This window comes from Saccharopolyspora kobensis, assembly GCF_900108315.1.
GTDB lineage: Bacteria > Actinomycetota > Actinomycetes > Mycobacteriales > Pseudonocardiaceae > Saccharopolyspora > Saccharopolyspora kobensis.
This window is the reverse complement of sequence record NZ_FNVB01000002.1, coordinates 1,545,879-1,906,593: the sequence shown is the minus strand read 5'-3', so window position 1 is coordinate 1,906,593 and position 360,715 is coordinate 1,545,879. Positions and strand designations below refer to the sequence as shown.

The 360,715-nt window shown below is 71.6% G+C and carries 337 protein-coding genes; 198 read left to right on the top strand and 139 right to left on the bottom strand.

Going from position 1 to position 360,715, the window contains the following annotated elements; genetic code table 11:
* Positions 1 to 7: 7 nt before the first annotated feature.
* From C4T78_RS08695 to C4T78_RS08675, 5 genes are all read right to left on the bottom strand, one after another.
* Positions 8 to 1,690, bottom strand: a complete 1,683-nt coding sequence (locus C4T78_RS08695) for a sodium:solute symporter family protein (protein WP_093358180.1) — start codon at positions 1,688 to 1,690, stop codon at positions 8 to 10.
* Positions 1,691 to 1,929: 239 nt separating this feature from the next.
* Positions 1,930 to 3,108 carry an ROK family protein gene (locus C4T78_RS08690; protein ID WP_093358084.1) on the bottom strand — a complete coding sequence of 393 codons (1,179 nt, stop codon included), beginning with the start codon at positions 3,106 to 3,108 and terminating at the stop codon, positions 1,930 to 1,932.
* A gap of 88 nt (positions 3,109 to 3,196) precedes the next feature.
* Positions 3,197 to 4,609, bottom strand: coding sequence for a sugar ABC transporter permease (locus C4T78_RS08685; RefSeq protein WP_093358085.1), 1,413 nt, complete (start codon positions 4,607 to 4,609; stop codon positions 3,197 to 3,199).
* Between the two features lie 11 nt (positions 4,610 to 4,620).
* Positions 4,621 to 5,385, bottom strand: a complete 765-nt coding sequence (locus C4T78_RS08680; RefSeq protein ID WP_093358086.1) for an ATP-binding cassette domain-containing protein — start codon at positions 5,383 to 5,385, stop codon at positions 4,621 to 4,623.
* Positions 5,386 to 5,399: 14 nt separating this feature from the next.
* Positions 5,400 to 6,515, bottom strand: a complete 1,116-nt coding sequence (locus tag C4T78_RS08675; protein ID WP_093358087.1) for a sugar ABC transporter substrate-binding protein — start codon at positions 6,513 to 6,515, stop codon at positions 5,400 to 5,402.
* Positions 6,516 to 6,722: 207 nt separating this feature from the next.
* On the opposite strand from C4T78_RS08675, the gene C4T78_RS08670 reads away from it, so the two are divergent.
* Positions 6,723 to 8,063 (top strand): WD40 repeat domain-containing protein, encoded by a 1,341-nt coding sequence (locus tag C4T78_RS08670; protein WP_093358088.1) that lies wholly within the window; start codon positions 6,723 to 6,725, stop codon positions 8,061 to 8,063.
* A 126-nt stretch (positions 8,064 to 8,189) separates the two neighbouring features.
* Here the strand turns inward: C4T78_RS08670 and fahA are convergent, their stop codons facing one another.
* Together fahA and C4T78_RS08660 are read right to left on the bottom strand one after the other, a co-directional pair.
* Positions 8,190 to 9,356: a fumarylacetoacetase gene (fahA, locus tag C4T78_RS08665; protein WP_093358089.1), complete on the bottom strand. Its 1,167-nt coding sequence runs from the start codon at positions 9,354 to 9,356 to the stop codon at positions 8,190 to 8,192.
* 34 nt (positions 9,357 to 9,390) lie between these two features.
* On the bottom strand, positions 9,391 to 10,590 hold the full coding sequence (locus tag C4T78_RS08660) for a homogentisate 1,2-dioxygenase (protein ID WP_093358090.1): 1,200 nt from the start codon (positions 10,588 to 10,590) through the stop codon (positions 9,391 to 9,393).
* Between the two features lie 240 nt (positions 10,591 to 10,830).
* Between C4T78_RS08660 and C4T78_RS08655 the strand changes: the two genes are divergently transcribed.
* From C4T78_RS08655 to C4T78_RS08640, 4 genes are all read left to right on the top strand, one after another.
* The gene (locus tag C4T78_RS08655; protein ID WP_093358091.1) at positions 10,831 to 11,847 is read left to right on the top strand and encodes a LolA family protein; all 1,017 of its coding nucleotides are present in this window, start codon (positions 10,831 to 10,833) and stop codon (positions 11,845 to 11,847) included.
* On the top strand, positions 11,844 to 12,806 hold the full coding sequence (locus tag C4T78_RS08650; RefSeq protein ID WP_093358092.1) for an ABC transporter ATP-binding protein: 963 nt from the start codon (positions 11,844 to 11,846) through the stop codon (positions 12,804 to 12,806). The genes C4T78_RS08655 and C4T78_RS08650 overlap by 4 nt, the downstream gene beginning before the upstream one ends.
* Positions 12,803 to 13,645 carry an ABC transporter permease gene (locus C4T78_RS08645; RefSeq protein WP_093146817.1) on the top strand — a complete coding sequence of 281 codons (843 nt, stop codon included), beginning with the start codon at positions 12,803 to 12,805 and terminating at the stop codon, positions 13,643 to 13,645. Before C4T78_RS08650 ends, C4T78_RS08645 begins: the two co-directional genes overlap by 4 nt.
* Positions 13,646 to 14,174: 529 nt before the next feature.
* Positions 14,175 to 14,909, top strand: coding sequence for a class I SAM-dependent methyltransferase (locus C4T78_RS08640; protein ID WP_093358093.1), 735 nt, complete (start codon positions 14,175 to 14,177; stop codon positions 14,907 to 14,909).
* A 6-nt stretch (positions 14,910 to 14,915) separates the two neighbouring features.
* Here C4T78_RS08640 and C4T78_RS08635 read toward each other — a convergent pair whose 3' ends face one another.
* Positions 14,916 to 15,287, bottom strand: a complete 372-nt coding sequence (locus tag C4T78_RS08635; RefSeq protein WP_093358094.1) for a MerR family transcriptional regulator — start codon at positions 15,285 to 15,287, stop codon at positions 14,916 to 14,918.
* Between the two features lie 102 nt (positions 15,288 to 15,389).
* Here C4T78_RS08635 and C4T78_RS08630 point away from each other — a divergent pair, with 102 nt between their 5' ends.
* Complete coding sequence (locus C4T78_RS08630; protein ID WP_093358095.1) at positions 15,390 to 16,553, top strand: MFS transporter; 1,164 nt, start codon at positions 15,390 to 15,392, stop codon at positions 16,551 to 16,553.
* A gap of 2 nt (positions 16,554 to 16,555) precedes the next feature.
* Here C4T78_RS08630 and C4T78_RS08625 read toward each other — a convergent pair whose 3' ends face one another.
* The 3 genes from C4T78_RS08625 to C4T78_RS08615 are packed head-to-tail and all read right to left on the bottom strand — an operon-like array spanning position 16,556 to position 18,140.
* Entirely contained in the window at positions 16,556 to 17,398 is an 843-nt protein-coding gene (locus tag C4T78_RS08625) for a helix-turn-helix domain-containing protein (protein WP_093358096.1), read from the bottom strand.
* Positions 17,395 to 17,931 carry a DUF6879 family protein gene (locus tag C4T78_RS08620; protein WP_093146822.1) on the bottom strand — a complete coding sequence of 179 codons (537 nt, stop codon included), beginning with the start codon at positions 17,929 to 17,931 and terminating at the stop codon, positions 17,395 to 17,397. The genes C4T78_RS08625 and C4T78_RS08620 overlap by 4 nt, the downstream gene beginning before the upstream one ends.
* Complete coding sequence (locus C4T78_RS08615) at positions 17,928 to 18,140, bottom strand: hypothetical protein (protein WP_235863867.1); 213 nt, start codon at positions 18,138 to 18,140, stop codon at positions 17,928 to 17,930. Before C4T78_RS08615 ends, C4T78_RS08620 begins: the two co-directional genes overlap by 4 nt.
* A gap of 308 nt (positions 18,141 to 18,448) precedes the next feature.
* Here C4T78_RS08615 and C4T78_RS08610 point away from each other — a divergent pair, with 308 nt between their 5' ends.
* Positions 18,449 to 18,682 carry a hypothetical protein gene (locus C4T78_RS08610; RefSeq protein WP_235863868.1) on the top strand — a complete coding sequence of 78 codons (234 nt, stop codon included), beginning with the start codon at positions 18,449 to 18,451 and terminating at the stop codon, positions 18,680 to 18,682.
* Positions 18,683 to 18,863: 181 nt separating this feature from the next.
* Positions 18,864 to 19,964, top strand: a complete 1,101-nt coding sequence (locus C4T78_RS08605) for a carboxylate-amine ligase (protein ID WP_093358097.1) — start codon at positions 18,864 to 18,866, stop codon at positions 19,962 to 19,964.
* Here C4T78_RS08605 and C4T78_RS08600 read toward each other — a convergent pair.
* Positions 19,961 to 20,449, bottom strand: coding sequence for a hypothetical protein (locus tag C4T78_RS08600; protein WP_093358098.1), 489 nt, complete (start codon positions 20,447 to 20,449; stop codon positions 19,961 to 19,963). The genes C4T78_RS08605 and C4T78_RS08600 overlap by 4 nt on opposite strands.
* 176 nt (positions 20,450 to 20,625) lie before the next feature.
* Here C4T78_RS08600 and C4T78_RS08595 point away from each other — a divergent pair, with 176 nt between their 5' ends.
* Positions 20,626 to 21,207 (top strand): CGNR zinc finger domain-containing protein, encoded by a 582-nt coding sequence (locus C4T78_RS08595; protein WP_093358099.1) that lies wholly within the window; start codon positions 20,626 to 20,628, stop codon positions 21,205 to 21,207.
* A 131-nt stretch (positions 21,208 to 21,338) separates the two neighbouring features.
* Positions 21,339 to 22,841, top strand: coding sequence for an ArnT family glycosyltransferase (locus C4T78_RS08590; protein WP_177247808.1), 1,503 nt, complete (start codon positions 21,339 to 21,341; stop codon positions 22,839 to 22,841).
* Positions 22,842 to 22,844: 3 nt separating this feature from the next.
* Here C4T78_RS08590 and C4T78_RS08585 read toward each other — a convergent pair whose 3' ends face one another.
* The 6 genes from C4T78_RS08585 to C4T78_RS08565 form a co-directional block, all read right to left on the bottom strand.
* On the bottom strand, positions 22,845 to 24,308 hold the full coding sequence (locus C4T78_RS08585; RefSeq protein WP_093358100.1) for a PrsW family intramembrane metalloprotease: 1,464 nt from the start codon (positions 24,306 to 24,308) through the stop codon (positions 22,845 to 22,847).
* Between the two features lie 105 nt (positions 24,309 to 24,413).
* On the bottom strand, positions 24,414 to 24,623 hold the full coding sequence (locus tag C4T78_RS08580) for a hypothetical protein (RefSeq protein WP_093358101.1): 210 nt from the start codon (positions 24,621 to 24,623) through the stop codon (positions 24,414 to 24,416).
* Positions 24,624 to 24,780: 157 nt separating this feature from the next.
* Positions 24,781 to 24,966 carry a hypothetical protein gene (locus tag C4T78_RS35975; RefSeq protein WP_143186056.1) on the bottom strand — a complete coding sequence of 62 codons (186 nt, stop codon included), beginning with the start codon at positions 24,964 to 24,966 and terminating at the stop codon, positions 24,781 to 24,783.
* A 192-nt stretch (positions 24,967 to 25,158) separates the two neighbouring features.
* The gene (locus tag C4T78_RS08575; protein ID WP_093358102.1) at positions 25,159 to 25,686 is read right to left on the bottom strand and encodes a GNAT family N-acetyltransferase; all 528 of its coding nucleotides are present in this window, start codon (positions 25,684 to 25,686) and stop codon (positions 25,159 to 25,161) included.
* A 94-nt stretch (positions 25,687 to 25,780) separates the two neighbouring features.
* Positions 25,781 to 27,274 carry a CoA-acylating methylmalonate-semialdehyde dehydrogenase gene (locus C4T78_RS08570; protein WP_093358103.1) on the bottom strand — a complete coding sequence of 498 codons (1,494 nt, stop codon included), beginning with the start codon at positions 27,272 to 27,274 and terminating at the stop codon, positions 25,781 to 25,783.
* Positions 27,271 to 28,572, bottom strand: a complete 1,302-nt coding sequence (locus tag C4T78_RS08565) for an aspartate aminotransferase family protein (RefSeq protein ID WP_093358104.1) — start codon at positions 28,570 to 28,572, stop codon at positions 27,271 to 27,273. Before C4T78_RS08565 ends, C4T78_RS08570 begins: the two co-directional genes overlap by 4 nt.
* 120 nt (positions 28,573 to 28,692) lie before the next feature.
* On the opposite strand from C4T78_RS08565, the gene C4T78_RS08560 reads away from it, so the two are divergent.
* The 5 genes from C4T78_RS08560 (at position 28,693) to C4T78_RS08540 (ending at position 32,996) form a co-directional block, all read left to right on the top strand.
* Positions 28,693 to 30,303: a PucR family transcriptional regulator gene (locus C4T78_RS08560; protein ID WP_235863869.1), complete on the top strand. Its 1,611-nt coding sequence runs from the start codon at positions 28,693 to 28,695 to the stop codon at positions 30,301 to 30,303.
* A 163-nt stretch (positions 30,304 to 30,466) separates the two neighbouring features.
* A complete protein-coding gene (locus C4T78_RS08555) occupies positions 30,467 to 31,210 on the top strand; it encodes a transglycosylase SLT domain-containing protein (RefSeq protein WP_093358105.1) in 744 nt (247 codons plus the stop codon).
* Between the two features lie 15 nt (positions 31,211 to 31,225).
* Positions 31,226 to 32,299 carry a CHAP domain-containing protein gene (locus tag C4T78_RS08550; RefSeq protein WP_093358106.1) on the top strand — a complete coding sequence of 358 codons (1,074 nt, stop codon included), beginning with the start codon at positions 31,226 to 31,228 and terminating at the stop codon, positions 32,297 to 32,299.
* Positions 32,296 to 32,571, top strand: a complete 276-nt coding sequence (locus tag C4T78_RS08545) for a hypothetical protein (RefSeq protein WP_093358107.1) — start codon at positions 32,296 to 32,298, stop codon at positions 32,569 to 32,571. Before C4T78_RS08550 ends, C4T78_RS08545 begins: the two co-directional genes overlap by 4 nt.
* The gene (locus tag C4T78_RS08540) at positions 32,571 to 32,996 is read left to right on the top strand and encodes a hypothetical protein (protein WP_093358108.1); all 426 of its coding nucleotides are present in this window, start codon (positions 32,571 to 32,573) and stop codon (positions 32,994 to 32,996) included. Before C4T78_RS08545 ends, C4T78_RS08540 begins: the two co-directional genes overlap by 1 nt.
* 2 nt (positions 32,997 to 32,998) lie before the next feature.
* On the opposite strand, the gene C4T78_RS08535 is transcribed toward C4T78_RS08540, so the two are convergent.
* Positions 32,999 to 34,405: an aminotransferase-like domain-containing protein gene (locus C4T78_RS08535; protein ID WP_093358109.1), complete on the bottom strand. Its 1,407-nt coding sequence runs from the start codon at positions 34,403 to 34,405 to the stop codon at positions 32,999 to 33,001.
* Here C4T78_RS08535 and C4T78_RS08530 point away from each other — a divergent pair.
* Both C4T78_RS08530 and C4T78_RS08525 read left to right on the top strand, forming a co-directional pair.
* Entirely contained in the window at positions 34,380 to 35,333 is a 954-nt protein-coding gene (locus tag C4T78_RS08530; RefSeq protein WP_309599259.1) for a DMT family transporter, read from the top strand. The genes C4T78_RS08535 and C4T78_RS08530 overlap by 26 nt on opposite strands.
* A gap of 43 nt (positions 35,334 to 35,376) precedes the next feature.
* Positions 35,377 to 36,096 carry a hypothetical protein gene (locus C4T78_RS08525; RefSeq protein WP_093358111.1) on the top strand — a complete coding sequence of 240 codons (720 nt, stop codon included), beginning with the start codon at positions 35,377 to 35,379 and terminating at the stop codon, positions 36,094 to 36,096.
* Here C4T78_RS08525 and C4T78_RS08520 read toward each other — a convergent pair whose 3' ends face one another.
* The gene (locus C4T78_RS08520; RefSeq protein ID WP_093358112.1) at positions 36,097 to 37,749 is read right to left on the bottom strand and encodes an AMP-binding protein; all 1,653 of its coding nucleotides are present in this window, start codon (positions 37,747 to 37,749) and stop codon (positions 36,097 to 36,099) included.
* 95 nt (positions 37,750 to 37,844) lie between these two features.
* Here C4T78_RS08520 and C4T78_RS08515 point away from each other — a divergent pair, with 95 nt between their 5' ends.
* The 3 genes from C4T78_RS08515 to C4T78_RS08505 all read left to right on the top strand — a co-directional run bounded on the left by C4T78_RS08515 (position 37,845) and on the right by C4T78_RS08505 (position 40,220).
* Positions 37,845 to 38,702, top strand: coding sequence for a helix-turn-helix transcriptional regulator (locus C4T78_RS08515; RefSeq protein WP_235863870.1), 858 nt, complete (start codon positions 37,845 to 37,847; stop codon positions 38,700 to 38,702).
* 91 nt (positions 38,703 to 38,793) lie between these two features.
* Positions 38,794 to 39,372, top strand: a complete 579-nt coding sequence (locus tag C4T78_RS08510) for a TetR/AcrR family transcriptional regulator (protein WP_093358113.1) — start codon at positions 38,794 to 38,796, stop codon at positions 39,370 to 39,372.
* A complete protein-coding gene (locus tag C4T78_RS08505) occupies positions 39,369 to 40,220 on the top strand; it encodes an alpha/beta fold hydrolase (protein WP_093358114.1) in 852 nt (283 codons plus the stop codon). The genes C4T78_RS08510 and C4T78_RS08505 overlap by 4 nt, the downstream gene beginning before the upstream one ends.
* Before the next feature lie 16 nt (positions 40,221 to 40,236).
* Here C4T78_RS08505 and C4T78_RS37275 read toward each other — a convergent pair whose 3' ends face one another.
* The 4 genes from C4T78_RS37275 to C4T78_RS08490 all read right to left on the bottom strand — a co-directional run bounded on the left by C4T78_RS37275 (position 40,237) and on the right by C4T78_RS08490 (position 44,398).
* Positions 40,237 to 41,070 carry an SDR family oxidoreductase gene (locus tag C4T78_RS37275; protein WP_093358115.1) on the bottom strand — a complete coding sequence of 278 codons (834 nt, stop codon included), beginning with the start codon at positions 41,068 to 41,070 and terminating at the stop codon, positions 40,237 to 40,239.
* A 1,140-nt stretch (positions 41,071 to 42,210) separates the two neighbouring features.
* On the bottom strand, positions 42,211 to 42,399 hold the full coding sequence (locus C4T78_RS08495; protein ID WP_093358116.1) for a hypothetical protein: 189 nt from the start codon (positions 42,397 to 42,399) through the stop codon (positions 42,211 to 42,213).
* A gap of 226 nt (positions 42,400 to 42,625) precedes the next feature.
* Positions 42,626 to 42,847, bottom strand: a complete 222-nt coding sequence (locus C4T78_RS35970) for a hypothetical protein (protein WP_093358117.1) — start codon at positions 42,845 to 42,847, stop codon at positions 42,626 to 42,628.
* Between the two features lie 177 nt (positions 42,848 to 43,024).
* Positions 43,025 to 44,398 carry a Gfo/Idh/MocA family protein gene (locus C4T78_RS08490; protein WP_093358118.1) on the bottom strand — a complete coding sequence of 458 codons (1,374 nt, stop codon included), beginning with the start codon at positions 44,396 to 44,398 and terminating at the stop codon, positions 43,025 to 43,027.
* 193 nt (positions 44,399 to 44,591) lie between these two features.
* Here C4T78_RS08490 and C4T78_RS08485 point away from each other — a divergent pair, with 193 nt between their 5' ends.
* Positions 44,592 to 45,374 (top strand): DeoR/GlpR family DNA-binding transcription regulator, encoded by a 783-nt coding sequence (locus C4T78_RS08485; protein ID WP_093358119.1) that lies wholly within the window; start codon positions 44,592 to 44,594, stop codon positions 45,372 to 45,374.
* Positions 45,375 to 45,651: 277 nt separating this feature from the next.
* Positions 45,652 to 47,034, top strand: a complete 1,383-nt coding sequence (locus C4T78_RS08480) for a sugar porter family MFS transporter (RefSeq protein WP_093358120.1) — start codon at positions 45,652 to 45,654, stop codon at positions 47,032 to 47,034.
* A 40-nt stretch (positions 47,035 to 47,074) separates the two neighbouring features.
* On the opposite strand, the gene C4T78_RS08475 is transcribed toward C4T78_RS08480, so the two are convergent.
* The gene (locus C4T78_RS08475; RefSeq protein WP_093358121.1) at positions 47,075 to 47,836 is read right to left on the bottom strand and encodes an SDR family NAD(P)-dependent oxidoreductase; all 762 of its coding nucleotides are present in this window, start codon (positions 47,834 to 47,836) and stop codon (positions 47,075 to 47,077) included.
* A gap of 105 nt (positions 47,837 to 47,941) precedes the next feature.
* The gene (locus C4T78_RS08470; protein ID WP_093358122.1) at positions 47,942 to 48,520 is read right to left on the bottom strand and encodes a TetR/AcrR family transcriptional regulator; all 579 of its coding nucleotides are present in this window, start codon (positions 48,518 to 48,520) and stop codon (positions 47,942 to 47,944) included.
* A gap of 142 nt (positions 48,521 to 48,662) precedes the next feature.
* Between C4T78_RS08470 and C4T78_RS08465 the strand changes: the two genes are divergently transcribed.
* The 8 genes from C4T78_RS08465 (at position 48,663) to C4T78_RS08425 (ending at position 56,213) form a co-directional block, all read left to right on the top strand.
* Entirely contained in the window at positions 48,663 to 49,208 is a 546-nt protein-coding gene (locus tag C4T78_RS08465; protein ID WP_093358123.1) for a type 1 glutamine amidotransferase domain-containing protein, read from the top strand.
* 132 nt (positions 49,209 to 49,340) lie between these two features.
* The gene (locus C4T78_RS08460; protein WP_093358185.1) at positions 49,341 to 50,246 is read left to right on the top strand and encodes an arsenic resistance protein; all 906 of its coding nucleotides are present in this window, start codon (positions 49,341 to 49,343) and stop codon (positions 50,244 to 50,246) included.
* Positions 50,247 to 50,312: 66 nt separating this feature from the next.
* Positions 50,313 to 50,852 (top strand): hypothetical protein, encoded by a 540-nt coding sequence (locus tag C4T78_RS08455; protein ID WP_093358124.1) that lies wholly within the window; start codon positions 50,313 to 50,315, stop codon positions 50,850 to 50,852.
* A 135-nt stretch (positions 50,853 to 50,987) separates the two neighbouring features.
* Entirely contained in the window at positions 50,988 to 51,674 is a 687-nt protein-coding gene (locus C4T78_RS08450) for a phosphatase PAP2 family protein (protein WP_177247809.1), read from the top strand.
* Positions 51,675 to 51,930: 256 nt separating this feature from the next.
* Positions 51,931 to 52,824 carry an MIP/aquaporin family protein gene (locus C4T78_RS08445; RefSeq protein ID WP_093358126.1) on the top strand — a complete coding sequence of 298 codons (894 nt, stop codon included), beginning with the start codon at positions 51,931 to 51,933 and terminating at the stop codon, positions 52,822 to 52,824.
* A gap of 74 nt (positions 52,825 to 52,898) precedes the next feature.
* The gene (locus tag C4T78_RS08440; RefSeq protein WP_235863872.1) at positions 52,899 to 53,306 is read left to right on the top strand and encodes an Hsp20/alpha crystallin family protein; all 408 of its coding nucleotides are present in this window, start codon (positions 52,899 to 52,901) and stop codon (positions 53,304 to 53,306) included.
* A 746-nt stretch (positions 53,307 to 54,052) separates the two neighbouring features.
* Positions 54,053 to 54,874: a bifunctional allantoicase/(S)-ureidoglycine aminohydrolase gene (locus C4T78_RS08430; RefSeq protein WP_093358129.1), complete on the top strand. Its 822-nt coding sequence runs from the start codon at positions 54,053 to 54,055 to the stop codon at positions 54,872 to 54,874.
* Positions 54,875 to 55,280: 406 nt separating this feature from the next.
* The gene (locus C4T78_RS08425) at positions 55,281 to 56,213 is read left to right on the top strand and encodes a GNAT family N-acetyltransferase (protein WP_218161752.1); all 933 of its coding nucleotides are present in this window, start codon (positions 55,281 to 55,283) and stop codon (positions 56,211 to 56,213) included.
* Here C4T78_RS08425 and mca read toward each other — a convergent pair.
* Positions 56,194 to 57,054: a mycothiol conjugate amidase Mca gene (gene mca / locus C4T78_RS08420; protein ID WP_093358130.1), complete on the bottom strand. Its 861-nt coding sequence runs from the start codon at positions 57,052 to 57,054 to the stop codon at positions 56,194 to 56,196. The genes C4T78_RS08425 and mca overlap by 20 nt on opposite strands.
* Complete coding sequence (locus C4T78_RS08415) at positions 57,051 to 58,448, bottom strand: MDR family MFS transporter (RefSeq protein WP_093358131.1); 1,398 nt, start codon at positions 58,446 to 58,448, stop codon at positions 57,051 to 57,053. Before C4T78_RS08415 ends, mca begins: the two co-directional genes overlap by 4 nt.
* Positions 58,449 to 58,541: 93 nt before the next feature.
* Between C4T78_RS08415 and C4T78_RS08410 the strand changes: the two genes are divergently transcribed.
* Positions 58,542 to 59,141 (top strand): TetR/AcrR family transcriptional regulator, encoded by a 600-nt coding sequence (locus C4T78_RS08410; RefSeq protein ID WP_093358132.1) that lies wholly within the window; start codon positions 58,542 to 58,544, stop codon positions 59,139 to 59,141.
* Here the strand turns inward: C4T78_RS08410 and C4T78_RS08405 are convergent.
* From C4T78_RS08405 to C4T78_RS08395, 3 genes are all read right to left on the bottom strand, one after another.
* Entirely contained in the window at positions 59,138 to 60,088 is a 951-nt protein-coding gene (locus tag C4T78_RS08405) for a DivIVA domain-containing protein (protein ID WP_093358133.1), read from the bottom strand. The genes C4T78_RS08410 and C4T78_RS08405 overlap by 4 nt on opposite strands.
* Before the next feature lie 160 nt (positions 60,089 to 60,248).
* Entirely contained in the window at positions 60,249 to 60,962 is a 714-nt protein-coding gene (locus C4T78_RS08400; RefSeq protein ID WP_093358134.1) for a zf-HC2 domain-containing protein, read from the bottom strand.
* Between the two features lie 34 nt (positions 60,963 to 60,996).
* The gene (locus tag C4T78_RS08395; RefSeq protein ID WP_093358135.1) at positions 60,997 to 61,545 is read right to left on the bottom strand and encodes a sigma-70 family RNA polymerase sigma factor; all 549 of its coding nucleotides are present in this window, start codon (positions 61,543 to 61,545) and stop codon (positions 60,997 to 60,999) included.
* A gap of 326 nt (positions 61,546 to 61,871) precedes the next feature.
* Here C4T78_RS08395 and C4T78_RS08390 point away from each other — a divergent pair, with 326 nt between their 5' ends.
* Together C4T78_RS08390 and C4T78_RS08385 are read left to right on the top strand one after the other, a co-directional pair.
* On the top strand, positions 61,872 to 63,209 hold the full coding sequence (locus tag C4T78_RS08390) for a PepSY-associated TM helix domain-containing protein (protein WP_235863873.1): 1,338 nt from the start codon (positions 61,872 to 61,874) through the stop codon (positions 63,207 to 63,209).
* Between the two features lie 2 nt (positions 63,210 to 63,211).
* Positions 63,212 to 63,889, top strand: a complete 678-nt coding sequence (locus C4T78_RS08385) for a DUF5134 domain-containing protein (protein ID WP_093358137.1) — start codon at positions 63,212 to 63,214, stop codon at positions 63,887 to 63,889.
* Positions 63,890 to 63,941: 52 nt separating this feature from the next.
* Here the strand turns inward: C4T78_RS08385 and C4T78_RS08380 are convergent, their stop codons facing one another.
* From C4T78_RS08380 to C4T78_RS08370, 3 genes are all read right to left on the bottom strand, one after another.
* A complete protein-coding gene (locus tag C4T78_RS08380; protein ID WP_093358138.1) occupies positions 63,942 to 64,160 on the bottom strand; it encodes a CDGSH iron-sulfur domain-containing protein in 219 nt (72 codons plus the stop codon).
* Entirely contained in the window at positions 64,160 to 64,366 is a 207-nt protein-coding gene (locus C4T78_RS08375) for a heavy-metal-associated domain-containing protein (protein ID WP_093146874.1), read from the bottom strand. The genes C4T78_RS08380 and C4T78_RS08375 overlap by 1 nt, the downstream gene beginning before the upstream one ends.
* 106 nt (positions 64,367 to 64,472) lie before the next feature.
* Complete coding sequence (locus C4T78_RS08370) at positions 64,473 to 65,348, bottom strand: universal stress protein (protein ID WP_093358139.1); 876 nt, start codon at positions 65,346 to 65,348, stop codon at positions 64,473 to 64,475.
* A gap of 159 nt (positions 65,349 to 65,507) precedes the next feature.
* Between C4T78_RS08370 and C4T78_RS08365 the strand changes: the two genes are divergently transcribed.
* The 3 genes from C4T78_RS08365 (at position 65,508) to C4T78_RS08355 (ending at position 70,054) form a co-directional block, all read left to right on the top strand.
* Positions 65,508 to 66,518, top strand: a complete 1,011-nt coding sequence (locus C4T78_RS08365; protein WP_093358140.1) for an Acg family FMN-binding oxidoreductase — start codon at positions 65,508 to 65,510, stop codon at positions 66,516 to 66,518.
* A 139-nt stretch (positions 66,519 to 66,657) separates the two neighbouring features.
* On the top strand, positions 66,658 to 68,469 hold the full coding sequence (locus C4T78_RS08360) for a flavin-containing monooxygenase (RefSeq protein WP_093358141.1): 1,812 nt from the start codon (positions 66,658 to 66,660) through the stop codon (positions 68,467 to 68,469).
* Positions 68,459 to 70,054: an SMP-30/gluconolactonase/LRE family protein gene (locus C4T78_RS08355; protein WP_093358142.1), complete on the top strand. Its 1,596-nt coding sequence runs from the start codon at positions 68,459 to 68,461 to the stop codon at positions 70,052 to 70,054. Before C4T78_RS08360 ends, C4T78_RS08355 begins: the two co-directional genes overlap by 11 nt.
* 63 nt (positions 70,055 to 70,117) lie before the next feature.
* Here C4T78_RS08355 and C4T78_RS08350 read toward each other — a convergent pair whose 3' ends face one another.
* The 3 genes from C4T78_RS08350 to C4T78_RS08345 form a co-directional block, all read right to left on the bottom strand.
* The gene (locus tag C4T78_RS08350) at positions 70,118 to 70,603 is read right to left on the bottom strand and encodes a hypothetical protein (RefSeq protein ID WP_103908094.1); all 486 of its coding nucleotides are present in this window, start codon (positions 70,601 to 70,603) and stop codon (positions 70,118 to 70,120) included.
* A gap of 386 nt (positions 70,604 to 70,989) precedes the next feature.
* Positions 70,990 to 71,454, bottom strand: coding sequence for a hypothetical protein (locus C4T78_RS35965; protein WP_143186057.1), 465 nt, complete (start codon positions 71,452 to 71,454; stop codon positions 70,990 to 70,992).
* 178 nt (positions 71,455 to 71,632) lie between these two features.
* Entirely contained in the window at positions 71,633 to 72,526 is an 894-nt protein-coding gene (locus C4T78_RS08345) for a LamG domain-containing protein (protein ID WP_093358187.1), read from the bottom strand.
* A 504-nt stretch (positions 72,527 to 73,030) separates the two neighbouring features.
* Here C4T78_RS08345 and C4T78_RS08340 point away from each other — a divergent pair.
* Complete coding sequence (locus C4T78_RS08340) at positions 73,031 to 74,251, top strand: phosphodiester glycosidase family protein (RefSeq protein WP_258958332.1); 1,221 nt, start codon at positions 73,031 to 73,033, stop codon at positions 74,249 to 74,251.
* 41 nt (positions 74,252 to 74,292) lie between these two features.
* On the top strand, positions 74,293 to 74,487 hold the full coding sequence (locus C4T78_RS08335) for a hypothetical protein (protein WP_093358143.1): 195 nt from the start codon (positions 74,293 to 74,295) through the stop codon (positions 74,485 to 74,487).
* On the opposite strand, the gene C4T78_RS08330 is transcribed toward C4T78_RS08335, so the two are convergent.
* Positions 74,484 to 75,284: a crotonase/enoyl-CoA hydratase family protein gene (locus C4T78_RS08330; protein ID WP_093358144.1), complete on the bottom strand. Its 801-nt coding sequence runs from the start codon at positions 75,282 to 75,284 to the stop codon at positions 74,484 to 74,486. The genes C4T78_RS08335 and C4T78_RS08330 overlap by 4 nt on opposite strands.
* Before the next feature lie 227 nt (positions 75,285 to 75,511).
* Here C4T78_RS08330 and C4T78_RS08325 point away from each other — a divergent pair, with 227 nt between their 5' ends.
* From C4T78_RS08325 to ykgO, 5 genes are all read left to right on the top strand, one after another.
* Positions 75,512 to 76,159 (top strand): FadR/GntR family transcriptional regulator, encoded by a 648-nt coding sequence (locus C4T78_RS08325; RefSeq protein WP_093147696.1) that lies wholly within the window; start codon positions 75,512 to 75,514, stop codon positions 76,157 to 76,159.
* Positions 76,160 to 76,186: 27 nt separating this feature from the next.
* Positions 76,187 to 77,152 (top strand): asparaginase, encoded by a 966-nt coding sequence (locus C4T78_RS08320; protein ID WP_093358145.1) that lies wholly within the window; start codon positions 76,187 to 76,189, stop codon positions 77,150 to 77,152.
* A gap of 142 nt (positions 77,153 to 77,294) precedes the next feature.
* Positions 77,295 to 78,485: an RtcB family protein gene (locus tag C4T78_RS08315; protein ID WP_093358146.1), complete on the top strand. Its 1,191-nt coding sequence runs from the start codon at positions 77,295 to 77,297 to the stop codon at positions 78,483 to 78,485.
* 121 nt (positions 78,486 to 78,606) lie between these two features.
* Positions 78,607 to 79,647 carry a flavin-containing monooxygenase gene (locus tag C4T78_RS08310; protein WP_093358147.1) on the top strand — a complete coding sequence of 347 codons (1,041 nt, stop codon included), beginning with the start codon at positions 78,607 to 78,609 and terminating at the stop codon, positions 79,645 to 79,647.
* 94 nt (positions 79,648 to 79,741) lie between these two features.
* On the top strand, positions 79,742 to 79,864 hold the full coding sequence (ykgO, locus tag C4T78_RS08305; protein WP_093146885.1) for a type B 50S ribosomal protein L36: 123 nt from the start codon (positions 79,742 to 79,744) through the stop codon (positions 79,862 to 79,864).
* A 51-nt stretch (positions 79,865 to 79,915) separates the two neighbouring features.
* Here ykgO and C4T78_RS08300 read toward each other — a convergent pair whose 3' ends face one another.
* From C4T78_RS08300 to C4T78_RS08285, 4 genes are all read right to left on the bottom strand, one after another.
* Positions 79,916 to 80,917, bottom strand: coding sequence for an aldo/keto reductase family protein (locus C4T78_RS08300; protein WP_093358148.1), 1,002 nt, complete (start codon positions 80,915 to 80,917; stop codon positions 79,916 to 79,918).
* 124 nt (positions 80,918 to 81,041) lie between these two features.
* Positions 81,042 to 81,851, bottom strand: coding sequence for a lipase family protein (locus C4T78_RS08295; RefSeq protein ID WP_093358149.1), 810 nt, complete (start codon positions 81,849 to 81,851; stop codon positions 81,042 to 81,044).
* A gap of 137 nt (positions 81,852 to 81,988) precedes the next feature.
* Positions 81,989 to 82,942 (bottom strand): nucleoside hydrolase, encoded by a 954-nt coding sequence (locus tag C4T78_RS08290; protein WP_093358150.1) that lies wholly within the window; start codon positions 82,940 to 82,942, stop codon positions 81,989 to 81,991.
* A gap of 136 nt (positions 82,943 to 83,078) precedes the next feature.
* Positions 83,079 to 83,510 carry a protein-tyrosine phosphatase family protein gene (locus tag C4T78_RS08285; RefSeq protein WP_093358151.1) on the bottom strand — a complete coding sequence of 144 codons (432 nt, stop codon included), beginning with the start codon at positions 83,508 to 83,510 and terminating at the stop codon, positions 83,079 to 83,081.
* A gap of 89 nt (positions 83,511 to 83,599) precedes the next feature.
* Here C4T78_RS08285 and C4T78_RS08280 point away from each other — a divergent pair, with 89 nt between their 5' ends.
* Together C4T78_RS08280 and C4T78_RS08275 are read left to right on the top strand one after the other, a co-directional pair.
* Positions 83,600 to 84,376 (top strand): SDR family NAD(P)-dependent oxidoreductase, encoded by a 777-nt coding sequence (locus tag C4T78_RS08280; protein WP_235863874.1) that lies wholly within the window; start codon positions 83,600 to 83,602, stop codon positions 84,374 to 84,376.
* A gap of 14 nt (positions 84,377 to 84,390) precedes the next feature.
* Positions 84,391 to 84,900 carry a cupin domain-containing protein gene (locus C4T78_RS08275; RefSeq protein ID WP_177247810.1) on the top strand — a complete coding sequence of 170 codons (510 nt, stop codon included), beginning with the start codon at positions 84,391 to 84,393 and terminating at the stop codon, positions 84,898 to 84,900.
* A 66-nt stretch (positions 84,901 to 84,966) separates the two neighbouring features.
* On the opposite strand, the gene C4T78_RS08270 is transcribed toward C4T78_RS08275, so the two are convergent.
* Complete coding sequence (locus tag C4T78_RS08270; protein ID WP_235863875.1) at positions 84,967 to 85,809, bottom strand: PhzF family phenazine biosynthesis protein; 843 nt, start codon at positions 85,807 to 85,809, stop codon at positions 84,967 to 84,969.
* A 112-nt stretch (positions 85,810 to 85,921) separates the two neighbouring features.
* Here C4T78_RS08270 and C4T78_RS08265 point away from each other — a divergent pair, with 112 nt between their 5' ends.
* Both C4T78_RS08265 and C4T78_RS08260 read left to right on the top strand, forming a co-directional pair.
* Complete coding sequence (locus C4T78_RS08265; RefSeq protein WP_093358153.1) at positions 85,922 to 86,806, top strand: class I SAM-dependent methyltransferase; 885 nt, start codon at positions 85,922 to 85,924, stop codon at positions 86,804 to 86,806.
* A gap of 67 nt (positions 86,807 to 86,873) precedes the next feature.
* On the top strand, positions 86,874 to 87,968 hold the full coding sequence (locus tag C4T78_RS08260) for an AI-2E family transporter (RefSeq protein ID WP_235863876.1): 1,095 nt from the start codon (positions 86,874 to 86,876) through the stop codon (positions 87,966 to 87,968).
* A gap of 163 nt (positions 87,969 to 88,131) precedes the next feature.
* On the opposite strand, the gene C4T78_RS08255 is transcribed toward C4T78_RS08260, so the two are convergent.
* The gene (locus C4T78_RS08255) at positions 88,132 to 88,536 is read right to left on the bottom strand and encodes a DUF6292 family protein (RefSeq protein WP_093146892.1); all 405 of its coding nucleotides are present in this window, start codon (positions 88,534 to 88,536) and stop codon (positions 88,132 to 88,134) included.
* A gap of 236 nt (positions 88,537 to 88,772) precedes the next feature.
* Here C4T78_RS08255 and C4T78_RS08250 point away from each other — a divergent pair, with 236 nt between their 5' ends.
* The 8 genes from C4T78_RS08250 to C4T78_RS08215 all read left to right on the top strand — a co-directional run bounded on the left by C4T78_RS08250 (position 88,773) and on the right by C4T78_RS08215 (position 98,789).
* The gene (locus C4T78_RS08250) at positions 88,773 to 89,033 is read left to right on the top strand and encodes a GlsB/YeaQ/YmgE family stress response membrane protein (RefSeq protein WP_093358155.1); all 261 of its coding nucleotides are present in this window, start codon (positions 88,773 to 88,775) and stop codon (positions 89,031 to 89,033) included.
* 187 nt (positions 89,034 to 89,220) lie between these two features.
* On the top strand, positions 89,221 to 90,285 hold the full coding sequence (locus C4T78_RS08245; protein ID WP_093358156.1) for a hypothetical protein: 1,065 nt from the start codon (positions 89,221 to 89,223) through the stop codon (positions 90,283 to 90,285).
* Between the two features lie 139 nt (positions 90,286 to 90,424).
* Complete coding sequence (locus C4T78_RS08240) at positions 90,425 to 91,966, top strand: alkaline phosphatase D family protein (RefSeq protein ID WP_093358157.1); 1,542 nt, start codon at positions 90,425 to 90,427, stop codon at positions 91,964 to 91,966.
* A 7-nt stretch (positions 91,967 to 91,973) separates the two neighbouring features.
* The gene (locus tag C4T78_RS08235) at positions 91,974 to 92,813 is read left to right on the top strand and encodes a polysaccharide lyase family protein (RefSeq protein ID WP_093358158.1); all 840 of its coding nucleotides are present in this window, start codon (positions 91,974 to 91,976) and stop codon (positions 92,811 to 92,813) included.
* Between the two features lie 27 nt (positions 92,814 to 92,840).
* Positions 92,841 to 93,422 (top strand): GNAT family N-acetyltransferase, encoded by a 582-nt coding sequence (locus tag C4T78_RS08230; protein ID WP_093358159.1) that lies wholly within the window; start codon positions 92,841 to 92,843, stop codon positions 93,420 to 93,422.
* An 84-nt stretch (positions 93,423 to 93,506) separates the two neighbouring features.
* Positions 93,507 to 94,838, top strand: coding sequence for a pyroglutamyl-peptidase I (locus C4T78_RS08225; protein ID WP_235863877.1), 1,332 nt, complete (start codon positions 93,507 to 93,509; stop codon positions 94,836 to 94,838).
* Between the two features lie 320 nt (positions 94,839 to 95,158).
* A complete protein-coding gene (locus C4T78_RS08220) occupies positions 95,159 to 96,037 on the top strand; it encodes a S1 family peptidase (protein WP_093358160.1) in 879 nt (292 codons plus the stop codon).
* Between the two features lie 226 nt (positions 96,038 to 96,263).
* Positions 96,264 to 98,789: a LuxR family transcriptional regulator gene (locus tag C4T78_RS08215; RefSeq protein WP_143186058.1), complete on the top strand. Its 2,526-nt coding sequence runs from the start codon at positions 96,264 to 96,266 to the stop codon at positions 98,787 to 98,789.
* 18 nt (positions 98,790 to 98,807) lie between these two features.
* Here C4T78_RS08215 and C4T78_RS08210 read toward each other — a convergent pair whose 3' ends face one another.
* A complete protein-coding gene (locus C4T78_RS08210; RefSeq protein WP_143186060.1) occupies positions 98,808 to 99,557 on the bottom strand; it encodes an aminoglycoside adenylyltransferase domain-containing protein in 750 nt (249 codons plus the stop codon).
* A gap of 359 nt (positions 99,558 to 99,916) precedes the next feature.
* Between C4T78_RS08210 and C4T78_RS08205 the strand changes: the two genes are divergently transcribed.
* The 7 genes from C4T78_RS08205 to C4T78_RS08175 all read left to right on the top strand — a co-directional run bounded on the left by C4T78_RS08205 (position 99,917) and on the right by C4T78_RS08175 (position 106,538).
* On the top strand, positions 99,917 to 101,038 hold the full coding sequence (locus tag C4T78_RS08205; RefSeq protein ID WP_093358163.1) for a hypothetical protein: 1,122 nt from the start codon (positions 99,917 to 99,919) through the stop codon (positions 101,036 to 101,038).
* A 20-nt stretch (positions 101,039 to 101,058) separates the two neighbouring features.
* A complete protein-coding gene (locus tag C4T78_RS08200; protein WP_093358164.1) occupies positions 101,059 to 101,406 on the top strand; it encodes a hypothetical protein in 348 nt (115 codons plus the stop codon).
* The gene (locus C4T78_RS08195; RefSeq protein WP_093358165.1) at positions 101,403 to 102,221 is read left to right on the top strand and encodes an ESX secretion-associated protein EspG; all 819 of its coding nucleotides are present in this window, start codon (positions 101,403 to 101,405) and stop codon (positions 102,219 to 102,221) included. The genes C4T78_RS08200 and C4T78_RS08195 overlap by 4 nt, the downstream gene beginning before the upstream one ends.
* A gap of 85 nt (positions 102,222 to 102,306) precedes the next feature.
* Positions 102,307 to 102,726 (top strand): YbaB/EbfC family nucleoid-associated protein, encoded by a 420-nt coding sequence (locus C4T78_RS08190; RefSeq protein ID WP_093358166.1) that lies wholly within the window; start codon positions 102,307 to 102,309, stop codon positions 102,724 to 102,726.
* Entirely contained in the window at positions 102,726 to 103,028 is a 303-nt protein-coding gene (locus tag C4T78_RS08185; protein WP_093358167.1) for a type VII secretion target, read from the top strand. The genes C4T78_RS08190 and C4T78_RS08185 overlap by 1 nt, the downstream gene beginning before the upstream one ends.
* Positions 103,025 to 104,146 carry a hypothetical protein gene (locus C4T78_RS08180; RefSeq protein ID WP_093358168.1) on the top strand — a complete coding sequence of 374 codons (1,122 nt, stop codon included), beginning with the start codon at positions 103,025 to 103,027 and terminating at the stop codon, positions 104,144 to 104,146. The genes C4T78_RS08185 and C4T78_RS08180 overlap by 4 nt, the downstream gene beginning before the upstream one ends.
* Positions 104,147 to 104,279: 133 nt before the next feature.
* Positions 104,280 to 106,538, top strand: coding sequence for a translocation/assembly module TamB domain-containing protein (locus C4T78_RS08175; protein ID WP_235863878.1), 2,259 nt, complete (start codon positions 104,280 to 104,282; stop codon positions 106,536 to 106,538).
* 67 nt (positions 106,539 to 106,605) lie between these two features.
* On the opposite strand, the gene C4T78_RS08170 is transcribed toward C4T78_RS08175, so the two are convergent.
* The 3 genes from C4T78_RS08170 to C4T78_RS08160 form a co-directional block, all read right to left on the bottom strand.
* The gene (locus C4T78_RS08170) at positions 106,606 to 107,799 is read right to left on the bottom strand and encodes an MFS transporter (protein ID WP_093358170.1); all 1,194 of its coding nucleotides are present in this window, start codon (positions 107,797 to 107,799) and stop codon (positions 106,606 to 106,608) included.
* Positions 107,799 to 108,470 carry an HAD family hydrolase gene (locus C4T78_RS08165; protein ID WP_177247811.1) on the bottom strand — a complete coding sequence of 224 codons (672 nt, stop codon included), beginning with the start codon at positions 108,468 to 108,470 and terminating at the stop codon, positions 107,799 to 107,801. Before C4T78_RS08165 ends, C4T78_RS08170 begins: the two co-directional genes overlap by 1 nt.
* Before the next feature lie 87 nt (positions 108,471 to 108,557).
* Positions 108,558 to 109,340, bottom strand: coding sequence for an NPP1 family protein (locus C4T78_RS08160; protein ID WP_093358172.1), 783 nt, complete (start codon positions 109,338 to 109,340; stop codon positions 108,558 to 108,560).
* A 556-nt stretch (positions 109,341 to 109,896) separates the two neighbouring features.
* Here C4T78_RS08160 and pqqA point away from each other — a divergent pair.
* From pqqA to C4T78_RS08110, 9 genes are all read left to right on the top strand, one after another.
* Entirely contained in the window at positions 109,897 to 110,010 is a 114-nt protein-coding gene (gene pqqA / locus C4T78_RS08150; protein WP_235863879.1) for a pyrroloquinoline quinone precursor peptide PqqA, read from the top strand.
* 66 nt (positions 110,011 to 110,076) lie between these two features.
* Positions 110,077 to 110,976 carry a pyrroloquinoline quinone biosynthesis protein PqqB gene (gene pqqB / locus C4T78_RS08145; RefSeq protein WP_093358173.1) on the top strand — a complete coding sequence of 300 codons (900 nt, stop codon included), beginning with the start codon at positions 110,077 to 110,079 and terminating at the stop codon, positions 110,974 to 110,976.
* On the top strand, positions 110,973 to 111,671 hold the full coding sequence (gene pqqC, locus C4T78_RS08140; RefSeq protein ID WP_093358174.1) for a pyrroloquinoline-quinone synthase PqqC: 699 nt from the start codon (positions 110,973 to 110,975) through the stop codon (positions 111,669 to 111,671). The genes pqqB and pqqC overlap by 4 nt, the downstream gene beginning before the upstream one ends.
* Positions 111,671 to 111,949, top strand: a complete 279-nt coding sequence (gene pqqD, locus C4T78_RS08135; protein ID WP_093358175.1) for a pyrroloquinoline quinone biosynthesis peptide chaperone PqqD — start codon at positions 111,671 to 111,673, stop codon at positions 111,947 to 111,949. Before pqqC ends, pqqD begins: the two co-directional genes overlap by 1 nt.
* Positions 111,942 to 113,072, top strand: coding sequence for a pyrroloquinoline quinone biosynthesis protein PqqE (gene pqqE, locus C4T78_RS08130; RefSeq protein WP_093358176.1), 1,131 nt, complete (start codon positions 111,942 to 111,944; stop codon positions 113,070 to 113,072). The genes pqqD and pqqE overlap by 8 nt, the downstream gene beginning before the upstream one ends.
* Before the next feature lie 543 nt (positions 113,073 to 113,615).
* Positions 113,616 to 114,227 carry a GVDTG sorting domain-containing protein gene (locus tag C4T78_RS08125; RefSeq protein WP_143186062.1) on the top strand — a complete coding sequence of 204 codons (612 nt, stop codon included), beginning with the start codon at positions 113,616 to 113,618 and terminating at the stop codon, positions 114,225 to 114,227.
* Positions 114,228 to 114,302: 75 nt separating this feature from the next.
* The gene (locus C4T78_RS08120) at positions 114,303 to 114,878 is read left to right on the top strand and encodes a class F sortase (protein WP_235863881.1); all 576 of its coding nucleotides are present in this window, start codon (positions 114,303 to 114,305) and stop codon (positions 114,876 to 114,878) included.
* A gap of 150 nt (positions 114,879 to 115,028) precedes the next feature.
* Positions 115,029 to 116,201, top strand: coding sequence for a thiolase family protein (locus C4T78_RS08115; protein WP_093358178.1), 1,173 nt, complete (start codon positions 115,029 to 115,031; stop codon positions 116,199 to 116,201).
* A gap of 17 nt (positions 116,202 to 116,218) precedes the next feature.
* On the top strand, positions 116,219 to 116,614 hold the full coding sequence (locus C4T78_RS08110) for a Zn-ribbon domain-containing OB-fold protein (RefSeq protein ID WP_093358179.1): 396 nt from the start codon (positions 116,219 to 116,221) through the stop codon (positions 116,612 to 116,614).
* A gap of 83 nt (positions 116,615 to 116,697) precedes the next feature.
* Here the strand turns inward: C4T78_RS08110 and C4T78_RS08105 are convergent, their stop codons facing one another.
* The 3 genes from C4T78_RS08105 to C4T78_RS08095 all read right to left on the bottom strand — a co-directional run bounded on the left by C4T78_RS08105 (position 116,698) and on the right by C4T78_RS08095 (position 119,814).
* Positions 116,698 to 117,738: a hemolysin family protein gene (locus tag C4T78_RS08105; protein WP_103908092.1), complete on the bottom strand. Its 1,041-nt coding sequence runs from the start codon at positions 117,736 to 117,738 to the stop codon at positions 116,698 to 116,700.
* On the bottom strand, positions 117,735 to 119,075 hold the full coding sequence (locus C4T78_RS08100; RefSeq protein WP_220389065.1) for a hemolysin family protein: 1,341 nt from the start codon (positions 119,073 to 119,075) through the stop codon (positions 117,735 to 117,737). The genes C4T78_RS08105 and C4T78_RS08100 overlap by 4 nt, the downstream gene beginning before the upstream one ends.
* Positions 119,076 to 119,253: 178 nt before the next feature.
* Positions 119,254 to 119,814 (bottom strand): TIGR03086 family metal-binding protein, encoded by a 561-nt coding sequence (locus C4T78_RS08095; RefSeq protein WP_093356343.1) that lies wholly within the window; start codon positions 119,812 to 119,814, stop codon positions 119,254 to 119,256.
* A gap of 253 nt (positions 119,815 to 120,067) precedes the next feature.
* Here C4T78_RS08095 and C4T78_RS08090 point away from each other — a divergent pair, with 253 nt between their 5' ends.
* Positions 120,068 to 121,543 (top strand): peptide MFS transporter, encoded by a 1,476-nt coding sequence (locus C4T78_RS08090; RefSeq protein WP_235863726.1) that lies wholly within the window; start codon positions 120,068 to 120,070, stop codon positions 121,541 to 121,543.
* Positions 121,544 to 121,598: 55 nt separating this feature from the next.
* Here C4T78_RS08090 and C4T78_RS08085 read toward each other — a convergent pair whose 3' ends face one another.
* The 4 genes from C4T78_RS08085 to C4T78_RS08070 form a co-directional block, all read right to left on the bottom strand.
* Positions 121,599 to 123,113, bottom strand: a complete 1,515-nt coding sequence (locus C4T78_RS08085) for an alpha/beta hydrolase (RefSeq protein WP_093356345.1) — start codon at positions 123,111 to 123,113, stop codon at positions 121,599 to 121,601.
* A gap of 47 nt (positions 123,114 to 123,160) precedes the next feature.
* Positions 123,161 to 124,558, bottom strand: a complete 1,398-nt coding sequence (locus C4T78_RS08080; protein WP_093356346.1) for a pyridoxal phosphate-dependent decarboxylase family protein — start codon at positions 124,556 to 124,558, stop codon at positions 123,161 to 123,163.
* 97 nt (positions 124,559 to 124,655) lie between these two features.
* A complete protein-coding gene (locus C4T78_RS08075; RefSeq protein ID WP_093356347.1) occupies positions 124,656 to 126,731 on the bottom strand; it encodes an FUSC family protein in 2,076 nt (691 codons plus the stop codon).
* A 168-nt stretch (positions 126,732 to 126,899) separates the two neighbouring features.
* Positions 126,900 to 127,490 (bottom strand): TetR/AcrR family transcriptional regulator, encoded by a 591-nt coding sequence (locus C4T78_RS08070; RefSeq protein ID WP_093356349.1) that lies wholly within the window; start codon positions 127,488 to 127,490, stop codon positions 126,900 to 126,902.
* Between the two features lie 209 nt (positions 127,491 to 127,699).
* Between C4T78_RS08070 and egtA the strand changes: the two genes are divergently transcribed.
* From egtA to C4T78_RS08045, 5 genes are all read left to right on the top strand, one after another.
* Positions 127,700 to 128,932, top strand: coding sequence for an ergothioneine biosynthesis glutamate--cysteine ligase EgtA (gene egtA, locus C4T78_RS08065; RefSeq protein ID WP_093356591.1), 1,233 nt, complete (start codon positions 127,700 to 127,702; stop codon positions 128,930 to 128,932).
* A gap of 20 nt (positions 128,933 to 128,952) precedes the next feature.
* Positions 128,953 to 130,278, top strand: a complete 1,326-nt coding sequence (gene egtB / locus C4T78_RS08060; protein WP_374703863.1) for an ergothioneine biosynthesis protein EgtB — start codon at positions 128,953 to 128,955, stop codon at positions 130,276 to 130,278.
* A 3-nt stretch (positions 130,279 to 130,281) separates the two neighbouring features.
* The gene (gene egtC / locus C4T78_RS08055) at positions 130,282 to 131,037 is read left to right on the top strand and encodes an ergothioneine biosynthesis protein EgtC (RefSeq protein ID WP_093356352.1); all 756 of its coding nucleotides are present in this window, start codon (positions 130,282 to 130,284) and stop codon (positions 131,035 to 131,037) included.
* Positions 131,034 to 132,005 carry an L-histidine N(alpha)-methyltransferase gene (gene egtD, locus C4T78_RS08050; RefSeq protein ID WP_093356353.1) on the top strand — a complete coding sequence of 324 codons (972 nt, stop codon included), beginning with the start codon at positions 131,034 to 131,036 and terminating at the stop codon, positions 132,003 to 132,005. The genes egtC and egtD overlap by 4 nt, the downstream gene beginning before the upstream one ends.
* Positions 132,006 to 132,134: 129 nt before the next feature.
* The gene (locus C4T78_RS08045) at positions 132,135 to 132,470 is read left to right on the top strand and encodes a hypothetical protein (RefSeq protein ID WP_143185971.1); all 336 of its coding nucleotides are present in this window, start codon (positions 132,135 to 132,137) and stop codon (positions 132,468 to 132,470) included.
* Positions 132,471 to 132,513: 43 nt separating this feature from the next.
* Here the strand turns inward: C4T78_RS08045 and C4T78_RS08040 are convergent, their stop codons facing one another.
* Both C4T78_RS08040 and C4T78_RS08035 read right to left on the bottom strand, forming a co-directional pair.
* On the bottom strand, positions 132,514 to 132,732 hold the full coding sequence (locus C4T78_RS08040) for a hypothetical protein (protein WP_093356356.1): 219 nt from the start codon (positions 132,730 to 132,732) through the stop codon (positions 132,514 to 132,516).
* Entirely contained in the window at positions 132,729 to 132,944 is a 216-nt protein-coding gene (locus C4T78_RS08035; protein ID WP_093356357.1) for an HC3 family zinc finger protein, read from the bottom strand. Before C4T78_RS08035 ends, C4T78_RS08040 begins: the two co-directional genes overlap by 4 nt.
* A 283-nt stretch (positions 132,945 to 133,227) precedes the next feature.
* On the opposite strand from C4T78_RS08035, the gene C4T78_RS08030 reads away from it, so the two are divergent.
* The 10 genes from C4T78_RS08030 to metX all read left to right on the top strand — a co-directional run bounded on the left by C4T78_RS08030 (position 133,228) and on the right by metX (position 146,674).
* Positions 133,228 to 133,602: an MmcQ/YjbR family DNA-binding protein gene (locus C4T78_RS08030; protein ID WP_093356358.1), complete on the top strand. Its 375-nt coding sequence runs from the start codon at positions 133,228 to 133,230 to the stop codon at positions 133,600 to 133,602.
* A gap of 621 nt (positions 133,603 to 134,223) precedes the next feature.
* Entirely contained in the window at positions 134,224 to 137,028 is a 2,805-nt protein-coding gene (locus C4T78_RS08025; protein ID WP_143185974.1) for an AfsR/SARP family transcriptional regulator, read from the top strand.
* A 231-nt stretch (positions 137,029 to 137,259) separates the two neighbouring features.
* Positions 137,260 to 138,738, top strand: coding sequence for an FAD-dependent oxidoreductase (locus tag C4T78_RS08020; protein WP_093356361.1), 1,479 nt, complete (start codon positions 137,260 to 137,262; stop codon positions 138,736 to 138,738).
* A complete protein-coding gene (locus tag C4T78_RS08015; RefSeq protein ID WP_218161677.1) occupies positions 138,735 to 139,835 on the top strand; it encodes a Gfo/Idh/MocA family oxidoreductase in 1,101 nt (366 codons plus the stop codon). Before C4T78_RS08020 ends, C4T78_RS08015 begins: the two co-directional genes overlap by 4 nt.
* Positions 139,835 to 141,022, top strand: a complete 1,188-nt coding sequence (locus C4T78_RS08010; protein WP_235863727.1) for a hypothetical protein — start codon at positions 139,835 to 139,837, stop codon at positions 141,020 to 141,022. Before C4T78_RS08015 ends, C4T78_RS08010 begins: the two co-directional genes overlap by 1 nt.
* A gap of 133 nt (positions 141,023 to 141,155) precedes the next feature.
* Complete coding sequence (locus C4T78_RS08005) at positions 141,156 to 142,466, top strand: UDP-glucose dehydrogenase family protein (RefSeq protein ID WP_093356364.1); 1,311 nt, start codon at positions 141,156 to 141,158, stop codon at positions 142,464 to 142,466.
* Entirely contained in the window at positions 142,463 to 143,950 is a 1,488-nt protein-coding gene (locus C4T78_RS08000; protein WP_235863728.1) for a DHA2 family efflux MFS transporter permease subunit, read from the top strand. The genes C4T78_RS08005 and C4T78_RS08000 overlap by 4 nt, the downstream gene beginning before the upstream one ends.
* Positions 143,951 to 144,013: 63 nt before the next feature.
* Positions 144,014 to 144,076, top strand: coding sequence for a putative leader peptide (locus tag C4T78_RS37390; protein WP_351116928.1), 63 nt, complete (start codon positions 144,014 to 144,016; stop codon positions 144,074 to 144,076).
* Positions 144,077 to 144,215: 139 nt separating this feature from the next.
* On the top strand, positions 144,216 to 145,535 hold the full coding sequence (locus C4T78_RS07995; RefSeq protein WP_093356366.1) for a bifunctional o-acetylhomoserine/o-acetylserine sulfhydrylase: 1,320 nt from the start codon (positions 144,216 to 144,218) through the stop codon (positions 145,533 to 145,535).
* On the top strand, positions 145,532 to 146,674 hold the full coding sequence (gene metX / locus C4T78_RS07990; RefSeq protein ID WP_093356368.1) for a homoserine O-acetyltransferase MetX: 1,143 nt from the start codon (positions 145,532 to 145,534) through the stop codon (positions 146,672 to 146,674). The genes C4T78_RS07995 and metX overlap by 4 nt, the downstream gene beginning before the upstream one ends.
* 45 nt (positions 146,675 to 146,719) lie before the next feature.
* Here the strand turns inward: metX and C4T78_RS07985 are convergent, their stop codons facing one another.
* The gene (locus tag C4T78_RS07985) at positions 146,720 to 147,529 is read right to left on the bottom strand and encodes an alpha/beta fold hydrolase (RefSeq protein WP_093356369.1); all 810 of its coding nucleotides are present in this window, start codon (positions 147,527 to 147,529) and stop codon (positions 146,720 to 146,722) included.
* Positions 147,530 to 147,652: 123 nt separating this feature from the next.
* On the opposite strand from C4T78_RS07985, the gene C4T78_RS07980 reads away from it, so the two are divergent.
* The gene (locus C4T78_RS07980) at positions 147,653 to 149,062 is read left to right on the top strand and encodes a GAF domain-containing protein (protein ID WP_093356371.1); all 1,410 of its coding nucleotides are present in this window, start codon (positions 147,653 to 147,655) and stop codon (positions 149,060 to 149,062) included.
* Between the two features lie 7 nt (positions 149,063 to 149,069).
* Here the strand turns inward: C4T78_RS07980 and C4T78_RS07975 are convergent, their stop codons facing one another.
* On the bottom strand, positions 149,070 to 150,980 hold the full coding sequence (locus C4T78_RS07975; RefSeq protein WP_177247717.1) for a glycoside hydrolase family 84 protein: 1,911 nt from the start codon (positions 150,978 to 150,980) through the stop codon (positions 149,070 to 149,072).
* 253 nt (positions 150,981 to 151,233) lie between these two features.
* Between C4T78_RS07975 and C4T78_RS07970 the strand changes: the two genes are divergently transcribed.
* The 16 genes from C4T78_RS07970 (at position 151,234) to C4T78_RS07890 (ending at position 169,803) form a co-directional block, all read left to right on the top strand.
* The gene (locus C4T78_RS07970; RefSeq protein ID WP_093356372.1) at positions 151,234 to 152,178 is read left to right on the top strand and encodes a MetQ/NlpA family ABC transporter substrate-binding protein; all 945 of its coding nucleotides are present in this window, start codon (positions 151,234 to 151,236) and stop codon (positions 152,176 to 152,178) included.
* Complete coding sequence (locus tag C4T78_RS07965) at positions 152,175 to 153,200, top strand: methionine ABC transporter ATP-binding protein (protein WP_093356373.1); 1,026 nt, start codon at positions 152,175 to 152,177, stop codon at positions 153,198 to 153,200. Before C4T78_RS07970 ends, C4T78_RS07965 begins: the two co-directional genes overlap by 4 nt.
* Positions 153,197 to 153,859, top strand: a complete 663-nt coding sequence (locus C4T78_RS07960; RefSeq protein ID WP_093356375.1) for a methionine ABC transporter permease — start codon at positions 153,197 to 153,199, stop codon at positions 153,857 to 153,859. The genes C4T78_RS07965 and C4T78_RS07960 overlap by 4 nt, the downstream gene beginning before the upstream one ends.
* A 371-nt stretch (positions 153,860 to 154,230) precedes the next feature.
* Positions 154,231 to 155,247 carry a LacI family DNA-binding transcriptional regulator gene (locus C4T78_RS07950; protein WP_093356376.1) on the top strand — a complete coding sequence of 339 codons (1,017 nt, stop codon included), beginning with the start codon at positions 154,231 to 154,233 and terminating at the stop codon, positions 155,245 to 155,247.
* Between the two features lie 103 nt (positions 155,248 to 155,350).
* The gene (locus C4T78_RS07945) at positions 155,351 to 156,661 is read left to right on the top strand and encodes an ABC transporter substrate-binding protein (RefSeq protein ID WP_235863729.1); all 1,311 of its coding nucleotides are present in this window, start codon (positions 155,351 to 155,353) and stop codon (positions 156,659 to 156,661) included.
* Positions 156,658 to 157,590, top strand: coding sequence for a carbohydrate ABC transporter permease (locus C4T78_RS07940; RefSeq protein ID WP_093356377.1), 933 nt, complete (start codon positions 156,658 to 156,660; stop codon positions 157,588 to 157,590). Before C4T78_RS07945 ends, C4T78_RS07940 begins: the two co-directional genes overlap by 4 nt.
* On the top strand, positions 157,583 to 158,422 hold the full coding sequence (locus C4T78_RS07935) for a carbohydrate ABC transporter permease (RefSeq protein ID WP_093160704.1): 840 nt from the start codon (positions 157,583 to 157,585) through the stop codon (positions 158,420 to 158,422). Before C4T78_RS07940 ends, C4T78_RS07935 begins: the two co-directional genes overlap by 8 nt.
* Positions 158,423 to 158,443: 21 nt before the next feature.
* Positions 158,444 to 160,387, top strand: coding sequence for a glycoside hydrolase 5 family protein (locus C4T78_RS07930; RefSeq protein WP_093356379.1), 1,944 nt, complete (start codon positions 158,444 to 158,446; stop codon positions 160,385 to 160,387).
* Positions 160,388 to 160,442: 55 nt separating this feature from the next.
* Positions 160,443 to 161,177, top strand: a complete 735-nt coding sequence (locus tag C4T78_RS07925) for a dienelactone hydrolase family protein (RefSeq protein WP_093356380.1) — start codon at positions 160,443 to 160,445, stop codon at positions 161,175 to 161,177.
* Between the two features lie 135 nt (positions 161,178 to 161,312).
* On the top strand, positions 161,313 to 162,749 hold the full coding sequence (locus C4T78_RS07920; RefSeq protein WP_093356382.1) for an MFS transporter: 1,437 nt from the start codon (positions 161,313 to 161,315) through the stop codon (positions 162,747 to 162,749).
* Positions 162,750 to 162,969: 220 nt separating this feature from the next.
* Positions 162,970 to 164,493: an FGGY family carbohydrate kinase gene (locus C4T78_RS07915; RefSeq protein WP_218161678.1), complete on the top strand. Its 1,524-nt coding sequence runs from the start codon at positions 162,970 to 162,972 to the stop codon at positions 164,491 to 164,493.
* Positions 164,487 to 166,160, top strand: a complete 1,674-nt coding sequence (locus tag C4T78_RS07910) for a glycerol-3-phosphate dehydrogenase/oxidase (protein ID WP_093356384.1) — start codon at positions 164,487 to 164,489, stop codon at positions 166,158 to 166,160. Before C4T78_RS07915 ends, C4T78_RS07910 begins: the two co-directional genes overlap by 7 nt.
* Positions 166,157 to 167,710 (top strand): FAD-binding oxidoreductase, encoded by a 1,554-nt coding sequence (locus C4T78_RS07905; RefSeq protein ID WP_093356386.1) that lies wholly within the window; start codon positions 166,157 to 166,159, stop codon positions 167,708 to 167,710. The genes C4T78_RS07910 and C4T78_RS07905 overlap by 4 nt, the downstream gene beginning before the upstream one ends.
* Positions 167,711 to 167,738: 28 nt before the next feature.
* A complete protein-coding gene (locus tag C4T78_RS07900; RefSeq protein WP_093356387.1) occupies positions 167,739 to 168,356 on the top strand; it encodes a glycerol-3-phosphate responsive antiterminator in 618 nt (205 codons plus the stop codon).
* A gap of 23 nt (positions 168,357 to 168,379) precedes the next feature.
* The gene (locus C4T78_RS07895; RefSeq protein WP_093356388.1) at positions 168,380 to 168,682 is read left to right on the top strand and encodes a putative quinol monooxygenase; all 303 of its coding nucleotides are present in this window, start codon (positions 168,380 to 168,382) and stop codon (positions 168,680 to 168,682) included.
* A complete protein-coding gene (locus C4T78_RS07890) occupies positions 168,682 to 169,803 on the top strand; it encodes a zinc-dependent alcohol dehydrogenase family protein (protein WP_093356390.1) in 1,122 nt (373 codons plus the stop codon). The genes C4T78_RS07895 and C4T78_RS07890 overlap by 1 nt, the downstream gene beginning before the upstream one ends.
* A 79-nt stretch (positions 169,804 to 169,882) precedes the next feature.
* Here C4T78_RS07890 and C4T78_RS07885 read toward each other — a convergent pair whose 3' ends face one another.
* Entirely contained in the window at positions 169,883 to 170,269 is a 387-nt protein-coding gene (locus C4T78_RS07885) for a Dabb family protein (RefSeq protein WP_093356391.1), read from the bottom strand.
* 150 nt (positions 170,270 to 170,419) lie between these two features.
* Here C4T78_RS07885 and C4T78_RS07880 point away from each other — a divergent pair, with 150 nt between their 5' ends.
* From C4T78_RS07880 to C4T78_RS07870, 3 genes are all read left to right on the top strand, one after another.
* Positions 170,420 to 171,304: an AraC family transcriptional regulator gene (locus tag C4T78_RS07880; protein WP_093356392.1), complete on the top strand. Its 885-nt coding sequence runs from the start codon at positions 170,420 to 170,422 to the stop codon at positions 171,302 to 171,304.
* Positions 171,305 to 171,442: 138 nt separating this feature from the next.
* Positions 171,443 to 172,399 carry a threonine/serine dehydratase family protein gene (locus C4T78_RS07875; RefSeq protein WP_235863731.1) on the top strand — a complete coding sequence of 319 codons (957 nt, stop codon included), beginning with the start codon at positions 171,443 to 171,445 and terminating at the stop codon, positions 172,397 to 172,399.
* A 74-nt stretch (positions 172,400 to 172,473) separates the two neighbouring features.
* The gene (locus C4T78_RS07870; protein ID WP_093356395.1) at positions 172,474 to 173,646 is read left to right on the top strand and encodes a serine hydrolase domain-containing protein; all 1,173 of its coding nucleotides are present in this window, start codon (positions 172,474 to 172,476) and stop codon (positions 173,644 to 173,646) included.
* On the opposite strand, the gene C4T78_RS07865 is transcribed toward C4T78_RS07870, so the two are convergent.
* Positions 173,622 to 174,014 (bottom strand): DUF5313 family protein, encoded by a 393-nt coding sequence (locus C4T78_RS07865; protein ID WP_093356596.1) that lies wholly within the window; start codon positions 174,012 to 174,014, stop codon positions 173,622 to 173,624. The two genes, C4T78_RS07870 and C4T78_RS07865, sit on opposite strands and share 25 nt — an antisense overlap.
* A 110-nt stretch (positions 174,015 to 174,124) precedes the next feature.
* Here C4T78_RS07865 and C4T78_RS07860 point away from each other — a divergent pair, with 110 nt between their 5' ends.
* Positions 174,125 to 174,607, top strand: a complete 483-nt coding sequence (locus C4T78_RS07860) for a MarR family winged helix-turn-helix transcriptional regulator (protein WP_093356396.1) — start codon at positions 174,125 to 174,127, stop codon at positions 174,605 to 174,607.
* On the opposite strand, the gene C4T78_RS07855 is transcribed toward C4T78_RS07860, so the two are convergent.
* Positions 174,594 to 174,800 carry a hypothetical protein gene (locus C4T78_RS07855; protein WP_093356398.1) on the bottom strand — a complete coding sequence of 69 codons (207 nt, stop codon included), beginning with the start codon at positions 174,798 to 174,800 and terminating at the stop codon, positions 174,594 to 174,596. The genes C4T78_RS07860 and C4T78_RS07855 overlap by 14 nt on opposite strands.
* Before the next feature lie 103 nt (positions 174,801 to 174,903).
* On the opposite strand from C4T78_RS07855, the gene C4T78_RS07850 reads away from it, so the two are divergent.
* The gene (locus tag C4T78_RS07850) at positions 174,904 to 176,106 is read left to right on the top strand and encodes a dipeptidase (RefSeq protein ID WP_093356399.1); all 1,203 of its coding nucleotides are present in this window, start codon (positions 174,904 to 174,906) and stop codon (positions 176,104 to 176,106) included.
* A gap of 220 nt (positions 176,107 to 176,326) precedes the next feature.
* On the opposite strand, the gene C4T78_RS35960 is transcribed toward C4T78_RS07850, so the two are convergent.
* On the bottom strand, positions 176,327 to 176,869 hold the full coding sequence (locus C4T78_RS35960; RefSeq protein WP_143185977.1) for a hypothetical protein: 543 nt from the start codon (positions 176,867 to 176,869) through the stop codon (positions 176,327 to 176,329).
* A 534-nt stretch (positions 176,870 to 177,403) separates the two neighbouring features.
* Here C4T78_RS35960 and C4T78_RS07845 point away from each other — a divergent pair.
* Positions 177,404 to 178,687 (top strand): M14 family metallopeptidase, encoded by a 1,284-nt coding sequence (locus C4T78_RS07845; RefSeq protein WP_093356400.1) that lies wholly within the window; start codon positions 177,404 to 177,406, stop codon positions 178,685 to 178,687.
* A gap of 67 nt (positions 178,688 to 178,754) precedes the next feature.
* On the top strand, positions 178,755 to 179,498 hold the full coding sequence (locus C4T78_RS07840; protein WP_093356402.1) for an SDR family oxidoreductase: 744 nt from the start codon (positions 178,755 to 178,757) through the stop codon (positions 179,496 to 179,498).
* On the opposite strand, the gene C4T78_RS07835 is transcribed toward C4T78_RS07840, so the two are convergent.
* The 4 genes from C4T78_RS07835 to selD all read right to left on the bottom strand — a co-directional run bounded on the left by C4T78_RS07835 (position 179,495) and on the right by selD (position 184,407).
* A complete protein-coding gene (locus tag C4T78_RS07835; protein WP_093356403.1) occupies positions 179,495 to 180,619 on the bottom strand; it encodes an MsnO8 family LLM class oxidoreductase in 1,125 nt (374 codons plus the stop codon). The two genes, C4T78_RS07840 and C4T78_RS07835, sit on opposite strands and share 4 nt — an antisense overlap.
* Positions 180,620 to 180,644: 25 nt before the next feature.
* Positions 180,645 to 182,012, bottom strand: coding sequence for an NtaA/DmoA family FMN-dependent monooxygenase (locus C4T78_RS07830; protein WP_093356405.1), 1,368 nt, complete (start codon positions 182,010 to 182,012; stop codon positions 180,645 to 180,647).
* Complete coding sequence (locus tag C4T78_RS07825) at positions 182,009 to 183,169, bottom strand: LLM class flavin-dependent oxidoreductase (protein WP_093356597.1); 1,161 nt, start codon at positions 183,167 to 183,169, stop codon at positions 182,009 to 182,011. Before C4T78_RS07825 ends, C4T78_RS07830 begins: the two co-directional genes overlap by 4 nt.
* A 236-nt stretch (positions 183,170 to 183,405) precedes the next feature.
* Positions 183,406 to 184,407 carry a selenide, water dikinase SelD gene (selD, locus tag C4T78_RS07820; RefSeq protein WP_093356406.1) on the bottom strand — a complete coding sequence of 334 codons (1,002 nt, stop codon included), beginning with the start codon at positions 184,405 to 184,407 and terminating at the stop codon, positions 183,406 to 183,408.
* Positions 184,408 to 184,460: 53 nt separating this feature from the next.
* Here selD and C4T78_RS07815 point away from each other — a divergent pair, with 53 nt between their 5' ends.
* On the top strand, positions 184,461 to 185,249 hold the full coding sequence (locus tag C4T78_RS07815; RefSeq protein ID WP_093356407.1) for an alpha/beta fold hydrolase: 789 nt from the start codon (positions 184,461 to 184,463) through the stop codon (positions 185,247 to 185,249).
* Here C4T78_RS07815 and C4T78_RS07810 read toward each other — a convergent pair.
* A complete protein-coding gene (locus C4T78_RS07810; RefSeq protein WP_093356409.1) occupies positions 185,246 to 186,220 on the bottom strand; it encodes a sigma-70 family RNA polymerase sigma factor in 975 nt (324 codons plus the stop codon). The two genes, C4T78_RS07815 and C4T78_RS07810, sit on opposite strands and share 4 nt — an antisense overlap.
* 115 nt (positions 186,221 to 186,335) lie before the next feature.
* Positions 186,336 to 187,259, bottom strand: coding sequence for a siderophore-interacting protein (locus C4T78_RS07805; protein WP_093356411.1), 924 nt, complete (start codon positions 187,257 to 187,259; stop codon positions 186,336 to 186,338).
* Positions 187,260 to 187,321: 62 nt separating this feature from the next.
* On the opposite strand from C4T78_RS07805, the gene C4T78_RS07800 reads away from it, so the two are divergent.
* Positions 187,322 to 188,326 carry an ABC transporter substrate-binding protein gene (locus C4T78_RS07800; protein WP_093356412.1) on the top strand — a complete coding sequence of 335 codons (1,005 nt, stop codon included), beginning with the start codon at positions 187,322 to 187,324 and terminating at the stop codon, positions 188,324 to 188,326.
* 61 nt (positions 188,327 to 188,387) lie between these two features.
* Here C4T78_RS07800 and tatA read toward each other — a convergent pair whose 3' ends face one another.
* Positions 188,388 to 188,579, bottom strand: coding sequence for a Sec-independent protein translocase subunit TatA (gene tatA, locus C4T78_RS07795; RefSeq protein WP_093356414.1), 192 nt, complete (start codon positions 188,577 to 188,579; stop codon positions 188,388 to 188,390).
* A gap of 324 nt (positions 188,580 to 188,903) precedes the next feature.
* Between tatA and C4T78_RS07790 the strand changes: the two genes are divergently transcribed.
* The 3 genes from C4T78_RS07790 to C4T78_RS07780 are packed head-to-tail and all read left to right on the top strand — an operon-like array spanning position 188,904 to position 191,938.
* Positions 188,904 to 189,893 (top strand): Bug family tripartite tricarboxylate transporter substrate binding protein, encoded by a 990-nt coding sequence (locus tag C4T78_RS07790; RefSeq protein ID WP_093356598.1) that lies wholly within the window; start codon positions 188,904 to 188,906, stop codon positions 189,891 to 189,893.
* Positions 189,890 to 190,429: a tripartite tricarboxylate transporter TctB family protein gene (locus C4T78_RS07785; RefSeq protein ID WP_093356415.1), complete on the top strand. Its 540-nt coding sequence runs from the start codon at positions 189,890 to 189,892 to the stop codon at positions 190,427 to 190,429. Before C4T78_RS07790 ends, C4T78_RS07785 begins: the two co-directional genes overlap by 4 nt.
* A 3-nt stretch (positions 190,430 to 190,432) precedes the next feature.
* Positions 190,433 to 191,938, top strand: coding sequence for a tripartite tricarboxylate transporter permease (locus C4T78_RS07780; RefSeq protein WP_093356416.1), 1,506 nt, complete (start codon positions 190,433 to 190,435; stop codon positions 191,936 to 191,938).
* A gap of 46 nt (positions 191,939 to 191,984) precedes the next feature.
* Here the strand turns inward: C4T78_RS07780 and C4T78_RS07775 are convergent, their stop codons facing one another.
* The 7 genes from C4T78_RS07775 to C4T78_RS07745 form a co-directional block, all read right to left on the bottom strand.
* Positions 191,985 to 192,452 (bottom strand): DoxX family protein, encoded by a 468-nt coding sequence (locus tag C4T78_RS07775; RefSeq protein ID WP_093356418.1) that lies wholly within the window; start codon positions 192,450 to 192,452, stop codon positions 191,985 to 191,987.
* Between the two features lie 157 nt (positions 192,453 to 192,609).
* Positions 192,610 to 193,392 carry an alpha/beta fold hydrolase gene (locus tag C4T78_RS07770; protein ID WP_093356419.1) on the bottom strand — a complete coding sequence of 261 codons (783 nt, stop codon included), beginning with the start codon at positions 193,390 to 193,392 and terminating at the stop codon, positions 192,610 to 192,612.
* 89 nt (positions 193,393 to 193,481) lie between these two features.
* Positions 193,482 to 194,393 carry an alpha/beta fold hydrolase gene (locus C4T78_RS07765; RefSeq protein ID WP_093356420.1) on the bottom strand — a complete coding sequence of 304 codons (912 nt, stop codon included), beginning with the start codon at positions 194,391 to 194,393 and terminating at the stop codon, positions 193,482 to 193,484.
* Positions 194,390 to 194,857 (bottom strand): hypothetical protein, encoded by a 468-nt coding sequence (locus tag C4T78_RS07760; RefSeq protein WP_093356422.1) that lies wholly within the window; start codon positions 194,855 to 194,857, stop codon positions 194,390 to 194,392. The genes C4T78_RS07765 and C4T78_RS07760 overlap by 4 nt, the downstream gene beginning before the upstream one ends.
* A gap of 82 nt (positions 194,858 to 194,939) precedes the next feature.
* Complete coding sequence (locus C4T78_RS07755) at positions 194,940 to 195,341, bottom strand: acyl-CoA thioesterase (RefSeq protein ID WP_093356423.1); 402 nt, start codon at positions 195,339 to 195,341, stop codon at positions 194,940 to 194,942.
* Positions 195,338 to 195,556, bottom strand: coding sequence for a DUF2277 domain-containing protein (locus tag C4T78_RS07750; RefSeq protein ID WP_093145726.1), 219 nt, complete (start codon positions 195,554 to 195,556; stop codon positions 195,338 to 195,340). Before C4T78_RS07750 ends, C4T78_RS07755 begins: the two co-directional genes overlap by 4 nt.
* A 101-nt stretch (positions 195,557 to 195,657) precedes the next feature.
* The gene (locus C4T78_RS07745) at positions 195,658 to 196,203 is read right to left on the bottom strand and encodes a winged helix-turn-helix transcriptional regulator (RefSeq protein WP_093356424.1); all 546 of its coding nucleotides are present in this window, start codon (positions 196,201 to 196,203) and stop codon (positions 195,658 to 195,660) included.
* Between the two features lie 113 nt (positions 196,204 to 196,316).
* Here C4T78_RS07745 and C4T78_RS07740 point away from each other — a divergent pair, with 113 nt between their 5' ends.
* From C4T78_RS07740 to C4T78_RS07725, 4 genes are all read left to right on the top strand, one after another.
* Positions 196,317 to 197,735, top strand: a complete 1,419-nt coding sequence (locus tag C4T78_RS07740; protein ID WP_235863732.1) for an MFS transporter — start codon at positions 196,317 to 196,319, stop codon at positions 197,733 to 197,735.
* Positions 197,736 to 197,956: 221 nt separating this feature from the next.
* Positions 197,957 to 198,745 carry a 3-oxoacyl-ACP reductase FabG gene (gene fabG, locus C4T78_RS07735; protein WP_093356427.1) on the top strand — a complete coding sequence of 263 codons (789 nt, stop codon included), beginning with the start codon at positions 197,957 to 197,959 and terminating at the stop codon, positions 198,743 to 198,745.
* 251 nt (positions 198,746 to 198,996) lie between these two features.
* Positions 198,997 to 200,592, top strand: coding sequence for an ABC-F family ATP-binding cassette domain-containing protein (locus C4T78_RS07730; protein WP_093356428.1), 1,596 nt, complete (start codon positions 198,997 to 198,999; stop codon positions 200,590 to 200,592).
* A gap of 114 nt (positions 200,593 to 200,706) precedes the next feature.
* The gene (locus C4T78_RS07725; protein WP_093356429.1) at positions 200,707 to 201,507 is read left to right on the top strand and encodes an MBL fold metallo-hydrolase; all 801 of its coding nucleotides are present in this window, start codon (positions 200,707 to 200,709) and stop codon (positions 201,505 to 201,507) included.
* Between the two features lie 3 nt (positions 201,508 to 201,510).
* On the opposite strand, the gene C4T78_RS07720 is transcribed toward C4T78_RS07725, so the two are convergent.
* From C4T78_RS07720 to qcrB, 7 genes are all read right to left on the bottom strand, one after another.
* The gene (locus tag C4T78_RS07720) at positions 201,511 to 201,921 is read right to left on the bottom strand and encodes an archease (RefSeq protein WP_177247718.1); all 411 of its coding nucleotides are present in this window, start codon (positions 201,919 to 201,921) and stop codon (positions 201,511 to 201,513) included.
* Positions 201,918 to 203,330 (bottom strand): RtcB family protein, encoded by a 1,413-nt coding sequence (locus tag C4T78_RS07715; RefSeq protein ID WP_093356432.1) that lies wholly within the window; start codon positions 203,328 to 203,330, stop codon positions 201,918 to 201,920. Before C4T78_RS07715 ends, C4T78_RS07720 begins: the two co-directional genes overlap by 4 nt.
* Positions 203,331 to 203,412: 82 nt before the next feature.
* Positions 203,413 to 203,691: a DUF6343 family protein gene (locus C4T78_RS07710; RefSeq protein WP_093356434.1), complete on the bottom strand. Its 279-nt coding sequence runs from the start codon at positions 203,689 to 203,691 to the stop codon at positions 203,413 to 203,415.
* Between the two features lie 38 nt (positions 203,692 to 203,729).
* Positions 203,730 to 204,251 carry a winged helix-turn-helix domain-containing protein gene (locus C4T78_RS07705; RefSeq protein ID WP_093356435.1) on the bottom strand — a complete coding sequence of 174 codons (522 nt, stop codon included), beginning with the start codon at positions 204,249 to 204,251 and terminating at the stop codon, positions 203,730 to 203,732.
* A gap of 202 nt (positions 204,252 to 204,453) precedes the next feature.
* Entirely contained in the window at positions 204,454 to 204,933 is a 480-nt protein-coding gene (locus C4T78_RS07700) for a DnaJ family domain-containing protein (RefSeq protein WP_093356436.1), read from the bottom strand.
* A 46-nt stretch (positions 204,934 to 204,979) separates the two neighbouring features.
* On the bottom strand, positions 204,980 to 206,008 hold the full coding sequence (locus tag C4T78_RS07695; protein WP_093356437.1) for a CobW family GTP-binding protein: 1,029 nt from the start codon (positions 206,006 to 206,008) through the stop codon (positions 204,980 to 204,982).
* A 55-nt stretch (positions 206,009 to 206,063) separates the two neighbouring features.
* Positions 206,064 to 207,731 carry a cytochrome bc1 complex cytochrome b subunit gene (gene qcrB, locus C4T78_RS07690; protein WP_093356439.1) on the bottom strand — a complete coding sequence of 556 codons (1,668 nt, stop codon included), beginning with the start codon at positions 207,729 to 207,731 and terminating at the stop codon, positions 206,064 to 206,066.
* Between the two features lie 364 nt (positions 207,732 to 208,095).
* On the opposite strand from qcrB, the gene C4T78_RS07685 reads away from it, so the two are divergent.
* Positions 208,096 to 209,289 carry an FAD-dependent monooxygenase gene (locus C4T78_RS07685; RefSeq protein ID WP_093356440.1) on the top strand — a complete coding sequence of 398 codons (1,194 nt, stop codon included), beginning with the start codon at positions 208,096 to 208,098 and terminating at the stop codon, positions 209,287 to 209,289.
* A gap of 59 nt (positions 209,290 to 209,348) precedes the next feature.
* Here the strand turns inward: C4T78_RS07685 and C4T78_RS07680 are convergent, their stop codons facing one another.
* The 4 genes from C4T78_RS07680 to C4T78_RS07670 all read right to left on the bottom strand — a co-directional run bounded on the left by C4T78_RS07680 (position 209,349) and on the right by C4T78_RS07670 (position 213,130).
* Complete coding sequence (locus C4T78_RS07680; protein WP_093356441.1) at positions 209,349 to 211,223, bottom strand: ABC transporter ATP-binding protein; 1,875 nt, start codon at positions 211,221 to 211,223, stop codon at positions 209,349 to 209,351.
* A 90-nt stretch (positions 211,224 to 211,313) separates the two neighbouring features.
* A complete protein-coding gene (locus C4T78_RS36320) occupies positions 211,314 to 211,487 on the bottom strand; it encodes a hypothetical protein (RefSeq protein ID WP_177247719.1) in 174 nt (57 codons plus the stop codon).
* A 567-nt stretch (positions 211,488 to 212,054) separates the two neighbouring features.
* Positions 212,055 to 212,240 (bottom strand): hypothetical protein, encoded by a 186-nt coding sequence (locus tag C4T78_RS07675; RefSeq protein WP_093356600.1) that lies wholly within the window; start codon positions 212,238 to 212,240, stop codon positions 212,055 to 212,057.
* Positions 212,241 to 212,287: 47 nt separating this feature from the next.
* Positions 212,288 to 213,130 (bottom strand): IclR family transcriptional regulator, encoded by an 843-nt coding sequence (locus C4T78_RS07670; protein ID WP_093356444.1) that lies wholly within the window; start codon positions 213,128 to 213,130, stop codon positions 212,288 to 212,290.
* A 142-nt stretch (positions 213,131 to 213,272) separates the two neighbouring features.
* On the opposite strand from C4T78_RS07670, the gene C4T78_RS07665 reads away from it, so the two are divergent.
* From C4T78_RS07665 to C4T78_RS07655, 3 genes are all read left to right on the top strand, one after another.
* Positions 213,273 to 214,223 (top strand): DUF1177 domain-containing protein, encoded by a 951-nt coding sequence (locus C4T78_RS07665; protein WP_093145747.1) that lies wholly within the window; start codon positions 213,273 to 213,275, stop codon positions 214,221 to 214,223.
* A 161-nt stretch (positions 214,224 to 214,384) separates the two neighbouring features.
* Positions 214,385 to 215,155: an enoyl-CoA hydratase-related protein gene (locus C4T78_RS07660; RefSeq protein ID WP_093356445.1), complete on the top strand. Its 771-nt coding sequence runs from the start codon at positions 214,385 to 214,387 to the stop codon at positions 215,153 to 215,155.
* Positions 215,156 to 215,208: 53 nt separating this feature from the next.
* Positions 215,209 to 216,291 carry a VIT1/CCC1 transporter family protein gene (locus C4T78_RS07655; protein ID WP_093356601.1) on the top strand — a complete coding sequence of 361 codons (1,083 nt, stop codon included), beginning with the start codon at positions 215,209 to 215,211 and terminating at the stop codon, positions 216,289 to 216,291.
* Here C4T78_RS07655 and C4T78_RS07650 read toward each other — a convergent pair whose 3' ends face one another.
* On the bottom strand, positions 216,292 to 216,621 hold the full coding sequence (locus C4T78_RS07650) for a GNAT family N-acetyltransferase (RefSeq protein WP_235863733.1): 330 nt from the start codon (positions 216,619 to 216,621) through the stop codon (positions 216,292 to 216,294). It lies immediately after the preceding gene.
* Positions 216,622 to 216,694: 73 nt separating this feature from the next.
* Here C4T78_RS07650 and C4T78_RS07645 point away from each other — a divergent pair, with 73 nt between their 5' ends.
* Both C4T78_RS07645 and C4T78_RS07640 read left to right on the top strand, forming a co-directional pair.
* Positions 216,695 to 217,693 (top strand): pirin family protein, encoded by a 999-nt coding sequence (locus C4T78_RS07645; RefSeq protein WP_093356449.1) that lies wholly within the window; start codon positions 216,695 to 216,697, stop codon positions 217,691 to 217,693.
* A 108-nt stretch (positions 217,694 to 217,801) separates the two neighbouring features.
* Positions 217,802 to 219,187 (top strand): amidase, encoded by a 1,386-nt coding sequence (locus C4T78_RS07640; RefSeq protein WP_093356451.1) that lies wholly within the window; start codon positions 217,802 to 217,804, stop codon positions 219,185 to 219,187.
* On the opposite strand, the gene C4T78_RS07635 is transcribed toward C4T78_RS07640, so the two are convergent.
* Together C4T78_RS07635 and C4T78_RS07630 are read right to left on the bottom strand one after the other, a co-directional pair.
* The gene (locus C4T78_RS07635) at positions 219,188 to 220,174 is read right to left on the bottom strand and encodes a threo-3-hydroxy-L-aspartate ammonia-lyase (RefSeq protein ID WP_258958331.1); all 987 of its coding nucleotides are present in this window, start codon (positions 220,172 to 220,174) and stop codon (positions 219,188 to 219,190) included.
* An 83-nt stretch (positions 220,175 to 220,257) separates the two neighbouring features.
* Positions 220,258 to 220,902 carry a TetR family transcriptional regulator gene (locus tag C4T78_RS07630; RefSeq protein ID WP_093356454.1) on the bottom strand — a complete coding sequence of 215 codons (645 nt, stop codon included), beginning with the start codon at positions 220,900 to 220,902 and terminating at the stop codon, positions 220,258 to 220,260.
* 114 nt (positions 220,903 to 221,016) lie between these two features.
* On the opposite strand from C4T78_RS07630, the gene C4T78_RS07625 reads away from it, so the two are divergent.
* Positions 221,017 to 222,021, top strand: a complete 1,005-nt coding sequence (locus C4T78_RS07625; RefSeq protein WP_093356456.1) for an NADP-dependent oxidoreductase — start codon at positions 221,017 to 221,019, stop codon at positions 222,019 to 222,021.
* A gap of 1 nt (position 222,022) precedes the next feature.
* Here the strand turns inward: C4T78_RS07625 and C4T78_RS07620 are convergent, their stop codons facing one another.
* From C4T78_RS07620 to C4T78_RS36315, 4 genes are all read right to left on the bottom strand, one after another.
* Positions 222,023 to 222,787 carry a TetR/AcrR family transcriptional regulator gene (locus tag C4T78_RS07620; protein ID WP_093356457.1) on the bottom strand — a complete coding sequence of 255 codons (765 nt, stop codon included), beginning with the start codon at positions 222,785 to 222,787 and terminating at the stop codon, positions 222,023 to 222,025.
* Positions 222,788 to 222,880: 93 nt separating this feature from the next.
* Entirely contained in the window at positions 222,881 to 223,681 is an 801-nt protein-coding gene (locus tag C4T78_RS07615; protein WP_093356459.1) for an SDR family oxidoreductase, read from the bottom strand.
* A gap of 53 nt (positions 223,682 to 223,734) precedes the next feature.
* A complete protein-coding gene (locus C4T78_RS07610; RefSeq protein WP_143185979.1) occupies positions 223,735 to 224,280 on the bottom strand; it encodes a hypothetical protein in 546 nt (181 codons plus the stop codon).
* A gap of 266 nt (positions 224,281 to 224,546) precedes the next feature.
* Positions 224,547 to 224,711: a hypothetical protein gene (locus C4T78_RS36315; RefSeq protein WP_177247720.1), complete on the bottom strand. Its 165-nt coding sequence runs from the start codon at positions 224,709 to 224,711 to the stop codon at positions 224,547 to 224,549.
* Positions 224,712 to 224,901: 190 nt separating this feature from the next.
* Between C4T78_RS36315 and C4T78_RS07605 the strand changes: the two genes are divergently transcribed.
* From C4T78_RS07605 to C4T78_RS07570, 8 genes are all read left to right on the top strand, one after another.
* Positions 224,902 to 225,285 (top strand): DUF5313 family protein, encoded by a 384-nt coding sequence (locus tag C4T78_RS07605; RefSeq protein WP_093356462.1) that lies wholly within the window; start codon positions 224,902 to 224,904, stop codon positions 225,283 to 225,285.
* 6 nt (positions 225,286 to 225,291) lie between these two features.
* Positions 225,292 to 226,683 (top strand): NAD(P)/FAD-dependent oxidoreductase, encoded by a 1,392-nt coding sequence (locus C4T78_RS07600; protein WP_093356464.1) that lies wholly within the window; start codon positions 225,292 to 225,294, stop codon positions 226,681 to 226,683.
* Positions 226,684 to 226,721: 38 nt separating this feature from the next.
* On the top strand, positions 226,722 to 228,203 hold the full coding sequence (locus C4T78_RS07595; protein WP_093356465.1) for an amidase: 1,482 nt from the start codon (positions 226,722 to 226,724) through the stop codon (positions 228,201 to 228,203).
* Positions 228,204 to 228,538: 335 nt separating this feature from the next.
* Entirely contained in the window at positions 228,539 to 229,381 is an 843-nt protein-coding gene (locus C4T78_RS07590; RefSeq protein WP_093356466.1) for a nitrilase-related carbon-nitrogen hydrolase, read from the top strand.
* Between the two features lie 9 nt (positions 229,382 to 229,390).
* A complete protein-coding gene (locus C4T78_RS07585; protein WP_093356468.1) occupies positions 229,391 to 230,683 on the top strand; it encodes an aspartate aminotransferase family protein in 1,293 nt (430 codons plus the stop codon).
* Complete coding sequence (gene hydA / locus C4T78_RS07580; RefSeq protein ID WP_093356469.1) at positions 230,680 to 232,080, top strand: dihydropyrimidinase; 1,401 nt, start codon at positions 230,680 to 230,682, stop codon at positions 232,078 to 232,080. The genes C4T78_RS07585 and hydA overlap by 4 nt, the downstream gene beginning before the upstream one ends.
* 94 nt (positions 232,081 to 232,174) lie before the next feature.
* Entirely contained in the window at positions 232,175 to 233,176 is a 1,002-nt protein-coding gene (locus C4T78_RS07575) for a TIGR03842 family LLM class F420-dependent oxidoreductase (protein WP_093356470.1), read from the top strand.
* Between the two features lie 287 nt (positions 233,177 to 233,463).
* Complete coding sequence (locus tag C4T78_RS07570) at positions 233,464 to 234,819, top strand: uracil-xanthine permease family protein (RefSeq protein WP_093356472.1); 1,356 nt, start codon at positions 233,464 to 233,466, stop codon at positions 234,817 to 234,819.
* On the opposite strand, the gene C4T78_RS07565 is transcribed toward C4T78_RS07570, so the two are convergent.
* Positions 234,804 to 235,460 carry a TetR/AcrR family transcriptional regulator gene (locus C4T78_RS07565; protein WP_093356473.1) on the bottom strand — a complete coding sequence of 219 codons (657 nt, stop codon included), beginning with the start codon at positions 235,458 to 235,460 and terminating at the stop codon, positions 234,804 to 234,806. The two genes, C4T78_RS07570 and C4T78_RS07565, sit on opposite strands and share 16 nt — an antisense overlap.
* Before the next feature lie 142 nt (positions 235,461 to 235,602).
* Here C4T78_RS07565 and C4T78_RS07560 point away from each other — a divergent pair, with 142 nt between their 5' ends.
* The 3 genes from C4T78_RS07560 (at position 235,603) to C4T78_RS07550 (ending at position 237,912) form a co-directional block, all read left to right on the top strand.
* Positions 235,603 to 236,814 (top strand): cytochrome P450, encoded by a 1,212-nt coding sequence (locus C4T78_RS07560; RefSeq protein ID WP_093356474.1) that lies wholly within the window; start codon positions 235,603 to 235,605, stop codon positions 236,812 to 236,814.
* A gap of 11 nt (positions 236,815 to 236,825) precedes the next feature.
* Entirely contained in the window at positions 236,826 to 237,023 is a 198-nt protein-coding gene (locus tag C4T78_RS07555) for a ferredoxin (protein WP_093356602.1), read from the top strand.
* Between the two features lie 88 nt (positions 237,024 to 237,111).
* The gene (locus tag C4T78_RS07550) at positions 237,112 to 237,912 is read left to right on the top strand and encodes an SAM-dependent methyltransferase (protein WP_235863734.1); all 801 of its coding nucleotides are present in this window, start codon (positions 237,112 to 237,114) and stop codon (positions 237,910 to 237,912) included.
* Positions 237,913 to 238,018: 106 nt separating this feature from the next.
* Here the strand turns inward: C4T78_RS07550 and C4T78_RS07545 are convergent, their stop codons facing one another.
* A complete protein-coding gene (locus C4T78_RS07545; protein ID WP_093356475.1) occupies positions 238,019 to 239,089 on the bottom strand; it encodes an NAD(P)-binding domain-containing protein in 1,071 nt (356 codons plus the stop codon).
* A 311-nt stretch (positions 239,090 to 239,400) separates the two neighbouring features.
* Here C4T78_RS07545 and C4T78_RS36935 point away from each other — a divergent pair, with 311 nt between their 5' ends.
* Positions 239,401 to 239,526 (top strand): hypothetical protein, encoded by a 126-nt coding sequence (locus C4T78_RS36935; protein WP_258958330.1) that lies wholly within the window; start codon positions 239,401 to 239,403, stop codon positions 239,524 to 239,526.
* Positions 239,527 to 240,005: 479 nt separating this feature from the next.
* Positions 240,006 to 240,563 carry a class I SAM-dependent methyltransferase gene (locus C4T78_RS07540; RefSeq protein ID WP_093356605.1) on the top strand — a complete coding sequence of 186 codons (558 nt, stop codon included), beginning with the start codon at positions 240,006 to 240,008 and terminating at the stop codon, positions 240,561 to 240,563.
* A 2-nt stretch (positions 240,564 to 240,565) separates the two neighbouring features.
* Here C4T78_RS07540 and C4T78_RS07535 read toward each other — a convergent pair whose 3' ends face one another.
* Positions 240,566 to 243,673 (bottom strand): AfsR/SARP family transcriptional regulator, encoded by a 3,108-nt coding sequence (locus tag C4T78_RS07535; RefSeq protein WP_093356477.1) that lies wholly within the window; start codon positions 243,671 to 243,673, stop codon positions 240,566 to 240,568.
* Positions 243,674 to 243,812: 139 nt separating this feature from the next.
* Between C4T78_RS07535 and C4T78_RS07530 the strand changes: the two genes are divergently transcribed.
* Entirely contained in the window at positions 243,813 to 245,024 is a 1,212-nt protein-coding gene (locus C4T78_RS07530; RefSeq protein WP_093356478.1) for a cytochrome P450, read from the top strand.
* Positions 245,025 to 245,218: 194 nt separating this feature from the next.
* On the opposite strand, the gene acnA is transcribed toward C4T78_RS07530, so the two are convergent.
* Entirely contained in the window at positions 245,219 to 248,035 is a 2,817-nt protein-coding gene (gene acnA / locus C4T78_RS07525) for an aconitate hydratase AcnA (protein ID WP_177247721.1), read from the bottom strand.
* Between the two features lie 251 nt (positions 248,036 to 248,286).
* Between acnA and C4T78_RS07520 the strand changes: the two genes are divergently transcribed.
* Positions 248,287 to 249,219 (top strand): EamA family transporter, encoded by a 933-nt coding sequence (locus tag C4T78_RS07520; protein WP_235863735.1) that lies wholly within the window; start codon positions 248,287 to 248,289, stop codon positions 249,217 to 249,219.
* Between the two features lie 330 nt (positions 249,220 to 249,549).
* Here C4T78_RS07520 and C4T78_RS07515 read toward each other — a convergent pair whose 3' ends face one another.
* From C4T78_RS07515 to C4T78_RS07480, 8 genes are all read right to left on the bottom strand, one after another.
* On the bottom strand, positions 249,550 to 253,797 hold the full coding sequence (locus C4T78_RS07515; RefSeq protein WP_093356482.1) for a cation-translocating P-type ATPase: 4,248 nt from the start codon (positions 253,795 to 253,797) through the stop codon (positions 249,550 to 249,552).
* Positions 253,798 to 253,804: 7 nt separating this feature from the next.
* A complete protein-coding gene (locus tag C4T78_RS07510; protein ID WP_235863736.1) occupies positions 253,805 to 254,131 on the bottom strand; it encodes a hypothetical protein in 327 nt (108 codons plus the stop codon).
* A gap of 63 nt (positions 254,132 to 254,194) precedes the next feature.
* Positions 254,195 to 254,857, bottom strand: a complete 663-nt coding sequence (locus C4T78_RS07505) for a sirohydrochlorin chelatase (RefSeq protein ID WP_093356483.1) — start codon at positions 254,855 to 254,857, stop codon at positions 254,195 to 254,197.
* Positions 254,854 to 255,177 carry a nitrite reductase small subunit NirD gene (nirD, locus tag C4T78_RS07500; RefSeq protein WP_093356485.1) on the bottom strand — a complete coding sequence of 108 codons (324 nt, stop codon included), beginning with the start codon at positions 255,175 to 255,177 and terminating at the stop codon, positions 254,854 to 254,856. The genes C4T78_RS07505 and nirD overlap by 4 nt, the downstream gene beginning before the upstream one ends.
* Positions 255,174 to 257,654, bottom strand: a complete 2,481-nt coding sequence (gene nirB / locus C4T78_RS07495; RefSeq protein ID WP_235863747.1) for a nitrite reductase large subunit NirB — start codon at positions 257,652 to 257,654, stop codon at positions 255,174 to 255,176. The genes nirD and nirB overlap by 4 nt, the downstream gene beginning before the upstream one ends.
* Before the next feature lie 170 nt (positions 257,655 to 257,824).
* A complete protein-coding gene (locus tag C4T78_RS07490) occupies positions 257,825 to 259,174 on the bottom strand; it encodes an FAD-dependent oxidoreductase (RefSeq protein ID WP_093356487.1) in 1,350 nt (449 codons plus the stop codon).
* A complete protein-coding gene (locus tag C4T78_RS07485) occupies positions 259,171 to 261,240 on the bottom strand; it encodes a molybdopterin oxidoreductase family protein (protein ID WP_093356489.1) in 2,070 nt (689 codons plus the stop codon). The genes C4T78_RS07490 and C4T78_RS07485 overlap by 4 nt, the downstream gene beginning before the upstream one ends.
* The gene (locus C4T78_RS07480; RefSeq protein WP_093356490.1) at positions 261,233 to 262,612 is read right to left on the bottom strand and encodes an MFS transporter; all 1,380 of its coding nucleotides are present in this window, start codon (positions 262,610 to 262,612) and stop codon (positions 261,233 to 261,235) included. Before C4T78_RS07480 ends, C4T78_RS07485 begins: the two co-directional genes overlap by 8 nt.
* A 150-nt stretch (positions 262,613 to 262,762) precedes the next feature.
* Here C4T78_RS07480 and C4T78_RS07475 point away from each other — a divergent pair, with 150 nt between their 5' ends.
* Both C4T78_RS07475 and C4T78_RS07470 read left to right on the top strand, forming a co-directional pair.
* Complete coding sequence (locus C4T78_RS07475; RefSeq protein WP_177247728.1) at positions 262,763 to 263,581, top strand: SIR2 family NAD-dependent protein deacylase; 819 nt, start codon at positions 262,763 to 262,765, stop codon at positions 263,579 to 263,581.
* Between the two features lie 212 nt (positions 263,582 to 263,793).
* The gene (locus C4T78_RS07470) at positions 263,794 to 265,095 is read left to right on the top strand and encodes an NlpC/P60 family protein (RefSeq protein WP_235863737.1); all 1,302 of its coding nucleotides are present in this window, start codon (positions 263,794 to 263,796) and stop codon (positions 265,093 to 265,095) included.
* Positions 265,096 to 265,130: 35 nt separating this feature from the next.
* Here C4T78_RS07470 and C4T78_RS07465 read toward each other — a convergent pair whose 3' ends face one another.
* Positions 265,131 to 265,613, bottom strand: coding sequence for a GNAT family N-acetyltransferase (locus C4T78_RS07465; RefSeq protein ID WP_093356493.1), 483 nt, complete (start codon positions 265,611 to 265,613; stop codon positions 265,131 to 265,133).
* Between the two features lie 186 nt (positions 265,614 to 265,799).
* On the opposite strand from C4T78_RS07465, the gene mobA reads away from it, so the two are divergent.
* The 6 genes from mobA to C4T78_RS07435 all read left to right on the top strand — a co-directional run bounded on the left by mobA (position 265,800) and on the right by C4T78_RS07435 (position 271,123).
* A complete protein-coding gene (mobA, locus tag C4T78_RS07460) occupies positions 265,800 to 266,372 on the top strand; it encodes a molybdenum cofactor guanylyltransferase (protein ID WP_093356494.1) in 573 nt (190 codons plus the stop codon).
* 223 nt (positions 266,373 to 266,595) lie between these two features.
* Complete coding sequence (locus C4T78_RS07455; RefSeq protein WP_093356495.1) at positions 266,596 to 267,720, top strand: AAA family ATPase; 1,125 nt, start codon at positions 266,596 to 266,598, stop codon at positions 267,718 to 267,720.
* An 83-nt stretch (positions 267,721 to 267,803) separates the two neighbouring features.
* Positions 267,804 to 268,685, top strand: coding sequence for a DUF58 domain-containing protein (locus tag C4T78_RS07450; protein WP_235863749.1), 882 nt, complete (start codon positions 267,804 to 267,806; stop codon positions 268,683 to 268,685).
* A gap of 2 nt (positions 268,686 to 268,687) precedes the next feature.
* Entirely contained in the window at positions 268,688 to 269,668 is a 981-nt protein-coding gene (locus tag C4T78_RS07445; protein ID WP_177241902.1) for a VWA domain-containing protein, read from the top strand.
* 112 nt (positions 269,669 to 269,780) lie between these two features.
* The gene (locus tag C4T78_RS07440) at positions 269,781 to 270,368 is read left to right on the top strand and encodes a class I SAM-dependent methyltransferase (RefSeq protein WP_093356609.1); all 588 of its coding nucleotides are present in this window, start codon (positions 269,781 to 269,783) and stop codon (positions 270,366 to 270,368) included.
* A 29-nt stretch (positions 270,369 to 270,397) separates the two neighbouring features.
* Complete coding sequence (locus C4T78_RS07435; RefSeq protein ID WP_093356498.1) at positions 270,398 to 271,123, top strand: MgtC/SapB family protein; 726 nt, start codon at positions 270,398 to 270,400, stop codon at positions 271,121 to 271,123.
* 134 nt (positions 271,124 to 271,257) lie between these two features.
* Here C4T78_RS07435 and trxA read toward each other — a convergent pair whose 3' ends face one another.
* Both trxA and C4T78_RS07425 read right to left on the bottom strand, forming a co-directional pair.
* The gene (trxA, locus tag C4T78_RS07430) at positions 271,258 to 271,611 is read right to left on the bottom strand and encodes a thioredoxin (protein ID WP_093356499.1); all 354 of its coding nucleotides are present in this window, start codon (positions 271,609 to 271,611) and stop codon (positions 271,258 to 271,260) included.
* A 78-nt stretch (positions 271,612 to 271,689) separates the two neighbouring features.
* Positions 271,690 to 274,545 (bottom strand): FAD-binding and (Fe-S)-binding domain-containing protein, encoded by a 2,856-nt coding sequence (locus C4T78_RS07425; RefSeq protein ID WP_093356501.1) that lies wholly within the window; start codon positions 274,543 to 274,545, stop codon positions 271,690 to 271,692.
* A gap of 181 nt (positions 274,546 to 274,726) precedes the next feature.
* Here C4T78_RS07425 and fabG (C4T78_RS07420) point away from each other — a divergent pair, with 181 nt between their 5' ends.
* From fabG (C4T78_RS07420) to C4T78_RS07410, 3 genes are all read left to right on the top strand, one after another.
* Positions 274,727 to 275,431, top strand: coding sequence for a 3-oxoacyl-ACP reductase FabG (fabG, locus tag C4T78_RS07420; RefSeq protein WP_093356502.1), 705 nt, complete (start codon positions 274,727 to 274,729; stop codon positions 275,429 to 275,431).
* A gap of 96 nt (positions 275,432 to 275,527) precedes the next feature.
* A complete protein-coding gene (gene fabI, locus C4T78_RS07415; protein WP_093356503.1) occupies positions 275,528 to 276,295 on the top strand; it encodes an enoyl-ACP reductase FabI in 768 nt (255 codons plus the stop codon).
* 68 nt (positions 276,296 to 276,363) lie between these two features.
* On the top strand, positions 276,364 to 277,383 hold the full coding sequence (locus tag C4T78_RS07410; protein ID WP_093356505.1) for a ferrochelatase: 1,020 nt from the start codon (positions 276,364 to 276,366) through the stop codon (positions 277,381 to 277,383).
* A gap of 458 nt (positions 277,384 to 277,841) precedes the next feature.
* On the opposite strand, the gene C4T78_RS07405 is transcribed toward C4T78_RS07410, so the two are convergent.
* From C4T78_RS07405 to C4T78_RS07395, 3 genes are all read right to left on the bottom strand, one after another.
* The gene (locus C4T78_RS07405; RefSeq protein WP_093356506.1) at positions 277,842 to 278,447 is read right to left on the bottom strand and encodes a dioxygenase family protein; all 606 of its coding nucleotides are present in this window, start codon (positions 278,445 to 278,447) and stop codon (positions 277,842 to 277,844) included.
* Positions 278,448 to 278,590: 143 nt separating this feature from the next.
* The gene (locus C4T78_RS07400) at positions 278,591 to 280,459 is read right to left on the bottom strand and encodes an ATP-binding protein (RefSeq protein ID WP_218161680.1); all 1,869 of its coding nucleotides are present in this window, start codon (positions 280,457 to 280,459) and stop codon (positions 278,591 to 278,593) included.
* Positions 280,443 to 281,147: a response regulator gene (locus C4T78_RS07395; protein WP_093147162.1), complete on the bottom strand. Its 705-nt coding sequence runs from the start codon at positions 281,145 to 281,147 to the stop codon at positions 280,443 to 280,445. The genes C4T78_RS07400 and C4T78_RS07395 overlap by 17 nt, the downstream gene beginning before the upstream one ends.
* A gap of 187 nt (positions 281,148 to 281,334) precedes the next feature.
* On the opposite strand from C4T78_RS07395, the gene C4T78_RS07390 reads away from it, so the two are divergent.
* Entirely contained in the window at positions 281,335 to 281,718 is a 384-nt protein-coding gene (locus tag C4T78_RS07390; protein WP_093356507.1) for a hypothetical protein, read from the top strand.
* A gap of 10 nt (positions 281,719 to 281,728) precedes the next feature.
* The gene (locus C4T78_RS07385; protein ID WP_093356612.1) at positions 281,729 to 282,367 is read left to right on the top strand and encodes a class F sortase; all 639 of its coding nucleotides are present in this window, start codon (positions 281,729 to 281,731) and stop codon (positions 282,365 to 282,367) included.
* 3 nt (positions 282,368 to 282,370) lie between these two features.
* On the opposite strand, the gene C4T78_RS07380 is transcribed toward C4T78_RS07385, so the two are convergent.
* Complete coding sequence (locus tag C4T78_RS07380; protein WP_093356508.1) at positions 282,371 to 283,183, bottom strand: UbiA family prenyltransferase; 813 nt, start codon at positions 283,181 to 283,183, stop codon at positions 282,371 to 282,373.
* A gap of 27 nt (positions 283,184 to 283,210) precedes the next feature.
* On the opposite strand from C4T78_RS07380, the gene C4T78_RS07375 reads away from it, so the two are divergent.
* The 4 genes from C4T78_RS07375 to C4T78_RS07360 are packed head-to-tail and all read left to right on the top strand — an operon-like array spanning position 283,211 to position 286,853.
* Positions 283,211 to 283,930 (top strand): methyltransferase domain-containing protein, encoded by a 720-nt coding sequence (locus tag C4T78_RS07375; protein WP_093356613.1) that lies wholly within the window; start codon positions 283,211 to 283,213, stop codon positions 283,928 to 283,930.
* Positions 283,931 to 283,936: 6 nt separating this feature from the next.
* Positions 283,937 to 285,115, top strand: coding sequence for an acyl-CoA dehydrogenase family protein (locus C4T78_RS07370; RefSeq protein WP_235863739.1), 1,179 nt, complete (start codon positions 283,937 to 283,939; stop codon positions 285,113 to 285,115).
* Positions 285,109 to 286,149 (top strand): type III polyketide synthase, encoded by a 1,041-nt coding sequence (locus tag C4T78_RS07365; RefSeq protein ID WP_177247729.1) that lies wholly within the window; start codon positions 285,109 to 285,111, stop codon positions 286,147 to 286,149. Before C4T78_RS07370 ends, C4T78_RS07365 begins: the two co-directional genes overlap by 7 nt.
* Positions 286,146 to 286,853, top strand: coding sequence for a YqjF family protein (locus C4T78_RS07360; RefSeq protein ID WP_093356511.1), 708 nt, complete (start codon positions 286,146 to 286,148; stop codon positions 286,851 to 286,853). Before C4T78_RS07365 ends, C4T78_RS07360 begins: the two co-directional genes overlap by 4 nt.
* 59 nt (positions 286,854 to 286,912) lie before the next feature.
* Here the strand turns inward: C4T78_RS07360 and C4T78_RS07355 are convergent, their stop codons facing one another.
* From C4T78_RS07355 to C4T78_RS07345, 3 genes are all read right to left on the bottom strand, one after another.
* Positions 286,913 to 287,434: a lytic polysaccharide monooxygenase auxiliary activity family 9 protein gene (locus C4T78_RS07355; protein ID WP_093356512.1), complete on the bottom strand. Its 522-nt coding sequence runs from the start codon at positions 287,432 to 287,434 to the stop codon at positions 286,913 to 286,915.
* 279 nt (positions 287,435 to 287,713) lie between these two features.
* A complete protein-coding gene (locus tag C4T78_RS07350) occupies positions 287,714 to 288,895 on the bottom strand; it encodes an esterase-like activity of phytase family protein (RefSeq protein WP_235863740.1) in 1,182 nt (393 codons plus the stop codon).
* A 42-nt stretch (positions 288,896 to 288,937) separates the two neighbouring features.
* Complete coding sequence (locus C4T78_RS07345) at positions 288,938 to 289,696, bottom strand: AraC family transcriptional regulator (RefSeq protein ID WP_093356515.1); 759 nt, start codon at positions 289,694 to 289,696, stop codon at positions 288,938 to 288,940.
* 57 nt (positions 289,697 to 289,753) lie between these two features.
* Here C4T78_RS07345 and C4T78_RS07340 point away from each other — a divergent pair, with 57 nt between their 5' ends.
* Complete coding sequence (locus tag C4T78_RS07340) at positions 289,754 to 290,914, top strand: MFS transporter (protein WP_093356617.1); 1,161 nt, start codon at positions 289,754 to 289,756, stop codon at positions 290,912 to 290,914.
* A gap of 6 nt (positions 290,915 to 290,920) precedes the next feature.
* Here the strand turns inward: C4T78_RS07340 and ligD are convergent, their stop codons facing one another.
* Complete coding sequence (ligD, locus tag C4T78_RS07335) at positions 290,921 to 292,519, bottom strand: non-homologous end-joining DNA ligase (RefSeq protein WP_258958328.1); 1,599 nt, start codon at positions 292,517 to 292,519, stop codon at positions 290,921 to 290,923.
* Between ligD and C4T78_RS07330 the strand changes: the two genes are divergently transcribed.
* On the top strand, positions 292,520 to 293,701 hold the full coding sequence (locus C4T78_RS07330) for an NAD(P)/FAD-dependent oxidoreductase (RefSeq protein WP_107916138.1): 1,182 nt from the start codon (positions 292,520 to 292,522) through the stop codon (positions 293,699 to 293,701).
* A 48-nt stretch (positions 293,702 to 293,749) separates the two neighbouring features.
* On the opposite strand, the gene C4T78_RS07325 is transcribed toward C4T78_RS07330, so the two are convergent.
* Positions 293,750 to 294,379 carry a class I SAM-dependent methyltransferase gene (locus C4T78_RS07325; protein WP_093356517.1) on the bottom strand — a complete coding sequence of 210 codons (630 nt, stop codon included), beginning with the start codon at positions 294,377 to 294,379 and terminating at the stop codon, positions 293,750 to 293,752.
* A 789-nt stretch (positions 294,380 to 295,168) separates the two neighbouring features.
* On the opposite strand from C4T78_RS07325, the gene C4T78_RS07320 reads away from it, so the two are divergent.
* From C4T78_RS07320 to C4T78_RS07305, 4 genes are all read left to right on the top strand, one after another.
* Positions 295,169 to 296,344, top strand: a complete 1,176-nt coding sequence (locus C4T78_RS07320) for a cytochrome P450 (RefSeq protein WP_093356519.1) — start codon at positions 295,169 to 295,171, stop codon at positions 296,342 to 296,344.
* Positions 296,345 to 296,352: 8 nt separating this feature from the next.
* Positions 296,353 to 296,952, top strand: a complete 600-nt coding sequence (locus tag C4T78_RS07315) for an LOG family protein (protein WP_093356520.1) — start codon at positions 296,353 to 296,355, stop codon at positions 296,950 to 296,952.
* A gap of 52 nt (positions 296,953 to 297,004) precedes the next feature.
* Positions 297,005 to 297,763: a lipoate--protein ligase family protein gene (locus tag C4T78_RS07310; RefSeq protein WP_093356522.1), complete on the top strand. Its 759-nt coding sequence runs from the start codon at positions 297,005 to 297,007 to the stop codon at positions 297,761 to 297,763.
* A 192-nt stretch (positions 297,764 to 297,955) separates the two neighbouring features.
* The gene (locus C4T78_RS07305; RefSeq protein ID WP_093356523.1) at positions 297,956 to 298,987 is read left to right on the top strand and encodes an LLM class flavin-dependent oxidoreductase; all 1,032 of its coding nucleotides are present in this window, start codon (positions 297,956 to 297,958) and stop codon (positions 298,985 to 298,987) included.
* 3 nt (positions 298,988 to 298,990) lie between these two features.
* Here C4T78_RS07305 and C4T78_RS07300 read toward each other — a convergent pair whose 3' ends face one another.
* Both C4T78_RS07300 and C4T78_RS07295 read right to left on the bottom strand, forming a co-directional pair.
* Positions 298,991 to 299,479, bottom strand: a complete 489-nt coding sequence (locus C4T78_RS07300; protein WP_218161681.1) for a DinB family protein — start codon at positions 299,477 to 299,479, stop codon at positions 298,991 to 298,993.
* A gap of 131 nt (positions 299,480 to 299,610) precedes the next feature.
* Positions 299,611 to 300,237 carry a class I SAM-dependent methyltransferase gene (locus C4T78_RS07295; protein ID WP_093356526.1) on the bottom strand — a complete coding sequence of 209 codons (627 nt, stop codon included), beginning with the start codon at positions 300,235 to 300,237 and terminating at the stop codon, positions 299,611 to 299,613.
* Positions 300,238 to 300,304: 67 nt separating this feature from the next.
* Between C4T78_RS07295 and C4T78_RS07290 the strand changes: the two genes are divergently transcribed.
* Positions 300,305 to 300,883 (top strand): helix-turn-helix domain-containing protein, encoded by a 579-nt coding sequence (locus tag C4T78_RS07290; protein ID WP_218161682.1) that lies wholly within the window; start codon positions 300,305 to 300,307, stop codon positions 300,881 to 300,883.
* Positions 300,884 to 301,202: 319 nt separating this feature from the next.
* The gene (locus C4T78_RS07285) at positions 301,203 to 301,976 is read left to right on the top strand and encodes an endonuclease I family protein (RefSeq protein ID WP_093356527.1); all 774 of its coding nucleotides are present in this window, start codon (positions 301,203 to 301,205) and stop codon (positions 301,974 to 301,976) included.
* A gap of 51 nt (positions 301,977 to 302,027) precedes the next feature.
* On the opposite strand, the gene C4T78_RS07280 is transcribed toward C4T78_RS07285, so the two are convergent.
* The 5 genes from C4T78_RS07280 to C4T78_RS07260 all read right to left on the bottom strand — a co-directional run bounded on the left by C4T78_RS07280 (position 302,028) and on the right by C4T78_RS07260 (position 307,399).
* Positions 302,028 to 302,873, bottom strand: coding sequence for an alpha/beta fold hydrolase (locus C4T78_RS07280; RefSeq protein ID WP_093356528.1), 846 nt, complete (start codon positions 302,871 to 302,873; stop codon positions 302,028 to 302,030).
* A 71-nt stretch (positions 302,874 to 302,944) separates the two neighbouring features.
* On the bottom strand, positions 302,945 to 303,484 hold the full coding sequence (locus tag C4T78_RS07275) for a PadR family transcriptional regulator (protein ID WP_093356529.1): 540 nt from the start codon (positions 303,482 to 303,484) through the stop codon (positions 302,945 to 302,947).
* Positions 303,485 to 303,575: 91 nt separating this feature from the next.
* On the bottom strand, positions 303,576 to 304,562 hold the full coding sequence (locus tag C4T78_RS07270; protein ID WP_093356531.1) for an NAD(P)H-dependent flavin oxidoreductase: 987 nt from the start codon (positions 304,560 to 304,562) through the stop codon (positions 303,576 to 303,578).
* 448 nt (positions 304,563 to 305,010) lie between these two features.
* A complete protein-coding gene (locus C4T78_RS07265; RefSeq protein ID WP_093356532.1) occupies positions 305,011 to 305,724 on the bottom strand; it encodes a DUF5995 family protein in 714 nt (237 codons plus the stop codon).
* Positions 305,725 to 305,845: 121 nt separating this feature from the next.
* Positions 305,846 to 307,399, bottom strand: a complete 1,554-nt coding sequence (locus C4T78_RS07260; RefSeq protein ID WP_235863741.1) for a long-chain-fatty-acid--CoA ligase — start codon at positions 307,397 to 307,399, stop codon at positions 305,846 to 305,848.
* A 291-nt stretch (positions 307,400 to 307,690) separates the two neighbouring features.
* Between C4T78_RS07260 and C4T78_RS07255 the strand changes: the two genes are divergently transcribed.
* From C4T78_RS07255 to C4T78_RS07220, 8 genes are all read left to right on the top strand, one after another.
* Positions 307,691 to 309,001: an acyl-CoA dehydrogenase family protein gene (locus C4T78_RS07255; protein WP_093356536.1), complete on the top strand. Its 1,311-nt coding sequence runs from the start codon at positions 307,691 to 307,693 to the stop codon at positions 308,999 to 309,001.
* A 35-nt stretch (positions 309,002 to 309,036) separates the two neighbouring features.
* Entirely contained in the window at positions 309,037 to 310,116 is a 1,080-nt protein-coding gene (locus tag C4T78_RS07250) for an acyl-CoA dehydrogenase family protein (protein ID WP_093356538.1), read from the top strand.
* An 83-nt stretch (positions 310,117 to 310,199) separates the two neighbouring features.
* Positions 310,200 to 310,475, top strand: coding sequence for a CU044_2847 family protein (locus C4T78_RS07245; protein ID WP_218161683.1), 276 nt, complete (start codon positions 310,200 to 310,202; stop codon positions 310,473 to 310,475).
* A 55-nt stretch (positions 310,476 to 310,530) separates the two neighbouring features.
* Positions 310,531 to 313,752 (top strand): nSTAND1 domain-containing NTPase, encoded by a 3,222-nt coding sequence (locus C4T78_RS07240; RefSeq protein WP_093356539.1) that lies wholly within the window; start codon positions 310,531 to 310,533, stop codon positions 313,750 to 313,752.
* Positions 313,753 to 313,761: 9 nt separating this feature from the next.
* Entirely contained in the window at positions 313,762 to 314,718 is a 957-nt protein-coding gene (locus tag C4T78_RS07235) for a WD40 repeat domain-containing protein (protein ID WP_093356540.1), read from the top strand.
* A 77-nt stretch (positions 314,719 to 314,795) separates the two neighbouring features.
* The gene (locus tag C4T78_RS07230) at positions 314,796 to 316,007 is read left to right on the top strand and encodes an MFS transporter (RefSeq protein ID WP_218161684.1); all 1,212 of its coding nucleotides are present in this window, start codon (positions 314,796 to 314,798) and stop codon (positions 316,005 to 316,007) included.
* A 260-nt stretch (positions 316,008 to 316,267) separates the two neighbouring features.
* Positions 316,268 to 316,891 (top strand): HNH endonuclease family protein, encoded by a 624-nt coding sequence (locus tag C4T78_RS07225; protein ID WP_177247724.1) that lies wholly within the window; start codon positions 316,268 to 316,270, stop codon positions 316,889 to 316,891.
* Between the two features lie 198 nt (positions 316,892 to 317,089).
* Positions 317,090 to 317,689: a DUF4360 domain-containing protein gene (locus C4T78_RS07220; protein WP_374703862.1), complete on the top strand. Its 600-nt coding sequence runs from the start codon at positions 317,090 to 317,092 to the stop codon at positions 317,687 to 317,689.
* An 87-nt stretch (positions 317,690 to 317,776) separates the two neighbouring features.
* Here the strand turns inward: C4T78_RS07220 and C4T78_RS07215 are convergent, their stop codons facing one another.
* Positions 317,777 to 318,415 carry a C39 family peptidase gene (locus tag C4T78_RS07215; RefSeq protein WP_093356546.1) on the bottom strand — a complete coding sequence of 213 codons (639 nt, stop codon included), beginning with the start codon at positions 318,413 to 318,415 and terminating at the stop codon, positions 317,777 to 317,779.
* A gap of 247 nt (positions 318,416 to 318,662) precedes the next feature.
* Here C4T78_RS07215 and C4T78_RS07210 point away from each other — a divergent pair, with 247 nt between their 5' ends.
* The 3 genes from C4T78_RS07210 (at position 318,663) to C4T78_RS07200 (ending at position 320,889) form a co-directional block, all read left to right on the top strand.
* A complete protein-coding gene (locus C4T78_RS07210; protein WP_093356548.1) occupies positions 318,663 to 319,619 on the top strand; it encodes a helix-turn-helix transcriptional regulator in 957 nt (318 codons plus the stop codon).
* A 53-nt stretch (positions 319,620 to 319,672) separates the two neighbouring features.
* Positions 319,673 to 320,293 (top strand): L-threonylcarbamoyladenylate synthase, encoded by a 621-nt coding sequence (locus C4T78_RS07205; protein WP_093356549.1) that lies wholly within the window; start codon positions 319,673 to 319,675, stop codon positions 320,291 to 320,293.
* Positions 320,294 to 320,685: 392 nt separating this feature from the next.
* On the top strand, positions 320,686 to 320,889 hold the full coding sequence (locus tag C4T78_RS07200) for a cold-shock protein (RefSeq protein ID WP_093145828.1): 204 nt from the start codon (positions 320,686 to 320,688) through the stop codon (positions 320,887 to 320,889).
* 380 nt (positions 320,890 to 321,269) lie between these two features.
* On the opposite strand, the gene C4T78_RS07195 is transcribed toward C4T78_RS07200, so the two are convergent.
* Positions 321,270 to 321,821 (bottom strand): heme-binding beta-barrel domain-containing protein, encoded by a 552-nt coding sequence (locus C4T78_RS07195; protein WP_093356550.1) that lies wholly within the window; start codon positions 321,819 to 321,821, stop codon positions 321,270 to 321,272.
* A gap of 90 nt (positions 321,822 to 321,911) precedes the next feature.
* Here C4T78_RS07195 and C4T78_RS07190 point away from each other — a divergent pair, with 90 nt between their 5' ends.
* Positions 321,912 to 322,541: a VOC family protein gene (locus C4T78_RS07190; RefSeq protein WP_093356551.1), complete on the top strand. Its 630-nt coding sequence runs from the start codon at positions 321,912 to 321,914 to the stop codon at positions 322,539 to 322,541.
* On the opposite strand, the gene C4T78_RS07185 is transcribed toward C4T78_RS07190, so the two are convergent.
* Positions 322,516 to 323,451 carry a TetR/AcrR family transcriptional regulator C-terminal domain-containing protein gene (locus C4T78_RS07185; protein ID WP_093356553.1) on the bottom strand — a complete coding sequence of 312 codons (936 nt, stop codon included), beginning with the start codon at positions 323,449 to 323,451 and terminating at the stop codon, positions 322,516 to 322,518. The two genes, C4T78_RS07190 and C4T78_RS07185, sit on opposite strands and share 26 nt — an antisense overlap.
* Positions 323,452 to 323,617: 166 nt before the next feature.
* Between C4T78_RS07185 and C4T78_RS07180 the strand changes: the two genes are divergently transcribed.
* A complete protein-coding gene (locus C4T78_RS07180; protein ID WP_093356554.1) occupies positions 323,618 to 324,772 on the top strand; it encodes a C45 family peptidase in 1,155 nt (384 codons plus the stop codon).
* Positions 324,773 to 324,971: 199 nt separating this feature from the next.
* On the top strand, positions 324,972 to 325,094 hold the full coding sequence (locus tag C4T78_RS36930) for a hypothetical protein (RefSeq protein ID WP_258958327.1): 123 nt from the start codon (positions 324,972 to 324,974) through the stop codon (positions 325,092 to 325,094).
* Between the two features lie 12 nt (positions 325,095 to 325,106).
* Here C4T78_RS36930 and C4T78_RS07175 read toward each other — a convergent pair whose 3' ends face one another.
* A complete protein-coding gene (locus C4T78_RS07175; RefSeq protein WP_093356556.1) occupies positions 325,107 to 326,018 on the bottom strand; it encodes a LysR family transcriptional regulator in 912 nt (303 codons plus the stop codon).
* 107 nt (positions 326,019 to 326,125) lie between these two features.
* Here C4T78_RS07175 and mdlC point away from each other — a divergent pair, with 107 nt between their 5' ends.
* From mdlC to C4T78_RS07160, 3 genes are all read left to right on the top strand, one after another.
* Positions 326,126 to 327,712, top strand: coding sequence for a benzoylformate decarboxylase (mdlC, locus tag C4T78_RS07170; protein WP_093356557.1), 1,587 nt, complete (start codon positions 326,126 to 326,128; stop codon positions 327,710 to 327,712).
* Positions 327,713 to 327,897: 185 nt separating this feature from the next.
* Positions 327,898 to 329,220, top strand: coding sequence for an MFS transporter (locus C4T78_RS07165; RefSeq protein WP_093356559.1), 1,323 nt, complete (start codon positions 327,898 to 327,900; stop codon positions 329,218 to 329,220).
* Between the two features lie 284 nt (positions 329,221 to 329,504).
* Positions 329,505 to 330,965, top strand: coding sequence for a benzaldehyde dehydrogenase (locus C4T78_RS07160; RefSeq protein ID WP_093356561.1), 1,461 nt, complete (start codon positions 329,505 to 329,507; stop codon positions 330,963 to 330,965).
* Positions 330,966 to 331,202: 237 nt separating this feature from the next.
* Here the strand turns inward: C4T78_RS07160 and C4T78_RS07155 are convergent, their stop codons facing one another.
* The 3 genes from C4T78_RS07155 to C4T78_RS07145 all read right to left on the bottom strand — a co-directional run bounded on the left by C4T78_RS07155 (position 331,203) and on the right by C4T78_RS07145 (position 334,338).
* Positions 331,203 to 332,372, bottom strand: a complete 1,170-nt coding sequence (locus C4T78_RS07155) for a 4-hydroxybenzoate 3-monooxygenase (protein WP_093356562.1) — start codon at positions 332,370 to 332,372, stop codon at positions 331,203 to 331,205.
* 142 nt (positions 332,373 to 332,514) lie between these two features.
* Positions 332,515 to 333,312 carry an IclR family transcriptional regulator gene (locus tag C4T78_RS07150; protein WP_093356564.1) on the bottom strand — a complete coding sequence of 266 codons (798 nt, stop codon included), beginning with the start codon at positions 333,310 to 333,312 and terminating at the stop codon, positions 332,515 to 332,517.
* Positions 333,313 to 333,462: 150 nt separating this feature from the next.
* Complete coding sequence (locus C4T78_RS07145) at positions 333,463 to 334,338, bottom strand: nuclease (RefSeq protein ID WP_093356565.1); 876 nt, start codon at positions 334,336 to 334,338, stop codon at positions 333,463 to 333,465.
* Between the two features lie 225 nt (positions 334,339 to 334,563).
* Between C4T78_RS07145 and C4T78_RS07140 the strand changes: the two genes are divergently transcribed.
* Both C4T78_RS07140 and C4T78_RS07135 read left to right on the top strand, forming a co-directional pair.
* A complete protein-coding gene (locus C4T78_RS07140; protein ID WP_093356567.1) occupies positions 334,564 to 337,731 on the top strand; it encodes an arabinosyltransferase domain-containing protein in 3,168 nt (1,055 codons plus the stop codon).
* A 212-nt stretch (positions 337,732 to 337,943) separates the two neighbouring features.
* Positions 337,944 to 338,864, top strand: a complete 921-nt coding sequence (locus C4T78_RS07135; protein ID WP_093356568.1) for an AEC family transporter — start codon at positions 337,944 to 337,946, stop codon at positions 338,862 to 338,864.
* A gap of 28 nt (positions 338,865 to 338,892) precedes the next feature.
* Here C4T78_RS07135 and C4T78_RS07130 read toward each other — a convergent pair whose 3' ends face one another.
* The gene (locus C4T78_RS07130) at positions 338,893 to 339,582 is read right to left on the bottom strand and encodes a cation efflux transmembrane domain-containing protein (RefSeq protein WP_374703861.1); all 690 of its coding nucleotides are present in this window, start codon (positions 339,580 to 339,582) and stop codon (positions 338,893 to 338,895) included.
* Entirely contained in the window at positions 339,579 to 339,932 is a 354-nt protein-coding gene (gene cmtR, locus C4T78_RS07125) for a Cd(II)/Pb(II)-sensing metalloregulatory transcriptional regulator CmtR (protein ID WP_093356569.1), read from the bottom strand. Before cmtR ends, C4T78_RS07130 begins: the two co-directional genes overlap by 4 nt.
* Positions 339,933 to 340,081: 149 nt before the next feature.
* Between cmtR and C4T78_RS07120 the strand changes: the two genes are divergently transcribed.
* Positions 340,082 to 341,113 carry a BMP family protein gene (locus C4T78_RS07120; RefSeq protein WP_218161685.1) on the top strand — a complete coding sequence of 344 codons (1,032 nt, stop codon included), beginning with the start codon at positions 340,082 to 340,084 and terminating at the stop codon, positions 341,111 to 341,113.
* An 85-nt stretch (positions 341,114 to 341,198) separates the two neighbouring features.
* Positions 341,199 to 342,533 carry a flavin monoamine oxidase family protein gene (locus tag C4T78_RS07115; protein WP_093356571.1) on the top strand — a complete coding sequence of 445 codons (1,335 nt, stop codon included), beginning with the start codon at positions 341,199 to 341,201 and terminating at the stop codon, positions 342,531 to 342,533.
* Positions 342,534 to 342,607: 74 nt separating this feature from the next.
* Here C4T78_RS07115 and C4T78_RS07110 read toward each other — a convergent pair whose 3' ends face one another.
* Entirely contained in the window at positions 342,608 to 343,123 is a 516-nt protein-coding gene (locus C4T78_RS07110; RefSeq protein WP_093356572.1) for a lytic polysaccharide monooxygenase auxiliary activity family 9 protein, read from the bottom strand.
* 304 nt (positions 343,124 to 343,427) lie between these two features.
* Positions 343,428 to 345,716 carry a molybdopterin-dependent oxidoreductase gene (locus C4T78_RS07105; RefSeq protein ID WP_093356573.1) on the bottom strand — a complete coding sequence of 763 codons (2,289 nt, stop codon included), beginning with the start codon at positions 345,714 to 345,716 and terminating at the stop codon, positions 343,428 to 343,430.
* 335 nt (positions 345,717 to 346,051) lie between these two features.
* On the opposite strand from C4T78_RS07105, the gene C4T78_RS07100 reads away from it, so the two are divergent.
* On the top strand, positions 346,052 to 347,251 hold the full coding sequence (locus C4T78_RS07100; protein ID WP_093356574.1) for an SfnB family sulfur acquisition oxidoreductase: 1,200 nt from the start codon (positions 346,052 to 346,054) through the stop codon (positions 347,249 to 347,251).
* A 16-nt stretch (positions 347,252 to 347,267) separates the two neighbouring features.
* Entirely contained in the window at positions 347,268 to 348,431 is a 1,164-nt protein-coding gene (locus C4T78_RS07095; protein ID WP_093356576.1) for an acyl-CoA dehydrogenase family protein, read from the top strand.
* Positions 348,432 to 348,435: 4 nt separating this feature from the next.
* Here the strand turns inward: C4T78_RS07095 and C4T78_RS07090 are convergent, their stop codons facing one another.
* Entirely contained in the window at positions 348,436 to 349,764 is a 1,329-nt protein-coding gene (locus C4T78_RS07090; RefSeq protein ID WP_093356577.1) for an MFS transporter, read from the bottom strand.
* A 474-nt stretch (positions 349,765 to 350,238) separates the two neighbouring features.
* Here C4T78_RS07090 and C4T78_RS07085 point away from each other — a divergent pair, with 474 nt between their 5' ends.
* From C4T78_RS07085 to C4T78_RS07045, 8 genes are all read left to right on the top strand, one after another.
* Positions 350,239 to 351,411, top strand: a complete 1,173-nt coding sequence (locus C4T78_RS07085) for an LLM class flavin-dependent oxidoreductase (RefSeq protein WP_093356578.1) — start codon at positions 350,239 to 350,241, stop codon at positions 351,409 to 351,411.
* 320 nt (positions 351,412 to 351,731) lie between these two features.
* Positions 351,732 to 352,865 carry a dimethylsulfone monooxygenase SfnG gene (gene sfnG, locus C4T78_RS07080; protein ID WP_093356580.1) on the top strand — a complete coding sequence of 378 codons (1,134 nt, stop codon included), beginning with the start codon at positions 351,732 to 351,734 and terminating at the stop codon, positions 352,863 to 352,865.
* 16 nt (positions 352,866 to 352,881) lie between these two features.
* Complete coding sequence (locus C4T78_RS07075; protein WP_093356581.1) at positions 352,882 to 354,096, top strand: acyl-CoA dehydrogenase family protein; 1,215 nt, start codon at positions 352,882 to 352,884, stop codon at positions 354,094 to 354,096.
* 99 nt (positions 354,097 to 354,195) lie between these two features.
* Entirely contained in the window at positions 354,196 to 355,089 is an 894-nt protein-coding gene (locus C4T78_RS07070) for a MetQ/NlpA family ABC transporter substrate-binding protein (RefSeq protein WP_093356582.1), read from the top strand.
* Positions 355,086 to 355,856 (top strand): methionine ABC transporter ATP-binding protein, encoded by a 771-nt coding sequence (locus C4T78_RS07065; RefSeq protein WP_235863743.1) that lies wholly within the window; start codon positions 355,086 to 355,088, stop codon positions 355,854 to 355,856. Before C4T78_RS07070 ends, C4T78_RS07065 begins: the two co-directional genes overlap by 4 nt.
* Positions 355,846 to 356,514, top strand: coding sequence for a methionine ABC transporter permease (locus tag C4T78_RS07060; protein WP_093356585.1), 669 nt, complete (start codon positions 355,846 to 355,848; stop codon positions 356,512 to 356,514). Before C4T78_RS07065 ends, C4T78_RS07060 begins: the two co-directional genes overlap by 11 nt.
* Positions 356,511 to 357,887 (top strand): LLM class flavin-dependent oxidoreductase, encoded by a 1,377-nt coding sequence (locus tag C4T78_RS07055; protein WP_235863744.1) that lies wholly within the window; start codon positions 356,511 to 356,513, stop codon positions 357,885 to 357,887. The genes C4T78_RS07060 and C4T78_RS07055 overlap by 4 nt, the downstream gene beginning before the upstream one ends.
* A gap of 1,857 nt (positions 357,888 to 359,744) precedes the next feature.
* A complete protein-coding gene (locus C4T78_RS07045; protein ID WP_093356587.1) occupies positions 359,745 to 359,978 on the top strand; it encodes a hypothetical protein in 234 nt (77 codons plus the stop codon).
* 363 nt (positions 359,979 to 360,341) lie between these two features.
* Here C4T78_RS07045 and C4T78_RS36770 read toward each other — a convergent pair.
* On the bottom strand, positions 360,342 to 360,715 hold a 374-nt coding region (locus C4T78_RS36770), incomplete at its 5' end, for a hypothetical protein (RefSeq protein ID WP_220389064.1).

Below are 360,715 nucleotides of genomic sequence, written 5' to 3'. Positions count from 1 at the left end.
TCCTCGGTCAGGCGAAGACGATGTTGAGGGCGATGACCAGGATCAGGGCGATGCCGGCCAGCAGTCCGGGCCGCCGGTACCAGCCGGCGTCCTCACCGCTGGTGGCCGCCTGCCGCGCCGACCGCGGCGTCAGCGAATACACCAGCCCCGCCAGCTCGGCCTCCGGCTTGGGCCGGGTCGCCAGGCTGACCACCACGCTGACGACGATGTCGACCACGAACGCCACCCCGGCACCCACGAAACTCGCGCCCTGCCCCGGCAGGTCCAGCACCCCGGTCTCGGCCAGCGCGAAGACCACCACCGCCGAGACCGTGCCCACCACCAGGCCCGCCCACCCGGCGTGCGGAGTCATCCGCTTCCAGAACATCCCCAGGATGAACGTCGCGAACAACGGCGCGTTGAAGAACGAGAACAACTGCTGCAGATAATCCATCAGGTTCGCATAACCCGAAGCGATGAACGCCGTGCCGACCGCCGCCACCGTCGCCCCGACGGTCACCCACCGGCCCATGTTCAGGTAATACCGGTCATCCCGGTCCCGCACCACGTACGACTGCCAGATGTCGTAGGTGAACACCGTGTTGAACGACGACAGGTTCGCCGCCATCCCCGCCATGAACGACGCCAGCAACCCCGCCAGCGCGATCCCCAGAATCCCGTTCGGCAGCAGATCCCGCATCAGCAGCAGGATCGCATCGTTGTAGCTGACCCCCGCACCCTCCGGCGCCCCCGCCTGCTTGTAGGCACCCAGCTCCGGGATCACCACCGCCGCGATCATCCCCGGAATGATCACGATGAACGGGATGAACATCTTCGGGAACGCCCCGATGATCGGCGTCCGCTGCGCCGCCGACATGCTCTTGGACGCCATCGCCCGCTGCACCTCGACGAAATTCGTCGTCCAGTACCCGAACGAGAGCACGAACCCCAGCCCGAACACCAACCCCACCACGCTCCACACCGGATCGGCGAACCCGGTCAGCTCCGTGCCCGGCCACGCCGAGAGCTGCTCAGCACCACCCGGACCCGCCGAGACCTTCTCCACCAGACCCCGCACCCCACCGACCTTCACCAACCCCACGATCGTCAACGGCAACAACGCCGCCACGATCACGAAGAACTGCAACACCTCGTTGTAGATCGCCGCCGACAACCCGCCCAACGCCGTGTAGGACAACACGATCGCCGCCGCGCACAACACCGACACCCACAACGGCCACCCCAGCAACGCATTCACGATGCTGGCCAGCAAATACAGATTCACCCCCGCGATCAACACCTGCGCCACCGCGAACGACACACCGTTCACCAAATGCGCCGCACGACCAAAACGCCGCAACATGAACTCCGGAACACTACGAACCTTCGACCCGTAGTAGAACGGCATCATCACCACACCCAAAAACAGCATGGCAGGCACCGCACCAACCCAGAAATAATGCATCGTCGGCATCCCGTACTGCGCACCATTGGCCGACATACCAATGATCTCGATCGCACCCAGATTAGCCGAGATGAACGCCAACCCCGTCACCCACGCAGGCAACGCCCGACCCGACAAGAAAAAATCCAGACTCGTCGACACCGCACGCCGCGCCACATAACCAATACCCAGCACAAAAACGAAATACAACGCCAACAACACATAATCAACGGCATTCGCGTCCAACAGCCGACCCTGGGCCAGCACCGACGCGCCCGCCCATCCCTGAGCGTCCACAGTGGTCCCTCTTTCCAGCGCGATGACGGCGCCGCACCCGGGAGCCCGGGCGCGGCGACCGACCAGCATCGTGCGCAATATGTTGTCCGCGGCAACATACCACCGGCCGCCAGCGCGGAGAAGCTCGCTGAATCGATCAATCAACGCCGCCGTGACCGCATCGCAACGCGACGTTTTCACCTGCGGCGCAACGCATTCCGCCGAACGGCTCAGCGGTTGGCGAGCACCTGCTCGAAGGCGAGCTCGGCGGCGCCGAGCAGCTTGCCGTCGCCGCCCAGCGAGGAGGCGACGAGCTTGGTGCCGCCCATCGCCCGGCTGACCAGGCTCCGCTGCGCGAGCAACCCGCCGACGTGGTCGAGCAGCGTGCGCGGCAGCGCGGTGAAGAGGTCACCAAGAACCACGAGCTGCGGGCTCAGCAGGTTCACCACGTTGCACAACCCGATGGTCAACCACTCGGCGAAGTCGCCGAGCCGCTCCAGCACCTCGTCCGGGTTCTGCGCCAGCGCGTGCAGTTCGGCGACGATGACGCCGCGCGCCGCGCCCTCCGGCAGTTCCAGCGCCCGGCTCAGCGCGCGCTCCCCCACCTCGGTCTCCCAGCAGCCCCGGCTCCCGCAGTAGCACTCGAGGCCGTCCGGCCGCACCACCATGTGCCCGAGCTCGCCGACGTACCCGCCGCTGCCGCGCAGCGGCAGGCCACCGGAGATCACCCCGCCGCCGACCCCGACACCGGCGCTGACGAAAACCGCGTCCGCCGCGCCGCGGGCCGCGCCCCGCAGGTGTTCGGCGAGCACGCCGAGCTCGGCGTCGTTGCCGACCTCCACCCGCCTGCCGCCCAACGCCTCGGACAACCACTGCCCGAGCGGCACATCGCTCCAGTGCAGGTTCGGCGCCTCGCGCACCATGCCGTCCGCACGCCGCACCACGCCGGGCGCCGAGACCCCGACCGCGGCGATCGCGACACCGGCCTCCTCGATGAGCACCGCGCTGCTGTCCACGATGCGGGTGAAGACCTCGCCGGGAGCGCGGGTTTCCGGGCGCAGGCTCCAGCTGCACCGGTTGAGGATCTCCCCGCCGAGCCCGATCAGCGCCATCGACACCTGCTCGACGCGCACGTCCACGGCCAGCGCCACCGCGGCGTGCGGCTGCGGCAGCACCAGCAGCGACGGCCGTCCCGCGCCGCTGCGCTGAGCCGGCAGCCGCTCGACCACCAGGCCGTCGCCGACCAGCTCGTCGACCAGCGCCTTGATGGTGCTGCGGTTGAGACCCATCTCGGCGGCCAGCGCGGCTCTGGTGCACGGACCGCTGATGTGCAGCCGACGCAGCAGCACAGCCCGGTTGTGCTGGCGCACTTCATCGGGCCGCGCTCCCGCGGTTGGCGTCGTACTCACCTGGGCTGCGTCCTCCGCCTGTTCTGGGTCCACCGTCCGGGAAAAGCTCTAGCACAACCGCCGCTCGGCGATGCGGTGCGTGCCCCGCTCAGCGCTCGTGCGGCGGTGCCGAACGGCGTCGCGAGAGCGCGTCGGCACCGGCGGCGGCGACCAGCACCAGGCCGGTGATCACGTTGACCGGTGCGGCCGGGAAACCGAGCAGGTTCAGCCCGTTCTGGACGGTGGCCAGCACAGCGCCGCCGAGCACCGCGTCCGCCGGCCGCCCCTTGCCGCCGAACAGCGAGGTACCGCCGATCACCGCTGCGCCCACCGCGAACAGCACCAGGTTCCCGCCGCCCGCGCTGCCGTCGACCGAACCGGTCTTGGAGGTGTAGACGATCGCCCCGACGGCCGCGATCGAGGAGCAGATCACGAACGCGGTCATCCGGACCCGGGCCACCTCCACGCCCGCCCGGTGGGCGGCGACGCGGTTGTCGCCGATCGCGCGCAGGTGCCTGCCGTAGCGGGTGCGGTCCAGCACGTGGGTGCCGACGACCAGCAGCACCAGGATGATCGGCACGACCAGCGGCATGCCCCGGACGGAGGCCAGTTCCGGGTGCGGCGAGCGGTCCAGCACCAGCAGGAAGGTCGCCAGCCCGCCGCATCCCAGCACCGCCACGACCTTCGCGACGACCAGCGCGGTCGGCTGGGCGACCAGGCCGTGGCGCAACCGGACCAGGTGCCGGTGGCCGACGACGGCGGCGTAGCCCGCACCGGCGATGCCGAACAGCGCCCAGCTGGCCGCCGGACCGAGGTTGCCGTTGGCGACGGCGAACAGCTCCGGGCTCTCCCGGACCGAGATCGTCCCGCCCGGCCCGACCAGCTGCAGCACCACGCCGGACCAGGTGATGAACAACCCGAGCGTGACGATGAACGACGGGATGCGCACCTTCGACACCGCGAAGCCGGTCACGCACCCGATCGCCGCGCCGGTGCTGACCGCGAGCAGCATCTCCAGCCAGGGATTCGCCCCGAACCCGCCCACCAGCAGCACCAGCGCCAGCGCGGAAAGCACCGCACCGAGCCAGATCCGCAGCAGCAGCGCGAGCAGCGCCGCACCGGCGAGGGCGAGCGCGAAGGCGGCGAACACCGCCGTGCCCATCGCGCCGAGCAGGTTCCCGTCGTGCTGGAAGTGCAGGGCCAGCAGCGATGCCGACACACCGGACGCGGTGCCCGCGGACAGGTCGATCTCGCCGAGCAGCAGGACGTAGACCAGGCCCATCGCGATGATGGTCTGCCCGGCGCCGTGCTGGAGCAGGTTGGCCAGGTTGTTGAGGGTCAGGAAGTCCTCCGACAGCGCGGTGAACAGCACCAGCAGCGCCGCCAGCACGACCAGCGCGGGCAGTGCGCCGAGGTCGCCGCGGCGGAGCTTGCCGACGTAGTCGCGCACCGCTTCACCGGTGCCGCGCGAGGTGGTGTCGATGCCGAAGTCCGCCACCGGGGTCGACACGCGTTCGGTCATCGTCTCTCTCCTCAGACCGCCGGCCGCGCCAGGCCGAGCTCGCCGGAACGCCCGGCGATCATCAGCTCGACCACCTGGCGGTGGGTCAGCTCGCGGGCGGGCAGCTCGGCGGCCATCCGCCCCAGGTGCAGGACCGCGACGCGGTCGGCGACCTCGAACACGTCGGACATGTTGTGGCTGATCAGCACCACGCCGAGGCCCTGCTCGGCCAGTCGCCGGATCAGGTCGAGCACCTGGCGGGTCTGGGCGACGCCGAGCGCGGCGGTGGGTTCGTCCAGCACGACGACCCGGCTGTTCCACAGCACGGCGCGCGCGATGGCCACCGCCTGCCGCTGGCCGCCGGACAGCGAGCCCGCCTTCGCGCGCACCGATCCGACGGTGCGCACCGACAGCGAGCGCAGCGTGTCCCTGGCGGCCAGTTCCATCCCGGTCTCGTCGAGCAGCGCGCGGACTCCGCGCTCGCGGCCGAGGAACATGTTCTGCACGACGTCGAGGTCGTCGCACAGCGCGAGGTCCTGGTGGACGGTTTCGATGCCCAGCTCGACGGCGTCGCGCGGGTGCCGGATCTGCACCGGGCGGCCCGCGAAGCGCACCTCGCCGCCGTCGATGCGGTGCAGGCCCGCGATGCACTTGACCACTGTGGACTTCCCGGCGCCGTTGTCGCCGATGAGCGCGGTCACCTCACCGGCCCGGACCGTGAGGTCCACACCGCGCAGCGCGCGGACCGCGCCGAAGCTCTTGTCGACCCCGCGCAGGGCCAGGATCGGTTCGTGCATCCCCCGCGCTCCTCTCAGCTCGTGATGCCCAGCTGCCGGCACGCCCCGGCGGGCTCGCCGCGGCAGATCTCCTCGGCCCGGATGCGGCCGGGCCCCAGCACGGACTTGATGTCCTCCCGCGTGATCAGCCGCGGCGCCAGCAGCACGGACTTGACCTCGCGCCCGGTCACCGGGTCGCGGACCAGTTGCCCGGCGAGCGAATCCGCCGTCGCGCGGTCGCGCCGGGCCAGCGCACCGGCAAGCTCCGCGGTGACCGCGGCCTCCTGGTGGATCGGTTTGAACACGGTGGCCGCCTGGTGGCCCTGCAGGATCGCCCGAAGGCCGTCGACGGTCATGTCCTGACCGGTGACCGGGACCGATCCGGCCAGGCCGTACTTCTGCAGCACGGTGATCACCGAGGCGGCCAGGCCGTCGTTGGCCGCCAGGACGCCGTCCACCCGGCCGCCGTTGGCGGTCAGCAGCTGCTCGAAGATCCGGCCACCGGCCTGGTTGTCCCATCCCTCGACGAACCTGCTGCTCACCAGCCGCAGTTCGCCCGAGGCGTAGCGGGGCGCGAGCCGCCCGGACTGGCCGCGGTGCACCAGCGCGGCGTTGTGGTCGGTGCTGGCCCCGCCGAGCTCGATCACCTGCGCGCCGGGCCGCCCGCGAAGCGCGTCCGAGAGCGCACCCGCCTGGAGCTCGCCGACCGCCTCGTGGTCGAAGCTGACGTAGTAGTCGGCGCTGCCACCCGCGTTGAGCCGGTCGTAGTCGATCACCGGCACGCCCTGCCGCTGTGCGCGCTGCTGCACGGTCGCGCCGACGTCGCCGCTGGGCGCGGCGATGATGAGCACCCGGACCCGCCGGCTGAGCATGCTGTCGGCGATCTGGGCGAACTTCTGCGCGTCGCCCTGCGCGTTCTGCACGATCGGCGCCAGCCCGCGCTCGCGCAGCGCCTCCCGCAGCAGCGGCTCGTCGGAGTGCGCCCACCGCGCGGAAGTCGCGGTGTCGGGCAGGATCACGCCGACCCGCGGCGCGTCGGCGGCGACCGGTGCGCTCGGCGCGGACGGCGGCGGCGCGTTGTTGCCGCAGGACGCCAGCAGCAGCCCGAGGCTGCAGACCACCGCGGTCAGCACCGCGGGCGTTCTCCGCATCGAGCAGCCTTCCCACTCCGACTCAATTCATCTGAACGTTGCGGCTGACAACTTATGCCACAACACCCGGCGCCCAGAAGTTGACCTGATCGGTACAGCGCCGAGATCCGCGGCTTCCGCCGTTCCGGACCGCTCCGCAGCGCGGTGCTGCGATCCTGGGGCGCCTGACGATCCTGGGGCGCCTGACTTCCAGCCGAAGGAGCGCCTTTGTCCGTCCACCCCTTCTACGAAGCGCGAGTGCTCGACCTGGCTCCGGACCGTTGGTGGGTGACGCTCCGGGTCTTCGTCGTCGACTACGACGCCGAGCGCAGGTGGCACGCCGAACTGCCCGACGACCCCGGTTTCGTCCTGTCCCTGCTGTGGGAGAGCGCGGACGGCGGCGGTCCGCTCGGCGCTTCGGTCACCTGGCGGGAGCTCGAGGACGACGGCTGGCTCGCGGTGAACGCCCGGTGGTTCGTCGAAGGCGTCGAACGTCTCGCCGTCCGCAACCACCCGCTCTCCGACGAGGACTGGGCGCACATCGGTTCCGCCCAGCACGATCCGGCCGAGAACCGCCTCGTGCAGGCCGACTACGAGGTGCGGGTGACCGACGCGCGCTGGCTGGAGCACCTGGCGCCCGGCCTGAGCTGGGAGGGCGGCTACTACCCGAGCCCGACCCGCCGTCTGCGCGCCGAGGACGCCCCGCACGTACCGGATCTCACCGAACCGGAGGCCATCCTCGCCCCGTTCACCGACTCCGACCAGGCCGTGGTGCTCGCCTTCTCCGACGACGGCCGCTTCCTCGCCGTCACCAGCGAGGACGGCGAGCTGGCCGTGCACGACACGGCCGACTGGTCCGAGCGCCTCCGCGCATCCCCGCCCGCCTCGGCGGGCCGGGACATCGTGTGGGTACCGGGGCAGCACGTGATCACGCTCAAGGAGGACGAGTACGACGAGGTCCGCCCGTGGGCCTACGACCTCCGCTCCGACGCCGAAACCGACCTCCCGGTGCAGCCGGGCCGGGTGCGCTCGCGCACCGGCCGCTTCCGGGTCGAGTACGGCGACGGCCGGGTCGACTTCGTCTCCGGGTCGTCCTCGCCCGATCGCGCGGTGCGGCTCGGCGACGAGTCCTCCGGCCGGGTCAGGGCCGTGGCGTTCAGCGCGGACGAGACCCGGATGTTCGTCGCCCTCGGCTCGGAGGTGCACGTCGTCGAGCCCGCCACCGGCGAGATCCTCGACGTCATCGCCGTGCCCGGCGACTGGCTGAACTCGCTGGCCGCGAGCACCGACGGCGCGTACCTGGCGGTGGCCGCGCAGGACTGGAACGACGAGTGGAGGTGCACGCCCGACATCTACCGGGTCGCCGACCGCGAGCTGATCATGCGACGCCCGGCGAAGGACCGCTCGCAGCCCGGGTACAGCGCCCAGGCCCTCGCCTGGTCTCCCGACGGAGCCCGGCTGGCGGCCATCGTCGAGAACGAGATCCACGTCTTCCGCGTCGGTCTGCCGGACGAGCCACCTGCCGGTCTCCGGCCCTCGCTCGGCGATCAGGAGCGCTCGAAGCCATAACCGCTCGACCCCGGCGACCTCGATGCGGTAGTCGGCGTCCCAGCGCTCCTCGCCGAGCCGCTGTGCTGGGCGGAGGTCACCGGTCGAGCCTACGACCGTCACCGCCGCGCTCCGAACGAACAACGGTCAGCAAGCGGGCAGGACGCGGCCGGTCACCTCGCCGAAGCCGATCCTGGTGCCGTCGGCACCGGGTGCGGTGGCGGTGATGGTGACCTCGTCGCCGTCTTCGAGGAAGGTGCGCTCCTGGCCGCCGATGCGCACCGGCTCCGCGCCGCCCCAGGTGAGTTCGACGAAGGCACCGCGCTGGTGCTTCTCCGGGCCGGAGACGGTGCCCGAGGCGTAGAGGTCACCGGTGCGGCTGGCGGCCCCGTTGACCGTCAGGTGCGCCAGCATCTGGGCCGGGGACCAGTACATCTCGCGGTAGGGCGGGCGGGAGATCTCGTGGCCGTTCCAGGACACCGCGAGGTCGATGTCCAGGCCCCACGGCTCCGGTTCCTCGAGGTAGGGCAGCGGCTCGGGGATCTGCGCCGGTGTCGCCACCCGCGCCTGCTCCAGCGCGAGCAGCGGGACCACCCACGGCGAGACCGAGGTGGCGAAGCTCTTGCCCAGGAACGGGCCCAGCGGGACGTACTCCCAGGCCTGGATGTCGCGGGCCGACCAGTCGTTGACCAGCACCGCGCCGAACACCCTGGTGGCGAACTCCGCGATCGGCACCGCGGTGCCCAGCTCGGAGCCGGTGCCGACGACGAACCCGAGCTCGGCCTCCACGTCCAGGCGGCGGCACGGGCCGAAGGTCGGCGCGTCCTCGCCCGGTGCCCTGCGCTGACCGCTGGGGCGGACGACGTCGGTGCCCGACACCACCACCGTTCCAGCGCGCCCGTGGTAGCCGACCGGCAGGTGCTTCCAGTTCGGCATCAGCGGTTCGGAGTCCGGGCGGAACAGCCGCCCGAGGTTGGTCGCGTGGTGCTCCGAGGCGTAGAAGTCGACGTAGTCGGCGACCTCGACCGGCAGGTGCATGCGCACCTCGGCGACCGGGTGCACCGCTCCGTCCGGCACCTCGCCCGAGACGAGCTCGGTGATCTGCTGCCGCACCCGCACCCAGCGGTCGTGCCCCTGGGCCATGAACGCGTTCAGCGACGGCCGCGCGAACACCTCCTCGCCCAGCGCCACCGCCAGGTCCACGACGGAATCGCCCACCCGGACGCCGACGCGCGGAGCGCTCCCGGGCGTGGAGAAGACGCCGTAGGGCAGGTTGGCGAGTCCGAACAGCGAGCCGTCCGGGATGTCGATCACGAGCCGGTTCCTCCTCCGCAGCGCTTCGACGTGCTCACCCCTGCGGCCCCCGCCCCGCCCAGGTCCAGGCGTAACCGGGGTCCTCGGCAGCGCGGCCGCCCTCGCCGAGCTCCAGCGGGCGGAAGGTGTCGACCATGACCGCCAGCTCGTCGAAGAACTCCACGCCGATGCTGCGCTCGTAGGCACCCGGCTGCGGGCCGTGCGAGTGGCCGCCCGGGTGCAGCGAGATCGAGCCCTGCCCGATGCCGGAGCCCTTGCGCGCCTCGTAGTCCCCGCCGCAGTAGAACATCACCTCGTCGGAGTCCACATTGGAGTGGTAGTAGGGCACCGGGATGGACAGCGGGTGGTAGTCGACCTTGCGCGGCACGAAGTTGCAGATCACGAAGTTCTGGCCCTCGAAGACCTGGTGCACCGGCGGCGGCTGGTGCACCCGGCCGGTGATCGGCTCGAACTCGGCGACGTTGAACGTGTAGGGGTACAGGCAGCCGTCCCAGCCGACCACGTCGAAGGGGTGCTCCGGGTAGACGAAGCGGGTGCCCACGATGCCGCGGCTGCCCCGGTGCTTGACCAGCACCTCCACGTCGGTGCCCGCGCCCAGCAGCGGCTCGGCGGGACCGCGCAGATCGCGCTCGCAGTAGGGCGAGTGCTCCAGCAGCTGGCCGAACTTCGACAGGTAGCGGCGCGGCGGCGTGATGTGCGAGTTGGCCTCGATGCAATACGCGCGCACCGGCTCATCGCCCTGCGGCAACCAGCGGTGCGTCGTGGACCGGGGCAGGATCACGTAGTCGCCCTGCCGGAAGGGCAGCGCGCCGAACACCGTCTCGACCACTCCCGCGCCGGACTCGACGTAGACGCACTCGTCGCCGATCCCGTTGCGGTACAACGGCGAGGCGGCGCCGGCGACGGCGTAGGAGATCCGCACGTCGGCGTTGCCCAGGACCAGCCGCCGACCGGTGACCACGTCGTGGCGCTGCCACTCCTGACCGCTGAACAGCTCGTGCAGCTTCAGGTGGCGCGGGCGCAACGGGTGGTTGGGCTCGGTCTCCAGGTCCGGCAGCTCCCAGATCGTGGAATCGACCAGCGCCGAGGGCAGGTTGCGGTGGTAGAGCAGCGAGGAGTCGCTGGAGAAGCCCTCCTCCCCCATCAGCTCCTCGTAGTAGAGACCGCCGTCGGGCCTGCGGTGCTGGGTGTGCCGTTTCGGCGGAACCTCGCCGACCTGCCGGTAGTACGCCATCGACCCGCCTCCTCGCAGCGGCCCCGGAGTCCGGCTCGTCCGCCACCTCCCCGGGGGCAAAACCAGTCACCGCACTTACTACCACGGGCAGCCGCGTCGAGCTCCGTCTGAGCCGGTCCCGCTCCGGCACAGCGTGCCGGGTTCCGGCGTCATCGCCCTTGCTGAGCTCGCTCTCAGCGTCTCAGCGTTATCTCAGCGCACATCAGTCACGCTGGACCCAGGACTCGACAGGAGGACTCGATGAAGCGAAGAAGCGTGGTGCTCACCGCGACCGCGGGCACGGCGGCCGGGGTGCTGGGCCTGACCGTGCTGGCGTTGCCCGCCGGTGCCGGCGCGGCCCCGGAACTGCCGCCGGTGGCGGCGGAACAGCTGGTGGAGTCGGTGATGCGCGCCGATCCGCCTGCGCTCACCGGCACCGTGTCGGTGGACAACGCACTCGGCCTGCCCGCGCTGCCGGGCGGCGAGGCGTCGCAGCTGCTCGCCGACGGGACCAACCGGTTCCAGGTGTGGGCCGACGGCCAGGGCCGCCACCGCGTGTCGGTTCCCTCGCACGGGGGCGAGCTGACGGTGGTCGACGACGGCACGACCGCGTGGAAGTGGGATTCCGGCGAGCAGACCGCCACCCGCACCCAGCACCCGGAGCGCGCCGGGCACGGCGCTCCCGCCGATCCGGCCGCCACGGCGCGCGGGATCATCGGCGAGCTCCGCAAGACCAGCGAGGTCTCGGTGGACGGCACGGCCAGCGTCGCAGGCCGCGACGCCTACGAGCTCGTGCTCACCCCGAAGCCGACCGAGCGCACGCTGCTGCGGCAGGTGCGGGTCGCGGTGGACGCCGAGAAGCGCGTTCCGCTGGAACTCTCGGTGCTCACCAACGGTTCCGCCGACCCGGCGCTGAAGATCGGCTTCACCAGCCTCGACATGACCGCCCCCGATCCCGGCCTGTTCCGGTTCGAACCGCCGGCGGGCGCGAAGGTCGAGGACGGCTCGCGGCAGGCTCCGGATCCCGGCGACCACGCGGTGCCCGAGCACCAGGTCGTCGGCGAGGGCTGGGACTCGACGCTGGTCACCAAGGTGCCGGAGAGCCCGGAGCTGCGTCAGATCGCGGAGCGGACCGGCAAGCCGGTCAGCGGGCCGTGGGGCAACGGCTGGATCATCGGCACGGCGGCGGGCAACGCGCTGCTGACCTCCGACGGGCGGGTCGCCGTCGGCGCCGTGCCCGAGCAGGTGCTGGTCGCTGCGCTCGGCGAGGTCCGATGACCAGCGCGGTCGATCCGGCGAGGTCGTCGTCCGCCATCGCGGACGGCGGCCTCGCCGCCCGCACCACCGGCCTGCGCAAGACCTACGGGCGGACCGTCGCGGTGGCCGGCGTCGACCTCGCCGTCCCCCGGGGCGGTGTGGTCGGTGTGCTCGGGCCCAACGGTTCGGGCAAGACCACCACGATCCGCATGCTGCTGGGGCTCACCGCACCGAGCTCGGGCACCGTCGAACTGCTCGGACACCAGCTGCCCGAGCACGCCGGCCGGGTGTTGCCCCGGGTGGGCGCGCTGGTCGAAGGGCCCGGTTTCCACCCGTTCCTGTCCGGCCGGGAGAACCTGCTGCGCTGCGCGGCGATGGAACCGGCGCTGCGCGGCCCGGAGATCCGCGAGGTCGTCGAGCAGGCGCTGGAGCGGGTCGGGTTGAGCGCCGCGGCGGGCCGCCGGTACCGGGGCTACTCGCTGGGCATGAAGCAGCGGCTCGGCCTGGCCGCCGCGCTGCTGGTGCCGCGCGATCTGGTGGTGCTCGACGAACCGACCAACGGGCTGGACCCGGCGGGCACCCGCGAGATCCGCCGGATCATCGCCGAGCTGCACGCCTCGGGCACCACGGTGCTGGTCTCCTCCCACCTGCTGTCGGAGATCGAGGCGACCTGCACCCACGTCGCGGTCCTGCACCGCGGATCGCTGGTGGCGCAAGGCGAACTGGCGGGCATGCTGGAAGCCGGTGCGCCACACCTGCTGGTGTCCACTTCGGACACCGAAGGTGCGGTGCGCGCGCTGCGCGACAAGGGTCTCAAAGCCCGCGAGGAGAGCGGGTGGATCCGGGTGGAGCTCACCGGTGCCGAGTCCGACGAGGTGATCGCGATGCTCGTGCACTCCGGCGTGCCGGTGCGCGAGGCGCGCCGCTCCCGGACCGGCCTGGAGGATCTCTTCGCACGACTGACGGAGGAAGAGCTGTGACCGCGATCGACCTGCCGGCGCGGACCTCCGCTCCCCTCGCGCGGCAGCTCCTGGCCGAGACGCGGTGGGTGCTGCGCCGCCCGCGCAACCTGCTCGCGCTGCTGATGCTGGCCGCGCTGCCCGTGCTGCTGGGCACCGCGATCGCGCTCACCGCCGGGCCCGGTGGCCGCGGCGGGCCGTCGGTCCTGTCGGCGGTGGCGGGCAACGGGCTGGTGCTGCCGGTGGCCGCCATCATGCTCGCCCAGTCGCTGCTGCTGCCGCTGGTCGTGGCGATGGTCGCGGCCGATGCCCTGGCGGGCGAATCGGCGCACGGCACGCTGCGCGGCCTGCTGCTGGCACCGGTCGGGCGCGTGCGGCTGGTCGGCGTCAAGGCGTTCGGCGTGCTGGTGCTGGCCGTGCTCGCCGTGTCCGTCGTCGCGATCAGCGGTGTGCTCACCGGCCTGATCGTGGTCGGCGGCGGTGACCTGGTGACGTTGTCGGGCACCACGGTGTCCTTCGGCTCCGCGCTCGGCCGGGTCGCGCTGGCGGTGGCCTGGACGGCGGTGCAGATGGCGGCGGTCGGCGCGATCGCGCTGGCGCTGTCCTCGCTCACCGAGCACCCGCTGGTGGTCGTCGTCGCCACGATGGGCGGGCTGATCACCTTCGGCGTGCTGGGCACCATCCCGGCGCTGGACTGGCTGCAGCCGGTGCTGATCACCACCGACTGGTCGGCGGTGCTGGACGTGCTGCGCGATCCGGTCGGCTGGGAGGCGATGACGACCGGGCTGCTGCGGGCCGGTTGCTACCTGGTCATCGGGTTGTCCGCGACCGTGGTCCGCATGGTCACCAAGGACGCCTGAGAGCTTGCCGGCGGCAGGGGCGCACCGACGAGCTCCGCGCGGGTCAGCGCAGCACTGCGCAGATCTCCAGCCAGGCGGCTTTCAGCAGCAGGCGGGTGGTGCTCGGTCGCTGCCACGAGGTCCGCGTCGACCGCGGCCGGTGTAGGAGCACGTGAAACCTTCCGTTGTCGGGTCGAGCGCTCCGGCGCTCGGCCCGTTTCCCCGACGCCTGGCAAGACTCCGTTGTCCTGCCAGGCCGCACCCGGCCGGGAACGCGCCCCGTCCGCTTCGTGCGACCGATACCTTGCCCGCTACCGGCGGGTCGGGCAAGGACGTTTTCGCCCGATCGGCCGAACCTGGCACGCCGCGCGACGGCTGCCCAGGGTTGCGCGGTAGAAGGTGTGCGACACCCTTGTGCCAATCGGAGTCCTGCTCAACCGCACCTCAGACAGGGGACCGTGATGCAACCCGGCCACGAGAGAACGCGAAACGCGAGAACGACCCGAAACACGACCACCGCTGAAAATCGCGGAGAGGCGGGACTGCGCGCATGACCGACCGATCGACGCCACCGGTGTTCGCCCGCGTGCTGCCCCTGCTGAAGTCCGTCCCGGACGAGCCCGACTTCGAGCACGGTTACCTGGATCTGCTCAGCGGCGAGTCCGGTGCCCCGTCCGGGCCGATCCAGTCCTTCTGGGAGTCCGGGCCCGGTTCCGGCCTCTACGACCACGTGCAGTCGATCGCCCGCCGGGTGGCGCCGGCCTGGTACCGGATCCCGGCCCGCAGCCGCCCGCCCGAAGGCGGCCGGGTGCTCGACATCGGCTGCGGTCCGGGCAACGCCACCGCCGCGCTGGGCCGCCAGGTCGGCCCGGGCGGGCTCGCCATCGGCCTGGACATCTCCCGGCCCATGCTGGCGCGGGCGGCGCGCGCCGAAACCTCCGACAACGTCGGGTTCGTCCGCGCCGACGCGCGCGACCTGCCGTTCTCGGAGGGCACCTTCGACCTGGTCACCAGCTTCGCTGCGCTGCAGCTGATCCCGGCGCCGGAGGAGGTCCTGGTCGCGGCGTGCGGCGCGCTCGTCCCCGGTGGCTGGCTGGCGGTCATGGTGCCGACGCCGCACGACGGGTTCCTGCACGTGGTGTCGCGGCTTGTCGGCGACCGCACCGGGCTGGCCTTCTTCGACCCGGACCAGATCGCCGAGCAGCTCGACGACGCGGGCATGCGCTCCGTGCACACCCACCGGACCGGCCCGGTGCTCTGGATCAACGCCCAGCGCCCCGCCTGACGGCGATCACGACCGGCGGAGGTTGGGCCGGGCCTTGCTCAGGTAGTCGTCGATGGCCGAGAGGTTCTCGCTCAGCGCCTCGACGCGCTGCTGGATCTTCGCCCGCTCGCGCTCCAGGTTGGCCAGCATCTCCGGCGCGACGACGCGCATGTGGATCGCGCCCGGCCGGTCGAGGCACGGCAGGATGTCGCGGATGATGCGGGTCGGGATACCGGAGTCCAGCAGGCCGCGGATCTTGCCGACCCGGTCCACCGAACCATCGCCGTAGACGCGGTGCCCGAGCTCGTCGCGCTCCGGGCGGATCAGGTCCTGCTCCTCGTAGTAGCGCAGCAGCCGGACCGACACCCCGGTCCGCTCGGCCAGTTCACCGATCCGCACCCGTACCTCCTCGCGTCCGCACACCGCCATTATCCGAACCGGCCGACGTGCGCCGGATCACGCTTGTCCTCACACCGGTGTGAGGTGCGCAGGGTTGGGCGCATGGATCTCGCATCGAAGCGCGCACTTCCGCTCGGCGCACTGCTGGCTTTCGCCACGGTGGTGCTGCTGGGCTGCCTGACCGAAACGCTGCCCGCCGGGGTGCTGCTGCCGATGAGCGCCGATCTGCGGGTTTCGGAGTCGCAGGCCGGTCAGCTCGTCGCGGTCTACGCGATCAGCACCGCCGCGACCTCGGTGCCGCTGACCGCGCTGACCCGGCGGCTGCCGCGCCGCGCCCTGCTGCTCGGCCTGGTCCTCGGGTTCGCGGTGGTCAACGCCGTCACCGCGCTCTCACCGTGGTATCCGCTGACGCTGCTGGCCCGCTTGCTCGCCGGTGCGGTGTCCGGCGTGATGTGGGCGATGATCGCCGGCTACGCGATGCGGATCGTGCCCGCCGAGCGGGCCGGGCGGGCACTGGCGATCGCGATGGCGGGCACCCCGATCGGCTTCGCGCTCGGGGTTCCCGCCGGGACGGTGCTGGGCGAACTCCTGGGCTGGCGCTACGCGTTCGGCGCGATGGCGGTGATCGCCGTCGCGCTGGTCGGCTGGGTGCTGTGGCAGGTCCCGCCGCTGAGCGGGCAGTCGGAGCAGCGGCGCACCGGCGTCCGGGATGTCCTGACCGCGCCTGGTTTCCGCAGCGTGCTCATCATGACGTTCGCCCTGGCGCTCGGGCACAACGTCCTCTACACCTACATCGGCCCGGTGCTCGCCGACGCCGGCCGGATCGGGCTGCTCAGCACCGCGCTGCTGGTCTTCGGGCTCGCCTCCGTGCTGGGTCTGTGGATCGTCGGATCGGTCGTCGACCGCCGGTTGCGGCTGCTGATCCGCTGCTCGACTTCGCTGGTCGCCGTCGCCGCGGCGCTGATCGGCGGTGCCGCGCAGTGGCCGGTGGCGCTGCTGCTCGCGGTGGCCGTGTGGGGTGTCGCCTTCGGCGGTGCGCCGACGATGTTCCCCGCCGCGGCGGCGAGGATCGCCGGACGTGACGCCGACCTGGCGCAGTCGCTGACCATCACCGTCTGGAACGTCGCGATCGCGGCGGGCGCCTACCTCGGCGGGGCTGCGCTCGATCTGGCGGGCAGCGCGGCACCGCTGCCGTGGCTGGCGGCGGCCTTGGCCGCCGCGGCGTTCGCGATCGCTGTCCGGCGGAACGCGTTGCCGGACAGCTGAGCTCAGCCCAGCGCGTTGTACCGCTCGATGAGCCGGTGCAGCAGCGCTCGGGCGTCCGGGCCCTCGAGGGAGGCCGACAGCAGGACGTCGAAGAGCCGGTCGAAGCGTTCCAGGTCTTCGGGATCGGTGATGGTCATCTCGGTGTTCACCGTTTCCACCAGGGCCATCTCGTCGATGATGACGAAGCCGTGCTGCGGCACCGCGCTCAGCTGCACGTCCATCGGCAGCACCGCCAGCCGCAACGTCGACATGCCCGCCAGCGCCAGCAACCGGTCCAGCTGACCCACCATCACCTGCGGCGGCGCGATCGGGTGCCGCAGGCCCGCTTCCGAGCACACGATCTGCACCTCGGTCCGCGGCCGGTAGAGGACTTCCTGCCGGGCCATCCGGCGCTCGACCGACTCGGCGATGTCCAGCCGGTTCCCGTGCAGCACCGCCACCGCCTCGAACATGTGCCGGGCGTACTCGGCGGTCTGCACCAGGCCCGGCACCATCGCGATCTCGAACAGCCGGATGCGCTCGGCGTCGTGCTCCAGCTGCTTGCCGTACTCCTGCCGGGCGCTGTTGCCGGTGCGCAGCTGGCGCTTCCAGCTCGCCGCCTCCAGCCGGATCTCGCGCAGCTCCTGCCGCAGCTCGGCCTCGACCGCTTCGTCCGCGCCGGTCAGCCGGCAGTAGACCACCACGTCGGCGTCGGCCACCGACTGGTTGGCGGTCTCCATCCGCGAGACCTTCGAGGCGGTCCACCCGGCCTGTTGCGCGAACTGCTTGCCGGACAACCCCGCTTCCACGCGCAATCGCCGCAATGCGTCGCCGAACGCCAGGCGGCGGGTTTCGGAATCACTCACCGGCGCCTCCCGAGATCGTGCCGGTAGACGAACAACGGCACCGCGTGCTCGCAAGCGGCGCCCCACCAGTTCCGGTACTGGTTCACCTCCCCCGGGCTGGCGATGATCTCGGTGCCAGCGAACCGCTGGTCCTCGAAGTGCATCAGCGCAACCCGCGCCTCGTCGAAGAGCCAGAAGTCGTGGGCGGGCAGGCCCAGCGAGCGAGCGCGGGACTCGGTGAGCACCCGCACGTCCTCGCCCGCGGCGACGTTGGCGCGGCCGACGTCGAGCTGCCACAACTGGTATTCGGTCGGCGGTTCCCGGTAGACGCGCACCCGGGCGATCAACCGCCCCGCCCGGGTCGCCGACGCCACCTGGTCCAGCCAGGGGCGCAGCCAGGCCAGGTCATCGTGCTGACCGGCCCGCCAGCGCCGCCAGGGTTCGGCCTCGGCCGGCTGGCGGTAGGTGCCCTGGCACTCCCACCGCCACGCCCGATGCCGGAACGAGCGCAGGAGTTCGTCGAACTCCGCGCCCGGTAAGACCCATGAGCTCACGGCGCCGCCTTCGGCACGAAGACGTCGAGCAGGGCGGCTGGAACCTCGACCGCCGTCTCGTGATCGGGCAGACCGCGTTCGCGCAACGCGGCCAGCGCTTCCGGATCGGTGACCTTGTAGCCCTGAACGACGTAGGTGCCCTGGTCGGTGCTGTAGAGCGTGGGGCAGGTTCCGGCGTGGGACGTCGTTCCCTGGAAGGTCAACTTCACCTGTTCCTCCTCTTTCGGAAGACTCATGCATCGTCCGTGCAATACGTGCATTCGGTCAAGGCTCGGGGCGCTCCGCAACTCGGACAGCCGAACCGGGTGACGGGCAGTTGCCGTGATCCACTCGGCCGTTCGGCTGGAATTCCAAGATGATTGCGCGGATTGCTTGAAATGCTGATGCGCTCGTTCCCATACTGGCGACTACCGGGGGACAGAGACCGAGAGGCGGGCGAGCACGTGAACATCAGCCGGTTCCCGATGGGCACGATCCCCCTCCCGCCCGCCTCTCGCCCGGCCCCGGGAGCGGCGGCGTGATCGGACTGCAGCAGACCGAGCGGCACTACTGGTTGCCCGCTCCGGATCCGGAAACGGGCGTCTTCGCGCGGCACGCCTTCCACGGCCGCCGCTGGGCGGGCCAGCCGGTGGACGTGGCCGCGTGCGGCGCCGAGGTCGCGATGGCCTCGCCCAGCGAGATGGACTGGCGGACGGCGCCGACCTGCATGGCGTGCAACGAGTTCCTCAAGAGCCGGCAGACCGCGCCCTGACGCGACCCCACGAACCTCCGGCCCGGTGTTGAACCCCGACTCGCACCGGGCCGGACCCACCAGCCTCCACAGTGGACACAGATGGCGGGCGTGGCGCATCCGGGCGAATGACAAACCCGCCCGGGAGCCGGAAACTGGCTGCGGCTGGCGTGATCGGGCCAGCCCCGCCAGAGGAGGTCCGATGCGTCGCGGCCGACCGCCGACATTCGGTGTCGAGGAGGAATTCCTGCTGCTGCACCCGGGAACCGGCCATCCCGTCCCGCACGCGCCGCAGATCCTGCGCCAGGTCGGCCACGCCTTCACCGCCGAGCTGGCCGAGTTCCAGCTGGAGTCCAACACTCCCGTCTGCCGCACCGCCGACGAGGCGCACCGTGCGCTCACCACCTCGCGCCAGGAGCTGGCCACCGCGGCTGACCAGCGCGGCGCGCTGCTGGTGTCCACCGGCTTCGCCCCGCTCGGCCTGCCCGATTCGCTGCCGCTGACGGACAAAACCCGGTACCGAACCATCCGGGACCGGTTCGGCCAGCTGCTCGACTCGCACACCGCGGCGGGCTGCCACGTGCACGTCGGGATGCCCGATCTGGCCGCGGCCCTTGCGGTGTCCGACCACCTGCGCCCGCACCTGCCCGCGCTGCTGGCGCTGGCCGCGAACTCGCCGTTCTGCGGCGGCCGCGACACCGGGCACGCCAGTTGGCGGAGCGTGATGTGGTCTCGCTTGCCCTCCGCCGGACCACCGCCGCTGCACCGGAACACCGGCTCCTACCGGCAATCGGTGCAGCTGCTGCTGAACAGCGGAGCAGCGCTGGACCGGGCGATGGTCTACTGGCTGGTCCGCCCGGCCGAGCACCTGTCCACTTTGGAATTCCGGATCGCCGACGCGACCGGCACCGCCGAGGAATCGCTGCTGCTGGCACTGCTCATCCGCGCCCTGGCGACGACCGCGCTGCAGGACGTCGCCGAGGGCCGCCCACCGGCCGATCTCCCCGATCAGCGGCTGCGGCTCGCGCTCTGGCGGGCAGCGCACGACGGGCTGGAGGGCGACGGGCTCGACGCGGACGGCGAGCTGGTCCCCGCCCGCGTCCTGGTGGAAGAGCTGCGCAAGACGGCACAACCGGCGCTGGAGGCCAGCGGCGACAGCGCGCGGGTCGACGACATCCTCAGTCGCCTCTACCGCCACGGCAGCGGCGCGCAGCGCCAGCGGCGAGCGCACGAACGCCGCCACGACATGGCCGACGTCGTCGCCCTGCTCGCCGAGCAGACCCGCACGGCACTACCGGACTAACCTCCGCAGAAGACGCACGCGCGGTACCACTCCAGCGGGCTGAGAACGCGGTGTTCGGCGCACGAGGCCGGCAGCACCTCCGGGTAATCGGGGAACTCGCCCGGGAACCGGGCCGGGGTCGCCATGTCGAACTCCAGCACCAGCTCGCCGAAGCCGCGCAGAACGCCCGCCGCGAACGGAGAGTCGTAGCCGAGTTCGTCCCAGCGGTGCCGGGACAGTGCGAGGTCGACCGTGCGCAGCACGAACCGCCGGTTTACCTCCTGCTCGTCCGCGGTGCCGCCCCAGTCGACGTCCTCCAGCGCGAAGCCGACCGCACCCCGCCCCATCAGGTTCTGGTCCAGCTTCGCGATCGCCGCGGCGAACCGGAAGTCCCACCGGCGCTCCGCCGTCGCCGCCACCGCCAGCGCCATGACTTCTGCGAACACCTCGGTAGCGCCGTTTGACATGTAGATGTCCCGGCCGCCCGCGCTGATCGTGTTCCCCACCCGGCCCAGCCTAGGGCCGGATCTCGACGCTCCGGAACGCAGGAGGGCCGCGATCGCAGTGCGATCGCGGCCCGCTCCCCCCTTGAACCCCAGTGGCGTTCTAATGCACAGAACGCTTGTCGAGCATTAGAGCAGCTGGGTTCGGCGGGGTCAAGAACTCCACTACCATCGGCGGCATGAAACCGCGCGTGCCGCTGATCGGTGAGCCGATCGCCGTCGACCTGGTCAACACCAGGGCGATCATCGCGGGCGACCAGGTCGACATGATGGGAACGCCGGCCGAGCTGTGGGAGTGGCTGACGCGCCAGGCCGACCGGCTGACGACGCTCACCCGGGCGGAGCAGTCCTCGCTCGACGAAACAGACCTGGCCGCCGTGCACGAAGTGCGCGAGCACACCGCGCGAACCCTCTCCCACGTCCGGCTCGGCAAGCGCCCGCCGGCCGACGCGCTGCGCGGGCTCAACGAGGCGCAGCGGGCCGCACCGGGGATCCGCAAGCTCAGCTGGCGCGGTGGTTCGGTGGTCGGCACCGTCGACCGGCCGGGCAAGCTGGGCGTGCGGGTGGCCGCCGACCTGGCCGAAGCCGCCGCCGAGCTGCTCACCGACCCGCTCATCGAAGCGCTCCGCGAGTGCGAGGAGCGCAACTGCGTGATGCTCTTCGTCGCGACCAACCCGCGGCGCCGCTGGTGCTCCCCGGCGATCTGCGGCAACCGGGTGCGCGTCGCCCGCTACTACCAGCGGCACAAGACCTCCGCCTGACCGTTGCGTCCACTGTGGAAACGGCTGGCCGGGCGCTGAGCCGCACTCCGGCGGCGCGAAACGTCCGCGACCGCCTGTGACACCGCCGATCGGGAAGTAGGCTGCGCGGACAGGCAGGACGGGGGGAGCCGATGTCCAGGAGCAGCACCACCGATTTCGGCGATGCGATCACCGACCGGCTCCCCCGGCCCGTCCCGCCCTTCGCCCGCGCGCCGGTGCTGGTGCTCGCCGCGCTGGTGACCGCGCTGCTGGTGGCCTTGTCCCCGCGCTACGACCTCGTCACCGACGAGCTCTACTTCCTGGCCGCCGGGAAGTTCCACCCGGCCTGGGGCTACATGGACCAGCAACCGCTGGTCCCGCTGCTGGCCGCCTTCCTGGACACCGCGTTCCCCGGGTCGCTGGTGGCCTTCCGGCTGCCCGCAGCGCTGGTCACCGCGCTCGGAATGGTGGTCACCGCGCTGATCGCGCGCGAGTTCGGCGGCAACCGCAGGGCCCAGGCGCTCGCCGCGGTGGCCTACCCGCTCTCGCCGTGGCTGCTGGTCAACGGGCACTGGCTCACCGCATCGACGATGGAACCGCTGCAGTGGACGGCGATGCTCTGGCTGCTGGTGCGCTGGGTGCGGCTGCACGGCCGCGGTGTTCGGCGGGACCGCTTGCTCATCGGGATCGGGCTCATCGCCGCGCTGGCCGTGCAGACCAAGTTCCAGGTGGTGGTGCTGTGCGCGGCGCTGCTGCTGGGCGTCGTCATCTCCGGCCCGCGAGCGGTGCTGGCCCGCCCGGCGTTGTGGGTGGCGGTCGCGATACCCGCGCTGACCGCGGTCCCCACGTTGTGGTGGCAGGCGGCCAACGGCTGGCCGGCGCTGGAGATGGGCGCCGCCGTCAACGCCGAGAACGACCGCGTCCTGCTCCTGCCCGTCGCGCTGTTCTACGCCGGTGTCGTGCTCGGGGCGGTGCTCTGCTGCTACGGCCTGGTGGTGCTGCTGCGCTCGCCCGCCTTGCAGCCGTACCGGTTCCTCGGCTGGACGGTCCTGGTCGTGCTGGTGTTCTTCGTCGCCGGCGGCGGGCGGCCGAACTACCTGGCCGGGCTGTACGGCGTCCTGTTCGCCGCGGCCGCGGCCGGGCTGCAGCACCGCAGCGGCAAGATCCTGTGGCCGGTGTGCGCGGTCTCCGCGGTGCTGCCGCTGGCGATGCTGCCGGTCTACCCGCTGGACCTGCTGGCCCGCCATCCCGAGATCCCCAACTACCCGCGGCTCTACGAGACCGGCTGGCCGGAGCTGACCAGCGCAGTCGACCGCGCCTACGAATCGCTGCCGCCCGAGCAGCAGCGGCGGGCGGTGATCGTCGCGGAGAACTACTACCTGGCGGGCGCGCTCGACGTGCGCGGGCGGGCGTCAGGCCTGCCCGGTGTCTACAGCCCGCACCGGGGCTACTGGTTCTTCGGCGCCCCGCCCGCGGAGGCCGACGTCGTGCTCTACGTCGGCGAGCGCTCGCTGGCCGCCCACTTCGGGCGCTCCCAGCAGCTCGGGACGGTGCGCTCGGAGCTGGTGAACATGGCCCGCGGCAACGAGATAACCCTCTACCAGGATCCCGTCCGGCCCTGGTCCGAGCTCTGGCCGCGGCTGCGCACGTTCTGATGCTCAGCGCGGCGGCCAGGGACCGCCCGGGCGAGGGCCTTGCGGGCCCGGGGGCTGCGGCGGACGTCCCGGCGGACGGTGCCCGAGCGGTGGCTGCTGCGGAGGCTGCCCGGCGGGTGGCTGCTGCGGTGGTCCGGCGGGCGGTGGCTGCGGCGGGCGCTGACCGGCGGCCGGTTGCGGTGGCTGCTGCAGGCGCTGCGTGGCCTGCGCTTGCGGGGGACGCGGCCCGGCGGGCGGGATCTGCGCGCGCAGCTTGTGTGTCGGCATCTCCTTCAACTCCGCCGGGATCTTGAAGAAGCCGGACGGCTGTTCGTGCGCCCACGGCGGCGGCGGCGGTGGCTGCGGCATCCGCCGGAAGAACGCGTCGCGGGCCATCCGCATCAACGTCAGGATGGCCTCCCGCCGCGCGAAGAACTGCTGCGGCGCGATGGTGCTCTTCTCCGCGTGCGAGTGCAGCAGCGCCAGCTCGGTCGCCGCCAGCTGGTAGTCGCCCATCGCGCGCACTCCCGTGTTGCCCGCCTGAGCGCGCGCCCAGTGCCGCGCCTGCCTGCGCCCGGACATGCTGCCCAGCATCTGCACGTCGTTGGGCTGCACCAGTCCGCTCGGGATGTAGGCGGGCAGGTACCTGCCGATCAGCCGCACCAGCCGCTTGCGGTCCTTGATCAGCACGACCACCAGGACGATCAGCACCAGCAGCTCGACCAGGTACGCGATCACCATGCCCTGGAAGCCCAGCAGCGTCAGGCTGCCGTTCCACAGCGCGTGCAGCAGTACCCCGCCGATCCAGCCGCCGATCACGGCGAACACCCGGCCCGCACCGCTGTGCGTCGCGGCGTAGGCCACGCCGAGGCCGATGATCGAGGTGTAGAGCGGGTGGCCGAGCGGCGAGATCACGCCGCGCAGCAGCACCATGAACGCCAGCGAGCCGTCGTCGATGCCGCGCATGTAGTAGAGGACGTTCTCCACCATCGCGAAGCCCAGCCCGCACATGCTGGCGTAGACGATCCCGTCGGTGGGCCCGTCGATCTCGTGCCGCCGCACCAGCAGCAGGTACAGCAGCAGCGAGCCCTTGAAGCTCTCCTCGACCACCGGCGCCACCACCGAGGCGGTGATCCCGTCGGCCGCCGCCTGGCCCACCGACGGGACCAGCAGCGCGCCGGTCACCGAGTTCACGATCAGGGCGCCGATGATGGCGACCCCGGCGCCCCAGCCGAAGGACAGCACCAGGTTGACCCGCGGCTCGGGTTCCAGCCGGTCGACGAGCAGGATCAGCGCGACGAGCACGATCGCCGTGGGAAGCGCCAGCAGCGTGCCGACCCCGACGTTCACCGGCCCGCCCGTGAGCAGGTAGAAGGCCACCGCCAGCAGCAGGCAGACGCCGGAGACCACCAGCCCGACGATCAGCGGCACCGGTGTCCGGTTCGAGCTGTGGCCGTCCAGGACCGACTGAGGTTTGAGCACGGGCATGCGGGAGAGCGTATGAGATCGACTCCGGCCGCATCCTCCGGTCGGCCCGATTCGTCGGCCGGATCACCCCGGGCTTGAGGTCTCCGGGATTCGTCCTGGAACCGCTCAGACGGGCGGCCGGATCCCGGTCAGGATGCCGTCGCCGCCGCACTGCGGGCAGCCGCGCCACTCCGCCAGCGTCATGCCGGTCGTCAGGTCCTCGGTCGCCTGGATCATGTACAGGCGGGGATCGCTGACCTTCTTGAACCCGCCGCAGGTGAAGCAGATCGCGTTCGGCCCGCGGTCGAACACCGGCGGCTGCCCCTCGTCGGTCATGCGCTGTCCCGCCTCTCGGTCCCGCCTCTCCGCGTTCTTCAGTGGTGGTCGGATCCGGGAGAGATCTGGCGTTTGGTGGCTTCTTGTGGCTGGATCGCGTCACGGTCCCTGCGGTGCGGTGGGCAGGACTCCGACACGAGGGGTGTTGCCTCGATCCTCACGTCCGCGGCGGCCACGGGTGCTGCTGGCGGCCCGGCGTCGCCCGGCAGTGCCGGCAGCGCGTCCAGCCCATGACGGTGTAGGCCTCCCCGGTCTCCGCCGAGAAGTACCCGCGCGGCACCCGGACCTGCCCACGGCCCCGGCATCCCCGGCAGATACCGCCCGGTTCGGGCTCAGCGGTCACGTCCGCCTCCCGAACTCGCGAACCGGGCATGTCGCGGACATGCTATCGACAGCGGTCTCCGGCGCGCCCGATGGGGCTGATCACTTCAGCGGACATCACCCCACCAGCGGCGCGACGGCCCGCTTGACCGTCCGGATGACCGGTGTCGTCTCGACCCCGCTGCTGCGGACGGAGCGGCCGAACGGCGGACGATCATGCCAGGTCGGTGAGGTCCACTTCGTCGCGGAGGATGCTGTAGCGCGCGCAGTCGCGCCAGCGGCCGTTGCGGAAGGTGTAGCCGCGCAGGACGCCTTCCCTGGTGAAACCGGCCTTCTCCAGGGCTCGTTGCTCGGCGACGTTGTCCAGCTCGGTGCCCGCTTCCAGGCGGTTGACCTGGGTGTGCGCGAACAGGTACCGGACCAGCAGGCGCTGCGCCTCGGTGCCGTGGCCGTGCCCGCGCGCCTCCGGCTGCAGGTTGACGCCGATCTCGAAGCAGTGCGACGACGGTCCCGTCTCGACGCGGTGCCAGGAGACGAACCCGATCAGCTCCGCCCCGACGTCCACCAGCAGCACCCCCTGCTCCTCGCCGAGCAGGCCGGACTCCTCCCAGCGCCTGGTCATCCGGTCCGGTTTGCGCCAGCCCCACCAGTTGTGCGGCGCGGTGGTCTCCGGCTCGTTGATCAACCACTCCAGGGTCGCCAGGTCGTCCTCGCGGACCGGTCTCAACGCCACGTCTCCCATGCCGGCGAGCCTAGTCAGCGGCCCGACGATTCCCACCGGCTGGCGCAACGGTGCCGGGGAGCCCTCCGCGGAGAGCTCCCCGGCACCGGGCGGATCAGGTGCTCTGCGGGAATCCGAGGTCGACGCCGCCGTGGGAGGGATCCGGCCAGCGCGTGGTGACCACCTTGGTGCGGGTGTAGAACTGGATGCCGTCCGGGCCGTAGGCGTGCGCGTCGCCGAACAGCGAGTCCTTCCAGCCGCCGAAGGAGTAGTACGACACCGGCACCGGGATCGGGACGTTCACCCCGACCATGCCGACCTCGACCTCCTCGCAGTACTGCCGGGCAGCGCCGCCGCTCTCGGTGAAGATCGCGGTGCCGTTGCCGTACGGGTTGTCGTTGAGCACCTGGATCGCCGCGTCGTAGCTGGGCACCCGCAGCACCGAGAGCACCGGACCGAAGATCTCGTCGGTGTAGATGGACATGCCGGTGCCGACGTGGTCGAACAGCGTGGGCCCGAGCCAGAAGCCGCCCTCGCCGCCGTCGACCCGGACGCCCCGGCCGTCCACCACCAGCTCCGCGCCCGCCGCGATGCCCGCGTCCACGTAGGACGACACCCGGTCCCGGTGCGCGGCGGTGACCAGCGGCCCCATGTCGCAGCCCCGGCGGCCGTCGCCGACGTTGAGCTTGGCCATCCGCTCGGCGATCTTGGCGACCAGCTCGTCGCCGACCGGGTCGACCGCGACGACCGCGGAGATCGCCATGCACCGCTCCCCCGCCGAGCCGAACCCGGCCGAGACCGCGGCGTCGGCCGCCAGGTCCAGGTCGGCGTCGGGCAGCACCACCATGTGGTTCTTGGCACCGCCGAGGGCCTGCACCCGCTTGCCGCGGCCGGTGCCGGTCTCGTAGACGTAGCGCGCCACCGGGGTGGAGCCGACGAACGACACCGCCTTGACCACCGGGTGCGCCAGCAGGGCGTCGACGGCGACCTTGTCGCCGTGCACGACGTTGAGCACGCCGTCGGGCAGCCCCGCTTCCTTCCAGAGCCCGGCGATGAAGTTGGCCGCCGACGGGTCCTTCTCGCTCGGCTTGAGCACCACGGTGTTGCCGCAGGCGATCGCGTTCGGCACGAACCACAGCGGCACCATGGCCGGGAAGTTGAACGGCGAGATCACCCCGACGACACCGACCGGCTGGCGCACCGAGTGCACGTCGACGCTGGTCGAGGCGTTCTCCGAGAAGCCGCCCCGGAGCAGGTTGGGGATGCCGCAGGCGTACTCGACGTTCTCCAGGCCGCGCTGGACCTCGCCAGCGGCGTCGGAGAGCACCTTGCCGTGCTCGGCGGTGATGATCTCGGCCAGCTCGTCCTTGTGCCGGTTGAGCAGTTCCCGGAAGGCGAACAGCACGTTCGACCGCTTCGCCAGCGACGTGCGCCGCCAGCTCTTGAGTGCCTCGGCGGCCGCCGCCACCGCGGAGTCCACATCGGACTCGGCGGCGAACGCGACCTGCTTGGCGACCGCGCCGGTGGCCGGGTCGAAGACCTCGCCGGTGCGCTGCGGGACCGCGTCGTCGAACTCGCCCGCGATCCAGTGCCTGATCAGTTCTGTCATCGGTGGAGCTCCTGCTCGGCCAGTGCGATGGTTTCGGTGAGGATCTGCAGTGCCTGCGCGGCTTCATCGTCGGTCAGCGTCATCGGCGGCGCCAGGCGCAGGACGTTGCCGTGCAGACCGCCCTTGCCCACCAGCAGCCCGCGCTGCTTGGTCAGCTCCATCACCCGGGCGGCGGCCGCGGCGGCGGGCGTGCGGGTGCCGGGCTCGACCAGCTCGATGCCGATCATCAGGCCCTTGCCGCGCACGTCGCCGATCAGCGCGCAGCGCTCGGCGTGCGCGCGCAGCCCGTCCAGCAGCCGGGTGCCGAGCTTGGCGGCGTTGCCCTGCAGGTCGTTGTCCAGCAGGTACTCCAGCGCCGCCGCGGCACCGCCGGTGGAGATCGGGTTGCCGCCGAAGGTGGAGATCGAGTTCGCGGTCAGGCAGTCCATCAGCCCGGCCTCGGCCACCACGCCGCCGATGGCCAGCCCGTTGCCCAGGCCCTTGGCGAAGGTCATCGCGGCCGGGGTGACGCCGTGCGCCTGGATGCCCCAGAAGTGCTCGCCGGTGCGGCCCCAGCCGGTCTGCACCTCGTCGGAGATCAGCAGGATGCCGTACTCGTCGAGCACCTCGGCGAACGCGCCGAACAACCCGTCGGGCGGGGTGGCGAAGCCGCCGACGCCCTGGATCGGCTCGGCGATCATGCACGCCACGTCACCGGCGGTGGTCGTCTCGATCACCTCGCGGAGGTCGTCCACGCAGGCGGCGATGTAGTCGGCGTCGGACAGGTCGCGGAACGGGCTGCGGTAGCGGTAGCCGCCGTGCACGTAGCTGACCTTGACCGGCGACAGCGCGCTGGCCGACCAGCCCCGGTTGCCGGTGACGCCGAGGGTGCCGAAGGCCCGGCCGTGGTAGGAGTTGCGCAGCGCGAGCACCTGGTTGCTGCGCCGCCGCTGGGTGGCCAGCATCAGCGCGGTCTCGTTGGCCTCGGTGCCGGAGTTGGTGAAGAAGACCTTGGGGTTGGCGATCCCGGAGAGCTCGCCGATCCGCTCGGCCAGCTCCACCTGCTGCCGGATCAGGTACAGCGTGGAGGTGTGCAGGATGCCGGTGTCGACCTGGCGGCGGATCGCGTCGCTGATCTCGGCGATGTCGTAGCCGATCGCGTTGGTCAGGATCCCGGCGAAGAAGTCCAGGTAGGTGTTGCCCGCCGCGTCGGTGACGTGCCGCCCCCGGCCGCTGACGATCTCGATGGGTTCCTCGTAGTAGAGCGACAGCCAGCTGGGCAGGGCCGCGCGGTGGCGGGCCGACAAGGATTGCGACATAGCTCCCCGTTCCATCGTGCCGATGCGCCCAGTCTCGCCCGCAGGCAGCGCGCTCTCCTACGGACAGGTTGTACGCACCTGACCTCCGCCGCCGTACGGTGTGTGCACCGAGGAGGTGCGATGGAGCTGATGTCGCAGGACGTGCTGGCGCTGCCGACCGTGTCCGAGGTCCTGGACCTGCCGGTGCTGCGGCGCGGCAAGCCGCGGGTGATCGCCGGGGCGTCGGGGCTGGACCGCCGGGTGCGGTGGGTGCACGTGGCCGAGATCGCCGAGATCGGCGCCCTGCTCAGCGGCGGTGAGCTGGTCCTGACCACGGGCATCGCGCTGTCCGACGAGCCCGCCGAGCTGGTCCGCTACGTCGACGAGCTCGCCGCGGCCGGGGCGTGCGGGCTGGTCGTGGAGCTCGTGCGGCGCTGGCGCGACCGGGTGCCGGACGCGCTCGTGGACGCGGCGCACCGGCACGACCTGCCGCTGGTGACGTTGTCGGAGGAGACCAGGTTCGTCAGCGTCACCGAGGCAGTGGTGGCGCGCATCCGGGACGCGCAGCTGGCCGAACTGCGCGCCACGCACGCCATCCACGAGACCTTCACCGCCCTGACCACCTCCGGCGCCGAACCGGCGTCCGTGCTGCGCGAGGCGTCGCGCATCCTCCAGCGGCCGGTCGTGCTGGAGACGATGGCGCACCAGGTGCTGGCCTACGACGCGGCCGGGCAGGATCCGGTGGCGGTGCTGTCCGACTGGTCGGAGCGGTCCCGCTCGGTGGTGCAGTCCGGGCGCACCGCCTACGACGCGGACCGGGAGTGGCTGACCACCGTGGTCGGAGCGCGCGGCGATGACTGGGGCCGGCTGGTGGTGCTCGGGCCCGAGCCCGCGCACCGGCACGTCGTGGTGGCCGAGCGGGCGGCCTCGGCGCTGGCGGTGAACCGGCTGGTCACGCGCGACCGGGAGAGCCTGGAGCGGCAGACGCACCGCACGCTGATCACCGAACTGCTCGCGGGCAGCGTCGAGACCGCCGATCTGGCCGCTCGCGCCGCCGGCGTCGGGGTGCCGCTGGACGGCCCGCTGGTGGGCATCGCGGTGCGCCCGCGCACCACCACCACGCCGGCGCCCGCGCTGGAGACCCAGCAGGCGCTGCGCGATCTGGCCGAGGCGACCGCGCTCGCCGCGCGCAAGGCCAAGCTGCCGGTGCTGGTCGGGGTCGTCGACGATCTCACCGTGCACGCGGTGGTCGCGCTGCCGGACACCGACGTGGACGCCGCGCTGCACCGGCTCGCGGCCGACATCCGCCGGTCTGCCGCGCTGCCGCTGGTGGTGGCCGTCGGGACCGCGGTGGCCTCGATCTCCGGGGCGCGCCGGACGCTCACCGAAGCCGCTCAGGTCGCGGAGGCGGCGTTGCACGTCGACGACGGCGCGCGCGAGTTCCACCGGCTCGACGACGTGCGCCTGCGCGGACTGCTGCACCTGCTGCGCGGCGATGAACGGCTGACGGCCTTCGCCGAGCGCGAGCTGGGCCCGATCCTCGACAACCCGCGACTGCTCGAAGCGTTGCGCGCCTTGTGCCGCCACGGCGGAAACAAGTCCGCTGCCGCGTCCTCGGCGCACGTGTCCCGGACGGCGTACTACGGGCAGCTGGCCCGCGTCGAGCAATTACTCGGCGTTTCCCTCGACAGCCCGGAATCGCTGGTGTCCCTGCACGTGGCGCTGCTGGCGTGGGACATGCACCGCCCGTGAGCGCCTCGCCCCGCCAGATGCGGCCGAACGGCCGGGAAGCGCGACACCATCGCAGCAGCGATCCGGGCCGAATGGCTCACGCTCGCCGGGCGGTGATCGTCCGAATGGCCCAATGTAGCTGAAAATGCCGCTATGCCAGCAACTTTCGCGCAATACTCGTCCGGTGAGCAAGCTGACCGCTGAGCAGATCGCGCAGCACGCCTACGACGCGGGTTTCCGCGGCGAGAACCTGACCACCGCGGTGGCCGTGGCCATGGCCGAGTCGGGCGGGAACACCAAGTCGCACAACGACACCCCGCCGGACGACTCCTACGGCCTGTGGCAGATCAACATGCTCGGGGACATGGGGCCGGCCCGGCGCAAGGAGTTCGGCCTCGACTCGAACAAGGACCTGTTCGACCCCGCCGAGAACGCCAAGGCCGCCTACGAGATCGCCGGTGACGGCAAGGACTTCGGCCCGTGGTCGACCTACACCAACGGTGCGTACAAGAAGCACCTGGACGAGGCCGAGAAGGCCGCCAGGAAGGCCGGGCAGGGCTCCGGGGGCGGTTCCGGCGGCGGGCAGGGCGGCGGAACCGGCGGCGGGCAGGGCGGCGGCTTCTCCGCGAATCCCGAAGCGCTGCGCAAGTACGCCGAGCGGGCCGAGAGCATCGCCGACGCCCTAGAAGGGATCGGCAAGCGGACCGTGAACTCGGTGACGGGCATCGCCAAGGACAGCTTCGGCAAGGTCGGCGCGGAGACCGGGTTCTCCGACGCGCTGGGCAACTTCAGCAAGGGCCTGGAGAAGCAGGTCCGGACGACGGGCTCCAACGCGCGCAAACTCGGCGAGGGAGCCACCGACGCGGCCAAGACCTACCAGGAGATCGACGAACGTTCCGCCGCCGAGCTCAAGCGCATCATGGGTTGATCGGGAGAATCTCAAGTGGACCCACACGGAGTCGCAACGCGGTTCGCCAGCGAGCTGATGACCCACCAGGGCAAGCTCGAGGGCAAGGCCGGCGAGGTCCAGCGCGCCCAAGCCGCTCTCGAAGCGGCGGCCGCCGCCATCCGGGACCAGCGCGAAGCGCACGAGAAGGCCGCCGATTCCCTGCTGGGCGACTGGAAGAGCGAGGCGACCGCGGGCTTCGAGAAGCGGTCGGCGAAGTTCGGCGACGACCTGGCGGTGACCGCGGACGCCAGCGCCAAGGGCGCGCAGATCGTCGCCGAGGTCACCAAGGCGCTCGAAGGCAGGCACAGCAACGTCGGTGATCTCGTGGCCGACTTCGTCGGCAAGGCCGGGCAGCTGGTGCAGGCCGGGCTCGCCGCGGCCGGGCTCGCCGCACCCGCCGGGCTGATGAAGGCGGTGGCCCAGATCGCCGACCTCGCCGGCGGCTACATCAAGCAGTCCGGCGGCGAGCTCAAGGACGCCCGCGACGAGATGACCGAAGCGGCCGAGAAGCTCCAGGCGCTGCTCAAGGACCTCGACTCCGACGGCGTCGCCGACCCGGAGAAGGACAGCTCCGGCCAGCAAGGCGGTCCGGGCAAGGAGGAGAAGCCGAAGGACGAGGGCAAGGCCCCCGGCAAGAACTCCGGCAGGACCGAGGAGATCCTGGACAACGCCCGCAAGCACCTTGGTTTCAAGGAAGGCCCCAACAACGAGAACAAGTGGGGGCCGACCGGGCAGCCGTGGTGCTCCTACTTCGCCACCTCGATGTGGCGGGAAGCCGGCGTGGACATCCCGAAGTACGGGTTCACCGGCGACGTCTACAAGTGGGGCCAGGAGCAGGGCACCGCCTACGACCGCGGCGACCTGGCCGAGAAGGCCCGTCCCGGCGATGCGCTGCTGTTCGGCAGCGGCCCGAGCCAGGGCGCCAGCACGCACATCGGCATCATCGAGAAGGTCGACGGCAACAAGATCACCACTATCGAGGGCAACGCCAGTGATCAGGTCAAGCGGATCACGTACACGCTGCCCGACGACGCCGGCAAGTTCTACGGAGGGGTGCACCCGAAGTGAGCATCATCGGACGTGCGCAGCGGGACGGTGTCACGGTCGCGGTGGCTCCCGGCGGCGCGCTCAGGAACGTGCTGCTGGAACCCGTGGCGCTCCAGCAGGGCGGCGCGAAGCTGGCGAGCACGATCCTGGCGCTGGTGCGGGAAGCCACCGGCCGCGCCAACCGGGAGGCCGAAGCGGTGATCCGGGAGCAGGCCGGCGGGTTGTCCGATGCGGACTTCGCCGCGCTGGGGCTGGCTTCCGGTGACGAGAGCTCCGAGGCGGGGAGGCGCTGATGATCGAGGACGAGCGCACCATCGACGAGCTGATCGAGATCGCCGAGACGATCACCCCGCACACCGAGCTCTCCGCGGGGCTGGACGCGATCCGCGGCAGCGCGCGGGATTCGGGCATCGCCCTGGAGGTGGACCTGCAGGGGATGCTGGTCGGCCTGGAGATCGACGACCGGGCGCTCGCGCTCGGCCCGGAGCGGCTGGCGGCCGAGATCACCCGGCTCACCGGTGAAGCGGGCATGGATTCGCTGCAGCAGGGCGTGGTGGCGATCCAGGCCGGGTGCGGGGCCGACGTGGCCGCGGCGATGGTGGAGTACCTCAACAGCGTCGAGGAGGAGCCCGACGAACCCGAGCCGGCGTCCCGCCCGGAACCGGAGTGGGAGGACGCCGAGGTCTCCGGCACCACCATGGAACGCCGGGACTGGTGAGGCTACTGCCGCGCCAGGGCCTCGCCGATGATGCGCGCGCCGTCGGGGAACGCCCCGGGGTTCGGGCCCGCGTAGTTGATCCGGAGGTAGGGGCCGGTGGGCTCGGCGGGGAACCACCCGTCGCCCGGGGCGATGATGACCCCGGCCGCCTCGCAGTCCCGGGCCAGCCGCCGCAGATCGGTGGCGTCCGGCAACCGCACCCAGAGGTTCAGCCCGCCCTGCGGCACGGCTTCCAGGTGTCCGGCGGGCACGTGCTCCCGCAGCGCGGCCACGAGCAGGTCCCGGCGGGCGGCCAACTGGTGGTGGAGGTTGCGCAGGTGCGTGCGCCAGGCCGGCTGGGTGACCACGTCGAGGGCCACCGCCTGCAGCACTCCGCTGATGTACATCGACTCGGCGTGGGCGTCGAGGAGGATCCGCTCGCGCGCGGGGCCGCGGGCGATGATCCCGGCGATGCGCACCGACGGGGACACGCTCTTGGTCAGCGAGCGCAGGTAGACGACGTGCCCGCTGTCGTCGCGCGCGGCGATGGGCACCGGGTCGGTGTCGATGCCGAAGTCGTGCGCCGAGTCGTCCTCGATCAGGAACGCCCCGTGACCGCGCACCACGTCGAGCACCTGGTCGGCGAGAGCGGGCGACCACTGCGCGCCGGTCGGGTTGGCGAAGTTCGGCTGGACGTAGCAGGCGCGCGCTCCGGTGCGCTCGAAAGCGCGGTCCAGCTCCGCCGGGTCCGGTCCGCGGATGCCGCTGGGCACCGGGACCAGCTGCACACCTGCTTGCGCGGCCGCGAGGATCGCACCCCAATAGGTGGGTGACTCCACCAGCAGCGGTCGCCCGGCGCCGACCAGCGCGCGGAAGGCGGTGCTGAGCCCGCTCTGGATGCCCGGGAGGATCACCGCGTCGCTCGCGACCGGTGGTGTGACACCGATCGGCGCCGCCGTGCCGAGCTCGGTGGCGAACCAGGCCTGCAGCTCCGGCAGTCCCGCCGCAGGCGGGCGGGAGACCGCTGCCTCGCTGCGCGCGGCACGGGTGAAGGCGGCGCGCACCAGGCGCTCCGGGAGCAGATCGCGGTCGGGGTAGCCCGCGTGCAGTGCTATCGCGTCGTTGGGCGCCGTGCGCAGCGCGGTGGAGAGCTCCCGCATGCGGTGCTGGGGCGCACCGAGGGCTGCGGTCTGCCACCCGTAGTCGTTCGGGCGGGCGACCCGGACGGCCCGCACGAAGGTGCCCACACCGGGACGGCTTTCCACCATTCCTTGCGAAGTCAGCGTTCGCAGCGCCTTCTGCACCGTCACCGGGCTCGCCGCGTACTGCGCGACGAGCGCGCGCGTCGACGGCAGCTTCGCTCCCGGCGGGGCGGTCGCGATCCACTCGCGGAGTCCCGCGACGATGCGCGAGCTGCTATCGTTCGACATGAGAGATCAGAGTAGCGCTACTGTTCTGAGCGCGCCAGCGCTATCGCCGTCCCGGGCCGGTCTCGGGTGGGGCCTGCTCGGCGTGGGCGCGTTCTCCTTCACCGTGCCGTTCACCCGCGTCGCGGTCGCCGGTGGCGGGATGTCACCGCTGTTCATCGGCTCCGCCCGCGCCGTCATCGCCGCACTGCTCGCGGCGGCGGCACTGGCGTTCACCGGGCAGCGACTGCCGCGCGGCCTGCAGTGGGCTCGCGTGGCGGTCGTCGCCGGTGGCGTCGTCGTGGGCTTCCCCGTGCTGACCTCCTTCGCCCTGACCACCGCACCGGCCAGCCACGGCGCCGTGGTGATCGCCGTCCTGCCCGCCGCGACCGCGGTGGCGGCCGTGCTCCGCGGGCACGAACGTCCGCCGAAGTCGTTCTGGGTCATGGCGGCGGTGGGCGCGATCGCCGCCGTGGTGTTCGCCGCGCTGCAGGGCGGTGGGCTCAGCGGGCTGCACTGGTCCGACCTGCTCCTGTTCGGCGCCGTCGTGGCGGCCGCCATCGGCTACGCGGAAGGCGGCCTGCTCGCCCGCGAGCTCGGCGCCTGGCAGACCGTGTCCTGGGCGCTGGTGCTCGCCGCACCGCTGATGATCGCGCTCACCGGTTTCTCGGTGGCCGAGCAACCGCCGAGCGGCAGCGCGGTGGAGTGGGCCGCATTCGCCTACCTGGCCGTGGTGAGCATGTACCTGGGCTTCTTCGCCTGGTACCGCGGGCTGGCGATCGGCCCGATGGCGCAGGTCAGCCAGGTGCAGCTCGCCCAGCCGGTGATGACGATCTGCTGGGCGGCGCTGCTGCTGGGCGAACAGCTCACCTGGCCCACGCTGCTGGGCGGCGTCGCCGTGATCGCCTGCGCCGCCACCGCCGTGCGCACCCGTCTGGGGCGAACCGGGTAGCCATCGTGGCGCGGTGATCAGCTGGGCGGAATGCTGGGATGCGATGTCTGAACGAACCGCTGTCCGCTCCCCGTTCACCGATGCCGACTACCCCGCACACCCCTACCCCGGTGCTCGCCCCGGCTGCTCGTTCGTCCACCTCGACGGCGTCGGCCGGGTGCTGAGCCCGGATTCCTCGGCACCCTCCGGCTGGCGCGTCGACGGCGGAGGCTGCCTGGACGACTGGCTCGCCGAGCACGGCGCGGAGCCGATGCGCGGGCGGCAGCTCGTGCTGGCCTACGGGTCGAACGCCTGCCCGGCCAAGATCACCTGGCTGCGCGCCGAACTCGGGCTCGCCGGTCCGGTGGTGGCGCTCAGCGCCCGCTGCACCGGTCTTTCCGCCGTCTGGGCCGCCGGACTGCGGATCCACGACGGGCAACGCCCGGCCGTCCTGATCGCCGCGCCCGGTGTCGTGGAGGACCACGCGCTGTGGTTCGCCACGCCCGAGCAGCGCCGGGTGCTCGACCGCTGCGAGGGCCGCGGCGTGCGCTACCGACTGGTCCACCTGCACGGCCCCGAGCGGATCCAGCTCGCCGACGGCAGCCGGCCGCAGCGCGTGCTGGCCTACACCGCAGCAGGCCCGCAGCGCGCTCCGCTGCTGGTGGACGGCCACCCGGTCCGCTGCTCGCAGGTCGACCAGCTCGCGGCCCGGGCGCTGACCGGCACTCCTGCCACCGGAGACGGGCTCACCTGCACCGAGATCACCGGCGAGCCCGTCCGGTGATCAGCCGCGCCGCTGCCCGCGGAGCACGAAGCGCTGGATCTTGCCGCTCGGCGTCTTCGGCAGCTGCTCGACGAAGTGCACCGACCGCGGGTAGGCGTGCGCGGCGAACTTGCGCTTGACCAGCTGCTGGAGCTCCGTGACCAGCGCGTCGTCGCCGGTCACCGACGGGCGAAGCACGACGAACGCCTCCAGCACCTCGCCGCGCAGCTCGTCGGGAACGCCGATCACCGCCGCTTCGGCGACCGCCTCGTGCTGGACCAGCACGCTCTCCACGTCGAACGGCCCGATCCGGTAACCGGCCATGATGATCACGTCGTCATCGCGCGAGGAGAAGAAGAACGATCCATCGGCGTCGCGGGAACCGGCGTCACCGGTGACGTACCAGCGGCCGTCCGCGGTGAACCGCTCGGCTGTCTTCTCGGGCGCGTCGGTGTAGCCGGTGAACCACATCAGCGGGCTGGTCGCGGCCTCGATCGCGATCCGCCCGGCGGTGCCCGCGGGCGCCGGTTCGTCGCGGTCGTCGTCGAGCACCTCGGCGGACCAGCCGGGCAGCGCCGCACCCATCGAGCCCGGCTTGATCTCGTCGCGGATCCCGTCGGCCCACGCGTTGACGATCATCATGCCGTGCTCGGTCTGCCCGTAGTGGTCGCGCACGGTCACGCCGAGCTCGCGCTCGGACCAGGACACCACCTCCGGGGTCAGCGGCTCCCCCGCCGAGGAGGCGCGGCGGAGCCGGATCCCGGCGGGATCGGCCGAGGAGTCGGTGCGCAGGCTCCGGTAGACCGTCGGTGCGGCGGCGAAGTTGGTGACCCCGAACCGGCGCATGAGCTGCCAGGTCAGCGCGGCGGAGAACCCGGCGTGCAGCAGGATGCTGCGACGGCCGGCGGCGAGCGGGCCGAGGATCGCGTAGTACAGGCCGTAGGCCCAGCCCGGGTCGGCGGCGTTCCAGAACACGTCGTCGGCCCGGACGTCCAGCCCGAACTCCAGGTACGCCTGGAAGGAGGCCAGCGCGCGGATCGGCACCGGAACGCCCTTCGGGGTGCCGGTGGTGCCCGAGGTGAACAGCTGCACCAGCAGCCCGTCGCCGCCCAGCGCCACGGCCCGACCGCCCGGCTCGTCACCGGTGTAGCGGTCGAGCAGCGCGGCCAGCGACTGCTCGTCCGAGGCGTCACCGGCGACGATGGTCCGCCACGGCGCGTCGGCCGGGATGTCCTCGCCCGGTGCGAGCTTCGCCCGCTGGTCGGCGTCCACCACCACGACCTTCGCGCCGCTGGCGCGCAGCCGCAGCGCGATGGCCGGCGGCGCGAACGCGGTGAACAGCGGCACGTGCACCGCACCGCGGCGCCAGATCCCCAGCAGCGCCACCACCAGGTCGGCGGACTTGCCCATCAGCACGGCGACCGCGTCGCCGGGCGCCACGCCCAGGTCGGCCAGCGCGGCGGCGAACCGCGCCGAGTCGCGCCGCAGCCTGCCGTAGGTGATGTCCTGACTGGACAGATCCGCTTCGACGACGGTGAAAGCCACCGCATCGGCTGGATGCCGGTCGCACAGCAGGTCCGCCGCGCAGGCGTCCGGGGCGCCGAACCGCGCGAGCAGTTCGGCCACGCGGGCCTCCGGTGCGGTGTCCGTCGTCGTGCTCAGCTCTGCGCTCACAATCGGCCCCTTTCGCGGCTCCTTTGCCCCGGCGCTGCCGGGAGCTATGCTCCGCGCCACACAGCAATCCCGGATACCCCCGGAAAGGGGTGCATGTGCGAACCGGCGGTGACGCGCTCTTGCGCCCGGACGACGGCGACGCCTTCCGCCAGGCCGTCCGCGCGGTGCGGCGGGGAGCCGGCATGCCCGTGTCCTTCGGCGGGCAGGCCGCCGAAGGCGCGCTGCGCCTGTCGGAGCTGGCCGGCGTGCGCACGAACATGCTGAAGGGCCTCCAGGTCCGGGCCGCTGCGGGTCTCGGCGGCCGGGTGCTGACGCGCGGTCGGCCCGCCGCGGTGAGCGACTACGCGAGCTCGCTGACGATCAGCCACGACTACGACGCACCGGTGCTCGCCGAGGGGATCAGCTCGGTGGTCGCCGCACCCGTGCTGGTCGGCGGCGCGGTGCGCGGCGTGCTCTACGGCGCGGCGCGCGGGGCGGCGCGGCTGGGCGACCGGGCGATCGACGTCGTGGTGGGCGCGACCCGGCAGTTGGCCGACGAACTCGCGGTGCGCGACGAGGTCGACCGCCGCCTGCGGCTCCTGCGCGCGGCGGAGAGCACCGGTCCTCGCGAGCAGGTGGCTCTGGAGGAGGTGCGGGAGCTGCACGCGGAGTTCCGCGCGATCGCGCAGGGGCTCGACGACCCGGCGCTGCGCGACCGCCTGCACCACGCCTGCGACCGGCTGGCGGGCCTCGGCTCGCAAGGCGAGGAGGCCCGGACGGCGAGCCTGACCCCGCGCGAGCTCGACGTCCTCTCCCAGGTCGCCCTGGGCTGCACGAACGCCGAGGCGGGCAACCGCCTGTCGCTGCGGACGGAGACGGTCAAGGCCTACCTCCGCAGCGCGATGCACAAGCTGGACGTCCACAACCGCCACGAAGCCGTGGTGGCCGCCCGCCGCCAAGGCCTGCTGCCCTGAACCGCCCGTTCCGCGGAAAAGGGGTCGCGCACGCCCGCCTTGCCTAATTACCCTAGGCTGAAACCTAGAGCTTCTAGGAAATGGAGGGCGGATGGCACGCGCGGGGCTGACCGCGGAGCGGATCACCGAAGCGGCGGCCGACATGGCCGACACCGCGGGCTTCACCGGTGTCACGGTTTCGGCGCTGGCACGGCACTTCGGCGTCAAGGACGCGAGCCTGTACTCGCACGTGCGGAATCTGGCGGAGCTGCGAGCGCGGGTCGCGGTGCTGGCCGCGGGCGAGCTGTCCGACCGGATCGGTTCGGCGATCGCCGGGCGGGCGGGCCGGGAGGCGCTCATGGCGTTCGCCGACGCTTACCGGTCCTACGCGCTGGAGCACCCCGGCCGCTACGCGGCGACCCAGCTCCAGCTGGATCCCGAGATCGCCTCCGGGTCCAGCGGGCACCGGCGCTGCATGGAGCTGCCGTACTCGCTGCTGCGCGGGTACGGCCTCGCCGAACCGGACATCACCGACGCGGTCCGCTTGCTGCGCAGCACCTTCCACGGCTACGCCCACATCGAAGGCAGCGGCGGCTTCGGACATCCCCGCGACGTGCGGGCGTCCTGGGAACGAGCCGTCCACGCCCTCCACACCGCTCTCGAGAACTGGCCCGGATCGGAAGACGCATGACTGACATCAGGACCGGCACCGCCGAGGTGCCGGGCGCGACGCTGCACTACGAGACCCGCGGCACCGGACCGGTGCTGCTGCTGATCCCGGGCGGTTCTGGCGATGCCGGCATCTTCGACGGGATGGCCGCCGAACTCGCCGACCGGTACACAGTGGTCAGCTACGACCCGCGGTGCTTCTCCCGCAGCCGCGAGGATTCCGCGCCGGGCGGCCAGCGCGTCGAGGTGCACAGCGCCGACGCCCGCCGGGTCCTCGACCTGGTCGCCCGCCCCGGCGAACCCACCGCCGTGCTCGGCACCAGCTCGGGGGCGATCGTCGCCCTGGACCTGCTGGCCCGCTTCCCGGATCCACCGCGGGTGGTGATCGCCCACGAACCGCCGTCGGTCGAACTGCTGCCCGACGCTGCCCAGCACCGGGCGATGTTCCGCGAGGTGCGCGAGACCTACCTGCGCGACGGTGCGGCTGCGGCCATGGGCGTGCTGGCGGCCGGAACCTCCGGCGGCGACAACGCCCCGGAGCCCGCCGAACCGCCGCACAGCGAGGCGATGGACCGGATGGTGGCGAACCTGCCGGTCTTCCTGGAGCACATCCTGGCCCAGTTCACCGCCCACGTCCCCGACCTGGACGCCCTGAGCTCAAGGGCGGATCGCCTGGTCCTGGCCGCGGGCCGCGATTCGGCGGGCCAGCTGCTGCGCAGACCGGCCGAGCACATCGCGCAGCGCACCGGCGCCGGGTTCGCGGAGTTCCCGGGTGGCCACGTCGGCGCGACCGAACGCCCGGCGGAATTCGCCGCCGCCCTGCACCGAACGCTCGAAGCGCAGGTGGCGCGGTGGACGGTCGACCGCTGACCGTCCACCGCGACGGTCAGCGGAAGGCCTCGGCGTTCTCCTGCGCCCAGCTCGCGAACGTCCGGGCCGGATGCCCGGTGACCTCCTGCACGGTGGGCAGCACGGTCCGGCCGTCGATCGGCGGATCCTTCCGCATCTGCTGGAAGAACCCGATTTCCTCCGCGGTGAACCCGGCCGCCCGCCACTGCTCGACGGCCTCGGCTTCCGACTGCTCCACGTAGCGGAGCTCGCGGCCCAGCGCCGCACCCAGCACCCGGACCTTCTCCGGCACGGTCAGCGCCTCCGGCCCGGTCAGCCAGTACTCCTGCCCCGAGTGCCCGTCGGTGGTCAGCGCGGCCATCGCCACGGCGGCGATGTCGGCCGGGTGGACCATCGCGCTGGCAGCCTCCGGGTACGGCTCGCGGATCACTCCCCCGGCGCGCACCGAATCCGCCCACTCCAAGGCGTTCGACATGAACTCGACCGGGACCAGGTGCGTCCACTCCAGACCGCTGGCCTCCACCGCCTCGTCCAGGCGGGTCTTGTGCACGCCACCGCGCAGCACGGTCACCTTGCCGACGCCGGCCCGCTCCGCCAAGGACACGATCTCCGGCCCGGTGGACAACTCGCCCTCGTCGTCGCCGAAGGAGATCAGGTGCACGGCAGCGACGCCGGTGAACACCTCCGCCAAGCTCGCCACGTCCGTCAGGTTCCCGGCGACCACCTCGGCACCGGCCGGGAGGTTCGCCGAAGCCGGGTCGCGGCTGAGCGCCCGCACCCGGTGACCGGCCGCGAGCAGCTGCTCGACGAGCGGGCGGCCGACGTTGCCGGTCGCACCGGTCACCAGGATCGTTCGGATTTCATCTGCCATACCACCGGACGCTAGGAACGGTCGAGGACACTTGGCGTCCGCCACCGGAGCTGAATGCCGAACGTAGTTGCGAAGAAACCCTCCGCGACGAAAAATGTGGCGCTCGATACGCCCGAAATCGCCGGTCACCCCCTTGCACAACGGCGGCACAACCCGCAGTCTCTTAACAGCACAGCGTTGACCTGCGAAGACAGCGAGCGTGCTCGCCGGGTGGAGCGTCGGGGGTTGCACCCGGCATTCGGGGAACGGGTGGGCGGCGGTCGGGGCCGCCCACCCTCCGGAAATCGAATGCTCGGACCGTGACAACACGCCCAAGGCCGGAAGAGACATGAGCGGCGCCAGCTGCACCTGCATCCCGCAGGACGCGCTGAGGCTGCTGCTGGAGAGCGTTGCCTTGCGCATCGCGAGCTTCTTGGTGTTCTCGCGCAGGAATGTGCTCAGCACGTCGACCACGGTGGTGTGGTCGCGCCGGCGAGGCGTTCCAGGGAGTAGATGCCGCCGATGCGGACTTCGAGGCCGGCGGGAGCACCCAGGCTGCTCGACGGCTTTGCTGAACCGCTCGGCGATCTGCTGTTGCTCAAGCTCGAGAGCTCGGCTGCGGGTGCCCATGCACTGCGGCACAGCCAACGCGAACGCGACCAGCACCGCACCCAGGGTCAGGTCGAACCGGACGCACCGCACCACGGGGACGACGATCGGTCATGGTCTCTACCGTGCCGCCGCACCTCGGCCGGTGAGGGCGCTTGGTGATCACCACCCGTCTTTCCGGACGCAGAGCAGACGACCGCGCAGCAAGGAACCACACCGAACCAGCGCGCCCCGCACCCTTCACCGGGTCGGGGGCGCGCTGCCCGGTTCCAGGCACTTCCCCTACCTGGAAACGGATGCGTGCGTTCGGGACACGCACCATTCATCCTAGAACTCGTGTTCGATGATCGCCACCCGTGGCCGTCGTGGAAGCGGGACGACGACCGCCGGTTGCGAGGAACCGGTGCCGGTGCGGATGGACCTCACCACCGCGCCGGAGTCCTGATCGGGTTCGGCGCGGGGCGCGTTCGTCATCTCCGGGCGAGCTCGTCGACCGGGCGGTGGAGCGCTGTGACGGCCGGGGCTGATGCAGCGAGCCCCGTTGGTCGAGCGTCAGTCACCAGTCAGCGATTGCGTGAACTCGCTGCTCGCGACGACCTCGGTTTCGCTGTTGTCGGTGATGGTGACGGTTGGCGAGAGTACGTACTGATCATCGTCGATTCCGGCGTGGGCGGCGGCACCGCCCATCAGTCCAAGACCGGCAGAGGCGAGGAACGCGACGGCGAATGAGCGAAGGCGCATGGTTCTGTCTCCGTTCGTTGGGGCGAGACGGGCTGATCGTCCTGAAAAGCGCCTTCGCCGGCTCGTTTTCGAGCCCTGCACGGAGCCACCGATCAACGCTCGCACACGCGCACTCCCCGCGCCGAAACCCCTGTCCACCCACCGGGAATCGGATGTTCAGGCCTTCGGTGAACCTCCCGTCTTGCGCCCTCCTCCAGCAGGCCCATGCCCGGCCGAGCTCCTGCCGTCAAGGTGCCGCGCAGATGCCGATGTCCTGCCCCCCTCCGGTGAGCTTCTCGACCGGGATCGTGAGTACGCAAGGGCCGGCTGAGGGTTCTGCAGTGCTGCCGCTCTGAGCACTGCCGTCCTGACTGGTGCCGCCCTCAGCGTTGGCGATGCCGTGAATGCCTGCGAGTGCCAGGGCCGCGAACCCGACGGCTGCCGCGGACCGGGCGATGGTTGAAAGCATTGGAGTCTCCTACACCGAAGTTCTGCTGCGTGATCACCCTCGCCGCTCCGCCACCGCGCCGCCTCCCTGCTCCCACCGTTGTGCGTCACGCGAATTCACCTCACGCGGACGCCACTTCGCCCGGAACCTCCTGTGCCGCAACAGCGTCCGGCGACGTCGTGCTGCGAAGCCGGGTGGTCAGGGCTTCGGGGAGTCGACGCCCGGGTGCGGCGTCTTCCAGCGGCCTCGGGTGAAGTCCGGGAAGTCGACCGGCGCGCTGCCGTCCTTGATGGACTGGGCGCTGAGCGCGAACGGGGCGCTCCAGGTGGCCGAGTCGTAGACGTCGATGTCCGGGGGCAGGCCCAGGCGCATGGTCTGCGCGAGGCGGTAGAGCATCAGGTAGTCCATTCCGCCGTGACCGCCCGGTCCGGGGCCGACCTCCTTCCACAGCCAGTGGTCGTGCTCGGCGTAATCGGCCCAGTTTCCCCACTCGTGCGGGGCGCCGGTCGGTTCCAGGTAGATGCGCGGCGGGTAGTCCTCGAACACGCCCTTGGTGCCCTGCAGCTGGTTCAGCCTGCTGTACGGGCGTCCGTTGGAGACGTCGTGCACGAGGTGGATGACGCGACCCTGCTCGGTCTGGATCAGGCTCATCGTCGCGTCACCCTTGACGTACTTCTCCCGCCAGGCCGGGTCGTCCGGCGGCAGGTGCTCCTGGCGGTAGGCCGCCAGGCCGAGCGCCGGCGTGCTCATCGAGGTGATCCGCAGCAGCCGGTCGCCGCGGTTGACGTCCAGGTAGGCGGCGACCGGACCGAGGCCGTGGGTCGGGTACAGATCTCCGTCGAGCTCGGTGTGCCAGGCGCGACGCCACTGCCCCGCGTAGTAGGTCTTGGAGAACAGCAGCTCGCGCAGGTCGTGCAGGTAGGCACCGGCGCCGTAGAGCAGGTCGCCGAACATGCCGTCGTGGGCCATGCGCAGCACGCGCAGCTCGTTCTGGCCGTAGCAGCAGTTTTCCAGCTGGATGCAGTGCCGTCGGGTCTGCTCGGAGACGTCGACGAGCTCCCACAGCTCGTCCACGGTGACGCCCACCGGGCATTCCACGCCGACGTGCTTGCCGTTGCGCATCGCCGCCACGGCCATCGGCGCGTGCCACTCCCACGGCGTGGCGATGTAGACGAAGTCCACGTCGTCCCTGGCCAGCAGGTTCTCGAAGTCGTGCTCGCCCGCGCTGTACTCGGCCGGTTCCGGCCGCCCCTGTTCGACCACGGCGCGTGCCGCGCGCTCGACCGCTTCGGCGCTGGTGTCGCACACGGCGGTGATCGCCACGCCGTCCAGTTCCAGGAACAGCGGCAGCATGCTCGCACCGCGGTTGCCGACGCCGATGATGCCGACGCGGATCGCCTCGTGCGCTTCGAACGGCACGCCCATCATGGTTTCGCCCTTGGCCGCGGGCCACGCGGTCTGCGCCGCTGCCGCGCCGGGCGCCAGCCCGGCGAGACCTAAGCCGGCCCCCGCCGCCGCGCCGGTGCGCAGCAGGGACCGCCGGGAAAGGGCACTGCGAGGAAGCTCGACCATCAGTCCTCCTGCGTGAAACTGCGTGTATTCACGTCAATTCACGCACAATCGCACACCGTTCGACGGCCCGATACCGGCACGCGGCGGCTTCGCGGCTGATCCGTTCGGCGGCAGCCGCCACGACGCGACGCCTGCGCGGGCCGAGCCCGCCGCCGTAGTAGGTTGCCTGCGGACTTCGCGGAGGGGACGGGCAATGAACCGGCACGAACGACTGAGCAAACTGCTGGACATCGTCGGGCAGCGCGAACGCGCCGACGTCGACGAACTGGCCGCCGAGCTCGACGTCTCCGCCGCCACCATCCGCCGCGATCTCGACCACCTGGCCGAGCAGCAGCTGCTGGCCCGCACCCGCGGCGGCGCGGTGGCCACCAGCATCGCCTACGACCTGCCGCTGCGGCACAAAGCCGCCCGGCACGCACCGGAGAAGCAGCGGATCAGCGCGGCGGCCGCGCGCCTGGTGCAGCCCGGCATGGTGATCGGGCTCAACGGCGGCACGACGACCACCGAGGTCGCGCGCAGCCTGGCCACCCGGCCGGACCTCGGCGAGCACGGGGACCCGGGCATCACGGTGGTCACCAACGCGCTCAACATCGCCAACGAGCTGGTCGTGCGCCCGCACGTCAAGATCGTGGTCACCGGCGGCGTGGCGCGCCAGCAGTCCTTCGAGCTCACCGGTCCGCTGGCCACGCACATCCTGCGGGAGATCAGCCTGGACCTGCTGTTCCTCGGCGTCGACGCGATCGACCCGGAGCACGGCGCTTACGCGCACCACGAGGGCGAGGCCAGCATCAACCGGCTGATGGCCTCCCGCGCGGCGCGGGTGGTCGTGGTCGCCGACAGCTCCAAGCTGAACCGCCGGGCGTTCGCCCAGATCTGCGCCACCGACTCCATCGACACGCTGATCACCAACACCGGTGTGGACGCAGAGGTCCGCGAAGCCTTCGAGGCCGCGGGGACGACCGTGCTTGCTGCTTGATTCTGATCGAATGGAGCATTGCTCGGACAAATTCGAGCACCTTAAGCTCGCGCTGTTTCATCCGCCGATGACCTTCGGAGGAACGCGCGATGACATCCGCCTCGCCCGGCGCCGCTAACGCATCGCGAATCCCGCAGCCGCACAGCCCGTCCGCCGAGTCGCACGGCACCGACCCAGAGCGGCCGCGCGACCGCGGCCGGGCCGTCGCGCGCCCTCGAAAACGGTTCTCCCGCACCACTTCTCGCGGAGCAGCACAGACCGCACCAAGGAGGATGTCATGTCCGGAGCCTCCCCAGCGCTGGGCGCCACCTCGCCCACGGCGCGCCGGATCGCCATCGCCGCAGCGACGATCGGCGTGATCTACGGCTACGACATCGGCAACATCTCCGGTGCGCTGCTGTTCATCACCGAGGAGATGGACCTCTCGCCCGCGCTGCAGGGCAGCGTGACCACCGTGCTGGTCGCGGGCAACATCGTCGGCGCCCTGCTCGCGGGCAAGCTGGCCACCGCCATCGGGCGGAAGGCGACCATGCTGCTCGTGGTGGCCGGGTACGCGGTGTTCGCCGTCTGGTCCGGGCTGGTCTCCGACATCCTGTGGCTGGACGTCTCGCGGTTCTTCCTCGGCATCAGCATCGGGTTGTCGCTGGTCGTGACGCCGATCTTCCTGGCGGAGTCGGCGCCTGCGGCGATCCGCGGCGCACTGGTCGTCGGCTACCAGGTCGCCACCGTGACCGGCATCCTCATCGCCTACCTCGTCGACTGGAGCCTGGCCGATTCCGGGAACTGGCGGCTGATGCTCGCGCTGTCGGCCGTGCCGTCGGTGCTGGTGATGTTCCTGCTGGTCAAACTTCCCGACACCGCGCGCTGGTACGTCCTCAAAGGACGCCACGAGGAAGCGCGGCGCACCTTGCAGCTGGTCGATCCCGGCGCCGACACCGACCGGGAGCTGGCCGAGATCCGCGCGGACATCGAGAGCCGGCGCGGCGGTCAGCTGACCGAGATGTTCCGCAAGCCCTACGCGACGGCCACCACGTTCGTGCTGGTCCTCGGCTTCCTGGTGCAGATCACCGGGATCAACGCGATCACCTACTACAGCCCGATGATCTTCAAGGAGATGGGTTTCCAGGGCAACGCCACGGTGATCGGGCTGCCCGCGATCGTGCAGGGCGCAGCGCTGCTGGCCACCATCGGCTCGCTGTTCGTCGTGGACCGGGTGGGCCGCAGGCCGATCCTGCTGGGCGGCATCGCCACGATGGCCGTCTCCAGCCTGGCGATGATCCTGGTGTTCGCCACCGGCTCGCTGGACGGCGGCGGCTCGTGGTGGGGCTTCGCGGCGATCCTGGTGTTCACCGCCGGGTTCAACTTCGGCTTCGGCTCGCTGGTGTGGGTGTTCGCCTCGGAGAGCTTCCCGGCTCGGCTGCGCGCGCTGGGCGCCTCGCTGATGCTGACCGCCGACCTGGTGGCGAACCTGATCGTGGCGCAGTTCTTCCTGCCGATCATGGACGGCCTGGGCGGGGCCACCACGTTCGCCATCTTCCTGGCGCTGGCGGCGATCTCCTGGGTGTTCGTGCTCCGGTTCGCCCCGGAGACCAAGGGCCGCTCGCTGGAGAGCATCCGCACCTACTGGGAGAACGGCGCCCGCTGGCCCTCCGGGAGCTGATCGAGCGGTCGCCCCGCCGCGGGGCGACCGCTGCGGGCTCTCAGGCGGTGGCCCCGCCGTCGATCACCAGCTCGTGACCGATGACGTGCGCCGAGTCGTCAGAAGCCAGCCACAGCACGGCGGCGGCGACCTCGTCCGGCGTGCTGACGCGGCCGGACGGCACCGACGCCGCGAACCGCGCATCGCGCGCCGCGCGGTCCTCCCCCGGGAGGTAGGACATCGAGGTGTCGGTGCCGCCTGGGCTGACGACGTTGATGCGCACCCCGTCGGCGATGTGCTCGCGCGCCGCAGCGCGGCTCAACACGCTGACCCCGGCCTTGCTCGCCGCGTACGCGGCGACGCCGGGCCGCCGCTGCTGAATTCCGATGTTGGAGCCGATGTTGACAACGGCACCGCCGCCGTGCTCGCGCATGTGCGCGATCTCGTGCTTCATCGACAGGAACACCCCGGTCAGGTTCACCGCCAGCACCTGCGACCAGGTTTCGACCGCCACGTCGGCCAACGGGGCTGCCTCGCCGAGGATTCCGGCGGCGTTGCACGCCACGTGCAGGCCACCGTGGCGCTGGACCACCGTGGCGACCATCCGCGCCGCCGACTCCGGATCGGACACGTCGGCCACCACGTGATCGGCCCGGCCACCGGCGTCGGTGATCTCCCGGACCACCTCGGTCAGCGCGTCGGCGTTGCGCCCGCTGACCACCACCAGCGCGCCTTCCCGGGCGAACGCCGCGGCGGTGACGCGAGCGATGCCGCCCGCCCCTCCGGTGACCAACACGACCTTGCCGTCGAACCGGGCGACCATCACAACTCCTGAATCTAGACTGATCGATCTCGTATCGAGGCGAACTCGCCCCGCATCAAGGCAAGACGCTAATCCATTCGAGATCGATCAGTCAAGAAACGGCGGTCAACCCAGCAGAGCGCGCATCTGCGCTGCGGCGTCGCGGATCCGGTCGGCGTCCGCGGGCGCGCGCCCCATCACCTGGATGCCCTGGAAGAACACCAGCAGCATCCGGGCCAGAGCGCGAGGCTCCCGGTCCGCCGGCAGATCACCTTCGGCGCGAGCGCGCGCCAGCGCCGAGGTCAGCGACGCCTCCAGGAACGACCAGCTCGACTCCACCAGCCGGTGCACCTCCGCATCCCGGGACGACGACTCCACCGCCGCGTTCACGACCATGCAGCCGACCCGCTCGGCGTCCGCGGCGGCCTTCTCCGCGTACCGGTCGATGAGCCGGTGCACACCGGCCAGCGCAGGCCCCGCCGAGAGCACTCCGACGACGGATTCGTCGGTGATCCGCAGGTAGCGCTCCAGCGCCTTGAGGTAGAGCCGGCGCTTGTCGCCGAAGGTGGCGTAGATGCTGGCCCGCGCGACACCCAGGTGCGCCACCAGCTCCGCCGTCGAGGTGGCCTCGTAGCCGCGCTCCCAGAACAGCTCCAGAGCGCGCTGCAGCGCCACTTCCGGATCGAACTCCTTGGTCCTGGCCATTCCCCGACCGTACCGCTTTCCAGACCGGACGATCAAATATCTGGCCGGGCCGCCGACTTGCAGCGCCGAGCGGGAAGGGGACGCTGGGCCCCGGAGCGCACCGGCCGACGACCGGTGCCTGCAGCGGAAGGAGTGATCGACGATGACCGGAGAGCTCAACGGGCGCCGGGTGGCCATCCTCGCCGCCGACGGGGTCGAGCAGGCCGAGCTGGAGCAGCCGCGCGCCGCGCTGGAAGACGCCGGAGCCCGCGTGGAACTGCTCTCCACGCATGACGGCGAGATCCAGGCCATGAACCACGACATCGAGAAGGGCGACCGGTTCACCGTCGAGCGCGAGGTCGCGGGCGCCGCCGTCGACGACTACGACGCGCTGGTGCTGCCGGGCGGCACGATCAACCCCGATCAGCTGCGCCGCTATGCGGAGGCGGTGGGGTTCGTGCGGGACTTCGTCGACTCGGGCAAACCGGTCGGCGCGATCTGCCACGGCCCGTGGACGCTGGTGGAGGCCGACGTGGTGCGCGGCCGCCGGCTGACCTCGTTCACCAGCATCCGCACGGACATCCGCAACGCGGGCGGTGACGTGCTCGACGAGGAGGTGGTCGTCGACCGGAACCTGGTGACCAGCAGGCAACCGGGTGATCTGCCCGCGTTCAACGCGAAGCTGGTGGAGTCGATCGCGCGCACCTGATCCGGTTCGCGTTCCCGGCACCGGTCAGAATCGGGCAGTCCGCAGGCCGGGTCGGGAGGAGAGCGCGTGTCCGGGCAACGAGGCGTGGTGGCCGCGCTGGAGCGGCACCAGGTCGTGATCTACCTCGCCGCGATGGTGCTCGGCGGTCTGCTCGGCTGGGCGGCGCCCGGCGCGGGCAGCGGGCTCGAACCGGTGCTCAACCCCGTCCTCGGTGCCCTGCTGTACGTGACGTTCCTGCAGGTCCCGGCGGCGGATCTGGTGCGGTCGCTGCGCGCCGGGCGATTCCTCGCCGCGGTGCTGGTGGTGAACTTCGCCGTGGTGCCGCTGGTGGTCGCGGCGCTGTTCGCCTTCCTGCCCGATGACCGGGCCGTGCAGCTGGGCGTGCTGCTGGTTCTGCTCACCCCGTGCGTGGACTACGTGATCGTCTTCTCCGGGCTGGCCGGTGGCAGCAGCCAGCGGCTGCTGGCCGCCACTCCCCTGCTGCTCATCGCCCAGATGCTCCTGCTGCCGGTGTTCCTGCTGGGGTTCCTGGGGCCCGGCCTGGTGGACGTGGTGGCGGTGGGGCCGTTCCTCGAAGCGTTCCTGGTGCTGATCGTCATCCCGCTCGCACTGGCCTGGGCCACGCAGGCGTGGGCGGCGCGGCGCCCGGCCGGGCGGAAGGTCGCGGAGACCGCGAGCGCGGCGATGGTGCCGCTGATGGCGCTGACGCTGATGACCGTGGTCGCCTCGCAGGTACCGGCGCTCGACGGCCGGATCGGGGACGTGCTGCGGGTCATGCCGCACTACGTCGGGTTCCTGGTGGTGATGCCCTTCGCCGGGATGGCGGTGGCCCGGCTGCTGCGACTGGCCACTTCGGACGGCCGAGCGGTCGTGTTCACCGGAGCGACGCGGAATTCGCTCGTCGTGCTGCCGCTGGCGCTGGCCCTGCCGGATCACCTGGCCGTCGCCGCGGTCGTCGTGGTCGCCCAGACGCTGGTCGAGGTGATCGGCATGGTGATCTACGTGCGAGCGGTTCCGCGCCTGCTGCCCGCCCGCTGACCGCTGCGCGCGGCCCGCGCCGGACGCATCCTGGTGGCAGCACGTCCGAAACCGACGGGGCCGCCCATGTCCCACCGCACCTGTTCGCGCCGGGAGTTCCTCGCCGTCGCCGCCGCGCTCCCGCTGCTCACCGCGTGCGAGCAGCCACCTCCGCTGCCCGACTGGATGCTCACGCCCGCCGACGCGGCCGACGCCGGTCTGCGGCGCGATGCGCTGGTCATCGGTGAGCTGCTCGCCCGGCACCGGGAGATCCGGCGCGAGGTCGAGCACTTCTCAACCGGGATCCGCGCGACCACCACGAGCGCGGCGCCCGACCTCGCGGAGCAGATCCGCGTGCACGCGGAGCAGATGCAGTCCAGGCTGCGCAGCGGTGCGCCGATCCGGCAGGACGATCCGCTGTTCGCCGCCGTTTTCGCGCACCACCGGGAGGTGCGGCTGCAGGTGGAACGGCTCGCCGGCGGGGTGCTCGTGACCGAGACCTCCGAGGACCCGGTAGCGGTGATGTTGCTGCGGCAGCACGCTGTTCACGCGGTGTCGGAGTTCGTCGCGGGCGGCGTCGACCGCGCTCGAAGATCGACTCCGCTGCCGCCTGGCTATCCTGGCTGAGACGACCCCGGCGGATTCGACCTGTTTCAGGCACCCCCGCGGAAGGTGCACCGCAGTGCCCCCGCCACCGCCGCCCTGGTGTCGTCATCGTCCCTCCACGAGGGTTTCGAGTCGAAACGGATGGCAGGTCAACACGTGTTCGAACACCGATCGGCAGCAATGGTGCAGGCCGGGCGGACAGCGGCGGAAGCAGGCACTCCGGACGCCGGAGGCGTACCCGACTTCAGCGCGGAGCTGTACCGCGACGTCGTGGACTTCGCGAGCAGCACTCCGGGATGGGTGCAGTCGTTCGCCGCTTTCTTCACCGAGGCAGCGCTGGTGCTGCTCTTCGGCTTCTTGCTGCTCGCCTGCTGGCGAGCGCGGCGGATGCCCGCGCGATCGCTGGCGATCGCGCTGCTGAGCGTGCTGGGCGTGGGGGTCGCCTACTCGTTGAGCGAACTGCTCAAGTTACTCGTCGAGCAGGACCGGCCCTGCCGGGCGATGCGGGTGGCGACCATCGCCGAGTGCCCGCCGCTGGGTGACTGGTCCTTCCCCAGCAACCACTCGGTGATCGCCGGCGCGACTGCGTTCGGCGTGTTCGCCGCGTGGCGGAAGCTCGGTGTCACGGCGCTGATCCTCGGTGCGGCCACGGCGTTCTCCCGGGTCTTCCTCGGAGTCCACTACCCGCACGACGTGCTGGTCGGTTTCCTCTTCGGCGTGGTCATGACGGCATTGCTGGTGCGCCTGCTCTCGCGGACGGCGACCCAGCTGGTCCTCAAGCTGCCCGCGCACCGGTCCCACGACATCGACGAGCAGCCGACGGTGCAGCTCCCGCGCATCTGAAAGCGCCGTGCGAGAAGGGCGGGCCGGACTCTCCGGCTCGCCCTTCTTCCGTGAGCGCTTTGGGGTTCTATAGCACCCCAAAACGCGCACGGGCCCTGACCGGCGCGAACGCAACGATGACGGTCTCGCGCTAGGCACCGGTCGCGCCGCGCGTCCTGCGATCGGTTTCGGCCGGACCTACACTCCGTGGAGCGGTGGGACTTTCGGTTCGGGTGGTGCTCGGCGGGCGAAGACCTACTCGTTTACTGGAGCGACGATGGCTGAGCAGACGAAAGGCCGTCACGGCTATCGAGAAGGGCTCGGCGGCGAGCTGCTCGCCGAGTTCCTGGGCACCTTCGTGCTGATCCTGCTGGGCTGCGCCTCGGTGGCGGTCGCGGTGGCCGGGCTGCCCGGTTCCGGGCGCCAGTCCGACGCGTTCGGCGCCGCCAACTGGCTGATCGTCGCCTTCGGCTGGGGTTTCGCGGTGGTGTTCGGCGTCTACGTCGCGGGCGGGGTGAGCGGCGCGCACATCAACCCGGCGGTGACGCTGGCCTTCGCGCTGCGGCGGGCCTTCCCGTGGCGGAAGGTCGTGCCCTACGTCTTCGCGCAGGTGGTCGGCGCGTTCCTCGCGGCGGCCCTGGTGTTCGCCACCTACAGCTGGGCGATCAACGCGTTCAACGCCAAGGCCGGGCTGCCCAGGGACCAGTCGCTGGACACCTTCGCGATCTTCGCCACGTTCCCCGCCGAGTACTTCGGCGGATCGTGGTGGGGCCCGCTGCTCGACCAGATCGTGGGCACCGCCGTGCTGGTGCTGCTCATCTTCGCGCTCATCGACGCGCGCAACACCGCACCGGCGGCCAACCTGGGCCCGTTCATGATCGGCATGGTGGTCACCGTCATCGGTCTGACCTTCGGGCCCAACGCCGGCTACGCGATCAACCCGGCCCGCGACTTCGGACCCCGCCTGTGGACCTACCTCAGCGGCTGGGGCGACCTCGCGCTGCCCGGCAGCCACCAGTGGTTCAGCTGGTACTTCTGGATCCCCATAGTCGGCCCGCTGGTCGGCGGGGTGATCGGCGCGGTGGTCTACGACCTGTTCATCGGCCACGTGGTCGCGGCCCGGACCGGCCCGGAACCGGGCCGCACGAGCGACCGCCCGCCCTCCGAGTGATCGGCGCGGTTTGCCGCCGGCGCATCGGGGTACCCGCGCGGGTGCGTCGAAGTCACTTCGCCGAGGAGGACACCATGACCAGCTTGCAGCCCAGGTCGGGCATGGGGTTGGCAGACATCTTCCGGATGTTCGAGGGCGAATGGCCCTTCGGCGAGCACCACGCGATGCGCGCGGAGACGTTCACCGAGGGCGAGGAGTTCGTGATCCGCTGCGAACTGCCCGGGATGAACCCCGACGAGGACATCCACATCAACGTCGAGGGCAACCAGCTGAAGATCAACGCCGAGCGCCGGCACGAGGAGCGCGCCGACCGGCACAGCGAGTTCTACTACGGCAACTACAGCCGCACGATGCTGCTCCCGATGAGCTGCAACACCGACGAGATCAAGGCCGAGTACGAAGCGGGCATCCTCACCATCCGCATGCCCCGCCGGGAAACCCAGGTCAGCAAGGAGATCCCGGTGGCCCGCAAGGGCAAGTGACCAGCACCCGGAGCCCGCGCGCTCTCACGACAGCGCGGGTCCCGAGCAGCGGCTGATCACCTCCGAGCGGCAAGCACCCGGAGCCGCGGCGACCTCGGGGCATCTACCGCCAAGCTCCTCGATCCGCCACCGGTGGACGTCCGCACGAGATCCGCTCGGCTCGAACGCCAGATCCTGCTGCCCGGCCATTTGCTACGGCGTGCCGGGACAGGCGGACGCCGGGGCAGGCTCGGAATTCCGGACCGCGAAGTACCCGACGCACGAGGCGCATGACCGGGCCGCATCCGGCACCCCCGCCGTGAACCATCGACGGGACCAGCGCTCGATCACCTCGAGATCCACGTCACGCCCGACTCAGCCGGAGCACATCCGGTCATCGGTGGGGCTGGGGTCGTTGGAGCGCGATGGACTCGTGGTGCACACGGTGCTACGCACCGTGCCGCCGGGCGTGGAGTGCTCGCTGTCCGCGCTCGGGCGCGGGCCGCTGGTGCCGCTGTCGGTGGTGGCCGACTGGGCTGACCAGCACGCCGTCGACATCGACACCGCCCGGCGTCGCCGCGAGGGTCGGCAGGGGTGCTCAGCCAAACCGATTAGTTGCGGGTCACAGGCTTGAGATTGTGACGTCTCGACGCTGTCCTTTCCGGGCTCCGGGCTTTACGCTGTGGACGTCTCGGACGCTCCGGGCCGGCGCTCCGGCACGCACTGCGCGGCAGCGTTCGAACGTCGATCAGGACAGGAGTTGCAACTTGAGCGAGCCGTCGTACTACGCACCCGAGGGTGGCCTGCCGTCGCAGATGACGCTGCTGACCGACCGCGCCGTCGTGAAGGAGGCCTACACCGTCATCCCGCGCGGCGTCCTCCGCGACATCGTCACCAGCAACCTGCCGGGGTGGGACAACACCCGCTCGTGGATCCTCGCCCGGCCCATCGCCGGGTTCGCCACGACCTTCGCGCAGTACATCGTCGAGGTGGGGCCGGGCGGCGGCAGCGCGAAGCCGGAGCCGGAGAGCGGTGTGGAGTCGGTGCTGTTCCTGCTCACCGGCGACCTCGAGGTGACCATCGAGGGTGAGAAGCACCAGCTCACCCCGGGCGGATACGCCTACCTGCCCGCGGGCGCGAGCTGGTCGGTGGCCAACTCCTCCGCCGCGGTGGCGACCTTCCAGTGGGTGCGCAAGGCCTACGAGGCCGTCGAGGGCATCCCGGCGCCGAAGGCGTTCGCGGTGCAGGAGCAGGACATCGAGCCGACGCCGATGCCCGACACCGACGGTGCCTGGGCGACCACGCGCTTCGTCGACCCGAACGACCTCTCGCACGACATGCACGTCAACATCGTGACGTTCGAACCGGGCGCGGCGATCCCGTTCGCCGAGACGCACGTGATGGAGCACGGCCTCTACGTCCTCGAGGGCAAGGCCGTCTACCGGCTCAACGACGACTGGGTCGAGGTCGAGGCCGGTGACTTCATGTGGCTGCGCGCCTTCTGCCCGCAGGCCTGCTACGCCGGTGGCCCCGGCAAGTTCCGCTACCTGCTGTACAAGGACGTCAACCGCCAGATCAAGCTGACCTGATCCGCCGACCCCGGCCCGGCGACCCGCCGACCCCGGCCCGGCGACCCGCCGACCCCGGCCCGGCGACCCGCCGGGCCGGGATCAACGCTCGCGCCCACACCACGAGTTCCCGCGCCCGGTGAACGCGGCGAGAATCATTGCTGTGCGCGGTGGTTCGCCGAACACCTCGGCATACGCGCGGCGCTGCAGGCGCTTCGGCGGCCAGGCTCCCGGCCGGCACTGCCGGGCCACGGCATCCGCCCGCTCCCGCGCGGGAGCGGGTTGCTTGGTCGTCCGAGCTCATCGCTCCAGTATCGGAGCGCGCCGGAAAACCGGCGGACAGGGCGAGAACGGGTGGTTATGCTCTTCGCGATCATCGCGCTCGCTTGCTCCCGGGGCGCACGGCGCCCTTTCACCGGAGAGTGCATTGACCGCGATTCGCGACGTGACCATGCGTCCCATCACCGGCCCCGACGAGCTCGACCTGTTCTGCGGGCTGTCCTACGTCCTCGACGACGAGCTGGCCGACGACCTCGCCGCCGGTCGCAGGCGGCCGGGCCGGATGTGGGTCGCGCTGCGCGGCGATGAGCTGCTGGCCCGGGTGGCCTGGTGGAACCGGCCGGGTGACGAAGAGCCGCGAATCCTGGACGTGGTCGACGTCGGAACCGGCTGCGTGGACGTCGGCGTCCAGCTGCTGCGCACCGCGATGGCAGCCGTCGTGCCCGCCGGTTCGCCGCCGCCGCTGTACAGCCGCTTCGTCCCGCCGGACTGGCGCGAGGACCCGGCGAGCAAGCAGGCGGTCGACGACCGCATGGCAGTGCTGGAACGCCTCGGCGCCGAGCTCTTCGTGGAGCGGTTGCGCCTGGTGTGGCAGCCCGGGACCGCGGTTCCCGAGCCCAGCGGGCGGCTCCGGTTCCGTCCGGTCGGCGACACCGAGGAACTCCTGGGGCTGATGACCGCGGCCCTGGACGGGACGCTGGACGCCCACTCCCGCGACGACCTGACCAGGATGTCCGCGCGCGAGGTGGCCGTCGAGCAGTACGAGAGCGAGTTCGCCCGCTTCAGCAGCCCGCGGGAGTGGTGGCGAATCGCGACGCTGCCGGGCGGTGAACCGGTGGGATTCGTCATCCCGGCCCACAACGGCTACAACGCCACGATCGCCTACCTCGCGGTCCTGCCCGCGCACCGCGGCAACGGCTACATCGACGAGGTCCTGGCGGAGGGCATCCGCGTGCTCGCCGGGCAGGACGTCCCGCGCATCCGGGCGGCCACCGACCTCGGCAACGTCCCGATGGCGAAGGCCTTCGCACGCGCGGGGTTCGTCGACTTCCAGCGCGAGATCACCATGACCTGGAGCTGATCCCCGCGAACAGGTCGTGCTCGGGGACGCTGGTGGGCACCGCCGACCGGGCCAGGTGGTAGTCCTCGGTGGGCCAGACCTCGCGCTCGATGTCCCTGGGGTGGGCGAAGAACGGGCTGTCCGGCCCCATCTGCGTGGCGTGGGCGAGCGCGGCCCGGTCCCTGGTCGCGAAGTGCTCCGGGCAGCGGATCCGGGTGGTGACCTCCAGTTCAGGCGCGTCGTCGGGCCAGTCGTCGAGCACCGGGCCGATGAGCGAGGGCACGCCCCGGTCCAGCATCGCCTCGTGCAGGGCCCGGAACCAGTTCCGGGACAGCGCGGCCTGGTAGTAGAGCTTCAGCGGGCGCCACGCCGTCCCGGTTTCCGAGTAGCGGTGCGGATCTCCCGCCGCGTCGAAGGCCTCCACGGTCACCTCGTGGGTCTTGATGTGGTCCGGGTGCGGGTAGCCGCCGGACTCGTCGTAGGTGATGACCACGTGCGGCCGGAACTCGCGGATGACCGCCACCAGGGCCGCTGCCGCCACCTCGGTGCGCTCCAGTGCGAAGCAGCCGGCGGGCAACGGTTCTCCATCGGCGGGCAGCCCGGAGTCGGTGAACCCGAGGAACCGCTGCCGCACGCCGAGGATTTCGGCCGCTGCCGCCATTTCCCGCCTGCGGACGGCGGCGATGTCCGCCCGGATCTCGGGCCGGTCCAGCGCCGGGTTGAGCACGTCGCCGCGTTCACCGCCGGTGCAGGTGACGACGAGGACTTCCGCTCCGGCGGCCGCGTAGTGCGCCAGCGTCGCCGCGCCCTTGCTGGACTCGTCGTCGGGGTGGGCGTGCACGCTCATCAGGCGCGGGGTCATGCCGGTCCTCCTTCTCGGGACGGGAACAGGAAAGCGGGGACGAGGCTCAGCGCGGTGAGCCCGAACGCCCACCAGAAGGCGTCGCCGAACGCCGCCGGGCCGGGGTCGCCGTTCTGCAGAACGACCACGAGCACGGCCGTGCCGAGCGAGCCGCCGACCCGGTTGAGCACGTTCAGCGCGCTCGCCGCTCGCGGCGCTTCGTGCCGGGCCACGCTGCGGTACACCGCGGCCATACCGGGCGCCATGGTCAGACCCATCCCGATGCCGCGCAGCACCAGGGACGCGGTCAGCAGCCAGTCCGGCGGTTGCGCGGCGAGCTGGGTGAACGCCAGCGTTCCCAGCAGGGACGCGGCGATGCCGGTGAGCAGCAGCGGGCGCGGGCCGAACCGGTCGGCCAGCCGCCCGGCCAGGTACGTGGTGAGCGCGGTGCCCAGCGCCTGCGGCGCCAGCAGCAGCCCGGCCTCCAGTGCGCCGACCTGCTGAACTTGCTGGTAGTACAGCGGGATCAGCAGCATCGAGCTGTACAGCGAGGCACCGAGCAGGAACGAATTGCCGGTGGCCGCGGCGAATCCGCGTCGCGCGAAGAACCGCAGGTCGATCAGCGGTGTGCCGCGGCCGCGCAAGGCGTGGACCGCGTAGGCGATCAGCAGCGCCGAACCGAGCAGCAGCGGCAGGAGTGCACCTGGCGCGGCGAAACCGCCTGCCTCCCCCACCCCTGCGAACCCGTAGACCACGGCGGCCAGTCCGGGCGAGATCAGCAGCAGACCGCGCAGGTCCAGCCGGTTCTGCGGCATCCGAGCACCGGTCGACGGCAGTGATCGCGCCGCGACGGCCAGCACGGCCGCGCCGATCGGCAGGTTGACCAGGAACATCCACCGCCAGTCCAGGCCCTGCACGATCAGCCCGCCGAGCACCGGGCCGAGCACCGGTGCGAACATCACCGGGACCGAGGTCACCGCCATGATCCGCCCCATCCGGGCGGGCCCGGCGACCTGAGCCACCATGGCCTGGCCGATCGGCTGCATCATGCCGCCGCCGATGCCCTGCACCACGCGGAAGGCGATCAGAGCCGGGGCCGACCACGCCAGCCCGCACAGCGCCGAGCCGCCGATGAACAACGCCACCGAGCACAGCCACATCCGCTTGGCGCCGAAGCGCTCCGACGCCCAGCCCGAGATCGGCATCACCACCGACACCGCGAGCAGGTAGCCGGTCAACACCCACTGCACGGTGCTCAGCGGCGCACCCAGATCCCGGGCGACCGCGTCGATGCCGACGTTGACGATCGTCGCGTCCAGTCCCGCCAGGACCGCTGCGCAGAGCAGGATGCCCGCCGTGCGCCACAACTCGGCGTCCGTCCGCTCATCCGGTCGAGCGGCGGTTGGAGCCGTCATGGTCACCTCCTCGAATCAGACCGGGAGATAACTTAGGTCCGACCCAATAACTAGGTCAAGCATAATTTCTGGGTCTGGTCTAAACTCGGCACCATGGGACTGCGGGACCGGCGCAAGCAGCAGACGCGGCAGGAGATCTCCGACATCGCCACCCGGCTGTTCACCGAGCACGGCTTCGACGAGGTGACGATCGCGCAGGTGGCGGCGGCGGCCGGGGTGGCGAAGATGACCGTCACCAACCACTTCCCGCGCAAGGAGGACCTGGTCCTCGACATCCACGAGGAGTTCATCGCCCGCCTCGGCGAGGTCGTCGCCGGGCGCGCCTCCGGCGAATCACCGCTGGCGGCGCTGCGGCGCGCCTACTTCGAGGACCTGGCCCGGCGCGATGCGATGCTCGGCTTCTCCGGCCCGTCCTTCGCCCGCCTGATCGCCGGAAGCCCGACGTTGCTGGCCCGGCTGCGGGAGATCCACGAGGAGCGGGAAACCGCGCTGGCTGCCGTGCTGGCGCGCGAGACCGACGAGTTCACCGCTGCTCTCACCGCCGCGCACGCCATCGCGGTGCACCGGGCGCTGTTCCGCGAAGTGCAGCGGCGCACCCTCGCCGGGCAGGACGCCGACGAGATCGCCGCCGCGCTCGAACCCCTCGCGGTGCAGGCGTTCGACGCATTGCAGCGGCTCGCCGAGGCGGACTAGGCGCGGTTCGGCGCGGGTGCGGTGTCGAGGTGCTCGGCGACCAGGTCGAGCAGCGAGTCGACTTCCTCGGGGTCGTAGCCGCCCGCTTCCACCGCGGTGAACTCCGCGTCGCGCACTTCGGCGGCGGAGAGCGTGGCAGCACCGCGCAGCGCCGCCACCACGCGGTCGAGCAAGTCGTCCACTTCGGACGCGTCGTAGCCGTGCTCCCCCGCGGGCGCTTCGCTGAACACCACGCTGCCGACCGCTTCCGCGGTCAGCTTGGGGCCGCCGCGCATCCGGCCGAAGGCCCTGGCGATCGGCATGCGCTGCGCCGGGATGGCGCGCTCGCGCGGCGCCAGGTGCTTGATGCTGGTCGACACCATCACCAGGAACGCCACCACGCTCGCCTCCTGGTAGCCGGGGTGGCCCGGCTTCGGCGGGTTGAACCGCGCGGTCAGCAGGTCCTGCGCGGTCAGGGTGTCGGCCCCGCGCAGCGTCGCCGCGACGCGGTCCACGAAGGCGTCCACCTCCGCCTTGTCCAGCGCGGGCTGCTGCGGACCGGCCTGGTCGAAACCGCCGTTCGGCACCAGATCGACGGATTCCGGCTCGACCGGTCTTGCTTGCACCGGCTCCACCGGCTTCTCCACCCGCCGCACGATCCTGGGCTCCGGCTCGGCGCGCCGCTCCTGCGCGCCGGCCTTCCGGGACGCGCGCACCTCGCGCTTCATCAGGGTGAGCGCGACCTGGTCCAGGAAGGCGTCGACCTGCGTCTTCTTGTAGGCGCGCGCACCGCGCTTGCGCGAGCTGAACTCGACGGTCAGCACATCGCGCGCGGTCAGCAACCGCTTGCCCGACAAAGTCGCCACGACGCGGTTCAGGAACGCGTCGACCTCGGATTCGTCGTAACCGCGTTCGCGGCGCCAGGCCCTGGCGAAAACAACGTTGCGCACGTCGTCGGGGGTGAGCATCGGCGTGCCTCCAGGCGAGCTTCGTCCACCGGACGCTTACCCGGCCACCACGCCGGACCCCGACCCGCCCGTTCTGCGCCGCACAGCTTGCCCAAACCGGACCGCGAGATCAAGGCCTCAGCCCGTCGGCAGCAAGGTCGTTGCGCCGAACGGCCCAGCATCACGCGGCGTGATGGCTGACCGGGCGCAGGTGCTGGCGCTCGGACCCGCCGTCCTCCTCCGGCGGCTCGGCCGCGCGACCGGCGCTCACCCGGTGCTCGGGTGGCGCGGCCGCGTCCGGCTTCGGGGCGTCGCGGTGCTCCCGGCGCACCACCATCAGCAGCACCAGGCCCGCGACGAGGAACCCGTGCGAGAGCAGCCGCGTCGCCGGGACCGCGTCGTTGAGCAGGTCCACGACGCTGAACCCGGCCAGCACCACCAGGAACGCGGAAAGCACCGGCAGCAGACCGGCCGCCGTTCGCGGCCGCAGCGCGCTGAGCAGCAGGCCGACACCCAGCGCCAGGTTCCACGCCGTGCTCTCGTTGAACAGGTGCGCGCTCATCGAACCGGCGTGGCCGCCGTGACCGAGATCGACCAGCCCGGTCACCTGCACCAGCCCGAGCAGCAGCTGGCACGCCGCCACGGCACCGAGCAGCAGCCCCGGCCAGCGCCGCCGGGCCGGCCGCGCAGCGAGCACCTCGGCGACGAGGTCGGGCACCGGTTCGGCCGGGCGGACGCGCAACCGCCGCGTCAGTTCGAGGACACCGCGCTGCCACTCCCGGCAATCCGAGCAGCGAGCCAGGTGCTCGTCGAGCCGCTCCGCCGGGAGCGGCGGTTCCTCGCCGTCGACCCGTGCCGATATCCCCTCGCGAATGTGCGAACAGTCCACGTCCATCCAGTCGTCGCCCGCGTTCCCGTAGTTCCCGGTCTCACCCGATTTCCGCTGACCGGCGTCGGCGATCGCCCAGCAGGTCCTCCCGCGCTCGCGCGACCCTGGAACGCACGGTACCGATCGGGCAGCCGCACACCTCGGCGGTCTCCTGGTAGGACAGGCCCAGCACCTGGGTGAGCAGCAGCGCCTCGCGCCGTTCCGGGTCCAGGCCGTCGAGCATCACGTTGAGCTCCACCACCTCCTCGAACCCGCCGGGCTGCGGGCGCTCCACCGCTGCCGCGTCGACCGGGGACACCGGCCGCGCGCGCTCGTAGCGCACCTGGTCGGCGGCGACCCGCCGGGCGATCGACAGCAACCAGGTCCGCGCCGAGGAGCGCCCTTCGAAGCGGGGCAGGCTGCGCAGCGCCCGGAGGTAGGTCTCCTGCGCGAGGTCGTCGGCGCCGCGGGCGCCGGACAGGTGCGCCAGGAAGCGCCACACATCGCGTTGCGTGGCGCGGACGAACGCCTCCAGCGCCGCCCGGTCGCCGCGCCCCGCTGCGAGCGCGAGGTCGGTCAGCCGGGTGTCATCGACCGCGGAGTGGCTCATGATCTTGCAGGCTACCGCCGGAGCGCGACGGCGAGAACGCTTGCGCGCCGGGCCGTCTCGAGCACCGGGCAAATCCGGTGAAATCCCGGAATTCCCGGTGGGTGTCGATGTCGCGGCCGAGCCTTTCAACGGGCCGCATCACAGCAGGTATCGCATGCGCCGCAGGCGCACAACCCACCCACGGCACTCGCACTGCTGCGGCCTCTGAGGTTCCGCTACCCGCACCGCCACGCAGAACGAGCCTGGAAACGTCCACGAGATGGCCGGGAACCGGGGTGCTCTCCCGCACGACTGGTACTGCGATGAGCCGATCAGCGAGGAGCAGCATGTCAGTCGAGGAGTCCACCGCCCGGGAACCGGCGGTGTCACCGCAGCGCTCCGAGGAGCCGTGGTGGCCAGCGCTGCGACCACTGGTGCGGCGCCTGCACTTCTACGCCGGGATCTTCATCGGGCCGTTCCTGGTCGTGACCGCGCTCACCGGTCTGCTCTACATCTTCACCCCGCAGCTGGAGCGGGCGATCTACGACCACGAGCTGCGCGTGCCGCCGGGCCCGGTCACGCAGTCGCTGGCGAGGCAGATCGAGGTCGCCCGCGAGGCCCTGCCCGGCGCGGAGCTGACCGCCGTGCGCCCGGCACCGACGCCCACCGGCACCACCCGGGTGATCTTCGACGACCCGGAGGCCGAGGGCAGCTACTACCGCACGGTGTTCGTCGACCCGCACACCGCCGAGGTCCGCGGGGTGCTGGAGACCTACGGCAGCAGCCAGTCGCTGCCGATGCGCACCTGGCTCGCCCAGCTGCACCGCAGCCTGCACCTCGGCGAGGTCGGCCGGATCTACAGCGAACTGGCCGCCAGCTGGCTGTGGGTGGTGGCGCTCGGCGGACTGCTGATGTGGGTGCGCCGCAAGCGCGGCAGCGCCCGGTCGATGGTCGCGCCGCAGTTGCGCGGCAAGGGGCGGCGGCGAGTCCTGTCCTGGCACGGCACCTTCGGACTGTGGGCGTGCGCGGGCATGTTCTTCCTGTCCGCGACCGGCCTGACCTGGTCGCTGTTCGCGGGCGAGAACGTCACGGCGATGCGTTCCGCGCTGTCGTGGGAAACCCCGGCGGTGTCCACCGAACTGCCGCGGCCGCCCGCGGGCGACGTCGGCTTCGACCAGGTGCACGCCGCCGCGATCGCGCACGGCATCACCGGGGCGGTGGAGATCACCGCGCCCGGTGACGGCGCGTACAAGGTCGAGCAGACCGAGCGCCACTGGCCGACGCAGCTGGACGCGGTGGCCGTCGACCCGGCGGGCGGCAACGTCGTGGAGGAGCTGCGCTTCGCCGACTTCTCGCTGATCGCCAAGCTCGCCCGGTGGGGCGTCGACGCGCACATGGGGCTGTTGTTCGGCCTGCCCAACCAGCTCGTGCTCGCCGCGCTGGCGATCGGCCTGGCCGGCACGGTGTTCTGGGCCTACCGGATGTGGTGGCTGCGCAGGCCGACCCGCGGCTTCGGCGCGCCGCCGGAGCGCGGTGCGTGGCGCCGGGTGCCCGGCCGGGTGCTGGCGCCGATCATCCTCGCCGCCGCGTTCATCGGGTACGCGATGCCGCTGCTCGGTGCTTCACTGCTGCTGTTCCTGGCCGTCGACGCCGTGCTCGGCGCGCGCCGCGAGAAGGGAGCCTGACCGTGGTGGAATCCCTGCTGCTCCGCTGGGTCCTGACCGCCGTGTTCACCGCCGCGGCTCTTTGGGGCCTGCACCGGCTGATCCGGGCGGAGCCGATCGCGACCGTGTCCGGCCGGCTCGTCCATGCCGGTCAGGACCAGGCCGTGCCCGCGAGTCCGGTGGTGCGGATCAGCGCTGCCTGGCACGTCGTGATGAGCGCGGCGATGATCGCGATGTGCTGGCCGTGGGGCATGGCGATCCCGGTGAACCCGCAGCTGGTGGTGTTCGGCGTCATGGCCGGGTGGTTCCTGGTGCTGGCCGCCGACGTCCGCTGGTGCGCCGCGCACCGCCGGTGGCAGCAGCTGCACCACGCGGCGATGGCGGCCGGGATGTTCTGGATGCTCGCCGCGATGCCCGCGCTGATGCCGGACGCGCCGGTGGAGTCCGGGCACACCCACCACCACTCGATGGGCGCCGGAGCGCTGGCCGCGGCTGAGATCCCCGCTCCGGCGAACGCGGTGGTGGTCGTGTCGCTGGTGCTGGGCGGGTACTTCGTGCTGAGCGCGCTGCCGTGGCTGTCCGCCGCGGTCGACATCGGCCGCGTCGCCCGGACCCGGCCGCAGCGCGCGGCCGCCTACGAGGCGACCTGCAACGCGGCGATGACCACCGGAATGGGCGCGATGTTCCTTGCCGTGCTGTGACGGCCGTGAGCGCTTCGGGGCGCTAGAGCACCCCGAAGCGCTCACGATGCGGCTAGCTGCTGGCGCGTTCCTGCGCGACGAACCCGTTGCGGGCGTGCGCGCCGTCGCAGAACGGTTTCCTGGCCGACATCCCGCACCGGCACAGCAGCTGGGTGCGCCCGGGCCCCAGCTCGTGCTCGCCGCCTTCGTGGTCGACCACCCGCACCGGGCCTTTGACCTGGTACGGGCCGTTGTCCACGGCCTTGATCACGACCGTCGGCCGCTCGGCCATCAGCCCGCGATCTCGTAGCCGGCGTCGCCGACGGCCCGGCGGACGGCCTCGGTGTCGACCGCCGATTCGCCGGTCACCGTCAGCTCTCCGCTGCTGATGTCCACGTCGACGTCGCTCACCCCGGCCACCCCGGTGACCGCGTTGGTCACCTTGGTCATGCATCCCGAGCAGGTCATCCCCTTGACCACGAAGGTCGCCTGCGCCATCGTCCGCTCCTCTCATCGGTGAACCGTACCCCCGTAGGGTACCCAGGAGCGTACGCGATCCGCCGGCCGGGCACAAACCCGGTCCCGATCACTCCGATGTGGACCGTCAGGCCGCGCGCAGGACCGCGACCGGGCAGGGCGCGCGGTTGACCACCGCGTGGCTCACCGAACCGAGGAAGCTGCGCCGGAACCGCCCACGGCCGTGACTGCCCACGACCAGCAGGCTCGCGCCGTCGGCCTCCCGCAGCAGCGCCTCGGTGGGCTTCTCCGGCGTGACCACGCGCCGGACCACCACGTCCGGGTACTGCTCGACCCAGCCCGCCACCGATTCCGCGAGCACCTCCGCGGCCTCCTCGTGGACCTCCGCCCACGCCAGCTCCCAGTGCGACACCCACTGGAACGGGTCCAGCGGCAGATCGCTCCAGGCGTGCGCGGTGACCAGCTCGCAGCGGTTCCGGGATGCGAAGTCGAAGGCGAAGCCGATCGCGGCCCGGCTGGTGGCCGAACCGTCCACGCCCACCACGACCGGCCCCGGACCCGGCTCGTCGGCGCCGCCCCGCACCACCACGACCGGTGCGCCGCCGCGCCTGGCCAGCAGTTCCGCCGAGGTCGCGCCGATCCCGGCCGACGGCTCCAGCCGCGGCCCGCCGAGCACCAGCAGATCGGCGTCCGCGGCCATCGCGGCGAGCACCTCGGCCGGGTCGCCGAACGGCAGTTCGCTGCGCACCGGCAGGTCGGCGTCGATCCGGTGGCACTCCTCGACGAGCTGGGCGAGCTCGCGCCGCAACGCCTGCTGCAGCGGCTCGGCCACATCGCCCTCCCCCGGCACCCGGATGGCCGTGTGCTCCTCGAAGGGCCAGGTGAGCGCGTGCACCAGCAGCAGCGGACGACCGCGCCCGGCCGCTTCCCGCGCCGCCCACCGCACCGCTCGCCTGGATGATTCCGCCAGGTCGAACCCGGCCACGACCGCCTTCTCGGACATGCCTCCCCCTCCGCCGGTCCCGGCTCCAGGTTGCGCCATCGCCGCGCCCGGCGGTCAGGGCACTTCGTCATCGCCGCGCCGGACAGTGACCATCGGCTCTACCTCGCCGCCCGAGCCCGCCGACAGGCTGGAGGAGCAGCGGGCGACGGAGGGGCCACGATGAACACGACCATCACGCCAGTGGGCAGCCTGACCGCCGGAGAGGTCCGCGAGGTCCTGACCGCGGCCACCTCCGCACCGTCGCTGCACAACACCCAGCCCTGGCGCTTCCACTGCACGCCCGGTGCGATCGAGCTGCACGCCGACACCTCGCGAGCCCTGGAGGCCGCCGACCCGGAGCATCGCGAGCTCGTGCTGGCCTGCGGCGCGGCGCTGCTGAACCTGCGCGTGGCCATCCGCGCCAGCGGGACCGTCCCGGACGTCCGGACGCTGCCCGAACCCGGGCGGCCGGACCTGCTGGCGACCGTGCGCCCGGCCGCGCGGCGGCCCGCCACCCCGGCCGAGCAGGAGCTGGCCGCGGCGATCCCGCAGCGGCGGACCAACCGCAGGCCCTTCCACCACGACCCGGTCCCCGCCGTGCTGCAGGCGTCGCTGCGGCAGGCCGCCGAGACCGAGCGGGGCTGGCTCGCCGTCCTGGACCCCCCGCAGCGCCTGGTGCTGTGCGGGCTGAGCAGACGAGCGCACCAGGAGCAGCTCGACGACCCGGAGTTCGTGGCCGAGTGGCAGCGCTGGACCGGGCGCACCGGTGACGTCGGCGAAGGCGTCCCGGCGCGCAGCGGCGGCCCGGTCCCGGAGCCGCAGGACGAGTTCGTGCTGCGCGACTTCGGCGGCAGCGGCGCGCGCACCCGCGTGACCGGCAAGGACTTCGAACCCGAGCCGCTGATCTGCGTGCTCGGCTCCTTCCAGGACTCCCGGCACGCGCAGCTGCAAGCGGGGATGGCCATGCAGCGGGTGCTGCTGACGGCGACGGCGAACGGGCTGGCCAGCTCGTTCATCTCCCAGGTGGTGGAGGTCGCCGACACCCGCCGGGAGCTGCGCGCGCTCATCGGCGGCGGCCTGTGGCCGCAGATCGTGCTGCGCGTCGGCTACGGCTCCCCGGTGCCGGCCACGCCGCGGCGCCCCCTCGAAGACGTCGTGACCGGCGAACTGGAGACCAACCGCAGCAGCTGACCTGCCCCGAACACCATCCTAAGTGGACTCACGGAGTCGCGAGGACACCTGCGCTGGCGAGCGACCGGACCCCACTGGTAGCTTTCTTAAGTCAGTCAGCTGAATTAAATGGTCGATCGCCACCGTGAGAAAGGCCGGCATGCCGACGCTCCCGCCGCGGATCCCCGACGTCCTCGACTTCGACCCCGACGCCCTGCGCGAGCGGTACCGGGCGGAACGCCTGCGCCGGATCCGCCCCGACGGCAACGAGCAGTACCAGCGCGCCGAAGGCCGGTTCGGCTACTACGCCGACGACCCGTACGCGGAACCGGGATTCACCAGGGAACCGGTCCGCGACCGGGTGGACGCCTTGGTGGTCGGTGGCGGCTTCGGCGGGCTGCTGGCCGCGGCGCGACTGCGCCAGGCCGGGCTGGAGCGGATCCGGATCGTGGAGAAGGGCGCCGACTTCGGCGGCACCTGGTACTGGAACCGCTACCCGGGCGTGCACTGCGACATCGAGTCCTACGTCTACCTACCGCTGCTGGAGGAGGTCGGGCACGTCCCGGAGTGGAAGTACTCGCCGGGTGAGGAGATCCGCCGGCACGCGATGGCGATCGGCCGCACCTTCGACCTCTACCGCGACGCCTGCTTCCAGACCGCGGTGCGCGAGCTGCGCTGGGACGACGGCGAGTGGATCGTGCGCACCGACCGCGACGACGAGGTGCGGGCGAGCTACGTCGTGATCTCCAACGGCACGCTGGAACACCCCAAGCTGCCCCGCATTCCCGGCATCGAGACCTTCACCGGCCACACCTTCCACACCAGCCGCTGGGACTACGGCTACACCGGTGGTGGCCCGGACGGCGGTCTCACCGGCCTGGCGGACAAGCGGGTCGCGGTGATCGGCACCGGCGCCACGGCCGTCCAGGTGGTCCCGCACGTGGCCCGTGACGCCCAGCACCTGCACGTCTTCCAGCGCACTCCGTCCGCAGTGGACGTGCGCGCCAACCGGCCGACCGATCCGGAGTGGGCGGCATCCCTGGAAGCCGGCTGGCACGCCCGCAGGCGGGAGAACTTCCTCGCCGCCGTCACCGGGCACGACCTCGACGAGGACCTGGTGGACGACGCGTGGACGGCCAGCGGCCACGTGCTCGGCAAGATCACCGCCACCGACGCCCACGACCACCTCCCGCGCGAGGAGTGGGAGCGGATCGAGGAGATCCTCGACTTCGCCAAGATGAACCAGCTGCGCGACCGCGTCGATGCGATCGTCGACGATCCGGCCACCGCGGAGCTGCTCAAGCCCTGGTACCGCTACGGCTGCAAGCGCCCCACCTTCAGCGACGAGTACCTGCAGACCTTCAACCGCCCCAACGTGACGCTGGTGGACACCGCCGACCACGGCGGTGTCGAGCGGATCACCGAACGCGCGCTGGTGGTCGGCGGCACCGAGTACGAGGTGGACTGCGTCATCTTCGCCACCGGCTTCGAGGTCGGGAAGTCCGACGCGTTGACCGGACGGCTCCCGGTGCACGGCAGGGACGGCACGGGACTGCTGGAGTCGTGGGCCGCCGCCGGCGGGGTGCGCACGTTGCACGGGGTCTGCAGCAACGGTTTTCCCAACCTGTTCCTCCTGGGCGCGCTGCAGAGCGCCCCGCTGGTGAACTTCGTGCACGCGCTGGACGAGCAGGCGGTCCACATCGGCGCGATCGTCGCCGAAGCGCGCAGGCGCGGCGTCAAGCACGTCGAGCCGACACCGCAGGCCGAGGACGCCTGGGTCGAGACGCTCCGGGCGACCGCCTGGGACCAGGAGCGCTTCGCCGAGGAGTGCACTCCCGGTTACTACAACAACGAGGGCGGGGCGCGCGGGCCCCGCGAGCTCTACGCGCCCGGCCCGGCGGCCTTCCACCGGCTGCTGCGCGAATGGCGCGAGGGCGAGGGCATCGACGAGGTGCTCGGCGATGCGGGCTGAACCGGGCCGCACTCGTTGCGGACACGCCGAACGGCCGGACAGCGAGCGGTGGCGGATCGAGCGGCTCACCAGGGCGAATCCGCTGTTCGGTTCCAACGGGATCGCGTTTGGTCCGGACGGCAGGCTCTACGTGGCGCAGTACGTGGCCGGCCGGATCAGCGCCGTGGACCTCGCTTCCGGCGAGGTCGAGGCGGTGGTGGAACCCGACGGCCCGGTCCAGTCGCCGGACGACCTGGCCTTCGGTGCCGACGGGTCGATGTACATCACCGACCTCACGCCCGGACGGGTGTGGCGGCGCGCCCCGGACGGGACGTTCACGCTGATCACCGACGACGTCGTGATGCCCAACGGCATCGCGTGCGTCGGTGACCGCCTGTTCGTCAACGAGATGCGGGTGGGCGGCCGCCTGCTCGAACTGACGCCTGGTGCCGAACCGGTGGAGCTCGCAGGCGGGCTGGCGATGGGCAACGCGATGCAGCTGGGCCCGGACGGATGCCTGTACTACCCGCACATGATCACCGGCGAGGTCCACCGCGTCCCGCTGGACGGCGGCGAGCCGGAGCTGGTCGCCGAGGACGTGCACGCGCCGGTGGCGGTCCGGTTCGACCGGGGCGGCGTGCTGACCGTCCTCTCGCGCGGCGGCGAGGGCATCGTCACCCGCATCGACGTGTTCGGCTCCGGCGATCGCTCCGTCGTGCCGGGCGAGGTGTCCGCTATGGACAACGCCGCTTTCGACGCCGAGAACCGGATGTTCGTGTCCAGCTTCGCGGCAGGCGGGATCGCGGAGCTGGCACGCGACGGCAGGGCGCGCGAGGTGGTGCCGACCGGGCTGGTCGGCCCGTTCGGCGTGGCGGTGCACCGCTCCGGCACCGTGTTCACCGGCGACAACTACCGGTTGGCGAGCATCGACGACGGCGAGGTGAGCACGCGCGAACTGCTCGTGTTCAGCCACGGTGTCACCGCCGACGAACGAGGACGGGTGCACGTCACGTCGCAGTTCGGCGAAGTGCGCACCTACGAGCCCGATGACCGCGTGCTGACGACCCGCGCGCGAGAACTGGCACGGCCCACCGGCATCGCCGCACGCGCGGACGGCAGCCTCGTGGTGGCCGAGACCGGGCGCGGGCGCGTGGTGGCCATCGCCGAAGACGACGCCCTGACCGTCCTGGCCGACGACCTGGACTCCCCGGTCGACGTCGCCGTCGACGAGGAGGGCCGCTGCTACGTCAGCGACGACCAGCGCGGCACGGTTTCGCTGATCGGCGATGGCGGGATCGCGGTCGTGGCCGAAGGACTCGACGCACCGCAGGGCATCACCGTGCTCGACGCAGAGCTGTTCGTCGTGGAGACGGGTCGCCGAAGGCTGCTCGCGATCGACCTGACGACCGGCGAACAACGCGTCGAAGCCCACCACCTCGCCGTCGGACTCCCGCCGGGAACGACGCGCGCGCAACCGGAGCTGTTCAACCACGGCCTTCCGGGCGTGCCAGTGCCTTTCGCGGGCGTGGCCGCGGGCCGCGACGGCTCGCTCTACGTCTCCGCCAACGGCGAAGGCAGCGTGCTGCGCCTGCATCGCGGCAGCTGACGGAGCGAAACAGCCCGCACCTACCCAACCTTCAACGTTCCGCTGCTTTCCCGCCCTTGGTCCTCAATATGACCTTGACACCTGAAGCAGGCTGCATGCGGAAGACCAAGACGGCAAGGAGCCTTGAAGCTGCTTCGGGTCCATACTCAAATAGTCAGGCGGCACGTCACCGATCCCTCCCACATCGAGGACATAAAACTCCGCCAGATCACCCGACACCCTGAGTTGCGCACCCGGAAAGAATTCGAAAAGCACACCAACACGACCATTCGACCACTCAGGAACACTGGATACGACCGTCAGCGCCGCAATAGGAACCTGCTTCGACAGCATTTTCCACTCAAACGATTGCAGACCGCGCACCACAAGCAGCGCCGAATTTCCAACCTCAAACTGCAAGGTGGTGCGCATCTCAAAGAGAAGAGCCGCCGTGGAAGTCAAATGACACACTCGGGAGTCGAGCAACTGCGCCTCCTGAAGAGAATCCACCTCCCGCAAAGGATCCACTTCAACCGAACCGAAGGGCAGCACATCGAACCCATCCTGCACCAGATCATTGATAGATATCATAGAACCGGGATGCGATCGCAGGGGTACGTGACTTGATGATCCGCCGTAGCGCTGAGCAGACTCAACACGGCCAAATCCATCGGCGAAAGTCTGCTAGATTTCGATCATCGATCACCGGATGACCCCTCCCATACCCCTTCAGGGCAACAACGCTCCAATAAGCGCTGGTGCCGTGGTGACCACCAACAGACTTCACTCCGAAAAGGCTTCCGCCCTCACGGTGCAGCTCGTATCTGGCACGAATCTAACATCAACCCGGATAGGTCGAACTGCCGTCAACAGTGCCGCCAACCACCACAATCACCCCGCAGGAAAACTACGGAAAATCTTCACAGTTCACCCCAGCCCCCAAAAAGCGAGATCTTCTATTCCGGAGAGAGTCCCCAGATCACTGGATTATCCGCCAATGCAGGAATAAATTCGGTCAGATGGCGATACACCTCTCGCAGAAATTCAAAAAATGCACCTAGAAGCTCTTCGCGATCGACCGAAACTCGCCATTCATGCTTCGATGAAGCAATCACGACGCGATCTCCCCCGTATCCAAGTCGAATGACTTCATCGTTTTCCGTGAAACCGATCGCCGAATCCTCTCCCGAAGAAAGTCGGTTCAACGCGTGCCGAAGAGACAAAGCCAGGTCCACAAGGGTCACGCACCCCTCCCCAGAAATAACCTCGACCCCGTCGGCCACAAACTCTGCACGCACCCCGAAGTATTCGTAGCAAAGGTCCATCTCGCTGATGACTGCCGGGTTAACCTGGGTCGCCCTGTCCCAGGTATCGCGCCAAGGCGACCCAACAATCGGGAGCTCAAAAGAGAGATGAATCACGAACCCCCAGCCTCCTCCATCAATTCATCACTTGATCGATTGCGCCCAACGTCATGAACGTGGCACTCCACCTCTCCCCGTCCCGGGAGTCCGAGCTCTGCATCTACGTCCTTGACGGTTTCCTTACTTCCTCCGCGCCCAACATGAAGGGTGCTTCGAGCGATAAGAAGGGAGTCGATCAACCCGCTCCGTACGAGGCGTACAGGGTCTTGATCCGATCAGTACTCAGACGCTCGGTGTAGATTCGGACGTCATCGACGCCGCCCGGCCAGAACTCCGCCGGCGCTCCAGCCTCTTTACCGCGCCCGATCTGGGTGCCACCGGCAGCCGACCAAGGATTCTGCAAGTTCCCATCACCAACACGTTCCCCGTTGACGTACAACCAGACCCTGCCGGTCACCGCGTCGTACACGCCGACGAGATGGGTCCAGGTGTTCAGCTCGGCACCGAGCACGGACAAGGCGGCCTTGGTCACCGGCGCTGACTCGGTATCGGTTTCGGGCATCTCGAACACCCATGAACCGAAGGGAGTTTCGAACCTGTCCAGGAAGTGCCCCAGTCGGAACTTGCTGGTATTCGCGCCGTCCACGCTCACCGCGGTGAACTGTCCGTCATGCTTGCTGGACAGATACACCCATGCCGACACGGTGAAGCTCTCACTCGTACGCAGGTTGACCGTCGAAGTCGACACATGGTCATCCACACCGTCCAACGCGATCGCATTGCCCACCCGACCGGGAGCGAAGGCGGCTGCGCCCTGGACAGTCCCGGGAACACCGCCGACCGAGTCGGCCGCGGTTGTTCCGCTGGTCTCGTCGAGCCGCCAGTTGTGCACCAGCGTCGAGTCCTGGCCGGTGAGCAGCCGGACGTCCTTCGTCGGGGTTGTTCGGCTTTCCACCACAACCCGAGCCCGCTGAGCACGGGCTGCTTCCGATGCGGCTACGTCGCTCGGAGCGCCGTTCACCGGTGCCGCACTTCCCATCGGGACGCTGAACGACGCAGCGAACACCGCCGCGACCAAAGCGACCCGCAACGGCGAGCCGGCCGCGAATCCGCCCACTCTGGACACCATGACCTGCACGTCCCTCCCCCAGACGACATGAGCGCACCGAAAGCATCAGCAGCACGTCCTCTGCGCGAGCAGAGAAGGACCGCCGGTCAAGCCGGGCACAAGCCCAGCAGAGGTACAAAAGTGAACCGGATCTCCGGTCGGGAGCCTAGCGCTGATCGGGCGACAGCGACACGGTCAGCATCCCCATGACAAGATCGACAGGAGTCACTCTCCCTCCGTTGCCGGATCGCACCGCGGCGTTGCCGAGCGGGGATCCAATGGGGTGATTCTGCACGGGAATCGAGCGACCAGGTGGACTGCGTCGCCGTTGCTGCCGGGTGTGAAATCGACTGCCCCGCCCCGCATTCCGGGTTTCGCTGCTTCTTTCGGCCCAGCCGCCCTGCTGCTTCTGCGCTGATCGTATTGTCACCGGCAGGCGCAGTTCGGATCTAGCACACCGGTTGTTCACCACCGGATGATTCAGTGATCGAAAACCGGGCGCAGGATTTCCGAGGAAGGCGGTCGATGATGGCCCTTGCCGAGCGTGGGCGCCGGAGGGCGCTGAGCACCGTGGTCGCGATCAGCGCGTTGCTGCTGTCCACACCGGCGGCGACCGCCACCGGATCGCTGCACACCGACACGCAGCTGGCGCCCGGCGTGACCTACCGGTCGTTCGAGATGTCCACCGCGCACGGGCCCGTGGTCGCCTACCTGATCACCGCCGATCTGCGGGTCCCGAGCGTCGAGCTCGGCCTGCTGCACCCGGGTGCGGTCGCCGCGCGCGACGAGATCCCCGACATGGCCAACGCCCAGGGCGCGATCGCCGGGGTCAACGGCGACTTCTTCCACATCAGCGAGTCCCACGAGGGCATCGAGGCCACCGGGTCCGCGGTGGGCCCGGAGATCGCCGACGGGGCGGACCGCAAGGCCGCGGTGCCCGACGGCCAGCGCTTCGGCCCCGCGCTGCCCGCGGGAACCTCCACTGAGGACGTATTCGGGGTCGGCGTCGACCGCCGGGCGCGGGTGTCCAGCGTCGAACTCGACGGCATGCTCCGCAGTCGCGGCCGGACCGCCGAGATCTCCGGGCTGAACCAGTACGCGCTGCCGGAAGGCGGCATCGGCGTCTTCAACGCCGACTGGGGCCGGGTTTCGCGCGCGCGGGCGGTGTGCGGGACCGACACCGACCGCACGGCGCCGTGCAGCGAGCAGACCGAGGAGGTCGTCGTCAGCAACGGCGTGGTCACCAGCACCCAGGACCGCCCCGGTGCCGGGGACATCCCGGCCGGAACGGTGGTCCTGGTGGGCCGCGAGGGCGGTGCGGCCGAGCTGGAGAAGCTCGACGTCGGCGACCGGGTCGTGGTCGAGACGCACCTGTCGGCGGCCGACGCCCCGCCGCTGGACTTCGCCGTCGGCGGCTTCCCCATCCTCCGCGGCGGAAAGCCGCTGTCCGGTCTGGACACCGAGGAGCTCGCGCCGCGCACGGCGGCCGGGGTCAGCGCGGACGGCCGCACGGCCTACCTGCTGACCGTGGACGGGCGGTCGGCGGCCAGCACCGGTCTGAGCGTGCTCGAGACGGCCGAGCTCCTGCGGTCCGCGGGCGCGGTCGACGGGATGAACCTCGACGGCGGCGGTTCCTCGACCATCGCGGCGCGCGAACCCGGCCAGGACCTCGCGACGGTGCGGAACGTGCCCTCCGACGGCGTGCCGCGACCGGTGGCCAACGGAGTCGGCGTCTTCTCCCGCTGAACCCAGGTACCCTGCGGGGGTATCCGGAACGGAGGGATCAGATGCGCACGCTCCTGCACCTGCAGCGAACGCACGAATGGCGCCGGGTGCACACCCGGCTGGAAGCCGCCGTGCACCTGTGCTGCCACCGGCTCGTCCCCGCCATCACCGCCGAGCTGCGCCGCGCGGGCAGCGCGGGCGAGCTGACCGCGCGGATCACCGCTCGCGCCGCGTCGGTCTGCCGGGCGGCGCGCTAGCGGAACGCCCGCTTGGCGAACTCGGCGACCTTGCCGCCGGCGTTGGCCTTGCGGGCGATCTTGTGGTTGGCGCCGAGCAGGAGCCGGAGCTGGTAGCAGCTCTCCAGCTGGAACGCCTGCCACGGGGCGACGTGCCAGGTCCGCTGGAACATGCGCTTGGTCGCGGCCACCGCGTCCGGCGAGCGGGACGCGAGCTGCTCCGCCAGCTCCAGCGCCGCCGCGCGCGGGTCGTCGCCGACCTCGGTGACCAGGCCGAGCTCGTGCGCCTTGGTCCCGTCGAAGATCTCGGCGGTCATGGCCAGCCGCTTGGCGACGTCCATCGGCAGCAGCTCGCGCAGCGTCACGGTGCCGCTCATGTCCGGCACCAGCCCCCACTTCGCCTCCATCACGGAGAACTGCGCGTCGGGCGCGGCGAACCGGAAGTCCGCGCCCAGGGCGAGCTGGAGCGCGCCGCCGAAGCAGTGCCCGCGGATGACCGCCAGCACCGGGACCGGCAGCCGCCGCCAGGCCCAGCAGGCCTCCTGGTAGAGGTTGGTCGAGCGCCACGGGGGCCGGAGGAAGTTGAGCATCATCCGCCGCGGGTCCTTGCCCACCGAGGCGAAGTCGAGCCCCGCCGAGAACGAGCGCCCCGCGCCGCTGAGCACGACCGCCCGCACCGACCTGTCCGCGCGCACCTGCGCGGCGGCGTCGATCAGCGCCCGCAGCATGTCCAGGTCGAGCCCGTTGAGCCGGTCCTCCCGGGTCATGGTGACGTGGGCCAGCGGGCCCTCGATCTCGACCGACACGCGCTCCGACATCTGCGACTCCTCGGGTTCAGCGGTGGAGCACCGATCCTACTGGTCGGTAACATCTTCGGCCAGCGCCCCTCGATCATCAACCCGCAGTGACGCCGACGTGTTCTGCATCCCTCTTCCGCCGCAGTCGGGTCCGGGAATTGACAACGGAACGTGCCCGATTCACGATTCCTGTCGTGAACCTGTCTGACAGCCGGACAGCCGGTTCCGGGATCCAGCGGGTCAGCGCGATGGAAGCCGTGCTGGCCCACCTCCGCGGTGCCATCGAGCGCGGCGAGCACCCGGTCGGCGCCAAGCTGCCCTCCGAAGCCGCGCTCGGCAAGGAGTTCGCGGTGAGCCGGTCGGTGGTGCGCGAAGCGCTGCGCGGCCTGCAGGCCCTCGGGCTCACCGAGTCGCGGACCGGCAAGGGCACCTTCGTCCTGGCCGCCCAGCCGGTCGACGATCCGAGGTTCGGCTCCTACTCGGCGCGCGATCTGCTGGAAGTGCGCCGCCACGTCGAGATCCCGGCCGCCGGTTACGCCGCCCTGCGGCACACCGCCGACGACCTGGGCCTGCTCACCGACCTGCTGGAGCGGATGGCCCGCGAGACCGACGACACCGCGTGGGTGGCGCTGGACTCGCTGTTCCACATCACCGTCGCCCAGGCCTCCGGCAACCCGGTGTTCGGCAAGGTCATCGAGGAGATCCGGGACGCCCTGGCCAGGCAGTCCGCCTTCCTGAACCAGCGCGGCGACCGCCGCGCGGAGTCCGACGCCGAGCACCGCAGGCTCGTCGAGGCCATCGCGGCCGGCCGGCGCAGCGCCGCGACCGAGGCGATGGCCCACCACCTGACCAACGTCGAGCACGCCCTCAGCGACATCGTCGGCCGCCCCCGCTGACCCGCACCCCCACGAGGAGGTCCACGAATGCACCCCGCTCCCCCGACCGGCGCGCCCGCGCACGCACCGCTGGTGCACGTCCTGCGCGACGGCCTGGTCGAAAGCGTGCACCACGGCTCGGTCGTCGTGCTCGCGCCGGACGGCTCGGTGCTGTTCCAGGCCGGTGACGCCGACACCGCCTGCTACCCGCGCTCGGCGGCCAAGCCGATGCAGGCGGTGGCCATGACGCGGCTCGGCCTGTCGCTGCCGCCGGACCTGCTGGCGCTGACCGCCGCCAGCCACTCCGGCGAGCACTTCCACCTCGACGGGGCGCAGCGCGTGCTCGCCGCGAGCGGATCCACCGAGGACGACCTCGGCAACCCCGCCGACCTCCCGTTCGACCCGGTCGAGCGGGACCGCTGGATCGCGGCAGGCGAACCGGCGCGCAAGTTGGCGCACAACTGCTCGGGAAAGCACGCGTCGATGCTGTGGACCGCGCGGGAGAACGGCTGGCCGACCGAGGGCTACCTGGACCCCGAGCACCCGCTCCAGCGCGAGATCGCCGCCACCGTCGAGGAGCTCACCGGGCAGCAGATCGCCCACGTGGCAGCCGACGGCTGCGGCGCGCCGCTGTTCGCCGTCTCGCTGCGCGGCCTCGCCACCGCGGCCGGGCGGATCGCCCGCGCAGCGGCCGGGACGCCGGAAAGCGTTGTCGCCCAAGCGATCCGGGCGCACCCGGAAATGGTCGCCGGGACGCGGCGCGACGCCACCGCGCTGATGCGGGCCGTGCCGGGGCTGATCGCCAAGGACGGCTTCGAGGCGGTGCAGATCGCCGCGCTGCCCGACGGGACCGCGATCGCCGCGAAGATCGCCGACGGCAACGATCGCGCCAGGCTGCCCGTCACGCTCGCGGCGCTGGTCAGGGCGGGCGTCGACCCGAAGGCGCTGGAGCCGTTCGCCGACCCGCGGCTGGTCGTCGTCGACGAACTGGTGGACGAGCCGCGCGCCGCCTGATCCGGGTTCCGCCGCGTTCGTCCACACCGGACTCTCGCGGGCCCGGCCGGGCTCGTTGCGATGCCGCCGATTTAATTCGGTGGCATCGCAACGGGAATGGGGCGATCATCGACGGGTCGCGTACACCAGAGGAAGGACGACCATGCACACGGCAGTCGACGGCGCCAGGGTGCCGATCCGGATGTGGGCGGATCCGCAGTCCGTTGAGGACGCCGCGATGCGCCAACTGCACAACGTCGCGAACCTGCCGTGGGTGCACGGGCTGGCCGTGATGCCCGACGTGCACTACGGCAAGGGTGCCACGGTCGGCAGCGTCATCGCCATGCGCGAGGCGGTTTCGCCCGCCGCGGTGGGCGTCGACATCGGCTGCGGCATGAGCGCGGTCCGCACCTCGCTGACCGCCACCGACCTGCCGGACGACCTGGGCGTCCTGCGGCGGCGGATCGAGTCGGCCGTGCCGGTCGGCTTCGCCATGCACCGCACGCCGGTCAACCCGGCTCGCGTGCCGGGCACCGGCGGCTGGCAGCAGTTCTGGGCCGGATTCCGCGATCTGCACCCGGGCGTGCAGAACCTGCAGGACCGGGCGCGGGCGCAGGTGGGCACCCTCGGCGGCGGCAACCACTTCATCGAGGTCTGCCTGGAGCAGGGCGGCCCCGATGCCGGCCGCGTGTGGCTGATGCTGCACTCCGGTTCCCGGGGCATCGGCAACGAGCTGGCCAAGCGGCACATCGACATCGCCCGCAAGCTCCCGCACAACGCCGACCTGCCGGATCCCGACCTGGCGGTGTTCGTGGCGGGCACCCCGGAGATGCAGGCCTACCGGCGGGACCTGTTCTGGGCGCAGGACTACGCGGCGCGCAACCGCGCGACGATGCTGTCCCTGGTCCAGCTGGCGCTGGCCGACACCGTCCCCGGCACCCGCTTCGACACGCCGATTTCCTGCCACCACAACTACGTGGCGGAGGAGGTCCACGACGGGGTCGAGGTGCTGGTGACGCGCAAGGGCGCGATCCGCGCCGGGTCAGGTGACATGGGCATCATCCCGGGCAGCATGGGCACCGGCTCCTACATCGTACGCGGCCTGGGCAACACCGGTTCCTTCGAGTCGGCCTCGCACGGCGCGGGCCGCCGGATGTCGCGGACGAAGGCGCGCAAGACCTTCACCGAGGCGGACCTGGCGGCGCAGACCGAGGGAGTCGAGTGCCGCAAGGACGGCGGTGTCGTCGACGAGATCCCGGCCGCCTACAAGGACATCGAGTCGGTGATCGCGGCGCAGACCGACCTCGTCGAGGTCGTCACGCACCTCAAGCAGGTCATCTGCGTCAAGGGCTGAAGTAGGCGCGCGGGTGCTCCGCGGTTGCGGCCGCGGAGCACCCGCGCGCCTCTTGAAGCCGCGGTGCTGCGGGCGGAAAACCGGTTGCCCGAATAGTTCTCCTTGTCCAGGATTCCGGGCCATGTCAAGAGTGATCGTGATCGGCGGCGGGCAGTCCGGGATCGCCGCCGCACAGGCCTTGCTCGAACGCGGAGCACGACCTCTCGTCCTGGAATCCGGCCCGGCGGCGACCGGTTCCTGGCCGCACTACTACGACAGCCTCACGCTGTTCACCCCGGCCTGGTTCAACGCACTGCCCGGGCCGCCGCTGCCCGGAGATCCGAACCGGTATCCGACCGGCGCGGAGATCGCCGACTACCTGCGCGACCGCGCCGAGAGCCTGGACTGCGAGATCCGCACCGGCCACCGGGTCACGTCGGTGACCTCCGCCCCGGCGGGGTTCCTCGTGCGCACCGAGCACGGAGCCGAGCTCACCGGCACCGCGGTCGTCGCGGCCACCGGCGTCTTCTCCAACCCGCACCGGCCGGAACTGCCCGCGCTCGACGGCTACACCGGCGTGGTCCACCACTCCGCCGACTACCGCTCGCCGGAGCCCTTCGCCGGTCAACGGGTCGTCGTGGTGGGCGCGGGCAACTCCGCGGTGCAGATCGCGGTGGAGCTGGCCGAGCACGCCGAGGTCACGCTGGCCACCCGCAAACCGATCCAGTACGCGACGAACCAGCCGATCCCCGGCGATTCCCGCTTCTGGTCGGTGCTCTCGGCCGCGGCTCACCTCCCGCTCGGCCCGCTGCTCGGCCACGGCGCGATCCCGGTGGTCGACATCGCCGGCTACAAGGCCGCGATCGACGCGGGCAAGCCCGACCGCCGGGACATGTTCGTCGCCGCGGAGGGCACCTCGCTGCGCTGGTCCGACGGAACGGCCGAGCACGTCGACGCGGTCATCCTGGCCACCGGCTACCGCCCGGCGCTGGACTACCTGCGCCCGCTGGGCGTCCTGGACGAGGCGGGCAGGCCGCGGCAGCGCCACGGGATCTCCCGCACCCACCCGGGCCTGACCTTCGTCGGGCTGGAGCACCAGCGGAGCATCCTGTCCGGCACCATGCACGGCTGCGGCCGCGACGCCCGCCACGTGGCCCGCAGGCTCACGCCCAGCCGCATCTGATCTCCCGGCAGCACCGAGCCTAATTGAGAATGATTATCGTTTCCGACTATGCTCGGGACGGGCCCACCGCCACCGGGCCCGGGAAGGAACGAACGTGAAGGTCCGAGCATCGATCAAGTCCCTGAAGAACAAGGAGGGCTCCCAGGTGGTCCGCCGCCGGGGCAAGCTCTACGTGGTCAACAAGCGGAACCCGCGCTGGAAGGCCCGGCAGGGCTGAGCCGGGAGGTGCCGCGGCGACCTCCCGCGGCACCTCCGCGCTACGTCCGGGCTACGTCCGGGCCTTCGGCGCGTTGGCCTTGGTCAGCGCCGGATCCCGGATGACGACCGGGTCCAGCACCTCGTCGACGGCCGCCAGCAGGTCGGCGTCGAGCCGCACCCCGGCGGCCCCGGTGTTCTCGGTGACCTGCTCCGGGCGGGAAGCGCCCATGATGGCCGCGGAGACGGCGGGGTTCTGCAACACCCACGCCACCGCCAGCTGGGCCTGCGAGAGCCTGGCCTGCTCGGCCAGCGGCCGAAGCTTCGCCACGCGCGTCAGGACGTCGTCGCGCAACCAGCGGCCGACGAAGTTCGCCCCGTTCTCATCGGTGGCCCTGCTGCCCGCGGGCGGCGGTGATCCCGGCAGGTACTTCCCGGTGAGCACGCCCTGCGCGATCGGCGACCACACGATCTGCCCGATCCCGAGTTCCGCGCCGGTGGGCACCACCTCGTCCTCGATGATCCGCCACAGCATGGAGTACTGCGGCTGGTTGGACACCAGCGGGATCCGCAGTTCGCGGGCGAGCCGGTGCGCGGCGCGGATCTGCTCGGCGGTCCACTCCGAAACCCCGATGTAGAGCGCCTTGCCCGCCCGGACCACGTCGGCGAAGGCCTCCATCGTCTCCTCCAGCGGCGTCTCCGGGTCGTAGCGGTGCGCCTGGTAGAGGTCGACGTAGTCGGTCCGCAGGCGGCGCAGGGAGCCGTCGATCGACTCCGCGATGTGCTTGCGGGAGAGCCCGCGGTCGTTGCGGCCCGGACCGACGGGGAAGTAGACCTTGGTGAAGATCTCCAGCCCGGCCCGGCGTTCACCCCGCAGCGCCCGGCCGAGCACCTCCTCGGCACGTCCCTCCGCGTAGACGTCGGCCGTGTCGAACGTGGTGATGCCCGCCTCCAGCGCCGCGCGGATGCACGCGACCGCGGCCTCCTCCTCCACCTGGGAACCGTGCGTGATCCAGTTCCCGTACGCGATCTCGCTGATCACCAGGCCGCTGCGGCCGAGATGGCGGAACTCCATGCCTGCTCCGTTCGACGGTTCGTCCGCGGAACCGCCGGTGCGGCCCCGCGGACGAGTATGGCCCGAGCACCGAGCCGGGCGCCTGGTTCCGGCCGCTCAGAACGAGTTCGCCGGACGGGCTTCGTCAGACGAGGCTCTTCTCCAGCAGCTCGACGTAGCGGTCCATCTGGTGGTCCCGCACGCCGTCGGAGGCGGGTGCGAACGCGTCGCCGCTGAACCCCTTGAAGCGGTCGGCCAGCCCGGACGCGACGGTCATCTGCTCGCGCAGCTTCCCGTCGGCGCCGAAGTAGCGGATGGCGGCCACGTGGTGGAACGGTTCGGGCGGCAGCTGCGCGACCAGGTCGTTGTTGTTGACGAACCGGAACACCCTGGAGGGGAACGCATCGTCGTAGGGCCCGGCCAGGAACCGGTCGCAGGTGCGCGGCTGGCCGAAGGTGTACACGCCGTCCGGCAGCAGCTGCGGGCCTTCGAAGTACATCCGGGCCGAGGCGAGCATGGCCAGCGCCCCGCCGAGGCTGTGCCCGGTGAACCACAGGGTCTGCTCGGCGTCCCGGAGCCGCTGCACCGCATCGCGCACCCGCGGGTAGACCGCGTCGAGCGCCCGGCTGAACCCCTCGTGGACCAGCCCCTTGCCCGCCGGGCCCGGGGTGACCAGCGCGTTGGCGTCGGACAGCCAGTTCTTGATCTTCTCCGGTTCGGTGCCGCGGAAGGCCACGACGATCATCCGGTCGCTACCGGCGGCGTAGGCCTGGGTGTCCTCGATCGGGAAGGACGAGTCGAGTTCGGCCTGGAAGTACTCGCACCGGTCGAAACCCCACTCCCGCACGGTGTCGCGGATCGCCGCTTCGTCGGAGTAGGCGAGTTTGGCAGCTCTGGCCAGCCAGTACGCGTGCGCCGGCTGGTAGTCGGACACGGTGTGGTCGAACGCGGACATGGTGGGCCCTCCCGAACCGGTCGTGGGGAACGGCGCTGCGGCGCCTCTCGCGACTATGGCAAGCGGCACCGCCGCGCGTCCGCCCCATCACCGGAAGAGCGGTCCCCCACGCCCTGTTCGGGGAAACCCGCGAGAGATCAGGAAGTGACGTCGCGGGCGAAGGTGCTCAGCAGGAGCTCGTTGACCAGGTCCGCGTTCGCGTCGAGCGCGATGTGCGCGTTGGGCTCCAGCTCGGTGTCGGGGCGCGTGTCGATGACGGTCCGGCCCACGGTGAGCGGGCTCGCGGTCTCCACCGCGACGGGCAGGTGCCGCGTGGAGATCACCTCGGGGGCGACGAGGTAGGCGGTGCAGACCACGTCGTGCACCGGTGCCGCGCCGACCGCGGTGTGCTCGTAGGCGCCGATCCGGCGCGTGATGAACCGCGCCGCGGCCGTCCCGGCCGGGGTTCCCAGTGCGTCGAGCGCCTCGCAGGTCCGCTGCGGGATCAGCGCGCGGTGGGTCGCGTCGAGCGTCACGAGGGTGCGGCGGGCGAAGCCGGCGGAGAACACCACGCTCGCCGCTTCCGGGTCGGCCCAGATGTTGAACTCGGCGGACGCGGAGACGTTGGTGACGGCGTGGCCGCCGCCCATCACGACCAGCTCGTCGACCGCACCGGCCACCGAGGGGTCGACGGCGAGTGCGGTGGCGATGTTGCTCAGCGGCCCGACGGCCACCAGGGTGATCTGCTCGGTGGTCGCGCGCAGGGTCTCCACCAGGTACTCGATCGCCCCGGTGTCCCGCGCGGCGGTGCTCGGTGCCGGGATCGGCAGCTCGGTGCCGTGCGGGTCGTTCTCGTCGCCCTGCTCGAAGTGCTTGCCGCCCGGGAAGCCGAACCGGGCGATCGGGTGCGGTACACCGGGGTGCACGGGTATGTCCGGGCGGCCGATCCAGTCCAGCACGCGCAGCGTGTTGTCCGTGGTGTTCGCCAGCGCGACGTTGCCGTTGACCGTGGTGATGCCGAGCAGGTCGAGTTCGGGGTGCAGCGCGGCGAACATGATCGCCACCGCGTCATCGGTGCCGGTGTCGACGTCGAGGATGATCTTGCGGCCCACAGCGGGCTCCTTCCGACAGGCGACCGCTGCCGTCCTCAGTGGACACCAGCGGTCGCGGGGTGTTCTGGTGCAGGCCGGCGGCAGCCGCGGCGGCCTCCGAAGAAGACCCCGGGCGGCTGCCGCCGGGCCGATCGACTCAGGGCGCGTACTTGGCCGCGTAGCGCTTCTGCCAAGGGGTTTCGACCGCGTGGCGGTCGTAGTGGGCGCGGACGTAGGCGACCGCCTCCGCGGCCGGGACTCCGTCGATGACCGCCAGGCACGCCAGCGCGGTGCCGGTCCGGCCCCGGCCGCCGCCGCAGGCGAGCTCCACCCGCTCGTGCTCGGCCCGCTCCCACGCCTCGCGGAGCACCTGACGGGCGTGGTCGCGGTCGGCGGGCAGGCGGAAGTCCGGCCACCGCAGCCACCGGCTCTCCCACGCCACCTCCGGCGGTCGCTTGCCGAGCAGGTACACCGCGAAGTCCGGCTGCGGCCCAGCGGGCAGCGGCTTGCGCAGGGCGCGCCCGCGAACCGAACGACCGGACGGGAGCTGGAGCACCCCCGGTGCGGCCGGATCCCACAAGTCGATCATGCCTTCACCCTACGCGCGGGCGGAACCCGGCCGCGCGGCGCCGAACAGCGGTGGGGCACCCTGGGAGCGGACGATCCGGCGGTGAAGGGATGGCGGGCATGGACCAGGACGGCCTCGCGGGCAATGTCGCGCTGGTGACCGGCGCGAGCGGCGGCATCGGCAGCGGGATCGCGCGCCGGTTCGCGCAGGCCGGCGCCGAGGTGGTGGTCCAGTACCACCGGGACGCGGCGGGTGCGGCCGAGGTCGTCGGCGCCATCGAATCGGCCGGTGGCAACGCCGTCGCCGCCCAAGCCGACCTCCGCTCCCCCGAAGACGCCGAGCACGTCGTGCAGGCCGCTCTCGACGCTTTCGGGCGCTTGGACGCCGCGGTGCTCAACGCCGGGATCCAGCCGGTGCAGCCGCTGGCCGAGATGTCGCTGGCCGACTTCCGCGCGGTGCAGGAATCCAATGTGGACGCCACGTTCCTGGTGCTGCAAGCGGCCCGCCGCGCGATGGCCGGGCAGGACGGCGGCGGCGCGGTGGTCGCCATCGGCTCGATCGTCGGCAACCAGCCCAAGCCCGGCTCGGCGCACTACGCGGTCTCCAAGGCGGCCGTCGGCATGCTGGTGCGCTCGGCGGCGCTGGAGTTCGCGCGCGACGGGGTCCGCGTCAACCTGGTCTCCCCCGGCCTGGTGGAACGGCCGGGAATCCGCTCGGACTGGCCGGAGGGCGTGACGGCCTGGGAGACCGGCAACCCCATCGCCAGACTCGGCAGGCCCACCGACGTCGCGGACGCCTGCCTGTTCCTCTGCGGTCCGGGCAGCAGCTGGGTGACCGGGCAGGAACTGGTCGTCGACGGCGGCGCCTCGATCCGCCCGACATGGTGAGCGGGAGGGAACCCATGAGCAGCACCGCACCACGAACCCCGGGTGGGCGCACCGGCCTGCCCGGCGGGGACGACCCGGCGGTCGGCCGCGCCCTGATCGAGCAGCTCGGCCTGGAGCCGCTGGAGGGCGAAGGCGGGCACGTGCGCCGGATGTACGCCGACGACAACATGTCCTCGGCGATCTACCTGATGATCGCGCCCGGCTTCTCCGCCCTGCACCGGCTGGACACCCCGGAGGTCTACCACTGGCAGGGCGGAGCACCGGTGCGGATGCTGGTGCTGGAGCCGGGCGGCAGCATCCGCCGGGTGGTCCTCGGCCCGGACCTCGAAGCCGGTCAGGTACTTCAGACCGTCGTCCCGGCCGGCGCTTGGCAGGGCTCGCGGCCGGACGGCGCGTGGTCGCTGATCGGCCTCACCCTCGCCCCGCCGTTCCGGTTCGAGGGATTCGCCCTGGGTGCTCGCGCCGAGCTCCGGGACGGCTGGCCCGCGGCCGCCGCCGAGATCGACGAGCTGACCCGCGGCTGATGTGGGCGGAGCCGTCCTGGCCGGATCCCCCGGCCAGGCGGTCACCCGAACCACTCGGCGGGTGTTTCAGATCTCGACCTCGCCCCGGATGCAGGTGACCGCCGCGCCGCCGACCCAGGTGGCGCCGTCCTCGTCGCGGTCGATCGACACGCGTCCGTCGGCTCCCACCACCGTGCCCTGCCTCGCGACGTAGTGCGCGGGCGCGCGGCCGGTGTCGATGAGCCACTGCGCGATGCCCGCGTTGAGGCTGCCCGTGACCGGGTCCTCGAACATCTGGCCACCGCCGGGGAAGAACCCGCGCACCTCGAACTGGTGCGCTGCGCCCGGCGGGCAGGGGCCCACCACGCCCAGCGGCGGGAGCGTCGCGGGCGGGGTGGGCACCCGCAGCACCTCGTCCGCGCTGCCGAGCAGGACCGCCACCCAGCCCGGGCCGTTGTCGACCCACTGGGCATCGCGCAGCTGCTCCGGCGCGAGTCCGAGTCCGCGCGCGAGCTGCTCGCGCAGCTGCTCGTCGACCGGGCCCTGGCGGATCAGCGGCGGTGCGGCGAAGGCGTACTGCCCGCCCTCCGCGCGCAGCTCGACGAGCCCGGCCGCGCACTCCTGGACGATCCGCGGGCCGACCGGGTTCGACTGCTGGGACAGCCAGGCGTGGCAGCTGCCGAGCGTGGGGTGCCCGGCGAAGGGCAGCTCGCCCGATCCGGTGAAGATCCGCACCCGGTAGTCGGCCTCCGGGCGCGTCGGCGGCAGCAGGAACGTCGTCTCGGAGAGGTTGGTCCACCGCGCGAACCGCTGCATCGCCCCGTCGCTGAGGCCTTCGGCGTCCAGCACCACGGCGAGCGCATTACCGCTGCACACACCCGTTCCGAACACGTCGACCTGGGCGAAGGGGCGGCGAATGGATGTCGTCACGGCTCCATCGTCGCAAGCCACCCGGGTGGTCGGGCAAGGTCCAATCGCGACCGACCGGACACCGGTGGAAATTCGGTGGCCCGCCCGGAGCCGCGGTCGCTAGTGTCCGGCCATGATCTACGAGCACCCCTTGGCGTACCTGCTGGGGCTCGAGGGAGTGGCGCTGCTGCGCAGCTTCACCGGGGAGCACGACAGGGAGTTCGTGGCCGAGCGGATCGCCGAGATCCGGCGATTGCTCGACGACGATTCGCTGGCGGACGCGGCGGTGGACGTCGAGCGGGTGGACTCGGTGACCGGCTACCGGACCTGGTCGCGAACCTACGACGACGGGCGCAACTCGGCGTTCGACTTCGACGAGCCCGCGGTCGGCGCGATCCTCGACGAGCTGCCCACCGGTGTCGCGGTTGACGCAGCGTGCGGGACCGGCCGGTTCGCCGAGATCCTGGCCGGGCGCGGCCACCGGGTGATCGGCGTGGACAGCTCACCGGAGATGCTCGCGCGGGCGCGCGAGCGGGTTCCCGCGGGCGAGTTCTCCGTCGGCGAGCTCACCGGGCTGCCGGTCGGCGGTGCAGCGGCGGATCTGGTCGTCTGCGCGCTGGCGTTGACGCACGTCCCGTCGCTGGAGCCGGTGTTCGCCGAGTTCGCCCGGGTGCTGCGCCCCGGCGGCCACCTGGTGATCTCGGACATGCACCCGGGCCGGGTGATGTTCGGCTCGGTCCCGCCGGTGCGCGATGCGGAGGGCAGGCCGGGGCGGCTGGTCAGCCACCGCCACGAGATCGGCGACTACCTGCGCACCGCGCTGCCGCTGGGGCTGCAGCTGCGCGGCTACGACGAACCCGGCCTGCCCGACCAGCCCGTCCCGCCCGGCCCGCCGCCGGCGGAACCGGGCCCGTGGGACTTCTGGCCGTGGTCGCTGGCCGGGATGGTGCCGGAGGCGACGCGCGCGGCCAGCGAGGGCATGCCGGCGATGATGATCTGGCACTTCCAGCGGAGCTGACGACCGGGCCACAGTGGACGGACGGGCCGCGCGTTTGGCGATCAGCGCGACGGGCCAACCACCAGCTGTGGGTGAATCCGGTGCGGACGGCGTTCCCCGCGGTCTGCGCGTCGCGGCCGCGGTCGGGTGGCGCCTGCTCGTGCTGGTCGCCGTGCTGTGGGTGGCGTGGCGGGTGTTCGACGCGCTCTACGGCGAGGTCATGTCGGTCGCGGTGGCCGCGCTGCTCACCGCGCTGATGGCGCCGGCGGTGAACTGGCTGGTGCGCAAGGGAGTCCACCGCACGCTGGCCGCCGGGCTCGTGCTGGTCGGCGGGCTCTGCGCGCTCAGCGCGGTGCTGGCGGTGGTGATCAACACGCTGGTGGCCGGGCTGACCGGGCTGACCGAACAGCTGGCCACCAGCGTCGAGCAGATCCGCGGCTGGCTGATCCGCGGCCCGCTGAGCCTGAACCAACAGCAGCTCAACGAGGTGTTCCACCAGCTCACGCAGGCGCTGCGGATCGACCGGGGCGGGCTGCCCACGACCGCGCTGGCCACCACCGGCACTCTGCTGCGGTTCCTGGCCGGGATGCTGCTCGGGCTGTTCACCCTGTTCTTCTTCCTCCGCGACGGCGGCCGGATCTGGTCGTTCGCGGTCCGCGCGACGCTGCCGCGTTCCGTGCGCGACCGGGTGCACGCGGCCGGGCGACGCGGCTTCGCGACGCTCGTGGCCTACGTCCGGGCGACGGCGGCGGTGGCGTTCACCGACGCGGCGCTGATCGGCATCGGAGCCGTCGTGCTCGGCGTGCCGCTGCCGTTCGTGCTGGCCGTGCTGATCTTCCTGGGCGCCTTCGTGCCCTACGTCGGCGCGGTGGTGACCGGTGGGCTGGCGGTGCTGGTCGCACTGGCCGCCAACGGGTTCGTCACGGCGCTGATCCTGCTGGCCGTGGTGGTGTGCGTGATGCAGCTGGAAGGCCACGTGCTGCAGCCGCTGCTGCTCGGGCACGCCGTGCGGCTGCACCCGCTGGCGGTGGTGCTCAGCGTCGCCTCGGGCTTCACCATCGCCGGGGTCGGCGGGGCGGTGCTGGCCGTCCCGCTGGTGGCGACGGCCAACACCGTCGTGCGGTCGCTGGCAGCCGACTCGCACGTGCCGCCAGGCCCCAGCACGAACGGGCAGCACCTCTGAACCGTGGCGGTTGCGCGTGCCGCTCGCCCGGCCGAACCCGAGCACTTCCCCAGGGCCGCTCCTGCATGCCACAGCACGGCGGGAGGCCGCCCCCGCCCGGAACCTGAACCCGAAGCGGCTGCCGCCGCCCACCCGCGCGCGGACAGCCTCGCCGACAGCGCTCTCAGGCGCGGAACTGCGCGAGCCGGTGCTCCAGCTCGTCGCCTGCGTTCGGCGTGCGGAACGCAGGGGGCAGCACCAGGCCCGGGCTGCGGCCGCAGACCGCGTCGCCGAGGAACTCCCGCACCACCTGCGGGTGCGGCAGGATGTCGCCGCCCAGGAACTCCAGCGCGGTGGTGTCACCGGTGCCGTCGGTCTCCACCCGCAGCGCCCAGCCGCTGACCTCGTCCCAGGTCAGCAGCAGCGGGAACTCCAGCAGCGTCGGCACGTGCGAGCGCACCAGGATGATCGCGGTCGCCAGCCCGTCGTCGAAGTCGACGTCCACTTCCGTCACGTCGTCCCCCAGCGCATCCGCCACGGACCGGATGTAGTCGACCAGGCCGCTGGCCGCCGGGCTCCTCGTGTCCATTCCCGTCCCCCCTCGGTGCTCGGACCTCGCTCCCCACGGGTATCCACGCCGAACGCGGCGCAGACGTACCGATGGCGTGAACCGTCCGCTGTGGACCTGCCGGTGCGGGCCCTGCCTCACCCGCAACAGCAGCACCCCCGCATCCCATTCGCAACCGAGGTGCCCGTCCGGGGCATGCGACGGGGGAACGGCGGGTAGTCAACGGAGCAACGCTGAAGCCAGAAGGGAGTACCACCATGGGGATCCTCAGCTGGATCGTGTTCGGCCTGATCGCCGGTGCGATCGCCAAGTTCATCCTCCCCGGGCGCGATCCCGGCGGCATCATCGTGACCATCCTGATCGGCATCGTCGGCGGGTTCCTCGGCGGTTGGATCGGGTCGCAGGTCTCCGGCACCGGGGTCAGCGGCTTCAACCTGATGAGCTTCGTGTGGGCGATCGTCGGCTCGCTCATCCTGCTGCTGATCTACCGGCTGATCTTCCACCGAAGCCACGCCTGACGCCCGCCGCCGTCAGTCGAACGGGCGCAACGCCCCGGTCCCGGGAAGCGAAAACCTGCACCCCTGCGCGGGATCTGCCAGAGTTGGGCGCACACGATCATCACCGCCGGTCGCGATCCGACCTGAGTGACGCGCGATGTCCATCCCGTGCCGACCCCGTCAGGCCCAGCCGCTTCCCGGAGACCTCATGGCATCCCCGTTCCCCTCTTCCGAACCCCGGCGCCGCGTGCACCTGGCCGGTTCGCTGCCGCGCAGCCTCGCCCCCGACGTCGCCTCGGGGATGCGCTGGGTGCTCGACCACGCAGGATCCGCCGAGCTCAGCGCGCTGCCCTGCGACCTGGACCCGAACTGGATCGTCGACTACCTGCTCTCGCGCGCCCGGGTCCCGGGACTGGAGGTCGCCAAGCCCGGCGACGGCAGCTGCTACGCCGAGATGCCGCTCTACCGGGTTCGCGCCGGGCACCGGCTGACCGTCGACGACATCGCGCTGGGCCGACCGCGCGAGGCCGTCGCCGCCGTCGCCGCGCGACGCGAAATCGGTGCCGACCTGCCCGTCCAGATCAGCGTCCCGTCCTCTTTGGACCTCGCCATCTTCACCGTGGGCATGGCGCAGTTGCCGCGCGTGCACGCGGTTTTCGAGCAGATGGTCATCTCCGAGGTGGTCCGCATCGCGCAGCGCCACCGCACCGAAGTGACCTTCCAGCTGGAGTCGCCGGCGGCCCTGTGCGCGCTGCACCGGGTGCCGCCCGCCGCCCGCCCGGCCACGGCGCGGCTGCTCGCGCACCAGCTGGCCAGGATCATCACCGCCGCACCGCGATCGGCGCGCTGGACGCTGCACCTGTGCTACGGGGATCTCTGCCACCGCGCGCTGTTCCAGCCTTCCGGGCTGCGCCCGGCGGTGCAGGTGATCAACGCGCTGGCGGCGCGGCTGCGAACGGTCGGGCACCCGGTGCCCGCCGTGCACATCCCGATGGCCCACGGCGACCAGCCGCCGCCCGCGTCGGCCGCGGCCTACGTGCCGCTGCGCGATCTCGCGCGCGGTGTCGAGGTGATCGCGGGCTGCGTGGACGAGGGAAACCCGGAGCTGTCCGCCCGAGCGCTGCGCCACACCGAAGCCGCGCTCGGCCAGCCCGTGGCCGGTGTCGGCGCAGCCTGCGGCCACGGCCGCCGCACCGCGGAGCAAACGCGCCTCAACCTCGAACTCGCCGGCCACCTCGCCCGGTCGAGCCGACTCCCGGCCGGCGTCGGGTGACCTCACCGGCGGCCTAGTCGGCGGCGCAACTCGATCAACCGGTCGCCGGTCGTACCGGTCCGGTCCACCTGCCCTTCACCTGCCGGCCGCTCCGGTCGATCAAGCTGGCGCGCGTTGCCACACCCCTGATCGGAGCACCATGACCACGACGGACCGGCGCACGTTCCTGCAACTCGCCGGGGTGACCTCGGCGGCGGTGGCCCTGGGCATCTCCGCGCCCGGGGCGGCCGGCGCCACGCCCGCCCGGCCGCTGCCCGACGGCACCTTCAGCCTCGGCGTGGCCTCGGGCGATCCCCGGCCCGACGCGGTCGTGCTCTGGACCCGGCTGGCCCCGCAACCGCTGGCCGCCGACGGCCACGGCGGCATGCCGCTGCGGCAGGTGCCGGTGCAGTACGAGGTCGCCGAGGACGAGCGGTTCGCGCGGATCGCCCGGCGCGGCACGGTGATCGCCTCACCGGAGCTCGCGCACGCCGTGCACCCGGAGGTCGGCGGGCTGCGGCCCGGCCGCGAGTACTTCTACCGCTTCCGCGCCGGCAACCAGCTCAGCCCCACCGGCCGCACCCGGACGCTGCCCGCGCCCGGCGCCCGGGTGGACTCGTTCAACTTCGCGACGGCCTCCTGCCAGGCCTGGTACCACGGCCACTTCTCGGCGCACCGGCACATGGCGGGCGAGGGCCTGGACGCGGTGCTGTTCCTCGGTGACTACATCTACGAGTACGGGATCACCTCCGGCAACCTGCTGCGGCGCGGGGCGCCCGAACTGGGCCCGGAGCACCGGGTCGAGATCGAGACGCTGGAGCAGTACCGGCTGCGCTACGCGCTGTTCAAGACCGATCCGCACCTGCAGGCCTCGCACGCCGCAGCGCCGTGGCTGGTGACCTGGGACGACCACGAGGTGCAGAACAACTACAACGCCGACCAGTCGGAGCACGGCATCTCCCCGGCGCACTTCCGGCACCGCCGCGCGGTCGCCTACCGCGCCTTCTACGAGCACCTGCCGCTGTCGCTGAGCGCGCTGCCGGAAGGCCCGGACAGCCGGGTGCACCGGCGCTTCGACGTCGGATCGCTGGCGCGGTTCAACGTCCTGGACACCCGCCAGTACCGCGACCCGGTCCCCGCCGACACCGCCGAACAGCACGCCGAAGCGCGCACGATGCTGGGCCGCGAGCAGGAGGAGTGGCTCTACGACGGGATGGCAGGTTCCCCGGCGGCGTGGAACTTCCTGGCCAACGGCGTCACGGTCGCGGCGATCACCGAAGATCGCGTCGACCAGTGGGACGGCTACCCGGCGGCGCGGCGGCGCCTCATCGAGGCCATGCGGCGCACCAGCAACCCGGTGGTGCTCACCGGCGACATCCACAAGCACGTCGCCGCAGAGCTCAAGGCCGACTTCGCCGATCCGGGATCGAGCACCGTCGGCGTCGAGCTGATCTGCGCCTCGGTCGCCTCCGACGGTGACGGCGCACCGACCGACAACTACACCGAGGACTGGCTGCAGCACCCGTACGTCAAGCTCTACGACGGCCGCCGCGGCTACGTGCGGTGCAGGCTCACCCCGGACGAGCTGGTGTCGGACTTCAAGGTCGTGCCGTGGATCGAGGCCGACGCGAACGCCCCCGCCCAGACCGTCGCCCGCTTCAGCACCCCGGCCGGCAACCCCGGTCTGCACAGGAAGGCCTGACTCCGCGATGCCCACCGCACCTCCGCCCGCTGCCACCGGTTTGCGCGGCCGGGGCGAACTCGCCCGCATCGTCGTCGACTGGGAACCCGCGCCGTGGCAGACCGTGGTCGACCACTACGCGGTGCACGGCGCGCCCGGCCCCGAAGTCGCGGTTTCCCCGGAGACCCTGCTGCTGAAGACCGTCTACCCGCACTTCCAGCACAACGGTCTCGGCGGCGCCGCGCAGCAGTGGACCTACCGCGTGGTGACCGTCGACGCCGCCGGTGCGCGCAGCCGCCCGAGCCGCGCGGTCACCGTCACCAGCCGCGAGTCGGTGAGCCGGTCGGGGATCCCGCTGGCCGTGGTCGGTGACTTCGACGGCAAGGGCCTGGAACTCGCCCTGTCCCCCAGCGGTTACGCCGACTACCCCACGGCTTTCCCGAACGGGGTGGACTTCCGGGCCGGGGCGGACGACCCGCGCACCGGCTGGTGCTACCTCCAGCCCGGTCCGGCCGACGGCTGGGCCGGGCGCCGCGATCACCGGTTCCGGCTGCGCTTCGAGCTCTCCGAGCTCCCGGTCAACGGTTCCGACCTCGCGGTGTGGCTCATCGACAGCCACGCGTCCAAGGCGGGTTCGGTGGTGCTGAGCATCAACGGCACCCCGGTCGACCGGCTGCGCTTCGAGAACGGGGCCACCAAGGGCTCCACCCAGGGCGACAGCACGCTGCCCGGGTCCCCGCTGAAGCCGTCCTACCTGGAGATGCGCCTCCCGCAGGTCTTCCGGGTCGGGGAGAACACCATCGACCTGCACAAGGACGACGGTTCCTGGATCGCCTACGACGCGATCGGGGTGTTCGCCCGCCGGTGAGAACCGATCGTGGTTGGATCGGCCGGTATGGGATCGATCTGGACCGGTGACCGGGTCAGCCTCCGCGGGATCGAACCGGAGGACTGGCGGGCGTTCCAGCACATCGACGCCGACACCTCCGACATGCGCGCGGTCGACGTGATCCACCCACCGCGCTCCGCGGAGGGCTACCGCCGGTGGGCCGCCGAGCAGGCGGTGAAGGAGCCGGTGGGCGACGAGTTCCAGCTCGCCGTGCACTCGCGCGCCGACGACGTGCTCGTCGGCGCGCTGTCGACCACCGGGACCGACCAGCGCGCCGGTCGCTTCGGCTACGGGATCGGCATCGGCCGCGAGCACCAGCGCCGCGGCTACGCCACCGAGGCCGTCGTCCTGCTGCTGCGCTACATGTTCGGCGAACGCCGCTACCACAAGTGCTCGGTCGGCGTCCACGCGTTCAACGAGGCCTCGCTGGCGCTGCACCGCGCGCTCGGGTTCGAGGAGGAGGGGCGGTTGCGCGAGCACGAGTTCTTCGCCGGGCGGCACCACGACGTGGTCGTGCTGGGCATGACCACCGACGAGTTCGCCGACCGGCACGGGTTCGGGGCGGTCGCGGAGTCCGGTGTGGACTGACGAGTTGGGGCCAGGGTCTGGCCCCGGGCGGGGTCGGTGGGATCGAATGTGTTCTTCGCACCAACCGCACCAAGGAGGACTCACGTGCGTCCAACGGTCCGCCGCAGCATCGCGTGCACGATCGCCTCGGCAACCCTGGCGCTGCTCAGCCCCGTCGCGTCGCAGGCGGCACCGAGCTGCACCGACCCGTCCCGCCCGCTGAGCGTCGAGGAGCAGCGGCTCTCCCAGCCCGTTCCGCAGGAACTGCTGGCCAGGAGCGGTTTCGCCGACATCGCCCCGGCGTTCGCCGCCGCGCTGTGCGAGGCAGGCGACCCGGCCGCCGCCGAACGGCTGATCAGCTCCAGCGGCGACCGGGTGTGGGAGCGGGCGGTGGCCCGCGCTCAAGGCCGGGACACCGCCGGTGACCTGCCCGCGGCCGACGACCGCCCGCTGTACTGGGCGCGGCTGGGCATGACCGCCGCGCTACGCCAGTGGACACCGCCGTTCCCGCTCGACGACGAGCAGCGCGACCAGCTGCTGTGGAGCCTGGAGCGGCATTCGCGCGGGCAGACCTCCGTGCAGTTCCCCCGCGGCGAGGGCGTCAAGCGCGTGCTGGTCAGCGGTTTCGACCCGTTCCAGCTCAACGGCGACATCCGCCGCAGCAACCCCTCCGGCGCCTCCGCGCTGGCCCTGGACGGGCTCGTGCTGAACACCGCGTCCGGGCCGGTCCGCGTCGAGACGGCGATGTTCCCGGTGCTGTGGAAGCCCTTCGAGCAGGGCATGGTCGAGCAGACCTTCCTCCCCCGCTTGCGGCCGGGCCGCGACCAGGTCGACGTGTTCGCCACCGTCAGCCAGGGCCGTCCGGAGCAGTTCGACATCGAGCAGTGGAACGGCCGCTGGCACACCGGCGTGGACAACAACGACGAGCAGCGCGACGGCGTCGCCGAGATCCCGCCGGGCGTCCCCACGGTCGAACCGGCGCCGGAGTTCGTGCCCTCCACCCAGCCCTACGCCGCCATCGTCGACGCCGACACCGGCCGCTACCCGGTCTTCCACAACACCGAGGTCACCGAGATCCCGGCAGGCGGAACCGAACCCGTGGTGCGCCCCGACGGTCCGACACCGGGCTCGGCGGCCCGCGCGGGCGGCGGGGGCAGCTACCTGTCCAACGAGATCGCCTACCGCACGACCCTGCTGCGCGACGCCGTGGGAGCGGATCTGCGCGGTGGCCACGTCCACACGCCGGTGCTGACCTTCGCCCCGGACAACGCCGGCGACGTGGTGGACCCGGTCTTCACCCGCAACCTGCAGGACATCATCGCCCAGGTCAGGGCGATCGTCGAAGTAGCGGCCACGGCCGAATCCGGTGAACCGGCGGTGACCGTGCCGAGGACCCCGCGCGACCACACCGGCCGCGTCCCCGCCCCGACGATGTAGCGGGACGGACGGTGCCGGGTCGCGCACCGGCCCGGCACCGCCGAACGTCCATTTTGGACGCCGGGCGACCACGCCGCGGAAGATCCGGCGCAATCGCTCCAATGGAGTGCGCCAGGTGGCAGGTGGGTTCGTGGGCCGTTCGGCCTCCCGCGAATGCACCAGACAGGCGTCTTCGCCAAACCTGTTGCCATTTCGCCGGTTTCGCGCACTTCAGGCCGCGACCCTGCGCCGGGAACGCGGTTCCGGGTGTCGGTGGGGTGGGTTACCTTGATCAACAATGCCCGTGATCTTCGGGCAGGTGACGATGGAGGACACCAGCAATGGTCGAGAAATTACGGGCGCCGCGGGCGCGCAAGCGCACCGCGGCGTTGGCGGCGGTGGCCGCGGTCGGCGCGCTCGCCGGCGTCGGCACGGCGCACGCCGATGAGCCGCAGGGCGGCGTCACGCCCTACATCATCGGCGGCTCCCCGGCCGATCAGACCTACTCGTTCATGACCTCGTTGCAGTACGAGCGCGACGGGAACCCGGACTCCCACCGGTGCGGTGGCGCGCTGATCAACCCCCAGTGGGTCGTCACCGCGGCGCACTGCGTCACGCAGGACTCCCCCGACGGCAAGCCCGTCGTGCTGGACCCGGCGATGTTCCACGTGCGGATCGGCAGCACCGACCGGACCACCGGCGGCAGCGTGGCCAAGATCCAGCAGATCGTGGTGCACCCGGACTACCAGGCGTTCCCCGATCGCTCCGAGGGCAACGACATCGCGCTGATGCGCCTGGACGCGCCCAGCGACCAGGCGCCCGTGCGGATGGCGACCGAGCTGACCGAGCCGGACACCGATGTGCGCCAGATCGGCTGGGGCTACATCGCCAACGAGGACAAGGGCGACCCCAGCAAGCTGCCGACCCAGCTCCAGCAGCTGGACACCACCGTCATCCCGCCGACCACGCCGAAGTGCGTGGCGGACGCGGGTGACGACTCGTGGGGCATCCGCGGCGGCGACGTCTGCACCGACAACCCGGAGGGCGTCCGCGGCCCGTGCGGTGGCGACTCCGGTTCGCCGCTGCTGACCCGGGAGGGCGACGGCTGGGAGCTGGCCGGTCTGGACAGCCGCGGCGTCGGTTCCGTCTGCGGTGAGTCCCCCGACATCTACACCGGTGTCGGCCACTTCCGCGGCTGGATCGACGGCGTGATCGCCTGATCCGACTCCGGGCCCTGCCCGCGGGCAGGGCCCGGACCGGGCGTGATGAGCGCCACAGCCGGCCCGGCACATCGCACCGGGCCAGCGGTTATGCTCCCGCGACGACCAGACCAATCCTCTGTGGACACCTGGTGCACTGCTGAGACGGCAGAACCAGTTCCACCATTTCACCCGAACCGGCCGCCCGGCTGGACTAAGCTCCCTGCTCTCAGGATCGGGGGCTCGGGTGGTTTTGTTCGGCAGGGACGAGTCGTTGCGGCGACTCGCCGACGCTGCGATCGCCGCGCAGGACGGGTTCGGCGGCCTGCTCGTGGTTCGCGCCGATCCGGGGCTCGGCCTGTCCGCCCTCCTGGACGCCCACGCCGAAGCGATGCGCAGCGCCGGACTTCCGGTGCGCCGGATCGCGGTCCTGCCCCCGCACGGCACCACAGTGCTGTCCGAGGGCATTCCCCCGCAATGGCCCGAGAGCGGCGTTGTCGTCATCGACGACCTGCACCGGGCCGACGACGCGACGCTGCTCGCGCTGCACGACCTCACCGAGGAACTGAGCGGCCGATCGCTGCTGGTGGTCGCCGGACGGCATCGCGGTGCCGCACCCGAACGCTTCACCCACCTCGAGCGCACTGCCGCGGTGCACGACCTCCTCCCGCTCGACGACGCCTCGGTGCACTCGCTGCTCACCGAACTCACCGGCGCGGAGCCATCCGATTCGCTGCGGCGACTGGCGGCCGGAGCGGCCGGAAACCCGTGGCTGCTGGCCCAGCTCACCTCGGAGAACCGCGCGCAGACCGTGACGGCTTGGGCCACCGGGCTGGCCGGATCCGATGCCGCGCTGCTGCGATTCACCGCGATCCTGGCCGATCGCGCGTGCGTGGAGGACCTGGCGGCGGCAGTCGGATCTACCCCGGCCGAGGTCCTGGCCGGTGCCGAGCGGCTGACCGCGCTCGGGCTGGCCGAAGTCACCGATGGTGTCGTGCGGCTGCGCCACGCGGTGGTGCGCGACGAGGTGGCAGCGACGTCGGCGGCCCTGCGCACCACCGCCGCGAAGGCTCTGATCAGCCGGAACGCTCCACCCGAAGCAGTCGTCGAGCAGCTGGTCCACGCGCCGGTGGACGCCTGGCTGGCGGCATGGCTCGGCCGGCACGCCGAGAAGCTGGCCGCCGATCCCACACCCGGGCTCGTGGACCTCCTCGAACGCGCCGTCGCCCACCTCGTGCCGGGCGATCCGGATCTGCTGCCGCTGCGGGCGGCGCTGGCCGAGGCGCAGCTGTGGTCCGGGCGGCTCGACGCCGCCGAGCACACCGCGCGCACCACGTTGATGGCTCGCCCGGACGCGCCGATCCGGCGCCGGTCCCGGGCCGTGCTCGCCCTGATCCGCATCGGGGCGATGGATCCCGAAGGTGCGGCGAAGGCCCTGGAACCGGAGCGCGAGCACGGTGAGCTGCCGCCGCGGCTGGCCGTGCTCGACGCCACCGCCCGGCTGCTCGTCGGCGACCTGACCGGGGTGGAGCACGCGCTCGACATCGCCGAACCGCACGCCGCGGACGACCCGGTCGTCGCGCTGTACCTGCTCAACATCAAGGCCATCGGCCGGTTCGTGTTCCGCGACCTGACCGGCGCGCTGGAGCTGCTGGACCAGGCCGATGCGCTGCTGGAGATCGCCGCCAGCGACCGCGGGCAACAGCTGATGACCCGCCTGCTGCGCGCGGTGGTCCAGGACCTGCGCCAGGAGCGGGCGGCCCTGGAAACCGCCGCGCGGGCGCGCCCGCTCGCGCGCGAGCTCGGCACCGGTCTGCTGGTCTGGCTGCACACCATCACCGCGCTCGCGCTGTTCAACAACGGCCACTGGGACGAATCCCTGGCCGAGATCGAAGCCGCCACCGCGCTGCCCGACCTGCACGGGTTCGACGGTCCGCTGCACGCCATCGCCATCGCCATCCTGGTGCACCGCGGCGACCTCCGCGCCGCCCGCGAGCACGCCGAGCTGGCCAACGGCGCGGAACCACGCGGGGTCGCCATCTTCTACGAGCAGATCACCGCCATCGGTCATGCCGTGCTCGCCGACGCCGAAGGCGATTCCGAGCGAGCGCTGGAGATCGTGCGCACCCTCGCCAACGGCGACGTGGGCGTGCACAACGGCCACGCGGTGAGCACCATCGGTGCGCGGATCGTGCGCATCGCGGTCGGCAGCGGTGATCGCGAGCTGGCCGAACGCGTGGTGGCGCACATGCAGGAGCTGGTCACCGGCGATTCGCTGGGCGAGCGCGGCGCTCTCACGTACTGCCAGGGCCTGCTCGACAGCGATGTGGACCTGCTGCTCGACGCGGCGCAGCAGTTCGCCGAGAACGGTTCTCCGGTCACCGCCGCCCGGGCGGCGCAGGACGCGGCGAAAGTGCTTGCGGCGTCCGGCAGATCGGCGGACGCCCGGGCCGCCTACCGAACCGCGATCGAGCGCTTCACGGCGCTGGCCGCCGCCGGCGAGATCCACCGCGCCGATGCCGAGCTGCGCGCCTTCGGCGTCCGGCGCGGAGCGACCGGACCGCGCCGGAGGCCCAAGCACGGCTGGGAAAGCCTCACCGCGGCCGAACACCGCGTCGCCGAGCTCGTCGCGCAGGGGCTGACCAACCGGGAGGCGGCCGAGAGGCTGATCGTGTCGGTCCGGACGGTCGATTCCCACGTGTCGAAGATCCTCGCCAAGCTCGGCTACGCCTCGCGCGTCGAGATCGTCCTCGGTTTCGAGCGCCGCAGCTGAGCTCGCGCCGGGCGGACGCTATGCCGAGACCTCGGTGATCCGGCCGAGGGCGTGGTGGACGAACCGCTGGACGGCGCGCGGGTCGAGCTCTGCGGCGGGAAGGCAGCGTTGACGGTCCAAGGCGGTTCGAACCAGCTCTCCGTCCGCGCCTGACACGAGATCCAGCGCCCACCGGCCGCCGTCGACCTTGGACACGAGAGCGCCGTCCACGGCGAACCGCCACGCCCGGCAGGCGTTGAGCACCGCGTACTCGCCGGGAGCGTGTCCGGTGCACCAGCGCAGCTCGCTCGCCAGCTGAGCCAGGACCAGGTCGTCGGGGACCGGGGCGAACGCCTCGGGCGCCGGGCGCCCGGGGCCGAGGAGCCGCCCGGCATTGCGGCAGACGGCGAAGTGCAGCACGAGGTCGGGATCTCCCTCGCGATCGCGGCCGTCAACGCACTTGGTGTCCTCCGGTGCCGTGGTCACGTGCAGCTCGAACTCAGGTCGTGCCGTGGGGTGCTGGGCCGCCGAGAAGGTGACGATGCTCAACTCCAGCCCGTGCGCGGGGCACGGCAAGCGCTCGCGGCTCAGCCGCTGCGCAGCAGCCGACTCCTCGACCGCCGTCATCGGCCCTTCGCAGACGACGAGGACGTCGACATCGCTGCGGCGTGCGTCGAACCCGCCGAGCACTGCAGAGCCGTGCAGGTAGACGCCCACCAAGCGCGGTCCCAGCGTTGTGGCCATCGCGGCTGCGACGTTGCGGGCGTAGTCCTCCACAACCGCGTCCACGATCGCGACTATAGGTCCGTGGTCGAGTCGTTTGTTCGCCCGCTGTCGCCGGGCTACTCGTCCTCGGGGAGGTTTCCTCCGTAACCGAGGCGGTTCCGGCGTCCTGACGGCCGGTCGCGAACATCGACGCTCGCCCGATTCGTCCCGTTAACGTCCTGATCTTCGCAGGTCAGCGTGAAATCCGTGAACATCAGCAATGTTGCGGATGTTTCCCGGACCCGGGTCTGGTGATCTCAGTAGGTGCCCGCGTCTGGGGAAGCGGGCACGTTCCGGCGCGCAGCACGCGTGCCCCGCTGAAACTCGTTGGCCGTGTTCGGCGCATGCAGCCGCGCGCCGTTCTGGGAGGCAGAAAACCGCAGATGAGCGACGAATCCGCAGCGAACCTCATCGATACCGCGTCGGCAGGTGTGCAGGAGCTTGCCGCGGCCGCCACCTCCGCGCTGGCGCAGGCCGGCCCCGCCGGGGTGCTGGCGGTGCCGGTCGTGGACGCCCTGCGCAACGTCTGGGAGGGCTACTTCGGCTCGCCGATCCCGCCTGACGGCACCAACTGGAACTCCTACTCCCACGAAGAGCTCTACCAGATGCTCTGGCAGAACGCCGACGTCGGCGATGTCAGCTCGATGGCGGCCGAGTGGGGGCAGCACCGCACCGAGCTGGCCGACCACGCCGAGTCCATGCGGCACGAGCGCAACGCCATGCAGACCAACTGGAGCAGCGAGTCGGCCGGCCTGGCCACCAGCCAGCTCGGTGAGCTCGGCGACCGCACCTCCGGGATCAGCGACCGCGCGGGCACCGTGCAGGGCGCGACCCAGGAGGCCGGCGACGCGCTCGCGGTCGCGCGCAACACGATGCCGCCACCGCCCGGCGACCCGACCGGCTCCGCGCTGACCAGCGCGATGGCCGGGGCCGGTGCCGGTGCGGTCATCGGCGGGATCGTCGGCGCGGGTGCCGGTGGCATCGGCGCCGCTCCCGGGGCCGCGATCGGCGCCGCCATCGGCGCGGTGGCGGCCGGCGGCGGCAGCCTGTTCATGTCCAACGTCGCGGCTGCGCAGAAGAAGGCCGAGGCGGTGCACGTCATGCAGCAGTACGAGGCGAGCCTGCGCAACAGCAGCCGGGCCATCGCGCCGCCCGGTTCGCTGGAGGCCGCCGGGTTCAACTCCCCCGCATCGACCACCGCCGCCGGGTTCAGCGGTGGTGCGGGCAGCGGCAGCGGCGGCGTGCCGTGGGGCCGGTTGGTCGGCGCGGAGCAGCTGGGCGGTGGGGCGCGCAGCGGATTCGGCGCGCTGGACGCCGCTTTGGCGCGTTCCGGCGGCCTTGGCGGCCTGGCCGGTCGCACGGGCAGCGGCAGCATGATGCCCGGTGCCGGTGGCGCCCGGCGAGGCGAGGAGGAAGACGAGCAGCTGCACGAGAACCGCCTGCCCACCATCGACCAGAAACTCTTCGACGACGACCGGCCGGCCAGCGCCCCGGTCATCGGCTGAGCGCAGCACAGGAGCGAACGTTGACTTCCGAAGCAGCAGCGGGACACGGCTACCAGGTCGCCCCGCAGGGACTTTCCGCGCAGGTCGAGGCGCTGTCCGGGCTCCGCGAGCGCACCACCGGACTGGTCGGCTCGGCGGGCAGGCTGGCCGAGCGGCTGCCGCAGCTGGGCACCGCGCCGCCGGCGATCCACCTGGCGATGCGGCTGCGCGAGGCCGGTGGCCGGTCCGGGCTCAGCGGCGAGATCAGCGCGGCCGACGCCGAGCTGAACAACTTCCGCACCGCGCTGGGCGAAACCGTCAGCGGCTACCTCGCCTCCGACGACAGCGCCGCGCAGGCGTTGCGCAACACCGGTGGTGACCGGGCATGACCACGGCGTCCGCGCGACGCGCACCCGCTCCCATCGAGTTCGGGCAGGTCGAGCTGGACCTGCTGTCCACGCACGCCGGGGTGCCGCTGCCGTTCCCGCTGCGCGTGCCGTCCTTCGGCCGCATCGCCGGTGAGCGGGAGGTGCTGCTGGCCACCGCGGGCCACACCCTGCGGCTGCGCGGGTTCGCCGACGAGGACGGGCCCGCCGGTGCGGCCGGTGAACTGGTCACCGCGCTGCGCCAGCACCGCGGCACGGTCGACCTGGTGCTGGTCGACGAGACCGGGGTGACCGCGGTGGTGGCCATCGTCTACCGGTCCTGGGCGCTGATCTGCGTGCAGCGGCTGGACAACGACCCGGCGCAGCCGGTGCGGATCCACCGGGTCGCGGCGGACGCGCTGACCGACGCGCTGCTCGACCTGATCCCCGACGTCGCACCGGCCCGGACGATGCCGATCACGCTGCCCGAGCGCGCGGTGGCCACCGCCGGTCAGCTGGTCGGCGAGATCGAGGACGACCGGGAGAAGGAGCAGCGGCTGCGCGCTCTCGTCCGCGACTGCGGCGGGGACCCGAACGCGCTGGACCAGCTCGCGGGGCTGCTGGCCGTGCTGACCGGTCGCGGTCAGGTCGGGGCCACCCGGCGCGGCGCGGGCGAGAGCACCCGGGCCGGTGCCGAACTGTCCTGGTTGGACGGTCCGCGCGGGCGGGTGCGGGTGGTGCCCGCCAAGCACGGCTGGGTGAGCGTCAACCCGATGCGGCCCAACGACGTGCGGTTCGCGGTCGAAGACCTGGCCAGGATCGCCCGCGAGCCGCGGTGACGCGGAGCTGAGCCGGCTTCCCCCGGCCAGACCGCGCCGGCTCGGCGACCACGCAAGCACCAACAGGCTCTTACGGAGGGAAAAGGTGGAAACAGCAGCTCAGTGGCTGGCGGGCTACGACGAGCGGCTCGCCAAGGCCGCCGCGGACGCCAAGGCCGCGAACGAGAGCCTGCGCCAGATGAGCGGGACCGCGACCTCGCCGCGAGGTGAGATCACCGTCCAGGTCGGGCCCAGCGGCGCGATGGAGGACATCCGGCTCACCCCCGCGGCGCGGGCGATGGAGGCCGAGCAGCTGGCGCAGCTCATCCTGACGACCTCCCAGGAGGCGCAGCGCTCCGTCGGGGCGCAGGTCGTGGAGATCATGACCGAGTACGTCGGCGACGGCCCGGCGCTGGACTTCGTCAAGGAGAACATGCCGCCCGCCGCCGGGGTCGACGCCGCCGCGCGCCGCCCCGCCAGCGACGATGACGACGACTTCTTCGCCAACCCGGTGGTGATCGTCTGATGGACCTGCAGGTCGATCCCGCCCAGATCCGGGCGCACGCGAACACCGTCGCCGGGCTGGCGAGCGGGTTGTCCGACGCGGCCGGCGCGGTGCCGGCAGGCCCTGCGGAGAACTCGCTGGGCACCTTCCTGGGCTTCCTCACCGCCGGGCTGGGCGCGGCCATGAGCCAGACCGGGCAGGCCATCGCGCAGGCGTCCTCCGCGGTGGAGGCGGTCAGCTCGGCGCTGGTGCGCACCGCCGAGGACTACGAGCGCACCGATGACGACAACGCGGTGCGGCTGCTCCAGGAGGATTCGCGATGACGGTGCAGATCACGATCGGCGCGACCCGGCCGGAGGAGCTCGAACAGCTCAAGTCGACCATCGCGGCGGTGCGCGACCGCAACTGGCTCTCCGGTGGCCTCAGCGGCGGCGAGAACCCCGGGATGAGCTCGCTCGGTTCGACGAGCGACCCGCTCTCGGCGCTGTCGGACTCCGGGTTCGGCTTCATCACCGGGTCGGTGTCGTTCCTCGGCGAACCGCTGCAGCAGCTGGCCGGCGACCCCAGCTCGGTCTCCGCCGGGGCCCAGGGCTTCCAGGACACCGGGCGCAACGTCTCCTCGATCGCCGACTCCTACCAGCAGTCGGTCGGCCCGGAGACCAGCGGCTGGTCCGGTGACGCCGCGGCCGGGTACCTCAAGACCGGGGCGGAGCTGGTGGACGGCATCGCCGGGCTCGGCGACGCGAGCGTGGCGCTGGCCGAAGCGGCGACCGGCGCCGGCGAAGCCGCGGCCAAGGCGCTGCAGGAGGTCACGACGCTGATCACCGAGGCCACCGGCCGGATCATCGTGATCCTCAACCAGGCGATGGCCGCGGCGGCGGCGACCTTCGGCGCCAGCGTGGCGGCGGCGATCCCGCAGGCGGTGCAGGTCGCGGCCGAGTACGGCGGCCGGATCGTGGCGGTGATGCAGCAGCTGCTCTCCAGCGCCCAGAACCTGATGCAGCACGTGGGCACGGCGACGAAGGCGGTCGGCGCGCTCACCGACTCGATCTCCACGATCAGCGAGCTCGTGCAGCGGTCGACCGGAACGTCGGACACCGCACCGACGTCCAGCACCGGCCCGACCTCGGGCAGCACGCCGACGTCGAGCACGCTGCCCACCTCCGCGAGCACCTCGACGTCGAGCACGCTCCCCACTTCGGGCAGCACTCCGTCAGCGGGCACGTTCCCCGCTTCGGGCAGCACACCGGTGTCGAGCACGCTGCCGACGGCCGGCAACACCTCGATGTCCGGCAGCCTCCAGGTGCCGACCGAGGACGCCACGCCGGAACCCGAGACGTCCGGCACCAGGCCGGCGCCGGGCATCACGTTCACCGCGACCATCACGCCGCCTTCGCCGTCCTGGTCCGACGAGCGGACGGATCCGCCCGGCCGCGCCTGACCCCGCAGCGACCTGCGACGTGCCATCGCCCCGGCGGTGGCACGTCGTTGCGCGTGCCGGGTGAATCCCGTCTCCGCCGGGTCGCGGGTCCACTACGGTGGGTGCGGTGAGTTCGTGGTCGATGGGACGAACATTGACTGGCTGGGCGAGGAACACCGCAGAACCCCTGACCGACGCCGAGCGCCGGTTGGACGAGCTGCTGGCGCAGGGCAGGACGGCGGAGTCGGCCGCCTACCAGGCCGAGCCCGCGAGCGTTCCCGACGCAGAGCAGCAGATCCGCGGCGAGTACCTCGCGGCCCGGCTGGTCGAATCGCTGGAGGACGGCAGCCGGGTGTTCACCCGGCGCGGCGCGCAGCCGCTGGTGATCGTCGTGGAGCACGCCACGATCACCGGTCAGCTGGACCTGCGCAACGTGGATCTGCCCTACCTGCTGGAATTCGTCGGCTGCCGCTTCGACAACGCGCCCGACCTGCGGCAGGCCCGGCTCGCCGGGCTGGTGCTGTGGCACTGCCGGTTCCCCGGGATGCACGCGCGGAACCTCGCGGTCGGCAACGACGTGGTGCTGCGCAACTGCGCCAGCGTCGGCGGCATCGTCGACCTGGCCGATGCCGACCTCGGCGGCTCGCTGCTGCTCAACGACAGCGAACTGCGCAATCCCGGCCAGCGCTGCGTCTACGCCGACCGCCTGTCGGTTTCCGGTGCGCTGCTGGGAATCCGGCTGCGCACCGCCGGCGAGATCCGCATCCCCGGCGCGAAGATCGGCGGCAACCTGACGCTGTCCGGCGCCGCCCTGCGCAACCGCGGCGGCAACGCGATCAACGCCACCGGCATCCGCATCGGCGGCTCGCTGCGGCTGGACGCCGACCCGGCGACCGGCCGGTTCTTCACCTCCGCGGGCACGCTGCGGCTGCCCAGCGCGCACATCTCCGGTGACCTGCGGCTGCGGGACGCCGTGCTGGAACCCGGCGTGCGGCCGCCGGATCCCGGCAACTCGCACTACGACGACCCGACCGCGGCGCTGATCGCCGACCGCTGCGAGATCCGCGGAGAGGTCCAGCTCGACCAGGAGTTCCGCAGCGGCGGCACGCTGCGCCTGGTCAGCGCCGTGGTCGGCGGCAACCTGCGGATGACCGGAGCCGTCGTCGACGTGAGCTGGCTGCGCTCCCCCGCCGAGTCGGTGCTGCACCCGCTGCGCGCGGTGAACCTGGACGGCACCAGGGTTTCCGGCAACATCGACGCGCGGTCGGTGGACGTGCGCGGGCAGTGGCGGATGACCGACGTCAAGGTGGGCGGCAGCGTCCAGCTCACCCGGGCGCAGCTGACCGGCCCGCGCACCGACGTCCTGGTGGGCAGCAGGCTCTCGGTGGGCAGCAACCTGGAGTGCCGGGACGCCGAGCTCGTCGGCTCGCTGCAGCTGCCGGGCGCGCAGATCGGCGCGAGCATCGACCTGCGCGGCTCGCGGCTGACCAAACCGGCCTGGCACCCGCACCGCAACAACTACAAGCCATCGCTGGACCTGCGCGCGGCGCGCATCGAGCGCGACCTGGTCTGCGCCGAAGGTGACCGGGTGTTCTCCGCGGAGGGCACCGTGCAGCTGCGCTGGTCGCAGATCGGGCGGCACGTCAACTTCTCGGGCTGCGAGCTGGGCGACGGCGCGTCGCGCACGGCGTTCAACGCCTCCGGGGTGCAGACGCAGGAGCTCACCCTGCTGCCGCGCACGCCGCCGCGCGGCCGGATCACCCTGCGGCAGGCCCAGTGCGAACTGCTCGCCGACAACTCCGCGGTGTGGGAGTCCCGCAGCGGCGTGGACTGCGAGGACTTCGCCTACCAGAACTTCTCGGAGTCCTTCGAGCTCGACGACCAGGAACGCGTGCGCCAGCGCCTCGGCTGGCTGCGCGCCACCGCGGGCGGCGCCTACCAGCCGGGGACCTACGACCAGCTCGCCGAGGTCTTCCGCAGCAACGGGCTGGAGGAACACGCGGTCGCGGTGCTGATCGAGAAGCAGCGCCACCGCTACGCGGCGATCGCCCGCACCGCGCGGCCCGGCCTGCGCTGGCCGGTGCGGCTGTGGAGCTGGTTGCAGCGGGCCACCGTCGGATACGGGTACCGGCCGATGCGGGCGGTGGGATGGCTGGCCGCGTTCGCGGTGGTGGGCACCGCCTGGTTCGTCTTCCACCCGCTGGTGCCGGTCAACGAGCAGGACCGCCCGGTGTGGAACCCGCTGCTGTACACATTGGACCAGATGCTGCCGGTGGTGAGCCTCGGCCACGACGACATGTGGCAGGCCCGAGGCCTCTCCCAGTGGGTCACGGTGGCCCTGGTGGCCGCGGGCTGGACCCTGGCCACCACGGTCGCCGCAGGCTTCAGCCGGGCCCTCCACCGCGAACGCTGACCACCCCGCGGCGCCGGGCGGGTGTCGGTTTCGCGAGAATTGACCGCCTCCCGGGTGACCACCGGCGTCAGGTGAGCAGGCGGCGGATGGTGAGCGTCGTGCCGAGGCAGGCGCATGCCACCGCCAAGGTGAACGCCGCTGCCGGTGAGACCAGGTCCACGAGGGTGCCTGCCACTGCTGAGCCGAGTGCGTTGCCGACTCCGAACGACGTGATCATCCAGGCGTGCGCTTCGGTCAGCGTTCCTTCCGGGGCCATGCGGGCGATCAGGGCGAAGGCCGAGGCCAGCACCGGCGGTAGTGCGCATCCGCTCAGGAACGCGAACGCCGCCATCGCGGGCACGTTCAGCACGAGCACCAGCGGTAGGTAGCCCAGCGCGAGCAGGGCCAGCAGCACGAGCAGCCGCCGGTCTTCGCGGTGCGCCACCGGCACTGCGGTGTAGGCGATCCCGCCGACCAGCGCACCTGCCGCGTTGAGCGCGATCAGCAGGCCTGCCGCGGAGGAACTTCCCGCCACCTCCGCGTATCCGGTGATGCCGACGGTGAATGCGCCGATGGTCGCGCCGACGCAGACCAGCGCGGCGAACAGGCGGAGCACGCCGGCACCGCGCAGCGGCCCGGCCCAGTGCCGCTCCACGTGCGTACCTCGCCAGACCCGGGCCGGGCGGGCGGTGGCGAACCACGCGGCGCCGAGCATTCCCACCGCGGCTGCCGCGAGCAGACCGGCGGACGGTCCGCCGAACGCGGTCACGCCCAGGACCGCCAGCGGCCCGCACACGAAGATCAGCTCTTGCGTGGCCGCGTCCAGCGAGAACGCCGCGCGGATGTTGTGCTCCCCCGCCACCACGTGCTCCCAGAGCACGCGCAGACACGGTTCCAGCTGCGGAGTCGCCGCACCCGCGACCACCGCGGCCACCGCGCCGATCGCCACCGAGCGGACCGGGTCGACCAGGCCGAGCACCAGGAACGCCGCTGTCGAGGTCGCCGCGCTGGACAGCAGCACCGGGACCTGGCGGGTCCGGTCGATCAGCCGTCCGAGCACCGGGCCGCACACCGCCGCGCTCCCGGCGTACAGCGCGGCGAGCAGACCGGCCAGCCGGTAGTCGCCGCCGTTCTCGCGGACGGTCAGCAGGATCGCCAGCGGCGCCATGCCGGTCGGCAGCCGCCCGATCAGCGAGGCCGACAGCAGTCTTGGCACGTAACGGGACCGCAGCACCGCCACGACCGATCCGCTGCTGTTCGTCGTCGTGGTCCCGGCGCTCATCAGGCCTCCCCGATCGCGAGCCGAATCGCCTCGCGGAGCGAGGTGACGACCGGAACTCCCTGCTCGGCAAGAACTTCAGTGGCGTGCAGTCCGCTGGCGTAGAGCACGCACCGCATTCCGAGCGCCTTGGCCGCGACTGCGTCGTCGACGCTGTCGCCGATCAGCAGCGCATCGCCTGCCGTCAGGCCCAGCTCCGCGAGGTGCTCGGCCAGGTGCGCGCGCTTGAAGCCGCGGTCCGGGCCGCGCTGGCCGTCGATGCGGGCGAAGTGCGCGGTGATGCCGAACCGGTCGACCAGCGTGGTGAGCCGGTCGTGCGGGTGCATCGACAGCAACGACTGCGACAGGCCCCGCGCGGCGATCGCGCCCAGCACTTCGCGGGCGTCCACCGCCAGGGACAGCGAAGGTCTGCGCCGCGAGTAAGCCTCGTGGAACGCCGCGTGCAGCGCGCTGCGCACGTCGGGTGGCACCGGTGCGCCGAACAGCCGGTCGTAGAAGACGTCGATCGGCTGGGTGTGCTGCTCGCGGTACTGCTCGACGGTGACCGGTGGTGCCCCGATCACCTCGAACGCCTCGATGGTGGACTGGATCAGCGCGTCGGCGTCGTCGAACAACGTCCCGTTCCAGTCCCACACCACGTGCGCCGTCCGCACTCCGGCCTCGTTGACCGCCACGGTCGCCCTCCTCGGTGTCCGCTCCGCCCGGCAGTCAACCGGACACCGGCGCGGGAGGACCAGGGCAGCAACCGGGCATCCGCCGGGTCAGCCGTGCGGGTCGAACGGGATGCCCTCCGGCTTCGCCTTCGCCAGGTTGTCCTCGAAGGCGCCGTCCTTGATGCCCAGGCTCGCCTTGCCGAAGTCCGCCGAGGTCAGCTTCTCGCGGATGCCTTCGGGGTAGTGCTCCCAGCCCACCAGCGGTGGGTACTGCCAGGTGCCGCGGTGGTTCTCCGGTTCCTCACCGGGCTTGGCCAGCCGGAAGGCGTGCGTGCTGGCGCCGTCCTTGTGGTAGACGATCTTCGGGTGGGTGCCCTCCCAGTGCACCTGCTCGGCCGGGTAGGTCGAGTAGTCGCCGTGCGCGGAGGTGGAGACGTACTTCGCCTGGTCCTCGTGCACCCACACCACGACGTGCTCGAGGTCGTGCCGGTGCCCGAAGATGTCGTCCACGCCGCCGAGCGCCTGGTCCTTCTCGAAGTACAGGTCGTAGAGGTAGGCGCACCAGCCGCTCGGATCGCACTTGGCGCGCGAGTAGGAGTTGGTGTTGCCCAGGTCGGACTCGTCGTGGCAGTCGCCGTCGAGCGGCCCGGAGGGCTTGAGTCCCTCGGCCACGGTGCCGTCCGGCCCGATCGCCGGCGTCGGGTAGCAACCGTCGCCGTCGTAGTCGAACGCGGGCTGCCACTTGCGGTCGGCATCGGGGGCCGAGCCCGGCAGCGCCTGCGGCGGTTCGGCGAAGGCCGAGCCCGGCGGCAGCACGAGGAGCAGCGCCGAGGCGCCGACGAGCGCCCGCGCGACGAATCCGCTGGTCGGTTTCCGGCGCGCAGCACCCATGTCGGCCTCCTGGTCGGCACGCGAAGATCAGCTCGACCCTACTTGCGGCGCCGGAAGAGCCGGAAACCGCTGGCGACTTCTCGCCGCACTACCGCAACCGCGCGAGCAGGCCACCGGCTTGGTGCCGGATCCGGTCGTCCGATTCGGCGCGCGCCAGCCGGATCGAACGGCACGACACCGCCATCCGGCCCAAGACCGGCCTCTTCAAGCAGCGACCGTCCGCCACGAACCGCCCCTCCTGCTGCGCGGTGGCCCGATCCACACCGGCGACCACCGGCTCGCGTTTGCCGCAGCGTGGAACCGCCGAGCAAGACGCGAATCCGGCCCCAGGATGGACCACAGTGGACAACCGATGACCATAACCGCTGCTCACAGGACATTTCCGCAGCTGCCACGCACGGTCGGCGCGCTCGTCGCCGCTGAGCCAGTCGGGTGGGGAACCTGGGTCGGGGGCCGCTCGCCCGTTATGGTCGGGTCACCCCCACGGGGTTCCCTGTTCACCTTCGCACTCCCGGCCGGGCTCGCTCGTCCGGGAATCGGCAGAGAAAGGGGTCAGATGATGGAATCCGCTGCCGCGCGGCCGGAACTCCTGGCTTGGGAGACACCGGACTTCGAAGAGGTCGGTTGCGCCGCCGAAGTGACGATGTACGTCGCGCAGCTGGACGACTAGCAGCCGCACCGCGGGTGCCGGGCGTGCGGTCCGGTGCCCGCCCGAACTTCCAGCGAGGAGCCACGGATGTGGTTGCGGGTGCTCGGTTCGGCGGCCGGTGGTGGCTTTCCGCAGTGGAACTGCGGCTGCCCGAACTGCCGCGCGGTGCGCGCGGGTTCCCGTCCGGCCCAGCCCCGGACCCAGTCGTCGATCGCGGTGAGCGCCGACCACCAGCGGTGGTTCCTGTTCAACGCATCACCGGACATCCGCGCCCAGATCGAGGCGTTCCCCGCGCTGCGACCGGGCGCGGGACGGGCGACACCGCTGCAGGCGGTGCTGCTCACCGATGCCGAGCTGGACCACACCCTCGGCCTGCTCCTGCTGCGCGAGGCGAAGTCCGTCGAGCTGCACGCCACCGCCGCGGTGCGGGAAACCCTGTGCCGCGCAACCGCGATCCTGCGCACGCTGGAGGCCTACTGCGCGGTGACCTGGCGGGAGGTCGTGCCCGGCGCGGAAACCCGGCTGGGCGGCGGGTTGTCCTACCGGGCCTTCGACGTGCCGACGAACAAGCGCAACCGGTTCGGCCCCGGCCGGGAGCACGGCCGCGTGGTCGGCTACCGGCTCACCGACGCGAACACCGGGCGCACCGCGGTCTACCTGCCCGGCGTCCAGGAGCTCACGCCCGCGGTGCTCGACGAGCTGGCCGGCGGCGACTGCCTGCTGGTCGACGGGACCTGCTGGCACGACGACGAGATGATCCGGCTCGGGCTGGCGGGCAAGACCTCGCGCGACATGGGACATCTGCCCATCGCCGGGCCGGACGGCAGCCTGCGGCGGCTGGCCGCGCTGCCCGCCGAGCGCAAGATCTACGTGCACATCAACAACACGAACCCGGTCCTGCTCGACGATTCGCCCGAGCGGCGCACCGTCGAGCGGCACGGCGTGGAAGTGGCGACCGACGGATTGGAGGTGCGGTTGACATCGTGACCGCGCTCACCGACAGCTTCACCGCAGCGCTGCGGGCCCATTCGCAGCGGTACCACCACCAGCACCCGTTCCACGTCAGGATGAACGCGGGCCTGCTCGACCCGCGGCAGATCCGGGGCTGGGTGGCCAACCGCTTCTACTACCAGGAGAACATCCCCCGCAAGGACGCCGCGATCCTGGCCAACTGCCCGGATCGGGAGGTCCGCAGGCGGTGGGTCCAGCGCATCCTGGACCACGACGGCCGGGCGGGCGAGGAAGGCGGCATCGAGGCCTGGCTGCGGCTCTCCGAAGCGGTCGGGCTCAGCCGCGCCGAGGTGCTCGACGAGCGGCACGTCGCGCCCGGGGTCCGCTTCGCCGTCGACGCCTACGTGAACTTCGCCCGCACCCGGCCGTGGGTCGAGGCGGTGGCCTCGTCGCTGACCGAGCTGTTCGCCCCGGACCTGATGGCCGAGCGCCTCGCGGCCTTCGAGCGCCACTACCCGTGGATCGAGCGCGACGGCCTGGCCTACTTCCGGTCCCGGCTGACCCAGGCCCCCCGCGACGCCGAGCACGCGATGGAAGTGGTCACCGAGCACTGCCGCACCGAGTCGGAGCAGGCTCGTGCGCTGGATGCGCTGTCGTTCAAGTGCGACGTGCTCTGGAGCGTCCTGGACGGCATCGACCGGGCATATCCCGACGTCCCCGAGCCGTCCTGATGCCGGTCGTGCACCCCTCCAGCCGGCCCGAGCTGACCTCGCACGTGCGCGTGACCTTCGACCGGGTTCGCGAGCAGCACCTGCTGCTGGCGCCGGAAGCGGTGTCGGTGCTCAACCCGACCGGCGCCGCGATCCTCGAGCTCTGCGACGGGCAGCGCAGCGTCGCGGAGATCGTCCAGGCGCTGCGCGGTCGCTACGAGCACGTGGCGCCCGGCGACGTCGCCCAGTTCCTCACCCGCCTGATCGGCAAGCGGTACCTGGAGGTCCGGGATGCCTAGCCCCTTCGGCCTGCTCGCCGAGCTCACCTACGCCTGCCCGCTGCACTGCCCGTACTGCTCCAACCCGCTCGACATGGCCGACTACCAGGACGAGCTGGACACCGCGCAGTGGCAGCGCGTGCTGGCCGAAGCCCGCGAGCTGGGCGTCCTGCAACTGCACCTCTCCGGCGGTGAACCGCTGCTGCGCCGCGATGCGGTGGAAATCGTGCGCAGCGCACACGAACTCGGCATGTACACCAATCTCATCACCAGCGCGCTGAGCCTGTCCGAGCAGCGCGCGGTGGAGTTGCGGGCCGCCGGGCTCGATCACGTGCAGATCAGCGTCCAGGCCCACGAGGCCGGCCTCTCCGACCGGATCGCGGGCACCACCTCCTTCCGGCGCAAGATCGCCGCCGCACACCTGGTCAAGGAGCTGGGCTGGCCGCTGACGCTGAACGTGGTGCTGCACCGGCTGAACATCGACGGCATCGCCGACATCCTCGCCATGGCCGAGGATCTGGGCGCCGACCGCATCGAGCTGGCGAACACCCAGTACTACGGCTGGGCGCGGCGCAACCGCGACGGCCTGCTGCCCAGCCGGGCGCAGCTGGACCGGGCCGAGGTGGCGGTGCGCGCCGCGAAGGAGCGGCTGGCCGGGCGGATGGAGATCATCTACGTGCTGCCCGACTACTACAGCCGCTACCCCAAGCCCTGCATGGGCGGCTGGGGCGAGCGCCAGCTGACCGTGGCGCCCAACGGCGACGTGCTGCCCTGCCCGGCGGCGCAGGAGCTGCCGCTGCCGCGCGCGAACGTGCGGGAGCACTCGTTGGAGTGGATCTGGTCGCGGTCACCGGTCTTCGAGCACTTCCGCGGCACCGACTGGATGGGCGAGCCGTGCCGCAGCTGCTCGCGCCGGGACACCGACTTCGGCGGATGCCGCTGCCAGGCGTTCCTGCTCACCGGCGACGCCTCGCGCACCGATCCGGTCTGCGCTCTGTCGCCGGACCACGGGCTGGTCGCCGACGCGGTCCGGGCGGCCAACTCCGGCCGGCCCGTCGACGTGGTCCTGACGCCCCGCCCGCACCCGCGCGACACGCCGTCGCGGCTCGACCGGGGCACCCCCGGGACGGTGCTGGACGACTAGGCGCGGCCTGGCCCCACCGCGCCGGCCTCCCCTCGCACCGTCCGCAGTGGACGATCAACACGCCTCGGGAATAATTGATCGATCGACAATTGAGGCGACCAAGAACAAATGCGATCGATCATTTCACCCACCCCTTGATCGCAATTCCTCGCGCTCTGGATCAGCGCCCCTCTGATCGAATTCGAGGCCGCGGTGACCACAAAGGGGGATTGCCGAACAATTCGATCTACCAAAACGAGCGAGCAGCCGCTGCAACTAAAGTGACAACGTCACTATCCGTAGCGATGTCACCCGATCCAGATCGACAAATGTCGACAACTGGCACGTCGATCGTCTCGTTTTCGACCTTGTTCTCACGATCAGTGATGTTGAATCCCGATTGGACACATCAACACCACCCCGATCGTATGATCATGTATTCCTGCGGCTGCCGAACGCGAAATAGGTGCTTACCGTACGAACAGCCTCCTTTCAAATCTCGCGAGGCGTTCTACAAATGATTTTGAGCGAGTATTTCCACTCAACTGATCAAAGGAGGTTCAGGTGTCCGCAAAGCTAGTGCGCATCGGCGGCCTTGCCGCCTTCGTGCTGGGCGCGTCGTTCAGCCTGACCCCACTGGCCGCCGGTGCGGCACCGAGCCCGGCGCTGGCACCGGTGCTCACCGTGGACGAGGACCAGTGCAAGCCGGGTGACGACAACTGCTCGCCACCGCAGCACGACTGCGGGCCCGAAGAGTGCCCGCCGCCACCGCCCTGCAAGCCGGGCGAGTGCGAAGAGGTCAAGCCGCCGCCGGCCGTCGCGCCTCCGCCCGAGGTCGCACCGCCGCCGGCCGCACCGCCGCCGCAGGCCCCGCCGCCTGCTCAGCAGCCCGCTCAGCAGCCGGCTCAGCAGCCGGTCCAGGAGCAGCCGACGCAGCGGCCGACTCAGAAACCGACCCAGAAGCCGACCCAGAAGCCGCAGGCTCCGAAACCCATGCAGCAGCCGCAGGTGGAGCAAATGCCCACGGGTGGTGTCCAGGCCGGCGGTGGCGCCATGGCGCAGGAGAGCACCGACGGCTCCGCTCCGCTGCTGGCAGCGGGCGGGCTGGCGCTCACCGCGCTGGCAGCCGGTGGTGCCTACCTGCACCGCCGCCGGCACGCCGAGCAGCGCAACTGATCCGAGCGGGCTGGTGGTGCGTGCCCGGTGGGTGCGCACCGCCGGCCCGTTCGACCGAACGGGTGGAGGTCCGCCGTGCGAACCGCGATTCTCGTGCTGTGGTCGGCCGTGCTGCTGGCGGTCGCCGTCGCGGCGGACCCCCAGCCGGTCGACGCGCGTTCCGCCCCACCCCCAGTGGCGGCGCCCGCCGCCGCGGTTCCGGGCGATCCGCGGCCGCGCGCGATCGACCTGCCCAGCATCGACGCCGAATCGTCGCTCATCCCGCTGGGGCTCAACCCCGATGGCACGGCCGAAGTGCCGCCGATCGACCGGCCCCGGCAGGCGGGCTGGTTCCGGCTCGGCCCGGGAGCCGGTGAGGTCGGCCCCTTCGTCGTGCTGGGCCACGTCGACTCCTACCGCGAGGCCGGCGTCTTCTACCGGTTGCGCGACCTCCGCCCCGGCGATCCGGTCGAGGTGGAGCGCGCGGACGGCTCCCGGGTGACCTACGTGGTCGACCGCGTGCAGATGGTCCCCAAGGACCGGTTCCCCACCGAAGCCGTCTACGGCGACGTGGCGCGCCCGGAGATCCGGCTGATCACCTGCGGCGGCGCGTTCGACGAGTCGCGGCGCAGCTACGAGGACAACCTGATCGTCTACGGCCACCTGCGCTGACCGTCGCTGTCCGATGTGCACTTCGCCGCTCGCCGCCCACCGGCGAGCACCTCACCGCAGCCTCCGGTGCACCGGGTGAACCCTTGCGCCGCACGCGTTCCGGAGGTCACGATGGCGGGCGGGTCCGCACATCGAGCTGCTGGAGGCAGGATGACCGGCTCGGCCGCCCGCCGCCCGGTGATCGCCGGGCTGGGCATCACCGAGGTGGGCAAGGTCTACGACCGCGACGCGGGCCGGTTCGCCGCCGACGCGGTACGGCTGGCGGTCGCCGACGCAGGCCTCGATCTGTCCGACGTGGACGGATTGCTCGTCAATCCCGGCACCACCGGGGAGATCGGCGTCGACCTGCAGTCCCAGCTCCAGATCCCGGAGCTCCGCCTGCTCTCGGAGGTCCAGGCGTTCGGCGCCTCGGCGGGCGCGATGGTCGCGCAGGCCTCGCTGGCCGTGCAAGCCGGGATGGCCGACGTGGTCGTGTGCGTCTTCGCCGACGCACCGCTGCGCGAGGGCAAGGGCAGCGGGGCCGTCTACGCGGGCAGGGCGCAGCCGAGCGGCTTCGCCGGGATGATCCCGGCAGCAGGCCTGACCAGCGTCAACGCCGTGTACGCCCTGGCCGCGCGGCGGCACATGGAGACCTACGGCACCACCTCCGAGCAGCTCGGGGCGATCGCGGTCGCGCAGCGGGCATGGGCCGCGATGAACCCGCTGGCGCAGCTGCGCGAGCCGATCACCATCGCCGACCACCAGGCATCCCGCTGGATCGCCGAACCGCTGCACCTGCTCGACTGCTGCTTGGTCAGCAACGGCGGGATCGCCGTCGTGGTCACCTCCGCCGACCGCGCCGCCCAGCTCCGCCAGCCACCGGTGCACGTGCTCGGCTTCGCGCAGTCCCACGTCGGCCACCCGAATGCCCGCGACGGCCGGTTCGGCCTGGTCAGCGGCGCCGCCCAGGCCGGTCCCGCGGCGCTGAAGATGGCCGGGCTCGGCATCTCCGACGTGGACGTGGCCGAGCTGTACGACTGCTACACCTACACCGTGCTGCTGACCCTGGAGGACTACGGGTTCTGCGCCAAGGGCGAAGGCGGCCCCTTCGCCGCCAGCGGCGCGCTCGGCCCCGGTGGTTCGCTGGCGGTCAACACCGGCGGCGGTCAGCTGTCGTCCTACTACCTGTGGGGCATGACCCCGTTGTCCGAAGCGATCATCCAGGCGCGCGGGCACGGCGGGCCGCGGCAGGCGCCGCGCAACGACGTCGTGCTGGTCAGCGGCAACGGCGGTCTGCTGGCCCACCATGCGACGCTCGTGCTCAGCCCGCACCCGCACAGCTGACGAGAGGACAACCCCGCATGCCGATCGTCCCGGTCTCGCGCGACGCCGAGTCGGCTCCCTTCTACGACGGCACCGCCCGCGGGGAGCTGCTGCTGCGCCGGTGCGAGGCGTGCTCGTCGATCAGCGCCCCGAACGTCGAGAGCTGCTCGGCCTGCGCTGGCACCGCGCTTTCCTGGACACCCGCGAGCGGCGAGGCGGAGCTGGTCACCTGGACCGTGGTGCACGGCCGCTCCCCCGTCGACGGCGAGCAGCTGCGCATCGTCGCCGGGCTGGTGGAGCTGGCCGAAGGGCCGTGGATGTATGCCCGGATCGTCGATATCGCGCCCGAGGACGTGACCTCGGGCATGGCCCTCGCGGTCGGCTTCGACCACGCCGAGGGCAGCGAGACCGTGCCCGTCTTCCGGCCGACCTGACCCACCACATCCGAGGTGCGAGCAGCAGGGCGCTGATCCACCGCGGATGTGGTGGAGCAGCGCCCCGAACGCGGAACTCCCGGCTAACGCACGTGCGTCGTGTCGCGGACTGTTCCGACGTACTCCTCGACGAGGTCTTCCATGGCGACGACGCCGATGGGTGCTCCGGTGGTGTCGACGGCGGTGGCGAGGTGGCTGCCGGAGCGCCGCAGTGAGGCGAGCGCTTCGTCCAGCCGGGCCTCGGCCGGGACCGTCGGCAGCGGCCGGATGCGGGACGGTGCGATCGGTGTGGCGTGGTCGTGCCCGGTCTGGTCGAGGACGTCCTTGATGTGGAGGTAGCCGCGCATCTCGCCGTTGTCTCCGCGCACCGGGAACCGGGAGAAGCCGGTCTCCGCCACGGCCCGCTCCACGTCGCCGAGCGTCGGGCGCTGCGGCAGCGTGATCAGCTCCGCCGTCGGGACGAGGACGTCGGTGACGGTGTGGTTGGCGGAGGAGAGTGTTTGGGCGAGGCGGCGGTGTTCGGAGTGGTCGATGAGTCCTTCGCGGCGGGATTCGACGAGGAGTTCGGCGAGTTCGGCGGAGGTGTAGGCGGTGTCGAGCTCGTCTTTGGGTTCCACGCGCATGAGTTTGAGGATGGTGTTGGCCATCATGTTGAACAGGGCGATGAAGGGGCGGGCGAGTTTGACGAACCCGACCAGTGGCGGGACCAGCCACAGCGCGACCTTCTCGGGTTCGGCGATGGCGAGGTTTTTGGGCACCATCTCGCCGATCAGCACGTGCAGCACCACGACGAGTGCGAGTGCGATGGCGAAGGCCACGGCGTGGGTGACCGGTTCCGGGATTCCGAGTGCGGTGAAGGGTTTTTGGAGTTGGTGGGCTACGGCGGGTTCGCCGAGGCGTCCCAGGCCCAGGGAGCACAGGGTGATGCCGAGCTGGGCGCTGGCGAGCATGAGCGAGCCCTGCTGGCTGGCGTTGATGACCAGCCGGGCCCGGCCCTTGCCCTGTGCGGCCAGGGCTTCCAGCCGGTCCCGTCGTGAGGACAGCAGTGAGAACTCCGCGCCCACGAAGAACGCGTTGAGCAGCAGCAGCACCACACCGAGCAGAATCGCGAACCCATCGCTCATCGGGCCGCTCCCGTCGCCTCGGCGTGCTCGGGTTGGCGGGTCAGCCGCAGTTCGGCGATGCGGTTGCGGTCCATCTCGGACACCGTGAGCACCCAGCCGTCAACGGTGATCTCGTCACCGACGACCGGGATCCGGCCGAGCTTGCTCAGCACGTACCCGGCGGCGGTCTCGTAGTCGCCGTCGGGCATCGCGAAACCGGTGGCGTCGGCGAGCTCGTCGGGCCGCAGCAGCCCGGAGATGATCCAGGTCCGGTCGCCGGAGCGGCGCACCGCGGCGATCTCCCGGCGGTCGTGCTCGTCGCGGACGTCGCCGATGATCTCCTCTACGACGTCCTCCAAGGTCACGATGCCCGCGGAACCGCCGTACTCGTCGACCACCACGGCCAGCTGCAGGCCGGAGCCGCGCAGCCGGTTGAGCAGGGCGTCGCCGGCCAGGGTCTCCGGCACGGTCGGCACCGGGCGGGCCAGCGATTCGATCGCGGTGCTGCGCCTGTGCTCCGCCGGGACGGCGAAGGCCTGCTTGACGTGGACGACGCCGTGGATGTCGTCCAGATCGCCGCCGTGCACCGGGAACCGGGAGAACCCACTGCGGCGGGCCAACTCCAGCAGATCCATCACCGTGTCACCGACCTGCAAAGCCTCCACCCGCACCCGCGGGGTCATCAGCTCTTCGGCGGTGCGGTCACCGAACCGCAACGAACGGTCCATCAACTCCGCCGTCGACTCGTCCAACGTCCCGTGCTCGGCACTGGAACGCACGATCGACCCCAGCTCCTCCGGCGAGCGGGCCGAACGCAGCTCTTCCTGGGGCTCGACGCCGAACCGGCGCACCACCCAGTTCGCGCTGTCGTTCATCGCATCGATCAACCACCGGAACACCTGCGAGAACCGCGCGTGATACCCCGACACCGCCCGCGCCGTCGGCAACGGCCGCGCGATCGCCAGATTCTTCGGGACCATCTCCCCGAACACCATCGACAACGTCGTCGCCAGCAGGATCGCCAACGCCAACGACACCGCACCCGCCGCCGACACCGGAACACCCACCGCCAGCAACACCGGACGGATCAACTCACCGATCAACGGCTCAGCCACATACCCGGTGACCAACGTCGTCAACGTGATCGCGACCTGCGCACCCGAGAGCTGGAACGACAACGACCGATGCGCCTTCTGCACCGCCCTCGCACGCCGGTCACCCACCGCATGCACATGAGCATCAACCGTGCTGCGCTCAAGAGAAGTCAGCGAGAACTCAGCCGCCACCGCCAGACCAGTGCCCAAAGTGAGCACACCGACGAAGACCAGACCCAACACCGACAGGAGAATGTCGATCACCGGTCACCCCGCGGGCGACCGCACACGAATTCGGAAACGCCGGGAAAGATCCCCGGCCCGGTACTGCCCCCGTCAGGGGATTGTGCCGCAGGCACTGAAGCCGTCACTCCTCGAAAAGGGAAAGATACGCCCGCCGATTGTACCGTGATCGGTTGCGCGCCAACGCTGAACGACGCGCTCAGGATCGCCCGAGCAGTGCCAGCAGCCTGGTCTGCTCGTCGGCGTCCGGTGGCACCTCGCGCGGTGCGGCGAAGATCCCCAAGCCCTGCCAGGCGGGCACCTGCGGGGCCAGCACGGTGTGCAGTTCGGACACCAGCTCCGGGTTCAGCCGCTCGTCGGCGCCGATGCCGCGGGCCAGGTCCCATGCGTGCACCGCCAGGTCCGCGGTCATCTGCCAGCCGTAGTCCTCGGCCGGGATCACGCCGCCGGTGACGTTCACCTCACCGCTGGTGGCTCCCGGTGCGTCCCACGCCCGCCGCGCCGCGTCGGCGGCCGCGTTCCACGCGCCGACCGGGTCGGCACCCAGCACGTCTCCGTCGAAGCGATCGCCCACCTCGTCGAGGGTGGCTCCGTCCAGCAGCCAAGGCGCCCAGAGCTGCTCACCGACCAGGTGGTTGAGCAGGTCGCGGACGTCCCACTCGGTGCACGGCGTAGGGTTGCCCCACTGCGTCGCCTCGATGCGCTGCACCCGAGCGTCGAATTCCGCCATCGCTGTGCGGTGGGCCGTCAACAGCTGCACGATTCCTCCTGGGGTACGGGTGTGAATCCGGTCACGCGCTGATCGTCGGTGCCAGCGGATCCGCAGCTAGCGGGCTCCCAGTGTGACTGGAACGTCGCGATGTGTCGTGCGCGGAGAGGCGGGTTTACGCCCCGGTGGTCTGGGCCACTTCGGGGAGTCGTAACCTGCCGAGCAGTTTCTTACGCGCGGGTAACCAACCTCGCGGCACAACCGAAGGCGGTCACCGCCGCCTGGTCAACGAGAGGACGTGATCGTGAGTTCACCCACGGTTGCGGACGCACCGCAGAAGGGGTTCTTCGGACACCCCCGCGGCCTGTCGACGCTGTTCTTCACCGAGATGTGGGAGCGCTTCTCCTACTACGGCATGCGGGCGATCCTGGCGTACTACCTGTACAGCGCGATCGCCGACGGCGGCCTGGGCATCCCGGAATCGACCGCGCTGTCGGTGGTCGGGGTCTACGGTGCCTCGGTGTACATGACCGGCGTCGTCGGCGGCTGGCTGGCCGACCGGGTCATGGGTGCGCAGTCGGCGGTGTTCTGGGGCGGCGTGGTCATCATGCTCGGCCACATCTGCCTGGCGCTGCCCGGTGGTGTCACCACCGTGGTGCTCGGCCTGGTGCTGCTGGTCATCGGCACCGGCCTGCTCAAGCCGAACGTCTCGGGTCTGGTCGGCGGTCTCTACAGCGACGACGACACCCGTCGCGACGCCGGCTTCTCGATCTACTACATGGGCATCAACATCGGTGGCCTCCTCGCGCCGCTGGTCGCGGGCACGCTCGGCGAGCGGGTCGGCTGGCACTGGGGCTTCGGCGCGGCCGCGGTCGGCATGGCGATCGGGCTGGTGCAGTACTCGCTCGGCCGCAAGAACCTCGGCACGGCCGGGCTCAAGCCGGTCAACCCGCTGCCCCCGGAGCACAAGGGTCGCGTGCTGGGCCGCGCGATCGGCATCGCGGTGCTGTTCGTGGTGGTGCTCGCCGGCCTGTCGGTGAGCGGCGTGGTGGGGCTGGACGGCCTGGTCAACTTGATCAGCGTCATCTCGGCGGTGCTGCCGATCGTCTACTTCGCGGTGATGCTCTCCAGCAAGCAGATCACCAAGGTCGAGCGGGACCGGCTCATCGCCTACATCCCGCTGTTCCTGGCCACCGCGCTGTTCTTCCTGCTGTTCGAGCAGCAGCCGAACACGCTGGCCAACATCGCCGAGGCGGACACCCAGCTGGAGGTCTTCGGGTTCATGGTCCCGGCCTCCTGGTTCCAGTCGATCAACTCGGCGGCGATCATCATCCTGGCACCGGTGCTGGCCGCGCTGTGGATGAAGCTGGGCAACCGCCAGCCCTCCACGCCGCAGAAGTTCGTCGGCGGGCTGTTCTTCGTCGGCCTCGCGTTCCTGTGGGTCGTGCTGTCGAAGACCGTGGTCGGCACCGACAAGCACCTGCCGCTGATGCTGGCGATGGTGTTCGTGATCCTGACCCTCGGTGAGCTGCTGCTCTCCCCGGTGGGTCTGTCGGCCAGCACCAAGCTGGCGCCGAAGGTCTTCGCCTCCCAGACGATGGGCCTGTACTTCCTGGCCCCGGCGATGGGCCAGGGCCTGGGCGCCCAGCTGGTGAAGTCCTACTCGGTGGACAACCAGCAGATCTACTTCGGCATCGTCGGCTTGGCCACCATCGGCTGCGCCGCGCTGCTGCTGGTGTTCTCCAAGAGCATCAAGCGCAAGATGCACGGCGTGCTCTGATCGTTCGAGCGCGCTGGGGAGGCCGGGTCCGGTTCGGGCCCGGCCTCCCTCGCGTTCAGGGCAGGTCGAGGGTCTTCGACGCGGGCGGCGCGGCCGCCGGGTCGGGGTCCGGGTGCCCGGGGAGCGTGACGTCCTCGGGCGGCAGCACCCCGTTGACCAGGTAGTCGGTGCCGATGCGGTCGGCTTCGGCGTTGCCCGCCAGCGCCCACACCCCGTGCTTGCCCGCGTCCTTCTCGGTGACCAGGACCGACGACGGCAGCGAGCGCCGCATCTCCAGCGCGCCGTGGTAAGGGGTGGCCACGTCGTGCTCGGAGTTGATCAGCAGCACCGGCGGCAGACCGGCACCGGTGATCTTCAGCGGCTGCTGGGCGGGCGCGTGCCAGAACCGGCAGGGCGCCACGGTCCAGCTGTTGTACCAGGCGGCCAGCGGGTAGTCGGCGGCCAGCCGCTCGGAGTCGCGCTCCCACTCGCGCTGCCGGGTCGGCCACGGCGCGTCCACGCACTCCACGGCGTTGTAGATGGCGTTGCCGTTCTCGGCCACCTCGTCCTTGGGCTTGACCAGCGAGGCGAGCTTCTTGTCGTCGTTGCGGAGGCGGAAGTCGGCCAGTCCTTCGGCGATGTCCTTCCAGGAGCTCTCGCCGTAGAGCGCGTTGAAGGTGGTGTCGATGAACTCCGCCGGGCCCAGCTGCCCGCGGGGCGCCTTGCGCAGCTCGGCCTGCACGCCGTCCCACGCGGCCTGCACCTGGGCGCGCTCGGTGCCCAGGTGGAAGACCTGGTCGTGCCGGGCGATCCAGTCGAAGTACATCCCGAGCCGGTGCTGGGCGGCGACGTCCTGGTTGAGGTTGTTGCGGTACCAGATCTCCGAGGTGTCCGGGTTGACCACGCTGTCCAGGAGCATCCGGTCCACCCGTTCCGGGAAGAGCTGCCCGTACACCGCGCCCAGGTAGGTGCCGTAGGAGTAGCCGAGGTAGCTGATCCGCTCCTCGCCCAGGGCCTCCCGGATCCGGTCCATGTCCCGGGCGTTGGACGGGGTGGTGAGGTGCGGCAGGTACTTGCCCGCGCGCTGCTGGCAGCCGTCGGCGTACTGCTGGGCGCGCTGCCAGTTCTGCTCCCGCGCGTGCGGGGAGTCCGGGTCGGGCAGCGGTGCCTTCCAGTAGGTGGCCGCGTCCACGCAGGTGATCGGGGTGCTGTGCGCGGTGTTGCGGGTGTCGAAGCCGATCAGGTCGTAGCTGTCGAGCACCGCCCCGGGCAGCTTGGGCGCCAGCGCTCCGGCGAACCCGACACCCGGCCCGCCGGGGCCTCCGGGGTTGATCAGCAGCACGCCGCGGCGGGCTTCGGGTTTGCGCGCGGGCTGCTTGGAGACGAGCAGCTTCAGCTGTTCGCCGCCCGGGTCGCGGTGGTCCAGCGGGACCTGCAGCTCGGCGCACTGCAGCTGCGGGTAGTGCTTGCTGACGTCCTCCGGGCACGGTCCGAACTGCAGGCCCGGTGCCGCCTGCGCGGTCACCCCGGTGACCGCTGTGCTGGCGAGCACCGCGGCACCGGCCAGACCGAGTGCGAACGAGCGCTTCACTGGTTCTCCTCACCGAGCGGGGTCGAGCTGCTCCGGAGCGTATTCGATCAGCTCGCGGCGGGCTCGTTTCCCTCGTCCCGCAGCACGTCGGTGAGGCGAGTCACATCGCTCGCGGTGGTTCGCCAGCTGCTGAAAGCGGCCCGCAGACCGGGAGTTCCTTCGTGGACCGTCGGGGTGAGGAAGGCTTCGCCCGATTCGGTCACGGCGCGGTTCAGCCTCCCGACCCGCTCGCTGGTGGGGTTCTCGGCGAGGGTGAAGCAGACCACGTTGAGCCGCACCGGTGCCAGCAGCCGCAGGTGCGGCATGCCAGCGATGCGGTCGCCGAGTTCACGTGCCAGCGCGATGTCGCGCTCCACGACCTCGCGGTGCCCTTCGCGTCCGTAAGCGGCGAGGGTGAACCACGCGGGAAGCGCGCGCAGCCGCCGGGAGTTCTCCGGTACGAGGTGCAGGAAGTCCGGATCAGCGGTGGGTGCGCTCAGGTACGGCGCGGAGTTCTGGAACACCTGGACCTGCAGATCCCGGCGGCGGGTGAACTGGACCGCGCTGTCGTAGGGCACGTTGAGCCACTTGTGCAGGTCCGCGCACACCGAGTCCGCTTCGTCGAGCCCGGCGACCAGTCCGGCGTGCCGCGGGGACAGCGCGGCGAGGCCGCCGAATGCGGCGTCGACGTGCAGCCAGAACGGGAAGCGCTCGCGCAACGCGGATATCGCCCGCAGATCGTCGAAGTCGGCCGTGTTCACCGTTCCGGCGTTGGCGACCACGATCGCGGGTCGGCCGTCGAGCGCGGCCAGCTCGGCGGCGAGCAGGTCGACGTCCACGGCCTCCCGGCCCGGCGGGCACGCCACCTGACGCAGACAGCCGCGACCGAGCCCGAGCATCGAGAGCGCCTTGAAGATGCTCGTGTGCGGGCTGCCGGAGAGGACCGGGACGGCCCCGAGCGCGGCCACGCCGTCCTCGGCCACCGACACGCCGAGCTGCTCGGCGACCCATTCGCGGGCGATGGCAAGTCCGGTGAAGTTCGACATGGTGGCGCCGCTGACGAAAGCGCCCCGATGCGAGGGCAGCCCGAGCAGCTCGCCCAGCCAGCCGACGGCCGCGCGTTCGAGGTCGGCGGCGACCGAATCCGTTCCGAGCATCGCGTTCTGATCGAAAGCGCTGGTCAACCAGTCGCCGACCAGGGAAGCCGGAGTCGCGCCACCGGTCACGGCACCGAGGTAGCGCGGCCCCGCGCTGGCCGAGAACCCGGACGCCCACTGGTCGCGGAACAGCTCCAGCGCGCCTGCGGCGCCGGTTCCGCGCTCCGGCAGCGGAGTCGGCGGCGGGGCTTGCGGCGGGACCACGACGGGCCGGTCGGCCATCCCGGACAGCATCTCGACGGCGCAGCCGCGGGCCGCGTCCAGCAGTTCGGGCAGCCGGGTGAGGTCATCGGCGAGGTTGGGGTGCAAAACGACACCTTCAGTGCGGTTGGGGATCGTCGAAGTCACGCTATGCGTCGGGTCGCGATCTGTCGCAGTCCAATTCGCGGACGTTGGCCGCGCCGGTTCAGGCGGTGCGCTGTTCGGAGGTGGTGCCGAGTTCGCGGGCCAGGTCCTCGACGATCCGGGTGGTGCGGTCCAGCCAGCGGATCGTGCGGTGCAGCGAGGTGGGGCCGTCGGTCAGCGATTCGGCGATGTCGTGCAGCGAGTCGGCCGTGCGGTGGGCGGAATCCATGGCGGAGTCGAAGCCCACCTGCGCTTCACCGGTCATCGCCTCCACCGCGTCGGCCAGCGCCCACAGCAGTTCGGACAGCCGGTCGCGGGTGTCCTCGTCGACCATGCCCGCGGTCGCCGCCAGCGCCACCGCGAGGTTGCGCACGTAGTACGCGCAGCCGCTGAGCATCGTCACGCTCCGCTGCACCTGGCTGCGGCGGGACCGCAACCGGTAGGAGGTCAGCGGCCGGGCGCTGCGGACCACCCGCTGCAGGCCGTCGTCGAGCTCGCGCATCGACTCCTGCAGGCCGGTGACCTCACCGCGCTCGCTGAGCTCGGTGCCGGTGCCGCGCAGGAAGTCCCGCAGCGCCAGCAGGAAGTCCTCGGTGTTGTCGCGCACCAGCGAGCGGGTTCGGGTGGGCAGCACGAACACCGCGGCCAGCACACCGGCGAGCGCCCCGACCGCGGTCTCCCACAGCCGGGTCTCCAGCACGCTGGCGTCGAAGGTGCCGAGCATGCCGTAGAGGGCGCCGAGCAGCGCGGTGATGAAGAACGTCATCACCGCGTAGGAGAAGCCGGCGAAGTAGAAGCCGAGGAACACGCAGATCAGGATCATGACGATCTCGGCGGCCAGGTTCCCGGAGATCTGCGCGGCGACCAGCATTCCCGCCAGCACGCCGAGCACCGTGCCCGCCGTGCGCTGCCACGCCCGCACCAGCAGCTCACCGCGGCTGTTGGTGCTGATGAACACCACGAACGCGGTGATCACCGCCCAGTACCAGCGGTTCGGCGAGACGAGCTGGCCGAGCATGATCGCCAGCGCGGTCGCGCAGGTCACCTGGACGGCCATCCGCACTTCCGGGCGCTGCAGGCCGGTTTCGCCCGCTTCCGGGGCGTCCGGCTCGGCGGCGGAGGTCGGCTCGCGCTCGGCGCGGTCGTCGAACTCCGCGGTCGCGGTGGCCAGTTCGGCCAGGCAGGTGCCCAGCCGCCGCACCGCCATCGCGATCGCCACCGACCCCTCCTGCTCGATGCGCTCGGCGACCAGCCTGGTGGCCTCCCGCAGCTCGCGCGGATCGGTGCGCAGCACAGCCAGCAGCGCGCCGACCGCGTGCGGCACGGTGTCGCCGCCGCTGGGGTGGTCGACCAGCCGCAGCAGCGGCGTGAGCAGGTTCTCGGCGGCGAGCTCGACGTCGAGGATGCGCTGGCGCAGGCGGTCCCGGCCGGCTTCGTCGAGCGAGTCGAGCTGGCCGACGGCGCCCTCCAGCATCAGCGCCGTCTCGTTGAGCCGGACCGACCGGTTGTTCAGCTCGCGCCGCCGGGCCGCCGAGTCCGGGTGCTCGGCGACGTCGCGCACCGCGTGCAGCAGACCGTGCACCTGCGCCAGCAGCGTCCGGCGGCCGCGTTCGAGCACGCCCTCGGGCTCGTCGCGCAGCACCAGGAACCGCAGCGCGAACGCGGCCAGGGCCCCGGCGAGCGCCGCCGCGAACAGAGCGGGCAGCTGCGCGAGCTGCGGGCGCAGGAACATCGCGAAGAAGTAGCCCATGAACGCGACCATCCCGAGCGGGAAGTAGCGCGGGCCGAAGCGGCGGACGTAGACCGCGGTGAAGATCACGACCAGGAACACCAGGGTGCTCACCAGCGGCCAGGGCGCGGTGAGCATCGCCAGCAGCAGCGCGGCGGTCACCGGCAGCGGCATCAGCAGGGTGGTGATCCGCTGCTGGCGCGGGTCCGGGTCGTTGACCCCGAGCGAGGAGTTGATCGCCACCACCGCGCCGATCATCGCCAGCGGCAGCGGCTGGCCCCACCAGGCCAGCACCGGGAGCACGACGACGATGGTCAGCGCGACGGCGAGCACCACCCGCGTCGCGGTGCGCAGCCTGCGCATGGCCGGATCCGAGGCGAGGAAGCGATTCCACCACTCGCTCCACATTGCGCGGCGGCTCCTTCGCGCTCGGCCGACAGGTGGTGCGAGATTACGCCGAACGACTGCCCGGCGGGGCATTCGATCCTGGTTTTGATCTGTGCCCTGAAACGCCGGAGGCGTTCGGCCCGCCTCGCTGCCGGGCCCGCCGCGCAAGGCGAGTTCGTCGGACCGGGCTCAGCGGGTGCGGTGGCGGCGGACGCTCTCCTCGACCAGGTCCAGGACCGGGCGCAGGTGCTGGGCGGGCAGGCCCATCGCCAGGTGCGAGAGCAGGCCTTCCAGCACCAGTTCCAGGTAGGCGGTCAGCACGTCGACGTCGACGTCGTCGCGGAGGTTGCCCGCCTGCTTCTGCCACAGCAGGCGCGCCCGGGTGGCGGCGGTCAGCTGCTCGGAGCGCTGCGCCCACCGCTCCCGGAACTCCTGGTCGGTGCGCAGCCTGCGGGACACCTCCAGCCGGGTGCCCAGCCAGTCCGCGCCCAGGGCGGGCGAGGTCTCGCTGGAGGCGTCGAGCAGGTTGCGCATCACCTGCACCAGGCCCTGCTCGGCGACCACGTCGGCCATCCGGGTCGCGTCGTCCTCGGCGAGGGCGAGGAACAGCGACTCCTTGTCCTTGAAGTGGTGGAAGATCGCGCCGCGGGACAGCCCGGTCGCTTCCTCCAGGCGGCGCACCGTGGCACCTTCGTAGCCGAAGCGCGCGAAGCAGGACCGGGAGCCGTCGAGGATCTGGCGGCGCCGGGCGTCGAGGTGGTCTTGGCTGACCCGAGGCATATGCTGATCGTCCCAGGCCGCCCCCGTGGATTGCAATCCGTACGTACGTCTTGCTGGCCACGTCTCGCCTGCTGGATCGGGCGTCCGATCAGGTGGTCGCCCCGGGAACAGCGCGAAACCCGTTAGCAGTTGGCGAGGTCGAGAACAAGGGTCGCGACCATGGGGGGCGCGCGGTAGCGTCGGTAACCGGCCAATCACGGGCGGTGATCATGTTCCCGGTGTCGACCGATCCTGCAGCCGATGACTTCCCGACCTCCCGCGTGCGAACCCGCGCGGAGGCCGAGGCCTACGTGGCGTCGGTGTGCTTCAAGCACGGCCCTCCGCGGCTGATGGGCATCGAACTCGAATGGACCGTGCACCACCAGGACGACCCGGCAAGACCGCTCGACACCGCGGCCCTCGTCGCCGCGCTCGGCGCGCACGCGCCCCGCTCCCTGGTCCCGGACAGCCCGCACCGGCCGTTGCCGAACGGTTCGGTGCTCACCGTCGAACCCGGCGGCCAGGTCGAGGTCTCCAGCCGCCCCACCACCTCCATGAGCTCGCTGTTCACCGTGGTCGCCGCCGATGCCGCGCACATCGCGCGCCGGCTCGACCGCGAAGGCCTGGTTCTCGGCGAGCAGGGCACCGACCCGTGGCGGCATCCCCGGCGCGTCCTGCGGGTGCCGCGCTACGCGGCGATGGAGACCGCCTTCGACCGCATCGGCCTGGACGGCCGGTTGATGATGTGCAGCACCGCCGGGGTCCAGGTGTGCCTGGACGCGGGCGAGCCGCACCGGATCCCCGCGCGCTGGAGCGCGCTGCACGCGCTCGGGCCGGTGATGATGGCGACCTTCGCCAACTCCCCGCGGCTGTTCGGCGCGGAAACCGGCTGGGTGTCCACCCGCACCCGCACGTTGCTGCGCACCGACCCGCCGCGCACCCGCCCGAGTTCGATCACCGACGATCCGGCGGGCAGCTGGGCCAGGCGGGTGCTGGACACCTCGGTGGTCTGCCTGCGGCGCGACGGCGACGACTGGACGGCGCCCAGCGGGATCAGCTTCGCGGAGTGGATCCACGGCGCGCTGCCGGAACCGCCCACCCGCGACGACCTCGACTACCACCTGAGCACGGTGTTCCCGCCGGTCCGGCCGCGCGGGTACCTGGAGGTCCGCTACCTGGACACGCAGCCCGGCGAGGGCTGGATGCTCCCGGCGGCGGCCCTGATCGCCCTGTTCCGCGAGGAATCCACAGTGGACGAGGTGCTGGCGCTGACGTCCCCGGCCGTCGGCCGCTGGGTGCACGCGGCGCGACAAGGTCTGCGCGACCGGACCCTGGCGCAGGTGGCCGAGGACGTCTTCGCGCTGGCCTGCCGACTGCTCGACGGGCCGGACGTCCCGGCGGGGCTGTCCGGTCGGCTGGCCGACTTCGTGGCGCGGCGGATCGCCGCGGCCGGTGATCGCTGAATCGTCTCCCGGAGGTACCGGTGAACCTGCTAGAGCTGAGCGATGACGACCTGCGCGCGCACGTGGCGGCCGAGCTGGCGCGCACCCGGCAGCGCAGTGCCGGGCTGACCGACTCGGTCGACGACGACGACCTCGTCCGGCAGCACTCACCGCTGATGTCCCCGCTGGTGTGGGACCTGGCGCACGTGGGCAGCCAGGAGGAGCTGTGGCTGGTCCGCGATGTCGGTGGCGCGGAGGCGATCCGGCCCGACATCGACGACCTCTACGACGCCTTCCAGCACCCGCGCGCCGACCGGCCGCAGCTGCCGCTGCTGGGACCGGCCGAGGCCCGCGACTACGTCGGCACGGTGCGGGAGAAGGTCTTCGACCTGCTGGCGCGCACCCCGCTGGAGGGCAGGCGACTGGTCGACCGGGCCTTCGCCTTCGGCATGATCGTGCAGCACGAGCAGCAGCACGACGAGACGATGCTGGCCACCCACCAGCTGCGCAGCGGGCCGCCCGCGCTGACCGCCGAGCCGACACCGTCCGATGTGGACGTGCTGCCGCCCGAGGTGTTCGTGCCGGGCGGGCCCTTCACCATGGGCACCTCCACCGAACCCTGGGCGCTGGACAACGAGCGGCCGGCGCACCAGGTTCACGTGGACGACTTCTACCTGGACAGCACACCGGTCACCAACGGCCGGTACCTGGCGTTCATCGAGGCGGGCGGCTACGACGACCCGCGCTGGTGGAGCGAGGCGGGCTGGGCGCACCGGCAGAGCGCCGAGCTGCGCGCGCCCCGGTTCTGGCAGCTCGACGGGGACCGCTGGCTGCGCCGCCGCTTCGGCCACCTCGAACCCGTGCCGGAAGGCGAACCGGTGGTGCACGTCAGCTTCTACGAGGCCGAGGCCTACGCCGCGTGGGCGGGCAAGCGGCTGCCCACCGAGCAGGAGTGGGAGAAGGCGGCCCGCTTCGACCCGCGCAGCGGCCGGTCGCGCCGGTACCCGTGGGGCGACGACGATCCGCGCCCGGAGCACGCCAACCTCGGCCAGCGGCACCTGCAGCCGGCGCCCGCCGGGGCCTACGCGGCCGGTGCCGCGCCCTGCGGCGCGCGGCAGCTGATCGGCGACGTGTGGGAGTGGACGGCCAGCGACTTCCTGCCCTACCCGGGTTTCTCGGCGTTCCCGTACCGCGAGTACTCCGAGGTCTTCTTCGGACCCGGCTACAAGGTGCTGCGCGGCGGCTCGTTCGGCACCGACCGCTCCGCCTGCCGCGGCACCTTCCGCAACTGGGACTACCCGATCCGCAGGCAGATCTTCGCCGGATTCCGCTGCGCCCGCAGCCCGCGGGCGGAGGAGCGCGGCTGACCCATGTGCCGGCACGTTGGATACCTGGGGCCTGCGGTATCGCTGGCCGAGCTGCTGCTGGAGCCCGAGCACTCGCTGCTCGAGCAGACCTGGGCGCCCGCCGACATGCGCGGCGGCGGCACCGTCAACGCCGACGGCTTCGGCGTCGGCTGGTGCCGCGCGGACGGTTCCACGGCCCGCTACCGGGCGGCGGTTCCGATGTGGACGGACCAGTCCTTCCGGGATGCGGCCCGCGAGGTGCGCAGCGGCGCGGTGGTCGCCGCGGTGCGCTCGGCCACCGTCGGGATGCCGGTGGTGCCCGGGGCCTGCGCGCCGTTCACCGACGGCAACCGGCTGTTCAGCCACAACGGCCGGGTCACCGGCTGGCCGGACTCGGTGGCCAAGCTCGCCGCGCGGCTGGAGGTGGTCGACCTGCTGACGCTGGAGGCGGCGACCGACTCGGCGCTGCTGTGGGCGGTGCTGCGGCAGCGGGTGCTCGACGGCGCCGATCCGGAGGTGGCGGTGCCGGAGCTGGTGGGCGAAGTCGTCGCCGCCGCCCCGGATTCGCGGCTGAACCTGCTCTTCAGCGACGGCGCCCGGCTGGTGGCCACCACCTGGACGCATTCGCTGTGGGTGCACCAGGAGCGCGGCGCGGTGACCGTCGCCTCCGAACCGTTCGGCGCGCGCGCCGGATGGCGTGAAGTTCCCGACCGGAGCCTGGTCGTCGCCACCGCCGACGACGTGGAGCTGCGGCCGCTGGAGGAGATGGGGGAGAGATGAGCGAACCGGAGCTGATCGTCCGATTCACCGACGAGGACGCGGCCCGCGAGCTGCGCGCCGATGTGCGGGAAGGACTGACCGAGCAGCCGAAGTGGTTGTCGCCCAAGTGGTTCTACGACGCCGCGGGCAGCGAGCTGTTCGAGCGGATCACCACCTTGCCGGAGTACTACCAGACCCGGGCCGAGCAGCAGATCCTGCAGCGCACCGCGATGGACATCGCCGAGATCACCGGGGCGGCCACGCTGGTGGAGCTCGGCTCGGGATCGTCGGAGAAGACCCGGCTGCTGCTCGACGCGCTGCGCAAGCACGGAACGCTGCACCGCTTCGTGCCGCTGGACGTCTCCGGTTCGGCACTGCGCGCCGCGGTGGACGCCATCGCGCTGGACTACCCGGAGCTGCTGGTGCGCGGTGTGGTCGACGACTTCACCAGCGGGCTCAGCGCGCTCGACGCGGGCACCGACCGGCTGGTCGCGTTCCTGGGCGGCACCATCGGCAACCTGCTGCCCGCGGAGCGCGCCGGGTTCTTCGCCTCGGTGCGCTCCGCGCTGCGGCCGGGGGAGTGGCTGCTGCTGGGCACCGACCTGGTCAAGGATCCCGAGCGGCTGGTCCGCGCTTATGACGACGCCAGCGGGGTGACCGCGGAGTTCAACCGCAACGTGCTGCGCGTGCTCAACCGAGAGCTCGGCGCCGACTTCGCCGTCGAGGAGTTCGGGCACGTGGCGCTGTGGAACGCCGAGCAGGAGTGGATCGAGATGCGGTTGCGCGCCGCGCGGCCGATGCGGGTCGAGCTCGCCGAGCTGGCGCTGACCGCCGAGCTCGCCGCGGGCGAGGAGATCCGCACCGAGATCTCGGCGAAGTTCCGGCGGGAGCGGGTGCGCGACGAGCTCACCACCGCCGGTTTCGACCTGCGGCACTGGTGGCTCGACGACGCGGGTGACTTCGCCCTGTCGCTGGCGGTGGCGCGCTGAGGAGATCAGCCGATCGGTGAATCCAGCAGTCGGTCACCCCACAGGAGGGTGACCGGGATGGCGGCGGGCGGCGCGCGGAGCAAGATCGGCCCCGCAACTGCCGCACTTCCTGCTGGAAAGGACGATTCGATGCGTCTTCGCGCAACTGTCGCCGCTGCTCTCGGTGCCGCCGGGATGCTGCTGGCCCTGCCGGGTTCCGCGCTCGCCGCGTACGGCGAGTTCTCCTACTCGGTCCAGCACCGGGGTCAGGTCTACCAGACCTCGATCAGCGACCCGGTCGGCCACGACTGCCACCGGCTGAACCTGCCGGTGGACAGCCCGGCGTACCGGGTGCACAACGGGACCAACGCGACGGCCGTCGTCTTCCTGGACTCCAACTGCGCCACCGACACCTTCTACACCTTGGCGCCCGGGCAGACCGCTCCGGCCGGTGTGCTGGTCCGCTCGGTGATCTTCTCCCGCTGAGCAACACCGCTGAAGGGCGTCTCCGGTTCCCCGGAGGCGCCCTTCAGCTCGTGATGGCGCGGGTGGCGTCGGTCAGGCAGCGGATGCAGGGCATGCCTGCCGGGTGCTCGGAGACCTCGGCCTGGTGCGCCGGGATCTCCACCCCGCAGAAGGTCCGCCAGATCGCCGGGATCCCGGTGCCCGGTGCGGTCGTCAGGTGCACCTCGCGGCGGGCCTCGCCGACGACGCCGAAGGCGAAGCGGACGGCCACGGTGCGGGTCACGATCCCGTCTCCGGCATTCGGCCCGCGGCGCGCAGGCATTCCGCGCAGGTCGGCCACATCCAGTTCAGCGCCGACGGTTCGGCGGCGGTGACGTGCTGCGCGCACAGCGTCGTGAGCGGCTCGCCCGCGCGGTGCGGCCCGGCGGGCAACGCCCCCTCCACCGCGTGGCAGAGCTGCTCCGCCGGTTGCCAGTGGTGCTCGATGCAGATCATTCTCCCCACCTCCGCCGATGGGACTGGCCCGTGCCGGTTCGGTGACGGGCAATCAGCCGACCTTGACCCGTTCGGCCCAATGCTGCTCGGCGGAACACGCCTGGCGATCACCCGAAAAGATCAATGCGAGGATTAGTGTGCACGCTGGGTGATCGGCGTTGCGGCAGAAGAACCGGCCGCGTGCTCCGGCCACTGGGGGGAGGTGCCTCGGCACGCGGTCGGCGCGGCCAGGCTACACCCGGGTGCGGGCGGGCGGTCGGTGCTCCGGGTTAGGTTGGCGGGCATGACGCCGCAGGAGCTCAAGGCCGCTTGTCTGGCGATGACCGGTGCCCGGGAGGAGTTCCCGTTCGACGACGCCAACAGCGTGTTCAAGGTCGGCGGGAAGATCTTCGCGATCAGCAGGCTGGCGGCCGAGCCGCTCCGGGTGTCGCTCAAGTGCGACCCGGAGCTGGCCGTGCAGCTGCGCCTGAGCTACTCGGCGATCACCCCCGGGTACCACCTGAACAAGCGGCACTGGAACACCGTCGTGCTCGACGGGTCGGTGCCCGACGAGATGGTCGTGGAGCTGATCGAGGATTCCTACGACCTGGTGGTCGCCGGGCTGCCCAAGCGGGAGCGGGAGAAGCTGCACTGGCGTTCACTCGGGGAACGCGGCTGAACCGGTCCGCAGCGCGAAAAGTTGTGAACGCGGGCCGATTGTTCGCGGTCGGGGGAAATATGAATCAATTTCATTCGGCCATTCCGGGTCGGCTCGCTTCGCGGAAAATGCGCCGACCGCTTGACCCTTTGTTGAAACAACCTTAGCGGTACCTTATGCCGCTGCACCATCCGGCCGCGCGGGCGGCGGCCGTTCGTTCGCATCTTGATCAAACACGTGCGCCCCGTGTCGCGCCCGCGTAGCGTTCAGATGAAGGCCGCGTTCATGTGTGCTGGCCAGAGCCTTGTGCGACGGTGAATTTTCACGCCGACCGCCGGGCGGCCCCGGCACACGCGATCCGGCTCGCGAACAGCGGTGCGGGGGCGGCCGCTGACTGGTTTTCGTTTGTTCTGGAGAACGAACAAAATCGCGCGGTGGTCACCGAAGTGCGGAAACTGCGGGGGAGGTCTGCTTAGTACCGGGAGGATTTCCGGTGGCGGGACGTCGTTCCCGGAGTGGCGGAGGAGTTCGCCGTTCCGAGGTGTTCCCGTCACCGGACGGGAATTGTCGTTCGCCGAAATCGCATCCGCCGGTCGGCGCGCTGCGCGGTGGGCGACTCGGGATCCGGAGCGGAGCGCAACAGTGGGAGAGCAGGTCAAGTTCCGCGTGCTCGGGCCGCTGGAGGTCGGCAGCACCGACGGTCGAATATCGCTGGGCGGCACGAAACCCCGGTTGCTGCTGGCGACGCTGCTGTTCAACGCGAACCAGACCGTGCACGCCGACGTGCTCGTCGAATCGCTGTGGCCGGAGCGGCGACCGAGATCGCCCGCGGCGAACCTGCGCACCTACGTCAGCTCGCTGCGCAGCACCCTGGCGCTGGTCGGCGCCACCATCCGCACCGAGCACGCCGGCTACGCCATTTCCGTGCTGCCGGGCGAACTCGACCTGCTCGTCTTCCGCGAACTCCTCGCCGCGGCCCGGCAATCGCACCGCGTCGGCAGGCTCCACGAGGCGTGCGGCCGACTCGAAGAGGCGCTCGCGCTCTGGCGCGGCGAGGTGCTCGCGGACCTGCCCTCCAGCGGTGCTCTCACCCGGCACCTGGAAGCCGCGGCCGAGGCGCGGCTGGGCGCGAAGGAGGAACTGCTCGCCCTGTACGTGGCCACCGGCCGGTACGGGGAGGCGATCGGGGACCTGCGAGCGCTGCTGGCCGAGCACCCGTTCCGCGAATCCGTCTGGCAGCAGCTGCTGCTCGCGCTCAACGGCGACGGGCAGCAGGCCGAGGCGCTGCGCGCCTACTCCGAGGTGCGGGAGCTGCTGGTCAACGAGCTCGGCGTCGAACCGGGCCCGGAGCTGCGGCGCATCCACATGTCCATCCTCGCCGGGGAATCGGCGACGGCACCGCTCGAGCAGCCGGAGATCCCGGTGGTGAGCCGCTCCGGCCAGCTGCTGCGCCAGCTCCCGCCGGACGTCCCGGACTTCACCGGCCGCGCCCGCTCCACCGCCGCGCTCCAGCAGGCCCTGTCCAGCACGAGGCCGGCGCGGACCGGCGCGCCGACGGTGGCCAGCGTGGTGGGGCCGCCCGGCGTCGGCAAGACGGCGCTGGCGGTCCACGTCGCCCACCTCCTGCAGGAGGGCTTCCCCGACGGCCAGCTGCACGTGGATCTCGCGGGCACCTCGGGAAAGCCCCGCGAACCGGCCGACGCGCTGGCCGATCTCCTGCGCTCGCTCGGCGTCGACGGCGCGGCGCTGCCGGAGCGGATCGAGGACCGCACGGCGCTGTACCGGTCGCTGGCCGCGCAGCGCCGGATGCTGGTGCTGTTCGACGACGCGGCCAGCGCGGCGCAGGTCCAGCCGCTGCTGCCGGCCAGCGACTGGGCCGTGGTGGTGACCTCGCGGTGCCGGATGGCCGAACTGCCCGGCGCCAAGCAGATCGAGCTCGACGTGCTCTCCCCGGCGAGTGCGCACGCCCTGCTCTGCAAGATCGCGGGCGCCGAGCGCGTCCAGCTGGAAGAGGCCTCGGCCGCGGCGATCCTGCGCGCCTGCGGCTACCTCCCGCTGGCCATCCGGATCGCCGGTGCCCGGCTCGTCGGCCGCCGCGGCTGGCCGCTGGAGGTGCTGGAGCAACGCCTGGAGAACGAGCGGCGGCGGCTCGTCGAACTGCGCACCGGCGAACTCGCGGTGCAGGCCAGCTTCGACCTCAGCTACCGCCAGCTGCCGCCGGCGGCGGCGCGCGCGTTCCGGCTGATCGGCCTGCTGGGTCCAGGTTCGGTGCCGGAGTGGTCGATCGACGCCCTGGTCGACCGGGGCTCGGCGCGGTGGGTGGACGTGCTGCTCGACGGCAACCTGCTGGAGCTGACCGGCACCGACGTGCTGGGCCGACCGCGGTACCGGATGCACGACCTGGTCCGGTGCTACGCGCGCAACGCGGCGGAATCCGAGCCCGCGCAGCTCCGGCGCGCGGCCATCGACCGGGTGCTCAGCGGGTGGCTGCTGGCCACCACGCACGCTTCGGCCGGGCTCCCGGTGAGCATCTTCCGGCCGGTGCCCACCGGAGTGGCCCACTGGCGCCCCGAGCGGTCGGTGCTCGACCGCATCGACCGCGCCCCGGTGACCTGGCTCGACGCCGAGCAGGACTCGCTCATCGACGCGGTGCACCTCGCGGTGGCCGAGGGATCGCCGGATCTGGCTTGCTCGCTGGCGATCTCGCTGGCCCAGTACTTCGACTTCCGCTCGCACTACGGCGCCTGGCGCCGGACGCACGAGATCGCGCTGAGCACGGAACCGGCCCCGCGCACCAGGGCGACCCTGCTGCGCGGTCTGGCGCAGGTCCACCACCTGCTGGACGACCAGGGCGGGGCCCGGCGGTTGTTCGCCGAATCCCACGCGCTGTTCCGGCAGACCGGCGATGCCGTCGGCGAGGCGTTCGCGCTCTGCGGGCTGGCCGCGGTGGAGCGGCGCTGCGGGCGGCCGCACATGGCGCAGCGCAGGCTCCGCCGCGCGCTGGTGGTCTTCCAGCAGTCCGGTGACAAGCACGCCGAGGCGTTCGTCCGGGAGGCGATCGGCCGGACCTACCTCGTGCTCGGCGACCAAGCCGAAGCCGAGCGCTGGCTCACCGATTCGCTGCGCGTCTCGCGTTCGGCAGGCGACCGCCACCGGGAGGGCAAGACGCTCGCCGAGCTGGGCAGGCTGCACACCGCGGCAAACGACTTCCAGGCGGCCATGAGCTGCCTGGAACCCGCGGTGCGGATCCTCGGCGAGCTGGAGGACGAGCACTGCACGGCCAACGCGCTGCAGCGGCTCGGCGATCTGTGCGCCAGGCAGGGCAACCACCAGCGGGCGCTGGCCGCGGTCCGCCAGGCGCACGCGATCTTCCAGCGGATCAACGACCACCGCGGTTCGGCGGCGAGCAAGGAGCGGAGCCCGGGGCTGAACGACCTGCCCGGGTAGCCGGTTCCAGTCCGGGGTGGACGAGGCCCGGCCGGAGCGCGAACAGCGCACCGGCCGGGCCCTTTCACGTGCCCACCAGTGCGCTTGTGCCGGAGTTGTGCGCCGATTTGATTCGGTTTGTGCGCGCTGCGCATAGCTTTTCACCGAGTTCGCAAGCCCGGTCGCGGGGCCGCCTCGACCGGCGGTGGGCGAACTCCTGCGGGGCAGGGCCGACTCTCAGGGGAGTGGTGGATGCATAGCCGAAGGAAAGGCCAACGGCAGTGGCAGGTCGTCATCGTCGGTGCCGGCAATGCGGGTCTGTGCGCGGGCATCGCGGCGCTGCAGGCCGGGGCGGACTCGGTCGCGGTGCTCGACGCCGCGCCAAGGGAGTTCCGCGGCGGGAACAGCTCGCTGACGCGGACCATGCGCTTCTCCTGGCGGGACCGCGCGTTCCTGGCCGACCTGATGCGGGACCCGGACGACGCGCGGATCGCCGAACTCCCGGCCGACCCGGCGGGGTACTCCGACGAGGACTACCTGGCCGACTGGCTGCGGACCTCCGGCGACCAGGTGGACACCACGCTCATCGAGTCGATCATCCGCCGGTCCACCAGCGCGATCACCTGGATGCGCGGCTTCGGGCACCGCTGGGTGCCGCGGCCGAACCCGCTACCCGGTGACTTCCCGGTGGTCTTCGACGGCGGTGGCGAGGCACTGCAGGCCCGCAACTTCGCGGAGTTCGAGCGCCTCGGCGGCACGGTCTGCTACGACAGCACGGCCACCGAGATCGAGAGGGTCTCCGGCGGGCGCTACCTGCTGCGCGGAACCGGCCCGGTGTTCCCGGTGGTCTGCGACGCGCTGGTGCTGGCCTCCGGCGGGTTCGAGGGCAGCGCGCGGATGCGCGAGCGGCACCTCGGCGCGCAGTGGCGCGAGGTGAAGCTGCGCGGCGTGCCGTACAACAAGGGCGAACCGCTGGAGGCGGCCATCGCGCTCGGTGCGGACGCGGCGGGCAACTGGCAGCAGACCCACACCACGCCGCAGGGCACCGCGCTGCCCGACTACATGATGCCGGGGCGGATGCGGGAGTCCCACGGCCTGACGCGCTACGCGTTCCCGCGCGGGATCGTGGTCAACCGGGACGGGCGCCGGTTCTTCGACGAGTCCGGCGACCACAGCCAGCTGAGCTACGTCTCGCTGGGGCAGCGGATCCTGGACCAGCCGGGGCAGATCGCCTTCCAGGTCTTCGACGGCAAGGTCGTCGAATCGGGGAAGCTGCCGCAGGGCTACCTCAGCGATCCGGCGTCGGTGATCACCCGGACCGTCGAGGAGGGCGCCCAGCGGCTGTCCATCGACGCCGGCAACCTCGCCGAGGAGGTCCGCAGGCTCAACAGCTCGGACACCGAATTCCTGCCCGCCGACCGCGATGACGCCGCGCGCACGCCGAAGCGGCTGGACACCCCGCCGTTCCTGTTCGTCCCGGTGGTGTGCGGGCTGACGTTCACCTACGGCGGGCTGTCGGTGAGCACCAACGCCGAAGTGCGCGGCGACGGCAAGCCGATCAGCGGTCTCTACGCCGCCGGTGTGATCGTCGGCGGGCTCTACGACCAGGGCTACCCGGGCGGCACCGGGCTGATGGCTGGTGCCGTGCTGGGCCGGGCGGCCGGGACCGCCGCCGCCAATCACGCGCTGAAGAACGGCGAGCGCGTCCGGGAGCTGGGCAGGTTGGCATGAACATCGTGATCGTGGGCATCGGGGTGATCGGTGCGCGCCACGTCGCCTGCTTCGGCAGGGCGGGCCACCGGATCACCACAGTGGACCGGAAGGAAGGAGCGGATCACGACCGGGTGGCCGATGTGCCTGAGCGGTCCGATGTGGACGCCTGGGTGGTGGCCACGCCGACGGCGGCGCACCTGGCGGTGGTGACGGAGATCCTGCGGTGCCAGCCGAACGCCCGGATATTGCTGGAGAAACCGGCCTGCTACCCGGCCGAGCTCGGCGACCTGGTCGACCTGGTCCGGCGGCACCCGCGTGCCCGGATCGTGGTCAACGACGTCTACGCGCACAGCCGGGTGGTGCGACGGTTCGCGGAATCGGTGCACCGGGCCGCCGCGGGCGACCCGATCAGGAAGATCACCATCGAGTTCACCAAGAACCGCGTGCTGGACGTCGCCAACGGCAGGTTCGTCGACACGCAGTACGGCGAGGCCGGCTACGAGTGCTTCCACATGCTGAGCATCCTGCGCGCGATCCTGCCCGCCGAGCACTACGAGCGGTACCTGCGGACGAATCCGGCGCTGGTGACACCGGAGATGCGGGTGCGCACGGCGGTTCCCGAGCTGCCGGAGGTGGAGCTCTACACCTCCTCGGGCGGGGCGATCGGGTTCGCCGGGCTGGCCGGGTTCGCGTTCTCCGCGAGCACCGCGAAGCGCTACCTGGCCAGGTCGATCATCCCGTTCAGCGCCGAGCTGCGGTACCGCTTCGCCGATGTCGAACTCGTCTCCGGCAAGCACGTGACGCTGGTCTTCGAGCCGAGCTACGGCGTCGCCGCCGACTACAAGAACGAGCACACCGTGCACGTCCGGGACGCCGGCTCGCAGCAGCGGGTCACCGTCTCCGGGAACCACTTCGAGGAGGCGTTGCAGGCACAACTGGACTTCTTGTGCGGTGCCGACGAGGGCACCGCGGTGCTTCGGCTGGCCGAGCACCGGCTGATGGCCGCGCTCGGCCTGACCGCGGCGACCGGCAGCTTCGCCTGGCCGGTCGAACCCGAGTTGCAGGACGGATTACCAGGAAACGGCGAGGAACTCGCCCGATTTGGGAGTGCGTGATGCAGAGCATCGAGGAGTACGCAAGGCTGCTGCGACTGGCCCCGGACATGGTCGGGGAAGTCATCGACAAGGCAGCGGGCCGGGAGCAGATCGCCGGCCGGGTCAAGAACGACGACGAGGCGTACGAGCTGTTCGCGAAGGCGTGCCGGTTCGAGGCGCCCTTCGCCACCAGCTGGATCCACGGGCCCGGCGAGAACTCGCCGTACCTGTCGCTGGAGCTGGCCGAGACGACGCTGGACGACGAGCGCTACCGGCGGCTGCTCGCCGAGAGCGTGCTGTCCACCTCGCCGTCGGTGCCCTACGACTACCGCGGCTTGGCCGCGGCCGAACTGGTGCGGATCGGCGTCGGGGACTTCGCCGGCCCGCTGGCCGAGGTGGTGGACTCCTACAGCGCGCTGCCGATGCGCACCACCAAGGCCAAGATCGACGTGCCGACCGACGGCATCGACCACCTCTTCGACATCCCGGACACCGCCGAGGCCCGCATCGCCCTCATCCGCACCGCGAGCGAGCTGAAGACCGAGGAGAGCCGGTACCTGATCGCCAGCCGGATCCTCGGCCGCGGCGAGCAGGTGGCCGCCCCGGCCACGGAGGCCGAGCGGCTGATCGCCGAGGACGTCGGCTCGGACCTGATCGCCCCCGCGGACTACCTGGTGCCGTGGGACCAGGAGTTCCCCAGCCCGGCCGGTTCCGACCTGACGCTGGCCGAGCTGATGCGCATCGTGCTGCTGGGCCCGGAGTTCAAGCTCCCGGACGCCCGGATCCGGCCGGTGCTGGTCGACTTCTACCGATCGGTGCTGCGGATCAGCGGTCGCTCCATCATCGGCCTGGCCGCCGGGGTCTTCCACGTGGAGCACGGCACGATGTCGGATCCGTCCTTCTACTACCAGGGACGCGATTCCATCCTCGGCAAGGGCCTGGTGATCGACTGCGTCGGTGGCGCGATCCTGCAGCAGGGCACGTTCCTCGGCGGCGGTTTCATGCCGATCCTGATCCACACCCACAAGCACATCCGCAAGAGCGGCGAGGCCGGTGCCGCGGAGCGCAAGCGGGTGCTGCCGTGCATCTTCGTCGCCGAGGCCGGTGCCCGGTTCCCGATGCACGCGGTCGGGCTGTTCGAAACCGTGGACTACCTGGACGAGGACACCCCGTTCGAGGGCATCCGCGCGCTCCCGCACGGGGCGTAGCACCGCCGGCCCCGGCGTCCGGGGACCGGTGCGAGGACCAGTCAGCGCCCGGCTCCGGCCGGGCGGTGTTCGGCAGCGTGACGTCCGCGCCACCGGATCTCCCCGGTGGCGCGGACGGTTCGAAGTGAAGGGGATGAACGTGGTGAGTGGGGTCAAGATCGCGGTGATCGGCGCCGGTTACGTCGGCCTGACGACGGCGGCGTGCCTGGCGTCGCTGGGGCACCGGGTGGTGTGCGCGGACATCGATCCGGCGAAGGTGCGGGCGCTGTCCCGGGGCGAGGTGACGATCCGGGAACCGGGGATGGCCGAGCTGGTGGGGGCCGGTCTGGCGGAGGGCCGGTTGCGGTTCGTGGTGGGGGCGGGCGAGGCGGCGCCGGGCGCCGAAGTGGTGTTCCTCTGCGTGCCGACGCCGATGGGACCGGACGGGGCGGCGAAGCTGGCCGCGCTGGAGGCCGCCGTGGCGGAGCTGAGGGATCCGCTACCACCTGATTCGGTCGTGGTGAACAAATCGACCGTGCCGGTGGGCACGGCGGCCCGCGTCGGCGAACTGCTCGGCAGGTCCGATGTCGCGGTGGCGTCCAACCCGGAGTTCCTGCGCGAGGGCTCCGCGGTGCACGACTTCCTGAACCCGGACCGGATCGTGATCGGTTCGGCCGACCTGGACGCCGCCAAGCGCGTCGCCGCGCTGTACGAGGCGCTCAACGCGCCCATCCTGCTGACCGATCCGGCCAGCTCGGAGATGATCAAGTACGCGGCCAACTGCTACCTGGCGACCCGGCTGTCCTTCGTGAACTCGATCGCCGAGCTGTGCGAGCGGATGGGCGCCGACGTCAACGACGTGACCAGGGGGATGGGCTACGACCAGCGGATCGGCACCGCGTTCCTGCGGCCCGGCCCGGGCTGGGGCGGATCGTGCTTCCCGAAGGACGCCCACGCGCTGCTGCGCTCGGCGGCGGTGATCGGCTCCGACTTCCCGCTGCTGCGCGCCGCGATCGACACCAACGCGCGGCAGCAGCGGCTGGTGGTGGGCAAGGTCCGGCAGGCGGTGGGCGGCCGGCTGGCCGGTACCCGGGTGGGACTGCTCGGGCTGACGTTCAAGGCGGGCACCGACGACCTGCGCGATTCGCCCGCGCTGGCCATCGCCGAGCTGCTGGCCGCCGAGGGCGCCGAGCTGGTCGGCTACGACCCGAGCATGCCCGGCGCGGTGGCCGGGATCCGCGTGGTGGATTCGGCGTACGCGGCGGCGGCGGGCGCGTCGGCGCTGGTGCTGCTGACCGAGTGGCCGGAGTTCCGGGAACTGGACTGGGAGCGGATCGCCGGGCAGATCAGCGGCAGGTACGTCGTCGACGCGCGCAACCACCTGGACCCGCTCGTCGTGCACCACGCCGGACTGCTCCACCAGCGCCTCGGCCAGCCCGCGCCGCACCGCGCCCTGTCCAGGTGAGCCGGCGCCCGACCCCGGTGGCGATCTGCTCCGGGGCCGGGCGGCCCCGCCTGCCCGACCGCGTACCGACCGAGGTGATCATGTCCGTGCCGCACCGCCGATCCCTGGTGCTGGGGATCTGCTGCTTCAGCCTGTTCCTGGTGTCGCTGGACACCACGATCGTGAACCTGGCGCTGCCCGCGATCGAGGACGAGCTGGACGCGCCGCTGTCCGGTCTGCAGTGGACGATCGATGCCTACGCGGTGGTGCTGGCGTCGCTGCTGCTGCTCGCCGGTTCCGTCGCCGACCGATTCGGCCGCCGCCGCGTCTTCCGGCTCGGGCTGGTCGTGTTCACCACCGCGTCCCTGCTGTGCGGCATCGCGCCCACCGCGGGCTGGCTCATCGGGTTCCGCGTCCTGCAGGCGATCGGCGCTTCGATGCTCAACCCGGTGGCGCTGTCGATCATCGTCAACACCTTCCCCGACGCGCGGGAGCGGGCCAGGGCCATCGGGATCTGGAGCAGCGTCGTCGGCCTGAGCATGGCGGTCGGCCCGGTGACCGGCGGGCTGCTGGTGGACAGCACCGGCTGGCGGTCGATCTTCTGGATCAACATCCCGGCGGGCATCGCCGCGCTGGTGCTCACCGCCCGGTTCGTGCCCGAATCCAGATCTCCCCGGCCGCGCCGCTTCGACCCGGCCGGGCAGCTGCTGGTCATCGTCGCGCTGGCGAGCCTGGTCTTCGGGATCATCGAGGGCCCGCACGGCGGCTGGACCGCGCCCGCGACGCTGGGCTGCTTCCTGCTCAGCGCGCTGGCGATCGCCGTCTTCGTGCGCCACGAGAAGCGCCGCGAGCAGCCGCTGCTGGACCTGCGGTTGTTCGCCAGCGCACCGATGTCCGGTGCCACGGTCATCGCGCTGTGCGGATTCGCCGCGCTGTCCGGCTTCCTGTTCCTCAACTCCCTCTACCTGCAGGACGTGCGCGATTTCTCCGCGCTGGAGGCCGGTTTGCTGACCCTGCCGATGGCCGCGCCGGCCTTCCTGTGCGCGCCCGTCGCCGCACGGCTGGTCGGTGTTCGCGGGCCCCGGATCCCGCTGGTGCTCAGCGGCGCGGGCATCGCGCTGAGCGGCGTGGTGCTCGCCGGTCTCGACGACGACACGCCACTTCCGTGGCTGCTCGCGGGTTATGCGCTGTTCGGGCTCGGTTTCGGCATGCTCAACGCGCCGGTCACCGCGACCGCGGTCGCCGGGCTGCCGACCGCGCGAGCCGGGGTCGCCGCTGCCGTGGCCTCCACCAGCCGTCAGATCGGCGCCTCGCTCGGCGCCGCCGTGCTGCCCGCGGTGGTGGCCGTCCAGCTGGAGGAGACCGGGTTCGGCGAAGCCAGCCGCCCCGCGTGGTGGATCGTGGCGGGCTGCGGCCTGCTCATCGGCGTGATCGGGTCGTGCACCACCGGCAGGTGGGGCAGGCGGACCGCCGAGACCACCGCCGCGGCGCTGGCCGCCGCGTGAACCGGTTTCCCGGATCGTGGACGGGGTTTCGCGCGCAGTGGACTCCTCGCTAGTCTCCCGGGCGTGATCCGCTTGGTTGCCCGTCGCCACGTCGACCTCCTGCGCGTGACCGCTTCGGCGTGTTGATCCTCCGCTGCGCGCGATGAGCGCAGTTCTCCTCCCACCGGCGGCCTGACCGCCCGTTCCCGCACGCCCGCGGTGCCGCACCGCAGGCGCGAGCGCGCATGCCCGCGCCGATCCACGTCCTCGATCCAGGAGACATTCCGTGAGCGCTTCCACCGACCGTTCCGCGTGGTCCTTCGACACCCTCCAGGTGCACGCCGGGGCGGAACCCGACCCCACCACCGGGGCCCGCGCCGTGCCGATCTACCAGACCACCTCGTTCGTCTTCCGCGACACCGAGCACGCGGCGAACCTGTTCAACCTCAGCGAACCCGGCAACATCTACACCCGGATCAACAACCCCACCCAGGCGGTCCTGGAGGAGCGGGTGGCCGCGCTGGAAGGCGGTGTGGCGGCGGTGGCGCTGGCCTCCGGCCAAGCGGCCGAGACGCTGACCGTGCTCACCCTCGCGCAGGCGGGCGACCACCTGGTGGCCAGCTCGGCGCTCTACGGCGGCACCCACAACCTGTTCCGGCACACGCTGCCGAAGCTGGGCATCGAGGTCAGCTTCGTCGAGGACCCCGACGACATCGAGGCGTGGCGGGCCGCCGCGCGGCCGAACACCAAGCTGTTCTTCGGCGAATCGCTGGGCAACCCGCGATCGAACGTGCTGGACGTGCGGGCGGTGGCCGAGGTCGCGCACGAGGTCGGCGTGCCGCTGGTCGTCGACAACACGGTGACGACGCCGTTCCTGCTGCGCCCGATCGAGCACGGCGCGGACATCGTGGTGCACTCGGCGACGAAGTACCTGGGCGGGCACGGCGCGGCGGTCGGCGGCATCGTGGTGGACGGCGGCACCTTCGACTTCGGCGCGAACGGCGAGCGGTTCCCCGGTTTCGTCGAGCCGGACCCCAGCTACAACGGCCTGCGGTACTGGCCGGCCCTGGGCCACGGCGCCTTCGCGGCGAAGCTGCGGGTGCAGGGCCTGCGCGACATCGGCCCGGCCATCTCGCCGTTCAACGCCTTCCTGCTGCTGCAGGGCCTGGAGACGCTGTCGCTGCGCATCGAGCGGCACGTCAGCAACGCCCAGCAGCTCGCCGAGTGGCTGAGCACCCGCGACGAGGTCGAAACCGTGCACTACGCGGGACTTCCCAGCAGCGAGTGGTACGAGCTCGGTCAGCAGTACCTGCCGGGCGGGGCGGGCGCGATCGTCTCGTTCGAGCTGCGCGGCGGAGTCGACGCCGGGCGCGCGTTCGTCGACGGCGTCCAGCTGTTCAGCCACCTGGTGAACATCGGTGACGTGCGCAGCCTCATCGCGCACCCGGCGAGCACCACGCACAGCCAGCTCACCGAGCAGGAGCAGCGGTTGGCCGGGGTGAGCCCGGGCCTGGTGCGGTTGTCGGTGGGCATCGAGGCGGTGGCCGATCTCCAGGCCGACCTGGAAGCCGGTTTCCGCGCGGCAAAGGCCGAGCTGGAGCGATGACCCGGACGCACGGTCGTCCGCCCGCCACCGGTGCGTGGCGGGCGGGCGACCCGGTCGGCCGGCGCAGCTGGTTCCGGCTGCCCGGCCCGCTGGTGCTGGAGGCGGGAGGCGTTCTCCCGCAGGTGGATCTCGCTTACGAGACCTGGGGAGAGCTCGACCCGGAGGCCTCCAACGCCGTGCTGGTGCTGCACGCGCTGACCGGCGACAGCCACGTGGCGGGACCGGCCGGCGCCGGGCACCCCAGCCGCGGCTGGTGGGACGCGCTGGTCGGGCCGGGGCGGGCGCTGGACACCGACCGCTGGTTCGTGATCGCGCCGAACGTCCTGGGCGGTTGCCAGGGGAGCACCGGGCCGGCGTCCGCGGCGCCCGACGGGCGGCCGTGGGGCGGGCGGTTCCCGGCGATCACGGTGCGGGACGCGGTGCAGGCGGAAGCGCATCTGGCCGACGCGCTCGGCATCCGGCGGTGGGCGGCGGTGCTCGGCGGCTCGTTCGGCGGGATGCGGGCGCTGGAGTGGGCCGCGGGCCACCCGGAGCGGGTGGCGGCGGCGCTGCTGCTGAGCTGCTGCGCGGTGGCCTCCGCGGAGCAGATCGCCTGGTCCGGGGCGCAGATCGAGGCGATCCGCACCGATCCGGACTGGCTCGACGGCCACTACCACGACCTGCCCGACGGCCGCGGCCCGCACGCCGGGCTGGGAGTGGCCCGGCGGATCGCGCACATCACCTACCGCAGCCCGCGCGAGCTGGAGCAGCGCTTCGGCACCGAGCACCAGGACGGCGAACATCCGTGGCGCGGCGGAAGGTACGCCGTCGAGTCCTATTTGGACCACCACGCCGACAAGCTGGCTCGCCGGTTCGACGCGGCGAGCTACGTGGTGCTCGCGCGGGCGATGTCCGGCCACGACGTGGGACGCGGCCGGGGCGGAGTGGAAGCCGCACTGCGTCGCATCGCGGCCCGCACCCTCGTCGCGGGCGTGGACAGCGACCGGCTGTTCCCGCTGGAGCAGCAGCGGCAGCTGGCCGAGTCGATCCCGGGTGCCGGGTTCGGCACGATCGCCTCACCGCACGGCCACGACGGCTTCCTGATCGAAGCCGACCAGGTCGGGAGACTGGTCACCGACCTGCTGCCGAGCGGCCGTTGACCGCCGAGCGGCCCGGGCCCGAGGTGCGGGGCCCGGGCGCGGAGCTCAGGACCGGAGGAAGGAACCGAGCGTCTCGTTGAACGAGTCGGGTTCCTCGCTGAACGGGGCGTGCCCGCTGCCGCCGAAGCGGGCGACCTTCGCCTGCGGCAGCTGTTCGGCCAGCCAGCGGTCGAGCTCGCCGGGGAAGACCTTGCTGCGCGCGCCGTACATCAGCAGCGTCGGAACGGTGACCTCGGGGAGCACCGGCCGCAGATCGGCGTAGGCCATGTCGTACCACACCGCCAGCGCTGCCGAGGACGGCGTCTTCGCGGTCTCGGCGTAGACGGCGTCGATCACCTCCGCCGGCGGGGTTTCGGCGAAGCACGCGGCGATGAACGGCTTGACGACGCTGGGCCGGGCGTGCTGGAAGCCCTGGGCGAACACCGCGAGATCCACCGCGGTGTACTCGCCGAACAGCGGGAACTGCCAGTCGTCGGCGTCGAGGAAGCGCGGCGACTGGTCGATGAAGGCCGCTGAGCGCAGCGATCCGCAACCGAATTGCCGGACGTAGGACAGGATGACCGCGGTGCCCATCGACCAGCCCACCAGGCACACGTCGCGCAGCTCCAGGTGCTGCAGCAGGTGGTGGACGTCGCGAGCGTACTGGGCGAGGGTGTGCCCGTCATCGGTCTTCCCGGACAGGCCGTGCCCGCGCAGGTCGAGCGTGATCACGCGGTTCTGCGCGCTGAGCGCGGCCACGTTCTGCTGCCAGAACGTGCTGTTCATGGTCCATCCGTGGATGAGCACCACGGCAGGTCCCGAACCGCTGTCCTCGTAGTAGAGCGGCAAGCCGTCCGGCAGTTCCAGGTACGCCACGGTCGTCCTCCAAGAGTCGGGCCTCAGCTCGCACCGACTGTGCGGCACCGCTCCCGCGCCGGCCAAGACGTCCGCGCGCGTTGCACCGGCGTTGCAACCGGGGATACCTTTCTCGTCCTCGACATGGATGAGACGACTCGACGGCTGGCGGCCGCCCGCGAGAACGCGCTGAGCGGCGGCACCTCAGCGCAGGTACGCCCCGAGGTGCGCGCGTCGTGGGATCGCGCCCGCAAGAGGGGCGTGCATCCCGACCGGTCGCTGCCCCCGGTCGAGCCTGCCGCGGACCTGGTCGGCGAGCTGACCCGGCAGCACCGGCTGGCCGACGTCTGGCCGACGCTGCTGCGCACCATCGGCGACGCGGCCACCCAGACCGGCCACCTGGTCTTCATCAGCGATCCGGCCGGGCGGCTGCTGCGGGTGGTGGGCGACCCGGCCACCAGGAGGAACGCCGAGCGAGCGCGCTTGGTCCCCGGCGCGCTGTGGAACGAGGAACAGGTCGGCACCAGCGGAGTGGGCACCGCGCTGGCGCTGGGGCGGCCGTTCCAGGTCCGCGGTCCGGAGCACTACCTGTCCGTGGCCGCGGACTTCAACTGCTCGGCCGCGCCGATCGTGGACCCGGTCACCGGCGCGACGGTCGGCACCGTCGACGTGACCTACCCGGTCGCGTCGGCGAACGCGCTGGCCATGCCGTTGGTCGCGGCCGCGGCCAGGTTGGCCGGAGCGCAGCTCGGCGAACAGACCCGGCAGCGCGACGACGAGGTCCGGGCGCGCTACGTCGATCACGTCCTGCGCCGCAGCGGAGTCCGCAGCGCACTGGTCGGTGCGGACGGACGAGTGCTGCACACGACACCCGCGGGATGGCTCCTGCCGCAGTGGGCGGCGGGTCTGGAGAAGGACGGTCCGATGACGCTGCCGGACGGCCAGCGCGTGGTCGTCGAACGGCTCTCCCCGTCCGGGCCGTTCGCGGTGCACGGTGTGCACCACCCGGATCGCGGCGGAGAACTGCTGCGGGTGCAAGCGCTCGGACGCGGTCGGGCCCTGGTGCACGTCGACGGCGTGCCTCACGAACTCAGCTTGCGCCACAGCGAGCTCGTCGTGCTGCTGGCGGCTCACCCCGGCGGGATGGGCGCCGAGGAGATGGCCCGGCAGGCCTACGGCCCCAACGGCAAGGCCGTCACCGTTCGCGCCGAGATGACCCGGCTGCGCCGCGTCCTCGGCTACCGGCTGCGCTCGGATCCCTACCGGCTGGTCGGCCGCGTCTCGGCGGACTTCCTCGAACTGGAGCGGAGTCTGGCCGAGCGCACCGGCGGCGAGGCGCTCGACGGCTACCCCGCACCGCTGCTGCCCGCCTCGCGGGCGGCCGGGATCGAGGCGTTGCGCGACGGCCTGCACCTGCGGGTCCGGCGGAGGCTGATCTCGCACGGCGACGCGGACGCGCTCGCACGCTGGATCGCCTCGCCGCACGGGCGCGACGACGTGTTCGTCCGGCGCATGTTGGCTGCGCCGGACGAACACGCGTCGCCGGGGGAGTGAACCCGGTTCAGCGCAGATCAGGCGCGCCGGCGATGAAGGTGTCCAGCACCCCGTCACCGACCTTGATCGGCCCCTCCGGGCGCGTCTCGCCGGGGATGGTGCGGATCTCGCTCGCCTGACGCGCCAGCTCGGCGGCCTCGGCGAACGCCTTCTCCGCGGCGGCCTCGTCACCGTCCACCCGGGACTGCAGGCCGTTCAGGCTGGCCAGCAGCGCCGGACCCCACAGGTCGGTGGCCTCCAGCCACGGCGCGGCATCGGCGACGAATCCCGGATCGGCCACGCCGTCGCGGATCCGCTGCGGTGCCGCGGCGATCAGCTCGGCGTAGGGCCGCAGGGCCTCGATCGCCGCGCCCTTGTCCTCGGCCCACTTCGCGCGGAACTCCTCGAGCCTGCGCGCCAGCTCCGGAGCCTGCGGCTGCCAGATCTCGCCCTCCAGGGTCGGCGAGAGGTGTTCCAAGTCGAAGAACGCCAGCAGCGCCTCGGTGGTCGCCGCATCACCACCGGCCAGGTAGCGGGCAGCCTCCCGCCAGGCCCGGTTCGCGTCGTACCCGGTGTCGTTCCAGGAGAAGTCGGCCGCGCCGAACTCGGCGACCTTGCTCGCCGAGGCCTGGTTCATCGGGTTGAGCACGATGCCGGCCAGCTGCTCGTGCAGCCCGGACTCCCGCTCGGCGTACGGCGCGAGCAGCAGCCGCCCCGCCGTCGCGCCGAAGTCGTTGACCGGGTAGTTGTCCCACACGAACACCTTGCGGCCCCACACCTTGGCGGCCTCCTCGGCCTGCGGCACGGTGATCTCCGGCGGGACCACCCCGACGCCGGTCCACATCATCACCACCGCCGGGTCGAGCTGCTCGCGAATCGTCTTCTTGTACGGGCTGTCGGCGGTGTCGGAGTAGTCGGTGGGCACCGTCTGCAGCGGCTTCGCGCCCTCGTGGGTGTCGATGAACTCGCGCTGGATCCGGTTGAGCAGGTCCACCTGCGCCTGCCCCGCCGCCTGCTGCGACGGCGCGCCGTACTTCGCCTCGTCACCGGCGCAGTGCCACTCGTTGTAGTCGATGTCGTCCAGCGGCAGCGAGAACGCGCGCACGCCAAGGTCGTACATCGCCTGCAGCTTGGCGATCAGCGCCTGCCAGTCCTGCTCGCTGGTGTAGCAGATGGACAGCCCGGGGGAGAGGGCGAAGGTGAACTTGACGTGGTGGGCGTCGCTCTGCGCGATCAGCTCGGCGAGTTCGGCGAGCTTGTCCGCCGGGTACGGGTCGCGCCACTGCTCCCGGTGGTAGGGGTCGTCCTTCGGCGCGTAGATGTAGGTGTTCATCTTCACGTCGCCGTAGAAGGCGAGCTGGTCCAGGCGCTCCTCGTGCGTCCACGGGCTGCCGAAGAAGCCTTCGATGGTGCCGCGCAGCGGCATCAGCGGGTGGTCGACGACCCCGGCCCCGGCGATCCCGTGGTCGCGCACCAGCTGGCGCAGCGTCTGCGCGGAGTAGTAGACGCCGTCGGAGTCGGCGCCGCCGAGCACGACCGCGCCGTCCTTGGCGGCCAGCGCGTAGCCCTCGGCGGGCAGGTCGGGCGGCACCTCGACGCCGGCGTCCTGGAGCCCGCGCGCGATGTCGTCGGTGGCGATGCCGCCCACCCGCACCACCAGCGGCGCATCCGGCTGCTGGCCGGCGTCGACGACGTCCACTTCCTCGGCGCCCGCCCCGCGCAGCACCGCGACGAGCAGATCGCGGGTCGGCTGGCTGACCTCGCGGTCGGCCACCACCGAAACCCGCTCGGGGACCGGCACGTCGTCGCCGAGCTGCACGACCTGCTGCGGCTGCGGGGTGATCTGGGGCAGCGGGGAGTCCGGGTCGGCGGTCGCCGGAGCGGACGCGCCGGCCGCCAGCAGCGCGGCGCCGGCGAGGCCGAGAACGGAGCGGATCAACTCTCCTCCTCCAGGGTCGGGGGCGTCGCGGGCCAGGCCGTCGCAGCGGACAAACCGGTCGCGATCGTGGGACAACCCAACACCGCGTCAAATGGTCTGGACAATCCGCCAGATGGTTGATGATCGCGCTACCACAACCGGGGGCCGAACGGCAAATCGCGCCGTTTCCACCCAGATCCTGAAACGATTTCGGGCAGGCCGACCCGGTGCTGCAAGGTGTCCGCGAAGTGATCGACACCTGAAAGGGCCTGCCATGTCCGACAACGACGCCACTCCCGCCGATCTGGGACTGCCGGAGAAACCGCGCCGGCGCGGGGGTGCGGTGGCGGTGATCGCCGTCGTCCTGATCGCGGTGGTGGCCGCTGTGCTCTACGCGGTCAACTCCGGATCCGACGACACCGCCGCCGGGCGGACCAAGGTGCGCATCGGCGTCACCGACGCCAGCAAGGAGTACTGGAAGACCTACAAGGAGCTCGCCGCCGAGCGGGGAATCGACCTGGAAACGGTCAACTTCAGCGACTACCACCAGGCCAACCCGGCGCTGTCGCAGCGGCAGATCGACCTCAACCTCTTCCAGCACGTGCTGTTCCTGGCCAACTACGACGTGTCCAACGACGACACGCTCACGCCGATCGGCTCCAGCTACGTGGTGCCGCTGAGCCTGTACTCGCAGAAGCACACCGACGTCGCCGCCATCCCGCAGGGCGGCACCGTGGCGGTGCCCAACGACAAGACCAACCAGGCGCGCGCACTGCTGGTGCTCCAGCAGGCCGGGCTGATCAAGCTCAAGGGCGGCGGCACCGTGCTGTCCACCCCGGCCGACATCGACACCGCCGCGTCGAAGGTGACCGTGGTCCCGGTGGACGCCGCGCAGACCGTGGCCTCGCTGCCGTCGGTGGACGGGGCGATCGTGAACAACAACTTCGCCCTCGACGCCGACCTCGACCCGAGCGCGGCGCTGTTCGGCGACGACCCGAACAGCCCCGACGCGGCGCCCTACATCAACGTCTTCGTCACCCGCGCCGAGGACAAGGACAACCCGGTCTACCACGAGCTCGTGGAGCTCTACCGGGACAAGCGCGTCGCCGACCAGGTCCTCGCCGACTCCAAGGGCACCTCGGTGAGCGTCGACCGCACGCAGGCCGAGCTGGAAGGCATCCTGGCCGGGCTGACCGAGACCGTGCGGGGCGCGAAGTGACCCCGATCGTCGAGTTCCGGCAGGTCGGCAAGACCTTCGGCACCGGAGCGCGGTCGGTGACCGCGCTGACCGGGATCGACCTCTCCATCGAGGCCGGCGACGTGTTCGCGGTCATCGGCTACTCCGGAGCGGGCAAGAGCACCCTGGTCCGGCTGATCAACGCGCTGGAGCCGGTGAGCTCCGGCAGCCTACTGGTCGACGGCACCGACATCACCGGGCTGCCGGAGCGGCGGCTGCGCGAACTCCGCCGCGACATCGGCATGATCTTCCAGCAGTTCAACCTGATGCGCTCCCGGACGGTGTTCGGCAACGTCGCCTACCCGCTGAAGGTGGCGGGCTGGGACAAGGAGAGCAGGCAGCGGCGCGTCGCCGAGCTGCTGCACTTCGTCGGCATCGCCGACAAGGCGTGGAGCTACCCCGACCAGCTCTCCGGCGGGCAGAAGCAGCGGGTGGGCATCGCCCGCGCGCTGGCCACCAACCCGAAGATCCTGCTCGCCGACGAGTCCACCAGCGCGCTCGACCCGGAGACCACCGGTGAGGTGCTGCGGCTGCTCAAGCGCGTCAACACCGAGCTCGGCGTGACGATCGTGGTGATCACCCACGAGATGGAGGTGGTCCGCGAGATCGCCGACCGGGTGGCGGTGCTGGACTCCGGCCGCGTCGTCGAGCAGGGCAGCGTGCTGGACGTCTTCGCCACGCCCAAGACCGAGACCGCCCGCCGGTTCGTGGAAACGGTGCTGCCCGACCGGCCCGGCGGCGAGCGCCTCGACCGGCTCCGAGCCCGGCACACCGGTCGGCTCATCACCGCGCACCTGCGCGACGACCGCCGCGTCGGTGCGGCGCTCTCCGAAGCGGTGAGCCGCCACCAGGTGCGCTTCGAGATCGTCGACGGCGGGCTCAAAGAGCTCGGCGGCGTGCAGCTGGGGCGGCTGACCCTGGAACTGCTCGGCGCGGAGTCCGATGTGGACGCGGTGATCGCCGAGCTGCGCCGCACCACCGAGATCGAGGAGCTGACCGCGTGACCATCGACTGGCAGACCATCGGGCCGGTGCTGCTCACCTCGATCGGCCAGACCGTGTGGATGGTGCTGGCGACGATGCTCGTCGGCGGGCTGCTCGGCCTGCTGCTCGGCATCGCCCTCTACACCACCAGGGCGGGCGGGATCCTGGCCAACCGGCTGGTGTTCACGGCGCTCAACGTGCTGGTGAACATCATCCGGCCGATCCCGTTCATCATCTTCATCACCGCCATCGGGCCGCTGACCATCAAGGTCGTCGGCACCACGCTGGGCACCTCGGCGGCGACCTTCGCGCTGATCGTTGCGGCCACCTTCGGCATCTCCCGGATCGTGGAGCAGAACCTGGTCACCATCGACCCGGGCGTCATCGAGGCGGCCCGCGCGATGGGCGCGAGCCCGCTGCGGATCATCACCACGCTGCTGGTGCCGGAGGCGCTGGGTCCGCTGATCCTCGGCTACACCTTCGTCTTCGTCGCCGTGGTGGACATGACGGCGGTGGCCGGCGCGGTCGGCGGCGGCGGGCTCGGCGACTTCGCCATCAGCTACGGCTACCAGCGCTACGACTGGACCGTCACGGTGATCGCGGTGGTGATCATCATCGTGCTGGTGCAAGCCGCCCAGTACCTCGGGAACTGGTTGTCCCGCAAGGCGTTGCGGCGCTGAGGGGGCAGGGAGCAGACCGGGTCACGATCGGCGCGGGAGCGCTTGAGGCGGCGGCGTGGCCCGCGAGCCGGTCGGCAGCGCTGTTGGGCTCCGCGGGTACGCGGTCGAGGAGGTTCTCGACGGTGGCGCTGCCCAGCCCGCCGGTGACCACGATCATGCCGGTGGCCTTCCCGGAGCGACTGCGACCGCCGCACCGCTTATCTCCTGGACGGGATCCGCGGGCACCGGTCCGCCGCTGGTGGACGGTGACAGCGTCCCGCCGTTGAGGCGGCGAACGACCATCGGACTGATCGAGTGCGGTTGCAGGGCCGCCAGCTACCATTGCTCGCCGGGATCCGGCAGCTCTGGCGAGGCGTGGGGAGGAGGCCGGGTTGAAGCGGCCGACGATCATCGACATCGCCCGCGAGGTCGGTGTTTCCAAGGCCGCGGTCTCCTACGCGCTCAACGGTCGTGGTGGCGTGTCCCCGCAGACCCGCGAGCGCATCCTCGAAGTCGCCGCCGAACTCGGGTGGCGGGCCAGCAGCGCCGCTCGTGCGCTCTCCAGCGACCGCGCGGCCAGCGTGGGCATCGTGCTGGCCCGCTCGCCCGAAGTGCTGCACACCGAACCGTTCTTCATGCAGATGGTCGCCGGGCTGGAGCAGACGCTCTCCGAGCACGGGGTGTCGCTCCAGCTCGCGCTGGTCGCCGACACCGCGACGGAACTGGCGACCTACCAGCGGTGGTGGGCCGAGCGGCGCGTGGACGGCGTGGTGGTGACCGATCTGCGGGCGGCGGACCCGCGCCCGCGACTGCTGCGGGAGCTGGGCACTCCCACGGTCTTCTTCGGCACCGCGGAGGCGATGCCCGGAAGTTCCGTGCTGCTGGTCAACGAGAACGACGTCGCGCGAACCGCTCTCGCGCACCTGGCCGGACTCGGGCACCGGCGCATCGGGCACGTGCAGGGGCCGCGAAGCCTGCAGCACACCGTGCGCCGCGAGGAGGCGCTGCGCGCCGCGGCGCGGGAGTACGACGGCGTCGTGATCAGCCGGGCATCCGGCGATTACACCGAGGAGAGCGGGATGCGGGCCACCCGGCGGCTGCTCGCGGCCCGCGACCGGCCGACCGCGATCGTCTACGACAACGACGTGATGGCGGTGGCCGCGGTGGCCGGCGCGGAGGAGCTCGGCGTCGCGGTGCCCGCCGAGCTCTCGGTGCTGGCGTGGGACGACTCGATGCTGTGCCGCGTGGTGCGCCCGGCGGTGACCGCGTTCGCGCACGGAGTGGCCAAGGACGCCGCGACCGCCGCGCGGATGCTGCTCGAACTGGTCGAAACGGGTGCGGTCGAGGAGGGCGAGCTGTCGTCCCGGCGGCTCGTACCGCGGGCCAGCACAGCTGCGCCCGGAAGTTAACGACCCGATAACGGCGGTTTTCGACTCTTCTGATTAACCGGTTAAGTCCCTAGCTTGATCGGCGGGTCCAACGACGGGCCCGACAAGCACGAGGAGTCGTTTCGTGGACAAACGCTCGCTCGCGGCGGTGTCGTTGATCGCGACGCTGATCACCGCCATGCTCACCGGCTGCGCACCACCGGCCGAGAACTCCCACCGCATCACCTACTGGGCCAGCAACCAGGGCAAGAGCTCCGAACAGGACCTGCGCATCCTCGGCGCGGAACTGGCCAAGTTCACCGAGCGCACCGGGATCGAGGTCGACGTCGAGGTCATCGGCTGGTCCGACCTGCTCAACCGGATCCTCGGCGCGGCGACCTCCGGAGTCGCCCCGGACGTGGTGAACCTCGGCAACACCTGGGCCGCCTCGCTGCAGGCGACCGGCGCGTTCGTGCCCTTCGACGATCCGCTGATGGACCGCTTCGGCGGCCGGGACCGCTTCCTGGACAGCAGCATGAGCTCCACCGGCATGCCCGGCCGGGCGCCGTCGTCGCTGCCGCTGTACGGGTTGTCCTACGGCCTGTTCTACGACAAGGCGCGCTTCGCCGAAGCCGGCATCGACCCGCCGCGCGACTGGCAGGAGTTCCTCGTCGCCGCCAAGCGGCTGACCGATCCGGCGCGCGACCGCTGGGGTCTGACCATCGCAGGCGCCAGCTACACCGAGAACGCGCACTTCGCGTTCATGTTCGGCCGCCAGCAGGGCACCCACCTGATCGATGAGCGCGGCAACGCCACCTTCACCTCACCGGAAGCGGTCGCCGCGGTGCGGCAGTACGTCGACCTGATGGGCGCCGAAGGAGTGGTGAGCCCGGACGACGCCGAGGAGGGCAACGCCTCGGGTGCTGCGTCGAACTTCACCAACGGCAGAGCCGCGATGCTCATCGCGCAGAACAGCGTCATCCCGACGCTGCAGGAGAACGGCATGCCCGACGAGGCTTACGGCGTCGTGCCGCTGCCGGTGCCGGATCCGCTGCCGCCGGGCGGGCGCGCGGTGCGCAGCCACGTCGCCGGGTCGAACGTCGCGGTCTTCGCCGACAGCCCGCGCCGCGAGCAGGCCCTGGCGCTGGTGGAGTTCCTGACCAGCGCCGAGGAGCAGGCGATCCTCAACGACCAGTACGGCACGCTGCCGGTCGTCGAGGACGCCTACGGCCATCCCGCGTTCCACACGCCGAAGAACCAGGTCTTCCGCGAAGTGCTGGCCACCGGCTCGGAAACGGTGCCGATGATCCCCAACGAGGCGCACTTCGAGACCACCGTCGGCGCTGCGATGCGCGACCTGTTCGCCGAGATCGCCACCGGTCGGCAGGTCGGCGCTGCGGAGGTGCGCGAAGCGCTGTCCGACGCCGAGCAGAAGATGCGGGGGAGCGGCGGATGACGACTCCGACACGCGCCGAACGCCGCAAGTGGACGCCCAGCAGGCGGGCGCTGCCGTACCTGCTGCTGGCGCCCGCGCTGGCCTTCGAGCTGCTGGTGCACCTGGTGCCGATGCTGGGCGGGCTGTGGATGAGCGTGCTGGAGCTGACGCAGTTCCACGTGCGCAACTGGATCCGGGCGCCGTTCGCGGGATTGGACAACTACCGGTTCGCGATCGACTTCAACGGGGCGGTCGGGGCCGAGCTGCTGCACTCGTTCCTGATCACCTGCGCCTTCGCGGTGCTGACGGTCGCGATCTCCTGGGCGCTGGGCATGTTCGCCGCCACGCTGCTCCAGCGGTCCTTCCCCGGCCGCGCCGTGCTGCGAGCGCTGTTCCTGGTGCCCTACGCGCTGCCGGTCTACACCGCGGTGCTGATCTGGAAGTTCATGCTGGACCGCAGCGACGGCATGGTGAACACCGTGCTCGCCGACCTCGGGCTCGGCGGCGGCACGTTCTGGCTGCTGGGCGACAACGCGTTCCTCAGTCTGGTGATCACCGCGGTGTGGCGGCTGTGGCCGTTCGCGTTCCTGGCGCTGATGGCCGGCATGCAGTCCATCCCGTCCGACGTGCACGAATCGGCCACAGTGGACGGGGCGGGCCCGTGGCAGCAGTTCCGCTCGATCACGCTGCCGATGCTGCGCCCGGTCAACCAGGTGCTGGTGCTCGTGCTCTTCCTGTGGACGTTCAACGACTTCAACGTGGCCTACCTGCTGTTCGACAAGTCGGTGCCGGGCGCGGCGAACCTGCTGTCCATCCACATCTACAGCAGCTCGTTCCTCACCTGGAACTTCGGCCTGGGCTCGGCGATGTCCGCGCTGCTGCTGCTGTTCCTGCTGGTGGTCACCGCCGGGTACCTGGCGTTCACGTCGCGGAGGATGAAGGATGTCTGAGCCTCGCTGGTTCCGCGTCCTGCGGGTGGTGGGGCTGACCGGCCTCGCGCTGTTCGTGCTCGTCCCGCTCTACGTCATGGTCACCTCAGCGGTCAAACCGCTGTCCCGGGTGCAGGACCGGTTCGAATGGCTGCCCGGCGAGATCACCTTCCAGCCGTTCGTGGACATGTGGTCCACCGTCCCGCTGGCCACCTACTTCCGCAACAGCGTCGTGGTGGCCGCGGGCGCGGCGGTGCTGTCGGTGGCGATCGCGGTGCTCGCCGCCTACGCGATCAGCCGGTACCGGTTCCGGGGTCGGGACACCTTCCGCATCGTCGTGCTGTCCACCCAGATGTTCCCCGGCATCCTGTTCCTGCTGCCGCTGTACCTGATCTACGCCACGATCGGGCAGGTGACCGGCATCGCGCTGCACGGCAGCCAGGTGGGGCTGATCATCACCTACCTGACGTTCTCGCTGCCGTTCTCCACCTGGATGCTGGTCGGCTACTTCGACTCCATCCCGCGCGATCTCGACGAGGCGGCGCTGATCGACGGCGCGGGCCCGGTGGGCGCGCTGGTGCGGGTCGTGCTGCCCGCCGCGCGGCCGGGCATCGCGGCGGTGGGCATCTACTCGTTCATGACCGCCTGGGGCGAGACGCTGTTCGCCTCGATCATGACCGACTCGGGATCGCGCACCCTGGCCGTCGGGCTGCGGGAGTACTCCACGCAGTCCTCGGTGTACTGGAACGAGGTGATGGCCGCCTCGCTGGTGGTCAGCATCCCGGTGGTCGTCGGTTTCCTGTTCCTGCAGCGCTACCTCGCGCAGGGGCTCACCGCGGGCGCGGTCAAGTGACCGCCCGAGAAAGGGGATTCGATGCGACGCAACTCCGCGAAGCTGCTGGCGGGTGGAGTGCCGCAGGTGTGGCTCGGGGCGAACTTCTGGTCCCGCACCGGCGGCCCGCTGATGTGGCGGAACTACTCGCCGGAGGTGGTGCGCGAGGAGCTGCGGGTGCTGTTCGACCACGGCCTGCGGCAGACCCGCTCGTTCTTCTACTGGCCGGACTTCATGCCCGCGCCCGACCGCATCGACGAGGCGAAGACCGAGCACTTCGCCGACTTCCTCGACGCGCACCGCGAGGTCGGGATGACCTCCATCCCGACCTTCATCGTCGGCCACATGTCCGGTGACAACTGGGATCCGGCCTGGCGCGGCGGCCGGGATCTCTACGCCGACGTGTGGCTGGTGTCCCGGCAGGCGTGGTTCGTCCAGCGGATGACCGAGCGCTTCGCCGCGCACCCGGCCGTGGCCGGGTGGCTGATCAGCAACGAGATGCCGATCTACGGCCGGCTGCGGCACGAGCCGAAAGCACCGGTCGAGCAGGTCAACGCCTGGGCGCAGCTCATGGTGCAGGCAGTGCGCGCCGGCGGCGGGCACCAGCCGGTGTCGCTGGGCGACGGCGCCTGGGGGATCGAGGTGACCGGCACCGACAACGGGTTCTCGGTGCGCGACACCGGCGAGCTGGTCGACTTCGTCGGGCCGCACGTGTACCGGATCGACGGCGACCCGGTGCGCCAGCACCTCAACGCGGCGTTCATCTGCGAGTTGTCCGCGGTGGCCGGGAAACCGGTCGTGCTGGAGGAGTTCGGGCTCTCCAGCGACCAGGTCTCCGCGGCAGGCGCCGGGCACTACTACCGGCAGACCCTGCACAACTCGCTGCTGGCCGGGGCCACCGGCTGGATCGCCTGGAACAACACCGACTACGACGACCTCGTCGAGCAGGGCCCGTACTCGCACCACCCGTTCGAGATGCACTTCGGGATCACCGACCGCGCCGGGAACCCGAAACCGCCGCTGCACGAGCTCGCCGAGTTCGCCCGCATACTGTCCGAAGTGGACTTCGCCGGGTGCGAGCGGCCCGACGCGCAGGCCGCGCTGGTGGTCACCGAGTACCTGGAGCGCGGCTACCCGTTCAGCCAGGACGACGACCGCCCGCTGATCTTCACGTCTCTGCAGCAGGCGCACGTGGCGGCCCGCGAGGCCGACCTGCCGGTCGGCTTCACCCGGGAACGCGACGGGATCGACCCCGACTGCTCGCTCTACCTGCTGCCCTGCGTGAAGCAGATCCAGGGCCCCACCTGGCAGCGGCTGCGGGAGCGCGTCGCCGACGGCGCGCTGCTGTACCTGTCCTACACGGCGGGCGAGGTGGGCCACCACCGGCAGCCGTGGATCCCGTACTTCGACGAGACCTTCGGCGTCGAGAAGCAGCTCACCTACGGCGTGGTGGACGAAGTGGCCGACGAGGTGGTGGAGATGACCTTCACCGAGGACTTCGGCGACATCACCGCGGGCGAGGTGCTGCGCTTCCGGGTCGGCGGCAACGAGCACAGCCGCGCCTACCTGCCGGTGCGGCCGCGCGGCGCCAAGGTGGTGGCCACCGACGCGCACGGGCGCCCGGCGCTGCTCCGGCACCCGACGGGCAGCGGCGAAGCGGTGCTGTGCACCTACCCGGTCGAGCACTTCGCGGCCCGGAACTCGCGGGTCAACCCGGAGGACACCCACCGGCTCTACGCGGCGCTGGCCCGCATCGCCGGGATCGACCGGGTGATCTCGGTCGACGATCCGCGGGTGTTCGCCGACGTGCTGGTGCACCGGGACGGACGTGTCTTCGCCTGGCTGGTCAGCCAGCACGACCACGAAGTCCCGGTCGTGCCCACCGCGCCGGGACGTTCGGTCCACGAACTCGGCACCGGGGAGGAGCTCACCGAAGTGGTGCTGCCCGCCTACGGCGTGCGCGTGGTCGAGCTGAAGACGCGCTGAGGCGGGTTGGGGCATGCTGGTCGGGAGTTGATCGTCGACCCGCCGGAGGAAGCCCATGCCCACGACCCCGGTCGAACTCACCACGCGCAGCAGCGCCCTCGGCGGTTCGCGCAAGCTGACCGGTCACCTCGCGCAGCCCGCGGGTTCCGGGCCGTGGCCCGGCGTCGTGGTCGTCCACGAGGCGTTCGGGGTGGACGAGGTCATGCTGCGCCAGACCGAGCGCATGGCCGAGGCCGGTTACCTGGCGCTGCTGCCCGACCTGTACACCGACGGAGGTGCGCGGCGCTGCCTGGTGCCGACCATGCGCGCCGCGCTCTCCGGTCGCGGACGCGCCTACGCCGACCTGGACGCCGCGCGGGAAGCCCTGGTGGAGCGGCCCGACTGCACCGGCAAGGTCGGACTCATCGGGTTCTGCATGGGCGGGGCCTTCGCGCTGGTCGCCGCCGGGCTCGGCAAGTTCGACGTCGCCTCGGCCAACTACGGGCAGCTGCCGAAGGACATCGACCGCGCGCTGGCCGGTGCCTGCCCGGTCGTGGGCAGCTACGGCGGCCGCGACGGGCTGCTGAAGGGCGCCGCGTCGAAGCTGGACGCGGCGCTGGAGCGGGCCGGCGTGCCGCGCGACGTCAAGGAGTACCCGGACGCCGGGCACTCGTTCCTCAACGACGCCGAGAACGGGCCCCGGGCGATTCGGCCGCTGCTGCGGATCACCGGCACCGGACCGCACCCGGAATCGGCCGCCGACGCCTGGCGGCGCATCGAGGCCTTCTTCGCCGAGCACCTGAGCGCTTGACGGGCGGGTTTCGGCGAGGTTAATGTCTCGCCTCAACGACAGGCATAGACGAAGAGCCACTGTCAGCGGACTTCGTCGTGCCTTCGTCTCGTCGGATCGCTGCCAGCGGCCTTCTCTTCCGAGAGGTGGCGATCCATGGCCTCACCTTCGAACCCGGCAGCGGAGACGATCTCCGGCGTCCCGCACGTGGTGGCGTTGATCAACAAGCTGGAGCGGCTGCCCGGCAAGGCGAACCTGCTGTGGTACCTGATCCTGGGCGGGCTTTTCCTCGACGCCTACTCCAACGCCGCGCTGGGCGCCGGGCTCTCGCCGATGGTCTCCGAGCTCGGCCTCACCGCGACCCAGGTCGGGCTGCTCACCGCGACCGCACCGGCCATCGCGATCGTGTTCAACCCGATCGGCGGCTGGCTGGCCGCCCGCATCGGCCGGGTCAAGCCGCTGCTGCTGGCCAAGGTCATCGCCGTGGCGGGCGCCCTGCTGACCGCCTACGCGGGCACCTTCGAAACCGTGTGGTGCGGCCGCGCGCTGGTGGGCATCGCCTACGGCATCGACTTCGCGGTCGCGATGGCGATGCTCGCCGAGTACACGCCCACCAAGCTCAAGGGACGCCTGAACCTCTGGCAGTGCGTCTGGTACATCGCCACCACCACGAACCTGGCGCTGACGCTGGTGTTCTTCAAGTTCGGCATCGGCACCGAGATCTGGCGCTACTCGGTCGGCTCCGCCGCGGTGTTCGCCGGCGTGCTGCTGATCCTGCAGCTGCTGTTCCTGGTGGAGAGCCCCGCCTGGCTGGCCTCGCAGGGCAGGCTCGCCGACGCCGCCAAGTGCCTGCACCGCATCTACGGCTTCAACGTCGTCGCCGGTGAGCGCACCGAGACGCGGACCGAGCAGCAGCCCGCCATCGGTTTCCGGCACACCGGCGTGCTGTTCCGCAAGCCCTACCTGGCGCGGACGATGCTGTCCACGATGATCTCGCTGACCCAGTCGATGCAGTACTTCGCCATCGGCTGGTACCTGCCGGTGATCAGCCTGGCGATCTTCGGCGACCAGTTCGAGACCGCCACCATCGGGTCGATGGTGTTCAACGCGGCGGGCATCATCGGCGGCGCGGTCTCGGCCTACATCGGCCGCCGGATGGGCCTGCGGCTGAGCTCCGCGGTCGGCTACGCGATGGCCTTCGTGCTGCTGCTGACACTCGGCTTGGGCTTCGGGAACCTGCCGACGCTGCTGTCCTTCGCGGTGCCGTTCCTGTTCATCTTCTTCCACTCCGCGGGGCCCGGCGCCAACGGCAAGTCCATCGCCGCGCTGTCCTACCGCAGCGACATCCGCACCCTGGGCACCGGGATCACCGGCATGCTGGGCAGCTTCGGCAGCGTGATCGGCCTCTACATCTTCCCGCTGATCAAGGAGTCGATGGGCCTCGGGGCGACGATCGCGCTGCTGTCCGCCGTGCCGCTGCTGGGCCTGATCACCTGCCTGATCATCAAGTGGGACCCGACCCGCAGCAGCATCGACCCGGACGAAGAGGTCATCGACCTCAAGCCGCGCGCGCTCGCGGGAAGACCGGTCTGACGAACTCGTTTTGCGCGGTGGTGCGGGTGGCGGAACCTCAGCGTCCGCCTGGCGCCGGGATCCCGTTCCTATGTATGCCCAATACACGGCGAACGGGCCGTCCTCGCCAGGCGAACGCTGAGCACCCGCGGCGGTGCAAGCGCCGTAGACGGGCCAAGCGGCTACGCCGCTTCAAGACAAACATCAGCTTCAAGGACAGGCACTGAGGGAGGCACGGCACGTGAGCGGAACGCAACGGGGCGTCCTGTCCATCGATGAAGGCTCCACCGGCACTCGGGCGGCGGTGGTCACCGCCGACGGCGCCAGCGGCCCGTCCTTCTACCAGCCGATCGCGGTGCTGCACCCCGATCCGCTGCGCGTCGAGCAGGACGCCGACGAGCTGTGGCGGCGCACGCTGGACGTGGCGCGGCAGGCGGTGCGGTGGGCCGGTGACAACGCGGTCGAGATCACCGGCGTCGCCCTGTGCACCCAGCGCGCCACCGCCGTGCTGTGGGACCGCGAAACCGGGCGGCCGCTGGCCCCGGCCGTGGTGTGGCAGGACCGCCGCTACGCCGCCGAGCTCGCCGAGCTCGCGGCCGAGTGGGACCCGGTCCAGCTGGCCCGCACCGGCCGCCCGGTCGGCACCCGTTCGCCGTTCTTCTGGGCGGCGCGGCAGATCGAGCAGAACCCGCAGGTGGCCGCCGCGGCGGCGGACGGCCGGCTGCTGTTCGGCCCGATCGACACCTGGCTTAGCTGGAACCTCAACGGCGGCACCCGGCACGGGGTCGCCACCTCCAACGCCGCGGCGCTCGGCGGCTACCTGCTGCGCGAACACCGCTGGGACGCCGAATGGCTCGCCGCCGTCGGCTGCCCGGCGCAGCTCGCGCCGGCACTGGTCGACGACGACGGCGACTTCGGCTGGACCGACCCGGACGTGCTGGGCGTCCGGGTGCCCATCGCGGCGGCGATGGGAGATCAGCACGCATCGCTGATCGCGCTGGGCGCGCTCGAAGCCGGGCAGGGCATGTGCATGCACGGCACCGGCACCTTCGTCGGCGCGCTCACCGGCGACGAACCCGCAGACGCGGCCACCGCCACGGCCGGGGTGCTCGCGCTGCCCGGCTGGCGCAGCGGCGGGCGCACCCGCTTCAGCCTGGAGGCCTACACCTCCACGACCGGTTCGGCCCTGCGCTGGCTGGTCGAGGACCTGCAGCTGTTCGACTCCGCCGAGCAGGTCGGCGAACTCGCCGGCCGGCAGCCGCGCGAACGGGAGACCTGGTTCGTGCCCACCCTCGCCGGGCTCCGCACCCCCGTCGCGGAGCCCGGCGCGCGGGCCAGCCTGACCGGTCTGAGCCTGGCCACCACCCGGGCCGGGATCGCCCGCGCCGTCCTCGAAGGCATCGCGCACTCGGTGTGCGACACCGTCGACGGAGTGCGTGCGGCGATGCCCGCGGGGCACGAGCTGACCCGGCTGCGCGTCGGCGGCGGGCTCGCGGCCAGCGACGCCCTGCTGCAGAGCCAGGCCGACCTGGCCGGCGTCGCCATCGAGCGGGCCGCGGACTCGGCCACCGCGAGCCTACGCGGCGTCGCCTACCTGGCCGGGGTCCGCCTCGGCCTGTGGGACTCGCTCGACGAGGCCCTCCACGCACTCCCGGCCGGCCGGGCCTTCGAGCCCGCGATCGGCGAGGACGAACGGCAGGAGCTGCGCGCGCAATGGGGACGCGTGCTCCGCAAGTCACTGCCAGAAGAAGGAACAACATGCTGAAACTCCCCGGCAGGCGGCCGAACTCGGCCGCTGCCAAGGCAACCCCCGGTGCGCCGGTGACCCTGGACCGGCGGCGGGCGCTGCGGCGGCTCGGCGAAACCGAGTTCGACGTCCTGGTGATCGGCGGCGGCATCACCGGCGCCTACACCGCGCTGGACGCGGTCTCCCGCGGCCTGTCCGTGGCGCTGGTGGAACGCGACGACTTCGCATCGGGAACCTCGTCGAAGTCGTCGAAGATGGTGCACGGCGGCCTGCGCTACATCGAGCAGGGCAACGTCAACCTGGTCCGGCACTCGCTGCTGGAGCGCCACCGGTTCCGCCGCAACGCGCCGCACCTGGTGCAGCGGCTGCCGTTCCTGTTCCCGATCCTGGAGCAGGAAGGCGTTTTCGACGCCCGCGTCGCCAAGGCCTTCGAAGGTCTGCTGTGGACCTACGACCTGGTGGGCGGCTGGCGCATCGGTCGGCTGCACCAGCGCCTGACCCCCAACGAGGTGCTCTCGCACGCGCCGACACTGCGCGCCGAGCACCTCAAGGGCGGGTTCATGTACTACGACAGCCGCACCGACGACGCCCGGCTGACCCTCACCGTCGTGCGCACCGCAGCGCACCTCGGCGCGGTCGTCGCCAACGGCGCGAAGGTGGAGCGGCTGGTCAAGAGCGGCGGCCGGGTGCGCGGCGCGGAAGTCCACGCCGACGGCCAGCAGATCGACGTGCGAGCCCGGGTCGTGGTGAACGCGACCGGCGTGTGGACCGACGGCATCGACGCGATGGCCGACGCCGCGCACCGCCCGCAGGTCCGCCCGGCCAAGGGCGTGCACATCGTGGTGCCGTGGTCGAAGATCCGCAACGACTGCACCGTCACCGTGCCGATCCCCGGCCGGGCCCGCCGCGCCACCTGCACCCGCTGGGGCGACGTGGTCGTGCTCGGCACCACCGACACCGACTACACCGGCTCCGTCGACGACGTGCACTGCACCCGCGAGGAGATGCAGTTCCTGCTCGACGGCGCCAACGTCGCCTTCGACACCGACCTCGGCCCCGACGACGTGCTCGGCAGCTACGGCGGTCTGCGGCCGCTGGTCGGCGGCAAGGAGGGCGCGACCCTCGACATGCGCCGCGACCACCACATCGAGGTCGGCACCGGCGGCATGGTCACCGTCACCGGCGGCAAGCTCACCACCAGCAGGCACATGGGTGAGCTGGTGGTGGACAAGGTCACCGGGCTGCTCGGCCGCAAGACCCGCAGCCGCACCGCCAAGCTCCCGCTGCTGGGCGGCGCGGGATACGACGCCGAAGCCGTCGGCGCCTCCGGCGGCATCGCCGCCCACCTCGGCGGCCGCTACGGCACCGAAGCGCGTTTCGTCAGCGCGCTCATCGAGGAGAACCCCGAGCTCGGCGAACCGCTGCTGCCCGGACACCCGCACCTCAAGGCCGAAGTCGTCTACGCGGCCCGCTGCGAGATGGCCCGCTCGGTCGACGACGTGCTCTCCCGCCGCACCCGCCTGCGCCTGTTCGCCCGCGACGCCTCCGCCGAAGCCGCCCCCGTCGTCGGCGAACTGCTCGGCGCCGAACTGGGGCTCGACGAAGCCGAGATCGCCGAGCAGGTGCGCAGCTACCAGTCCGAAATCGCCCGCGAGAAGTCGATCCTGTTGGGAGACCAGGCATGATCAGCCGTCAGACCATCACCCACCCCTTCAACCGCGGCAACTACGTCGTCGGTGCCCCGACCCCGCCCCGCTACGCGGCGCGCACCGAGATCGGCCAGGGCCCGGCATCGCTGCAGACCGAGGCGGTGGAGGTCCCGGCCGGCGTCATCGCCGAACTGCGCGCCACCGCCGACGCCGTGCACACCGATCACGACGAGGTCGTGCTGCGCACCCGCGACTGGTGGGCGGGTTCGATGATCGGCGAGACCGCCGACCGCCCGGCCACCCCGGACGCGGTGATCGTCGAGGTCAGCACCGTCGAGCAGATCCAGGCGGTGGCCGAGCTCTGCCACGACAACACCATCCCGCTGACCGTCTCGGCCGGCCGCAGCAACGTCACCGGTGCCGCGCTGCCGGTCTTCGGCGGTGTCGTGCTCGACGTGTGCGGGCTGACCGGCATCACCTCCTTCGACGCCGAATCGCAGATCGTCGAGGTGCGGGCCGGCATGTTCGGCGACCTCTTCGAGCAGGAGCTGCAGGAGACCCACGGCGCCACCACCGGGCACTGGCCCTCGGCGTTCGCCATCTCCACCGTGGGCGGCTGGGTCGCCTGCCGCGGCGCCGGGCAGCTGTCCACCCGCTACGGCAAGATCGAGGACATGGTCGTCGGGCTGGACGTGGTCCTGGCCGACGGCACGCTGACCACCTTCGGCGACTACCCGCGCGCGGCCACCGGCCCGGACCTGCGGCAGCTGTTCGTCGGCTCGGAAGGCACCCTCGGCATCATCACCTCCGTCCGGCTGCGCACCCACCCGCTGCCCGAGCACGCCAAGGCCATCGCCTACGGCTTCGCGACCTTCGCCGACGGCCTGGAGGCCTGCAGGCAGATCATGCAGCGCGGCGGCACGCCGGCCGTCCTGCGGCTCTACGACCAGCTGGAGAGCGGCACCCACTTCGGCCACCCGGACACCAACCTGCTGCTGATCGCCGACGAGGGCGACCCGCTGGTGGTGGAGGCGAGCATGGCGGTCAGCGCCGAGGTGTGCGCGGCCACCGGCACCGAACTCGACGGCCAGGCGATCTTCGACCGCTGGCTCGACGAGCGGATGCTGGTCGGCAAGTCCTCCGACGGCTTCACCCCCGGCCCCGGCTTCGTCGCCGACACCCTGGAGATGGCCGGGCCGTGGGCGAAGCTGCCCGCCATCTACGACGACGTGTGCGCCGCGATCAACAGCGTCCCGGGCACCCTGGCCGCCTCCGCGCACCAGTCGCACGCCTACACCGACGGCGCCTGCCTGTACTTCTCGCTGCGCGGCGACGTCGAACCCGAGCGGCGGCGCGAGTGGTACCGGGCGGCGTGGGACGCGGCCAACCAGGCGCTGATCCGCCACGGGGCGGCGCTGAGCCACCACCACGGGTCCGGCCTGCTGCGCGGCCCGTACCTGGCCGACTCGCTGGGCAGCGGCTTCGGGGTGTTCGAAGCGGTCAAGAACGCGCTGGACCCGCGCGGCGTGCTCAACCCCGGCAAACTCGGCCTGCCGAGCCCGTTCGGGACCGGCCCGCTGGACTGAGCGACCCGACGAGGTAGAAGTTCCTGTCATGAGCGAACGTGCCACACCCCGGCCCCGGCCGGTCAAGCCGCTGCTGGCCGCGGCGTTCCAGGACGTCCCGGTCTGCGCGTCCGTGGTGGGCTCGGCGCGGGTCAAGGACTTCGCCTCGGCGGCATCGCAGGTCTGCGTCCTGGCGTCGATCCCGGTCGGCGAGCTGACGAACGCGGTGCGCGTCCTGGTGCACCTCGGCAAGACCGTGTTCGTCAACATCGACGCGTGCCCCGGCCTGGCCCAGGACCGGGGCGCGATCGACTTCCTCACCGGGATCGGCGCGCAGGGCGTGGTCAGCACCCGAGCCGCGCTCATCGACCGGGCCCGCGCGCTGGACATGCTGACCATGCAGAAGGTGTTCGTCACCGACCGGTCCAACCTCAACCGGAGCATGGAGGGCGTCGGGCGCAGCAGCCCGGACCTCGTCGAGGTGATGCCCGCGCCGATCATCCCGTGGATGCCGGAGGAGGCGCGCCGGGTGCTCTCGCCGTTCGTGGCGGCGGGCTTCGTGATGGACGCCGCCGGTGTCGCGCACTCCCTGGCGATGGGCGCGGTGGCGGCGGCGACCTCCGACCCCGCGCTCTGGTCCCTGACCCGGGACCAGCTGCGCGGCTGAACAGCTGTGAGATCAGGAGAACCATGAGTTTCGTCGTAGTCGCCCGCTACGTCGTCCAGCCGGGCGAGCGGGACCGAGTGCTGGAACTGCTCGCGCCGATGGTTTCGGCCTCGCTGGCCGAACCCGGCTGCCGCCGCTACGGCGTGCACACCGGGGTAGAGGACGACGTGGTGGTGCTCGTCGAGGAGTACGACGGCGAATCCGACTTCGCCCGGCACTGCGAGACCGAGCACTTCCAGCGGATCGTGCTCGGCCAGGTGGTGCCGCTGCTCGCCGACCGGCAGGTCACCCGCTGCACCCCGTTCCAGCCCGGGACGGAGGCGTGATGCGAGTCCGCGCCGCCGTCCTGCGGGAATCCGGAGGGCCCGAGCCCTACGCGCAGTCGCGCCCCATCGAGGTCACCACCCTGCACCTCGACCCGCCCGGCCCGGGCGAGCTGCTGGTGCGGGTCCGCGCTGCCGGGCTGTGCCACTCGGACCTGTCGGTGATCAACGGAACGCGCCCGCGCCCGTTGCCGATGGCCCTCGGTCACGAGGCCGCCGGTGAGGTCGTGGAAGCCGGGCAGGGGACGGGTTTCGCACCCGGTGACCACGTGGTGCTCGCCTTCGTGCCGTCCTGCGGCGACTGCGAGCGGTGCGTGGCCGGACGCCCGGCCCTGTGCGGACCGGGCGCGGCGGCCAACGGCGAGGGCACCCTGCTCGGCGGCGGCATGCGGTTCAGCGCCGACGACGGGACCCGTCCCTACCACCACCTCGGCGTTTCCGCATTCGCCGAGCACATCGTGGTGTCGGCGCGCTCGGCGGTGAAGATCGACCCCGACATCCCCTTCGAAATCGCCGCGCTGTTCGGCTGCGCGGTCCTCACCGGCGCCGGTGCGGCCCGCTACTCCGCGCAGGTGCAGCCGGGCGAGAGCGTCGCGGTGTTCGGGCTCGGCGGTGTCGGGCTCGCCGCGCTGCTCATGGCGAAGGCGGCCGGCGCGTCCACTGTGGTCGCGGTCGACGTCGTGCCGCACAAGCTGGAGCTGGCCACCGGGCTGGGGGCGACGCACGCGGTGGCGGGCGGATCGGGTGCCGTGGCGCAGATCCGCGAGATCACCGGTGGGGGAGCGGAGAAGGTCATCGACACCACCGGCGTCGCCCCGGTGCTGCGCCAGGCCTACGACGCGACCCGCAGCGGCGGCACGACCGTCACCGTCGGCCTGCCCGATCCCGAGGCCCAGCTCACCCTGCCCGCGCTGAGCCTGGTCGCCGAGGAACGCACGCTGCGCGGCAGCTACCTGGGTTCGTGCGTGCCCCGCCGCGACGTGCCCCGGTTCATCGAGCTGTACCGATCTGGTGCGCTCCCGGTGGACCGGCTGCTGTCGCACCGCATCGAACTGGACGAGATCAACGAGGGTTTCGACCGCCTGCACGAGGGAAGCGCCGTTCGTCAGGTCGTGGTCCTCTAGCGGTCGCTGCCTGATGGGTCGGTGACGCCCCGGACCGGACGGCCCGCGGGTGTTGCGCAGCCGCGCGGGACCGAGGGGATCATCGAGGGATCGTGTCGAGGAGGCGGCCCCACTCGGGATGTGCCGCCACCTTCTCCCGGTGCATCGCCACGATCTTCTCCTTCAGCGCGGGGTCCATGTCGTCCGACGACTGGAGCGCAGACAGCCGGGCCAGGTGCGGCAGGATCTGGAGGTCGCCGTCGAGGTGCACCGGGTCGTACAGGTAGCGCCGCAGCGCCACCAGATCCCGCACGCCCGCGCAGTAGGCGTGGGTGTAGCCGTCGGCGGAATCTCCGAGGTCCTGGCCGACTGCTGAGAACGACACCGAATCGAGGTTCGCGGTGCGCCGCATCGCCGTCAGCACGGCGGCCCTTTCGGCCTGGGTCGTCTCGGCTCTGAAAGCGAAGCGCAGCATGAGGATGATCACGGGTCCTTACCTTCTCCTTGCCGGTTCACGGAAGGTGTTTCACCACCGTAGGAACCGAACCCGAGACGGCCAATGCGTCATGGTCTTGAATGGATAAGCGAACGTCTCCGCGGAGAGACGGCCAGGAGACTCGACGGCGGGGTTGGCGATATGGACGTGCTGAGTGATGTCATCACCGTGATGCGCACCGGTGAACCGAGGTCAGCGCGCGTGAGGCGGGTCTCCCCGTGGCGACAGCGCCTGCGACCGACGCCGGGGACGGCTGCGTTCGAGGTCGTTCTGGCGGGGACGTACTGGCTGATCCCCGCGGAGGGCGACCCGGTGGCGCTCGGTACGGGGGACGTGCTGCTCCTCCCGCACGGGGGTCACTACGAACTGGCTGATTCCGTGCAGGAGGGCGCCGACGGGGCCGGCCCACTGACCACTGTGGTGCTGTGCGGTGCCTACGAACTCGACGCGGACCGCGGCCATCCGCTGCTGGACGAGCTGCCCGACGTGGTGCATCTGCCCGCCCGGCTCGGGCGCCACCCGCGACTTCGGGCGGTGGTGGACCTGCTCGGCGCGGAACTGGAGAGCCCCGGGCCCGGCACCAACGCCGTCGTGTCCGCGCTGCTGGAGACGTTGCTGCTCTACGTCCTTCGGGCCTGGCTCGAGGACCAGCCGGTGTGCGCGGGGCCCACCGGCTGGGCGGCGGCGCTGGCCGACCCGGTGATCCGCACGGCGCTGGACGCGATCCACCACGATCCGGCGCGGCCGTGGACCGTCCAGGAGCTGGCGACATGCAGCGGGGCCTCGCGCGCCGCGTTCGCCCGACGCTTCACCGCCCTCGTCGGCCGCCCGCCGTTGACCTATCTGACCTGGTGGCGGCTGACGACCGCGGCGCGCCTGCTGCGCGGCTCCGACGCACCGCTGAGCGTCGTTGCCGCACAGGTCGGATACAGCTCGGAGTACGCGTTCGCCAACGCGTTCCGCCGCGAGTTCACCATCGCACCGGGCCGCTACCGCAACGGGAAGCGCCTGCCGCGCCAGGTGTAGGCCGTGCCCGGCAGCGCTCGCCCCTGCACCGACCAGCCACAATGCACCCGCAGGCCGCGGAGGCCGGGCAGGGGCCGGACGGCAGCAAACCTGCGACGGTCGGCAAGACCATCGGACAGATCCCAGGCGGAGGCGAGCGTGTTGATCGGCATCACCGACATCGAGGCAGCGGCGGAGCGCATCGCCGAGCACGTCCTGCGCACACCGACGGTGCCCAGTCCCGGGCTCGCCGAACTCCTCGGTGCCCCGGTGACGGCGAAGCTGGAGCTGCTCCAGCGCACCGGCTCCTTCAAGGTTCGCGGGGCCGCGGCGAAGCTGCTGTCGCTCGGCGAGGCCGAACGCGCCGCTGGGGTGGTCGCGGTCAGCGGCGGCAACCACGGCATCGCGCTGGCGGTCATGGCCGGGGCGCTCGGGATCAAGGCGACGGTGGTGATGCCGCGCTCCGCGCCCGGTCGCGCCGTCTCGATCGCCGAATCGGCCGGTGCCGAGGTCCGGCTCACCGACGACATGGCCGGGGCGTTCAAGCTGATGACCGACCTGCAGGCCAGCGGGCTGACGCTGGTCCACCCGTTCGACGATCCGGCCGTCATCGCCGGTCAGGGCACCGTCGGCCTGGAGTTCGCCGAAGACGCCGGGCCCGTCACCGACGTGCTGGTCAGCATCGGCGGTGGCGGGCTGATCTCCGGTGTCGCCGCCGCGCTGCGCGCCCGCCGTCCCGGCGTGCGGATCTGGGGCGTGGAAACCGCCGGGGCGCACGCCATGTCGGCGGCGCTGACCGCAGGCGGGCCGACCGAGATCGAGCTGTCGTCCATCGTCTCCACGCTCAGCGCCCCGCAGGTCTCACCGCTCACCTACGAGCACGTGTCGGCGCTGGTCGACGACGTGATCGTCGTCTCCGACGCCGAGGCGGTCCAGGGCGTGCTGGACTTCGCCGAGCGGGCCAAGCTCTGGGCCGAGCCGGCCGAGGGCTGCCTGCTCCCAGCCGCCCGCCAGGTGCTGGAACGGGTCGGCGACGCCGAACTCGGGCTGCTGGTCTGCGGTGGCAACGCCACCACCGCCGACGTGACCGACTGGGCCCGGCGCTTCGGGCTGTGACCCGACGGGGGAATACTCGGGCGCGATCACCGCTTGATTGCTGTCGCAATGATCGTATGAGTCGAGGAGCGCCGATGTCGACCGAGAACATCCCGCGGGGCACCGTTGCGGCGGGCTACGAGTCCGTTCGCGAGGAGTTCGCCGCCGTCGCCGCGGACCAGGGCGGCGACTACGCGGCCCAGCTGGTCGCCCACGTCGGCGGGCGCCGCGTGGTGGATCTCTGGGTCGGGCCGGAGTTCACCGGCTCGTCGCTGACCGGCGTGTTCTCCTCGACGAAGGGCGCCGCCTACCTGGTCGTCGCCCTGCTCGTGCAGGACGGCGTGCTCGACCTGGACCAGCGGGTGAGCCACTACTGGCCGGAGTTCGGTGCCGAGGGAAAGCAGGACATCACGCTGCGCGATCTGCTCGCGCACCGCGCCGGAGTGGTCGGTGTGGAAGGCGGGTTCTCGCTCGACGAGCTGGCGGATGACCTGGTGATCGCCGAGCGGCTCGCCGCGGCACGCCCGTTCTGGCGACCGGGCACCGCGTTCGGCTACCACGCGCTGGTGATCGGCGCGTTGACCGGCGAACTCGTCCGCCGCACCACCGGCCGGACCCTGCAGGAGGTGTTCGAGGCCCGCGTCCGGGCGCCCTACGCCCTGGACTTCTACCTCGGGCTCCCGGAAGACCTGGAGGACCGGTTCCGGACCACGCTGCCGATGGTGGCGACCCCGGCGCAGCTGGCCGAGCTGGAGGCCGGCGCGACCGCCCCGGACAGCGTGACCGGCATCGCCTACAACCAGCACCACCCGGATGCGCTCGCCGTCGCCGAGCTGCCCAACCAACGAGTGGTGCGGGCCAAGGGCCCGGCTTCGGTCGGCGGCGTCGCCTCCGCCAGAGGTCTCGCGGGCATGTACGCGGCGGCCATCAGCGAGGTCGACGGCCGCGCCCCGCTGCTGAAGCCGGAAACGGCAGCGGCCTTCGCGCAGCTGCACTCGATCGGCTACGACGTCGTTGCCCGCATGCACAAGGCGTTCGGCCTCGGTTTCACGGTGTCGGCCGAGGTCTACCCGGTCCTGGGCCAGGGCGCGTTCGGGCACAGCGGAGCCGCCGGTTCCCAGGCGTTCGCCGACCCGCGCAGCGGGCTCGCCTACGGCTACAACCGCCGCCGCTTCGCGTTCCCCGGTGGCGCTGCCCCGGAGAACGACCGCCTGGTCCGCGCCGTGCACGCCGCGGTGGTCGGTCAGGACTGGGGCGCGTTGCGGTAGATCTCCTCGTAGCGGGAGGTCCGGGCGGCGCGCTGCTCCGCCTTGGCCTCCTCCCGCGTGGCCTTCCCCGCGCCGATCGGATAGCCGTGCTTGTACAGCCGGTACTCGGTGGTGTGCTCCATGTAGGACATCGAGTACCAGATGCCGAGGATGTACCCGCCGAGCACCGCCATGCCGCGGATCCACAGCGGACCGGGCAGCAGCAGGAACAGCAGGCCGGGGGAGAGCTGCACCAGCGTGCGGCTGACGTGCCGCAGCATCCAGGTCCGGCAGGTGATGTCGTGCAGCACCCACTCGCGGTAGCGCTCGGGAAGCCGGCCGCCCAGCGCGTACCAGATCCACTGCAGCGGGTTGGGGCGCGGTGGCATGCTGCCGGTCACGAGTGCTCCCCTTTCTGCTCGGCGGGCGGAACGCCGCCACGCGTTGATTAGTACACTAATTATTAACGCATGTGGGAACGTGGTGGAAGGTGGCCCGGATGAAACCGATCGACCTGGGGGAAGACCCGCTCGCCCTCGACCGCCAGGTGTGCTTCGCGCTGTCGGTGGCATCGCGCAACGTCATCGCCCTCTACCGGCCGCTGCTGGCGCCGATGGGCCTGACCCATCCCCAGTACCTGGTGATGCTCGCGCTGTGGGAGCGCTCACCGCGGTCGGTGAAGGAGCTCTGCGGGGCGCTGCACGCCGAGGCGGCGACGCTGTCCCCGCTGCTCAAGCGGCTTGAAGCGATCGGCTACGTGGTGCGCCCGCGCAGCCGCAGCGACGAGCGGCAGCTCGCGGTCGACCTGACCGACGCCGGGCGGGAGCTGCGCTCGGAAGCCGAGAAGATCCCGTACCGGGTGGTCGAGCTGCTGGGCATGGACCTGGCCGACCTGGAGCGGCTGAACGACGCTCTCGGGCAGGTCATCTCGGCCACCGGGAGAGCTCTCGACGAGCTCGGTGCCGGCGCTACGACCAGCTGACCGGATCGGTCTCCCGGAGGCCGGACAGGCGGGCGACGTGTTGGTCGATCAGCTCGTCCAGCTCGGCCAGGCGCGCGCGCAGCGCCTCGGCGCGCTGGCGGGACGCGCCCGGCAGCTGGGCTGCCAGGTGGCCGTACTCGGCTAGCACGCTGGGCAGGTCGTTGCCGACCTGCTGCCTGGGGATTTCGTCCATTCTCCGATGGTGCGGCCGGTGGCGGGATAAGTCGATTCGATCAGTTCGCCAGACGGGCGGATATCCTCGGCCAGGTGCTGAACTCGCGGATTGAGGTGTTCTGATGACCGACGCGGCCGCCGTGGAGCGGGCCCGAGCGCTGCTCGCCGAGAACCCGGTGCTCGACGGGCACAACGACTTGCCGTGGGCGCTGCGCGAGAAGGTCGGCTACGACCTCGAGCGCTGCGACATCGCCCAGGACCAGTCGGCCCGGCTGCACACCGACCTGGCCAGGCTGCGGGCCGGCGGGGTCGGCGGCCAGTTCTGGTCGGTGTACGTCAAGGCCGAATACCAGGGGGACAAGGCGGTCAGCGCCACCCTCGAGCAGATCGACTGCGTGCACAACCTGATCGCCCGCTACCCGGACGAACTCCAGCTCGCGCGCACCGCGGATGAGGTGGAGGCGGCCAGGGCCGGTGGCCGGATCGCCTCGCTGCTGGGTGCGGAGGGCGGACACTCGATCAACTGCTCGCTGGCGACCTTGCGCGCGCTGCACCAGCTGGGTGTCCGGTACATGACGCTCACCCACAACGACAACGTGCCGTGGGCGGACTCGGCGACCGATGAACCCGCCGCGAACGGCCTGACGGCCTTCGGCGTCGAGGTGGTGCGCGAGATGAACCGGATGGGCATGCTGGTCGACCTCTCGCACGTCGCCCCGAGCACCATGCGCGACGCGCTGCGGGCCAGTCGCGCGCCGGTGATCTTCTCGCACTCCTCGTCTCGGGAGGTCTGCGACCACCCGCGCAACATCCCCGACGACGTGCTGGCCGCGCTGGCCGCCAACGGCGGGGTGGCGATGGCGACCTTCGTGCCGAAGTTCGTCCTGCCCGCGGCGGTCGAGTGGACCAAGGCGGCCGAGGACGCCCTCCGCGAGCGCGGCTTCGATCCGCTGGCCACCTCGTCGGAGGCGAAGGCGGTGCTGCAGGCCTACGAGGAGGCCAACCCGAAGCCGGTCGCGACGGTGCCGACGGTGGCGGACCACCTGGACCACATGCGGGAGGTCGCGGGCGTCGACCACATCGGGATCGGTGGCGACTACGACGGCGTCGCCTTCACCCCGGAGGGCTTGGAAGACGTCGCGAGCTACCCGAACCTGATCGCGGAGCTGCTCGAGCGCGGTTGGTCGGAGACCGATCTGGGCAAGCTGACCTGGCGCAACGCGGTGCGGGTGCTCCGGGATGCGGAGGCTGTGGCTCGGGACCTGCAACGCACGGAAGGGCCGTCGATCGCGACGATCGAGCAGCTCGACGGGGCTGGGGCGTAGTCCAGCGGGTTCGGCCGAGCTTCTGCGTTCGCCCGGGCCCTGTTCGCATCACGCTTCTTGTCCGTGGGCTCCCTGACAGGTGGATCATCAGGGAGCCCACGGATCTTGGGGGCGCCTTTGATTTCCGCTCTTGTGTTTTCAAGGTGCGCGTTTCTGATGTTGTCGCGTTGTGGTGCTCATACCCGTGGTTCGGGTGATCGTCGGAGCTGTGGTCCGGATGTCAGCCCGGCCTGGTGGCCGCCTCTTCGGGGTCGGCAGGCCCGCATCCGGGCCGCAGCCCCGTTTGGCTTGATGTCACGGGGATGACCCGGTACGGAACGACCTCTGTTTGCGGACGGCGTATCGCGGAGTGCGGGTGGCCGGGACCGCTGCAGGTTGAGTGGTGGGTTGGTCTGTCACCGGCAGGTGGTGAGCGAAGGTGCGGATGGTTTGAGTCTGGGTGGTGGGCTGGTTCGTCATCGGTGGACTCCCTTTCTTCGTTGGGCAGGGTCTTCAACCACACCTGCGTCGAGCGTGCGCCACAGGCGGTGTGCAGGCGGCGGCGGTGGGCTTCGGCGATCAGCCGGAGCTGCTGCATGCGGGCCTGGCGGATCTGCTGTTCCACCTCCCCGATCCGGGAGGTGAGTTCCTCATCGGAAAGGGAGTGCACCGCAGACGGCCACACCCCACCCGGCGCGGGCACATCCCACGCGGGCAAGGCGGACACGACCACACCCGCGCCAGCGGCGGGCGTCGCGTCCTGGGAAGCCATCAGCGGTGTCATGCATCAAATTCTCCCAAGGATCGAACGTGGTTTCGAGCGAATAACCGTCCCACAATCAGGTGATCGCAACACCCACCGAACACGAAACCCCTTACACCGCAACGCAATCTCTCAAACTATATGGGTGAGTGCTCGGCGTGTCGTTGGCCTTCGCTCGGGGTGAAACGTGAATCCTCTGAATGTCCTAATAGGACTAGGTGGGCCGCTTCGGCGACGGCTAGCCCCGGCCGGTTGGTAGTCGGGGGCGGAAGTTGAAACCGCCACACAACAAGCAAAGCCCAACCGCCAGCAATACGGCACAAACCAGCGAGGCACCGCCCAGGCGAACCACAACCCCCCAGCGACCACGAACCCCGCGACCCCGCTTCAAGAAACCCGAACACCGTGACGCCCGGGCGAACCACGGATCGTTCCCGTTTTACCTCGGCCAACTGGGAACCAGCGCCAGCCGAAATGCCACTTTCGCTGGTGGCGGCCGGTGTGGTCGTCCGCCAGATTCGGAATCCCCACGACCGCTGATCGATCGGAGTTCCGATGTTCAGTTCACGGCGCACCGCAGTGACGATTGCGGCCGCTGCTTTTCTCCTGCTGCCCGTCGCCCAAGCCGGTGTTTCGGCCGCGACCGATGATCCGGTGGCTGCTCCGGTGGCGGATGCGGGTGGTACCGCGGTCTACACCGTGCCGGACACCGACAGCCGCAGCAGGACCGAGATCAACAGCAGTGGCGCGCAGGTCCTGTCCGTCACCGGGAACACGGCGACCGTCGAGGCCACCCCGGAGCAGGCCGAGCGGCTGCGCGCCGGCGGGTTCGCGCTGCAGGCGCAGCAGGACGTCGTCAGCGCTCTCCAGAAGCTCAACCTCGACCGGGAGGCAGGTCCGGGCAGGACCGCCTTCCCGCCGGATGACCAGGGGTACCACGACTTCGACGAGGTCAACCAGGTCCTCGACCAGGCCGTCGCCGATCACGGTGACATCGCCGCGAAGTCCAGCGTCGGCAAGTCCTTCGAAGGACGCGACATCCCGATGTTGAAGATCAGCGGGAACGTCGCGGCGGACGAGGCCGAGCCGGAGGTGCTGTTCAGCTGCAACCAGCACGCGCGGGAGCACCTGACCACCGAGATGTGCCTGCGCATCATCAACCGGTTCACCGACGGCTACGCGACCGACCCGGCCATCAAGGAGGTCGTCGACAGCCGCGAGATCTGGATCGTGCCGGTCTCCAACCCGGACGGCTCGATCTACGACGTCGCATCCGGTCAGTACCAGGGCTGGCGGAAGAACCGGCAGGGCAGCGGTACCGACACCAACCGCAACTGGGACTACCAGTGGGGCTGCTGCGGCGGTTCCAGCGGCAACCCGGCTTCCGAGACCTACCGCGGCACCGCGCCGTTCTCGGCGCCGGAGCCCAGCGCGCTGGCTCGGTTCGTCGACTCGCGCGTGGTCGACGGTGCGCAGCAGATCAAGGCGCACATCGACTTCCACACCTTCTCGGAACTCGTCCTGTGGCCCTACGGCTACACCTACGCCGACGTGGCCGAGGGCATGACCAGGGAGGAGTACGACCGGTTCGCCCGGGTCGGCACCGAGATGGCCCGGACCAACGGCTACACCCCGCAGCAGTCCAGCGACCTCTACGTCACCGACGGCAGCGTCAACGACTGGATGTGGGGCAAGCACAAGATCCTGTCCTTCACCTTCGAGATGTACCCCTCCAGCGGCGGCATCGACGGCTTCTACCCGCCCGACGAGGTGATCGAGCGGGAGACCCAGCGCAACGACGCGGCAGTCGACATCCTGCTGCGCGAAGCCGGGGCCTGACCGGTGGGTCGGCGGCCCGCTCGGGTATCAATGAGCGGGCCGCCGACATCCACGACCGGGAGGGCAGATGAGCGAGATGCGAGTAGCGGTGGTGACCGGCGCGGGCTCCGGCGTGGGCCGGGAGATCGCGCGGGCGCTGCTCGACGCCGGGTACCGGGTGGCACTGGCCGGACGGCGCCTCGAACCGCTGCAGGAGACCGCGCAGGGCTCCGCAGCGGCCTTGGCAGTGCCCACCGACGTGAGTGATCCCGACTCGGTCGCCGCGCTGTTCGACGGCGTGCGCGACGAGTGGGGCCGGGTGGACCTGCTGGTCAACAACGCGGGTACCTTCGGTGCCGCCGGGTCCGTCGGTGAGCTCTCCAGCGCCGACTGGCAGGACGTCGTGCAGGTCAACCTGACCGGGTCGTTCCTCTGCGCCCAGCACGCCTTCCGCATCATGCAGGAGCAGCAGCCGCGCGGCGGGCGGATCATCAACAACGGTTCGATCTCCGCGCACAGCCCGCGGCCGCGCAGCGTCGCCTACACCGCGACCAAGCACGCGATCACCGGGCTGACCAAGTCGATCTCGCTGGACGGCCGCGCGTACGACATCGCCTGCGGCCAGATCGACATCGGCAACGCCGCCACCGAGATGACCTCCGGGATCGCCACCGGTGCGGCCCAGGCGGACGGCACGATCCGCCCGGAGCCGACCTTCGACGTCCGGCACGTCGCCGAAGCGGTGCTCTACATGGCCGGGCTACCGCTGTCGGCGAACGTCCAGTTCCTGACCATCACGGCGACCGCGATGCCGTTCATCGGTCGCGGCTAGGCGGCCTGCCACGCCTTGGCCAGCAGCTCGTAGGAGCGCACGCGATCGGTGTGGTCGTGGGTGATCGTGGTGATCACGAGCTCGTCCGCGCCGGTGGCCTCGCGCAGGGTCGTCAGGCCGCGCACGACGACGTCCGGAGTGCCCACGAACTGCGTGTCCACCCGGTCGGCGACCAGTTCCCGCTGCTGGTCGCTCCACTGGAACGCGGCGGCTTCCGCCGGGCTGGGGAACGGGATCGCGCCCGCCCCGGCGCGGATGCTGTGCACCCACGGCGCGTAGGGAGCGGCCAGTTCGCGGGCGGCCTCCCCGGAGTCGGCGACCACCACGTCCGCCGAGACCACCACGTACGGCCGCTTCAGCCTGGTCGACGCGATGAAGTCGCGTCGGTACGCCGCCACCGATTCCAGCACCGTCGACGGGCTGACGTGGTAGTTCGCCGCGAACGGCAGTCCCAGCGCACCGGCGGTCGCCGAGCTCTCGCCGGCGCTGGAACCCAGGACCCACACGTCCAGGTCCGCGCCTTCCGCTGGATTGGCGTGCAGCGGTTCGCCCGCGCTGTCGCGGAAACCACCGGTGAGGTACTGCAGGATCTGGCCGACCTGCGTCCGGTAGTCCAGCGCCTCCGCCGGGCTGCCGACCAGCCGCTGCTGCTCGGCGATGCGCGACAGCAGCCGCTCGGACTTGGCCAGGCCCTTCGGCTTCGACGGGATCAGCAGCCCGTCCACGACCTGCGAGGGCGCGTCGGTGCCTTCGGCGAAGCGGCGCGCCAGGTCCCCCGAGCGGTTCGGTGCGGACCGGCCGAGGCCGAGATCCACCCGGTCCGGGTGCAGCTGGGCGATGGTGCCGAACTGCTCGGCCACCACCAGCGGCGAGTGCTGGCCCAGCAGCACCGCCGCCGAGCCGACCCGGATCCGGCCGGTCGCTCCGGCGATCAGCGCGATCAGCACCGCTGGTGCCGAGGAGGCCACGCCCGGCGTGAGGTGGTGCTCGGCGACCCAGTAGCGCTGGTAGCCGAGCTGCTCGGCGCGGCGGGCGAGATCGATGGTGTTGTGCAGTGCGTCCGCGGCGCCGCTCCCGGAGGAGATCGGTGCGAGGTCGAGGATCGAGAGCGGGACGGGCATCAGTGCGACCTCCGATCGGACCGGCTCATGAGGCGTTCCTGCTGCTGCGCCGCGGATTCCGCAGCGGTGGGAGACCGAGGTTGTCGCGCAACGTCCCGCCCGGGTATTCCGTGCGGTACGCGCCGCGTTCCTGCAGCAGCGGCACCACCGCGTCCGCGAACTCGTCGAGGCCGCCCGGGGTGAGGTGCGGGACGAGGATGAAACCGTCGCAGGCGTCCTCCTGCACGAACCTGTTCATCTCCGCCGCCACGCTCGATGCGGTGCCGATGAACGACTGGCGGGCGGTCACCTCGATGATCAGCTCGCGGATGGACAGCTGCTTGGCCTCGGCCAGCTCGCGCCACTGACGTGCCGTGGCGACCGGGTCCCGGTGCCTGCGCACGCTGGCGCGCCCCTTGGCGATGGTGTTCTCGCCGGGCTCCGGGTCGAAATCCGGCAGCGGGCCGTCGGGATCCAGCGCGCTGAGGTCGCGGTTCCAGAGCTGCTCCAGGAACCGGATCGCGGTCTGCCCGCTGACCTGCTGCTGGCGGATGTGCGCCGCGCGCTCGTGGGCTTCCGCGTCGGTGTCGCCGAGGACCACCGTCGTCGCCGGGAAAACCAGCAGTTCCTCGCGCGACCGGCCGTGCCCCGGCAGCCTGCGCTTGACGTCGGCGTAGAAGTCCTTGCCCGCCTGGAGGGTTCCGTGCCCGGTGAAGATCGCGTCGGCTGCGGAGGCGGCGAACTCCCGCCCGGCGTCGGAATCCCCGGCCTGGAAGATCACCGGTCTGCCCTGCGGGCTGCGCGGCACGTTGAACCGGCCCGCGATGTCGAAGTGCGCGTCCCGGTGCGCGAACGAGCCGGCCAGCGCATCGGTGAGGAAGACACCGGCCTCCTTGTCGGCGACGATCTCGTCACCGCGCCAGGAGTCGAACAGCTCCCACGCGGTGCGCAGGAACCGCTCGGCGCGCTCGTAGCGCTGGTCCTCGGGCAGGAAGCCGCCGCGCCGGAAGTTCTCGCCGGTGAACGCGTCCCAGGAGGTCACCACGTTCCAGGCGGCCCGGCCGCCGGAGAGGTGGTCGAGGCTGGCGAACTGCCGCGCCACCTCGTAGGGCTCGTTGAACGTCGAGTTGATGGTGCCCGCCAGCCCGAGGTGCTCGGTGACCGCGGCGAGCCCGGCCAGCACGGTGAAGGTGTCCGGCCGTCCCACCACGTCCAGGTCGTAGATCTCGCCGCCCTGCTCGCGCAGCCGCAAACCCTCGGCCAGGAACAGGAAGTCGAACTTGGCGCGCTCGGCGGTGCGGGCGAGGTGCTCGAACGAGGAGAACTCGATCTGGCTCAACGATCGCGGATCGCTCCACACCGTGGTGTTGTTGACCCCGGGGAAGTGGGCGGCGAGGTGGATCTGCTTGCTCACGGACGTCCTCCGGATGTCGTGGCGTAGCGGCTGGCGGGGCGGGGCAGTCCCAGCCGCCCGCGCAGCGAACCGGTGTCGTAGGAGGTGCGGAAGAGCCCGCGCCGCTGCAGCTCCGGCACGAGTTGGCGGGTGATCGCGGTCAGGTCCTCCGGGATCGCGCCCGGCCGCAACCGGAAGCCGGTGAGCCCTGCCGCCGACCAGGTCTGCAACCGGTCGGCGAGCTCGGCGGCGGTGCCGGTGAAGACCGGGGCGTCCGATGTGTGCTCCGCGCCGTCGAGCTCGTCCAGCCGCGCTTTCCGCTCGGTGGCGTCGGCGCCGAGGAACACCACGATGTCGCCGAAGACGTGCAGCCGGTCCTGCTCGCGGCCGGCTTCGGCCTGTTCGGCGCGGATGCGGGATTCGACGAGCCGCACCTGCTCGACGTCGTAGGGCGTGGTGAACACGACGTCGGCGGCACGCGCGGCGAAGCGGTGCCCGGCCGAGTCGGTGGCCAGCGCGGTGACCAGCGGCTGTCCCTGCGGTGGTCGGGGAGTGATGGACGGCCCCTTGACGTCGAACCACTTCCCGGCGAAGTCGATGTAGTGCAGCTTGTCGCGGTCGATGAACCGGCCGGTCGCCACGTCGCGGATCTCCGCGTCGTCCTCCCAGCTGTCCCACAGCCTGCGCACCACTTCGACGTGGTCGGCGGCCTCGTCGAGCAGCTCGGCGGTGCGCACTTCGCGGCGGCCGAAGTGCGCTGCCTCGCTGCGCAGCCCGGACACCTTCGGCTGCCACCCCGCTCGTCCGGTGCTGATGTAGTCGAGGCTGGCGACGGCCTTGGAGATGTGGAACGGCTCGGTGTGGGTGACCACGACGCCGGGCACGAGGCCGATGCGCCGGGTCCGCGGCGCCACGCGGGCGGCGATCAGGTTCGCGTCGAGCCGTCCGCGCACCTGGTCGGTGCGGTCGTCGGGCCCGTCGTCGCGGCTGGACTGCGGTCCCAGGGCGTCTTCGAAGGTGATGAGGTCCAGCAGTCCGCGCTCGGCTTCCAGCGCGAGATCGACCCAGTACCGGGCGCTGAACAGCTCGGCGGGCCGGGCTTGCGGCCGCCGCCAGGCGGCCGGGTGCCAGCCGGCGCCGTCGAGAGCTACCGCGAGGTGCAGTTCGGGTGGTGCCATCTGCAGGTCGTCCTTCCTGCGGGCGTGGGCCACCGCGGACGTCATTCGTCCACAGTGGAAAGAAGGAATGAGGTGCGCGCCGTCAGCGCCGCGGACAGGCGGCGGAGATGATCCGGAGGAGGTCCACGTGGTCCCTGGTGACCAGCTGCACCGGATGCGCCATGCCGTGAACGCTAGAACCGGAAACGCCGCAACGTCAACGAAACCGCTGCGGTGCCCACGATGTGGGCAGCGGCTCAGCGCAGCGCGAGCACAGCACCGGAGGCGGGCAGCACCCGGCCGATCACCGGCGCACCGGGAATCTCGCCGACCACCAGCAGCCCGCCCGAGGTCTGCGCGTCGGCGAGCAGCAGCTGGTCCTCCTCCGGCACCTGCCCCGCGTCCAGGTGCGGACGCACCCAGTCCAGGTTCCGCCGCGTCCCGCCGCTGACGAAACCGGCGCGCACCGCCTCGCGCGCGCCGTCGAGGTAGGGCACCGCGGCGACGTCGATCTCAGCGGAGGTCCCCGAAGCGCGCATCATCTTGAACAGGTGGCCGAGCAGTCCGAACCCGGTGACGTCGGTGGCGCACACCGCGCCTGCCCGCAGCGCTGCGGACGCCGCCTCCCGGTTGAGCGTCGTCATCGCTTCGATCGCTTGCGGAAAGCGTTGCCCGGTGCGCTTGTGCCGCGTGTTGAGCACGCCGATGCCCAGCGGTTTGGTCAACGAGAGCGGCTGGCCGGGGCGGGCCGTGTCGTTGCGCAGCAAGCGGTCCGGGTCGACCAGACCGGTCACCGCCAGGCCGTACTTGGGCTCGGGGTCGTCGATGCTGTGCCCGCCGCCGAGGTGGCAACCGGCCGCGGCGGCGACCTCGGCACCGCCCCGCAGCACCTCGGCGGCCAGCTCGAACGGCAGGACCTCGCGGGGCCAGCCGAGCAGGTTCACCGCGACGATCGGGGTGCCGCCCATCGCGTACACATCGGACAACGCGTTGGCCGCCGCGATGCGTCCCCAGTCGTGCGGATCATCGACCACCGGGGTGAAGAAGTCAGTGGTGGCCACGATTCCGGGCCCACCGTCGGCGCGCACGACCGCAGCGTCGTCGCCGGTTTCCATGCCGACCAGCAGCCGCGCGCCGGGCCGGGCAACGGCGGTCGCCAGGCCGCCCAGCACGGCTTCCAGTTCACCGGGCGGGATCTTGCACGCGCACCCGCCGCCGTGCGCGTACTGGGTCAGGCGAATCGGCTCCGATCCCGTCATACCGGGATTAGAGCATCTCGGGCCGCCGAGCACAGCGCATTAGGATGGTGCGCGTGCCGTTCGTGAAAAGCGCTGACCAAGCCGAGATCTACTACGAAACGCACGGCAGCGGGGAACCGCTGGTGCTGCTCAGCGGGCAGGCCAACACCCACCACTGGTGGGACAACGTGCGTGCCGACTTCGAGGCGGATCACCAGGTGATCCTGCTGGACTACCTGGGCACCGGGCAGAGCGGCAAGCCGGCCGACGCCGAGTACAGCGTCCGCCGCTTCGCCACCGACGTGATCTGCGTCCTCGACGAGCTCGGCATCGCCCGCGCGCACGTGTACGGGACTTCGATGGGCGGCAAGGTCGCCCAGTGGCTGGCCATCGACTACGCCGACCACGTCGGCGCACTGGTCCTGGGCTGCACCTCCGTCGGCGGCGTGCACGGCCTGCGCCCCGCTCCGGAGATCACCCGCGCGCTGGCGCAGCCGTCGGCGCAAGCCGCCCGCGACGTCCTGATCGACCTGATGTACAGCCCGGAGTGGGTGCGCGAGCACCCCGGCCCGCACGTCACCCTGGGCGGCCCGATGCCCGGTCACGCCCGCCGCGCGCACCTGCGAGCCAGCAACCACCACGACAGCTGGGCGGTGCTCGACCAGATCACCGCACCGACGCTGGTGCTGCACGGCACCGACGACGTGTTCAGCCCGGTGGACAACGCGGCGATCCTCGCCGACCGCATCCCCGGCGCCGAAGTGCACTACCTGGCCGGGGCGCGGCACGCCTACTTCGAGGAGAAGCGCGCGGAGGCATCAGGTGCGGTGCTCGGTTTCCTGGCCGCGCACCCGCTCGGCTAGTCGCGCGGTTCCGGGTAGGTGGCGGGCAGGCCGAAGGCGGGGAAGAGGCTGAGGTCGAAGAAGACCACCGCGTGCCCGACCGCGTCGCCCTCCAGCTCCAGCACCTGCAGCTGAAACGGCCGGAAGACCCCGTCGGCCCCGCGCAGGTAGACCCCGAACGCGGCCTGGCCGTTGGCCCGGGTGGCCAGCAGCCGCATGTCGTCCGGCCCCGCCGGGCAGTTGAGCTCGATCAGCCGACCGATCTGCTCCGGGCCGCGCACCCAGGTGGTGAACGGCGGCATCTCCCAGATCGCTTCGGCGGTGAACAGCTGAACGATGGCGCTGATGTCCTTGGCCTCGAACGCGGCGACGTAGCGGTCCAGCAGCTGCTGCTGGGCGGTGGTCAGCGGTGCGGGCCGGTCGTCCTGCGAGGGCCTGACCTCGGCGAGCTGAGCCCGGGCGCGCTGCAGGATGCTGTTGACCGCTGCCGTGCTGGTGCCGAGCACTTCGGCGACCTCGGCGGCCTTCCACCTGAACACCTCGCGCAGGAGCAGCACCGCGCGCTGCCGGGCGGGCAGGTGCTGGAGAGCGGCGACGAAGGCCAGCCGGGTCGTCTCGCGGGCGCTGACGACAGAGGCCGGATCGGTCGGGTCGTCCACCAGCGCCGAGTCCGGGATCGGCTCCAGCCACGGGATCTCCGGCCGTTCGACCAGCTCGTCGCCGGGCATCTCGCTGGGCCCGCCGAGGCCGGTCGGCAGCGGGCGGCGCTTGCGGTTCTCCAGCGCGGTGAGGCACGCGGTCGTGGCGATCTTGTACAGCCAGGTGCGCAGCGAGCTGCGTCCTTCGAACCGGTCGTAGGCCCGCCAGGCGCGCAGGTAGGTCTCCTGCACCAGGTCTTCCGCGTCGTGCAGCGAGCCGAGCATGCGGTAGCAGTGCGCCAGCAGCTCCCGCCGGTACGGGTCGGTCGCGGTGGCGAAATCTTCGAGGACCATCGTGGCGCCCAAGAGATCCCCCTTTCGGCTGCTCCTGTTGCGACTTCAGGATGCCACCGGCGCTGATGCCGGCGGAGTCACTGGAACAGTACGGGGGAGCACCGACAGTAGTGGGTCAGCTGCGGCCCTCGCGCCAGTAGCCCATGAACGCCACGGAGTGCTTCGGGACGCCGTAATCGCTGACCAGCATGCGGCGCAGCCGCTTGATCACGCCCGCCTCGCCTGCCAGCCAGCCGTAGAGGCGGCTCGGCGAGGTGTTCTCGGCGGGCACCTCCCACAGCGGCTCGGTGTCCACGTCGATGTCGTCGAGCTCGGCGGTGCCGGAGGCCGATCGCGGGTGCAGCTCGGCCAGCGCGGCGGCGACGCCCTCTTCCAGCAGCTTGCCGTGCGGCGCGCCCGCGCAGCGGGAGAACCACCGCACCTCGACCCCGGCGGGCACCCGCCAGTTCTGGCGGTCGAGCTCTTCGGGCACCTCGAGGCAGACCACACCGCGAGCGCAGGGCGGCAGGCTCTCGACGATCGAGGCGACCGCGGGCACGGCCGTCTCGTCACCGGCCAGCACGAGGTGGCTGGCCGACTCCGGCGGCGCCCACTCGCAGCCCCACGGACGCCCGCGACCGGGGCGGTCGGGGCCGAGCAGCCCGATCTGCTGGCCGGGGCGGGCGGTGGAGGCCCAGTTGGAGGCGGGGCCGCCGTGGCCCTCGGCGCTGCCGTGCAGCACGAAGTCGACGTCGAGCTCGGCGGTGTCCGGGCGGAACGCGCGGACGGTGTAGGTGCGCAGCGTGGGGCGGATCTCTTCGGGCTGCGCCAGCCACCGCCGGTACCAGTCCGGGCCGTCCGGGAAGTCGGCGAGGGTGCGGCCGGGTTGCGGCAGCACCAGCTTGATCCGCTGGTCGTCGCCACCGGCGCCGAAGCCGCGCAGGCAACCGGCGCTGAAGGTGACCCGGACGAAGCTGGGCCCGAGCCGCTGGACCCGCGCCACCTCGACCGGGAACAGCCGGTAGTCCGGCCGGTGCTGGACGGTCTGCGTACCTGCCATCCGAAAACCTCCCGAGATCAGCTGCTAGGTTAGCCTAGCCTTACAGAAATGGGGAGGTTGGTGTGCGTCACAAGATCCGAGCCGCAGCCGCGTCGTTGGTGGCCGTCGGCGTGTTGGCGGGGTGCGGTGCGCCCGCGCCGGAAGGCCGGGGGGAGGGCGGCTGGTCCTACACCGATGACCGCGGTGTCGTGGTGAACGCCGAGCACCGCCCGGAGCGGATCGTCGCGCAGGTCTCGGCGGCCGGCGCGCTCAAGGACTTCGGCGTGTCGATCGCGGGCACCTTCGGCCCGCTGGTGCGCGATGACGGTTCGACCGAACCGGAGGCGGGCAGCATCGACCCGGCCCAGGTCACCGACGTGACCGGCCCCGGTTACGGCGAGGTGAACCTGGAGCGCCTGACCTCGTTGCAGCCCGACCTGCTGGTCAGCGGCAAGTACGCGGAGTTCCCTGGCCTCTGGCACCTGGTGGAGGACCAGGAGGAGGCGGTCAAGCGGATCGTGCCGACGGTCGGCGTGCAGCAGTCCGGCATCGCGCTGCCCGAAGCGATCGGCAAGTACAAGGAGCTGGCCCGCGCGCTGGGCGCCGATGTCGACTCGGCGAAGGTCAAGGCCGACGAGGAGGCCTTCCACGCCGCCGCCCAGCGGCTGCGCGACATCGGGGCGCGGATGCGCGGCGAGGGCAAGTCGATCCTGGCCGTGGGCGGCACGAAGGAGGAGTACTTCGTGGTGGTGCCCGCGCGCAATCCCGACCTCGACTTCTACGTCAAGGAACTGGGCCTGCCGATCACCACGCCGAACAACCCGGACGTCGCGGGCGGTGGCTACTTCGAGCGGTTGTCCTGGGAGAAGGCCAACGCCTACCCCGGCGACGTGCTGCTGTGGGACGCCCGGCCGGCGTCGATGAAGCCGGAGCAGATGAAGCAGAACCCGGTCTTCGCCGCGCACCCGGCCGCCGCCGCGGACCGCTTCGTCGAGTGGGACGCGGTCGCGCCGATGAGCTACGCCAGCTACGCGAAGATCATGAACAAGCTCGCCGACCAGCTGGAGGCGAGCCTGGCGCGGGCCTGACCCGCACGCCGAAGAGCTCCCCTGCCGACCCGGTTGGCAGGGGAGCTCTCGTTCGCGAGGTTCAGTCCTGGTGCGGCTTCTCGCCGCGCTGCTTGGCCGCTTCCTCGTCGGCCTTCATGCCGCGCGCCTCGGCCTTGAGGACGCGGGCGGACTGGCCGACCGAGCGGGCCAGCTGGGGCAGCTTCGCCGAGCCGAACAACAGGACGACCACGGCGAGCACGACCAGCCAGTGCCAGATGCTGAGCGAACCCATGGCAGAAAACTCCTCGCTGTTCAGCCGCCTGGATTCGGGTCCGGCGGCCTGCGGATGCGCCGAACGGAGTCTACCCATCCGGGTGGTCTCCGGTCGTCGACCATGCCGGGGCGTGGTCGGCTCGGACCGGGTTCAGCGGCGGCGTCGTTCACGGCGGCCGGACGGTGACGCCATCCGCGCTGGCCGGATGCCCTGCGTGTCCGGATCGGGCTTACACAACTTCCACAAATTCCGATAGGCCCGAAACCGAGACGGTTCGCGCCGCGCGGGGGATGATCACCCACCACCCGGTCGATGCGAGATCGGGATCACAGTGAGGTGATGATGCGCAAGCTGAAAGTGGCGCTGGCGGTGCTGGGAGCGGCACTGCTGGTGTTCCTGGTGCCGCCCCTGGCGGGTTCGGGGCGTGACGACGTCGCGGGGACCCAGATCCGCGGTCTGCGGGTCATGGTGCCCAACACTCCCGGCGGCGGCTACGACATCACCGCGCGGACCGCGGTGAAGGCGATCGAGGACAGCGAGCTCAACGGGCCGACCGAGGTCTTCAACCTGCCCGGCGCGGGCGGCACGGTCGGGCTCGGTCGGCTGGTCAACGAGTCGGGCAACGGCGCGCTGGTGATGTCCATGGGGCTGGGCGTGGTGGGTTCGGTGTACACCAACCACTCGCCGGTGTCGTTGCAGGACACCACGGCGATCGCGAAGCTGACCGAGGAAGCCGACGTCATCGTGGTGGCCAAGGGCTCGCCGTACCGGACCATCCACGACCTGATCGCGGCGTGGAAGGCCGACCCGGGCGCGGTCCCGGTCGGCGGCGGTTCGTCGCCGGGCGGGCCGGACCACCTGGCGCCGATGCTGACCGCGCGGGCGATCGGCCTGCCGGCCAAGGACGTCAACTACGTGCCCTTCGACGGCGGCGGCGAGCTGATGGCCTCGGTGCTGGGCAGCAAGGTGGCCTTCGGCGTGTCCGGGATCGGTGAGACCCGCGACCAGATCGCCGCGGGCGAACTGCGGGCGCTGGCGGTGACCAGCCCCGAGCGGGTGCCGGGAATCGACGCCCCGACCCTGCAGGAATCCGGGGTGGACGTCAGCTTCACCAACTGGCGCGGCATCGTCGCGCCGCCGGGCATCAGCGATGCGGAGCGGGAGAAGCTGATCGGCCTGTTCACCAGGCTGCACGACACCGAGCAGTGGCGCGAGGCGATGCGGCTCAACGGGTGGACCGACGCGTTCCAGACCGGCGACGAGTTCGGGGCGTTCCTGAAGTCGGAGAACGACCGGGTGGCGTCGGTGCTCAAGGAATTGGGGGCCGCATGAGTTCCTCTGTGGACACCGAAGGGCCCGAGACGGGTCCGGCTCGGCAGAGCTGGTGGAAGTCGCACTCCGAGCTGGGTCTGTGCGTCCTGCTGCTCGCGGTGGGCGTGCTGGTGCTGGTGGACGCGATCAACATCCCCACCGACTTCGCGCAGCGCGGCCCGGTCGGCCCGAAGGCGGTGCCGGTCGTGGTCGGCGCGCTGCTGCTGGTCGTCGCGGTGCTGCTGGCCCGCGACGTGCTGCGCGGCGGTCGCGGCGAAGCCGAGGGCGGCGAGGACGTCGACCTGGACGCGCCGACCGACTGGCGCACGTTGCTGCTGCTGTCCGGGTTCTTCCTGCTCAACGCCGCGCTGGTGAACGTGATCGGCTTCCCGGCGTCGTCGGCGATCCTGTTCTGGGGCGCGGCCTACTCGCTGGGCAGTCGGAACTTCGTGCGCGACCCGCTGATCGCCGCGGCCATCGCGGTGATCACCTGGTTCGCGTTCAACAACCTGCTCGGCGTCCCGTTGCCCGGCGGCCCGCTGATGGGGGTGCTGTAACCGATGGACCTGTCCAACCTCCTCGCGGGTTTCGGCACCGCGCTGACCCCGGAACACCTGCTGTTCGCCGCGATCGGCGTGCTGCTGGGCACCGCCGTAGGCGTGCTGCCCGGCATCGGCCCGGCGATGGCCGTGGCGCTGCTGCTGCCGGTGACCTACGCGCTGGACCCCACCGGTGCGTTCATCATGTTCGCCGGGATCTACTTCGGCGGCATGTTCGGCGGCTCGACCACCTCGATCCTGCTCAACACCCCCGGTGAGAGCGCGGCGGTGGTGGTGGCCATCGAGGGCAACAAGATGGCCAAGAAGGGCCGCGGTGCGCAAGCGCTGGCCGCGGCGGCGATCGGCCACTTCATCGGCGGTCTGATCGGCCTGATCCTGCTGGTGCTGCTGGCTCCGGTCATCGCGGGCTACGCGGTCAACATCGGCGCACCGGACTACTTCGCGTTCATGGTGCTGGCCTTCGCCGCGACCGCCACCGTGCTGGGCAGCTCGCGGATCCGCGGGTTCGCCTCGCTGCTGATCGGCCTGACCATCGGGCTGGTCGGCCTGGACCAGATGAGCGGCCAGGCCCGGCTGACCTTCGGCTCGCTGCAGCTGTCCGACGGCATCGACATCGTCATCGTGGCGGTCGGGCTGTTCGCGGTCGGCGAGTCGCTGTGGGTCGCCGCGCACTTGCGGCACACCCAGGAGAAGCCGCTGTCGGTCGGCCGCCCCGGGCTGGGCCGCGAGGACCTGCGGCGGGCTTGGAAGCCGTGGTTGCGCGGACCGCTGATCGGGTTCCCGTTCGGTGCGATCCCGGCGGGCGGCGCGGAGATGCCGACGTTCCTGTCCTACACGGTGGAGAAGCACCTGTCCCGCAAGACCGGTGACTGGGGCAAGGGCGCCATCGAAGGCGTCGCCGGGCCGGAGTCGACCGCGACGGCGAGCGCGGCGGGCACCATGGTCACGATGCTCACCCTGGGCCTGCCGACCACCTCGGTGGCCGCGGTGATGCTGGCGGCGTTCCAGCAGTACGGCATCCAGCCGGGACCGCTGCTGTTCGAGCGCGAGACCGAGCTGGTGTGGACGCTGATCGCGAGCATGTTCGTCGGCCTGGCGCTGCTGCTGATCATCAACCTGCCGATGGCCCCGGTGTGGGCGAAGCTGCTGCGGGTGCCGCGTCCCTACCTGTACGCGGGCATCCTGTTCTTCGCCAGCGTCGGTGCGTACGCGGTCGGTGGTGAAGCGCTGGACCTGGTTCTGCTGTTCATCATCGGCGCGATCGGCTTCGCGATGCGCCGCTACGGCCTGCCGGTGCTGCCCGCCATCGTCGGTGTCATCCTCGGCCCGGCCGCCGAGCTGCAGATGCGCCGAGCGCTGCAGATCAGCGACGGTTCCCTGACCGGCCTGGTGAACTCGCCGCTGGCGATCACGGTCTACGTGGTCATCGCGGTGCTGCTGACCTGGCCGCTGTGGAACAAGTTCGTCCGGCGCTCGACCGAGAGGGAGGAGCGCGTCGACGCCTGATCGACCGGACCAGGAGGCGGTCGCGGTTCGCCGCGGCCGCCTCCGGTCATTCCCGGTCGTGGTGCCGCTTCCCGGACAGCACGGCGTCGATCGAGACGGGCCCGGCCCCGACGATCAGCAGGAACACCGAGCCGAACAGCTGGCCGAGCTCGGCCCGGGCCTCGTGCACGTAGGTAAGGAATCCCTCGTGGAGCAGGACCGGAACTTTCGTGAAGACCTCGGCGCCGACCATGTTGACGATCATGGGTATCGCCGCCAACCGGGTGAGCAGCCCGACGATCAGCAGAGCGCCGCACGCCACCTCGAACACCCCGTCGAGGCAGGCGAAGAATCCGGGAGCGGGCAGTGGTGTCTCCCGGGCGAACCGCCCGGGGCCCAGCTTGTCCGGGTGCAGGAACTTCTGAACGCCCTCGAACAGGAATATCCCGCCCACGACGATCCGGATCAGGATGGTCGCCCGCGGCGCACCGCTTGCCAGCAGACGCGTCCACACCGAGGGCGTTGGTGCAGTCATGGCCCACCTCCGAGCACCCGCTCCACCGGGGATACCCGGCGCTGTTGCGGTGAAGCGGAGCCGACGCGCGTTGCCGCCGACCGCCCGGGAGGTGCGCTGCGCCGACGTCGGCTGCCCGGCGTCGTCGAACGGGCAGGCGTGGTTGCACCTGGCCTGTTCAGCCCAGCGCGGTTCGCAGGGCGGTGGTGACGGCGTCGGGGTTGTCGACGTTCATCAGGTGACCGGCGTTCGGGATTTCCAGGTAGGTCGCGCGGGGGAGGGCTTCGAGGAGGATTTCGGCGGCCTTGCGCGGGCAGAGCGCGTCGTGCTCGGCACCGATCACGGTCACCGGTTGCTTGATCTCGGCGAGTGCCGGCGTCAGCGGGTTGTCGCGGATCCCGGCCATCGCGGTCGCGGCGTTCGCGAAGCCCGCTCCGTCGCCGATCGTCGCGGCCCGGCGCGCGACCAGCTCGTCGATGTCCACTGCGGGGTTGGCGACCATCATCCGGGTGTCCTCGCGCAGGGACGCCAGCAGCGCGGCGGGATCGGCCGCTTCCTCGGCGCGCTGCAGGTTGATCTCCGCGGCTCGCCGGCCCACCACGGACGATGTTCCGAGCGCTACCACGCCGGTCACCAGGTCGGGGCGCTGCGCGGCGGCGGAGAGCACCACGGTGCCGCCCAGGGAGAACCCGACGCACACCGCGGGGCCGGAGATCTCGGTGAGGAACGCCAACAGGTCGTCGCGCAGCTGATCCAAGGTGCCGTTCGCGGCGCCGAGAGTGCTCTCGCCGTGGCCGCGCACGTCGTAGGCGTAGGTGCGGTGGCCGGTGAACTCCTCCTGCTGGCGCCGCCAGCTGCGGTGATCTTCGGCCAGGCCGTGCACGAACACCGCGGCCGGTCCGGAACCGGCTGCGCAGTAGTGCGTCCGGATGTCGTTCAGCGCGGCCGTCGCGGTCTGCACGCTCGATCAACTCCCCACTCGGTCGGTGTGATCGATTCTGCTGCCGGGGCGGCACCGCGTCCAGGCCGCAGTGCCGCCGTCGGGCGGGATCAGCGGTGGTCGCGCAGGAACGCCAGCACGATCTCGGCGATCTCGTCGGGGATTTCGAAGACCATGCCGTGGCTGGCGTCGACCTCCTGGACCTCGAAACCGGGCCGCTCGGTGGTGAGCCGGGCGAGGTCGCGTCGAAGACCTTCCTGCAGCGCCTGCATCAGGTCGGTGAACTCCGGTGGGAATCCGGCCACCCGCGTGGCGCGCACGAGCAGGAAGGGGCTGGTGACCTCGGCGAAGACCGGGAGCGCGTCGATGAACTCAGGGCTGTTGCGCAGCGTTTCGAGCAGTTCCGGTCCGGGGCGCACCAGCGTCCGGTCGTCGCTGACCTGCCAGCCGCGCCGGATCTGCTCGATCCAGTGCTCGACGTCGATCCCGGCCTGCGTCGCGAAGGCCCGCTGCTGCTCCAGCACCGCGGCGGCCTGCTCGGCGCTCATCGGCTGCCCCGCAGCCGAGGCCTGCGCGTCGAAGAGCGCGCGCAGGCGTTCCAGCTGCGCGTGCAGCTGTTCGCCGGGCATTCCGGCGTAGTTCTCCGGGTGGGTGAGGGCCGCGCGGTGGCCGTCGAGGCTGATGGCGGCCGGGCAGTCGGGGTGCCGGAGCGCCCACAGCGCGGCGATCATGCCGCCCAGCGAATGCCCGACGACGGCCGGGCGGGGCAGTTCGAAGTGCTCGACCACGGTGTCGAGGTCGTCGAGCACGTCGTCCCACCTCCACGGCCCGTCGCCCGAGCGCCCGTGGCCGCGCAGGTCCAGCGAGACCACCCGGTGCCCGGCGGTGAGCAGCGGGGCGAAGTGCTGCCAGGCCAACAGGTTTCCGCCCGCGCCGTGCAGGAGCACGACGGCGGGCCCGTTCCCGCCGTGGTCGCGGGCGGCGATCCGGGTTCCCGGGGAATCGATCAGGACGTCGTTCATGCGGTGCCCCCGGAGATGTGGTCGAGCCGCGCGCGGATCGACGCGGTGCGCACGCCGCCGTCCGGGTGGCGCTCGAGCTTGCCGCGGCCGACCAGGTCGTGCACGCCCTGCCGGGTGATGCCCAGGATCGCCCCCGCGGTGGAGAAGGAGACGTGATCGGTGCCGGGATGGCCGACACGGCGCGCGACGACCCGCCCGAGCGGTGTGCGCCACCAGGTGTCCGGCGGATCGAACGGGCCATCGCCGGGGAAGAGCGCGGCCAGCGTTCGCGAGCAGGCGTGCACCGCGGCCTGCTGATCGGAGCCGAGCATCGTCGCGGCCCACTTCTCGGACTGCTGCTCGACCTGCTGTCGCAGCGCGGCGGTCGCGGTGTCGGATTCGAGCAGGATGCTCAGCGGGTCCAGCAGCCGGGCGGCCACGAGGCGACGCAGTTCACCGGCCAGTTCTCGTTGCTCGTCCAGCATCGCAGCACCTCTCGTCTACTTGACGCAGAATAGCAAGTACTTGACGAACGATGTCAAGCAGTGAGGTGCGGGCTCGGCCGGATCAGGTCGAAAGGGCGCTGCGGAGGTCCTCGGGAATCGGAGTCTTCTGGCCGGTGGCGGGGTCGACGAACACGTGGCGCACTTCGCCGTCGGCCAGCAGCCGGCCGTCGCGGTGGAACTGCGGGGAGATGACCAGGCTGGTGGTGCCCAGGTGCGTGACCGGCAGCGAGATGTCGATCTCGTCGTCGAACCGCGCCGGTGCCCGGTAGCGCAACCGGGTCTCGGCGACGACGAGGTCGACGCCGCGCTCCAGCACCTGCTGCCACGACCCGATCCGGGCCCGGAACAGCTCGACGACCGCGACGTCGTAGAAGAACAGGTAGTGGCCGTTGAAGACCACGCCCTGCTGGTCGCACTCGCTGTACCGGACGCGGATCCGGTGCGTGAATGCGGTGTCCGTCATGCTCGGGTCTGCCCGCGGACCTGCAGCGAGGCCAGCAGCTTCGCGGTGGCCTGCTCGATCTCGTCGACGGCCTGCTCGAACGCCGCTGCGTTGTGCGCGGCGGGCTGCCGGAACCCGGAGATCTTGCGGACGTACTGCAACGCCGCCGCGCGGACGTCACCCTCGGTGACCTCGTCGGCGTAAGGCGGGCGGAGGGTCTTGATGCTGCGGCACATGAGCGCTTCCCGGGTCGACCCCGGCGCCCGGCCGGAGTGAGTGGACTGTGCTTGTCCCGACCATGCTAGGGGCGGGGCCGACGAAAGTGCGTGATCCGCGGTCAGCTGTCCGGTTCGCCGTAGGCGGGTTCCGGGGACAGAGCGGTCAGCAGCCGGTGCGGGCCGCGGCGAAGCGCTTCGCTGACCGGGTCCTCGCGCAGCGTCGGGTCCGCTCCGGGGCCCTGCCGGATGGCGATGTCGGCGGGGGCGGGCGTGGTGCCGCACGCCGGGCACGATCCGGTGGTGGTGAGGTCGGTGTCGCAGGTGGCGTGGCTGAAGATCCGCCGGGCGCCGCCGGGGGAGAGCCAGCGCTCGCCCCACTGCGCCAGCGTGTAGACGGCCGGCCACAGCTCGATGCCCCGCTCGGTGAGCAAGTAGTGGACCTCGGTGCCGTGCGGATGCCGTTCGAGCAGGCCTTCGGAGACCAGCGTCTTCAGCCGGGCGGTCAGCACGGCGCGCGGGATGTCCAGGTGCGCCTGGAAGTCGCGGAAGTGCCGCACGCCGTAGAAGCAGTCCCGGAGCACCAGGAGCGTCCAGCGCTCGCCGACGACTTCCAGCGCGCGAGCCAGCGAGCAGTCCTGGCCGGTGTAGTCGCGTCCCAATCCCACGAGCTCACCCTACCATTCGGTTCAGTGATCGAACTCATCAGTTCATTCATTGAACCTTCGCTGCTAGGGTGAGCGCGCACCGTCTCATCCGCCGAGTCATGGGAGAAGCAGTGGTGACCGGACCCGCTGTCGATCGTTGCCCGAGCGCCCGTGCGGCGCTTGCGATTTCGTGCGCGGCGACGCTGCTCGTGCTCGTCAACTTCACCGCTCCGGTCTCCACCGTGCAGATCATCGGCGCGGAGCTGGCTGCCGGTGCTTCGGAGCAGACCTGGATGCTGAGCAGCATCAGCGTCGGTCTGGCTGCCTTCCTGCTCGTCACGGGCAGTCTCGCCGACGCCTTCGGCCGCAAGCGGATCTTCGTGCTCGGCGGCGCACTTCTCGGCGTGGTCAGCGCGATGTGCGCGATGGCACCGACCGCGCTGGTGTTCGTGCTGGCTCGTGTTCTCCAGGGCGGAGCCGGCGCCGCTCTGCTGGCCACCGGGCTCGGGCTCCTGGGGCACGTCTTCCCGCCCGGGCCCGAGCGGGCGCGGGCCACCGGTCTGTGGGGCGCGATGGTGGGTGGTGGCATCACCATCGGCCCGGTGTTCTCCGCGCTGCTGATCAAGGTGGCGGGCTGGCCGCTGGCCTACTGGATCATCGCCGCGCTCTCCTCGCTCGTCGCGGTGTGGGCGGCGATGACGCTGGCGGAGTCCCGCGGCGAGCGGCCGCGCAAGCTCGACCTGGCCGGTGTGGTGACGTTCAGCGGTGCGCTCTCCTTCCTGGTCGCAGCGCTGACCGAGGGGCGCGGCGGCTGGACCCGCCCGCACGTCCTGGCCTTCCTGGCCGCGGCGCTGGTGCTGCTGGTGGCGTTCGCGCGGGCCGAGCGCAAGGCCGCCGAACCGATGCTCGACCTGGGGCTGCTGAAGCGCCGGGCGTTCCTGGCCGCGACGGTCGGCGCGCTGGTGACCGGCGCGGCGGTGATCGGGTTCATGACATACGTCCCCATCGCGGCGCAGCAGGTGCTCGGCCTCAGCCCGTTGGCCAGCGCGGTGCTGCTCGGAGCGTGGTCGGGCGTGTCCTTCGTGGCGGCGCCGCAGGCGCGCAGGCTGATCGGCCGCATCGAGGCCCGCGACCAGATCGCGGCCGGACTGGCGCTGTGCGGGATCGGCCAGCTGGCCCTGATCGGCATCGGTGTGCAGTCGGTGTGGTGGCAGCTGGTGCCCGGGCTCGTGCTGGCCGGTGCGGGCAGCGGCATCGCCAACGCCGCCCTGGCCGGGCTGGCGGTGCAGAGCGTGCCGCCGAACCAGGTGGCGATGGGATCGGGAGCCAACAACACCGCCCGCTACCTCGGTTCGTCGGTGGGGATCGCGCTGATCGCCGCTGTGCTGGCGATGGCGCCCAGCGGTGGCGGTCCGGCCGAGGACTTCGCCACCGGCATGGCCTGGGCGGCGATCGTCTCCGCAGTGCTGTCGATCCTCGGTTCGGTGGTCGTCGCCTCGCTCCGGCAACGCCGGACGCGCACCGCCGAGCGGGCCGCGGCGGAATCGGCTTGACAGGCAGCCGGATCGGCGCTGTCGAGCGCGACGTCGTTGCCGCGCAACGAGTTCTACCGGCCGTCGGGCACGTGGCCGCGTTCGCCGTCGACGTTGCGCGGTCCGCTCTCCGGGATATGATCTTGTCGCTCGTACCTCGGACCGGCTCGCGGTTCCCGTGCTGATGTGCTCGGAGAGCAGCCGCCCGCACCGGCGTGACAGCTGGAGGAGAGGACCTCACCGTGCTGAAGTCGCTTGCAGGGAGCCGGGTTCTGGTCACCGGCGCGAGCCGGGGGATCGGCAAGGGCATCGCCGCGGTCTTCGCCGAGGCGGGCTGCGACGTGCTGATCACCGGCCGGGGCGAGGACGCGCTGGCGCGCACTGCCGACGAGCTTACGGGCCGGGCGCCGGACGGTGCTCAGGTCGCCTGGCTGGCCGCCGACACGACAGAACCCGCCGACTGCCGCGCCGCGGCGGAGGAGGCCGTCCGCCGCTTCGGCGGGATCGACGTGCTGTGCGCCAACGCCGGTGTGTTCCCGGCGGATCCGCTGCCGGAGATGTCCCCGGAGAGCCTGCAGCGGGTGATGGCGACCAACTTCAACGGCACGGTCTACGCGGTGCAGGCGTGCCTCGACGCCCTGGCCGAATCCGACCTGGGCCGGATCGTGGTCACCTCGTCGATCACCGGGCCGGTCACCGGCTTCGCCGGCTGGAGCCACTACGGCGCGAGCAAAGCGGCCCAGCTGGGCTTCATCCGCAGCGCCGCCGTCGAGCTCGCGGCCAAGGGCATCACCATCAACGCCGTCCTGCCCGGCAACATCCGCACTGAAGGGCTGGACGACCTGGGGGAGGACTACCTGCGCCGGATGAGTGCGTCGGTGCCGCTGGGCCGGCTCGGCTCGGTCGCCGACATCGGTTACGCGGCGCTGTTCCTGGCCAGCCGCGAAGCCGGGTACATCACCGGGCAGACGATCGTGGTCGACGGCGGGCAGGTGCTGCCGGAGAGCCTGGATGCCCTCGGCGCACCGTGAGCCGGCCGGCAGATCGCACCGGCGAGGGGCATCGGGGTGTAAATCACGTGCGGTGCCGAACAGCGGTCTGGTAGCGTCGTTGACGTGCAGTACCACTACTTCCTCTGAGGGCGCCGACCTCGGTGCCGGACGGCCATGAGCCGGTCCGCATCTGAGTCCGTCGGTCGTTGAACGCACTTCTTTTCCGGATTCCACCGCCTGCCCAGGGCTGCGCTCTGCCGTGCCGCGGGGAATCCGTCCTCGGAGGAAACGTGTCCATTCGCACTGAACTACCTGCGCGCGCCCGAGCGCACCTCACCGCCACCGGACTGCACCTCGCCCGCGGCGGGCGCCCGGTGCTGACCGGGGTCGACCTGGCGGTCTCCGCCGGTGACCGGCTCGGCGTGGTGGGCGAGAACGGAACGGGCAAGACCACCCTGATCCAGGTGCTCGCCGGGAGGCTGGCCGCCGACCGCGGCACCGTGCACCGCGCGGGCACCCTCGGCGTGGCCGACCAGGAGATCCCGGTCGATCCGGCGCGCACCGTCGGCGACCTGATCGACATCGAGCTCACCGAGGTCCGACGCGTCCTGCGGAACCTCGACGAGGCGACCGGTGCGCTGGTCGCGGGGCAGCCGGACGCCGACGAGCGGTACGCCGAAGCGCTCGCGGCGGCGGAAGCGCTCAACGCCTGGGACGCCGACCGGCAGGTCGAGATCTCGCTGGCCGCGCTCGGCGCGGTCGCGGACCGGGACCGGCCGCTGGCGACGCTGTCGGTGGGGCAGCGCTACCGGGTCCGGCTGGCGTGCCTGCTCGGCGCCGGGCACGACCTGCTGCTGCTCGACGAGCCCACCAACCACCTGGACGCCGGCGGCCTCGAACACCTCACCGCGCGGCTGCGCGAGCACTCCGGCGCAGTGGTGCTGGTCAGCCACGACCGGGCGCTGCTCGCCGACGTGGTCACCGCGGTGCTCGACCTGGAACCCGGCCGCGACGGGCGACCGCGCGTCTACGGCGGCGGCTACCTCGGCTACCAGGAGGGCCACCAGGCCGAACGCGAGCGCTGGGAGCACGAGTACCGCGCGCAGCAGCGCGAGCACCAGCGCCTCGCCGACGACCTGTCGGCGGCGCAGAACAGGCTGTCCACCGGCTGGCGGCCGGAGAAGGGCACCGGCAAGCACACCCGCGCCACGCGCGCGCCGGGTCTCGTCCGCGCCGTCCACCGGCGCCAGGAGGATCTGGCCGCGCACCGCGTGGACGTGCCCGCACCGCCGCTGCGGTTCCGGGTGCCGGAGCTGGGGAACCTGCCCGGCGTCCGGCTGCTGCAGGCCGACGCGGTGACGCTGCGCGGCAGGTGGGCGCAGCCGCGTTCGCTGCTGCTGCAGTCCGGCGACCGGCTGGTGATCACCGGCCCGAACGGGGCCGGCAAGTCCAGCCTGATGGCCGTGCTCGCCGGTGCGATCGAGCCGACTTCCGGTGCCGTGCAGCGCAAGCGCGCCGCGCGGATCGCCTGGCTTTCCCAGGAATCCCCGGCTCCGTCGCGGCGGACCGCGCACGAGGAGTACGCGGCGGCTCTGCCGGGGCCCGACCGGGTTCCGCTCTCGGAACTCGGGCTGCTGCCCTCCGCCGCGCTCGGCCGGCCGGTCGCGGAGCTGTCGGTCGGGCAGCAGCGCCGCTTGCAGCTCGCGATCGCGCTGGCCGCGCGACCGCACGTGCTGCTGCTCGACGAGCCGACCAACCACCTGTCCACCAGGTTGGTCGACGAGCTGACCGAGGCGCTGTCGGCAACACCGGCGGCGGTAGTGGTCGCCACCCACGACCGCCAGCTGCTGCGGGACACCGCCGACTGGCCTCGGCTGCGGCTCTGAGCGGTCGGAGCTCGCGGTGCGCGCTGCGGCGTGCACCGCGAGCTCCGCCCCGAGCGGGAGGCCCGCGTTACGCTGGCGGCCTGCGACGACGTGCGCACGAGAGGAGCGACCGCCATGCCAGCCACTCCGCTGCCGATCTGCGCGACCTGCGGGATGCAGTACTCCCACCCGCGTCCCGACTGCCCGATCTGCGAGGACGAGCGCCAGTACGTTCCCGCCGGTGGCCAGCAGTGGACCGACCTGGACGCGATCCGCTCCGGCGAGCACACCGCGCTGATCCGCGAGCAGGGCGAGGTGCTGGGCATCGGCTGCGAACCGAGGTTCGCCATCGGCCAGCGCGCGCTGCTGCTGCGCACCGGGGCCGGGAACTTCCTGTGGGACTGCGTGTCCTACTTGGACGATGAGATCGTCAAGGCGGTCAACGAGCTCGGCGGGCTGGCCGGGATCGCGATCAGCCACCCGCACTACTACACCACGGTGGTCGAGTGGGCGCACGCCTTCGACGCCCCGGTGCACCTGCACGCCGGTGATGAGCAGTGGATCGGCAGGCCGGACCCGGCGATCCGGCTGTGGGAGGGCACCACCCGGCAGCTGGCGCCCGGCCTGACGCTGATCAACCTCGGCGTGCACTTCGCGGGCGGCACCGTGCTGCACTGGGACCGCGGTGCGGGCTCGCTGTTCAGCGGCGACATCGTGCAGGTCATCCCGGATCGCACGCACGTGGCCTTCATGTACAGCTACCCGAACCTCATCCCGGAGCGGCCCAGCGTGGTGCGCCGGGCCGCGCAGCTGCTGGAGCCCTACCGCTTCGAAGCGCTCTACGGCGCTTGGTGGGATGCGGTGATCCCGGCGGGCGCGGACCGCATCGTCCAGCGCTCCGCCGCCCGCTACCTCCGCTTCGTCACCGAGGCGTAGGGATCACACGTCCACCGTGACGGTGCAGCGCCAGCCGTCTTCGTCGTGGGTGAGCGAGAACCCGTGCAAGGAGATCGCCTTCGGTGCGGCTCCGGTGAAGCGCACGCGATCGGCGTCCACTTCGGACAGTTCGAGCGCCAGGCCGGTGGGCGTGGGCAGCACGTCGACGGAGCGGGGCACGGTGCCCGCGGCGTCGAGCCGGTAGATGATCTCGTCCAGCACGGCGAGCAGCAGCTGCTCGTCGCCGCCGTCGAGCTCCGCGGACGTGGTCCGGGCGGAGGCCGCCGCGGGGACCTCGGCGAAGGCGTCGATCAGCGCGCAGGCGGCCTGGGCGAAACATTCCTCGCGAGTGGTGCCCCACGCCTCGAACCGGATGTCGGCCGTGTGCGGCAGAAAGCGGAAACCACCGCTCACCCCTTCACCACGCCCAACGGCACGAGCCTGGCCACCCTGCGGCACAGCCCGGCGCCCTCGGCGACGGCCACCACCGCGTCGACGTCCTTGTACGCCGTCGGCGCTTCCTCGGCCAGGCCGCGTGCGGAGCTCCCGCGCACCACGATGCCGCTGTGCTCCAGCTCCCGCCGCAGCCGCCGCGCGTCGGTGGTGCGAACGGCCTGGTGGCGGCTCTGGGTGCGCCCGGCTCCGTGGCAGGTCGAGTGGAACGCGTCTCCGCCGGCGATCCCGGCCAGCACGTGCGACGCGGTGCCCATCGAACCCGGGATGAGCACCGGTTGCCCGGCTTCCCGCAGATCCGGCGGCAGCTCGGGATGGCCGGGCGGCAGCGCGCGGGTGGCGCCCTTGCGGTGCACGCAGAGCGTGCGGCGGTGCCCCTCCACCTCGTGCGACTCGATCTTGGCGAGGTTGTGCGAGATGTCGTAGACCAGGTCCAGCCCGCGGCCGGTCACCTCCCGCAGGACCTCACCGGCCGCGACGCCGAGGACGTGCCGGTTCGCGCGGGCGTAGTTCGCCGCAGCGGCCATCGCACCCAGGTAGGCGCGGCCCTCCGCGGAGTCGACGGGAGCGCACGCCAGCTGCCGGTCGGGCACCGACAGGCCGCGATCGGCCATGCTCTCGTCCATCCGCCGCACGTGGTCGGTGCAGATCTGGTGGCCCAGCCCCCGCGACCCGCAGTGGATCATCACGCACACCTGCCCGGGGCGCAGCCCGAAGGCCCCGGCCAAGCCCTCGTCGTAGACCTCGTCGACGGCCTGGACCTCCAGGAAGTGATTGCCCGAGCCGAGGCTGCCGACCTGGCCGAGCCCGCGGTCCAGCGCGCGGGCGCTGACCCGGCCGGGCGCGGCGTCGTCGACCGCCCCGCCGTCCTCGCAGCGCTCCAGATCGCGCTGCACACCCCAACCCCGCTCGACCGCGTAGCGGGATCCCTCCGCGAGCAGACGTTCGAGCCCGTCGCGGGACAGTTGCCACACGGCGCCCCGACCGGCTCCGCGCGGGGTCGCCCGGCTGAGGCCGTCGAGCACCTTCTCGGCCACGCGGCCGAACTCCGAGCGATCGAGATCGGCGGCCAGCAACCGCACACCGCACGAGATGTCGAACCCGACCCCTCCCGGCGAAACGACTCCTCCGGCCCGGACATCGGTGGCGGCGACCCCGCCGATGGGGAAGCCGTAACCCCAGTGCATGTCGGGCATCGCGTAGGAGGCGCGGACGATGCCCGGCAGCGCGGCGACGTTCGCCACCTGGGTCAGCGAGCCGTCGTCCTTCGGCGGCAGCAGCCGACGCGACGCGAACACCACCCCGGGCACCCGCATCGCACCGTGCGGCTCGATCCGGAACCGGAAGGGCGTCTCCTCGACGAGCTCCACGCCCCCGCAGTACCCAGCGCCGCTGGAGGCGACACCCGCGGCCCGGTGCCGCCGTCCCCGGCGCGCAGCACCTCGGGCGCGCTCAGCCCGGTTCGCCGCGTTGCTTGCGGTGCGCGACCCAGGCGAAGTCGACGGCGGCGATCACCGCCAGCACCACGAGCACCCATGCGAACCAGGCCAGCCCCGGGACCAGCAGGAACAGCGCCACCGCCGCGCCCGCGCAGAACACCAGGCCGAACCCGGCCAGCCACAACCGCAGGGTCAGCGCGCTGCGCGCGTAGGGCGCCCCACCGACCCCGGCCATCGGATCGTGGTAGCCGGGCAGGCCTCGCTCGTACTCCTCGCGACTGCGTTTCGGCATGCCCCTCGGCTACCCGCAGCGCGCGGAGTCATGCCCGGTCAGTCCCGCACGACCTGCACGTCGGTGGTGCGGTCCATCCGGTAGCCGACGCCGCGCACGGTGGTGATCAGGTCCAGGCCGGTGCCGAGCTTGCTGCGGATCCGGCGGATGTGCACGTCCACGGTCCGGGTGCTGGGCATGCTGTTGAACTGCCACACCGCGTTGAGCAGCGCGCTGCGCCGGTGCACCCGGCCGGGGTTCTCGCACAGGTACAGCAGCAGGTCGAACTCCAGTCGGGTCAGCTGCACGGCGCTGCCGTCGGCGCGCAGGATGCGCCGGGGAGCCACCAGGATCTGCAGCTTCGGTTCCTCCGGGGCGGGCAGCGACCGCAGCCGCGGAACCTCCACTGCGGACTGATGCGGCACGCCGCGGTCGGGCTGCGCGGTGAAGACCCGTTCCAGCGCGGCGAGGTCCTGGCGGGTGACGATGAACCGGGCGGTCACCTCGACCACCGCGCCGTCCTGCAGCGGGCGGGTCTCGAACGAGTTCGCCGCGAGCGGCCGAGCGGCTTCCGATGTCATGGCACGAATCTCCGTCTCACATCGCGATGCGGATCCGGGGGAGCGGGTGGTGCGCGGGAGTGCTCAAGCGCGCGGACAGGCCGCCGATGCGACCCACAGCAGGTCGATGTGCGCGCGCTGCACCAGCAGCGGTCCCAGTGCCATGATCGGATCAAAGCATCGCGGTGCGCGGCCGTCAAAGCCGCTCACCAGGTGGGACGGGTCACCTCCGGAACCGGCGCCACCAGCGGGGTTTCGGCGCCTGCGGCGCGGGTTCGGGCTCGGGTCGGGCGGAAACCCGCGACCGGGCGGTCCGCCAGCCGGCCACCAGCTCGTCGACGTCGGCCAGCGCGATGGCCACCTGCGGGCCGGTCGGTGCGCGCATGTGCTCGACGATCCGGCGATTGAGGTCGCCGGCCACCTCGCGCACGGCCTGCTCGCTGGGCAGCTCGTGCACCGTCTCGGCGAGCCGCTCGACCTCCTTGCGCAGCCGCAGCGGCGTCGGCAGCAGAGCCTCGCCGGACAGGCCCTCGCGGCGGAGGTAGTCCTTGACCCACCACTGCTCCTCGACGGGCTGCCCGGCGCCGGGCAGCGGCTTGCCCGCACCGGGCAGGTCGTCGAAGTCGCCGCGCTCCTGAGCGGTCCGGATCTGCCGGTCCACCCACGATTCGAACGTGGTGCCCGGGGGCTTGCGCTCGGTCATGCCCCGATTGTCCGCCACGCCGCACCGGCGGTGCCACCCCCGGTGCTCAGCCCCTGATGAACTTCAGCACGTCCAGCATGCTGTGCTCGTCGTCCTCTTCCGGACGGCCCAGGCAGGCGTGCAGGTCCGCGCGGATCCGGTCGCCGTCTAGGCCCGAGCCGATCACCACGAGCTGGGTGCGGCGCGGTTCGGCGCGGGCCCAGCGGGTGCGCTGGAAGCGCAGGAAGTCGCCGACGGTGTGCAGGGTGAACTTCTGCTCGTGGCCGGGCACCCCGAAGTGGACCTGTCCCTTCATCCGGTAAACCCCGGCCGGGCGGGTGTCCAGGAAGCGCATCAGCGCGCGCGGGTGGACCGGCTCGTCGGCGGTGAACTCGACGCTCTGGTACGCCGCGTGCAGGTGCTCGTGGCAGTCGTCGTGGTCATCGGTGACCAGGTCGTCGAAGGTCAGCTGCCGGGCGGTCTCCCGGCGCTGCCGCACCGACTCCCGGTCGAACAGCAGTGCCGGGTCGATGCGGCCGTGCGCGGTGGGCAGCACCGGTCTGCCGTCGGCGAGCTCGCGCACCAGCTCCAGCAGCCGGTCGCGGTCGCCCTCGGAGACGCGGTCGGTCTTGTTCAGCAGCACCAGGTCGGCGAAGCGCAGGTGCTGGTCGAGCTCGGGGTGGCGCTGCCGGGTGCGGTCGAACTCGGCGGCGTCGACCACCTCGACCAGGCCGCCGTAGCCGAGCCGGGGGTTGGTGCTGCCCAGCAGCAGCCGGACCATGGTGCGCGGATCGGCCAGTCCGCTGGACTCGATCACGATCAGGTCGATGTCGCTGCTCGGGCGCGCCAGCTTGGCCAGCAGGTCGTCCAGGCCGCTGGGGTCCACCGCGCAGCACAGGCAGCCGTTGCTCAGCGAGACCGACGAGTCGACCTGCCCGGCCACGCTCAGCGCATCGATGTTGATCTGCCCGAAGTCGTTGACCACCACGCCGATCCGCGCGCCCTGCGGGTTGCGCAGCAGGTGGTTGAGCAGACTCGTCTTCCCGGAGCCGAGGAACCCGGCGACGATGATGACCGGGATCGGTTGCCGAACCACGCATGCCTCCGACGGATCGCTGACCGCCGGAAAGCATATTCACCGCGCGGCGGGGTCACTGCTCGGGTGCCCGCGGCCGCCCGGAGCGCACCTCCGGCTCCTGGCCTGCGCGCGCCGCCTGCTCCTGCTCGGCCTGCTCGCGCCGCGCCTGCTGCAGCACCTCGGTCTCCTCCCGCGGGTCCGGGACCAGCAGGCTGCCCGGCACCGAGTGCCCGGCCGCGCCGAGCTGGTTCATCTTCTTGGGCACCGGGGTGCCCTGGTAGGGCAGCGGCTCCGGGTGGCCGTGCTCGTCCACCGGCCCCAGCGCCTGGTGCACCTCGATGAACTCGCCGTGCGGCAGCCGCTTGACGATGCCGGTCTCCACGCCGTGCTCCAGCACCTCGCGGTCCGTGCGCTGCAGCCCGAGGCAGATCCGGTAGGTCACGTAGTAGGCGATCGGCGGCGCCAGCAGCACCCCGATCCGGCCGGCCCAGGTCGTCATGTTCAACGACAGGCCGAACATGAAGGCGATGATGTCGTTGACGCCGGAGGCCAGCACCACCAGGAAGAACGCCAGCGCCATCGCGCCCAGCGAGGTGCGCACGGGCACGTCGCGCGGGCGCTGCAGCAGGTTGTGGTGGGCGTCGTCGCCGGTGAGCTTGCGCTCCAGCAGCGGGTAGATCATCGCGACGGTGAACACCAGGCCGAGGCCGAGGACCAGCGGGAAGAACACCGCCGGCACGGTGTAGGGGCCGAGGTAGAGCTCCCACGGCGGCCAGATCCGCCCCATCCCGTCGGTCCAGATCATGTACCAGTCGGGCTGCGAGGCCGCGGAGATCATCGAGGCGTTGTACGGGCCGAAGTTCCAGACCGCGTTGATCTGGAAGACGCCGCTCATCATCGCCAGCACGCCGGTGACGATGAAGAACAGCCCGCTGCTCTTGACCGCGAACACCGGCATGATCCGCACGCCCTCCACATTGGACTCCTTGCGGCCCGCGCCGGGGTACTGGGTGTGCTTCTGGTACCAGACGATCGCCAGGTGCACCGCCACCAGGGCGGCGATGATGCCGGGCAGCAGGAAGATGTGGATCATGTAGAAGCGCGGGATGATCTCCGAGCCCGGGAACTCCGAGCCGAAGAGGATCCACTGCAGCCAGGTGCCGATCACCGGGATCGACAGCAGGATCCCGGAGGCGATCCGCAGCCCGGTTCCGGAGAGCAGGTCGTCGGGCAGCGAGTAGCCGATGAAGCCCTCGAACATGCCGGTGATGAACAGCAGGATGCCGATCGTCCAGTTCACCTCGCGCGGGCGGCGGAACGCGCCGGTGAAGAAGATCCGCAGCATGTGCACCACGATCGCGGCCATGAAGATCAGCGCCGACCAGTGGTGCAGCTGCCGGGCGAACAACCCGCCGCGGACGTCGAAGGAGATGTCCAGGGTGCTCTCGAACGCCCGGGACATCGGGATGCCCTGCAGGTTGGTGAACTTCCCGTCGTAGACCACCTCGGTCATCGACGGGTCGAAGAACCAGGCCAGGTAGGTGCCGGTGATCAGCAGCACCACGAAGCTGTACAGCGCGATCTCGCCGAGCAGGAACGACCAGTTCGACGGGAAGACCTTGTTGAGCTGCCGCCGCATCCCGGCGGCCATGCGGAACCGCAGGTCCATCTCGTCGGCCTGGCGGCGCAGCGAGGTGGTGAACCTGCTCTCGGATTTGGTGGGCTGGGTCAGCCTGCTCATGTCGACTCCCGGCTGCCGCGCCCCGAGCTGCACGGGGACTGCCTGCTGCCGAACCCCCGCGCGTGGCTGGGCGAAACGACGATGCGCGGCTACGAGCGTACTGCTTCGGCAAGCCGCGAGCAGCCGAACGGGTGTCCGGGTCCTGGTCGGCGACCGCCGCAAGACGGGATTTCCGCTTCGGGCGGCGACCGCGACGCCCGGCCGGCACCGCTGCGCGCAACTGAGCCCAACCCCTCGACCCGGCGCAGGTGCGACCATGCGGGCTGCGGGGTACAACGAGGACGTATCGACTTCTCACGCGGACATTGGCGCTCCGCCCGGACCGCCTGCGCAGCTGGCCGCCTGTCGTCCAGGAGGTGCTGCTGTGAAAATCGTGTGCATCGGGGCCGGTCCCGGGGGCTTGTACTTCGCCATCTCGGCGAAGCTGCGCGACGCCGGCCACGACATCACCGTGATCGAACGGGACCCGCCCGGTGCCACCTACGGCTGGGGGGTCGTCTACTGGGAGGACCTGCTGGACACGCTCTACCGCAACGACCGGGAGAGCGCGCGCCGCATCCGCGCCGAGTCCACGCTCTGGCAGGAGCAGGTCGTCGCGCTGCACAACACCGACAAGGCCTACCTCGGCGGCTACGGCTACAGCGTCAACCGGGCGCCGCTGCTGGCGATCCTGGCCGAGCGGGCGGCCGAGCTGGGCGTGCGGTTCCAGTACGAGACAGCGGTGGACGACCTGGCAGAGTTCGCCGACGCGGACCTGGTGGTGGTCGCCGACGGGGCCAACAGCCGCACCCGGCAGCGCTACCAGGAGCAGTTCGGCACCCGGATCGACCACGGGAACAACCCCTACATCTGGCTGGGCACGGAGCGGGTGTTCGACAAGTTCACCTTCGACTTCGAGCAGACCCCGGCGGGCTGGATCTGGTTCCACGCCTATCCCTCCGCCGCGGGCATCAGCACGTTCATCGTGGAGTGCACGGAGCAGACCTGGCGGGGACTGGGCCTGGACCGGCTCGGCGACGCCGAGACCCGGCAGCTGCTCGAGCAGATCTTCGCCGCGCCGCTGCGCGGCCGCCCGCTGATCAGCCAGTCGCGCGGGAAACCGGCGTCGTGGCAGCGCTTCACCCAGGTCTTCAACGAGACCTGGCGCTACGACAACGCGGTGCTGATCGGGGATGCCGCGCACACCACGCACTTCACGCTGGGATCCGGCACCAAGCTGGCCATCATCGACGCGATCGTGCTCGCGCAGAACCTCTACGACCAGCCCGAAACCGCCTTGGCGGTCAAGGAGTTCGACGAGGCGGGTCACACGGCGCTGCGGGACGCGCAGATCGCGGCGCGCAGCAGCATGGCGTGGTTCGAGCGGGCCGACCGCTACACCGACCGAGGTGCCGTGGAGTTCTGCTACGCGATGGCGGGCAGGCACGGCATCCAGCGCCCCTGGCAGTACCAGCGCTACCTGGTGCAGCAGAACCTGTTGGCGCGCAAGTCGGTGCGGCTGCTCGGCACCGGCCAGCGGTGGCTGCGGGCCCGCCGCCGCGGCGAGCCCTGGCGCTGACCGGCCGACGAACTGCCCCTCCGCCCGGAAACGGGTGGAGGGGCAGTTGCCTGCCGGGTTCAGTTCGGCAGCTGCCCGTCGACCGGCCGGGGCGGTACCACCTGCTGCTCGGGCACCGCGTGCCCCCGCTCCGGGTGGTGCAGCCGGTAGAGGTGGGCGTAGCCGTTGTTGTTGGCGAGCAGCTCCTCGTGCGTGCCCGCCTCGGTGATCCGGCCGCGGTCCAGGTAGACGATCTGCTGCGCGTCGCGGACGGTCAGCAGGTTGTGCGAGATCACGATGGTCGTGCGCCCGGCCATCAACCGGCGCAGCGGCGCGAGGATCCGCTGCGTCGCGTCGGCGTCCAGGCTGGTCGTCGGCTCGTCGAGCAGCAGGATCGGCGCGTCGCGGATCATCGCGCGGGCGATGGCGATGCGCTGCCGCTGCCCGCCGGAGAGCAGCCGGCCGCGCTGCCCGACCCGCGTTTCGTAGCCCTCCGGCAGGGTTTGGATGAACTCGTGGGCGTCGGCGGCCTCGGCGGCCTCGACCAGCTGGCGCTCATCGGCGTCCGGGCGGCCGGCCAGGATGTTGTCCGCGATGGTGCCGTCCAGCAGCAGCGTTTCCTGCAGCACGATCGCGATGTTGGCGCGCAGTTCGGCGATGTCCAGCTGCCGCAGGTCGACGCCGTCGAGCAGGATGCGGCCCCGCTCCGGGTCGTAGAAGCGCAGCAGCAGCTTGGTCAGCGTCGACTTGCCCGCACCGCTGGCGCCGACCACCGCGGTGGTCTGGCCGGGTGGCGCGCAGAAGCTCACGCTGTGCAGCACGTCGGTGCTGGTGCCGGGATAGCGGAAGTCGACGCGGTCGACGTCGATGCGGCCGGTGACCCGCCGCAGCGGCACCGGGTCCGGCGGGCTCTGCACCAGCGGCTTCTGGTCGAGCAGCTCGATGATGCGCTCGGCGCTGGCGGATGCGGAGAACACCCGGTTGACGAGCTGGCCGAGGCTCTGCACCGGCGTGTAGAGCTGCGAGAGGTAGATCAGGAACGCCAGCAGCCCGCCGAGGCTGATCCGCCCGGCCGACAGCTCCAGGATCCCGACCCCGACGATGGCCAGCACGCCGAAGACCTGCATCAGGTCGGTCAACGGCCCGAACAGCGCCCCGATGCGGGCGGCGGAGAGCTCGGCGACGACGTTGCCGCGGCTCTGCCGGGCGAAGCGGCCGACTTCGGCCTCCTCGCGGCCGTAGGCCTGGATCAGCGACGCGTTGCCGAGGCTCTCCTCGGCCACGGTGCTGATCGAGCCGCTGCGCCCGCGCTCCTCCCGGGCGGCGTCCTTGATGCGGCGGGCGAAGAACTTGGCCACCAGCCAGAACAGCGGGACCGACACCAGCGCCACGAGTGCCAGCCGCCAGTCGAGGTAGAACAGCACACCGCCGAACAGGAGGATCTTGACCACCGAGGAGAAGGTCTGGGCGACGCCGGAGAGCACCAGCGACTCGATGGCGCCGACGTCGTCGGTGAGCCGGGACAGGGTGTCGCCGATGCGCCTGCGGTCGAAGAACCCGACCGACAGCGTGTGCAGGTGCGCGAAGACCCTGGTGCGCATCCGGTGCAGGAAGTTCTCGCCGATCCACACCGCGAGGTACTGCCCGCAGAAGTCGAGCACCCCGGACAGCAGCGTGAGCACCGCGTAGGCGCCCGCCACCATCGGGAACACGGCGAAGTTCTGCGGTGTCAGCACATCGTCGATGAGCACTTTGAACAGCCAGATCGCCGCGGTGTCCAGCAGCGGCGAGATCAGCACGAGCAGCAGGCTGAGCAGCAGCCAGCCGCGGAACGGCCTGGCATCCGGCCAGAACCGCTTGATGACCGCCCGCACGCGCAGCACCGGCGCGTGCTCGACGAGCCCCTCGGTGTCGCGCTCCGCAGGCCGGAACAGCCAGTTCACCAACCCCGGCAACCGCCTCACCCCCAGGCAGAGGCGTGGCTCCCGCTCCGGGGGAGCGGGAGCCACGCGAATCGGATGGATGGAACGTCGGTCAGGGCCCGGTCAGCAGTCCCAGCCGCCCCAGCCCCAGCCCCAGCCGGAGCCGCCCCAGCCCCAGCCGCCCCAGTGGCCGCCGCCCCAGCCCCAGCCGGAGCCCCAGCCCCAGCCGGAGCCCCAGCCCCAGCCGTGGCGGTTGCCGCGGAAGCCGTCGAACCTGAACGTGTCCTTGATCTGCATTCCGATCACTCTTTTCCCAGTCGATGCACGTCGCTTTGCCGGACCGTCGTGCAATCCGGCGTGCGCTTGCACGCGATGCGAGGTGAATTCAGCTGGCACCGTGAGCCGCATTCCGGGCGGAATCGATCTGGGCCCTGGATCGAACTGCCGCTCGGTGGGAGCTTCGGGCTCGCGGCCCGTTTGCGGAATTCGCCCCTCGCGTCGGGTCACTTCGCGGGGCGAACCGGTCTTCCCCAGTTCCCGTCGTCCTAGGACGCCGGGCATTTCGCTTTCCTCGACGTGACCGCCTCCCACACTAAGACGTCGAGTGGTGCAGGACAAGCTGACCCCGGCAATGCGTCGACGGATTTTTTCGCCTGCTCGCGGCGTACTGGAGCGCACCGTCGGAAGAAACGGGTACTTGGTCCCTGGATTTTCGCGCGGACCGTTTTCCGGGAGTGCGAATGGGGTAATAAGCGCCGCTGATCGTTTATGCGGGTGCGCCTTTTCGCGCGCGCGGAGATCAGTTCGGAATGCGCCGTTGAGGAGTGGCGCGCAGCGGCATCGGTGAAGAATTTTCCGATTTCGTCAGCTGCTGTGGAAAAGGTGCTGGAAGAAGGTCGTCAGCGAGGTGAACACGGTGCTGACCGCGGTGATCACCAGATCCCACGCGGCTTGCACGGCGGTGGCGGCACCGACCGGATCGCGGACCAGCAGGAACCCGCAGACGACGACCACCAGCACCACGACCGCGATCACCGGCTTGCGGTTCATCGCCATCAGCCTCCCCGTCTGACCACCAGCGCAGCGACGCGAAAACCCTACCGGGCGGAGCTCGGCGAGGCCGCACCAGACTCCGCGACGGCGCGTCGCGCCCGCATCGGCCGGGTCAGGCGCCACCCGATCCGGGTGCTGAGCTCCCGCAGCCGCTCCGCCCAGTCGGCCGGATCGTGCTCGTGCTGGTCGGTCTGCCAGCCCACGCTGACGCTCCCGTAGGGCTCATCGCGCAGGAACACCGGTGCGGCCAGCGTCGCCACCCCGACGTCGTACTCGCCGACGGTGAAGGCCCAGCCCGCCTCCCTGACCTCGGCGAACTGCCGCTCCAGCAGGGCAAGGTCGGTCACCGTCCGGTCGGTGAAGCGGGCCAGCGGCCGGTCGGTGAAGATCCGGGCCCGCGCGTCCGCGGGCAGGAAGGCGTAGAAGGCCTTGCTCGTGGCGCCGGCGTGCGCGGGGTAGAGCTCGTTGGTCAGCGGGTAGTCGCGCAACCTCCCGTCGGCGCCCTCGGCGACCACCACGCAGCGCATGTGCGCGCTGTCGGGCAGTGCCAGCAGCACGCTGTGCCCGGTGTCGGCGGCGAGCTCCGCCAGCAGTGGCCGCACCAGCAGGTCCAGCGCCCCCGCCCGGTCCCACATCCGGCCCAGGTGCAGCGCGGCCGGTCCGATCCGGTAGCGGCGGTTGGCGTCGTTGCGCACCAGGAACCCGCGGTGGGCCAGCGTGGCCAGCAGCCGCTGCGCGACCGAGGTGTGCAGCCCGAACTCGGTGGCGATCTCGGTCACACCCCGTTCCGGGTGCGCGCGGTCGAAGGCCAGCAGGACCTGCAGCGCCCGGTCGGCGGTCTGCGGCAGCCCGGGAGGCGTGCGGCGGTCGGTTCCGAAGTCGCGCATTGCCCCATTGTGCGAATAGCGGGATTTCCTTGCCCAGCGGTCCCGGCGCCGCGCACGGTGGTCGCCGAGGGGCCGCCCGTTCCCGGCGGTCACCAGCGAATCCGGCCGCACCGCTCGGCCCCGGCTCCGGAGGAAACCGCGGATGCTCAAGTACGTCCTGGACGTGGTGGACCTGCTCGACTCGCCGGAGGTGACCGGCGCCGACGTGGCCGGATACCTGGAGCGCGCGGCTGGCGAGCCCGGGCTGGTCACCAGCACCACGGTGCGCGGCGAGCGCGGCAGCACCGACTTCGTCCAGGTCCGGGTGCCCGGCACCCGGGGCCGCGCGGCGGGCGGTGACGCCCCGACGCTGGGCGTGGTGGGCAGGCTCGGCGGTATCGGCGCCCGCCCCGAGGTCACGGGCTTCGTCTCCGACGGCGACGGCGCCGCGGCGGCGATCTCGGCCGCGGCGAAGCTGCTGACCATGCGCGCCCGCGGTGACCGGCTGCCCGGCGACGTCGTGATCAGCACTCACGTGTGCCCGGACGCCCCCACCCGCCCGCACGAACCGGTGCCGTTCATGGACTCGCCGGTGGGCATCGCCACCATGAACGCCCACGAGGTCGGCGAGGAGATGGACGCCGTGCTGTCCATCGACACCACCAAGGGCAACCGGATCATCAACCACCGCGGCCTGGCGCTGTCGCCGACGGTCAAGCAGGGCTGGGTGCTGCGCGTGGCCGACCGGCTGGGCACGCTGCTGGAGACCGTCACCGGGGAACCGCTGGTGACCTACCCGGTGACCACTCAGGACATCACGCCCTACGGCAACGGCGTCTACCACATCAACTCGATCCTGCAGCCCGCCACCGCGACCGACGCACCGGTGGTCGGCCTGGCGATCGTCGCGGCGACCGCGGTGCCCGGCTGCGCCACGGGTGCCAGCCACGAGACCGACATCGCCGCCGCGGCCCGCTACGCGGTCGAGGTGGCCAAGGAGTTCGGCGCCGGGCAGCTGGCCTTCCACGACCAGGCCGAGTTCGACCACCTCGTCGCCCGTTACGGCTCGATGGCCCACCTGCAGACGATGGGAGCGCTGCCCGCCGAGCAGTGACGGCGGGCCCCCGCTCGTGCGAGGCTCGGCGTCGACGACGTGGTTCTGAGGGGTTGAACGTGCGGCGCGGCCGCATGCGGTGCGGGAGTCAGCTCGCACCGCTACCGGCAGCGCAGCGCAGATCGACCGCTGGGAACTCTCCTCCGGTCGAAGGAGCGCCGATGGAACACCAGCACGTGCTGTCCGAGCAGGACGGTGACACCGTCCGCATCACCATGAACCGGCCGGATCGGCGCAACTCGCTGTCGGTCGCGCACCTCACCGAGCTGGAGCAGGCCTTCGAAGCGGCCGCCGCGACGAAGGCGACCGGGATCGTGCTGGCCGGTGCCGGGCCGGTGTTCAGCTCCGGCCACGACTTCGGCGACATGGCCGAACGGGACCTGGCCGGGATGCGCGAGATGCTGCGGCGGTGCGAATCGCTGATGCGCACCATCCACGCCGTCCCGCAGGTGGTGATCGCGCGCGTGCACGCGCTGGCGATGGCGGCAGGCTGCCAGCTGGTCGCCTCCTGCGACCTGGCGGTGGCCGCCGAGTCCGCCGGTTTCGCGCTGCCCGGCGGCAAGGGCGGCTGGTTCTGCCACACCCCTGCGGTGCCGGTGGCGCGGTCCATCGGGCGAAAGCGGTTGATGGAGCTCGCGCTCACCGGCGACCCGATCGACGCCCCGACGGCCGAGCGCTGGGGCCTGGTCAACCGCGTGGTGCCCGATGCCGAGCTCGATGCCGCGGTGGACGATCTGCTGGCGCGCGCCACGCGGGGCAGCAGGCACGCGAAGGCGGTGGGCAAGCAGACCATCTACGCCCAGCTCGACCGGCCCGAGGCCGATGCGTACGCGATCGCCACCGAGGTGATGGCCGCGACGTCGCAGTCACCGGACGCGCGCGAGCAGATGCGGGCGTTCCTGGAGAAGCGCAAGCCCGACTTCGGCGGCTGAGCTCGACCGCGCGTCGACTGGTGGCCGCGGTGATCGGCTGCGAGGCTTGGCGCGTGCGTGAGAGCGGAAGATCGCCGAAGGCGGATGCGAGGTCGGTGCGCCGCTGGCGGCGACTGCTCGCCGACGAGCGCGAGGAGGCCGCGGTCTACCGGGAGCTGGCGGCCCGCCGCTGCGGTGAGGAGCGCGAGATCCTGCTCGGGCTGGCCGAAGCCGAGGAGCGCCACGCCGCGCACTGGGAGGAACTGCTCGGCGACGAGGCCGGCCCCAAGCGCCGCGGCCAGTTCCGGATGCGGCTGCTGGTGTTCCTTGCCCGCCGCTTCGGCTCGGTCTTCGTGCTGGCCCTGGCGCAGCGCGCGGAAAGCCGCTCGCCGTACGGCTCGGACCGCGACGCCTCGGCGGCGATGGCCGCCGACGAGCGGATCCACGAGGAGGTCGTGCGCGCACTCGCCGCCCGCGGCCGCGCCCGGGTGTCGGGAACGTTCCGCGCGGCGGTGTTCGGCGCGAACGACGGCCTGGTCAGCAACCTGGCTCTCGTGCTCGGCGTGATCGGCGGGAACGTGCCCACCGGGACGGTGCTGCTGACGGGCCTGGCCGGGCTGCTCGCGGGTGCGCTGTCGATGGGCGCGGGGGAGTACATCTCGGTGCGTTCCCAGCGGGAACTGCTGGCCGCGGCCTCGCCGAACCCGGAAACGCGCGCCGTGGTGCCCTACCTCGACGTCGACGCCAACGAGCTGGCGCTGGTCTACCGCGCCAGGGGCATGTCCGCCGAAGAGGCGCAGCGCCGGGCCGATGCGCTGCTGCGCGACCCGAAACCGCCGGTGCCCGCCCCGGAGACGCCCGCCGACGACCACGAGATCGTCGGCACCGGCATGAAGGCGGCCGTCTCCAGCTTCGCCTTCTTCGCCTCCGGCGCCCTGGTGCCGGTGCTGCCGTTCCTCTTCGGCATGTCCGGCGGGTGGGCGGTGCTGGTGGCGGTGGTGCTGGTCGGGCTCGCGCTGATGCTCACCGGGGCGACGGTCGGCGTGCTCTCGGGTGCCGCGCCGCTGCCCCGCGCGCTGCGGCAGCTCGGCATCGGCGCGGGAGCGGCGGCCGCGACCTACGTGCTCGGCCTGATCTTCGGCGCCACCGTCGGCTGATCACTCCGAAGTGGACTGCTCGAGCTCGAACTTGGCGCGCTTGTCGGCCGGTACCAGGTCGAGGTAGTCGGCGTGGGTGCTGATCCAGCGGCGCACGAACGGGCAGTACGGCAGCACCGCGAGACCGCGTTCGCGAGCCGAGTCCAGGGCCGCGCGGACCAGCTGGCCGCCCATTCCGCGGCCGCCGAAGGCCGCGTCGATCTCGGTGTGCACGAACGCGATCGAGCTGGGCCGCAGCTTGTACTCGGCGAATCCGGCGAGCTCGCCGTCGGCGTGGATCTCGAACCGCTCGGCGTCCGGGTTGTCGACGACCTCGGGCTGGTCGGTCACGTTCGGTCTCCTCGGCTTCGGCAGCTGGCCGGGTCGATTGTGCCCCATTCGTGGTGTGGGGGAAGCTGACCGGGTGAGCAATGTGGAACAGGACCCGGCCGAGCTGCGCTGCGGCGGTGTGACCACCGCCGCCGAACCGGAGGCCGAACTGCTGGAACCGCGCACCGTCCCGCTGGGCGGGCCGCGGGCGATGATGGTCGGCCGGACGCTGCCCAACCGCGACCGGCGGATGGTCGGAGCCTGGTGCTTCGCCGACTTCTACGGCCCGGCCGACATCGCGGGCCAGCCGGGCATGCAGGTCCCGCCGCACCCGCACACCGGCCTGCAGACGGTCAGCTGGCTGCTCGACGGCGAGGTGCTGCACCGCGACAGCCTGGGCAACGAGCAGCTGGTGCGGCCGGGCGAGCTGAACCTGATGACCGCGGGCCGCGGCATCTCCCACTCCGAGGAGTCCCCGGCCGGGCACGGCCCGGTGCTGCACGGCGCGCAGCTGTGGGTCGCGCTGCCCGGCGAGCAGCGAGACGTCGCACCGCACTTCGAGCACCACGGCGACCTCCCGGTGGAGGTCTCGCCGGAGGGCTCGGTGACCGTGCTGATGGGCGAGCTGGCCGGAGCGGTCTCGCCGGCGCGCACCTACACACCGCTGATGGGCGCCGAGGTGTCGATCAGCGCGGGCCGTGAGCTGCGCCTGCCGCTGGAGGCCGACTTCGAGCACGCCGTGCTGGCGATGTCCGACGACCTCTCCGTGGACGGACGGCCGGTCGGCGTCGGCGAGATGCTCTACCTCGGGCGGGGCCGCGGGCAGGTCGAGCTCGGTTCCGATGGGCCCGGCCGGGCGCTGCTGCTCGGCGGTGTGCCGTTCGAGGAGCAGATCGTCATGTGGTGGAACTTCGTCGGACGCTCGCACGAGGAGGTCGCCCAGGCGCGCGAGGACTGGGAGCGGGGACGTACCTCCGGCGCGCCGGACGGCCGTTTCGGCGTCGTGCACGGCTACGCGGAGCCCGCGCTGGCCGCGCCCGCGCTGCCCAACGCCGAGCTGCGCGCTCGCGGTCGGACGCGCAAGCCGAGCTGATCTGTCAACCGGCGAAGTGCGCGGTGTCCACACCCGGCGCGGACACCTTGCCAACTTTCCCCGCGGCGACCGGTGACCGAGACTCGGCCGTGAGCGAGGGAGAGTGGGATGGCGGAACTGGCCGATCTCTCGGCGGTGGACCTGGTCGCGGCTTACCGGGCGGGGGAGACCTCGCCGGTGGAAGCCCTCGACGCCGTTCTGGAGCGCGTCGAGGCCTGGGAACCGAAGCTGTGCGCGACCTACGCGCTGGACGCGGAAGCCGCGCGCGCGGCTTCCGCGGCCGCGCAGCGGCGCTGGCTCGACGGAACACCGGCCGGGCCGGTCGACGGTGTTCCGGTGACGGTGAAGGAGAACATCGCCACCAGGGGAACCCCGGTGCCGCAGGGCACGGCGGCGACCGAGCTGATCCCGGCGCGGGAGGACGCACCGGCCGCCGCACGCCTGCGGGAGAGCGGCGCGGTGATCTTCGCCAAGACCACCATGCCCGACTACGGCATGCTGTCCTCCGGCGTGTCCAGCTTCCACCGGCCGGCGAGGAACCCGTGGGATCTCGGCCGCACACCGGGCGGTTCGAGTGCCGGGGCAGGTGCCGCCGCCGCGGCCGGGTACGGGCCGCTGCACGTGGGCACCGACATCGGCGGCTCGATCCGGCTGCCCGCCGGGTGGTGCGGGGTGGTCGGCCTCAAACCGAGCTTCGGCCGCATCCCGGTCGCCCCGCCCTACCCGGGCCGCGTGGTCGGGCCCATGACCCGCACGGTCACCGACACCGCGCTGCTGTCCTCGGTGCTGGCCGCACCCGACGCCCGCGACCACACCGCGCTGCCACCGGGAGGTGTCGACTGGTTGCGGCTGGACGGCGAGGTGCGCGGGCTGCGCATCGCTCTGCTGCTGGACCACCGCGTGGGCCTGCCCGTCGAGCCGGTGGTCACCGCCGCGGTCGCCGCCGCGGGCCAGGTGCTGGAATCGGCCGGCGCGTCGGTCGAGCCGATCGACCCGTTCCTGTCCCGCGAGATGCTCGACGGCATGGACCTGTTCTGGCGCTTCCGGTCCTGGACGGACATCTCGGCACTGCCCGCCGAGCGCCGCGAGCTGGTGCTGCCGGAGATCGCGCAGTGGGCGTCGAGCGCGCGCGATGCCACGGCGGCCCAGGTGTTCCACGGCTTCAACCAGATGGACGCGATCTCGGTGGCGGCCAACCGGGTCGTCCGCGACTTCGACTACGTGCTGTCGCCGGTCGCGCCGATTCCGGCGTTCCCGGCGGAGCAGACCCACCCGACCGGTGACCCGCTGCGCGGCATGGAGCACATCGCGTTCACCCTGCCCTACAACATGTCCGGGCAGCCCGCGGTGTCGGTCAACTGCGGCTGGACCCCGGACGGCCTGCCGATCGGCCTGCAGATCGCCGGCCGGCGCTTCGACGACGTCGGCGTGCTCCGCCTGGCCCGGGCCTACGAGCAGCTGCGCCCGGCGCAGCTCTCCTGGCCGCGGGCGTGATCAGCCCAGCAGCTCGGCGAAGCGCTCGACCCCGACGTTGCCACCGGAGACCACCACGCCCACCCGGGACGCCGCGCTGATCCGCCCGGCGAGCAGCGCCGCGATGCCGACCGCGCCGCTGGGCTCGACCACCAGCTTCAGCCGCTCGAAGGCCAGCCGCATCGCAGCCCGGATCTCGTCGTCGGTGACCACCGCGATCTCGTCGACCAGCCGCTGGTTCACCGCGAACGTCAGCTCGCCCGGCGTGCCCACGGCCAGTCCGTCGGCGATGGTGCGCGACACCGGCACCGACACCCGCTCACCGGCCGCGAGCGATCGCCGGGTGTCGTCGGCGGTGTCGGGTTCCACGCCGATGACGCGGACGTCCGGGTGCAGTGCCTTGGCCGCGGTCGCGCACCCGGCCACCAGCCCGCCGCCGCTGACCGGTACCACGAGTGCGTCCAGCGGCCCGGTCTCGGCCAGCAGCTCCAGCACGGCGGTGCCCTGCCCGGCCATCACGTGCGGGTGCTCGTACGGCGGGATCAACGCCAGCCCGCGCTCCTCGGCGAGCTTGCCCGCGAGCTCCGCGCGGTCGGCGGTGTAGCGGTCGAAGGTGATCACCTCCGCGCCGTAGCCGCGGGTGGCGGCGAGCTTGGCCGCCGGGGCGTCCGCGGGCATCAGGATCACCGCGGTCGTGCCCAGCAACCGGGAGGCCAGGGCGACGGCCTGCGCGTGGTTGCCCGACGAGTACGCCACGACACCGCGCCGCAGCTGCTCCGGGCTCAGCCGGGAGATCGCGTTGTAGGCGCCGCGGAACTTGAACGCGCCCATCCGCTGGAAGTTCTCGCACTTGAGGAAGACCTCGGCGCCGACGAGCTCGTCCAGCGTGCTGGAGGTGACGACCGGAGTGCGGTGCGCGATGCCCTCCAGCCGCTCGGCGGCGTCCTGGACATCGGCGAAGCTGACGATCTCGCCCATCTGAACCCTCTCGTGGAAGTGGTCATGCATCAGTCCGGGATCCGGAGCCCAGGCAGGTGCCGAGGTTCCGCTACCGGCACCGCCACGCAAAACGACCCTGGAACGAACTCTAGTCACCAGCGGTGCGGATCCTCGCCCCAGCGCTGCGGGATGCCGGCGGTCGCGAGGTCGATGGCCTGCTCGACGAGCTCGACCATCCGCGCCGGTTCGCGGCTGGGATCGGCGCAGGTTGCCTCCAGGCCGATGCGCAGCGCACCGCACACCGCGGCGACGAGCACTCGCGGCCGCATGTCCTCGGCGGGATCCAGGCCCTGCCGCTTCGCGATCTCGGCGGTCAGCCGCGCTTCGGCGCCGGCGGCCCGCCGGAGGTTGCCGGCCAGCAGCGCGGGCGTCTTGTTGATCAGGTGCTGGGTGACCAGGAACCGCTGGACTCCGGAGTCGGCGGCGGATTCGCGCAGCGCGTCCAGCATCGCGGCGCGCAGCGCCTCCAGCGGCGGGTCCGCGGCGGGCCGGGAGGCCAGGGCGTCCAGCACCAGCTCGTCGAACTCGGTGCCCTTGGCCAGCGCGATGTCCTCCTTGCTCGCGAAGTAGCGGAAGAAGGTGCGCGCGGAGACGTCCACCGCGGCGGCGATCTGGTCCACGCTGGTCGCCTCGTAGCCGTGGGCGAGGAACAGATCCAGGCCCGCGTCGATCAGGGCCGCGCGGGTGCGCTGCTTCTTGCGGGCGCGTAGGCCACCCTGGTCGTTCGGGACGTTCATGCCGCCCATTCTGCCATTGCGGCACGCCGAGACATAAGTCATCGGGCGACAATTGGCAGTGACTGACACTTTCTGTATCGTCGGTGGCGATCCCCGTCTCGTGGAGGAGTAACGATGAGCAAGGGCCTGGAGATCCGCCTCGCGTCGCGCCCGAAGGGCTGGCCGACACCGGAGAACTTCGACGTCGTCGAGGTCGACGTCCCGCAGCCCGGCGACGGCCAGCTGCTGGTGCGCAATCTGGTGATGAGCGTCGATCCGGCGATGCGCGGCCGGATGAACGCGGGCAAGTCCTACGTGCCGCCCTTCGAGGTGGGCAAGGCGCTGCAGGGCGGCGCGGTGGGCGAGGTCGTCGCCTCCAACGCCGAGGGCTTCCAGCCCGGCGACTTCGTGCTGCACTACCTCGGCTGGCGCGACTACGCGGCCTTCGACGCCAAGCACGCCGTCAAGGTCGACCCGCAGGTGGCGCCGCTGAACGCCTACCTCTACGTGCTCGGCATGCCGGGCATGACCTCCTACGTCGGTCTGACCGACATCGCCGAGCAGCGCGAGGGCGACGTGGTGTTCATCTCCGGCGCGGCAGGCGCGGTCGGATCGCTGGCCGGGCAGATCGCCAAGCTGCGCGGCGCGTCCCGGGTGATCGGCAGCGCCGGGTCGGCGGAGAAGGTCCGCTACCTCACCGAGGAGCTCGGCTTCGACGCCGCGTTCAACTACCACGACGGGCCGGTCGTCGAGCAGCTGCGCGCCGCCGCGCCGGACGGCATCGACGTCTACTTCGACAACGTCGGCGGCGAGCACCTGGAAGCGGCGATCGACGTGCTCAACGACTTCGGCCGGGTCGCCGAGTGCGGCATGATCTCGCAGTACAACAACGCCGAGCCGAAGCCGGGCCCGAACAACCTGTTCAAGATCGTTTCCAAGCGGCTGCGGCTGCAGGGCTTCATCGTCATCGACCACGCCGACCGCAAGGACCAGTTCTTCGCGGAGGTCGGCGGCTGGCTGCGCGAGGGCAAGATCAGCTACCGGGAGACCGTGGTCGACGGCCTGCGCAACGCGCCGGAGGCCTTCCTGGGCCTGCTCCGCGGCGAGAACACCGGCAAGATGCTGGTGAAGATCGCCTGACTCACCGCTGCGCGATGAGGGCTTCGATCCCGTCGAGGATGCGCTGCAGGCCGAACTCGAAGGCGTGCTCGGGATCCTGTGCCGAGCCGTGCGCCTCGCCTGCGGCCGAGCCGATGCGGAAAGCGGTCGGGTAGCGCTGCGGGTCCATCAGCTGGCCGAGCAGCGGCGCGTGCGCGCGCCACCACTGCTCGTCGGTCATCCCGCTGCGCTGCTCGACCAGCGTCGCCTCCACCGCGCGCCGGGCGGCCGCCTCGGCGTGGCCGAGCACCAGGCTCAGCGCGGCGTCGACCTCGACGTCGGTGAGGCCGAGCCCGGTGAGCGCGGTCAGCTCGTAGTCGTACTTCGCGATGGCGTTCGGGCCGAGCACGGCGCGGCCGGCCGCGACCTGCAGCATCCACGGGTGGCGGTGGTAGAGCGCCCAGTTCTCCCGCGCGATCCGGGCGACCTGCTCGCGCCAGCCGGCCGTGCCGGGTTCGGGCCGCGCGGTCTCGCCGTAGGCGGTGTCGAGCATGACGTCGATCAGCTCGGCCTTGCCCGGCACGTAGGTGTAGAGCGACATGGTGCCGACACCGAGGTGATCGGCCACCTTGCGCATGGACAGCGCCGAGAGGCCGTCGGTGTCGGCGATCTCGATCCCGGCGCGCACGATCCGGTCCACGCTCAGGTCGGAGCGTCCCCGGCGACCGCTGCTCGGCCCGTCCTGGGTCCGCCACAGCAGCGCCAGGCTGCGCACCGGATCGCCTCCGCCGCCGTACTCGGTCGCCATCGCACCCGCCTCCGCATTCGTCCGGTTGGAATCGTAGGAGGCAGCGGCGGGGCGGCGGGCACGGGCCCACGGGCGTCCGATGTGGACCGTGCATCACCCGGTGGGGTGGGTGCGCAGCCAGTCCGCCCAGGTGATCCGGCCGCGTCGCGCACCGGGGCAGGTCAGGTCGGCGGCGATGCGCCGCAGCCTGCGGGGCGCGGGCAGCTCGATGAGCTTGCGGTGCTTGTCCCGGGCGGCCTGCCAGGTGCGCAGCGCATCGCCGAGCGTCAGCACCTCGGGGCCGCCGAAGTCCTCGCGCCGACCGCCGGGGCCGTTGCCGAGGCACTCGACGAGGTACTCCGCGAAGTCCCGGACGTCCACCGGCTGCGTGGGCAGCGTCGCGGGCAGCGGCAGGAGCGGCAGTCGTGCGGCGCGGTTGAACATCCGGTCCAGCAACCAGTGGAACTGGGTGGCGCGCACCGTGGACCAGGGCAGGTCGGAGACGCTCACCAGTTCCTCGGCGGTGTGCTTGAGCCGCAGGTAGGGCAGCGCCGGCCGGTCCACGCCGACGATGGAGACGTAGAGGAAGTGCCGCACCTCGGCCGCGGTCGCGTCCTCCAGCAACCGGCTGGTGCCGTCGACGTCCACGTCCGGCGGGCTGCGCCAGAGGTCGACCGGGTGCACGAACCCGCGCTGAGCGGCGGGGGAGCAGGTGGCCGCGTGCACCACGGCGGTGGCTCCGGCGACCAGTTCGGGCACGCCCGCACCGGTGGTGAGGTCGCCCTGCACCCACTCCACCTCGGGATCGGTGCCGGGGCGGCGGGTGAGAACACGGACCTGGTGCCCGGGCTTGAGCAGGCGCACCAGCTCGCGCCCGAGGTGTCCGGTTCCACCGGTGATCGCTACGACGTCCATGGCGGCACCTCCTCGGGATCGACTGTCCCACCGGGTGCCGCGGATCGCGACGGCTAACCGCCCAGCAGCGGCCGGGTCAGTCCGTCGATGACCTCGTCGAGGCGGGGCAGCAGGCGCGGGTGCTCGGGCTCGGAGCTGGTCGGCGGCTGCGTCTCCGACGGCGGAGCGGTGGTGGACGTCGGCGCCGACTCGGAGGTCTCGGACGGAGTCGTGGTCGCCACGACGGTCGTCGGCTGCTCCGTCGGCTCGGGGGTCTCGGTCGCCCGCACCGGGGTCGGTGCCGATTCGGCGGTGGGCGTGGGCCGGGTCGTGGTGCGCGGCGGTGCTTCGACGGCCACGGCCACCGGTTCGCGCTCGCGGACGCGCAGGTCCGGCGCGGTCGAGGTGGTCTCGGGCGGCAGCAGCTGGGCGGCCGGTGCCGGGGCCGCGGCCTGCGGGACCGGTGCCGGGGCCGCGGCGGTGCCGTGGTGCGCGCTGCCGACCGCGATCGCCGTGACGAACACCGCGATGGCGTAGCCGAGCAGGCGCGGGGGAGTCGCGCGGTGCCAGGTCTTGGGCTGCACGCGCCGGTGGCGGCCGCGCCCTCGGGTCCGGGGCAACGACGAACTGCCCACTTGTGCTCACCCCACCTGGTCGGCCGACTCGTTCCCACCTTCACCCGAATGGGTGAGGCGCTCGGGTCGCACCATACGTGACCGCTGATCGGCTCCGCCAGCCCCCTTCCAAGATCATCACTGGTCAGCGGGGGTTCGGAGGGGCGATCGGTCGTGCGGTCCGGCCGCCGTCCTCAGTGGACCAGCAAGGAGCGCTGAGACGACGAAGGCCCGGCCGTCGACCGGCCGCGCCGAGGTCCACTTCGGACCGCTCAGCGATGGCTGGGCGTCCGGAAGCCCCGCTTCAACTCCGCCAGCAGGTGCTTCACGTTCCGGCGCTCCGACGAACCCTTCCCGTCGAACGCGTCGGTGAACATCACCGCACCCAGGATCACGACCAACAGCAGCGCCACCACGACCACGAACACGTCACTCACCCCTTCTGCCCTACAACATCGGTCCACGACCTGTTTCGTTACAGGTGGGACGCGATCCGGTCCCCGGTGTGACGCGGATTCCCGGAGCCGATCGGCGGGCCCGCCCGCCCGGTTGTCTAGGATCCAGCGGCGAGCAGGACCGGCCGAACGGGCGGACCGGTCGAACCCCGCGACGACTAGCCTGGAGACCATGGCGACCACTCGACCCAATCCAGCGCAGTGGGTCTGGTACGCCTTCGGCGGCAGGCTGCCGGACCGGTGCGCCGAGTGGGTGCTGCACGACGTCACCTGCAGCACCTGGGTGCTGCGCCACGTCCTGCGCGCGCTGACCCAGCTGGCGCCGTTCTGCCTGCTGGTGCTGCTTCCCGGCCCGCTGGAGATCAGGCTCAGCGCGATCCTGCTGGGCTTGCTGGTCGGCATGTTCTACTCGGTCTGCTACATGGGCGAGACCGCCGAGCACCGCGCCCTCAAGCACGGCTTCCCGCCGGGTGTGGCGCGCGAGACCCGGGAGCTGCGCCGCGACGTGCAGCGCGTCGCCAAGCACGGCGTCGGCTACCGCCCCTGGTGGGAGTAGCGCCGGATGCCGCAGTCCGAGGCCGCGCTGGCCGACGCCGAGATCGCCGTGCTCTGGACCGACCGCGCCGACCGGCCGCCACCGCGCGAACCCCTGACCGGCGCCGACCGGGCTGATCTGGTGGTGGTCGGCGGCGGGTTCACCGGGCTGTGGGCGGCGATCCTGGCCAAGCAGCGCCGCCCCGAGCTCGACGTGCTGCTGCTGGAAGCGCACCGCCTCGGGCACGGCGGCAGCGGCCGCAACGGCGGCTTCCTGTCCGAATCCCTGACGCACGGCCTCGCGCACGGCGCCCTGCACTGGCCCGCCGAGCTGGACCGGCTGGTCGCCCTCGGGCGCGAGAACCTGCTGGCGATCGAGAAGTTCGTCCAGGACCAAGGCATCGACGCCGATCTGAGGCTGTGCGGGAAGACCGCGGTCGCCACCGAGCCGCACGAGGTCGCCGAGCTCAGCGAGGAAGCCGAGCTGTACCGGGAGCACGGGATGACCGCGCGCTTCCTGGGCGCCGGGGGAGTCCGCGCGGACGTCAACTCGCCGACCTACCGCGCGGGAGTGCGGCTGCCCGAAGCCGGTGGCCTGGTCGATCCGGCCCGGCTGACCTGGGGCCTGGCCGACGCGGCGCAACGACTCGGCGTCCGCATCCACGAGATGACCCCGGTGCGCGGACTGCGCGAACGCGGCGGGCAGGTCCGGCTGCGAACGCCGCGCGGGCTGATCCGCGCGGGCAGGGCGCTGCTGGGCACCAACGCGTTCCGCGCTCCACTGCGCACGATCCGCCGCCGGGTGCTGCCGATCTGGGACTACGTGCTGGCGACCGAACCGCTGTCGGCCCAGCAGTGGGCGGAGCTCGGCTGGCGGGACGGCCAGGGCATCACCGACAGCGCGAACCGCTTCCACTACTACCGCCCGACTCCGGACGGCCGGATCCTCTGGGGCGGCTACGACGCGGTGTACTACTTCGGCGGCCGCACGGCTCCGGCGCTGGCCCGCCACGACGCGGCGCACCAGCAGCTGGCGCGGAACTTCTTCCGCACCTTCCCGCAGCTGTCGGGCGTGCGGTTCACCCACCGCTGGGGCGGCGCGATCGACTCCACGACCCGCTTCACGCCGCTGATCGGCCGCACCGGCCGGACCGCCTACGCGGTCGGCTACACCGGCCTCGGCGTGGCCGCGTCGCGCTTCGGCGCGCAGACCGCGCTGGACCTGCTGTGGGACGACGACACCGAGCGAACCCGCCTGGAGCTGGTCCGCCGCCAGCCGCTGCCCTTCCCGCCGGAACCGCTGCGCTGGCCCCTGGTCCAGCTCACCCGCCGCGCGCTGGCGCGCGCCGACGAGAACGCGGGCCGCCGCGGCCGCTGGCTGCGCTACCTCGACCGCCACGGCCTCGGCCTGGGCAGCTGAGGGTTCAGAAACATCGGGATTCGTGCAAACGTGTCCCGATGGATTACGCGGAGTACCGGCGTTTCGACGCCGTGGGGCTGGCAGAGCTCGTGCGCAGCGGCGAGATCGCACCGCGCGAACTGCTCGAAACGGCGATCCAGCGCGCCGAGCAGGTCAACGGCCGGCTCAACGCGATCGTGCGGCCGATGTTCGACACCGCGCGCGAGCGGGCGTCCCAGCAGCTGACCGGCGCACTGGCCGGAGTGCCGTTCCTGATCAAGGACCTGCACCAGGACTACGCCGGGGTCCGCACCGGCAGCGGCTCCCGGTCCACCCGCAACACCAAGGCGCCCCGCCACAGCACCTCCGTCGAGCGGTGGCTCGACGCCGGACTGGTGATATTCGGCCGCACCAACACGCCGGAGTTCGGCGCGAAGGGCATCACCGAGCCGGAGGCGAACGGCCCGGCCCGCAACCCGTGGAACACCGCCCACACACCCGGCGGTTCCTCCGGCGGTGCCGCGGCAGCGGTCGCGGCGGGCGTCGTGCCGGTGGCCGGAGCCAGCGACGGCGGTGGCTCGATCCGCATCCCGGCGGCGTGCTGTGGCCTGTTCGGCCTGAAACCGGGCCGCGGCCTGGTCTCCGCGGGCCCCGATGCCGCCGAGCACATGCACGGCGGCGCCACCGACGGCGTGATCTCCCGGTCGGTGCGCGACACGGCGGTGATGCTCGACGCCCTCACCGCCCGCCCGGACACCGGCGGCCCGTACCTCGCGGCCCGGCCGGAGCAGCCGTACGCCGAGTGCGCCCGCCGGGACCCGGGACGGCTGCGGATCGGTTTCACGACCCGCTCCCCGCTGGGCTACCCGGTGAGCCCGCACGCGGTCACGGCGGTCAAGGACGCGGCGGCACTCCTGGCCGGTCTGGGGCACGACGTCGAGGAAGCCGAACCCGACATCGACGGCCGTCAGCTCTCCCGAGACTTCCTCTCGGTCTGGTTCGTCCAACTGGCCCACACGGTGCAGGCCGCCCAGCGCGCTTTCGGCGCGGCGGCAGAGGATTTCGAGCTCGACACGAGGCTGGTGGCGGCCATCGGCCGCGAGACGAAGGCGACCGAGTACGTCGAGATCCTGGCCCGCTGGAACGACTACAACCGGGCCCTCGCCGACTTCCACGACCGCTACGACGTGCTGCTGACCCCCGCGCTGGCCCACCCACCGGCCCGAATCGGCGAGCTCGACACGCCAGCGCCCCTGCGCAAGGCGATCGCAGTGCTCCTGCGAGTCGGTCTGGCCGGCAAGCTGGGCCGCACCAAGCCGGTCACCGAAGTGGTCCTGAAGAACCTGGAGAAGGTCCCCTACACCCAGCTGGCGAACATCACCGGCCGCCCGGCGATGAGCGTCCCGCTGCACCAGACCCCGGAAGACCTGCCCCTGGGAGTCCAGTTCGTCGGAGCCCTCGGCGCCGAGCCGACGCTGCTGTCCCTGGCGACCCAGCTCGAATCCGAACGCCCGTGGGCCCACCTGGAACCCCCGCTGTGACGGCAGCCCGTGAGCGCTTCGGGGCGTCCTGACACCCCGAAGCGCTCACGTGGCGTTTTGGGCGCTGGCCTTGGCATCGAGTTCGCCGATGTCCGTCCCGAACCGCTGGAACGACACACCGGCGCTTCGCCTGTTCGAAGGAATTCGGCGAGCAGGGCGCGGGTGCGGTTCCGGCATCGCCGCATGCCCGGGGCGTGCGGCGGTCGTCGGCGGTGGTGGCCGGAACGCTGCGTAGCCGACTGATCATTGCGCGTGGTGATTGCTGGTCATACCTTCGATGGGCGGGTCGATCGGCTCGTGCTGGTTTCACCGAGCGAGAGGGGTGCGGCGCAACCATGTCCAACATCGTTCGTGCGGCGCTGGTCCAGGCGAAGTGGACCGGGGACACCGCGTCGATGGTCGATCAGCACGAGGCGCACACCCGTGCCGCCGCCGCGCGGGGCGCGCAGATCATCGGGTTCCAGGAGGTGTTCAACGCTCCGTACTTCTGCCAGGTGCAGGAGGCCGAGCACCACCGGTGGGCCGAGCCGGTGCCGGACGGGCCCACCGTGCAGCGGATGTGCGCGCTGGCGCGGGAGACCGGCATGGTGCTGGTCGTCCCGGTCTACGAGTCCGACGGGCCCGGCTTCTACTACAACACCGCCGCGGTGATCGACGCCGACGGCAGCTACCTCGGCAAGTACCGCAAGCACCACCTGCCGCACCTGCCCGGGTTCTGGGAGAAGTACTACTTCCGTCCCGGCAACCTCGGCTGGCCGGTGTTCGACACCGCGGTCGGCCGGATCGGTGTCTACATCTGCTACGACCGGCACTTCCCGGAGGGCTGGCGGGCGCTCGGGCTGGCCGGCGCGCAGCTGGTCTACAACCCGTCGGCGACCAGCCGCGGCTTGTCGTCCTACCTCTGGCAGCTGGAGCAGCCGGCCGCGGCGGTGGCCAACGAGTACTTCATCGCGGCGATCAACCGGGTCGGCGTCGAGGAGTACGGCGACAACGACTTCTACGGCACCAGCTACTTCGTCGACCCGTACGGGCAGTTCGTCGGCGACCTGGCCAGCGGCACCGACGAGGAGCTGGTGGTCCGCGACCTGGACTTCGACCTGATCGAAGAGGTCCGCCAGAAGTGGGCGTTCTACCGCGACCGGCGCCCCGACGCCTACCAGCCGCTGACCGAGCCGTGAGGAGGGACGATGACGCACGCTGAGCTGGCGAAGCGGCACCGCGCCGTGCTGCCCGAGTGGCTGGCGCTGTACTACGAGGAGCCGATCGACGTCGAACGCGGTGAGGGGCGGCACGTCTGGGACGCCGAGGGAAACCGGTACCTGGACTTCTTCGGCGGCATCCTCACCACGATGACCGCGCACGCGCTGCCGGAGGTCACCGCCGCGGTCCGCGAGCAGGCGGGCAAGGTCCTGCACACCTCGACGCTCTACCTCAACCGCCCGATGGTCGAGCTCGCCGAGCGCGTCGCGGAGCTCTCCGGCATCGACGACCCGCGGGTGTTCTTCACGACCAGCGGCACCGAGGCCAACGACACCGCGCTGCTGCTGGCCACCTCCTACCGCGGCTCGAACCAGGTGCTGGCGCTGCGCAACAGCTATCACGGCCGGTCGTTCTCGGCGATGGCCGTGACCGGCAACCGCAGCTGGTCGCCGACGAGCCTGTCGCCGGTCCAGACGGCCTACGTGCACGGCAGCCGACGGCGCGGCACACCGCTGGCCGACCTGCCCGACGCGGAGTTCACCGAAGCCTGCGTCGCCGATCTGGAGGACGTGCTCGGCCAGCTCAACGGCAACGTGGCGTGCCTGATCGCCGAGCCTATCCAGGGCGTCGGCGGGTTCTCGGCGCCGCCCGACGGGATGTTCGCTCGGTTCAAGGAAGTGCTCGACCGGCACGGCATCCTGTGGATCAGCGACGAGGTGCAGACCGGCTGGGGCCGGACCGGCGAGCACTTCTGGGGCTGGCAGGCGCACGGTGCCGCCGGTGCGCCGGACGTCGTCACCTTCGCCAAGGGGATCGGCAACGGCCTGTCGATCGGCGGCGTGATCGCCCGCGCCGAGGTGATGAACAGCGTCCGCGCCAACTCGATCTCGACCTTCGGCGGCAGTCCGATCACCGCGGCCGGTGCGCTGGCCAACCTCGACCACCTGATCGCCAACGACCTGCAGGGCAACGCAGCGCGCACCGGAGCCGTCCTGCGCGAGCAGCTCGACGGTGCGGTCGGGCGGATTCCCGCGGTGGCCGACGTGCGCGGCAAGGGCCTGATGATCGGCGTCGAGCTCGTCCGCGCCGACGGGACACCGGCACCGGAACTGGCCACCGAGGTGCTGGAGCAGACGCGGCGCGACGGGCTGCTGATCGGCAAGGGCGGTCTCGACGGCAACGTGCTGCGCATCGCCCCGCCGCTGAGCCTCACCGAGCCGGAGGCGCGCGAGGGAGCTCGAATCCTGCTGGCGGCGCTGGAGAAGGCGGGGCAGCGATGAGCCGGACGATCATCCGCGGTGGTCTGGTGATCACCGCGACCGAGGAGCTGCACGCGGACGTGCTGGTCGACGGCGAGCGGATCGCGGCGATAGCCGCACCCGAGATCGCCGAGCAGTGGCTGCCCGCGGCCGACGCCGTCATCGACGCCGGAGGTCACTACGTGATCCCGGGCGGCGTCGACGGGCACACCCACATGCAGATGCCCTTCGGCGGCACCTTCGCCTCGGACACCTTCGAGACCGGCACCAGAGCGGCGGCGTGGGGCGGCACGACGACGATCGTGGACTTCGCGATCCAGCCGGTGGGCGGCTCGCTGCGCGAAGGCCTGGACGCCTGGCACGCCAAGGCCGACGGGCAGTGCGCGATCGACTACGGCTTCCACATGATCCTCTCCGATGTCGGCGACGAGGCGCTCAAGGAGATGGACGCACTGGTGGCCGAGGGGATCACCAGCTTCAAGCTCTTCATGGCCTACCCCGGAGTGTTCTACAGCGACGACGGACAGATCCTGCGCGCCATGCAGCAGGCCGCGGACAACGGTGCGCTGACGATGATGCACGCCGAGAACGGCATCGCGATCGACGTGCTGGTGCGGCAGGCGCTGGCCGCGGGCCGCACCGATCCCGGCTACCACGGGCAGGTGCGGCACCCGCTGCTGGAGGCCGAGGCGACGCACCGGGCGATCCAGCTGTCCCGGGTGGCCGGTGCACCGCTCTACGTCGTGCACGTCTCGGCCGCCGAAGCGGTCGCCGAGCTCACCCGGGCCCGGGACGACGGGCTCAACGTCTTCGGTGAAACGTGCCCGCAGTACCTGTTCCTCAGCCTCGACGACCTGGCCCGGCCGGAGTTCGAGGGCGCGAAGTTCGTCTGCTCGACACCGCTGCGCCCCGCCGAGCACCAGGCCGACCTGTGGCGGGCGCTGCGCACCAACGACCTGTCGGTGGTCTCCACCGACCACTGCCCGTTCTGCTTCAAGGACCAGAAGGAGCTGGGCCGCGGCGACTTCTCCAAGATCCCCAACGGCATCCCGGGCGTGGAGAACCGGGTGGACCTGCTGCACCAGGCGGTGGTGGAAGGCCACATCAGCCGCCGCCGGTGGGTCGAGCTCGCCTGCACCACCCCGGCGCGGATGTTCGGCCTGCACCCCCGCAAGGGCACCATCGCGCCGGGCGCGGACGCCGACATCGTGATCTACGACCCGCGCCGCGAGCAGGTCCTCTCCGCGCAGACCCACCACATGAACGTCGACTACAACGCCTACGAGGGCAAGCCGGTCACCGGCGCGGTGCGCACCGTGCTCTCCCGCGGCCGGGTCGTCGTCGACGACGGCGAGTACCTGGGCGAGGCGGGCCACGGCCGCTTCCTCCGCCGCGACACCTGCCAGTACCTGGTCTGAGCCATGGCGCCCGGGGCACAGGCGGGTGCTGCGATTCCGCGTCCCGCACCGCTGCGCGGAGAAACCAGTGAGTTCTCCTAGAAGGGAGTCCACGATGGACTTCGGTCTCGTCCTGCAGACCGATCCGCCCGCCTGGTCGGTGGTGGAGCGGATGCGCCGTGCCGAGGAGCTCGGCTTCAGCCACGGCTGGACGTTCGACTCCTGCGTGCTGTGGCAGGAACCGTTCGTCATCCACAGCCAGATCCTCGCCGCCACCGAGCGGTTGCGGGTCGGCACGATGGTGACCAATCCGATCACCCGGGACTGGACCGTCACCGCGTCGGCCTTCGCCACCCTCAACGACATGTTCGGGCCGCGCACGGTGTGCGGCATCGGGCGCGGTGACTCCGCGGTGCGGGTGACCGGCGGGCACCCGACCACGCTGGCCACCCTGGAGCGCGCCATCCACGTGATCAAGGAACTCGCCGAGGGACGCGAGGCGCGGCTGGACGGCACCTCGGTGCGGCTGCCGTGGGTGCGCGACGGGCACCTGCCGGTGTGGATGGGCGCTTACGGGCCGAAGGCGCTGGACCTGGTGGGCCGCGAGGCGGACGGGTTCATCCTGCAGCTGGCCGATCCGTACCTGACGCGCTGGATGGTCGATCACGTCCGGGAGGCCGCCCGCGACGCGGGACGCGACCCGGCGTCGATCACCGTGTGCGTGGCGGCCCCGGCCTACGTCGGCGACGACCTCGCGCACGCCCGCGAGCAGTGCCGCTGGTTCGGCGGCATGGTCGGCAACCACGTCGCCGACCTGGTCGCGCGCTACGGCGACGCCGCGGCGGCGGTGCCCACCGCGCTGACCGACTACATCAAGGGGCGCGAGGGCTACGACTACTCCCACCACGGTCGGGCGGGCAACCGCAGCACCGATTTCGTCCCCGACGAGATCGTGGACCGGTTCTGCCTGCTCGGCCCGCCCGAGCAGCACATCGACAAGCTGCGGGAACTCCGCGACGCCGGAGCCGACCAGTTCGCGATCTACGCCATGCACGACGCCATCGACACCACTGTGGACACCTACGGCGAGCGGATCATCCGAGCCATGACCACCTGACGAACGCGGTCGGCGAACTCGTTCTGCGCGGCGGTACCCCAGCCCCGCCTGCACGCCGGGAACCCGCGGCGGTGCGCGCTGCTCAGGCGAGCTGAACGCCTCCGGCATTTCAAGATCAGCATCGAGGCCGAGTGGTGAAAGCGGCTCGTCCGGAACCGCTGCGATCAGCTACCGCTGGTCGACTCCAGGTGACAACGCCGTTGCGGCGCCGGTCACACCGGACGAGGTTTGTAGAGTTCCGCGCGACATCACTGGCCCGCACGGCGGGTGGAGCAGGAAGGCACGCCATGCGGCAGGGACTCGGCGCCAAGCTCGGCATCGGCTGGCGGCTGCACGGAGACGGCAGCACGCCACGCCCCGGTGAGGCGGTGGCCCCGGACGAGCGGTTGTCCTGGGGGCGCACCGTGGGGCTCGGCGCCCAGCACGTGGTCGCGATGTTCGGCGCGACGTTCGTGTTCCCGGTGCTGATGGGCCTGGACCCCAACCTGGCCATCATGGTCTCCGGGGTGGCCACGATCCTGTTCCTGCTGATCGTGCAGGGCAAGATCCCCAGCTACCTGGGCAGCAGCGCCTCCTTCGTGGGCGTGGTCGCGGTGATCCGCGCCGGAGGCGGGGACAGCTCGGCGGTCACCGGCGCGCTGCTGGTGTGCGCCCTGGTGCTCTCGGTCGTCGGCCTGGTCATCCACTTCGTCGGTGCGCAGGTGGTGCACCGGCTGCTGCCGCCCGCCGTCTCCGGTGCCGTGGTGATGCTGATCGGCTTCAACCTCGCCCCGGTGGTGGCCTCCACCTACTGGCCGCAGGACCAGTGGATCGCGCTGATCACGATGCTGGTGGTGCTCGGGTGCAGCGCGCTGCTGCGCGGGTTCTGGTCGCGCATCGCGGTGTTCATCGGGCTGGTCGTCGGCTACGCCCTGTCCTGGCTGTTCGACCTGGGCTTCGGACCGATCACCGCGCCGGACGCGAGCGGGGAGGTCGGCACGCACCCGCGGCTGGATCTCAGCGCCGTCGCCGACGCCCCCTGGTTCGGGCTGCCGACGCTGCACGCGCCGACCTTCGACTTCGCGGCCGTCGTCGTCGTGCTGCCCGTGGTGATCGCGCTGATCGCCGAGAACGCCGGGCACGTCAAGGCGGTCGAGGAGATGACCGGGGCGAAGCTGGACGGCAGCATGGGCCGCGCGATCTTCGCCGACGGCTTCGCCAGCACCCTGTCCACCGCCGTCGGCGGCCCGCCGACCACGACCTACGCGGAGAACATCGGGGTCATGGCGGCCACCCGCGTCTACTCCACCGCGGCCTACTGGGTGGCGGCGGTGGTGGCGATCCTGTTCGGGCTGTGCCCCAAGTTCGGTGCGGTGATCGCGGCGACCCCGGGTGGTGTGCTCGGCGGCATCACGGTCGTGCTCTACGGCATGATCGGTCTGCTGGGCGCGAAGATCTGGGTGGAGAACAAGGTCGACTTCGGCAATCCGGTCAACCTGCTTCCGCTGGCCGCCGGCCTGGTGATGGGCATCGGGGGAGTGTCGCTGGAGATCACCCCGCAGTTCAGCCTCAACGGCATCGCGCTGGGCACCCTGGTGACGCTGCTCGGCTACCACCTGCTGCGCCTGCTGGTGCCGGGCCAGCGCGGTCACTCCGCGGTGTAGGGCCGCACCATCGCGAGCTCCTCACCGGCCACCGGACGTCCCGGCAGCGTGCTGCCGGGACGGGCCTGGAGCCCGTCGAGCATCAGCGTCAGGTAGCGCGCCGGCGCGTCGCGGCGGATGTCGCCGGGAACGTTGCGCACGCCGTGCAGCACCATCGACAGGATCAGGGCGACGTCGCCGCTGCCGATGTCCGGGCGCAGCGCGCCGGTCTCCTGCGCGGCGCGCACCATCGAGTCCAGGATGGTCAGCATCTCGCTGCGGACCTCGGCCAGCGCCGGGTCGGAACCGAGCACCTCCCTGGCGCGCTCCGAGTGCATCGACAACCGCAGCACGGTGTTCATGTCGGTGGCGGTGAGCAGGAATTCCGTCAGCGCCCGCCACGGGTCGGACTCCCGCTCGGCGATCGCGCGGGCTTCGTCGAGCACCCGGTTGAAGACGTCCTGCCCGACCGCCCGGATCAGCGAGTCGCGGTCCGGGAAGCGCCGGTAGAGCGTGCCGGTGCCGACGCCGGCCGCTCGGGCGATCTCCTCCATCGGCACCTCGGGGCCGTGCTCGGCGAACGTGGTCCGCGCGGCGCTGATGATCCGGTCGCGGTTGCGGCGTGCGTCGGCCCGCAGGGGCGGGGTGGTGTCGGTGCTCATGGTCCTCGCTCGTGCTACCAGCCTGCTGGGTGGGCGGATTGTCGCATGTTCAACCGGAGAAATTATCTGGACGACTTCCTTCCGCTTGGCTATAACTGGAAGAGAATCGTCCAGTTGTTCGCTCGGTGATCAGGAGGTCACGATGACCGAACCGGCTGCCGCCCCGATGACCGCTTACCCGAAACCCCGGACGTGCCCGCACTCCGTCGATCCGGAGTACGCCCGGCTGCGCGAGGAACGACCGATCACGAAGGTCTCGATGCTGGGCGGCAACACCGCCTGGCTGGTCACCCGGCACGACCTGGTGCGCCAGGTGCTCGGCGACACGCGCCTGAGCTCCGACCGCCGCCACCCGGGGTTCCCGCGCTTCACGGTGAACCAGGGGAACATCCTGCAGGACCTGCCGCCGTCGATGATCGGCATGGATCCGCCGCAGCACACCGAGGCCCGCCGCGCGGTGCTGGGCGAGTTCACGGTGCGGCGCATCGAGGCGCTGCGACCGCGGATCCAGCAGATCGTCGACGACCGCATCGACGAGATGCTGGCGGGTCCGCGCCCGGCCGAGCTGGTGGCGGCGCTGTCGCTGCCGGTGCCGTCGCTGGTGATCTGCGAACTGCTCGGCGTGCCCTACGCCGACCACGACTTCTTCCAGCAGCGCAGTTCCCGGCTGGTGCACCGCTCCACGCCGTTCGACGAGCGGCTCCGGGCGGTGCGAGAGCTGCGGTCCTACTTGGACGAGCTGGTGGCGGCCAAGGAGCGCGAGCTGCCCGACGACCTGCTCGGCAGGCAGGCCCGCAAGCAGCGCGAAGCGGGCGAGGTCGACCACCCGGGCCTGGTCAGCGCGGCGTTCCTGCTGCTGATCGCCGGGCACGAGACGACCGCGAACATGATTTCGCTGGGCGTCCTCGCGCTGTTGGAGAACCCGGAGCCGCGGGCCGAGATCCTCGCGGATCCGGCCAAGACGCTGCCCGCGGTCGAAGAGCTGCTGCGCTACTTCAGCATCGTCGAGGGCGCGACCTCGCGCGTCGCGACGGAGGACGTGGAGATCGGCGGCGTGCTGGTCCGGGCGGGGGAGGGCGTGATGGCCCTGGCGTCCGCGGCCAACCGGGACCCGGCGGCCTTCGACCGGCCCGACGAGCTCGACATCAACCGCAAGGCCCGCCACCACGTTGCTTTCGGGTTCGGCCCGCACCAGTGCCTCGGGCAGAACCTGGCGCGGATGGAGCTGCAGATCGTCTTCGACACGCTGTTCCGGCGGGTGCCCGACCTGCGGCTGGCCGTTCCGGCGGCGGAGGTGCCGGTGAAGTCCGAGGCGAACGTTTTCGGGCTCTACGAGCTGCCGGTCACCTGGTGAGAGGAGTGGACGTGCGGATCGAAGCGGATCTGGAACGCTGCGTCGGAGCCGGGCAGTGCGTGCTGACCGCGCCGGCGCGGTTCGACCAGAACGACGAGGACGGCAGGGTCGTGGTGCTCCAGGCCGAAGTGGACGAAGCCGGTGCGGAGGTGGTGCGCGAGGCCGTGACGGTGTGCCCGTCACAAGCTCTCGCCCTGGTGGAGCAATGATCGACCACCGGCGGTGATCGATCAAGGTCTTGCTATCCCGGCGTTCATCCGGTGTGGTGGAGGAAATCGCCACGAACGGAGGTGCGAAGTGGACACGCAGTCGTGGTGGGCGCAGGACGTGGACATTCGTCAGCCCAGTTCCGCCCGTGTCTACGACGTGCACCTGGGTGGCTCGCACAACTTCCAGGTGGACCGGGATCTCGCCGAGCAGGCCGCGGCGATGATGCCGACGCTGCCCGCGGTGCTGCGGGCCAACCGCTCCTTCCTGCGCCGGGCGGTGCAGCACCTCGCCGAGCTCGGCGTGCGCCAATTCCTCGACCTGGGCTCGGGAATCCCGACCGTCGGCAACGTGCACGAGATCGCGCAGCGGGTCGACCCGCGCTGCCGGATCGTCTACGTCGACCGGGACCTGGTCGCGGTGGAGCACAGCCGGGCGATCCTGCGCGGCAACGACGGTGCGGTGGCGATCCGCGCGGACTTCCGCGACGTCGACGACGTGCTCGGCGACGAGCAGGTCCGGTCGGTGCTGGACTTCGACCAGCCCGTCGCGGTGCTGTTCTTCGCCGTCCTGCACTTCGTGCCCGACTCCGACGACCCGGCGGGCATCGTGGCGCGTTACGCCGAGGCCCTGAGCTCCGGCAGCTACGTGGCTATCTCGCACGCGGGCAGCGACGGCGCGGAGTCCCGCGCGCAGGCCTCCTCGCTGTACAGCGACCGCATCGGCGGGTTCTTCCTGCGCTCGCACGCGGCGGTCTCGGCGATGTTCGGCGATCTGGAGCTGATCGAACCCGGCGTGGTGGACCTGCTCGAATGGCGGCCCGATCCGGGCGAGAAGCGGGCGGGCGAACTGCTGGTCACCGGACCCGGCGGAGTCGGCCGCAAGCCCTGACCGGTGCGCGCGACAGAAGCGGCGCCACCTCCCCCTCTCCTGGAGATGGCGCCGCTTCGGCGTGGTTGAGTCGCCACTGCGCAGCCTGCTGGCCGGAGCCCGCTCTTCACAGGGGATTTGGTCCCTGGACAGGGTGGCTTAAGGAATTCTTGATCTCCGCCCGCACCGCGTGGGCCGCGGCCCGTCCCGCGCGGTTGGCGCCGATGGTGCTCGCCGACGGCCCGTACCCGACCAGGTGCAGCCGCGGTTCGGCGACCGCCCGGGTGCCGTCGAGCTGGATGCCGCCGCCCGGCGCGCGCAGGTTCAGCGGCGCGAGGTGCGCGATGGCCGGCCGGAACCCGGTGGCCCACAGGATCGCGTCCGCGCGCTGCGCGGTGCCGTCGGCCCAGGCAACCCCGTCGGCGGTGATCCGCTGGAACATCGGCAACCGGTCGAGCACGCCCCGCTCCCGAGCCGCGAGCACCGCGGGACTGTTGGGCAGGCCGGTCACGCTGACCACGCTCCCGGGCGGTAGGCCCGCCCGCACCCGGCGCTCGACCTCGGCGACGGCGGCCCGCCCGTCCTCCGGGGTGAACGTCGCGTCGGTGAAGTGCGGCGGTCGCCGCGTCACCCACGTCGTACCGGCGACCTGGGAGATCTCCAGCAGGTGCTCCACCGCGGAGATGCCGCCGCCGACCACGACGACGTGCTGTCCGCGGAACTCCTCCGGCCCGCGGTAGTCGGCGGTGTGCAGCTGCCGACCGGTGAACTCCTGCTGCCCGGGGTAGTGCGGCCAGAACGGGTTCTCCCAGGTGCCGGTCGCGTTGATCACCGCGCGCGCTGCCCACGTTCCCGCCGAGCTCTCCACCAGCAGCCGCTCGCCGCCATCGCGCACCGCGTCGACCTTGACCGGCCGCAGCACCGGCAGCGCGAGCTCGTGCTCGTAGCGCCCGAAGTACTCCGCGACGACCTCGGCGGCCGGACGTTCGCCGTCGGTCTCCGAGAACTCGCTGCCCGGCAGGGCGTGGATGCCGTGCACACCACCGAGCCGCAGCGATGGCCACCGGTTGCGCCACGCGCCGCCCGGCCCGCTCCCGCGGTCGAGCAGGACGTGGTCGATTCCGGTCCGCTGCAGGTGGTAGGAGGCGGTCAACCCGGCCTGCCCGGCCCCGATCACCACTGCGTCGATGAGCTGCACATCCAGCAGAACAGCCCGCGGGCCGGAATCTTCCCGGCTCTGGGGTGGTCTGCGCCACTGGTGCCCGCCAAGCGAAACGCGGTTGCGGAAGAGCGGTCCGATAGGCCGAGAGGGGGAGACGCAAGACACTCCGGGGTCCCTTTATTCCTGCGGAATGCAACCCCTACGATTGTTGGTGCAAGCACGGTTCCCCAAACCTTCTTCCGTTCGTCCTGCCCGCTGTTGCGGTCGGGCGCTCTTGCGCGCGCGTGCGGAAGTCGGGGAGGTTCGCAGAAGGGAGGCAAGAAGTGGCAACGGTGTGGGTGGCCCTGGTGGCTGAGGCGGTTGTTCTGCTGGCGGTGGCTGGAGCGATGGTCAAGTGGGTGAACAAGGCCCAGTCGGGCACCCCTGACCAGGCGATCGAGCCGGTCGGCCCGGTGGCCGAGCGCATCGCCTGAGCGGACGCGCGCGCGGGCTCGGCGGTCGGTTCCGCCCGGGCCCGTAACCCTTCTTCACCGGCGGCCGGCGCATTGTTCGCACATCGTCGGCCGGCCGGTTTTCGTTACACAATTCCCGCGGATTTCTCGCGCTATTCGACACGGCCCGATTCCGCGTTTCCGGGAGCGAGATCAATCCGCCCGGTAATGGTTCGGTCGCGATCGGTTACCGCGAATGGGCGGGTGCCGAGTTCCCATTGCCCGCGCCGCTGCGCGGAACGCGGCCCGGAAAGGCGCCGCGGTGATCGGCATGTGATGCCGCACATGGTCGTCAGCTTCACCCGGATGCCCGATAGGGTGGTCGAACCACGCCGCACCATCAACCGGGAAGGGCTTCCGTGACTCCAGCCGAACAGGTCCGAAGTCGGCAGCGGGGCGCTGCCGCGCAGTCCGGCACCGGATCGACGTTGGCCAACTACCGCGCTTTCATCGAGCGCGCGGTGCGCAAGCCCAACCTGGTCGGCGCGGTCGCGCCCAGCTCCCCGAGCCTGGCCCGCGAGATGGCGTCGGTGGTGCCGTCCTCCGGCGCGCCGGTGGTGGTGGAGCTCGGACCGGGCACCGGAGCGCTCAGCGGCGCGATCGCGGACCGGCTCCCGGCCGGTGGCCGCCAGGTGGCCATCGAGCTGGACGGCGGCATGGTCGAGTACCTGCGCACCGAGCTTCCGTGGCTGGAGGTCGTCCAGGGCGACGCGGCACGGCTCGGCGAACTGCTCGCCGAGATCGGCGTCGACAAGGTGGACGCGGTGGTGAGCGGCCTGCCGTGGTCGATCTTCCCCGGCCAGCTGCAGCGCGACATCCTGCACCAGGTCGGTTCGGTGCTCGCGCCGGGCGGCGCCTTCACGACCTTCGCCTACGTGCACGCCCTGGGCATGTCCGGCGCGCGCCAGTTCCGCCGCCGCCTGGACCTGTGCTTCGACGAGGTCCTGACCTCCCACACGGTGTGGCGCAACGTGCCCCCGGCCCGCATCTACGTCTGCCGGCGCCCCCGCCAGGACTGAGCTCAGCGGGCGAGGGCGGCCTCGGCGAGCTCGTGCCAGCTCACCTGAGCGCCTTCCCGCACGGCCTCGCTGAACCGCGCGTCGCCGAGGCTGCGTCGCACGGCCTGCTCGATCCGGTCGGCGTCCGGCAGGGAGAGGTCCGGCAGGCCGCGCGCCTCCGAGCTGGCCGCGAGCAGCTGAGCCGCCTGTTCGTGCTGTTGGCGGCGCAGTGCCAGATCCGCGATCCCGACGAGCACCTGGGCGATCATGGGCGCGTAGCCCGCTTCGGCCGCCGCGTGGAAGGCCGAGCTGCGGTGGTGGTGGGCCTCGTCGAGATCCGCTGCGAGGTAGCCGAGCAGGTCGTGCACCTCCGCGCGGACGTTGGCCCGTCCCGCCCCATCGCCGAGCAACGCCGTCGCGACGTCGATCTGCCGCCGCGCTTGCTCCTCGTCGCCGCGCAAGCGAGCGAGCCCCGCCTCGGCCAAGGCCAGCTCGGCCAGCACCGGGGGCCAGGCGGCGCGCTCGGCGGCCCGGTGCGCCTCGGCCATGGCGGCGGCGCTGGCATCCGCATCGCCCGACAGCCAGTGCAGCTGGGCCTGCCGCGCCCGCATCCGCACCACGTCGTCGATGGCCCCGAACTCGGTGACCACGCCGATCGCCTGCTCGTAGAACCCGCACGCGCTGGTGAACTCACCGCGCACCGCGGTGCGGCTCGCCAGCTCGCTCAGCGCGAAGGAGAGCCCCCACCGCTCGCCGGTCGCGCGGAACTCGGTGAGCGCTTCCTCCAGGTGGACGTCGGCCTCCCAGCCGTGGTGGCCGAGCATGATCCGCGTCTTGCCGACGTGCAGCCGGGCGAGCGCGCGGACCCACGGGTCCTCGTCGACGAGCAGCGGCTCGAAGGCGAGCACCGCCTTCTCCGGCGCGTGCAGCATGCGTTCCAGCGGGGCGACGAACCGCAGCGCGGGGTGACCGCTGCGAACGTCCCGGCCGGCCTCGTAAGCCTTGGTGATCCACTCCGCCGTCTGGTGCTGGTCGCTCAGCGCTCCGGTGGACACGAAGTTGACGAGGAACGCGTACACCAGGGCCCTGGTCTCGGCAGGCACTTCGCCGGGCAGGCCGACAGCGGCGAGGATCACCTCGGTGCCTTCGGCCTTGTGTCCGCCGAGCCACCAGTACCAGCCCGCCGCGGCGGCGAGCCGCATCGCGCCCTCCGCATCGCCCGCGGCGAGCGCTCCGCGCATCGCGGTGGCGATGTTGGCGTGCTCGACCTCCAGCGCGGCCAGCCATTCCAGCTGCTCGGCGCGGCGGAGGTGCGGGTCCGCGACTTCGGCGAGCTCGGTGAAGCGCGCGAGGTGGGCACGGCGCACGGAGTCCGATTCGCCCGCCTCCGAGAGCCGGAGCGCGGCGTACTCCTGGATGGTGCCGAGCATCCGGTAGCGGTCGCCTTCGACGAGCACCAGCGACTTCTCGGTCAGCGCGGTCAGCAGTTCGAGCACGTGATCCGGTTCGACCGACCCGCCCGCGCAGACCTGCTCTGCCGCTTCCAGGCTCGCGCCGCCGGAGAACGCCGAGAGCCTGCGCAGCACGGTCCGTTCGGCATCGGTGAGCAGTTCCCAGCTCCAGTCGATCACCGCGCGCAGGGTCCGGTGCCGCGGCAGCGCCGTGCGGCTTCCGCCGGTCAGCAAGCGGAACCGGTCGTCGAGCCGGTCGGCGAGCTGATCGAGCGACATGGTGCGCAACCTGGCCGCGGCGAGTTCGATCGCCAGCGGCATGCCGTCCAGCGCCCGGCAGATGCGCGCCATGGTCGCCAGCGCGCGGGCGTCGCCGGCGAGGTCCTTGCGCACCGCGCCGGCCCGGTCCCGCAGCAGCCGGACGGCCGCGGAGGACTCGATCCGATCCGGATCGGCGTCGGGCGCGGGCAGGTCCAGCGGCGCGACCGGCCACAGCGCCTCGCCGGTGATGCCGAGCGGTTCCCGGCTCGTCGCGAGGATCCGCAGCCGCGGGCACTCCCCGAGCACCCGGTGGGCGAAGTTCGCCGCGGAGTCGATCACGTGCTCGCAGTTGTCCAGGACGAGCAGCATCTCCCGCTCGCGCACCGCGGCGATGAGCCGGTCGGCCGGTTCCGCGTCCGGTGCCTCGCCGAGCAGCGCGCCCCGCTGCCCGAGCGCGGTGAGCGCCGAGTTCGCCACGTCGCCGTCATCGCCCGCGAGCTCGACCAGCCAGGCACCGTCCGGCAGGCCGCCGAGCAACGTGCGGGCGGTTTCAACGGCCAGCCGGGTCTTCCCCGAGCCACCCGGCCCGATCAGCGTGGTCAGCCGGTGCGCGGCGACGAGCTCGCCGACCGCGGCGACGTCCGCCTCCTTGCCGACGTAGCTGGTCAGCTCGGCGCGCAGGTTGGTCTTGCGGTCGGCCTCCCGCGCGCCGCGCAGCAGTGCGACGTGCAACGCCGACAGCTCCGGTGACGGGTCGGCGCCCAGCGCGTCGGCCAGGGCGTTGCGCGTGTTCTCGTACACGAGCAGCGCTTCGGTGTCGCGGCCGGTCGCGACGAGAGCGCGCATCAACGCGGCGGCGAGCCGTTCCCGCAGCGGGTGCGCGGCCACCAGACCGGTCAGCTCCGCGACCAGCTCGGCGCCGCGCCCGAGACCGATCTCCGCGTCGAACCGGTCTTCCAAGGCGGCCAGGCGCAGCGTCTCCAACCGGGTGATCTCCGCGTCGAACGCCGCGCTGTCCGGCAGTTCGACGTCCTGCATGGCCGCACCGCGCCACAGCGCGAGGGCCTCGCGCAGCAGTCGTGGATCACCGGCGTCGCGGGCCCGGCCGAGGAGCCGTTCGAAGCGCACCGCATCGACGGCATCGGGGTCCAGCGCCAGCCGGTAGCCGCTCGGGTGCCCTTCGACGGCATCGGCGGGCAGCGACTTCCGCAGCCGGGAGATCAGGCGCTGCAAGGCGTTGGCGGCACCGGCGGGCGGCTGCTCGCCCCAGATCCAGTCGATGAGCGCCGTTTTCGGGACCACCCGGCCCGGCGCGAGCGCGAGGGCGATCAGCAGCCCGCGCAGCCGAGCGCCCGGCACGTCGATCGGGAAGTCGTCGTCCGTGCGGACCTCGAACGGCCCGAGCATCCCGATCTTCACCCGGTTGATTTTGCCACGCCCGGCCGGCGGGAGTCCGGCAGTCGGACGCACCCGCCGGACGCGGTGTCAGCGCCGTGTCAGCCGCGCGTCAGGCCCGCTGGGGAAGGTGATCTCAGTCGCCGCCACGAGAGGAAGCACGATGACCGACACGGTTCCCGTTCCGCACGGCCTTTCCCAGGAACGCGATGCGGGCCCCTTCGACCCGTCCAGCCAGATCACCCGGCTGCGCCAGGCCCGGCCGGTCAGCCCGCTGATCTTCCCGGACGGCCACGAGGGCTGGCTGATCACCGGCTACGACGAGGTCCGCCGGGCCATGGCCGACATCCGGCTCAGCTCCCGCCTGGACCTCGGCGTCGTCCACGCCCTCGACGCCCCGCCCGGCATGCCCGCCGCCACCGAACCGGCGCCGCAGATCCCGGGCATGTTCGTCGCGATGGACCCGCCGGACCACACCAGGCTGCGGCGCAGGCTCACCGGGGCCTTCACCGTCAAGCGGATGAAGTCGCTCGAAGCGCACATCGCCGAGATCGTCGAGCGGCAGCTGGACCACCTGGCGGGCCTGCCCCAGCCGGTGGACCTCGTCGCGGAGTTCGCGCTGCCGGTGCCGTCGCTGGTGATCTGCGAGATGCTCGGCGTGCCCTACGCCGACCGGGACATCTTCCAGTCCAACTACGCCCAGTTCATGGTCAAGGAGCAGCCGCTCGAGCAGAAGATGGGCGCCTACGCCGCGCTGAACACCTATCTCGCCGAACTGGTGGCGAGCAAGCGCGCCGAGCCGGGGGAGGACATCCTGTCCGACCTGGCCCGCCACGAGGACCTCACCGCGGAGGAGCTGACCGGCGTGGCGTTCCTGCTGCTGCTCGCCGGCCACGAAACAACCGCGAACATGCTCGGGCTGGGCACCTTCGCGCTGCTGGAGAACCCCGCGCAGCTCGCCGAGCTGCGCGCCGACCCGGAACTGCTGCCCGGCGCGGTCGAGGAACTCCTGCGCTACCTGTCCGTCGGCGACGTGTTCTACCGCTACGCCGCGGAGGACGTCGAGATCGGCGGGGTGACGATCAACGCGGGATCGACCGTCGTGCTGTCCATGCTGGCGGCCAACCACGACCCGCGTCGCTTCGACGACCCCGACTCCCTGGACGTGCACCGGAACGCCCGCGGCCACCTGGCCTTCGGCCACGGCATCCACCAGTGCCTGGGCCAGCAGCTGGCCCGCATCGAGATGCGAGCCGGTTTCGGCGGCCTGCTCCGCCGCTTCCCGGACCTCGCCCTCGCGATCCCCGCGGCCGAGGTGAAGCTCCGAACCGACATGAACATCTACGGAGTCCACGAACTCCCGGTCACCTGGTAGGTGGTGGAGGGCCGGGGAGGTCGGGCTGCGGTTGGGGAGGTGGCCCGTGAGCGCTTTGGGGTGCTATGACGCCCCAAACCACTCACGGCCCCACCTCCCAACCGCACCCTTCCCTCCCGGCCCGACCACAACGGGCCCGGTGCGCTTGTGGCGCACCGGGCCCGTTGTTCTGCTGCCCGCCGGGTTGGCTGGGATCAGGAGCGGATCATCTTGCGCAGCACGTACTGCAGGATGCCGCCGTTGCGGTAGTAGTCCGCCTCACCGGGGGTGTCGATGCGGACCTTCGCGTCGAACTCGACCTTGGAGCCGTCGGTCTTGGTCGCGGTGACCTTGACCGTCTCCGGGACCTCACCCTCGTTGAGCTTGGTGATGCCCTCGAAGTCGAAGGTCTCCGTGCCGTCCAGGCCCAGCGACTTGGCCGACTCGCCCTCCGGGAACTGCAGCGGGATGACGCCCATGCCGATCAGGTTCGAGCGGTGGATGCGCTCGAAGGACTCGGTGATGACGGCGCGGACGCCGAGCAGCCGGGTGCCCTTGGCCGCCCAGTCGCGCGACGAACCGGAGCCGTACTCCTTGCCGCCGAGCACCACCAGCGGGATGTCCTGCGCGGCGTAGTTCTGCGCGGCGTCGTAGATGAACGCCTGCGGCGCGCCCTCCTGGGTGAAGTCCCGGGTGTAGCCGCCCTGCACGTCGTCCAGCAGCAGGTTGCGCAGCCGGATGTTGGCGAAGGTGCCCCGGATCATCACCTCGTGGTTGCCGCGGCGGGAACCGTAGGAGTTGAAGTCCTTGCGGTCGATGCCGTGCTCGGTGAGGTACTGGCCCGCGGGCGAGTCCGGCTTGATCGCACCGGCCGGCGAGATGTGGTCGGTGGTGACCGAGTCGCCGAGCAGCGCCAGCACGCGGGCACCGGAGATGTCGGTGACCGGCGCGGGCTCCATGGCCATGCCCTCGAAGTACGGGGGCTTGCGCACGTAGGTGGACTGCGCGTCCCACTCGAAGGTCTGACCCTCCGGCGTGGGCAGCGACCGCCAGCGCTCGTCACCCTTGAAGACGTCCTCGTAGGACTTGGTGAACATCTCGTTGGTGATCGCCGAGTCGATGGTGTCCTGGACCTCCTGCGGCGACGGCCAGATGTCGCGCAGGTAGACCGGCTTGCCCTCGGTGTCGGTGCCCAGCGGGTCGTTCTCGAAGTCGAAGTCCATCGAGCCCGCGAGCGCGTAGGCGATGACCAGCGGCGGCGAGGCCAGGTAGTTCATCTTGACGTCGGGGTTGATCCGGCCCTCGAAGTTCCGGTTGCCCGACAGCACCGAGACGACCGACAGGTCGTTGTCCTGCACCGCGGCGGAGATCTCCTCCGGCAGCGGGCCGGAGTTGCCGATGCAGGTGGTGCAGCCGTAGCCGACCAGGTGAAAGCCCAGCTTCTCCAGGTACGGCCAGAGACCGGCCTTCTCGTAGTAGTCGGTGACGACCTGCGAGCCGGGGGCCATCGAGGTCTTCACCCACGGCTTGCGGGTCAGGCCCTTGTCCACCGCGTTGCGGGCCAGCAGGGCCGCGCCCAGCATCACCGACGGGTTGGAGGTGTTGGTGCAGGAGGTGATCGAGGCGATCACCACGGCGCCGTGGTCGAGCTCGAACTCGCCGAGCTCGTCGGAGGACACCTTGACCGGCTTGGAGATCCGGCCGGTGGAGCCGTTGGCGGCCGAGACGACCTGCGGCGCGGAGTCGTGGTGGGTCACCGCGGGGGCGTCGCTGGCCGGGAAGGACTCCTTGCCGGCCTCGTCGATCGCGTTGTCGTCGGCGGTCTCGGTCTTGGCGTAGTCGGTCAGCGCGGTGCGGAACGCCTGCTTGGCCTCGGAGACCACGATCCGGTCCTGCGGGCGCTTCGGGCCTGCGATGGACGGGACCACGGTGGACAGGTCCAGCTCGAGGTACTCGGAGTACTCGGGCTCGTGGCTCGGGTCGTGCCAGAGGCCCTGCTCCTTGGCGTAGGCCTCGACCAGCGCGACCTGCTCGGCCGGGCGACCGGTGAGCTTGAGGTAGCGGACGGTCTCCTCGTCGATCGGGAAGATCGCCGCGGTGGAGCCGAACTCCGGGCTCATGTTGCCGATGGTGGCGCGGTTGGCCAGCGGCACCGAGGCCACGCCGGAGCCGTAGAACTCGACGAACTTGCCGACGACGCCGTGCTTGCGCAGCATCTCGGTGATCGTCAGCACCACGTCGGTGGCGGTGGCGCCCGCCGGGATCTCGCCGGTCAGCTTGAAGCCGACCACGCGCGGGATCAGCATCGACACCGGCTGGCCGAGCATCGCGGCCTCGGCCTCGATGCCGCCGACGCCCCAGCCCAGCACGCCCAGGCCGTTGACCATGGTGGTGTGCGAGTCGGTGCCGACGCAGCTGTCCGGGTAGGCCTGGCCGTTGCGGGACATCACGGTGCGGGCCAGGTGCTCGATGTTGACCTGGTGCACGATGCCGGTGCCCGGCGGGACGACCTTGAACTCGTCGAAGGCGCCCTGGCCCCAGCGCAGGAACTGGTAGCGCTCCTTGTTGCGGCCGTACTCGAACTCGACGTTGCGCTCGAAGGCGTCCGGCTTGCCGAACACGTCGATGATCACCGAGTGGTCGATGACCAGTTCCGCCGGGGCCAGCGGGTTGACCTTGGAGGTGTCGCCGCCCAGGTCGGCGACGGCCTCGCGCATGGTGGCGAGGTCGACCACGCACGGCACGCCGGTGAAGTCCTGCATGATCACGCGGGCCGGGGTGAACTGGATCTCGGTGGACGGCTCGGCCTTGGCGTCCCAGCCGGCCAGCGCGCGCACGTGGTCGGCGGTGATGTTCGCGCCGTCCTCGGTCCGCAGCAGGTTTTCCAGGAGGATCTTGAGGCTGTAGGGCAGCCGCTGGGCCCCTTCGACGGCGCTGAGCCGGAACACCTCGTAAGAGGCGTCGCCGACGTTCAGCGTGCCGCGGGCGCCGAAGCTGTCCTTGCTCGCAGGTGCAGTCACGTTCAACTCCATCTCGCGACGGGCGCAAGTTCGGGAACGATTGCGAGTCTCGCGCACGTCGGCCGAGCGTGCGCGGGAACCCGCTCTCTTCGCAATTAACAGTACGCTTGTCCTGTAAGAGCCCTCAACTAAGGGTCGGCAAACTCTCGATCACATGTACCACCCCGTGCAAAACGGCTGTTTTTCCGGGGGTTCCCAAGCATTGGGACGGTGGTACCGGAATCGGGTTCATGGTGGTCGGGGGCGCGTGCTTCCATGGGCGGGTGCGCAACCTGTCCAGCAGTGCCAAGTCCGCCGGGGTGGCGATCGCCATCGCTTCCGCGTTCTGCTTCGGCGGTTCGGGGCCGTTCGCCAAGCCGCTGATCACCGCCGGGTTCAGCCCGCTGCAGGTGGCGTGGCTGCGACTGGCCGGTGGTGCGCTGCTGATGCTGCCCTTCGCCCTCCGGCACGCCGCGGCCGTGCGGCGGGTGCCCAAGCTGCTCATCGGGTACGGGCTGTTCGCCATCGCCGGGGTGCAGGTCTTCTACTTCGCCTCGATCGCCAGCGTGCCGGTCGGGGTGGCGCTGCTGATCGAGTTCCTGGGGCCGGTGCTGGTGCTTGGCTGGATCCGCTTCGTGCGGCGGGCCCCGGTGAGCCGGTCGGCGGCGATCGGGGTGGCGATCGCGATGGTCGGCCTGGCCTGCGTGGTGGAGCTGTGGGCCGGGCTGAGCTTCGACCCGGTCGGCCTGCTGCTGGCGCTGGGCGCCGCGGGCTGCCAGGCCGCCTACTTCCTGCTGTCCGACAGCGGGCCGGAGGTCGATCCGTTCGCCCTCGCCGGGTTCGGGCTGCTGCTCGGCGCGGTGGTGGTGACCTTGATCGCGCAGCCGTGGGACATGGACTGGGCGCTGCTGCTCGGCGACGTGCAGCTGGCCGGCCGGCAGTTCCCGGCGCTGGTGGCGGTGGCCTGGATCGTCGTGTTCAGCACGGTGCTGGCGTACCTGACCGGCATCCTCGCGGTTCGCCGGTTGTCGCCGCAGGTGGCGGGCGCGGTCGCGTTCCTGGAGCCGGTGGTGGCCACCGTGCTCGCCTGGGCGCTGCTGTCGGAGGCGCTGGGGCCGGTCCAGCTGCTCGGCGGCGCGCTGATCCTCGCCGGTGCCTACGTCGCCCAGCGCTCCGCGCCGGCGAAGACCCAGGCCTCGGAGCTGGCCGGGGTGTAGGTCAGGACCGGCGTGATGTAGCTGTGCACGCAGCGCCGGCGGCCGTCCCGCCAGGTGTCCACATCGGTCGTCCGTTCGTCGGCGACCGCGCCGTGCTGAGTCGCGGGTTCCGGCAGGCCGGGGTCAGGCCGTGCGGAGGGTCTTGCGGACGAGGTGGACCACCAGGGTCTCCACCAGGGCGACGGCGGCAGCGGTCAGGACTGCGGTCAGGAACTGCATCGGGCTCTCTCCGGGTGTTCTGCGACGGTACGGCCCGACTGTGCGCCGGCCGGGTTAGCCGGGGTGCATCCGGAGGTGTCGGCGCGGTGAACCGGGCGATAACAGTGCAGGTCAGGAGGTGTTCCGCCGCCACTTCTGCCACATCAGCACCGCCAGTGCCGCAGCGATCGACGTGCCGGCCGCGATGGCCCACTGGTGCGGGAGCAGGGGACTGCTGCCGAAGAAGCGGCTGATGCCGGGCAGCTGCACGACGGCGACGAGCAGCACCAGCGAACCCGCTCCCGCGGCGAGGACCAGCGGCGTGCGGCCCCGCACCGCCAAGGTCTGCGCGAGCTGCGCGGAGACCAGTGCGACCAGGCCGGTGGTGCGCGCTTGAGCGGCGGTGGACAGCGGCCGGGCGAGCAGCCACGCGAGCCCGGCCGCACCGGCAGTGGCCGCGGCGCGGGCGTAGACGTCGTGCGCCAGCGCCGAGCCGAGCGAGACCTCGGGGCCCTCGGCCAGCAGCTTCTCCGGTGTGGCGTGCGGTGGCGGCCGGACCGCGATCGCGATGGCGGGCAGGACGTCGGTGAGCAGGTTGACCACCAGCAGCTGACGGGCGTTGAGCCCGGCTGCGGGGCTGAGCAGCCCGGTGCCCAGCGCATGGCCGATCTCGCCGAGGTTGCCGCCCAGCAGGATCGACAGCGCATCGCGCACCGACGTCCACATCCCGCGGCCTTCGACGATGCCGTCGGTCAGCGTCTCGATGCGGTCCTCGGCGACGACCAGGTCGGCGGCCTCGCGCGCCGCCGGGGTGGCCCGGGAGCCGAACGCGATGCCCACCTGCGCCAGGTTGATCGCCGGGACGTCGTTGGCGCCGTCGCCGGTCATCGCCACCACCCGGCCGCCGGCCCGCAGCCGGCTCACGATGCGGGCCTTCTGCGCCGGGCTCACCCGGGCGAACACCGCGATCCCGGGCAGTTCGCCGGTCAGCTGCTCGTCGTCGAGCCGGTCCAGCTCCGCGCCGGTGAGCACCCGCTTGCCGCCGAGCACGCCGAGCTCGGCGGCGATGGCCTCGGCGGTGCTCGGGTGATCGCCGGTGATCATGATCACGTCCACGCCCGCGCTGCTCAGCTGCGCGACGGCCTCGGCGGCGGCCGGGTGCACCGGATCGGCCAGCCCCAGCAGGCCGACGAACTCCAGGTCGTCCACATCGGACTCGGTGAGCTCGGTCGCGGCGGTGGCGGCGCGCTCGGCCACCGCCAGCAGCCGGTAGCCGTCCGCCGCCAGCCGCTCGATCTCGCGCTCGACCTCCGCCCGCGCTGCGGCGTCGAACGCCTCGCTGCCTTCCGCGGTCCGTCGGCGCGCGCACCGGTCGAGCACGACCTCCGGGGCCCCCTTGACCGAGAGCAGGCCGTCGACGCGCACCGCGTGGAAGCTCCGCGACGGTTCGAAGGGCAGCTCCGCCAGCACGGTTTCCTCCGCCGCGACACCTGCGGCGCGGGCGCCGTCGAGCACGGCCCGGTCGGTCAGGTGGGGGAGCGGGTGCTCGTCGCTCTGCCGCGGCGTGGCCCGCACGCCCGCGGCCACGATCTCCCGGTGCCGCTCGTCGAGGTGCGCGGTGGGCTGAGCGGTGCGGCCGTCGGAGATCTGGCCGAGCGCGATCCGGCCCTGCGTGAGGGTGCCGGTCTTGTCGAAGCACAGGGCATCGACCCGGCCCAGCGCCTCGATCGTGGCGGGGCTGCGCACGAGCACGCCGCGCCCGGCCAGGCGGCGGGCTGCGGCGAGCTCGGCGAGCGTGGCGACGAACGGAACGCCTTCGGGCACGGCGGCCACCGCCAGGCCCACGGAACGCGCGACGGTCCGGCCGAGCGGCACACCGCGCAGCAGATCGGCGACGAACAGCACGCCGCCCGCGCCGATGGAGACCGGCAGCAGCTTCTTCGTGAGCTCGCCCAGCCGGGCTTCGACGCCGTTGCCGGTCTCCGGCGCGCTGGTGCGCGCGGTGCGCCCGAGCTCGGTGTGCGTGCCGACCGCGACGACCACGGCCGTGCCGGTCCCGCTCGCGACGGCCGTGCCCCGGTAGACCATGCAGGTGCGGTCGGCGACGTCGGGCGCGGTGGTGGCCGCGATGTCCTTGACGACCAGCTGGGACTCGCCGGTCATGCTGGACTCGTCGACCTCCAGGCCGTCGGTGGACAGCAGGCGGCAGTCGGCGGGGACCCCGTCACCGGCGCGCAGCTCGACGACGTCGCCGGGCACCAGCTGGTCGGCCGGGACCACCTCGACGGTGCCTTCCCGCCTGCGGCGCGCGGGCACCTGCCCGGCGTCGAGCAGCCGGGTCAGCTCCCGGTCGGTGGCGACCCGTTGCACGCCGTCGACCAGCGCGCTGGCCAGCAGCACGCCGACGATCAGCGCCGCGTCGACCACCGAGCCCAGTCCGGCGGAGACGACGGCCCCGGCGCCGAGCACCGGCGTGATCGGGGTGATCAGGCCCGCCGCGGTCGCCCGGGCGATGCCGGGCCGGGCCCGGCCGCGATCGCGGTGCTGGTGCCGGGAAGCGGCGATGGATCTGCTCAGCCCCCGCTCGGAACTGGCCAGTGTGGACAGTGCCGCGTCCGGGGGCATGGCGTGCCAAGGCGTGCGCTCCTGCGGGATCGGCGGAGCGCGGTCGGCCGCCCGGATTCCCGCCCAGGTGCCGGTGAACAGCGCTGTCAGGGTGGTCGCCTGCACCGGCATCGAGGCGCGTGCCGGAGCGCCGAGTGCTGGTCCGAACGCGGTGAACAGCGCTCCCAAGCACGAACCGACGACCGACAGCAGCGCCGCGTTCCGGCTGGCCGCGCGGGCGTTCTCGGTCGCGGACAACAGCATGTGGACGACATCGGCTCGCGGGCACAGCACGTCGGCGCCCCACGGCGTCTGGTCCGATGTGGACAGTCCGATGCCGACGTCGGCGGCGGTCAGGGCGGCGTCCGCGCGGGCGGAGACCACGGCGACCACCGCGCCCTCGGCCTGCAGGCGCCGCACCGAGCGCGCCAGCCGGTTCCCACCGGGCACCACCCGCTCCAGCGGGAGCCTGTCGTCCAGCCGGTCGCCTGCGACCACCGCCGCACCGTTCGCGCGGGCCGCTTCCACCAGCGCTTCGGCCAGCGGATCCAGCTCGTCGACGACGTCGACCCGCGCGACGACCTCGCCGCGGTGCCGCAGCACCACATCACCCGACTGCGGTCCGGCCGACCAGTCGCCGAGAACCTTCTCCGCCGTCGGGTCCTGCGGATCGACGAGCCGGCTGGCCCGGACGAACAGCTCCGCGGCGTCGGCCTCCGGATCCACCGGCACCACGGAGTCCACCGCGCGGCGGCCGGTCAGCAGCACCGGAGCGTCGAACACGACGGTGTCGACGCGGTCGAGCCTGCGCAGCGCATCGGGATCCAGGACCAGCCCGCCCCGTGCCGAGATCGCGGTGGTGAGCTGCGCGGCGAAGGCCTCGCGCCCGGCTTTGGCGGGCTTCGGCGCCCCGGCGACCAGCATGGCCAGCGCCCGAGGCGGATTGCGGGAAGCGGCGAGCACGGTGCCGTAACCGGCCAGCGCTGCCGTTCCCGAGACACCGGCGACCCGCTCGACGAGACCGTCCGGAACCGGCTGCGGGCGCGGTTCGACGGCTACCGGATCGCAGCGGTGCACCGAACTGCGCTCCCACTCGGCCCAGGCCTGCTGCCGGGCGAGCATCTCGCGCGAGGCGCAGAACCGGACGCACAAGTGCGTGAACACGCCGAGCGGACTCCGGGACAACCCGTGCGAGACCGCGCCACCGAGCGCGAGCAGGCTGTCCGCAGGCGCGCGGCCGAGCTTGCGCTCCAGCTCGCGGCGCATCCACGGCACGGTGTCGACCAGCGACACCGCGGCGGGCAGCAGCGGTGGCAGCACGCGCACCGGCAGCAGCGCGGCCGCAGTGGCGTAGCCGAGCCCGGCCAGGCTGATGACCAGCGCCGCCGCTTCGCGGAGCACCGGCTCGGCGTTGGCGGGGTGGGCGGTGCTGCGCGGTGACATCTCCGCGGCGTCCAGGCCGTGCTCGCCCTCGACGTCGGAGATCAGGCGGGACAGCGCCGCGATGTCCACGCCCGGTTCGTGCTCGACGACAACGCGGCCGAGCACGCCGTTGATCTCGGCGCGGCGCACGCCGTCGACGTCCGCCACCCGGGCTTCGATCTCGCGGGCCGTCGCCTCGGAGCCGGGTTCGTGCAGGCCGCGGACCTCCAGGTGGCTGCGGTGCCGACCGGCCCACACCCGGCGACCGGTGGGAGCGGCCGTCGTGGTGCGGGCCGCCTGCAAAACCGGTGCGGCGACCTCGGCTGCTTTGGCGAGCAGCCGGCTCAGTGGCATCTCGCGCTCAGCTCTTGCCCGCCTCCTTGTGCATGCTGCGCTGGACGAGCGCATTGCCGATGCCGATCGCCGCCGCGACCGGCCACTCGATGATGCTGAACGCCGCCGCCGCGGTCAGCCCGCCGTAGAACAGCAGCTGATCGCGGGAGGGCATCTGGTGGCGCACGGTGTCGACGGCGGAGGCGACGTTCTCGCCACCGGGCAGCGGGATCTTGGCGGTGTGCAGCTCAGCCGTCACGTAGGGCACGGGGATCGCGGGAGCCTCGTGGCGGCTCTTGCTCGCGGGTTGCCGACGGGTGCGGTGCGCGGTGCTGGAACTCGTCGTGCTGGACATCTGGACAACCCCCTCGACCGAACGTGCTGCCGTAGCAATCGGTGTACCCCGCCGGCCGGGTTTTCAGGCGGCGGGAACCACGCGGAGGGCCTGCCGGTAGCGGCGGGCGACGAGCTGCACCACGGCGGGGTGGTCGCTGATCGGCTCGGCCAGGCCGGCCACCGGCAGCTCCGCCAGCCGCCGGTGGAACAGGCCCGGGGCCAGCAGGTACGGCGCGATGAAGTCGCCGGGGCCGCAGACCTCGGCGGTGGCCGGGGCGGCGGTGGTGACGAAGCTCGGGACCGGCCACTGCCCGCAGCGGCGGCCCAGCAGCCGCGCCGCCGCGCGCACGTCGGCCAGCGCCCTCGCGTCGGAGGACCCGGCGGCGGAGAGCACGATCCGCCTGCCGGGCCGCCACCCGGCCGCGACCAACCGCGTGCGCATCGCCTCGACGAGCTCCGGGGCCGGGCCCAGCGCCGGTGCGAGCACGGCGTCCGGCCGCCCGCTGGCGGCGATCTGCTCGGGGAGATCGGTGCGCACGTGGTACCCGGAGGCCAGGAAGGCGGGCACCACGACCACCGGGCCGTCGAGACCCTCCAGCGCTTCGGCCGCGGTCGGCCCGATGACGTCGACGTAGCCCACCCGCACCGGCACGCCCAGCCGGTCGGCCGCTGCGGCGGCCAGCCGCTCGACCACCCGGGGACCGGCCGGATCGCGGGTGCCGTGGGCGACCAGCAGCAGGTTCACGGCAGCGCGACCTCCACGACGTCGGCCCGGCGCCGGACCGGGTAGACCGGCAGCCGCGCCGCCGGATCGTCCAGGCACAGCCCGGTGCGCAGCGAGAAGACCTGCTTGAGCATCGGCGAGGCGACGGTGGGCTCACCGCCGCGGTCGCCGACGATGCCGCGGCTGATCACCCCGGCCCCGCAGAACGGGTCGACGTTGCCGACCGCGAACAGCTCGTCGTCGCGCGTGCGGAACACCGCCACCGACCGGTCGTGGACCAGCGCGGGCACCCCGCACTCGGGCGGCAGCAGGTCGAGTTCGCAGATCCGTTGCCAGTTCACCTGGGCACCTCCTGGGTTGCGACGGCGGGCATCGGCAGCACCACCGGACCGGGCCGGATCTGACCGCGCTCCCGCACGAAGCGGATGGTCGGGTCCGGCGCCCCCGGGGCGTTGACGAAGGAGACGAAGCGGGCCAGCTTGGCCGGATCGGCCAGCACTCCGGCCCACTCGTCGGAGTAGTCGTCGACGTGGCGGCGCATGGCCGCCTCCAGCTCCTCGGCGATGCCCAGCGAGTCCTCGACGACGACCTCGCGCAGGTGCTCCAGGCCGCCGTCCAGCGACTCCACCCAGGCCGAGGTGCGCTGCAGCCGGTCGGCGGTGCGCACGTAGAACATCAGGAACCGGTCGATCAGCCGGATCAGCAGCTCGTCGTCGAGGTCGGCGGCCAGCAGTTCGGCGTGCCTGGGCGCGAACCCGCCGTTGCCGCCGACGTAGAGGTTCCAGCCCCTGTCGGTGGCGATCACGCCGAAGTCCTTGCCGCGCGCCTCGGCGCACTCGCGGGCGCACCCGGACACCCCGGCCTTGATCTTGTGCGGCGCCCGCAGCCCCCGGTAGCGCAGCTCCAGCCGGATGGCCATGCTCACCGAGTCCTGCACGCCGTAGCGGCACCAGTCGTCGCCGACGCAGGACTTCACGGTGCGCAGCGCCTTGCCGTAGGCGTGCCCGGACTCGAACCCGGCGTCGACCAGCCGCCGCCAGATCAGCGGCAGCTGCTCCACCCGCGCGCCGAACAGGTCGATGCGCTGCCCGCCGGTGATCTTGGTGTAGAGGCCGAAGTCCCGCGCCACCTCGCCCAGCACGATCAGCTTGTCCGGGGTGATCTCCCCGCCGGGCACCCTGGGCACCACCGAGTAGGTGCCGTTGCGCTGCAGGTTGGCCAGGAAGCGGTCGTTGGTGTCCTGCAGCGCGGCCTGCTCGCCGTCGAGGATGTGCCCGTGGCCGAGGCTGGCCAGCACGGAGGCCACGGCCGGTTTGCAGATGTCGCAGCCGCGCCCGCTGCCGTGCTTGCCGATCAGCTCGGAGAAGGAGGTCGTCCCGGTCGCGCGGACGATCTCGAACAGCTCGCTGCGCGACTGCGGGAAGTGCTCGCACAGCGCCTTGGAGGTGGCCACCCCGCACTCGCCGAGCAGGTTCTTGAGCATCGGCACGCACGAACCGCAGCTGCTGCCCGCCTTCGTGCAGGCCTTGATGCCCGGCACGTCGGTGAGCCCCTGCTCGGCGATGGCCGCGGTGATGTCCTGCTTGGTGACGTTGTTGCAGGAGCACACCGTGGCGTCGGCGGGCAGCGCACCGGCGTCCACACCGGACCCGGCGGGCAGCAGCAGCTGCTCGGGCGGCGCGGGCAGCTCGCGGCCCACCAGCGGTCGCAGCACCGAGTACGCACCGGCGTCGCCGACGAGCACTCCGCCGAGCAGCACCCGTGCGTCGTCGCTGAGCACGAGCTTGGCGTAGGTGCCCGCCGCGTTGTTGGCGTAGACGACCTCCAGCGCGCCTTCGGTCTCGCCGTGCGCGTCGCCGAAGCTCGCCACGTCCACGCCGAGCAGCTTGAGCTTGGTGGACAGGTCGGCGCCGGGGAAGGCACCGCCGCCCAGTCCCACCAGCTGATCGGCGACTCCTTCGGCCATGCTGTAGCCGGGCGCGACCAGCCCGTAGCAGCGGCCTTGCACCGCAGCGCACTCGCCGATGGCCCAGACGTTCTCGTCCGCGGTGCGGCAGAACTCGTCCACCAGGATCCCGCCGCGCTCGGCGCGCTCCAGCCCGGCGATCCCGGCCAGCTCGTCGCGCGGCCGGACTCCGGCGGAGAACACCACGAGCTCGGTGCCGATCACCGTGCCGTCGGCCAGCGCCACACCGCGCACCCGGCCGTCGCCGTCGATGGACTTCGTCGCCGCACCGCAGTGCACGGTCAACCCGAGGTCGCCGACCAGGCGGCCGAGCACCTGACCGCCGCCCTCGTCGACCTGCAGCGGCATCAGCCGCGGCGCCATCTCCACGACGTGCGGGCGCATCCCCAGCAGCCGCAGCGCGTTGGCCGCTTCCAACCCGAGCAGGCCGCCACCGATGACCACGCCCGGCGCGCCCTCGACCGCGGCGGCGCGGATGGCGTCGAGATCCTCGATGGTGCGGTAGACGAAGCAGCCGTCGAGGTCGTGGCCGGGCACCGGCGGCACGAACGGCCGCGAACCGGTGGCCAGCACCAGCGCGTCATAGCCCAGCACCGATCCGTCCGATGTGGACACCGTGCGGGCAGCCCGGTCGACACCGGTCACCGCGGTGCCCAGCCGCAGCTCGACCAGCGGATCGGCCAGCACCTCCTGACCGGTCAGGCTCAGATCCGCCGCGCTCTTGCCGTCCAGGTACGACGACAGCGCGACCCGGTCGTAGGCCGGCCGCGGTTCCTCGCCGAGCACGACGATCCGCCAGGTGCCCGCCGAGTCGCGCGCCCGCAACTCCTCGACGAGCCGGTGCCCGACCATCCCGTGTCCGACGACGATGAGCGTGCGCTGCCCCGCCTCTCCGCCCTTTTTCGTGGTGGCCGCGTCCGGAATCAATCTCGCGTTCCGTGGATTCTTGTGGCTGGGTTGCATCACGGTCCCCTGAAGTGCGGTTTCGCAGGACTTCGGTCGACGCGGGACTGTCAGACGTGTCACGCGACGCCCTCTTTCTGGTGTTCGGTGCGCTCGGCCAGGGCTGCGCAGAGACTCGCGACGTCGTCGGCGCAGCCACCGCAGCCCGTGGTCGCCCGCGTCGCCCTGGCCAGCTCGGCCACCGAGCGGGCGCCGCCCTGCCAGGCGGCGGTCAGCGACTTCCTGGTGACGTTGTTGCAGCGGCAGATCACCGCTTCCACGGGCAGTTCGCCGGGGACGGCAGCGGGGGTGCCCAGCAGCAGCGCGAGGCGGTCGGCGGGCACCGGCAGATCCCGGTCGTGCAGCTGCGTGACCGAGGCGATGGCCGCCGGGAAGCCGAGCAGCACCGCGCCGGCGATCCGCTCGTCCCGCAGCGCCAGCTTGGCGTAGCGGCCCCGCGCCGGGTCGGAGAGCGTGACGACCTCGGCGTCCGCGCCGTCGAGGACGCCGATCGAGACCAGCTCGACCCCGCGCGCCTTGAGCCTGGTGACCGCGCGGCTGCCGGGATATCCCGCGTTCCCGCCGCAGAGCACGTCGGCGAGCACCTCGGCCTGCTCCCACGCCGAGGCGATCGAGCCTGGGGTGCTGCCGTCGTGCTCGGCGCAGTCGCCGATGGCGTGGATGCGCGGATCGCTGGTGCGCAGCTGGTCGTCCACCACGACCCCGCGTCGCACCGCCAGTCCGGCCAGCACGGCCAGCGCCGTCTCCGGCACCACACCGGTGCAGGCGATCACCAGCCGGGCCGGGACCTCCTCGCCGCTGTCCAGGAGCAACCGCCCCGACCGGTGGGCGACCGCGTTCCCGGACCGGATGCCGATCCCGAGCTCGCCGAGCCGGTCGGCCAGCAGCCTGCCCCCGGCCGGATCCAGCTGGCGCTCCATCAGGTGCGGCTGCGAGTGCACCAGAGTCACCTCGTGACCCCGCGCCACCAGCGCCCGCGCCGCTTCGACACCGAGCACCCCGCCGCCCAGCACGGCCAGCGGGCCGGCCGCGCCGCCGATGCGTTCGCAGTCGGCCAGCGTGCGCAGCGGCACGAGCCCGGGGATCTCGGGCAGCCGCGGCCGCGAGCCGGTCGCCAGCACCAGGACGTCGTAGCCGATCTCATCGCCGGTGCCGGTGCGCACGACCCGCCGGTCGCGGTCGATCCCGGTGGCAGTCACGCCCAACCGGACCTCGGCGTCCACATCGGGCAGTCGCACCGCCTCGGCGGGCAGCTCCCCGGCCAGCACCGAGCCCAGCAGCACCCGGTTGTAGGCGTGGTGCGGTTCCTCGCCCAGCACCGCGATCGGCCCGCTGCGGCCCCGGGCCCGCAGCCGCTCGACCAGCCGGTGCGCGGCCGGGCCGTTGCCGATGACGACGAGCCGGCTCACCTGGCGGTCACCTCCGCCTCGATGCGCACCGAGCTGACCTTGAACTCGGGCATCCGGCTGCGCGGATCGAGCGCGTCGCCGGTGAGCAGGTTCGCCCGGCCCGTCCCGGGGAAGTGGAACGGCAGGAACACGGTGTCGGTGCGCATGGTGGTGACCACCCGCACCCGCGCGAGCGCGCTGCCGCGCGGGGAGGTCACCCGGGCCAGCACGCCGTCGGCGAGTCCGGCGCGGTGGGCGGTGTCCGGGTGGATCTCCACGAACGCCTCGGGAGCGGCCTCGTTGAGCTCGGCCACCCGCCGGGTCTGCGCCCCGGACTGGTACTGCGCGAGCACCCGGCCGGTGGTGGCGGTCAGCGGGAACGCCTCCTGCGGGCCCTCGGCCGGATCGCGGTGCTCGACGGCGGCGAAGCGGGCCAGCCCGTCGGGATGCGCGAAGGAGTCCAGGAACAACCGCGGCGTGCCGGGATGAACGGTGTCCGGGCACGGCCAGTGCAGCGCTTCGCCGGCGTCGAGCCGCTCGTAGCTGATCCCGGAGTAGTCGGCCTTGCCACCCGCCGAAGCGCGGCGCAGCTCGTCGAAGACCTCGCGCGGGCCGGTGGGGTAGCGGTGGCCCGGCTCGCCCAGCCGCACGGCCAGGCCGTGCAGGACCTCCAGGTCGCTGCGCGCATGCCCGGGCGGCACCTGCAACCGGCGGCGCCGCAGGACCCGGCCCTCCAGGTTGGTCATGGTGCCCTCCTCCTCGGCCCACTGCGTGACCGGCAGCACCACGTCGGCGATACGCGCGGTCTCCGACGGCACGAAATCGGCCACCACCAACATGTCCAATGCGGACAGACGGGCGCCGATGTGCGCGGCGTTGGGGGCCGAAACCACCGGATTGGAGCCGAAGACCAGCAGCGCCCGCGGCCCGTGCGCGGTGCCCAGCGCGTCGAGCAGCTCGTAGGCGCTGCGACCCGGACCCGGCAGTACCTCGGGCGGCACGCCCCAGATCCCGGCCACGTGCTCGCGCGCTCGCGGGTCGTCGATCATCCGGTAGCCGGGCAGCTGGTCGGCCTTCTGGCCGTGCTCGCGCCCGCCCTGCCCGTTGCCCTGCCCGGTCAGGCAGCCGTAGCCGCTCCCGACCCGGCCCGGCAGGCCGAGCGCGAGGGCGAGGTCGATGAACCCGGCGACCGTGTCGGTGCCCTTGCTGTGCTGCTCCGCACCGCGCCCGGTGAGCACGTAGCCGCTCCCGGCCTCGGCGAGCATCCGCACGGCCTGGCGCTGCGCGGACACCGGAACCCCGGTCACCCGCTCGACGCGTTCCGGCCACCAGGTCATCGCCCGCTGCCGGGCCGCTTCGAACCCGGTCGTGCGGGCCGCGACGTAGTCCTCGTCGATCCAGCCGTCGGCCACCGCCACGTGCAGCAGTCCCAGCACCAGAGCCAGATCGGTGCCGGGCGCGGGTTGCAGGTGCAGCGCGGCGCGCTCGGCGGTGGCGGTGCGGCGCGGGTCGATCACGATCAGCTGCGCGGAGCGCAGGTGCTGCATCAGCGGCGGCATCGTCTCGGCCGGGTTGGCCCCGGCCAGCAGGACCACGTCCGCGCCACCGAGGTCGGTGACCGGGAACGGCAGCCCGCGGTCCAGCCCGAACGCGGCGTTGCCCGCCGCCGCGGCCGAGGACATGCAGAACCGGCCGTTGTAGTCGATCTGGCTGGTGCCCAGCGCCAGCCGGGCGAACTTGCCGAGCAGGTAGGCCTTCTCGTTGGTCAGCCCACCGCCGCCGAACACCCCGACGGCGTCCGGCCCGTGCTCGTCGCGGAGGCGCCGCACACCATCGGCGACGACACCGAGCGCGGTGTCCCAGTCGACCGGGGTGAGCACGCCGTCCCGGCGCACCAGCGGGTGCTGCAACCGGTCCGCCACGTCGAGCAGCGCCGGAGCGGTCCACCCCTTCTGGCACAGACCTCCCCGGTTGACCGGGAAATCGGTGGGCCGCACCGACACCCCGCGCCGCTCGCGGGTCAGCTGGGTACCGCACTGCAGCGCGCAGTAGGGGCAGTGCGTGGCGACCGTCCGCAGCTCAGGCACGGGTGACCTCCGCCTCCGGCCGCGCGGCAGGCGCCTCGGCGCGCGAATCCCGCAGGTAGATCGCCCAGGTCACGAGCACGCAGAGCAGGTAGTAGCCGAGGAACACCAGCAGCGCCGAGTCGCCGCTGGCGGCCTCGCCGCCGTAGGAAGCGCGGAACGCCAAGTTGATGCCCACGCCGCCGAGCGCTCCGACCGCACCGGCGATGCCGATGACCGCGCCGGACAACCGGCGGGCGCGGGCGAAGGCCGCGATCGCCTCTCCGCCGTCGGTGACCTCGTCCTCGGCCTCCCGGGCGAAGATCGCCGGGATCATCTTGTACGTCGACCCGTTGCCGACACCGGTCAGCACGAACAGCGCGATGAACGCCGCCACGTAACCCGCGAACGAACCCTGCGCCGAAGCGACCAGCAGCGCCGCGGTGCCCGCGGTCAGACCGACGAACGTCCACGCCGTCACCCGCGCGCCGCCGAGGCGGTCCGAGAGCCAGCCGCCCGCCGGGCGGGCGACCGAACCCAGCAGCGGGCCGAGGAAGGTCCAGCCGGCCGCCTGCAGCGGGGTGAAGCCGAACTCGGTCTGCAGCACCAGGCCGAAGGCGAAGCTGTAGCCGATGAACGAGCCGAAGGTGCCGATGTAGAGCAGCGAGATCCACCAGGTGTGCCGGTTCGCGGCGGCCTCCAGGAGCGCGCCGGGCCGGGCCCGCACCGAGTCCACGTTGTCCATGAACAGCGCAGCGCACAGCGCGGCCAGCACGATCAGCGGCAGGTAGACCGCCGCGACGTAGGCCGGGCTGGTGCTGCCCGCGACGGCGATCACCAGCAGGCCGACGACCTGCACCGCCGCCACCCCGAGGTTGCCGCCGCCCGCGTTGAGCCCCAGCGCCCAGCCCTGGTGCCGCTGCGGGAAGAACGTCGTGATGTTGGTCATCGACGAGGCGAAGTTCCCGCCGCCGACCCCGGCGGTGGCGCCGATGAGCAGGAAGACCCACAGCGGGGTGCCCGGCTGCTGCACGAAGTAGCAGGCCAGCCCGGCGGGCACCAGCAGCACCGCGGAGCTGAAGACCGTCCAGTTGCGGCCGCCGAAGCGGGTCACCGCCGCGGCGTAGGGCAGCCGCAGCACCGCGCCCACCAGGTTCGGCGTGACCACCAGCAGGAACTTCTCGGCTGCGGTGAACGGCAGGCCGATCTCCGGCGACATGAACAGCACCAGCACCGACCAGATGCTCCAGACGGAGAACCCGATGTGCTCCGAGACGATCGAGAAGATCAGGTTGCGACGGGCCACAGCTCTGCCGGTGGACTCCCAGAACTCCTCGTCCTCGGGGTTCCAGCCCTCGATCCAGCGGCTCCCGCGCGCCGGTGCTCTCGCGGTCATTCGGCTCCTCCCGTCGGTTGACCCGAAGTTAGGAAGCCGGTGTTTCACCCGGGTGCGCCCGGCGTTACCGGGATGCAAACCGGGGTGTGATCGGGGGAACCGCGGGCGGGGGCGTCCCGTCCCGGGCTTTCGTGGCACCGTGTAGGCGTGATGCAACGAGGCACGGGCGATTGGCAGCGGGCGCGTGAGCTGTTCGGCGGAGCGCGCCGGGTGACCGCCCTGACCGGGGCCGGGGTGTCGACCTCGGCGGGCATTCCCGATTTCCGCGGCCCCAACGGGGTGTGGACCAAGAACCCAGCGGCCCAGCGCCTCACCGACATCGACAGCTACGTCGCCGACCCGCGGGTGCGCGAGCAGGCGTGGCGCAACCGCGCCGAGCACCCGGCCTGGCACGCCGAACCCAGCGCCGCGCACCGCGCGTTCGTCGACCTCGACCGCTCCGGGCGGCTCCGCGCGCTGCTGACCCAGAACATCGACGAGCTGCACCAGCGCGCCGGACTGGACCCGGACAAGGTGCTGGAGCTGCACGGCACGATCTTCCAGGTGGTGTGCCTGGACTGCGGTGCGGTCGGCCCGATGGCCGCGACCCTGGAACGGGTGGCCGCCGGGGAATCCGATCCGCCCTGCCGGTCCTGCGGCGGCATCCTCAAGTCCGCCACCGTCTCCTTCGGCCAGTCGCTGGATCCCGACGTGATCCGGACCGCCCAGCGCGCCGCGCTGGACTGCGACCTGTTCCTCGCCGCCGGTACCTCGCTGACCGTCCACCCGGCGGCCGGTCTCGCCGAGCTCGCCGTCAAGGCCGGTGCCGAGCTGATCATCTGCAACGCCGAACCGACGCCCTACGACGAGCTGGCCGCGGCGGTCCTCCGCGACCCGCTGGACGAGGTGCTGCCCGGACTGGTCGGCGCCCCGCTGGTCGAACCGACCCGCCCGCTGCACACCTGGGGCGACCCGAGCACCTGGTCCTGAGCCCTGGTCGATCACTGAGCGTCATCATCCCAATGGCTGGGAGCAGTCGTGACCCGTGTGGCTGATGTTGCGCATGTCGTCAGCGGTCCCAGTGGTGCGATAGGGACGAAAGTGGCAAAGTTTGAGGCCGTCGTGTGGCCCATTCAGCCCAATGAATGACCGCTGAATGGGCGTACCAGCCGGAGGTGACGGTCGTGCCAGGAAGTCGAAACGTGCGTAGAACCGCCGCCATCGCGCTGCTCGTCGCCCTCGGGGCGGCGACTCCGGGCGTCGGCGCGGCGGTGCCGCCACCGCCGCCGAACCCCAGCGACGCCGAGCTCCAGGCCGGTCGCGCGCGGTCGCAGCAGGTGGCCGGGCAGGTCGGCGAACTGGCGAACCGGCTGGCCGAGGCGGAATCCCGGCTGCTCGACCTGCAGGCGCAGGTCGAGGTCAAGATGGAGGACGCGAACAAGGCGCGCGTCGACCTGGGCCGGGCCGAGAACGCCTACGACGACGCCCGCCGCGCCGCGGAATCGGCCGCCGTCGAGGCGGGCGTGGCCGCCCAGCACATCGAGCAGCAGCGCCGGCGCGTGGACCGGTTCGTGGCGGGCAGCTACCGGCAGGGCAGCCAGGTCGGCTCGGCGACGGCGTTCGTCGGTTCCCGGACGCCGCAGGACGTGCTCGACCGGGCGCTGTTCCTGGACGTGATCAGCAAGTCCGAGCTCGACGTGCAGGACGACCTGGAACGCGCCCGGGTGGAGAAGGTCAACAAGGACTCGCTGGCCCGGGCCGCGCTGGAGGAGGCCGAGGCCAAGCGGCAGGAGGCCGACGAGGCCCGCCGCGCGGCGGAGGCGGCCGAGCGGGCGGCGGTCACCGCCCAGAACGCCCAGGCCGACCAGGCCCGGCGGCTGGAGACCGACAAGTCCGGGGTCGAGGCGCAGCTGGCCGAGGCCCGCTCGCACGTGTCCGGCCTGGAGCAGCAGCGCGGTCAGTACCAGGACTGGCTGGCCGACAAGGAGCGCGAGGAGGCGGCTGCCGCGCAGGCCGCCGCCCAGGCCGCCACCCAGTCGACCGGCTCCCACGTTCCGGCGCGGCCAGCGGCCCCGGCCAGCGGCCGGTCGGTCGAGGTGGTGATCAGCCGGGCCCTGTCCCAGCTCGGCGTGCAGTACGCCTGGGGCGGCGGCAACTCGCGCGGGCCGACGCGCGGCATCCGCGACGGGGGAGTGGCCGACTCCTACGGCGACTACGCCAAGACCGGTTTCGACTGCTCCGGGCTGATGATCTACGCGTTCGCCGGCGCCGGGATCTCGCTCGACCACTACAGCGGCTACCAGTACCAGTCCGGGCGCCGGGTGCCGCTGTCGCAGATGCGCCGCGGCGACATGCTGTTCTGGCAGACCCGCGGCCGGATCCACCACGTGGCCCTGTACCTGGGCAACGGCAAGATGGTGGAAGCGCCGTACTCGGGTTCGCGGGTCCGCGTGACGTCGGTGCGCTACGGCGGCATCGCCCCGTACGCGGTCCGCATGCTCTGACCGGAGGGCGGGCCGCGCGGCCCGCCCTCGGTGCTTCACACCGCCTTCGTGTAGCTGACGTTCGGGAACGGTGTGAAGCCGAGCGATTCGTACAGCGCCCGAGCCGGAGCGTGGAAGTCGTCCCCGCCGGTGCTGATCGAGATCACCTCCGCGCCCGCGGCGCGCATGTGCGCCATGGCGTGTTCGGCGAGCGCGGCGCCGATGCCGAGCCGCCGGTGCGCCGGGGAGACGGCCAGGATGTCGATCTCACCGTGCCGTTCGGTCTCCTGGAGGATCCAGCCGACGAACCCGGTCACCTGACCGTCCTCCCGGGCGACGGCGGCGAACTTCCCACCGTCCGGGTCGTGCAGGCCGGCGAGGTGCCGGCGGTAGTCCGCCCGCCAGTCGCCGTGGCGGTTGGCGAAGACGGTTTCGCCGACGTGCGGGCGGAACGAGTCCTCGAAGAACGGCCCGAACGCGGTCACGGCCAGGTCGAGCAGAGCGGGGAGATCCGCGGGATCGAGTGGACGGATGTCCATGGTGGATGTGCCTTTCGCTGAGAGCACGAGCGGCGCCGCTGTCCGGGCCGGACAACGGCGGTCTGGGCGTCTCTCAGCTGCGAGTGCGGGTAGCCGCGTAGCACTCCACGGCGCGAACCGTACCAGCATCGGCAGCGCGCGCGGGCCGGATGGTGGAGGGCGTCCGGCTGCTGGAAGCATTGCGGTGTGGCGGAATTCGCGGCGGTGGTGCTGGCAGGTGGCCGGGCGCGTCGGCTGGGCGGCGTGGACAAGCTCCTGCTGCCGATAGGAGGCCGGACCCTGCTCGATCGCACGCTGGACGCGGTCGCGGCCGCCGACCCGCTGGTCGTGGTCGGCCCGCCTCGCACCACGGCCCGGCCGGTGCGCTGGACGGCGGAGGACCCGCCGAGCGGCGGCCCGCTGGCCGGGCTCCAAGCCGGATTGGCGCAGCTCCCGCTGGAAACGCGCGTCGTCGCGGTCCTCGCCGGGGATCACCCGCACCTGACACCGGCAACGATCACCAGACTGCTCGACGCGCTGCGCGCGGTCCCGGAGGCCGCCGGAGCAGTGCTCAGCGATCCCGGCGAACGCCTGCAATGGCTGGTGGGGGTGTGGCGTGCGGGTGCGCTGCGCGAGGCGATGCCCGCCGACGTCCGGAACCGCCCGCTCCGCGCGGTCCTCGCCCCGCTGGCTCCGCTGACCGTACGGGCGGTCGAGGCCGAAGCCTCCGATGTGGACACACCGGAGGATCTCCGCAGGGCGCACGGCACGAGCGAATGAGGAGCGCTCGTCCCGGCACCCCGCGGCGCCCTCTTCGATCAGCGCGCTCGATGAGTTCAGTGTTGAGCGAAATCAATCCTCCGGTCGGCCGCTTTACCGGGGTCATACCGGCTGTGGGGTTGGGTGGGGTCGGCGCAGTGCCCCCGCGCGGTCGCGCGGCGGGGACGTGCCAGGATCTTGATCGGCCGGGAACGGCCGGACCGACGACAGGAGGCTGGGAGAAGTGACCGAGGCCGGCAACGGTGAGAGCGGGGGCGCCGGAGCCGCGGCGGCGCGTCCGGCGGACCAGGTGAGCACTCCGGCGCGCGATGCGCAGCTGCTCGAACGCACCGTGTTCGAGGTCAAGCGGGTGATCGTCGGGCAGGACCGGCTCGTGGAGCGGGTGCTGACCGGATTGCTGGCCAAGGGCCACATCCTGCTGGAAGGCGTTCCCGGCGTGGCCAAGACGCTCGCGGTCGAAACCTTCGCGCGCGTCGTCGGCGGCAGCTTCTCGCGCCTGCAGTTCACCCCCGACCTCGTGCCCGCGGACATCCTCGGCACCCGCATCTACCGGCAGGGCAGCGAGCGCTTCGACGTCGAGCTCGGTCCCGTGCTGGCCAACTTCGTGCTGGCCGACGAGATCAACCGCGCTCCGGCGAAGGTCCAGTCGGCGCTGCTGGAGGTGATGGCCGAGCGGCACGTCTCCATCGGCGGCCAGAGCTACCCGATGCCCTCCCCGTTCCTGGTGCTGGCCACCCAGAACCCGATCGAGAACGAGGGCGTCTACCCGCTGCCGGAGGCGCAGCGCGACCGCTTCCTGTTCAAGCTCCCGGTCGAGTACCCCACCGCGGAGGAGGAGCGGGAGATCATCTACCGGATGGGCGTGGCGGCCCCGGAGCCGAACGCGGTGCTCAACCCGGACGAGCTGATCCGGCTGCAGAAGGTGGCCGCCTCGGTGTTCGTGCACCACGCGCTGGTCGACTACGTGGTGCGCCTGGTGGTGGCCACCCGGCTGCCCAACGAGCACGGCCTCTCCGACATCGCGGGCTGGGTTTCCTACGGCGCCTCGCCGCGCGCCAGCCTGGGCATCATCGCCGCCTCGCGGGCCCTGGCGCTGGTGCGCGGGCGCGACTACGTGCTTCCGCAGGACGTGGTGGACGTGGTGCCGGACGTGCTGCGGCACCGGCTGGTGCTCTCCTACGACGCGCTGGCCGACGGCATCCCGGTGGAGCACATCGTCAACCGGGTGCTGCAGACCGTGCCGCTGCCGCAGGTCTCGGCCCGCCCGCAGGCCGGTCCGCCCGCGCCCGCCCCGGTCGGCGGGCCCGGTTACGGCCAGCCGCAGCACGCGCCCAACCCGCACCAGTGAGGAGCCAGGGCGTGCCGGCAGCCGCTCAACCGACGAGTGGGGACCGCCCCAGCTGGGCGCCTCCGTCGCTGGACACCGGGCGGATGGAAGCGGCGCTGAAGTCGCTGGAGCTGAGCGTGCGCGGCCGGCTGGACGGCCTGCTGCAGGGCAACCACCTCGGACTGGTGCCCGGGCCGGGCACCGAGCCGGGGGAGGCGCGCGTATACCAGCCCGGCGACGACGTGCGGCGGATGGACTGGGCGGTCACCGCCCGCACCGCCGAACCGCACATCCGGCAGACGGTCGCCGACCGGGAGCTGGAGACCTGGGTCGCGATGGACCTATCGCCCAGCCTGGACTTCGGTTCGGCGGCCTGCGACAAGCGCGAGCTGGCCGTCGCGGCGCTGGCCGCGGTCGTGTTCCTGACCAGCGGCGGCGGCAACCGGATCGGAGCCGTGCTGGACAACGGCACCGGCCCGGTGCGGGTGCCGGCGCGCGGTGGCGCGGCGCACGCGCGAGCGCTGCTGCGGAAGGCGGCCGGCACACCGCGAGCTGAAGAAGGCACGCGCGGCGACCTCTCCCGGCTGCTGGAGGCGCTGCGCCGCCCGCCGCGCCGGCGCGGGCTGGCGGTCGTGGTCTCGGACTTCCTCGGCCCGACGGACTGGCAGCGGGCGCTGCGCGGTCTGGGCTCCCGGCACTCGCTGCTGGCCGTGGAGGTGCTGGACCCGCGCGACGTGGAGTTGCCCGACGTGGGCACGGTGCTGCTGTCGGATCCGGAAACCGGCAAGCAGCGGGAGGTGCACACCACCCCGGTGCTGCGCAAGGAGTTCGCCGCGGCGGCCGCGGCGCACCGCGAGGAGGTGGCGGCGGTCCTGCGCCGCGCCGGTTGCGCGCACCTGGTGTTGCGGACGGATTCGGACTGGATCGCCGACGTCGTGCGGTTCGTGGTGGCCCGCAAGCGCGGTTGGTCCGGAGGAGCTTCTTGATGTTGAGTTTGTCGGGATTCACCGCTCCCTGGTGGTTCCTGCTGCTGTTCGTGGTCGCGGCGCTGGTCGCCGGTTACCTGTGGGCGATGCGGCGCCGCCGCCGGGACACGGTGCGGTTCAGCAACCTGGAGGTGCTCGACCAGGTCGCCGCCCGGCGGCAGGGCTGGTGGAAGCACGTGCCGCCCGCCATGCTCGCGGTGGCGCTGATCATGCTCACGGTGGCGCTGATGGGCCCCACCGCGGAGCAGCGCATCCCGCGCAACCGGGCCACGGTGATGCTGACCATCGACGTGTCGCTGTCGATGAAGGCCACCGACGTCGAGCCCAGCAGGCTGGAGGCGGCGAAGGTCGCGGCCAAGGAGTTCGCCGACAAGCTGACGCCGGGCATCAACCTCGGGCTGGTGTCCTTCGCGGGCACCGCGACCGTGCTGGTGATGCCCACGACCGACCGGGCGGGCGTCAAGCAGGCCATCGACAGCCTCAAGCTGGCCGAGGCCACCGCCACCGGTGACGGCATCAACGCCTCGATGCAGGCCATCGACTCCTTCGGCAAGATGGTCGGCGGCCCGGCCGGGGCCCCGCCCGCGCGGATCGTGCTGATGGCCGACGGCGGTCAGACGATCCCGCGCGACATGGACGCCCCGCGCGGTGCTTACACGAAGGCGCGGGAGGCGCGCAAGATCGGCGTTCCGATCTCCACGATCTCCTTCGGCACCAGGCACGGCAGCATCGAGATCCAGGGCCAGCAGGAGCTGGTCGAGGTCGACGACGAGGCGATGCAGGAGATCGCGAAGCTCTCCGGCGGCGAGTTCCACAAGGCGGCCAGCGCCGAGCAGCTCCGCGAGGTCTACGCCACGCTGGGCGAGCAGATCGGCTACGAGACCAAGCACACCGATGCCAGCAAGCCGTGGCTGGTGCTGGGCACGCTCACCGCGATCATCGCCGCCGGGGTCTCCATGTTCACCGGTCGCAGGCTGCCGTGAGCAAGTGTTGGCGCCGAGTTGCGCCGGTGGTCACCTAGCGGAATCCCGGACGCCGACCGGCTCCGCGATGCTCGAGCGGGCACGGGGTCGGGCGGTGATCGGAGTGGCGCAGGTGGGAACGGCAGCGGGTTTTCTGTGGGAGTTCGTCAAGTCGCCGACCACGACCGCCGCGGTCGGGCCCAGCTCGCGGGCGCTCGCCGAGCAGATGGTGGCGCCCATCCCGCACCGCGGTGACCCGGTGGTGGTCGAACTCGGGCCCGGGACCGGTGCGTTCACCGAGGTGATCCAGCGCAGGCTCGGCGGACGCGGGCACCACCTGGCGCTGGAGCTCAACTCGCGGTGGGCGGCGCGGCTGGGGGAGCGGTTCCCGGGTGTGGAGTCGGTGTGCGCGAACGCCCGGGAACTCCCGGCGCTGCTGCGCGAGCGGGAGTTGCGGGCCGACGTCGTGGTGAGCGGTCTGCCCTGGGTGGCGCACGCGCCGGTCGACGGGGTGCCGCTGATCCGGCTGGTCGCCGATTCGCTGGCGCCGGACGGGGTGCTCACGCAGTTCGCCTACACCTGGACGCGGTGGGCGCCACCGGCTCGCCGTCAGCTGGCGGACCTGCGCGCGGAGTTCGAGGAGACGGTGATCAGCCGCACGGTGTGGCGCAACCTGCCGCCCGCGGTCGTCTACCTGGCCCGGCGCCCGCGGCGATCGTGACCTGACACGCGCGGTGCTACGTTCCAGGAATGTCGTCGGACGCCGTGGTGGCGGGCCTCGGTGAGATCCCGCTGCTGATCGAGCTGGGGACCGCGCTGCTGTTCTCGAGCGTGATCGGGCTGGAGCGGGAGATCCGGGCCAAGAGCGCCGGGATGCGCACGCACGCCCTGGTCGGGGTCGGTGCGGCGCTGTTCATGCTGGTGTCCAAGTACGGTTTCGGCGATCTGCTGGCCTTCGACCGGGTGTCGCTGGATCCGTCGCGGGTGGCCGCGCAGATCGTCTCCGGCATCGGGTTCATCGGTGGCGGGCTGATCTTCGTGCGCCGCGACGCGGTGCGCGGGCTGACCACGGCGGCGACGGTGTGGGTGGTGGCCGCGGTGGGGATGGCCTGCGGCAGCGGGCTGGTGGTGCTGGCGGCGGCGACCACGGCCGTGCACTTCCTGGTGGTCCTCGGCTACCCGTGGCTGTTGCACCTGCTGCGCAGGTCGCTGCGCGAGCCGCAGGTGCTGCGGATCGGCTACCTCGACGGCCACGGGGTGCTGCGCAGCGTCCTGACCCTGTGCACCAGCAGCGGCTGGACGGTGATGGACCTGGAGGTCGAGCGGGAGGACACCGACGACGAGCAGCAGCGCACCGCGGTGGTCGCGCTGCGGTTGCGCGGGAAGACACCGGTGAAGGAGCTGGTCGGGCAGATCAGCAACCTGCCCGGCGTGGTGCACGCCGCCGTCGGCGAATCGGTGGACCCGGGCTTCTGAACGTCCGCGATTTCCATTGAAATCGCGGTGGTCCACCGCATCCATCGGAGTGTCGGCACCCAACACGCCGACAATGCGCAACTTCCATTGAAATTGAAGCTCTAATTTCAATGGAAGTTGCGTGGGAAGCAGGGTCAGCTGGTGGCGTTCTGCTTGACCTCTTCCATGTCCAGGTCGCGGGCCTGGCCGATGAGGTCGTCGAAGACGTTCTCCGGCAGCGCGCCCGGCTGCTGGAAGACCAGCACGTTCTCGCGGATCACGGCCAGCGTCGGAATGGACTGGACCTTGAACGCGCCGGCCAGCTCCGGCTGGGCCTCGGTGTCGACCTTGGCGAAGGTGATGTCCTCGTGCTTGTCCGAGGCGCGGTCGAAGACCGGGGCGAACTGCCGGCAGGGGCCGCACCAGGACGCCCAGAAGTCGATGATCACGAAGCCGTTGTCCTGCACGACCTCGTCGAAGTTGTCCTTGGTGAGCTCGACCGTTGCCATGTGGATTCCCTTCAGACGGTGGTTACCGGGACAACACCGCGCGCCCGGCGCGGCATTCCCGGGTGGCTGTCGGTTCTGTCACCGCTGGGCCCGGTCGAGGGCGCGGGCGACGAGGGTGGCCAGGTGCACGGGTTCGACACCGGCCGTCTGGCGCAATTGGGTGCGGCAGCTGAACCCGTCGGCGACGACGTCGGTGCCCGGTGCGGCAGCGCGGACGGCCGGGAGCAGGCCCTGTTCGGCGCAGGCGATCGAGACGTCGTGATGACCGCGTTCGAAACCGAAGTTGCCCGCCAGTCCGCAGCATCCCGCGTCGAGCACGTGCGCGCGCGTCCCGGTGGCGGCCAACGTGGCCCGGTCGGCGGTGAACCCGAGGTCGGCGTGCTGGTGGCAGTGGACCTGCACCAGCGCTTCCCGGTCCTGCTCCGGGAGCTGCCACCGGTCGCGGGTCGGTTCGACCCATTCGGCGAAGGTGCGGGTCGCCGCGGCCAGGGCGGCCACGTCGAGGTCACCCGGGGCGAGTTCCAGCGCGTCGTTGCGCAGGAACGCGGTGCAGCTGGGTTCCAGGCCGATCACCGGCAGCCCGCGCTCCAGCAGCGGGCGCAGCGTGCGGGCGGTGCGGCGGACCGCGCGGCGGGCGGTGCCGAGCTGTCCGGTGGAGTGCCAGGTCAGTCCGCAGCAGACCGGTTCGCCGGGGATCTCCACGGTGTGGCCGAGGGCTTCGAGCGCGGCGACCGCGTCGCGGCCGATGTGCGGGTCGAAGTGGTTGGTGAAGGTGTCCGGGAAGATCACCACGCGTGGGGTGGCGCCGTCCCGCCGCTGCGACCACCACGCCTGTAGTGTTCGCGCGGCCAGTTCCGGCACTTCCCGGCGCGCGTCGATCCCGCCGAGCCGTTTGAGCAGCGGCGCCAGCGGTCCGGAGAGCACCCGGTTGACCAGCTGCGGGGCGTGCTGGCCGAGCTTGAGCCACAGCGGGAGGAAGCCCATCGAGTAGTGCGCGGCCGGGCGCGGCCTGCGCCGGTAGTGGTGGTGCAGGAACTCGGCCTTGTAGGTGGCCATGTCGACGTCGACCGGGCAGTCGGACTTGCAGCCCTTGCAGGAAAGGCACAGGTCGAGCGCTTCGCGAACCTCCGGCGAGCGCCAGCCGCCCTTGATGACGCGGCCGGCCAGCATCTCGAACAGCAGGTGGGCGCGGCCGCGGGTGGAGTGCTTCTCCTCGCGGGTCGCCCGGTAGCTCGGGCACATCACCCCGCCTGTGGTGTTCAGGCACTTGCCCATGCCGACGCAGCGGCGGGTCGCGGCGGCGAGGTCGCCGGAGTCGGCGTGCAGCGCCAGCGCGGTGCGCGTCGGGATCCGGGCCGGGGCCACCAGCGGGCGCACGTCGGCGTCGACCGGCCGCGGGTGCACGATCTGCCCGGGGTTGAGCAGCCCGGCCGGGTCGAAGGCGGCCTTGAACCGCTCGAAGGCCCTGATCACCTCCGGCGGGTACATCCTGGTCAGCAGCGCGGATCGGGCCTGGCCGTCGCCGTGCTCGCCGGAGACCGAGCCGCCGTGCGCCACGACGAGGTCGGCGGCGGCTTCCAGGAAGGAGCGGTACTGCGCCGTTCCGGGGGCCGACAGCAGGTCGAAGTCGATGCGGACGTGGATGCAGCCGTCGCCGTAGTGGCCGTAGGTCACGCCGCGGCGGCCGAACCGCGCCAGCAGCGCGTCGAACTCCCGCAGGTAGGAACCCAGCCGCTCGGGCGGGACGGCGGCGTCCTCCCAGCCCGAGGAACGCTCCGAACCGGCCATCCTGGTCGAGTAGCCGGAGCCCTCCTCGCGGATCTTCCACAGCGCCGCGATCCGCGCCGGATCGGTGTGCACGACGTGCTCCGCGCGCTCGCCCATCGCGCGGACGATGTCGGCCGCCGCGGCTTCGGCCTCGCCGGGATCCGCTCCGCCGGTCTCCACCAGCAGCCAGCTGCGCCCGCCGGGCAGCAGCGGCAGCGCGGGCGAGGCGGGGTTGCGCTGCCGCACCACGTCGACGAGCTCCGAGCTGAGTCCTTCGATGGCCAGCGCACCCAGCCCGCGCAGCCGGGGGACCTCGTCGGCCGCGGCGTAGGTGTCGGAGAACCCGAGCACGGTCAGGGCCCGCGCCGCCGGGGCGGACACCAGCTGCACGGTCGCGCCCAGCACGATCGCGCAGCCGCCCTCGGTGCCGACCAGGGCGCGGGCCAGGTGGAAGCCGTTCTCCGGCAGCAGCTGGTCGAGGTTGTAGCCCGACACCCGGCGGGTCAGGGCGGGGAACGAGCTGCGGACGGCGTCGGCGACCTCGTCCCGCAAGGCCCGCAGGTCCCGGTGCAGGCGGCCGATGCGGTCCTCGCGCGCGCACAGCTCGTCGAGCCGCTCCGGGGAGGTCGCACCGACTTCGAGCCGGGTCCCGTCGGAGAGCAGCACGTCCAGGGCGTGCACGTTGTCGACGGTCTTGCCCCAGGCCACCGAGTGCGTCCCGCAGGAGTTGTTGCCGATCATCCCGCCGAGCGTGCAGCGGCTGTGCGTGGAGGGGTCGGGACCGAAGGCCAGCCCGTGCCCGGCCACCGCGGCTTGCAGCGAGTCCAGCACCACGCCCGGCTGCACGCGGGCCAGCCCGCGGTCGGCGTCGATCTCGATGATCCGGTCGAGGTACCGGGAGAGGTCGAGGACCAGCCCGGTGCCGATGGCGTTGCCCGCGATGCTGGTGCCCGCCCCGCGCGTGGTGATCGGCACGCCGTGGCTGCGCGCGATGGCCACGGCGGCGGTCACGTCGTCCTCGTCGCGCGGGAAGAGCACCCCGGTCGGGACCTGGCGGTAGTTGGAGGCGTCGGTCGCGTAGAGCGCTCGGGTGCCGGGGTCGAAGCGGGCCGGGCCGGTCAGCGCGGCGCGCAGCTCGGCGACGAGGTCAGCGGGCGGGGTGGCCATCGGGCGCCTCCCGGGTCGGTGATCGGCTGCATAGCGCAGTGTGCCTGCCGCCGCGGGTGTAGGCGCACCACGACACGGTGACCGTTTTTCTGTATGGAGGCGACGAGCGGTGATCGTCGACGAACGGATAATGTCGCGGCTGAACCGAATCTTGCGGCATCGTTTCGAGGGGAGATCCACAGTGGCACGGTCCGTACTGGTGACCGGCGGTAACCGCGGCATCGGCTTGGCCATCGCGAAGGCGTTCCAGGCCGCCGGGGACAAGGTCGCGGTCACGCACCGCGGATCGGGTGCACCGAAGGGGCTGTTCGGGGTGCAGTGCGACGTCACCGACCCGGAGCAGGTCGCGGCGGCCTTCGACGAGGTCGAGGCCGCGCACGGCCGGGTCGAGGTGCTGGTGGCCAACGCCGGCATCACCGACGACACCCTGCTGCTGCGGATGAGCGAGGAGCAGTTCGGCCGGGTCATCGACGCGAACCTGGCGGGCTCCTACCGGGTGGCCAAGCGCGCCGCCAGCAGCATGCTGCGCAACCGCAAGGGCCGGATGATCTTCATCTCCTCGGTGGTCGGTCTCTCCGGCGGTGCCGGTCAGGTCAACTACGCGGCGAGCAAGGCGGGCCTGGTCGGCATGGCCCGCTCGATCGCCCGCGAGCTGGGCTCGCGCAGCATCACGGCGAACGTGGTCGCCCCGGGCTTCGTCACCACGGACATGACCGACGCGCTGTCCGAGGAGCGCAAGAAGGAGATCTTCGCCCAGATTCCGCTGGCCCGCTTCGCCGCGGCGGAAGAGGTCGCGGGCACGGTGCAGTGGCTGGCCTCCGATGCGGCCGCCTACATCACCGGCGCGGTGATCCCCGTCGACGGCGGCCTCGGCATGGGCCACTGACCAGCAACGTTCGAGCCGCGCGCCCGCAGTGGCCGCGCGCGGCGGCAGTCCCGGGTGCCCGCGCACCTGGTGGAAGAAAGCACAGCGGAGGATTTCGTGAGCGGTTTGCTCGAAGGCAAGCGGATTCTGATCACCGGCGTGATCACCGACGCGTCGATCGCGTTCCACGCGGCCAAGGTCGCCCAGGAGCAGGGCGCCGAGGTGGTGCTCACCGGGTTCGGCCGGATGAGCCTGGTGCAGCGCATCGCGACCCGGCTGCCCAAGCCCGCGCCGGTGATCGAGCTGGACGTCACCAGCACCGAGCACCTGGACGGCCTGGCCGAGCGGGTCCGCGAGCACGTCGACGGTCTCGACGGCGTGCTGCACTCCATCGGCTTCGCCCCGGCGTCGTGCCTGGGCGGTGACTTCCTGGCCGCGCCGTGGGAGGACGTCTCCACCGCGCTGGAGGTCTCGGCGTACTCGCTGAAGTCGCTGTCCACCGCCACCCTGCCGCTGCTGGGCGAGGGCGCCTCGATCGTCGGCATGGACTTCGACGCGCGCGTGGCCTGGCCCGCCTACGACTGGATGGGCGTGGCCAAGGCCGCGCTGGAGTCGACCTCCCGCTACCTGGCCCGCGAGCTGGGCCCGAAGGGCATCCGGGTCAACCTCGTCTCCGCGGGTCCGGTGCGCACGATGGCGGCCAAGTCGATCCCCGGCTTCGCCGACCTCGAAGCCGGCTGGGGCGACCGCGCCCCGCTCGGCTGGGACGTCAACGACCCGACGCCGGTGGCCAAGTCGGTCTGCGCGGTCCTGTCGGACTGGCTGCCCAAGACGACCGGCTCGATGATCATGGTCGACGGCGGCGTGCACGCCCTCGGCGTCTGAGTGTGGTCTCGCGCGCAGCCGGTGGCCCCGGCTGCGCGCGACCGAGCCGTCGACGCCATCATGGTCGGGTGAGCTTTGACGCGTTGCTGTTCCTGTCGTTCGGAGGACCGGAGGGGCCCGAGGAGGTCCGGCCGTTCCTGGAGAACGTGACCAGAGGCAGGGGAGTTCCGCCGGAACGCCTCGACGAGGTCGCCGAGCACTACCACCACTTCGGCGGGGTGTCGCCGATCAACCGGCTCAACCACGAGATCATCGCCGCGCTGGAGGCCGAGCTGGCCGCGCAGGGCCGCGAGCTGCCGGTCTACTTCGGCAACCGCAACTGGCACCCGATGGTGGAGGACACCGTCGCGAAGATGGCCGATGACGGGGTGCGGCGCGCGCTGGTGTTCGCCACCTCGGCGTGGGGCGGTTACTCGGGCTGCAAGCAGTACCACGAGGACATCGCCCGGGCCCGCGAAGCGGTCGGCGAGCGGGCGCCGGAGCTGGTGAAGCTGCGCCAGTTCTTCGACCACCCGCTGTTCGTCGAGGCCAACGCGGACGCGGTGCGCCGGGCGTTCGAGGAGCTGGACCCGGCCGAGCGCGAGCAGGCGCGGCTGGTGTTCACCGCGCACTCGATCCCGCTGCGCGCCGACGACCAGGAAGGCCCCGACGGCCGGCCGCGCTGGTACTCCCGCCAGGTCGCCGAAGCCGCCCGGCTGGTGGCCGAGGCGGTCGGGGTGGACGGCTACGACGTGGTGTGGCAGTCGCGTTCCGGCCCGCCGCAGGTGCCGTGGCTGGAGCCGGACATCTGCGACCACCTGGAGGACCTGCACGCCAAGGGCGTCCAGGCGGTGGTGGTCAGCCCGGTCGGTTTCATCTCCGACCACCTCGAGGTCATCTGGGACCTGGACAACGAGGCCAAGGACAAGGCCGCGGAACTGGGCATGGGCTTCGCCCGGGCTGGAACGGCGGGCCCGGACCCGAGGTTCGCGAAGCTGATCACCGAGCTGATCGCCGAGCACACCGATGGTGCGGAACCCCGCAAGCTCTCCGAGCTCCCGGCGGCGGGCTCCACGGCCAACGGGGAGCCCTGCGCTCCCGGCTGCTGACAGCCGACGGCAAAGCCCTCGTCCGTCCGAACAGGACCGACGAGGGCTTTGCCTCGTGCACGGCACATGCCTCGGCGAACGACGTCTGAAAGCCGCCAGCGCGCAATTTCGTGCCTCCGCGGGCCGTGCGGCGTCGACGCGGAGTGGACCGACCGGATCAACCGGTGCGAGCACGTCGCGGGGGCGCGCGTCGCCGAGTTCGGCACGCACGCGGACGAAGAGGTTCTGAGCCTCGGCTGATGCCGCATCAGCGATCCCGGTCGCGGATGGTGCTGCTACCGCGCTGGGCAGCCCCGTGGTGAAGATCGCCGAGGTGACGTTCCCCGGGGGGCAGAGCACGAGAAGGCACCCCCGACCGGGGAACGGGTCGGGGGTGCCGGATGGCGTCACGTTCGCTCAGCGCGACTGGCGGATGCGGACAGTCCGCTGCCGGGGTGGCGAACCCGGTCCGTCCTCGGTCAGGGCAGGTTGAGGACGAAGTCGAACGTGGCGTTGGAGCCCTGGACGTTCATCAGCAGCGCCGGGTCGAAGATCGCGTCCCAGTCGTTGCCGGGCTCACCCGGGAAGTACAGCTGGGTGGTCAGGATCCGCTGGTTCGGGGCCTGGACCTTGACGTGGACGTGCCGGGTGCGGCCCGGGTAGAGGCCGGGCACGATCGTGTCGAGCCGGAAGCGGCCGTCGGTGGAGGTGAACTGGTGGCCGCGCCCGCGGTAGCCGACGTTGTCGTAGTTGCCCGCGTTGTCGGCCTGCCAGAAGTCCAGCAGCACCCGGTTCAGCGGGGCGCAGGAGCGGCTGTAGACGACGCCGGTGATGGTCAGCGCCGTGCCGGGCATGTCGCCGCGCAGGTCGCTGCGCTCGGGGGAGTTCGGCTTGAAGTACGGGCCTTCCATCTGCGGGGGCGTCAGGTCGTCCCCGTCATCGCACATCGGGGTGGGAGTCAGCTCTCCGGCGGCGGCGCGGGGTGCGCGCACCACCTCGCTGGCGACCACGGGGAGGGTGACCGCGGTGGCCAGGCCGGCCTTGAGGAACGTGGCCCGACGGATTCGCCGTTCGTCCTCGGTCATGATCGAGCCGCCTTTCGGGGGAAGTGTCAGCACGAGAAATGGTGTGAACCATTTCACGACGAGATGGTTCCTCCGGCGACAGCGGAAAGTTGGTACAGGTGTAGACGAAAAGTGCGAAGCGGCGGGTGAATGCGCCGAACGGCCTAGCGGCCGGTGGCCCGTCCGGGCGAATCCACTGTGGACGGCATTGCCGGGAGGCGGATGGTGAACGTCGTGCCGACGCCGACGGTGCTGCGCACTTCGATGCTACCGCCGTGCGCCTCGACCAGGTGGTGCGTGATCGCCAGCCCGAGGCCGCTGCCGCCGCCGTGCCGGCCGCGGGACTTCTCGGCCCGCCAGAAGCGGTCGAAGACGTGCGGCAGCGATTCGGCCGGGATGCCGACCCCGGTGTCGCTGACCTCGATGATCACCTCGTCGGCCGCCCGGCGTGCCCGCAGCTCGACGAGCCCGCCCGCAGGCGTGTGCCGCAGCGCGTTGGAGACCAGGTTGCCCAGCGCCTGGCGCAGCCGCGTCGGGTCGGCGGCCAGGTCGGGATCGCCTTCGGCGCTCGCGCGCAGCTCGATGCCACCGGCCTCGGCCCGGCCGCGGTGCGCGGCGGCGACCTGTTCCAGGATCGCGCCCAGGTGCACGGGTTCGAGGTGGGCGCGCAGCTTCCCGGCATCGGCGAGCGCCAGGTCCTGCAGGTCGTCGATGAGGTGCTGCAGCAGCAGCGTCTCCTCCAGCAGCGAGGCCACCAGCGGCTGGTCGAGGGTTGCCACGCCGTCCTGCGCGGCTTCCAGCCAGCCGCGCACGTTGACCAGCGGGGTGCGCAGCTCGTGCGCGATGTCGCTGACCATCGTCTTGCGCTGCTGCTCGGTGCGTTCGACCTGTTCGGACATCGCGTTGAACGCCGCGGCCAGCTCGCCGATCTCGCCGCGCGCGCGGGTGCGCACCCGCGCCGAGCGGTCGCCGCCGCCCATCCGCCTGGCCGCTGCGGTGATGGCGTCGATCGGGCGGACCAGGCGGCTGGCGGCCAGCGCGGTCATGCCGACGGTGAGCACCAGCACCACCAGCGCCGTCCACGCGATCCGCGAAATGCCCACAGTGGACAGATCGGTGGCGGCCTGGTCGGTGCCCGGTCTGGTGATGAAAAGCTGCGCCGCGGGCGAGACGTAGGCGCCGAGCTGCTCGCGGCGGGCGGCGTCCGCGCAGCGCTGGTCCTCCGGTGCGGCGCGCAGCCCGTTCGGCCACGTCGTCTCGGCCGCCTCGGTGGGCAGCGGGTCCGCGCCCTGCCTGGTCAAGCAGGCGTTGGCCAGTTCCAGCAGCTCGGCGTTGGCGGTGCGCTCGGTTTCGGTGGTCGTCGTCGGTGCCCGGCAATCCAGCGGCGGAGTCACGGGGACCGACGTCTCCGGTGCCGCGACCTCGGCGGGCACCGCTCTCGGCGGATCGGCCGGCGCGCCCGCCGACCGCGAGCGCTTCTGCTGCGGTTCGGCAGCGATGATCTCGACCGTCGAACGCCCGTTGGGCAGCTCGACGATCCGGCCGTCCGAGCCGCTCCGCCGCAGGCAGCCGAGCTGGTTCTGCGCCTCGGTGGCCAGTTTCGCGCGTTCGGCGGCGGTCAGCTGGTAGGGGCCGACGGCCCGCGGGTCGATCGCGGCGCCGGGCTTGAGCACCGGATCGACGGCGAGCGGGTCGACCACGGCCGATGGCGTCCGCGGCAGCTGGGTGTCCTGCGGATCCCCGGAATCGGCGATCGGGACCCGCGCCTGGGTGGTGAGCGTGATGCGGCGCCCGGTGCGCTCGGAGAGCTCGGTCACCACCTCCTGCACCCCGGACCACTGCGGATGCCCGGCCGCGTAGCCCAGCAGCGCGTCGTAGATGGTGGCATCGGTGGCCAGGCTCTCGCCGATCTCCTGGTTGATCGCCCCGCTGGTGCTCTGCGCGGCCAGCCACGCGGTCGCCCCGATCGAGCACCCGGCCACCACCACCGACATGGCCAGCAGCCGGGCCAGCAGGCTATGCCGGCGTGCCATCGGGGCAGTCCTGCAGCTTGTAACCGACGCCGTAGACGGTGAGCAGCCGGACCGGCCGGCGGGGATCGGGTTCGAGCTTGCGGCGCAGGTTCATCACGTGCACGTCCACCGTGCGCTCGGTGATGAACTTGTCCATCCCGAAGGCCTGGCTGAGCAGCTGCCCGCGGGTGAAGGCCCGGCCGGGTTCGGCGGCCAGCACCGCCAGCATCCGGAACTCCGCAGGCGTGCAGTCGAGCTCGGCGCCGGCCAGCAGCACCTCGTGCCGCTGCTGGTCCACCACCAGGTCACCGACGCGCAGCGGCTGGTGGCCGCGGTCCTGCACCCGCCGCACCCGCCGCAGGATCGCGCGCACGCGGGCAGCGAGCTGGCGCGGGCTGTAGGGCTTGGTGATGTAGTCGTCGGCACCGAGGTCGAGGCCGAGCAGCACGTCGTCCTCGGTGGTCCGCGCGGTCAGCAGCACGATCGGCACGTCGGACTCGGCGCGCAGGACGCGGCACACGTCGAGGCCGTCCACCTTGGGCATCATCACGTCGAGCACGACCAGGTCGGGCAGGCGCCGCCGCGCTTCGTCGATCGCCGCCCGGCCGTCGCCGACCACGACCACCTGGTGGCCGTCGCGTTCGAGGTAGCGCCGGATGAGTTCGGCCTGCTTGGGGTCGTCCTCGGCGACCAGCACGTGTGCGCTCACGCGGCGCATTATCGCCCCCGCCGGTGCACCGCGGTGCTCCGGACACCGCATCTGAACGGCTTCTTCACATCTCGCGCGGCGCGGCGGAATCCGAACAGGTTCTTCACATCGGGCAGACGGGATCTTGAAAACCGCGCTCCAAGCTGGTCCTCGTCCGGATCTCCCGGACCGAACGAGAGGACGCAACATGAAGCTTGGGCGTACCGTCGCCGCCGCCGCGCTGCTCGGGGCCACCGCGCTGCCGCTGACCGCCGCGGTCGGCTGGGCCGACGAGCCGAAGACCGCCCCGGTGGCCGAGGAGCAGAAGCCCGTCCCGGCTCCGGTGGACGAGAAGACCCCGGCGGCGGAGCAGAGCCGGCCGGTCGAGCCGCCGAAGGAGGAGCCCACCGCCTCGCCGGTGCGGGAGAAGACGGCGCAGGTCTCCGAACGTCCGGTCGGTGCTCCGGAAACCGGTGGCGGCCCGGCCGAATCCGGCTTCGGCTCGGCGGCGTTCGGCGCCGCGGCAGCGATCGCCGTCGCCGGTGGCGGCGCCGCGGTCGCGCTGCGCCGTCGGCGTGCGGGCGCGAACTGAGGCGTCCGGGATGAACGTGCCCACCCGTGCACGGGGGAACCGGGGCGGTCGTGCTGTCGCGACCGCCCCGGTCCTCGTGGCCGTCACGCTCTCCGTGGCGCTGGCGGGATGTTCGGCGGCCGAGCCACCCTTGGACCTCGGCGCTACCGCACCGCAGCAGGTGCACGCCGCGACGGCGCTGGCGCAGTCGCCGCCGACCTGGATCGAGATACCCCGGATCGGCGCGCGCTCCACGCTGCTGCCGCTGGGCCTCAACCCCGACCGGACGGTCGAGCTGCCGTCGGTGCACGAACCGATGCAGGCCGGTTGGTACGAGTACAGCCCGACTCCCGGTGAGATCGGCCCGGCCGTCGTGCTGGGGCACGTCAACGGCGACGGCGAGGACGGGATCTTCGCGCGGTTGCGCGAGCTGCGGCCCGGTGACGAGGTCCTGGTCGGTCGGCAGGACGGGCAGGTCGCCCGGTTCGTGGTGCACCGGATGGCGCAGGAACCCAAGCACGGCTTCCCGGCCGACGAGGTCTACGGCGACACCACCGATCCGCAGCTCCGGTTGATCACCTGCGGTGGTTCGTTCGACAGCACCGCGCGCAGCTACCGCGACAACATCATCGCCTTCGCCACCTTCACCGGCACCGTCCGGAGTGGATAGTGCTCAGCCCGGCGGGATCCCGCTGCCCAGCAGGACGGCTACGTCGAGCAGCGCCACGAGGATGACGGCGCGGAACGCAGCGCGTGACCCGGGACGGCGCCCCAGCACGAGTCCGGTGCTCAGCAGCGCCACCGCCAGCGCGAGCAGCAGCAGACCGGCGGAGCGGCCGATGGGACCGAGCACGAGCAGCGCGGCGGTGGCGAGCACCAGAACTGCCGCCACCGCAGTGCTTTTCACCGCACCGAGCCGGTGCGGCAACCCGCGCACACCGGTGGCGGCGTCGTCGGCGAGATCCGGCAGCACGTTCACGAAGTGCGCCGCCGCGCCCAGCAGCGCCGCGGCCGGTACCAGCCACGACGGCGGTGCCATATCGCTGCCCAGCGTCACGAACACGGGCAGCAGTCCGAAGGAGACGGCGTAGGGCAGCACCGAGCACGCGGTGGCCTTCAGCCCCAGGTCGTAAGCCCACGCCGATGCCAGCGCGACCAGGTGCGCCGCCGTCGCGGCGACGCCGAAGGGCAGCGACAGCACCACCGCTGCCAGCGCGGAGAGGGCCACCGCGACCAGCACCGCACGTCGCGAAACGGCACCGCTCGCCACCGGCTTGCCGGGCCGCCCGACCTGGGCATCGCGATCGGCGTCGACGAGATCGTTGAGCCAGCCGACGGACAACTGCCCGGGCAGCACCGCAGCGGCCACCCAGAGCGGTGCACCGCCCACCGCCGCGGCCAGCCCAGCGGCGATCGCGGTGACCGCCAGCGCTGGCAGCGGGTGCGAGGCGCGGAACAGCGCGGAGGCGGTTGCGAGGTGCCGCACCCGGCCGAGTGTGCCAGCCTGGAGCGCATGGCACGCGGCGGGACGCGGACCGCGCTGCGCAACGATCCGCAGCTCTACGAGACCTGCGCGGACCAGTGGTGGCAGCCGAGAGGCGCTTTCGCGATGCTGCACTGGCTCGCCGCTGCTCGCGCAGCGCTCGTGCCCGCAGCACCGCGACCGGACGCGGTGCTGGTCGACCTGGGCTGCGGCGCGGGCCTGCTCGCACCGCACGTGGCGGACAAGGGCTACCAGCACATCGGCGTCGACCGCTCGCCGAGCGCGTTGCGGCAGGCCGCCGAGCACGGCGTGCAACCGGTGGCCGGTGACGTGCAGGCAGTGCCGCTGCCGGCGGAGTTCGCGGATTGCGTGGTGGCGGGCGAGATCTTCGAGCACGTGGTGGACCTGCGCGCCGCCGTCGCCGAAGCGTGCCGGATCCTCCGGCCCGGCGGGCTGCTGGTGCTGGACACGCTGGCGGCCACCGCGCTGTGCCGGGTGGTGGCCATCGGTCTCGCCGAACGGCTGCCGCGCATCGCACCGCGCGGGGTGCACGATCCCGCGCTGCTGGTCGACCGCGGCGTGCTGGTGGCCGAGGCGGCCCAGCACGGCGTCGACCTGGCGCTGCGGGGACTGCGGCCGTCGCTGCGGGACCTGGTGGCGTGGTCGGCCCAGCGGCGCAGCTCGGTCCGCATGGTTCCGGTGCGCACCACCGCCGTGCTGTTCCAGGCCATCGGGTGGAAGAAGGGGTGAGCGCCGGTGCCGTTGACAGCCACGTCCGCGCAGGAGGTGGTGCGGGACCTGGTTCCGCGCATCGCCGCGCGCGCCGAGCACTACGACACCGCGGGTGCCTTCCCCGCCGAGGACTTCGCGGATCTGCGCGATCGGGGCCTGCTCGGTCTGATGGTTCCCGAGGAACTGGGCGGCTCCGGTGCGTCGTTCGCCGATTACACCGCTGTGGCTGCCGAACTGGCCACCGGTGCCGGTGCCACGGCGCTGATCTTCAACATGCACGCCTCGGTCACCGGTGCCCTGGCGCACGCACCGGAGGAGCTGCTCCTGCAGATGGGTGCGCCGGAGAGCTGCTTCGACGCGCGCGACCGGCTGCTGTCCGGCGCTGCCGAAGGAGCGCTGTACGCGGTGGCGATGAGCGAGCGCGGCGGCGGATCGCGGCTGTCGCGCACCACCACCGGTTACCGGCGCGACGGCCGCGGGTTCCGCATCACCGGCCGCAAGGCGTTCGTCTCCGGCGCCGGGCACGCCGATGCCTACCTGGTCACCGCCAAGGACGTCGGGAACCGCGAGCCGAAGGTGTCCTACTTCCTGGTCCCGGCAGGTGAGGGCGTCCAGGTCGAACCGACGTGGGATTCGCTGGGCATGCGCGCCACCGGGAGCCACGACGTGCACTTCGACGTCGCCGTGGGCCCGGATGCGCTGCTCGGCGGGATCGAAGGCCTGACGTTGCTGATCGCGCAGGTGATGCCGCAGTGGCTGGTGGCCTCCTACGCCGCGGTCTACGTCGGAGTGGCCCGCTCGGCGTTGCGCGCGGGCAGCGCGCACCTGCGCGAGCGCGGGCTGCACGAGCTGCCCGCGGTGCGCAACCGGATGGGCCGCGCCGATGCCGCGGTGGCGGCGGCCGAAGCCGTCGTGCAGGAGGCCGCGCGGCGTGTCGCGCAGCAGGCCGGTGAACCGGAGACGAACCGCTGGGTGTGGCGCGCGAAGCTGGTCGCCGGGGACACCGCGGCGCAGGTGGCCTCCTCGGTGCTGGAAGCGGCGGGCACCTCGGCCACCCGGCGCGGCCACCCGCTGGAGCGCATCTACCGCGACGCCCGGTGCGGCGCGCTGCAACCGGCGACCTCCGACGTCTGCGCCGACTGGCTCGGGGTCGCCGCGCTCGGCGGCGACCCCGACCACGACACCGAAGCACCGCGCTGGTGACCCCGGCGATCGTCGGCTTCGGCTCGGCGCTGCCGGACTCCGCCGGGCAGGGCGAGCTGTGGGACGGCTTCTTCGCCGAGCACTTCGGCGGCAGCGCCCTGGCCCGCAGGCTGTTCTCGGCGGTCGGCGTGCACCGCAGGCACACCGCGGCGAACCCGCTGGAGGAAGACCTCTCCGGATGGACCACCGCGGCCCGGATGCGCCGCTTCGACGAACTGGCACCGCCGCTGGGTCACCGCGCGGTGCTCGCCGCGCTGGCCGAGGCGGGCCTGGCAGCGGAGGACGTCGGCCTGCTCACCGTCGCCTCCTGCACCGGCTACGGCACCCCGGGCCTGGACATCAAGCTCGCCGGATCGCTGGGCATGCGCCCCGATCTGCGGCGGCTGTTCGTCGGGCACATGGGCTGCTACGCGGCCCTGCCCGCGCTGGGCGGCGTCGTGGACTTCGCCACCGCGCGCGACCGGCCCGCCGTCCTGCTGTGCCTGGAGCTGACCTCGCTGCACATCCAGCCGCCCACTGCCGATCCGCAGCAGATCGTCTCGCACGCGTTGTTCGGCGACGCGGCGGTGGCGGTGGTCGTGCACCCGCGCGCGACCGGTCTGGCGGTGCTCGACGTCGCGGCCTTCACCGACACCAGCGGCCTGGACCAGATGACCTGGGACATCACCGACCTCGGCTTCCGGATGGGCCTGTCACCGCAGGTTCCCGACGTGCTGGCCCGCCACCTCGGCGCGGTGATCGGCGACCTGCTGGACCGCAACGGGCTGGGCTTGGCCGATGTCGCGGGCTGGGCCGTGCACCCCGGAGGCCCGCGCATCCTCGACACGGTGGAGGAGACCCTGGGACTTCCCGCGACGGCGCTGCGGGCATCGCGGGAAGTCCTGGCAGAGCACGGGAACTGCTCGTCGGCGACGCTGCTGCTGGTGCTGCGGAAGCTGCTCGACGGTGAGCTGCGCGGTGGGGGCAACGTGGTGGCAATGGCTTTCGGTCCTGGTCTCACGCTCTACGCGGCGCTGCTGCGGGTGAGCGGATGAGCGAGACGCTGTCGCTCGCCGCTCCGGGACGCGTCCGCTGGTCGCTGTCCGCTCAGATCTGGCGTGACGTCGTGTTCGCCCACTGGCCGTGCGATCCGGCGCTGCTCCAGCCGATGCTGCCGCGCGGCACCCGGCCGGATCTGCTCGCCGGAACCGGCTGGATCGGCCTGATCGGCCTGCGGATGACCGTGACCTCGGTGCTGGGCGTGCCGGCACCGCGCGCCCTGCGCGACTTCAACGAGGTCAACGTGCGGACCTACGCCGTCGACGAGCGCGGTCGCCGCGGGCTGGTGTTCCTGAGCATGGAGGCCTCGAACCGGGCCTTCGTGCGGACGGCCCGGGCGGTGGCCGGACTGCCGTACCGCAACGGGCGGGTGGAGTTCGAGCGCAGCGGCAGCGAAACCGGCTACCGGGTGCGACGCGGTGAGGTGGGGCTGGAACTGCGCGTCCGCCGCGGGCCGCGGATCGCGGCGGGGGAGGCCGACCGGTTCGGCACGGCGCGGTGGCGGATGTTCTCCACCTGGCACGGGGTTTCGCTGCACACGCCGGTCGACCACGAACCGTGGGCCCTGCACCGCGCCGAACCGCTGTTCTGCGCGGACTCCGGCCTGCTCGGCGAACTCGGGCTGCCCGCCCCGGAAAGCCCGGTGGCGCTCGCGGCGTCCAGAGTGGACGCCCGGTTCGGCGCACCCGGCAGGTGCTGACGAGCGGCGGGCCCGCCTCCGGAATCGGAGTGCGGGCCCGCCCTTCACCGGAAGTGGTCTTACTTGGCGCCGACGTTGAGGTCGACGCAGGCGTAGAAGGCGTTGGCCGTGTCGGCGACGTTCCACACCGCCAGCAGCTTCTGCTTGCCGCTGACGCCGCCGAGGTCGACGGTGTGCGAGAACTGCGACGGCGGCTGCTTGCCGCCGTCGTCGAAGACCGCGACGCGGTTGCCGCCGATGAAGTACTCCCAGGTGCTGGTGGCGTGGCGCGCGGTGATCGTCCAGTTGAAGTTCACCGAGTTGCCGACCGGGGTCGCCGTCCAGCCCTTGCTGTCGTCGTCCAGCTCGCCGAACGCCTGGTTGCCGCCGCTGCAGCTGGTCAGGCCCTTCGGACCCTCGACGCTCTGCGGCTCGTACTTGATCGGCCCGCACGGCACGGTGCCCTTGGCGCACTGCGCCTGGCGGCTCGGCGGGGAGTCGATGTATCCGTGCGCGCTGGCGGTGCTGGTCGGGATCGCCACCAGGAAGGGTGCGATCGCCGCACCGACGATCGCGGCGGCGAGCTTCGGCTTCTTGTTCATCTCAGCTCCTTGTGGGGAGACCGCGTTCGAGGACACCGGACGTCCTGGTAGCGGCGCTGTCGGAACTTGGCCGAGGAAGGGGAGAGGGGCACTCCGACGACCGCGGTTCACCGGCGCTTAACCGGCGAACCGTGGTCTGGACCATAAGTCGGTGATTTGGTTGGGGTCAAGGATTGACCGTTACTCGAATCGGAACGCGTTTTTCCCAAGGAGCTTGCCGTTTTTCCCGCACGCGCGAAGGGCGCGGCCCCTCCGCGGAGCCGCGCCCTTCCCGTCCGGTCAGCGGATCGCGATGGCGATCAGCTGGGTCTGCTGGTGCGGCGAGAAGTTGTTGTCGCTGACCACGAGCAGCACCCGTTCGCCGGAGGGCAGCCGCGGCCCCCAGCTGAGCCCCTCGACGTTGTCGGTGTGCGGCAGGCCGATCTCGTCCAGATCGGCGACCAGTTCCTTGCGCACCGGCCGGAAACCGCCGCCTGCCAGCGAATCCCGGTTCAGCACGTCATCGGCTCCGGCGGTGCTGAACTCGTAGATGCGCCCCTTGGTGCCCACTCCGGTGGCGTATCCGCGCTCCAGCGCGAGGAACCGGTCCGGGGCGTCGCCGGCCAGCAGCGAGGAGATTCCGTTGGTGTTCCAGTCGTTCGGCGGTTGCGGTGCGGCGAATAGCGGCTCCACCGGGTAGGCGTGCTGGGCGATCGGCCGCCCCGCCCGGTCGTGGACCGTGATGCGGCTGAAAGCGCCGTGGTCGGCGTTGGCCGACGGCCCGTCCTGCTCCAGCGGTCCCTCCAGCGCGGAGAGCAGCCTGCTGCCGTCGCTGGTGTAGGCCAGGCCTTCGAAGGTCTCGTTGACCCGCGGCCCGGATCCGCCGGTGGTCATCTTCTCGTTGGGCGCCGTCGGCAGGTCGCGGACGTACCGGCCGTCGCGGGTGGAGACCCGCAGCGCCGGGTCGAGCAGCACCGCGCCGCGGGCCGAGCCGTCCGGCGCGACGTTGCGCTGGCCCTCGTTGGTCCAGGCGACGGCGCCGGTGAGCGGGTCGACGCGCAGTTCCTCCGGATCCACCGTGCCCAGCACGTTGCGCGCGGCCCTGGGCACCGAGTGCTGCTCGTCGCGCCAGGTGTCGATCGTCGGGTAGGTGCGTCCGTCCGGGCGGCGGAACTGGTGCACCTCGGTGAAGTCCACGTCGTCGATGCCGCGCTCGGTCACCGAGATCTCCGCGCGGTAGTAGCGGGCGGGTGCGTAGTCGGACCAGTCGTCGCTGACGAAGACGAAGTCGCCGCTGCGGCGGTCGTAGTCGATCGACGACAGGCCGCCGACCGGGGTGCCGCCGACCTGGAGGTCGTGCGGCACGACGTAGCTGCCGAGCAGCCGCGCGTCGCTCTGCTGGGCGGTGGCGGGAAAGGCGGAGGGCACCAGCAGCAATGCGGCGGCGGCGCCGAGAAGCGCCGCGCGGGTTCGGATTCGCATGATCATCAGCCAACCGGCCGCTGCTCCGCACCGCCAGCTTGATCACTCTTCGGGGTGATGCCCGGCGGGTTGCTTTCCGGGCGTGTGCCCGAAGGTCCGGCGGAACACCTCGATGAACGCGCTGGCCGACGACCAGCCGGTCCGGTGGGCCACCGAGGTGACCGCCTCGCCCTCGGCCAGCAGGCGCAGCGCGTGGCAGAGCCGCAGCTGGGTGCGCCACTGCGGGAAGCTCATCCGCATCTCGGACCGGAACAGCCTGCTCAGCGTGCGTTCGCTCGCCCCGACCTGCGCGCCGAGCGAGGTCAGGGTCCGCTGATCGGCCGGGTCCTCGTCGAGCAGCGCGCAGACCGCGACCAACCGCGGGTCCCGCGGGCTGGGCAGCCGGATCGGCTGCTGCGAGGAGCGCCGCAGCTGGTCGAGCAGCACGGCGTGCAGGCGCCGCCGCTCGGCGTCGTCGGCGAACTCGTCGCGCGTGCAGGACAGGATCAGCTCGCGCAGCAGCGGGCCGACCGCCAGCACGGCGGGGGAGTCCAGCCGCAGCGGGTTCTCGCTGGTGGGCACACCGACGGTGTGCAGATCGGTTTCGCCGTACGCGCGGTGCTCGTGCACGATCCCGGCCGGGATCCACAGCGCCCGGGTGCCCGGCGCGATCCAGGTGCCCGCCCCGGTGGTCACCGAGAGCACGCCCCGCCCGGCGTAGACGATCTGGTGGTCGTCGTGCCGGTGCGCGTCGACCTCGGAACCGGCGGGCAGGTGGCGCAGTGCGGTGGGCGCTCGCGGGGTGTGGCGGATTTTCGACATGAGATGGCAGTTTATCGGAAGCGAGACAGCGCCTGCGCGTTCGAAGATCGCCCGGTGATGCAGAAGTCGAACCGGCCCGTGGGGCTGCTCGCGGTCGGCCACGCAGGTGTGGACGTCTACCAGGGCGCGGTGCCCGCGGTCATCCCGTTCCTCGTGCTCGAACGGCACTACGACTACGTCGCGGTGTCCGGGATCGTGCTCGCCGCCACGCTGCTGTCGTCGATCGTGCAACCGGTGTTCGGCGTGCTCACCGACCGGGTGCGGATGCCGTGGCTGCTCCCGGTGAGCATGACGACGGCCGGGCTCGGCGTGGCTCTGTGCGGCGTGGGCGATTCCTACGTGCTGGCTTGGCTCGCGGTCGCGCTCTCCGGGCTGGGCGTGGCGGCCTACCACCCGGAGGCGGCCCGGTTGGCGCGCGCTGCCTCCGGTGGCAGCCACCTGGCGATGAGCTGGTTCTCCCTCGGCGGCAACATCGGTTTCGCGCTGGCCCCGCTCGTCGTCGCGCCGATCCTGTCCGCGGGCGGGCTGGCGGCCTCCCCGTGGCTGATCGTCCCCGCGCTGCTGGGCGCGCTGGTGACGGTGATCGCGCTGCGCTCGATCACCGCCGCGACCGGCGCCAGGACGGCCGCGGCGACCCGGCGGGGCGTCGACGACTGGCCCGTGTTCCTGCGCCTGACCGCCGTCATCATCCTCCGCTCCGTCGTCTACATCGGACTGAGCGCGTTCGTCGCGTTGTGGGCCCAGCAGCGGGTGGGCGGCGGCGAGCTCACCGGTGCGGTGGCCTTGTTCGTGCTCTTCGCCGGTGGAGCGGTCGGCACCCTGCTGGGCGGCAGGCTCGCCGCGACCTGGGGTCGCATCCGGACGCTGCGGATCGCTTATGCGGCAACGATTCCCGCGCTGGCCGGGGTGGTCTACGCGCCGGGTGCGCTGGTGCACGTCTGCATCGGACTCGTGGCCGTGCTGCTCTACGTGCCCTTCTCGCTGCACGTCACGCTCGGGCAGGACTACCTGCCCAACCGCGTCGGCACCGCCAGCGGCGTGACGCTCGGGCTGGCGGTGAGCGTCGGCGGGATCGCATCACCGGTGATCGGCCTGCTCGCCGAGCACACCGGCCTGCAGACCGCGCTGGCCGTGCTGCTGGTGTTCCCGGTGCTGGCCTGGCTGCTCGCCCGCACGCTGCCCGAACCAGCAGCGCTGGAGGCGGTGGCCGGCCGCTGAGCCCGGTCAGACCGGTGGCAGCTGCTGCTGGACTTCGAGCAGCGGGGCGAAGGGATCGCCCGCTGCCGCCACCCGGTCCAGCACGGTGCGGATGGTCCAGCGGTCCGGGGTCAGCTCCGGGTCGTCGAGCTCCTCCCACTCCAGCGGGACCGACACCGGGGCGCCCGGGCGCGGGCGGGCGCTGTAGGGGGCGACCAGCGTCTTGTTGATGACGTTCTGCGTGTAGTCCAGGCGGGCCCGGCCGCGGCGCTCGGCCTTCGTCCACGCCCAGCTGACCAGGTCGGGCACCGCGTTGCCGACCGCCCGCGACACCTGCTCCACCCAGGCGCGGGTCTCGGCGTAGGTGTAGCGCGGTTCCACCGGCACCCAGATCTGGATGCCGCGCTGCCCGGTCACCTTCGGCCGCGCCACCACACCGAGGTGCTCCATCGCGGTGCGGTGCAGCCGGGCCAGCACCAGCACCTCCTCGAAGGTGGTCCGGCTGCCCGGATCGATGTCGAACAGCGCCCACGTCGGGTGCTGCACATCGGCGGCGCGCGAGGTCCACGCGTGCAGCTCCAGGGCCGCGTAGTTGGCCAGCCAGGCCAGCGCGGCGACGCTGTCCGGGACCAGGTACCACTGGGTGTCGTCGGGATCGGCGTCGGGATAGCGCCAGCGCTGCAACCAGTCGGGTGCGTGGCCGGGCACTTCCTTGTGCCAGAAGCCGGGTTTCTCGACCCCGTCGGGGAAGCGGTGCGAGTTCAGCGGCCGACCGTCCAGGTAGGGCAGCATGACCGGCGCGATCAGCGCGTGGTACCGGATCAGGTCCCGCTTGGTCACCGGCGCTTCGCCGTCGAGGCCCGGGAAGAGCACCTTGTCCAGGTTGGTCAGTGCGAGATCCCGGCCGTCGACCCGCCAGCGGCCCTTGGCGCCGAGCTCGTCCAGCGCGGCGATCTCGGCCTCGCTGGGCGGCTCCCAGCGTTGCAGGCGGATCTCGGCGCGGTCGGGCGGCAGATCGCTGCGCCACACCGCTTCCGGAGCCGCGGCGACCTCCTCGTTGGTGCGCCCGCTCTTCACCGACCGCGGGTGGTCCTCGGGATCCCAGCCGGGCTCGGCGTGCTCGTCCTTCTTGTGCAGCAGCAGCCACTGCGTCTCGCCGCGCCGCACCAGCACGAACCGGCCCACCAGCTTCTCGCCGTGCAGGTCGAAGTGCAGGGTCCCGGCCTCGATCGCGGCCAGCGGGTCGTCCTCGCCGGGCGTCCAGGTGCCGCGGTCCCAGACGATGACGTCCCCGCCGCCGTACTCGCCGGCCGGGATGGTGCCCTCGAAGTCGGCGTACTCCAGCGGGTGGTCCTCGACGTGCACCGCCATCCGGCGCACCGACGGATCCAGCGTCGGCCCCTTGGGCACCGCCCAGCTGACCAGCACTCCGTCCAGCTCCAGCCGCAGGTCGTAGTGGCGCCGCCGGGCCCGGTGCCGCTGCACCACGAAGCGGTCGCCGGAGCCCGCGGAGTCCTCGGCACCGCGCGGCTCGGCGGTGCGGGTGAAGTCCCGCATCTCCCGGTACTTCGCCAGCCGCTCCTCGGCCACCGCTCCCACCCCGGCTCGGTTGGTGACGTGCGACACATGTTGTCACATTTCGCGGAGTCGGCCCGGTCAACAACCGACAACGCACTCAGTGGAGAGGACGGGGCGATGACTCGACGGATCGTGGTCGTCGGAGCGGGCTACACCGGGCTGGCCGCCGCCAAGCTGGCAACGCGGTGGACCGACGCCCGGGTGACGCTGATCAACGCGGCGGACCGCTTCGTGGAACGCGTTCGCCTGCACCAGCTGGCCGCGGGCCAGCGGCTGCGCGACCTCCCGCTGACCGAGCTGCTCAAGGGCACCGGGGTGGAACTCGTCGTGGACCGGGTCACCGGCATCGACGCCGAGGCGCGCACCCTGCGGTTGGCGAACTCCGCCCGGGAGGTGGGCTACGACCACCTGATCTACGCGGTGGGCAGCGCGGCGGACCTGACCTCGGTGCCCGGCGCGGCCGAGCACGCCTTCAGCCTCGCCGACAACGACGACGCCCTGCGTCTGAAGCGGCGGTTGGCCCAGAGCGAGGTCGTCGCCGTGGTCGGCGGCGGGCTGACCGGGATCGAGGCCGCGGCGGAGCTGGCCGAGGCGAACCCGGCGCTGAAGGTGCGGTTGGTCGACCGGGGAGAGCTCGGTGCCGGACTGTCCGAGCGAGGCAGGAAGCACCTGCGACGCACCTTCTCCCGCCTGGGCGTCGAACTCCGCGAGAACGCCGGCGTTTGCGAGGTGCGCCCGGACGGCCTGGTGCTGGCCGACGGCGCGCACGTCGCTGCCGACACCGTGGTGTGGACGGTCGGGTTCCGGGTGCCGGATCTGGCCGGGCGCGCGGGTTTCGCGGTCGACGGCAACGGCCGGGTGATCGTGGACGAGGAGTTCCGCTCGATCTCGCACCCGGAGGTGACGGCGATCGGCGATGCGGCGGCGGGCCGCATGCGCAGCGGGCAGGAGCTCCGCATGGCCTGCGCGACTGGCCTTCCCTCGGCCCAGCACGCGGTCCGCGCGCTCGCCGACCGCCTGTCCGGTCGCCGGCCGCGCCCACTGCGCTTCCGCTACCTGAACCAGTGCATCAGCCTCGGCCGCAAGGACGCGCTGGTCCAGTTCGTCCACGCCGACGACACCCCGCGCGAAGCGGTCCTCACCGGCCGGAAGGCGGCGCTGTACAAGGAGGTGATCGTCCGGAGCACCATCATCTTCGAACGCCACCCGACCGTCCCGACCTCGCTGTGAACCGCCTCCACCGTGCTGACAGCGGAGCCGAACCGCGGGGTCCGCGGTTCAGCGGTGGGCGTGCAGGAACAGGTGCGGCAGCGGCTCGACCTGCTCGCGCACGATCGAGTCGACCGTGAAGCCGGCGGCGCGCGCGTCGCGGTCGAGCGTCCCGAACGTGCAGACCGTCGGGGTGTACTTCCTGCCGAAGCGCTCCACCAGGTTGTTGTCGTGGTGCTCGTTCATGCCGAGCACCAGGCGTCCGCCTGGGACCAGTCGCCGGTGGACCTTCCGCAGCGCTTCGCGCAGGTAGTCGGCGGGCAGCGCCAGGAGGCTGAAGAACGCGATCGCGGCGTCGAACTGACCGAGGTCGGCTTCGTCGAGGTCGAGCACGTCGAGCTTCCGGAACTCCGCGGCCGGGAGCTGCTTCCGGGCGATGTCGAGCATGCCGCTCGAGATGTCGATGCCGACCACGTCCATGCCTGCCGCGACGAGCTGCTCGGCCGTGGGCCTGCCGGTGCCCGAGCCGATGTCGAGCACCCGGGATCCGGCTGGGAGCTGGTCGACCAGCCGCTGCCCCGCGCGGATCTGGTCGGGCACGTCGCCGACCATCGCCTCGTAGCCCGGGGCCAGCCGGTCCGCGTAATCGGCCAGGGCCTTCGAGTCCGGCGGGTGCTCGATGTACCGAACGTCATTCATCTGAATCCTCCTCTTGTCCTGCTGAGCAGCGTGATCCGCCCGGCGTGATGTTAGGAGTTCGATCGAACTGCCGCCGAATGCTGATAACAATTTCGCCCTGCCCGGTGTCCGTCAAATTTCCGGTGACCCCCACTCGGGCGGTTCTGACCCATTCAGATATTCCGATCACTTCGCCGTGCGGGTCGCTCGCGGCTCTGACACCCTCGTTGTGCCGGTCGACTCACCGGTGTCCGGGAATAGAGGGGAATATCGTGGTCGACTCCGCTTTCTCGGCCATTCAGAACGAATTCGGAGTAATTCCGCCGGCCGATAGGCGCGGGCGAACCGGCAGCTCGGTGCGCACGCCCGCGTCGGGTGCGGCCCGGGTAGCGGCCGCTTCGGCGCGAGCCGCCTGGATCTCGTTCGCGGCCGGCAGCTGCTTCGTCGCGGTCGGCGTCGGCCGCGACCCCGATCGCGCGGGGGGAAAGCGCGAGAAGGCGCGGAAGAAGATCGGCGGCGAACCCGTCGGGGGTTGGGGAATCGGATTCGTCCGGTTCCCCTTTTCCTGGTCGGCGCGCTTTCCGGATCTCGCTCTTCTCCCGTTCACCCCGATCCCCGCGGAATGGTTCGAATGCGCATCGGGGGCGAGGGCGGGCTGCGGGAGGCGCGCGAACTTGTGGAGGGAATTCCGGGCGGAAAGATCTCCGGACGATCCGTTCCAGAGCATATCCGGATGGGAATGGGCTGCCTGCTCGCCGAGCCGCCCGGCCGGCGCATCGAGAGAACCACCGTGGAAAGGAATCTCAGGTCATGACGGTATCCCGGACCGAACTGGACTTCCCGTTCTCCCGGCGAGGTGACGTGGTGCCGCCCGAGTGCGCGCACCTGCGCGAGCGCGAGCCCGTCGCGCGAGTGCGGACGATGACCGGCGACCCGGCCTGGCTCGTGTCCAGCTACGAGCTGTGCAAACAGGTGATGGACGACGAGCGGTTCAGCCAGGGCAGGACCGCGTCGCCCGGGGTGCCCCGCCAGTACGCGCTGACGATCCCGCCGGAGGTCGTCAGCAACATGGGCAGCGTCGACAACGCCGGGCTGCGGGCTGCGGTCATGAAGGCGCTCCGGCCCACGGTGAGGACCACGGCGCGCCTGCGGGAGCGCGCCGAGCAGTTGCTCGACGACGTGGTCCGGGAGGGGCCGCCGGCGGATCTGAACCACAGGTACGCCGAGCCGTACTCGATGCTGATGTTCTGCGATCTGCTCGGCCTGCCCGAGGAGGACTGGCGGCAGTGGGCGGGAAGCGTGGACATGGGGTTCGTGACCAGTCCGGTCCCGTACGAAGGTGCGCTGGCGGCCTGGAACAAGGACCACCGCTACGTCCTCGAAGTGCTGCGGTCCGGACCGTCATCCGGGTTGCTGGGCCGGTTCGCGGAGCTGCGCGGCACCAACGGGCTGACCGAGGAGCAGCTGGCGACGATGGTCGCGGGGCTGTTCGCGGGAGGTGCGGTCAGCACCACCGCGTTCCTGCTGCACGCGACCCTCCTGCTGCTGCAGCGCCCGGAGCTGATCGAGGAACTGCGCGCGGATCCCTCCCGGATGCCGCGAGCGGTCGAGGAACTGCTGCGCTGGACGCTGTCCATCGGCGACGGCCTGCCCCGGGTGGCCGTTGCGGACGTGCAGCTCGGTGACGTCCTGATCCGCGAGGGCGAACTGGTGCTGCTCCTGGTGGAAGGAGCCAACCACGACCCGTCGGTGTTCCCGGACCCGGAGCGGATCGACCTGGACCGGAACCCGAATCCGCACCTCGCCTTCGGCAGCGGGCGGCACTTCTGCCCCGCATCGGCGCTCGCTCGCGTGCACGCCGAGGTCGGGCTGACCGCGCTGCTGGAGCGGCTGCCGGGAGTCCGGCTCGCCGTTCCGAGCGAGACGCTGAACTGGCGGAAGTGGTTCGTCAAGCGGGTGCCGGAGCGGCTCCCGGTGATCTGGTGAGGAGCGAAATGGCGAAGCTGTCGGTCGGGATCTTCTGCGGCGCGTCCACCGGGAACTCCCCGCGCTACCTCCAGCTCGGCCACGAGCTCGGGCGACTGCTCGCCGAGCGCGGCCACCGCTTGGTCTACGGCGCGGGCGGCATCGGGGTGATGGGGGCCGTCGCCCGCGGAGCCGCCGCAGAAGGCGGTGAGATCCTCGGTGTTGTCCCGGAGTTCCTGCGGGCCAGGGAGATGAGCGATGAGCTGCCCAGCCAGGAGCTGGTGCTGACCCGAGACCTGCTCGACCGCAAGCGGCGGATGATCGACGGATCGGACGCGTTCATCGCCCTGCCCGGCGGGTACGGCACGATCGACGAGGTGGTCGAGGTGCTCTCGATGGCCGCGCTGGGACTGGACGTCGGTCCGCTGGTGCTGATCGACGTGGTGGGCGACTGGGGCCCGTTCCTGGCGCTGGTCGACGGCCTGGCCGAGCGCGGTTTCGTCCGCCGCACCGATCTGTGCCACGTGGTGGGCGGGGTGACCGAGGCGCTCGACCTGGTCGAGGAGCTGGTCGCACCGGTGGTGCCGCGGGCCAGGAACGGCGGCGAGGTGCCGATGCGGGTGCGCTGAGACCTCGGCAGCACTTGAGAACTCCGTGCGCGCGGCCGATTAGGATCGGCTCGTGGAGCTTTATCGCGGTGCGCTCGGGGTGGATTCGGACCAGGCCTTGGAGGTCGCGGTCGCGCACGCGATGCTGCGCCGGGTGAGCGATGGCGAGACCGGCGCCGGTGTGCGGATCTACCGGCCGAGCGGGCGCGTCGTGGCGTTCGGCCGCCGGGACACCCTGCTGCCCGGCTTCCCGGACGCCGTCCGCGCCGTGCGCGAGGCCGGATTCACGCCGGTCGTGCGGGCGCCCGGCGGCCGGGCGGTGGCCTACACCGAACGCTCGCTGGTGGTCGACCACGTCGGGCCCGATCCCGGTTACCTGTCCGGGATGGAGGACCGGTTCACCGGCTACGCCGAGCTGTGGGCCGACGTCCTGCGCAAGCACGGCGTCGAAGCGCAGATCGGCGCGGTGCCGGGCGAGTACTGTCCCGGCGCGCACAGCGTGAACGCGCGGGGGAGGGTGAAGCTGGTCGGCACCGCCCAGCGACTGGTGCGCGGTGCGTGGCTGTTCAGCGCCGTGGTGATCTTCGACCACACCGAGGTGCTGCGCCCGCTGCTCACCGAGGTCTACCGGCTGCTGGACCTGCCCTTCGACGACGATTCCGTCGGGTCGGTGGTGGACGAATCGCCCGGCCTGCGGCTGGCGGACCTGGAAGCCGAAGTGATCACCGCCTACGACGACCGCTACGGCTTGGAACCCGCGCAGCTGCCGGAAGCCCTGCTCACCCGTGCGGGAGATCTGGCCCCCGATCACCGGGTCGGCACCGGGCGCTGAGACCGGCGCCGGTGGTTTCCACGTCATGGGACGCGTTGACACCCGGTTCCGGCGGTCCGAGTATCGGTGCCGTGCGGATCGCGCTCGTCCGAGCCGCGGATCACCGCTGACCGCAACGGATCCGCATCCGTCCTCAGTGGACTTCACCGACACGTGAGCGCGGCCTCCGGGTCGCGGAGGAGGTGCGCGGTCGTGCAGTTGGGCATCCTCAGCCTGGGCAGCACGCAGCCGGATCCGGTCACCGGCGCGACGGCGTCGGCCACGAGGCACTTCGACGACGTCGTGCGGCTGGCGGAGCTGGCCGAAGAGGCCGGCCTGGACTACTTCGGCTTCGGCGAGCACCACGCGGGCCGGACCGTGGCGACCGCGCCGCCGGTGGTGCTGGCGGCCATCGCGGCCCGCACCAGCCGCATCCGGCTGATCACCACCGTCACCCTGCTGAGCACGCTCGATCCGCTGCGGGTGGCCGAGGACTACGCCACGCTGGACCACCTCTCGCACGGCAGGCTGGAACTGATCGTCGGCAAGGGCAATTCCGCCGATCCCTACACCATGTTCGGCTACGACCGCGCTCAGCAGTGGGAGTTGCAGGCCGAGCACTACGAGATCCTGCGCCGGTTGTGGCGGGAGGAGGACGTCACCTTCCGCGGCAGGTTCCGCTCCCTGGACGGCGTCACCAGCCTGCCGCGACCGCTGCAGGCGCCGCCGCCGGTGTGGCACGGGGTGGCGACCAGCCTGGCCTCGCCGGAACTCGCGGCGCGCAACGGAGATCCGATCTTCGTCGCCAACGCGATCCAGCCGATGGAGAACTACGGCAGGCTCGTCGACCACTACCGGCAGCAGTGGGAGCTGCACGGGCGCGATCCGGCGCAGGCCAGAGTCGGGTCGGGCGGCATGCTTTTCGCGGCCAAGACCTCCCAGCAGGCCCGCGACGTGCTGCGGCCCTACTACGAGGCGCAGTGGACCGATCGCGATCCGACCCGCGACCGCGGCGGCGTCGGGGACGAGCCGGTGGGGGCGTCGCTGGAGCGCAACATCGCCGAGGGCGGGCTGTTCGCGGGGAGCCCGCAGGAGATCGTGGACAAGGTCGGCACCTACCGCGAGCGCTACGGCCACGACCTGATGATCTTCGGCCCGCAGATCGGCGGCATGCCCCACCCGCTGGTCGCCGAATCGCTCGACCTGTTCGCCGCGGAGGTCGCACCGCAGCTGGCGGCGCTGTGACCATCAGCGCCCGGTGGCGCCGTCGACGAGTTCGCGGAGGATGTCGGCGTGTCCCGCGTGGCGGCCGGTCTCCTCGATCATGTGCGTCAGCGCCCAGCGGATGCTGGGAGCCGGGAGGTCGGATCCCGGGCGCGGTACGGGCGCGCCGAGATCGGTGCACCCGTCGAGAACCTCGTTCGCCAGCCGGACCGCTTCCCGGTAGCGGGCGAGGACGTCGGCCGCGCTCTCCCCGGCTGCGGCCCGGAAGGTCGCCTGCCAGTCGGCGACGCGGTCGCCGAGGAACGTCGAGCGCTCGACGGCGGTCAGGTGGGTGAGCAGGCCGAGCAGGTTCGTGCCCGACGGCACCCCGGCGGTGCGCACCCGCGGTTCGGGCACGCCGTCGAGCTTCCCGGCGACCGAATCCCGGAGGTAGTCGAGGAATCCGCGCAGGACTTCGGCTTCGCCGCTGCCGGTCCGGGGCGGCGGGGTGTCGCGACGCGTCGTGCTGGGCAAAGCAGTGCTCCTTGTTCGTCGTGAACCAGAACGGCGACCCCGAGGCGGGCCGGGATGTGCGCACCCGAACCCGACCGCCATCGCCCGAGGCGTGCGCAATGCGAAACCCACCGTCTCCCGGGTGAGTCCGGTCAGGTGGTGCGGCGGATGAGCAGGACGTGGTCGACGACCTCGGCGGTGCGCCCGCCGGGGCCGGTCGCGATGCGGCGCGGTGCCTCGGCGCGGTCGATCACCCACCCGGTCAGGTCCAGGCCGATCCCCGCGGCGACCTCCCGCGCGCTCGGGTAATGGATGTCGGGGTCCTGGTTCCACGACCACGGCGCGGCCGAACCGTGGTCGACGACCAGCAGTCGCCCGCCCGGGCGCAGCGCCTGCGCGGCCGCGCGCAGGACGCCTGCCCGGTCCAGCTCTGCCGGGGTTTGCAGGTAGTGGGCGCAGACGAGGTCGAACCGGCCTCGCGGGAAGGACTCCTGCAGGTCGTGGCGCTCGGCGGTGATCCGCTCGGCCAGGCCGTGCGAGCGGGCGAGATCCGCCAGCCGCTCGACGGCGACGGACGAGATGTCGGCTGCGGTGACGCGCCAGCCCCGCCGCGCCAGCCACAGCGCATCGCCGCCGTCACCGCACCCGAGGTCCAGGGCGTCGCCGACCGGCAGGTCCGCGACCGCCTCGGTGAGCCGGGCGTTCGGTTCCGGGTCGGTGGCCGGTGTCCGGGCCGCGTGGACTTCGTCCCAGAACGCGGCCGCGTCGGTGGTGTTCATGCGCCGGAGTCTTGCCGGGCTCGTGACCGCTCGGCACGAGATCTTGCCGTTCCGGCAAGATGATCGCGTGGACCCGGTGACCGAGGACGTGCTCGACGCGGTGGGGCCGAGGCTGCGCGCGCTGCGCCGCGGCAGGGGGATCACCCTCGCCGATCTCGCGACGAGGACGGGCATATCGGAGAGCACGCTGTCCCGGTTGGAGAGCGGGCTGCGCAAGGCGACGCTCGAACTGCTGCTGCCGCTGGCCCGCACCTACGACGTGCCGCTGGACGACCTCGTCGGCGCCCCGCGCACCGGTGATCCGCGCATCCACCTCAAGCCGATCCACCGGTTCGGGATGACCTTCATCCCGCTGTCCCGGCGACCGGGCGGCGTGCAGGCGTTCAAGATGATCATCCCCGCCCGCGGTGAACCGCTCGAACCCACGCCGCAGACCCACGACGGCTTCGAATGGCTCTACGTGCTCAACGGCCGCTTGCGGCTCGTGGTCGGCGAGCGCGACCTGACGTTGCCACCGGGCGAGGCCGCCGAGTTCGACACCTCCTCGCCGCACTGGCTGGGCAGCGCCGACGGCGGCGCGGTCGAACTCCTCATCCTGTTCGGAGCGCACGGGATGCGCGCTCACGTCAGCGGTCACCGCGCGTGATCAATGGGAATGTCCGATTTGTCGGCCGCATTCACAGTTCTCCACCAATTGCGGTGCGGCGCTGGACTTCCCGTTGACGGCACTACTACCGGCATCGGACGTTCCCGTTGTTTCCATTTGGTGATCGCGCCGGGACCGCGCGTGACGGCCCGAGTCCGGTCGTTTTCCCAGTTGGCGCGGCGTTCGGCGGAATCGGCGCAATCCGCCGTTCGTCCGCGTGATCACTGTCCGACACCGAGCTCCCCCAATTGGTTCACCCAATGGTGATCGTCGGTATGGCACGCTTCCCCCCGGTTGCACACGGGGAGAGGACCACACGATGAAAACCACCCGATGGAAGCCGTTATCCCTGTTACTCGGTGTCGCCCTGGTGGCGATCCCGTTCCCGGCGGCGGGCGCGTCCACCGCCGAGGACTACTACCAGGACGCGCAGGGCAAGACCGGCGAGGAGCTCAAGACCGCGCTGAACGGGATCATCAGCACCGGTACCACCACGTTGTCCTACGACCAGGTGTGGGACGCGCTGAAGGTCACCGACGAGGACCCGAACAACTCCAGCAACGTCGTCCTGCTCTACACCGGCCGGTCGCAGAGCAAGGACAGCAACGGCGGTGACCCCGACCAGTGGAACCGCGAGCACGTCTGGGCCAAGTCGCACGGCGACTTCGGCACCGCGCCCGGCCCGGGCACCGACGTGCACCACCTGCGTCCGACCGACGTCTCGGTGAACTCCGAGCGCGGCAGCAAGGACTTCGACATGGGCGGTGAAGAGGTCGGCGAGGCGCCCGGCAACTTCACCGACGCCGACTCCTGGGAGCCCCGCGACGAGGTCAAGGGCGACGTCGCCCGGATGATCTTCTACATGGCGGTGCGCTACGAGGGCACCGACGGTGCCCCCGATCTGGAGGTCAACGACGAGGTCGAGAACGGCAAGCAGCCGTTCATGGGCCGCGTGTCGGTGCTCAAGCAGTGGCACGAGCAGGATCCGGTGGACGCCGGCGAGGAGCGCCGCAACCAGGTGATCTTCGACCAGTTCCAGCACAACCGGAACCCGTTCATCGACCACCCGGAGTGGGTCGCCGAGATCTGGTGACAACACCCAGCGAAGGGGCGCCCGCGATGCCGATCGCGGGCGCCCCCTCGCTCATCCGGCCAGGAAGTCGGCCAGCAGGGCGTTGAGGTGATCGGCGCGGCAACCGGGAATCGCGTGGTGACCGACATCGGCGAGCACCTCGGTCCGGACGTCGGGGACCGCGCGGTTCGCCTCCGCGATCAGGCGGTCGACGTCGTGCGCCTTGGACTTCGCGGCGCCCACGACGAGCGTCGGCACCGCCAGGCGGGTGGGTTCGGGCTTCGGGCCCGTGATCACCTTCGCGCGCTGGAACGTCGCCGCGCGGGCCAGCAGCTCCAGCTGGTCGGCGTCGATCTCGGCGCCTGCGGTTTCCCACCGCAGGAAGTCGCGCGTCCGGCGCGGATCCGGGCGCAGCAGCGTCGGCAGGGCGCGCAGCAGGTAGCGCGGGTTCCACCTGGTGAAGCAGGCCGTCGGGTCCAGCAGCGCGAGGCGGCGCACGCGCGTCGAGCGAACGGCGTGGTGCAGCGCGATCCAGGCTCCGTAGGAATGCCCGCACAGGTCCGCGGTTTCCAGGCCGAGCTGGTCGAACACATCGTCCAGCCAGGACATCAGGCCGTCCAGATCGCGCACCGGTTCGCCGCCGACGACGCTGCGGCCGGCTTCGCCGAGCAGGTCGACGGCGTGGATGCGGTGCGTCCGGCCGAGCGCTTCGACGTTGGCCGCCCAGATCGCCGAGGTCGCACCGCCGCCGGGCAGCAGCACCAGCGGCGTTCCGCCCGGGTTCCCGCAGAGGTGGACGCGAGTGGTTCCCCAGGCCGAGCGCAGGTCGCGCGCTTCGAGCGGAACCGGCCACCGCGCGAACGCGGCGTCGTAGGCGGCGAAGAAGCTCTCGGCGTCCGCCGGATCCCGGAACCCCATGCGCCACCTCATTCGTCGAGCCGATGATCGAGAGGTTAGCGCGGTGCGGTGGGAGCCGGACCCGGATCGGGTCAGATCTCGTCCTCGAGAGCGCTGATCACTTCCTCGCACCAGTCCACCATCGACTGCTCGGTGCGGATTCCGCCGCGCAGCACCAGGAACTGGTGCCGGGACCGGCCGGACAGCCGCTCGGGCTCCGGGAAGTCGCGCTGCTCGATCGCCCGGTAGACGGCCAGCCGCTCGGCGTGCAGCCGGTGGTGGCGGCGAACCTCTTCGAGCACCTGGCCCACGTCACCGCAGGACGCGCCGCGGATCTTCACCGACAGCTCGTTGCGCGCCGTCGCCGGAGCCGCTGGTTCGCCGAGCCAGCGGGCCAGCTCGGCGGCGCCCTCGGCGCTGACCCGGTAGACCTTCTTGTCCGGCCGCTTCTCCTGCGCGACCGCGTCACCGGCCACCCAGCCGAGCTCCACCATCCGCTTCAGGCTCCGGTAGATCTGCTGGTGGCTGGCGCTCCAGAAGAACCCGATCGACTTGTCGAACCGCCTGGCCAGCTCGTACCCGGACCCGGCGCGCTCCTGCAACGACACCAGGATCGCGTACTCCAACGACACCGAAGGCTCCTCAGATCGGGCGGGCACTGCCGATGCCGACGATAGTCCGCGGCGCGCCGGCCCCGGGGGCGGTCCGCTCAGCGGGTCCGGTTCACGCGGACGTGCTGAGCAGGGTGCCGAGCCGACCGCGGATGAGCTCGCTTGCTTCGCGCACGATGCGACCCACCAGCTCGTCGACCGCGGGGACGTCGTCGATCAGGCCCTGGACCATGCCGACGCTCCAGATGCCCAGCTCGGTGTCGCCCTGCTCGTATACCTGCCTGCCGCGAGCGCCGGCGACCAGCTCGCGCACGTCCTCGAACGCGCCGCCGTCGTCCAGCCGGGCCACGACCTCGCGGCTGACGGAGTTGCTGGCCACGCGGGCGGTGTTGCGCAGCGGGCGGAAGATCAGCTCGGTGTCCAGCTCGCTGGCCGCGGCGATGCGCTTCTTGACCTCGTCGTGGATCGGCGACTCGGCGGTGCACATGAACCTGGTGCCCATGTTGATGCCATCGGCACCCAGCGCGAGCGCGGCGACCAGGCCGCGCGCATCGGCGAAGCCGCCGGAGGCGATGATCGGGATGCTCAGCTCGTCGGCGGCGCGGGGGATGAGCACCAGCCCGGGGACGTCGTCCTCGCCCGGGTGCCCGGCGCACTCGAATCCGTCGATGCTCACCGCGTCGACGCCGAGCTGCTGCGCCTTGAGCGCGTGGCGGACGCTGGTGCACTTGTGCAGCACCTTCACCCCGGCCGGTTTGAAGGCGGCGACCTGCTCGGCGGGGTTGGCCCCGGCGGTCTCCACGATCCCGACGCCCGACTCGATGATGGCCTGCCGGTACTCCGCGTACGGCGGCGGCGTGATGGTCGGCAGGATCGTGATGTTGACGCCGAACGGCTTGTCGGTCAGCTCGCGGCAGCGCGCGATCTCCTTGACCAGGTCCTCGGGCGTGGGCTGGGTGAGCGCGGTGATCATGCCGAGCGCCCCGGACTCGGCGACGGCGGCGGCGAGCTCGGCCCGCCCGACCCACTGCATACCGCCTTGCACGATGGGGTGCTCGACGCCGAACTCCTCGGTGAACCTGGTCCGGAAAACGCTCATGACTGGCCTCCTGATGGTGCTCACCGGCAACCTACTATGCACAAAGTTGCAATGCAACTAGTTGCATACCTCGGCGCGGTGCTGCCCGCCGCTCCCGGAGCGGCCGTCGCCGGAGCACGCTGACCGGCCGGTGCTGACCGCGCTCTCCGAAGTGGACTGCTGGTGGAATGCAGGACCGCACCTGCCCGGGTCCGGCGGGTGACGACGGCGATCGGCGGGGAGGAGTTTTCCCCGTCCGGGACGGAAAAGCCCATGGTCGAGCCGTACGGCGAGAGCTGCCGACGGGTGTGCGAGCGAGGGGAGCTGGGAGCAGTGCAACCGGGTGGTGCGGGCGCGGGAGCAGGCGCCGCGCCGACAGCACCGGTTGGCCGATCTCGCCGGGCGTTCCTCGCCACCGGGCCGGCACCACGTCCTGGTGGCGAGGACATCGTCCGATCCTGGTCGCCCGCTACTCCGGCGGCGGGGGCACGACGGGCAGCAGGATGCCGTGGCCGACGGCGCCGACGGTTTCGCCGAGTGCGGCCTCGTGGCTGTCGTAGGCCAGCGGGTTGATGCTCGTCTTGTCGTGCCACAGGCTCTGGGCCGTGGCCCAGGCGGCCTTGCGGGCGGTGGAGATGGAGAAGCCGCTCACCGCGTGCTTGAGGAGTTCGGCGTCGCGGGTGGCGACCTTGACGATCTGGACCTCGAACTCGGCGCGCACTTCCGCCTCGACGCTGGCGAGCAGGTCGTTGACCTTCTCGTAGTCCTGGTGGACCGGCGGGGTGTCGGGTGTGGTGCGTCGTTCGGTGCAGGTGTCCACGACGGCGATGGCCAGGTCGTGGTTGATGTGGGCGTTCATCCCGGCCAGCGCGAACTGGACGGGCCAGATCACCTGGTTGTCGCGGGCCTGGAACAGCGGTGCCCAGGAGGCTTCGACGCGGCGGCCCGCCTTCGCGGCGTCGACGTTGCGCAGGTACAGACCGGCGAAGATGACGTCCATGCGCTCCAGGAACGCGTTGTCCTGGAACGCGCCCTCGGTGACGTTCTCCTTCACCAGCTTGGTGACTTTCAGGTACATGCGGTTGAAGCAGGCGATGCCGTCGCCCGGGGGGAGCTCGGCGTCGATCTCCTCCATCCTGGTGATGACACCGTCGATGGTGGTGGGCAGGTCCACGGCTGTCATGGGCGGTCTCCCGTCGAGATGGCTGGGTGCGGTGCGCGCGCTGCGCGCTGCGCCTGCAGCCATGCTGCGGGTGGCCGCGGCATGCTGCCGAGCCGAATCACCTGAACCGGGCGGGTTTTCGTCACTCCTGGACGGTGAGGCGGCCCGCCGCGTGGTCGGCGCGCAGCTGCGTTTTGAGCACCTTCCCGCTCGGGTTGCGCGGGAGCTCGGCGACGACGGCGAGCCGTCGCGGGCGCTTGTAGCCCGCCAGGCGGTCCTGGCACCAGTCCGCGATGTCGCCGGGCGACGGCGGGTCGGCGGCATCGCGCGGTCCGACGACCGCCAGCGGCGTCTCGCCCCAGCGCTCGTCGGGGATGCCGATCAGGGCGACCTCGGCGATCTTGGGATGTGCCGCCAGCACGTCCTCGATCTCGGCGCAGTAGATGTTCTCGCCGCCGGAGATGATCATGTCCTTCTTGCGGTCCACCACGTAGAGGTAGCCGTCCTCGTCCTGGCGCACCAGGTCGCCGGAGTGGAACCAGCCGCCGCGGAACGCTTCGGCGGTCTCGGCGGGTTTGCCCCAGTACTCGCGCATCACGGTCGGGCCGCGGTAGACGATCTCGCCGACCTCGCCCGGCGGCACGTCCCGCATGTCCTCGTCGACGATCCGCACCTCGACGTTGAGCATCGGCGTGCCCACCGAACCGATCTTGCGCAGCGCGTCCTCGCCGCGCAGGACCGTGGTCACCGGGCTGCACTCGGTCTGCCCGAACGCGGTGGTGATGTCGGTGCCGGGGAACTTCTCGAACATCGCGCGCAGCAGCGTGGTCGAGGCAGGTGCGGCGCCCCAGGTGATCCGCCGCAGCGCGGAGAGGTCGTAGGTGGAGAGGTCGGGCAGGTCGCAGATCGCCTGCCACTGCGCGGGCACCAGGAAGCAGGCGGTGATGCGCTCCCGGGCCAGCAGCTCGGCGGTTTCGGCCGGGTCGAACCGGCCCGATGCGGCGATCACGATCCGGCCGCCCTGCAGCAGGTAGGGCAGCATCCCAGACACCCCGGCGATGTGGAACAGCGGCACCCCGACCAGCCAGGCCTTGTCCTCGCCGGTGATGCCGTGGTGCACCGCCGAGCTGAACGTGTGCATCAGCAGGTTGTGGTGGCTGAGCACCGCGCCCTTGGGGCGGCCGGTGGTGCCGGAGGTGTACATGATGAACGCCGGGGACTGCTCGTCCACGGCGATCTCGGCGTGCACGGGTGAGGCCGCGGCCAGCGCCGCTTCGTAGTCCCCCGATTCTCCGACGACCAGCCGGACGTCCACATCGGATGCCTTAGCGAGAACTCCGGTGAAGAGCTCGTCGACGATCACGGCGCGGGCCCCGCTGTCGGCCAGCACGTAGGCCACCTCGTCGGCCACCAGGCGGAAGTTGACCGGCACGCAGATCGCGCCCAGCCGCGCCGCCGCGAAGTAGGACTCGACGATCTCCGGCCCGTTGCGGCCGAGCACCGCGATCCGGTCGCCCGCGGCCACGCCGCGGTCGGCGAGCGCGTTGGCGAGCCTGGTGACGCGCTCGTCCAGCTCCCGGTAGGTGCGGCCGCTGCCCGCGAAGCGCAGTGCGATCTCGTCGGGGATCTTGCGGGCGTGGCGGGCGAGCTGGTCGCTGGTGGTCATGCCTCGGCCGGACTGCGCGGGTGCTGGCATCGCTACCTCGTCGGTGAGAGCGGCGTGACGTGCCTCATACTGCGTCGGCCCGGCTGAACGGTCAACCTCGGCCGGTGCGTTCCACGTGCCCGGACGCCGGTGCGTCCACAGTGGACATGATGAGGAGTTGCGTGCCGGCGAGCGCGTTGGGTCTTCGTCATTCCTGCGTCGCCGCAGCGGGTCCGCCCGCCGACGCGGCGCAAGGCCCGGAAACGCGGATGTTCGGAGCGCATCCGATCGGTTACAGTCGGCGTTGACCGATCGGTTGCCGCCGAACCGGAGGAAGACCGCATGAGCGCCCCTGAGCCACGGTCCCGAGTCCCGCGAAACCGCACATCAGGGGAACGTGGCGCAGCCCGGCCACGACAAACCCCCGAACGCGACCACCACCGCGAATCGCGGGGAGGCGGGACGGCGTTCCGAGCCGGGGTGCGGGACTTCCTGGCCCGCAACGCGCCCGGGCCGCTCGGCGAGCTGGAGCCCGCCGAGCAGCTGCGGGCCGCGAAGCGGTTCCAGGCCGCCGCCTACGACGCGGGGCTGATCGGCATCACCTGGCCCTCCGAGTACGGCGGCCAAGGGCTCACCGCCGCCGAACAGCAGGCCTACGACGAGGAGGCGGCGCACTACGACCTGCCCGGCTCGCCGTTCATGGTCGGCATGGGCATGTGCGGCCCGACGCTGCTGGACCTGGGCAGCCACGAGCAGAAGGCCCGCTACGTGCCGCCGCTGCTGCGCGGCGACGAGATCTGGTGCCAGCTGTTCTCCGAGCCGGGGGCCGGTTCGGACGTGGCGAGCCTGCAGACCCGCGCGGTGCGCGACGGCGACTCCTGGGTGATCAACGGCCAGAAGGTGTGGACCTCGGGAGCCCAGTTCTCCGACTTCGGCGCGCTGCTGGCCCGCACCGATCCCGACGTGCCGAAGCACCGCGGCATCACGATGTTCATCGTGGACATGCGCAGCCCCGGGGTGACGGTCCGCCCGCTGCGGGACATGACCGGGCGCGCACCGTTCAACGAGGTCTACTTCGACGACGTGCGCATCCCGGCCGACGCGGTGATCGGCGAGGTCGGCGGCGGCTGGCTGGCCGCGGTCACCATGCTCGGCCACGAGCGGGTCTCCATCGGCGGATCGGTCCGGCGCGGCGGCGATCCGCTGGCCTACGACAACCTGGTCGAACTGGCCCGCGCGCGCGACCGCGCAGGCGACCCGGTGGTTCGTGACCGGCTGGCCGGGATCTACGCGCGGGAACGGGCTTTGGCGCTGTTCAACACCAAGCTGCGGCAGGAAGCCGAAGCCGGTTCGCCGCCGGGCGCCCGCGGCTCGGTCGCCAAGCTGGCCGGCGCCGAGCTGCTGTGGCGAGCGGTGGACACCGCCGGGCTGATCGCCGGACCCGCGCTGACCTCCTGGGAGGACGGCGACGCGGTGGCCGAGGAGATGGCGATCGCGATCAACGCCACTCCGGCGTCGAGCATCGCAGGCGGCTCGAACCAGGTGCAGCGCAACATCATCGGGGAGCGGATCCTCGGGCTGCCCAAGGAACCCCAGGTGGACCGCGACGTACCGTTCCGCGAGCTGAAGGTCGGCACCCAGCGGAAGCCGTGACACCGGGAGCAGGCCGGAGAACAGGAGTGCGCGCAATGCAGCTGGTGCTGAACCAGGAGCAGCAGGAACTGCGCTCCGCGGTGCGGAAGTTCCTCGCCGAGCACGCCCCGCCGCAGCGGGTCCGGGATCTGGCCGACGGCGATGGCCACGACGTCGAGCTCTGGCGGCGGCTGTCGACCGAGCTGGGCCTGACCGGCCTGGTGGTGCCCGAAGAGCTCGGCGGTTCCGGCGCAGGCCACGTGGAACGCGCGGTGGTGCTGGAAGAACTGGGCCGGGCGCTGGCACCGGTGCCGTTCCTGGCCACCGCGGTGCTGGCCACCGACGTGCTGCTCGAGGTCGACGACGCGGCGGCCCGGGCGGAGCTGCTGCCCGCGATGGCCTCCGGTGAGCTGATCGCGGCGGTCGCCTGGGACCAGGAATCGGTGCCCACCGCGACGAAGCGCGACGGCGGGTGGGTGCTGGACGGGCGCGCCCAGCGCGTGGTCTCCGGCGACATCGCGGGCGTCGTGCTGGTGCAGGCCAACACCGGGCAGGGCACCTGCTGGTTCCGGCTGCGCGGCGAGCACGCCGCGAAAACCCCGCTGCGGACGCTGGATCCGACCCGCCGCCTGGCGAACCTGGACTTCGCGGCGGCCCCGGCCGAGCTGCTGTCCTCGCCGGATCCGGACGCGGCGCGCTCCCGCGTCCGCGATCTCGCCGCCGTGGCGCTGTCCGCCGAGCAGCTGGGCGGCATGGCGAAGGTGCTGGAGATGACCGCCGAGTACGCCAAGGTCCGGGTGCAGTTCGGCCGCGCCATCGGGTCCTACCAGGGCGTCAAGCACCGGCTGGCGGACATGCACAGCGCGCTGGAGCAAGCCGGTGCCGCGGTGCGCTACGCGGCGTGGGCGGCCGACGCCGACCCGCAGGAGCTCCCGCTCGCCGCGGCGCTCGTGCAGGTCCTGGTCGCACCGGCCAACTTCCAGGCCGCGGCCGATGCGGTGCAGCTGCACGGCGGGATCGGCTACACCTGGGAGCACGACGCGCACCTGTACTACAAGCGCGCCAAGGCCTCGGAGCTCCTGCTCGGCACCCCGGACCAGAACCGCGCCCGCCTCGCCGACCTCCTCCAGATCTGACAACCGCGCGTTCGGCGGTTGTGCGCACGGCTCGCGGCCATTTGACTCGGACCCCGCTGTGCTTCGGCTGTGGGGAGAAGCCCGTGGACGGTCTTGCTCGGATGCGCCTGGACGACGGCGGGGAGATCCTGATCGAAACCACCCCGGAACCGGGCGGTCCGGTGAAGGCGGGCCGCGATGGAGTGCACGAGCTCCCCAACGCCCTCAACACCTCGCTGGCCTCGGTGCGCGAAACCGCCCGCGCGGTGCTGGACGAACTGCGGGAAGCCGGTTCCGACGAGGTCGAGGTGGAGTTCTCGGTCGACCTCTCCGCGCGGGCCGGTGCGGTCATCACGCAGGGCAAGGCGTCGGGCACCTGAAGGTCCGGGTGCTGTGGAAGAAGGACGACGCGAAGCCCTAGCCCGGGAGACCACAATGGACGCACAGCCGGGGGCGGGGCGTGCGGCGCTGGCCGCTTCGGTGGCCCAGGTGGTGACCGGCGGCGGTGCAGTCGCCGGGGCGAGCTTCCTGGTCGGGGACGGCGTCGCGGTCACCTGCGCGCACGTGGTCCGCGCGGTCGGAGCGGGGCCGGGTGAGCGGGTCGAGCTGGTGTTCCCGCACCTGCGCGGCGCACCGCGGCTCCCCGCCGAAGTCGTGGCCGAGCGCTGGCGCGCACCGGAGTCCGACGACGTCGCAGTCCTGCACCTGGCCGGTGTTCCACCCGGAGCAGAGGTGCTGGCGCTGGGATCCGCCGCCGGTTGCCAGGGCCATCCGGTGTCCTCGTTCGGCTTCCCCGCCCAAGCGCCGCCGGACGGGCACTTCGGCTACGGCACCGCCGCCGACCCGCTCCCCGGGCGCCTGCTGCAGCTGACCGGCGCCAACGACCTGACGAGCGGGTTCAGCGGCGGTCCGGTGGTGGACGAGCGGACCGGGCTGGTGATCGGCATGGTCACCGCGATCGCATCGCCCGACGAGCACCTCAAGGGGATCGGGATCGCCTACGCCACGCCCGCCGAAGTCCTGCGGGAAGTCGTTCCGCAGCTGGCCGTGCGCGAGGTCTGCCCGTACCTGGGGCTGGAACCGTTCACCGCCGAGCACGCCGAGTGGTTCCGCGGCCGCGACGACGCGGTGGGCGAGGTGCGGGCCGCGTTGCGGCGCAGCCGGGCGGTGCTGCTGCTGGGGCCGTCCGGCGGCGGGAAGTCCTCGCTCGTGCAGGCCGGAGTCCTCCCGGCGCTCAGCCGCGGCGCGCTGCCCGGCAGCGATCGCTGGCTCCCGGTGGTCGTGCGGCCCGGAACCGACCTGCCCGCCGAGCTGGAGCGCGCCGGGCTGCCCGGCGGCGGAGAGCTCGCCGGCGCCGATCGCCGTCTCGCCGAGGCCGATCGCGACCGCCTGCTGCTGGTCGTGGACCAGTTCGAGGAACTGCTCACCCAGCCGCCGGACCTGCGCCATCGCGCCGCCGGGCAGCTCGTCGCGCTGATCGGTTCCGGCGCTCCGGTGAGCGTGCTCCTGGTGATGCGCGACGACTTCTACCCGCAGCTGGCGGCGATGCTCCCGCAGCTGCTGGCCGCCGCGACGCCCGGACTGGTGAACATCCCGGCCGCGCTGCGCGTCCCGGAACTGCTGGAGATCATCGGCGGGCCCGCGCGAGCGGCCGGGATCGGCATCGAGACCGGGCTGGTCGAGCGGATCGTCGACGACCTCTGCTCGGCCGACCCCGACCGGCGAGCACCGGTCACCCTGCTGCCGCCGCTGGAACTCGCCCTGCGGCAGCTGTGGCAGCGCCGTGAGGACGGGAGGCTCACCCACGACGCCTACCAGCGGATCGGCGCGGTGACCGGTGCGCTGACCACTTGGTGCAACACCGCCCTCGCCCAGCTCCCGGCCCGCCACCGCACGGTCGCGCGGCGGATGCTGACCGCACTCGTGCGGCCCGCCGACGACGCGCACGCCATCCCCGCCACCCGCCGGCAGCTGTCCATCAGCACCCTGCGCGCACTCGCAGCGGGCCCGGCGGACACCGCGGTCGACGAAGTGCTGGCCGCGCTCACCCGCTACCGGATCATCACCACCGGCAGCACGCCGCGTCCCGGGCGGCCACCGGAACCGACGGCGGAGCTCATCCACGACGCGCTCCTGCGCGACTGGCCCGACCTCCGCCGCTGGGTGGCCGACGACCACCGCTTCCAGGTCTGGTTGCACCGCGCGGCCGAACAGCGGCAGCGCCACCGGCTCAGCGGCCAGCCCGGTGATCTCCTCGCCGGGACGGCGCTTTCGGAAGGCATCGACTGGGCCGGTGAACGCTCGCTGCCCGCGGACATCGCCGAGTTCCTGACCGCCAGCCACCAGAGCTGGCAGGCCACCGCCCGCCGGACCCGCCGGCTCAACAGGCTGCTCGCGGGCCTGCTCGTCGTCTCGCTCGTCGCCACCGGCCTCGCGCTCTGGCAATCCCAGCTGGCCGGTACCGCGCAGCGCGAGGCCCAGGCCCGCCAACTGGCCGCGCAGTCGGCCGCCCTGCGCGAAACGTCCCCAGACCTCTCCGCGCTCCTGGCGGTACAAGCGCACCGGACCGACGACTCCACCGCGGAAGGTTCGCCCGCTCTCCAGGCATTCGCCGACTCCCCGCTGCGCAAGCGGCTGGACCTGCACGGCGGCAACGCCAAGGCGCTGGCCTACAGCACCGACGGCAGGCTGCTGGCGGCCGCGGGCGAACAGGGCGGAACGTCGTTGTGGGAGACAGGATCCGGGCGGGAGCGCCACATCCTGCGCGGGCACGCGGGCGAGGTGAACGCGGTGGCGTTCAGCCCCGGCAACAGCGTGCTCGCCACCGCCGGGCAGGACCGCACCGCCCGCATCTGGGACGTCGGATCCGGCCGCCAGCGCGCGCTCCTGCGCGGGCACGAGAGCACCGTGAACAACGTCGAGTTCAGCGGTGACGGCACGGTGGTGGTGACATCGAGCGGTGACGGCACCGCCCGGATCTGGGACTCCCGAACCGGTCGGCAGCTGCGGAGCTTCACCGTGCACGGCCGGGGAGCGCTGGAGATCGCGTTCAGCGGCGACGGCCGGACGCTGGTGACGGCGAACAACGACGGCACCGCGCAGCTGTGGGACGTCGAGACCGGTCGGCAGCGCGCCCTCGTCGGGGACACCGGCGTCGAGGTGTTCTCCGTGGCGTTGAGCCCGGACGTGCGGATGCTGGCCGCGGCAGGTGTCGACCACAGGATTCGCCTGTGGGACCTGGAAACCGGCCAGGAGCGCGCAGCTCTGACCGGTCACTTCACCTACGTCTTCTCGATGGAGTTCAGCCCCGACGGCAAGACCCTGGCCTCCGCCAGCCTCGACACCAGCGCCCGGCTGTGGGACGTCGGGACGGGGGAGGAGCTGCACATCCTCACCGGCGGCAACGCCAGCAGCATGCTGCGAACCGCCTTCAGCCCGGACGGCAGGACGCTGGTGACCACCGACGACGACCGCGTCGCCCGGCTGTGGGACGTCGAATCCGGACGTCAGCGCCGTGCCCTCACCGGCCACAACGGCGCCGTGGCCTGGGCGGCCTTCAGCCCTGATGGTGCGCCCCTGGCGACCGCCGCGGTGGACGGCACGGCCAGGCTCTGGGAGGCGCGCGCCGGAGAGCCCCGCCTGATGCTGGCGGAGTAGGACGAACGCGTGAAGTCCGTGGCGTTCAGCTCCGACGGGAGGGCACTGGCCACGGCGAGCGACGACGATTCCGTCCGCGTCTGGGACCCGGGCACCGGGCAGCAGCGGCGCAGCTTCGAAGGCCACGACGGCAACCCGTGGGCGGTGACCTTCGGCCCCGGCGGACAACACCTGATCACCACCGGCGACGACGGGACGGCCAAGGCGTGGGAGACCGGATCCGGCCGGTTGCTGCGCGTCTTCGAAGGCCACCGCGACGACGTCACCGCCGCCGCGGTCAGCCCGGACGGCAGCGCGCTGGCGACGGCGAGCAGCGACGGCACCGCGCGGTTGTGGGATCTGGGCACCGGGCGAGAGGTGCACGTCCTGGAAGGACATTCGAAGGGCCTGAAATCGGTGGCGTTCAGCCCGGACGGTCGGACGGTGGCGACGTCGGGCGACGACCGGACCGCGCGGCTGTGGGACGCCGGGACCGGCCAGGAGCTCGGCGTCCTGGAAGGCCAGTGGGGCGGAATCGACTCGGTCGCCTTCAGCCCGGACGGCAGCGCGCTGGCGACGGCGAGCAGCGACCACACGACCTGGCTGTGGGATCTGGCTTCGATGCGCCCGCGCTACACGCTGGTGGGCCACGAGAAAGCGGTGCAGGCCGTCGTCTTCAGCCCGGACGGGCGGACCATCGCCACGGCGGGCGCCGACGGCACCGTGCGGCTGTGGGAGTCGGTGTCCGGCCAGGAGCGCGCCACCTTCACCGGTCACTCCGGCATCGTGCGGGCGCTGGCGTTCAGCCCCGACAACCGCACGCTGGCGAGCGCCGGTTTCGACGGGACGACGCGGCTGTGGGACGTGGCGCTGCCGGGCCGCGATGAACTCGCCGCGCGGATCTGCCGGTCGATCGACCGCGACTTCACCGCGGAGGAGCGCTCCATCCACCTGCCCGGCCAGGACCCGGAACCGGTCTGCCCGTGACCGATCTCTCGCCGTGAACGCGAGTGCGGTCTGGCAAGCTGAGCCGGCCCGGTCCCGGGCGTGCTCTGCGAGGAGTGGTGCGGCGAGTGCAGGTGGACGAACGGCCCTTCGAACTCAGGACGGTCGCGCTCGCGGCGTTCGGGCCGACCCTGCTGTTCGCCACCGGCGAGGGCGCCATCATCCCGATGATCCCGCTCATCGCCGCTGATCAGGGCGCGAACCTCGGCGTGCTCGGGCTGATCGCCGCGATGCTCATGGTCGGCGAGCTGGTCGGCGACGTGCCCAGCGGCGTTCTCGTGCACCGGCTCGGCGAGCGCACCGCGATGATCGGCGCCGCGGTCGTGTCGGTGCTGGGCCTGCTCGGCTGCTACTTCTCGACGAGCCCGTGGATGCTCGGCGCGAGCGTGTTCGTGGTCGGCCTGGCCACGGCGGTCTTCGCGCTGGCACGGCACGCGTTCATCACCACCACCGTGCCGCTGCGCTACCGGGCCAGGGCGTTGAGCGTGCTCGGCGGGCTGTTCCGCGCGGGCTACTTCATCGGCCCCTTCCTCTCCGCGCTCGTGCTCCTGCTGACCCCGGACGAGCGTGCGGTCTTCCTGCTGCACATCGCTTTCGCCGCGGCCACCGTCGTCCTGCTGCTGTGCACCAAGGACCTCGGCACCGCGGAGGCGGACAACACCGAGCACGGCCACCAGGGACTGGTCGGCACGCTGGTTCGGCACCGGGCTGTGCTGCTGCGGATGGGCACCTGCGCGGCGCTCATCGGCGGCCTGCGCGCGTCGCGGATGGTCGTGCTCCCGCTGGTCGCGGTCGCCGCCGGGCTCCCGCCGTCGACGACGGCCGTCATCATCGGCGTCGCGGGCGGGATCGACTTCGCGCTGTCCTATACCTCCGGCCAGATCATGGACCGGTTCGGGCGGATCTGGGCCGCGGTGCCCTCCATGGTCGGCCTGGCCGCCGGGCACTTCCTGCTGTTCGCGGTGACCGACGTGCCCACCTTCGCAGCCGTCGCGGTGCTGCTGGCGCTGGCGAACGGGACCAGCAGCGGGATCCTGATGACGCTCGGCGCGGACCTGGCCCCGCAACCCGGGCCGGCACCGTTCCTCGGCGCCTGGCGCTTCACCGCCGACTTCGGCCAGGCGGTCGGCCCGCTCACCATCTCCGGGATGACGGCGCTGCTGGGCGTCGGCCTGGCCGGCGCGGGCATGGGAGCCCTCGGCCTGCTCGGCGCCGGACTCCTGCTGCGCTATGTCCCCCGCTACACGGTCATCGAACCGAAGAAGGCATGAGCAGTCCTTGGCGCTGCTCGGCCGCACAACAGGGGAACGCGACGGAAACCGGCCACGAGAAACCGCGAAACGCGAGTTCGCCCGGGACGCGACCACCGCTGTGAATCGCGGAGAGGCGGAGCAGTACCGCCCGTGTGCCAGGCCACATTGCCCGGCTGGCGGAGTGAACCCGCACCGCACCGGATGATCGAATGATCGCGGAGACGTCATCGAGCCGGGAGAAGACCTTGAGCGGGGCCGTTGCTAAGAAATCGGTGTGGATGTCGATCGTGGCGGCTGTGCTGCTGGCGCTGATGTGGGTGGTGTTCGAGTCCGGCCTGCTCGACGACGCTCGCGGCAGCCAGCCCACCGGCGCCGCTGCCGACCAGCTCGAACAACTCCGGGTCGCGCCGTCGGGCACGATGGACGGCTACTCGCGCGAGCGCTTCAAGCACTGGACGTCGCAGCCGGAGGCCGGGAAGAACTGCAACACCCGGGAAGCGGTGCTCGCCCGCGACGGGCAGAACGTCAAGACCAACAACTCCTGCGAATCGGTGTCGGGCACCTGGGTCTCGGAGTACACCGGCCAGCAGCTGACCGATGCCTCGGACATCGACATCGACCACATGGTGCCGCTGGCCAACGCCTGGCGCAGCGGTGCCAAGAGCTGGGACGACGCGCGCCGCGAGCAGTTCGCCAACGACATGGACCTGCCGCAGCTGGTCGCGGTCGACGCCAGCTCCAACCGCAGCAAGGGCGACCAGGACCCGTCGCAGTGGAAGCCGGAGCGGGCGGCCTGGTGCGACTACGCGACCAAGTGGATCGAGGTCAAGCGCGGCTACGACCTGACGGTGACCCAGGAGGAGAAGAGCGCGCTGCGCGAAATGCTCGCCACCTGCTCCTGATCCGGCCGTCGATCCCCGTTTTTCGGGGCGGGATAACAGTTTTCGCAGAAACCGCGGTTTAACCCGTTCAGAGGCGTGCGCCGACCGCGTTCACCGCTAATCTCAGCGCAGTTTCACTGCAGTGCAAACTTGTCTGTTCGCTTCCCACGAAGGGCGTTCGTCATGTTCGCTGCGTTATCGATTGCTGCCCTGACGGCCATGACCGCGTTTTCCGCTCCGGCCGGCTACGACGTTCCACCACCTACCGGTGAGATCACCATCGACGTCGCGACGGTGAACGGTTCGGGATGCCGGGCGGGAACCGCCGCGGTCGCGGTGTCCCCGGACAACACCTCGTTCACCGTGACCTACAGCGACTACCTGGCGAAGGTGGGCGGGGACGCCGATCCCACCGATTTCCGCAAGAACTGCCAGCTCAACCTGATCGTCAACATTCCGCAGGGGTTCACCTACGGCATCGCCAGCGCCGATTACCGCGGTTTCGCCCACCTCGAACCGGGTGCGAGCGGGCTGGAGAAGGCGAGCTACTACTTCCAGGGAATGCCGGAGACGAGCTATTTCCAGACGCCTTTCTCGGGTCCGATGAGCGACAACTGGCAGGTGACCGACTCCACCGAGGTCGGCGCGATCGTCTACAAGCCGTGCGGTGAGCAGCGCAACTTCAACATCAACACCGAACTGCGGGTGGACGCGGGCACCTCGGATCCGTCGAAGACGAGCTTCATGTCGATGGACTCCACCGACGGCAACATCGAAACCACCTACCACTTCCAGTGGAAGGAATGCCCGAAGCCGTAGCGGATGAGGCGGCCGGACCCGGGAACCGAGGTGGGTACCGGGCCCGGCGGTCGCTGGGGGAGTGGCGCCGCCGGGCCCGGAGCTCGGTCAGGCGCTGTAGCCCTTCGGCGGGATGAGCGAGGCGAGCTGGTCGAAGGTCAGCCAGTAGATCTGGTTGCCGCCGAAGGACGCCGGGTCGGCGATCAGCACCGTGCGGTCGACGTCGTTGTAGCCGATCACCGTGAAGTAGTGGTAGATCGTCTGGTCCGGCGGGTACCCGGGCGGCTGGTTGCCGGGCGGTGCGACGATGTTGGCGACGATCGGGTAGCCGTTGTCGATGTCCACCACGATGTCGTTCCAGAGCAGGTCCTTCTGCTCCTGCGTCGGCGGATCGTTCGGCATCTCCTTGGTCTCGTACCAGCCCGCGTACCCGCTGAGCACCCTGGTGACCTGCCCGATCCAGTCGGTGCCGCCGGTGTGCGTGCCCAGCTCGGCGGCCAGATCTGCCTGGCTGCGGTAGATCCCGCGCGCCGACAGCGCGATCCGCGTCGCCGCGGGCCCGCACCAGTAGCCGGTCTCCTGGACCTGGTAGTCCACGTCGAGCACGTGCTCGCCGGAGGGCCGGACGACCGGTGCGGCCGGAGTTGGTGACGCTGCGGGCGACAGAGCTGTGGCGGGCGCGGCGGCCGCGCCGGTGACCAGCAGCGTGAGGGCTGCCGCCGACGCCGCGAGCTTCGATGAGAACATCCTGCCTCCTGGACGACGAGCCCCCCGGCGGTTACCGATGAGTCGGTGAATCAGCAACTCGTTGCACGAACTTGATGTTGGGATTCGACGCGAATCCTGCCGGGATCGAACAGCCGAGCGCCATAGCCGCGAGCTGGCTCACCTGGGCCATCGCGCATCTGCGCCACCCCGGCGCTTCGTTGACCGCCTTCGACCAGGCGTTCTAGGCTGCCGTGCGAAGATCGTCCCGCTCCGCTGGAAGGTCCACGTGCTCGACGTCCTCGCTGCCGACAGCGACCAGGGGCGCGTGTACCGCGCGCTCACCACCCGGGGACGCCTGTCCCCGGAACTGCTGGTGCGCGACACCGGGCTGGCGGCCGCGGAAGTGGCCAAGGCGCTGGTGGAGCTGGCCGAACTGGACCTGGTCGTCGAGGACTCCGGGCTCTGGGAGGCGGCCCCGCCGGAGCGGGCGGTGTCGGCAGCGCTGCGCTCGGAGGAGGCCAGGCGGCGCGAGCTGTGGCGGGCGGGCGCGGAACTCGACCGCCTCTACCACCAGGCGCAGCGCGGCGCGGGCTGGACCAGGCACGTCGAACCGGTCGGGCACCCGGCCCGGCTGATCACGCTCACCACCCGGCTGCAGGAGCGCGCTGTCGAGCAGGTCCGCTGGCTGGACCGCCCGCCGTACCGGAGCACGCCGCAGAACTTCCGCGCGCAGGAGGAGATCCAGTCCCGGCGGATGGCCGCCGGAGTGCGCTACCGGACGGTGTACAGCCAGAACGTCTACGACGACCCGGGCCTGTTCACCGCGATGACCCGGATGGCCGAGCTCGGCGAGCACGTCCGGCTGCTCGCCGAGCTGCCGGTGAAGCTGACCATCGGCGACGACGAGATCGCCCTGCTGGTCCCCGAACCCGACCGCACCGGCCTGGAAGGTGCGCTGGTCGTGCACTCCTCGGGCCTGCTCAACGCGCTGTGCGGGCTGTTCGAGACGTTGTGGACGCTGGCGCTGCCGGTCGCCGCCGAGCGCAAGCAGGACCAGCTCTCCGACCGCGACCGCAGCATCATCACGCTGATGGCCGCGGGCGCGACCGACGAGGCGATCGCCCGCCGCCTCGACCTCTCCCGGCGGACGGTGGTGCGCCGCATCGCGGCCCTGCTCGACCAGCTCGGCGCCACGACCCGCTTCCAGGCCGGCGTCCAGGCGGCCAAGCGCGGCCTGCTCTGACACCCGCCGCCGTCGGGCGGCTGGTCCCCGCGGCGAGGATCTAAGCTCTGACCATGGCGAAGTACTTCGACGTGCATCCGGACAACCCGCAGCGGCGCGCCATCGGGCAGGTGGTGGACATCCTCCGGGAGGACGGGTTGATCGCCTACCCGACCGACTCCTGCTTCGCCCTCGGCGCGCAGCTGGGCAACAAGGACGGCATGGAGCGCATCCGCTCCATCCGGCACCTCGACGACCGGCACCACTTCACGCTGGTGTGCCAGAACTTCGCCCAGCTCGGCCAGTTCGTGGTCATCAACAACGCGGTTTTCCGCGCCATCAAGGCCTCGACCCCGGGCAGCTACACCTTCATCCTGCCGGCCACCAAGGAGGTGCCGCGCCGGCTGCTGCACCCGAAGAAGAAGACGGTGGGCGTGCGCATCCCGGATCACGTGGTGGTGCAGGCGCTGCTGGCCGAGCTCGGCGAGCCGATGCTCTCCAGCACCCTGCTGCTGCCGGGCGAGGATGAGCCGATGACCCAGGGCTGGCAGATCAAGGACGAGCTGGACAACGTGCTGGACGCGGTGATCGACTCCGGCGACTGCGGCACCGAGCCGACCACGGTGGTCGACTTCTCCGGCCCCGAACCAGAGGTCGTCCGGCACGGCGCGGGTGACCCCTCCCGGTTCGAGTGAAACTTCCCCGCCGGGTTCCTGCGGCCATCCGGGGGACGTTCGTTTCGCCGAGAGCTGAAGGCGGCGTCCGGTGTCGCCCGCGCGAGCGGTCCGCGGCGAAGTCGATCTACCCGGGTGTGCGGGGAAAACCCGAGGTAGGAGCGGTGGCGGGGCCGCGTTGTTGGCTGCGACACGCTCGCGGATCGACAGCAGCGCGATCTTGTCGAAGCGTGTAGTGTCTACCTCGGTCGTATTTTTCTGGGGTCGTGTTTCGCGCACACTCGCAGGATGGTGATGCGGGCGTGCTGCTATCTGGTTGAAGCTGGAGAAGTCGCCGTTCGAGATCCGCGACCCAGGCGGTTACGCAGTGTGACTGCCTGATGTAGTACCGGCTCCCAGAAGGAGAGAAGAGCATGGCACAGGGAACCGTGAAGTGGTTCAACTCGGAGAAGGGCTTCGGCTTCATCGCTCCGGACGACGGTGGCCCGGACGTGTTCGTCCACTACTCGGCCATCGACTCCCGCGGCTTCCGCACCCTCGAAGAGGACCAGAAGGTCACCTACGAGGTCAGCCAGGGCCCGAAGGGTCCGCAGGCCGCGGGCGTCCGCACCGTCTGAGTTCGGTGAACCGACCCGTTCCGCAACCGCGTCACGGGTAGCCGACGACGAAGGCCTCGCACTACGGTGCGGGGCCTTCTCGCGCGTTTCCAGGGTTTCCAGGCTCGTTTTGCGTGGCGGTGCGGGTAGCGGAACCTCAGACGCCGCCTGGACTGCGGGAGCCCGTTCTGATGTATGTCCAATACACGGCGAACGGGCTGTCCTCGCCAGACGACGTCTGAGAACCCGCGGCGGTGCAAGTGGCGTGGGTGGGTTATGCGCCTGCGGCGCATGCGGCCGCTCCCGTGGTCTGAGCACGTTGATCGTCGGGGTCGCTGCTGTGAACACGAGCCAAGGGACTCAGCGGTTTATGGGTCGCGAACGGCTGGCCGACGCCGTGACTAGCTGGTGCGGTGCAGGCGCGCTGACACGTGCGGTGTCATGGCCACGCCGACCATCTCGCGGTGTTCGGCGTAGTCGAGCACGTCGTCCTCGGTCAGGGCGTAGCTGCGTCGAGCGGCTCTGACGTCCTTGGCGGTCGCGGTCCGGACCACCGAGTCGGTGGCCAGTTCCCAGCGCTGATCCGCCGCTCGGCCGTAGAACAGCTCCTGGATCCCGGTGATGTGGGACAGCAGCAGCTCCAGGGTTCCGTCGGGCTGCGGGCGCCACCAGCCCGTCTCCCACGCTGCCGGGCGGAGCACCGCGCCGTCGGCGTCGAGCAGCCAGGCGCGCGCCTCGTGGCGCAGGAACGGCCGTCCGTCGTGGGAGATCGTGAGCTGCTGGCCGAACCGGTACGGCCCGTCGATCGTCGGGTAGTCCACTTCGCCGCGGCCGCGCCACACGCCGACCAGGGCGCGCAGCGGCAGGCACGCGTCGTGCAGCGGCGGCCCGCTGGTCAGATCTGCGGTCGGAGCGGGGATCGGTGGCGGCGCGAAGTCGTCGGGGGAGCTCATGCGTGGCAGCCTAGGCGGTCTCCGGGCCGATCCGTTGATCTTCCCGGCGGCGAGTGGTGGGATCGGAGGCGGAGCTTTCGGGAGGTGCCGATGACGAACGTCGAACCGCGGCTGGACCACCTGGTGTACGGGGTGCCGGACCTGCTCGCCGGGGTGCGCGCGGTCGCGGAGCTGCTGGGCGTCGATCCGGTGCCCGGCGGGCGGCACCCGGACAACGGCACCCGCAACTACCTGCTCGGCCTCGGCGGCCGGGCCTACCTGGAGATCATCGGACCGGATCCGGAGGCGACGCGCCCGCCGAACACCTTCGGGCTGGCCACCTTGACCGTCCCGCGCCTGGTCACCTGGGCGATCAGCACCACAGGACTGGACCGCGCGGTGTCCGACGCCCGCGCCGCCGGGCACGACCCGGGTGATGCCCGGCCGATGTCGCGCCGCACCCCGGACGGCCGGCTGCTGGAGTGGCGGTTGGCCAAGCGCGAACCCAATCCCCGGCACGGGCTGGTCCCGTTCCTCATCGACTGGGGCAGCGCCCCGCACCCGGTGGACTCGGGCCTGCCGCAGGTGCGGCTGCTCTCGTTGCGCGCCGAGCACCCGGATCCCGAGGCCGTCGGCGCGGATCTTCGGGCCGTCGGCGCGCACCTGGATCTCACCCGTTCCGACGCCCCGGTGCTTCGGGCCGAGATCGAGGGCACTACCGGACCGGTCGAGCTGCGCTGACGTTCCGCCGCACGTGCGCCTCCAACCCGTCGAGGTTGCGTGCGAGGGCGTGCTCGAAGGTGCCGTCGAGATCGCCGGCGGGATCGGCCTCTAGCCGGGCCAGCAGCGGGAAGCGGCCGGTGGCGAACACGCTGTCGACCTCATCCTGCCGCGACGCCCACCACTGATCCGCGCCCACCCCGGTGCTGCCTTCGGCTTCGGCCTCGAACTCCCGGGAGAGCGCCAGGCCGCGCACCATCGCCGGAAGTGCCAGGGCCTCCCGGGCGGTCTCCACCCGGCTCAGCCCGAGACCCTCCAGCGCGCGCAACGTCCACTCGGTGTGCGCCATCGCCTCGGGGACCGGCATCGGTCTGGTCAGCGACAGCACGCCCGCCAGCCACGGGTGGTCCCGGAACAGCTCCCACTGCAGGCGGCAGACGAGCTCCAGCTGCGCCCGCCATCCCCTCGGTGGGGTTTCCGGGAGCGGCCGTTCCCGGAACACGGCCCGGAACATCGCGCGCAGCAGCTCGTCCCTGTTCGCGACGTGCCGGTACAGCGACATCGGCGCGACGCCGAGCTCGGCCGCGATGCGCCGCATCGACACGGCACCGGCGCCTTCGGCATCGGCGACCTCGATCCCGGCCGCCGCGATGCGCTCGCGGGTCGGGGCGGCCGCCGGAGTGCGCGGGCGGCGTACCGCGGCGGCCGGCGCGCGCACGATCGTGCCCGCGCCCGGGCGGGTTTCGACGAGCCCGGCGTTGCGCAGCTCCGCGAGCGCTTTCGCGGCGGTCGCCATCGCCACGCCCCATTCGCGGGTGATCTCCCGGGTGGAGGGCACGTGCTCGCCGGGGCGCAGCTCACCGCTGGCGATTCGCTGCTGGATCGCTGCGGCGATCCGGCGGTACGGCGGTTCCTCGTCCAGGTGCGGCATGCCCGGAATCGTACTAGTGCACTAGGTGATCGCTCTAGTGCACTAGCTCGCCGAACTGCGGTGAAGTAGCTGGTTATTCCGGAAAATATATGAGTTGTCGTCAGGTTCGTGCGGCTTGCGGTACTGTTCCGGCCTGAATGAGTACGCCGTACATAGGAGTGTCAGGATGACCATCACCCGGCAGATCGTCGCCGGCGGCGAGGGTGACTTCACGACCGTCCGCAAGGTCACCGTCTCGGGCTCGGGGCGGGAGGTGGGTGCCGAACTCGCCGCCGAAGCGGCCGCGACCTACGGCTGGGCGCCGGTGCCCGCTGAGCCGGTCCGGGTGCGCGCCCGGCTGGCGTGGTTCGAGCGGTACTGGCCGCAGCACCACGAGCGGATGCTCGGCGCGGCCGAGTCGCTCGGCCTGGACGCCGGGCGGTTCCACTTCGACGCCCTCTCCGGGTTGCCGACCGGCTCGGGCTGCTCGGCGACCTTCCTGAGCCCTTCGGCGACGGAGGAGGGGCGCGGGTTGTTCGGCCGCAACTACGACTTCTTCACCACGAGCGCCACCGAGCTCTTCGCGTTCGTCTCGGGCGAGAACTCCGGCGGACCGGCTTCGGGTGAGTTGCCGATGGCCTCGCGGCCCTACGTGCTCAGCCTCGTCCCCGACGACGGCCCGGCGTCGACGGTGCTGACCATGAACGAGCTCGACGGCTGCACGGAGGGCATCAACGAGCACGGGCTCGCGGTCGCGCTGCTGATCGCGAATGCCGAAACCCTGGGCGCGCCAGTGCAAGCCGGTCCGCAGGTCGGGTTGTCGCCGATCCAGCTGCCGCGCTTCGTGCTGGACACCTGCGCCACCGCGGACGAGGCCCGGCGTGCGCTGCTGGCCGCCAAGCACTACGACTTGGGTGCGCCGCTGCACTACCTGATCGCCGACGCCTCGGGTGACGCCTTCGTCTGGGAGCGCGGTCCGGGTGGCGCCGAGCACATCTTCGACATCGACGGGGACGCCCTGTGCCTGACGAATCACTACCTGCACGAGCAAGGAGCGCGTGATACCGACAACACCATGTTGAGCCACTACCGCTACCGCACGTTGCGGGAGCGCACCGCGGAATCCGGCTTTTCCGGCAAGCGGTTGCGGGAGATGCTCGACGAGGTCGGGTTCGCATCCGGTGACGAGACGGGCGGCGTGCCGCTGCGGACGCTCTGGAGCACCGTCTTCGACCTCGGTGAACGCACCATGTCGACGTGGTTCTACCTCGGTGATTCCGCCACCGGCGAGGCTCGCCGGAGCGCGGAGCTGACGTTCGGGCCGGGTCTGCTCGCGGGCTGACCGGGCGTCACCCGGTCGCGCAGGAGTCCTCAGTGGAGGGTTGCGCAGCGTGGCCGGACTGGTGCGGGGCGGTGTGGTCGGCCGTTTCACCGGGAGTTATCGTCGGTGCAACGGCGCTGCCATCCGGCGGGTTCAGCATCGGGACGAACCTGGTGGGCCGGGGTCAGGGGATCCGGCGTCGCGGAGAAGGGGAACTCCCATGGTGCGTGCTGTTGGAGCGCTGGCCGTCGTCGGTGCGGGCGTGGTCGGCTTCTGGGTCGGCTACCTGCTGGACGTCCGGCGCCACTCCGCCGACGTCGCGCCGAACCGGGTCGCCGCCTGAGCCGGTTCCGTCTCAAGTGGACGGTTCCGGCTCCCGTCGCAGGGTGTTCCGGATGAGCTCGCGAAGCCAGTCGGTGCCGGGCGCGGGCAGCGCTCGCCGGTAGGTGTAGAGCGACACCTCCACCGTCGGGATCTCGAACGGCAGCCGGAAGGTCGCCACCTCCGACGAGCGGGTGAACAGCCCGGCCACGCCGCTGGGCACCGCGGAGAGGTAGTGCGTCCGGGCCAGCAGCTCGGGCAGCGCGGTGAAGTGCGGTACCCGGGCGGCGACCTCGCGGCGGTGCCCGAGCCGGGTGAGCTCCATGTCGGCGTCGACGTGCCCGGCCGCCGGATCGACCACGATGTGCCGTTCCCCGAGGTACTCCGCCAGCGTCGGGTGATCGCCGATGCGCGGGTGCGCGCGGGCCCGGAGGCCGAAGTAGCGCTCCTGGAACAGGGCGTCGCGCTGCAGGTCCGGGGCGTCGATGCGGGGAGTGCAGATCACCGCGTCGGCCCGGCCCTGGCGCAGGTGCCGAGGAACGGCCGCCATGTCCAGCGGCAGTACCTCGACCGCGCAGTTCGGCGCCTCGCGCTCCAGCCGGGCCAGGATCGCCGGGAGCAGGCTGATCTCGCCGAGGTCGGTGGCGCAGATCCGGAACGTCCGCTGCGAGGTGGCCGGGTCGAACCGGCCCGCCCCCGACACCGTCTCCTCGATCACCTCCAGCGCCTGCTGCAGGCGCGGGTACATGCGCTCGGCGATCTCGGTCGGGGCGAGGCCGTCGGGGGAGCGGGTGAACAGCTCGTCGTTGAACTGGCGGCGCAGCCTCCGCAGCGCGTGGCTCACCGACGGCTGCGTGATGAACAGCGCCTCGGCCGTCCGGGTGGCGCTGCGCGTCTCGTAGAGCAGCACGAAGGTCTTCATCAGGTTCAGGTCCACGTCGACCACGCAGCGAGAATAGATTCCGCGCATGTCAGGATCAACAGCATTCATTAGGACCATGAGCACTGCGCTCCCTATGGTGGCGGGCATCACCGACAGGGGAGCGAACATCCATGGCCGACGTGCGCGACGTGACCTACGAACTCTTGCGATCGCACGACCTGACGACGATCTTCGGCAACCCGGGCTCCAACGAACTGCCGTTCCTGGCCGGGATGCCGGATGACTTCCGCTACGTGCTGGGCCTGCACGAGGGCGCGGTGCTGGCGATGGCCGACGGCTACGCGCAGGCCCGCGGCGGCCCGGCGCTGGTCAACCTGCACGCCGCGGCCGGGACCGGCAACGCGCTCGGCCCGCTGACCAACTCCGTGTACTCGCACAGCCCGCTGATCATCACCGCCGGGCAGCAGGTGCGCTCGACCATCGGCCAGGAGGTCATGCTCGCCAACGTCGACGCGCCCGCGCTGCCCAAACCGCTGGTGAAGTGGAGCAGCGAGCCGGCCTGCGCGCAGGACGTGCCGCGCTCGATCAGCCACGCCATCCACATCGCGAACCTGCCGGCCAAGGGGCCGGTGTACGTCTCGGTGCCCTACGACGACTGGGCGCAGGAGGCCCCTGCGGAGGCGCAGCACCTGCTCGCGCGCAGGACGAGCAGCGCCGGATCGCTCAGCAACTCGCAGCTGGCCGAGCTGACCGCGGCGCTCGACGGTGCTGAGCGCCCGGTGCTGGTGCTGGGCCCGGAGGTCGACGCAGAGCGCGCCAACGGCGACGCGGTGCGCCTGGCGGACCGGTTGGGCGCGCCGGTGTGGATCGCGCCCTCGGCGTCGCGCTGCCCGTTCCCCACCCGGCACCGCGGCTTCCGCGGTGTGCTGCCCGCGTCGGTGCAGGGCATCACCGACGCGCTGAGCGGACACGACCTGATCCTGGTCGTCGGTGCCCCGGTGTTCCGCTACCACCAGTTCGTGCCCGGCGAGTACCTGCCCGCGGGCGCCCGGTTGGTGCACCTGACCAGCGATCCCGGTGAGGCCGCGCGCGCACCCGTGGGGGAGGCGCTGGTCGGCGACGTCAAGGACGCGCTGGCGCGGCTGGCCAATGCCGTCGCGCCCGGCCTCCGACCGGAGCTGCCCCCGCTGCCGGAGCACCCGGTCGCGGCCTCCGCCGGGGAGCGGCTGAACCCGGCGGAGCTGTTCGCGCTGCTGCGCGAGCACGCGCCGGAAGATGCCGTCTACGTCAAGGAATCCACCGCGACGACCGGCGACTTCTGGGCGCAGATGGATCTTTCGGAGCCCGGCAGCTACTTCTTCCCGGCCTCCGGCGGGCTCGGGTTCGGGTTGCCCGCCGCGGTCGGCGCGCAGCTGGCCCACGAGCGGCGCCAGGTGATCGGGCTCATCGGCGACGGGTCGGCGAACTACGGCATCACCGCGCTGTGGACCGCCGCGCGGTACCGCATCCCGGTGATCGTGGTCATCCTGAAGAACGGCACCTACGGCGCGTTGCGCTGGTTCTCCAAGGTCCTCGACGCCGGCGAGGCGCCCGGCATGGACGTGCCCGGCATCGACTTCGTGCAGATCGCCCGCGGATACGGCGTCGACGCGACTTCGGTGCGCACCGGTGCGGAGTTCACCGAAGCCCTCACCGGTGCACTGGGCGCGGGCAAGCCGGTCCTGATCGAAGCGGAAACCGAGCTCACCGAACCCTGAGCGCCGCGCGGCCGCGCGAAAGTCCGAGCACCAGACCGAGAATCTCAGCGTTCGCCTGGCGAGGACCGCCCGTTAGTCGTGCATGAGAACGGGCTCCCGGAGTCCAGGCGGGCGCTGAGGTTCCGCCAGCGGCACCGCTGCGCAGAACGAGCCTGGAAGACCTCGTGGAACCCGGAGGAACCAGATTGTCCCAGCACACCGCGGGGGCCGTGGTCGGCGATGCCCGGCTCAACGGCTTCCACTTCAAAGTCCTGGCTCTGTGCTCGCTGCTGATGATCGTCGACGGCTACGACATGGTCAGCTACGGCACCGTGATCTCCCACCTGATGGACGAGTGGGGCATGGACCCGGTCACCGCCGGGACGCTCGGCTCGGTCGCGCTGGTCGGCATGCTCGTCGGCGGGCTGTTCGTCTCGCCGCTGGCCGACCGCTACGGGCGGCGGCCGGTGATGATCAGCTGCGTGACGATCGCCAGCATCGCCTCCTTCGGGTGCGCCTTCGCCACCGGGCCCGAGGTGCTGGGCGCGCTGCGCTTCGTCGTCGGGGTGTCGCTGGGCGCGCTGGTGCCCAACTTCAACGCGATGGCCGGTGAGATCGCACCGCGCCGGGCCAAGGCCCTGTTCGTCACGCTGGTGTCGTCGTTCTACTCGGTCGGCGGCATCGGGGCGGCCGTCTTCGCCATCTACATCGAGCCGGTGTGGACCTGGCGAGGTGTGTTCTACGTGGCCGGCCTGCCGCTGCTGCTGGTTCCGCTGCTGGTGCGCCACTTGCCGGAATCGCCCGACTACCTGGCCGCCCGCGGCGACCGCGAGCGGTTGCTGGTGGTGCTGCGCCGGATCGCCCCGGAGCGCGACGACCTCGACGACGTGGTGCTGGAGCGGCGCCCGGAGCAGGCCAAGGCGCGGTTGCGGCAGCTGTTCACCGGCGGCAACGCGCTCAACAACGTGCTGATCTGGGTGTTCTTCGCGATGTGCATGCTGCTCAGCTACGGGCTCAACACCTGGCTGCCGAAGCTGATGCAGACCGCGGGCTACCCGCTGGGCTCGGCGCTGTGGAACCTGGTGGTGCTGAACCTCGGCGGCATGGTGGGCGCCATCGTCGGCGGCTGGCTCGCCGACCGCTGGACCTACCGCAACACCCTGGTGCTGTACTTCATGCTCGCCTCGCTGTCGCTGATCGGGCTGTCGTTCAACCCGAACTCCGTGGTGCTCAACGCATTGCTGTTCGTCGCGGGCGCGGCGACGGTCGGCGTGCTGGCGATCATCCACGCGTTCGCGGTGGAGTACTACCCGGCCGAGGTGCGCTCCACCGGTGTCGGCTGGGCGGCGGGCATCGGCCGCATCGGCGCGATCGGCGGGCCCACGCTCGGCGGCGCGCTGCTGGCCATGGAGCTGCCGTTCCAGCAGAACTTCATCGCCGTCGCGGTGCCGGGTGTGATCGGCGCGATAGCGGTGGCGATCGTGGCCAAGAAGAAGTTCCACGTCCCGGAACCCGCCGCGGCGCGCTAGACCCCGCCCGAGACCGGACGATCCGCGATTTCAATGGAAATCGCACCTTCGATTTCAATGGAAGTTGCGCGGCTCGTCGGCGTGTCGGGTGGTCGACACGCCGACTGCGCGTCGGGTTTCGCGCGATTTCAATGGAAATCGGACGTCTGATTTCCATTGAAATCGCAATAGTTCCATCCCCGCCTGAGTCGCGTGGTGGTGCGGGGAGTGGAAACCTCGCACCCGGCGACCGGGCGGGCCCAGTCCGCACTTGTGTGAATCCCTCGCTGGAGAAAGGCCAACGCATGACGATCCTGGACACCGAACGCTGGGCCGAGCAGGTCTTCACCGGGCGCTGGCAACCGGCCAGCGGTACCCCTGCCGAGGTCGTCGAGCCCGCGACCGGGAAGCTGCTCGGCCACGTCGGCCGCGCGACCCCGGCGGACGTCGACCAGGCCTGCGCGAAGGCGGCCGCGGCGCAGCGGCTCTGGGAGGACACCCCGTTCGACGAGCGGGCGGCCGTGCTGCGGCGCGCCGGGCAGCTGTTCACCGACCACGCCGAGGAGGTCGTCGGCTGGCTGGTCCGCGAGGCCGGGTCGATCCGGCCGAAGGCCGAGATCGAGGCCCGCACCGCGGCCGACGAGTGCTTCGAGGCTTCCGGCCTGCCCTCGCACCCGGCCGGTTCGCTGCTGCCCGCGGCGGACGGGCGGCTCAGCTTCAGCAGGCGGGTCGCCGCCGGGGTGGTCGGGGTGATCGCGCCGTTCAACTTCCCGCTGATCCTGTCGATCCGCGCGGTCGCACCGGCGCTGGCGCTGGGCAACTCGGTGGTGCTCAAGCCCGACACCCGCACCGCGGTCTGCGGCGGGCTCGTGCTGGCCGCGATCTTCGAGGCGGCGGGGGTGCCCGAAGGCGTCTTCCAGGTGCTGCCCGGCGAAGCCGACGCGGGAGCCGCGCTGGTCGCCAACGAGCACACCCGCGTCATCGCCTTCACCGGCTCCACCGCGGCCGGCCGGAAGGTCGGCGAGGCCGCCGCCGCGCACCTCAAGCGCGCGCACCTGGAACTGGGCGGCAACAACGCGATCGTCGTGCTGCCGGACGCCGACATCGACGCCGCCGCCTCGGCGGGCGCGTGGGGATCCTTCCTGCACCAGGGGCAGATCTGCATGGCCGCGGGCAGGCACCTGGTGCACGAGTCCATCGCCGACGACTACGTCGCGGCGCTGGCCGAGAAGGCCCGCAACCTGCCGGTCGGCGACCCGAACACCGCGGACGTCGCGCTGGGCCCGATCATCGACGCCAAGCAGCGCGACGGCATCCACCGGCTGGTGACCGAGAGCGTCGCGGCCGGCGCGGAACTGGTCGCGGGCGGCGAGTACGACGGGCTGTTCTACCGGCCGACGGTGCTCGACCGCGTCCGACCGGACACTCCCGCGTTCCGCCAGGAGATCTTCGGCCCGGTCGCGCCGGTGCTGCGGTTCAGCGCGGTGGAGGAAGCCGTCGCGATCGCCCGCGACACCGAGTACGGCCTGTCGCTCAGCGTGCTCAGCGCGGATGCCATGCAGGCCTGGGAGGTCGCCAAGCAGATCCCGAGCGGCCTGGTGCACGTCAACGACCAGACCGTCGGCGACCACGCGCACATCCCGTTCGGCGGCGTGAAGGCCTCCGGCAACGGCGGACGCGTCGGGGGAGCGGAGGCGAACCTCGAAGCCTTCACCGAGACCCAGTGGGTCACCATCCAGGGACCCATCCAGCAGTACCCGTTCTGAGTCTGCGGTTTCCAGGCTCGTTTCGCGTGGCGGAACCTCGGACGCCGCCTGGACTGGGGCAGCCCGTTCTCGTGCATGACCAATACACGGCGAACGGGCTGTCCTCGCCAGGCGACGTCTGAGAACCCGCGGCGGTGCAAGCGCCGAGGGTGGGTTGTGCGCCTTCGGCGCATGCGGCCACGCGTCAGCCCGGTGCCCTCGGGTGTCGCGGCTGCGGTCGCCGAACCACGCAAGGGCTCAGTCGAAGGGCGTGCCGACGTAGTTCTCGGCGAGCAGCGTCCGGCCCGCTCGGGAGCGGGTGACCGTGTCGAGCTCGGCGAGCTGGCGGTGCAGGTCGAACCCGGTGGCCTCGGGCATGCGGTGCAGCATCGAGGTCATCCACCAGGAGAAGTGCTGCGCGCGCCAGATCCGGGGCAGCGCGGTCGCGGTGTAGGCGTCGAGCGCGGTGCGGTCGCTGTCGGCGAAGAACGCCGCCATGGCGCGGGAGAGCACGTGGACGTCGGCGATCGCGAGGTTCATGCCCTTGGCGCCGGTCGGCGGCACCGTGTGCGCCGCGTCGCCCGCCAGGAACAGCCGGCCGTACTGCATCGGCTCGCACACGAAGCTGCGGAAGTGCAGGACCGACTTGGAGAAGATCGGTCCCTCCTTGATCTCCGCGCCCGCCACCCGGGTGTGCAGCTCCGACCAGATCCGGTCGTCGGACCAGTCCTCGACGGTGTCGTTGGGATCGACCTGCAGGTAGTGCCGCTGGACCGTCGCCGAGCGGGTGCTGATCAGCGCGAAGCCGTTGCGGTGGTGGGCGTAGATCAGCTCCTCCGACGACGGCGGCGCCTCGGCCAGGATGCCGAACCAGGCGAACGGGTACTGGCGGAAGTGGTCCTGCCGCGGGTTCGGCGCCGGGATCAGGAAGCGGGTGGTGCTGCGCGATCCGTCGCAACCGGCCACCAGCGCGCAGTCCAGCTCCTGCTCGGCGCCGTCCTGGGTGAACCGGATCTTCGGGCGGTCACCGGTGATGTCCTCGACGCGCACGTCGGAGACGCCGAAGCGGATGTCGCCGCCGTCGGCCAGCCGCTGGGCGATCAGGTCCTTGAGCACCTCGTGCTGCGGGTAGATGGTCACGCCGCGGCCGCCGGTGAGGTCGGCGAAGTCGATCCGGTGGCCCCGGCCGCCGAAGCGCAGCTCGATCCCGCGGTGCACCATGCCGGTGCGCTTGACGCGCTCGCCGACGCCGGTCTCCACCATCAGGTCCACGGAGCTCTGCTCCAGCACGCCGGCCCGGATGGTGCCCTCGATCTCCTCGCGGGTCCGGGTGTCGAGCACGACCGACTCCACGCCGCGCTGGTGCAACAGGTGCGAGAGCATGAGCCCGGCTGGCCCTGCTCCGACGATCCCGACCTGGATCTGCATCGACCGATTCCCTCCTCGGACCTGCTGCCGGCGGTGCACTCCGATGTGACCGCCGCCGCAGCCTCACGGTCCACGATCGGTGCGGGGTCAGCGACGCGGAACGCCCCTTTCCGTTCACCGGAAGCCCGAGCGCGAGCGCCGGTCAGGACCGTTCGAGGTGGGCCGTTGGAGGCAGGGCTCGGGCCTTGGGGGAGCCGAGGGCTCTGGAGAGGCCTCGGGCCGCGGCCCGGACCGCTGGGACCAGGGCCATCGGGTCCGTGCGGTCGGCCGGGACCACGATGGACAGCGCGGCGATCACCTCGTCGGTGTCGTCGTGCACCGGGGCGGCCACCGACAGCGTCGACAGCTCGATCTGGCGGTCGCTGATCGCGAAGCCCTGCCTGCGCACGTCGGCGAGGGTCCGGCGCAGCTGCCGGGCGTCGGCGATGGTCCGCTCGGTGAACCGCTTCAGCGGCGCGCTCAGCACCGCCTCCTGCCGCCCGGGGTCGGCGTGCGCGAGCAGGACCAGGCCGACACCGGTGGCGTGCAGCGGGAGCCGGCCGCCGGGGCGCGACACCACCGGCACCGCCTCGCGGCCCGAGATGCGCTCGACGTAGACCACCTCGTCGCCGTCGCGCACCCCGAGCTGCACGTTCTGGCGGGTGGCCTCGTAGAGATCGCCGAGGAACGGCATCGCCACCTCGCGAAGGAGCGTGCCGCGCGGCGTCAGCCCCGCCAGCTCGTAGATCCGCAGCCCGATCCGGTAGCTGCCGTCGGCGGCGCGTTCCAGCGCGCCCCAGCCGGCGAGCTCGCCGACCAGTCGGTGCGTGGTGGTCAGCGCCAGGCCGCTGTGCCTGCTGATCGCCGACAGCGTCAGCGACGGCCGCTCCGGGGAGAAGGCCTCCAGGATCCGGAACAGCCGGGACGCCACCGTCGGTGCGGCCGCATCGCGGTCGGCCATGACACCCCCTCGCTCCCTCGACCGGACCATCTCACCACGTCGCGGCCGGGTACCGCGGGGACGGTCAGGCCCCGTCCTGAAACGCGGGAGGCGTTCAGCCCACCCTCGGCGCTTGCACCGCCACGCGAGGTGAGTGCGGTGAGCGAGGAGTCAGGCTTCGGTGAACACGATTCGCTCGGGCTCGACGGTCAGGCGGAGGGTCTGGCGGCGGACCTCCACCAGCGTCTCCAGCTCGGTGGCGTGGCCGGTGGGCACGGTGAACAGGCGGTCGTCGCGGGTGTCGAGGTAGCGCGAGAAGCCGCTCAGCGACACCCCGCCGGACTCCTCCAGCTCCAGGTAGTCGACCAGTCGGCGGAACAGCTTGGGCAGCAGCACCACTTCCTCGCGCAGCTGCTCGCGGGAACGCAACCGCAGCCCTTCGAGCGTGGTGTCCTCGGCCCACACGCCGCGGCGGGCCTCGCGCGCGGCCACCGCGACCTCGGCCATCGTCTCGCGCAGGTCGACGAAGAGCTTCGAGTAGAACGTCGGGTAGACCAGCCCGGCTTCGAGCAGCGCGTGGTTGGCCGAGTTCGGCAGGCCGTCGGGATCGAGGCGGACGTCGGCGCCGTCGGTGGAGCGGCCGGGTCGCTGGCCGGGGAAGGCGAACGCGACGGCGCGGCCGTAGGTGTCGGCGAACCGGGTGAGGATGTGGCCGGAGACCTCCTCCGGCGTGCTGGCGGTGACCCTCCCGTCGTCGTCGCGTTCGACGCTGGTGAACCCGAGGTGCTGCAGCAGCGCCGAGCTCGCCGCGTCGGCGAGCTCCGCCGGCTGGTGCCAGAGCTCGCTGCCGCGCGCCTGCGGCCGGTAGTGGGTCTCCAGGGCGTCGATGCCCTCTAATCGGAGCTGGACGCCACCGCGGGCGTTCAGCCGCACGGACAGGCCGGCCTTGCGGAAGGTGTCCGGGTCGGTGGGGTAGAAGCGGACCGAATCGCCGTCGGGTGAACTGCCGGTGATCCGGAAGGCGCCCTTGATCAACGTGAAGGTCATGTCGCTGACGCTAGTGACGCCGGTGCCACGATCGGCTGATCTCGGGCGGAAACCCCACGGGTGCGGCAGAGATCCGGCTCACAGTCCCGGCGTCACCCGGTCGCGCGACGTGCGCGTTCGGCCGCGTGGAGTGACGTCTCCTGCTCCGGTTGTCGGTCGGCGCGCGCCCCTCTCTAAGCTCAGTGGGATTTGGCTTCTTGTCGGCAGGGATGGGGTGGCGGTCGCGTGGGTCAGCGATCGGGGGAGAGCACGCGTCGCGATCCCGCGCCGAGAGCGGCCCGGCGCTGGGCCGTGGTGCTCGGCCTGCTGTCGGTGCTCGCCGCGCTGGCGGTCCCGCTCCTGCCGGTGCAGCACGACGTCACCACGCTGAAGTGGCCGACCGCGCACGGCACCGCTCCGGTGTCGGCCCCGCTGGTCACCCACGCGCCGCTGTGGCTCACCGCGGAGGTCCCGTGCGCGGCCGCGCGCGGCCTGGACGCGCGCAGCAACCGGCCCGCCGTGCTGGTCGCGACGAATCCGCCGTCGTCGAAGTACGGCGGCGTGACGGGCCTGAGCCTGCAGGTCGACGACGGCGAGCTCACGCTGTGGTCGCGCGGGAAGCGGATCGGTTCCACCGCGCTGCCCGGCGGTGACTGCGCGATCTCGGTGCGCGCCGACGAGTCCGGCACCAGGGCCGATGTCGGCGGTGTTCAGCTGGCCTCGGTCGATGGTGATCGGCGGCCGCAGCTGACCGGGATCTTCTCGCAGCTGGACGCCGCGGCCGACGACGTGCGCGGTCTGTCGTTCGAGGCCCGGGTGGACGACCGGTTCGCCAGCTCGCCGACACCGCTGAAGACCGCCGCGATGGTGCTGGCCGTGGCCGCGTTCGCCGGTTCGGTGCTGGCGCTGAGCAGGCTGGAGGTGCGGCGGGCGCCGCGGCTGCTGCAACCGGGCTGGTGGCGGCTGAAGTTCCGGGACGTCGTGGTCGTCGGCGCGCTCGGCGTGTGGTGGCTGATCGGCGCGATGACGGCCGACGACGGCTACATCCTGACCATGCTGCGGGCCGCGCAGGACGCCGGGTACGTCACCAACTACTTCCGCTGGTTCGCCAACCCGGAATCGCCGTTCGGCTGGTTCTACGAGTTCTACGCGCTGTGGGTGCAGGTCTCACCGGCCACGCCGTGGGTGCGCCTGCCCGCGCTGTTCCTCGGTGTGCTCAGCTGGCTGCTGATCAGCCGCGGGGTGCTGCCGCGGCTGGGGCAGCAGGTGCGGCGCAGCGAGTCCGCGGGCTGGGCCGCGGCGGCGGTGTTCCTGGCGTTCTGGCTGCCCTACAACAACGGCCTGCGGCCGGAGCCGGTGGTCGTGGCGTTCTTCCTGCTGGCGCTGTGCGCGGTGGAGCGCGCGGTGGCGACCCGGCGGTTGACCCCGGCCGCGCTCGGGCTGGTGGCCGCGGCGCTGGGCGTGGGCGCCAACCCGCACGGCATGGTCGCGGTGCTGCCGTTCGTGGTGGCCGCCAAGCCGTTGCTGCGGCTGCTCTGGCAGCGGGTGCGCGAGCGCGGGTTGCTGCCGGTGCTGGCGCCGATCGCCGCCTCCGGCCTGGTGATCCTGGTCGGGGTGTTCTTCGACCAGACGCTGCAGTCGGTGCTGGATTCGGTGGCGCTGAAGACGAAGTTCGGGCCGAACGAGGCCTGGTACCAGGAGCTCGCCCGCTACGACAAGCTGTTCGGGCGGTGGCCGGACGGGTCGCTGACCCGCCGCTTCCCGGTGCTGCTGGTGGTGCTGTGCGTGCTGGCCTGCGGCGTGGTGCTGCTGCGCCGCGGCCGGATCCGCGGCGCAGCGCTCGGGCCGAGCCGCAGGCTGCTCGCGGTGGCCGCGCTGTGCTTCGTGGTGCTCGCCGCCACTCCGACCAAGCACACCCACCACTTCGGCGTCCTCGCCGGTGCGGGTGCGGTGGTCGCCGCGCTGACCGCGCTGGCGACCAGCGCGGCGGTGCTGCGCTCGCGCCGCAACCGCGCGGCGTTCTTCGCCGGGCTGATGGTCGTGTGCGCGTTCTCGGTCACCGGGACCAACTCGTGGTGGTACGTCTCGGGCTGGGGCGTGCCGTGGTTCGACCGCGCGCCCAGCCTGGACGGGCGGAGCGCGAGCACCTACTTCCTGATCGCCGCCGCGATAGCCGGTGTCGTCGCGATCGTCGAGCACCTGCGCCACGACGAGCCGCCGGTGAGCACCGCGGCCGCGCGACGCCGGGTCCTGCGGCTGGGGGCGGCTCCGCTGACGATCACCTGCGCCGTGCTGCTCATCGGCGAGGTGGTGCTGTTCGGGGTTGGCATCGACAAGCAGCGCGGCGGCTACAGCCTCGGCGCGGACAACGTCAAGCAGCTGGCCGGGCAGAGCTGCGGGCTGTCCGACTACGTCGAGATTGAGACCGATCCGCGGCGCGGCGTGCTCCGGGCGGCCGAGGACCAGCCGCGCAGCGCGCTGAACCGCCTCACCGGAACGACGGAGGGCGCCGACTACCTGGCGCCCACGTCGCGGGGCTTCCACCGGTTCGGCCACCCGCGCACCGAGCACTGGACTCCACCGTTCGGGTTCGGCGGCGACGACGCACCGGTGTGGGGCAGCTACGACCGCGACGCCACCGGCACCGGCGAGATGCGCACGCCCTGGTACGACCTGCCGCCGCGGGCCACCTCCGGTGAGGCGCCGGTGGTGCTGCAGTTCGCCGGGTCGGCGACCGGCGCGAACTCGCTGCGAGTCGAGCTGGGCCGCGACACCCCGGAGGGCTTCGAGATCGTCGCGGAGCGCGAGCTGGCGCAGAACAGCCGCGCCTGGCAGGACCTGCGGTTCACTGTGGACGGTGCCACCAAGCTGCGGGTGCTGGCCGCCGACCAGAAGGTCGACGAGGGCGGCTGGATGTCGTTCAGCGCGCCGCGGGTCCCGCAGCTGACCACCATGACCGAGGTGGCGGGCGACGAGCCGACGTTCGTCGAGTGGACCGCCGCGCTGGTGCACCCGTGCCTGAACCTCGCGAGCCTGCACGGCGGGATCGTGGAGCTGCCGCGGTTCCGGGTGGCCGGCGGCGGGATGCTGCGCGACATGGGGCAGAACTGGTCGGGCTCCTCCGGCGGCGGACCGTTCGGCTGGCTCAACGTGGCGGCCAGCGTGCGGGTGATGCCGAGCTACCTCAAGGGCGATCTGCACCGGGACTGGGGCGCGTTCTACGTGGTGGACCCGTTCCAGCCCGACGCCCTGCCCGCCGCGACTGCGACGGAGGTCCACCGGGAAACGCACTGGGGCACGTGGAGCCCGGGCGCGCTGCCGAAGGCGGTCCGGCTGCCGGGCGGCCCGCCCAGCTCCGACGGCCGCACCGACCTGCTCCCGCTGGAATCCGCCGAGACCGACGGCAAGAGCTGACCGGCTGTGAGCATCGCCATGCTCTGGGTGCGGCGCTGATCGCTTAGGATCGCTAAGCGTATGGGCCGTGCCGGGGCGTTCGCCGGGCGGCGCGGCCCGTGCCGGCGAAACTCATTAGCACGGAAGAAAAGAATGCTCCGCTCCCGAGGGGGAAGCCGACCGGCCTCCACTGTCCTCAGAGGACGCTGCGGAGCCGGATACCGGGAGGTTCCGTGTCCGGCGTGATCCAGGGCTTCGGCGTCATCGCCGCCATCGTGGCGATCGGCTACCTGCTCGGCCGCACCGGAGCACTGGGCGCGAGCGGGCGCGAGGCGCTGACCAAGCTGTCGTTCTACGTCGGCACGCCGGCGCTGCTGCTGAAGATGCTCTCCGAGTCCGACGTCGCGGTGATCTTCTCGATCCCGCTGCTGGTCACGGCGCTGAGCACGTTCGCCGCGGCCGCGCTGTTCGTGCTGGTCGGCGTGCTGCGCAAGTGGAACATCCGGCGCACCACGATCGGCGCGCTGTGCTCCAGCTACGTCAACGCGGGCAACCTCGGCATCCCGATCGCGGTGTACGTGCTCGGCGACGCGACCCTGGTGGCGCCGGTGATGCTGTTCCAGCTGCTGGTCATGACGCCCATCGGGCTGACCGTCATCGACTACGCGCAGGCGGGCGAGCGCAGCTCGGTGTGGACGCGGTTGCTCGCGCCGTTCCGCAACCCGATCGTCATCTGCTCGCTGGTCGGCGTCGGCCTCTCGCTGACCGGTTTGCGGATCCCGGCCCCGGTCATGGAGCCGATCACGCTGCTGGGCCACCTGTCGGTGCCCACCGTCCTGCTGGCCTTCGGCATCTCGCTGCACGGCAGCAAGCTCCCGGCGGGAGGCGCCGAGCGGGGGCCGGTGCTGCTGTCGGTCGCGGTGAAGTCGGTGGTGCACCCGGTGATCGCCTGGTCGATCGGCGCGGGCCTGTTCGGCCTCGAGGGCGCGCCGCTGCTCGCGGCGGTGGTGATCTCGGCGCTGCCCGCGGCGCAGAACCTCTTCGTCTACGCCTCCCACTACAACGTGGGAGTCCGCCTGGCCCGCGAATCGATCCTGCTCTCCACGATCCTCTCGGTGCCGGTCCTCTTCACGGTCACGGCCCTGCTCGGCTGACGCCGGCCGAGCGGGAGACTTCGCCGCGTCAGCAGCAGTGCTCGCCGCGCCAGGCCTCGCGACCTTCCTTGACCGCCACCGCGGCGATGACCAGGGCGACGACCGGATCGGCCCACGACCAGCCGAACGCGCTGTTGAGCAGCAAGCCGACCAGCAGGACGCCGGAGAGGTACGTGCAGAGCAAGGTCTGCTTGGAGTCGGCGACCGCGCTCGCCGAGCCGAGCTCCCGCCCGGTCCGGCGCTGCGCGCAGGACAGCCCCGGCATGATCACCAGCGACAACGCGGCGAGGACGATGCCGACCGTCGAGTGATCGGCGGATTCGGCCCCGAGCAGCGAACGGGCCGACTCGACGGTGACGTAGGCGGCCAGCGCGAAGAACGACACCGCGATGACCTTGAGGGCGGTCCGCTCGCGGGCCTCGGGATCGGCGCCGGAGAACTGCCAGGCGACCGCGGCCGCCGAGGCCACCTCGATCACGGAGTCGAGCCCGAAGCCGATCAGCGCGGTCGAGGACGCGACCGATCCCGCCGCGATCGCGACGACCGCTTCGATGACGTTGTAGGTGATCGTGGCGGCGACCAGCAGGCGAACGCGTCGTGTGAGCACCGCCCGGCGCTCCGGGCTCGCGGTGTTCGCCGGATTCGCGCCGCGGCAGTCGTCGGTGCGGTCGCCCTGCCGTCCGGGGCCGGGCGGCTGCGGTTCGCGGATCTCGCTCACCGGCTCGCCTTCGCCGGTGTTGCACCGGGCTCGGCCTCGTCCGGGCAGGGCTCGGAGGTGTCGACGGCGAGCACGACCTGCACCAGCTCGCGCAGCGCTCGGGCCAAGTGGTCGTCGGCCAGGGCGTACCGGACCTGCCGCCCCTGGTAGGTGGCGACGACCAGGCCGCAGCCGCGCAGGCAGGCCAGGTGGTTGGACACGTTGGATCGGGAGAGCCCGAGCTGCTCGGCGAGCTGCCCGGGGTAGTCGTTGCCGTCGAGCAGGGCGACCAGGATCCGGCAGCGGGTCGGGTCGGCCAGTGCTCTGCCCAGCCGGGCCAATGCGTCTTCCCGCGACTCACGCTTCAGCACGGGGAGAACAGTACAGCAGTCGCTGACATGACGTGCGGGCTGCGGTCGGGCTGCTTCCCGCAGGGCGGGAAGGTCTTTGCTTTCACCGCCCGGTGGCGCATTTTGGTATACCGACGCACTTGTTCGTGATCCGGAAGAGGCGGGTGGGCATGCGGTTGGTTCCGAAGGCGCTGGTGGGGGCGGTGGCTGCGGCGGGGATCTTCGCGGTGGGAGCGTGCGCAGCGCCCGCGACCACCGAGAACGCCCCGCAACAGCCGACCGGGATCCGGGTGGGACTGCTGCTCGCCGGGCCGCGCCACGACGGCGGGTTCATGGAGGCGGGCTACCACGGAGCCAAGCGGGCGGAGCAGCAGTTCGGCGCCCAGCTCGCGGTGGTCGACCAAGTGGCGCCGAAGCAACCCGAGCTGGAACGGGCGCTGCGGGAGCTGGCGGGTCGCGGGGTCGACCTGGTCGTGGCGCAGGGCGGGCAGAACAACGCCGCCGCGGAGGTGGTGGCCGCCGAGTTCCCGCGCACCACGTTCGTGGTGACCCAGTCCGACGTCACCGGCCCCAACCTGGCCAGCTACGAGGTGCTGCAGGAGCAGTCCGCCTGGCTCGCCGGTGCCGCTGCCGGGCTGCTGACCGAGTCCGGCGTGGTCGGCCACATGTCCGGGATCCGCCCGGTACCGGGGCTGAAGGGCCGTGCGGCGTTCGTGGCCGGCGTCGCGCACACCAATCCGGGCGCCCGGGTGCTGACGAACTTCTCCGGCGATCAGGACGACGTCGAGCTAGCCCGGCGCGTGGCCACCGCGGAACTCGACGCGGGCGCGGACCTGATCTTCACCATGCTCAACGCCGGACGCCCCGGTGTCGCCGAGGCGATCCGGGCCGCCGGGAAGGGCCGCCAGTTCGGCAACGTCCGCGACTTCACCGCCGAGGATCCCGCTGTTTTCGCCGGTTCGGCCATCGCCGACTCGGGTGTGGCGGTCTTCCGCGCCGTCGAGGACTTCGCGAACGGCCGGCTGCGCGGCGGCGAGAACGTCCGAATCGGACTGGAAACCCCCGACGCCGTCCGCCTCACCCTCGCCTCGGACGTCCCCGAGCACGTGCGCACCGAGCTCGACGCGTTGCGCGAGCGGATCGTCAACGGCGAGATCGAGGTGCGCACGACCTACACCGGACCGGAGTTCCCGAACCCGTGAGCGCGGCATCCCGCCACGAGTTGCCCGGGCAGGTCGGCGTGCCGACACTCGTCGCGGTGACCTTCGGCGATCGGGTGGTGGCGGGATGCCTCGGTACGGGTACTACGACGCGGTCGTCGTCGGAGCGGGTTTCGCCGGGCTCAGCGCCGCGCACGAACTGGTGCGCGCCGGGCTCTCCACCCGGGTGCTGGAGGCGCGCCCGCGCGTCGGCGGCCGCGTGCTGACCCGGTACCTGCCGGACGGCACGCAGCTCGACCTCGGCGGGCAGTGGATCGGGCCGACCCAGCTCAACATCACCGAGCTCGTGCACCGCTACGGCATCGAGACCTACCCGACGCCCGGCGAGGGCGCGATGATCGTCGACTACGGCGGCGAGCGGCTCACCGGCTCCCCACCGGAGATCGCCGAACTCCTCGCCGAGATCGACGCCATGGCGCGGCAGGTCCCGGTGGCCGAGCCGTGGAACGCGCCCAGGGCGGCGGAATGGGACCGCCGCACCTTCGCCTCCTGGCTCGCCGACCGGGGCTGCTCGCAGGTGGCGGCCAGGTTCCTGGACCGGGTGATCTCCGGCGGGCTGCTCGCGGGCAGCGCCAGCGAGACCTCGGTGCTGGAGACGCTGTTCTACATCGCCAGCGCGGGCGGCGTGGAACCGCTGCTCGGCTACGAGGGAGCCGCGCAGGACACGCGGATCGTGGGCGGTGCGCAGGAGATCGCCAACCGGATGGCGGCCGATCTGCCCGCGGGCACCGTGCACCTCAGCGATCCGGTCCTGCGCATCGAGCACGACGGGTCGGGCGTGCGGCTGGTCACCCGGCTCGGCGAGCAGTGGGCCTCGCGGGTGATCATCGCGGTGCCACCGATGCTCGCCGGGCGCATCCAGTACGACCCACCGCTGCCGGGACTGCGCGAGGGTGCGTTCCAGCGGATGCCCGCCGGGACCGCGTTGAAGGTGCACGCCGTCTACCCGGAGCCGTTCTGGCGGGCGGATGGCTTCTCCGGCGTCGCGCGGTCCACCTCCGGTGTGCTCACCGAAACCGTGGACAACACGCCGCCGAACTCGCCACGGGCCGTGCTGACCGCCTTCGCCTACGGCGAGGAGGCGATCCTGCTGCGCCGTCGCGATGCGGCCGAGCGGCGGCGGATCGTGCTGGCGCAGCTCGGCGAGCTGTTCGGCCAGCGGGCGCTGGAGCCCGACGAGCTCGTCGAGTTCGACTGGCTGGCCGAGGAGTGGACCAGGGGCTGCTTCTCCGGGCACTTCATCCCCGGCGGCTGGACCTCGTTCGGCGCGGTGCTGCGCGCACCGGTCGGGACGCTGCACTGGGCCTGCACCGAAACGGCGGTGCGGTGGAACGGGTACTTCGACGGAGCGGTGGAGTCCGGCCGCCGCGCGGCGGACGAGGTCCGCGCGGTCCTGACGTGAAGATCCCGCGGGATCCGGCTGGCGCGGCCGGAACCCGCGGGAGTCCCCGCGTACCGGGCAGGGCCCGGCGCGACTCAGCTGACGTCGAGGTCGACGCAGGCGTAGAACGCGTTGCCGGTGTCGGCGATGTTCCACACCGCCAGCAGCTTCTGCTTGCCGCTGACGCCACCGAGGTTGACGTTGTGCGACAACGAGTTCGGCGGGCGCTTGCCGCCGTCGTCGAAGACCGCGACGCGGTTGCCGCCGATGAAGTACTCCCACGTGGTGGTGGCGTGCGGCGCGGTGAGCGTCCAGTGGAAGTTCACTGAGTTGCCGACCTTCGTGGCCTGCCACCCCTTGCTGTCGTCGTCCAGGTCGGAGAAGCGGCTGTTGCCGCCGCTGCAGCTGGTCAGGCCCTTGGGGCCTTCGACGCTCTGCGGCTCCCACTTGATCTGACCGCAGGACACGGTGCCGCGGGCGCACTGCGCCTGCCGGCTCGCCGGCGTGTCGATGTAGCCGTGCGCGCTGGCGGTCGAGGTGGGGATGGCCACCAGGAAGGGCGCGATCGCCGCGCCGATCGCCGCCGCGGCGAACTTGCGCTTCGAGTTCATATCGACTCCCTTGTCGATCCGGCCGGGCCGTTCCCGGTCGGGCGGGCCCCCCGTGCTGGCGGTCGGCGAACTGCGGGATTCGCCTTGGTAGGGGAGAGCAACGGCGTGGTCGACGACCGCCGGCCGACCTGCCGCCCCGAGGATTCGGTGTGGTCTGGACCATAATGATCTGGTTGGAATCCGGTCAAGATTCCTGAAACGAGCTCACCGCAAAGGACCAGGACCACTCCGCGAACTGGTCCCCGCAAAACCGCTGCGGCGGAGCGGAAATCGCGCGGCGGGCGGGCAAATCGCGCCGCTGGGCTCAGGAATCGGCCAGCGGCGGCGGCGTGCTGCAGCGCAGCGCCGGAACCGGGCCGAGGTGGCGCTCGACCTCGACGTGCGCGTGCTGGCCGGCGCAGCCCTGGGACAGCCGGGACGACGGCACATCCGCGGTCAGCACGTTGGGATTGCCGTGCGCGCAGAGGGTTTCGCCGGGGCGCGCCGGGTCGGGCTGCGGGTCGAACCACGCCCCGGTGGGCAGCACGACCACGCCCGGCCGGACGTCCTCGCTCACGCGGGCTCCGGCCAGGCAGGCGCCGAGGTGGTTGAACACCCGGACCACGTCGCCGTCGGAGATCTCCCGCGCGGCGGCGTCCTGCGGGTGGATGCGGATCGGCTCCCGCCCCGCGACCTTGGCGCGCTGGCTGAGCTCGCCCACGTCGCCCTGGCCGTGCAGCCGCGTCGGCGGCTGGTTGGCGATCAGGTGCAGCGGGCCGCCGCGCCGCTGCCGCGCGGGCAACCACACCGGGTGGCCGGGGCAGTCGGGGTAGCCGAAGGAGTCGATCGTCGCGGAGAACAGCTCGATCCGGCCGCTGGGCGTGGGCAGCGGGTACCGCTGCGGGTCGGAGCGCAGCGCCGCGAGCGGCGCGCGGTGCCGGACATCCGGCATCCGCAGATCTCCGGCTGCCCAGAACTCGGCGAACGGCGGGACGTCGTGGCCCTGCGCCACCAGCCCCGCGCGCCACTGCTCGTAGAGGTGCACCAGCCACTCGCGGGGCGAGCGGCCCTCGGTGAACTCCTGGTGGGTGCCCAGCCGCTGGGCGAGCCCGGCCAGGACGGCGTAGTCGTCGCGGGCCTCGCCGACCGGGTCGAGCACCTGGTGCATCGCGATCAGGTGGCTGTCGCGGCGCCCGGCGCCGACGTCCTCGCGCTCCAGCGCCGTGGTCGCCGGGAACACCACGTCGGCGTGCCGGGCGGTGGCCGTCCAGTGCGTCTCGTGCACGACGACGGTGTCCGGGCGGCCGAACGCCCGGCGCAGCCGGTTCAGGTCCTGGTGGTGGTGGAACGGGTTCCCGCCGGCCCAGTGCACCAGCCGGATGTCCGGGTAGGTCAGGCGCCGGCCGTCGTAGTCGTACTGCTGTCCCGGGTTGAGCAGCAGGTCGGCGATGCGGGCCACCGGGATGAACGTTTGCACCGGATTGTGCCCCAGCGGCAGCGCGGGCGGCCGCACTGCGGGCGCGTCGTCGCCGACGTCGGCCATCGACCCGTAGCCGTGACCGAACCCGCCGCCGGGCAGCCCGATCTGGCCGAGCATCGCGGCCAGCGCGAGCCCCGCCCACACCGGCTGCTCGCCGTGCTCGGTGCGCTGCAACGACCACGAGACGGTGATCAGCGTGCGCCCGGCGGCCATCCGCTCGGCCAGGGCCCTGATGGCCGCGGCGTCGATCCCGCAGATCCCGGCCGCCCACTCGGCGGACTTCGCGATCCCGTCCGCATCGCCGAGCAGGTAGCGGGTGAACACCTCGGAACCGGTGCAGCAGCGGTCCAGGAAGCCCTGGTCGTGTCGGCCGGTGGTGAGCAGGGTGTGCGCCAGCCCGAGCTGGAGGGCGACGTCGGTGCCGGGCGCGATCGGCCACCAGTCCGCGCCGGGGCCGGCCGGGACGTCGTCGGCGAGCGGGCTGATCGCCACCAGGTCGGTGCCCAGGTCGCGCAGCGCGGCGGAACCGGTGTGGCGGGTGATGCCGCCGGAGGCGATCGAGAGGTTCTTGCCGGGCAGCCCGCCGAAGGCCACCACGAGGTCGGTGTGCTCCCGGATCGTCGCCCAGCTGTCGGCGTGCTGCAGCAGCGCGTCGGTGCTGCCGATCACGTGCGGCAGCAGCACCTGGGAGGTGCCGAAGCTGTAGTTGTTGCGCGAGGCGGTGTAGCCGCCGATGGTGTTGTGGAACCGGTGCAGCTGGCTCTGCGCGTGGTGGAACCGCCCGGCGCTGGCCCAGCCGTAGGAGCCGCCGAAGATCGCCTCGTTGCCGTGCTCGCGCCGGGTGCGCTCCAGCTGCTCGGCGACGAGGTCCAGTGCGGTGTCCCAGCCGACCTCCACGAACTCCTCGTGGCCGCGAGCACTGGTCGGGCCGGGGCCGCCGGTGAGCCAGCCGCGGCGGATCGCGGGCCGCCGGACGCGGGTGCGGTGCCGGACGGTGCTCGCCAGGTTGCCCAGCAGCGGTGACGGCGCGGGATCGGCGGGGTGCGGCTGGACGCGGAGGGTGCCGTCGGCATCGGTGGTGGCGCGGAAGGCACCCCAGTGGGTGCTGCTCGGCCGCCAGTGCTCGGTGCTCATGCGTCCCTCCTGCCCCGGGGCGGTGCGACGGACCGCCCTCCGCACGATAGTCCCCGGTCCGGCCGTCTCGGAACGGGCCGGGACCGACGCCGCCCGCTCGATGGACAGCGGTACGCGCCGGAGCTGCCGGTTGCCCGGTGTTGGTGGTTCTCCCGAATCCTCAGTGGATCATGTTGGTTCCTCCTTAACCGGCTCGAAACAGAACGGCCACAGTGGACTCTCCCGGGTGGCTACCAGCATCTGGAACGGGGTTGAGCGAGCCGTTCGGGTCGGTAGTGTCCGGGTCGAGAAGACTGGTGCGCTTGGTGTTTCACCGCAAGCTGTGGAGGAGTCCGATGGTCCACGTCATCGCCGACGACGCGGAGGCGCTCGCCGTCGCCGCCCGGCTGGGGGAGCGGTTCGCCGAAGGCGCCTCGCAGCGCGACGCGCAGCGGATCCTGCCGAAGGACGAGCTGGCGGAGCTGTCCGAGAGCGGGCTGCTCGGCATCACCGTGCCCCGGCGGCACGGCGGGGCGGAGGTGTCGCACCGGACCTTGGGCTCGGTCTTCCGGCTGCTCGCGGCCGGTGATCCGAGCATCGGCCAGATCCCGCAGAACCACTTCTTCTTCCTGAACGTGCTCCGGCACAACGCCACCGAGCGCCAGCTGGCCTTCTTCCACGCCGAGGTGCTGGCGGGCAAGCGGTTCGGCAACGCGCTGGCCGAGGCCGGCGCGAAGACCGCGCACGCCTTCGAGACCAGGCTGGTCGAGCAGCCCGGCGGGGACTTCCTGATCACCGGCACCAAGAACTACACCACCGGCGCGCTGTTCGCGCACTGGATCCCGGTGTTCGCGGTCGACGGCGAGAACCGGGTCAACGCGGCGTTCGTCCCGGCCGGGGCCGACGGGCTGACCGTGCTGGACGACTGGGACGGAATCGGGCAGCGCACCACGGCCAGCGGCACGGTGCTGCTGGACGGCGTCCGGGTGCCGCCGGAGCGGGTGGTGCCGCACTACCGGACCTTCGGCGAGCCCGAGATCTTCGGTGCGTACGGGCAGTTCCTGCACGCCGCGATCGACGTGGGCATCGCCGGGGCCGCGCTGCGCGACGGCGGGACCGGGGTGCGCGAGCTCAGCCGCCCGTGGTGGGAGGCCGGGGTGGAGCGCACCGCGGAGGAGCCGTTGGTGGTGCAGCGCTTCGGCGAGCTCGCGCTGCGCGTGCGCGCGGCCGAGGCGTTGCTGAACGAAGCGGGCGATGCGCTCGACGCCGCGAGGCGGGCGATCGACTCGGGAGCCGACGACGCCGAGGACAAGGCCGCGGAGGCCTCCGTCGCGGTGGCCGCCGTCCGCGCGCAAGCCGACGACGCCGCGGTGTCGGTGTCCAGCGACATCTTCGCGCTCATCGGCGCCCGGGCCGCCCGGACCGGCCGCAACCTCGACCGGCACTGGCGCAACGCCCGGACGCACACGTTGCACGACCCGCGCCGGTGGAAGGTCCAGCACCTGGGCGACTACGAGCTCAACGGAACGCACCCGCCCCGCAACGGAATCGTCTGAGGACGAGGAGGATCACGTGTCGACGGAGGAGCTGGCGGAGCGGTTCCGCCCGGTGTTCGAGCGGATCGCCGGCGGCGCGGTCGACCGCGAGCGGCAGCGCCGCCTGCCGCGCGAGGAGGTGGGCTGGCTGCGGGACGCCGGTTTCGGCGCGATCCGGGTGCCGCAGCGCTTCGGCGGTGCCGGGGCCCGGCTGGACGAGCTGTTCGGCCTGCTGGTGGAGCTGGGCGAGGCCGATTCCAACCTGCCGCAGGCACTTCGCCCGCACGTCCTCTTCGTCGAGGAGCAGCTGCGGCAGCCGCCGTCGGCCGCGCGCGAGGAGTGGCTCCGGCTGGTCGCAGGCGGGGCGCTGGTCGGCAACGCGATCAGCGAACGCGGTCCGCACGAGGTCGGGCGGCTGAACACCCGGTTGTCGGAGAAGGACGGGCGCCCGGTGCTCAACGGCACGAAGTTCTACGCCACGGGCGGCCTGTTCGCGGACTGGCTGACCGTGCGGGCCGAGCGGGCGCCGGGGGAGCTGGTCGTGGCGCGGGTTCCGGCGAACGCGGCCGGGCTGGTCCAGCGCGACGACTGGGACGGCTTCGGGCAGCGCACCACCGCCAGCGGCACGGTCGAGTTCACCGACGTCGAAGTCGACCCGGCGCACGTCGTGCCGTGGGACCGGGGCCCGGGCCCGCACACCGCGCTGGCGCAACTGGTGCTCCTGGCCTCCCTCGTCGGCGTGGCGCGTGCGGCGGCGCGCGACGCCACCGGGTTCGTGCGGCAGCGCCGCCGCTCCTACAGCCACGCCAGTGCGCCGCTGCCCAAGGACGATCCGCTGGTCCAGCAGGTGGTCGGCAAGATCCACAGCGCCGCGTTCGCCGCTCAGGCGACGCTGGAAGCCGCGGTCGCCTCGGTGCACCGGGCGCAGGAAGGCGCGCAGGCCGACGTCATCGCCGCCGAGGACGACGTGGCCAAGGCGCAGGTGGCCATCGCCGAGGCGGTCCTGCGCGCCACGGCGGAGCTGTTCGAGGTGGGCGGGTCGTCGGTGGTCAGCGAGGCGCGGCAGCTCGATCGGCACTGGCGCAACGCCCGCACGCTCACCGTGCACAACCCGCTGATCTACAAAGCCCGGGCGGTGGGCGATCACGCGATCAACGACGCGCTCCCGGTCTTCGGCTGGACCACCGGAGCACCGGCCTGAACGCTCAGGCGTTGCGCCCGAAGTAGAGGTCGCGCGGGCGCAGCGCCAGCGTCGCGCCCGCGCCGATGAGTCCGGCGAGCACCAGGTAGCCGCAGGCCCACCACGGCGAGCCACCGACGGCCAGCAGCATCGTGATCACCATCGGTGTGAGGCCCGAGGCGTAGATGCCGGAGAACTGGTAGACGAACGACATCCCGGTGTAGCGCAGCCGCACCGGAGCCAGCTGCGCGTACAGCGTGCCTTGCGGGGCGTAGAGCACCGCGTGGACGACGCCCAGCACCAGCACGATCACCACCCCGATCAGCAGCGGGTCGCGGGTCTGGAACGCGAGGAACGTGGGGAAGACCGAGGCCGCGAACAGCGCCGCGCCGAAGGTGTAGGTGCGGCGGGGAGTCCAGCGGTCGGCGAGCCGTCCGAACACCGGGATGAGCAGGGCCAGCGCGATCGAGGCGGCCATCACGGCCACGAGCACATCGGTGCGCGGCAGGTCCAGCGTCGTGGTCGCGTAGGACAGGAAGAACACCGCCCAGGTGTTGAAAGCGGCGCCCTCGGCCCAGCGCGAGAGCAGGCCGAGCAGCGTGTTGCGGCGGGCCGTGCGGTCCCGGAAGAGGTCCAGGAACGGTGCGCGGGAGGTTTCCCGCGCCGCGCGCATCTGCTCGAAAGCCGGTGTTTCGGCCACCCGCAGGCGGATCAGCAGACCGATGAACACCAGCACGATGCTGAGCCCGAAGGCGATCCGCCAGCCGTAGCCGAGGAACTGCGCGTCGTCGAGCACGTTGCCGAGCAGTGCGAACAACCCGGTGCCCAAGCCCAGCCCCAGCGCGAGGCCGACCTGCGGCCAGGCGCCGTAGCGGGCCTGCTTGCCCGGCGGCGCGTACTCCACCGCCATGAGCACCGCGCCCGCCCACTCGCCGCCGATCGCCAAGCCCTGCACGATGCGCAGCAGCACCAGCAGGACGGGCGCGAGCAGCCCGATGTCGGCGTAGGTGGGCAGCGCGCCCATCAGGGCCGTGGCCACGCCCATCAGCAGCATCGTGGTCACGAGAGTGCGTTTGCGGCCGATCCGGTCCCCGATGTGTCCGAACAGGACACCGCCGAGCGGGCGGGCGACGAAGCCGACGAAGAACGTAGCGAAGGCCAGCACGGTGGAGACCGTCGGATCGTCGGTGGGGAAGAACAGCTTGTCGAAGACGAGCCCGGCGGCGGTGCTGTAGAGGAAGAAGTCGTACCACTCCACGGTGGTGCCCATCAGGCTGGACGCGATCACCGTGCGGACGTCCTTGGCCGGCACCTGCCGGGTGCCGGGCGCCTCGGCGTGCGAGGTCGCGGTCATGGTGCTGTCTCCTGCGGGAAGAGCGGCCCGCTCGGGGCCGGTGTGCGTGCCGGATCGGCTGGTGGTTCAGGAGGCGGAACAGGCCGCGGACGTCACGCGCAGCAGGTCCACGTGGTGGCGGCAGGTCAGCAGCACCGGTCGGAGCACACGGCGACGCTATGGAGGCGGCCGACGCGGTGTCAACGGCGCGGCGGACCGGTTCCAGCGGATGGGATCACCGCGCGCCCGCCAGGTGGGACGGCCCGGCCGCCGGTTGACACCCGCGGCGCCGCTTTGCTGCGATTGATCCGTGCGAGCCGCGGCGCTGTTCACCAGGCGCCGGCACGTGGACTTCCACCGCGTGTCGGCGCAGGCCTGTCGTCCCTGACCAGCAGTTCCGCCCGCCCGCGCGGCGAGGCCACCTCTTCGTCCACAACGGACTCGACGGGTTCGCGACCACGTGCCGGGCCGGTCCCGCTTCCCCTGGAGTGACTGATGTCTTTGACCTTCCACTGGTTCCTGCCCACTTACGGCGACAGCCGGTACCTCGTCGGCGGCGGGCACGGCGTGGCCACGACCAACACCGCCACCGGTTCCCGGCCGGCGACGCTGGCCTACCTCGGCCAGATCGCCCGCAGCGCCGAGCAGCTCGGGTTCGAGGGCGCGCTGACGCCGACCGGCGCCTGGTGCGAGGACGCCTGGCTGTCCACGGCGATGCTGGCGGAGGTCACCGAGCGGCTGAAGTTCCTGGTGGCGTTCCGGCCCGGGCTGCTGTCGCCGACGCTGGGCGCGCAGATGGCCGCGACGTTCCAGCGCCACTCCGGCCAGCGGTTGCTGCTCAACGTGGTGACCGGTGGTGAGGGCGCCGAGCAGCGCGCCTACGGCGACTTCCTGGACAAGGACGCCCGCTACGCGCGCTGCGATGAGTTCCTGCACGTCGTGCGGGGATTGTGGCGGGGCGAGCGGGTCGACTTCGAGGGCGAGCACGTGCACGTCGAAGGCGCCGAGCTCGCCCGCACCCCGGACCCGGTGCCCGCGCTGTACTTCGGCGGGTCCTCGCCCGCGGCGGGCACTGTCGCGGCCAAGCACGCCGACGTGTACCTGACCTGGGGCGAGCCGCCGCAGAAGGTCGCGGAGAAGGTCGAGTGGATCCGCGCGCTGGCGGCCGAGCAGGGCCGCACCCCGCGCTTCGGCATCCGGCTGCACGTGATCAGCCGCGACACCGGTGAGCAGGCCTGGGCGGAGGCGCAGCGGCTGCTGGACGCGCTGGATCCGGCGACGATCTCGCGCGTGCAGGAGGGCTTGGGGCGCAGCGAGTCCGAGGGGCAGCGGCGGATGCTGGAGCTGCACGGCGGATCGACGGCGAACCTGGAGATCCACCCGAACCTGTGGGCGGGCGTCGGCCTGGTGCGCGGCGGGGCCGGGACCGCGCTGGTCGGCAGCCACGCCGAGGTGGCCGAGCGCATCGAGGAGTACCACGCGCTCGGCATCGACGAGTTCGTGCTCTCCGGGCACCCGCACCTGGAGGAGGCGTACTGGTTCGGCGAAGGCGTGCTGCCGATCCTGGAGCGCAAGGGGCTGTGGCGGCACCCGGCCGGGGCGGCCGATGCCGCGCCGGCGAGCATCCCGTTCGCGGGCGGGTCGCGGGAGCCTGCCGCGGCGTCCTGACCGACGGCAGCACAGCGGGCCCACCGGGCGGCACCACGCCGCCCGGTGGGCCTTTCTCATCCACATAGGACGTTGTCCGGGTGGTGAGATCCGTTGACACCGCTGATCTTCTCTGGTGGCATTGATCCGTGTTCCCCGCAGACCGGCTGACCAGGCGCCGCCACGTCGACCTCGTTCGCGTCGGCGCGCAGTCCTGTCGCGGCTGCTGATCTCCTCCGCCGCCTGAACCGGGCGGCCGATCCCCCTTTTTCCCGCGAGCTGCCAGATGCAGCTGGTGCCGGTGCCGCGCGCCGGTACCCCGTGCGCGACAGGAGATGAGCATGTCCGATGCCCACCGCGCCGAACCGCTGAAATTCGCCTACTGGGTGCCCAACGTCAGCGGTGGCCTGGTCACCAGCAAGATAGAACAGCGAACCGACTTCGGATTCGACTACAACCGGGAACTCGCCGCGCTCGCCGAGCGCAACGGGTTCGAATACGCGCTCAGCCAGGTCCGCTACGCCTCCAGCTACGGCGCCGCCCAGCAGCACGACCCGGCCGCGTTCAGCCTCGGGCTGCTGCTGGCCACCGAACGGCTTAAGCTGATCGTCGCCGCGCACCCCGGGTTGTGGCACCCGGCGATCCTGGCCAAGTTCGGCATCACCGCCGATCTGCTGTCCGGCGGCCGCTTCGCGGTGAACATCGTCAGCGGCTGGTTCAAGGACGAGTTCACCGGCCTCGGCGAACCCTGGCTGGAGCACGACGAGCGCTATCGCCGCACGGAGGAGTTCATCCGGGTGCTGCGCGGCCTGTGGACCCGGCCGGGCTTCGACTTCAGCGGCGATTTCTACCGGATCCACGACTTCAGCCTGCGCCCGCAGCCCCACCCGGTGCCCGGCCGGGCGCACCCGGAGATCTTCCAGGGCGGCAACTCCACCGCCGCGCGGCAGGTGGCCGGCCGCGTCTCCGACTGGTACTTCAGCAACGGCAAGGACTTCGACGGATTCACCGAGCAGGTCACCGACGTCCGGGCCGTTGCCGCCGAGCACGGCCGCACCGTGCGGTTCGGGCTGAACGGGTTCCTGATCGCCCGCGACACCGAGGCGCAGGCGCGCGACGTGCTGCGCCAGATCGTCGAACAGGCCGACACCGAGGCGGTGGAGGGCTTCCGCGCCGCCGTGCGGCAGGCCGGTAAGTCCACTTCGGACGGAAAGGGGATGTGGGCGGACTCCGGGTTCGCCGACCTGGTGCAGTACAACGACGGGTTCCGCACCGGGCTGATCGGCACGCCGGAGCAGATCGCGCACCGCATCGTCGAGTACAAGAAGCGCGGTGCGGACCTGATCCTGCTCGGCTTCCTGCACTACCTCGACGACGTCGAGCACTTCGGCCGCCACGTGCTGCCGATCGTCCGCGAACTCGAAGCCGAACTCGACCGCACCGGCGATCCGCTCGGTGCCGGAAACGCACGGTGACCGGAGGGGTACGACGATGACCACGAGGAACTGGACCGACGCACGACCCACGACCGCGGCCGAGTGGATCGAACGCGCCAAGGACGTCGCCGCGGTGCTGGCCACCGACGCCCTGGCCCGGGACCGGGCGAACAGCACACCGCACGAAGAGGTGGCGCTGCTCAAGGACGCCGGGCTGGTGACGCTGCTCGGGCCGCGCGAGCACGGCGGAGCGGGCGAGAGCTGGGAGACCGCGTACCGGGTCGTCCGCGAAGTCGCCAGGGGCGACGGCTCGATCGGGCAGCTGCTCGGCTACCACTACCTGTGGGCCTGGGCGGCGCGGCTGGTCGGCACCGCCGAGCAGATCGCCGCGGTCGAAGAGCTCTACACCCGCAACAACCTCTTCTTCGGCGGGGCGGTCAACCCCCGCGACGACGACCTGGTCATCGCCGACGAGGGCGACTGGCTGGTCTTCCGCGGCCGCAAGTCCTTCTCCACCGGCGGCAAGGTGTCCGACCTGACGGTGCTCGAAGGTGTGCTGGAGGACAGCGGCGGGCACGTCTTCGCGATCGTCCCGTCCGACCAGCAGGGCATCACCTTCGGCGACGACTGGGACAACCTGGGCCAGCGGCTCACCGAATCCGGCAGCGTGCTCGTCGAGGACGTGCGGGTGCCGTGGGCCTCGGCGGCGGGCTACGTGGACAAGGAGTTCCACCCGCTGACCTACAACACGCTCAACGTGCCGACGATCCAGCTGGTGTTCGCCAACTTCTACCTCGGCATCGCCCAGGCCGCGCTGCAGGCGGGCCTCACCTACACCGCGGAGCGCACCCGGCCCTGGCCCTACGGCGGGGACAACAAGGACTCCGCGACCGAGGAGTTCTACGTGCTCGACGCGTTCGGCGACCTCCAGGCCAAGCTCTGGGCCGCCGAAGCGCTGATCGACAAGGCCGGTGCCGTGCTGTCCGGGCTGCTGCACGCCGAGCGCGAGTCGCTGACCGAGCGGCAGCGGGGCGAGGCCGCGGTGCTGATCGCGGCGGCCAAGCAGCGCATCATCGACACCGGCCTGGAGGTCAGCACCCGGATTTTCGAGGTCACCGGCGCGCGGGCCACCGCGAACTCGGTCGGCCTGGACATCTACTGGCGGAACCTGCGCACGCACAGCCTGCACGACCCCGTCGCCTACAAGCGGGTGGAGGTCGGGCGCTACGCGCTGCTCGGCGAACTGCCCGAACCCACTTGGTACACCTGACCACCGAGGTGGGGGAGAGGTCGTGAGCGCGCGACCGGGCCCCACCCCGGTCGCGCGCTCACGACCCGCACCTCCGCGCACCAGCAGAAAGCGACCGCAGTGTCCACATCGCACCACCCCTCCCGCCGGAACAAGCACTTCCTCGCCCTGATCGGCACCCTGGTGCTGGCCCTCGCAGGCTGCGGGCTGGCCGGCGGCACCGCCTCGGACGAGCGCACCATCAGCGTCATCGCCACCGACAGCCCGCCGTACCACGACCCGCTGGAGATCGCCCGCGAGCAGCTCGAAGCCGAGGGCTGGCGGCTCGACGTCCGGTACGTGACCGACATCGTGCAGCCCAACCACGCGGTCAGCGCCGGGGAAGCCGACTTCAACTTCTTCCAGCACGGCGCCTACCTGCAGACCTTCAACCGGGACAACGGAACCGACGTGGTGCCGCTGTTCTACGCCGTCGGCTCGCCCGCGGGCGTGTACTCCACGCGCTACGACGACATCTCGCAGCTGCCCGACGGCGCCCGCATCGCGCTGCCGGTGGACCCGGCGAACAACGGCCGCGCCCTGCACCTGCTGGCCGGTGCCGGACGGCTGAAGTTGCGCGAGGGCGCGCAGGTGGTGACCACCAGCCAGCGCGACATCGTGGACAACCCGCACGGCTACTCCTTCGTGGAGGTCGACCAGCAGACGCTCACCCAGACGCTGCCGGACGTCGATGCCGGTTTCCTGTTCTCCCGGCAGGCGATCGAGATCGGGCTGGACGTCGAGGGCTCGGCACTGCTGCGCGAGCAGGACCTCGACGCCGTTCCGTACCGGATCGTCGTCGGCGGCCGCCCGGACGAGGTGGGCTCGGCCAAGGCACGAGCCCTGCAGGCGGCGCTGCAGAGCCCGCGGGTCCGCGACTTCTTCAAGCAGTTCTACGGCGAATGGGCCCCGCTGCCGTGGAACGAGGACCCGCAGGCCCAGCTCGGCCAGTGGTGGAAGGACGGCGGACGTTGATCACCTTGCGCGGCGTCACCAAGCGCTTCACCGGCCCGGGCGGCCCGCTGACGGCGGTCGACGACGTCGACCTGCACGTGCCGCGCGGATCGGTGCAGGGCGTCATCGGGTTCTCCGGGGCGGGCAAGTCGACGCTGATCCGCCTGATCAACCTCTTGGAGCGGCCGGACTCCGGCTCGGTCGAGGTCGACGGCACCGATCTGACCGCTGTGGACGATGCCGAGCTGCGCAGGCGGCGCGCCAAGATCGGCATGATCTTCCAGCACTTCAACCTGCTGGCCAACCTCACCGCGGCGCAGAACGTCGAGCTGGCCCTGCGCATCGCCGGAGTGCACAAGACGGCCCGCGCGGCGCGGGTGGCCGAAGCGCTCGCGGTGGTGGACCTCTCCGACAAGGCCGACGCCTACCCGGCGAAGCTCTCGGGCGGGCAGCAGCAGCGGGTGGCGATCGCGCGGGCGCTGGCCAATGAGCCGTCGGTGCTGCTGTGCGACGAACCGACCAGCGCCGTCGATCCGCGGACCACGGTGTCGGTGCTGAGCTATCTCAAGGAGGTCAACGAGCGGCTCGGCATCACGATCGTGCTGGTCACCCACGAGATGAACGTGGTGCGCGCGATCGCCGACGACGTCGCGGTGATGGACGGCGGCAAGGTCGTCGAGCACCTGCGGCTGGACGGCTCGTCGCTGCGTCCGGAGACCGAGATCGCCCAGTTCCTGATCGACGACCGCATCCGGCTGCGGAGTTCGGAGGAGACCCATGTCGGCTGAACGCGTCCTCGCGGCGCTCCCGGAGATGGCCGAGGCGCTCGGCGAGACCGCGATCATGCTGCTGATCACGGTGCCGATCGCGGTGCTGGCCGCGATCCCCACCGGAGTGCTGCTGTGGTCGAGCGGACCGGGCGGGCCGAGCCCGTCACCGCGGCTGCACCAGGTGCTCAACGCGGTGGTGAACCTCGTCCGCTCGTTCCCGTTCCTCGTCCTGCTGATCGCGATGATCCCGATCACCCGGCTGATCGTGGGCACCAGCGTCGGCACCCTCGCGGTGACCGTGCCGCTGTGCGTCAACGCCGTCGCCTACCTGTCGCGGTTCGTCGAGCAGAACCTGCTGCAGGTCGACCCCGGCGTGATCGAGGCGGCGCAGGCGATGGGCGCGTCGAAGCTGCGCACCATCTGGAGCGTGCTGCTGGTCGAGGCGCGCCCGGGCCTGGCGGGCTCGATCACCATCATGGTGGTCAGCTTCATCTCCTACTCGGCGATCGCGGGCCTGGTCGGCGGCGGGGGCATCGGCGATTTCGCCATCCGGCACGGTTACTACCGCTACGAGACGGGTGTGATGGTGGTGGCGGTGCTCGTCATGATCGCCCTGGTGCAGCTGGTCCAGCTGGTCGGCAACCTGACCGTGCGACGACTGGACAAGCGGCTGTGAGCGCCCGGAACCGGTTGCGGCTGAGCGCTTTCGTCATGGCCACCACTTCGCACATCCTGGAAGGCCAGTGGCGGCACCCGCAGGCCCAGCAGCACCGCTTCGACGAGCTGTCGCTGTGGACCGACCTCGCCCGGCAGCTGGAGGCGGCACGCTTCGACGCGATCTTCTTCGCCGATGTCGTCGGTCTCTACGGCAACTACCGGGGCAGCTGGGACATCTTCGCCACCGAGGGCCTGCAGATCCCCTCGCACGACCCGTCGGTGATGATCTCCGCGCTCGGTGCGGTGACCGAGCACCTGGGCCTGGCCTGGACCAGCTCGGTGATCCAGGAGCACCCGTTCACCTTCGCCCGGCGCGCGGCCACGCTCGACCACCTCACCGGCGGCCGGACGGGCTGGAACATCGTCACCTCGGCGCTGGAGAACGCCCACCGCAACTTCGGGCTGCCCGGTCTGACACCGCACGACGAGCGCTACCGGTGGGCCGACGAGTACGTCGAGGTGGTCTACAAGCTGCTGGAGGGCAGCTGGGAGGACGACGCGCTGCGGCGGGACAAGGCCGCCGGGGTGCACGCCGATCCGGCGAAGATCCACAAGATCCACCACCGCGGCGAGCGCTACTCGGTGGAGGGCCCGCACCTGGTGGCGCCGTCGGCGCAGCGCACGCCGGTGCTGTTCCAGGCGGGCACCTCTCCAGCCGGGATGGCGTTCGCGGCGCGCAACGCCGAAGCGGTGTTCATGTTCGCCGGTTCGCCGGACAGCGCGCGCAAGATCACCACCACCGTCCGGGCCGGTGCTGCCGGCCACGGCCGCCGCCCGGAGGACGTGCTGTTCTTCGCCGGTCTGTCCTTCGTGGTCGGCAGCACCGAGGCCGAAGCCCGGCGGCGCAAGGCCGACTTCGACGAGTACCTGTCGGTGGACGGCCTCGCCGCGCACATGCTCGGCGGGATGGGCGTCGACCTCGGCGACGCGCCGGTGGACACTCCGCTGAAGGACCTGCGCGTCGAGGGCGGCCGTGGCGTGCTGCAGGCCGTCATCGATTCCGTGCCGGGAGGCAACCCGACCATCGAGGACATGGTCCGCTACCGGGCGGAGCGGATGCGGCTGGTCGGCACGCCGGAGCGGATCGCCGACGAGCTGGAGCGCTGGCAGGACGCCGGAATCGACGGGATCAACATCATCAACCACGTCATCCCGGGCAGCTACGCGGAGGTGATCGACGGCCTGCTGCCCGAACTGCGCAGCCGCGGCCTGGCCCAGGCGGAGTACGCCCCGGGAACCTTCCGCGAGAAGCTGTACTCCGACGGCGCCCGCCTGAACCCGCGCCACCCGGCAGCGTCCTACCGCGCAGCCTTCCACGACGCACCCCGCTGAAACCCGGTCCCGTGCAGAAGCGACTTCGCGCAAAGTCGCCCTCCGTTTCCGGTCGTCAAAGGCCGTGAGTGTTTCGAGGGGCTATAGTAACTAGCGTTTTGTTGCACTACTGTTATTCAGCGGATTTGCCGGTCGCTAAAACCGGCGCGATGACCTTCTCCCGCAAGGGAGGGGGCCGTGTTCTCTTCCTGCCGACTTGGCGAAGCATTCTTAGGCGGCGTTAAGGGGTATCTCACGGCTGTGACGAACGTTCGCTGAGTCTGCCCCTTTGACGACGCCTGATAGCTCTCGTGGAGGTCTACGGGAAGAGGGCACCGTCACCTGAACGGACCGCAGGGCTGCTGCCTCGCCTCATCCCGCAGCCCTGCCTGGGATCTGAGGGCGACAAGCACCCCAGCCTTATCTCGTGGCGCAAGCGTGAACAGCCTTAGCTATGCGTGCTATACGTCTTGCGCGATTTCGCGTACAAGATCTTCACTGATGTGGTATGGCGCTCGAAATAATCCCTGGTCAACGGGGTCGAGCGAGCAAGCCGCGAGTGAATCTCTGCGGGGCTATGCGGCGGGGCTATGCGACTTAGGCGAAAGCTATGCGTATTGCCCAGAATTCCTTCCGTTTGGGTCTTCATGCGGTGCACGCTGTGATCACGTTCATCGCAGCGCGACGGGGCGTCGTCCGGTTCTGTTGCGCATTAGCTCGAAGGGATAACTGATGAGGCTCTTGCTGGTCTGGTGGGCAGCGTGCGCGTTCATGGTTCTTGCGCCTGCCGTGCTGGCTCTGACGCACGTGGATAAAAAGCGACGCCGAGAGGCCCGTCGTTGCTTCTGCTTCAACCTGACGCTGGCGGCAAGCTCATCAGGAGCTGCGATTGCAGTGCTCAGCTTGGCGCAGCTGAGCGTGATCTAGGGGCAGGATGCTTTGATCGAAGCCTGACAGCGTGGGCCTACGGCTCCACGCGCTGTAGGTGGCTCCCAGTATGTACGGATACGGTGCCGCCAGGCCGAAGGCACAAGCTCGCAGATGGTTCCCTTTATATCGGGGGCCTGGCGGGACGTGGACGAATGTCCGTGAATGTGCTCTGACCAGCACGAATAGTGCTGAGGAGTACCGACGTGTTTGGACAGTTTCCGACCCTCGGACGGCCTGGTGACGGCCTGACGTGGCCTAGTGGTGAGCCGGTTCCGACCTTGCAGGACCGTGACTTTCTGCCTGGTGATCATGCGGTCATCGCTGTCGGCGGCGCGATCGTGGCTGAGGCGGTGTCGCAGGTCTGGTTGCTCCGGATGGTCACGGGGCAATGGGACGTGTTCGGCAGTCCAGCAGAGGAGCTGGCGCGGGTGGAGGCGACGTTGGCGCTTCTGGAATCCGCTGTGACTGAGGCTCGCCGGACGATCGGCCCAGTGGCGCTGGCTGCTCGGCAACGGGGACGTGACGGGAGGGAGGGCTAGAGCTGTCTGGCCGTGCGGTGCAGATCGTGTGTGGCCTGCCCCGCACGTTGGTCGGCGGGCGGCCTCCACCCGCAAGGGAAGAGGACACTGTCCCCGAACGAACCGCAGCGCTGCGGCCTCACCTCATCCCCGAGACCTGCCAGGGGTTTGGGGGCGGCGAGCACCCCAGGGATCTTGGAGCAGAACCGGCAGGGTCCGGCAACACGTTCAACGACGCTGAGTACACTTCATCACGCTGCGTTACAGAGTTTCGTTGAAGCTAGGTCAGCTGCCCTCTTGCCTAGTGTGTGTCGGGACCGGGACCGTGCTTGGAGACAGCTGGAAATGGGAGAGGAACGCGGCATAACTGCACGGGTTGTCAACATCGTTCAGCTTCACGGGGCTGGGCTTACCGGTGTTGAGGTGTGCCGTGTTCAGCAGCGTTGGGTTCACGCTGGCTCTGTTCGTACTCGCGTTTGCCCTCCTGGTCGTCGGGGGCTTATGGGGGCTGCACCGGGTGCTTAACCACTTCAAGGCCACCTCCGGTCGGCAGGTGGTCGAGTTCAAGCTCCAAGCCCGGAAGACCTCGGTTGAGCTGTACGTGGCGGACCGGGAGCACTTCGAGCCTGCTCAGTTGGGGCCTCCCACAGAGGACAGGAATTGACCTGGTGCGGGGCGAAACGGGACGACGATGTGATCGACGGTCTGCACATGCTGGGCCGGCTGCGGCCGCTAGGGAGTGGCCTGCTGACCGTCCTGCCTGGAAAGGAGTCTCGTCCAGTTTCCAATCGTCGGAGATCGGCGGGCTATGCGATGGACGCTTGCCCTTCGCCGTTTCCGGACTGCGGTGGCGCGCTGATGTCTGGCTCTTCCGGGGAGAAGGGCGTTGATTCGACAGTATGTTCCTGTGCGGTGATCCCCTTAGATACGGTAGGTAGCAGTCGATGTGGGGAGAGCAATGAGCCGATCCGGCGCTGCTCGTAGGACGCGACCGCTGGTTCGTGCGCTGGTGGCCGCGGCGTTGTCGTCAAGCGTGGCGGTACTGATCAATATCGCTACGTCTGATCCGGCTAAGTGGTGGCCGTGGATCGGGGTTTTTCTTCTGACTGCCCTGGTGGGGGTCGCGAGTTGGTGGGGGGAGCATCGTCAGAGTCCCCGTACCAAGTTGGCTGCTGGTAGCGCCGCGAGGCAGGAACTTTTGAATCAGGCTCGACAGCTTCGGGCGGGTGGTGATCTTGCAGGTGCGGAGGAAAGAGTTCGCGCCCTTCTTGGGCAAGTACGTGCGGACGTTGGTGAGGAGCACCCCGACACCGTGGCCGCACGGAACCTCCTTGCTTGGGTGTTGCAGGATCGTGGGGAGCTGGCTGAGGCCGAGGCCGAGTTCCGGGCGGTGCTGAAGGT

Excerpts from the sequence above, each read along its gene's own strand:
- C4T78_RS08685 (WP_093358085.1), bottom strand. The coding sequence starts at position 4,609 with ATGACCGAACGCGTGTCGACCCCGGTGGCGGACTTCGGCATCGACACC.
- C4T78_RS08680 (WP_093358086.1), bottom strand. The coding sequence starts at position 5,385 with ATGCACGAACCGATCCTGGCCCTGCGCGGGGTCGACAAGAGCTTCGGC.
- C4T78_RS08675 (WP_093358087.1), bottom strand. The coding sequence starts at position 6,515 with ATGCGGAGAACGCCCGCGGTGCTGACCGCGGTGGTCTGCAGCCTCGGG.
- C4T78_RS08660 (WP_093358090.1), bottom strand. The coding sequence starts at position 10,590 with ATGGCGTACTACCGGCAGGTCGGCGAGGTTCCGCCGAAACGGCACACC.
- C4T78_RS08655 (WP_093358091.1), top strand. The coding sequence starts at position 10,831 with ATGAAGCGAAGAAGCGTGGTGCTCACCGCGACCGCGGGCACGGCGGCC.
- C4T78_RS08650 (WP_093358092.1), top strand. The coding sequence starts at position 11,844 with ATGACCAGCGCGGTCGATCCGGCGAGGTCGTCGTCCGCCATCGCGGAC.
- C4T78_RS08640 (WP_093358093.1), top strand. The coding sequence starts at position 14,175 with ATGACCGACCGATCGACGCCACCGGTGTTCGCCCGCGTGCTGCCCCTG.
- C4T78_RS08630 (WP_093358095.1), top strand. The coding sequence starts at position 15,390 with ATGGATCTCGCATCGAAGCGCGCACTTCCGCTCGGCGCACTGCTGGCT.
- C4T78_RS08605 (WP_093358097.1), top strand. The coding sequence starts at position 18,864 with ATGCGTCGCGGCCGACCGCCGACATTCGGTGTCGAGGAGGAATTCCTG.
- C4T78_RS08595 (WP_093358099.1), top strand. The coding sequence starts at position 20,626 with ATGAAACCGCGCGTGCCGCTGATCGGTGAGCCGATCGCCGTCGACCTG.
- C4T78_RS08590 (WP_177247808.1), top strand. The coding sequence starts at position 21,339 with ATGTCCAGGAGCAGCACCACCGATTTCGGCGATGCGATCACCGACCGG.
- C4T78_RS08585 (WP_093358100.1), bottom strand. The coding sequence starts at position 24,308 with ATGCCCGTGCTCAAACCTCAGTCGGTCCTGGACGGCCACAGCTCGAAC.
- C4T78_RS08580 (WP_093358101.1), bottom strand. The coding sequence starts at position 24,623 with ATGACCGACGAGGGGCAGCCGCCGGTGTTCGACCGCGGGCCGAACGCG.
- C4T78_RS08575 (WP_093358102.1), bottom strand. The coding sequence starts at position 25,686 with ATGGGAGACGTGGCGTTGAGACCGGTCCGCGAGGACGACCTGGCGACC.
- C4T78_RS08570 (WP_093358103.1), bottom strand. The coding sequence starts at position 27,274 with ATGACAGAACTGATCAGGCACTGGATCGCGGGCGAGTTCGACGACGCG.
- C4T78_RS08565 (WP_093358104.1), bottom strand. The coding sequence starts at position 28,572 with ATGTCGCAATCCTTGTCGGCCCGCCACCGCGCGGCCCTGCCCAGCTGG.
- C4T78_RS08560 (WP_235863869.1), top strand. The coding sequence starts at position 28,693 with ATGGAGCTGATGTCGCAGGACGTGCTGGCGCTGCCGACCGTGTCCGAG.
- C4T78_RS08540 (WP_093358108.1), top strand. The coding sequence starts at position 32,571 with ATGATCGAGGACGAGCGCACCATCGACGAGCTGATCGAGATCGCCGAG.
- C4T78_RS08530 (WP_309599259.1), top strand. The coding sequence starts at position 34,380 with ATGCGCGAGCTGCTATCGTTCGACATGAGAGATCAGAGTAGCGCTACT.
- C4T78_RS08535 (WP_093358109.1), bottom strand. The coding sequence starts at position 34,405 with ATGTCGAACGATAGCAGCTCGCGCATCGTCGCGGGACTCCGCGAGTGG.
- C4T78_RS08525 (WP_093358111.1), top strand. The coding sequence starts at position 35,377 with ATGTCTGAACGAACCGCTGTCCGCTCCCCGTTCACCGATGCCGACTAC.
- C4T78_RS08510 (WP_093358113.1), top strand. The coding sequence starts at position 38,794 with ATGGCACGCGCGGGGCTGACCGCGGAGCGGATCACCGAAGCGGCGGCC.
- C4T78_RS08505 (WP_093358114.1), top strand. The coding sequence starts at position 39,369 with ATGACTGACATCAGGACCGGCACCGCCGAGGTGCCGGGCGCGACGCTG.
- C4T78_RS37275 (WP_093358115.1), bottom strand. The coding sequence starts at position 41,070 with ATGGCAGATGAAATCCGAACGATCCTGGTGACCGGTGCGACCGGCAAC.
- C4T78_RS08495 (WP_093358116.1), bottom strand. The coding sequence starts at position 42,399 with ATGCGCCTTCGCTCATTCGCCGTCGCGTTCCTCGCCTCTGCCGGTCTT.
- C4T78_RS35970 (WP_093358117.1), bottom strand. The coding sequence starts at position 42,847 with ATGCTTTCAACCATCGCCCGGTCCGCGGCAGCCGTCGGGTTCGCGGCC.
- C4T78_RS08490 (WP_093358118.1), bottom strand. The coding sequence starts at position 44,398 with ATGGTCGAGCTTCCTCGCAGTGCCCTTTCCCGGCGGTCCCTGCTGCGC.
- C4T78_RS08485 (WP_093358119.1), top strand. The coding sequence starts at position 44,592 with ATGAACCGGCACGAACGACTGAGCAAACTGCTGGACATCGTCGGGCAG.
- C4T78_RS08480 (WP_093358120.1), top strand. The coding sequence starts at position 45,652 with ATGTCCGGAGCCTCCCCAGCGCTGGGCGCCACCTCGCCCACGGCGCGC.
- C4T78_RS08475 (WP_093358121.1), bottom strand. The coding sequence starts at position 47,836 with ATGGTCGCCCGGTTCGACGGCAAGGTCGTGTTGGTCACCGGAGGGGCG.
- C4T78_RS08470 (WP_093358122.1), bottom strand. The coding sequence starts at position 48,520 with ATGGCCAGGACCAAGGAGTTCGATCCGGAAGTGGCGCTGCAGCGCGCT.
- C4T78_RS08465 (WP_093358123.1), top strand. The coding sequence starts at position 48,663 with ATGACCGGAGAGCTCAACGGGCGCCGGGTGGCCATCCTCGCCGCCGAC.
- C4T78_RS08460 (WP_093358185.1), top strand. The coding sequence starts at position 49,341 with ATGGTGCTCGGCGGTCTGCTCGGCTGGGCGGCGCCCGGCGCGGGCAGC.
- C4T78_RS08455 (WP_093358124.1), top strand. The coding sequence starts at position 50,313 with ATGTCCCACCGCACCTGTTCGCGCCGGGAGTTCCTCGCCGTCGCCGCC.
- C4T78_RS08445 (WP_093358126.1), top strand. The coding sequence starts at position 51,931 with ATGGCTGAGCAGACGAAAGGCCGTCACGGCTATCGAGAAGGGCTCGGC.
- C4T78_RS08440 (WP_235863872.1), top strand. The coding sequence starts at position 52,899 with ATGACCAGCTTGCAGCCCAGGTCGGGCATGGGGTTGGCAGACATCTTC.
- mca (WP_093358130.1), bottom strand. The coding sequence starts at position 57,054 with ATGACCCCGCGCCTGATGAGCGTGCACGCCCACCCCGACGACGAGTCC.
- C4T78_RS08415 (WP_093358131.1), bottom strand. The coding sequence starts at position 58,448 with ATGACGGCTCCAACCGCCGCTCGACCGGATGAGCGGACGGACGCCGAG.
- C4T78_RS08410 (WP_093358132.1), top strand. The coding sequence starts at position 58,542 with ATGGGACTGCGGGACCGGCGCAAGCAGCAGACGCGGCAGGAGATCTCC.
- C4T78_RS08405 (WP_093358133.1), bottom strand. The coding sequence starts at position 60,088 with ATGCTCACCCCCGACGACGTGCGCAACGTTGTTTTCGCCAGGGCCTGG.
- C4T78_RS08400 (WP_093358134.1), bottom strand. The coding sequence starts at position 60,962 with ATGGACGTGGACTGTTCGCACATTCGCGAGGGGATATCGGCACGGGTC.
- C4T78_RS08395 (WP_093358135.1), bottom strand. The coding sequence starts at position 61,545 with ATGAGCCACTCCGCGGTCGATGACACCCGGCTGACCGACCTCGCGCTC.
- C4T78_RS08390 (WP_235863873.1), top strand. The coding sequence starts at position 61,872 with ATGTCAGTCGAGGAGTCCACCGCCCGGGAACCGGCGGTGTCACCGCAG.
- C4T78_RS08380 (WP_093358138.1), bottom strand. The coding sequence starts at position 64,160 with ATGGCCGAGCGGCCGACGGTCGTGATCAAGGCCGTGGACAACGGCCCG.
- C4T78_RS08375 (WP_093146874.1), bottom strand. The coding sequence starts at position 64,366 with ATGGCGCAGGCGACCTTCGTGGTCAAGGGGATGACCTGCTCGGGATGC.
- C4T78_RS08370 (WP_093358139.1), bottom strand. The coding sequence starts at position 65,348 with ATGTCCGAGAAGGCGGTCGTGGCCGGGTTCGACCTGGCGGAATCATCC.
- C4T78_RS08365 (WP_093358140.1), top strand. The coding sequence starts at position 65,508 with ATGAACACGACCATCACGCCAGTGGGCAGCCTGACCGCCGGAGAGGTC.
- C4T78_RS08360 (WP_093358141.1), top strand. The coding sequence starts at position 66,658 with ATGCCGACGCTCCCGCCGCGGATCCCCGACGTCCTCGACTTCGACCCC.
- C4T78_RS08355 (WP_093358142.1), top strand. The coding sequence starts at position 68,459 with ATGCGGGCTGAACCGGGCCGCACTCGTTGCGGACACGCCGAACGGCCG.
- C4T78_RS08345 (WP_093358187.1), bottom strand. The coding sequence starts at position 72,526 with ATGGTGTCCAGAGTGGGCGGATTCGCGGCCGGCTCGCCGTTGCGGGTC.
- C4T78_RS08340 (WP_258958332.1), top strand. The coding sequence starts at position 73,031 with ATGATGGCCCTTGCCGAGCGTGGGCGCCGGAGGGCGCTGAGCACCGTG.
- C4T78_RS08335 (WP_093358143.1), top strand. The coding sequence starts at position 74,293 with ATGCGCACGCTCCTGCACCTGCAGCGAACGCACGAATGGCGCCGGGTG.
- C4T78_RS08330 (WP_093358144.1), bottom strand. The coding sequence starts at position 75,284 with ATGTCGGAGCGCGTGTCGGTCGAGATCGAGGGCCCGCTGGCCCACGTC.
- C4T78_RS08325 (WP_093147696.1), top strand. The coding sequence starts at position 75,512 with ATGGAAGCCGTGCTGGCCCACCTCCGCGGTGCCATCGAGCGCGGCGAG.
- C4T78_RS08320 (WP_093358145.1), top strand. The coding sequence starts at position 76,187 with ATGCACCCCGCTCCCCCGACCGGCGCGCCCGCGCACGCACCGCTGGTG.
- C4T78_RS08315 (WP_093358146.1), top strand. The coding sequence starts at position 77,295 with ATGCACACGGCAGTCGACGGCGCCAGGGTGCCGATCCGGATGTGGGCG.
- C4T78_RS08310 (WP_093358147.1), top strand. The coding sequence starts at position 78,607 with ATGTCAAGAGTGATCGTGATCGGCGGCGGGCAGTCCGGGATCGCCGCC.
- C4T78_RS08300 (WP_093358148.1), bottom strand. The coding sequence starts at position 80,917 with ATGGAGTTCCGCCATCTCGGCCGCAGCGGCCTGGTGATCAGCGAGATC.
- C4T78_RS08295 (WP_093358149.1), bottom strand. The coding sequence starts at position 81,851 with ATGTCCGCGTTCGACCACACCGTGTCCGACTACCAGCCGGCGCACGCG.
- C4T78_RS08285 (WP_093358151.1), bottom strand. The coding sequence starts at position 83,510 with ATGATCGACTTGTGGGATCCGGCCGCACCGGGGGTGCTCCAGCTCCCG.
- C4T78_RS08280 (WP_235863874.1), top strand. The coding sequence starts at position 83,600 with ATGGCGGGCATGGACCAGGACGGCCTCGCGGGCAATGTCGCGCTGGTG.
- C4T78_RS08275 (WP_177247810.1), top strand. The coding sequence starts at position 84,391 with ATGAGCAGCACCGCACCACGAACCCCGGGTGGGCGCACCGGCCTGCCC.
- C4T78_RS08265 (WP_093358153.1), top strand. The coding sequence starts at position 85,922 with ATGATCTACGAGCACCCCTTGGCGTACCTGCTGGGGCTCGAGGGAGTG.
- C4T78_RS08255 (WP_093146892.1), bottom strand. The coding sequence starts at position 88,536 with ATGGACACGAGGAGCCCGGCGGCCAGCGGCCTGGTCGACTACATCCGG.
- C4T78_RS08250 (WP_093358155.1), top strand. The coding sequence starts at position 88,773 with ATGGGGATCCTCAGCTGGATCGTGTTCGGCCTGATCGCCGGTGCGATC.
- C4T78_RS08245 (WP_093358156.1), top strand. The coding sequence starts at position 89,221 with ATGGCATCCCCGTTCCCCTCTTCCGAACCCCGGCGCCGCGTGCACCTG.
- C4T78_RS08240 (WP_093358157.1), top strand. The coding sequence starts at position 90,425 with ATGACCACGACGGACCGGCGCACGTTCCTGCAACTCGCCGGGGTGACC.
- C4T78_RS08235 (WP_093358158.1), top strand. The coding sequence starts at position 91,974 with ATGCCCACCGCACCTCCGCCCGCTGCCACCGGTTTGCGCGGCCGGGGC.
- C4T78_RS08230 (WP_093358159.1), top strand. The coding sequence starts at position 92,841 with ATGGGATCGATCTGGACCGGTGACCGGGTCAGCCTCCGCGGGATCGAA.
- C4T78_RS08220 (WP_093358160.1), top strand. The coding sequence starts at position 95,159 with ATGGTCGAGAAATTACGGGCGCCGCGGGCGCGCAAGCGCACCGCGGCG.
- C4T78_RS08205 (WP_093358163.1), top strand. The coding sequence starts at position 99,917 with ATGAGCGACGAATCCGCAGCGAACCTCATCGATACCGCGTCGGCAGGT.
- C4T78_RS08195 (WP_093358165.1), top strand. The coding sequence starts at position 101,403 with ATGACCACGGCGTCCGCGCGACGCGCACCCGCTCCCATCGAGTTCGGG.
- C4T78_RS08185 (WP_093358167.1), top strand. The coding sequence starts at position 102,726 with ATGGACCTGCAGGTCGATCCCGCCCAGATCCGGGCGCACGCGAACACC.
- C4T78_RS08180 (WP_093358168.1), top strand. The coding sequence starts at position 103,025 with ATGACGGTGCAGATCACGATCGGCGCGACCCGGCCGGAGGAGCTCGAA.
- C4T78_RS08170 (WP_093358170.1), bottom strand. The coding sequence starts at position 107,799 with ATGAGCGCCGGGACCACGACGACGAACAGCAGCGGATCGGTCGTGGCG.
- C4T78_RS08160 (WP_093358172.1), bottom strand. The coding sequence starts at position 109,340 with ATGGGTGCTGCGCGCCGGAAACCGACCAGCGGATTCGTCGCGCGGGCG.
- pqqA (WP_235863879.1), top strand. The coding sequence starts at position 109,897 with ATGATGGAATCCGCTGCCGCGCGGCCGGAACTCCTGGCTTGGGAGACA.
- pqqB (WP_093358173.1), top strand. The coding sequence starts at position 110,077 with ATGTGGTTGCGGGTGCTCGGTTCGGCGGCCGGTGGTGGCTTTCCGCAG.
- pqqD (WP_093358175.1), top strand. The coding sequence starts at position 111,671 with ATGCCGGTCGTGCACCCCTCCAGCCGGCCCGAGCTGACCTCGCACGTG.
- pqqE (WP_093358176.1), top strand. The coding sequence starts at position 111,942 with ATGCCTAGCCCCTTCGGCCTGCTCGCCGAGCTCACCTACGCCTGCCCG.
- C4T78_RS08115 (WP_093358178.1), top strand. The coding sequence starts at position 115,029 with ATGACCGGCTCGGCCGCCCGCCGCCCGGTGATCGCCGGGCTGGGCATC.
- C4T78_RS08110 (WP_093358179.1), top strand. The coding sequence starts at position 116,219 with ATGCCGATCGTCCCGGTCTCGCGCGACGCCGAGTCGGCTCCCTTCTAC.
- C4T78_RS08105 (WP_103908092.1), bottom strand. The coding sequence starts at position 117,738 with ATGAGCGATGGGTTCGCGATTCTGCTCGGTGTGGTGCTGCTGCTGCTC.
- C4T78_RS08075 (WP_093356347.1), bottom strand. The coding sequence starts at position 126,731 with ATGTGGAGCGAGTGGTGGAATCGCTTCCTCGCCTCGGATCCGGCCATG.
- C4T78_RS08070 (WP_093356349.1), bottom strand. The coding sequence starts at position 127,490 with ATGCCTCGGGTCAGCCAAGACCACCTCGACGCCCGGCGCCGCCAGATC.
- egtA (WP_093356591.1), top strand. The coding sequence starts at position 127,700 with ATGTTCCCGGTGTCGACCGATCCTGCAGCCGATGACTTCCCGACCTCC.
- egtC (WP_093356352.1), top strand. The coding sequence starts at position 130,282 with ATGTGCCGGCACGTTGGATACCTGGGGCCTGCGGTATCGCTGGCCGAG.
- egtD (WP_093356353.1), top strand. The coding sequence starts at position 131,034 with ATGAGCGAACCGGAGCTGATCGTCCGATTCACCGACGAGGACGCGGCC.
- C4T78_RS08045 (WP_143185971.1), top strand. The coding sequence starts at position 132,135 with ATGCGTCTTCGCGCAACTGTCGCCGCTGCTCTCGGTGCCGCCGGGATG.
- C4T78_RS08035 (WP_093356357.1), bottom strand. The coding sequence starts at position 132,944 with ATGATCTGCATCGAGCACCACTGGCAACCGGCGGAGCAGCTCTGCCAC.
- C4T78_RS08030 (WP_093356358.1), top strand. The coding sequence starts at position 133,228 with ATGACGCCGCAGGAGCTCAAGGCCGCTTGTCTGGCGATGACCGGTGCC.
- C4T78_RS08020 (WP_093356361.1), top strand. The coding sequence starts at position 137,260 with ATGCATAGCCGAAGGAAAGGCCAACGGCAGTGGCAGGTCGTCATCGTC.
- C4T78_RS08015 (WP_218161677.1), top strand. The coding sequence starts at position 138,735 with ATGAACATCGTGATCGTGGGCATCGGGGTGATCGGTGCGCGCCACGTC.
- C4T78_RS08010 (WP_235863727.1), top strand. The coding sequence starts at position 139,835 with ATGCAGAGCATCGAGGAGTACGCAAGGCTGCTGCGACTGGCCCCGGAC.
- C4T78_RS08005 (WP_093356364.1), top strand. The coding sequence starts at position 141,156 with ATGAACGTGGTGAGTGGGGTCAAGATCGCGGTGATCGGCGCCGGTTAC.
- metX (WP_093356368.1), top strand. The coding sequence starts at position 145,532 with ATGACCCGGACGCACGGTCGTCCGCCCGCCACCGGTGCGTGGCGGGCG.
- C4T78_RS07980 (WP_093356371.1), top strand. The coding sequence starts at position 147,653 with ATGGATGAGACGACTCGACGGCTGGCGGCCGCCCGCGAGAACGCGCTG.
- C4T78_RS07970 (WP_093356372.1), top strand. The coding sequence starts at position 151,234 with ATGTCCGACAACGACGCCACTCCCGCCGATCTGGGACTGCCGGAGAAA.
- C4T78_RS07940 (WP_093356377.1), top strand. The coding sequence starts at position 156,658 with ATGACGACTCCGACACGCGCCGAACGCCGCAAGTGGACGCCCAGCAGG.
- C4T78_RS07935 (WP_093160704.1), top strand. The coding sequence starts at position 157,583 with ATGTCTGAGCCTCGCTGGTTCCGCGTCCTGCGGGTGGTGGGGCTGACC.
- C4T78_RS07930 (WP_093356379.1), top strand. The coding sequence starts at position 158,444 with ATGCGACGCAACTCCGCGAAGCTGCTGGCGGGTGGAGTGCCGCAGGTG.
- C4T78_RS07925 (WP_093356380.1), top strand. The coding sequence starts at position 160,443 with ATGCCCACGACCCCGGTCGAACTCACCACGCGCAGCAGCGCCCTCGGC.
- C4T78_RS07920 (WP_093356382.1), top strand. The coding sequence starts at position 161,313 with ATGGCCTCACCTTCGAACCCGGCAGCGGAGACGATCTCCGGCGTCCCG.
- C4T78_RS07910 (WP_093356384.1), top strand. The coding sequence starts at position 164,487 with ATGCTGAAACTCCCCGGCAGGCGGCCGAACTCGGCCGCTGCCAAGGCA.
- C4T78_RS07905 (WP_093356386.1), top strand. The coding sequence starts at position 166,157 with ATGATCAGCCGTCAGACCATCACCCACCCCTTCAACCGCGGCAACTAC.
- C4T78_RS07900 (WP_093356387.1), top strand. The coding sequence starts at position 167,739 with ATGAGCGAACGTGCCACACCCCGGCCCCGGCCGGTCAAGCCGCTGCTG.
- C4T78_RS07895 (WP_093356388.1), top strand. The coding sequence starts at position 168,380 with ATGAGTTTCGTCGTAGTCGCCCGCTACGTCGTCCAGCCGGGCGAGCGG.
- C4T78_RS07890 (WP_093356390.1), top strand. The coding sequence starts at position 168,682 with ATGCGAGTCCGCGCCGCCGTCCTGCGGGAATCCGGAGGGCCCGAGCCC.
- C4T78_RS07880 (WP_093356392.1), top strand. The coding sequence starts at position 170,420 with ATGGACGTGCTGAGTGATGTCATCACCGTGATGCGCACCGGTGAACCG.
- C4T78_RS07870 (WP_093356395.1), top strand. The coding sequence starts at position 172,474 with ATGTCGACCGAGAACATCCCGCGGGGCACCGTTGCGGCGGGCTACGAG.
- C4T78_RS07865 (WP_093356596.1), bottom strand. The coding sequence starts at position 174,014 with ATGCCACCGCGCCCCAACCCGCTGCAGTGGATCTGGTACGCGCTGGGC.
- C4T78_RS07860 (WP_093356396.1), top strand. The coding sequence starts at position 174,125 with ATGAAACCGATCGACCTGGGGGAAGACCCGCTCGCCCTCGACCGCCAG.
- C4T78_RS07855 (WP_093356398.1), bottom strand. The coding sequence starts at position 174,800 with ATGGACGAAATCCCCAGGCAGCAGGTCGGCAACGACCTGCCCAGCGTG.
- C4T78_RS07850 (WP_093356399.1), top strand. The coding sequence starts at position 174,904 with ATGACCGACGCGGCCGCCGTGGAGCGGGCCCGAGCGCTGCTCGCCGAG.
- C4T78_RS35960 (WP_143185977.1), bottom strand. The coding sequence starts at position 176,869 with ATGACACCGCTGATGGCTTCCCAGGACGCGACGCCCGCCGCTGGCGCG.
- C4T78_RS07845 (WP_093356400.1), top strand. The coding sequence starts at position 177,404 with ATGTTCAGTTCACGGCGCACCGCAGTGACGATTGCGGCCGCTGCTTTT.
- C4T78_RS07840 (WP_093356402.1), top strand. The coding sequence starts at position 178,755 with ATGAGCGAGATGCGAGTAGCGGTGGTGACCGGCGCGGGCTCCGGCGTG.
- C4T78_RS07835 (WP_093356403.1), bottom strand. The coding sequence starts at position 180,619 with ATGCCCGTCCCGCTCTCGATCCTCGACCTCGCACCGATCTCCTCCGGG.
- C4T78_RS07825 (WP_093356597.1), bottom strand. The coding sequence starts at position 183,169 with ATGGCACCACCCGAACTGCACCTCGCGGTAGCTCTCGACGGCGCCGGC.
- selD (WP_093356406.1), bottom strand. The coding sequence starts at position 184,407 with ATGACGGGATCGGAGCCGATTCGCCTGACCCAGTACGCGCACGGCGGC.
- C4T78_RS07810 (WP_093356409.1), bottom strand. The coding sequence starts at position 186,220 with ATGGTCCTCGAAGATTTCGCCACCGCGACCGACCCGTACCGGCGGGAG.
- C4T78_RS07805 (WP_093356411.1), bottom strand. The coding sequence starts at position 187,259 with ATGGCAGGTACGCAGACCGTCCAGCACCGGCCGGACTACCGGCTGTTC.
- tatA (WP_093356414.1), bottom strand. The coding sequence starts at position 188,579 with ATGGGTTCGCTCAGCATCTGGCACTGGCTGGTCGTGCTCGCCGTGGTC.
- C4T78_RS07790 (WP_093356598.1), top strand. The coding sequence starts at position 188,904 with ATGCGCAAGCTGAAAGTGGCGCTGGCGGTGCTGGGAGCGGCACTGCTG.
- C4T78_RS07785 (WP_093356415.1), top strand. The coding sequence starts at position 189,890 with ATGAGTTCCTCTGTGGACACCGAAGGGCCCGAGACGGGTCCGGCTCGG.
- C4T78_RS07780 (WP_093356416.1), top strand. The coding sequence starts at position 190,433 with ATGGACCTGTCCAACCTCCTCGCGGGTTTCGGCACCGCGCTGACCCCG.
- C4T78_RS07775 (WP_093356418.1), bottom strand. The coding sequence starts at position 192,452 with ATGACTGCACCAACGCCCTCGGTGTGGACGCGTCTGCTGGCAAGCGGT.
- C4T78_RS07765 (WP_093356420.1), bottom strand. The coding sequence starts at position 194,393 with ATGAACGACGTCCTGATCGATTCCCCGGGAACCCGGATCGCCGCCCGC.
- C4T78_RS07760 (WP_093356422.1), bottom strand. The coding sequence starts at position 194,857 with ATGCTGGACGAGCAACGAGAACTGGCCGGTGAACTGCGTCGCCTCGTG.
- C4T78_RS07755 (WP_093356423.1), bottom strand. The coding sequence starts at position 195,341 with ATGACGGACACCGCATTCACGCACCGGATCCGCGTCCGGTACAGCGAG.
- C4T78_RS07750 (WP_093145726.1), bottom strand. The coding sequence starts at position 195,556 with ATGTGCCGCAGCATCAAGACCCTCCGCCCGCCTTACGCCGACGAGGTC.
- C4T78_RS07725 (WP_093356429.1), top strand. The coding sequence starts at position 200,707 with ATGCCAGCCACTCCGCTGCCGATCTGCGCGACCTGCGGGATGCAGTAC.
- C4T78_RS07710 (WP_093356434.1), bottom strand. The coding sequence starts at position 203,691 with ATGCCGAAACGCAGTCGCGAGGAGTACGAGCGAGGCCTGCCCGGCTAC.
- C4T78_RS07705 (WP_093356435.1), bottom strand. The coding sequence starts at position 204,251 with ATGACATCGGAAGCCGCTCGGCCGCTCGCGGCGAACTCGTTCGAGACC.
- C4T78_RS07700 (WP_093356436.1), bottom strand. The coding sequence starts at position 204,933 with ATGACCGAGCGCAAGCCCCCGGGCACCACGTTCGAATCGTGGGTGGAC.
- qcrB (WP_093356439.1), bottom strand. The coding sequence starts at position 207,731 with ATGAGCAGGCTGACCCAGCCCACCAAATCCGAGAGCAGGTTCACCACC.
- C4T78_RS36320 (WP_177247719.1), bottom strand. The coding sequence starts at position 211,487 with ATGCAGATCAAGGACACGTTCAGGTTCGACGGCTTCCGCGGCAACCGC.
- C4T78_RS07675 (WP_093356600.1), bottom strand. The coding sequence starts at position 212,240 with ATGAACCGCAAGCCGGTGATCGCGGTCGTGGTGCTGGTGGTCGTCGTC.
- C4T78_RS07670 (WP_093356444.1), bottom strand. The coding sequence starts at position 213,130 with ATGCGCGACTTCGGAACCGACCGCCGCACGCCTCCCGGGCTGCCGCAG.
- C4T78_RS07665 (WP_093145747.1), top strand. The coding sequence starts at position 213,273 with ATGCTCAAGTACGTCCTGGACGTGGTGGACCTGCTCGACTCGCCGGAG.
- C4T78_RS07660 (WP_093356445.1), top strand. The coding sequence starts at position 214,385 with ATGGAACACCAGCACGTGCTGTCCGAGCAGGACGGTGACACCGTCCGC.
- C4T78_RS07640 (WP_093356451.1), top strand. The coding sequence starts at position 217,802 with ATGGCGGAACTGGCCGATCTCTCGGCGGTGGACCTGGTCGCGGCTTAC.
- C4T78_RS07635 (WP_258958331.1), bottom strand. The coding sequence starts at position 220,174 with ATGCATGACCACTTCCACGAGAGGGTTCAGATGGGCGAGATCGTCAGC.
- C4T78_RS07630 (WP_093356454.1), bottom strand. The coding sequence starts at position 220,902 with ATGAACGTCCCGAACGACCAGGGTGGCCTACGCGCCCGCAAGAAGCAG.
- C4T78_RS07625 (WP_093356456.1), top strand. The coding sequence starts at position 221,017 with ATGAGCAAGGGCCTGGAGATCCGCCTCGCGTCGCGCCCGAAGGGCTGG.
- C4T78_RS07620 (WP_093356457.1), bottom strand. The coding sequence starts at position 222,787 with ATGGCGACCGAGTACGGCGGCGGAGGCGATCCGGTGCGCAGCCTGGCG.
- C4T78_RS07615 (WP_093356459.1), bottom strand. The coding sequence starts at position 223,681 with ATGGACGTCGTAGCGATCACCGGTGGAACCGGACACCTCGGGCGCGAG.
- C4T78_RS07605 (WP_093356462.1), top strand. The coding sequence starts at position 224,902 with ATGGCGACCACTCGACCCAATCCAGCGCAGTGGGTCTGGTACGCCTTC.
- C4T78_RS07600 (WP_093356464.1), top strand. The coding sequence starts at position 225,292 with ATGCCGCAGTCCGAGGCCGCGCTGGCCGACGCCGAGATCGCCGTGCTC.
- C4T78_RS07595 (WP_093356465.1), top strand. The coding sequence starts at position 226,722 with ATGGATTACGCGGAGTACCGGCGTTTCGACGCCGTGGGGCTGGCAGAG.
- C4T78_RS07590 (WP_093356466.1), top strand. The coding sequence starts at position 228,539 with ATGTCCAACATCGTTCGTGCGGCGCTGGTCCAGGCGAAGTGGACCGGG.
- C4T78_RS07585 (WP_093356468.1), top strand. The coding sequence starts at position 229,391 with ATGACGCACGCTGAGCTGGCGAAGCGGCACCGCGCCGTGCTGCCCGAG.
- hydA (WP_093356469.1), top strand. The coding sequence starts at position 230,680 with ATGAGCCGGACGATCATCCGCGGTGGTCTGGTGATCACCGCGACCGAG.
- C4T78_RS07575 (WP_093356470.1), top strand. The coding sequence starts at position 232,175 with ATGGACTTCGGTCTCGTCCTGCAGACCGATCCGCCCGCCTGGTCGGTG.
- C4T78_RS07570 (WP_093356472.1), top strand. The coding sequence starts at position 233,464 with ATGCGGCAGGGACTCGGCGCCAAGCTCGGCATCGGCTGGCGGCTGCAC.
- C4T78_RS07565 (WP_093356473.1), bottom strand. The coding sequence starts at position 235,460 with ATGAGCACCGACACCACCCCGCCCCTGCGGGCCGACGCACGCCGCAAC.
- C4T78_RS07560 (WP_093356474.1), top strand. The coding sequence starts at position 235,603 with ATGACCGAACCGGCTGCCGCCCCGATGACCGCTTACCCGAAACCCCGG.
- C4T78_RS07530 (WP_093356478.1), top strand. The coding sequence starts at position 243,813 with ATGACCGACACGGTTCCCGTTCCGCACGGCCTTTCCCAGGAACGCGAT.
- acnA (WP_177247721.1), bottom strand. The coding sequence starts at position 248,035 with ATGGAGTTGAACGTGACTGCACCTGCGAGCAAGGACAGCTTCGGCGCC.
- C4T78_RS07515 (WP_093356482.1), bottom strand. The coding sequence starts at position 253,797 with ATGCCACTGAGCCGGCTGCTCGCCAAAGCAGCCGAGGTCGCCGCACCG.
- C4T78_RS07510 (WP_235863736.1), bottom strand. The coding sequence starts at position 254,131 with ATGTCCAGCACGACGAGTTCCAGCACCGCGCACCGCACCCGTCGGCAA.
- nirB (WP_235863747.1), bottom strand. The coding sequence starts at position 257,654 with ATGGTCGGGCACCGGCTCGTCGAGGAGTTGCGGGCGCGCGACTCGGCG.
- C4T78_RS07480 (WP_093356490.1), bottom strand. The coding sequence starts at position 262,612 with ATGACCGCGAGAGCACCGGCGCGCGGGAGCCGCTGGATCGAGGGCTGG.
- C4T78_RS07475 (WP_177247728.1), top strand. The coding sequence starts at position 262,763 with ATGCAACGAGGCACGGGCGATTGGCAGCGGGCGCGTGAGCTGTTCGGC.
- C4T78_RS07465 (WP_093356493.1), bottom strand. The coding sequence starts at position 265,613 with ATGGACATCCGTCCACTCGATCCCGCGGATCTCCCCGCTCTGCTCGAC.
- C4T78_RS07450 (WP_235863749.1), top strand. The coding sequence starts at position 267,804 with ATGGAAGCGGCGCTGAAGTCGCTGGAGCTGAGCGTGCGCGGCCGGCTG.
- C4T78_RS07435 (WP_093356498.1), top strand. The coding sequence starts at position 270,398 with ATGTCGTCGGACGCCGTGGTGGCGGGCCTCGGTGAGATCCCGCTGCTG.
- trxA (WP_093356499.1), bottom strand. The coding sequence starts at position 271,611 with ATGGCAACGGTCGAGCTCACCAAGGACAACTTCGACGAGGTCGTGCAG.
- C4T78_RS07425 (WP_093356501.1), bottom strand. The coding sequence starts at position 274,545 with ATGGCCACCCCGCCCGCTGACCTCGTCGCCGAGCTGCGCGCCGCGCTG.
- C4T78_RS07405 (WP_093356506.1), bottom strand. The coding sequence starts at position 278,447 with ATGACCGAGGACGAACGGCGAATCCGTCGGGCCACGTTCCTCAAGGCC.
- C4T78_RS07400 (WP_218161680.1), bottom strand. The coding sequence starts at position 280,459 with ATGGCACGCCGGCATAGCCTGCTGGCCCGGCTGCTGGCCATGTCGGTG.
- C4T78_RS07390 (WP_093356507.1), top strand. The coding sequence starts at position 281,335 with ATGAAGCTTGGGCGTACCGTCGCCGCCGCCGCGCTGCTCGGGGCCACC.
- C4T78_RS07385 (WP_093356612.1), top strand. The coding sequence starts at position 281,729 with ATGAACGTGCCCACCCGTGCACGGGGGAACCGGGGCGGTCGTGCTGTC.
- C4T78_RS07375 (WP_093356613.1), top strand. The coding sequence starts at position 283,211 with ATGGCACGCGGCGGGACGCGGACCGCGCTGCGCAACGATCCGCAGCTC.
- C4T78_RS07360 (WP_093356511.1), top strand. The coding sequence starts at position 286,146 with ATGAGCGAGACGCTGTCGCTCGCCGCTCCGGGACGCGTCCGCTGGTCG.
- C4T78_RS07355 (WP_093356512.1), bottom strand. The coding sequence starts at position 287,434 with ATGAACAAGAAGCCGAAGCTCGCCGCCGCGATCGTCGGTGCGGCGATC.
- C4T78_RS07350 (WP_235863740.1), bottom strand. The coding sequence starts at position 288,895 with ATGCGAATCCGAACCCGCGCGGCGCTTCTCGGCGCCGCCGCCGCATTG.
- C4T78_RS07345 (WP_093356515.1), bottom strand. The coding sequence starts at position 289,696 with ATGTCGAAAATCCGCCACACCCCGCGAGCGCCCACCGCACTGCGCCAC.
- C4T78_RS07340 (WP_093356617.1), top strand. The coding sequence starts at position 289,754 with ATGCAGAAGTCGAACCGGCCCGTGGGGCTGCTCGCGGTCGGCCACGCA.
- C4T78_RS07330 (WP_107916138.1), top strand. The coding sequence starts at position 292,520 with ATGTTGTCACATTTCGCGGAGTCGGCCCGGTCAACAACCGACAACGCA.
- C4T78_RS07325 (WP_093356517.1), bottom strand. The coding sequence starts at position 294,379 with ATGAATGACGTTCGGTACATCGAGCACCCGCCGGACTCGAAGGCCCTG.
- C4T78_RS07320 (WP_093356519.1), top strand. The coding sequence starts at position 295,169 with ATGACGGTATCCCGGACCGAACTGGACTTCCCGTTCTCCCGGCGAGGT.
- C4T78_RS07315 (WP_093356520.1), top strand. The coding sequence starts at position 296,353 with ATGGCGAAGCTGTCGGTCGGGATCTTCTGCGGCGCGTCCACCGGGAAC.
- C4T78_RS07295 (WP_093356526.1), bottom strand. The coding sequence starts at position 300,237 with ATGAACACCACCGACGCGGCCGCGTTCTGGGACGAAGTCCACGCGGCC.
- C4T78_RS07285 (WP_093356527.1), top strand. The coding sequence starts at position 301,203 with ATGAAAACCACCCGATGGAAGCCGTTATCCCTGTTACTCGGTGTCGCC.
- C4T78_RS07280 (WP_093356528.1), bottom strand. The coding sequence starts at position 302,873 with ATGGGGTTCCGGGATCCGGCGGACGCCGAGAGCTTCTTCGCCGCCTAC.
- C4T78_RS07270 (WP_093356531.1), bottom strand. The coding sequence starts at position 304,562 with ATGAGCGTTTTCCGGACCAGGTTCACCGAGGAGTTCGGCGTCGAGCAC.
- C4T78_RS07265 (WP_093356532.1), bottom strand. The coding sequence starts at position 305,724 with ATGACAGCCGTGGACCTGCCCACCACCATCGACGGTGTCATCACCAGG.
- C4T78_RS07260 (WP_235863741.1), bottom strand. The coding sequence starts at position 307,399 with ATGCCAGCACCCGCGCAGTCCGGCCGAGGCATGACCACCAGCGACCAG.
- C4T78_RS07255 (WP_093356536.1), top strand. The coding sequence starts at position 307,691 with ATGAGCGCCCCTGAGCCACGGTCCCGAGTCCCGCGAAACCGCACATCA.
- C4T78_RS07250 (WP_093356538.1), top strand. The coding sequence starts at position 309,037 with ATGCAGCTGGTGCTGAACCAGGAGCAGCAGGAACTGCGCTCCGCGGTG.
- C4T78_RS07240 (WP_093356539.1), top strand. The coding sequence starts at position 310,531 with ATGGACGCACAGCCGGGGGCGGGGCGTGCGGCGCTGGCCGCTTCGGTG.
- C4T78_RS07225 (WP_177247724.1), top strand. The coding sequence starts at position 316,268 with ATGTCGATCGTGGCGGCTGTGCTGCTGGCGCTGATGTGGGTGGTGTTC.
- C4T78_RS07220 (WP_374703862.1), top strand. The coding sequence starts at position 317,090 with ATGACCGCGTTTTCCGCTCCGGCCGGCTACGACGTTCCACCACCTACC.
- C4T78_RS07215 (WP_093356546.1), bottom strand. The coding sequence starts at position 318,415 with ATGTTCTCATCGAAGCTCGCGGCGTCGGCGGCAGCCCTCACGCTGCTG.
- C4T78_RS07205 (WP_093356549.1), top strand. The coding sequence starts at position 319,673 with ATGGCGAAGTACTTCGACGTGCATCCGGACAACCCGCAGCGGCGCGCC.
- C4T78_RS07200 (WP_093145828.1), top strand. The coding sequence starts at position 320,686 with ATGGCACAGGGAACCGTGAAGTGGTTCAACTCGGAGAAGGGCTTCGGC.
- C4T78_RS07195 (WP_093356550.1), bottom strand. The coding sequence starts at position 321,821 with ATGAGCTCCCCCGACGACTTCGCGCCGCCACCGATCCCCGCTCCGACC.
- C4T78_RS07190 (WP_093356551.1), top strand. The coding sequence starts at position 321,912 with ATGACGAACGTCGAACCGCGGCTGGACCACCTGGTGTACGGGGTGCCG.
- C4T78_RS07185 (WP_093356553.1), bottom strand. The coding sequence starts at position 323,451 with ATGCCGCACCTGGACGAGGAACCGCCGTACCGCCGGATCGCCGCAGCG.
- C4T78_RS07180 (WP_093356554.1), top strand. The coding sequence starts at position 323,618 with ATGACCATCACCCGGCAGATCGTCGCCGGCGGCGAGGGTGACTTCACG.
- C4T78_RS36930 (WP_258958327.1), top strand. The coding sequence starts at position 324,972 with ATGGTGCGTGCTGTTGGAGCGCTGGCCGTCGTCGGTGCGGGCGTGGTC.
- mdlC (WP_093356557.1), top strand. The coding sequence starts at position 326,126 with ATGGCCGACGTGCGCGACGTGACCTACGAACTCTTGCGATCGCACGAC.
- C4T78_RS07160 (WP_093356561.1), top strand. The coding sequence starts at position 329,505 with ATGACGATCCTGGACACCGAACGCTGGGCCGAGCAGGTCTTCACCGGG.
- C4T78_RS07155 (WP_093356562.1), bottom strand. The coding sequence starts at position 332,372 with ATGCAGATCCAGGTCGGGATCGTCGGAGCAGGGCCAGCCGGGCTCATG.
- C4T78_RS07150 (WP_093356564.1), bottom strand. The coding sequence starts at position 333,312 with ATGGCCGACCGCGATGCGGCCGCACCGACGGTGGCGTCCCGGCTGTTC.
- C4T78_RS07145 (WP_093356565.1), bottom strand. The coding sequence starts at position 334,338 with ATGACCTTCACGTTGATCAAGGGCGCCTTCCGGATCACCGGCAGTTCA.
- C4T78_RS07120 (WP_218161685.1), top strand. The coding sequence starts at position 340,082 with ATGCGGTTGGTTCCGAAGGCGCTGGTGGGGGCGGTGGCTGCGGCGGGG.
- C4T78_RS07115 (WP_093356571.1), top strand. The coding sequence starts at position 341,199 with ATGCCTCGGTACGGGTACTACGACGCGGTCGTCGTCGGAGCGGGTTTC.
- C4T78_RS07110 (WP_093356572.1), bottom strand. The coding sequence starts at position 343,123 with ATGAACTCGAAGCGCAAGTTCGCCGCGGCGGCGATCGGCGCGGCGATC.
- C4T78_RS07105 (WP_093356573.1), bottom strand. The coding sequence starts at position 345,716 with ATGAGCACCGAGCACTGGCGGCCGAGCAGCACCCACTGGGGTGCCTTC.
- C4T78_RS07100 (WP_093356574.1), top strand. The coding sequence starts at position 346,052 with ATGGTCCACGTCATCGCCGACGACGCGGAGGCGCTCGCCGTCGCCGCC.
- C4T78_RS07090 (WP_093356577.1), bottom strand. The coding sequence starts at position 349,764 with ATGACCGCGACCTCGCACGCCGAGGCGCCCGGCACCCGGCAGGTGCCG.
- C4T78_RS07085 (WP_093356578.1), top strand. The coding sequence starts at position 350,239 with ATGTCTTTGACCTTCCACTGGTTCCTGCCCACTTACGGCGACAGCCGG.
- sfnG (WP_093356580.1), top strand. The coding sequence starts at position 351,732 with ATGTCCGATGCCCACCGCGCCGAACCGCTGAAATTCGCCTACTGGGTG.
- C4T78_RS07075 (WP_093356581.1), top strand. The coding sequence starts at position 352,882 with ATGACCACGAGGAACTGGACCGACGCACGACCCACGACCGCGGCCGAG.
- C4T78_RS07060 (WP_093356585.1), top strand. The coding sequence starts at position 355,846 with ATGTCGGCTGAACGCGTCCTCGCGGCGCTCCCGGAGATGGCCGAGGCG.